Here is a 394,724-nt window from a genome sequence, read left to right on the forward strand (position 1 = left end):
CCGGGATCCGCATGGTGATGTGGTTGTAGGTGAGGTCCGTCATGCCAAACAGGTCGACGAGCCTGTAGCAGGCGGCCAGTTCAAGCCTCGCCTGCCATTCGGTTTCGCTGACATGGTCGCGGATCGAGGGCCAGTTGGTGTCGAAGCGCGGCGCGGCATTGTCCATGGCCCGTCTCCCCAAGCATTGCGCCGCCGTCATTGCGGCGCTCCATTGCCCGGAATGGTGTGCGCGGGGCGCCGGCGCGTCCAATAGGAAGCTTTGCGCCGCCCATTCACCGGATCAATGAGGTCCGGCGTCCCGTTCGACGAGCGTCCGGCGCAGATGGGTCACGAAGCGTTCGAGCATGGTGGAATCCGGCGCGCCGCGCGGGCGCACCAGCACCGTGTCGAAGGTGATCGCCGGGTCGAGCGGCCGGGCGGCCAGTTCCGGGAAGGATAGGCTGCGGAGCATCAGCGGTTCCACCAACGCGATGCCCGCACCGTGCTGCGCCAGCACGATGCCGGTGAGGGAGACGCTGACCTGGGCGATGATGCGTGGCGTCACGCCGGCATCCGCCAACGCCTTGTCGACATAGCCGCGGAAGATGTTCTGCGGCAGGTAGGTGATGATGGGCTGCCCGGCCAGCGCCGTCACCGGCACCGAGGCCCGCTGCGCCAGCGGGTGCGCATGGGGCAGCACGCAGGCGATGGAGGTGCGCGCCAGCAGCTCGGTTTCCACCTCGGCCCGGGACACCGGCTCATGGACAACCCCGAGCTCGACCTCCCGCGCCGCGACGCGGTCCACCACCTGCGGGGAATTCAGCGATTGCAGCGCGACCCGCATGCCGGGGCGGCCGACCAGGAAGGTCGCGACGGCCTGCGCGAGATAGCTGTTCGCGATCGGGAAGGCGGCGGCGACCGACAGCGTGCCGAGCCGCCCGCCGGCGAGGTCCTGGGTCAGCCGTTCCACCGCGGCCAGGCGGTCGAACACCGCCTCGATGTCGGGCAGCATGGCGAGCGCTTCGGGCGTCGGCTGAAGACGGCCGCCGACGCGGTTGAACAGGCGGAAGCGGAGCTGCGCCTCGCAATGCTTGAGCACCGTGCTGACCGAGGGCTGGGTCACGTTGAGCAACCGCGCCGCGCCGGTGACCGAGCCGGTCCGCATGATGGCGTGGAAGACCTCGAACTGGCGAAGGTTCATGGCAGCGAGGCTAGGCCATAAACGGCATTGATGGAATCTGTGCCGATTTCGATCTGGACGCTGCCGCGCGGCGCGGCGAGGGTCCCCCCAATGTCCGAGAAAGCCCTACCGGCAGGCGCCTGCGACTGCCACACCCATGTCTTCGGCGCGCCCGGCGGGCCCTGCCGCTACGCTGCCGACCGCAGTTACACGCCCGGCGAGGCGACGGTCGCGCAGCTCGTCGCGGCGCATGACCGGCTCGGCATCGCGCGGGTCGTGCTGGTGCAGCCGAGCCCCTATGGCACGGACAACAGTTGCATGGCGGCCGCACTGGCAGCGCTCGGCGCGCGGGCGCGGGGCGTCGCGGTGATTGATGACGCAACGCCCGATGCGGAACTGTCCGCGCTGCACGCGGTCGGGGTGTGCGGCGTGCGTCTCAACCTGCACACCGCCGGGCGCGCCGATCCGGGCGAGGCGCTGGCGGCGCTGGAGCAGGCGGCGAGGCGCGTGGCGCCGCTCGGCTGGCATGTGCAGACCTATACGGATCTTGGCGTCATCGCGGCGCTGCACGATGCGCTGATGGCGCTGCCGGTGCCGCTGGTGGTGGACCATTTCGGCCGGGCGCTGGGCGCGGGCGGCGTGACGCAGCCGGGCTTCGAGGCGCTGCTCTCGCTGGTCCGCGCGGGCCGGGCCTATGTGAAGCTGTCCGCCGCGCACCGCCTGTCGCGCGCACCGGATTTCGCCGACATGGCGCCGATCGCCCGCGCGCTGATCGTCGCCGGGCCGGAGCACGTGGTGTGGGCCTCCGACTGGCCGCACAGCGGCGTGACGCCGGGGCTGGCGCCGGAGGCAGTGCATCCGTTCAATCCGGTAGATGACGGAGCGGCCCCGGCGCGGTTGCGCGGCTGGGCGGGGGATGAGGCGACGCTCCATCGGATCCTGGTCGAGAACCCCGCGCGGCTCTACGCATTCGCAGGGTAGGACGAATGCGTACCGAGCCGCTCGTCGCCCAGCATCCGGATCAATGTTCGGTGCAACTGTCCCAACGCAGCAACCGTGGTGCCAGAGCCGCTCGCGATTGCCCTGGATCGCGGCAAAGTCTCTGGCCCATGGCTCTTACGAGCATCTTCACCCGATCTGGTGCTTCCATCTGATCGGGATCTGCTTCAGGCGGCTCGACCCGATCCGTTGCGTTCTGCCACCACGCGCCCATCCTCCATCTCGATCACCCGGTCGAAGAGACCCACCGAACGCGGATCATGCGTCACGACTGCCACGGCGGCACCGCGTTGCCGCGCGATTGCCAGCAGCAGTTCCATGACCTGTCGTCCGCGACGGCTGTCGAGCGCGGCCGTCGGTTCATCCGCCAGGATCAACATCGGGTCGTTCGCCAGTGCCCGCGCCACCGCCACCCTCTGCTGCTCGCCGCCGGACAGTCGTGCGGGTCGATTGCCCGCGCGATGCGCGATGTCGAGCATCGCGAGCAGCCCCATCGCGCGCCGCTCCGCTTCCGCCGGCGCCACACCGTCGATGACCATGGCAAGGGCGACATTCTCCACCGCCGTCAGGAATGGCACCAGGTTCGGCTTCTGGAAGACGAAGCCGATGTGACGACGGCGGAAGTCGCGCAGCGCGGCCTCGTCGCCCGGCGTCACGGCCGGTCCGCCCGCGAAGCGCACCGCGCCACTGGTCGGCGTCTCAAGCAGGCCTGCGGCCATCAGCAGCGTGGTCTTGCCGCAACCGGACGGACCGAAGATGCCCAGCATCTCGCCGGCCACCAGGTCCAGCGAGACATCCGCCAGCGCATCGACGAGCGCGCCGTCGCCGCCGCGATAGCGCACGGCGAGATCGCGTACCGACAGCACCGGCGTGCCGGCCCGCGGGGTCACGCCAGGACCTCCTTCGCCCGGACGCGCATGGCGCGGGCGATGCCGATCCAGCTTCCCAGGGCGCAAGCCAGCAGCAGGCCGCCGAAGATCAATGCGAGATCGCCGGGCAGCAGCACGACCCGGCGCGGGAATTGCGGAAAGATCGCCAGTGCGAGCATCAGCGCCGCACCATAGGCGAGCAGCCCGATCAGCACGGCCTGCTCCAGGATCATGGACAGGATGAAGCCGTCGCGCGCGCCGATCAGCTTCAGCATCGCGATCTCGTGCAGCTTCTCGACCGTGCTGTTGTAGATGGTCATGGCGATGACGACACCGGTCACCGCCAGCAGCAGGATGGTGAAGAACAGGATCTGCAGCCGCAGTCGCCACAGCCGGCCATCGACCAGCACCGAGCGCTGGTCGTCGCGCGACAGCACCGCCACGTCACCCCAGGCAGCGATGGTGCGGGCGATCTCATCCTGCATGCCCGCCTCGGTTGTCAGGATCACGGCGGCAATGCGGCTCGGCCGATCGGCGGTCGCGCCAAGGCCCTGTGCGCGGTCGAGCAGCACCTGCTCCGACCTGCGGCTGTCGGCGATGTCCATCGCGTCGGGGATGGTGACGAACAACTGCCCGTCACCCGACATGTCCACCTGCCCGCTGGTGATGCCGACGATGCGGTATGGATCGCGTCCCAGCTTGATCTCCCGACCCAGGGCCAGTCCCAGGCTGGCATCGGCGATGGCCTCGCCGCGTGCCTGCTGGATCAGCCGGCCCTCGGTCAGGGTCAGCCAGGCGCCCTGGTCCTTGGGGAAGTCGAGCCCCGTGACCGCGATGCGCCGGCGCTGCCCGTCGATGTCGAATTGCAGATTGTTCTGCACGAAGCGGCGCACATTCGCCGTGCCCGCCACGCCCTCCACGCGCCGGTCGAGCGTGGCGGACACCGTCGAACCCTCGGCGAAGGGCCCGGCACGCCCGCCCTGGACCACCCACAGATCGGCGCCGATATCCTCGATGGTCAGAAGCGCGTCATGCAGCACGCCACGATAGAGACCCATGATCCCCATGCATCCCGTCAGCAGAAAGCCGACGCCGGCCGCGGCGAGGACGACGCGCAGCATGTTCGCGGTGATGTCCCGCCAGGCCAGGTAGTTCATGGTAGCACCGGCGTGACCGGCATGAAGGCATAGAGCCCGCGCGGCCGGCGCAGCACCACCTCGCCGGCCTCCAGCCCTTCCAGCACCTCGATCCGGCCATCCGTGGCGAGGCCCAGCCGCACGGGGCGCCACCGCGCGCGGCGCCCGCGCTCGGCGATCCACAGCCCGGCCTGCCCGCTGCGTGGCGCCAAGGCATCCTGGGGCACGGCAATGGCGGCCGGCGCGACACCCGTCACCAGCATCAGGGTCGCGCGCTGGCCGATGGCCCAGTGCGGCGGCGGCTCCTCCGGCGTCACCTCCACGGTGAATTCCCGCGTCGTGGCGTCCACGCTGCGGCCGAGGCGCAGCACCCGCCCACGGAACACCTGCCCCGGATAGGAGACATAGCGCAGCGCCGCCGATTGTCCCGACGCAACCTGCGCCATGACGGATTCATCGAGCCGGGCTGTCAGCACCAGGCTGCCAGGATCGACCAACCGAAGGATGGGCGCGCCCGCGGCGACGACATCGCCGACGCTGCGCAGCCGCTCCGTGACGACACCCGCGACCGGGGCGGCGATGACCGTGTCGTCCACGCGCACGCCGGCGCCGCGTTGCCCGGCCTCCGCCGCGGCGAGCTGATCGCGCGCGCGCATCACGGTGCTCCGGCTGCGCTCGGCGGCCGCCTGGGCCTGGTCCATCATCGCCCGTGCCGTGTCGAATTCCGCGCGCGTCGCAAAGCCGCGCGGCAGCAATTCCTCCTTGCGGCGGAAATCGGCCTGAGCGCGCAGCAGCGCGGCCTCGGCACCGTCGCGATCCGCCTCCGCCTCGGTCACCGCACGGCGCGCCGCTGCGCTCTGCGCTTCGGCCTGGGCCACGAGATGCGCGGCATCACCGACATCGAGCCGCGCCAGCACCATGCCGGCGGGAACATGATCCCCTTCCTCTACCGGCAGCGCCGCGATACGGCCGGCGATGCGCGCGCCCACATCCACCTTCACCAGCGCATCGAGCAGCGCAGGACCGGTCACCGTACGCTCGAAGGGCACGGCGCGGGCCTCGATCGCCTCGACGCGCACTGGCAGGGCATAGCGCCAGCTGAGCAGCGCCAGGCCGACCATGGCGGCGAGCAGCGGCCAGCGCCGCGCGCCCCGGCGCCGGGGCGGCGGCGGCGCATCGGCCAACGACACGCTCGGCAGCATGCCCTGACGGATGGTGGGGCCGTCATCCATGGCAAGCCTCTCCTTCGGTCCAGAGGGCCCGGGGGGGCGTCACCAGCCGCGCGGGCCGATGGCGGTGCCCTGCGCGCTCCATTGGCCTGACGTCATGCGCGTCACGGTACGGTTGCGCGTGGCAGCCCGGACCCGCGACCCGGTGACCGTGCTCCATGCTGCCAAGGCGAAAGCGGCCAGCGCGACGGCGCCGAACGTCGCCGCGGCAAGGACGACTTTGCGCATCAATGGGCTCTCCGTGTGTGAAGCAGGACGATCGGCGGGTTCAGCGCTGCGCGCCGCTCAATGCCTGGCGGCAATTGTCGGAGAGCCGCTCATTGTTCTGCCGGAGGCAGGCGATGATGCGGCCGCCGCCGCGCTCGACGCCGGAGCAATAGGCCCGGATATCGGGCATGCAGGCCTGCGCCGCCTGGCGTTGCGCGGGCGACATGGCGCCCTGCGCTGATGCCGGGCTCGCGATGAACAGTGGCAGGGCGGCCAGGGCGGCCAGGGCGGGCAATACGGCACGGCCGATGGGGGTCATGGACATCAGGGCATCTCCTATCGTGATGGCGGGCGGGTCATCCGCGCCGCAGGGCCTCGGTTGCGGGGACGGCCACGGCCGTTCCGTCTTCCGGGTGGGACAGCGGCGCGGCCCGGGGGCTCCAGCCGGCCTGCCGGTAATAGGCGGCGGTGCGCTCGGCGACGGCGTCGGCAAGGTCGCTGAGGTCGCGGCCCGGGCCGCGGCCGCGCATCTCAGCGACGCCGATGCCGGCCGCGCCGACCAGGGCCATGGCGCCCCGTACCCCCAACCCGACGCCGAGCGGCATGACGAGGCCGGGCCGGTAGCCGCTATGCGCCACAGCCTGGAAGGCGAGCAGGTCCGGCGAGGGCGCGCCGGCTGGCTCGAGCCTGGCCGCGACCTCGAGGCGCGACTGGCCAAGGCCGAAGCCAAGGGCGATGCGCTGGAGGCGGCTGCCTTCCTCGATCTGCCTCAGGGAAAGAGAGAGCCGCGCCGCATCGGGCCTCCCGTGGTCGGCGCTGGCGATCTCCGCCGGGATGCCGCGTTCCGCCAGGCCGCGGATCACGGCCTCGCTCAGCATGCTCGCGGTGCGGCTGGCCAGGGCGATGTCCGCACCGTCGGCGATGGCGTCGCCGCCATCGGTCACGACCAGCAGCCGGGCCGGCGGCGATGCCGCGGGCGGGGCGGTCACCTCACCGCTGAGACGTGCGCCGCCGCACGCGGCCAGCAAGGGCAGGGCGACCAGCACAACCACAGCCGGCCGCGCCGCGGCGGTCTTGTCGATATGGGCCTCAGCCGCGCCTGTCATGCATCCGCATCCCGATCTCTGCAGCCTGATACGGGCGGCCCTGGCGCAGTCCTCGCGATCGGCAGTGTTTTTTTGTCCGGCACCGGCGACGACTCTGCCCGTCCGGCCCGTAGCATGGGACGTGATGCCACCCGCCGCCCCATGCGCCGTGCTGAACGCCGTTCCCGCGGAACCGGACGATGCCATGCTGATGGCGCGCATCGCCGGGGGCGATGAGACGGCGTTCCGCCGCTTTGCCGACCGCCATGTGGGGCGGATGCTGCGGCTTGCCCAATCGGTGCTCGGCTCGGCCGCGGAGGCGGACGAAGTGACGCAGGAGGCGCTGCTGCGCATCTGGCGCCACGCCGCGCGCTGGGATGCGACGCGCGGCCAGCCCGGCACCTGGGTGCACACCATCGTGGTGCGGCTCTGCGTGGATCGGCTGCGCCGGCGTCGCCACGAGCCGATCGACGCGGCTCTCGAGATCCCCGACCCGGCGCCCGGCGCCTTCGAGACGCTGGCCGCGCAGCGTGAGGCGCAGGCGTTGCGCGCGGCGATGACCAGCCTGCCGCAGCGCCAGCGCGCCGCGCTCGTCCTGTTCTACCAGGAGGAGATGGCGGGAAATGAGGCGGCGGAGACGCTTGGCCTCAGCCTGCGCGCCTTCTGGTCGCTGCTGGAGCGGGCCCGGCGGGCGCTGCGGCAGCAGATGCAGCGCAAGACCGGCCAGGATGGGAGGATGTAGGAATGAACGCCATGACCCCCGACGAGTTCACCCGCCTGCTCGACATCCATGGCGCCGACCAGGCGCGCTGGCCCGAGGCGCAGCGCGAGGCGGCGCAGCTACTGTGCGAGGCGTCCCCGGCGGCACGCGCGCAATGGGCCGCGGCACGGCGGCTCGACCGGCAGATCGCCGCCGCGCGCGCGCCGCGGCCCGACCCGGCACGGCAGGCGCGCATCGTCAGCGGCGCCCTGGCGCGCATCCGGGCACGAGGGGAGCCGTTGCTCGACTGGAGCTGGCTGTTCACCCGTCCGATCGGCGCCGCCTTCGCAGCGAGCCTGGTGGCCGGCTGGCTGGTCGGGAGCGGCCTCGGCGATGCGCCGGCGACCAGGCATGCCGCCGTGCTGTTGCAGTTGGAGGACTTGATCCAGTGATGCCGCCGCTCACGCCGCGCCGGCTTCGCGTGATGGTCGCGATGTCGATCGGGCTCAATCTCTTCCTGGTTGCCATCATCGGCGCGCAGCGCTGGCGGGCCGTGCAGCTCGAGCGCATGGCCGCGCCGAATGTCGGGGCGCTGGAGGCCCAGGTATTGCGCGACCCCGAACGCGGCCTGGGGCTGTTGAGCGCCGGACTCTCCGAGCGGGATTCGACCATCCTCCGCGATGCCATCCGCATCCGCCTTGCCGACCTGCTGGTGGCACGCCGCGACTTCGCCGCGGCGGTGGACCTTGCGCGCTCGGAGATCGCACGTGATCCGGTCGATCTCGCAGCGCTGCGGGAATCGATCGAACGCGCGCGCCGGCAGCGCCAACGCTTTGGGCCGCTCCTGGAGGAGATCATCCTCGATGCGGTGCCCCGCATGTCGCCCGAGGGACGACAGGCGCTGTCACGACTGCGCGGCGTGGCCGCCCCCCTGGGCGGATCGTGATGCGGTCCGCACCCAGGCCCGCGATCATCGCCTCGGTGACGTGAACTGTCCCAGGAGGGTTTCGCCGGAAGACCAACCCCAATCGAGTGGTCCGAGGGCGTTTTCGTGGAACATCGCCCCCACGCCCGCCGGCAGCGGGCGCAAAGCAGCGTCGGAACGACGCCATGCAGGCGAGAAACCCGCTGGCGCCGGGGACAGACCTGGATCGGCTCAGCCCGCGGCATGATCGGATGTGACGCCAAAGACCCCGGCGCCGCGGTCAGAACTCCATCAGGTTCTCGCGGAATGTCTTGTAGCTATATCCACGCTTCGTCAGCCCGCGCTTCTGCAGCACCGGCACCAGGCCGTCGCAGATCTCAGCGACATAGCGGCGGCTGAAATCGCCGAAGGTGAGCAGGAACCCGTCGCCGCCGACCTCCTGCATCACCTCCTCCATCATGCCCGCGACGTGTTCTGGCGTGCCCGTGTAGTCGAGGCCGGAGCGGTTGGCGCGCTGCTTGGTGATCTCGCGCGGGGTGCGGCCGACCCATTTCTTCGCGGCCGACTGGTGCCCGTTGGAGGTCAGCGGTGGCAGCGGCTCATCCAGCGGGAATTGCGAGAAGTCGATACCGGTCAGCGTGGACATCATCGCCAGCGCGAACTCGATGTTCTGCTCCGCGAAGGCGATCTCGTCCCGGCGCCGCTGGCGGGCCGTCTCCATGTCGCGATCGATGATCGGATCGGCGAGGAACAGCACCTTGATGTTGTCCGGGTTGCGCCCCTGCTCGACGGCGGTCGCGCGGATGGTCTCGCGCTGGCGCTTCATGTCGGCCACGGATTCCGCGGTGGCGATGATGGTGTCGGCCCAGCGCGAGGCGAAGCGAAGCCCGCGCGGCGACCCGCCCGCCTGGCACAGCACCGGGCGCCCCTGCGGCGAGCGCGGCGCCGTCAGCGGCCCGCGGCAGGAGAAGTACTGCCCCTTGTAATTGATCGGATGGACCTTGTTGCCATCCGCGAAGATGACGTTGTCCCGGTCCAACACGACGGCGTCCGGCTCCCAGCTTTCCCAGAGCTGGGTGACGATGTCCGCCACCTCGTCGGCTCGGTCGTAGCGTTCGTCGTGCGGGACGTGCTTGTCCTTGCCGTAGTTCTGCGCGCCGCCATCATTGCTGCCGGTCACCATGTTCCAGCCGACCCGGCCTTCGGTCAGATGGTCGAGCGAATTGACCAGCCGCGCCAGCAGGTAGGGCGGATACTCGCTGGCCGACAGCGTCGGCACGAGGCCGAGGTGTTTCGTCGCCATGGCAAGGTATGGCACCAGCGTCGCCGGATCGAGCTTCGGCGTCGCCGCGGCCTGGCGCAGATAGGCGTTGTGCGAGTTCTGGTAGGTATAGGGGACGTTGCAGCTGTCCTCGATGATCAGGTAGTCGAAGCAGGCCCGCTCCATCGACCGCGCCAGGTCCACGAAGAGGTCGGGCATCATCCAGCGCGCCTGGGCGGCATCCGTGCCGCCCCATTCGTGATGCCAGGCCTTCGGCCCGAAGCCGCGCGAGAGAAACCACGAGAGATGGAAGGGCTTGCTGCTCATGAGGGCGTCCTTGTGGGCGGAATGTCCGGCGGTGGCATCAGCGCGGCGCCAGGCGGGATTTCGGGTCCACATGCTCGCGCAACCCGTTGCCGAACATGTTGATTCCCCAGACGAGGATGATGATGGCGAGACCGGCGAGGTTCGCGATCCACGGCGCGACGAAGAGCCGGCTGCTGCCTTCCGAGAGGATGTTGCCCCAGGTCGCGGTCGGGGCCGGCAGGCCGAGGCCGAGATAGGACAGCGCGGTCTCCTGCAGGACCATCTGCGCGACCTGCAGCGTGGACACCACGGTCAGCACCGGCACCATCTGCGGCAGGAGATGCCGCCAGATCACGTAGCGGTCCGAGGCGCCATACAGCGTCGCCGCCTCGACGAAGGGGCGCTGCCGCAGGGAGCGCGTGAGATTGAAGACGACGCGGGCATAGATCATCCAGCGCGACACGCCGAGCACGAAGATCAGGTTCACGGCGCTGCCGCCGAGTGCCGCCACCATCAGGATCGCCAGCAGGATGTCCGGGAAGGCCATCTGCGCATCGGCGAAGCGCATGATCACCTGTTCCCAGCGGCCGCCCTTGTAGCCGGCGACGAGGCCCGCCGCGCTGCCGAGCAGGCAGGAGAACAGCATCGAGGCGACGCCGACCAGGATGGACAGGCGCGACCCGTAGATCAGCCGCGACAGCAGGTCGCGCCCATAGGCATCGGTGCCGAGCCAGTGCGCCGGGCTGCCGCCGGCCATCCAGGCGGGGGGCTTCATGCGCATCGACAGGCTCTGCTGATAGGGATCGTAGGGCGCGACCAGCGGCGCGAAGATGGCCAGCAGCACGGCCCCCAGCACGATGCCGCCCCCCAGCGTCATCTTGAAACCCTTGCCGAACAGGGGGCGGCGCGGCCGCAGTGTGGTCGCGCTCAATGTCGGCGAATCCTCGGGTCGATCAGCATCTGCAGCAGGTCCACGGCGAGGTTGGTCAGGGCGATGCCGATCGCGATGACCAGCACGCCAGCCTCGACCACCGGAACGTCGCGGTTGGAGATGCTGGTCAGCATCAGCCGGCCCACGCCGGGCCAGGCGAAGATCGTCTCGGTGATGATGGACCCGCCCATCAGCGTCCCGATCTGGATGCCGAGGAAGCTGAGCAGCGGGTTCAGGGAGACCGGCAGCACATGGGTCAGCAGCACCCGCAGGCGCGACAGGCCCTTGGCGCGGGCGGCGATGACGAATTGCTCGCCCGACATCTCCAGCACGCTGGCGCGCGTGATGAGGACGATGTTCGGCAACAGGATGGTGGCGAGGGTGATGGCCGGCAGGATGATGTGCCGCCAGCCGCCGGCGCCCGAGGTCGGCAGCCAGCCGAGGTTGAGCGCAAAGAGCTGGATCAGCAGGATGCCGAGCCAGAAACTCGGCATGGACTGGCCCGCCACGGCGAGGGAGGAGATGACGAGATCCGCGAGCCGGTCGCGCCACACCGCGCAGACCAGCCCGAGGGTAACGCCGAGCACGATGGCGAGAAGCAGCCCGGTCCCCGCCAGTTGCAGGGTGCCGCCCAGGCGCTGCAGCACGGTCTGGAGGGCCGGCTCGTTGAATTGCAGGGACTGTCCGAAATCACCCTGCACCAGGTCGCGCAGGAAGATCAGGAACTGGACCGGGATCGGCTCGTCGAGATGCAGCTTCTCGGTCAGGGCGGCCACCTGCTCGGGCGTCGAGGTGACGTCGAGGAAGATGTCCACCGGATTGCCCGTGAGGCGCAGCACCACGAAGGTGACCATCACCACGAGGAACAGGGAGAGCGGCAGGATCACCAGCCGCCGCGCAGCATAGGCAAGCACTGTCGCTCTCCACCCCTCAGGCGATGTCCGCTGCGGCGAGGCGCAGGATCTTGTCCGAGGCGGCGCCGAAGCCGGTCACCTTCTTGTTCACGGCATAGAGGCTCGGCAGCCCGAACAGGAACATGGCCGGGTTCTCAGCGTGCAGGATCTCCATCATGCGGTGATAGGCGCGCTCCCGCGCCTCCTGGTCATTGGTCGAGCGCGCCTCGACGAAGAGGCGCTCATACTCGTCGTTCTTCCAGACCGAGCGGCGGCTTCCCTCGGTGAACCAGACCGCCGCGAAATCGGCATCGCCCAGGCTGTACCAGCCGATCATGTACATCGGGCCCGCCCGCTGGGCGCGCTGCATCTGCGTCCAGACGCCGCCCTCCACGACGTTGACCGTGGCGTTGACGCCGATGTTGGACAGCATGCCGGCAGCCGCGTTGCAGATATCCACGTCGGACAGGTACTTGCCCGACTGCGTGGCGATCGGGATCGGCGTGCGGAAGTTGAAGCCGGCTTCCCGCAGCATCGCCTTGGCCTTGTCCGGATCGAAGGGCCGCGGCTTGAGCGCCGGGTTGAAGCCGAAGGTGGTCGAGGTGAGCAATTGCCCCTGCAGCAGTTCGCCGCGGCCCTTCAGCAATTCCCGGCGGATCGCCTCCTTGTCGATGGCGTAGTCGAAGGCTTCCCGCACCTTCGGGTTGTTGAAGGGCGGCACGCGCACGTCGTAGGTCAGGATGAGCCCGACGCTGGAGACGATCTCGTCGAGCTTGGCGACCGAGGAGCTCTCGACCTGCGGGATCAGGTCGATCGGCACTTCCTCGATGATGTGCGTCTCGCCGGCGACGAGGGAGGCGATGCGCGTGCCGGGGTCCGGGATCTCCCGGACGATGATGCGATCCACCTTCGGCGCGCCGCCCCAATAGTCCTTGTTCGCGGTCAGCTCGTAGCGGTCGCCCGGGACCCAGCGCTGGAAGACGAAGGGGCCTGTGCCCATCGGCCGGGCCGCGAGGCCGTCGAAGCCGACGCGCTCAAAATACGCCTTGCTCTGGATCTGGATGTTGGTCAGGCCCTGTAGGATCGTCGGGAAGACAGCGCGCGCCGTGAGATTCAGCGTGTACTTGTCCACCACGGTCGCCTGGGTGATCGGCGCGATGCGCGCCAGCGAACCGTAGCCATTGGCCGGGTTGATCACGTAGTTGATCGTGTAGGCGGCGTCCTCGGCGGTGAATTCGCTGCCGTCGTGGAACTTCACCCCCTGGCGCAGCTCGAACTGCGTCGTCACCTCATCGAGCTGGCGGTGGCTTTCCGCCAGGCCCGGCACGGCCTGGCCGGCATTGTTGCGGGAGTACAGCGCCTCATTGGTCTGGCTGATCAGGCTCGAGGAGGCGAAGGAGGAGATGCCGGGGCGCAGCGAGTCCGGGAAGACCGAGGCGCCGACCACCAGTGTCTTCCCGGCAGCCTGCGCCGGCCGCGGGAGGCCGAGGCCCGCCGCCGCGCCGCCGGCCAGGGCCGCCCGGCCCAGCGCCCGGCGCGTCAAGCCGAAGGGAGCGGTATTCGATCGGTCAGTCGGCATGGGGGCGTCCTTTGCGGCCAGAGTTGCGGGAAGGCGGCGCCATTTCCTGGGCGGGAGGGGTCATGACGGCAGGCTCTCCGCCAGGTGACACGCGGCGACGTGATCCGGGGCCAGTTCACGCAGCGCGGGATCCTCTGCGCGGCAGAGCGCGACGGCATGCGGGCAGCGCGTGTGGAAGCGGCAGCCGCTCGGCACCGCGTCGGCGCTGGCGATCTCGCCAATGGCATCCAGGCGCTGCCGCGCCATGCCGGGACGATGCGACGGGACCGCGGAGAGGAGGGCGCGCGTATAGGGATGGCGCGGGCTGCGATACAGATCCCGCTTGCTCGCCAGCTCGACGATGCGGCCCAGATACATCACCGCGACGCGCGTCGCGACATGACGCACCACGCGCAGGTCGTGGGAGATGAACAGATAGGTCAGGCCGAACTGGCGTTGCAGCTCGGTGAGCAGGTTGACCACCTGCGCCTGCACGGACACGTCCAGCGCCGAGACCGGCTCGTCGCACACCACGAAATCAGGACGCAGGGCCAGCGCCCGCGCGATGCCGATGCGCTGGCGCTGGCCGCCGGAGAATTCATGCGGGTAGCGCGCGGCATAGTCGGCCGACAGGCCCACCAGCGGCAGGAGCTCGGCGACCCGAGCGGTTTGCTCCCCCCGTGGCAGGCCGGCGAGATGCATCGGCTCCGCCACCAGCGCGCCAACGGTCATGCGTGGGTTGAAGGAGCTGCCGGGGTCCTGGAAGATCAGCTGCATGCGGCGGCGATAGGCGCGCAGGCCGTCGGCCTTGGCGGCCGTGATCTCGACGCCGTCGAACGCGATGCTGCCGCCGTCCGGTTCCGCCAGGCGCACGAGAAGACGGCCCGTGGTCGTCTTGCCGCAGCCGCTCTCGCCCACCAGGGCCAGGGTCTCGCCGCGCCGCACGTCGAAGCTGATGCCGTCCACGGCCTTCACCACACGGCCGCCGACGGCGAAGTGCCGTGTCAGGTCGCGGATGCGCAGAAGCGGGGGCTGTTCCATGTCAGGCCGCCATCACTGCTTCGACATGCCAGCAGGCGGCGCTGTGCCCGGGCGCGATCGCGTTCAGCGGCGGCACCGCGGCGCGGCAGGCATCGGACGCCAGGGCGCAGCGCGGATGGAAGGGGCAACCTTCCGGCATCGCGAAGGGGCTCGCCACCATGCCGGGAATCGCGGGCAGCAGCGGCGGGTCCTCCTCCTCCAGCGCCGGCATGCTGTGCAGCAGCCCCTGCGTGTAGGGATGCGCCGGATTGGCGAAGAGGCGTTCCACCGACGCGCGCTCGACGATGCGCCCGGCATACATGACCTGCACGGCATCGGCGAATTCGGCCACCACGCCGAGGTCGTGGGTGATCAGCATGATGGCCATGCCCATCTGCTGCTGCAGGTCGCGCAGGAGCTCCAGGATCTGGGCCTGGGTGGTTACGTCCAGCGCCGTGGTGGGCTCGTCAGCGATCAGGAGCTGAGGCTCGCAGGCCAGCGCCATGGCGATCATCACGCGCTGACGCATGCCCCCCGACAGTTCATGCGGATACTTGTCGAGCGCGGCCCGCGCGGAAGGCAGGCGGACGAGGCCCAGCAGTTCCTCCGCCCGACGGCTCGCCGCGGCGCGGCCGAGCCCAAGATGCAGCCGGAGCCCCTCGCGCAGCTGGTGACCGATGGTGAAGATCGGGTTCAGGGAGGTCGTCGGATCCTGGAAGATCATGCCGATCCGGCGGCCGCGGATGCGGCGCATCTCGGCCTCGCGCATCGGCACGATGTCGCTGCCGTCGAAGACGATGCGCCCGCCCGATATCCGAGCAGCCTGGTCAGGCAAGAGGCGCATCAATGCCAGCGCAGTCACGCTCTTGCCGCTGCCGGATTCACCGACGACGCCGAGCACCTGGCCTCGCGCAACGTCGAAACCGATGCGATGCACGGCATCGAAGCGCCCCTGTCCGGTCTGAAATTCGACCGTCAGGTCGCGCACTGACAGCAACGCGCGGACGTCTGTCGCTCCGTCGGCCAGGTGCACTTCCTGGGAGGGGTGATGCGCTACGCCATCCTCGGCCAAGCAGGCTCCTCGCCGCATTCCCGCTGCGCTGCTATCGGTGTCCACCGATTGTGACAGCAAGGATCATGCCAGGAAGCGGCGCAGCAGCCGCGCCCAGTGCTGCCGCTAGGTCATGAGCAGCAATGCCGATTGCCCTCCAGCCCAAAGGCGTCGAACCCCTCTGGGTTCAGGCGTGGTTCTGACCCACGCACCCGGCAGGCACACGCATCGCCACGGCCGAGGGGGATATCCGCTGGCCACAGGCGACAGCGGCGACGGTCATGCCTGCCTTCCGGACCGCGAGGGCGGCCGTCCAATCCGCTTCGGAGCCCAGGACGACGGGCTGCCGCGCGTGACGATCCACTGGCGCAGATGGACAGCCTCTACGCCAAGCCCGCTGGCACCAACCGCGATCCAACTCCACGCACCCCGCCACATGCGGCCTCACTCCCCAGAGACCGCAAGGATGGGAGCTGGCGCAGATCTCCGATCCGCGTGATGCCATCCTGGGACGAGATCCGGCTTGCCGGGTCCGCGCGGAGTCTGCGTCGATTTTCAGGATTGTGGATAACTCGATCAGGCGGTGGTGGGCGCACAAGGACTCGAACCTTGGACCCGCTGATTAAGAGTCAGCTGCTCTACCAACTGAGCTATGCGCCCGCCGGGCGCCGGCATGGGGTCCGGCGCCGAGGAGGCGCTTCATACCGTGCTCGGCGGCTTTGTCCAGCCCCTTTGCACGGTCATGCGATTTCATTCGCGCATGGGTCCCATCTCGGCATCGCGATGCACATAGGCCGAGAGCAGCAGCCCGAAGCCCAGCATCACCGTGATCATCGCCGATCCGCCATGGCTGATCAGCGGCAGTGGCACGCCGCCCACGGGGATCGACCCCGTCACCATGGCCACATTCACGAAGACGTAGAGGAAGTAGTTCGTCCCCAGCCCGATTGCGAGCAGCCGCCCGAACTGATGCTTGCTGCGGAAAGCGACCAGGTAGCAAAAGGCGACCACCAGCAGCAGCGCGGCGAGCGTGGTCAACGCGCCAACCAGGCCGAACTCCTCGGCGATCATGGTGAAGATGAAGTCGGTCTGCTTCTCGGGCAGGAAGTTCAGATGGCCCTGGGTGCCCTGCAGGAAGCCCTTGCCCCACAGCCCGCCCGACCCCAGCGCGATCTTCGACTGGATGATGTTGTAGCCGGCACCGAGCGGATCGCTCTCGGGATCAAGGAAGGTCGTGATGCGCGCGCGCTGGTAATCGTGCAGCCGTTCATAGGCGATGGGGGCGGCGACGCCGATGGCCGCGAAGCCGATGGCGAATTTCCACCAGCGCATGCCCGCAGCCCAGAACACCGCGGCGCCCACCATGCCGGTGATCAGCGCCGTGCCCAGATTCGGCTGCTTCAGGATCAGCCCCACCGGCACCAGCACCGCGATCGCGGGAGGGATCAGGAAGAGCGGATTGCCCACCCTCTCCCAGGACGCCCGGTGGAACCAGGATGCCAGCGCCAGCACCAGCATGATCTTCATCAGTTCGGAGGGCTGGAGCTGGATCGGCCCGATGTCGATCCAGCGTTGCGCCCCCTTGCCGATGTTCCCGTGCAGCAGCACCAACACCAGCAGCGCGATGCCGCCGAGATAGCCGAGCCAGGCGAAGCGTGCGATCACCCGGATGTCGACCATCGCGATGCCGAGCATCAGCACCAGGCCGAAGCCGAAGCGGATCGCGTGCTTCTGCGCATAGGTGTCAGGATTGCCGCCACCGGCCGACAGCAGCGCGACATAGCCGATCGCCGCAACGCCGCAGAGCAGCAGCACGAAGGACCACGGGATCTGCCAGAACTTCTCGAGGATCCCGGCCCCGCGGTCGCGGGTGAGCAGGCGACGCTCGAAGATCATCGCGTCGCCTCCGCCACGCGCTGTCCCGGCCGCTGGGGCCCGAGGCGCTGGAAGGCCTCGACCATGATGTCGCGCGCGATCGGCCCGGCGGTCGCGCCGCCGGCCATCCCGTGTTCCACCACCACCGACAGTGCAAAGAGCGGATTGTCATGCGGTGCATAGGCCACGAAGAGCGCATGCGGCCGCCATTCGCGCGGCACGGCATTGACGTTGAAGCCGCGCTCGCGCTGCTCGCGCGTCACGCGACGGACCTGGGTCGTGCCCGTCTTGCCGGCCATCTGGCCATACTGCGCCGGCAGGCGCGCAATGCCTGCCGTGCCACCGCCATTGATCACGCCCCACATCGCCTCACGGATCAGGCGCAGGTCATTGTCGGGGATGCCCAGGCTCGGCCAATCCTCCAACCGGCTGCCACGGACCGGCCGCCCGCCGATCGCGCGCGTCAGATGCGGCTGCACGGCCCGCCCGCTCGCCAGTCGCGCCGTCATCACGGCGAGCGACAGGGGCGTGAGCTGATAGAAGCCCTGCCCGATGCCATGGACGATGGTGTCGCCGATCGACCAGGGCTTGCCCTGCGCCTGCCGCCAGGCGCGCGTCGGCACCAGGCCCCGGCGCGTACCTGGCAATTCGACGTCGAGATCGACGCCGAGGCCGAACTTGTTCGCCATCGCCGCGATGCGGTCGATGCCGACGCGGCGCGCCATTTCGTAGAAATACACGTCGCAGGACGCCATGATCGCGCTGCGCATGTTCATCCCGCCATGGCCATTGCGATTATGGCAGTGGAAGCGATTGTTGCCGAAATCGAGATGCCCGGGGCAGTTCACGATGTCGCCCGGTCGGCAGACCTTCGCATCCAGCGCGGCCAGCGCGACGACCATCTTGAACGTCGATCCCGGCGCGTACAGGCCGTTCGTCGCCTTGTTGATCAGCGGCGTGGTGCGCGCCGCGGTCCATTGCCGCCACTGCGCGGCGCTGACCCCGGAATTGAAGATGTTCGGGTCGAAGGACGGCTTGGTCGCCATCGCCAGGACCTCGCCGTTGCGGGCGTCGAGCAGCACGGCCGTCGTGCCTTCCTCGATCTTGCCGCGAACCGCCTTCTGCAGTTCGGCATCGACGCTGATCTGCACGTCTTGGCCGGGAATCCCCTCGCGCCGGTCGAGTTCGCGGATCACGCGACCGACGGCATTCACCTCGACCTGCACGGCACCGGCGCGGCCACGCAGGACACGGTCGTGGAAACGCTCGATGCCCGCACGGCCGACCCGGATGCCCGGGAGTTGCAGCAGCGGATCATCCCCGACATCGTTCTCCGCCGCCGCGGCGACATAGCCGACGACATGCGCAAGATGCTCGGTTTCCGGGTAGATGCGGGTGGTGCCCATATCGACCGCGATGCCGGGCAGGTCGGGCGCGTTGACCTCGATCCGCGCCATTTCCTCCCAGCTCAGGAATTCGCGCAGGATGACCGGGACGAAGCGGCGGTTGCGGCGCACCTCGCGCTCGATGCGCGCCTTCTCATGATCGCCGAGCGGCACGATCTTCGAGAAGGTCTCGAGCGTCGCGGCGACGTCGGCGGTCTGCTCGGCGACCAGCAGCGCCCGCCAGTTCAGCCGGTTGCCGGCCACCACCTTGCCGTTGCGGTCGAGCACGCGGCCGCGCGGCGGGGCGAAGAGCCGGGCGCTGACCCGGTTCTCCTCGGCCAGGGTGGCGTAGCGGGCGCCTTCCTCGACCTGCAGCCTGTAGAGCCGCGATCCGAGGAAGCCGAAGGCCCCGAGCTGGATGACGCCGAGCACCGCGGCGCGCCGGGTGAAGATGCCGCGGCGGCGCTCTTCCTCCTTGCGGACCGTGCGCTCACGGCCAAGGCCGGACTTGCCCCAGGGACGCCAGTTCATGGCGCATTCTCCGCGTGACGCATCGCCTCATGGACCCGCGTGAGCACCAGGGCAATGGCGGGATAGAGACCGCAGGACAGCAGCGCGGCGTGCAGCGCCGGCGCGATGGGGGACAGGCGCAGCGCCAGCAGCGACTGCAACGCCCAATAGAAACATGCCGCACCCAGGGCCGCCGCGCAGAAGGCCAGCCAGACCGCCAGGAAGGATTGCCGCGCGAAGAAGCGCCGGAACCGCACCGCGGCCGCATGCAGGGCCAGCAGCACCAGAACCCCCGATCCCAGCGGCGCGAGCGTCAGCAGATCCATCAGCAGCCCCAGCAGGAACACGACCGGCGGCATCATCGCCCCGGGCCGGAAGAGGGACCAGAAGGCGACACAGGGCAGGGTCACGGCGAAGACCGGGGATGGCAGGCTGACCGGCGCCGCGGCCAGCACCATCAGGAACGCCGTCGAGAATCCCGGGAAGGCGAGCCGCGCGAAGGCGTCGATCCGGCGCACCAGGCCCGGCGCCGGTGCCGGGCGGCCATGATCGGGGCGGCGAAAGGGGGATAATGCCATGCCATCCTCCCCCTCAGCGGCGCCCGGACCGAGGCTCCGGACGCGCCACCGCCTCGGGCGGAATGATGCCGCGCAGGCCGTAGTCGAACAGCCGCACCACATCCAGCCGGTCGAGCCGGGCAAACAGCTCCACCTCCGGCACACCCTGCGAGGACAGGCGCACGATGCCAACCGGCAGACCGGCCGGGAAGGCACCGGCCTCCGCGCTCGTCACGATACGCTCGCCATCGACCGGGATCACGCCTTCCGGCCAATGCGCGAGGCGCGGCCGCGCGCCGTTCGTGCCGCTCATGATGGCGCGGGCGCGGCTCGATTCCAGCGTGACGGGAATGCGGCTGTTCATGTCGGTGGCGAGCAGCACGCGCGCGGAACGGTTGCCCACCTCCGTCACGCGGCCGACGAAGCCGCGCTCATCCAGCGCCACCTGGCCCTTGCGGATGGAGTGCTGCGGCCCGGTCGCGAGCAACACGGCGCGGGCATAGGTCCCGCCCCCATCGGCCACGACCTGTGCCGTCACGAAGGCCGGCGCGGCCTCGGGCAGGAAGTTGAGCTGCCGGCGCAGCATGTCGTTCTCGGTCTCGAGCGCGAGCGCCGTCGCATGCCAGCGCCGCAGCCGTTCATTCTCCTCACGCAATTGCGCGTTCTCTTCACGCAACGTGGCGAGCGAGCGGATTTCCTCGATGGCGGATCGGACGGCGCCCATCGGTTCGGCAAGCGCCGCATAGATCGGCGAGAGCGCATCGGAAAGATGCGTGCGCAGCCGCTCCGCCAGCAGCGTGTCCGCCTTGCCCAGCAGCATGATGCCGAAGGCGGCCGCGATCATCAGCGGCAGCGATAGCCGCGCCAAAGCCTGCCGGAGCGGAATGCTCAGCCGGATCACGCGCCCCTCATCCCCCTGCCAGGATCACGAAGCCCCGGCCCCGACCGGATGACCGGGGCCAGGGTCGGTATCAATACATCGAACTCAGGACGTGGCGAAGCCGCTTCATGTCTTCCAATGCGCGCCCGGTGCCGAGAGCGACGCAGGACAAGGCATCCTCTGCCACCACGACGGGCAGGCCCGTGGCATCGCGCAACACCTGATCGAGCCGGTTCAGCAAAGCCCCACCGCCGGTCAGCACGATGCCCTTGTCCACGATGTCGGCGGCGAGTTCCGGCGGCGTGTTCTCGAGCGCGACCTTCACCGCCTCGACGATCTGGGCAACCGGTTCATAGAGAGACTCGGCGACCTGGCGCTGGCCGACCACGACCTCACGCGGCACGCCGTTCATCAGGTCGCGACCCTTGACCTCGGCTAGCGGGCCGTCATCGCCATCCTCGGGCGGGGCCGCGGCGCCGATCTCGAGCTTGATGCGCTCGGCGGTCGATTCACCGATCAGAAGGTTAAACTGGCGCCGGATGTAGGAGATGATCGCCTCGTCCAGCTTGTCGCCGCCGACGCGCACCGACCGCGCATAGACGATGCCGCCGAGCGAGATCACCGCGACCTCGGTAGTGCCGCCGCCGATGTCGACGATCATGGAACCGGACGGTTCGGTCACCGGCAGGCCGGCGCCGATCGCCGCGGCCATCGGTTCCTCGATCAGCAGCACCTTGCGCGCTCCGGCCGATTCCGCGCTCTCCTGGATCGCGCGCCGTTCGACAGCCGTGGACCCTGAGGGCACGCAGACGATGATCATCGGCGAGGCGAAGGACCGCCGGTTGTGCACCTTGCGGATGAAGTGCTTGATCATCTCCTCCGCCACCTCGAAATCGGCGATGACGCCGTCGCGCAGCGGACGGATGGCGGCGATGTTGCCCGGCGTGCGGCCGAGCATCAGCTTGGCCTCCTCGCCGACGGCAAGCACCTGCTTGCGGCCACGCTGATCGGAGATGGCGACCACACTCGGCTCGTTCAGCACGATCCCCCGCCCCTTCACGTAGACGAGCGTGTTGGCGGTGCCGAGATCGATGGCCATGTCGGCGGACAGGAAGCCGAACAGGCGAGAGAACATGCTTACCGGACCTTCCGAGGGGGCCGCACAGCCCGCGCTGCGGATGGACCGCCGCCGCGACCGTTGGGGCTTGAGAGAGGACGGGGGCGTTTACCCCCCCCTGGCGGGACTCTCAAGCCGGATTCCCGTGACGGGTCGGACAGGGGTCAGGGGAAGGGCGGCACGGGCTTCGTTTCCCCGGGTCGGATTTCGCCGAGGTGACGCCGGATCATATCGTAGTCGGGATGGTTTGGCGAATAGGTCAGGCGGCCACGCCCCACGGTGCCGCCCTGCCGGGCGACCAGGTCAAGGATGATCGTCCCGTCCGCCTCCATCCGCGCCGTGCCGATCGGCTCCGGCGCAGATTGGGCGTGCACGGCGCCGGGCAGGGCCAGCATGACAGCCAACATTGCCCGGCGCGCGCGGCGCATCAGGCGCGGAGCACCACGGGCGGTTCGGTCCGCTCACGCTTCACCAGCAGCTTGTTGAGCGCATGCACATAGGCACGGGCCGAGGCGACGATGGTGTCGGTATCCGATCCCTGCCCGTCCACGAGCTTGCCATTCTCCTCCATGCGCACGGTCACGCGCGCCTGGGCGTCCGTGCCGCCGGTGATGGACTGCACGGCATAGAGCTTGAGGTTCACCTCATGCGGGAAAGCGTTGCGCAGCGCGTTGAAGGTCGCGTCCACCGCACCGTCGCCGGTCGCCATGCCATCGACCCGGTCGCCATCCACCTCAAGCGCGATGGTGGCCATCGGCTTGGTGCCCATGCCGGTCGAGACATTGAGGCCGGTCAGGCGGATGCGGTCGTTGCCGCGGACGACCTCGTCGTCGACCAGCGCCGCGATGTCCTCGTCATAGACGACCTTCTTGCGGTCGGCGAGTTCCTTGAAGCGCTTGAAGGCATCGTTGAGCTGGTTGTCACCCACCTCGTAGCCCAGCGTCTTCAGCCGGTCACGAAAGGCCGCGCGGCCGGAGTGCTTGCCCAAGATGATCGAGTTCGTGGACCAGCCGACGCTCTCGGGCGTCATGATCTCGTAGGTCGAGGCGTCCTTCAGCACGCCATCCTGGTGGATGCCCGATTCATGGGCGAAGGCGTTGCGCCCGACGATCGCCTTGTTGGGCTGCACGTCGAAGCCGGTGATGGTGGCCAGCAGCCTGGAGGTCTTGAGGATGCGCGGCGTGGTGATACCGGTCTTGGCGTGCAGCGCGTCGTGGCGCGTGCGCACGGCCATCGCGACTTCTTCGAGGCTCGCATTCCCCGCGCGTTCGCCGATGCCGTTGATGGTGCATTCCACCTGGCGCGCGCCGGCCTGGATCGCGGCCAGCGTATTCGCCACCGCAAGACCCAGGTCGTTGTGGTTGTGCGTGGAGAAGATCGCCTTCTCCGCGCCCGGCACCTTGTTGATCAGCGTCGAGAAGATCTCATGCATGTCCGCCGGCAGCGAATAGCCGACCGTGTCGGGGATGTTGATCGTCGTCGCACCGGCCTTGATCGCGGCCTCGACGCAGCGGCAGAGGAATTCCAGGTCCGAGCGCGACCCGTCCTCGGCCGACCATTCGACATCGGCCGCGTGATTGCGCGCGAGCGTCACGGATTGCGTGATGCGCTCCAGCACTTCCTCGCGCGTCATGCGCAGCTTCACGCGCATATGCAGGTCGGAGGTTGCGAGCACGATGTGGATGCGCGGCCGCGCGGCGGGCTTGGTCGCCTCGGCCGAGGCCATGATGTCGGCGGTGTTGGCGCGGGACAGGCTCGCGATGACCGGCCCGTCCTTGCTGAAGCGCTTCGCGATGGACTGCACGCTTTCGAAATCGCCGGGGCTCGCGATGGCAAAGCCGGCTTCCAGCACGTCGGCGCCGAGTTCGTGCAGGGCTTCGGCCATGCGCAGCTTCTCCTCGAGATTCATCGAGAAGCCCGGCGACTGCTCGCCGTCGCGCAGCGTGGTGTCGAAGATGATGATGCGGTCGTCGGCCAGGGTGCCGAAGGACGGATGGGTGATGGCCATGGCAGGCGTTTCCTGTTTGGCGATGATGAAAGGACGCGCGTTCGGGCTCGGCTTCCCCTGAGCGATGTCCGGCCGGGATCAGCCGGGCGTTACGCCCAGGGGCCAGTAAGTCGAAGGAGAAGGAGCCCGAGGGGCGCACGCGCGGCGGCCAGGGCAGGAAGCCCCAGGGTCAGGTCGGCCGGGATGGCGCGCAGGTTCATCGCAGGTGCAGGATACGGGGGGCGCGCCGGCGCGGCAAGCACCGAAGTCGCGCCTGCATGGCGCCGCCCCGGTCCCGCTATGGTGTCCGTCCCTCCCGTGCGAGTTCCTCGATCAGCGGACGCAGCGTGCGCTCCTCCTCCTCCCAATAGGCGGCGAAGCCATTCGGCCCCTGGAAGGTGATGGGAATGTTGAGCTGGCGCATCTTCTCCGCGTGTTCGGGCGACAGGATGGCCCGTTCGAGCGCGGTCGCAAGGCGATCCTTCACCTCGGGCGGGAGGCCGGCCGGGGCGACGAAGGCGCGCGTCGAACCCGCCACGATGTCATAGCCCTGCGCACGAGCCGTCGGGACACCGGGCAGGAAGGGGCTTTCCTGCGGCGCCAGGACGGCCAGCGCCCGCGTCGCCCCCTGCCGCATCTGGGCGGAGGCCGTGCCGACGGCAAAGATCGCCGCCTCGGTCTGCCCTCCGAGCAGCGCCGTCAGCGCCGGTCCGGCGCCGTTGAAATGCACCTGGTTGAAGGTAACGCCCGCCAGGCGCTGGAGCCGGACCGAGGCGAGGTGCTCGTGCCCCAGCAGCCCATTGTCGGACATGCGGAAATCGTCCGGGCGCGCCTTCGCCGCCGCGACCAGGTCCGCGAGGCTGCGCAGCGGGCTGTCGACGCGCACCACGATCGCGCCCGGGTCGGTCACGTGCAGGGCAAGCGGCGTGAAGCTGCCCCGCGTAAAGCCCGGCTGGCGAGCGGGATCGAGATAAAGCGTCGTCGCCTGCGGCCAGAGGCCATAGGCGATGGTCAGCCCATCTGGCCGGGCACGCGCGACCTGCGCCATGCCGATCTGGCTGCCCGCGCCGGGACGGTTCTGGACCACCACCGGCATGCCGAGTTCCCGTTCCAGCAGCGGGGCCAGGGCGCGGGCGCCGATGTCGTTGCCGCCGCCCGGCGGGTAGGGGACGATCAGTTCCACCGTGCGGCCTTGCGCCAGCACCGGCCGCGCCATGACGAGCCCCACCAGGCCTATCAGGGTCTGCCGCCGTCGGGCAGCCATGTTCAAGACCATCATTCCTGAGCCTTTCGCTGTCAGGGCGATTGGCCGTGGCCGGCGCGGCCGCCCGCCTTCTGCCGGGCAGCGCGACAGCATCATGCTACCGGCGGATGCGTCGTCCACCAATGGCGGGCGATGTCGGCGCGGCGGCAGACCCAGATGTCCGGCTCCCGCGCCACGCGGGCCAGCACCCGCTGCAGCGCAGCAGTTCGCCCCGGCCGGCCGATGATCCGGCAATGCAGGCCGACCGACATCATCTTTGGTGCGCCGGCCCGTCCCTCGGCCAGCAGCACCTCGATGGCATCGGTGACATAGCGTTCCCAGCCATCCGGGCTGCTGAAGCCTGGCGGCACGGCGTACTTCATGTCGTTAGCGTCGAGGGTGTACGGGATGACCAGATGCGGCCCCTTCGGACCCTGCACGTAATGCGGCAGGTCGTCGTCATAGGCGTCGCTGTCATAGAGGAAGCCGCCATGCTCCATCACCAGGCGGCGGGTGTTGGGGCTGATGCGGCCGGTGTACCAGCCGACGGGCTTCGTGCCGGTCAAGCGCTCGATGGTCTCGACGCATTTCGCGATCTCGGCGCGCTCCGTCGCCTCGTCCATGCCGTGATAGTCGATCCAGCGCCAGGCATGGGAGGCGATCTCGTGCCCCGCCTCCGCGAAGGCGCGTGCGACATCGGGGTTCAACTCCAGCGCCCGCCCGACGCCATAGACGGTGAGCGGGAAGCCCCGTGCGGCGAAGGCCCGCAGCACGCGCCAGACGCCCGCGCGGGCGCCGAACTCGAACTGGGATTCGACGGTGCGGTTGCGGTCGCCGAGGATGGGCGTGCCACCGGGGACCTCATGCAGATACAGCTCGCTGCCGGCATCGCCGTTCAGCACCGTGTTCTCGCCGCCTTCCTCGTAGTTCAGCACGAAGGACAGGGCGAGCTTCGCGCCGCCCGGCCATCGCGGATCCGGCGGGTCGGCGCCGTAGCCCTGGAAATCGCGGGGATAGAAGGTCTTCGGGTCGGGAATCATGGCGCGAAGATTGGCCAGTCCGGCCCCGGCGGGTCAACGCATCCCGAAGGGGCGGCCCGGTCGAACCGCCCCCCCCGCCGTCACGCGGCAATCGGCCGCGCCAGTGCCTTCGCACGCAGCGCCCAGCCCTGTGCGACCGGCGAACCCTCCTTCATCGCCAGGCGTTCGGCGACCATCGCCTCGGCCATCGCGGCATCGCCCGCCCGGACCGCCGCCTCGCAAAGCGTCCAGGAGAGGATATCCCGCTGCGCGTGGCTGCCGCCGAAACGGCTGGCGATGCCCCGCACCGGCAGGATGCAGGCGACCGCCCCGCGATAGTCGCCCTGGCCGAAGGCCGCGAAGCCGCGGGCCAGCGGCAGGCCGACATCACGCGACATCATCGCGTTGGTCCCCTGCCCTGTCGCCGCGCGCTCCAGCGTGGCGATGACCGCCTGCTGCGCCTCACGATCGCCCGTGGCTGCGAAGGCCATCATCGCGTGCACATCATTGAAGGCGTAGACGCCATGATCGATGCGCGCCGTGCAGCCGGGCAGGAGCCGCGACCAGCGATCCCCGACATCATGCCCCAGCACCCAGAGCCGCCACAGCAGCGCCGCACCGTCGATCGCCTCCAGCGCCTGGCCGAAGCCACCGGCGGAGATACGCTCATCGAACAGCGCCAGCGCGCCGGCGATGTCGCCCCGCTCGATGCAGAACAGGGCCAGGTGCCACCAGTTGTGGTAGGCGAAGAGGCTGTCCGGCGCCCAGCCCGGAGCCGTCGCGTGAAGGAAGGTGGCACCTTCCTCGGCCCGGCCCTGCATCTCCATCACATGGGCCACCGCATGGGCCGCCCAACCGTCGCGCGGATCGATCGCGATGGCCTCGCGGCCCGCGGCCTCGGCGCGGGCATAGTCGCCGGATTCCTCGAGGCCGAAGGCATGCATGCCGAGAAGATATCCATATCCCGGCATGCCCCGCCGCCAGGCCGGCAGCACCCGTGCCACGCGGTCACGCAGCATGTGGCTCTGCCCGAGGAAGAAATCGCCGAGCTGCCCGAACTGCACGGCCAGCAGGTCATGCGGATGATCGATGGCGATACCGCCCCAGCTTTCGGTCGCGCGGCTCAGATCTCCGTCGACCCAGTGCCGCACCGCGGCGATATGGGCCTGTTCGCGTGCATTGGCACGCGGGGCGAGCGCCTCCGCCGCGGCGAGGCTGGTCGCGGCTTCCGCCGCGAAGGTCCTGTCGGTCGTCGTCGCCAGGATCGCCGCGCGCATCGCATGCGCCATCACGCAATCCGGATGCTCGACAAGCAGCGCATCGAGATCGGCGACGGGATCGGCCAGATAGGCATGAAACCTGGCGATCGCGCCATCGAGGCGCCGCGCGGCATCGGCGGTGCAGGTCAGGGCGTTGCCCCGGATATCGGTGCTCATGGTGTTCGCTCCTCTGCGCGGTTCGTGACGGCGCAGGTGTCGCGCATCGGGCCATGCTGCTACCAGCCATCCCATGGTGCAGTCGGCAGCGATAGATATTTTTACGTTTTTTCCGTATGTTACGGACAGTTTGAGCAAACCCGAAACGTGCCCTCGTGATATCACGCACATCCCGGCTGCACCTACGGTACAGTTCCGCCATGAACGAGATCGCGTCACGCCGGGAAAGCACGCGCGAGAGACTTCTCGACCTCGCCGAGACCGCCGTCCTGCAGAAGGGCTTCGGCGCGACCTCGATCGAAGAACTCATCGTCGGCGTCGGCATCTCCAAGAGCGGCTTCTTCTACCACTTCCCCGACAAGGGCGAACTCGCGAAGGCGCTGCTGCTGCGCTACATCGAACGCGACAACGTCATCCTCGACGACCTCTTCGCGCAGGCCGACGCGCTGAACGAGGACCCGCTGCACGGCTTCCTCGTCGCGCTCAAGCTCTTTGCCGACATGATGGGTGCGATGACCGAGGTGCATCCCGGCTGCATGGTCGCCTCGGTCTGCTACCAGGAACACCTGTTCGACCGCGAGATCCACGCCCTGGCCTGCGATGCGGTCATCGGCTGGCGAGCGCGCTTCCGCGCGCGGCTGGATGCCATCGTCGCGCGGTATCCGCCGAGAGTGCCGGTGGATCTGGACGATCTCGCGGACATGATCTCGGTGATGGTGGATGGCGGGATCACCATATCCCGCGTGACGCGCGACCCGGCGCTGATGGCACGGCAGATCATGCTCTACCGCGCCTTCGTGAAGGCCGTGTTCCTCGGCGCCTGACGGTCGCGCGCGGTTCGGGGAGCAGGACCATGAGCACGACCACGCGCCACGACGCCTGGCAGGAAGGCGACAGCTACGACGCCTATATGGGGCGATGGAGCCGCGCCATCGCGCCGCTCTTCCTCGACTGGCTCGATGTGGAGGAAGGTGGCGATTGGCTCGAGGTCGGCTGCGGGACCGGCGCGCTGTCGGCGGCCATCCTCGACCGCTGCGCGCCGGGCAGCCTCATCGGCATCGACGCCTCGGCCGGCTTCGTCGCCACGGCGCGGCGCGCCGTGGCGGATGCGCGCGCCACCTTCGAGGCCGGCGACGCGCAGGCCCTGGCGCTGCCCACGGCGAGCCGCGACGTGGTGGTCTCCGGGCTCGTTCTGAACTTCCTGCCCGAACGGGCCTGGGCGCTCGCCGAGATGCGACGCGTTCTGCGGCCGCACGGCACGCTCGGCTTCTATGTCTGGGATTATCCCGGCGGCGGCCTCGGCTTCCTGCACGCCTTCTGGACGGCGGCCGTGGCACTGGACCCCGCGGCGGCGGATCTCACGGAGGAGCGCCGCTTTCCCTTCTGCACGCGGGATGCGCTCGTCGCGCTCGTGCAATCGGCCGGGCTGACGAACGTCACGACACAGGCGATCGAGGTGCCGACGCTGTTCCGCGACTTCGACGACTATTGGCACCCCTTCACGCTCGGTGCCGGCCCCGCACCCGGATATTGCGCGAGCCTCGCCCCGCCGCAGCGCGAGGCCCTGCGGGCGCGCCTCGATCGCGACCTGCCGCGCGCCGCGGACGGGTCGATCGCGTTCACCGCGCGCGCCTGGGCGGTGAAGGCGCGCGCGCCCTGAAACGCGAAGGCGCCGGAAGGTCTCCCCTCCGGCGCCCCGCGATGCTGTCTGCGCGGCAGGATCAGTTCTTCGCCTTGTCCACCAGCGCGTTCTTGCTGATCCAGGGCATCATGGCGCGCAGCTTCGCGCCGATCTCCTCGATCGGATGCGCGGCGTTGCGCCGGCGGATGGCCTTGAAGGAAGCCTGGTTCACCTTGTTCTCCAGCATCCAGTCGCGGGCGAAGCGGCCGGTCTGGATGTCCTCGAGAACCTTCTTCATCTCCGCCTTGGTCTCGGCAGTGATGATGCGCGGGCCGGTGACGTATTCGCCATACTCGGCGGTGTTGGACACCGAGTAGTTCATATTGGCGATGCCGCCCTCATAGATGAGGTCGACGATCAGCTTCACCTCGTGCAGGCACTCGAAATAGGCCATCTCGGGGGCGTAGCCGGCCTCGACCAGCGTCTCGTAGCCCGCCTTGATGAGCTCGACGAGGCCGCCGCAAAGCACCGCCTGCTCGCCGAACAGGTCGGTCTCGCACTCTTCCTTGAAGGTGGTCTCGATGACGCCAGAGCGGCCGCCGCCGATGGCGGAGGCGTAGGACAGCGCGATTTCCAGCGCATTGCCCGACGGGTTCTGGTGCACGGCCACGAGGCACGGCACGCCGCCGCCCTTCTGATACTCACCGCGCACCGTGTGGCCGGGGCCCTTCGGCGCGATCATGAACACGTCGATGTCCGGGCGCGGGTCGAGCAGGTTGAAGTGCACGTTGAGGCCATGGGCGAAGGCGATGGCCGCACCCGGCTTCATGTTGGCGTGCAGGTGGTCGCGATAGAGGTCACCCTGCAGCTCGTCAGGCGTCAGCACCATGACGACATCGGCCCACTTCGCGGCATCGGCGGGCGTCATGACCTTGAAGCCGGCGGCCTCGGCCTTCTGCCAGGACCCGCCCGGACGCAGGCCGATCACGACGTCCTTCACGCCGGAATCGCGCATGTTCATCGCATGGGCGTGGCCTTGCGAGCCAAAGCCGATGACCGCGACCTTGCGGGCCTTGATCAGGTTCACGTCCGCGTCGCGGTCGTAGTAAACGCGCATGGCTGCGCTCTCCCCTCTTCCTACGGGTCTGTCGATAAAATCAGGTCAGGCCGCGCGGGCCCCGGGCGATCGCCACGGCACCGGTGCGGGATACTTCAGCAAGGCCGATCGGCCGCATCAGCGCGCAGAAGGCGTCGATCTTCTCCGCCGCGCCGGTCATCTCGAAGACGAAGCTCTCCGTGGTCGCATCGACCACGCGGGCGCGGAAGGCGTCCGCCAGGCGCAGCGCCTCGACGCGCTCCTCACCGCGGCCAACCACCTTGATCAGCGCCAGCTCGCGGACCAGATGCGGGCCTTCCAGCGTCAGGTCCGACACCTTGTGCACCGGCACCAGCCGGTCGAGCTGCGCCTTGATCTGCTCGATCACCATCTCCGTACCCGAGGTGACGACGGTGATGCGGCTGATCCGCCCCGTCTCGTCCACCGGCGCGACGGTCAGGCTGTCGATGTTGTAGCCGCGGCCCGAAAAGAGGCCGATGACGCGGGCCAGCACGCCCGCCTCGTTTTCCACCAGCACGGCGATCGTCGCCGCGCGCTGCGCGTTCCCTGCTTCCGACATGATACGCGCCCCTCAGACCAGGACCTTGCCTTCGTCGGTAACGCCGGCAACGCCGCCTTCCTGGTCCGGGCCCAGGATCATCTCATTATGCGCGGCGCCGGAGGGGATCATCGGGAAGCAGTTCTCGTCCTTGGCCACCGCGATATCGGCGATGACGGGTCCGGGGTGGGCCAGCATCTCGCGGATGCCGGCATCGAGGTCGGCGGCATCCGTCACGCGGATGCCCTTGGCATGGAAGGATTCCGCCAGCTTCACGAAATCCGGCAGCGCGGCGGAATAGGATTCGGAATAGCGCCCGCCATGCAGCAGTTCCTGCCACTGGCGCACCATGCCCATGTACTCATTGTTCAGGATGAAGACCTTCACCGGCAGGCGGTACTGCGCGAGCGTGCCCATCTCCTGGATGTTCATCAGGATCGACGCCTCGCCGGCGATGTCGATCACCAGCGCGTCCGGATGCGCGATCTGCACGCCCATCGCGGAAGGCAGGCCATAGCCCATGGTGCCCAGGCCACCGCTCGTCATCCAGCGGTTCGGCTTCTGGAAGCCGAAATACTGCGCGGCCCACATCTGGTGCTGGCCGACCTCGGTGGTGATGAAGGTCTCGCGGCCGAGCTCCTTGGTGATCTCATAGAGCCGCTTCACCGCATGCTGCGGCTTGATGATCTTGCCTTCCTGGCGATAGCGCAGGCAGTCCTTGGCGCGCCATTCGTCGATCTGGCGCCACCATGCGGCCAGCGCCGGCTTGTCCTGCGCCTCGCCATCCGCCTTCCACGCGGCGATCAGCGCGGCGAGCACGCGCCCCGCATCGCCGACGATCGGCACATCGACCGGCACGTTCTTGTTGATCGAGGACGGGTCGATATCCGCATGGATCTTCTTCGAGTCCGGCGAGAAGGCGTTCAGCCGCCCCGTCACGCGGTCGTCGAAGCGCGCGCCGATGTTCAGCATGACGTCGCAGCCATGCATGGCGAGATTCGCCTCGTAGGTCCCGTGCATCCCCAGCATGCCGAGGAAGAGCGGATCCTCCGCCGGGAATGCGCCGAGGCCCATCAGCGTGTTGGTGACGGGGAATCCCGTCATGTGCACGAAGTCGTTGAGCAGGCGCGACGCCTCGGGCCCGGCATTGATCACGCCGCCGCCGGAGTAGATCACCGGCTTCTTCGCCGCCTTCAGCAGCGCCACCGCCTTGTGGATCTGCTCGGCATCCGGCTCGGTCTGCGGGCGGTAGGAACGGTGCTCGGTCTTGGGCGCGTCCGTATAGGGCGCCTTGTTGATCAGGATGTCCTTGGGCAGGTCGATCACGACCGGGCCCGGACGGCCGGACTTCGCCACGTAGAAGGCCTCATGCACCACGCGGGCGAGGTCTTCCGACTTCTTGACCAGGTAGTTGTGCTTGGTCGCCGGGCGGGTGATGCCCGTGGTGTCGGCTTCCTGGAAGGCGTCGTTGCCGATCAGATGCGTCGGCACCTGCCCGGTCAGGCAGACGATCGGGATGCTGTCCAGCAATGCGTCCACAAGCCCCGTCACGGCATTCGTCGCGCCGGGGCCGGAGGTCACCAGCACGCAGCCGACCTTGCCGGTGGACCGGGCATAGCCCTCGGCCGCATGCACCGCGGCCTGCTCGTGCCGGACCAGGATGTGGCGGATGGCGTTCTGCTGGAAGATCGCGTCGTAAATGGGCAATACCGCCCCGCCCGGATAGCCGAAGATAACCTCGACGCCGTTGTCCTTGAGCGCGCGCAGGACGACCTCGGCGCCCGACATCGTCAGGGCGGCTTCGGTGCTGGCGGGCTTCATGGCGGCGGACATCGGTCTCTCTTTCATTCCTGACTGGTTCGGACCCGCCCTGATGGCGGGAGGGGGCTCTTAGACCCCACGCTGCGATGCGTCAACGCAGCCGATCAACAAAAGCGAAGACTTCATCTCCAAAACTTTCCGAAAATTGCGCAACACCCGCGACGCGCGCATGGATCGTATGCGTTCGGGACGCATCAGCGAGCGCATGGTGGCGGAACCAGGTCGCCTGGCGCTTGGTGTACTGGCCGGTATTCAGAATGGCGCGGGCGGAGGCCTCCTCCAGCGTCATCCGGCCCGCCAGCATGGCCGCGAGTTCCGGCACGCCATGGGCGCGCATGGCCGGCAAGGCTGGGTCGAGACCCTGCGCGGCGAGGGCGCGCACTTCCTCGATCGCCCCACCCTGGATCATCGCGGCCCAGCGCGTGGCGATCGCGGAACGCAGCGCCTCGCGCGGCGGGTCGATCAGGATGGCCGCGAAGCGCCATGGTGCCGGGCCGGTGCCGCCGCCCTCCTGCCACGCTGCGAGGCCCTTTCCGGTCCCGCGCCAGACCTCCCAGGCGCGGGCGATGCGCTGGCTGTCGGACGGACGCAGCCGGACCGCCGTCGCCGGATCGACCACCGCGAGCCGGGCATGCAGGGCTGCCGGGCCTTCCCCGGCCAGCAGGCCCCGCGCCTCGGCGCGCGCGTCCTCGGGCACCGGCGGGATGTCCGACAGGCCCTGGGTCAGGGACGCGAAATACATCCCCGTCCCGCCGCACAGGATCGGCAGGCGGCCGGCCTGCCGCGCTGCATCCATCTCGGCCAGTGCCGCGCCGCGCCACCAGGCGACGCTCGCCGCCTCCGCCGCTGGCCGCACGCCATAGAGGCGATGCGGCACGAGCGCTTCCTCCTCGGTCGTCGGGCGCGCGGTGATGACGCGCAGCTCGCGATAGACCTGCATGCTATCGGCATTGATCACCACGCCGCCGAGGCGTTCAGCCAGCGCCAGGGCCAGAGCCGACTTGCCGCTGGCGGTCGCCCCGGCGACCAGCAGCGCGGCAGGTTGATCCCCGGTCATGGCAGGGGCATACCCCGGCGCCGATGGATCATGTTCTGACCCTGGTCGCCCCGCGGGGCGCCCTTTCCACCGCGACGCTGCATGCCGCGCGCGATGCCCTGGCCGCCATCGGCGCCTTCACCGGCACGCCGGACTGGCTGGCGGAGGCGGAGGCCGTCGACCTGCCCTTCGGCGGCCTCGCGCCGGATCAGGCGGATGCCGCGGCGCGCGGCGCGCTGGCCGGCCAGCCAGTGGACGTGATCGCGTTGGGCGCGGCCGGGCGCCGCAAGCGCCTGCTCATCGCCGACATGGACAGCACCATCGTCACCACCGAGACGCTGGACGAACTCGCCGGCCAGGCCGGCATCAAGGATCGCATCGCCGCCATCACGAAGCGCGCGATGAATGGCGAGCTGGACTTCGAGGGCGCGCTGCGCGAGCGCGTCGGCATGCTCAAGGGCCTGCCCGTCGAGGCCATGGAACGCACCTGGGAAGAAACCGCGCTGATGCCCGGCGCACGCGAGCTGGTCGCGACCATGCGGGCGCACGGCGCGCGCTGTGCGCTGGTCTCGGGCGGCTTCACCTTCTTCACCGGCCGCGTCGCCGCGCTGGTCGGGTTCCACGAGCACCACTCGAACACGCTCCTCGAGGACAATGGACGTCTCACCGGCCATGTCGCCGAGCCGATCCTCGGGCGCAATGCGAAACTCGCCACGCTGAAGCGGCTCGCCGCCGAGGAAGGGATCGGGCTCGATGCCACGCTCGCGGTCGGCGACGGCGCGAACGACCTCGACATGATTCAGGCGGCGGGGCTCGGCGTCGCCTATCACGCCAAGCCGATCGTCGCCGCCGCGGCCCGCGCGCGGGTGGAGCATGGCGATCTGCGCGTGCTGCTCTTCGCCCAGGGCTATCGCGCGGCGGAATTCGCCGCCACCTGATCGCGCCAGCCCGGCGCCAGCACCCAGATCCCATCGAAGCGGCCGAGCAGGTCGCTGGACGGGCTCATGCCGGCCACGGCGCGCATCAGGGCGGCCCGGTCGCCCAGCACGTAGAAGGTGCGCGGTTCGTGATCGCCCTGTTCCAGGCGCTGTGCGACCGTGGCGTTGACGCCGGCCACCGCATGGGGATCGAGCCGGGCGAGATAGACCGCATCAGTCCGCAGGCCGAGCGAGACGGCATAGACCGCCACTTCCTCCCAATGCCTCGCCTGCATGCCCGTCGGCACCACGCGCACGGCGTCGTAGCGGCTGGCGGCCTCGGCCCAGAACGGATCGGCGAGGCGCAGCGGCAGGCTCGGCGGCTGGGGAACGAAGAAGTCCTGGAGGCGCGCGGCGCCGGGCCGCAGATCCGCCACCTGGATCAGCAGGGCCGCGGCCAGGACATATCCTGTCCGCCGGCTGCCGAGGCCACGCACCAGGGCGACGCAGGCCCCGAACAACGCCGCATAGAGAACCGGCCAGAAGAAGCGTTCCGAGGCGCGCAGCGCATCTGCCCGCTCGATGACGGACGCCGGCAGCGAAAGCGCGGCGACCTCGTGCCCGCCAAGCAGAACGCTGTGGCTGACCGCGAATCCCAGCAGGGCCACCAACATCAGGAGAAGCACGACATCGCGACGGCGCGGCGCGCGCGGATGGACCAGCCAGGCCACCAGGCCACCCCCGATCACCAGCAGCGCGCCAAGGCCCGGATAGGAATTGCCGGCTTCCATATGCTCGGCCGTCCCGAGATCCGGCAGAATGCCGCCCCAGTAGCCGGGATCGAAGGGGGCAAGCAGGTCGAGCTGCATCTGGCCAAACCCGCCCCAGGTGCCTCCGAAGCCGCCATCGAGCAGGAAGAAGCCGCCGGCCCATAGCCCCGTCAGCGCCGCGGCGGGCACCGCGACCGCCTCGACGCCGCTGCCCGCCGCGCCGCTGCGCGGCGAACCAACGACCCGCCCCAGCCAGTCGGCGGCCCAGAGGGCGCCGACCATCACGAGCAGATAGGCCTGCACCAGCGAGGTCACGAGAACCAGCGCCGTCCAGGCGAGGCCGCGCCGCGGCCCCGCGCCCGGCACGACGCAGAGCCATAGCCCGGCCAGGATCAGGAACTGCCCACCCAGGGCGAAATGCCCGCCGAGGCGCCCGAGCAACAGCGGCTGCAGCACGAAGAGCCCCGCCCCGGCCAACCGCGCCAGCGGATCCCGCGTTGCCCGGCCGAGCAGCCCCCAGGCCATCGCCGCCTGCAAGGCTCCGCAGGCGTAGATCCATAGCCCCCAATATTGCGGGACCTCGACGATCGGTCGCAGCGCCTTGAACAGGAAGGCGAGCAGCGGAATGGAATCCGAGAAGAAGATCGAGGAGGCTAGCTCCATCCCCCAGCCAGGATTGGCCCCGGGCGGCCAATGCCAGCCATCCCGCGCGAAGGCCGTCCAGCCGAGCCAATATTGGACTGGGTCTGGCCCGATCCGCCCGGACAGCATCCAGCCTGCATGGTCCGGCGGCAGGATCGACGCCCCGAACATGGCGTGCACCACGCACAGCCCGAACAGCGCCGCAGCCAGCCCGCCGAAGCGATCGGCGGCACTACGCGGGCGATCATGCGGAGCTGGAACGCCGATGGGAACCATGCGCAAGCCTTGCATCCTCGCATGGTGCAACGAGGGCGATGGTAAGGCCGTTTCCTGTCGCTCCCCATCACACATCGCTGATCGGCACGGTCTTCCCGGTCCTTCGCGGCGTTGCGCGGCATCCCGGCCGTGGCGTCCTGCCCGAATGCGCATCGCCGGTCGGGCGCACTTGCGATCCCGATCACACCCCCAATGCGCCACGCGACTTTTGTATTGTGTCGATACTCTAGTCTCATTACGGTTCCGGCACCCCCTGCGGAGGAACCCCATGCGCCGCCCGGACCCATCCCCGCCACCGGCCTTCGTGCCGCCGCACATCGCGCATCCCCCTGCCCGCCGCCGGCGCATCCTGGCCGCCGCCGGCGTCCTCGCCACGGCCATGGCGGCAGCGGCCATCGCCTCGCGCAGCACGGCACCGGCCGAGGGACAGGCCTCGCCCACGCCGCGTGTGCTTGCTTCCGATCCGGTGGCCGCAGGCCGCTATCTGGTCGTGCTCGGCGACTGCAATGGCTGCCACACCCCCCGCTTCGCCGAGACCAACGGGGCCGAGCCACCCGAGTCCGAATGGCTCACCGGCTCCCCGATCGGCTTCCGCGGCCCCTGGGGCGTCAGCTACCCGAGCAACCTGCGCCTATCCGCGCAGGCCACCGAGGAGGCGGATTGGATTGCCGCCCTGCGCCGCCGCACCGGCCTGCCGCCGATGCCCTGGGCGACCCTTGCCGTCATGAACGAGGACGACCTGCGGGCCATTTATCGCTACCTCCGCGCCCTCGGCCCGCGCGGCGAGCCTGCGCCGGCCGCTCTCGGGCCGGGTGAAGCGCCGGAGACACCCGTCTTCGACTTCGTCCCGGTCCCTCCATCCCGGAGGGCCGGATGATGTCTTGCCATGAGACAATGATCCCGTCACAAGATCCCCAGCCCCATCCCGCACCCTGCGAGGAGACCGCCGCCATGCCGCTCAGCCGCGACGCCATGGACCAGAAGATGGACGAGCATTTCGCCTACGAGGCCCGCGACGACGTCGCCGGCGTGCTCGCCACCCTCGATGACGGCGTCGAGCACGACATCGTTGGCTGGCCCTCCGGCCCCACCCATGGCCGCGACGGTGCCCGCCCCTTCTACGAGGCCCTGTTCGGCGATCTGGCCGACGGCCGTGTGGACTGCATCCGCCGGCTCTATGGTGACGACTTCCTCGTCGATGAATCGGTCTGGCGCGGCCGTGCGCCGGGCCGGCCCTTCGGCCTGGAGGGGCGCGACCGGCCGCTCGAATTCCGCCTGCTGCATGTCGTGCAGTTCACCCGGGCGGGCGCCATCGCGCGCGAGAATGTCTGGGTCGACCTGGCCGCCATCCAGCGCCAATTGCCGCAGGACTGACATGCCGCGCGACGAGACGACCGGACGCCCCAACCAGCGTCGCCGCACCCGCAAGGATCTGCTGGAAGCGGCGGCGCGGCTCATGCGCGACGGACGACGACCGAACCTTGAGGACGTCGCGGAAGCGGCCCTCGTCTCCCGCGCCACCGCCTATCGCTATTTCCCGAATATCGACGCGCTGTTGCTGGAGGCCGCGGTGGACGTCGCCGTCCCCACGGCCGAGCAGATGTTCCACGACCATCCCGGAGGCAGCGCGGCGCAACGCATGGTGCGGGTCGATACCGCGCTGCATGACATGATCCGCGCCAATGACGCGCCGCTGCGCATGATGCTGGCGCAGTCGATCGAGCGCGTGGCGCGCGACGGCGCCAGCGCCGCCCCGGCGCGGCAGAACCGCCGCTCGCCCCTGATCGAAGCGGCGCTTGCGCCGGCACGCCGCGACTTCAGCCCTGCCACGCTCGATCGGCTGCAGAAGGCACTCGCCCTGCTGGTCGGGCCGGAGGCGATGATCGTCTGCCACGATGTGCTGCAGCTTCCCGACGAGGAAGCGCGTGCGGTGAAACGCTGGGCGATCGAAGCCCTGATCGCCGCGGCACGCTCCGGTGGCGGCGGGTCCCTGTCCTGAACTGTGGAACCGGGAGGGGCTTTGCCCTACCCGCACCCTGCCCACCAAAGGCCGCAGGGCCTTTGGAAACCCAAACTTGATGTCCTGTCGGCGGCTCGGCCAGGTTGAAGCGTGCGCTCAGCGCCAGCAGGCGTCACAGGACGCACGGCGTTGGGCGAAGAAAAATCCTATCGGCATCGGCTCCTGGCCCGCTTCCGTACCGAAGCGGCGACGGAGTCGTCAGCGCGCAGCCAACAGTTCCTCCATGCACCACACCGCCAGCCAGGCCAGGAACAGCGCGCAGAAGCCGTACCAGAGCGTATGGAACCAATAAGCGACGGGCTGTTCAGCCCGCACCGCGGCGCCGCCGCGCCGGGGAAACTCGCCCTCCCGCAGGGCCCGCCATACGACCCAACCGACGAAGGCCGTCATCGGCACGCTCAGCAGCAGCCCGATCACCCACTGCCCGTTGGGCAGGCCGGCCAGAAACGCGACTGCCCCATACAGCACCAAGCCCAACGCCCCGCACAGCAGTGCCGTCCGTGCCAGAAGCCAGAGCGCTCCACGCGAATCCATGGCGCGACGATCCGCGATCGGACCCGGATCGGCAAGGTCTTCACCATGCGCTAACCATTGCCACCCAGGATGAGACGATGCAGGTGAGCCCGACATCGCCCATCCAGGGCATGCAGCGCGCGACGGAACGACTCGACCGTGCCGCCGCGACGATCGCGGCGCCGCAGGTGCAGACGGCGCGCGGCAGCGATCCCTCGCCGGCGCCGCCTTCCGGGAACCAGGGGCTGACCGCGGCGCAGGCGAGCGGCGACCTGGAAAGCGCCATGGTCGACGTGATCCAGGCGCGCCGCGCCTATGAGGCGAATGCCAAGGCGCTGGAACAGCAGGACGCCCTGCGGCAGCGCGCCATCAGCCTCGGCGCCTGAGCACCAGCGTCGTCCAGGGTCCCACGTCAATCCGGCGTTCCAGCACCAGCCCCTGCCGCCGATGCGCGGCCAGCACCATGCGCGCCTGGGTGCCGAGCAGCCCGGCGAGGATCGCCGTGCCGCCGGGCGCGAGATGCAGCGCGAGGTCACGCGCCATCGCGCACAAGGGCCGGGCGAGGATGTTCGCGAAGATGAGGTCGTAGCGCACGCCCTTCATCAGCCGCGGCTTCCAGCCATCGGCGAGAATGCTGCGCATCCGCCGCGGCACCAGCCCGTTCAGGCGCGCATTCTGGTCGCAGACGCGCACCGACCAGGGTTCGATGTCCGTCGCCAGGACTCGGCAAGGCAGCGTCTTCGCAGCGGCCATGGCGAGGATGCCCGAGCCGCTGCCGAGGTCGCAGACGCTGCGCGGGCGGCGATGCGCGATGCCCTCGAAGGCGCACAGGCAGCCCTGGGTCGAAGCGTGCTCGCCCGAGCCGAAGGCCAGACCGGCATCCAGCTTCAGCACGGTCCGGCCGTAAGTGGCCGGGTCCGGCACATGGGTCGGGCGGATCAGGAAGCGCCGGCCGATCGGCATTTCTGGGAAGGCCTGGACGGTGCGGGCGAGCCAGCCCTCGGCTTCCACCGGCGCCGCGAGCACAGCCGGCGGATCTATGCCCGCCACCGCAGCGGCGAGGGCCAGCGCGGCGTCGAGTTCGTCATCCTTCGCGCCGGCCTCGCGCACGCCTTCGACGCGCCAGGTGTCGGTGGGCTCGTCGCGGAAATAGGAGACGGTCGTGCAGACCTGTTCCAGCGCGGCCTCGAAGACCGGGACGGCGTGTTCGGGCAGTCCGTCGATCACCAGGGCTTCGAGCGGTTCGGCACGGCGGCGGGACAGCGCACCGGGCGCATCGGGACCGGAGGGCCGCATCAGGTCTTCTCCACGAAACTGTCGAGCAGGCGCTTCGAGCCGGCCTTCTCGAATTCGATGTCGAGGCGGTTCTCCTCGATGCCGGTGATCCGGCCATAGCCGAATTTCTGATGGAAGACGCGCTCGCCGATCGCGAAGTTCCCGGTCACGGTGGGGCGCTCCTTCACCTCCCAGGCGCCGGCCTCGATCATGCGGCGCGGGCGCTGGGAATACAGGCCGCCACCGCTGAACACCGAGGCGTGGGAACGAGCCTCCCGCTGCGCGCCGCCTTCGCGGATGATCTCGCCCACGGGCAGTTCGTCGAGGAAGCGCGAGGGGATGGACGCCTGCCAGTTGCCGTAGATGCGGCGGTTCGCGGCGTGGCTGATGATGGCCTGGCGGCGCGCGCGGGTGATGCCGACATAGGCGAGGCGGCGCTCTTCCTCGAGCGCCTTCTCGCCGCCTTCGTCGAGCGAACGCTGCGAGGGGAAGACGCCTTCCTCCCAGCCGGGGAGGAAGACCATGTCGAATTCCAGGCCCTTCGCGGCGTGCAGCGTCATGAGCGAGACGCGCTCGCCTTCCGCCGCGTCGTCATTCTCCATCACCAGGGAGACGTGTTCGAGGAAGCCCGCGAGGTTCTCGAAATCGCCCATGGCGCGGACGAGTTCCTTGAGGTTGTCGAGCCGTCCCGGCGCGTCGGGCGACTTGTCCTGCTTCCACATCTCGGCATAGCCGGATTCATCGAGCAGGGTCGCGGCCATGACGACGTGGCCCTCCACGCCCGACTGGGCGCGCCAGCGTTCGAAGCCCTGCAGCAATTCGCGCAGCGCCTCGCGCGCCTTCGCCTGCTTGATGGCGCCGGTTTCCAGCGCGCGGGCGGCGGCCAGCGAGAGCGGGATGTTCTCGGCGCGGGCGATGGCGTGCATGGCCTGCATCGCCGTGTCGCCCAGGCCGCGCTTGGGCAGGTTCACGATGCGCTCGAAGGCGAGGTCGTCTGCGGGCTGGGCGACGACGCGCAGATAAGCCATCGCGTCGCGGATCTCCTGCCGCTCGTAGAAGCGTGCGCCGCCGACGATGCGATAGGGGATGTTGAGGGTGATCAGCCGCTCCTCGAAGGCGCGGGTCTGGAAGCCGGCGCGGACGAGGATGGCGATCTCGCCGAGAGGGTGGCCGGCGCGCCGGGCCGTTTCGATGCGCTCGCCGACGCTGCGGGCCTCTTCCTCGCTGTCCCAGAGGGAGACGACGCGGACCTTCTCGCCTTCCGCATCGGCGCGGCCGGAGCGCAGCGTCTTGCCCAGGCGACCGGTGTTCTTCGCGATGAGGCCCGAGGCGGCGGCGAGGATGTGGCGCGTCGAGCGGTAGTTGGATTCCAGGCGGACGATCTGCGCGCCGGGGAAGTCCTTCTCGAAGCGGAGGATGTTCTCGATCTCGGCACCGCGCCAGGAATAGATCGACTGGTCGTCGTCGCCGACGCAGCAGATGTTGTGGTGCTGCTGCGCCAGCAGCCGCAGCCAGTAATACTGGACCAGGTTGGTGTCCTGGTATTCGTCCACCAGGATGTAGCGGAAGCGGCGGTGATAGTCCGCGAGGATGTCCGGGTTGGCGCGCAGCAGCGTCACGACATGCATCAGCAGGTCGCCGAAATCCGCCGCGTTCAGCGCCTTCAGACGGTCCTGGTACGCCGCGTAGAGTTCCGTCGCGCGGCCGCCGGCGTAGTCGCTGTCCTCGGCCGGGGTGACGGCGGCGGGCTCGATGCCCTTGTCTTTCCAGCGCTGGATGACGGCCATCAGCCCGTTCGGCGGCCAGCGCTTGGTGTCGATGCGCTGCGCTTCCATCACCTGCTTGAGCAGCCGGTTCTGGTCGTCGGCGTCGAGGATGGTGAAGTTGGAGGTCAGCCCGACCTGTTCGGCGTGCCGGCGCAGCATGCGGGCGGCGAGGGCGTGGAAGGTGCCGAGCCACAGCCCCTCGGCCGGCTGGCCGAGGATGGCGGAGACGCGTTCGCGCATCTCGCGCGCCGCCTTGTTGGTGAAGGTGACGGCGAGCACCTGGGACGGCCACGCCTTCCCCTGCAACAGGATGTGGGCGAAGCGCGTGGTCAGCACCCGCGTCTTGCCCGTCCCGGCGCCGGCGAGCACCAGCAGCGGCCCATCGACGGCCTCGACGGCCGCGCGCTGTTCCGGATTCAGCCTCTGGAGATAGTCCGCCCCGCTCATGATGGGCCGAGCCCGGTGTGCCGGCGCGCCTTGGCGACAGACAGAAAAAGGAGGGGGTTCGGGGGAGTTCCCTCCCCCGTCTTCCTGCTCATTGGCAGTTCCCAACCGAGCTTGCCGCGCAGATCCGGCGCCCGTCCGTCCACCGGGCGCCCCCCAGCGTGGCGCCGGACAGGTTCGCCCCCGACAGGTTCGCCCCGGTGAGGTTCGCGTCCGTCAGGTCCGCGCGGAACAGCGTGGCGCGGCGCAGGTCGGCGCCGGAGAGGTTGGCGCCCTGGAGGTTGGTGCGAGTCATGTCCGCGTTGCGCAGGGTGGCGCGGGAGAGGTCGGCGCCGGAGAGGTTGGCGGAGACGAAACGGGCCTCGGCGGCGTCGGCCTCGACCAGCTTGGCGCCGACCAGGTTGGCGCGCTGGAAGGTGGCATCGCGCAGCGTGGCACGGGAAAGGTCCGCCCCGGCGAGTTCGCTTTCCTCCAGCAGGCAGCGTCGCCAGACCACCTCGGGGGCGGGGGGGTCGGTGCAGCCGGCAAAGGCCGGCCCGGCGAGAACGAGGACCAGCCCCGCGATGAGGGAGGGGAGCGAGGATGGTGTGTGCACGACCGAGGATATAGAACTTCCCGCGAACGCCTCCAACCATTGGACGGACTGCCCTGTCTCCGCTGCGCTTTCTGGAATGGTCGGCCCGGCAGGGCGGTGCGCTGCTCGCGGCGGGGATCTTCGCCGGGCTGTTTATCCCGCCGCTGGCGTCGCTGTTCCGCGACTTCGTCACGCCGACGGTGGCGGGCCTGATGACGCTGGTGCTGCTGCGCGTCGATCTGGCGCAGGTGCTGGGGTATCTGCGGCGTCCGCTGCTGGTGGGGGCGCTGACGGCCTGGTTGCTGCTGGCCATGCCGTTGATCGCCTATGGCGTCGCGGCCGCAGTGGGCCTCGACGGGCCGCTGGGGGCGGCGCTGGTGATCAGCGCGACGGGATGCGCGGCCACGTCGTCGCCAGCCTTCGCCCGGCTGGTGGGGCTGGATGGGGAGATCAGCTTGGTCGTCGCCATCGTGACGACCCTGCTGGTGCCTTTCACGGCACCGCCGCTGGCGCTGGGGTTGATGGGGATCGACCTCGCCATCTCGCTTCCCGGGCTGATGACGCGCCTGGCGCTGGTGGTGGGGCTGCCGCTGCTGATCTCGATCGGCATCCGCCAAATGGTCGCCGAACCCACGTTGCGGCGCTTCGGCCCATCGGTCGATGGCGCGGTGGTGTGGCTGGTGGTGCTCTACGGCTTCGGGGTGATGGACGGGATGCTCGCACGGCTGCTGGCCGACCCGGCCTGGGTGCTGGGCGGGCTGGGGCTCGCCTTCGCGGGCAATTTCGGCATGAACGTGCTGACCGTGCTGGCCTTCCTGGCCATGGGGCGCGGGCTGGCGCTGGCGGGCGGGCTGCTGGCGGGGAACCGGAACATGGCCCTGTATCTGGCCGTGCTGCCCGCCGCCACCGATGACCGGATCCTGCTGTTCTTCGCCCTGGCGCAGTTTCCGCTGTTCCTCAGCCCCTTCCTGCTGCGGCCGGTCTACGCGCGGCTGCGGGGCTGGCAAGGCGACATGCCGCGTCGCTGACCCCGCTTCAGGCGGGGCCGCCCCACGCCGTGTGAAACGCTGCATCCCATCTCGCCGGAAGGCGCGCATCGCCCCTGACAGGACTTCATCCGAAATCGTAACGTCCTGCCGCCGGGTCTTTCGCGGCAGGAGGCGATGATGGCGGATGAAGAACTCCCCCCGGGGCAACCCAAGGCGACCGATCCGCGGGAGATCGAGGTGGAGCAGCTCGCGATCCGACTGCTCAAGGGCGTCTTCACGAAATCCACCCGGCCAGGCGCCGAGCGCGAGTGGGGCGGGGTCATCTACCGGCAGGGCCCGTCAGCCCGGATCGGCCATACCGGGCCCATCGAGGGCGATTCCTCGCACCATGTCGATGTCGGCAATGCCGGGTCCAATTTCGGCTGCCCCAGCGATGCGTCGCCGGTCGCCTGGTACCATACGCATCCGGTGAAGTTCACCTATTCGGTCAGCAACGGCGTGGTGACGCGCATCCGCATGGGCTGGGACGTGTTCGAGGATGGCGACCTCGCCATCTCCGACGGCAACAACCTGATCGGCTACATCATCGACCCGGACAAGCGGATCTGGCGGTATCGCCCGCCGCCGGGGCAGATGATCGAGGGGAAATTCACGCCCGATGCGACCGCCCAGGGCGGTTGGGGGCCGCTGAACGACTGATGCCGCCGGAGGCGCCGGGGGATCCCGGCGCCCGCGGGTCACCCCTTCTTCGGCCGCGCCCCCAGGATATGGGCGATGGCATAGGTCAGGTCCGGCCGGTTCAGCGTATAGAAGTGGAACTCGTCCACGCCGTTGGCCTGCAGCAGCCTCACCTGTTCGGCCGCGATCACGGCGGCGACCATCCGGCGGGTCTCCGCATCCTCGTCCAGGCCTTCGAACAACTGCCCCATCCAGGCCGGGACCGAGGCTCCGCACATGGCCGAGAAACGCTGCACCGAGGCGAAATTCGTCACCGGCATAATGCCCGGCACGATCGGCACCGTGATGCCCTTGGCCAGGCAGCGGTCGAGGAAACGGAGATAGACCTCGGCATCGAAGAAATACTGCGTGATCGCCCGCGTCGCGCCCGCATCGATCTTGCGCTTCAGAAAGTCGAGATCGGCCTCGGCTGATACAGCGGCCGGATGCACCTCCGGATAGGCCCCGACGCTGATCTCGAAATCCCCGATGCGCTTCAGGCCGCGGACGAGGTCCTCCGCCTGGGCGTAACCGCCCGGATGCGGGGTGTAGGTGGCGGCCCCGGCCGGCGGGTCCCCGCGCAGGGCGACGATGTGGCGCACGCCGGCGTCCCAGTACTGGCGGGCGACGGCGTCGACCTCCTCCCGCGTCGCGCCGACGCAGGTCAGGTGCGCGGCCGGCGTCAGGGAGGTGTCGGAGACCAGCCGGGCGACCGTCGCATGCGTGCGTTCCTGGGTGGACCCGCCCGCGCCATAGGTGACCGAGACGAAGCGGGGCGCGAGCGGCTCCAGCCGCCGGATGCAGGCCCAGAGCTGTTCCTCGAGCCTGTCGGTCTTGGGCGGGAAGAACTCGAAAGACAGGCGCGGCGCGGGCATGGCGGCCGGTGCCGGCAGGCCGGCGATCCGGGGGCCAGTCAGCCAGCGGGCGAGGGTGCCGCTCATCGCCTGGTTCATCGTATTGGTTCCCCTGTGGCAGTCGCCGCGTCCCGGCGGGCGGTTCCTCTGGCCCGTCCGGAACCCTGTGGCAAGACTTCGTCACCCTGTGCCATGCACGGAATCACTGCATCGCGGCAGGATAGCGCTAGAATGATGCCGGCGGCGTACACAGCAACCCCGCCAGATGGGCGGCGTTGCGGCGAAGGCAAGGACGAGGATCAGCGTATGGGGCGTGCGGCAAGAGCGGTTCCAAGGCCCGGCCAGACATTGTATGCCCCATTCATGCTTCCGACCCGATCCGGCCTGGCGCGGACCGTGCTGCTGGCCACGGCCTTGCTCGCCGCCGCCTGTGCGACCCGCCCTGGGGACGACGACCCCGAGGCGCTGGCCGAGTTCCGCGAGACCAACGACCCCGCCGAACCGTCAAACCGCGCGATGTTCGAAGTCCACGAGGCCATTGACCGCAACGTGCTCCAGCCGGTGACGGAGGCGTATCGTGACCTCGTTCCTCAAGGCATCCGGATCGCCATCCGCAACATCCTGGGCAATCTCCGCACCCCGGTGATCCTGGCCAACGACCTGATGCAGGGGGAGGTCACCCGCGCCCGCATCACGCTCGGCCGCTTCATGGTGAATTCGACCATCGGGGTGCTGGGCATCGCCGATGTCGCCCGCGAGCTGGGCGTGCCCGGCCATACGGAGGATTTCGGCCAGACCCTCGCGGTCTGGGGGGTGGGCGAAGGGCCGTTCCTGTTCGTCCCGCTGCTCGGGCCGTCCAACCCGCGCGATCTGGTCGGACAGGGGGTGGACCTCGTGATCAACCCCCTCAGCTATTTCGGCCAGGGGTTGCTGGTGGACACGGCGGGTTGGAGCCGGCTCGGCCTGACCGTGGTCGATACGCGCGAAGCCCTGCTGGAACCGATCGACCAGGTTCGCGCGACCTCGCTCGATCCCTATTCCACACTGCGCTCAGCCTATCGCCAGCGACGTGGCTACGAGATCCGCAACGAACAGGAGGGCGGCCGCGTGGTCGGCCCATCGGGTTTCACGGGCTGGGGCCAGGGCGTAACCGAGCCGGCCGGTCCCGATGCCCGGGTTCCGCCGCAATGACTCGGCAAGCTCGCTTCCAGCCCCATATGAGCGCCATGAAGAGACGGCTCCTCCTTTCCGCCCCCGTCCTCGCCGCCGGCTTGGTCGCGCTGTCGCGCTCCGGCCACGCCGAGATTGACCTGGCCCGCGCCACCGCCTTCATCCAGCAGGCGGGCAACGAATTGGTCCTCGCGATCAACGATCCGCGCCTTGACCTTACGACGCGGCGGGACCGCGTGGCGGCGACGTTGCGCCGGACCATCGACATCGAGGGAACGGGCCGCTTCATCCTGGGCCGCTACGTCCGCCAGGCGAGCCCGGCGGAGCTCGCCGAGTACAATCGTCTGTTCGACGACATCATCGTGCGCAACCTGTCGGCCCGCTTCGGCGAGTATCGCGGCGTGCGCTTCTCGCTCGGCCGTAGCCAGCAGAGGACCGAGGAGGATGTGCTGGTCAACACCATCGTCGAGCGGCCCAACACGGCGGCCTTCTCGCTCGACTGGCGGGTCAGCGAGATCAACGGCCAGCCCAAGGTGGTGGACGTGATCGCCGAGGGGACCTCGCTGCGCCTGACCACGCGCAGCGAATATTCGGCGGTGATCCAGCGCAATGGCGGGCGCGTCGCGGCGCTGCTCGACGCGATGCGCAACCAGATCACCCAGCTCGCCGCGCGCGAAGGCCGGGGCTGAGCGCCCGATCGCCGGCACGCCGCGCATCGCCGCGGGCCTGGTAATGCGCCGTCCTGCGCAGGCGCCCCCTTCGGCATGCCCGGACCAGGCCATGCGCGACCGGCACCGATCCTGTCACATTCCGGCGGCGCCCCTGCGCCTGTCCATGGCGCTGGAGACACAGATGCGGTGGCGCCTTGCCGGTTCGCGACACGCGCCATCTGCGCTGCATCAAGGCCGGTGGCGCGGCGGCGGTTGATGTTGCGCCACCGTGCCTGGGACGCCATGCTCCCGCCGCTGTGAGGGTCGAAGCCATGACGACGCTGAACATCAAGGACCTGTTTTCCGAGAAGGCCGCGGCCGAGGCCAAGCGGCGCGCCGAGGCAGAGGCCGCAGAGGCCAATCACAAGGCGGAACTCGCTGCCTTCTCCGAGCGCGTCCAGACCTATGAGATCACTGCCGAGGACCGCGAACGCGCGATCAAGCGCATCCGTCGTGCCTTCGAAGCCGGGGAACGCGAGTTGATGCTCATCAAGTTCCCTTCCCTGCTGTGCGAGGACGGCGGGCGGCGCATCAACAACCACCTCGCCGGATGGCAGGACACGCTGCCGGGCGTCTTCCACAAGATCTACCAGTGGTGGGAAGAGGAACTGCAACCGGGCGGCTTCACCTTCTCGGCCCGCATCATCGACTTCCCGGGCGGGATGCCGGGGGATGTGGGGATCTTCATCGGCTGGCCGCAGTCGCTGGACTGAGGTCGCGCTTTTTTCCGGCCCGGTGGAACCGAGAGGGGCTTTTCCCCTCTCGGGCGCGAAGCAGTGCTTCGCGCCCCACCCAAGTCCACAGGGCCTTTGGAAACCGATACTTGGCACCAGCTGCCGCTGCCGGAATGGTAGTGAGACCCGCTCTTGCGCACGAAAGGCGCTTCGAGGGTGCAGTAGGGGCGTCATGCCCGGCACCAGAAGATTGCGTTCCAAGTGCTCCAAGCACTTGGCGGGGTGAGGTTTGGAGTGGGGCAGAGCCCCTCTCCATCAGTTTTTGCCGCCACCCCCCCCCATGCCGCGCGCGGCCGGCCGTCAGGCCCGTGCCGGGGCAATGCTTTCGAAGACCAACATGGCCATGCCCTTGTTCAGGAAGTCGCCGCAGGGTCGCATGCCGATATCGGTCATTACGCCGCGCGAGGCGTGGTTGGTGTAGCGCGCGACGGCGATGATGCGTTGCAGTCCCGCGGCGTGGCCGAAGGCGATGGCGGCCCTGGCGGCTTCGCGGGCGTAGCCCTTGCCGCGGCTGGCGGGCCAGAGGGCATAGCGCAGGGCCACGCCGCGCCCGTCCGGCCGTTCCATCAGCCCGCAGATGCCAAGGAAATCGCCGGTCTCGCGTTCGAAGACGCACCAGGTGCCGTAGCCGCGCACTTCCCAGAAGTCGATGTCGTCCTCGAGTTCCTCGGCCGTGCGTTCGGGCGTGCGCACGCCGTGCAGCATCAGGCCAAAGGCGCCTTCGTCGCCTTTCAGCTTGATGAGGTCCGGCAGGTTCTCCTTGCCGGGCGGGATCATCATCAACCGTTCGGTGCTGATGATCCGCCTCGACTTCAGCGCCTGCATGGCTGCGCTCATCGACGGCCTCCGCCGTGGGGGCGGTCGCGTGGTGTCGAGGCCGCCTTGGTGACAGACAGAAAACGGAGGGGGGTTGCGGGGGAGGTGCCCTCCCCCGCCCCTTTCACCGTGCGAGAGGCTTGTACTTGATCCGATGAGGGTCGGTCGCCGCGTCGCCGAGTCGACGTCGCTTATCCTCTTCGTAGCTTTCGAAATTCCCCTCGAACCACTCGACGTGGCTGTCGCCCTCAAAGGCCAGGATGTGCGTGGCCAGGCGGTCGAGGAAGAAGCGATCGTGCGAGATGATGACCGCGCAGCCGGCGAATTCCATCAGCGCGTTCTCCAGTGCCCGCAGCGTTTCCACGTCGAGGTCGTTGGTCGGTTCGTCGAGCAGGAGCACGTTGTGCTCCTTCTTCAGCATCTTCGCGAGGTGGACACGGTTGCGTTCACCGCCCGAGAGCGAGCCGACCTTCTTCTGCTGGTCCCCGCCCTTGAAGTTGAAGGCGGCGACGTAGGCGCGCGACGGCACGGACCGCTTGCCGATGGTGATGATGTCCTGCCCGTCGGAGATTTCCTGCCAGACGGTCTTGTTGTCATCGAGGCTGTCGCGCGACTGATCCACGTAGCCGAGCTGGACGCTGTCGCCGACGGTCAGCGTGCCGGCGTCGGGCTGCTCGCGCTGCATGATCATCTTGAACAGCGTGGTCTTGCCGGCGCCGTTGGGGCCGATGACGCCGACGATGCCGCCGGGCGGCAGCTTGAAGGACAGGTTGTCGATCAGCAGCCGGTCGCCGAAGCCCTTGGACAGATTCTCCGCCACGATGACGGTATTGCCCAGGCGCGGGGCGGGCGGGATGGCGATCTCGGTCGGGTCGGGGGCCTTTTCCTGGCTGGCGCGCAGCAGGTCCTCATAGGCCGCGACGCGGGCCTTCGACTTCGCCTGGCGGGCGGAGGGCGAGCGGCCGATCCATTCCCGTTCCTCGGCGAGCTGGCGCTGGCGGGCGGATTCCTCGCGCTCCTCCTGTGCCATGCGCTTGCGCTTCTGTTCGAGGTAGGTGGAGTAGTTGCCTTCGTAGGGAATGCCCCGGCCGCGATCGACCTCGAGAATCCAGTTGGTCACGTTGTCGAGGAAGTAGCGGTCGTGGGTCACGATCAGCACCGTGCCCGTGTAGTCCTTCAGCGTGCGTTCGAGCCACGCCACCGACTCAGCGTCGAGGTGGTTGGTCGGTTCGTCGAGCAGCAGCATGTCCGGCTTTTCGAGCAGCAACCGGCACAGGGCGACGCGGCGGCGCTCGCCGCCCGAGAGGTTGGTGACGGCGCTTTCGGGGGGCGGGCAGCGCAGCGCATCGAGGGCGATCTCGACCTTGCGGTCGATCTCCCAGCCATCGGCGGCGTCGATCTTCTCCTGCAGCTCGGCCTGTTCGGCGAGGAGCGTGTTCATCTCCTCCTCGCTCATCTCCTCGGCGAACTTCATCGAGATCTCGTTGAAGCGCTCGAGCCAGCCATTCAGTTCGGTGAAGGCGGCGCGGACGTTCTCCAACACCGTCTTGTCCGGATCGAGATGCGGCTCCTGCGGCAGGTAGCCGACGCGCGCACCCTCGGCGGCCCAGGCCTCGCCGCCGAATTCCTTGTCCTGGCCGGCCATGATGCGCATCAGGGTCGATTTGCCGGCGCCGTTGGGGCCAAGCACGCCGATCTTCACGCCGGGGAGGAAGGAGAGGGTGATGCCTTTGAAGACCTCGCGCCCACCCGGATAGGACTTGGTGAGGTCTTTCATCACGTAGACGTACTGGTAGGCGGCCATGGGGCTGGAACCTGCGCAAGGAGGGTTTGGCCCGGGGTTCTACGGCCCATGGGGCGAAGCGCCAAGCTTGTGCGGTGCACCCTTGCAATAGGTGTATATACGCCTATTTTGCCGACATGCTCGCGCCTGCCCCGCCACCCGACCGCTGCAGCTGCCACGGCCTGCGCAAGGCCACCCGGCACCTGACCCAGTTCTACGACCGCCACCTCCATCCGGTCGGGCTGAACATCGGCCAATACGCGCTGATCGGACGGCTCGCGGCGCGCGGGCCCATCGCCATGACCGCCTTCGCCGAGGTGATGGGCATGGACCGCACCACGCTGGGGCGGAACCTGCATCCGCTGGAACGCGACGGGCTGGTGACGATCGCCCCCGACCCCGAGGACCGCCGCAGCCGGCGCCTGGCGCTGACGGTCGAAGGGCAGGCGCGGTTGGCTGCCGCCCGCCCGCTTTGGTCCGCCGCCCAGGATGATCTGGAGTGCCGTTTCGGCGCGGATCGCGCCCAGGCCCTGCGCGTGCTCCTGGCCGAACTCCTCGCCACCGACCTCGCCTGATCCCGGAAGGACCAGACATGTTCGCAGCACCGCTTGCCGCCGCCCTCGCCCGCCGCGGCGTACATTATGGCTGGGTGATGGTCGCCCTGACCTTCCTGATCGCGCTGTCCTCGGCCGGGGCACTTGGCGTGCTCGGCGCTCTGCTGCTGCCGGTGCAGCGGGAGACGGGGTGGGAGATCTCCGCCATCTCCGGCGCGCTGGCGCTGCGGCTGCTGCTGTTCGGGCTGATGGCGCCCTTCGCCGCGGCGCTGCTGCAGCGTTACGGGCTGCGGCGGATGGTCGCATTGGCGCTGACCCTGGTAGCCGCCGGGCTGCTGCTGTCGATGAACATGACCCGGGTGTGGGAGCTGTGGCTCTACTGGGGCGCGATCACCGGCATCGGCACCGGCATGACCGCGCTGGTGCTGGGGGCGACGGTCGCCAATCGCTGGTTCGTCGCGCGGCGCGGCCTGGTGCTGGGCATGCTGACGGCGGCGAATGCCACCGGGCAGCTCGCCTTCCTGCCGCTAGGGGCCTGGCTGGCGCAGAATGAAGGGTGGCGCTTCGCCCTCGCCCCCGGGCTGATCGCCTGCGCGATCGCCGCCCTGCTGATGGTGCTATTCGGCCGCAACCATCCCTCGGAGCTCGGCCTGCCGGCCTATGGCGAGGACCGCGTCGCCCCGCCGCCCGCCCCCGGCGCCAACCCCGTGCGCACCGCTTTCGCCGTGCTCGCCGAGGCCGCGCAGACCCGGATCTTCTGGATCCTGTTCATCACCTTCATGATCTGCGGCCTGTCCACCAATGGGCTGATGCAGACGCATTTCATCCCGCTCTGCGCCGATTTCGGCATGGCGGAGGTGCAGGCGGCCTCGGTGCTCGCGATGATCGGCATCTTCGACTTCATCGGCACGATCGGATCCGGCTGGCTGTCCGACCGCTTCGACAACCGCAAGCTGCTGTTCTGGTATTACGGGCTGCGCGGACTGTCGCTGCTGTGGCTGCCATCCAGCAGCTTCAGCCTGATCGGCCTGTCGCTGTTCGCGGTGTTCTACGGGCTGGACTGGATCGCGACCGTGCCGCCCACCGTGAAGCTGGCCGGGTCCGCCTTCGGGCGGGAGAAGGCGCCGATCGTCTTCGGCTGGATCTTCACCGGGCACCAGCTCGGCGCCGCGCTGGCGGCGGGGCTGGGCGGGCTGAGCCGGGATGTCCTCGCCTCCTATCTGCCGGCCTTCTACCTCGCGGGTGGTGCCTGCCTGATCGCGGCGGTGCTCGCGCTCGGCGCGCGGCGCCCGTCGGACACGGTCATCAGCCCCACAGCCGCCGCGCCGTCTCGAGGATGACCTCCATCTTCCGCCATTGCGCGCTCTCGGGGAGCATGTTGCCCCCGATGCCTGAGGCGAAGCCGCATTGCGGGGACAGCGCGACCTGATCGAGGTCGATGAAGCGCCCCGCCTCTTCGAGCCGGCGGAGCAGGTCCTCGACCGTCTCGACCTCCCCCGTCTTGGTGGTGACCAGGCCAAGCACCACCATGCGGCCCTTGGGGACGAAGCGCAGCGGCTCGAAGCCGCCGGCGCGGCTGGTGTCATATTCCAGCAGCAGGCGGTCGTGCTGCAGACCGCCGAAGACGGCCTCGGCGATCGCGTCGTAGCTGCCCTCGCGGTGCCACATGCTGGCGCGGTTGCCGCGACAGATGTGCAGGCCCGTGGTCACACCTGATGGCAGGCCGGCGATCACCGCATTGTCCGCCGCGATGGCGCGGTTGAGGTTGGCGAGCGGGTCCTCCCCGCGTTCTTCCATCCGCGCGAGCGTCGCCGGATCAACGTAGCCGGTGAAGCTCGGCTCATCGATCTGGACGTAGGCGACGCCGGCCTCGGCCAGTTCGGTCACCATGGCGTGCTGGATGGCGACGACATCGGCGAGGAACGCATCCGCATCGGCGTAGAAGGGTGCCGAACCCGGCACGTCGCACATCTGGCAGACGCGATCCGGGCCCATCAGGGTGATCTTGGCGGGCAGCGTGGTGACGCTGCGCAGGAAGGCGGCCTCTTTGGCCGGGAAGCTCTCGACCAGGCGCAGCTTGCCCGTCGCCGGCGTGCGATAGGACAGCACCGCGTCGGTGCCCTTCTCGTTCGGCGTCTCCCCCTCGCCAAGGTTGCTCGGCGATTTCAGGAACTGCGCCCAGGACCCGGCCCACAGATCCCAGCCGGCGACGTCCGAGAAGCTGACCTGCCAGTTCAGCCGGCAGAACTCGCCATCGGTGACGAAGGGCAGGCCCAGCGCCTCCTGCTTCGCGACCAGGGCGCGGATCGCCTCGTCCTGCTTGGCGACCAGGGCCTCCATCGACAGGGTGCCGCGGGCATGGGCGAGGAAGGCGGATTTCAGCGTCTCGGGACGGAGGAAGGAGCCGACCTGGTCGACACGGATGCGGCGGAGGTCGGTCATGGGGTGGTTCCGGCAGTGAGGGTCGCAGACTGGCGGGCTGTGGCGATGGTGGGAAGGGCCCACCGAGAGGGGCCCTGCGCCCCTCTCGGGCTCAGCCCATCAAAGGCCCGAGGCCTTTGGTGGGGGGGGGAGGTCCGGAAGGGGGCACAGCCCCTCTCCGGTCCCGCCGGTCTCATCACAGCGCCGGCCGCGTCACCATCAGCCAGATGATCCCCAGCACCGCCGCGAAGGCCGGGAACCCGCAGGCGAACCAGGCGCGGTACAGGCTGTCATACCGGGCCGGCAGCGGCGCCCCGTCGCGCGCGGCGTCCCGGGCCAGGTCGCGCAGGCGGATCTGGATCACCACCACCGGCAGCCAAAACACCCCCGCCAGCACGTAGAGCCCGAGCGAGAGCAGTATCCATCCCTCGGTCAGCGACCAGCCGATCGCCTGGGCCAGCAGCGCGCCGGTGATCGGCTGCAGCACCACGGCCGTCCCGGTGAAGATCGTGTCCGCCACCACCACCGTCCCGGCGACATGGGCGATCAGGGCGGCGTTCCGCGTGCGATGCGCCATGACCATGAAGAAGGCGATGCCCGCGCCGGTCCCCAGCAGCACGGTCGCGCCGATCACATGCAACCAGCGCAGCAGCTCGACCCAGGGGCTCATCGGTCCTCCTGGGTTGCCAGCAGCAGCAGCGCGGGCAGCATGGCCGGGATCGCCTTGAGCAGCGGCCCCAGAGGATCGAGCCAGAGATCGGGCGCCATCACGCTGCCGCCGACCAGATACGCAAGCGTCACCGCCACCATCCCCCGCGTGGCGAGGCCGAGCGTCCGCCGGTGCAGCACCAGCGCGCCCAGGGCGAGGTCGACCAGCGCGCCGCCCAGGACATGGGCCAGGGCGAGGGTTTGCGGGGTGCCGCGCGTGGCAAGCACGGCGGCGGCCTCGGCCGGACGCAGCAGGGCGACCAGGCCACTGCCGGCCCAGAACAGCGCCAGCGCCGCGATCATCAGCGGCCGCAGCAGCCAGACGCGGCCGAACCACTTCTCCTGCACCGTGGCGGGCATGGCGAAGAGGCTGTCCGCCAGGGAGGGGATCGCCTGTCCGCCGACGCTGAGCCAAGGCTGCGGATCGCCGCGCACGCCGCGGGCGAGCTCCGCGAGGCTGGCGCTGCGCAATGGCGGCCGCCAGCCAAGATGGCTTAACAGGTCGCCGGCGCCGGCGATGAGGCGGCCGAGCAGGGCCGGCGCGCGGAACACCCGCCGCGGCGGCCGGCCAAGCCAGGCGCGCAGCGCGGCGTCGAGATCGGCCAGGCTATGCGCCTGCGGCTCGACCAGGTCATAGGCGCCGCGCAGCGCGATGCGGCCGGCCAGCGCATCGCAGACCGCGGCGGCGACGCTGCCGACCGGCACGGTCTGCACCCTGGCGTCGGCATGCGGCATCGCCACCGGGCCAGGCCAGGCGGCAAGCGCGCGCAGCAGCGCCGTGCCACCATAGGCCTGCGCCGCCAGCACCAGCCCGGGCCGCAGGATCACCCAGGGACAGGAGCAGCCGGCGAGCGCGGCATCGGCCTCGGCCTTGCTGCGCATAAAGGCAGTCGGCGCATCCGCGGCGGCACCGACGGCGGAGACCTGCACGATGGTGATGCGCTGCGCCTCGCAGGCGGCGAACAGGGCCTTCATCGCGGTCGCCTGCACCGCCTGGACATCGTCGCGCGCGCTGTCCTGCAGGGCGCCGGCGCAGTTCACTACGGCGTCGATGCCGGCAATGAAGGGGGACCAGTCCTCGGGGCGGGCCAGGCGCGCGATGTCCTGGGCGCGCCAGGTGATGGCGGGGCGTGCGCGCCGGGCGGCGGCGACGTCGCGGCCGATGCCGGTGACGGCGTGGCCCTCGGCCAGCAGGGCGTCGGCCACGGCCGCGCCGATCAGGCCATAGGCGCCGAGGAGGAGTACGCGCTGGGTCACGGGCGGGGCATGCGACAGGGTGCCGTGGGATGCAATGTCGCGCTTCATGGCATGGTGCGGGAGCTTCGCGGGCGGATATGCGCGGCGGGTTCGCGCCGCTCGCAGTGCCGCGCGAGGGTGTCTCCCAGGCGGCTGCGCCGCCTTGCCTCCGGCGGATAATTTCCCCCGCGAAGGCGGGGGAAATCATGGGCCCGGCAGGACTCGAACCTGCAACCAAACCGTTATGAGCGGTCCGCTCTGACCATTGAGCTACAGGCCCATGCAGCCCCCTGATTGCCCGCAGCCGCGGCGGAAATCAAACGGGCCATCGCGCCCGGCCGCTGTTCGGCTCGCCGGACATCATCCGGGGCAGGCGGTCCTGCCGGCCCCGGGCATCGTGCCGGCCACCAGGTGGCCGGCACGGCGCGGCGGCGTCATTCGCGCTCGGCGTCGAGCCGATAGGCAATGTCGCCCTTCTCGGAGACCAGCCGAGCCGTCGCACGCCCTTCCCCACTGCGTTCCAGCACCAGCAGGAAGGGATCGTCGGGATCGGCCGAGATGCGCAGCAGCACGGCCAGGGCGCCGCCACCGGCCGCCACGGCCCGGCCGGTGCCGTTCCCGCCGACCCATTCGCAGGGGCCGGCATTGGGGTCCTCGCAAATGCCGCGATCGGCGATCCATTGCAGTTCCACGGCGCCGCCGGCGTCATGGATCACATGCAGCCGCAGCGTCGCCGCCCCGCCACGGGTGCGGATGCGCGGGTCGTCGCGCAGCAGCACCCAATTGCCCTGCCAGGGGCCAGGCGCCGATTCGGCGGCGCGTTCCCGGGCCGACTGCATGGTCCGGGAATCCTCGGCCAGGGCCGGCAGCGCCGCCAGCGCACAGCCTGCCAGAACGAGTGCGCGCACCGTCATTGCGGCGCCGCCAGCGCGGCCAGGCCCTGCTGCCGCCAGGTCACCGATTCGCAGCGCCGCATGCAGGTGACGCTCATGACCTGCAAGCGCACCTGCTCGCAGCGCGCATCGGACACCGTCGTGTTGCTCCATTCCTTGGTCTGCCCGGGTTCGATGGATCGCAGCGGGATCGACACCATCGGCATGCGCAGGGGCTGGCCGGACCCGGCATCGCTGGCCGTGACATCGGCGACGAAGACCCTGAGCGGCGCATCCCCCACGTTGCGCACACTGACGACAAGCATGCAGGCCGGGTTCGCGCCGCCCGTGTCGGTGCGGCCCTCCACCATCACTTCGGCCCGGTTCTGGGCCTGCGCCACGGGGGCGAAGCCCGCCAGCAGCGCCGCACCCACTGCCCAAGCGGCAATTCTCGTCATCGTCCCGGTCTCCTTTCTGCTTGTCCGGCCGAAGCCGGAGGCCGCAGCCTCGACCGGGGATCGCCCCGCGTCACTGTTACATTTCAGGGCATGCGTCAGCCGGCGAGGAAATCGAAGGCCGCCAGGGCATGGACCCGCGCCACCGTCTGGAGTTCCTCGATCTCGGCCCATTCGTCGGCGCCGCCCATGTTGTGGGGCGTGGGGCCATAGACGATGGTCGGCAGGCCGGCCATGCGGAACCAGCGGGCATCCGACCCGCCGACGCGCATATTCACCGCGACCGGGCCGCCGAGCACTTCCTCCGCCGCCGCATGGGCCAGGCGGACGATGGGCGCGCCGGGGTCGGTGTGGTTGGGCTCGAAGCGGCGCAGCACGTGCCAGGTGATGCCGGGCAGGTCGTCGAGGCCCGCGGCCAGGGCAGCCTCGGCCTCCGCGCAGGTCACGCCGACCGGCAGGCGGATGTCGCATTCGGCCCGCGCCGAGGCCGGCACCAGGTTCGGCGCCGTGCCACCCGCGATGCGCCCGATATTCACCGTGACGCTGCCGAGGACATGCGCCTCCCCCACCCCGGCGAGGGGTTCGCTCAGCGCCTTGGCGGTGGCGATGGCCTCCGTCACCGCCGGCGCGGCGTTCACCGGCAGGTCGCGCAGCCGCACCACGGCATCGAGCGCGACCCGCAGCCGGTCCACCGCATTCACCCCCAGATGCACATGGGCACCATGGGCGGCGGTGCCGGTGGCCTCGACCGAGATCCACAGGAAGCCCTTCTCCCCGAAGCGCAGGACGCGGGGGCTGCCGGCATCACCGATGATCACCGCTTCGGCCCGGTTCAGGCCGGGAATGTTGTCCAGCAGCCATTTGGTGCCGAGCGAGCCCATGGATTCCTCGTCGCCCGCGAGGGTCAGCAGCGCCTCTCCCTGCCAGGCGGCACGGTGGCGGGCCAGCAGGGCGAAAGCCAGGATCGAGGCCGCCATGCCGCCCTTCATATCGGCCGAGCCACGCCCGTAGAGCCGACCGTCGCGGACATCCCCCACCAGCGGGTCGACGGTCCAGGGCAGTGCCTCATTCACCGGATAGGTGTCGAGATGGCCGTTGAAGGCGAGAATCTTCCCCGGGCCGGCGCCGGCGATGCGGGCGACGAGATTGGTCACCTCGGCCGAGGTTGCGTGCAGGCTGATCTCGGCGTCCGGTGCCAGCTCCTGGACCAGGGCGGCGGTTTCCTTGGCGCAGGCACGCACATCGCCCGGCGGGTTGGGGGACGGCACGGCCATCAGGCGGCGGGTCAGCGCCACCACCTCCGGCGCGCGGGACAGGGCTTCGGCGGCGAAGGCGGCTCGTGCGGCAGGGTCGGACATGGGGCGCAACCTCGCCGGAGCGGCACCGTCCGCGCAAGCCGTGCTGCACCGCAATTGGCCCGGCGGCGCGGGTCTGCTACCAGCGCCCCGCATCCCTATCGAAGAGAGTGCCACCCATGCGTATCGACGCCATCGCGATCGGCAAGAACCCCCCCGAGGACGTGAACGTCATCATCGAGGTCGCGGTCGGCGGCGAGCCCATCAAGTACGAGATGGACAAGGAATCCGGCACGCTGTTCGTGGACCGCTTCCTCTACACGCCGATGCGCTATCCGGGGAATTATGGCTTCGTGCCGCACACCCTGTCGGACGACGGCGACCCGATCGACGTATTGGTGTGCAACACCCGCCCTATCGTGCCGGGCGCGGTGATCAACGTCCGCCCCGTGGGCGTGCTGCGCATGGAAGACGATGGCGGCATGGATGAGAAGATCATCGCCGTGCCGACGCCGAAGCTGACCCAGCGCTATGCCCATGTGAAGACCTACACCGACCTGCCGAAGATCACCCTGGACCAGATCCAGCACTTCTTCGAGCACTACAAGGACCTCGAGCCCGGCAAGTGGGTGAAGGTGCAGGGCTGGGAAGGTGCGGACGTGGCGCAGAAGCTGATCGTCGAGGCGATCGAGCGGGCCAAGACGAAGTAACGGCGGGACGCGGGTCCTTTCATGCCGCGGGGTAGAACTGGAGAGAGGCTTTGCCCCTCTCCAGACCTTACCCCACCAGAGGCCACAAGACCTTTGGAAACCTTGCATTGGTACCGGGTGCGGCTGATCGGAACGATCGGGAACGGCGCTCCGGGCATGGCGCCGGGGACGATTCCCGGTTCCGGGTGATGGCGGGCGTTCCGGCGCCGCGACTCCCCGCCCTGCCCGGCGCCAGGTGACGATATCCGAAGGCCCTGTGGCCTTTGGTGGGGGCCGGGGAGGGGCAAAGTCCCTCCCCGACGCCTGCTGCGCCGCGCGCAGGGCAACGCCCTGCCGAAAGGCGAAATCCACCTTGCGCAATACCCCGGCGCATCCCCTGCCGTTGCGCCCCCGGCCCTTCCCCCTCTAGCCTTTCTTCTGCCCCGCGGAAGACAGGGCGGAACGGCCGCGAAAAGGCCAGGCATTCAGGGGGAACCAAGATTTGCTGACGCTATCGCTGTTGCTCGTGATCCTGCTGGGGGCGTGCTCCATCGCCTACGGCGTCGTCACGGCGAAGGACGTGCTCTCCCGCGACCCGGGCAATGAGCGCATGCAGGAGATCGCCAAGGCGATCCAGGAAGGCGCGAGCGCCTACCTCAAGCGGCAATACACCACCATCGCCGTCGTCGGCGTGGTGCTGTTCGTCCTGGTCGCCTGGCGGCTGGGCATCACGGTGGCCATCGGCTTCCTGCTCGGTGCGGTGCTGTCGGGGGCTGCCGGCTTCATCGGGATGAATGTCTCGGTGCGGGCCAATCTTCGCACGGCGCAGGCGGCGATCGGGTCGCTGGCGGGCGGGCTGGATGTCGCCTTCAAGTCGGGGGCCATCACCGGAATGCTGGTGGCCGGCCTCGCGCTGCTCGGGGTCGCTGTCTACTTCTTCCTGCTGGTGGTGATCGGCGGGCTGGCGCCCAACGACCGCGGCGTGATCGACGCGCTGGTCGCACTCGGGTTCGGGGCGTCGCTGATCTCGATCTTCGCCCGCCTCGGCGGCGGCATCTTCACCAAGGGCGCTGACGTGGGCGGCGACATGGTCGGCAAGGTCGAGGCCGGCATCCCCGAGGACGACCCCCGCAACCCCGCGACCATCGCGGACAATGTGGGCGACAATGTCGGCGACTGCGCCGGCATGGCGGCCGACCTGTTCGAGACCTATGCGGTGACCATGGTCGCGACCATGGTGCTGGCGGCGATCGCCTTCGCGGGGACGTCCTTCCTGACGGCGGCGATGATCTATCCGCTCGCGATCGGGGCGGTCTGCGTCGTGACCTCGATCGCAGGCACCTATTTCGTGAAGCTGCCGGCGAGCAACAACATCATGGGGGCGATGTATCGCGGCTTCGCGGTGACCGGCGTGCTGTCGCTGGTCGCGCTGCTCCCGCTGACCTACCTGGTGTTCGGCACCGGCACGGCGACGGCCGCGGGGGCGAGCTTCACGGCCTTCTCGCTGTTCCTGTGCGGCGTGATCGGACTCGCGGTGACCGGGCTGATCATCTTCATCACCGAATACTACACCGGCACCAACTTCCGGCCGGTGCAGTCGATCGCCGAAGCGTCGGTCACCGGGCACGGTACCAACGTCATCCGCGGCTTGGCGGTGTCGATGGAATCGACGGCCCTGCCGGCGCTGGTCATCATCTTCGGCATCCTGGCGGCCTATGGGCTGGCCGGCCTCTACGGCATCGCCATCGCGGTCACGACCATGCTGGCGCTGGCGGGCATGGTGGTGGCGCTCGATGCCTTCGGGCCCGTCACCGACAATGCCGGCGGCATCGCCGAGATGGCCGGGCTGCCCAAGGAAATCCGCCAGACCACCGATGCGCTCGACGCGGTGGGCAATACGACGAAGGCGGTGACGAAGGGCTATGCGATCGGCTCGGCCGCGCTGGGCGCGGTGGTGCTCTTCGCGGCCTATACGCAGGACCTGACCTATTTCATCGGCCATTCGGTCCAGTATCCGTACTTCGCTGGCATTACGGCGATCGACTTCTCGCTGGCCAATCCATACGTCGTGGTCGGGCTGCTGTTCGGCGGGCTGCTGCCCTACCTGTTCGGCGGCATGGCGATGACGGCGGTGGGCCGCGCGGCGATGTCGGTGGTCGAGGAAGTGCGCCGCCAGTTCCGCGAGAAGCCCGGCATCATGCAGGGCACCGAAAAGCCGGACTACGGCCGCGCGGTGGACATGCTGACCAAGGCCGCGATCAAGGAGATGATCATCCCATCCCTGCTGCCGGTGCTCAGCCCGCTGGTGATCTATTTCGGCATCCAGGCGATCGCGGGCAAGGCGCAGGCCTTCGCCGCGCTCGGTGCGATGCTGCTCGGCGTCATCGTCAACGGCTTCTTCGTCGCCGTGTCGATGACCACGGGCGGCGGCGCCTGGGACAACGCCAAGAAGTACATCGAGGACGGCCACCATGGCGGCAAGGGATCGGACGCCCACAAGGCGGCGGTCACCGGCGACACGGTGGGCGACCCGTACAAGGACACCGCTGGGCCGGCGGTGAACCCAATGATCAAGATCACCAACATCGTGGCGCTGCTACTGCTGGCGATGCTGGCACATAGCTGAGGACAGCATCGGAGAGAGGCGCCGCCCCAGGCGTGATGATCGCGGCCGCTGAGGAGCGGGGAAGGGCTCTGCCCTCCCCGAACCCCCATCCGCCAAAGGCCGGAAGGCCCTTGGAAACCTCGACCTGGCGCTTGGCAGGAAGGTTCCTCTCAGCACGCAGGCGCGCGTTCTGCCTCTCGCGCCATGCATCGTGGCGTCCGATCGTCCGTGCCCGGCACAAGGTGACAGTTTCCAAGGGCCCTGTTGCCCATGGGTCCCCATTGACGTTGGGCAGCAACGTCAATGGGATCGCGTGGCGGGATGAGGTCCGGAAAGGGCAGAGCCCCCCTCTCCATATCCGTCAGCGCCCCGCCCGCTCGCGCGGGACGAAAGCCCTCCCGGTCCCGCGGATCAGGGAGCGGACCTCGGGTATCGACCTCAGATGCGCGGTCCGGGAGGGACAAGGCCCCCCCGCCGCGGTGAATCACTGCTGGTTGGGCCGGCGGCGCGGCGGTGGCGGCGGCGGAGGGCGCCGCTGCGGCGTGGCGCTACGCTGCCGGTTCGCAGGCGCGGTACTGCGCTGGGTCGTGCTGCCGCGCCGCGTCGTACGGCTGGGGGCGGGGCGCGCCGGCGGCGGCGGCGGGCGGCGGATCAGGTAGCGCTGCTGCGCCGGCGACATGATCATCCAGCGTGCCTGCAGCGTCTCGTCATCATCCACGGGATCGCCGATCCGCGCGAGGCCGGCACGGGCACGGCGCTTGTGCTCCTCCGACAAATCGGCCCAGGAAATGGCGCCGGGGGAATAGACGCGCTCCGGCTCGGGATCCTCCGGCGGAGCGGTGGCCACCGGCTGCTCCGGCTCGGGCGGAGTCGCGCAAGCAGACAAAGCGGCGAGCAGGGCGAATAGCCCCGCGCGCCGGCCGAAACGGCGGCTCATGGCATCAACTCCACCATCACGGGAACATGGTCGGACGCCTTGGGCCAGTCCCGCGCATCCTTCAGCACCACCTGGCGGACGAGGCAGCCGAGGAGGTCCGGGCTGACCCAGACATGGTCGAGCCGCCGCCCGCGATCCGAGGCCCGCCAATCGGCGGCGCGGTAGGACCACCATGTGTAGAGCTTCTGGTCGGCGGGCACGAAGTGGCGCAGGGCGTCCTGCCAGCCGCCGGCGCGCTGCCAGGCGGTGAGCGCCTCGACCTCGACGGGCGTGTGGGAGACGACGTCGAGAAGCTGCCTGTGCGACCAGACATCGTTCTCGAGCGGCGCGATGTTCAGGTCGCCCACCAGGACGGCGCGCCGCGCCGGATTGGCGGCGGACCAGGCGGTGGCCTCGGCCACGAAATCCAGCTTGTGGCCGAATTTCGGGTTCTTCTCGCGGTCGGGGATGTCGCCGCCGGCCGGGATGTAGAAATTGTGCAACTCGATCGGCGCCGCGCCCGGCATGTCGAGCATGACGCCGAGATGGCGGCAGTCCCCTTTGCCGCACCAGTCGGGATCCTGCTCCCGCAGCAGGATGGGCTGCTTCGAGAGCACGGCGACGCCGTTGTAGCCCTTCATCCCGCGCACCAGCCGGTGCGTGAAGCCCAACGCCTCCACCCCCTCATGCGGAAAGAGGGGGTCGGGGCACTTGGTTTCCTGCAGGCAGAGAACGTCGGGGTCGAGCTGTCCCACCAGGTCGGACAACAGCGGCAGCCGGAGCCGCACGCTGTTGATGTTCCAGGTGGCGATGCGCAGCGGGGCTTTCGCCGGCATCAGACGATCTTCGTGCGGACCTCGCCCACGCCTTCCACGAAGCCTTCCAGCACGTCGCCCTTCACGACCGCGGCGACACCTTCCGGGGTGCCGGTCATGATGAGGTCGCCCGGGGCGAGCTCGACGAGTTCGGAGAGGTTCGCGATGACCTCGGCCACAGACCAGATCAGCTTGGACAGGTCGGAGGTCTGGGTGACCTTGCCGTTCACCTTCAGCTCGATCTTGCCCTTGGTGGGGTCGATGCCGGCGGCCGGCACCAGCAGGCCCATCGGGGCGGACTTGTCGAAGCCCTTGCCCATGTCCCAGGGACGGCCGGTCTTCTTGGCCTCGTTCTGGATGTCGCGGCGGGTCATGTCGAGGCCGCAGCAATAGCCCCAGACATGCTTCAGCGCATCCGCGACCGGGATGTTCTTCCCGCCCGTGCCGATGGCGACGACCAGTTCCATCTCGTGATGCAGCGACTTGGTCACCGAGGGGTACGGCATGTCGGCGTCATTGATGACGACGGCATCGGCCGGCTTGGTGAAGTAGAAGGGCGGCTCGCGGGTCGGGTCGGAGCCCATCTCGATCGCATGTTCGGCGTAGTTGCGGCCGACGCAGAAAATGCGGCGGACCGGGAACAGCGCGTCGCTTCCCTTGACGGGAATGGCGGCGACCGGGGGCGGGGCGACGACGTAGGACACCATGCGGGGAAAGCTCCGATCGAAGCGGGGATGCCGTCCTATACAGGCGCATGGTGCGGGCCGGAAGCCGGGGCGGCGGCATGGCCGTACTTAACCTGTCACGTGAAGTTGCGCGTGGAAGGTGTAGTGTCCGATCCGTAATCCGGCTACCGAGGGCCACAAAAGAAGCGCCCGGTCAGGGGGGTGACCGGGCGCCGTATTGTTATTCCGATCGGAATGGTCGGGCGAGCCGGCAGGGGACACCGGGGCTCGACCGCTGGTCTATTTGGGGACCAGCGAACAAACATTAAACCCGCATGGGCCGGGAATCAAAAGGCAATTGGACGACGGGCCTGACAAAGGTCACAGGCCGGTGCGTCCGGTCACTCCGCGGCTTGCGCCAGATCCGTCAGACCGAGGCGCGCGGCGCGATGCGCGGCGCAGGCCGCACCGAAGGCCAGGAAGATCGCGTTGCTGTCGGCGTCGCGTTCCCAATCATATTCAGGGTGCCACTGCACGCCGAGGGCAAATGCCGTCGCCCCATCGACGCGCACGGCCTCGACCGTGCCGTCCGGCGCCCAGGCCTCCGCCACCAGGCGCGGTGCGAGGCGCTGCACGCCTTGGTTGTGCAGGGAATTGACTGCGAGACGCCCGGCCGTGCGCGACGGCATCGTCAGCACCTGCGCCAGAGCCCCATCCTTCTCGATCCGCACGCCGTGCGCCTTGCCCGTGCGGACGCGCGGGATGGGCTGGTCGGATGGCGTGGAGTGGTCCATCCGCCCCGGCAGGTCCTGGATGCGCTGATCGAGGCTGCCGCCGAGCGCGACGTTGAGCTCCTGCATGCCGCGGCAGATCGCGAGGAGTGGGACCCCAGCCGCAATCGCCGCGCGGATCAGCGGCAGGGTCGTCGCGTCGCGCTGGTGATCCTCGGGCGTGCCTTCCGCGTGGGCAGGCCCGTCATAATGGCCAGGCCAGACATTCGACCGGCTGCCGGTGAGGATCAGCCCGTCGAGATGCGGGATGAGCTCGGCCGAAAGATCCTCACCGGCCGCCGGCAGCAGCACCGGCGTGCCCTGCACGGGGCCGCGCACCACGCGGACATAGCTGTCGGAGGCGGCGTGATTCGGCGTGCCGAAAATGCCGAAGGGTTTCTGGCAGCAGGAGATGCCGATGAGCGGTCTCATGGAACAACAGACTCCCGCGATGCGGTGTCAGGATCAAGGCATTCCGTGGAGTTTTCGTGAAGCCCTGCACCACTCTGCATGTCCGCCATGCAAGTGGCGCAGGCGGCTGCGCATCGCGTGGTCAGCCGCCGTTGCCCTGCGGCGCGCCCAGTCCGCCCGGCTCGAAGAACCGCGGGTCGTTGAACTGGAAAAGACCGGCGGGAAAGCGCAGCCCCGTCTCTATCCGGAACAGGCTCACCCGCGTCTCCCGCCGCTGCGAATCGACCACCGCCCATTGGCGGAGTTCCAGCGGATCGGGGTTGAAGACCAGGGTCAGGCGGCCCTCGGCGGGCTCATTGGTGCGGTACATCGTGACGCGGAAGAAACCGCCGGAGCGCTCGACGCCGGTGACGGTCACGTCGCCGGACAGCTTCACCTCTGGCCGCAGCAGGATGCCGAGCGGCGTCTGGCGCACGAGCAGCGTCGTGGGCGCGCGCAGTTCCCGATCATACATCAGGAACTGGCCGGAATCGGCGACGAGGAGCAGCGGCTCAGGCGGGTCGTACTCGAAGCGCATGCGGCCCGGGCGCCAGATCCAGGCCGTCCCCTCCGCCGCCGCGCCATTCTGCGCAATCTGCAGGAAACGCGCCCGCAGCGTGGTGAGGCTGTTGAGATAGGCCTCGACCCGCGCGAGGTCGGAACGGTCGCGATCCGTGAGCACGGCGGCACCGGCCGCCGGTGGGGCGGAGGCACGCTGGGCGAGTGCCGGGGCGGCAAGGAAAAGCGGGGCAGCGAGCAGCGATCGGCGGTTCATGGCGGGGATCATGTGGCGCGGCACAGGCGCGGTTGGAAGGGGCACGGCACCCGTGCGGGCGAGGACGGGATTGGTGAGGAGCTCTGCCTGTCTCAACGCTCTCCCGGAGATGGGATCCCGTTGGCGTTACTGCGCGACGTCAATGGGGACCCATCGCCGCAAGGTCTTTGGAAACCGTCACTTGGTGCTGGGCATGAAGGGCCGACGCAACGGACGCGACCCGTGCACCGCACCAGAAATCCAGCCGAGGCGCAGGGCAAGGCGTGCGTCCCGGCACCTCGCACTGCACGCCCAGCCAGGTGCCAGGTATCGGTTTGGAACGGTCTCGGGTCTTTGCTGGGGAAGGCCCGGAAAGGGGCAAAGCCCCTCTCCTATCCGGCGCGTCAGGAGGCGCTCAGCGCGGCGTCCCCATCCCCTGCGGCATGCCCTGGGGCAGTTGCATGGACTGGTACCCCTGCGGCCGGCGGAACTGAGTGGCGTCCTGCGCGCCATAGGTCACGCGGACGGCCTCGATAGACCCCTGCTGGCCCTGGGCATTGCCGCTGGCGCGCAGCATGACGCCATCCGAGGTGATGCAGGCTTCGCCGCCCTGCCCCTGGCCCTGATAGCGCCAGATGGTGCAATCCTGGCCGGCGATCTTCTGGGTGCCGCCACGGGTGAAGCGGGCGTTCTCTAGGTCGCGCTGGTAGCTCGCCGCCTGGGCCATCGGCACGTCCATGATCATGCGGGTCGGCTCCATGACCATGAAGCCTCGCTGATTCTGGTGGTCGGCGACCATATAGCCCATGCCGCCCGGCATGTTCATGCGCATCAGGCGCTGGGCGGCGGACCAGATCATGGTCATCTCGGCCGCCTGCGCCTGGCCGCCGGAGACGCGATAGGTCACGGCGACGTCGCGGGTCGGATAGATCTGCGGCCGGTCCTGTGCCTGGGCCGCGATGGGCAGGCTGGCGATCAGGGCAGCAGCGAGGGTCTTACGCATGGCGTTCTCCTTCTGCGGCGCAGTGTGACGGGGCAAATGTGGCGCGGGGATGAAGGCTTTCACCCTCTGCGCCGACCCTCGGATGTCGTGGTCGCGCAGCTTCCGGGACCGGCTCTCAATCCCTCGGCCCGGGCGCCAGCACTTCGCGCTTCCCAACATGGTTGGCCGGGCCGACGACGCCCTGCTTCTCCATCTGCTCGATCAGCTTGGCCGCGCGGTTGTAGCCGATGTTCAAATGGCGCTGGACGAAGCTGGTGCTCGCCTTGCCTTCGCGCGTCACCAGCGCGACCGCCTGGTCGTAGAGCGACCCCTCGGCATCGGTATTGCCGCCGAGCATGCCGGACAGCGCGCCCGAACCGTCCTCGTCGGCTTCCTCGGTGACTTCCTCGATATAGGCGGGCTCGCCCTGCTCGCGCAGGAACTCGACGACGCGCTCGACCTCGGTGTCGCTCACGAACGGCCCATGGACGCGCGCAAGCCGCCCGCCGCCGGGCATGTGCAGCATGTCGCCCTGGCCGAGAAGCTGTTCCGCCCCCTGCTCGCCAAGGATGGTCCGGCTGTCGATCTTCGAGGTGACCTGGAAGGAGATGCGGGTCGGGAAGTTCGCCTTGATGGTGCCGGTGATGACGTCCACCGACGGGCGCTGCGTCGCCATGATGACGTGGATGCCCGCGGCGCGGGCCATCTGCGCGAGGCGCTGGACCGCGGCCTCGATCTCCTTGCCCGCGACGATCATCAGGTCGGCCATCTCGTCGATGACGACGACGATCATCGGCAACGGTTCCAGCGCGAGGGGCTGTTCCTCGAAGACCGGCTTGCCGGTGTCGGGGTCGAAGCCGGTCTGCACCTTGCGGGTCAGCACCTCGCCGCGGCCGCGCGCGGCGACGACCTTTTCATTGTACCCGCCGATGTTGCGCACGCCGAGCTGGGACATGGCGCGGTAACGGCGCTCCATCTCGCGCACCGTCCATTTCAGCGCGCCGATCGCCTTGGGGGGTTCGGTCACGACCGGGGCCAGCAGATGCGGGATGCGGTCATAGACCGACAATTCCAGCATCTTCGGGTCGATCATGATGAAGCGGCATTCCTCCGGCCCGAAGCGATAGAGCAGCGAGAGGATCATGGTGTTGATCCCCACCGACTTGCCCGATCCGGTGGTGCCCGCGATCAGCAGGTGTGGCATGCGCGCGAGATCCGCGATGACCGGGCTGCCGCCGATATCCTTGCCGAGCGCGAGCGGCAGGCGTCCCTGGTTCTTCCCCCAGGACTCGTCCACGAACATCTCGGACAGGTAGACCGTCTCGCGCTTGGTGTTCGGCATCTCGATGCCGATGACGTTGCGCCCGGGGACGGTCGCGATGCGCACCGCGATGACGGACATCGACCGCGCGATGTCGTCGGCCAGGCCGATGACGCGCGACGACTTGGTGCCCGGCGCGGGCTCCAGCTCGTACAGCGTGACGACCGGGCCGGGGCGGATCTCGTTGATCCGGCCCCGCACGCCGTAATCCTCGAGCACGGATTCCAGCAGCCGCGCATTGGCCTGGAGCGATTCCTCGGACGGCCGGCCGGTGCGGCGTGCAGGCGCCTCGGTCAGCAGATCGAGCGGCGGCAGCTTCCAGCTATTGGCATCGAGGTCGAGGGTGCGCTGCTCGGGCGGCCTGCGGGTGCGGTCGGGGGCGCGTTCCAGCACCTTGGTGCGGGTAGTGAGCTTCGGTTTGGCCGCGACCTCGGTGCCGGGGCGGGCCTCGCCATCCTGGACCGGCAGCGGCGCCGGCGGGTCGGCGGGGTTGGGCGGAACGGCGGTCGCCGCCTCATCCGCCGCGCGCAGCAGGGACCCGAGTGGCACGGACGCGGTCGGCTCGCGCCGCAACAGAGACCCGGCGCCGCGGCCCATGCTGCGGAAGGGCGAGGCCATGCGCGCGAAAAGCCCCGGGCCGCGGGGGCGCCGTGGCGGTTCTTCGGGCTCGGGCTCGGGTTCGTAGGCGGGCTCCTCATCGAAGCGGTCGCGGCGGCGCAGGCTGGCCGCGCCGCGCTGCGCCGCCCCCACCGCGACCTGGCCCGCCCCCACGGCAACGCGACCCGCGCCGCGCCATTCGCCGATCGTCAGGCCGCAGGCGATGAAGGTGGTCCCCACCGCCGCGACCATCACCAGCCCCTGCCCCGCGAACATCCCGAGCGGCCCGAATAGCGACGCCAACCCATCCACGATGCCGCCCGAGACCAGCGGCCCGACCACGCCGCCCGGCCCGGCATCCACCGGCAGCAGCGCCGGCAGCGGCAGCAGCGACAGCCCCGCCGCGACCATCGGCATGCCGATCACCAGGCCGAGCAGCCGCGCGACGATGGACCCCAGCCCGCGATGCATCACCAGCCGGAAGGCCCAGGCGAGCAGCGCCAGGCAGGGTAGCCCTGCCGCGAAGCCGAACAGTTGCAGCATCAGGTCCGACACCACCGCACCCGCCGGCCCGGCGAGATTGGTCGTCGGCCCATAGGTCGCGGTGTTGAACGACGGGTCGGCGGGGTTGTGGCTGCCGAGCGCCACACCCAGGCCGATCGCGGTGATGGCGACGAACAGGCCGCACAATTCCATCATCCGCCGCCGCAACACGGCGCGCACGGCGTCGGAGGCAAAGCGGCCGGAGCGGGAGGCGGACCGCGAGGCGGCCGGGCTTTCGTCGGTCAGGGCGGCGCGGGACATCGTGGCTTCGTCTTGATCCTGTCTGGCAATGCTACAATGGAAGTCTCTGCCGGGGCAGCGTTTCGCGCGCCCCGACCGGGAATGACTTGAGCCGGCGTGGCCGCCACGCCACGCTGCCGCCCGGATGACCGGACCCGATCCCCTGCCCGCGGCGCTGGACGCCGCGACCCGCGCCCGCATCTCTGCCGGCGCGCTCGCCATGAAGGCGCCCGCCGGCGCGAAGCTGTTCCGCCCGGGCGACCCCTGCCGCGGCTTCGTCCTGCTGCGCAGCGGCCGCGCCCGCGTGGACCTGATCGCGGAGGATGGGCATGCGCTGCTGCTCTACCGGGTCGAGCCCGGCCAGCCCTGCGCCATCACCACCTCCTGCCTCTTCGCCGACGAGCCCTATTCGGCCGAGGCCACGGCGGAAACGGAGTGCGACGGCATGCTGATCCCCTCGCCGCTGTTCACGGCGCTGGTGCAGGACAGCGCGCCCTTCCGCACCTTCGTCCTCGCGGGCTTCGCGGCACGGCTCGGCGCCCTGATGGGACGGATCGAGGACTTGTCCTTCCGCAGCGTCGATGCGCGGCTCGCCGCCTATCTGCTGGACCGCGCCCCGGGCCGCGTGGCCGCGACGCAGCAGGAGATCGCCGCCGATATCGGCACGGCGCGGGAGGTGGTCAGCCGGCGCCTCGCCGCCTTCGGCAAGGCCGGGCTGGTGCGCACCGAACGCGGCGCGGTCACGCCGCTCGACGCCGACGCCCTGACGCGCATCCGGGATGGCGGCGCATCCCCGTGACTTGGTCACCGACGCGCACCCTCGCGCGGGAGGACAAGTCGCCACGCGGCCGGATTTCGCCGGCGCGATGAAGGAATGACGCGATGAGCTGCAATGTGGGTGGCGTGGACCGGATCCTGCGCATCGTGGCGGGACTCGCGATCCTGGCGGCCGGGCTGCTGGGGCCGCTCGGCTGGTGGGGGCTGATCGGGCTGGTGCCGCTGGCGACCGGGCTGTTCCGCTTCTGCCCGGCCTATACGCTGCTCGGGATCCGGACCTGCGCAGCGGATGCGCGGGGGTAATCGCCGCCGGGTGAGGGCCACAGTCGGAGAATTGGAGGGGCTTTCCCCCTCCAAACCGCCCCTGCAAAGGCCGAAGCGCCTTTGCAAACCTCAAACCGGCCTTGCGCGCCGCTGGCAGAATGGGAGCCGAAACCCGCCTCTGCGCCCACAAGGCACTTCGGGGGGAGCAGCATGCACCTCCTGCCCAACACCAATCGCCTGCGGTCCAGATGCTCCAAGCACCTGGCGGGATGGTCCGGGGGGGCAGCGCCCCTCCGGTTCTCACCGGCGAAAGCCGCCCAGTAACCAGGACCGCCTTTCGGCCTTTGGCGGGGACGGTCCAGAGCCCGTTCCGCTGCGCCCAGCCCCTCATGCCGCCGACAGGAACGCTGGTTCCGGCCCCGATCCGCCCGGTTCCAGCCGCGCGCTGAGCCGTGCCCCACCCGGCGCGGCGTCCAGTGCCACGCGGATACCGTCGGCGCATGCCGCGCCTTCGGCCGCGCTGCGGACGAGGCCCAAAACCAGCGACTGCAATTCCGCCGGTGTCGTGGCCAGGCGCGGCAGGTCGGGCGCAACCGCCACTTCGACCTTGCGCCCCGGCCCGAGGGCAAGCCCTATGAGCGGCCGCATCATCTCGATCACCGAGGCCGGGGCCGTATCGGCCGGCGGCGGTGCGCCGAGAGCCAGATAGGCGTGCAGCAATGCCTGCAGCCGGGCGGAGGCGTCGCGCAGCCGCTCCGCCCGGGCGATGTCGCGTTCCGTGCTGCTGGGTGAGCGCAGCATGAGTTCCGCGGTGCCAGACAGCGCGGCGAGAAGGTTGTTCGCCTCATGCCGCACGGGACGGGCGAAGGACACGAGCAGATCGCGCGACAAGAGCTCAGCGCCCCCGCGCGGCTTCAAGGATGTCGCGGAACAGGCGTGCGGGGAGACCGCCGCCAGCGACGCCGTCCATCGGCGTCGCATCGTCGTTGCCGAGCCAGATACCCATGACGAGCCCTCCGGCGATGCCAACGAACCAGGCATCGCGATTGTCTTGCGTCGTCCCGGTCTTGCCGGCCACGGCAAGGCCCGGAACGGCGGCGGCTCGTCCTGTGCCGCGCGCAACTGTGGCGAGTAGCATACGCCGCATCGCCTCCGCTGCCTCGGGCAACATCACGGGTGCGGGGGCGGGCGGCAGCCAGGCGATGGGGCGGCCCTCGGCGCGGGCCTCGGCGACGCCGAAGGGAGCGATGCGGCGGCCGCCATTGGCAAAGGGGGCGTAGGCGACGACGAGGTCGAGCAGCGTCACCTCCCCCGTGCCGAGCGCGATGGAGGCATCGCGGGGGAAGGGTCCGGGCAGGCCGAGCCGGGTCGCGACCGCGGCCGCCTGGCGGGCACCGCCGGCGCGTTGCAGCACACGGACCGCGGCGGTGTTCACGGAATGGGCGAGCGCATCCTCGATCGTGATCTCGCCGCGGGTCCGCCACGCACCGTTGCCCGGGGACCAGCCGCCGAGGCGGATCGGGGCGTCGCTGACCAGGTCGTCCGGCCGCGCCCCGGCTTCGATGGCGGCGAGGTAGACGAAGGGCTTGAAGGCCGACCCCGGCTGGCGGCGCGCCTGGGTGGCACGGTTGAAGGGGCTGGTCCGGTAGTCGCGGCCGCCGGCCATGGCGCGCACGGCGCCCGAGGCCGCGTCGATCGCCACCACCGCGCCCTGGGAGACGTCCGCCGCCCGCCCCGGCCCGGCAAGCAACGCATCGAGCCGTGACTCCACCGCCCACTGGAGACGCGAATCGAGCGTGGTACGCAGCACCAGGTCCGAGGTCGCCGGCGCGCGGTCGTCGATCGCGTCACGCACCCAATCGGCGAACCACCCGGCGGCGCGGGACGGCGCGGGCGGGAAGGCGATGCGCTCGGCTTCGACCATCGCGGCGGCGGGGGAGAGCGCGCCGGTCTCGACCATGGCCTCCAGCACCTCGGTCGCGCGATGCGCGGCGGCCGAGGGGTTCACGCGGGGATTGAGGCGCGACGGCGCCTTGGGCAGGCCGGCAAGCACCGCCGCCTGGCCTGGCGTCAGCCGCCGCGCCGGCACGCCGAAATAAAGCCGCGCCGCCGCATCCACCCCGAAGGTCCCGGCGCCGAGATAGACGCGGTTGAGATAGATCGTCAGCAGCTCGTCCTTGGTGAAGCGCGTTTCGAGCCACAGGGCGAGCAGCGCCTCCTGCACCTTGCGGCGCAGGCTGCGCTCCGGCGTGAGGAACAGGTTCTTCGCGAGCTGCTGGGTCAGCGTCGACCCGCCCTGCACGACGCGGCCGGAGGTGACGTTGACCACCAGGGCGCGGGCCATGCCGATCAGGTCGAGGCCCATATGGTCGCGGAAGCGGCGATCCTCGATGGCGACGAAGGCGGCTGGGACATGGGCGGGCAGGTCGCGCAGCCGCACGGTCTCACCATAGAGGTCGCCGCTGGTGGACAGCAGTGACCCATCGCCGGCCAGCAGCGTGACCGAGGGGCGGCGCGTCGCGGCCAGCGCATCCTCGGGCCGCGGCAGGTCCCAGGCGAAGAAGATCAGGCCGATGAATCCGGCGACCAAGCCCCAGACCGACACGATGATGGCCCAGCGGAACAAGCGCGGCGCCAAGCGGCGTCGCGCGCGAACGGGGGGTGCAGGTCGGGCGGGGGCGGCGGCGGGGGTCCGCCGCACCCGCGGCGCGACGGCACGGGACATATGCCGTTCGTATAGCACAGGCGCCGGGCGAGCGAGAGCATATGGTTCCCGCGCCCACGAATGCGGAACGATCCGCCCGCAAATTCAGTGGTTAGGCGTTCCGCAAGTGCCGGCACCCGAACATGACGGCTCTACTCCGGAGCCTACTGATCATGGATCGACACCCTCGCCCCGCCGAAGACGACGCCGGTGCCGGCGAACGAACGCGCTTCCTCGAAATCGACGCCGAGACGCGCGCCGCGCTGGATGAGTTCCGCCCCGCCCTGACCGCAGCGCTGCCGGACATCCTGCGCGGCTTCTACGCCCATCTGCGGGCCTGGCCGCACCTCGCCGCAATGTTCGACGGCGATGCCGCCATGGACCGCGCCGCGGCGGCCCAGGGGCGGCACTGGGAACACCTCTTCTCCGGACGCTTCGATGCCGACTACATGCGCTCGGTGCGGCGGATCGGGCTGATCCACAGCCGCATCGGGCTGGAACCGCATTTCTACATCGGCGGCTATGCCTTCGTGATGACGCGGCTCTTCGCCCTCGCCTGTCGCGCCTATTCCAACCGCCTCAATCCCGCCGCCGCCCAGGCGAAGACGGCCCGGCTGCTGCGCGCGCTGACCCAGACAGTGATGCTCGACATGGACCTCGCCATCTCAAGCTACAGCGAGGAGAACAAGGTGGAGTACGATCGCCGCCTCGCCGGCCTGGCGACGGATTTCGAGGCGCGCGTCGCAGGCGTCGTCACCGGCATGGTCGAGGAAGGCGACCGCGTCCACGCGACGGCCGACGCCATGGGCCGCGCCGCGCGCGTCGCGGCGGAGCGCGCCGGCATCGTCGCCGGTGCCGCCCAGGACGCGAGCGCGAATGTGGAAACCGTCGCCGCGGCGGCGGAGGAACTCGCCGCCTCGGTCTCCGAGATCTCACGCCAGCTTTCCGACAGCGCGGAGATGACGCGCGAGGCCGTCACCTCCTCCACGCACACCGACGCCATCGTGCGGTCGCTGACCGACGGCGCGCAGCGCATCGGCGAAGTCGTAGGGCTGATCGAGAGCATCGCCGGCCAGACCAACCTCCTCGCGCTGAACGCGACGATCGAGGCGGCACGCGCCGGCGAGGCCGGCAAGGGATTCGCGGTGGTGGCGAGCGAGGTGAAGTCGCTCGCCAACGAAACCCGCAAGGCCACCGAGACCATCGCCGGCCAGGTCGCCAGCATGCAGCGGGCGACGAGCGAGGTGGTCGGCGCCATCGCCGGCATCACCATGGCCATCACCCGCATCAACGAGGTGACGACGGCGATCGCCGCGGCGGTCGAGGAACAGGGCGCCGCCACGGCGGAGATCACCCGCAGCGTGGCCGGCGTCGCGGCGGGGACGCGACAGGTGTCGGAGCACGTGTCGAGCATGCGCGGGGATGCGCAACGCACACAGGACGACGTCCGGCGGACCACGGAGGCGATCGATGCGCAGGGCGAGAGGATGCGCGGACTGCAGACGGAGGTCGCGGGGTTCCTGGCGAAGGTGAAGGCGGCGTAGGAAGCCGCCAGAGAGGGGCTTTGCCCGTCTCCGGACCTCTCCCCAGCAAAGGCCACAAGGCCTTTGCAAACCGTCACCTGGTGTTGGGCGCGGCGTTCAGCGCGAGATACCGAAGCGCGCGCGGCGCCCTACGCGACAGAGGGAAGGCCGCCAAGCACGCGTCGTGCGCAAGAGCCGGTTCCGGCAGCATTCTGCCCGTGGCGCCCGGCGCCAGGTATCGGTTTCCAAAGGCCCTGTGGCCTTTGGTGGGGTGAGCCCGAGAGGGGCAAAGCCCCTCTCGGTTCCACAGGGGAGAACTAGCAAACCGTTCGGCCTGCGTTGCACGAGGTCCGGAAGGAGGCGAAGCCCCTTCTCAGCTAATACAGGCGCCGCACCTCACCGCGCATCCTCCGCGATCAGATCCGCGGCCTTCTCGGCGACGCTCAGCACGGTCGCGTTGATGTTGCAGACGGGGATGTCAGGGAAGACCGAGGCATCCGCGACGCGCAGCCCGGCGATGCCGCGGAAGCGCAGGCGCGCATCGAGCGGCGCTGCGGCGTCGCCGCCCATCCGCACGGTGCAGGAGGGGTGATAGACGGTCCCGCCGGTGGCCTTCGCGACGGCGAGCAGGGCCTCGTCGCTTTCCGCCTCGGGGCCAGGCCGGACCTCGTGCGCGACGATGCCGTGCAGCGGCTCCGCACCCATCCAGCGGCGGGCCAGGCGCAGGCCGCGCACCACGCAGTCCTCGTCGGCGCGCTCGGTCAGGAAGCGGGGAGCGATGGCGGGGGCATCCTCGGGGCGCGGGGATTTCAGCGTCACGGACCCGCGGCTGTGCGGGCGGCACTGCCAGACGCCCAGGGTGAAGCCGGGTTCGGTCTCCGGCACGCCGATGCGGCCATCCTGCCAGGACAGCGGGCCGCCATTGATCTGGATGTCGGGCGCATCGAGCCCCGGGACGGTGCGCGCGAAGAGCGACATCATGCCCGGCGACCAGGTCAGCACGCCCTTGCCGGAGGTCATCCAGCGCAGCACCTCGACGCCCAGGCGCGGCCAGACGATGCGGCGGTTCGCCGACCAGCGGTGATCGGTCAGGCGGAAGGTCAGGCGAACGATGTAGTGGTCCTGCAGGTTGCGGCCCACCGCGGGCACGTCCATCAGCGGCGTGATGCCGTGCTGTGCGATCTCCTCGGCCGGACCGATGCCGGACAGCAGCAGCAGATGCGGCGACCCGATCGCACCGGCGGCGAGGACGACGCCGAAGCGGGCGCGGATCAGGCGTTCCTCACCGGCGCGGCGGATCAGCACGCCGGTCGTGCGGCCGTCCTCGACGAGGATGCGCAGCGCGAGGGATTCGTCGATGACCGTGAGGTTCTTCCGCGACAGCGCCGGGACCAGATAGGCGCGCGCGGCGGAGATGCGACGCTGGCCGCGCCGGGTCTGCTGGAAGGTGGCGAAGCCCTCGCGGCGCGGGCCGTTCATGTCCTCGTTGACGGGCAGGCCGATGGCCTCGGCGGCCGCGGCGAAGCGATCGAGCAATTCCGGCCGCTCAGCAAGGTGCTCGACCGGCTGCGGGCCCGAGGTGCCACGCCCTTCCCCGCCGCCCTCGAAGGATTCATGGCGTTGGAAATAGGGCTGGAAGTCGTCCCAGCCCCAGCCCGCGCAGCCCTTCTGCGCCCATAGGTCGTAGTCGGTCGGATCGCCGCGCACATGGCCGAGGCCGTTGATGGACGAACACCCGCCCCAGACCTTGCCGCGCGGATAGTCGAGCGCGCGGTTGCCCGTCGCCGCATCGGGTTCCGTGCGAAATCCCCAGGTCAGCTTCGGATGATCGAGGATCTTCGCGTAGCCCGCGGGGATATGGATGTAGGGGTGGCGATCCTTGCCGCCGGCCTCGATCACCGCGACCGTGGCACGGCCATCGGCCGACAGGCGGTTGGCGAGCACGCAGCCGGCGCTGCCCGCGCCGACGATCACATGGTCGAAGGTGTCAGTCATCATCGCCTTTCGGCGCGCCACTGGCCTCGACGGCCGGCACCTCGCGCGCCACGGACAGGATCAGGCGGCGCAGCCAGGCATGGCCGGCATCGCTCTCGAAGCGGCGGTGGAAGATCATCGACAGGCGCGTATGGCGGATCTCGACGGGAGATTCGCGCAGCGCCAGGCCGTGATCCTCGGCGATGACCCGCGCAAGGCGCGAGGACAGCGTCATCACCATGTCGGTACGCTTCAGGATCTCCGGCACCGCGGACAGATGCGCGACCACCGCCCCCAGCCGCCGCTTCTTGCCCCGCGCGGCGAGCGCCATGTCCAGCGCGCCGTCCCGCGACCCATTCGGCGAGTGCAGCAGATGCGGGAAGGTGATCAGCCGGTCCTCGGTCAGGACGCCCTTGGCCAGCGGATGGCCCTGGCGCATCAGCGTCATGAAGGCTTCCGGCAGCAGGCGGATGCGCGTGTAGATCGCCGGCGGCTCGGGCAGCATGCCCAGCGCAAGCTCTGCCTCGCCACGTTCGACCAGTTCCTGCCAGTTGGTGCGGTCGGCATGACGGATGGCGAGCAGCGCGCCCGGCGCCTCGCGCGCCATGCGTTCCAGCAGCATCGGCGCCAGCACCGCCTCGGCATATTCCGACAGGGCGATCACGAAAACACGATCCGTGGTGCCCGGATCGAAGGGCGCATGCACGGCAAGGGTGTCGCGCAGCCGGTCGAGCACCTCCGCGACCGGGCCGGCCAGCGCCAGCGCCAGTTCCGTCGGTTCCACGCCACCAGGGCGGCGCAGGAACAACTCGTCATTCAGCGCCGCGCGCAGGCGGGCGAGCGCATTCGACACCGCCGGCTGCGACAGATGCAGCCGGTTCGCCGCGCGCGTGACGTGGCGCTCGCGCGCCACGGCATCGAAGACGCGCAGCAGGTTCAGGTCGAGGGTCGCGAGGTCCGCCATTCGTGGCGGTGATGATGACCGTTCCGAAGGCCCGTTGGAAGATGGCCCCTGTCCCGACGCATGTTCCCGGCCACCAAAGGGGCCCGCGGGGCCCTTCCGAAACAGGGACCACGACCATGCTCGACGTGAAGACCACCACCCCCTACGCCGCCTTCCTGCTCCGCGTGAGCATGGGCGTGCTCTTCCTGGCCCACGGCGCGGTGATGAAGCTGTTCGGCTTCGGCATCGCCGGCACCATGGGCTATTTCGGCTCCATCGGCTTCCCGCCCATCTTCGGCGCCATCGTCATCTTCGCCGAAATCGGCGCGGGCCTGGCGCTCATCACCGGCATCGGCGTGCGCGTCGTCAGCCTGCTGGCGGTGCCGATCCTGATCGGCGCGACGCTGCAGCATGCGCCGAATGGCTGGGTGTTCAGCACCCGCGGCGGCGGCTGGGAATTCCCCGCCTTCTGGACCGTGCTGCTGCTGGTGCAGGCGGGCCTCGGCGCGGGTGCCTTCGCCCTCGACCTGAACCGGCTGCTCGGCCGGCAGGTGGTCCCGGCTGGCGCCTGAGCGAAGCCACACCACATCGACGGGCAAGTGGGGCGGGGGAGCCATCCCCCGCCCCTTCCGCTGTCACAAGGACATGGCCTTCATGACCGACACGAGTCTTCTGTTCACCCCGGTGCGCCTGGGCGACGTCACGCTGAAGAACCGCATCGCCCTGGCGCCGATGACGCGCAACCGTAGCCCAGGCGGAATCCCGACCGACCTCAATGCCCTGTACTACGCGCAGCGCGCCTCGGCCGGCCTGCTGATTACCGAGGGCACCACGCCCGATGCCGGCGGGCGCGGCTACATCGACATCCCCGGCCTGTATGACGCCGCGCAGGTCGCCGGCTGGAAGAAGGTCGCCGACGCCGTGCATGCCAAGGGCGGCAGGATCTTCGCCCAGGTGATGCATACCGGGCGCATTTCCCATCCCGACTTCCTGGATGGCGGCACGCCAGTCGCGCCCTCCGCCATCGCCGCCGCCGGGACGATCATCACGCGCGAGGGCCCGAAGCCCCTGCCCGTCCCCCGCGCGCTGGACGCCGCGGAAATCCCCGCGATCATCGCGACCTACGGCCGCGCCGCGCGGCTGGCAGTCGAGGCCGGCCTGGACGGCGTCGAGATCCACGGCGCCAACGGCTATCTGCCGAGCCAGTTCCTCGCGACCAACGCCAATCAGCGCACGGATGAATGGGGCGGGTCGGTCGAGAACCGCGCGCGCTTCCTGCTCGGCGCCGTCGCCGCGGCGGCGGAAGCCATCGGGCCGGGTCGCGTCGGGCTGCGCGTCAATCCGGGCGGCACCTTCAATGACGTCGCCGACACCGACGGCGCGGCGACGCTGACCCACATCGCGACGGCGCTGAGCGGCAAGGGACTCGCCTATCTGCATCTGGTCGGCGGGGCCTATGACTACGATGCGGCCGGCATCGCCCGGCGGCATTTCGACGGGCCGCTGATGCTGAACGGCGGCTACGACGCGGCACGAGCCGAGGCCGATTTGGCCGCGAAGCGCGCCGACGTCATCTCCTTCGGCGTGCCATTCCTCGCCAATCCGGACCTGCCGGAGCGGCTGCGGCTCGGCGTCGCGCTGAACGCGCCCGATCCGTCGACCTTCTATGGCGGGGATTCGCGCGGCTACACGGACTATCCGGCGCTGCCCGCCGCGGCGGAGTAACGGACGGCTTCGGATGATTGGAGGGGCTCTGCCCCTCCAATCCACCCCACCAAAGGCCCAAGGCCTTTGGAAACCGTCACTTGGCGCCGGGCAGCACCGCCGCGCCAGTCCCCTCCGAGCGCGCACCGTGCGCAGGAGCGGGTTTCAGCATCATTCTGCCAGCGGCGCCCGGCACCACATCGAGGTTTGCAAAGGCCTTTCGGCCTCTGCTGGGGAGGGTCAAAGCCCCTCCCGGTTCCACGGCACTTGAAGAGGACCCGGGGTCCTACCCCTTGATCTTCGCGACCGTCGCCGTCGTGGAATTCCCCGGCAGGAGTTGCGCCAGCCGCACCTCGCCGCCGTAATCCTGCACGATGTCGCCGCCGACCACCTGCTCCACCGTGTAGTCGGCGCCCTTCACCAACACGTCGGGCTTCAGCAGGCGGATCAGTTCGACCGGGGTGTCCTCGTCGAACACCGTCACGCAATCGGCGGTGGCGAGCGATGCCAGAACCGCCGCACGGGCCGCTTCGCCCTGGATGGGCCGCGCCGGGCCCTTCAGGCGCTTAACCGAAGCATCGGAATTCAGCCCAACGACCAGCCGGTCGCACCAGGACCGCGCCTGTTCCAGCAGATGGACGTGCCCGGGATGCAGCAGATCGAAGCAGCCATTGGTGAAGCCGATGCGCCAGCCGCGGCGGCGCCAGCGTTCCACCTGCTCAGCCGCGGCCGCGCGGGACATCACCTTGCGCAGCGCGCCGCGCTCGGGCGTCAGCGCCTCGGTGAGTTCTTCCTCGCGCGCCACGGCGGTGCCGACCTTGCCCACCACGATGCCCGCCGCGATGTTGGCCAGCCGCGCCGCCACTGGCAGGGGTCGTCCGGATGCGATCGCCGCCGACAGCGTCGAAACCACCGTGTCGCCGGCGCCGGAGACGTCATGCACCTCCTCCGCCTCGGCAGGGAAGTGGTGAATGCGGTCGCCTTCGAGCAGCGTCATGCCATCCTCGCTGCGCGTCACCAGCACGGCGTGGAAGCCGTGGGCGTCGCGCAGCGCCCGCATGGCGGCGATGATCCCGTCCTCGGTGTCCACCTTCATGCCGGTGGCCTCGGCCAGTTCGCTGCGGTTGGGCGTGACCAGGTCGGCGCCGGCATAGCGCCCGTAGTCGCGCCCCTTGGGGTCCACCACGACCTTGCGGCCGGCGGCCTGCGCGGCCTCGATCAGGCGCTTCGCGGTATCGCCGCCGAGCACGCCTTTGCCGTAGTCGGACAACACCAGAACGGCCGTCGCGGCGACGGCATCGCCGGCGATCTTCACCATGCGGTCCGCGAGGCGCGGATGGATGGACTGCACGACCTCCTGATCCGCGCGCAGCAGATGCTGGCCATTGGCAATGAAGCGGGTCTTGGTCGTGGTGGTCCGGCCGCCCTGGACCAGCAACCAGGGCTCGACGCCGGGTTGGCCACCAATCAGGCCGGTCAGGTCGCTGCCCGCCTGGTCGTCACCGACCACGGAGACGAAGGCGACCGCGGCACCCAGCGCCGTGAGGTTGCGCACGACATTGCCGGCCCCGCCGGGCATCGCGACCTCGCGGTCCACGGCGAGCACCGGGACAGGCGCCTCGGGGCTGATGCGGCGGACCGAGCCATAGACATAGCGGTCGAGCATCGCGTCGCCGACCACAAGGACGGAGGCGCGCTTCAGGCCACGGATGGCCTCCGCCAGCTCGGCCACAGGGATTTCCGGCATCGGCCGGTCGGGGTCGGACACGTGGCCTGTCATGTTGCCAGCCCTACCCTATGGTTGTGTTGCAACGCAAGGTAACGGTCATGCGCCTGCCATGGTCAGGCCCTCGAGCCGGACCGTGGGGCTGTCCGTTCCGCGACGGAATTCCAGGTCATTGGCCGGAGTCATGCGCTGGAACATGTCCGTGAGGTTGCCGGCGATGGTCAGTTCGCTCACCGGTTCGGCAAGTTGGCCGTTGCGGATCATGAAGCCCGAGGCGCCGCGGCTGTAGTCGCCGGTCACCCCGTTCACACCCATGCCGATCAGATCGGTGATGTAGAGGCCCTCGGCGATGTCGGCCATCAACTCCGCTGGCGTCATGGTTCCGGGTTCGAGCCAGAGATTGGTCGGCGCCGGGCCGGGCGGGCCTCCCGTGCCCCGGCTGGCATGGCCGGTGGACCCCAGGCCAAGTTGCCGCGCGGAACGCCAGTCAAGCAGCCAGGTCTTGAGCACGCCATCCTCGACGATGGCGCGGGCTTCACCCGGCATGCCTTCGCCATCGAAGGGGCGGGAGCGCAGGCCGCGCCGGCGCAGCGGATCGTCACGCACGGTCAGGCCGGCGGCGAGGACCCGCTCGCCCATCCGGTCCTTGAGGAAGGAAGTGCCGCGCGCGACCGCCGCACCGTTGATTGCCCCGGTCAGATGGCCGAGCAGGCTGCCGGACACGCGTGGGTCAAACACCACTGGAATCCGCGCGGTCTTGGGGCGGGTCGGGTTCAGCCGGCGCACCGCAAGTTCCCCCGCCTTGCGCCCGATCGCCACCGGATCGCCGAGATCGGCGAGATGCACGGTCGAGGACCAGTCGTAGTCGCGTTCCATCCCCGTGCCCGAACCCGCGACCGCGGTGGTTGAGAGGGAATGGGACGTGCGGGCATAGCGGCCGGCAAAGCCGTTGGACCCGACGAGGGCGATCTCGTAGCGACCCCAGCCGGCATCGGCGCCGTCGGAATTCGTGACGCCGCGCACAGCCATGGCGGCTTCCTCGGCCGCCGCGGTACGGGCGAGCAGGTCATCCGCACTCGGTTCCGCCGTATCCGCGAGGTCGAGGTCGCGCGGCGGGATGGCGACCGCCTCGGGCAGGCCGGCGAAGGGGTCCTCCGGCACCACGCGGGCCATGGCGACGGCGCGTTCGGCGAGCGTCGCGAAGCCCTTGGGGTCCGGGTCGGTCGAGGAGACGATCGCCACGCGCCGGCCGAGGAAGACGCGCAGGCCAAGGTCGCAGCCCTCGGAACGCTCAAGCTGCTCGATGGCGCCGAGACGGCGGCGCACGGAGAGCGAGGTGGAGGCGACCAGCAGCGCATCGGCGGCATCGGCCCCGGCGCGCTTCGCGGCGGCGATCAGGTCGGAAAGCGTGGTGAGGCGGTCCATCATGTTACCCGTCTGGTATGGGGGAGCAGGGGCGGCGACCCTCAATGTCCTGCGATCGCCTGGCAGCACTCGTCGATGGCCTCGGCCTCCTTGGCCAGCCGCAGGACCGGCAGATGGCGCTGGAGATCGAACCACGTCATGCGCGAAATGGCCTCTAGATCATCGTAGATCGGCTTTCGCGCCGTGCCCTTGCCATACCAGACAAGGGTTTGCGGGTTCCCGTTCTCGTTGATGGTCCTGTAGTCCAGGAACGGGAAGAAGTCGTGGATCAGGAAGACGATCTTGAACACGTCTCCATGCCAAGCGTTGCTCTTGTCGCCGGCCTGATGCCGCAGGCGATGCGCTTCCGCCTGTTGCCGGTGAGCCGAATAGACATCGTCGGGCAGCGTGTCGTCGATCAGTATGGCCGAACGCCGCGTGGTATGCGCGAGGGTATTCGTCAGATCCCTCACGACCTGCTCGAAGACATGCAAGCCGTCGATGAATACAATCCCGAAATCCCCGTCCTTCGGAAACTCCGAGAAATAGCGATCGCTCGTGATCGCATGGAAGCGGGTCATGGCATTGGCATGCACGGCGGTATCGAAGACGAAGCCCGGATCGACCGCCACCCGCTCCGGCACCTCGACGTCCAGGAAGGTCGCGCCAGCCCTGACGCCGATCTCGAGATAACGCTCGACGCCCAGGCGACCGGCCAGGGCGTTGATGCGGCGGGCGGAAAAGTTCATCGCGTCACTCCGGTCCAGCCTTCAGTTTCGCCATGATGCCCGCCAGCACCGGGTGATGTCAGAGCCCGCTTCAGAACGCGCCATGCGGCGCATGCCCAATGCCGGCACCGGCCGGCACCCCCGGTCGGCCACCCAGCGACAGTATCCCGGATGGGTGACCGGGTGGGGCGCGGGCCGGTTCCGGTCTTCTCAATTGGGCTCTCAGGCTGCCAGCCGCTCCATGATCATGTCGACGGCGGGCACGTGCTCGGCCGGCCCCATCGTCGCCAGCGTCGGCGCCGCGCGGAACATGTGCGCCGCAGCCTGCTGCACCTGCTCCACCGTGACGGCGGCGATCTTCGCCTTGGTCTCCTCGACCGGGATGACCCGGCCGAAGACCTGCAGCTGCCGGGCGAGCTGCTCGCAGCGGCTGCCGGTGCTTTCCAGCGACATCAGCAGCGAGGCACGGAGCTGCGCCTTGGCGCGGGCCAGCTCATCCTCGGTGACGTTGTGCTGGACGGCGCGCAGCGCCTCGATCGTCACGGGCATCAGCTCGGCGGCTTCCTTCTCGCCCGTGCCGGCGTAGATCTGGAACAGGCCGCCATCGCGGAAGGGCGAGGCAAAGGAATAGATCGAATAGACCAGCCCGCGCTTCTCCCGGATTTCCTGGAACAGGCGGGAGGACATGCCGCCGCCGAGCAGCGTCGAGAGAAGCTGCGTCGGGTAGTGCAGCGGATCGCCGTGCTGGACCGAGGGAAAGCCGAGCACGATGTGCACTTGGTCGAGGTCGCGGGTCTCGCGGAACTCGCCCCCGGCGTAGCGGGCGGCCTCGGCGGTCGCGACGCCGGTCTGCGGCAGGTCGGCGAAGTGGGTCTTCACCAGATCGAGCAACGCGTCGTGCTCCAGCGCGCCGGCTGCGGCGACGACCATCTGGCCCGGGCCGTAATGGCTGCGCATGTAGCCGGTCAGCGCATCGCGGCTCATCGCCTTGATGGTGTCCTCGGTGCCGAGGACGGGGCGGCCCATTGCCTGCTGGGGAAAGGCCGTCTCCTGGAAATGGTCGAAGACGATGTCGTCGGGCGTGTCGTTGGCCTGGCCGATCTCCTGCAGGATCACGCCGCGCTCGCGCTCGATCTCCTCGGGCGCGAAGGTGGAATGGGTCAGGATATCGCCGATGATGTCGACGGCGAGGCCCGTGTCCTCCTTCAGCACCTTGGCGTAGAAGGCGGTCTGTTCGCGCGCGGTGTAGGCGTTGAGATGGCCTCCGACATTCTCGATCTCGCGCGAGATGGCGGCCGCGTCGCGGCGTGCCGTCCCCTTGAAGGCCATGTGTTCGAGGAAGTGGGAGACGCCGTTGACCTCCGGCGCCTCGTGCCGCGTGCCGACGCCGACATAGGCGCCGACCGAGACGGTCTCTACGCGCGGCATGGTCTCGGAAACGACGGTCAGGCCATTGGGCAGGCGGGTGACGCGGACGGCATCGGTCATGTGGGGTGGGGGCTTCCCTCAGGCGGCGTTGCGGCGGGCATGGGCGCGGACGGCGGCCTCGATGGCGCCGAGATCGTTCGGCATCACGCCGAAGCGCTCCTCGCGGTCATATAGGTCGGCGAGACGCGCTGGCAGAGGGGGGCGGATGCCGGTCGCGCGTTCCACCGCATCCGGGAACTTGGCGGGATGGGCCGTGGCGGCGACGATGACCGGGATGGCGGCGTCGGCCGGCGCCAGGGCCCGGGCGGCGGCGGTGCCGACCGCGGTATGTGGATCGGCCAGGTATCCGGCCGTGGTCCAGAGGCGGCGGATCTCGGCGAGCGTGCCCTCATCGTCCAGGGTGAAGCCGGTGAACAACGCCGCGGCCTGCTTCCAGGCAGCGTCGGGCACCGGCATGCGGCCCTCGGCGCGGAAGCGGGTCATGGTCTCGGCGGTGGCCGCCGCGTCGCGGCCCAGCAGCTCGAACAGCAGGCGTTCGAAATTGCTGCTGACCTGGATGTCCATGGACGGCGACAGCGAGGGCTCGACCGGCAGGGCCGACATGTCGTTGGACGCCAGGAAGCGGGCCAGGATGTCGTTGCGGTTGGACCCGATGATGAAGTGGCTGATGGGCAGGCCCATGCGCCGCGCCACCCAGGCCGCCAGGACGTTGCCGAAATTGCCCGTGGGGACGCTGACCGCGACCTCCCGGTCCGGCGCACCCAGCGCGAGCGCGGCCGCGACGTAATAGGGCACCTGCGCGGCGATGCGCGCCCAGTTGATCGAGTTCACCGCCGAGAGGTGCATCTCAGCCCGGAAGGGCGCGTCGTTGAACATCGCCTTCACCAGGTCCTGGCAGGCGTCGAAATCGCCCTGGACGGCGATGTTCTTCACGTTCGGCGCCAGCACCGTGGTCATCTGGCGGCGCTGCACCTCGCTGGTGCGGTTCTCCGGGTGCAGGATGACGATGTCGACGGCCGCGCGATCGCGGCACGCCTCGATGGCCGCCGAACCGGTGTCGCCCGAGGTCGCGCCAACGATCGTCACCCTCTCCCCGCGCCTTTCCAGCACATGGTCGAACATCCGCCCCAGCACCTGCAGGGCCATGTCCTTGAAAGCCAGCGTCGGCCCATGGAACAGCTCCAGCGCGAAGGTCCGGTGGTCGAGCTGCACCAGCGGCACCACCGCCGGATGACCGAAGCCGGCATAGGCATCCTCGCAGATCGCCTGGAGCGGCAGGTCGCCGGCGCCGAACAGCGACAGGATGCGCGCGGCGAGCGCCGGATAGGGCAGTCCGCGCAATGCGCGCCATTCGGCCGTCGTCAGTGTCGGCCAGGTCTCCGGGACGAAGAGGCCGCCATCCTCGGCAAGGCCCGCCAGCAGGACGGCTTCGAAATTGCGCGGCGCCGCCTGGCCGCGAGTGGAGACATAGCGCATGGGGCGGTCTTTACCGGGTCAGGGGCAAGGCGGCGAGGGGCGTTGTTGGCATTGGCCAGCCCACCTCGTCCGGCATCGCCAGCCAGGCGGGGTTGCCCGCCGACACCTACATCACCGGTTTATTAACATGCCGGTCTATTCATTTCGACCCCGACACGCATCGCGGGATAGCCTTCACCTGCCCGCCACACGGCGCATCGCACCCGCCTCGGCGGCGCCGCACGGACGACTCACGGGCCAGGTCGGTAAGCGCCTGACCGCATCATCTGGGAGGATTCGAACATGCCGCGTTTCACCTTGACCAACCGGAGCGACAACTTCGATTCCCGGGATGAACCCGACTGGGGCGATTTCAGCCGCGTCTCCGGCGGCAATGGCAGCGACACCATCCGCATCGATGGCGACCACAACGTCCTGGACGGCGGGAATGGCGAGGACGTCCTGTATGCCTGCGGCGACTTCAACCTCCTGCTGGGCGGCAACGGCAAGGATTCGCTGCGCGTGGTGGGCGACGACAACCGGCTCTATGGCGGCAATGGCGTGGATGTCCTTGTCGCGGTCGGCGAAGGCAATCTGCTGGATGGCGGCAACGGCGCGGATCGGCTGACCAGTGTGAGCCATGGCGGCTTCTACGAGATCGGCGAAGGCAATGTCCTGACGGGCGGGCAAGCCTTCGACAGCTTCGTCCTGAACAACCGCAGCGACCTGCGCGTGGTCAATGACGAGTCCGGCAGCCCGCATCTGCCCTGGCTACCCCCACCCGCGGGCGCAGGCGTGGTGAGCGAAGGCGACATCATCGTCGGCGTGATGGACGAGATCACCGATTACACGGCCGGGGAACGCCTGCGCATCGGCGCGACGCGGGAAGCGGATGCGCCCGTCGGCCTGGATGATTTCGCGCCCCATCACCAGCACCTGGAACTGACGGACGGCGAATATGCCTTCATCCGCGGCGACCAGGTCGGCAATGGCCGCTTCGAGGTGACCGATGACGGCGGCGACCTGCTGCTGGTCTATGACGCCAACGGCGGGGGCGATGCCCTCTTCCTCCAGGGCGCAGTGGTGCTGCAGGGGGTCACCGACCCGGAGTCAGTCTTCATCGGCTGACGCGTCATGCGGGCGGGGGCGCTCCCCCGCCCGGCCGGCTCGTCAGCCTGGGTCGGGATCTCCTGGCCGGTATTCCAGCAGGTCGCCAGGCTGGCATTCGAGCGCGGCGCAGAGCCTGTCCAGCGTGTCGAAGCGCACGCCCTTCACCTTGCCGGATTTCAGCAGAGAGAGATTCTGCTCGGTGATGCCGATCCGCGCGGCGAGATCACGCCCGCGGATCTTCCGCCGCGCCATCATCACATCGAGATTCACGAGGATCGGCACGGGTCAGACGAAGCCCTGGTTTTCCTCCAGCGCCGCGGCCGCGCCACGCAGCACGGGTCCGAGCGCCATTAACGTGGCGCCGAGCGCGACCAGCAGCACGGCATTCGTGGACATGCCGATCTCGATCGCCAGGCGCCCCGGCGCCAGGGTCAGCGCGGCGAGCAGGACAGCCCGCCCGAGCGGCTCGTACAGCCCCACGATCAGCACGGACAGGCCGAGCCGATGCAACGCGATGCCGACGCGCGGCGCGACCTCCCCGCGCCCGATCGGGCGCAGGGCCGGCATCAGGGCGAACAGACCCCAGCCGAGGCAAAGCGAGGGCAGAAGCGTCGTGGCGATGCCGACGGCGCGCAGCGCCGGCGAGACGGGCCCCAGCACGACACCGTCCCCGAGCAGGGCAAGCGCGATCAGCCGGTCATCGAACCAGATCACTACCGGCGCGACCACCGCGAAGAGGATCGCGGCCAGGACGGCGATGCCGGCACGGCGGGCGGCGGAATGGGCGGGCGATGACATCTCGGCACTCCGTTGACAGGCAGAAATTTATCGTATCACGATAATAAATCAACATGAGAATTGAACATGCGCCTGATCACGCTGCTCCTTGCCCTGACGGTTCCAGCCTGTGCGCCGGTGCCCGCTGCCACCATGCGGGCGCTGCAGACGACGGACCCGGCAACGACCGACCTTGCGGCGTTGCGGGCTGCCGTGGAGATGCCGGACGCGCTGCGCCCACGACCGGGAACCGCCCGGCTGGTGTTCCAGCTCGGCGGCAGGGAGGGTCGTTTCGGGTTGGAGGAAGACGAAGCCGCTTCCCGGCTGGCCCGGCAGGATGCGCCGCCGGCCCCGGGCCGCCGCATCCTGGCATTCCGCCTGACATCCGAAGGGCGCGACGCGCTGGACGCGTTCCGCCGCGCGCCCGGGGCACGCCGCATGACCATCGGCATCGCTGCCGACGCCTGTCGCGCCGGTTCGATCGGCGACGGGCCGCTGATGATCGGCACCTGGGTCAGCACGGCGCAGACCGGGCGCTTCGTTGCGCTGACGCAGTTCGATCTGCGCCGGCTGGCTGGCGATGCCGCGATCGCCGCACTGCCACCCTGCGTCACGCCGGCGGAAGGGCCGGCGTGACGGCAGGCGTGCTTACGCCGCTTCGCTCTCCGCACGCCGGGCGTGCTTCTTGCGCTCATGCGGGTCGAGGTAGCGCTTGCGCAGGCGCACGGCCGAGGGCGTGACCTCCACCAGCTCGTCGTCCTCGATGTAGGCGATGGCCTGTTCCAGCGACATGCGCCGGGGCGGGATCAGCAGCAGCGCCTCATCCTTGCCGGCGGCGCGGATGTTGGTGAGCTTCTTCTCCTTGATCGGATTCACGTCGAGGTCGTTGTCGCGCGAATTCTCGCCGAGGATCAGGCCGACATAGACCTTGTCGCCCGGGTTCACGAACAGCGTCCCGCGCTCCTGCAGGTAGAACAGCGCGTACTGGATCGCCTCGCCATCGGCATTGGAGATCAGCGAGCCGTTGCGGCGGCCCTCGATCACGCCGGCCCAGGGCTGATAGCCCAGGAACAGGCGGTTCATCATGCCGGTGCCGCGCGTGTCGGTCAGGAATTCGCCGTGGTAGCCGATCAGCCCGCGTGAGGGGATGTGGAAGGTCAGGCGAACCTTGCCGCCGCCCGACGGCCGCATGTCCTGCATCTGGCCCTTGCGCAGCGACATCTTCTCGACGACGACGCCCGAATAGGTCTCGTCCACGTCGATCAGCACTTCCTCGAAGGGCTCTTCCTTCTCGCCGGTCTCGGCATTCTCGCGCGTCAGGACGCGGGGGCGGCCGATGGTGAGCTCGAAGCCCTCGCGGCGCATCGTCTCGATCAGCACGCCGAGCTGGAGTTCGCCACGGCCGGCGACCTCGAAGGCGTCGACTTCCTCGGACACCTTCACCTTGATGGCGACGTTGCCCTCGATCTCCTTCATCAGGCGATCGCGGATCTGGCGCGAGGTGACCTTCTTGCCCTCGCGCCCGCCGAGCGGACCGTCATTGATGCGGAAGGTCATGGCGAGGGTCGGCGGATCGACCGGGATGGCCGGCAGCGGCGCGGTCACCTCGGGGGAAGCGATGGTGTCGGGGATGGTCGCGTCCGACAGGCCGGCGATGGCGATGATGTCGCCCGCCTTCACCTCCTCGACCGGCACGCGGTCGAGGCCCGAGAAGGTCATCAGCTTGGTCAGGCGGCCGGTTTCGACCACCGTGCCGTCCTGGCGCAGCACGCGCACCGGCATGTTGAGCCGCGCCACGCCCTGCTCGACGCGCCCGGTGAGGATGCGGCCGAGGAAGTTGTCGCTCTCCAGGATCGAGGCGTTCATCGCGAAGGGCGCGTCGAAATCGACCACCGGCGCCGGCACATGCGACAGGATCAGGTCGAACATGGCCGAGAGGTCCTTGCGCGGACCGTCCATCGACTCATCGGCCCAGCCCTGGCGGCCGGAGGCGAACAGGGTGTGGAAGTCGAGCTGCTCGTCGGTCGCGCCGAGGGCGGCGAACAGGTCGAACACCTCGTCATGCACCTCGTGCGGACGGGCGTCCTGGCGGTCCACCTTGTTGATGACGACGATCGGCTTCAGGCCGCGGGCCAGCGCCTTGGTCAGCACGAACTTGGTCTGCGGCAGCGGGCCTTCGGCCGCGTCGCACAGCACGATGGCGCCGTCGACCATAGACAGGATGCGCTCGACCTCGCCGCCGAAATCGGCGTGGCCCGGCGTGTCCACGATGTTGATCTTCACGCCCTTCCATTCGACCGCGGTCGACTTGGCAAGGATGGTGATGCCGCGTTCGCGTTCCAGGTCGTTGCGGTCGAGCGCGCGCTCGGCGACCTGCTGGTTGGCGCGGAAGGCGCCGGCCTGCTTCAGCAGCTGGTCCACGAGCGTCGTCTTGCCGTGGTCGACGTGGGCAATGATGGCCACGTTGCGGATATGGGCGGCGCTCATCCGCGCTCTCCTGTGTCTCGGCGCCACACGGCAAACCGCGCCCCGGCCCCGGTACCGGGCTGGTGGCGTGTCCTTCGTCAGCGGATTGTGCGCCGCACACATAGGGGGGCGAGCGTCGGAATGCGAGGGAAAAAGGGCGGCACCTCCTCTGACGGAGGCGCATGGCGGCCCGCGGCCATGGGGATCCGGCCGCGGGCCACCGTGCAACGGGGGCGGCGCCGGGCGATTGGGGGACGTCGCCGGCGCCGCGATCCCGTCACATGCCCAAGCTGCGGGTCATGCTGGCCGCTTCGGCCATCAGGGTCGTGGCGCTGGTGACATCGCGGCGCCCCAGGGCCACGCGGGCCTGGGCCAGCTTGGCCACGGCGCCATCGCGGATCGGAATGCCCTCGGTGCCGGCGATGGTCGACCGCGTCAGCATCAGCGTCTCGGCGCGCTCCACCAGCTCGCTGGCGAGCGGTAGGCGGCCTTGCCGGGCGGCCTGTTCCGCCTGGCCCAGCAGCGCGGTCGGGGACCCGGTCGGCGCGACCGAATCCGCCACGGCCGCGGTGCGGTCGCCGCCGTTCAGGACGTCACCTTGCATCGGCAGCCGGGGATCGACCGAAGCCTGTGGCATGACCGGCCGGGCGGGGGCCGGCTGCGTCATGGGTGCGACATAACCGGGGCTGGCCGGGACGACTGTCGGGCGCAACGGGGCCGGCGCGGGGATGCCCGGCGCATTCGGGGCCATCTGCGGCGTATAGCCGGCGGGGGCGGGCAAGGCGGAGGGGTTCGGCGCGGGGTAGGCCGGCGTGGTTACCGGCCGGGCCGGGATACCCGGCGCGTTCGGCGCCATCTGCGCATCATAGCCGGGCGGCGCCGGCAGCGGCGTCGCGACCGGAGCCGAATAGACGGTCCCGCCCTGCATTTGCGCAAGGGCTGGAGTAGCGGCGAGGCCAAGGCCAAACATGGCGAGGCGAATTGCGTTCTGACGCATGTTAATCTCCTCTTCTGTCGGACGTTGCAGGTTTACGCGGCAGATATGCCGGAATATTGTCTGGAATCTGGCGTCATCATGACCTTAAGACCAGATGTAACGCCGAATGAAAATTGGAGAATCCTTTACGATTCTCACCCTTTTTCCGATTTCTCTGCCGCTCGATTATCCTGCGATGAGTTTATCCGTCGGCGGTTCAACGCTCGTTCCGCGCGATGGTTTCGTGGTCCTGGCACGCTGCGACTCGGGCCATGGTGCCGCACGGAGCAGGAACGGCCTTGTGTTCCCCCGGTTGATCGAGGCACAAAGTCTTGAATTCGTGGGGGTTCGCGACTCGCCTGCAGGCGTCAGCGATTCGTTCGCGCGACTCGGACCAAGTGACTGATTCGGAACGGGGTCGCTATGGCGATTCCGCCGGCCAGAATCACTTTCTGTTCCATACGGCCGGTTCGTGGCGTCAGGCCGGCCGGCTCGCCAGGGACCAGGACAGCGCCGCCAGCAGCACCCCGGCGACACACAGCGTCAGGCCCAGCCCCACCGTCGTATCGCCCAGTCCGAAGAGCACCGGCCCCAGCGACTGCCCGGTGAAGAAGGAAAAGGCGTGCAGCGACACCGCGCTGCCGCGGAACTGCTGGGACAGCTCGGTCGCCCGCGTCTGAATCGCGTTGTGGATCATGTAGAAGGCGGTGCCGAGCAACACTCCCGACAGCACCGCCACCCATAGCGCCGGCGCCAGCCCAAGGCCCACCAGCGCGAGCAGGCCGATGACGCCGCCCAGCCGCACCACCGGCGCCTGGCCGAAGCGCATCAGCAGCCAATGCGCCAGCGCCGCATAGGTCAGCCCCCCCAGGCCGAAGGCTCCGATCGCCAGGCCGGCCTCGGCCGTCCCCCCGATGTCGCGTGCGATCATCAGCGAGGCCATGAAGGGGAAAGACCCGAAGACCAGCGCGCCCTCCGCCGCCACAGTCGCATAGAGCGGGATCGCCTGCGGATTGGCGAGGATGGTTCCGTAGCGCCGCATGGCCAGCACGGGATTGTAGTGCGTGATCGGCTCCCGTGCTGCGCCGCGCGACGCCGCCAGCAGGGTGACCAATCCCAGCACCGCCGCCAGGGCACAGAGCGCCAGCATGCCGCGCCAACCCGCCAGGGCCGCCACCGGCCCGGCAATGGCACCGCCGGCGATCTGCCCCGAAATGCCGAAGACCAACATGCGTGATAGCGCCACCTGTCGGTCCCGGAGTGGCACCGCATCGCCCATGATGGCGAGCGTCAACGGCATCATCCCGCCCGCCGCCGCGCCCGACAGCGCCCGGAACGCCATCAGCCACCCCAGGGACGCCGCCACCGCCGACAGCAGCAGCAGTACCGCCAGCAGGCTGAGACAGGCCGTGACCACCCGCCGCTTGCCGATGGCATCCGCGACCGGCCCCAAAATCGGCTGCACCAGCGCGAAAGGCAACGTATAGGCCGTACCCAGCAGCGCTACCTGCGCCGCCGTGCTACCAAGATCGGCCGCGATATCCACCACCAGAGGGTCGGTCGCTCGCGTCGCCAGCGCCCCGGCAAAGACCGCAGGGCCATACATCGCCAGCACACGATTCATCCGGGCGCGGCTGGCGCCGTGGTCTTCAGGGGCGGTCATGGCGCTACGCTGCGCCGCAGCACCGCCCCCGGCAAGCTGCGCGAGGCGCAACCCTGCTGCCCGGGGCGGCTTTGAGGCGACGGCGTATGGGGAGGGGGTTCCGCTGCTCCCTACCCGAGGCCTCCCAACCAGGCGACCACGGGCCCGCTTCCGCTGGCGAGAACCGGAGGGGCCTGCCCCTCCGCCCCCCGCCATCGGGTTCCGGTTGACGTTGCTCCGCAACGCCAATGTGTGCTCCTGGTGCTCGGAGCTCCTGGACCGCAATCTCCTGTATCGGGCATGACAGTCGGAACAGCCCCGCCAAGCGCCTTTCGTGCGCAAAATCGGGTATCGGCATCCATTCTTTCGGTGTTGCCCGGCGCCAAGTGATGGTTTCCAAAGGCCTCGGGCCTTTGGCGGGGTGGCTTGGAGGGGCGGAGCCCCTCCAACTGCGTCAGCCGAAATCAGGAAGACCTTTCGGCCCTTGCCAGGGAGAGGCGCAAAGCCCCTCCCCCCCCCAAAGCGCGCCCCCTCAGAACGCCTGCGCCACCAGGGCGAAGGTGCAATCCTTCGGCAGTGCCGCGACGAAGTGGCGCAGAGCCTCCAGGGCTGGCGGGCTCTCCGCTTCCCCCTCGCCGTACATCTCGTCCAGCAGCGCGGCGATTTCGGGTGGAGAGACCAGGGCGCACCAGCAGGCGGACGCCATCTGCCGGCCCGTCAGCGCGCCGTCACGGATGCGTTCCACGACCTCGGCGAAGACGTCCCGGCCGGAGCGCGGGAAGAAGGGACTGATGCGATAGGGCGCGCCCTCGATGCAGGCCGCGCGCCCGCGCAGCACCGGCATGACCAGATCGGGCCCCCCGATATAGACATCCCGGTACCGCGCAGGTTGCAGCATGGCGCGCGCCTCAGCCCACCTTGTTGTCGATCAGTTCCTGCACCACGCCGGGATCGGCGAGGGTGGAGGTGTCGCCGAGGCCTTCCGTCTCGTTCGCGGCGATCTTGCGCAGGATGCGGCGCATGATCTTGCCCGAGCGGGTCTTGGGCAGACCCGGCGCCCACTGGATGGCATCCGGCGTCGCGATCGGACCGATCTCCTTGCGGACCCAGGCGACCAGTTCCTTGCGCAGCGGCTCGGTCGGTTCGACGCCGGCCTTGAGCGTGACATAGGCGTAGATGCCCTGGCCCTTGATGTCGTGCGGCATGCCGACGACGGCGGCCTCGGCGACGGCAGGGTGGGCGACCAGCGCGGATTCCACCTCGGCGGTGCCCATGCGGTGGCCGGCGACGTTGATCACGTCGTCCACGCGGCCGGTAATCCAGTAGTAGCCGTCGGCATCGCGCCGCGCGCCGTCGCCGGTGAAGTACATGCCCTTGAAGGTCGAGAAATAGGTCTGACCGAAGCGCGCATGGTCGCCATAGATGGTGCGCATCTGGCCGGGCCAGCTATCGAGGATGACGAGGTTCCCCTCGGTCGCGCCCTCGAGGATGTTGCCCTCATTGTCCACCAGCGCCGGCTTCACGCCAGGCAGCGGCAGCGTCGCGGAACCGGGCTTCTGCGCGACCGCGCCGGGCAGCGGGGAGATCAAGATGCCGCCGGTCTCGGTCTGCCACCAGGTGTCGACGATCGGGCAGCGTTCGTCGCCGACGACGCGGTAGTACCAGAGCCAAGCCTCCGGATTGATCGGCTCGCCCACGGACCCAAGGATGCGCAGCGTGCTGCGGTCCCACTTCTTCACCGGCGCCTCGCCGTCGCGCATCAGGGCGCGGATGGCGGTCGGCGCGGTATAGAAGATGTTGACCTTGTGCTTCTCGCAGACCTGCCAGAAGCGGCTGTTGTCGGGCCAGGAGGGCACGCCCTCGAACATCAGCGTGGTCGCGCCGTTCGCGAGCGGGCCATAGACGATGTAGGTGTGCCCCGTGACCCAACCGACATCGGCGGTGCACCAGTAGATCTCGCCGTCGCGGTAGTCGAAGACGTTCTCATGCGTGAAGGACGCCCAGACCATGTAGCCGCCGGTCGTGTGCAGCACGCCCTTGGGCTTACCGGTGGAGCCGGAGGTGTAGAGGATGAACAGCGGGTCTTCCGCGTTCATCTTCTCGGGCTCGCAGGTCGTGCCTTCGCCTTCGGTAATCGCATCCCACCAATGGTCACGGCCCTTCATCATCTCGACCGCACCGCCGGTGTTCTTCGCGACGATGACATTGCGGATGGACGGGCAGGTCAGCAGGGCCTCGTCCGCATTGGCCTTGAGCGGCACCTTGCGGCCGCCGCGCCGGCCTTCATCGGCGGTGATCAGCAGGGAGCATTCCGAATCCTGGATGCGGGAGGCCAGGCTGTCCGGGGAGAAGCCGCCGAAGACGATGGAATGGATCGCACCGACGCGCGCGCAGGCGAGCATCGCCACCGCCGCCTCAACGATCATCGGCAGGTAGATGCAGACCCGGTCGCCCTTCTTCACGCCGAGCCGGCGCATGGCGTTCGCCAGCTTGCAGACGCGGGCATGCAGTTCGCGATAGGTGACCTTGGCGTCGCTGTTGGGATCGTCGCCTTCCCAGATGATCGCGACCTGGTCGCCGCGCTTGGCGAGATGGCGGTCGAGGCAGGAGACGGAGGCGTTGAGCTCGCCATCCGCGAACCACTTGATCGAGACGTCGCCGGTGAAGTCGACGGCCTTGATCTTGGTCGGTTCCTTCATCCAGGCGATGCGGCCCATCTCGCCGCGCCAGAAGGCGTTGGCGTCCTGCGCCTCTGCCGCGACCATCGCCGCGCGCTTCGCGGCGTCGATCCGCGCCGTCGCGGCGATCTCGGGCTTCACTGCGATGATGTCGTCCGCCATGGGTGGCCTCCCTGACCTTGGGTTATTCTCTGCTTGCGGATTTGCTGCCCCGTTTTGATTCAGGTCAACCTTCGCAAGGGCTTCGGTTCAAGACGCCGAAAAGCAACCGCCCGCCCGGGAATTCCGGGCGGGCGGCGCGGGTTGGTCGGGAGGGGTGAGGGGCGTCAGTTGGTGCGCGAGGGCGCTGGCGTGGCAGGCGTCGCCTGGCTGCGCTGGTCGGTCCGCGGCGTGGTCGTGGCGCCCGTCTGCGGCGCGGACGGCGTCGCGGGACGCTGGGCCGAACCGGTCACCGAGCCAGCCGGGTTGTGCGGCGTCGCCGGGCGGGTCGCCTGGGTCGTGCCGGTCGCCGGACGCGCGGGCTGGGCCTGCGTCTGATGCTGGGTCTGCGCGGGCGCGGCAGCGGCGGGAGCGGCGGGCGCGGTGCCCGTGACGGCCGGGCTGCCGCCCTGGGCGAAGGCCGGGGCGACGGCGAGAACGAGGCCGGTGGCGAGGAAGGCGGTCCGGGAGATCTGGCGCATCTGGTCCTCCTGTGTTGGTCCGAGCGCAAGGAGGAGTTGACCCCGCGGCCGGGGCCCGTCCGCGGCGGCGGCAAGGTCCTTTCGGGGCGATCGCGGCGGGGTCAAGGCAGGCGTGGCGAAGCGATGGCGGCCGGGCCTACAGCCCGGCATCCTCCGGCACCAGCACGCGGCCGTGGTCGTCGATGCGGTGCGGCACGGCCTCCAGCGATTCGCCGTAGCAGGGACCCTGGGTGCAGAAGCCGTCCTCGACCCGGAAACGCGCGCCATGGGTCGAACAGAGGATGTGCAGCTTCTTCGTATCCAGGAACCGATCCGGCACGGGGTCGAGCGGCACGCCGATATGCGGGCAGGAATTCACATAGACCCAGACCTGGTCCCCGCGCCGCACGGCGAACAGCCCGACGAAGCCGCCGGGGGCGGCCGGAAACCCCTTGGAATTGCCGTCGGGGATGTCCTCCAGGGCGCAGAGCACCCTTTCGCCGGTCACTTGCCCTTCCATCCGCCCATCTTCGCGATGACCTTCCAGTGCTCGGGCGAGATCGGCATGACCGACAGGCGCGACATGCGCACCAGGGCGATGCCCTCCAACTTCGGCTCGGCCTTGATGTCCGCCAGCGTCACCGGCTTCGGCACCGGCCCGACCGCCTTCATGTCCACGCAGACCCAGGGGCTGCCTTCCTCCGCCGAAGGGTCGGGATAGGCCTCGCGGACCACCTCGACCACGCCGACGATCTCCTTCCCCACATTGGAATGATAGAAGAAGGCGAGGTCGCCCTTCTTCATCGCCGCCAGATTCGCCTTGGCCATGTGGTTGCGCACGCCGGTCCAGGGCTCGACGCCGTTGGCGACCTGCTGGTCCCAGGAAAAGGCGTCCGGTTCGGATTTGACGAGCCAGTGATTCATTCCGACAGGGCTCCATCCTTGAACACGATGCGATAGGGGTTGATCGACACCCGCGCGAAACAGCCGGCCTTGGCGAAGGGATCGCCCTCGGTCAGAGCCTCCACCGCCGCCCGGTCCGGGGCCTCGATCACGCGGACCGAGCCGATGGAATTGCCCTCGGCATCCATGATCGGGCCGGCGATGACCAACATCGCCCGGTGCCGGTCCAGCCAGTCGAGATGCGCGGCCCGCACGGCGCGGCGGGTCGCGCCCATGCCGGGCTTGTCCTCGATCGTCACGGCGAAGAGCATCCGCATCCCCCTCGGTCCCCATCGCACCTACGGCGCTTCAATAACCGGCGGCAATCCCCTAATCAGGGCGCGTGGACGGACCCCTCACCCTCGGCCCCGGAGCCGCGGCGCCTCGCCCGGCCGGCGGGCGCAACCTGCACCGCTTCGCCAATCCCGGCCGTTTCCTGCGCGCCACGGGGCGGCTGATGCCTGTCCTGTGGGCGGCGGCACTGGCCGTGCTGGCCCTCGGCGTGGCCTGGGCGCTGGTCTTCTCGCCGCCCGACTGGCAGCAGGGCGAAACGGTCCGCATCATGTACGTCCATGTCCCGATGGCCTGGCTGGCCATGGGGGGCTACACGGGCCTCGCCATCCTGTCGGTCATGTCGCTGATCTGGCGGCATCCGCTGGCCGACCTCACCGCCCGGGAGCTGTCGCCCGTCGGCGCCGCCGCGACCGCCTTGTGCCTCGCCACCGGCAGCCTGTGGGGCAAGCCGATGTGGGGCACCTGGTGGGTGTGGGATGCGCGGCTGACCTCGGTCCTCGTGCTGTTCTTCCTCTGGCTCGGCCACGCCGCGCTGGTGCGCGCCTTCGACGATCCGGAACGTGGGGCCCGCGCCGGGGCGATCCTGGCCCTGGTCGGCTTCGTGAACGTGCCGATCGTGAAGTTCAGCGTCGACTGGTGGAACACGCTGCACCAGCCGGCCTCGGTCACCCGCATGGGCGCGCCGGCGATGCATGTGGACATCCTCTATCCGCTGCTGGTCTGCACCCTGGGCTACACGCTGCTCTTCGCCGCCGTGGTCCTGGCCCGCACCCGCGCCGCCGTCATGGAACGCCGCGTCCGCGCCCTGCAACTCGCCCGCGCCCGGCGCGAGGACGCCACCCCGGCATGACCCTGCACTGGTGGCATGTCCTGATCTCCTACGCCCTGACGGCCGTGGTGTTCGGCGCACTCGCCGGCGGCGCCGCGCTGCGGCACCGGACGGCGAAGCGGATGCTGGCGAAGCTCGACCCGCGCGGTGACCGTTCGTGACTTGCGCTGCGTCAAGAAGGCGGCGCACAAGCCGGCCTATCTGCACGGTGCCGGGGATCGCACCGGTCGCCGAGGCATAGAGTCATGACCCGCAAGAAGCGCCGCCTGATGGTCCTGCTGCTCGCAGGCCTCGGGCTCGGCACCGCCACCGCCCTGACGCTGACGGCCTTCCAGGACAACCTGGTCTTCTTCCTCTCGCCCTCGGACGTCGCCGCGCGCCACCCCGGCGGCGACCGCGCCTTCCGCCTGGGCGGCCTGGTCGAGGCCGGGTCCGTCGAGCGCCACACCGGCGCCGATGGCCGCCCCACCGCCACCTTCCGCGTCACGGACGGGCCGAACACCGTGAGCGTGACCTATGCCGGCGTGCTGCCGGACCTGTTCCGCGAAGGCCAGGGCGTCGTCACCCTGGGCAAGCTGCAACCCGATGGCAGCTTCCGCGCGACCGAAGTCCTCGCCCGCCACGACGAAACCTACATGCCGCCCGAGGTCGCGGACGCGCTGCGCCGCACCGGGCACTGGAACCCGTCGGAGGGCGCGGCCCCGCCGGCGGCGAGCTGGAATACCGCACCGCGGCAAGGGCGGGTCGGAGGGTGATGGCGGCGCTGAGCGGCGCCGGGTGGACCAGAGAGGGGCTTTGCCCCTCTCCGGACCTCACCCCACCAAAGGCCACAGGGCCTTTGGAAACCGATACCTGGCGCCGGGCGCAGCAGGAAATTCGCGAATACGCCGGATGCGCCACGCCCGAAGACCAGCCGTCGCGCCTGCGGCGTACTTCGGCCCGTCAACGTGACAGTCGTGCCCGGCGCCAAGTTCCGGCGGTCCAGGGTGCACGGCACCCTGGCGGGGTGAGGTTTGGAGAGGGGCGGCGTCCCTCTCCAATCCACCCGCGCGCCACCAACCAAGCCCGGCGCCATCGGAGACGCCCCGCATGATCCCGGAACTCGGCCATTTCGCCCTCGCCTTGGCCTGCGTGCTTGCCATCGCGCAGTCGGTGCTGCCGGTCGTCGGCGCGGCGCGGCGGGATGCGCGGCTGATGGGGACGGCAGTGCCGTTCGCGCTCGGGCAGCTCGTCGCCGTGGGTGCGGCGTTCCTGTGCCTCGTTTGGGCCTATGTGGTGAACGACACCACGGTGGTGAACGTCGTCGCCAACAGCCATTCGGCGAAGCCCCTGATCTACAAGATCTCCGGCACCTGGGGGAACCATGAGGGTTCCATGCTGCTTTGGGTGCTGATCCTGTCGTTCTGCGGGGCGGCGGTGGCACTGTTCGGGCGCGCCCTGCCGACCGCGCTGAAGGCGCGGGTCATCGGCGTGCTGGGGTGGATCGCGGTCGGGTTTCTACTGTTCATCCTGTTCACCTCGAACCCATTCACGCGCGTGTGGCCGCCGGTGCCGGATGGGCGGGGACTCAATCCCGTGCTGCAGGACCCGGGCCTGGCGATGCATCCGCCGACGCTCTACTTCGGCTATGTCGGCTATGCGGTGACCTTCGCCTTCGCCATCGCGGCGCTGCTCGAAGGGCGCGTGGACGCGGCGTGGGGGCGCTGGGTACGCCCCTGGGCGCTCGGCGCCTGGTGCTTCCTGTCGGTCGGCATCACCATGGGGTCCTGGTGGGCCTATTACGAGCTCGGCTGGGGCGGCTACTGGTTCTGGGACCCGGTCGAGAACGCCTCGCTGCTGCCGTGGCTCGCCGGCACCGCGCTGCTGCATTCCGCGATCGTGGTCGAGAAGCGCGACACGCTGAAGGTGTGGTCGGTGCTTCTCGCGATCCTCGCCTTCGCGATGTCGCTGCTGGGCACCTTCCTCGTGCGATCGGGCGTGCTGAATTCCGTGCATGCCTTCGCCAATGATCCGGCGCGCGGCGTGTTCATCCTGGCGCTGCTGATGGTCTATGTCGCCGGGGCCTTCGCGCTGTTCGCCTGGCGCGCGCCGAGGCTCGCGCCCACGGGGATCTTCGCGCCGATCTCGCGCGAAGGCGCGCTGGTGCTGAACAACCTGCTGATCTGCTCGATCGCCGCGGTGGTGCTGGCCGGCACGCTGTGGCCGATGTTCGCGGATATCCTGACCGGGGCGCGCATCTCCGTCGGCCCGCCCTTCTTCAATTCGGCGACGGCGCCGCTCGCCATTCCGCTGGTGATCGCCATGCCGATCGGCGCGATGATGCCGTGGAAGCGGGCGGATCTCTGGGCCGTACTGCAACGTCTGTGGTGGGCGGCGGTGGCGGCGCTGGCGATCGGTTTCGTCACGCTGGCCGTGGCGGGGTATCCGGTGTGGCCGGTGCTCGGCATGACGCTCGCCGCCTGGCTGATCTTCGGCGCGGCGGCGGATATCGCGGACCGCATCGCGCTGTTCCGCCGGCCGGGTCAGGCGTTCCGGCGCGCCCTGGCCCTGCCGCGCGCGGCCTGGGGCGCGGCCATCGCACATGGCGCGATCGGTATCAGCCTGGCCGGCATCTCGGGCATGGGCGTCGCGACCGACACGCTCGTGCAGTTGCAGGCGGGCCAGAGCACGCGCCTCGCCGGCTATGAATGGCGCATGGATGGCGTGTCGGATGTGACGGGCCCGAACTACCGCGCCCGCCGCGCGACCGTGACGGTGCTGAAGGATGGGTCTGTCGTCACGGTGCTGACCCCCGAACGCCGCACCTTCATCGTCGACGGCCAGACCACCGCCGAGGCCGCCATCCACACCAACGCCCTGCGCGACCTCTACGCCGTGCTGGGCGAGGAGCGCGGCACCGCCGCCGTGCTGCGCCTGCATCACAACCCCTTCGCGCCCTGGATCTGGTTCGGCGGGCTCGCCATGGCCTTCGGGGGCATGCTGTCGCTGTCCGACCGCCGCATGCGCGTCGCCGCCCCCGCCCCCAAGGGCGCCACGGTGCCGGCATGAGCGAGACAGGAAAGTCCCGGCGCTGGATGCTCTATGCGCCGCTCGGCCTCGCCGCCGCGGCCGGCGCCGGTTTCTGGGTGATGCTGCGCGGCTTGCAAACCGGCAGCTACAATCCGACCGGCGTGCCTTCGGCACTGATCGGCCGCACCGCGCCGGATTTCAGCCTGCCGCCACTGGACGGCGCCGATCGTCCCGGCCTGTCCGCCGCCGATCTGCGCGGCCCCCTGCCCGGCCCGGTGCTGGTGAATTTCTGGGCGTCCTGGTGCGTGCCCTGCGTCGCCGAACACCCGCAGCTCATGCGCCTGTCGCGCGACGGCGTGCCGGTGCTCGGCATCAACTACAAGGACAAGACGGCTGATGCCCTGGCCTTCATACGGCGGCGCGGCGATCCCTTCACGCGGCTCGGTGTGGATGAGCCCGGGCGTGTCGCGATCGACTGGGGCGTCTATGGCGTGCCGGAGAGCTACCTGATCGACCGGCAGGGCATCATCCGCTGGCGCTATGCCGGGCCCATCCTGGCGGAGACGCTGGAGAACGAGCTGCGCCCTCTGCTGCGGCGGTACGCGTGATGCCGCGGCACGCGCATCACGGAGAGGGGCTTTGCCCCCCTCCGCACCTCCCCCTACCACGGGTACCCATTGGCGTTGCTGCGCAACGTCCATGGGGGCCAGCATCGGCCGAAAGGCCCTTGGAACCCAATTTTTGCGCTGCCGGATGGGCCCGACAGTCGCGCCCGGTGCGCCAGACTGACTGGAGGTTTCCAAAGGCCTTTCGGCCTTTGGTGGGTGGGGTCTCGGGGAGGGCAAATCCCTCCCCGGTCCTTCTTCTGCTGCTGGTCCTGACCTTCCCCGCCCTCGCCGCCGTTGGCCGTCCCGAGGACCGCCTCGCCGATCCTGTGCTGGAATCCCGTGCCGAGACGATTGGCCGCGAGCTCCGCTGCATGGTCTGCCAGAACCAGTCCATCGAGGATTCCGATGCCGACCTGGCCCGCGACCTGCGGCGCCTGGTGCGGGAGCGCGTCGCGGCTGGTGACAGCGATGCGGCGGTGGTGGATTTCATCCACGACCGCTACGGCGACTACGTGCTGCTGAAGCCACCCTTCAACGCGGTCACGGCGCTGCTGTGGGCCATGCCGATCATCGCACTGGGGGGCGGGCTGATCGCCATCTTTGCGCGGCGGCGGCGCAGTGCGGCGGAGCCGGCGCCGCTGACCGAGGCGGAGCGCAGGCGCCTCGCTGAACTGGAGCGCGACGGCGCGGCATGATGCTCTGGATTCTGCTGGCGCTTCTGGCGCTGACCGCCCTGCTGCCGCTCGGCTACGCGCTGCTGAAGCCGGGCGCGGCGCGGGGGCGGCGCGAGGCCGACATGGCGCTGTATCGCGCGCAGCTTGCGGAGCTGGATCGCGATCGGGAGGTCGGGCGGCTGAACGAGGCGGAGCACCGCGCGGCGACGCTGGAAGTGCAGCGCCGGTTGATCGCCGCGGCGGACCGGACGGAAGCGGCGCCGACGACGGGGCGCGGGGCGGTGATGTTGCTGGCGCTGCCGGGCCTGCTCGCGGTGGCGGGACTGGGGCTGTACCTGCTGCGTGGGACGCCTGGGATGCCGTCGGCGCCCTATACGCTGCGGGCCGAGGCGCAGGCGCGGGACGATCAGATCATGGCGCTGATGCGGGCGCGGGTCGCGGCGCTGGACCAGGGCACGGAACAGGCGCGGCGGGGGTGGATCCTGCTCGGCAATGCGGAGCGTGGGCGCGGCCGGGCCGATGCCGCCATCGAGGCCTGGGAGCGGGCGGCGACGATCCGCCTTGATGCGAACATCGCTGGTGACATCGCGGAGCTGGAGCTGGAACGCGGCAATGCCGCAGCGGCGGAACCCTGGATCACGCGCGGGCTGGCGGCGGAAGCGGCCGATCCGCGGCTGCGCTTCCTCGCCGGGCTGATCGACGCGGAGGGCGGACGGGCGGCCGAGGCTCGGGCGAAGTGGCAGGCGTTGCTGACGGATACGCCGGCGGATGCGCCGTGGCGGGCGATGCTGGAACGGCGACTCAGCGACCTGCCCTGACCGGCGGGATGGGCGGGCGCGGCAAGGGCGGCGCCGGGGGCCGGTAGCTGACCGGGCTCATCGGCGCGACGACAGGCGATGGCGCCAGGCGCGCAGCGGCGAGCGATTCCAGCTGTGCGATGATCACGGCGTGGAGCTGCCGGTCCTTGTCGATGGAGATGTGGGACTCGCCATCGACAAGCCGGTTCTCCAGCGCGCCGGTGAAGCCGGGACCGCCGGCGAGGACGCGCACGAAGGCGGTGTCCCGGTCCTGATAGAAATTCAGCACGCGTAGGACGCCAGGGCCGATCGGGGCCGCCGCCGTCGGGTCGAAGGTGACGAGCAGATCCACCGCCACGCCCATGCCGCCGAGGTGGTTCGCCATCGCCACGGCGTCGTCGGCGCCGAAGGAATGGCCGATGATCGCGAAGGGCCGCGCAAGCGTCCCGTCGCGCGAGGCGGCGGCGACATTGGCGGCGAGGCTCCGCCAGTCGATGTAGTTGTGCACGACGGCGTCGAAGTCGTGGGCGCGGAGCTGCGCCGTCAGCACATTCATGCCGGTCGAGAAGACGTTGAACAGCCCGCGCAGGACGATGACGCGCCCGCGGGCCGGCCCGGCCAAGGGCGCGAGGCGCGTCGGGCCGCAGGCGGCGAGGGTCGTGAGGAGTCCGGCAATGGCGGCGCGGCGCGGCAATGCAGCCCGATCGGGCGAAGGCGGAATGGTCATGATCAACGGAGGAAGGGGATCACTCTCGGGGTTCGTTCGGCATAGGAATCCCAGACAGCGCCAAAGGTTTCACGCATCAGCGTTTCCTCCCGCCCGACGCGGAAGAAATACAGCGTGCCGAAGCCGATCAGCCCGGCCGGGCCGGCCAGCCAGTTCTGCAAGGTGAAGGCCTGGGCGATCGCCCAAAGCCAGAAGGCCGAATACATCGGATGGCGCACGAAGCGATAGACGCCGGCGGTGATCAGGGCATGTTCCTCCCGCACCTGCAGCGTGACCGACCAGTTCCGGCCGAGCGCCTTGTGCGTGGCGCGGAACAAGGCCAGCGAGGCGACGAACACCACCAGCCCGAAGACCGCGCGCGGCGCCGAAAACGCCTGGTCCAGCGCCGCCGGGAATCCGGTCGCGATGTAGATCCCAGGGATGATGCCGAGGCCGGTCAGCGAGATGAGCAGCAGCAGCTTCTCCCGCCCGTCCATGGCGTCGCGGCGCAGCACGTTGCGGCGTGTCTTGCGCTCGAAAGGAAGACGGATGATCCACCAAGCGACCATGCAGGCCGCATGCAGCAATTTCGCAATGAGTGGCGTCACGCAGCGCGCTCCAGCGGCGGGGCGGCGAGGCCGCCATCGGGCCCGATCATCCGGTCCGGGAAGGGGTCACGCCCCACCGCACCCGGTCCGCAGGCGATCAGGCCCCAATCGTAGAAATACCGCCGGCCGCAGCCGGTGACATAGACACGGTGCGCCCGCAGCATCGACCGCCGCACCCGGCACCAGGCAGCATGGTCCAGCATGGCACGCGGATGGATGCGCTCGAGCCGCGGCCCCTGCCCCGGCAGACCCAGCACGGCGACCGGGTCGGCGCCATGGAAGCAGACCAGGTCGCGTCGGGAGGTGAATTCCAGCCAGGCCAGCCCCGGCAGCGCCGCGATCCGGCCCACCGAGGCCCGCAGGCGGCCCGCCTCCGGCATCAGGGCGATCTTCAGCAGGGAGGAGCCGAGCCCGACCAGGGCCAGGGGGGGCGCCGTGCGGGGGGGATCGGGGTCGCGATCCAGGGCCTCGGCCAGCGCCTCGACCGCCAGCACCATGCCAAGGCTGTGGCCGGTCAGCACCACCTCATCCACATCCCTGCGGCGGGCGGCAATGATCTCGTCGGCGAAGCAGGTGATGCGGTCCGTGATGTCCGGCCGGGCACCACGGGCGAGGTCGCGGGCGAAGACCCAGTCGGCCATCAGATGACGCAGATGCAGCCAGCGATCCGCTGCGACGGCCAAGGCGGTGAAGGTCACGACACCCAGGGCGAGGCCCCGCCAGCCGCCCAGCAGCAGCCCCGCCAGGACGCCGCCCAATATCGCGCCGGCCAGCGCCAGCAACGGCAGGGCCACGAAGATGAGGTATCGCCAATGTGCGGCGCGGTAGCGCGCCAGGGTGCCATCCATCAGCAGTCCTGCCAGGGCGCCGAGACCCTTCGGGATCAGCACGGGCATGGGTTTGGCCAGATCGCCGGCGATCAGATCGTCCCAGGCGAGGATGCGGACTTCCGCCTGGGTAGCCCAATCCGGGCCGGACAGCCGCGCCTGGAAGGCATGCACGGTACCGCCGGCCGAGACCTCCCCCGGCCCCGTGCTGGCGACGAGACCCCAGGCGGCAGCACTGCGGTCCAGGGTGCGGGCCAGCCGGCGCCGCTGCGCCTCACCACTCAAGGGTTCATAGCCCGGCACATGCAGCACCAGGCGCCTGCGCACGGTCAGCGATGGTTTCGCGGTCGTGTGACTCATGGCACCGGCATCCCCGGGGGCCCGAACGCAGCCTGAGCCCGCCGGTTGCCCGGAATCAAGCGCGACGCGTGGGGTCGGTCTGGGCCGGGCCGGCCAGGCGCCGGATGGCGGCGAGGAACTCCGGCGCATCCCAGGCCGCATCGCCCTCCAGCCGCGCGCGCTCGCGCCCCTGGCGGTCGACGATGATGGTGGTCGGCAGGCCCCGCGCGCCCAGAGCCCGGGCCGCGGTGCCGCGGGGATCAAGCCAGATCCGCAGGGTGCGGACCTGCGTCCGCTCGTAGAAGGCCTGGACCACCGGCGCGCCGCCGCGGTCCGAGGAGAGCGGCAGCACCAGGATGTCCTCCGCGGACAGCGCCGCCGCGGCGCGGTCGAGGGACGGCATCTCCGCCACGCAGGGCGGGCACCAGGTCGCCCAGAGATTGATCACCAGCGCCTTTTGCGGGAAGTCGGAGGGTGCGATGGCCTTGCCCTCGGCATCGGTGAAGGTGATGGGGGGCAGCGTCGCCTCTTCCTCCCGCAGCCGGTTCAGCCCGCGGGGCGTGGCGGCCAAGCCTTGCCGCGCCGGAAGGGTGCCGAGTAGGGTCCCGCCCGCCGTCAGCGCCGGGGCGGCCTTGAGAATGGAACGGCGCGTCGGAACCAGCACGAAAGACAATCCCCCAGTGAGCAGCAACGCCAATCGGCAATGGGGTGGGCGCTTCGCGGAAGGCCCCTCCGCCATCATGGAAGCGATCAATGCCTCCATCGGCTTCGATCGCAAGATGTGGCGTCAGGACATCCGCGGCTCCCTGGCCCATGCCGCGATGCTGAAGCATGTAGGGATCATCTCGGCGGAAGACGAGGCGGAAATACGGCGCGGCCTCAATGACATCGCCGCGCGCATCGAGAAGGGGGACTTCCCCTTCGATGAGGCGCTGGAAGACATCCACATGAATGTGGAGGCCCGCCTGTCAGCCGTGATCGGCGATGCCGGCAAGCGGCTGCACACGGCACGATCCCGCAACGACCAGGTGGCGCTGGACGTGCGCCTGTGGGTGCGCGACGCGATCGACGGGCTGTCCGGCCAGATCGAGGATGTGATGCGTGCCCTGGTCGCCCGCGCCGAGGAGCATGCCGGCACGGTGATGCCCGGCTTCACGCATCTGCAGCCCGCGCAGCCGGTCACGCTGGGGCATCACTTCCTCGCCTATGTCGAGATGCTGTCGCGCGACCTGTCGCGGCTGCGCGACTGCCGCGCGCGGATGAACGAGTGCCCGCTCGGCGCTGCCGCGCTGGCCGGCACGGGCTTCCCCATCGACCGGCACATGACGGCCAAGGCGCTCGATTTCGACGGGCCGACGCGCAATTCGCTCGATTCCGTGGCGTCGCGCGATTTCGCGGCTGAGTTCCTGTTTGCCTGCTCGATGTGCGCGACGCATCTGTCGCGCCTCGCCGAGGAGATCGTGATCTGGACGAACCCCTATTTCGGGTTCGTGAAGCTGTCGGATGCCTTCACGACCGGCAGTTCCATCATGCCGCAGAAGCGCAACCCGGATGCCGCCGAGCTGGTGCGCGGCAAGACCGGGCGCGTGGTCGGCGCGCTGGTCGGCCTGCTGACGGTGATGAAGGGCTTGGCGCTGACCTATTTCAAGGACATGCAGGAAGACAAGGAAGGCGTCTTCGACGCGGCCGAGACCATGACGCTGGTCCTCGCCGCCGTCGCCGGCATGGTGCGCGACCTGAAGCCGGATGTGGGGCGCCTGGCCTCGGCGGCGGGGGCGGGCTTCTCGACCGCGACCGACCTCGCCGACTGGCTGGTGCGGGAGCTGAAAATGCCCTTCCGCGATGCGCACCATGTGACCGGCGCGCTGGTGGCGAAGGCCGAGGGGCTCGGCGTCGATCTCGCAGGTTTGACCATCGAGGAGATGCGCGAGGCCGAGCCGCGCATCCATGAAGGCGTGTACGACGTGCTGTCGGTGGCGGCCTCGGTGCGGTCGCGCACCTCCTATGGCGGGACGGCGCCGGCGAATGTCGCGGCCATGGCCGCGGAGTGGAAGGCGAAGCTCGGATGACACGGACGGTCCTGGGGGCCCTGGCCCTGGCCCTGCTGCTGGCGGCCTGCGGCAAGGTAGGACCGGTGCGCCCACCGGGGCCGCCGGACCAGATCACCTATCCGCGGCTATATCCGAGCCATTGAGGCTGAGGGAGACCCGCGCGGTGGCATTGGAGAGGGGCTCTGCCCCTCTCCAAACCCTCTCCCCGCCACGGGATCCCATTGACGTTGCTGCGCAACGTCAATGGACCCATCGGCTGGAGGGCCTCTGGACACCTTGAGTTGATGCCAGGCAAGCAGGCAAGCCAACCTGCCTGAAGGAGCAATGGGCACGACGCCGAGCCTGCGGTGGGGCGCGACGGCGACGCCACCCCGACCCAAAGGGTTTCGTGCGCGAGTGCGGCTCGACGCCATCCTGCCAGCGGCGCACAGCGCCCAGCGACGGTTTCCAAAGGCCCTGCGGCCTTTGGTGGGGAGGGGTCCGGGGAGGGGCAAAGCCCTTCCCCGGTTCCGCCATCGCCAAGTCAGGCCACCGGTTCGCAGCTTAGTTCGAAGCGGCATTCGGGGTGCCCCGCGGCGGCGCAGGCGACCTCCCGGCAGATCGGCGTTCCCGCCCGCCCTGCCGTTTCGAGGACATAGCGCATGCCGCCGGCGAAGCTGCCTTCGAAGGTATAGCAAACGGTCCGGCCCGCCTCCGGCCCATAGCCGAGTGCGAAGGCGGAATGCCGCACGGTGACGGCGGCGGTGCCGGCATCCGCGTCGAGCGCGGTGATGTCCATCTGCCCGTAGCCGCGCTGGGACAACCGCTTGAGGTAGTGCCGGAAGGTCTCGACCGCTGAGAGGCCGTGGGTCTTCGCCTCGGCCCGGCACCATTGCAGCGCGGAGAGATCGCTCGAGGTGTAGAGAATCTCACGATAGGCGTCGGCGCCGATGGCGGTTTCGATGGCCTTCTGCATGTTCACGAGGAAATGCCGGGGCAGGTAGATCATCGGCAGGCCGTCGGTCCGCCAGATCCCGGTCTCCGGATCCACGTCGATAGGAACTTGCGGCTGCGCCATGGTGTCTCCCGAAGCGACTGGCCCGAACATCCATGGGCCGGGCCGCAGTCTCTTCGGGAATGCTTCGGTGCCGCAACCCGGCCGCTACGGCACGACCGGCCCGGACACGAAGGCGCCGCCGAAGATCAGGTAAAGCACCAGGACGATCAGCAGGAGTCCCAGGATTCCCCCGAAGCCACCGCCCCCATAGTAGCCGGACCGGTAGCCGTAATAGCCGCCCCCGCCGAAGACCAGCAGCAGCAGTATGATGACGAGCAGAAGCATCATGGCCGTCTCTCCTTCGGAAGGAGAGCGTCCGAAGCGGCCCAGGGTTGCAAGGGGCCGTCAGATCCCCAGCAGCGCGTCCAGCTCGTCCATCGCCAGGAACGGGGTCGCGCCATGCGCCGCGAGCACGCCGCGCGGCGTTTCATGCGCGAAGCCCAGCACGCGGCAGCCGGCTGCCATGCCGGCGCGCACGCCGGGCACGCTGTCCTCGACGACCACGCAATCCTGGGGCGCCGCGTCGCAGGAGGCTGCCGCCGCCAGGTAGATGTCGGGCCAGGGCTTGGGACGGTCGACATCCTCGAAGGAGAAGATGCGGTCGCCGAACACCGTCGCCAGGCCGAGGCCGCGCATCTTGGCCATCAGCTCCGCGCGGCCGGAATTGGACGCCACGGCGACGGGAACGCCGGCCGCGACGATGCGGTGCACCGCCTCGACGGCGCCAGGGATGGCGGGTGTGCGCCGGGTCATCTCGATCGCCAGCAGCATCGCGATCTCCTGTGCCCAGCCGGGCGGGAGCGACCCGACCCGCGCCTCGATGCGCGGCACCATGTCGGGCAAGGCGAGGCCGAGGAAGGTTTCGCGCGCCTCCGCCGCCTGCATCGGCCAGCCGAGGGCGGTGAGCTGTTCCGCGACGATGGCGTTCACCAGCATCTCGCTGTCGGCGAGGACGCCGTCGCAGTCGAAGAGAACGGCCTGGGGCCTCATGCGGCGATCCGGGCCGCGCCGTGGGGACAGTCGCCGTGCTGCTTCGGGCATTGCCGCGGGCCGGCGAAGGAGCACAGGGCGCGGCCGGAGCCCAGCGCATCGCGCGCGATGTCGGCCAGCGCCACGATGAAGGCCGGATCGCTGTTCTGCGCCGGGACGCGGAAATAGCCGGGCACGCCCAGCTTGTGGGCAAGCTCCCCATATTCGACGTCGAGTTCCACCAGCGTCTCCGAGTGCTCGGAGACGAAGGCGATCGGACAGACCAGCAGCGCGACCTTGTCATGGGCGGCGCGCTCGATTTCCGCCTCGGTGGACGGGCCGATCCAGACCTCCGGCGTCACCCGCGACTGGTAGCAGATGGCATGGTCCAGCCCGTCGATCGCCAGCGCCTCGACGACGGCGGCGGTGCTCCGCTCGACCTGCCATTGATAGGGATCGCCGGCCTTCACGATGCTCTCGGGCAGGCCATGGGCGGAGAACAGGATGCGCAGCGGCACATCGGCCGGCAGCGTTGCGCGCGCCGCGTCATAGGACCGGCGGACCAGCGCCGCGGTCGCCGCCGCGAAGCCGGGATGCGAATGCCAGCAGCACAGCGTCGTCGTCGGCACACTGAAGCCGATGGCACGGCAGGCCTCATCCCAGGCGGTGACGGAGCTGCCCGTCGTCGTGGTCGAATACTGCGGGTAGAGCGGCAGCAGCAGCACCTCGTCGGGCAGCCAGGCCTTCACCTCCCGCGCCGCTTCGTCCGAGAAGGGATGCCAGTAGCGCATCGCGACGAAGCAGCGGAACGCCGTGCCGGGATCGCCCGCCAGCGCCGCTTCCAGCGCCCGGGCCTGCCCCTCCGTCAGTTCCAGCAGCGGCGACTTGCCGCCGAGGATCGCATAGTTCTCCAGCGCCGGCTTCGTCCGCTTCCAGGCGATGTAGCGCCCGAGGAAGGGTCGGATGAAACCCGGCACCCGCAGGATCGCCGGATCGGTGAAGAGGTTCGTGAGGAAGGGCCGAACAGCTTCCGGGCTGTCCGGACCACCCAGGTTGAACAACACGATGGCAATGCGGCGCTGGCTCATGGTGCTGCCCCGGTTGATGCGGGCGGGGCCCGCATCGCCTCCCGGGTCGCCGCTCAGGCGTTCGCGATCGGCATGTTTGCCGAGGACTGGCCCCGGCGCGACTGCCAGAGCTGGACGAAGTCGATCGGCGCCAGCAGCACCGGCGGGAAGCCGCCGTCACGCGTCACATCGGCCAGAATGTTGCGCGCGAAGGGGAAGAGCAGGCGCGGGCATTCCACCAGCAGCACCGGCTCCAGCATCTCGTTCGGCACGCCGTTCAGGGTGAAGATGCCGCAATAGACCAGCTCGGCGATGAAGGCGGTCTTGCCGTCAGCGGTCTTCGCATCGGCGCGGATCTGTAGGGAGATCTCGTAGGTCTCCTGGCCTTCCTGCAGCCGGCGGGCCTGGACGTCGAGGGCGATGTCCATGCGCGGCGCCTCGCGCAGGGTCAGGTAGATCTCGGGCGCGCCGGGCACCTCGAAGGAGAGGTCCTTGGTGAACTGGATGTTCAGCACCACAGGCCCCGTGGCGGGGTCGATGCCGCCATTCGGGATCGGGGACGGAATCGGCTGGTCGGACATGACAGGACCCTTCGCATCGGGCGCAGCAGCAGCGCCGAAAAGATGCGGGCGGTTAGCACGGGCGGCGCGGCCGCGGCAAACGGCCGGCGAGGTCGGACGCTCAGGGGGAGGTGGAACCGGAGAGGGCTCCGCCCCCTCCGGACCTCCTCCACCAACCGCCGAAAGGCCTTTGAAAACGCTGACTTGGAGCCGGCGTCACGCGCAGGGTTGGCGAGGCGGCGCCTGACCGGGACCGATAGACGGCCTCAATGAACGGAAGCGGCCGCCTGCATGGGCTTCAATGCGCGCCGCCACCGCCGCTCGCCCCGGGCCGCCGCACCAGCAGGATCAGCGGCAGGGACATCACGAAAAAGAACGCCATGACCAGCAGCGTGTCGTTGTACGCGAGCACCAGCGCCTGCTGCTGCACCAGGTTCGACAGGCGGCGCAGCGCGGCCAACCCGGCCTGGGCTTCGCCGAGCCGCGCGGTCATCCCCGCCGTCACGGAATCGAGCCATGCCGTCGCGCCAGCCCGCCCCCAGCCCGCCGATTCCGCCAGGTGCAGGCGATGCGCCGCGCTGCGATCCGTCACCAGCGTGTTGATCAGCGCGAGACCGACGGCACCACCGAGGTTGCGCATCAGGTTGTAGAGACCCGAGGCATTCTTGATGCGCGCCGGCGGCAGCGTGCCGAGAGCGAGCTGGTTCACCGGCACCATCGACATCATCGTGCCCACGCCGCGCAGCGCGAGCGGCAGCATCAGCTCGAGCGAGCCGGACTCCGCCGTCAGCCGCGCCGTCAACCACAGCGCAATCGCCAGGATGCCGAGCCCGATGCCGAGCAGCACACGCGTGTCGAGCTTCTGTGACAGGCGGCCGACCAGGGGCGCGGTCAGGAACATCGCCGCGCCAGTGACGAACATGGTCTCGCCGATCTGCAGCGAGTTGTAGCCGCGGATACGCCCGAGGAAGAGCGGGATGATGTAGACCGAGCCATAGAGCGAGATGCCAACGAGAAAGGAGAACAGCGAGCCGATCGCGAAATTGCGGTTGGCGAAGGCGTAGAGATCGACGATCGGCTCGTCGCGCGTGAAGGCGCGGTGGAAGAACAGCGCGCCCGAGACGGTGGCGACGACCGCGAACATCGCGATGGTCTCATCCTCCAGCCAGTTCCAGCGCGGCCCCTCCTCCATCACGTATTCCAGGCTGCCGAGGAAGGCCGCCATCAGCGCGAGGCCGAGCCAGTCGAAGCGGGCGAGCAGCGACCGGTCGCCCTGGTCGATCGTCATGGTGCGCGAGACGACGATGACGATCAGCACGCCGACCGGCACGTTGATCAGGAACAGCCAGTGCCAGGAGAAGGTCTCGGTCAGTAGCCCGCCCAGCGTCGGGCCGATGGTCGGCGCGAGCGTCGCGGTCAGGCCGATCAGCACCGACATGGTCGCCCGGCGCGGCCCCTGGAACAGGATGAAGGCGGTGGCGAAGACGGTCGGGATCATCGCCCCGCCGAGGAAACCCTGCGCCGCGCGGAAGGTGATCATCAGCGGCAGCGAGGTCGCCATCGCGCAGGCCAGCGAGAAGATCGTGAAGCCCGCGGCGGACAGGCAGAACAGTATGCGCGTGGACAACAGCCGCGACAGGAAGCCCGACAACGGGATCATGACGATCTCCGCGATCAGGTAGGAGGTCTGGATCCAGGAGGCCTCGTCGGGGCTGGCGGCCAGGCCGGCCTGGATGTCGGCGATGGAGGCCGAGACGATCTGGATGTCCAGGATCGCCATGAACATCCCGAGCACCATCACCATGAAGCCGGCGAATTGCCGGCCCGTCACCGGCGGCGGGGCGGCGGTGGCGCTCATGGCGTGGTCAGTTCAGGCCGAGGGTCGCGGCCGCGGCACCAAACAGCCCACCCGGGGCGTTGGGGTCCGCGCGGGTATCGACCTCGACGCGCGCCGAAAGACCCGGACGCAGCCGCACCGAGTCCTGGCCCGGCGCAATGGCGATGCGCACCGGCACGCGCTGCACGACGCGGGTAAAGTTGCCGGTCGCGTTCTCCGGCGGCAACAGGCTGAACTGCGCGCCGGTGGCTGGGGCGAGGCTCTCCACCCGGCCACGCAGGACGGGGCCGCCGATGTCGAAGGACAGCTCCACCGGTTGGCCGCGGCGCATGCCGGCGAGCTGGGTCTCCTTGAAGTTCGCGACCACCCATTGCCGTTCCGGCGGCGGCGCCACGGCGATCAGGTTCTGCCCGGGCCGTACATGCGCGCCGAGCTGCGCCGAACGGTTGCCTACCACGCCGTCGAAGGGCGCGCTGATGACGGTCTGCTGCAGGTTGCGTTCCGCCAGGGCCAGGGTTGCGGCGGCCTCCGCGCGCTTGCCTTCGGCGGCGGCGCATTCGGATTCGAGCACCGGCAGGGCCGCGCGGGCGGCCTCGGCGACGGCCTGCGCGGACCGTAGGGCGGCCTCGGCCTTCAGGCGATCGGCCAGCGTCCGGTCGGCATTCTCGCGGCTGCCATAGCCGGAATTGGCGAGGGTGCCGTAGCGGGCGGCGTTCTGCACGGCGCGGTCGCGCTCGGCGACGGCCTGGGCGACCTGGGCGTCCGCCTCGGCGATCTGGGCATGCTGCTGGTCGATGCGGGCACGGTTGGTGACGGTGCCCGCCACGGCCTGGGCGAGCGCTCCGGCGGCAGCGTCGCGACGGGCGCGCCATTCCGTATCGACCAGGCGGATCAGCGGCTGGCCGGCGGTGACCGTGTCATTGTCGTTCACCAGGATGGCGGCGACGTCGCCCTCAATGCCAGGCCCGAGCACGGCAATGTCGCCCTGCACATAGGCATTGTCGGTGCTTTCCTGGAAGCGGCCGACATGCATCCACCAATTACCGCCGAGGCCGCCGCCGACGAGGGCGCCGAGCATCAGGACCGGGGCAAGGCGACGCAGCCTGCGGCGCGAGGCGGGAGGGTTGTCTTCGGGCATCGGACTGCACCGTTCAGTTCAGTTGCGCCTATCTGATGCGATGAGCCCCTCCGGTCAAGAAGAAATTGAACTGAACCGTTCAGTCTTGTTCCGGCCGACAATGTGCGCCATATCTCCGGCCATGTCCGCCACCGCCTGCCCCGCCGAGACCTATCGCAGCCCGAAGCGCGCCGCCGTGCTCGACGCCGCAGGGAAGCTCTTCCTCGACAATGGCTACGCCGCTGTGTCGATGGATGCGGTCGCGCGCCAGGCCGGCGTCTCCAAGGCCACCCTGTACGCGTATTTCACGAGCAAGGAGGCGCTGTTCGCCGCCGTGGTGGCCAATCGCTGCACGGCGATGGCCGAGACGCTGGAACTCGCGGCCGTACATGATGCGCCGCTCGATCTGGCGCTGCGGCGGCTCGGCCGGCATCTGCTCGACTTCTTCCTGGCCCCCCAGGTGGTGACGATGTTCCGCATCGCCCTGGGCGAGGGCACACGCTTCCCCGATTTGGCCCGCGCCTACTACGCGGCGGGACCCCTCGCCGGCCGCGACCGCGTCACGGCCTGGATGGAGGAGGAGAAGCGCCGCTTCCGGCTGCGCGCCGACGCCGATCCGCGCCTGGCGGCGGAGCACTTCATCTCGATGCTGCGCGGGACCGTGCTGCTGCGTGGCGCCCTCGGCATTCCCCCGACGCCGAGCGAGGCGGAACTCGATGCCGCCGCCGCCGCCGCGGCCGAGGTGATCCGGCGGGCCTATGGCGCGGAGAGCGGCGCGGAACCGGCGACCCGCTAGCCGCGCGCGCTGCGCCGGCGGCCGCGGGAGGTCGTGGCATGGCGTCCGGGACGCCTGAAGGGGAGCGGAACCCCGGCATGACGGTCGCCATTTGAGAAGGCCGCGCTCCTCTTCAAGCCTCTCCCCGCCAAGGTGCCGTGCACCCTGGAACACCGGCAATTTACGCCGGGCACCACGGCCGGTCCGCTACGTCCCATCGCGCTTGGTGCGCAGGAGCGAATTCCGACGATCATCGCAACCGCGCCGCCGAGCACCGGGTCGAGGTTTCCAAGCGCCTTTCGGCCTGTGCGGGCGCCCAGCCGCGTTGCGCTGCAACGGGAATGGGTCCCCCTGGCGGGCAGAGGTCCGGAGAGACAAGGCCCCTCTCCGGCCCGCCCGGATCAGGCTGTGTCGAAACCGCCCCCCCTCGCGCGTCATCATGGTGGCGGCGACGATGCCGTCTGCGCATGGAGGATGATGCGATGCAGGCGATGCTGACGATCTGGGTGGAGGAGACGGCCTGGGACGGCATGCCACAGGCCGAGCAGGCACGAATGCTGGGCGCTTATGGTGCCTATGTGGAAGCCTTGAAGGCCGCCGGCGTCATGCGGGGCGGCGAACGCCTGGCGCCCGTCGCCCAGGCCGCGACGGTGCGGATGCAGGGCGGCGTACCGCAGGTGCTCGACGGTCCCTATGCCGAGACGCGCGAGCAGCTCGGCGGCTATTTCCTGCTGGAGGTCGCGGATATGGAGGAGGCGATCCGCTGGGCCGCCCGCTGCCCCGGCGCGGAACACGGCGCGGTCGAGGTCCGTCCCCTCTGGCCGGATCCGGCGACGCGATGAGCGCAGCCGCGGCGGCCGAACGGGCGGCGCGCGACTCCTATGGCCGGCTGCTCGCCTTCCTGCTCGCGCAGGGCGGCGGGTTCGCGGCAGCCGAGGATGCCCTCGCCGACGCTTTCGCCGCCGCCTTGGCCACCTGGCCGGCGACGGGCGTGCCGGAACGGCCTGAGGCCTGGCTGCTGACGGCGGCGCGCCGGCGCCTGACCGACGCGCATCGCCGCCGCGCCACCGCCACCGAGGCCGCGCCGGAAGTGCTGCGGCGGGCGCTGGCCGAGGCCGAGACCACGCCGGATGCGATCCCGGATCACCGGCTGGCGCTGCTGGTCGCCTGCGCCGCTCCCGAGGTCGAACTTGGCGCCCGGGCGCCGCTGATGCTGCAGACGGTGCTGGGGCTGGACGCGGCGCGCATAGCCTCGGCCTTCCTGGTCGCGCCGGCGGCGATGGGCCAACGGCTGGTCCGCGCGAAGCGGCGCTTGAAGGAAGCGGGCGCACGTTTCCGGCTGCCTGACCAGACAGATGTCGCGGCACGGCTGCCGGAGGTGCTCGCCGCCATCTACGCCGCCTATGCTGCCGGTGCGGCAGACCCCGCCGATGGCGGGACGCTGGCCGGGGAGGCCGCCTGGCTCGCGCGTCTGCTCGCCGCCATGGTGCCGGAGGATGCGGAGGCGCAGGGCCTTGCCGCACTGCTGCTGCATCTCGAAGCGCGCCGGCCGGCAGGGCGCGACGGCGGAGGGCGTTATGTGCCCCTGTCCGCGCAGGACCCGGCGCATTGGGACGCCGCACGCCAGGCGGAGGCCGAAACGCTGCTGCGCCGCGCCGCCACACTCGCGCAGCCGGGACGCTATCAATGGGAGGCGGCGATCGCCTCGGCTCATGCGATGCGGCGGGTGCTGGGGCGCACGCCCTGGGGCGATATCCTGCTGCTCTACGACGCGCTGGTGACGGCGACGGGATCGCCCGTGGCCGCGGTGAACCGCGCCGTGGTGCTGGCGGAAGTGGAAAGCCCCTCGGCCGGCCTCGCCGCGCTGCGGGTAGCCGGAACGGATGCGCGGCTGGCGGACTATCAGCCCTATTGGGCCGCACTTGCGGCTATCGCAGCGCGGGCCGGTGCAGCCGAGGAGGCCCTGGACGCGAAACGGCGGGCGGTGGGCCTCGCCACCGATCCCGCCGTTCGGAACTTCCTTCTGGAAGAAGGCTAGAGCAGATCCTGTCCAGATGAACTCATCTGGACAGGTGAAGATACTCGCAAAGGCAAACACTCAGAGCATTGCAGGTGAACGGAAGTTCGCCGGAAATACTCTAGCGCGCCGCCCCCGCGGCGCATGCTGGTCAGTGCGCGTTCGCCCAGATCTTGCGCTTCACTGCGTAGGCAAGGCCGGCGAGGACCAGCAGGAAGACGATGATCTTGATGCCCATGGAATGCCGAAGTTCCAGCTCGGGCTCCGCAGCCCATTGCAGGAAGGTCGCGACGTCACGCGCCATGTTCTCGACCGTCGCCGGGGTGTGGTCGGCGAATTCGACCTGGTCCGGGTTCAGCGGCCGCGCCATGGCGATCTGATGGCCGGGGAAGTAGGCGTTGTAGTGCATACCCTCGGCGATATGAACGTCGGGGGGCGGGTCGCCGTAGCCGGTCAGCAGCGCGTAGATGTAGTTCGCACCGCCCTCACGCGCCTTGGCGATGACGGACAGATCCGGCGGCAGCGCGCCGTTGTTTGCCGCACGTGCCGCCTGCGGGTTCGGGAACGGGCTGCGGAAGCGATCGGACGGGCGGCCCGGCCGCTCGAACATCTGGCCCTCATCGTTCGGGCCGTCCTGCACCTGCACCTGGGACGCGATGGCCGCGACCTGCTGCTCGGTCAGGCCGAGGTCGCGCAGGTTGCGGTAGGACATCAGGTGCATCGCATGGCAGGCCGAGCAGACCTGCGAATAGACCTGGAAGCCGCGCTGCGCGCTGGCGCGGTCATAGACGCCGAATGGCCCCTGGAAGGAGAAGCCCTGGTTCGGGATGTGCGCGGCCCCTTCCGCCGCCTGGGCGGCGGGTGCGGCGGCGAGCAGGCCGCCAAGGATGGCGAGGGCCTTGAGCGAAGTGCGCAGCATGGTCAGGCCTTCTCCATCGGCTTCGCCGCGGCGCCGGCGGGCAGCGGCCCGCCGCCGAGGACGGCGCGGGAGATGCTCTCGGGCAGGGGCAGCGGCTTCTCGATGCGCGAGAGCAGCGGCAGGATCACCAGGAAATACGCGAAGTAGTAGGCCGCGGCGAAGCGGCTGATGGTGACGTAGGGCTCCTCGGCCGGCTTGCCGCCGCACCACAGCAGCACCAGGAAGGACACGGTCCACAGCAGGAAGCAGATCCGCGCGATCGGACGGAAGCGCATGGAGCGCACCGGCGAACGGTCGAGCCAGGGCAGCACGAACCACACCAGAATGGAGCCGAACATCATCAGCACGCCGCCGAGCTTGTCCGGCACCGCACGCAGGATCGCGTAGAAGGGCAGGAAGTACCATTCCGGCACGATGTGCGCCGGCGTGACCAGCGGATCGGCGGGGATATAGTTGTCCGGGTGGCCGAGGTAGTTCGGCGCGAAGAACACCAGCCCCGCGAAGACGATGAAGTAGATCACCAGGCCAAAGCTGTCCTTCGCCGTGTAGTACGGATGGAAGGGCAGCGTGTCCTGCGGGCCCTTCGGCTCGATGCCGAGCGGGTTGTTCGAACCCGTGATGTGCAGCGCGACGATGTGGAGGAACACCACGCCGACGATCACGAAGGGCAGCAGGTAGTGCAGGGAGAAGAAGCGGTTCAGCGTCGCGTTGTCGACCGAGAAGCCGCCCCACAGCAGGGTGACGATCCATTCGCCGACCAACGGGAAGGCGCTGAACAGGTTGGTGATGACGGTCGCACCCCAGAAGGACATCTGGCCCCAGGGCAGCACGTAGCCCATGAAGGCCGTGGCCATCATCAGCAGGAAGATGACGACGCCCAGCATCCACAGCAATTCGCGCGGCGCCTTGTAGGACCCGTAGTACATGCCGCGCCAGATGTGGATGTAGACGACGATGAAGAACATCGACGCGCCGTTGGCGTGCACATAGCGCAGCAGCCAGCCGAAATTCACGTCGCGCATGATGCGCTCGACGCTGTCGAAGGCCATCGAGGAATGCGGCGTGTAGTGCATCGCGAGGAAGATGCCCGTCGCGATCATGATCATCAGGTTGACCATGGCGAGCGCGCCGAAATTCCAGAAGTAGTTGAAATTCCGCGGCGTCGGGAAGGAGCCATACTCCTTCTGCATCATGGTGAAGATCGGCATGCGCTGGTCGATCCAGCGCAGCACGGGATTGGGGATGTCGCTGTTATGCAGGCCGCTTGCCATCTGCAGGGTCCTCAGCCGATCCGGATCTTGGTGTCGGAAGTGAAGGCATAGGGCGGCACCGCCAGGTTCAGCGGCGCGGGTCCCTGCCGGATCCGGCCCGAGGTGTCATAGGCGCTGCCATGGCAAGGGCAGAACCAGCCGCCATAGGGGCCGCGCGGATCGGTAGGCTTCTGGCCGAGCGGCACGCAGCCGAGATGGGTGCAGATGCCGATGACGACGAGCCAGGGATCGCGCTGGATGCGCGCCTGGTCGGTCTGCGGATCCTTCAGGTCGTTCAGCGGCACGGCGCGCGCCGCCTCGATCTCCTGCGCGGTACGGCTGCGCACGAAGATCGGCTTGCCGCGCCACATCACCGTGACGGCCTGGCCCACCGCGATGGGGGCAAGGTCCACATCGGTGCTGGCCAGGGCGAGCACGTCGCGCGCCGGCTGCATGGAGTTGATGAAGGGCCAGGCAATGGCGCCGACGCCCACGGCGGCGAAGGACGCCGTCACAAGATTGAGGAAGTCCCGCCGCGGCGTACCGCCGGATGCGGTGGCCTCTCCACTATCCGCCATGCCTCACCATCCCTTCCGCCGGCATGCCGTAGTGGCGAGGCCGGCCGCATCATCCCGAGTCCGGGCGCCATTCGGGCACCCGGGAGCGGTAGAAGGCAGGCACGCGGCCACGTGCGCTGCCTTCTCCGCGCGGCGGACCTTATAGGTTGCTCCCGCGCGGGGTGTCCATGCCACCACGGCGCCTTCGCGCCCTTCGGCGATGCAATGCGCCCACAGTATGGTGTTTTTGCCTCAGGGCCTGTCTTGAAAGACCGGCACCGGCCCGCACCCCCACCCGGCCACCCATGTCAGTATCCTGGAATGGGTGGCCGTGCGGGCCGGTGCCGCTCCTCGGAAGTCGCCATCAGGCGACTTCCGGAACAGGCTCTCAGCCGGAGGGATGGCCGCGGCGCCTCCGGCGGTGCAGAAGACCGCCATGACCGAAGCCCCTGCCGCGGCCACCGCGCATCCCTTCGCCGAGCCGGCCCGCGTCTGGTTCGAATCATTGCGTGACCGCATCTGCGCCACGTTCGAGTCCATCGAGGATGAGCTCTCCGCCGGCCCGCACGCCGCCCTGCCGCCAGGCCGCTTCGAGCGCACCGCCTGGACGCGGCCCGAGGGCGGCGGCGGCGTCATGTCGATCATGCGCGGGCGGGTCTTCGAGAAGGTCGGCGTCAACGTCTCGACCGTGTTCGGCGAGTTCTCGCCGGAGTTCCGCAAGCAGATCCCGGGTGCCGAGGCCGATCCGCGCTTCATGGCGACCGGCATCTCCCTGGTGTCCCACATGCGCAGCCCGCGCGTGCCGGCGGCGCATATGAACACCCGCTTCATCGTCACCACCCGCGCCTGGTTCGGCGGCGGCGGCGACCTGACGCCGATGTTCCCCGACAGCCCCGAGGCGGCCGAGGACGCGGCCGGCTTCCACGCCGCCTACAAGGCCGCTTGCGACAAGGTCGATCCGGACTGGTATCCGCGCTTCAAGCAGTGGTGCGACGAGTACTTCTTCCTGCCCCACCGCAACGAACCGCGCGGGCTCGGCGGCATCTTCTACGACTGGCTGGGCGACCGCACGCCAGGCAAGGGCATCGAGGCCGATTTCGCCTTCACCAAGGATGTCGGCCTCGCCTTCCTGGACGCCTATCCCGCCATCATCCGCCGCCGCATGCACGAGCCCTGGACCGAGGCGGAACGCCGCGCCCAGCTCGTCCGCCGCGGCCGCTACGTCGAGTTCAACCTGCTGCATGACCGCGGCACGCTGTTCGGCCTACGCACCGGGGGCAATGTCGAGGCGATCCTGATGTCCCTGCCGCCGGAAGTCGCCTGGCCCTGACGCCGCCCCCCCGAGTGTGAGGCCGGCGTGCTTCCCGATTGCCCCGATGGGCGTCCGGTCACGGTCTTTCGCCACCGCGCCCCCACCCCATCTATCCGCCGAATGCAGGCAAGGGGCGCGAGACGATGGTCGAGCTCACGGTGAACGGCGTCAGCCGGACGATCGAGGCAGAGGACGGCACCCCTCTTCTCTGGGTGCTGCGGGAACAGCTCGGCATGACCGGGACGAAATTCGGCTGTGGTATCGCGCAGTGCGGCGCCTGCACCGTGCTGGTGGACGGGCAGGCGACCCGCTCCTGCTCCTTCCCGGTCGAAGCCGCGGTGGGCACCCAGATCACCACCATCGAGGCGATCGAGACCCATCCCATCGGCCGTCACGTCGTCGATGCCTGGGTCGAGGCCCAGGCGCCGCAATGCGGCTACTGCCAGTCCGGCCAGGTCATGGCGGCAACGGCCCTGCTCGCCACCACGCCCAAGCCGACCCGCGACGACATCGAGGCGGCGATGACCAACATCTGCCGCTGCGGCACCTACAACGCCATCGCGCGGGCCATCTCGCTGGCCGGAGAGAAGCTGTGAGCGCCGGCCTCGCCGCGGCCTTCGCCGCCACCATGCCGGCCCGCCGGCCGGTGAACCTGTCCCGCCGCGGCATGTTCGCCGCCGCCGGGGCGGGGTTGTTCCTCGGCCTCGCCATCCCGGTCCGCGCGCCGCGCGCCCAGGGCGCGCCGGGGGCCGCGCTGCGCCATGCCGGGAAGGTCAACGCCTACCTCCGCATCGCCCCGGACGGCACGATCCATCTGCAGAATCCCTTCGTCGAGGGCGGCCAGGGCATCGATTCGGCCGTCGCACAGATCGTCGCCGAGGAGCTGGACGCCGACCCGGCCGCCTTCGTCGTCACCTGCGCCCCGCCGGGCGAGGATTTCCGCGTCATGCAGGGCGGCAATGCCCGCTTCACCGGCGGGTCCTTCTCGGTGCGGTCCTCCTTCGCGCATTTCCGCACTCTCGGCGCGACGGCCCGTGCCATGCTGATCGAGGCCGCGGCGCAACGTCTGGCCGTGCCGGCGGCGGCGCTCACCACCGCGCCCGGCCGCGTGGTCCAGGGGACCGGCGCCAGCGAGCGCAGCATTACCTATGCCGAGCTCGCCCAGGCCGCCGCGGCGCTGGCCCCGCCCGAGAATCCGCCGCTGCGCGATTCCTCGGCCTTCCGCACCATCGGCCAGCCCCTCGCCCGGCTGGGCGTGCGGGAACGGTCCACCGGCAAGATCGCCTATGCCATCGACACCAAGGTGGACGGCATGCTGCTCGCCGCCGTGGTGCACGCCCCGCGCGCTGGCGCCCAGCCCGCCGCCGTAACCAACGAGGACGCGCTGAAGGCCCTGCCCGGCGTGCATTCCGTCCATCGCCTGCCCGGCGCGGTCGCCGTCGTCGCCGATACCTGGTGGCATGCGAAGAAAGCCGCGGACCAGGCGCAGATCGCCTGGCAGGCCCTCCAGGGCCCGGTGATGGAGGCCGACTTTGGCGCCGACACCATGCTCGGCCGGCTGAAGGCGGCGGCCGGCACGCATGGCAACACCGCCGAGGAAGCCGGCGACATCGCCGTCGCCTTCTCCAACGCAACGCGGGTGATCGAAGCGCAGTACGACGCCCCCTACCTCGCCCATGCGCAGATGGAGCCTACCTCAGCCACCGCGCGCTTCAACGCGGACGGCACGCTGGACGTCTGGGTCCCCAACCAGGCCCCCGACATCTTCCAGGCCAGCGCCGCGCGGACCGCCGGCATCGAGCCCTCGGCCGTGCGCATCCATTCCCCGCCGCTCGGCGGTTTCTTCGGCCGGCACTTCGCCTATGGCGCGGCGAATGCGCATCCACAGGCGATCCTGCTCGCCAAGGCGGTGGAACGCCCCGTGAAGGTAATCTGGACGCGCGAGGAGGAATTCGCCCGCGACGCCTATCGCCCCATGGCGCTCGCCACCTTCCGCGCCGGGCTGAACGTCGCCGGCGAGATCGTCGCCTTCCACGCCGCCGGCCACGGCGAAGGCCCCATCACCCGCCATTTCGGCACGGGCGCCCTCGGCACGCCGGCGGTCGATGGGTCGATCATGGAAGGGCTGACCGGTAAGCCCTATCGCTTCGCGACCAAGCGCGTGGAATTCGTGCCGGTGCCGCATCCGCCGGGGATCAATCTCGGCTTCTGGCGGTCGGTCGGGCACTCGATGAACGACTTCTTCTTCGAGAGCTTCCTCGACGAGATCGCCGCCGCGGCGAACAAGGACCCCTTCGCGCTGCGCCTGTCGCTGCTGGACCACAGCGACCGTCACCGCACCTTGCTGAACGCCGCCGCCGACCTGTCCGGCGGCTGGCGCCGGGGGCCTTTCACCGCGCCGGACGGCACGCGCCGCGCCCGCGGCGTCGCGATGGCCTCCCCCTTCGGGTCGGAGGTTGCGACCATCGCCGAGGTCTCGATCAGCGAGGGCGAGGTCGTCGTCCACGACATCTGGGTCGCGATCGACCCCGGCCGCGTGGTCAACCCGCGCACCATCGCCGAACAGGTCCAGTCCGCCGCGGCGATCGGCCTGTCCTCGGCGATGTACGAGGCCATTGAGTTCGACCGCGGCGAAGTCGCGACCCGCAACTTCGACACCTACCGCGTGCTGCGGCGTGACCGCATGCCGCAGGTGCATGTGCGCGTGGTGGAAAGCGGCGCGCCGATGGGCGGGGTCGGTGAACCCGGCACACCGGGGGTGCCGCCTGCCGTGGCGAACGCAGTGTTCGCGCTGACGGGGCAAAGGCTGCGGAGCCTGCCCTTCGCGAAGACGCGGCTGTCAGGGGCGTGATCCTTGGAGGGGCGCTGCCCCTCCAAACCACCCCGCCAAAGGCCCAGGGCCTTTGGAAACCGGCTGTCAGACTGTCGCGCCGAGGCCGAGGCCACCGCCCATCCGTCCGCACGAGGAACCATGTGTATTCCTCTCGCAGGATGGCGAGATCAGGCGCCCGCATGGCGCTGGGGACTCGTGTGCAGATCCCCACGGCGCAGGATGCGCGCTGCGGCGAGGCAGCTACCCGTCGTGCCCGGCGCCAACTCAAGGTGTCCAGAGGCCTTTTCGGCCTTTGGCTGGGTGGGTTCGGGAGGGGCGGGGCCCCTCCCGCTGCGCCATTGCCATATCGTCGCGAGCACGGGGCAGGGCCTTTCCGGTTCTGCCCCGGCGGCCCCGACGCGCTTGGATCGACGCTGCTCCACGCCCCCAACGTTTGCCCAGCCGCGACGCTATCGCCGATAACGGCGCATCATGCCTGTTGCCCATACCCCGTCGTGACCCCCTTCGGCGCCCGCCTACGTGACCTGCGGGCGCAGCGCGGCGTCACGCTCAAGGACCTCGCGGCGGCGTTGCAGGTCTCCGCGGCCTATCTCTCCGCGCTGGAGCATGGCCGTCGGGGCCGGCCTTCGGCCGGGCTGGTGCATCAGGTGAACGAGTATTTTGGATTGATCTGGGATGATGCCGAGGAACTGGTGCGGCTCGCGCGCCAATCGCACCCGCGGGTGGTGCTCGATACGTCGGGGCTCGATCCGGCCGTGACGGATTTCGCGAATCGGCTGGCGCGTGAGGTGCGCCAGGTGACGCCCGAGGCCGCAGCGCGGATGAGCGCGGTGCTCGATTCCCTGCACAAGGGGCGGCGGTGATGCAGGCTGTCTCGGCGGGGTTGCTGGCCGGGTTCGTGGGGTTTGCCTCCTCCTTCGCCGTGGTGTTGCAGGGGCTGGTGGCGGTGGGGGCATCGCCGTCGCAGGCGGCCTCGGGGCTGATGGCGCTGTCGATCGCGATGGGGCTGGCGGGAATCGTGCTGTCGCTGCGGCTGCGGCTGCCGATCAGCGTGGCCTGGTCCACGCCGGGGGCGGCACTGCTGGCGGCGACGGTCGCTCCGACGGGTGGCTTCGCCGAGGCGGTGGGGGCCTTCCTGATCTGCGGCGTGCTGCTGACGGCGGCGGGGCTGTGGAAGCCGCTGGGGCGGGCGGTCGCGGCCATTCCGGCGCCGCTGGCGAATGCCATGCTGGCGGGGATCCTGTTCACGCTCTGCCTTGCCCCGGTGCGGGCGGTGGCGGAACAGCCGGTGGCGGGGCTGGCCATCGTGCTGGCCTGGGCGGTGATGGCGCGGATCAACCGGCTGCTGGCGGTGCCGGCGGCGGTGGTGGTGGCAGTCGCGGTGATCGCGGCGTCGGCGCCCCTGCCAACAGGGGGCTGGATGCCGCGGCCGGAGATCGTGGTGCCGGGCTTCTCGGTCGCGGCGCTGACGGGAATCGCGCTGCCGCTGTTCATCGTGACCATGGCCTCGCAGAACATCCCGGGGCTGGCGGTGCTCTCGGCCAACGGATACCGGCCTGAGGCCGGACCGCTGTTCACGACCACCGGGCTGTTCAGCCTGGCGGGCGCGCCCTTTGGCGGGCATGCGGTGAACCTCGCGGCGATCACCGCAGCACTCTGCGCAGGGGACGGCGCAGGGCCCGACCCGGCCCGGCGCTGGGTGGCGGCGGTGGTGGCCGGGGCGGTCTATGTCGTCTTCGGCCTCGCCGCCGGGGCGGTGACCGCCTTCGTGGCGTCGGCGCCGCCGGTGCTGATCCAGGCGGTGGCGGGGCTCGCGCTGCTGGGGCCGTTCGGCGGCGCGATGCTCGGCGCCGTGCATGCGCCGCAGGGGCGCGAGGCGGCCCTGGTCTGCTTCGTCGTCACGGCCTCGGGGGTTGCCTTCCTCGGCATCGGAGGCGCCTTCTGGGGGCTGCTCGCGGGCGGGGTGATGATGGCTTTGGCGCGGTGGCGCGCGTGAGGGCACGATGGTGGCCCTGGGCGGGGATCGTCGGCATCCTCGCCGCGGTGGCCGCCATCCAGTTCGCCATGGGGCGCGTGCCCATCTGCTCCTGCGGATACGTCAAGCTGTGGGAGAACCAGGTCTGGTCCTCGGGCAATTCCCAGCACCTGACCGACTGGTACACGCTGTCCCACATCGTCCACGGCTTCCTGTTCTATGCGCTGCTCGCCTGGCTGCGGCCGAGCTGGAGCCTCGCCTGGCGTGCCGTCGCCGCGCTCGTCATCGAGGGCGCGTGGGAGGTGCTGGAGAACACGCCGCTCATCATCGACCGCTATCGGGAGGTGACGGCCTCGCTGGACTATTACGGCGACAGCATCGTCAATTCCGTCGGCGACAATGTCGCGATGCTGGTCGGCTTCGCCATCGCGGCGCGACTGCCGGTCTGGGGGGCGGTGGCGGCGGTGCTGGCGCTGGAAGGCGTCGCGGCCTGGGTGATTCGCGACAACCTGACGCTGAATGTGCTCATGCTGCTATGGCCCGTCGAAGCCGTCCGCGACTGGCAGGTGCAGGGCGCCCCGACCGCCCGCTGACACTGGGAGGAACCCCCATGCGCGTCTTCCTGGCCCATACGCCCGAGATGTTCGCCGGCTACTACGGCGACCGCGCCCTCGCTGCGCTGCGCAGGCATGCCGAGGTCGTCCGCAATCCCGGCGACACGGTGCTGTCCGGCGCGGCCCTCGCCGAGGCCGCGCGCGGCTGCCAGGCCATCGTCGCCGACCGCGCCACGCCCGGCACCGCCGAGACCTTCGCCGCCGCCCCTGACCTTGTCGCCTTCCTGCGTGTCGCGGTCGACATCAGCACCATCGACGTCGCGGCGGCGAGCGCGGCGGGCGTGCTCGTCACCCGCGCCACGCCGGGTTTCGTGGACAGCGTGGCGGAGCTGGCGCTGGGCTTCCTCGTCGATCTCGCGCGCGGGGTGTCGGGACATGTGCAGGCCTATCGGCGCGGCCAGGAACCCGCCGGGCAGATGGGCACGCAGCTTTCCGCGGCCACGCTCGGCATCGTCGGCTATGGCCGCATCGGACAGCGCCTGGCGGAGGTCGCGCTCGCCCTCGGCATGCGGGTCCTGGCCGCCGACCCACATGCCTGCGTGTCCAACACGCGGGTCTTGAAGCGCGACTTCGCGGAGGTGCTGGCGGAATCCGATTTCGTCGTGTGCCTCGCCATCTCCCTCCCCGAGACACGCGACTTGTTCGACGCCGCAGCCTTCGCGCGCATGAAGCCGGGGGCGCGCTTTATCAACCTCTCGCGCGGGGAGTTGGTGGATGAGCAGGCGCTCGCGGCCGCACTCGACAGCGGGCGACTGGCCGGGGCGGCGATGGATGTAGGACGCGCGGCAGATCAGCGGCCATCGCTGTTCCTCGCGCAGCGGCCCGACGTGATCGCCGCACCGCATATCGGCGGCATGACACCGGAGGCCATGGAACATCAGGCGATGGATACGGTGCGGCAGGTCGCCGCGCTCGCGATTGGCAAGATGCCGGACAACGCGGTGAACGCGGCCGCGGCGCTGCGCCTATCGCGGCTGAAGAGTCCCGCGAAGTAGGCGATGGTGATTGGGGGGGGCGCCGCCCCTCTCCAAACCTCACCCCGCCGGGGTGCCGTGCACGCTGGACTACCGGAACTCGGCATCGGGCATGACGGTCTTGCCCGTGCGGTGAAACGCGCTGCGGGCAAGACGCCCAGGAACAATCCGCCCCCCGGGCACAGTGCGTCGTCTGTTCTTGGGAACGCCCTGCCCTGCCCACCACCAACTGACGGCTTCCATAGGTCTTGGGCCGATCAGTCCCCATTGACGTCGCGCAGCAACGTCAATGGGATCCCGTGGCGGGGAGAGGTCCGGAGAGCGGCTTTGCCCCTCTCCGGCGCCGCCTCACGCCGGCTGGGTCTGCTGGATCGCCGACAGCATCCAGCGCCCGCCCGGTCCCTTGCGCACGAAGGTCCAGAGCTCGGTCGCGGTCTGCCGCTGGGTCGTGCTGCCCTCGACGACCTGGTTGGTCGCATTGTCGAAGGTCGCGTCCAGCATCGAGAATCGCATGGCGACGGTGGCGTAGTCCTCGCCGTCCTCACTCCACGCCTCGGCCAGATCGCCCTGTTCCAGGCGGATGTCGCGCGTCTCGTTGCGCCAGTTGCGGGCCTCGAGGTCGCGCAGGTCCTGGGCGAAGAAGCCGACCATCTCCGGCGTCGCCAGGGTGCGCAGGCCCTGCAGGTCACGCCGCGACCAGGCGGCGTTGATGTCCTTCAGCGTCTGCTCGAAGTCCTGGAAGTCGGCCGGGCGGATCTGCAGCGGCCCGCCGGCCCGCACTGGCTCGGCGGCCTTCATGCCGCCCATGCCGCCGAACTGCTTCGCCTCGGGCTGCGCCTGATAGGCATAGGGCGCGGGCCCGCCCGCGGTCGCCGGGCGGCGACCACGGATCAGGCGCATCACGAACATGATGGCGAAGCCGATCAGGGCGATCTGCAGCAGCATGCCCAGCATGGCGCCGAAACCGCCGCCGCCGCCGAACAGGCCGAAGCCCAGAAGCGCGCCGATCAGCCCGCCGGTCAGCAGCGCGCCGCCGAAGGATCCGAAGAAGCCGCGATTCGGCGCTGCCCCCGGCACGGTGCCGGGACGCGCGGCGGGGCTGGTCGCCGGGGAGCCCGGCTGTGGCGTCGTGGTGCGGTTGAACTGGGTGCCGCCGCTGGGCGCGGTCGGCGTCGAGGGCGGCGCGGAATAGGTCCGGCTGCCGCGGCTGCCCGAGGAGAAGCCGCCCCCGGCCCGGGCCTCGGCCAGCGCGGGCGCGAGGACCAGGGCCAGGGCGGCCATGGCGGTCAGGAAAGTGGCGGTGCGGCGCATCGGTCTTGGCGTCTCCGACATGAACTTTGCGCAATATAGGCGATCCGCTGCGAAGTTTCGATGGGGGTCCGGGCGCAACGCTTCGTTCATCCGCCCGGCCGATGCTGGCCCCTGCGCGCTGGTCGTCCGGCCGCGCCTGCGCAGGATGCCAGAATGCCCGTGTCGGAGAGTCCCGCCGCCCAGGAGGCCGCGCCCGCGCCATCGGGGCCTGGGGCGGACGCCATCCGCCGCACCCTGCGGGGACCGCCGGGCCGGTTGGCCCTGCGCCTCGCCGCGCCGGCAATGCCCGCACGCCGGCGGGTCGCGCTCGCCCTGCTCGAGGAAGCCGGCCGGCCACGCGGCGGCACGGTGCTGGAAACCGCCGAGGGCGACCTGCTGCTGACCGAGGCCGCCTCGGTCGACGGCACACGCGTCGCCGACCTGCTCGAAGGGCTGCTGGGAGCCGCTGTCGAACGGCTCGATCTGCCCGAAGGCGCGGCGCGGCTGCTCGCCCTGCCCGGCCTCGCCCCCGCTGCCCCGGCACAGGCGGTCGCCCCTTCTGCCACGGGCATCGAGGCCCTGGCCGATGCCGCGCCCTTGCCCGCGCTGCTGCGGCGGGACGGGGTGCTGTACATCGCTCGCGGTGCCCCGCAACGCTTGGCCCTGCTGCGCCTGCGCCTGCCGGTCGCCGCCGTGGCGCCACATCTGGGGCCGGCGGCGCAGGATGGCGACGTCGCACGGCATGCCCGCGACCGGCTGCGCGGGCGGCTGCTCGCCGCCCTCGCCGAGCCGGCGCGGCGCGACGGACTGCTCGGCGCCATGCCGCCCGTACCGCTGCTGATCGACCTGCCGCTCGCCCTGCTGCCCGAGCTGCCCGCCCCGGCCGCGGAGGAGGAACCTGCCCCCGCCCCGGCCCTCGTCGCCACATTGTCGGTCGGCGAAGCCATGACCGACGGCCTCGCGGAACGCCGCGCGGCCCTGCGCCAGGCGGGCTGGGGCCTGGCGGTGCGGGGGCTGAACGCGACACGGCTCGCCCTGCTGGCGCCGGAAGCGTTACCGGCTGACCTGCTGCTGCTGCGCTGGTCACCGGCGCTTGCCGACCGCGCCGCCGCCAGCGCCCTGCGGCGCGTCGATCCCGCCCGGCTGGTGCTGACCGGCTGCGACGGGTCGCCGGCGCTGGAATGGGGGTTCGGCCTCGGCATCGCCCGCTTCGCCGGCCCTTGGATCGACACGCTAATGGCCGCGAAACGCATGGCCGCCTGCGCCCATGCCACAGCCTGCACCCGCACCGCCTGTGCCGCCCGCGCCCGGGCCGCGACGACGGAGGGCCGCCAGGGCTGCGCCGACCGCGCCCTGCTCGCGGGGCTGCTGCCGGCCGAGGCGGCATCATGACGTTGGAGGAAGTGCCCGTCCTCGGGGCCATGGGGCCCTCGCCGGGCGCAGCCGCGGCAGTCGCCCTGGCCGGGCTGGTGCGCGAAGCCGTCGCCGCCGGCGTCGAGCGCCGCGTGCTGGTGTTCCGACCCGGCCGCCTCGCCCCCGCTCGCCGGCGGGAGCCGCAGATCTCCCTGCTGCGCAGCGCCTGGGACGGGCTGCGCCGGACCTCCCGCACCCGGGTCTTCGCCCTGCCGCGCGGCGGGCTGGTGGCGATCGAACCTTGCCCGGCCCATCACCTGCTGGAGGCCGAGCGCAGCCTGGCCGACATGCTGGAACCGGCCGAGGCGGCGGCCTCGATATCCCTGCTGCGGCTGCCCGACCAGGCGGCGGCGGTGCTGGCGGCGGTCGAGGAATCGCTCGGCCTGCTGGCGGCCGTCCGCGCCGCCACCCAGACGGCAACGGGGCGCGCGCCGAACGGGGAAGCGATCACCGGGGCGGAACGGGCGCTCGCCTCGGCCGATGTCTCGGCCTTCCTGCGGCGGCGCAAGGTCTGTCGCCTGACGCCCGGCGGCGGTGCGCCCGAGGCGTTGTGGGAGGATCTGCGCCTGTCCCTGCACGATGTGCGCGACGCGCTGCTGCCGGGGACCGAGCTGAGGCTCGCCCCCGGGCTGACGCGGCGGCTGCGGCGCGTGCTGGACCGGCGTCTGCTCGCAGGACTGGCGCGCACCGAGGAGCTGCGCCGCATCGGGCCGATCAGCCTCGCGCTCGGCATCGATGCGGTGACCTCTCCGGATTTCCTCCGGCTCGATGCGCTGTGGCCGCTGGCGCTGCGCGGGGACCTGACCGTGGCGCTCGCGATCGAGGACGCGGCGATGGATCCGGCGGGCTTCGCCTTCGCGCGCGACCTCCTGCGCGCGCGCGGGCACCGCACCATGCTGGACGCGACGGGCCCCTCGGCCCTGGTCACCCTGCCGCCCGCACGGGCGGGTATCGCGCTGGTGCGGCTGCGCTGGTCGGATGCCCTGCCCGCCCTCGGCTCCCCCCAGGCCGAGGCGCTGCGCGCGGCCATGCCCAGCGCGCCGGACGCCGTGGTGCTGTCCGGCGTCGACCGTCCCGCCGCCATCGCCTGGGGGTGGGAGATGGGCATCACTCTGTTCCAGGGCAGGCTGATGGAAGGCCGGCGGCCGCAGGGCTGACGCCCCATTGGCGACCGGCGCGGAAGCGCCGATATGGGCGCTGATGGAAACGCCAGCGCTGCTCGTCGAGGGCCTCACCAAGACCTACCGCCCCGGCGACCGGCCGGCCGTGGACGGGCTGAGCTTCACCATGCCCCTGGGCCAGACCTGGGGGCTGCTCGGCGGCAACGGGGCGGGGAAATCCACCACCATCGCCATGCTGCTCGGCCTGCTGGTGCCGAGCGCGGGCCGCGTCGTCGCGCTCGGGCACGACATGGCGACGGACCGTTTCGCGGCACTGGCGCGGATGAACTTCTCCTCCCCCTACATCGCGCTGCCGCATCGCCTGACCGTGGAGGAGAACCTGCGCGTCTATGCGCATCTCTACAGCGTGCCGGACATGAAGCACCGCATCGCGGAATTGCTGGAACATTTCGCGCTGACCGAATTCGCCAGGCGCCCCGCGGGTCAGCTCAGCGCCGGGCAGAAGACGCGCGTCGCGCTGGCCAAGGCACTCATCAACAAGCCGGCGCTGCTGTTGCTCGACGAACCCACGGCGAGCCTCGACCCCGACACCGGCGACTGGGTGCGCAGCGCGCTGGAACGCTACCGCGCGGACAGCGGCGCGGCGATGCTGCTCGCCAGCCACAACATGGCGGAGGTGGAGCGGCTGTGCTCGCACGTGCTGATGCTGAAGGGCGGCAGCGTGGTGGATGCGGGCAGCCCGGACGACCTGCTGCAACGCTACGGGCGGGACGATCTGGAGGAGGTGTTCCTCGACATCGCACGCGGACGGGCGCGGGAGAGCGTGGCATGAGGCGCGGCGCGCGGGAGGGGTTTTGCCCCTCCCGGACCCTCCCCACCAAAGGCCCTGTGGCCTTTGGAAACCGTCACTTGGCACCGGGCGCCGCTGGCGGGACGGATACCAAAGCCCGCGCTTGCGCACGAAGCGCGCTTGGAGGGTTTCATGTGACGGGCCTGCCGGGCACCAAGTCCCGGCGGTCCAGGCTGCACGGCAGCCTGACGGGGGAGATCCCGAGGGGGCAGCGCCCCCTCCGCTTCGGAGCCAACCCATGACCGGTTCCGCCGCGCGCCGCATCTGGGGCCTGATGTATCGGCACCTGGCGCTCTACCGCCGGTCCTGGCCGCGGGTGCTGGAGCTGATGTACTGGCCGGTGCTGCAGATGGTGGTGTGGGGCTTCATCACCGCCTATCTCGCCGGCGTGCAGGGCAATACGGCATCGGTCGCGGCGGGCGTGCTGCTCGGTGGCGTGCTGTTGTGGGAGGTGACGCTGCGCAGCCAGATGGGCTTCGCCATCTCCTTCCTCGAGGAAGTCTGGTCGCGCAATCTGGGGCACCTCTTCGTCTCGCCGCTGCGGCCGTGGGAACTGGTGGCGGGCCTCGCCGCGATGAGCGTGCTGCGCACCGTCGCCGCGGTACTGCCGGCGATGGTGCTGGCCTTTTTCCTCTACGGCTTCGGGGTGTGGACGCTGGGGCCGGTGCTGGTGCTGTTCGTCGCCGCGCTGATGGCAATGGGCTGGGCGGTGGCGCTGGCCGTCACCGCGCTCATCCTACGCCACGGCGCGGGGGCCGAGGCCCTGGCCTGGGGCGTGATGTTCGGCATCGCGCCCTTCGCCGCGGTGTTCTACCCGGTCGCGATCCTGCCGGGCTGGCTGCAGCCTGTCGCGCTCACGATTCCGGCGGCGCATGTCTTCGAAGGGATGCGCGCCGCGCTGACCCACGGTGTCACGGCCTGGGACCATCTGGCCTGGGCGTTCGTGCTGGATATCGTCTGGCTGGCCGTGGCGGCGTGGATCTTCCTCGCCCAGTTCCACCAGGCGCGGGTGCGCGGCGCGCTGCTGAACATCGGGGAGTGATCCCCGCAGCCCTCATGAACGGCGGCCGAGGCTTGCATCATGGGAATGGCCTCGCCTCTCTAGAGCAGATCCTGTCCGGATGAACTCATCCGGACAGGTGAAGATGCTCGCAAAAACAAACACCTAGAGCATTGCAGGTGAACGGAAGTTCGCCGGAATTGCTTTAGGCCGCGGTGCCGGGCTGGAAGACGGCGCCGACCTTCTCGCGCGCCGGTGCGGACGTCGCCATCGGCCCAGCCTGTGGTGCCCGGCACCCGATCGAGCGTTCCAGAGGCCTTCCTGACTGCCTGGATGGTTTCGCTGGAAGACGCCGAAGGGGCTCCGCCCCGCCATCGGGGCGGCTGGGCCGCTGTCTTCTTGGTATTGGGCACGACAGATCTGCTGGGTCCGCCAAGCGCGCTTGCTGCGCAAACGCGGGTTTCGGCGTTGATTCTGCCGGTGGTGCACGGCGCCAAGTCGCGGTTTGCAAAGGCCTTTCGGCCTTTGCTGGGGTGGTTTGGAGGGGCAAAGCCCCTCCAATCCGTGGCGGAAGCAGGCCAGCGATCAGGAAGGCCCTTCGGCCTTCGGTGGGGTGCGCTTTCGGACAGGGCGCAAAGCCCCTCTCCGGTCAGCCGAAAGCCTGGCTGCGCACCAGACGGGCGTAGAGACCGTCCTCGACCATCAATTCCGCATGCGTCCCCTGTTCAACGGCGCGGCCCTTGTCCATGACCACGATCCGGTCGGCATCGCGCACCGTGGCGAGGCGATGGGCGATGACCAGAGTCGTGCGCCCGGCGCGCAGGCGGGCCAGCGCCTGTTGGATCAGGGCCTCGTTCTCGGTGTCCAGTGCGCTGGTCGCTTCGTCCAGCAGCAGGATGCGCGGGTTCCGCAGCAGGGCGCGCGCCAGAGAGACACGCTGCCGCTGCCCGCCAGACAGCCGCGACCCGCCCGTGCCGAGAACCGTCTCGTAACCCTGCGGCAGGGCGGAGAGGAAATCATGGGCGGCGGCGGCCTGGGCGGCGGCCTCCACTTCCTCCCGCGTCGCGCCGGGACGGCCGCAGGCGATGTTGGCGAAGGCGGTGTCGTCGAAGATCGTCGCCTCCTGCCCGACATAGGCAATGGCGTCGCGCAGCGAGGCGATCGTCACGCTGCGGATATCGGCGCCGTCGATCAGCACCCAGCCCTCTGTCGGGTCATAGAGGCGGGGGACCAGGGCGATGGCGGTGGACTTGCCTGCGCCGGACGGCCCGACCAGGGCCACGGTCTGGCCCGGTTCGGCCGCGAAGGTCAGGCCGGACAACGCAGCATCCGGCACGTCGTCATAGGTGAAGCCGACACCGGCGAAGGCGATGCGGCCATGGCCTGGCGGCAGCGGCTTCGCGTCGGGCGCGTCGACGATGCGGCGCCTGACATCGACCACGCCATAGACGCGGGCGAGGCCGGCGAGCCCCTCCTGCAGCGCCGAATTCAGCGAGCCCAGCGCCCGGGCGGGACGCGAGGCGATCAGCAGCGCGGCGACGAAGCCGGTGAACTCGCCGACCGTCCCCGAGCCAGAGGAAACGCGCCAGCCGACGAAGACCAGCACGGCGGCGACGGCGAAACCGCCCAGCGCCTCCAGCATCGGGTCGAGCGAGGCGCGGGTGCGGGCGATATGATACAGGCTCTCGCGCAGCCGGGCGAAAAGGCCGGCGGCGCGGGCTTCCTCGGCTTCCTCCAGGCGATAGGCGCGGACGACGCGGGCGGCGCCGAAGGATTCCGTGAGCGCCGCGGCGGCCTCGCCCACCCGTTCCTGCATGCCGCCCGAAGCGCGGCGGATGCGCTTGCCAAGCCGCAGGATGGGCACCACCGCGATCGGGTAAAGCGCGGCGCCGATCAGCGACATCTGCCAGTCGAGCCAGACCATCGAGGCGACCAGGCCGACCACCGTCAGCGCATCGGCGACGGCGCTGATGGATTTGGTCAGGGCCTCGCGGATCAGGGCGGCATCGGTGGTGAAGCGAGCCGCGTGGCGGGCCGGCGCCTCACGCGCCACGGTGGCGAGGTCGGCGCGAGTCAGCGCCCGGAACAGGTCGTTCTGCAAGCCTTCGATGACGTGCAGGACGACGGACTGGATCGCGGTCGCCTGGCCGAACTGGGCGATGGCCTTCAGCGAGGTGACGAGGATGATGACGATCGGCACCAGCCACAGCCAGTCGTGCCGACCTTCCGTATAGCGGTCGAAGGATTGCTGGATGACCACCGGATAGAGCGCCGTGGTCGCGGCGACGCCGAGCGTGCAGGCCAGCGCGAGCACGATGCCGCGACGATGTCCGACGATATGCCCGTGCCAGAGGCGGAGCAGCAGGGCACGGGAGGATGGGTCGAGAGGCTGGGCCATGGCGCGGGGGATAGCCCGGAACGGCCGGTGGGGGGAGGGCCGCGTGGATCGGGCTAAAAGGGATAGGCACAGTCATGGGGAAGAGCGCCGGCCCCGTAAGCGCGACGATATGGCGAAGGCGGGCCGGGTAGGGGCTTCGCCCCTCCCCGGACCCCACTCCACCAAAGGCCCGAGGCCTTTGGAAACCGTCACCTGGCGCCGTGCGGTAGCGGCTTTCCGCCCCCCACCACGCGTGCCGTGCACAGAGGCAGGCCTGGGCACTCATTCCGAAATCAGCGCAAAGTGCCAATGAAAATCGTCACTTGGCGCCTCGTGCCACGGTCAGGATGAGTGCCGAAACCCACCTTTGCGCATGAAGGGCGTTCGGCGGGGACATTCTTCCTGTCGTGCCCAGTGCCGAAAGACTGCGTTCCAAGTGCTCCAAGCACTTGGCGGGGTGGTTTGGAGGGGCGGCGCCCCTCCAACTTCGAAAGCACCAGCACCGGGACGCCTCTTCCCGTCGTCGCCGTCGCCCTCACCGGGGTCCGGCCCGCGGGCGGCGCCCCGCGCATCAGGCCGGCACCACCACCCGCCCCACCGCCAGCGACCCGGCTGGCCGGACCGCCAGCAATTCCTTCCGCGCCTCGACAATGGCGAGGCCCGCGTGGCGCGCCGGCCATACCGCGCGCCCCAGCGCCTCCCAGGCCCCGGCCGTACGCAGGAAGGGGCGGAAAGGCGGGACATACAGCGCCGAATCGCGTCGCAGCGCCCGGAACAGGTGCCGTTCCAGCAGCCGCGTCACCTGGCCCGGCGAATAGGGCTGGCCGTGGCCGAAGGGGGTGTGCTCGGCATGGGCCCAGAGCCCCCGGCGATTCGGGGCCACCACCAGCACGCGGCCGTCATCCTTCAGCACCCGCCAGACCTCGCGCAGGAGGCGGCGCGTGTTCTCGCTGGTCTCAAGACCATGGACCAGCAGCACGCGGTCGAAGCTGAGGTCCGGGAAGGGCAGCCGCTCCTCCTCCGCGATCAGCGCAGCACCGGTGGCCTCCGGAGCGAGCTGGGCGGGGGAAAGGGCGACGGCGCGCGCCGCCTCGTCCTGCCAAAGCGGCAGATACGGCCCGGCATGGCCGATGCCGAGCACGGCCAGGCCGCGCAGGGAAGGCCACAGCAGGTGCAGTCTCTGGCCAAGCAGCCTTCGGGCCATCGCCCCGGGGGGCGAGGCATAGAATGCGGCGAGCCCGTGGACCTCTCCAGTCATGCGCGGGATATAGGGGAGAGTGGCGCGGGGTGGGATGCCCCCCGCGCATCTTCCAGGAGCAGCCCATGCCCGTCACCGTCACCGCCCTGCCCTGCCTGTCCGACAATTACGCCTGGGTGCTCCGCGCGCCGGATGGCCGCGTCGCGGTGTGCGACCCGGGCGAGGCAGCGCCCGTCATCGCGGCGGTCGAGGCGATGGGCAAGGGTCTCGACCTGATCCTGCTGACGCATCATCACGGCGACCACGTCGACGGCGTGAAGGAGCTGGTGGACCGCTACGGCGCCAAGGTGCTGGGGGCGAAGGCGGATGCGCATCGCCTGCCGCCGCTCGACATCGTCGTGGAGCCCGGCCAGACGGTCGATGTGCTCGGCGTGCCGATGAAGGTGCTGGCGAGCGACGGACATACCCGCGGCCATGTCGCGCTGTACTTCCCCGAATGCGGCTTCGTGCTGTGCGGGGACACGCTGTTCTCGCTGGGCTGCGGCCGGCTGATCGAGGGCACGGCGGCGGAGATGTTCGACAGTCTCCAGCGCCTGGCCGCCCTGCCGGCGGAGACGCTGGTCTGCTGCGGCCATGAATACACCCAGAGCAATGCCCGCTTCGCCCTGACGGTTGAGCCGGAGAACGTCGCATTGCAGGCCCGTGCGAAGGAGGTCGATGCGCTGCGCGCCGCGGGCAAGCCGACAGTGCCGACGACGATGGGACTGGAACTCGCGACCAATCCCTTCCTGCGCGCGCGGGACGTGGCGACGCTCGCCCGCATCCGCACGGCGAAGGACAATTTCCGTTGAGGCCGCGGCCGTGATCGATCTGCGCGATGCCTCGGTCACCGCGACGCAGGTGATCGAGGCGCTGGACCTCGCCCCGCATCCCGAGGGCGGGCATTACCGCGAGATCTGGCGCGATGCCCCGCCGGACGGGTCGCGCGGGGCCGGGACGGCGATCTACTTCCTGCTCGCGGCGGGGGAGATCAGCCACTGGCACCGCGTCGATGCGGCCGAGGCCTGGCATTGGTACGCGGGCGCGCCGCTGGCGCTGTCCCTGTCATCCGATGGGCACGAGACGCAGTCGGAGCATCTCGGCCCCAACCTGGCGCGGCATCAGCGGCCTTTCGCGATGGTGCCGAAGGGGTGGTGGCAGTCGGCAGTGTCGTTGGGGCGCTGGACGCTGGTGGGTTGCACCGTCTCGCCGGCCTTCGACTTCGCCGGCTTCGAACTCGCGCCGCCCGGCTGGCGGCCGGCGCCTGGTTGAGGGGTGCGGCCCGGTACCGCGCGCGGGAATGCGCCGTGTGGCGCATTCCCGACAACGCATCACCGCATCGGCAGGGCGTAGAGCAGCCCGCCATTGGTCCACAGCCGGTTCGGCCCGCGCGGCAGAGCGACCGGGGTGTCCTCACCCATGGTGCGCTCGTAGAGTTCGCCATAGTTCCCGATCGCGCGGATGGCGTTGTAGGCCCAGGCCGGGTCGAGCTTGATCGACTGGCCGAGTTCCGGCGTCACGCCCAACAGGCGGCGTGTGTTCGGGTTCACGCTGGTGCGGCGCTGTTCCTCGGCATTGGCCTGAGTGATGCCCTGCTCCTCCGCCTCGATGATGGCGGTGGTGTACCAGCGCACGATGTCGAACCAGTTGTCGTCGCCGCGGCGGACATAGGCGCCGTAGGGCTCCTTGGAGAAGCGCTCCGGCAGGATGGTCCAATCCGCCGGCGTGGGCATGCTGGACCGCACGGCAGCGAGCTGCGAGGCGTCGGTGCCGAAGCTGTCGCAGCGCCCGGCGGCGAGTGCCGCGGCCGCCTGGTCGGTGCGTTCGAACACGACCGGCTGGAAGCGCACATTCACCGAGCGGAAATAATCCGCGGTCACCTGCTCATTCGTCGTGCCCTGGATCAGGCAGATCGTCGCGCCATCCATGTCGCGCACGCGCTGCACGCCGGAATTGGCGCGCACCATGAAGCCGTGGCCGTCATAGAAATAGGTCGTGGCGAAGCGCAGGCCGAGCGTGGTGTCGCGCAGCATGGTCTCGGTCGAGGTGCGGAACAGCACGTCGATCTCGCCCGCCCCCAGCGCGGTGAAGCGCGTCGAGGACGAGAGCGGCACGAAGCGCACCTTGGACGGGTCGTTGAAGATCGCCGCCGCGAGGCCCCGGCAGAGATCGACGTCGAGCCCCTGCCACACGCCGCGGCTGTCCGGCGAGGCGAAGCCGGCGACGCCGGTATGGATGCCGCAGATGAGCTGTCCGCGCGCGCGGATGGCATCGAGCGTCGGGCTCGGATTGGTATTCTGCTGGGCCTGGGCGGTGCCCGCAAATGCCATGCAGGCAGCCGCGAAGGTGGCTGCGAGGCCTCGTCTGAAAAACATGAAACGCTCCCGTGTGCTTTCTGGTTCCGGGATCGTCGCCGTCGCATCCCGCCGCTGTCAACGGCGGCGGGATGGACGAGGCATCAGCGCATCGGCAGGGCGTAGAGCAGGCCGCCGGCGGTCCAGATGTTGTTCGGACCGCGCGGCAGGCCGACCGGCGTGTCGGGACCCATCGTGCGTTCATAGATCTCGCCGTAGTTCCCGACGGCGCGCACCACATTGAAGGCCCACGCCGGATCGAGCTTGATCGACTGGCCGAGTTCCGGCGTCACGCCGAGGAAGCGGCGCACATTCGGATTGACGCTGGTGCGACGCTGTTCCTCGACATTGGCGCGGGTCAGACCGAGTTCCTCGGCCTCGATCACCGCATTGGTGTACCAGCGCACGATGTCGAACCAGTTGTCATCGCCGCGGCGGATATAGGGGCCGTAGGGCTCCTTCGAGAACCGCTCCGTCAGCACCGTCCAGTCGGCCGGGTTGGGCATGGTGGACCGCATGGCGGCCAGCGAGGAGGCATCGGTACCATAGGCATCGCAGCGGCCGGACAGCAACGCGGCCTGGGCCTGGTCGCCACGCTCGAAGATCACCGGCTGGAAGGACACGTTGATCGACCGGAAATAATCCGCCGTGACCTGTTCATTCGTCGTGCCCTGCAGCAGGCAGATCGTCGCCCCGGCCATGTCGCGTGCACGGGTCACGCCGGAATTGGCGCGCACCATGAAGCCATGGCCATCGTAGAAATAGGTCGTCGCAAACCGCAGGCCGAGCGTGGTGTCGCGCAGCATGGTCTGGGTCGAGGTGCGGAACAGCACGTCCACCTCCCCCGACCCCAGCGCGGTGAAGCGCGTGGACGAGGAAAGCGGCACGAAGCGCACCTTCGTGGCGTCGTTGAAGATCGCGGCCGCCAGGCCACGGCACATCTCGACATCAAGGCCCTGCCACACGCCCCGGCTGTCCGGCAGCGAGAAGCCGGCAACGCCGGTATTGATGCCGCAGACCAGCGATCCGCGCGCGCGGATCGCGTCGAGGGTGGGGCTGGGGACAGTACTCTGCGCCTGGGCGGCACCGCCTGTGACGGCAGCCGACAGCAGCGCGAACGCGGCCGCAAGGCCTCGCTTGACCATAGTGAATGCCTCTCTGTTGTATGGGTCTCCCGCGGTGATGCTCGCCGGCTACTCGGCAAGCTGTCAACAATGTTGCGTCGTTTTAGGAAGAGCCCCATGTCCGATGGATTCGCCCGCTACCCCAGCCTGGACGGGCGTCATGTCCTGGTGACCGGCGGAGCAACCGGCATCGGCGCGCAGATCGTGACCCGCTTCGCGCAGCAAGGGGCGCGCGTCAGCTTCCTGGATGTCGACGCCGCGCACGGGGCGCAACTCGCCGCGGCAACCGGTGCGCTGTTCCTGCCTTGCGACCTGCGCGACATCGCCGCCCTGCGTGAAGCGGTCGCCACGGCCGCGGAGCGTTTGGGCGACATCACCGTGCTGGTGAACAACGCCGCACGCGACGACCGCCACGCGCTGGAAGACGTGGAGCCCGACTATTGGGACGAACGCATGGCGACCAACCTGCGCCACCATTTCTTCAGCATCCAGGCGGTGGTGCCGATGATGCGACGGGCGGGCGTCGGGTCGATCGTCAACCTAGGATCGATTTCCTGGATGAACCGCGCCGGCGGCATGCCCGCCTACACCGCGGCCAAGGCGGCGATCCGCGGGCTGACGCGCGGCCTCGCGCGCGACCTCGGCCCCGACCGCATCCGGGTGAACGAGGTCGTGCCGGGCTGGGTGCACACGGAACGGCAGAAGACGCTGTGGCTCACGCCGGAAGCGGAGGCGCGGAGCCAGGCGAACCAATGCCTGAAAGGGCCGGTGATGCCGGACGACATCGCCCGGATGGTGCTGTGGCTCGCCGCGGATGACAGCGCGATGGTAACGGCGCAGCATTTCGTGGTGGATGGCGGGAGCAACTGATGCGCGGAGGCCGTGGCGCGATGCGTCACAGCGTCACGGCAAGGCTTCCACGGTACCGCTGACGGCCCTGTTGCAGTTGGAGGTGCTTTGCCCCCTCCAAGCCACCCCGGCAAAGGCCGAAAGGCCTTTGCAGACCTCAACTTGGCATCGGGCGCCACTGTCGGGAATGGCACCGAAACCCGCTCTTGCGCACAAAGCGCGCTGGGAGGGCGGCAGCATGTCTGTTGCGCCCAGCGCCAATAGATTGCGTTCCAAGTGCTCCAAGCACTTGGCGGGGTGAGGTTTGGAGAGGGGCAGCACCCCTCTCCAATCTCCCGCTGCGCCTTATCTTCGCTCGAATGCGCGGCGCCCCTCCGACAGCACCCTTACGGCTTCGCCATCCCCGCCTGCCGCAGGATCGGCCCCATCTGCTCGAAACCCCGCGCCAGCAACGCGGCGTATTCGCGCCCCGGCAGTGCCTGCGCATCAACACCGGTCGCGGTGATCTGCTCGGCCACGGCGGGGTCGCGCAGCGCAGCGAGCGCCGCGGCTTCCAGGCGTTCGACGATCACGCCCGGCGCACCGCGCGGGATGGCGACGCCGAGCCAGGAATCGATCTCCACCGCGTATCCCGCCTCGCGCATCGTCGGGATATCGGGGAATTCGGGCCAGCGCATCGGGCTGGCGGAGGCCAGGAACCGCAGCGCGCCGTCGCGGATCTGCGCCACCACGTCCGACGGGTTCTGCACGATCACGTCCACATGGCCACCCAGCAATGCAGTGACCGTCTCCGCACCCGAGCGAAACTGGACCTGCTCGAACTTCCCGCCGGTGAGGCGCCCGAGCTCGAACATCGCGAGGTTGTTCGGCGCGGAGGGCGCACCGACGAACAACCCGTTGCCGGTCTTCGACGCACGCACCAGGTCGTCCAGCGTGCGGTGCGGGGAATTGGCGCGCACCACGACGCCGTAGCGGAAGCGGCCATAGCCGGCGATGAAGTCGAAGCTCTCCAACGTGTAGGGCACGTCGCGGATATGCGGCTGGATGGCGACGGTGGAGTAGGTGACGACGCCCATCGTGTAGCCGTCCGGCCGCTGGGTGGCGACGAAGGCGGGGCCGATGGTGCCCTCGGCGCCAGGGCGGTTCAGCACCACCACGGGCTTGCCGAGCTGGCGTTCCAGCCCGCGCGAGAAGGCGCGCGCGGAGACATCGGTATTGCCACCGGCGCCGTAGTTGACGACGAGCTGGATCTCGCGTTCCGGCCAGGCCGTCTGCGCCTGCGCGGTGCCCGCCAGGCCAAGCCCGGCCATCAGCGCCGGCATCTGCCGGCGCCCGAGGACATTGCTCATGGATCGTTCTCCCTTGGTGGAATGCGCAGGCCGGTCAGGGCATGTAGCTGCCGCCGCCGACGTCAATGGTGGTGCCGTTCAGGTAGGAGGCGGCATCGGAGGCGAGGAAATGCACGACCTCCGCCACATCCTCCGGCTCGCCCAGCCGGCCGAGCGGGATGCGGGCGAGGAAGGCCTCGTTCATCCCCGGTGCCGCGCCCGAGACCATGTCGGAGCGGATGCGCCCCGGCGCGACGCTGTTCACCGTGATGCCGAAGGGGCCGAGTTCCGCGGCGAGGTTGCGCGCGAAGCCCATCAGCCCGGCCTTCGATGCGCCGTAGTAGGAGCCGGTGATGGTACTCGGCACATGCGCGGCCTGGCTCGTCATCATGATCACGCGGCCCCAGCGGCGCGCCTTCAGGACGGGGATCGCCTGGCGCGACAGCAGGAAGGGGCCGGTGAGATTCACCGCCATGACGCGCTGCCATTCCTCGGTCGGGATCTCCTCGACCAGGCGCTTGCGGCCATTCACCTTGGGCGAGATGCCGGCGTTGTTCACCAGCACGCCGAGGCGCGGCCACCAATCGCCGAGCGTGTCGGGCAGCGCGGCGATGGCGGCTTCGTCACCGACATCCAGGCGGATGGCGCGCGCCTGATGGCCGTCCGCGACGATGGAGGCGGCAGTGTCATCGACACGGTCCAGCACATCGGCCAGCACCACGGGATGACCCGCCGCGGCGAGGCGCCGCGCGATGGCCGCGCCCAGTCCGCGCGCGGCACCGGTAACGAGGGCGACACGGTCGGCGTTGCTCATGGCGTCAGGATCACCTTGCTGGCCGCGCGCTGCCGCGCGAGTTCGAAGCCTTCGAGCCCCCGCGACAGCGGCAGGCGATGCGTGATCATCGGGCGATAGGCTTCAGGGTCGCGCGCCAGCAGGGCGATGACGCGTTCCCAGGTGCCGGGCTCGGACCCGTGGGAGGCACGGAGCTGATGCCGGTTGCGCACGAAGACCGTCAGCGGCAGCGACAGCGGCGCGGCATGGATGCCGGCAACGACGAGCACGCCCTCGCGCTTCAGCACCGGCAGCGCATCGGTGATGGAAGGTGGATGGCCGGTTGCCTCCAGCACCACGTCGACGGGCCTGCCGCCGGTCAGCGCCAGCACCTGGTCGCCGAGCGGCCCGTCCGCGACGTCGACGATGTCCGCGAAGCCGAGCTGCCGCAGCACGGCATAGCGCGGCTCGTCGCCGCGGCCGGCGACGATGACGCGTGCCGCACCGGCCGCGCGCGCCATCAGCGCCAGGCCCTGCCCGATCGTGCCCGGCCCCAGCACCAGCGCCGTATCGCCGAGACCGACCCCACCGACCAGCACCGCCTCGCCCGCGACGGCAAGCGGTTCGACCAGCGCGCCGAGTTCCGCATCCACGGCCCCGGGCAGCGGCAGCACATTGCCGGCCGGCACGTTGAGCAGCGACGCGAAGCCGCCATCCGTGGTCAGGCCGATGGTCAGGCGATCGCCGCGCGCCCGCGGATCGCCGGGCCAGGCGATGGACCCGTCGCCGCGCGTGACGCGCGGATAGACCGACACGCGTGTGCCGGTCGGCACCGCGGCCCCCTCCCCCGCCGCGATGACGCGACCGGCGAATTCATGGCCCATCGTCACCGGCAGGTAGGGGATCATGTGCTGGTAGCCATCGGTCCATTCATAGGCGTGGACGTCGCTTCCGCAGATGCCCACCGCCTCGACCTGCACGGTCACCTGGCCGGGACCGGGCGCGGCGGGGGATGGCACTTCCAGCGCCTCGAGCCCGAAGCCCGGCTGCGTCTTGCGCAGCGCCAGCATGGTCGGAGCCCCGAGCATGGTCAGAACGGCTCCGGGTAGTTCGCATACATGGTCAGCGGCGGCTTGCCGTCCGGGTCGGTCATGACCTCGATCAGCGTGGGTGCGCCGGAGGCGAAGGCCGCATCCAGCGCGGGACCGACATCCTCCCCGCGTTCGACCCGCACGCCGGCGATGCCGCAGGCGCGCGCGATGGCGGCGTGGTCGACCTCGGCGAAGTCCACCGCATCCGTGTGCTCGCCGAACTTGGTGTCCTCCGCGTGCTTCTGGAAGCCGAGGATGCCGTTGTTCAGCACCACCACCGTGACCGGGACCTTCAGCCGGCGCAGGGTCTCCAGCTCCGCCCAGGAATGCCCGAAGCCGCCATCGCCGACGAGGCAGACGACGCGCTGGTCCGGCGCGGCGACCTGCGCGCCGATCGCCATCGGCACACCCCAGCCGAGGCCGGCCAGGCCGCGCGGCGACAGGAAGCGCTGCCCGGCGCGCTTCGCGGTCATGTAGATGTTGATCCAGTTCGACGAGTAGGAGGCGTCGGCCACCATGATGCCGTCCGCCGGCATGCGCTTGTCGATCTCGGTGGCGACGCGCTCGGGGCGGACCGGGCCGCCGTCGCGCGTGATGACGCCGGCGACCAGCTTGCGCCAGGCGGCGATGCCCTCGGCGATCTGTGCCTCGACCGCCGGGCGCGCCGCGGCGCGGGCGGAGAGATCCGTCATCGCCTCGCGCAGTGCGGCGAGCGTCAGCTTCGCATCGCCGACCAGGCGCAGGGCTTCGTAGTTGCGGCCGACCTCCGTCGGGTCGGCGTCGATGTGGATGTAGCGCGCGCCGGGCGGGTAGAGCGTCCAGCTATCCGTGCCATTCTGGTTGGTGCGGTTGCCGACCAACAGGACAACATCGGCCTCGGCGATCATCGGCCGCAGCGTGTGGGCGCGCGCGCCGCGGCCGAGCGTATTGCCCACCACGCCGATGGACAGCGGATGCGTCTCGTCCACGCTGCCCTTGCCCATGAAGGTGGTCGCGACGGGCAGATGCGCGTGCTGCTGCAGGGCGGCGAGTTCCTCCGCCGCGCCGGAGATGTGCACACCGCCGCCGGCGATGACCACCGGGCGCTTCGCCGTGGCGAGTAGAGCGGCAGCCTCGGCAATGCGGGCGGGGTCGGCCAGGGTGCGGTCAAGCGGAAAGGTGCCGAGCGAGGCACGGCGCCGGGACACCGCCGCGGCCTTCTCGATCAGCAAATCGGCCGGCAGCAGCAGCACCGCAGGGCCGGGGCGGCCCGACAGCGCCGCGGTCACCGCCATGTCCACGTAGTCCTCGACGCGGTCGGCGCGGTCGATGCGGCGGACGAACTTCGCCACACCGTCGAACAGCTTGAAATGATCGAATTCCTGGAAGGCGTTCCTGTCCGTGCTGTCGCGCGTCACCTCCTGCACCAGCGCCAGCACGGGGATGGAGGCCTTCAGCGCCTCGGCAAGCGGCGGCACCAGCAGCGTCGCCGCCGGTCCGTTTTGCGCCGTGACGACGCCGAGCCGCCGGCCGATGCGCGCATAGCCGTCGGCCATGGCCCCGCCCATGTTCTCCTGCCGATAGACGGTCTGGCTGATGCCGGCATGCGGCGCGGCGAGGTGGAAGGCCGATGGCAGCGACTGCCCGAAGGTGGTGACAACGCCATGGCGGGCGAGCGCCTCGGCCAGGCGCAGGGCGACATTCGCGTTCGCGGGCAGGCCGGTATCCGGCATCTCGGGTCTCCTCACCAGGGCTTTGCTGTTTGCTATAGCAAATGCCAAATACCTTGACAGGTCAACCCACCGGCCGGGACAAGCGAGGCATGGCGCTTGCGACCCCTTTCACGCCGCTCGACCGCGACGAGACGCTGTCCGAGAAGGTCTATGCCCGGCTGCGCAGCGCGCTCGTCGGCGGGCGGCTCGTGCCCGGGCAGAAGCTGGTGCACCGGCAATTGGCGCTGGAACTCGGCGTCAGCCCCACCCCGGTGCGGGAGGCGCTGCTGCGCCTCGTCTCGGACGGCGCGCTCGATCTCGATGCGCGCGGCATAGCCTGGGTGCCGCGCCTGCCGCCCGACCGCTACGCCGAGATCATGGAACTGCGCGTGATGCTGGAAGGGCGTGCCGCGGCGCAGGCCGCGCTGCTCGCGACGGCGGCCGACATCGCCGGGCTGCGCGCCATCCATGCGCGGGTGATGGAGGCGCGGCGCATCGGCGATGGCGCGGTGCTGCTCGCGGAAAACGAACGCTTCCACTTCGGCGTCATCGCCCTGGCGCGCATGCCGGTGCTGCAGCGCCTGGTGGAATCGCTGTGGACCCAGGCCGGGCCGACCATCAGCCTGCTGTCGGGGCTGCCGCGCCCGGTCTCTCCGTCCGGACATCCGCATGACGACCTGCTGCATGCGCTGGCAGAACGCGATCCGGACGCTGCCCGCGCCGCGGTAGAGCGGGACCTCCGGGAGCACGCCGTGATTGTGGCGCCGCTGCTTCAGTAACGCAGCCGCGCACGAATTTGTCCATTTTCGGCAATAAGCGGCAAGGAGCGAATCGAGAAATCGTGCATTGTCGCATCAAGCGATTACCGGTGAGATTTCATGCCTGAGGATGAGGATACGGGGACGGCTGAATTCCGGGTGTTGACGCAGCGTATGATTGGCCACCCGTCCCTTCTGCCGGAAGCGCGGAACGATGGTCCGTGCGCGACCCGTCGCCGCACGCTGGCAGCGGCGCTTTCAGCGTTGGCGGCGCCGCACGTGGCCAGGGCTCAGAGCCCCAATGACTGGATCACCTTCCGCAATCGCTTCGTCACCGACAGCGGCCGTGTAATCGATTCCGGCAACCAGGCCGTCTCGCACAGCGAAGGCCAGGGCTGGGGGCTGATGTTCGCTGCCGCGCATGACGACCGGGACAGTTTCGACCTCATCCGGAAATGGACCCGGGAGACGCTGAAGCGGCCGCAGGACAATTTGCACGCCTGGCGCTACCGGCCCACTGCCACGCCGCATGTCGATGACCCGAACAACGCGACGGATGGTGACCTCTACATTCTCTGGGGCCTGTTGATGGCGGCCGAACGCTGGCAGCATGCACCCTACCGGATCGAGGCCCTGACGATCGCGCACGACCTGATGCGGGTGGCGCGCCGGACGGTGGCCGGTCTCGCGGTGCTGCTGCCCGGCGTGCAGGGTTTCGACTCCCCCGCCGGCACAGTGCTGAACCCATCCTACATCGTGCTGCCCGCCTTCGCCGTGCTGCATCGCCTGCTGCCGCAGGCGGGATGGAGCCGAATCGCGACCGACGGACTGACGCTGCTGCGCCGCGCCCGCTTCGGCGCCTGGGGGCTGAGCCCCGACTGGGTACGGCAGCCGCATCGCGCCAACCTGCCACTCGACCTGCCGGAACGCTGGCCGCCGCGCTTCTCTTATGACGCGGTGCGCGTGCCGCTGATGCTGGCCTGGGCGAACCATACCACCCATCCCGCCCTGATCGGCGCGCACCACTTCTGGAGCGACAGCCGGTGGACGGTGCCTCCCGCCTGGGTGGACCTTGTCACAGGCAGTACCGCCGAATACCCGGCGCCGCCGGGCATGCGCGCCATCGCAGCCTTCGCCGCGGCGCGGATCGCTGGCGCGACCGAGGTCCAGGGCTTACCAAGCGTCAACGACTCCCAGGATTACTATTCCGCCTCACTCACACTGCTGGTCCGCCTGGCTTGCGGCATGTCCGGGCTGCGCATCGGATGAGCAGACGGAAAGGCGCGGCGGATCGAGCAGGAAGCGAATCCCGATGACCAGTACGACGGCAAGATGCCGTACCGGCCCGACCGGAAGGCGTAGCTCATGACGGCGCGCGACCCCGACATCGCTGCCCTGGCCAAGCGCCTTGGGCTCCGCGGCCTGCGCTATCGCAGCTTCGTGCCGGCGCCGATGCCCGACCCCGTCCCTGCGGCCGAACCGCCAGCCGTGGTGGAAGCCGTAGAGGCAGCCACGCCCGTGACGGCGGCAGTCGCCGAAGCCCCGGCCGCCATGCCGCCACCGGCTGTCTGGACGCCACAGACTGTCTCGCCGGCACAGGCTGTATCGCCGGCACCGGCTGTCCCGCCGGCACCGGCCGCGATCTCCATGCCACCGCCATCGTGGCAGCCCCCGCCGATCGCCGCGACGTCCCCGCCCGCGGCCTTCCCGCTGCTCGGCTCGGCGCTGGCCCTCGCCGCGCAGCGCCCGACGCCGGTCCCGGACACGGTGCCGGAGGCTGCCCGACCTTTCGCCGCGCTGCGCTTCGCGGTGTCCGAGACCGACAGCGCGCAGGGATTCTGAGACCATGCCGCTGATCTGTATCGCCTCGCCCAAGGGCGGGGTTGGCAAGACGTCCGTGGCAGCCGGCCTCGCCGATGCGCTGCGCCGCGCGGGCCGCACCGTCGTCGCCCTCGATTGCGACCCGCAGAACGCGTTGCGCCTGCATCTCGGCCTGCCGATCACCGATGGGGCGGGCTACCTCGCCCGGCTGCCGGAGCGGCCGGACTGGCGCAGCTTCCTGCGCCAGACGCCGGCGGGCATCGACCTGCTGCCGCATGGCGAGGCCGATCTGCGCAGCGCGCTCGCCTCGGCCATGATGATCGAGCGCGAGCCGGAGCTGCTCGCCGGTCCCGTGCGCGCCATGCTCGCCGATCCGGCGACCATCGTCGTCGCCGATACGCCACCCGGGGCTTCGGCGGCACTCGCGGCACTGATGCCGCAGACCGCGCTCGTGCTCGCCGTGCTGCTCGCCGACGCCGCCAGCACCGCCCTGCTGCCGGACATCGAGAGCGGGCGCTTCCTGGGCCAGGGCACGCTCGGCACGCTGACCGGGCCGAAGCTGATGGTCGCGCTGAACCAGGTGGATCGGCATTCGCGCCTCTCGGTCGCAGCGGCCGAGGGCGTGGCGACGCATCTCGGCCCGCGCCTCGCCGGTGCGGTCTGCCGCGATGAGGCGATGGCCGAGGCACTGGCCTGCCAGCGGCCGATCGGCGCGCATGCGCCCGCCAGCCGCGCGGCGCGCGACACCGCCGACCTCGCCGCCGCCCTGCTGCGCGCCCTGCCGCCGCCCGCCCCGGCGCCGGTCGCCTCGCCCCTCTTTCCCTGGATGCGGCCATGACCCGACTGGTGCGCCGGATGTTCACGGCAGGACTGGTCCTGACCGGCTTCGTCATCGCCTGGGCGGTGATCGCAACGCCGCTCGAACCGCAGGGCCAGGCGATGCTCGCCATCGGCGGCATCGTCGCCTTCCTGGTGCTGAACCGCTTCACCAGCCGGCGCGTGACGATCATCCTCGCCGTGCTCTCCTGCCTCATCTCGTTGCGCTACCTGCACTGGCGCATCGCCGACACGCTGGAACCCGATACCTTCGGCCAGGGCTTCTTCATGATCGGGCTGGCGCTGGCCGAGGCCTATGCCGTGCTCTCCCTGCTGCTCGGCTATTTCCAGACGCTGTGGCCGCTCGAACGCCGGCCCGTGCCGCTGCCCGAGAACCCGGACGACTGGCCGACCGTCGATGTCTACATCCCGACCTACAACGAGGATCTGGAGATCGTCCGCCCGACCGTGCTCGCCGCCCTCGCCATGGACTGGCCGGCCGACAAGTTCCGCGTCTGGATCCTCGATGACGGGCGCCGCCCGGCCTTCCGCGAATTCGCCGAATCCTGTGGCGCGGGCTACATGATCCGCCCCGACAACAAGGGGGCCAAGGCCGGCAACCTCAACCACGCGCTGGAACACACGGACGGCGAATACATCGCCATCTTCGACTGCGACCACGTGCCCACCCGCGCCTTCCTGCAGATGACCATGGGCTGGATGCTGCGCGACAAGAAGCTCGGCATGCTGCAGACGCCGCACCACTTCTATTCGCTCGATCCCTTCGAGCGGAACCTGTCCGAAGGGCGCGACGTGCCCAATGAGGGCCTGATGTTCTACGGCCTGGTGCAGCCGGGCAACGATCTGTGGAACGCGACCTTCTTCTGCGGGTCCTGCGCCGTGCTGCGGCGTTCCGCCATCCTCGAGATCGGCGGCATCCCGCATGAGACGGTGACCGAGGACTGCCATGCCTCGCTGAAGATGCAGCGGCGCGGATGGAACACCGCCTATATCCGCGTGCCGCTCGCCGCCGGCCTCGCCACCGAGCGCCTGATGATCCACATCGGCCAGCGCATGCGCTGGGCCCGCGGCATGGTGCAGATCATGCGCATGGACAATCCGATGTTCGGCCGCGGCCTGACCCTGCCGCAGCGCATCTGTTACTTCAGCGCGATGTATCACTTCTTCTTCGCGCTGCCGCGCGTGGTGTTCCTCACCGCGCCGCTCGCCTTCCTGCTGCTGGGATACAGCGTCATCGCGGCCTCGCCGCTCGCCATCATCGCCTATGCCGGATCGCACATCTTCCATGCGATCGCCACCGGCAGCCGCGTGACCGGCAGCGTACGGCATTCCTTCTGGTCGGAAATCTACGAAACCGTGCTCGCGCTGTGGCTGCTGCCGATGACGGTCGCCACTCTGCTCGACCCCAAGAAGGGGAAGTTCAACGTGACTGAGAAGGGCGGGCTGCTGCCCGAGGGATATTTCGACTGGCGCGCGGTCTGGCCGAGCGTGGTGCTGACGGCGCTGCTCGCGCTCGGTGTCGCCTCGGGCATCCATGGCGTCATCACCAGCCCCTGGGGCAGCCTCGACAGCCAGGCCTTCCTGCTGAACGGCATCTGGGCGACGCTGTGCCTGGTCCCGGCGCTGGCCTCGGTGGCGGCGGGACGCGAGCGGCGGCAGGTGCGCAGCAGTGCGCGCGTCAAGGCGGCCCTGCCCGCCATGCTGGTGCTGCCCGACGGCCACCGTGTCGATGCGCGCACCCGCGACCTGTCGCTCGGCGGCGCCGGACTGGTGCTGGCCGAGACGCCGAAGCTCGATGCCGATACCTCGGTGCGCCTCGAACTGCCGATGGGTGAGGAACTGCTGGCCATCCCGGCACACCTCGTGCGGCTCGAACGCGCGGAGGCGCAGCTCTCCTTCCGTCCACGGAGTGTCGCCGAGGAAGCGACCATCGTGCGCGCCGTGTTCGGCCGTGCCGATGCCTGGCTGTCCTGGGACCAGCATCGCCCCGACCGCCCCCTGCGTTCCCTGGTCGAGGTGGTGGCGACGGTCAGCGCGGTGTTCAGCGGACGGTCGCAGCTCTCCTTCGCCTGGTGGCGCGCGCGGCGCGAACGGCGGGAGGCGCTGCGCCGGCCCGTCGCGCCGGTGGCCGCCGAGCGGCGGACGGAGATCCTCGCCCCCCGCACGCGTCACGGCGCGCTCATACTCGCGCTGATGCTGCTGGCCACGCCGGCGCTGGCCCAGCGTGCCCCGCAGGCCACGCCGCCGCGTCCGCCCGCGGCGGCCCCCGCACCGGCAGTGCCGCCGACGCCGCAAGCCGCCCCCATGGTGGAACCGCCGGCGCTGCCCGGCGCCGTCCCGTTTTCCCTCGATCCCTTCGTGCCGTCGGCCAATGCGTCCGCGCCGCTGTCGGTCGCACCGCCCCCGGCCGCCGCGCCGACGCGGCGCGTCACCCGCACCCTCCGCCAGCTCGGCCTCAACGGCCCGATGCAGCTCCGCGGCGTCTCTCCCCTGCAGGGCGTGCAGTTCGGCGTTCGCGCCGATGAAGTGGTGACGGATGCGCGGCTCGTCGTGTCCGGCGCATCGTCACCGGCGCTGGTGCCGGATCTCAGCCAGCTCACCATTACGCTGAACGACCAGTTGCTCGGTGTGATCCAGCCCAATCCGGCGCGGCCGTCCTTCGGCCCGCAGGAATTCCCGATCAGCCCGGCCTTCTTCACCGAGATGAACCGGCTGAACTTCGCCTTCACCGGGCGCTACGCGGCGGAATGCGTTGATCCGTTGTCCAACCTGCTGTGGATGACGATCGCCGAGACGACGAGCGTGCAGATGACGCTCGAGCGTCTGCCCCTGCCGCCCGACCTCGCGCGCCTGCCGGAACCCTTCTTCGATCCGCGCCAACTTCGCCAGGCCCTGGTGCTGCCCTTCGTGCTGCCGGACAGCGCGGGCAACGAGATCCTGCGCGGTGCGGCCGTCGCCGCCTCCTGGTTCGCGGTGCAGGCGGAATACCGCGGGGCGCGCTTCCCGGTCTCGGCGTCGATCCCGGACAGCGGCAATGCGGTGGTGCTCACGACGCCGCAGGACGCGCCGGCGGGGCTCGAACTGCCCGCGCTGAACGGCCCGACGGTTGCGGTGGTGCCCAACCCACACGACCCAGGTGCGGTGCTGCTGGTCCTCGCCGGGCGCAATCCGGCCGAGGCCGCGACCGCCGCGGTCGCGCTGGCCGCCGCGCCGCAGCTTCTCTCGGGCACCACGGCGACCGTCGCGACGCCGCGGCTGCCGCAGCGCCGGCCCTATGAGGCGCCGCGCTGGATGCCCCCGGACCGCCCGGTGCAGTTCGGCGAGCTGGTGGAGCGCAATGAATTGCAGGTCACGGGCTATGCCCCCGGCGCGGTCACGGTGCCGCTGCGCACTGCGCCGGACCTGACCACCTGGCGTGGCCATGGCTTCCCGATCGATATCGGCTTCCGCGGTCCGCCGGGCCCGATCCTGGACACCGAGGTCTCGCGCCTCGACGTCTCGGTGAGCGGCAGCTTCCTGCGCGCCGTGCCGCTGCGGGAACGCGAGAGCTGGCCCTGGTCGTGGATGCTGCGCCAGGTTGGCATCGACCAGTTCCCGCGCTGGACCTCGGCGAATGTGCCGACCTGGCTCGTCGCCGGCCGCAACGAGTTGCAGCTCCGCTTCGACATGCGGCCGCTGCACCGCGGCGACTGCGTCTCCATCCCGGCCGATGTGCAGGCCTCGATCGACCCGACCAGCACCATCGACATCTCCCGCGCCCATCGCTTCGCGACGCTGCCGAACCTCGCCTTCTTCGCCAGCGCGGGCTTCCCCTTCACGCGCCTGGCCGACCTGTCGGAAACGGCGGTGGTGCTGCCGGACCGGCCGAACCCGGTCGAGGTCAGCACCTTCCTCGGCATGGTGGGCGGGCTGTCTACCATCGTCGGCGTGCCCGCGACGGGGCTGACGGTGGTGCGGCCGGGCCAGTTGCAGCAGGTGGCGGATCGCGACCTGATCGTGATCGGCACGCTCGGCCGCCAGCCGGCGCTGGCCCAGTTGCTGCGGCAGACGCCGCTGTCGATCGACGACTCCGGGCGGATCGCCATGACGTTGCCCGACCAGCTCGAAGGCTTCTCCCGCTTCCTCTGGGACGGCGCACCGCCTGAGGATCGCGTGCGCGCCGCCGCGGCGCTCTCGGCCCCGGCTGAGGGACTCGGCTTCGTCGCCGGGGCGCAGTCGCCGCTGCATGACGGACGGTCGATCATCGCCCTCGCCGCGCCCACCCCCGCCGCGCTGGAAGCCATGGCCGAGGCGCTGCGCGACCCGGCACGCGTGCCACGCTTCCAGGGCGATCTGGTGGTGCTGTCCGGAGAAGGCTTGCAGGCCTTCCGCACGGCGCCGTCCTATACCGTCGGATCGCTGCCGTTCTGGCTGTGGCCGAACCACTATCTGGGGAACCAGCCATGGGCTCTGCTGCTGCTGATGCTCGGCGCGAGCCTGCTGATCGGCCTGCCGCTGCTCGGCCATCTGCGTCGCCGCGCGGTGCATCGCCTGCGAGGGCGCGCGTCGTGAGGGGCCTGCGTTCCGCGCTGCTCGGCGCCGTCGCCGTGGCCTCGCTGTCCGGGCCGGCGCTCGCCCAGTCCAATGCGGCCGTCACGGTCCTGCTGCAGCAGGCGCGGCACTGGCAGGAACAGAACCGCCCGGACCTCGCCCTGAACGCCTTCGATCGCGTGCTTGCCGTCGATCCACGCAACGCCGATGCGCTCGCCGGCGCGGCGGCATCGCAGGCGGCGATGGGCAACCGGCAAGCGGCCGAGGCGCTGCTCGCCCGGCTGCGGGAGGTCGCGCCAAGTGCGGTCGCCGTGGCCGGCGCGCGGGATGCGTTGCGCGCCGCGACGGTGGACCGGTCGGCCATCGAGGAAGCGCGGCGCCTGTCGCGCGAAGGCCGCATCCCCGAAGCCCTGACGCGCTACCGCGACGCCTTCGCCGGCGGGGCACCGCCCGATGCCTATGCCGTCGAATATTGGCTGACCCTCGGCGGCACCCAGGGCGGCTGGGAGGAGGCGCGGCAGCAGCTCGCCGCCCTCGTCGCCAGGCGGCCGAGCGACGGGCGCGCGCGCGTCGCGCTTGCACAGTTGCTCACCTGGCGGGAGCCGACCCGCGCCCAGGGCATCACCATGCTCGCCGAGCTGGCGCGCGATCCCGGCACGGCGCCGGCGGCAATCCAGGCCTGGCGTCAGGCGCTGCTGTGGCTCGGCGATGGGCCGCAGGCGGAAGGGCCGTTGCAGGCCTTCCTCGCGGTGCGTCCGGGCGATGCCGCGATCGAACGGCGCCTCGCCGAGGTGCGCGATCCCGCGCGCCGCGCCGCGACCATTGGCGCCACGGAACGCCAGCAGGGCTTCCAGGGGCTGGAGGGCAATCGCCTCACCGACGCCGCCACCGCCTTCGAGGCCGCCCTGGTGCGCAACCCGAACGATGCGGATGCGCTGGGCGGCCTGGGCATCGTGCGGCTGCGCCAGGGCCGCACCGAGGAAGCCCGCCGCCTGCTGGAACGGGCTATCGCCGCCAATCCGGCGCGTTCGGCCAACTGGCAGCAGGCGCTGGATGGTGCGAGCTACAGTGCGGAACTCGCCGAGGGGCGCGCGCAGTTGCGCCGCGGCGACCTCGACGCCGCCGAGGCGACGCTGCGCCGCGCCGTGGCGCGCGACGCCGCCGACCGCACCGATGCCGAGGCCGCGCTGGGCGAGATCGCGCTGCGCCGGCGCGACTATGCCAGCGCCGAGGAACGCTTCCGCGCTGCCCTTGCCCGCCGGCCTGGCTTCCAGCCGGCCGTGCAGGGGCTGGAGCGCGCCCTGCGCGAGCAGGGCCGCGTGGCCGAGGCAAATGAACTGGCGCGCCAGCTCCGCGTCGCCTCGCCGGGCGGCGGCGGGGGCGGTGGCGCCGGGGCCCGGCTGCGCGCCGAGGCCGCCCGGGCCTCCGACACCGCGACCGCCATCGGCCTGCTGCGTGCGGCGCAGGCCCAGGCGCCGAACGATCCCTGGATCCGGCTCGACCTGGCCCGCGCCCTGGCACGGCAAGGCGACGGCACCGAGGCGCGCGCGATCATCGAGGCGCCGCTGACCGAAGCCAATCCCGGCAGCGACGCGATCTTCGCCGCGGCGCTCTTCGCCGAGGAACAGGGGCGGGTCGGCGATGCCGCGGCGCTGATCGGGCGCATCCCCCCCGGGCGGCGCTCGCCGGACATGGCGCGGCTCGCCCAGCGCACCCGCATCGCGGCCGAGGTGGACGAGGCAGCGGCGATCGGCGGCTTCGAGGGGCGGCAGCGGCTGATGGCCTTCGCCGCGCGGCAGGATCCGACGGGATCGACCGCGGCGGCGGTGATCCGCGCCTTCGCCCGCATGAATGACCCGCGTGGCGCGGAGGAAGCGGCGCGCGTCGCGCTCGCCGTAAACCGGGCGCCGTCCGCCCAGGCGCGGCTCGCCATCGCCGGCGCGCTGCTGGAAGCCGGGAACGAGGCGCAGGCGACCGCCCTCGCCCGCGGCCTGCAGAATGACGGGACGCTGACCGCCGATGCACGCCGGCAGGCGGAGGCGCTGGCTTCCGGCGCTGCCATCCGCGCTGCCGACCGCGCGAACGAGGCCGGCGACCAGGCGGCCGGCTTCGACCGGCTGCGCCCGGTGTTGGCGCAGAATCCGCAGGACCCGGCGGCGAACCTCGCTTTGGCGCGGCTCTACCAGGGCGCGCGGCGGCCGGACGAGGCCCAGCGCATCGCTGAATCGGTGCTGGCGCGCGACCCGCGCAACCTCGACGCCCGGGCAGGCGCCGTCGATGCCGCCATCGCGGCGCGCGACTACCGCCAGGCCCAGACCCTCATCGACGAAGGCCGCGTGCTGGCGCCGAACGAGGCACGCATCTCCCTGATGCAGGCGCGGCTGCTGCGCGCACGCGGGGATTCGCGCGGGGCGCTGGTCGCGGCGCGGCAGGCGGAACAGCAGCGCCAGGCGCAGGTCGGCGAGGTGGTGCCGCTGTCCTTCGCGCCGATGTCGGGCGCCGGGCCAAACCCCTTCCGCACGGCCGGGGTACAGGTGGGCGCGCCGCTGGCGCGCGATCCGCTGTCGGCCGAGATCGGGCAGGAGATCGAACTGGCGCGCGAAGCCTCCGCGACGCGCTTCGGCGTGGCACCGACCATTCGCGGACGCTCCGGCACGGCGGGGCTGGACCGGTTGAACGAGTTGTCGATGCCGATGGAGGCCTCGGTCGCCCCGCCGGGCATCGGCGGGCGACTGACGGCGACCGTCACGCCCGTCGCGATCAGTTCCGGGCAATTGCCGCAGGACCTCAATTCGCTGGTCTCCTTCGGCGCCAATCCCATCGCCTATCCGGGCGGTATGTTGCCGCCGCGCGACGACACGGCGAGCGGCGTGGCCTTCAACCTCGGCTATCGGCGCGACTGGTTCGCCGCCGATGTCGGCTCGACGCCGGTCGGCTTCCGCTACAACAACATCGTCGGCGGGCTCGAAGTCGCACCCGGTCTCGGCGGCGGCTGGCGCCTGCGCCTGAGCGGCGAGCGCCGCGCCGTGACGGACAGCCTGCTGTCCTGGGCCGGTCAGCGCGATGCGCTGACGGGCCAGACCTGGGGCGGCGTGATCCGCACCGGCGGCCGCGGACAGATCGAGTACGCGACCGGCCCTGCCAGCTTCTACGCCGGCGGCGGCTATGCCGTCTTCGAAGGCAGCGACGTGAAGGACAATGCACGGGTCGAGCTCGGCGCGGGCATGTCCTATGCCGTGGTGCGGGAGCGGGACCAGACGGTCAATCTGGGCATGGACCTCGTCTATTTCGCCTACAACGACAACCTGCGCTTCTTCACCCTGGGCCAGGGCGGCTATTTCAGCCCGCAGAGCTATGTCGCGGTGAACCTGCCGGTGGATTGGCGGGCACGGTCGGCCGACTGGACCTGGCGGCTCGGGGGGTCGATCGGCTACGCGGTGTGGCAGGAAGACAGTTCACCGGTCTTCCCGAACGATCCGGGGCTGCAGGCGCAGCTTGTCGCCCAGGCGGTGACTATCCCCGGGCTGCAGACGCAATACGCCTCGCAGAGCGAAAGCGGGCTTATCGGCAGCCTGCGCGGCGACGTGGAATATGCGCTGACCCGCGACCTCGCGCTGGGGGCAATGCTGCGATACGATCGCTCGGCCAACTGGAACGAGGCGCGTGGCGGCGTCTATGTGCGCTACCGGCTGCCCGAGTGACGCCCGGGGGATCGGCCCCCTACGGGCCGTCCCCTGCGCATTACCGCCGCCGGCCGCCCAGAATTGAATCCAGCCCCCGCAGGATATCCTGCGTCGTCCCCTGCAATTCGCGCGGCACGCCCGGGACGATCGGCGTGGGCGCCGGCACTGGCCCGTCGCCGCCCATCCGCGCCAGGCGGAGCTGATCCGGGCATTCCCCGGCCGGGTGATGGCCGGTGATCCGGCCGCGCAGCCATTCCAGCGTCGCGTCATCCCACAGTCGGTTGGCGGCAGTGTCGCGCAGCACCTGAACCAGCGCAGCAGCCGGGTCCACGCCGATCCGAGGATCGGCGAAGGTGCCGCCGATGGCGACAGGCGCGCGCACCTGTACGCCGAAGAGCTGCACATCCGGCAGCAACCGCGCGAACACCGTCTCCTCGCGCAGGTTGAAGGCGGCGGAGCCTTCGACCCGACCGGCGGAGGTTTCCAGCAGCAGGGCACGGGTATGGGCGATACCGTCCTCAGCGCTCACGCGCAGGGCGAGGCAGCGCAGGGCGACGCCCTCGCGCGGCATGGCTGGGAACAGCAGGCGCACCAGATCCGAGCCGAGCCGCAGCGCCCCGGCGTGATCCAGGCGGCCCTCGATCATGGCGAGGCCCGCCTCGCCGGACAGCGTGGCCGCGGCGGCGCGGGTCGTGCGGCCACGCGCCGTCATGTCGATGATGACCTCAGCCCGGCCTTCGAGGCTGGGCGGCTCGCCCCGGGCGCGGCGCAGCGCGGCAAGGTCGAGGCCCCGCCCGACGCTGTGCAGGGACAGCGCCAGGGCGGGCGGGTCGTTGCGCGTGTCGATCCGCAGCCGCCCCTGCACCGGGCCGCCGGGAGTGGTGACCGCCAGGGGTTCGACGAGCAGCACGCCATCCTGGTTCAGGACGGTGGTACGCAGGTCGCGCCACTCCTCGCGGGCGACGCGAACTGTGGCGGCCTGGACCGCGACCTGGCCCTGCCAGGCGGCGAGCCCGGCGAGCGGAAGCGGGATGTCGGGAATGACGCGCCGCCCGCCTTCGGTTTGCGGCAGCGCGGTGGATGGTGGCGGGGCCGCCGCGGAAGGCGGTACCGCCGCGGACGGGGGTGCAGCCGGCGGTGGGGGTGCGGCTTGTGCCGCCTCGGCCCGTCGCCGCGTGAGAGCGTCGAGGTCGATGTGGTCGGCCTGCAACTGCCCTGACACGCCGAGCGGACGACCCGGCGTGATGCGAAAACGCCCCTGGGCCGCGAGGTCGGGACCGGTGATCCGCAGCCCCTCGACCACATAGGGGCCGGTCAGCGGCGTATCCGCGCTGACATGGGCCGCAACGGTCGCCTCGCGCAGCGGCGGCGGATCGGGCAGGACCGAGGCCAGGGCGGCGAGGTCCGGTATGGTCAACCGGATGTCGAAGGCCGCGCCCTGGACGCTGCGTGGCCGTTCGATCCGGCCACTGGCCTCGGCGCGGACACCGGCAGCTTCGGCCTGGAGGGAGACCGTGAGCGGCGCCTCGGCCGCGCCGGGCAGCAGCAGTGTCGCCGGGCCCACCGTCAGTTGCGCGGTGAAGGGCAGATCGGCCTGGCTGCCGGCCATCGCGATGGCGGCCGGCTGATCCAGGGCGGGGATGGATGCCTCCAGCCGCGTCAGCCGCAGCCCCGGGCGGAACGGCGCCAGGTCGACCGCGCCGGCGCGCAGGGTCGCGGCCAGGGGCCGCCCATCGGGGCCGAGCCGAAGCTGGCCGGCGACCTCGGGCAAGGCGGGGGGCAGGGTGACGCCCGGCGCGAACGCGACGATCAGGGGTCGCAGCGCCGCCGCTTCGGGCAGGGTCGCATCCAGCGTGAAGCCGGTGTCGGGCCGCCCCGCGACGGTCAGGCTGTTCCGCCCCGTGGAGAGCGTCGCGCGCAAGGGCGCCGGGGCCGCCGGCACCGTCCCCGTTAGGTCGAACGCCACGCCCTGCACGCCGAGACGCGCGGTGATCCTCTCCACCGTCTCGCCAGCCAGGCCTTCGATGCGAGCGGCCGGCACGGTGACGACGCCCAGCCGTGGGTCCGGCAGGGTGATGCGGCTGTTGGTCAGGGTGATGACGCCGACCGTGATCGGCCGTTGCCCGGTCTCGGCGCGCGGCGCCGCGGGTCGGGGCGCCGCGGGTGCGGCAGGATCGCGCGGGGCGGGATGCATCACCCAGTTCGGCGTGCCGTCGGGCAGGCGCTCGAGCAGGATGTCGGCATCGTCGATGGCGATGCGGCGAAAGGCGATCTCCCCCCGCAGCAGGGGCAGCAGAGCGAGGCTCGCCTCCATGTGGCCGATCTTCGCCATGGGCTGCGGCGATCCGCCGGGCAGGTTGGCGAGGCTCGCGCGTTCCACCACGAGGCGCGGTGTCAGGCCGAGATGCAGCGACACGCTCCCCAGGCTGGCCAGGCGCCCCGTCGCGGCGGAGATGGCGGCGATCAGGCGCGGCGTCATCGCCCCGGCATCGAGCGCATAGGTCAGCGCGACCAGGCCGCTGCCCGCCAGCAGCACCGCGCCGGCCAGCAGGCCGACGGCCCATTTGGTCGCGCGCTTCATCCGCGGACGCGCCGGCAGGACGGCGTGCGCGGCTTGTCGAAGCCGAGGAAGGTGAAGGTTTCCTTCATATGCGGCGGCAGAGGGGCGGCGAGTTCCAGCATCCCGCCCTCCGGGTGCGGCAGGTGCAGGGCGCGGGCGTGCAGGTGCAGGGTCCGGTCGCCGAATCCTTCCGGATGCGCGGCCGCGCCGCCATACTTGCCGTCGCCGAGGATCGGGCATTTCAGCGCCGAGGCGCAGTGGACACGGAGCTGGTGCGTGCGACCGGTGAGCGGCGTCAGTTCCAGCAGCGCCGCCTGTTTCTGCGCCGAATCGATGGTGCGGAACAGCGTCACGGCGCGCGCGGCATCCTTCGAATCGGATGGCACGACGCGTTCGCCATGGCCGCCGGCGTGCTTGGCCAGTGGCATGTCGATGCGACCTTCCAACGGGTGCGGCCGGCCGACCACGATCGCCCAGTAGGTCTTCTGCGCATCGCGCCCGCGGAACGCTGCGGCGAGCTTCGACGCCGCGGCCGGCGTGCGGGCCAGCAGCAGCACGCCGGTCGTGTCGCGGTCGAGGCGATGAACCAGGCGCGGCCGCTCCTCGAAGCCGAAGCGCAGCGCATCCAGCATGCCGTCCAGGTGCTTGATGATCCCGGGCCCGCCCTGCACTGCCATGCCCTGCGGCTTGTCGAGCGCGATGACGCTGTCGTCGCGGTAGATCACCAGGCGCTCAAGCGCCGCTGCCTCCCGGGGATCGACCGGCTTGGCCTCGGCCAGGGGGGCCTGGCCCTCGGGCATGGGCGGGACGCGGATGGCCTGGCCGGGAAGCAGGCGCGTATTGGCCTCGGCCCGCTTGCCGTCCACGCGGATCTGGCCGGTGCGCAGCATCTTCTGCAGCGCACCCTGGGTGAGCATCGGGTAGTGGCGGTGGAACCAACGGTCGAGCCGAAGTTCGCCATCCGCTGGACGGACAGTGCGGGTGATCACAGGCATGGGGGGAGAATACCACGAGCAGGGGTGAGGCGATTTGAGACCTTTGTCTTTAGCCTTTCGCGGGGCTCAGCGGGAGGGGCCCTGCCCCTCCCGAACCCTCCCCGCCAAAGGCCACAGGGCCTTTGGAAACCTTGATCTGGTGCCGGGCACTTCATGCATGAAGGCCCAGGAAGCCCGTTCCTGTGCACAACGGGCGCGAAACGACGGGCATTCCTTCGGGCAAGGCGCCAAGTGATGGTTTCCAAAGGCCTCGGGCCTCTGGCGGGGTGGTTTGGAGGGGCAGAGCCCCTCCAATAGCGCCTTTCGCTCTGATAGGACCTCATTCCCACAACCACCGCACTGCACAGACGCCCGCTTTCGCGCTTGAATGCGGGCCATGACCCAGACCGCGATCCCCTGCACCCTGATGCGCGGCGGCACCAGCCGCGGCCCCTACTTCCTGGCTTCCGACCTGCCTGATACGCGGGACGGCATCGCGCAGGTGCTGCTTGCCGCGATGGGGTCGCCCGATGCGCGGCAGATCGACGGGCTGGGGGGTGCGACGACGCTGACGAGTAAGGTCTGCATCGTGTCCCCGGCCGCCAAGGGCGAGAAGCAGCAGGTCGATTACCTTTTCGCGCAGGTCTCGGTGGACAAGGCCTTCGTCGATTTCGGGCCCACCTGCGGCAACATGCTGGCGGGGATCGGACCCTTCGCGATCGAGAAAGGCCTGGTGCCGGCGCATGCGGGCGAGACCTCCGTGCTGATCCGCGCGGTGAACACCGGCGCGCTGATCGAGGCGGTGGTGCAGACCCCGGGCGGGCGCGTGACCTATGACGGCGACACGGCGATCGCCGGCGTGCCGGGCACGGCCGCGCCCATCGTGCTGAACTTCGCCGATGCGGTCGGTGGAGCGACGGGCAGCCTGATGCCGACCGGGAATGCCAAGGATGCGATCGAGGGGGTGGAGGTCACCTGCCTCGATGTCTGCATGCCGGTGGTGATCGCGCGCGCGGCGGATCTCGGCAAGACGGCGCGGGAGAGTGCGAAGGAACTCGACGCCGATCGCGACTTCATGGCGCGGATCGAGCGCATCCGCCGCGCGGCGTCGCTCGCGATGGGCATGGGCGATGCCGAGGGCAAGGTGATGCCGAAATTCGCCATGGTCGCCGAGCCGGCGGGCGGGTCGGGGATCGCGGCGCGCTACTTCACGCCCCTGGCGTGCCATGAGGCGATGGCCGTGACGGGCGGCATCTGCATCGCCACTGCCTGCATGCTGCCGGGGACAGTGGCGGACGGCCTGGCACGCATCGGGCCGAACGAGCGCGAGACCATCGTGCTGGAACATCCGACCGGCCAGATGGAGGCGGTGATCAGCACGAAGCGCCTGGGCAATGACGGCGTCGAGGTGCTGGGCGGCGGCACGCTGCGCACCGCGCGCAAGCTGATGGCCGGCGAGGTCTATATCCCCGCCCGAATCTGGGGCGGCCGGCCTACCGCCTGAACAGCCAGAAGCCGGCGAGGCAGAGCGCGCCCCCGAGCATGATGGAGACCGCGACATAGGCGATGGAGAGCGCCGGCGCGCGGTCCCACAGTATCGTCGCTTCGAGCGAGAAGGCCGAGAAGGTGGTGAAGCCGCCGAGCAGGCCGGTCACCAGCAGCAGCCGCGCGCCGCCCTCGACATCGGCACCCGCCAGCGCGCCGATCGCGAAGCTGCCGATCGCGTTCACCGTCAGCGTGCCCCAGGGGAAGGCTGCGCCAAGCCATTCGAGCGCCAGCACTGACGTCAGATAGCGCAGGACCGATCCCGCCGCACCGCCGAGGGCGACGAGCGTGACTGAGATCAGGCTGACAGCGGCCATGAATGGCGGACTCCACGCGACGCCATGAAATATTGCACAGCGAGAGACATCATGACACGGCACCCGATTGTGCCGGTCGTTTCGCCGGATTAGCGTCGCGATCACGTGATCAGGGATGGCGCTTCGGCTGAAGGCCGTCGGGAAAGCCCGGACAGACCGTCGCAACGACGCATGCGGCCCGACCCGGCATGCGCTGCGGCCGCCTGCCGTTTCCTTCCTGCGGACTATCGGCGCGTGGCCAGCCATTCCCGCTCAGCGCGAGGCAACGTCATCTGGAGGATGAACCATGAAGGTCGACGGCTACGAGAAGACCTGGTCGCTGGACCAGGGACAGTTTCTCGGGAATGACCAGTTGTTCCAGGCGCTCTACAACGCGCCCTTGTCGGACGGTAAGCGCAACGGCATCTGCACCGGCCTCTCGATGATCTGGGTTGCGCGGCGGATGATGTTCCACAACGAGACCGCCGACCAGCGCATGAGGGCGATCTACACCAACGCCGCCTTCATCTGGGGCGGCAAGTCGCAGGACATCCACGTCGCCTCGGGCACGAATGACGGCGACAGCTACACCGCGATGACCCAGATGTATGGGGAGGCCCTGAAGGCCTATTCCCTGCGGGTGGGATCGAACTGCAAGGGCGTGTTCAGCAGCGACTTCAGGAAGCTCGCCGACACGGCGACCGACGTCGCGGACCCGCCCGGCACCTATGCGCTCTGGAGCATCGGCCTGTCGACCAGCACCGGCGATGCCGGGCACATGGTCGCAAGCTACTCCTCCCACGGCTCGGTTCTGGGCGGCAAGCACTTCTACTTCTTCGACCCCAACATGGGCGAATACCGGATCAGCGCGAAGGATTCCTTCGACTTCACCTGGAACATGTTCGAGGCCTACGCTGGCGAGTTCCTTGGCGTGAACTACGTCGACGTGTTCGAAGTAGTTCGCTGACCCGTTCGTCGGGCGATGCGCTGGGTGGCGCGTCGCCCGTATTGACGCTTGTCTCAGCCGCGCCTGCGCTTGCGTCGCACCGTCTCCCAATGCGCCATGCGTTCGGCGATCGCGGCCTCGGCGCCGCGATCGGTCGGGCGGTAGAAGGATTGGCGCTGCATCTCCTCGGGAAAGTAGTCCTGGCCTGAGAAGGCTTCCTCCGCCTGGTGGTCGTATTCGTAGCCGGCGCTGTAGCCGAGTTCCTTCATCAGCTTGGTCGGCGCGTTGAGGATGTGCTTGGGCGGCATCAGGCTGCCGGTCTCCCGCGCCGCGCGCATCGCCGCACCGAAGGCGCTGTAGACCGCGTTCGACTTCGGCGCGGTGGCGAGGTGCACGACAAGCTGCGCCAGTGCGAGTTCGCCCTCGGGCGAGCCCATGCGTTCGTAGGTCTCCCAGGCCGCGATGGCGAACGGCAGCAGGCGGGGATCGGCCATGCCGATATCCTCGGCGGCGAAGCGCGTCAGACGCCGGGCGATGTAGCGCGGATCCTCGCCGCCCACGAGCATGCGCGCGAACCAGTAGAGCGCCGCATCGGGGTCCGACCCGCGCATCGACTTATGCAGGGCGGAGATGAGGTTGTAGTGCTCCTCACGATCCTTGTCGTAGAGCGCGGCACGCTTCGCCAGCAGCGTGGACAGCGCGGCGGTGTCGAGTGGCTTCGTGCGCGCCGGCAGGGCGAAGAGCTGTTCCGCCATGTTGAGCAGGTAGCGACCATCGCCATCGGCCATGGCGCGCAGCGTCGCGCGCGCGGCGTCGTCCAGCGGCAGGCTGCGTTCGGTCAGCGCCTCGGCGCGTTCGAGCAGCAGTTCCAGCGCGGCATCGTCCAGGCGCTTCAGCACCATCACCTGGCAGCGCGACAGCAGCGCGCCGTTCAGCGCGAAGGACGGGTTCTCAGTGGTCGCACCCACCAGGGTGACAGTGCCGTCCTCGACCACCGGCAGGAAGCCGTCCTGCTGGGCGCGGTTGAAGCGATGGATCTCATCCACGAAGAGCAGCGTGCCCTGGCCGTTGGATTTGCGCGCGCGAGCCTCGTCGAAGGCGCGCTTCAGATCCGCGACGCCGGAGAAGACGGCCGACAGCGCGGTGAAGCGCAGCCCCGCCGCCTCAGCCAGCAGGCGGGCGATGGTCGTCTTGCCCACCCCCGGCGGGCCCCAGAGGATCAGCGAGGCGAGCGACCCGCGCGCCAGCATGCGCGCGATCGCGCCCTCCTCGCCGAGCAGGTGGTCCTGGCCGACGACCTCGGCCAGGGTCCGCGGGCGCAGGCGGTCGGCGAGCGGGCGCGCTGCGGCTTCGCCCCGCGCGGCATCGCCTGGCGTGGCAACAGGTTCGGCCCCGAACAGGTCGGGCAGTGGAGGGCGGGGTGCCATGGGCCCATCATAGGCCGACGCCGTCCCGAGCCCCAGCCCGGCCACGGAAACGCGCGGAAGGGCGCGTTTCCGGACGGGCTGTCACAGTGCGAAGTCGCTGGCCGCCAGTGTGCCGGTGAAGCCTTCCAGGGTGAATTGCGCATCGAAGGCGAGCGCGGCATTCACATTGACCTGCACCACCGTGTTGCCGCCGACCAGCTGGGCGCGGACCTGCCCCGCCCCCGTGAAGGCGGCACTGCCGATGAAGGTGAAATCCTCGTAGGCCGGGGTGGCCGTGTTGGCGTCGATGGTCGCGAGATCGAGGATGTCCTGGCCCTTCACGAAGCCCACGACGCGGTCGCCGGTCATGTCGGTGATTGCATCCCATTCATAGCGGTCATTGCCGTTGCCGCCGACGAGACTGTCGGCGCCGGCGCCGCCCAGCAGGCGGTCATTGCCCTCGCCGCCAAGCAACGTGTCGTTGCCGGCGAAGCCGAACATCAGGTCATTGCCGTTGAGGCCGCTCAGCGTGTTGCCGAGGGCATTGCCGTCCAGGCGATTGCTCAGGAAGTTGCCTTGAGCATTGACCGCGACGCCGCCGGACAGGCTCAGGCGTTCGACATAGACGGAGTCGCTCAGCGCATAGGATACGGTCGAGACGATGCGATCGTAGCCGCTGACATTGTGGTAGCCGGACTCCCAGACCGCGTCGCCGGCATTGTCGACATAGTAGATGTCGTTGTCCTGACCACCATCCATCGTGTCCGCGCCGGCGCGGCCGTTGAGGATGTCGCGCCCATCGCGCCCGACCAGCATATCGCCCGACGCGCTGCCCAGCAGCGTGTCGTTCCAACGGCTGCCATAGACCTGTTCGACGTTGAGGATGATGTCACCGCCGTCATAGTCGCTGACATATTGGAGGGTGGTCCTGGCCAGGTCGACCTTCACCGCATCGGTGCTGTCGCGGAATTCGATCGCATCCGTGGTGCCGCCACCGCCATCGAAGGTGTCCGATCCCCGGTTGCCGCGAAAGGAATCCCGCCCATCGCCGCCGAGATGGAGGTCATTGCCGTCGCCCCCATGCATGAAGGCATAGGTCGTCCCCGGGCTTGCCAGCAGCGTGTCGTCGCCATCCTGGCCGAACATCTCATGGAAGAAGCCGCCACCCGAGGTGATCAGGTCATCCTGCGCGGTGCCGATCAGGATTTCCGCGTGGTTCCCCTGGTCGATGCCCGTGCCGCCGGGGGTGAAATAGAGGCGCGAAAGGGTGACATCCGTGCCGTAGCTGGCGTTGCTCGTGGTGAAATCGCCCTCGATGTAGGAGATCGCGCTACCGCGGAAATGGTTCACCAACCGGACGCCGGAGGAGGGGTCGCCGCGATAGTCCGCATCCTCGACGAACCAGACAACCAGGTCGGTGTCGTTGGATACGGACCAGTTGTAGCCATGGGCGTAGCCTTCGACCCGCAGCACGTCGCCGGCGCCGCCATCGACGATGGCGTCGAAGCCACTGCCCGGCGAATAGACGAAGGTATCTGCACCGAGGCCGCCGATCAGGATGTCGTCGCCGGCCAGCCCGTTGATCCGGTCGTTGCCGGCGTTGCCGTAGATGACATCGGCCGCGGCGGTACCATTCAGGATGTTCGCAGCCGCCGTACCCAGGATGTAGGCCATGGACGCTTTCCTTCGACAGGGCTGCGACGGCGGTGTCGTCCGGGCGCGACGCTAGCCTTCATTGTTGACATGCCGCCCCCGCGGATCGCGCACCGGTCCGGAGGTCTGTGCGGGCGCGGGCGCATCACGATCCAGGGAGGCCCGGATTCCGTACCCGCCCGGACCGCCCCGCCGCATCCACAACCCTGATGATGGGCGAGGAAATTCCTCGCCCACGGGTCGCGATTCGGGGCGGCGAGGGTGTCATCTCACTGTCGCTTGACGCGAACCCGGTCCGGCGCGACGGGGGCGCCATGCTCCGCCGCGCCCTGCTTGCCCTGCCCTTCGCCACGCCGGCCCTGGCCCAGACACATGACCGGCCGGTCCGGTTGGTCATAGCCTTCCCGCCGGGCGGATCGACCGACATCCTCGGGCGGCTGATCGCGCCGCGCATGTCGGAGGTGCTGAGCAGCACCGTGACACCGGAGAATCGCTCCGGGGCGTCGGGTGCCGTCGGCGCCGGGTTTGTCGCGCAATCGGCCCCGGACGGGACGACGCTGCTGCTCGATTCCGGCGGGCAGACGGTGAACCCGTTCCTGATGCGCGGGCTGTCCTTCGACTATGTCCGCGACCTCGCGCCCGTGACCTTGCTCGCGACCCTGCCGCTGATCCTCGTGGTGCGCGCCGAATTCGGCCCGGCAACCCTGCCCGACCTGCTCGCCGGGCTGCGCGCGGATCCGGCGCAGGCGCGCTACGGCAGCGTCGGGGTCGGGGCGCGCACGCATCTCGCCATGGCGCAATTGCTGCGGCGAGCCGGCATCCCCGGCGAGCACGTCCCCTATCGCGGCGGGTCTGACCAGATTGCCGGGCTGCTGCGCGGCGACGTGCCGATGGGCTTCACCTCGGTCGCGCTGGCCGCGCCGCTGATCCGCGACGGGCGGGTGCGACCGGTCGCCGTCTCCCTGGCGCAACGCGCCAGCCAGTTCCCCGAGGTACCGACCATCGCCGAGCAAGGCTTCGCCGGCTTCGCCATGGGCGATTGGCTCGGCCTGCTGGTCGCCGCCGCGACGCCGGCGCCGGTCATCGCGCGGCTCGCCGCCGCGGCCGCGAATGCGGTGAACCAGCCGGAACTGGCACCGCGCCTGGCCGCGCTCGGCCTGACGCCGGCGGCCGGCGGCCCGGCCGCCTTCGCCCGGTTCCTTGCCGAGGAGCGCGGCGTCATGGAAGCGCTGATCCGTGACGAAGGCATTCGGCTCGACAGCTAGCCCCCGGCGGGGCATGGAACTCCCGTCAATCGGGAGGATAACCGGAATGTACCGCCGCGCGCTGCTCGCCGCCGCCATCGCCACGCCCGCCATGGCGCAGGCCCCCTGGGCCCCCACCCGCCCCATCCGCCTGATCGCGCCCTATCCGCCGGGCGGCGGGGTGGACACGACGTCCCGCCTGCTCGCCGGGCCGATGGGCACCTTCCTGGGGCAATCCGTCGTGGTGGAGAACCGCGGCGGCGCCGGCGGGTCGATCGGCGCCCAGGAAGTCGCCCGCAGCGCGCCGGACGGGCAGACCATTATGGTCGATGCACTGGCTCATACGGTGAACCCGCATGTCATCCGCGGCCTCGGCTTCGATTACGCCACGGCGTTCGCGCCGATCAGCCAGGTCGTGGTGCTGCCGCAGATCCTGGCGGTGAACCCGCAGCACTGCCCGGCCAAGACGGTGCAGGAGTTCATCACCTGGGCGCGGCCGCGGGCCGGGCAGCTTTCCTATGGTTCCTCGGGCAACGCCACGGCGGCGCATCTGGCGGCGGCGCTGTTCCTGAACCGCGCGGGCCTCGAGATCACCCATGTCCCCTATCGCGGCGGCACCCCGGCCCTGCAGGATCTGCTCGGCGGAGCGATCGTCTTCGTCTTCGGCACGGTCTCGTCGACGCTGCAGCTCGTCCGCGACGGGCGCCTGGTGGCACTCGGCGTCACGACGGCGCAGCGCATCCCGCCACTGCCCGACGTGCCGACCATCGCCGAACAAGGCTTCGAAGGCTATGAACTGAACGAGTGGAACGGGCTCTATGCCCCGGCCGGCACGCCGGCGCCGGCGGTGCAGCGGCTCTACGAAGCGGCCAAGCACGCGCTGGCGGATGCGACGGTGCGCCAGCGGCTGGACGCCCTCGGCGCCATCCCGGTTGGGACGGATCCCGACGTCTTCGCGCGCTACGTCGCGGAACAGCGCGCTCTGATGGGCCGCATCGTGCGGGAAGCAAAGATCGAAGTGGGGTGAGGGCACCGATCGTGGGGCGCCGCCCTACGGGCCCGAAGATCGGGGACTGGCGACGAAGCAGAGGGGCAAGGCCCGTCCCCATCGCGTCACGAACCTCAGCTTCGATGATGGCCCGCGCGTGCGGCAGCCCCGCCCGGAACGCCGATGCCGGCGATCCGGCGTGCACGACGAATGCCCGAACGCCATGGCGCACCGGCGATGGTCAGTCGGTGCGGATCCCCGCCTCGGTGATCACCTTGCGCCAATTGACGGTGTCCTCCGCGAGCAGCGTCCGGACATCCGCCGCGCTGCCGGTCTCGGCGGCCAGGCCGATCTGCGCCATGCGCGCCTGGTAATCCGGGTCCGCGGTCACCGTCGCGAGCGCCGAGCCCACCTTGTCGATCACCGGATCCGGCGTGCCGGAGGGCGCGAACAGTGCCATCCACAGCACGGCTTCGAAGCCCGGCAGGGTCTCGGCCACCGTGGGGATGTCCGGCAGATTGGGCAGCCGCTGGCGTGACGAGATGGCCAGCGCCCGGGTCTTGCCGTCCTGCAGGGACGGCATGGCCTCCACAGGCGACTGGAAGTTGCAGTGGATGCGTCCGGCCTGGAGGTCGAGCAGCCCTTCCACCCCGCCACGGTTCGGCACGGCGGTCATCTCGATGCCGGCTCTCTGGCACAGCATCTCCGTCGCCAGATGCACCACGGTGCCGACGACGCCGCCATAGTTCAGCTTGCCGGGGTTCGCCTTCGCATAGGCGATGAACTCGGCCAGCGTCCGCACGGGCAGGCCGGGATAGACGTGGAAGACGAAGGCGCCGCGATAGACCATGCCGACCGGCGCCAGCTCCGCCCGCGGATCACGCGGCGTGAGGCGCGGCTGCAAGGTCGGGTTGATCGCGAGCGAACTGGTGCCGGCCAGCAGCGTGTATCCGTCCGGCCGCGCCTGCGCGACATAGGTCGAGGCGATGGAGGTCGCACCCCCGACACGGTTCTCCACCACGACGCGCTGGCCGATCGCCGCGCCGAGCCGTTCGGCCGTGAGCCGGGTGGCAATGTCGGTCTGCCCGCCGGCGCCATAGGCGTTGACGATGGTAATCGGACGGGAGGGGAAAACGTCCTGCGCAAGGGCCGGCGCGGCGGCGACCGGGGCGGCGAGCAGGGCGCGGCGGCCAATGATGCGATGCATGTCCGTTTCCTCCGTGTCGTTCTTGACCCTCGAGGGACAGGCGGGGGGGCAGGTCGCTGCGGGCGGCGACCTGGCGGCGCGAGGGCCGCGAAGCTGACCATGCCGGAGGCGTCCCGGGCAAGTCGCGGGCATGGGTCGACCCGCCTGCTGCGCGAAGCCCGCGCGGCGAATGGACAGTGACAACGGCAGAGGGCGACCGGGTGCTCACGCTGCTCAACACCGGGCTCCCCGCCGATGCAGGGTTCGCCATCGCCGGTGAGGGTGCCGGCGGCACGCCGCTGACGGTGCAGGCCGCCGCCGATATCTGGCCCGGACCGGGAAGGGCGGGACCGTTGCCGGCCCCGCCCTCCTGCCCCGGGGTCATGAGGAGGCGGCTTCTGCCTCCTTCCGGGTCTTCCACAGCGACCACAGGATGCCGCCCGTGATGGTGGCGAGCGTCACCCCCAACGAGATCGCCGGATCGACCTTCCCCACGATCTGGTTCCAGAAGATCTTCGCCCCGATGAAGACCAGCACCAGGGCCAGTGCATACTTCAGATAGTGGAAGCGGTGCACCATGGCCGCCAGCGCGAAGTACAGCGCGCGCAGGCCCAGGATCGCCATGATGTTGGCCGTGTAGACGATGAAGGTGTCGGTGGTGATGGCGAAGATCGCCGGCACGGAATCCACCGCGAAGACCAGGTCGGCGATGTTGATCACCACCAGGGCCAGGAACAGCGGCGTGGCCGTGCGGACCAGCGCGCCGGTCTTCGGGTCTTCCTCCTTCACGAAGAACTTCTGCCCATGCAGCCGGTCGGATACCCGCATGTGGCGGCGCATGAAGCGAACCACCGGGTTCTGCGCGATGTCCTGCTCGCCGTCATCGGCCACCACCAGCATCTTGATGCCGGTGCCGATCAGGAAGGCGCCAAACAGGAACAGGATCCAGGAATATTCCTGCACCAGCGCCGCGCCGACCGCGATCATGATGCCGCGCAACACGATCACGCCCAGGATGCCCCAGACCAGCGCCCGGTACTGGTAGGCGCGGGGGATCGCGAAATAAGTGAAAATCAGGCTGATGACGAAGACGTTGTCGATGGACAGCGCCTTCTCGATGAAAAAGCCGGTGAAGAAGGCGACCCCGGCATGGGTACCGTCCGCGGTCGTCAGGATCCCGGTCTCATGGGCCCACCAGATGCCCCCGCCGAAGATCATCGCGAAACCGATATAGAAAGCCGAGAGCCACAGGCTCTGGGCGATCCCCATCTCCCTGTCCTTGCGGTTCAATACGCCGAGGTCGAAGGCCAGCAGCGCCAGCACGACGCCCAGGAAGCCGGCCCACATCCAGACCGGCTTGTCCAACCATTCCGCCGAAAGGATATCCATCCCTCAAACTTTCCTCTCTGGCGCGGCCCGTTACCTTCGCAGGCCTTGCAGAGAGGGCCCGGACCGCGCGGTTTTCGCCACGCGATCCGACATCACGGACGCTGCCAAGAAGGGCGCGCGACCGCCAGAGGGGCCCGGATCGACCGGGGACATGGTTTCGGCGGGTGCTGGCGTCAAGACCGGTTGCGGCCGGGCGCCGGATGGCCCATGTGCATTTGCGTGGGCGCCGCCGGGACACTAGGTTGCGCCCCGTTCTGACGGAAAGGGCCGCCCCCCGAGGGGGCGGCGGCAACGGGATCGAGGCGCCACCATGGGTTCGTTCAGCATCTGGCACTGGCTTGTCGTGCTGCTCGTCATTCTTCTGCTGTTCGGCAGCGGCAAGATCAGCGGGCTGATGGGCGACCTGGCCAAGGGCATCAAGTCGTTCAAGCAGAACATCAAGGAAGACGAGAAGGACGCCTCCATGGAGGCGCAGGCCCCGGCGACCCCGCCGGCCGGCAACATCTCGGGCCCCCAGGCGGGCCAGGCTTCCGCCACCCAGGCGCAGCCGCAGTCGGGCAACCGCCCCGCGGCGTGACGCGCCTGACCGGACCGGGGCACCGGCCCGCGTCCTGACCTGCCGGCCCGCCAGGGTCGCCGCGGGGCAGGGCCGGGCCGGTGCCATGTCCGGCCTGTCTTCGGGAATACCGCCCCATGAGCTTCGAAGATGCCGCCGGCGCCATCGTCGCCGCCGGCCGGCGGATGGATGCGCTGGGCTGGGTGCCGGCCACGGCGGGCAACATCTCCGTCCGGCTCGGTCAGGATGACATCGCGATCACCCGGTCGGGCCGGCACAAGGGCGCCCTGACCGCCGCCGATGTGATGGTGGTGGACGCCGCCGGCCAGGCGCGGGATCCAGGTGCCAGGCCCTCCTACGAGACCCTGCTCCATTGCGGCATCTATCGCCGATTCCCGGATACGGGAGCGGTGCTGCACGGCCATTCCCTGGCGAATACGGTGCTGTCGCGACGCGACCGGGGGCCGATCCGCCTCGCCGGATATGAATTGTTGAAGGCATTTCCGGGCGGGCCGACGCATGACACGGCGGTCGCCGTCCCGGTGCTGGACAACGACCAGGACATCCCGCGCCTGCAATCGGCGCTCGACCGGCTGTGGGATGCCACGCCGGACGCCCCGCCGGGCTACATCATCCGCGGCCACGGGGTATATGTCTGGGGCGCTTCCATGGACCACGCGATGACGCGGCTGGAGGCGCTGGAATTCATGCTCCGCTGCCATCTCGAAGAAGAACGGAGGCCAACGCCATGAGCCTGCTGACCATCCGCGACGCCGCCACCGGCGCCGAGACCTTCCGCACCGACGACGCCGCGAAGATCGCCGAGGCGCTCGCCCCCATCGGCGTGCGCTTCGAACGCTGGCCCGTCGCCGCCCTGCCCGAAGGCGCCGAGCCCGACGTGGTGCTCGAAGCCTACCGCCCGCATCTCGACGCCTTCCTCAAGGAAACCAAGGCCGGCACGGCCGACGTCATCCGCCTGACCGCCGACCATCCGCAAAAGGATGCGATCCGGGCGAAGTTCCTGTCCGAGCACATCCACACCGAGGACGAGGTCCGCTTCTTCCACGAAGGCGCGGGCAACTTCGTCATGCATGTGGATGGCAGGATCTACGACGCGCATTGCACCACCGGCGACCTGATCTCCGTGCCCGCGAACACGAAGCACTGGTTCGATGCCGGGGAGGTCCCGCACGTCACCGCGCTGCGCGTCTTCACCGACACCACGGGCTGGACGCCGCACTACACGGGCAGCGACATCGCCGCGCGCATCCCCGTCTCGGTGGGCTGAACGCGACATGGCGCTGTCCTGCATCCTGACCGACATCGAGGGCACGACCAGCGCCATCGCCTTCGTCAAGGAAACGCTGTTCCCCTTCGCCGAGGCCGAGCTCGACGCATTCCTCGACGCGCATGAGGAAGACCCTGCGGTCGCGGCCATCATGGACGAGGTCCGGCACATCGCCCTGCACCTCGAACCACGATCCGTCCTGCGCACCTGGATGGGCGAGGACGCCAAGGTCACGCCGCTCAAAACCCTGCAGGGGCTGATCTGGCAGGCGGGCTATCTCGACGGCCGGCTGAAGGGCCATCTCTGGCCCGATGTCGCACCCTGCCTGCGCGCCTGGTCGCGCGCCGGCCTGCAACTCGCGGTCTATTCCTCGGGATCGGTCGCGGCGCAGAAGCTGCTCTTCGGCCATTCCGTCGCGGGCGACCTCTCGCCGCTCTTCACCGGCTTCTTCGACACGAAGGTGGGCGGCAAGCGGGAGGCATCCTCCTACGCCACCATCGCCGCCGGGCTGCATCTGGCGCCGGCTGACATCCTGTTCCTGTCGGATGTCGCGGAGGAGCTGGACGCGGCGAAGGCAGCGGGCCTTGCCACCTGTCAGCTCGTACGTGAGGCGGACGGCACGCAGCCCTGCGACCGCCACCCCCAGGCCGCCGACTTCCCCGCGGTCGCGCGCAGGTTCGGCCTGCCCGCCCCGGGCTGACCACGGATGCCCTACGCGGTCACGCTGCGCCTCGACGCCGAAGCGGCCGCGCCCATCGAGGCCATGTGGCGTGCCCTCGCCGATGCGGGGCTGCATGAGGACAGCCTCGCCCTCGGCTATCCGCCGCATGTCACGCTGACCATCCATCCCGATGGCGTGGACGCGGAGCGGATCGGCGCAGCGATGGCGCGCTGCGCGGCCTCCTGGGACGCGATCGACCTGCGCATCGCCGGCTTCGGCATCTTCGCCGCGCCGGTGCCGGTGCTGTACCTCGCGCCTGTCGTGACATCGACATTGCTTATGCGTCATCAGGCCCTGGCCGAGGCCTTGTCCGACCTGCCCGGCGACCCACATTACCGACCCGGCGCCTGGGTGCCGCACATCACCCTTGCGAAGGGCGGCCCCGCAACCGAAGCCGGCTGGATGGGCCAAGCCTTCGGTTATCTGGCGCCCCTGTGGTCCGGCCTGCGGCCCGGCCGCGCGGATCGCCTCGAACTCGTACATTTCCGGCCCGTGGCGGTGCTGCGCAGCCTTGTCATCCGGCCCGGCTTGGCGGCTCCCTCGACAAGCGTCTAGAAGCCCCTCAGGCCCACAGCGGAGGTTACCTGTCATGCTCACGACCTGGACGGTCGAGGATGGCCGCTGTCGTGTCCGCGAGGGCGCAGTGTCCGATGTCACCGCGTCGCTGCCGGCGCCCGAGCTGCGCGCCGCGGCGAGCGCCGTCGCCGAACCCGAAAGCCTGCGGCACGCGATCTGGATCGACCTGCTGAACCCCACCCCGCAGGAGGAGCAGGCGGTCCAGTCCGCCCTCGGCATCGAGATCCCGACGCGGGAGGAAATGCAAGAGATCGAGAGCTCCTCCCGCCTCTACCGCGAGGAGGAGGCGCTGTTCCTGACGGCGAGCTTCCTCTACGGCGTCGAGGTCGGCGAATACGGATCGACGCCGATCACCTTCGTGCTGACCAACAGCACGCTCATCACCGTGCGCTACGCCACGCCCAAGGCCTTCACCACCTTCGGCGTGCGGGCCCAGCGCCAGCCCGGTGCGGTACTCATTTCGCCGGACGGGGTGATGCTGCATCTGTTCGAGCAGATCGTGGACCGGCTCGCCGACGTGCTCGAACGCCTCGGCGCCGACATGGACCGCTCCAGCCAGCGCTCCTTCCACGCCGCGCGCGCCAACATCAAGGCGAACCGGCGCGACGAGCAGCTCAAGGCGACCATCATCGTGCTCGGTCAGGTCGGTGAGGTGACGAGCCGCATCATGGAGACCCTGCTCGGACTCACGCGCATCCTCACCTTCGTCGGCGCCGAGAAGGGGGCGTCCGTGCGCAAGGAGAACCAGAACATCCTGAAGACCCTGGTGCGCGATGTGCGCTCCCTGGTCGACCACGCCAATGCGCTGAACGGCAAGGCGCAGTTCCTGCTCGATGCCGTGCTCGGCCTGATCAACATCGAGCAGACCGGCATCATCAAGACCTTCACCGTCGCCTCGGTCGCGCTGATGCCGCCGACCCTGATCGCGTCGATCTACGGCATGAACTTCGAGGACATGCCCGAGCTGAAATGGATCGCGGGCTATCCCATCGCATTGATCGCGATGGTGGTCAGCGCCATCCTGCCAGTCCTGTATTTCCGCCGCAAAGGCTGGCTGTAGGAGATCCCATGGCCGAACCGACCCGCGTCGCCGCCTCGCTGACCAATTGCCGCTGGGGCGCCTTCGATGCGTCCTTCCCGCCTGTGGCCTCGATCGACCCCGGGGAGGTGGTGATCCTCGAATGCCTCTCCGGCGGGCCGGAGGTGATGCCGCGGGATGAGCAGATGCTCGCCGTGCCCCCGATGCTGCGGGAGGTGCATGCGAAGCTGCCGCGCCTCGGCGCCCATATCATTACAGGCCCGGTCGAGGTCCGCGGCGCCGAGCCCGGCGATGCGCTGCGCATCGACATCGAGAAGATCGAACTCGGCAACGACTGGGGCTTCTGCGGCTTCCGCCCGCTATTTGGCACGCTGCCGGAGGATTTTCCCTATCGCCGCACGCTGCACATCCCGGTCGACAAGCAAGCGATGACCGGCCGCCTGCCCTTCGGCCCGAAGGAAGGCGGGATGGACCTGCCGCTCGCCCCCTTCTTCGGCGTGATGGGCGTCGCCCCGCCGCGCGAATGGGGGATGATCAACACCAAGGAGCCGCGCGCGATGGGCGGCAACCTGGACAACAAGGAACTGACCGAGGGCACCACCCTGTTCCTGCCGGTGTTCAATGAGGGCGCGCTGTTCTCCGCCGGCGACGGCCATGGCGTGCAGGGCGACGGCGAGGTCTGCATCAACGCGCTGGAAATCTGCCTCACCGGGCATTTCCGCCTGTCCCTGGTGAAGGGCGGAGGCGCCAAGGACCCGGTGTTGAAGTTCCCCCGCGCCGAGACCAAGACCCACTACATCACCATGGGCCTGAACGAGGATCTCGACCTCGCCATGAAGCAGGCGCTGCGGGAGATGATCGCCTTCATCTGCTCGCGCACCAACCTTTCGGATGCGGATGCTTACCAGTTCTGCTCCCTGGCCGTGGATTTCCATGTCACCCAGACGGTGAACGGCGAGAAGGGCGTGCATGGCATGCTGAAGAAGGGCCTGCTGTTTTGAAGCATGATCTGCTACGGCGATCCTTCGCCTATTACCGCTCCTGGAAGGGACAGTTCTTCTTGGATATCGAGTTCCTATTTGGTGGTGAGCAGTTTGGTGTGAATTCTATTCGTGGTATTGAGCGGTATGACAATTGCCGGCTAAGCGCCTTTGTGCCTGAGGGCGCTTGAACCTACCATATCAGCGAGAATGTGTTTGCATCGACGCGGGCGGGATTATGTTTTATGATTGAGATCATATTGTGAAGCAATGTCTTTTGCGAAGACACGGGGACGAGCATTGGTGCATGTGACATGCTCATCGGAAATGGTATATTCTCGAGTTATCCTTATTAATTTTGGAGATAATTTGGATAATTGTAGGCACTCGATATGATAAAATCTTTACAGATTGTAGCTTCTTTATTGATTTTTCTGGTTTTAATATTATCGATACTCATCGTATTAGATCAATTAATAAACTGTGAAAGTAAAAAAATATTGAATGAGGTAGCGCATGCGAGTTTTTTGTATAAAATTACATTTTTATGGCTTCATTAATAATTTTATTTCTAATAAGTAATGATATTGTAGTTTTTTTAACCAATGCATTATTTGGTAACGTTGATGGCGGGCTTAGAGAAATAGTTTTTCGATCAGATGAATCAGAGCTTATTAAGCTTCAAGTAGGGGAGAAAAATAATCTCTATTTAAAATATTTTATAGCTTATCCATTTATGATTATTGTTTATGGATTAGCTATTCGCAGAATTTTGCATGCCGTATGCTTTTAGGGAGACCGTAAATGGGAGTGTGGGAATATTTTCTAAGTAACCCGTACCTCCAAACCGGGCTTAGTTTTCGCCTGGGAATTATTTCTGTGCGCCCGCAAGTTCGTCAAGACGGTACGATATCATTGCAGATTGGGTATGGGGGTGGCCTCCAGATTCAGGCGCGAGGTTCATTTTCTCTTTCTACTGCTGCGTGGAGCGGAGCGGCAGGGCTTGGTGTAGACTTGGCTTCAGTGCTGCCGCCCGGAGTGCCATTATCTGAGCTGGAGGCGCCGTTAGGTAGAGGAAGCGCCTTCGTTGGCTTTTCCGCGATCGGTGTTGGTAGCACATACGACGATAATGTATACGTTCAGTTGACCGTAGGAAATACTCTTGGAGTTCCCCAATTCACGTCGGGTGGCGCGATCAATATACGGGCTCCAACAGGTTATACATGGTCTCAGCTGCGCTCACTGATTGATGATCTCCCGACAGAGGCGCCCGGAGCCATCCCGTCGCCTGCGGATGGTGGGCCAGTGTACGATCTGAGTGTTCCGCTTGAGGCCGCCGCCTACGAGACTGAACTCTTCCGTCGCATGGATGAGGCTGCGGCCCAAGGCTGGACGCCGAATATTACCTTTCCCAGCCACTGCTTCGTTGCCGGCACGCCCATCCTGATGGCCGATGGCACTGAACGCCCGATCGAGCAAATCCGTCCTGGTGACCTCGTTATGGCCTTCGATCCCGATACCGACCAAGGCCGCGGGGCACTGACGCCTAGACGCGTCACGCGCACATTCGAGAACGTCGCGCGGACCATCATCGATCTGCGCGGCCTGCGCGTGACGCCAGGCCATGTCTGCCTCACCGACAACGGCCACTTTGACACAATCACCGCCATTCTGATGCGCGATGCATGCCTTGTGGACCGAAATGGTGCATCAATCCGGGCCCGCACAGGTGCGCCCCTGGGCACTACCGAGGACGTCATCGTGCGCGTGGCCTATACGGACCCGGCAAGTGGCGAGTCGTACACCTTCGCGGTCCGCGCCGGCATTCCTTGCGCCCGCCTCCACGGCCCCGATGATACCTTCACCTCCGCGAACCTCGCCGAGATGCTCAAGGCCAACGGTATTGCGATCCGTCCGGACGGCAAGTTCGTGCTATCCGGCGGTATCCTCGCCAGCGTCTGCGATTGGCCCGGTGCTGCCGGTCCGTGCGCCACAGCTGATCAGCAGAACTGGATCGTCGTCGGTCCCGACGGGCGGCCGTTCATTCCAGAATGGATCGATGGCCTAGGGCGGAGCGCCGCCGCCGAATGCGCTGTCGACGAAAGTACCAGTTTGGTCGATGCTCAACATTCCTCCCTTCGTCTGGGAATGATTGGCAACGCCGTCGCCGTACTGCCTCGAATCGGGAGCGCCCTGGCCGCAGCATGACGACCTATTCTGCACCGCGTATACGGAATGACCGCCCATGCTATTCATTAGCGATTCGTCGCCTGCATGATGGGGAGCGTTTGTGCGTCGAGGGCACCAACGCTGTTCTCAAGATACCAGATACCAGGCCGCGAGGCTTTGGTGCCCCGGTGTGGTCCCAGTGAGCCGCCGCTGTTCGCCAGTTCCTGGCTGAAGAAGGGGCCTCTACTCTGAAGCACGACCTGCTGCGGCAGTTCTTCGCCTATTACCGCCCCTGGAAGGGCCTGTTCCTCCTCGACTTCGGCTGCGCCGTGCTGTCGGGGCTGCTGGAGCTCGGCTTCCCCATGGCCGTGCGCGTCTTCGTGGACCACCTCCTGCCCGGCCAGAACTGGGGCCTGATCCTGGCCGCCGCCGCGGCGCTGATGATGGTCTATCTGCTGAACGGCGCGTTGACGGCCATCGTGAACTACTGGGGCCACATGCTCGGCATCAACATCGAGACCGAGATGCGGCGCCGCGCCTTCGACCACCTCCAGAAGCTGTCCTTCCGCTTCTACGACGAACAGAAGACCGGCCATCTGGTCGGCCGCATCACCAAGGATCTCGAGGAGGTGGGCGAAGTCGCCCATCATGGCCCCGAGGACCTCTTCATCGCGATCATGACCTTCATCGGCGCCTTCGTGCTGATGTTCATGGTCAATCCGACGCTCGCGCTGATCACCGCGCTGATCGTCCCGCCGGTCGCGATCGTCTCGACGCGCTTCGGTGCGCGGCTGACCAGCACTTGGCGGTCCATCTTCGGCAGCGTCGGCGCCTTCAACACCCGTATCGAGGAGAATGTCGGCGGTATCCGCGTGGTCCAGGCCTTCGCCAATGAGGAACACGAGCGCGCCCTGTTCGACCGGGACAATGCCGGGTATCGCGACACCAAGCTGCAGGGCTACCGGCTGATGGCGGCGTCCCTGTCGCTGTCCTACCTCGGCATGCGGCTGACCCAGATGGTGGTGATGGTCGCCGGCGCCTGGTTCGTGCTGCATGGCCAGCTCACCCCGGGCGACTTCGTCGGCTTCCTGCTGCTGGTCGGCGTCTTCTTCCGCCCGGTCGAGAAGATCAACGCGGTGCTGGAGACCTACCCGAAGGGCATCGCGGGCTTCCGCCGCTACCTGGAACTGCTCGCCACCCGCCCGGATATCGCCGACAAGCCGGGCGCGATCGCGGTCGGCTGCCTGCGCGGCGACATCCGCTATGAGGGCGTGCGCTTCGGCTACGATCCCGACCGCCCCGTGCTGCGCGGGATCGACCTCGCCATCGCGGCCGGCGAGACGATCGCCTTCGTCGGCCCCTCCGGCGCCGGCAAGTCCACGCTGTGCTCGCTTCTGCCGCGCTTCTACGACGCCCAGGGCGGGCGCATCACCATCGACGGCATCGACGTCCGTGACATGACGCTCGCCTCCCTGCGCGGGCAGATCGGCATCGTGCAGCAGGATGTCTTCCTCTTCGGCGGCACGCTGCGCGAGAACATCGCCTATGGCCGGCTCGACGCCACCGAGGCCGAGATCCGCGATGCCGCCCGCCGCGCCCGGCTCGACGCCATGATCGCCGAGCTGCCTGAAGGCCTCGACACCATCGTCGGTGAGCGCGGGGTGAAGCTGTCGGGCGGGCAGAAGCAGCGCCTCGCCATCGCGCGCATCTTCCTCAAGAACCCACCCATCCTGATCCTGGACGAGGCGACCTCCGCCCTCGACACCGAGACCGAGCGCGCCATTCAGCAATCCCTGGCGGAGCTGTCGGAAGGCCGCACCACGCTGGTCATCGCCCATCGCCTCGCCACGATCCGCAATGCCGATCGCATCGTGGTGGTGGACCATGGCGGCATCGCGCAGCAGGGACGGCATGGGGAGCTGATCGCCGCAGGCGGCCCCTATCGCCGGCTGCAGGAGGCGCAGGACCTCGCCTCCTGAATCCTTTCACGCGGCAACGCGTGTTCGATTGCCCGCGCGCCCGCCCGGTGCCACCTTGCCGCCGCCATGCCCAGTCAGGACGCTATCCGCGCCGCCGCGGACCGTATCGCCCCCCATATCCGCCGCACCCCCGTCATCCGCCTCTCCCCGGCGGAAACCGGGCTCGAGAACCCGCTGACGCTGAAGCTCGAACTGCTTCAGGTCACCGGGTCCTTCAAGCCGCGCGGGGCCTTCAACCGGCTGCTCTCGGCCGACGTCCCGAAGGCCGGCGTCATCGCCGCCTCGGGCGGCAATCATGGGCTCGCCGTCGCGCATGCGGCCTCCGTCCTCGGCATCAAGGCCGAGATCTTCGTCCCCGAGATCACCCCCGAGGCCAAGCGCGCCCGCATCACCGATGCCGGCGCCCAGCTCGTCGTCGGCGGGGCGAACTACAACGAGGCCCGCCTCGCCTCCGAGGCCCGTGCCGCCGAGACCGGCGCCCTCATGGTCCACGCCTATGACCAGGACGAAGTCCTCGCCGGCCAGGGCACCGTCGGCATGGAACTGGAGGCCGATGCCCCCGACCTGACCCATATCGTGGTCGCGGCGGGCGGCGGTGGGCTCTATGGCGGCATCGCCTCCTGGTATCGCGGCCGCGCCCAGATGGTGATCGCCGAACCCGAGGAATGCCCGACCCTGTTCATGGCCGGCCTGGTGGGCCAGCCGGTCGACGTGCCCTCGGGTGGCGTCGCGGCGGACAGCCTGGGCGCGAAGCGCGTAGGTGATCTGGCCTTCAACGTGATGCAGGAGGTCGGCGGCCGGTCGGTCGTGCTGCAGGACCAGGTGATCCGCAACGCGCAGCGCTGGCTGTGGGATCGCGTGCGCCTGATCGCCGAACCCGGCGGCGCCACGGCGCTCGCCGCCGTGCTGGGCGAGGCCTGGACCCCGCCCAAAGGTGCCCGGATCGGCGTGGTGGTGTGCGGGGCGAATTGCGACCCCGCAACCGTGGTGGGGTGAGACGAAGCCGGTCCAGACGGACCGGCTCCGGCCCGCCTATTGCCGCTGCGCGGAACCGCCTTCGCCGGTCATGCGCTCGCCCTGCCGCGCCGTCCAATCTCCGGCGCCCTGCATCTGTTGCCCCGTCCAGCGCATGGCGCGACCAAGGGCGGACCCCGTCTCATCCGCGGCGCGTTCCAGCGCCCGGCCGGTCTGTTCCGCCCCGCGGTCGATGGCCGCGCCGGCACGCTCCCCGAAACCGGGCTGCCGCGCGGCATCAGCGGGCGCGGGTGCTGGCGCCGGGGCTGGCTCCACCACGCGCGGCGTGGGCGGAGGCAGGCTCCCGGCCTGCTGCGCGAGGACAGGCGCGACGGCCAGGGCGGCGAGGGCGGTGGCAAGAAGGAAGCGCATCGAAGCCTCCAGAGGGTCGATGGTGGGGTTGGTCCGGATACTCTCGTGTGCCCTCTTGGCAGGAAGCGGGCGACGGCGTCAGTTGCCGAACGCCCAGGTCCCGGCGCGGCGCAAACGCTCGCCGGTCCAGTTCGCCGCACGTTCCAGCGCCGACCCGGTGCGCTGGGCGCCACGTTCGACGGCCGCGCCGGTGCGCTTGGCGCCGCGCTCGACCGCGCGTCCGGCCCGCTGCACGGCACCGTCCTGCGCCGCCGCTGCGGGCAGCGCCACAGCCGAGGCCATCAGACCGAGCATCCAGGCGCGACGTGTCATGCCCGGAATCTTGGCCCGCCGCAGCGGCCGGTCAAGAGTCGAGACGGATGCCGAGCTCACGGATCAGCGGCCGCCACAAGGCGTTCTCCGCGGCCACGAAGGCGTCGAATTCCGCGGGCGACCAGCCATTGGTCTGGATGCCGAGGCCCTTGGTGCGCTGCTGGACCTCGTCCGAGGCGACGGCGCGGACGAGTTCGGCATTCAGCCGGGCGATGATCGGCGCCGGGACCGCCTTGGGCACGCTGATCCCCTGCCAGCCGAAGGCGACGGCATCGTAGCCGAATTCGCGCATGGTGGGCACGTCTGGGGCCTCGGCGGTGCGGGATTCGGTCAGGACGGCCAGGGCGCGGACGTGCCCGTCACGGATGAAGGGCAGGCCGGTCGCGGTGTCGATCATCACCAGGTCCACATTGCCGGCGAGAAGGTCCTGCATTGCCGCCTGGCCGCCGCGATAGGGCACGTGCTCGGCGGCCAGGCCGGAGCGCCGCTTCACCAGTTCCATCGCCAGATGGTGCGGCGAGGCGACGGCCGGGCTGCCATAGGTCGGCGCCTGCGCCTGGCTCGCGGCGAGCAGCGTCGGAATATCGGCCCAGGGGGAATCCGCCCGACAAACGATGTAGAGCGGGAAACTGCCGATGAAGCCGACCCCGGTGAAGTCGCGGTCCGGATCATAGGGCAGCCGGGCATACAGCGCGGGGTTGTAGACCAGGATGCCGTTGTCGACATGCATCCAGGTCAGCCCGTCGGCCGGGGCGCGCGCAGCGATCTCGCTGGCCAGCACGGCACCGCCGCCCGGGCGGTTCTCCACGACCACGTTCTGACCCAGGCGCGGGCCCATCTGGCTCGCCATCAGCCGGGCGAAGACGTCCGAGGGGCCGCCGGCCGGATAGCCCACCACCAGGCGCAGCGGACGATCGGGCCAGTTCGCCTCGGCCCGGGCCCCGCCCGCCATCATGGCGAACCCGGTTGCGACCGCGCCACGCCGTCCGATCATCGTCTCTGCCTTCCTGTCCGAGAGAGGCCGCCAATCTGGCGCCCACCGCAGGCCGCGCCAAGGCCCCCGCTGCCCGAAGCGCACCGAAGGCGCTATATGCGCGCGCATGCCTGCCGCCTTCCTCCTCGCCCTCGGCCAGATCGGCGATCCGGCCTTCCGTCGGCCGCTGTTCCTCGGGATCCTCGGTGCCGCCGTGGCGCTGGCCCTGCTGATCTGGGGCGCGGTGGAAGCCGCTTCCTGGGCGGCGGGCGGGACGGGCTGGCTGTCCTGGCTGGCGCAGGCCGGGGGCGGCGCTGCCGGACTGCTGCTCGCCTGGTGGCTGTTCCTGCCGGTCGCCGCGGCCATCGCCGCGCAACTCGTGGAACCGGTCGCCGCGGCGGTCGAGCGCCGGTTTTACCCGTGGCTGCCGCCGGCCAGGGGCGCTTCTATCGCGGCACAGATCGCCTTCGGGCTGCGATTCGGCCTGAAGCTGCTGCTCCTGCAGATCCTGCTCGTGCCGATGCTGTTCGTTCCGCTGGTCGGCTTCATTCTCGCGCTGGTGATTTCCGCCTATGCGCTCGGCGCGGGGATGGTGTTGCAAACGGCGCTGCTGCGCATGGACATGCCGGCAGCGCGCATGGCCTGGGCACGAAACCGGCTGTCGGGCTGGGTTCTGGGGCTGGTCCTGGCGCTCATGGCTCTCGTGCCGCTGCTGAATCTACTGATCCCGGTGCTCGGAACTGCGGCATCCGTACACATACTTCATAGATCCACGCGTCTGTGATCGCAGGATTCCTGGGGATAAGCCCGGTCGCGGCGTTGTGGCGGCCGAAGACGGCGTGCTAGCCCGGCGTGCCATTCGTCACGCTTAGGGAATCGAGGGAGTCTGCGATGTCGCTGTTCCGCCGCAAGGACGAGCCCGCCACTGGCGCCACCGGGGGCGAGGGCGCGCCGACGACCATCCCGGCGGCGCGCGATCCGGATCTGGCCATGCCGCCCTTTCGCCCGGCCGGGATCACCACCCCGGTGAGCACCGCCGCACCGGCCGCCACCGGCCCCGTCGCGCCGAAGCCCAATTCGCCGCCCGCCGGCGCCGGCATGGCCCGCAGCGGCGCGCCGGCCCAGTCCGCCGCGCTGCGCACACCCACCCCTCGGCCGGAGACGGTCGAGCGTCGCACCCTGGTGGTCGGCAAGGGCATCAGCCTGCAGGGCACGGTGACCGAGGCCGAGCGCCTGGTCATCGAGGGCACGATGGAAAGCCAGCTCCTCCAGGCGCAGGAGCTGATCATCAGCCATTCCGGCGTGTTCAAGGGCGAGGTCCAGGTTGAGGACGCCGAGATCGCCGGCGTCTTCGACGGCACGCTGACCGCCAATGGCAGCCTGACCATCCGCTCGACCGGCCGCGTGCTGGGTGTGGCGCGGTCGCGCCGCCTGTCGGTCGAGGATGGCGGGCAGCTCTCCGGCAAGATGGAGATGATCACCGAATCCTCTACGGCGCCGATCGCGCGCATGGCGCCTGCGCCCGCCCCCCGCAGCGCAGAGCCGGCCGAGGCCTGACAAATCCACGGAGAGGGGCGGTGCCCCTCTCCGGCCAGCGAAGCCGCGTGGCGCCCCGGTCACGGGAGCGAGGGCCGTCGTGATCCCGTTCCTGACCTCGCCCGGAAGGGACCAGAGGTGGTCTGGCCTCTTGAGCGCGCTAGTTGCCGTGGCATTTGGCGGAGCACAGCTCGGTGAGCGGTCGCACACCTCGCCTACGGTCCGGACACATGCGCCGCATCGGACATCGATGTGGCTTCGCCCCTCCGAACCACCGCGCCGCCGGAGTCCCATTGTCGTAGCTTGGCAATGCCAATGGGTGCCTCTGCTGCTTGGAGCACTTGGAAGGCAGTTTTCTGGTGCCGGGCACGACGCCCGTCCCGCCCCCTCCAAGCGCCTGCCCTGCGCAAGAGCGGGCCTCGGCGCCATTCCGCCGGCGGCGCGCGGCGCCCGGCCGAGGTTTCCAAAGGCACTTCGGCCTTTGGTGGGGCGTGAAGCACTGCTTCGCGCCCGAGAGGGGCAACGCCCCTCTCGGGCCCACAGCGGAAGCATCGGGGCCGTCCGGACGGCCCTTCAGCCTTTGGCGAGGTGGCCTGGAGGAGTCGAGCCGCGCCAATTCCGCAGCGGAACCGGCACAAGCCGCCTTCCCGCCCTGTTCCTCTGCGCGCTCCTCGCCGCCTGCGCCGCCGATGACGGTGAGGAAGCCGCGGCGCTGATGCGTCACGCCCTAGCCTCCACCCAGGCCAGCCTGGCGATCACCGGCGCCCGCCCGGCGCCTGCGCCACCGCCCGCCTCCACGGCCGCCATGCCACCGCCGTCGATCCCCCGCCCCGGCGCACCCCGCCAGCGCGGTTCCGCGCCGCCCTCCGTCGCCGCTGCCCTGCTCGGGGTGACGGCGGACCAGTTGCAGCGCATGTTGGGCGAGCCCTCCATCCGGCGACCGGAAGGGGCCGCCGAGATCTGGTTGTATGAGGCCCCTGCGTGTCGTCTCGATGTCATCCTGCATGCCGAGGGCTCGTCGCTCTTCGTGGGTCATGCCGCCGCCCGCGCGCTGGGCAGCGGGGAGAGCGTGACCGAATCCGCCTGCCTTTCCGCCATCGCCGCGGCGCCCGCCCCGCCACCCTGGACGACGTCCGACCGACGCCCGTGATCACCGCATGAATGCCTGGCTCGATGCGTTCGTTCCCGCCTTCGCCCTGCTCGCGCTGGGTGCCCTGCTGAAGCGGCGGCTGCTGCGCGACGACACCGTCTGGGCGGGGATGGAGCGACTGATCTACTGGGTGCTGCTGCCCTCGCTGATCGTCGGCGCGCTGGCGCCACTCGACCTCGCAACGCTGCCGCTCGGGCGGATCGCCGTGGCGATCTGGGTGTCGCTCGGCGTCGGGACGGTGATCTCGATCCTGCTGGCGCGCGCGATGGGGCATGAGCATGCGGCCATGACCTCGGTGGTGCAGGGCGGCATCCGCTTCAACAACCTGATGGGCTTCGCCATCGCGGGATCGCTGTTCGGCGCCGAGGGCAATGGCTTCGGCGCGGTAGCGACGGGCATGATCGTGCCCTTCGTGCAGGTGGTGGTGACGCTGATCTTCGCCTTCGGCACGGATCGCGGGCCGCCCAGGCCGGCGACGGTGATCCGCAACCTGGCGCTGAACCCGCTGCTGCTGGCGGTGGCGATCGGCTTCGCCATCGCGGCGCTGGGTGGGTTGCCGCCGGGGCTGGCGCCGACGGTGCAGGCGCTGGGGCGGGCCTCGGTCGCGATCGGGTTGCTGTGCGTGGGGGCAGCGCTGTCGCTCGAGAGCTTCACCGACCGCGTCGGCACCCAGGCGGTGACCGGCTTCATCAAGCTGATCATCATGCCGGCGCTGACCTGGGGGCTGTGCCTGATCCTTGGCGTACCGCCGCTGCTGACGGCGGTGGCGGTGATCTTCATGGCGCTGCCGACGGCCGCGACATCCTATGTGATGGCCCGCGCGCTGGGCGGCGACGCGCCGCTGATGGCGGCGATCACCACGACCGAGCACATCGCCGCGGTGGTCACCCTGCCGACATGGGTCCTGCTGGTCGCGCCATGAGGGCGCGCACGGCGTCCTCGCAGCGTCGCGCCGTTGCCTCCCAGCCGGCGCGCGAGGCGGGCTGATCGGCGAAGGTCAGCGGAGCACCGATGGACAGGCGCAGACGGCCGGGTCTCGGCCAGCGCCGATGCGCCGGCCAGGCGGCGTGGCAGCCTTCGAGATGGCAGGGCACCACCGGCACGCTGGTGCCCGCCACCAGCACGCCGATGCCGGGCTGGAACGCCGTCATGACGCCATCCCGCGCGCGGGTGCCTTCCGGAAACAGGATGTAGACGAGCCGGTCCTCGACCAGGCGTTCACGCAGCGTCGCCAGTTCGCCCGACCGCGTGCGCTTCCGCCAGACCGGCAGGGCATTCACCGCATAGGCCGCGAAGACCGAGGACAGCGTCGAGCTGAAGAAGGTGTCCCCCGCCGCGAGCGCATGCGCGCGCCGCGCCGCTTCCCCGCGCAGCACCCCGGACAGCGTCAGCGCGTCGAGATGGCTGCAATGGTTGGCGATCAGCACGAAGGGCGGTTCGGGCAGGTTCTCCCGCCCCGTCACCTCCAGCCGATGGAATGCCGCGAGGTAGCCGCGCAGCCCCGCCCGCCAGAGACGGCCCAGGACGAGGCTGCCGAGGCCGCGCTCGCGCGACAGGCTGCGCAGCCGGTCTTCCGGCTTCAGCCCATGGTCGCGCGCGGGGCGGAGGTGGAATTCCATCAGCCCCCCGTGATCAGCCGCGTCGGCTGGTTCAGCCCGAAGCCGACGAAATAGCCGATGAAGTGGAAGGCGGCCGGCGCGACCAGCAGGAGGGAATTGAACCGGTCCAGCACGCCCCCATGGCCGGGCAGGATCGTGCCCATGTCCTTGATGCCGATGTCGCGCTTGATCGAGGACAGCATCAGGTCGCCCGCCTGCGCGCCGATCGCGACGATGGCCCCGAAGACCAGCAGCCAATGCGCCTGCGCCATCGGCGTGCCGCCGAAGATCAGCGAGGACAGCCCCGCCACCAGCAGCGTGGTGACGCAGAAGGCGCCGACCGCACCCGAGATCGACTTGTTCGGGCTCGTCGCCGGCACGAGCTTCGGCCCGCCGATCAGCTTGCCGAAGGCGAAGGCCGCGACGTCGGACAGCGCGACCGTGGTCAGCAGCATCAGCAGGATGGGCCGGTAGTTCGGGTCATTCGCCATGTAGGACAGATGCGCGAGCCCCGCCCCGAACAGCATATAGGCGAAGATGCCGAGCGCGGTGCGCTGCACATACCCCGCCGGCCGGTCCTGCGGGATGGTGCCGATGACGATGACGCCGACGGTCAGCGGCCAGAGCGCCACGAAGAACCCGTACCAGTGATCCAGCGCCGCGAAATTCGCGAAGAGGATGCCGAGCACGACGATGCCCGTGATCAGCGGCTCCCGGAACAGGCCGGTGGCACGGTCGAATTCGCGCAGGCAGGCCAGGCCGAGCAGCGTCACCGCGCCGATCACCCATTCGCGCCCCAGCAGCACCGGCCCCATCATCATCGGCAACAGCAGGCACCAGGATCCGGTGCGCAGCCAGAGCTCCCGGCGCAGTTCCGGCGTGCCGCGGCCGGTGACGGTCATGACGCCGATCACCGCGACGGCGATGGCAATCACCCCCGCCGCCGCCGCGACGATGGCGACGGTGACCGGATGGTCGAAGGTCCCGAGCCGGGTCATGCGCGGGCCCTCAGCGCCGCCGCGGCCCGCGACAGACGCAGCCAGGCGGTCAGCAGCGACCCCAGCGTGATGACGGCCAGCACCGCGCGCACGGCCCAGACCCCGCCGGCCTCGCCGGGGATCACGGCGCACCAGACGGCAAGCCCGGTCGCCAGCGCCATGCGATGCTGCTTGGCCATGGGCCCGCCGAAATCGGAGGGCGCGCCCGCCGCCCGCGCCGTGGTGCGGATATAGGCGGTGAGCATGGCCATCAGCGCCGCCGCCAGCCCCAGCCACATCCAGCCTGCCGCGACGCCCAGGCCGACCAGCACGAAGGTATCGGAGACGCGGTCCGGCACCTCGTTGAACAATTCCCCGACCGGCGAGGCGACGCCCCGCCCGATCGCGACCATCCCATCCAGCAGGTTGGCCATCAGCCGCGCCTGCACCAGCAGCGCGCCAAGCAGCCACAACAGCCAGGCTCCGCCGGGCCAGCACGGCACGGCGGCGAAGGCCACCCCCGCCGCCATGCCGGCCACCATGCCCGCGATGGATATGCCGTTGGGCGAGGCCCCCCGCGCCACCAGCGCCGCCGCGATGCGCTGCGTCGCCCCCAGATTGCGGGCCGCGATGGGCCGCCGGTCCGATTCGTCCACCCTGATCCCCGGTACTTCCTCGACCGCGCAGCATGACGCGCCGACGCAACCGGCGGAAGGAAGGCCTTCGCAGGGCGTGTTATGGTCCTCACATGTCCGCCGCCGCGGCCGAGTCGCCCCCCCGCCCCCTGATCCGTCGCCTGCCCGAGACCACGGCCAACCGAATCGCGGCCGGCGAGGTGGTCGAGCGCCCGGCCGCCGCGGTGAAGGAAATCGTGGAGAATGCGCTGGACGCCGGCGCGTCGCGCATCGCCGTCGTGCTGGAAGGCGGCGGCATGGACCGCATCCTGGTCGAGGATGACGGCTGCGGCATGTCCGGCGATGACCTCGCCCTGGCCGTCGAGCGCCACGCCACCTCCAAGCTGCCCGAGGAAGCGACGCTGTTCCGCATCGCGACGCTGGGCTTCCGGGGGGAGGCGCTGCCCTCCATCGGCGCGGTGGCGCGGCTGTCCATCACCTCCCGCCCGCCCGGCGGGCCGGCGCATCGCATCGCGGTGGAAGGCGGGCATGTGGCCGCCGTCGCCCCGGCCTCCGGCGCGCCGGGCACGCGGGTCGAGGTGCGCGACCTGTTCTTCGCCACCCCTGCCCGCCGCAAGTTCCTCCGTCACCCCCGCACCGAGGCCGACCACGCCATCGACGCCGTGCGCCGCCTCGCCCTCGCCTGGCCCGCCGTCGCTTTCCGTGTCGAGAGCGACGGGCGGGAGGTGCTGAATCTCCCCGCCACCGATTGGGAAGGCCGCATCCGCCAGGTGCTCGGGCCGGGCTTCGCCGCAGCCGCCGTGCCGGTCGAAGCGGTCGGCGCAACGCTCGACCTGCGCGGCCTCGCCGCCCTGCCCTCCTACACGCGCCCGACCACCCTGGCGCAGCATCTGGTGGTCAATCGGCGCCCGGTGCGCGACCCGCTGCTGCGCGTCGCGCTGCGCGTCGCCTATCGCGACGTGATCGAGGTCGGCCGCCACCCGGCCGCGGCGCTCTTCCTCGACATCCCGCCCGAGACCGTGGACGTCAACGTCCACCCGATGAAGACGGAACTCCGCTTCCGGGACGGGGATGCGATCCGCGGCACGGTGATCAACGCCCTGCGCCGGGCGATCGCCGTGGGCGCGGGCACGGCGGTGGCCATGCCCGCCTTCACCCCAGCAGCACCGCCACCACCGGAACCCGCCATGCCCGGTTTCGCGGAGGCGGCGGTCGCCTTCGCGCCGCCGCCGCTGTCGATCCCGGCCCCGGTGCAACGCAGCCTCGGCCTCGCGCCGCGCAGCGCGCCGCGGCCCTTCCCGGTGGTGGAACGCGCGCCGGAGGACCACCCGCTCGGCCGCGCCGTGGCGCAGATCCTCGACACCTACATCGTCGCCGAGGCCGCCGATGGCGCGCTTGTGCTGGTCGATCAGCACGCCGCCCATGAACGGCTGACGCATGAGGCGCTGAGCGCGCAGCTCGTCGAGGGCGGCGTGCGGTCGCAACCGCTGCTGATGCCCGCGGTGGTGGACCTCCCGCCCGCCGATGCGGAGCGGCTGGTCGCCCACGCCGATGACCTCGCGCGGCTGGGGCTGGAACTCGAAGGCTTCGGCGGCGGCGCGGTGCTGGTGCGGGCGCTGCCGGCGCTGCTCGGCAATCCGGACCCGGCACCTCTGCTGCGCGACCTGACCGAGGAACTCGCCGAACTCGGCGAGGCCGCATCCCTGCAGAAACGGCTGGACGCCGCGGTCGCGCGGCTCGCCTGCCATGGCAGTGTGCGCGCGGGCCGGCGGCTCAATCCGGCCGAGATGGATGCGCTGTTGCGCCAGATGGAGGCGACGCCGCGCGCGGCGACCTGCAGCCATGGGCGGCCGACGGTGCTGCGGCTTGACGGCGCTGCGCTCGAACGGATGTTCGGCCGGCGCTGATGTGTGCCTCAGGCGCCGGCGCCCGCATCCGCGGGCTTGGCTTGCGCGCCCCGCACTGATGCAGCGGGCGCGGCTGATGGTCTGGGCGCGGTCGCGCCGTGCGCTCCCGGCCCGATGCGAGGCAACGGGCCGCCTGGTCTGGAGATGAAGGACGCCGGGTAGCGGTGCCGACCGGCGCCGCTCATTGGGGATGCGCGCTACTCCGCCGCGCCGCCCGGCGCGCGCAGCATATGCAGCGCCGCCACGCCATGGCTGCGCAGGGCGAGTTCGCGATAGCCCGGCAGCGCGAGCGTCTCGCCCTCCCCCATCTCGGCGACGATCAGCGCGCCGGGCGCGATCCAGCCCGCCGCCTCCAGTGCCGCGACGGCCTGCGGCACCAGTTCCTGGCCGTAGGGCGGATCGAGGAAGACCAGCCCGCACGGCACCCGCGCCCGCGGCGGCTTCGTCACATCGGCGGCGAGGACGGCGCTGCGCGCCTCCTCCTTGCAGGCGGCGATGTTGGTGCGCAGCGCGGCCAACGCGGCGCGGTCCTTTTCGATGAAGGTCGCGTGGTCGGCGCCGCGCGACAGCGCCTCCAGCCCCAGCGCCCCCGTGCCGGCGAAGGCATCGAGCACGAGTTGGTCCTGCACCATGGTCCGCCCGCCCCAGGGCGCGTGCCACAGCATGTCGAACAGCGCCTGGCGGACGCGGTCGGCGGTGGGGCGTGTGGTCTCGCCGTCCGGGGCCTTCAGCACCCGGCCGCGATGGCGCCCGGCAATGACCCTCACGGCGTGGCGCCGAGGCCGCGCAACAGCAGCGCGGTGATGCGGGCCAGTTCGGCCTCGGCGGTTGCCGCATCGCCGGTGCTGGCGACAAGGTCGGGGTGGTGGAAACGCAGCGTCGCGGTCAGCACGCTGCGCGCATCGGCTTCGGGGTCGGTCACCAGCGGCAGCGTGCCATCGGCCTTGCCGGCCGCGAGGATGCCCGCCACCTGCTCGATCATGTGGCCGAGATGCGCGGCGACGACCTCGGGGCTTTCGACCGCGACGCGGTGGAAGCCGGCGAACATCTCCGGGTCATCGAGCACCTTGCGGCGCTTGATGCCGGCCAGGGCGGACAGCCAGGCAGCCAGGCGCGCCGGCGGCGGCCCGCGATCCGCCGCGATGGCCATGAGCGGCGCGGTGACGGCGGCGAGCCAGTCCTCCGCCACCGCCGCGCGCAGCGCCTGCTTGCTGGGGAAGTGGCGGTAGACATTGCCATGGCTCATGCCGAGCCGCTTGGCGACGTCGAGCACCGTCAGCTTGTCAGGCCCGTGCCGCCGCAGCAGCGCCGCGGCGGCGTCCAGAATCCTGCTGCGCGTATCCGGAGTGGAACCGTCCATTCCCCTCCTATGCCGCCGGGGCGCGCTCGCTGTCGAGCCACTGCATCTGCGCCTCGGGATAGCGTGTCCCGGCCACGGCCCCATCCGGCACCGCCGCCTCGAAGGCGGCGAAGGCCTCGGGGCCGAGGTCGAGGGCGAGCGTGCCGAGCGCCTCGGCCAGGCGTTGCGGCGTGCGGGCGCCGATCAGCGGCAGGATGGTCTCGCCGCGGGACAGCGCCCAGGCGATCGCCGCCTGCGCTGGCGTCGCCCCGAAACGCTGCGCCGCCTGCGCCAGCGCGTCGGTGAGCGCGGTGTTGCGCGCCAGGTTCTCGCCCTGGAAGCGCGGGGAATGGGCACGGAAGTCGCGCGCATGCATCGCTCGCCTGCCGCCGATCAGACCGCGGCTCAACACGCCATAGGCGGTAATGGGAATGCCGAGCTCCCAGCACGCGTCGAGGATGCCGTTATGCTCGATATTGCGCGTCATCAGCCCGAATTCGATCTGCAGCGCGGCGACCGGATGCACGGCATGCGCCCGGCGCAGCGTCGCCGCACCGACCTCGGACATGCCGAAATTCCGCACCCAGCCTTCCTGGATCAGGTCAGCGATGGTGCCGGCGACCTCCTCGACCGCCACGCCCTCGGGAATGCGCGCGGGCATGTAGAGATCGACGTGATCGGTGCCGAGCCGCTTCAGCGTCATGGTCAGGAAGTTGCGGATGGCGACGGGCCGCAGGTCATAGCCCGTGAAGCCGCCTGCCGGATCGCGCAACGCGCCGAACTTCACGGCGACGAAGGCGCGGTCGCGCTTCCCGGCCAGCGCGCGGCCGAGCAGCATCTCATTGTGGCCGGAGCCGTAGAAATCGCCGGTGTCGAAATAGGTCACGCCGGCTTCGAGCGCGGCGTGGATAGTCGCGATGGACGTGGCCTCATCGGCCGGTCCGTAGAAATCGCTCATGCCCATGCAGCCGAGGCCGATGGGGAAGTGATCAAGACCGCCGAGGTGGCGAGGGGTCGCGATGGACATGGGACGAGGCTCTCCGGTCGGGTGACCGGAAGATGCTCTCGCTCATCTAAAATGACAATATCTGTTTTATGTCATTCGATGATTGTCAGTCATCCCGGCCGCGGCGGTCCCGCCCGCGCACCGGCCGTCGCGGCCCCATCCCGGCATTGCGCGCCTTGGGCGGCCGGCGTGGGCCTTCGGGCAGCGGCTCGGCGACGGGCTCCTGCGCGACCTCGCGCAGCCGCTTCGGCGCTTCGAGGCCGAGTTGGTCGCGCAGCACCTTGGCGTTCACTTCTTCCACCGCCCCTCGCGGCAGCACGCCGAGCTGAAAGGGCCCATAGGCGGTGCGGATCAGCCGCGTCACCTCGAGCCCCAGATGCGCCATGACCCGGCGGATCTCGCGGTTCTTGCCTTCGTGGATCGACACGGTGAGCCAGGAATTGGTGCCCTGGCGCGCATCGAGCCCGGCCTCGATCGGCCCGTATTGCACGCCCTCGACCGTCACCCCGCGCGACAGGGCGGCGAGCGCCTTCTCGTCCACCTTGCCATGCACCCGCACGCGGTAGCGGCGCAGCCATCCGTTGGACGGCAGCTCCAGCTTGCGGGCCAGCGCGCCGTCATTGGTCAGCAGGAGCAGGCCCTCGCTGGTCAGGTCCAGCCGGCCGACGCTGATCAGCCGCGGCAGGCCGGGGGGCAGCTTCTCGAAGACCGTTGGCCGGCCTTCCGGGTCACGATGTGTCGTCACCAGGCCGTCGGGCTTGTGGTAGCGGAACAGGCGCGTGCGCTCCGCCGCCGCGACCGGCTTGCCATCCACCGTCACATGGTCGCCGGGAGTGATGAAGGTGGCGGGCGTCTCGACCACCTTGCCGCCCAGCTTCACGCGGCCTTCGGCGATCATCTTCTCCGCATCGCGCCGCGAGGCGACGCCAGCGCGCGCCAGCCATTTCGCGATGCGCTCGCCGCGCTTGGGGTCGTCGGCGTCGTCCTCGCTCATCGCGCGGCCTCGACGAAGGCGGCGAAGATCGCGGGGTCGCGCGGATCGATCGCGTATTCCGGGTGCCATTGCACGCCGAGGGCGAAGCGATGTCCGGGATGCTCCACGCCTTCCACCACGCCATCCGGCGCCAGGGCGTTGACGATGCCGGACCCCGCGGTCGCGACCGCCTGGTGATGCGCCGAATTCACCGCCATGCGCGGCGCGCCCACGATGCGCGACAGCAGGGTCCCTTCCGCGATCGCCACCTCATGCCCCGGTTCGGTGCGGGGATTGGGCTGTTCATGCGCCAGCGCGCCCGCCACCTCGTCGGGAATGTGCTGAATCAGCGTGCCGCCGAAGGCGACCGCCAGAAGCTGCTGCCCGCCGCAGATGCCCAGCACGGCCTTGTCCCGCGCCAGCGCCGCGCGCGTCGCCGCCAGTTCGAAATCCGTCCGCCCCGGCTTCAACGTCACCTTGGGATGCGGCGCACCGCCCCCCCACAGGGCCGGATCGACATCGAAGGCACCGCCGGTCACCAGAAGCCCGTCGATCTCGTCCATATAGGCTTCGGCCAGGTCCGGCCGGTGCGGCAGGGCGACGGGCAGGCCGCCGCCGGCCACCACCGCATCGAAATAGTTCTGCCGCAGGGCGTACCAGGGCAGCTTCGACCAGCCGCCGGCTGGTTCCGAATCGAGGGTGACGCCGATCAGGGGACGGGTGCGCATGGCGCTTGGTAGCGAGCGCGACCGTCCCGCGTCCAGCAGGGGCTTGGCGCGACGCCACCGGCAATGCAAATGCTATTCACATGTCCCGGTTCAGTGAGCGACGCGGCTACCATCACGGCAATCTGCGCGAGGCGCTGATCGGTGCCGCGGTGGAACTGATCGCCCAGCACGGGCCCGCGGGCTTCACCGTCGCCGAGGCCGCACGCCTTGCCGGCGTCTCCCCCGGCGCCCCCTACCGCCATTTCCGCGATGCCGAGGCGCTGCTCGCCGAGGTCGCGCTGCGCGGCTACGACCGCTTCGCCGAGGCGCTCGCCGCCGCCTGGGCCAGCGGCCGCCCGGACCCGCTCACTGCCTTCGAGGCGCTGGGCCGCGCCTATCTGGCCTTCGCCCGCCGCGAACCCGCCTTTTACGCCGCGATGTTCGAGACGCGCCTCGACACCGCCGCGCATCCCGGCCTGGCGGCAGCCGGCGACCGCGCCTTCGGCGTGCTGCGCGAAGCGACCGAACGCCTGCTCGCCGACCTGCCTGAAGGCAGGCGCCCGCCCGCGCTGATGGTCGCGCTGCATGTCTGGACCATGGCCCATGGCACCGCCTCGCTGTTCTGCCGGCCCGATGGCGCGCGGCGGAAGCTGCCCATGGCGCCCGAGGACCTGCTCGAAGCCGGCATGCTGATCTATCTGCAGAGCCTTGGCCTCGCCGGCGGCGGGTAACGAAACGTCGCTTGTCCCGATTCCGCTTGACCCGCCTGGGCCCGATGCCCAATGTAAATGTTGCTTGCATTTACATCCTGCAGGCCGAACCCGATGAGGAGCACCATGTCCGGTACCGCCTATCCCGACGCCGCCGACTATCCCGGCCGCCGCGAGCGCCGCTGGCGGGATTCCCGTTACACCTCCGGCCCCTGCGGGGGTTGGGCGCCGTGGAACATGCCGAAGCCGCTGATGATCGTGGCCATGGTCTTCGGCTTCATCCTGTTCTGGCCGATCGGCCTCGCGATCCTGTTCTTCATGATCGGGTCGGGCCGCATCGGCCGCCGCTGGGGCCAGCGCTTCGGCATGGAGCCCGGCGGCAACGGCCCGGCCGGCGCGGAGGCCTGGCCCGCCTGGTGCGGCGGTAGCCGCCGCTCCTCCTCGGGCAACGCCGCCTTCGACGAGTACCGGGAGGAGACGATCCGCCGGCTCGAGGAGGAGCAGAAGGACTTCGCCGACTATCTGGAGCGGCTGCGCTTCGCCAAGGACCGCGCGGAATTCGAGCAATTCATGGCCGAACGCCGCCCGCGCCCGCCGGCCCCGCCGGCCGAGCCGCAGCAGAACTGACGCCGCACGGGGCGGGCCTCGGCCCGCCCCGCTTGTTTCCGGCGGGCATCTCTGTCAGCGATGCCCGTCATGAACGTCGATGCGGCGCGCCGGAGAGGGGCCCTGCCCCTCTCCGGACCTCTCCCCGCCAGGGGCTTTGAGCCCCTGGACCGCAATCTGTTGGTGCCGGGCGCCGCTGTTCAGGACAATTGCCGAAACCCGCTCCTGCGCACCGCACGCGCCATGCGGGTCTTGGCACGCCACGACCGCCCAGCGCCAAGTGACGGTTTCCAAGGGCCCTGCGGCCTTTGGTGGGGAGAGGTCTGGAGAGGGGCAAAGCCCCTCTCCAGGACCCCCGCGCCGTGACGCCCTCCCCCATCGAGATCGCGCTCGAGGAAGCCGCCGCCGCCGCCGCGCGCGGCGAGGTCCCGGTCGGCGCTGTCGTCACCGATGCCGACGGCACGGTCCTCGCCCGTGCCGGCAACGAGGTCGAGGCGCGGAACGACCCCACCGCCCACGCTGAGATTCTCGCGATGCGTGCCGCCGCCCAGCGAACGGGCTCCCCGCGCCTGCCCGGCTGCACGCTGACGGTGACGCTCGAACCCTGCCCGATGTGCGCCCAGGCCGCGTCCTTCTTCCGGGTGAAGCGCGTCGTCTTCGGGGCCTATGACCCCAAGGGCGGCGGGGTGGAGCATGGCGCGCGCATCTTCGCCGCCTCCTCATGCCATCACACGCCCGAGATCATTGGCGGCCTGCGCGAATCCGACTGTGCCGCGCTGCTGCGGGAGTTCTTCGTCGCGCGGCGTTGACCCTCGCCGCCGGGCCGTCCATTCATCGCGTGACGGATCAGGACGAGGCGAAAGTCTATGCGCGAAGTGAACGGGACCGACCTGCTCAACGGCAGCGATCACGAATTCGTCGTGAACCTCTACACGGTCCTGCTGAACCGCTGGCCTGACGAGGATGGCTATCGCCACCACCTCCAGCGCGTCGAGAACCGGCCGGAGGCGCGTCGCCAACTCGTCGATGAGGTCGCGGGCAGCCCGGAAGGCCGCAATCTCGGCGTCGCGGTGATGTGGCCGGAGGATGTGACGCCAGCCGAGGCCGCGCCGACGCCACCGCCACCGATGGCCATGCCCGGCGCCGCGGCGCCCGGCGACCTCGCCGTCACGCTCGCGCAGCTCCGCGAGGGCCTCGCCACCATGGAAGCCGCTGCACTGGTCGAGGCGCAGCGACTGCTGGCCGAGACGCTCTCGATCGTCGCCGCTCACCAGGCCCGGCAGCTCGAAGCGCGCATCGCCCGGCTGGAAGGCCGGCTCGACTGAGCGGCGCTCAGCGCGACGCGAGGGGGGGCGCGATCGTCGCCTGTGCCTTCTGCGCGTCGAGCCGCGCCAGGTCCTCCTGCAGGTAGCGGTTCAGCGTCTCGGGCGTGTCGATCGTCGCACCGGGGACCCGCTGCGCCCGGGCGATTGCCGGCGCCGCGGCCTGGCGGGTCTGTTCGGCGCGTTCGGCAAACCAGGCATCGCGCACGGCGGCCGAGGCGAAGGGCTGCGGCGGCAGATGCACCACCGTGTCGCTGTAGCGACGCGTCGCGCCCGAAGCGACGACCGCGGCATTCTGCGCGATGCCCGTGCCGACCGGCTGCGGATGGAAGACGTTGGACGCAAAATCGCGCACGGGCCGGATCGACGCCGTGGTCGGCATGCTGCCGCTGGCAGTGCAGGTCGCCTCGATGATCGCGGTCCCTCGCGGCAGGGTGATGGTGGCCGGGGTGGTGACGGCGGCGACCTGGTTTCCGCTGGCCGTGTTGGTCAGCACGCAGCGCGCCCCCGGCGGTTCCGAGGTGAGGGCAATGGTGCCGGTATAGGGTGCCGGCCGGGGATCGCTGCCGAGGGCCGTCGCGTCGGAAAGGGCACTGCCGCAGCCGGCCAGGGCCAGGGGCGCCAACAGCAGGGCTGCGCGGGCGGTGGAACGATGACGGCTGGGCATGGATTTTCCTCGCGGTCGTGATCGCTTTTGGTTCGCGACGTTCCGGCTTCTCGCACGTCGCGACTGTAACGTATGTCTTGTCACGAATGCGAGAGTGTCCACGGCCGCATCGCGCCTTGAAGAGGCCGCGTTGCGCCGCGACACTGCCTCCATGCCACCGCCGATCCTGGGGGAGGCCCGTGCCGCGCTCGATGCTGCCGGTCGCCTGCCCGACACCGAACTCGACATCGCCTCGGTCGCGCTGCAGCTTGCCCGGGTCGATGCCCCCGACGCCGATTGGCGCGCCGCCGCTGCGCGGCTGACCGACATCGCGCGCGCCGCGGTGCTGGCGGCGACAGCGGATCCGGACGCGGATGCCGGCGACCTCGAACGGCGCCGCATCGCGCTGGCCGGGGTAGTGCATGGCAGCTTCGGGCTCACCGGCGACAGCGAGACCTATGACGACCTTGCCAATGCCAATCTGATCCGGGTGCTGGAACGCGGGCGCGGGCTGCCGGTCGCGCTCGGCATCCTCTGGCTGCATGCGGCCGAGGCCGCGGGCTGGGCCGCCCATGGCGTGGATTTCCCTGGGCATTTCCTGATCGCGCTGGAAGGCCAGCGCGGCCAGCTGGTGGTTGATGTCTTTGCCGGCGGACCGGCATTGGAGGCCCCCGCCCTGCGCGCGTTGCTCAAGCGCATCGAAGGAGAGGCCGCGGAGCTGCGCCCTGGCCTGCTGCGCCCCATGTCCCGCCGCGACGTGCTGCTGCGGCTGCAGAACAACATCAAGCTGCGCCGCTTGCGCGCCGGCGCCCTGGACGGCGCGCTGGCCTGCACGGAGGACATGCTGCGCCTCGCCCCCGATGCCGCGCCGCAGTGGCGGGAAGCCGGGCTGATGAACCAGCGGCTGGACCGGATCGGCGCGGCACTCGAGTGCTTCGAGCGCTTCCTGGAACTGGTGCCGGAAGGCGAGGCGGCGTCGCGCATCCGCGCGCTGACCGTGGAATTGCGGCAACGCCTCAACTGATACTGGCCAACCTTTCGGCTGACTCGGCTTCAGAGTCTTGGGTTCGCGCGCGGCCGCCCCGCCAACCCCGCGCGCCGTGCCGTTCGCCTCACCGAGGACCTGTCATCGGCGAGGCGAGCGGTAGGATTTCCCCCGGCGCCGGGATCGCCCAACCGGTCGGTCAGTGTTAGAGACGCCGCAATTCATGCCGGAGGATGTACCATGAATCGCCGTACCCTGCTCGCGGCGGGCCTCGCCGTGCCGATCGCGCGCGCCCATGCCCAGGGCACCTGGACCCCGAACCGCCCGATCCGCTTCATCGTGCCCTTCGTCGCCGGGGGCAGCACCGATGTCGGCGCGCGCTTCATCGCCGACCATATGAGTTCCACGCTGGGCCAACCCGTGATCGTGGAGAACCGCGGCGGGTCGGGCGGCAACATCGGCGGGGATATCGTCGCGAAGGCGCCGCCCGACGGCTACACGCTCCTGATGGGCGTGACCGGGCTGCTGTCCACCAACAGGCACATCTACCGGCAGATGCCCTTCGATCCGGACCGCGACCTGGCGCCGGTGTCCATGGCCTATACCGCCGACATGGCCATCGTCGTCACCAACAAGCTGAACGTGACGACGCTCGCCGAGTTCGTGACGCTGGCCAAGGCCAATCCGGGCAAGTTCTCCTTCGGCTCCTCGGGCCACGGCGCCTCGACCCACACGGCGGCCGAGCTGTTCCGCCAGCAGGCCGGGATCGACATGGTCCACGTGCCCTATCGCGGGTCGGGTGCGGCGATGAACGACCTGATCGCCGGCAATATCGAGATGATGCTGGTGCAGATCGCCGGCGCGGCGGGCAGCATCCGGGCGAACCAGGTGCGCGCCCTGGCCGCGACCGGGCCACGGCGGCACCCGCTGATCCCGGACGTGCCCACCATCGCCGAGGCCGGCTACCCGCAGGCCGAGGCGACATCCTGGGGTTGCGTCATGGTGCCGGCCGGCACGCCTACCGCCGTGGTGCAGCGCCTGTCGCAGGCTGTGGCCGCCGCGGTGGCCGATCCGACGGTCGCGAGCCGCATGTCCGGCGCCGGCGTGGATGGCGTGGCGAGCACGCCCGAGGAACTCGCCTCCTTCCTGCGGTCGGAAAGCGCGAAATGGGGCGCGGTGGCGCGCCAGGCCGGCATCCGCGTCGAATAGCCGGCCTGCACAGGAAGCGGGCAAACGGGGCTGTCGCGATGGCGGGGAGAATCCTATTCTTCCCGCCATGTCCGACCCGAAGCCGCGCGTTGCCCTGTTTGTCACCTGCCTGGTCGATCTCTATCGCCCGACGGTCGGCTTCGCGGCGATCCGCCTGATCGAGGAAGCCGGCTGCCTGGTCGAGGTGCCCCCCACCCAGACCTGCTGCGGCCAGCCCGCCTTCAACGCCGGCGACCGCGCCACTGCCCGCGACATGGCCCGCGCCGTGATCGACGCCTTTGGCGGCTTCGACTACGTGGTCGCACCGTCCGGGTCCTGCGCGGGGATGATCGCGCACCATTACCCGTCCCTGTTCGACGACGATCCCCAGTACCGCGCCAAGGCCGAGGCGCTGGCCGGGCGCACCCACGAACTCGTCTCCTTCCTGCGCGACGTGCGCGGGATGGAGCGCGTCGCCGCGCGTTATGAGGACAGCGTCACCTACCACGATTCCTGCGCGGGCCTGCGGGAGATGGGCGTGAAGGCCCAGCCGCGCGCGCTGCTGTCCAGCGTCGAGGGCCTGCGCCTCGCCGAGATGGCCGAGCCCGAGATCTGCTGCGGCTTCGGCGGCACCTTCTGCGTGAAATACCCGGAGATCTCGACACGCATGGTCTCCGACAAGGTCCGCGACATCGCGGCGAGCGGTGCCGGCACGCTGCTGGCCGGCGACCTGGGATGCCTGCTCAACATGGCCGGGCGGCTGAAGCGCGAGGGCAGCCCGGTGAAGGTGCGTCATGTGGCCGAGGTCCTGGCCGGCATGACGAACGACGTTCCGCCGATTGGCGAAGGGAGTGTGTCATGACTGTTCCTGCAGGTCCGCTGGCCGAAGTCGCCGCGCGGGGCTTCGCACGCGTGCCAGGCTCAACCATGGCCGCGCTGATGGGCAGGGCGGGTGACGCCGCTGCCCTGGCGCCGTTCTTCGACTCCTGGAACCGGCTCGAAACGGACGCCTTCATGCGCGACGGCGGGCGGTACCGCCGCCGGCGCATCGCGAACTTCTCGGCCGAGCCCGGCATCCCCGGACATGTCCGCGGCGAACACCGCCCGCACTTCCAGGCAGTGGTCCACAACACCCTGAACGGCGGCGTCGACCGCTGGTTTGCGGCGATGGAGGACGAGATCGCTTCCAGCACGCCGATGACCGCCCTGCTCGGCCTCGGCCGCGCCATGGCCGAGGCCCTGCACGGCCCGCAATCCTGGTTCGTCGAAGCCCACCAGTTCCGCATCGAGGCGGCGGCGGGTGCGCCGGGCTACCCAACGCCGGAAGGCGTGCACCATGACGGCGTGGACTGCGTGCTGATCGTGATGATCGCGCGCACCAACCTCGAAGGCGGCGAGACGATCATCGAGGACGATGACGGGAACCGGCTGGCGCAGTTCGTGCTGCGGGACCCGCTGGATACGGCGATGGTGGACGATCCCCGCGTGATGCACGGGGTGACACCGGTCGCGCCTGCCGATGCGAGCCTGCCATCGTGCCGGGACGTGCTGGTGCTGACCTGGAAGCGGCATGCGTAATGCGCCCGGAGGGGACGTGATCCCCTCCTGACGGGCCCGCCAAGGACCGAACGGCCCTTGGAACTGCCAGCGGCCTGCCGCACGGATGGACATAGCGCCCGCGATTAGGTATTTTTACCCATAACAGGGCGGGGTTTTGTCCAAACCGGCACACGGTTCCGTGAAAGAAGTCGAGCGCGCCGGCAAGCGATTAGCCCGATGGCGCTTGAAAACATCCATTCAGCATCCATCTACCATCCACCTGGATGGTGAGGGATATCGCATGACCAGCACGGTGCACGAACTCCGGCCCCGGCCCGGCGGCGAGACCGAGAAAATCACGATCAACCTCGGTCATGTCGATCTCGGGCATATCGACCTGCTCGTGCAGGACGGCTTCTACGCGAACCGGACCGACTTCATCCGCACCGCAATCCGCAACCAGGTCGAGCGCCATGCCGAAGCGACCCGGCAATCGGTTGCGCGGAAAGGGCTCGATCTCGGCATGCGGCACTTCTCCCGCGCCGACCTCGAAGCGGCCCAGGCGGCCGGCCAGCGCCTCGATATCCGCGTGCTGGGCCTGGCCACCATTGCCCGGGACGTGTCGCCCGAGCTCGCCAGGGCGACGATCGCGTCCATCGCCATCCTGGGCGCGCTGCAGGCGAGCCCGGAGGTCAAGGCAGCACTCGCCGATCGCATGGCCTGACCGGCCGGCGCACCACACCGCGATAAGTCGCGCTGCGCCGCAACAAACAGCCGCGGCCGCCCGTTCGTTCCACGCCATCCCCACGAGACGCAGGACCGACCTCTGCGAAGGCTGGTCCGCGCTCGCCCGTTACGAAGGAATTCCTCTTCCGTGAATGCGATTCCGCTCAACCCCATGCTCGAAGCCACCCGCCTGACGCGTGAGGGCCGGCTGCACGAAGCCACCGCATTGCTGCATCGGGCCCTTGGCGGGGCGACCGCGCCCGACCCGCCTGCCACCGCATGGTCCGACACCAAAGGACCCGCCGCGACACCACCGCGGCGCACCATCGACGTCGATCCCGAGACGGGCGATCCGGTCCAGACTCCCGCAAGCTGGATGCCAAGGCCGCTGCGCGCCCTCGGCGCCCTCGCGCAGGGGCCCCTGGCTCGCGCGCCCGCGCCCGTTCCGGAAGGCGCCCGCTTCCTGCGCCAGACCATCGGCAACATGGGCGCGACGCGCGACTACAAGCTCTATATCCCTGGCGGGCAGCGCAGCGCGCCGATGCCCATGCTGGTGATGCTGCATGGATGCACGCAGTCGGCCGACGACTTCGCGGCCGGGACGCGGATGAACGCCCTGGCCGAGGAATACGGCCTGCTCGTCGTCTATCCCGAGCAGAGCAAGGCCGCCAACGCGCAGAAGTGCTGGAACTGGTTCAGCCCGGCCGACCAGCGGCGCGATCGCGGCGAACCCGCCCTGATCGCCGGCATGACCAGGCAGGTCATGCAGGAACACGCAGTGGATGGACGGCGGATCTACGTCGCCGGCCTGTCGGCGGGCGGCGCGGCGGCGGCCATCATGGCGCAGGCCTATCCCGACCTCTACGCCGCGGTTGGCGTGCATTCGGGTCTGCCCTGCGGTGCCGCACGCGACATCCCCACGGCCTTCGCCGCCATGCAGCGGGGTGCAGCTACCCAGCAGCAGCCATCAGGCCTGGGCGCGGCCGACGCCAAGCCGCTCGCGGTGCCGACCATCGTCTTCCACGCGGACCAGGACAGGACCGTGCATCCCAGCAACGGCGACCTCATTGCCGCGCAGGTCGCTGCGATGGGCGCGGTCACGGTGGAAACGCATGCCGGCCAGGTACCGGGCGGCCATGCCTATAGCCGCACGAACCACCTCACCCCTACGGGGACGAGCGTTCTCGAGCAGTGGCTGGTACACGGCGGCGGGCATGCATGGTCGGGGGGCAGCAACCTGGGATCGTATACCGACCCGCGAGGACCCGATGCATCCCGCGAGATGCTGCGCTTCTTCCGGCAGCACGCGCTGCCGGGCTGACATCCGGAGGCCTCCTGGTTGCCCCGATGCTGTCGCTGTGGCGTTGGAGGGGCGCTGCCCCTCCGGTTTCCTCCAGCAGAACGATCCCGGCAATCGGGGAAGCCTTGCGGCCCTCCGTGGGATGCGTCGGGAAAGCCTCGTCGGTCCCACAGATCAGGAAAGGCGGCCGCCGGGTTCAGGCCTTCTCGATCGGCCCGCCCGCATCGACCCAGCCCTTGAAGCCGCCGAGGTTGCGGACATTGGTGTAGCCCATGTCATGCAGCGTCTTCAGCACCAGCGCCGAACGCCCGCCCGAGGCGCAATAGGCGACCACGGTCTTCGCCGTGTCGAACTGCGCGTCGTGCATCGGGGAGGCCGGATCGGCTCGGAACTCCACCAGCCCGCGCGGGATGGCGAGCGCGCCGGGCACCTTGCCGGAGGCCGCGACCTCGGGCGGTTCCCGCACATCGAGGAAGACGACGTCCGGCCGGCCGACCAGCCCCTTCGCCTCATCGGGGGAGATGCGCGGCACCACGGCCTCGGCATCGGCGAGCATCTTCTGGACGGTGAGCGTCATCGGCGGTTCTCCCTGTTCCGGTGATGCCAGCCTAGCGCCATCCGCCGGCGGAGGCGACCAGCGCCGCCACGGCCGCGAGCGCGATGACCGCGAAGGTTGCGATCATCCCAGCGGCGCGGAGGCGGATATCCTCGGCGAGCCGCGTGATGCCCCAGGCATGAACGCCGCGTCCGGCCAGCAGAACTGCGCCCAGCGGATGCAGCACCCAGCCCGGCGCGCCGCCGGCCTCGGACAGGGCCAGAAGCAACAGGGCGAAAGGGGCGTATTCGGCGAAGTTCGCCTGGGCGCGCACGGCGCGTTCCAGCGCCGCATCGCCGCCCGTGCCCAGCGTGACGCGCGCGGCGTGGCGCAGCGGCACGATGCGCATGGACAGCCACAGGAAAAGCGGGGCGTGCAGCGCGGCCCACAGGGCGGTTGCAGACATCATGGTTCAGCCGTCATCGCCGGCGGCGCAGCAGCACATGCACCGCGCCGGTATTGGCACGATGCGGATGGGCGGCGCCCAGGATGATGCGCCGTAGATCCGGGGCGTTCAGCCAATGCGGCAATTCGCGCCGCAGCACCCCGCCCTCGACCGAGGAACCCCGGCCGGTGATCACCGCCACGCAGCGCAGGCCCTCGGCATAGGCGTCGGCAAGGAAGGCGTGGACGGCCGCATGGGCGTCCTGCGCACGGCGGCCATGGAGGTCGATGGTGCGTTCCGGCTTCATCTTGCCGCGCCGCAGGTCGCGCCAGCGGCGGTCATCCAGCCCCGCGGGCGGCGTATTCACGGCGAGATCCGGCGGCGTCCAGCGCGTGGGCGCGGCAACCGGCTGCGGCTGGGGCGGGGCGGCCGGCCGGGCAACGGCCGGCGCGGCCGGCGGCGGTTCGGGCGGCAATTCCCGGCCCGGCAGGGGCATGATCTCGGCGGCATAGGCGCGCCACAGCGCGCGGTCGGCCTCCGACAGGCCACGCAGCCGGCGGCGCGTCATGCCACGGGCAAGGCGGCGGGATCGTCGTCGATCAGGATGATGTGCAGACGCCGGGGCCCATGCGCGCCGAGTTCGAGGGTCTGCTCGATATCCGCGCTGCGCGAGGGGCCGGTCACCAGCATGACGTTGCGCGGCATGAATCCGCCGGTGACCGGATCGGTCCTTTCCCGCCGCAGCCTGTCCCAGGCTTCCTCATAGGCGCCGATAACGGCCGAGGCGCGCAGCACGACGATCTCGGTCTCGGCGAGGATGTTGAGCGTGGTCGGCCGCGCGGCATCCGAGGGCAGCATGAGCGTCCCGGTCTCCGCAATGCCGGCATAGCCATGCTGCACCGAGACGGCGTCGGTTGCCTGGGCCCGCCGTGCCTCGAATTCCAGCATCGGCTTTTCGGCCCAGGGCAGGGCCTGCAATTCGGGGTTCGGCGCCAGGACGAAGCGCGGCGCGAGGTTCTGCGCGGCGAGGTAGTCCGCCACCGCCTCCGGCACCTCCTCTCCCGCGGCGATGCGCGCGACGGAGCCGAACTCCTTCTCCACATTGCGGATGAACAGCGCGATCTGCTCGGGCCGCGGCACGCGCGACCGGGCCGGGATCAGGTGGCGCGGATGGGTGGCGAGCCGCCCCTCCAGCATCGCCCGCTGGTCGGCCGGCAGCGGCCCGCGCTTCAGGCCGCGCCGGATGGAGGCGAGGATGGCGTCCTTGGTCATGGCCTCACCGCCCTTCACGCTGCATCTTCGCGTAGCGCGCCATGAAGGTGCCGCCCGGTTCCGGTGCCGGCAGGTCGCGTCCTTCCGTCCAGCCGCCGGCGAGCGGCAGCGACCGGAAGACCCCCTTCCCGCGCGCCAGCAGCGACAGGGTGCCCATCGCCGCCCGCGTCGCCAGGCGATACATGCCGGGCCGCTTCGCGAACCAGGCCCAGAGCCCGAGATTCCGCCGCACCGCGCGCGGCGTCAGGTGGCGCTCGAACTCGCGTTCGCGCCAATGGCGCATCAGATTCGGCAGCGGGATCTTCACGGGGCAGACGCTCTCGCACTTGCCGCAGAAGGTGGAGGCATTGGGCAGCAGCGCCGCCTTGTCGATGCCGACCAGCGAGGGCGTCAGCACCGACCCCATCGGTCCCGGATAGACCCAGCCATAGGCATGCCCGCCGGTCACGCCATAGACCGGGCAGTGGTTCATGCAGGCGGCGCAGCGGATGCAGCGCAACATCTCCTGGAACTCGGACCCGATCATGTTGGACCGGCCATTGTCGATGAGGACGACGTGGTATTCCTCCGGCCCGTCCAGGTCGCCCGGCCGCCGCACGCCGGTGCTGAACGTCGTGTAGACGGAAAAGTCCTGCCCGGTCGCGGACCGCGCCAGCAGCCGCAGCAGCGAGGTCGCATCCTCGAGGGTCGGCACCACCTTCTCGATCGACGCCAGCGCGATGTGCACGCGCGGCAGGGTCTGCGTCAGGTCGCCATTGCCCTCATTGGTCACGATGACGGACGACCCCGTCTCGGCGATCAGGAAATTCGCGCCCGTGATGCCGACATCGGCGGCGAGGAAGCGGGACCGCAGCTTGGTGCGCGCCTCCGCCAGGATGTCGCGCCGCTCGTTGAACACGCGGTTCGGGTCGAGATCCGTGTGCATCCGGCGGAAATCCGCCTCCCAATCCTCGCGGTTCAGGTGGAAGGCCGGGGCGATGATGTGGGACGGGTGCTCATGGCGGAGCTGGATGATGTATTCGCCGAGATCGGTCTCGACCGGGGTGATGCCGTGGGCTTCCAGATGGTCGTTGATCGCGATCTCCTCCGAGATCATCGACTTCCCCTTGGTCACCGTCTTCGCATCGGCCTTGCGGCAGATGTCGAGGACCGTCGCCCGCGCCTCCTCGGCGGTCGAGCACCAATGCACCGTGCCGCCGGCGCGCTCGACATTGGCCGCGAATGTTTCGAGGTAGAAATCCAGATTTGCGAGGGTGTGATTCTTGATGTCCCGCCCGATGTCGCGGAGCTGTTCAAATTCCGGCAGGCGGGAAACGGCGTCGGCGCGGCGCTGGAGGAAGGCGCCCTTGGCCTTGCCGAGTGCCTTCTGCAGTCCCGCATCGCCCAGCGCCCGCGCGGCGTTCTGCTTGAAGGCGGGGGAAGTGATCTGGACCACGGGACGTCCTCGGACAGGCTGCGCAGATGCCCGTGTAGCGCGATTTCCGCCGGCCGTGTGAAGACCCTGCCCGCGATTTTGTTTGGATATCAAATCCATGCTGCGCTGCTCGGGACTTGCCCTGCGCCCCGGGGGGCGCGAAAAGGCCGCGCCCCGCTCGCGGGCCCCGATTCGCGCCGTTACAAAGGAGAAGCGCCGGTGATCACGCGTCGTTCCCTCTTCGCCGCCGGCGGCGGAGCCTTGGTCCTCGCCGGTTGCGCGGGCGAACAGGTTACCGCCGATGGCCGCTTCCCGATCATGGATGTGCTCGGCACCCAGTCGGACCTGTCGGAGTTCCGCTCGGCGCTGCGCCGCGCCAACCTGTCCGAGCTGCTTTCCGGCCCGACAGCCTACACCGTCTTCGCGCCGACCAACGACGCCTGGAGCGCCGCGCCGGCGGCGATTCGGGACGGCGGGGCCGACATGCTGCGCAACCTGATCGCGGGCGGGCGGCTGAACCTGCGCGACATCGCCGCCCGCAACGGCCGCATCCGCATGCTGAGCGGAATCGAGATCCGTGTCGTCGGCGGCAGCCCCACCGAGCCGCGCATCCAGGCGGTGCGGGCCGGTGCGACCCAGCCTTCCGGCGCCTCGGGCAGCATCATCCGGCCGAACCTGCTCTGCTCCAACGGCATCATCCACGTCGTCTCGGGCGTGCTGTTCCCGACGGCCTGAACGCCGCAGCGGGCGGGGGCTACCCCTCCGCCCGCGTCCGGCGGCCGCGCGCCGTCGGCACCAGAATCCCGCCCAGCACCATGTCACAGAAGTCGAGCGCGATTTCGGGCGCCGTCAGGGTGCCCTTGGGGTCGTACCAGCGCGCCATCCAGTTCACGGCGCCGAGGATCATCCGCCCCGCCACCGCCACATCCATGGTGCGGAGCTCGCCGGCCGCGACGCCGGCTTCCAGGATCTCCCGCAGCAGCCTCTCGTAACGATCGCGCCAGCCGATGCGCTCCCGCCGGAACCGCAGTTCTGGATCGTTCCAGAAGGTTGAGGCCGAGGCGATCCAGGCCCAGCGGTGGCGGTCGAAGAAGCGCGCCGTCTCCCCGATCAGGCTGCGCAGCCGGTCGGCGGCCGGCAGGGCCGGGTCGTCATGGCGGGCGACGTGCAGGTACAGCGCCTTGGTCACGCCCATGGCGAGCGGCCGCAGCAGCGAATCCTTGTCCGGGAAGTAGTGATACAGCGTCGCCTTCGAAATCCCGCATTCCAGCGCGATGTCGCGCATGGACACGCCATCGAAGCCGTTCTGCGCGAACATGCGGCAAGCGACCTCGAAGATCTGCACGATACGGCCTTGGGCCGGCTGGTCGTAGCCGCCGACCTCGAGGATGGAGACCAGGTCCTCGGTGCGCGCGACGGCGCGGCGGCGTGGGCGGGTGGGCGGGGCTTCCGGCGCTTCGGCAGTCTTGGATTTGGCAGCGGCGCGGGCCACGCGCGTCTCCTCTGATGGTGTGTTCACTGGCGCGGTGCATCCTTGCACGCTGCCGGCCGCACGCAAGCCGATGGACCTGACGCGCAGGGCGCCCTTACCATCATCGCCCATGCGATCCCATGCCCGCGGGGCCGGATGAAGCCGGCCGCCTTCGACTACCATGCGCCCCGGACGGTGGAGGAGGCGGTCGCGCTGCTCGCCACCCATGGTGAGGAAGCGCGCATCCTGGCCGGCGGCCAGAGCCTGGTGCCGACCATGGCCTTCCGCATGGCGCGGCCGGGCGTGCTGGTGGACATCAACCGCATTCCGGACCTGGCGTTCCTCCGCGCCGAGGACGGCATCCTGCGCATCGGCGCGCTGACGCGGCATGCGGCATTCGAGAAGCCCGTGGCGCCGGGGCCGGTGGGCGCGCTGCTCGCCCGCGTGGCGCGCCACATCGCCCATGCGCCGATCCGCCAGCGCGGCACCTTCTGCGGCAGCCTGGCGCATGCGGACCCGGCGTCGGAATGGTGCGCGACAACGCTGGCGCTGAGCGGGACGCTGATGGTCGCCGGCCCGGACGGACAGCGCGCCGTCGCCGCCGAAGACTGGTTCCAGGGCGTCTTCACCACGGCCATCGCGCCGGGCGAGATGCTGGCGGAAGTGCGCCTGCCGCTGCTCGGCCCCGACTGGCGCTGCGGCTTCGCGGAATTCGCGCGCCGCGCCGGCGACTTCGCGCTGGCCATGGCGGTGGTGGCGCTGCGGCTGGACGCCGGGCGCGTCGCCGAGGCGCGCATCGCGCTGGGTGGCATCGGCGGGCGGCCGGAGCTGGCGCCGGATGCGGCCGCCGCGCTGATCGGGCAGCTCCCGCGCGATGCCGCGCAATCCTCGGCCGAGCGCGCGGCCGCCGGCTGCGACCCGCAGGACGATATCCACGCCCCGGCGGACTACCGACGCGACCTGGTGCGCGTCATGGTCCGTCGCGCCATCGAGGACGCCATCGCCGCATGAATTGGGTCGGGCGCCGCCTGCGCCGCTTCGAGGATCCCGCGCTGCTGCGGGGCGAGGGCCGCTTCACCGCCGATGTCGCCGTCGGTGCGCGCGCCGTGCGCTTCCTGCGCAGTCCCGTTGCGAATGGACGCATCACCGCTCTGCGGCCGCCCGAGGACATGCCGCCCGGCTCACTGTTCGTCAGCGCGGCCGAACTCGGCGCGATCGGGACGATACGGCCGATGCTGTACCGCTTCGCCTATCGCGCCGTGGAGCAGCCGATCCTGCCGGCCGATCGCGTGCATTTCGTCGGCCAGGCCGTGGCGGCGATCGTCGCGCCGAGCGCCGCGATGGCCGAAGACCTGCTTGAGGCGGTGACGTTCGATATCGGGTCCGAGACTGCGCTGGTCGCCATGGACGACGCGCTGCACCCCGGTGCGCCGGCCGTGCATGCTGTGGCGCCGGGCAATGTCGCGGTCGAAGGCGTGATGGAATCGCCGGAAGCCGCGGCCGCCTTCGCCTCCGCGCCGCATGTGGTCGAGATCGCGCTGCGGTCGCGCCGGCAGAATGCCTCGCCGATGGAAGGGCGCGGCGGCTGCGCCCAATACGACCGCGCGACGGGGCGCGTACGGCTGACGGCCTCGGTGCAGATGCCGCACATGCTGCGCACCGGCATCGCCGAATTGCTGTCCATGCCGGAAGCCGACCTTCAGGTCATCGCGCCGGATGTCGGTGGCGGCTTCGGGCAGAAGATGGCGCTGTTCCCGGAATACGCGGTGCTGGTCTGGCTGGCGCGGCGATATCGCGGCGACTTTGCCTGGATCGAGGACCGCAACGAGAACCTCATCGCCTCAGCCCATTCGCGCGATCAGGAGCACAGGCTGCGCGGCGCCTTCGCGGCGGATGGCACGCTGCTCGCGCTGGAAGCCGACATCCTGGCGAATGTCGGGGCCTTCTCCGCCTATCCGACGACCTGCGGGGTCGAGCCGCTGATGGCCTTCGCGGAGTATCCCGGGCCCTACAAGGTGCCGGCCTATGCCGCACGGGCGCGCGGCGTGCTGACGCATACCTGCCCGATGGCGCCCTATCGCGGCGTGTCGCGGCCGGTCATCACCTTCGGGCTGGAACGGCTGATGGATGTCGCGGCGAAGCGGATCGGGATCGACCCCGTCGCGATCCGCCGGATGAACCTGGTGGACAGCTTTCCGCATCGCAGCGCGACCGGCCTGACGCTGGACGAGGCGAGCTACATCGAGACGCTGGACGATGCTGCGCAGCACCTCGACATCCCCGCCTTCCGCGAGCGGCAGAAGGCGGCGCGGGCGCAGGGCCGCTATCTCGGCCTCGGCCTGTCGGTGTTCAACGAACGCACTGGCTACGGCACGCCCGCCTTCGCCGCGCGCGGCATGGGCGTGGTGCCGGGATATGAGGTGGTGGACATCGCCATGACGCCGAATGGCGAGGTGGAGCTGCGCATCGGCGCCTCGCCGCATGGGCAGGGGCTGCGCACGGCGCTGGCGCAGCTCGTCGCCGACCGGCTCGGCATCGCGCCCGAGAGCGTGCGCGTCATCCATGGCGACACTGATCGCACGCCCTATGGCTGGGGCAGCTTCGCCAGCCGCGCGATGGTCATCAGCGGCGGCGCCTCCCAGGAAGCGGCCGACAAGCTGGCCGCCAGGCTGCGTGCCGCCGCGGCGAAAATCCTGCAATCGAGCGCAGACGACATCACCCTGCGCGATGGCGAGGCCGTGGCGGGCAATGGTTCCTCCATCGCCCTTGCCGCGCTGGCGAAGCAGGTACATCAGCGCAGCGACCTGTTCGACGGCTTCAACCTGGCCGAAAGCGCGCATTACGACCCGCCCGGCACCTTCTCGAACGCCTGCCATGCGGCCATCGTCGAAGTCGATCCGGAAACCGGCCATGTCCGCATCGAGCGCTACCTGGTGGTCGAGGATGCAGGGCGCATCATCAATCCGCTGATCGCCGACGGCCAGGTGCGTGGCGGCGTCGCGCAAGGCATCGCCAATGCGCTGTTCGAGGAAATCGTCATTGCCGAGGACGGCAACATCCTGACCGGCACCCTCGCCGACTACACCCTGCCGAGCGCGATGGAGATCCCCGAGATCGAGATCCACCACCGCGAGACGATCAGCCCCTTCACCCTGACCGGCGCCAAGGGCCTTGGCGAGGGCGGGTCCATCGGCGCGCCTGCCGCGATCGCGAATGCAATCAGCGATGCGTTGTCGCCCTTCGGCGTCGAGCTGTTCGAGATTCCGGCGACGCCGCCACGCATCCGCGCCGCGATCCGCGCGGCGGAGGCCCGCGCATGAGCCGCCACGTCGTCACCTTCACCGTGAACGGCGTCGCGCAGCGCGTCGAGGTCGAGGCCCGCAGCACCCTGGCCGACACGCTGCGCGAGTCCTGCGGCCTGACCGGCACGCATCTCGGCTGCGAGCACGGCGTCTGCGGCGCCTGCACCGTGCTGGTGAACGACATCCCCACCCGCGCCTGCCTGATGTTCGCCGTGCAGGCGGACGGCGCGGCGATACGCACCGTGGAAGGCCTCGCCGCGCCCGACGGGACACTGAACGCGCTGCAACAGGCCTTCCAGGACCATCACGGGCTGCAATGCGGCTTCTGCACGCCCGGCTTCCTGATGCTGAGCACCTGGCTGCTGGAACGCGACGAAGTCCTCAGCGAGGCGACGCTGCGCGAGGCGCTGGCGTCGAACATCTGTCGCTGCACGGGATATCAGGGGATCGTGGAGGCGGTGCGCAGCGCGGCAAGGAAAGCCGGGCGCTGGGCGGAATAAGGTCGGGGGGAGATGAACTCCCCCCGAACCCCCCTCCTTTTTTTGACCGTTGCACTGATGTGCCGGTGAGGGGGGTGCGCACAATTGCGCCGGCCGAAGCCAATGGGTGCGGCCGGCGCGCAAGCGCGCCAGCGCTCCAGTCAGAAAAAGGAGGGGGTCCGGGGGAGTTCGCTCCCCCGGCCTTTCTTCACCGTCCGCGGCGCAGGAACGCCGGCACCGGCGTCCCGTCCCGGAAATCGCCTTCCCGCCAGGACCGGTCCCGCCGGGACTCATCCCCGCCCGACCGCCGCCGGGCCTGCTCGCCCGCATTCGCGGCAGGCTTCGCGGCAGGGCTGCCGCTCTTCCCACCATGCCCAGCCGGGCGGTGCTGCGACTGCCGCGCCGGCTTGTGCGCACCACGCGGCGGCTGGGCCGCACGCGGCGGGCGCGGCGCCTCACGCGGCGCGGCCATGTCCTCGGCCGTCGTCTCGCGCTTCTCGCTCGGGATCTGCATGCGGATCAGCTTCTCGATCGCGCGTAGCTTGTCGCGGTCCTCATGCGAGCACAGCGCGATCGCCTCGCCCGAAGCGCCGGCGCGCGCGGTGCGGCCGATGCGGTGGACATAGGTCTCGGGTACCTCAGGCAGGTCGAATTGGATGACGTGGGTCACGCCGTCCACGTCGATGCCGCGAGCGGCGATGTCGGTCGCCACCAGCACGGGCGCGGAGCCGTCACGGAAGGCGGCGAGCGCGCGTTCGCGCGCCCCCTGGGCCTTGTTGCCGTGGATGGCGTTCGCCTTGATGCCGTCCTGGTCGAGCTGCTTCACGATGCGGTCGGCACCGTGCTTGGTGCGGCTGAAGACCAGGGTGCGGCCGATGCCCTCGGCCTTGAGGATCTCGGCCAGGGCGCGGCGCTTGCCGGCGGCCGCCAGGTGGATGACGCGCTGGGCGACCTTTTCCGCCGTGGTCGCCACGGGGGCGACGGCGACGCGGGCCGGGTCGGTCAGCATCTCGGCGGCGAGCCTGTTGATCTCGCCCGGCATGGTGGCGCTGAAGAACAGCGTCTGGCGCTTGGCCGGAATGGCCTTCAGCAGGCGGCGGATGGCCGGCAGGAAGCCCTTGTCGAGCATCTGGTCGGCTTCATCCAGCACCAGCGTCGAGACATGGTCGAGCCGCCCGGCGCCCTGGTCGAGCAGGTCCTGCAACCGGCCCGGCGTCGCGACAAGGATGTCCACGCCGCGCGCCAGGGCGCTGCGCTGCGGACCGAAGCCGACGCCACCGAAGATGACGGCGACGGACAGGCCGAGATGACGGCCATAGGCCTTCACGCTGTCGGCGATCTGCGAGGCGAGCTCACGCGTCGGGGAGAGAACCAGCACGCGGCAGCCGCCGCGCGGCGGCCGGCCGGGCGTCGCGGCCAGGCGGTGCAGGATGGGCAGGCTGAAGGCAGCGGTCTTGCCGGTGCCGGTCTGGGCGATGCCGAGAAGGTCGCGCCCTTCCAACACGATCGGAATGGACTGGGCCTGGATGGGGGTGGGGGCGGTATAGCCTTCCTCGGCAAGGGCCTGGAGGATGCGAGTGTCGAGGCTGAGGGCCTCGAAGGTATCGGTCACTGATCAATCCTGTCACGCGCGCACGGCTTTCGCGCCGCGCACGTCGCTGCGGTGAGAAAGCCCCGCGGGATTGGGACTGTCCGGTGGGTGGCGCGCCTGTTTCCCGACCCGGGCCCACACCGCAACGCGGGGACCGATCACGCGGCCGGGCGGCGCGTGGCGCACGGCATCACCGCGCGGTGAGCGGAGTATGGCCCTTCGCGGGTGCAAAAACAAGCCGCAGGGCCAGGGCGCCGTTCAGCCGGTCCTGCCGAAGGCGCCCGCCGCGCGCAGGGCCCCCATTGCCGCTTCATCGTAGCCGAGCATCGTCGCCACATCCGTCGTATCGGCGCCCAAGGGCGGCGCCGGCCGGTCCGGCTGCTCCTCATAGCCCGGGTACAGCACCGGCTGGCGCGCCGCGCGCGCGAGGCCGGTTCCGTTCGGTTCGAAGAAGTTCACATCCTGCAGATGCGGGTCGCGCAACAGGTCCTCGAGCCGGTTCACCGGCGCGTGCGGGATGTCGAGCGATTGGAGGGCGCGCAGCCACTCGGCCGTGGTGAAGCGCGTCATCTCCTCGGCGAGCACGGTGTAGAGCTCGGCGATATGGGCGCTGCGCTCGCCCGGATCACCGAACCAGGGCGCGTCCAGCACGTCACGGCGGCCGGTGAATTCGAGAAGGCGGCGCCATTGCTGCTCGGTATAGGGCAGCGCCGCGATCCAGCCGTCGCGCGTGCGGTAGGGCCGGCGATCGGCGGCGAACATGCGATGATAGCCAGCGGATTCAGGCGGCCCGCCGAAGGCGGCGGCGGCCAGGTGCTCGTTCAACACGAAGGCGGCGACGGATTCGAACATGGCGGCCTCGACCTCAATCGGGCCGGTGCGACCGCGCGCGCGGGAAGCGATGGCCGCCAGCAGCCCGTAGGTCGCCGTCAGCGCCGCCACCTTGTCGGCCATCACGCCCGGGACATAGGCGGGATCGGCCCCGCGATAGGACGGCAGCGCGGCGATGCCGCCGGCGGCCTGGATCACGTCGTCGAAGGCCGGGCGGCCGGCATAGCGCCCGCCGCTGCCGAAGCCGAGCGCGGCACAATAGATGATGTCCGGATTGATCGCCGCGACCTTGGCGAAGCCGTAGCCGAGCCGGTCGATCGCCTGGGGACGCATGTTGTGCAGGAAGACTTCCGACCAGCCGATCAGGCGGTCGAAGACCTCCCTGCCCGCTTCGGTCTTCAGGTCCAGGACGATGCTGCGCTTGTTGCGGTTGTTGCAGACGAACATGGCACTGTCGCCCTGGGGGCCGCGCGGCTGGATGGCGCGGGCCAGGTCGCCTTCCGGCCCTTCGACCTTGATGACCTCGGCGCCGAGGTCGCCCAGCACCTGCCCGATCAGCGGGCCGTAGATGACGGTGGTCAGGTCAAGGACACGCAGCCCCGACAGCACAGGCAGCATGATGTGGTTACTCCGGCTTGATTCCCGCATCGGCGACCATCTGGCGCCGGCGCGGCAGTTCGTGGTGCAGGCAGCCGGTGAAAGTCCCGGGCCCGCGGAGGAGGAGAGGCCCGCCGGCATCGGCCACGCGGTCGGGGAGCGCGACGGCACGCGGGGAATGACGGACGATACGCATGGTGATGCCTCCCTGACCCGAGGCTAGGCCGGGCTGGCACCGCCCGTGAAGATAGCTTCCGCGGCCAGGATGGGCGTCGCAGGTCGCGAGGATGCGGAGGCAAGGGCGAGATGTGCGTCTCGGCGTCCTGTCTGGCGCGAGCGGCGCCCCCCTCCGACTGCTCCTACAGCGCGCGCGTCAGAAACCGGTTCTCGCCGCTCGCCGCATAATCCCCGAACGGCCCGCACGGCGCGAACCCGTTCGCGAGGTACAGCGCGACCGCCGGCTGGAAATAGGCGCTCGTGCCGGTCTCCAGGCTGACCCGTGTCATGCCGGCGGCGCGGGCCTCGTCCATGATGTGGCGCAGCATCATGCCGCCGATGCCGCGGCGGCGCGCGGCCTCGGCCGTGTGCATCGACTTCACCTCGCCATGGTCATCCGCCATGCGCTTCAGCGCGCCGACGCCGAGCAGCGTCTCCCCGTCCCAGGCGCTGAAGAACCGGATCTCCGGCACGCGCAGCCCCGACAGGTCGAGCGCGAAGGCGAAGCCTTCCGCCGTCGCTGCGCGCGCCTTCGTCAGATGCGTCGTCAGCAGCGCCTGCACGCGGGCATCGTCGAGGCCGCCCTCGGTGATCGTCACGCTCACAGGTAGCGGCCCCGTTCCATGATCTCGAGCGTGTACTCGCGATAGGTCATGCCGAGTTCCTCAGCCCGTGCCAGGCGGCGCAGCGCCACTTCCCGCGGCGGCGTCTTCCAGGCGCGCTTGCGCGCCCGACGCCAATTCCAGGCATTCCAGCCGAGTGCGGAGACATCGTCATCGAGCGGCGGCCCACCGTTGTGGCCGAGCGAAGGCGGCGTGGTCATGCACACGATTATCCACTATCGTGCCACCATGTCCACTATCCTGGATGCGCCCGAGGCCCCCGGAATCGATGCGCTGATCGCCGCCCGGCTGCGCCGCGAGCGCGAGGCCCGCGGTTGGTCCATCGCCGATCTCGCCGCTGCCTCCGGCGTGTCGCGCGCCATGATCAGCAAGGTGGAGCGGGCCGAGGCCAGCCCGACCGCATCACTACTCGGGCGGCTGTCGGGGGCGCTTCATCTCACCGTCTCGACACTGCTCGCGCGGGCCGAGGCCGATGCCGGCCCCGCGCGCATCGCCCGGGCCGCGGCGCAGCCACTCTGGACTGACCCTGCCACGGGGTATCGCCGCCGCGCCGTCTCGCCGCCCGGTGCCGAACCTGAACTCGTCGAGGTCGAACTGCCGCCCGGCGCGCGCGTCGCCTACACGGCCGGATCCTTCGCCTTCCTGCGCGGCCAGGTGGTGTGGGTGCTGGCCGGGCGCCTCACGGTCGAGGAAGGGACCGAGGAGGCGCTGCTCGGTCCCGGCGACAGCCTCGCCTTCGACCTGGCCGCGCCGAAGGGGCATGCCTTCCGCAATCCCTCCGCCGTGCGGCCCTGCCGATACCTGGTGGCGCTGCACCGGCGCTGATCAGCCGGCTTCCTGCTCCAGCGCCGTGACCCAATGTTCCAGGGCCCGGCGCAGCTTCGCCGCCCTCTTCTCGCCGATGCGCTCGGCCACGCGTGTCTCGGCCTCCGCGCTCAGGGCCAGCAGCGTGTCGAGCGCCGCTTCGCCGCGCGCAGTCAGGCGCACGATCCGCGCCCGGCCGTCCGAGGGATCGGGCAGGCTACGCAGCAGCCCGGCCTCCTGCAGGCCTTCCACCAGATAGGCCATGGACTGCTTCGTCATGCCCGCCCGTTCGGCGAGCACTGTCAGCCGCGATCCACCCGGCGCGATGTGGCGGAATACCGCGGAATGGGCGGGGCGGATCTCCGGGAAGCCGCGCACGGCGAGCGCGCCATAGACCTCCCTCTGCATCGCCTCATAAGGCAGGCGCAACAAGGCGCCGAGGGTGCGCCGGTGTTCGGTGACGGGCTTGGTGTCCATGCACCATCTTGACGCATAGTCAGAGAGACTGTCTATATATCGTCAGTTTCTCTGACGAAAAGGCTCCGTCGATGGACCCCATCGCCCGCAACCTCGCCGTGGTCGAGGCCCATATTCGCGATGAAGCGCGCGATCCCGCCGCGGTCATGGATCTCTATACCGACGACATCGTACTCGAGATGCCGACGCGCGGGCTGACCCTGGTCGGCCGCACCGCCATCGAGGCCAACTACCGGGCCATGTTCGGCTCCATGGCCGAGGTCGAGATCATCCCAGGCACCCGCTTCGCCACCGAGGACCACGTCATCGACGACTGCACCGCGCGCTTCCGCCTGACCGGCGACGGTGTCGCGAACGCGCCGCTGCCGGTCGGCAGCCTGGTCGAGTTGCGGCTGATGCACCTGTTCGCGATGCGCGACGGACGCATCGCGCGGGAGACGGTCTATGAGGGCTGGCGGCGGATCGGTTAGCGGCAAGATGGGGAGGGGCTTTGCCCCATCGGCGCGACGATCCGGGCGACCGCGGAACGGGGAACGGCTCTCCCGAACCCCCACCCGCCAAAGGCCACAGGGCCTTTGGAAACCGACACCTGGTGCCGGGCGGGAAGCCCTGTTCAGACTATCGAGGCGCGCACGGTGCACGGCGCCTGGGAATGATTCTGGCGCTCAGCGGGAACCGCACGATCCAGGTTGGCTGGACTGCCGTGCAGGGCGCCAAGTCAAGGTTTCCAAAGGCCTTTCGGCCTTTGGCGGGGAGAGCCCGAGAGGGGCAAAGCCCCTCTCGTTTCCACAGTCCAGGATGAAGCACCTAAGCCGCCAAGGACTTCAGCGGCAGCCCCAGCGCCGCCGCCACCGCCGGATGCGTGACGCTGCCGCCCTGCACGTTCACTCCTGCGGCGAGATGCGGATTCTCCGCCGCCGCGCGTCGCCAGCCCTTGTCGGCGATCTGCAGGGTGAAGGGCAGCGTCGCGTTGTTCAGCGCCACGGCGCTGGTCCGCGCCACGGCGCCGGGCATGTTCGTCACGCAGTAATGCACGACACCGTCCACCACATAGGTCGGGTCGGCATGGGTGGTGGGGCGGGAGGTCTCGAAGCAGCCGCCCTGGTCGATCGCCACATCGACCATCACGCTGCCTGGCCGCATGCGCGACACGGTCTGCCGCGTCACCAGCCGCGGCGCGGCGGCACCCGGCACCAGCACGGCGCCGATCACCAGATCGGCCTCCAGCACCGTGCGTTCGACCGCGTCGCTGGTCGCGAAGAGCGTATCGACCATGCCGTTGAACTCGACGTCCAGCGCGTTCAGGACGCGCGGATTGCGGTCGAGCACCGTGACGTGGGCGCGCATCCCGCTCGCGATCCGCGCGGCATTCGATCCGACCACGCCGCCGCCGATGATCGCGACGCGGCCTGACGGCACGCCGGGCACGCCGGACAGCAGGATGCCGGCGCCGCCGGCTTCCTTTTCCAGGCAGCGCGCGCCGACCTGAACGGCCATGCGGCCGGCGACCTCGCTCATCGGCGCCAGCAGGGGCAGCCCGCCCTGTGCATCCGTCACCGTCTCATAGGCGATGGCCGTGCAGCCGGAGGCGATCAGCCCCTGCGTCTGCTCGGGATCGGGGGCGAGGTGCAGGTAGGTGAACAGCACCTGGTCCGGCCGCAGTCGTATCCATTCGGCGGGCTGCGGCTCCTTCACCTTTACCACCAGCTCGGCCTCGGCGAAGACCGTCGCGGCATCGGGGGCGATGCGGGCGCCCGCAGCGAGGTAGGCCTCGTCCGGGAAGCCGATGCCGGCGCCGGCGTTGGTCTCGACCAGGACCTCATGACCGTGCAGGACCAGTTCGCGGACCGAGCCGGGCACCAGCCCGACCCGGTATTCGTGGATCTTCACTTCCTTCGGGACGCCGACGCGCATGGTGTTCTTCCTTGGGTTTCACTCCACCGGCAGGAAGATGAACACGACGGCGGCGATCAGGCACCCCCCGGCGGCGAGGAAGTTCCAGCGGATCGTCTCGCCCAGGAAGGCCACGCTGAACACGGCGAATACCGCCAGCGTGATGACCTCCTGCATTACCTTGAGCTGCTGGCCGGTGAAGGTGCCGTAGCCGATCCGGTTCGCCGGCACGGCGAGACAGTATTCGAAGAAGGCGATGCCCCATGAGATCACGATCGCCAGCCACATCGGCCAGGATGGCTGCTTGAGGTGACCGTACCAGGCGAAGGTCATCAGCACGTTGGAGGCGACGAGCAGCAGCGGCGTCAGCAGCCAGGCGGACATGGAAACTCCTTGAGGACCGGTGCCGCGCAGTCTGGCCCTGCTGCCGGGGCCGCCCAAGATCATATCACGCGACCCGAGCGCTCCAGCCGGCCCAGACCCTCCACAGCCAAAGCGAACTGCCGGCCGATCTCGGCGAGGATCGGCGCGGCGGCTTCCGTGGGCTGCTGTGGCAGCGTCGTGGCACCGGCGGCCAGCGCCGTGGCCGCGTCCTCGAACCAGGCGCGCCAGACGGTGGGATCGCCTGCGCCGGACAATCGCAGTGCGGCGACACGCCCGGCCGCCCGCCGCATCGCGGCGTCCGCCGACAACGCGGCCGCCAGGCCTTCGGTCCGCGTCAGGGCGTTTTCGAACAGAGCCTTCTGCAGCAGCTCCTCGGCCTGGGCGCTGGTCTGGCCGACCGTGCGGCGGATCGCGAGCACCGCGCCCTCCCCCGCCTCGACGGAGACCGCGAGGGCAGCGTAGCGCAGATTGGCGACCAGCGCGGCGCGGAGCGCCGGCGCCAGCCGCGCCCCGGCCCAGTCCGGCCACAGCAGCGCCGCGCCGGCCAGTGCCGCCGCGCCGCCGGCCAGGGTGTACAAGGCGCGTTCCAGCGCCACGCGCAGCGCATCGGTATGGCCCGGCCGTTCGAGTTCGAGCAGCACGACCACCACGGCCGAAAGCCCGGTGACGAAAAGACCGAAGCTGACGCGGCGCACCGCGGCGGTGGGCGCGGCGAGGAGGAAGACCGCGAAGGCCGCCACCAATGGCGAGGGCAGCAGCACCGCGGCACCCGCGCCGAGCGACGCCCCCAGCAGCGTGACCAGCAGCGCGACGGCCAGCCACCACCCGTGATCGAGCCGCCAGCCGAGGGTCAGCGCCAGCCCGCCCGCCGCCAGGACCGCGAGCCGCAGCGCATGGCGCAGCAGCGGCGTTCCGGGCCGGAGCTGCGCCCGGATCGCTGTCCAGCCGGTCCCCCCGGGCGGTTCGCCCCAGGTCGGCGCGTTGCCACGCGACGCCGGCGCCGCGGCGGCATCCAGGCCGTCCAGCAGCCGCTCGATCACCGGCCGCAGGGATGCGCTCTCCGGCAGGGCCGCGACATGGGCGAGCAACTCCGCGCGCGGCGCCACGCTGCACGGTCGCTGGGCCACGGTCGCGACAGCGAGTTCCTCCAGCAGCGGCCCGAGCGCCTTCAACAGCCGCGACGCCGCGGCGCGGGTGGGCGGCGCGTCGGTGTGCTCCAGCAGGTCGGCCAGGGCGACCAGCGCGTCGAAGACCTGCTCGGCCGCCTCCAGCCGCTGCCAGACCGGATCGAGCCGCCAAGCCCCGCCCGGCGCCGCGCCGGCATGGGCGATGATGCGGGCGCGCGCTTCCTCGAAGATCAGCCGCACATCGCGGCGATAGGCCCGCGCATGGCGGTCCCATGTCGCACGGTTCTCGCCGGCCGGACCCAGCATGCCTTCCAGATCCGCGACGAGCCCCGCCAATGCCCGCCAGCCTCGGGCCACGGCATGGCGCGCGGTCTGGAAAGGCCGGAGCCACCACAGCACCGCCGTCACCAGGACAGCCCAGCCGGTACCCAGGAGGAAGAGCACCGCCGCCTCCTCCGCCAGGCGCGGGGTGGCGGGGCCTTGTGACAGCGCCAGCACCAGCACGACGGACAGCAGCACGCTGATCAGCACGCCCGGCATGCCCAAGGCCCGCAGCAGCGCGAGGAGGAAGATCCCGATCGTGCCGCCGGCGACCGCCACTGGCAGCGGCGCGAAGGCCCCGAGCAGGCCGAAGCCCGCGGTCAGCAACGCGCCGCCGATCCCGAACAGGATCTGCGACCGCACCCGGTCGCGCAGCGGCCCGCCGGGATCCGCCAGACAACTCAGCCAAGCCGCCAGCGCCGGCCAGACGAGGATCGGCAGATCCGCCCAGACGGCGATCAGCACAAGCGAGGTCAGGGCCAGGCCGCTGCGCAGCCCCTCCCCCGGATTGAGCAGCCGGAGATCGAAGGCGAAGGTTGCCGGCAGGCCGTCGCGGGACATGCCGGCTGCGCCTCAGCGGGCCGCGGCGGCCTCGGCGCCGACCGGCGCAGGCGGCAGGCGGCGCAGCAGGAACAGCATGATGCCCATCGCCGGCAGTGCCGCGACGGTCGTCATCAGGAAGAAGGAGGGCCAGCCCAGCATCTCGGCCAGCCAGCCCGAACTGGCCCCCAGCGTGCGCAGCGGCACCGCAGCCAGGGACGACAGCAGCGCATATTGCGTCGCGGTGAAGGACCGGCTGGTCAGTGACGACAGGTAGGTGACGAAGGCCGCATCGGCGAGGCCGTCGGTGAAGTTCTCCACCCCCACCTGGGCGAAGAGCATGGGGATGTCGTGCCCCGCCTGGGCCAGGGCGACATACATCAGGTTCGACAGCATCTGCGCCATGCCGGTGATGATCAGCGCGCGGCCGGTGCCGATGCGGGCCACGAACCAGCCACCGGCCAGCGCGCCGAGCAGGGTCGCGAACAGGCCGAAGACGCTGGAGACGGATGCCACCTCCAGCCGCGAGAAGCCCATCTCGCGGTAGAAGGGCGCGGTCATGATGCCGGCCAGCGCCTCACCCAGCTTGAACAGGGCGACGAAGGCGAGGATGGCGAACCAATAGGGACGGCGAACGAAATCCGCGAAGGGATCGACCACGGCGAGGCGCAACCGCGCCGCCCAGCCATGCGGGTGCTCGACCGGTGCGGGGCCGGCATCGGGGGCGGCCAGCACGGCCAGGAACCCCACCCCGATCATCACGGCGCACATCGCAAACGCAAAGGACCAGCCGCCGAGCTCCGCCATGGCCAGCGCGCCTGCGCCCGAGGCCAGCAGCGCCCCGCGATAGCCCCAGACGTAGCAGGCGAGGCCATAGCCCTGGTCGCGCTCGGGCAGCACCTCGATGCGATAGGCGTCGATGACGATGTCCTGGCTGGCCGACAGGAAGGCGACCCCCACCGCGATCGCGACCGTCATCGTCGGATCCGCCGTCGGGTCGGTCAGGCCAAGTGCGAGGATCGCCAGCGCCAGAGCCGGCTGGATGACCGCCAGCCAGCCGCGTCGGCGCCCCAACCCCCGGAAGGCCGGCGGCAATGCATGGTCGAGCACGGGCGACCACAGGAATTTCAGCGAATAGGCGAGGCCGATCAGCGCGGTCATCCCGATCGCCGCCAGCGAGATGCCGGATTCCGACATCCATTGCCGCAGGGTGAAGGCCGTCAGCGGCAGCGGCACTCCGGCCGAAAAGCCGAGCGCGAGGAGGACGAGGAAGCGCCGGTCGCGCCAGCGGGGCAAGGCCGAATCGGACATGGAGGCAAGCTGGCAGAAGCCAGGTCACATCGCCAGCGCAGCAGGCTTGCTCCGGCGCCCCGGCGCTGCGCAGTATCGCGCCGGCAACGATCCCTGCAGAGGACTGCATGAACGAGCTGATCGCCCGCGTGAAGGGCATGATCCTGGCGCCGGCCCAGGAATGGCGGACCATTGCGCGCGAGCCGGTGGAGTTGGTCCCGCTCTTCACCCGCTACGTCATGATCCTGGCGGCGATCCCGGCCGTGGCCGGCTTCCTGCTGGTGGCGATCTGGGCGCCCTTCCATGCCCTGACCGGGGCGATCGTGGGCTACATCCTCTCCCTGATCGCGGTCTTCGTGACGGCGAAGATCATCGAGGTGCTGGCGCCCAATTTCGGCGGCCCCCAGGATGCCGACGCGGCGCTGAAGCTCGCCGCCTTCGCGCCCACGGCGGCCTGGGTGTCGGGGGCCGCGATGATCGTGCCGATCCTGGGCTGGCTGGTGGCGCTGATCGGCGGTTTCTACTCGCTCTACACGCTCTATCTGGGCGTGCCGCTGGTGATGCGCGTGCCGCAGGAAAAGGCCGTGACCTTCACCCTGGCGGTGATCGGCGTGGCGATCCTCGTGAACATCGCGGTACGGCTGCTGACCGGCATCCTCATCTGATACCAGCCAGCCTTTCGGCTGGCTCGGTATCAGAGTCTTGGTTTCGCGCGCGGCCGCCCCACCAACCCCGCGCGCCATACCGTTCACCTTGCCGGTGAGAAGTTCATCAGCAAGGCTCGGCGGCATGAGGCGCCGTCCGGACATGCGGCGTCTGGCGCATGTCCAGGTCCGGCACCGGCCCGCACAGGCCGGTGCCGCAGGGGGCAGGGCGGTGCCGCGAGGCGAGGCCCCTCCCCGATCCTACCCTTCCGCCTTCGGCACCATCCGCCCGATCCGCCGTCCACCGAACAGGTGGACATGGAAATGCGGGACTTCCTGTCCCCCATCGCTGCCCATGTTGGTCAGCGCGCGATAGCCCGCGGCTTCCAGCCCGAGTTCCTTCGCCACCTTCGACACGGCGCGCCAGAACCCCGCGATCTCGGCCTCCGACGCCGTCGCGCCGAAGTCCGCGATCGACACGTAGCGCCCCTTCGGAATCACCAGGACATGCACCGGCGTCTGCGGATTGATGTCGTGGAAGGCGAGGGCGTGCTCGTCCTCATGCACCTTCTTGCACGGGATCTCCCCGCGCAGGATGCGGGCGAAGATGTTGGCGTCGTCATAGGGCGGCAGGCCGGTCACGGACATGGCGGGACTCCAAGGGTTTGCGCGCTGCGTTGTGCGCATCCTCACCGCGCGGCCGCGATGCGCAAGACGGGTCGCATTTTCTGGTTGCGAAGGCGGGCCATTTTCGAATAACGGTGAGTTATTCGAATAACAGACCGTAACGCGAATGTCCGCCGAAACCCAATCCCGCCCCTACCGCCAAGTCGCCCGCGCCGCCGCGACCGAGGAAACGCGCCGCCGCATCGTCACCGCCTTCGCCGAGGCGCTGGCCCAGCGCTGGCTGGACGAGATCACCCTGGATGAGCTCGCCACCGCCGCCGGCACCACCCGCCAGACCGTCATCCGCCTGTTCGGCGGCAAGGAGGGCCTGCTGGACGCCGTCGTCGACTGGATGCGCGAAGGGGTGGTCATCCGCCGCACCCTGATGCCCGGGCCCACCGCCATCGCCGTCGCCCGGGCGGTTGGCGCGGACTACGAGACGAGCGGCGACATGCTCATCCGCCTGCTGGCGCAGGAAGGCCGGCATCCGGGCCTGTTCACCCTGCTGGACCTTGGCCGCCGCCACCATCGGACCTGGATCGGGGAAGTCTTGGCCGGCCCGATCGCATCCCATCCGCCCGCGGAACGCGAGGCGCTCACCGACCGGCTCATCGTCGCCACCGATGTCTACAGCTGGAAGCTGCTCCGCCGGGATGCCGGGCGCAGCCGCATCGAAACCGAGGCGGCCATCGCCGCCCTCATCGCCGCTATCCTGGCGGCCCGGAGCAACGACCATGGCTGATTTCCTCATCACCACCTTCGAAGGCGGCGGCAATGTCCCGCCCGTGCTCGGCATGATCCGGCGCCTGCGGGCACGCGGGCACAGCGTGCGGGTATTGGGCGACGCGGTGCTGGGCCGCGAGATGGAGGCCGCCGGCGCGACCTTCCGCCCCTGGACCACGGCGCCGAACCGCGCCGACCGCCGGGGGGACTCCGACCCCATCAAGGATTGGGTGGCGACCGAGCCCGGTGGCGGCCTGCTGCGTGGCCTGGACACCATCATGATCGGCGAGGCCGCCAACTATGCCGCCGACACCATGGCCGAGCTGCGCCGCCAGCCCGCCGATGCGCTACTGTGCTCCGACCTGCTGTTCGGCCCGGCGATCGCCGGCGAGGCTGCCGGCATCCCGGTCGTGATCTTCGCCTGCAACATCAACCTCATGCCGATGGACGGCCTGCCACCGGTTGGCCCCGGCCTAGCGCCACCCACCACCGCCGAGGAGCATGAGGTCGCCGCCGGCGTCGCCGCCTGGTTCCGCGCGGCGCTGGACGAAAGGCTGCCGGTGCTGAATGCGGCACGCGCGGCGCATGGCCTGGTACCGGTCTCGCGGCCCGAGGACCAGCACGCCCGTGCGGCGATGACCCTGCTCGCCACCAGCCCCGCCTTCGACTTCCCGGCGACGCGGCTGCCGCCCGGGCTGCGCTATGTCGGCCCGCTGCTCGATGCGCCGGGCTGGGCGCCGGACTGGGATTCGCCCTGGGCAGCGGACGATACCCGCCCGATGATCCTGGTCGCGCTCAGCTCGACCTTCATGGACCAGGCCGGCGTGATCCAGCGGCTGCTGGATGCGGTGGAGACGCTGCCCGCGCGCATCGTCGCCACGCTGGGGCCGGGGCTCGCCGGCACCGCGCTGCGCGTGCCCGCGAATGCGCAGGTGATCGATGGCGCGTCGCATGACGCGATGATGCGGTCGGCCGCACTGGTGGTGACGCATTGCGGGCACGGCACGGTGATGCGCGCGCTGTCGCATGGGCGGCCGATGCTCTGCCTGCCCATGGGGCGCGACCAGAACGACAATGCGGCGCGCGTCGCCTTCCGGGGGGCGGGCATCCGGCTGACCCCCGATGCCGATGTCCCCGCGCTGCGCCAGGCCATCACGACGCTGCTGCGCGAACCGCGCTACGCGGCCGCGGCGAAGACCCTCGGTGCGGCGATCGCGGCGGCCACGCGGCCGGATGCTCTGGTGGAGGCGCTGGAGGAACTTCTCGCCGGGCCGTCCTGCCGCCACGCGGCGTGAATGGACGGCGCCGACGGAATTGGAGGGGCGTCGCCCCTCCAAACCTCCCAGCCAAAGGCCACAGGGCCTTTGGAAACCGTCACTTGATGCCGCGCGGTGCGGTCGTTCCATGCCCCGCCCAGCGCGTTCCGTGCGCAAAAGCAGGTCTAGGCATCGGGTTTGCCCGAGGTATCCAGCACCCGAAGGAGGTCTCCCAAGACTTTCTGACGACCCGGTCACTTCCGCTGGCGCAGTGGCAGGGCTCTGCCGCTCCAACCGCCTTTCGTGCGCCGAAGCGCGTGCCGGCAGCATTCTGACAACGGAGCACGGCGCCAAAGGGAGGTATGCAAAGGCCCTTCGGCCTTTGCTGGGGAGAGCCCGAGAGGGACGAAGCCCCTCTCGGTTCCACAGATCAGGAAGAAGAGCGGCGCCGCCGCCCGGCCGTCACGGCAGCTTGCTGGTTCCCGCCGCGCGCAGGATACCCCGCGGACGCGCGGCCTTCTCGGCGATGCCGGAGATGCCTTGGCGCCTCGCGAGCTCGGCCCAGACCGCCTGGGGCGGGATGCCGGCATCCACCCAGACCACCATCAGGTGATAGAGCAGGTCCGCGCTCTCGAGCACCGTGGCGTCGCGGTTGCCGGTCGCGGCTTCGATGACGCATTCCACCGCTTCCTCGCCGAGCTTCTGCGCCACCTTGGCGGTGCCGCGGGCGAGCAGCCGGGCGGAGTGGGACGTCATGGTGTCGCCGGCCTGGCGGCGATCCTCGACCACCTTCCACAGCCGGTCGAGGATGGTCGCGTCGGCCCCCGCGATGGCCGGGGCCAGCGGGGCGAGCATGCGCTTCTCGGCCTTGCGCAGCACCTTGGGCAGCTTGGCCTTGGCAGCCGCCCGCGCGGTCGCCGGCACGCCGGCGGGCAGCGGGACCTTCGGTGCCTTGGCCGGCGGCTTCTTGGTCGTGGCCTTCTTGGCGACGGCCTTCTTCTTCGTCTCCTTGGCCATTACGCGGCCCTCCTGCTGCGCGGGGCCCGGCGCACCGGCAGGCCGGCCGCGGCAAGCGCGGCCTTGGCATCGGCGATGCTGAATTCCCCGTAGTGAAACACACTGGCGGCGAGCAGCCCGGTCGCGCCGGCCTTCGCACCCTCGACGAAGTGTTCCGGCGCGCCGACGCCGCCGGACGCGACGATGGGCAGGCGGATCGCCGCGCGCACCGCGCGCGTCAGCGGCAGGTCGAAGCCCTGCTTGGTGCCGTCGCGATCCATCGAGGTGAGCAGGATTTCGCCCGCGCCGAGGGATTCGACGCGCCGCGCCCATTCCACCGCATCGATGCCGGTGCCCCGGCGGCCGCCATGGGTGAAGACCTCCCAGCCCTCGCCGGTTTCCTTCTTCCGCGCGTCGATGGCGACGACGATGGCCTGGCTGCCGAAGGCCTCGGCGCAGCGGCGCACGACATCGGGATCGGCAATCGCCGCGGAATTGATCGAGACCTTGTCCGCCCCGGCGAGCAGCAGGCGCCGGGCATCGTCCACGCTGCGCACGCCGCCGCCGACGGTCAGCGGGATGAAGACCTCGGCCGCGGTGCGGGAGACGACGTCGAGGATGGTGTCGCGGTTCTCGTGGGAGGCGGTGATGTCGAGGAAGGTAACCTCGTCCGCGCCCTCGGCGTCATAGGCGCGGGCCTGCTCCACCGGGTCGCCCGCGTCACGCAGTTCGACGAAATTCACGCCCTTCACGACGCGTCCGTCCTTCACATCCAGGCAGGGAATGACGCGCAGGGCGAGCACCGGGCGGATGACCTTTCATCTTGTCGGGAAAACGACGCCTGTGACGGCTTGGACTTCCGTGACAGTCGAGTGCGGCGGAATGATGCGTCCGGTCAAGTGAAGCGATCGGGACGAGGGAGCAGATCTGATGCGCGGAATCGGCGTGTTGGAGGATGGCTTTGTCTTCACCGAGGATGAGCTCGAGCGGGGAACGCCCCGCTTCTGGTGGGGCCCACGCAAGCGCGCGGCGTTCGATCGTGCATTAGCGCGCCGCGGCCTGACGCGGAAGAAACAGGATGAGGAGACGGAGTCCTCTTCCTCGGACGATACTGGCGACGACGCCTCCTCATCCGTCCTGGTCGCGGGCGCCTCGGCGGAGATGGTCTTGGAGACCGCGGAAAAGAAGACCGAGACCGGCGGATCGTGGTTCGGGTCGTGGGGGGGGCGCGGTCCGACGGGGGCGGCTCGTCCGACTCCGGGGGTTCCTCCGGCTCGGACAGCGGCGGCAGCTCCGACGGCGGAAGCAGTTCGAGCGAATAGTCCCCTCTATCAAACGTCCGGCGGAGGGCTGCCTTCGCTCAGGCTGCCGCGGCCAGCGCGGCCTTGGGCTCGATGCGCCCATCATACAGCGCGCGGCCGATGATGGCCCCTTCGATGCCGGCCTTCGCATCCTGAAGCGCGATCAGGTCCTCGACCCCCGCCACGCCGCCGGAGGCGATGACGGGCAGGGTCACGGCGCGGGCGATCGCCGCGGTGGCGGCGACGTTCACGCCGCCCAGCATGCCGTCGCGGCCGATATCGGTGCAGATGACCGCGGCCGCGCCGGAATCCTCGAAGCGCTTTGCGAGGTCGGTGGCCGTGACATCGGAGGTCTCCGCCCAGCCTTCCGTCGCGACCATGCCGTCGCGCGCATCGATGCCGAGGGCCACGCGCCCGGGGAAGGCACGGCAGGCTTCGCGGGTGAAGGACGGATCCTTCAGCGCCGCGCTGCCCAGGATGATTCGGCTGATGCCGGCCGCGAGCCAGGCTTCGGCCACCGCCATGCTGCGAATGCCGCCGCCGAGCTGCACCCGTGCGCCCGGCACGGCGCCGAGGATGCCGCGCACGGCCTCCGCATTCTCCGGCCTGCCCGCAAAGGCGCCGTCGAGGTCGACCACATGCACCCAGGTGAAGCCGGCCTCGACGAAGGCCCGCGCCTGGGCAGCTGGATCCTCGGCATAGATCGTCGCCTGGTCCATCTCGCCGCGCTTGAGGCGGACCACCTGCCCGCCCTTGAGGTCGATGGCGGGATAAAGGGTGAGGGTCATCGGCCTGCCGTCAGGATCTGGGGAAGCGGCGGCTCATTCCGCGCGGCGGCGATATACGTCAACCGAGGCGCTTCCAAAAGGGACCGTCGCGATCCTGTCGAAGGCGTCGAGATCGATCCTGCGCGGTCCCACCCAGGCGATCGGCTCGCGGATGAGGTAGACCTGCCGAACCTCCGCCGGGATCGCGACGTCATTGCCAATCTGACATGGCATGCGCTCCCGGACCGTCGGGGACAGGTAGGCCACGGACTGGCCGGCGCGAAAGCAACGGAAGCCGGTGCGGAACGCCGGCGGCAGGTCGAAGATCTCGAAAGAGTCGTGGGTCACGATGCTGCTGTCATCGGCCACGGCATTCGCATAGAGCGCGGCCTCGCGCAGCGCATTGCCCCAGGGCGGTCCGAAGGGCTCGGCCCGCGCCACGGCGACGGCTGCAACCGACGCAAGGAGTGTCATCGGAAGAGCTGCGATGCCGAAGGATTTCGGCGCGGCATGCCGCGCCAGCATGATCGCACCCATCGCCGCCATGACGAACAGAACGGGATTCGCCCACCTGACATATCTTGCATAGGGCGGGGTGCTCGGCTTCAGAAGGATGAGCAATCCGAGGAAGGCCAGGGCCGACAGCAGCAGGGCCAGGAATATCAGGGCTGTCCGGTAGTCCAGGCCGCCGCCTTTGCGGAATGCGACGACGCAGGCTGCCGAGAGCAGGAACGCCCCGCCGACGGCATAGACGTTCAGGGCGGACAGAACCCGGAATATGTCGTCCGAACCTCCGCCGGCCGTGAAGCCACTCGACGATTTCAGGATGAACTTGAGGAGCATCCAGAGGCTGACGAGCACGGCAGCGACGGTGAGCCCCGCCAGGATTCCGAGGCCCACTCCACGCGACAGGCCCTGCCGGAAGGCAAGGAGCGTCACGATGGCGGGCGCGAAGCCGAACATCGCCCCGAAGGGATGTAGCAGGGCGAGCGCCAGGCCCAGCCAGGACGCCAGGACCAGACGGCCATGGGAAATGGCGCAGAGCATGGCGATTCCGGTCACCGACATCAGACCGTACATGCGCGCTTCCGCGCTGTGCTCGCGCCATGCGGCATCGAGGACGAGACAGAGCAGGATGATCGACACGAGAAGGGGCGCTTCGGCATCCTGCCGTCCCGCCAGACAGATCCAGATGAGTAGGCCGGCAACGCCGATCAGCGTCAGAACCAGGGGGGCCCTGACGAAATACTCCAGCGACAGGCCATTGAAGTGGATCGCGTCGGAGATCAGGCGCGTGATCGCATAGATGGTCGGAAAATGCGGATCGACATCCGTGCTGAGCAACACCGACCAGCGCAGCACGCCGATGGGGAGCACATACGGCCCGCGCGTCGGCGCATGGACCGGCATATACGCCAGTCCCATGCTGTAGAACTCGTCGATCCAAAGACTGTTGGCCCCGATGGCCAGCCAGATCTTCAGACCGACGAAAACGGCGGCAAGAGCAGCAATCCAGCGTGCTGTTAGCTGCAGGATTGCCATCGCACCTACCGGCCCGTGAGGATCCGCTCCACCAACTGCTTCACCGTCGGCACGAACCCGTTCGAGTAGAAGGGGTCCGACCCGAAGCGATAGGCATTGTGCCCGGCGAACATCAGGTTGTGTTCCATCGCCCCGTCATGGGCGACGTCCTGCAGCGTCTTCTGGATGCAGAAGCTGCGCGGGTCGGCCTTCTTGCCGTTGGAGAAATCGGGTTCGTGCTGCGACCAGTTGCTGAACCGGCACTGGGACAGACAGCCCATACAGTCCACCTGGTCCTTCACGATCTCCCGCGCCTTTTCGGGCACCACGAAGATCAGCGTGTTGTCCGGCGTGCGCATCGCCTCGGTGAAGCCTTCGGCCTCCCAGTGGTTGATGCGGGCCAGGTCGTGCGGCGTGACATAGACGATGCGCTTGCGCGGACCGACGCCGTATTCGGCCAGGTGTTCGCCGATCGGTTCGGCGGTGAAGGCGACCTGGCGCTCGTTGCGCTCCTCCAGCTCCTGGAGGAATTCGTTGCGCACGGCGCTGCTGTAGAAGCCGGTGGGTGAGAAAGGCTGCAGCAGCACGTCGCCCTTCTTCAGCGTCATCAGCCGCTGCTTCCAGGCGTCGGAGATCGGGCTTTCGCGGGTCACCAGCGGACGGGTGCCGAACTGGAAGGCGACGGGCCCAAGCTCGGGGTTGTCGATCCAGTCCTCCCATTCCTCCAGCCACCAGACGCCGCCGGCCATGATGATGGGGGTGTCGTCCAGGCCGAATTCGCGCATCTGCTGGCGCAGCTTCAGCACGCGGGCATAGGGGGCCTCGGGCTTGCGCGGGTCCTCGCTGTTCGACAGGCCATTATGGCCGCCGGCGAGCCAGGGATCCTCATACACCACGCCGCCGAGCCATTCCCGTGTCTTGGAATAGGCGCGCTTCCACAGCGCGTTGAAGGCGCGGGCGGAGGAGACGATGGGGTAGTAGTGCACGCCGTAGTCGCGCGCGATGTCGGCCAGGCGATAGGGCATCCCCGCGCCGCAGGTGATGCCGTGGATCAGGCCCTTGGCCCCGTCCAGCATGCCGCGCGCGACGCGCTCCGCGCCGCCCATCTCCCACAGGATGTTGGCGTGGATGCGGCCCTTGCCACCGGCCATCTCCCACGCCTTCTTCGCCTGAGTGATGGCGCCGTCGATGGCGTAGCGGACCAGCTCCTCATGCCGCTCGCGGCGGGTCTTGCCATGATAGACCTGGGGGATCGGCCTGCCCGACGCGTCATAGGTATCGGCATTGACCGCGGAGAAGGTGCCGACCCCGCCCGAGGCCGCCCAGGCGCCGCAGGAGGCCCCGTTGGAGACGGAAACTCCCTTGCCGCCCTCGACCAGGGGCAGGACGTCGACGCCGCCCATGCGGATCGCGTTGATGGCCTTCAAGAGACGGACGCTCCCGGAAAGAACATGACGATCATATGGCACCGGCCGGGGCTCCTGTCAGGCTCCCCGGCCGCGCCGTTACAGTGTCAGTTGGCGGCTTCGCCGCGGTCGCGACGCGGGCCGCGATCGCCACGGTCCCGTCGCGGGCCACGGTCGTCCTCGCCTTCCGCGCGCGGGCGCTTCGCACCCACCTGCTCGGTGATGTCCGCACCCGTGGCCTGGTCGACCACGCGCATGGACAGCTTCACCTTGCCGCGCTCGTCGAAGCCGATGACCTTGACCTTCACCTGGTCGCCTTCCTTGACGACGTCGGTGGTCTTGTTCACGCGGTCCTGGGCCAGTTCGGAGATGTGGACGAGGCCGTCCTTGGCGCCGAGGAAGTTCACGAAGGCGCCGAAATCGGCGGTCTTCACGACCTTGCCGTTGTAGATCACGCCGATCTCGGGCTCGGCCACGATGCCGCGGATCCAGTCGATCGCCTTCTGCGCCGCCTCGGTCGAGGTCGCGGCGACCTTGATCGTGCCGTCATCCTCGATGTCGATCTTGGTGCCGGTCTGCTCGGTGATCTCGCGGATCACCTTGCCGCCCGACCCGATCACGTCGCGGATCTTGTCCTTCGGCACGTTGATCACGGTGATGCGCGGCGCGGTGGCCGCCACATCGGTGCGGTGGCCGGTCAGGCCCTTCGACATCTCGCCCAGGATGTGCAGGCGGCCGTCCTTGGCCTGGCCCAGGGCGATCTTCATGATCTCGAAGGTGATGGACGTGATCTTGATGTCCATCTGGAGCGAGGTCACGCCCGCCTCGGTGCCCGCCACCTTGAAGTCCATGTCGCCGAGGTGGTCCTCGTCGCCCAGGATGTCGGACAGCACGGCGAAGCCGCGATCTTCCTTGATCAGGCCCATGGCGATGCCGGCGCAGGGGCGCTTCAGCGGCACGCCGGCGTCCATCAGCGACAGGGAGGTGCCGCAGACGGTCGCCATCGAGGAGGAGCCGTTGGACTCCGTGATCTCGGAGACGACGCGCACCGTGTAGGGGAACTTCTCCTTCTCCGGCAGCAGCGGGTGGATGGCGCGCCAGGCGAGCTTGCCATGGCCCACTTCGCGGCGGCCCGGGGATCCCATGCGGCCCGTCTCGTTCACCGAGTACGGAGGGAAGTTGTAGTGCAGCATGAAGTCCTCACGGTACTCGCCCGTGAGGGCATCGATGATCTGCTCATCCTGGCCGGTGCCCAGCGTCGCGACGCAGAGCGCCTGGGTCTCGCCACGGGTGAACAGCGCCGAGCCATGCGCGCGCGGCAGCACGCCGACCTCGGCCATGATCGGGCGCACGGTCTTGGTGTCGCGGCCGTCGATGCGCAGGCCGGTGTCGAGAATGTTGTTGCGGACGACGTCCGCCTCCAGCTCCTTCAGCAGGCCCTTCGCCGCGGCGACGTCGGCGCCCTCGGCTTCCAGGGCGGCGACCACCGCCTTCTTCACCGCGCCCACCTTCTCCTGGCGGACCAGCTTCTGCGTCTCGGTGTAGGCGACCGCCATGTCGGCGCGGCCGAGCTCGGAGATGCGGGCCTTGAGGGCCTTGGTGGCCTCGGATTCCTCGGGAACCGCCCAGGGTTCCTTGGCGGCGACCTCAGCGAGGGCGATGATCGCCTCGATCACCGGCTGGAACGCCTTGTGGCCGAATTCGACGGCGCCGAGCATGATCTCCTCGGTCAGCTCATGCGCCTCGGATTCCACCATCAGCACACCTTCGGAGGTGCCGGCGAGGACGAGGTCGAGCGCGCTGGTCTTGCGCTCCTCGAGCGTCGGGTTCAGCACGTACTGGCCGTTGATGTAGCCGACGCGGGCGCCGGCGATCGGGCCGAAGAAGGGAATGCCCGACAGCGTCAGCGCGGCCGAGCAGCCGACCATCGCGACGATGTCCGCCTCATTCTCCATGTCGTGCGACAGCACCGTCGCGACGACCTGCACCTCGTTGCGGAACCCATCGGGGAACAGCGGGCGAATCGGGCGGTCGATCAGGCGGGAGACCAGGGTCTCGAATTCCGAAGGCCGGCCTTCGCGCTTGAAGAAGCCGCCGGGGATCTTGCCCGCGGCGAACGCCTTCTCCTGGTAGTTCACGGTCAGCGGGAAGAAGTCCTGGCCCGGCTTCACCGAGCGCGCGCCGACGGCGGTGCACAGCACGATGGTGTCGCCCAGGCGGGCCACGACGGCGCCATCGGCCTGGCGGGCGATCTTGCCCGTTTCGAGCACCAGGGTCTTGCCGCCCCAGGGAATTTCCTTGCGGAAGTAGTTTTCGAACATCTGTCGTCCTCTTGGGCGCCGGACCCCCAGGATCCGGCGCGAACCGTGAGCGCCCGGTTCCTGGGGCGCCGTCACGGTGGAATGGGGCGGATCACGCCCCGGAATGCGACGCGGAGGGCAGAACAGGTCGGAGCCGGGGAGTTCGGGACACGGGGCCGGTTGGTCGGCGTCTCGGGCGGCATGGGGAGGGCCCATCGCGGGTCACGCGACGGGAAGGCCGCCCATGTGGCCGGAAACGCCGCGGCAAGTCAGGTCCTTGAGGCCCGCGGCGATCGCTGTCAGCCCGCCGCGATCGCGGCGGTCGGGGGGCCTGGCACATCCCGGCCGGGTCCCTCCGGGCGCCCATATGGCGCGAAACCCGGGGAAATGCCATGGGAAAGTCCGGGGCCGCCGGTCGCGCCGGGTGGCGCGCCGCCCCGATGGTGTTCCGGCCGCTTGGCGTGCCCTTCGCGGCCGTCTATTGGAACCGGACCCATGCCCGATACGCCTTCTACGCCCGTGTCGCCCGACGAGATCACTGCCCTGCGCGGCGAGATCGATGCGCTCGACGACGCGCTGCACGACCTGCTGATGCGGCGTTCCGCCGTGGTCGGCCGGCTTGCCGGCAGCCGGGCCAAGGGCGTCGGATCACCGCTGCGGCCGGGGCGGGAGGCGGCGGTGCTGCGCCGCCTGCTCGCCCGCCATGACGGCCGCCTGGGGCGCGAGCGCATCGTGCGCATCTGGCGTGAAATCTTCATGGCAAGCTCGGCCATCCAGGGCGCGGTTTCGGTCGCGGTGCATGCCCCAGCGGGCGAAACCCGTCTGGCGCAGGAACATTTCGGCCCGATCGCGCCGATGCGTGTCCATCCGACTCCCGCCCGCGCCCTGGCCGCGGTCAGCGCAGGGGAGGCCTCGGTCGCCGTACTGCCGCTGCCGGCGGAAGGCGAGGAAGCGGCGACCGCCTGGTGGGCCTGGCTCGACGTGCCACGGCTGCAGGTGGTCGCGCGGCTGCCCTTCATGGCCGCGACGGACGGGGTCGGTGCGCTGGTCGTCGCCCCGGTGCCGCCCGATCCCTCGGGCGAGGATCGCAGCCTGGTGCTGGTCGAGGCCGAGGCCCGTGCCTCTCGCGGTCGCATCGCACAGGGTTTCGAGGAGGCCGGCTTCACCATGACCTCCCTGCTGCTGGCCCGGGCGGCGGACGAGACCCTCGCCCTGGCCGAGGTCGAAGGATTCCTGGGCGCGGAAGATCCGCGCCTCGCCGCGCTGCCCTGGCCGCGGCGCACCATTCTCGGCGCCTATTCCGCGCCGGTTCCTGGAGACCAGCCATGACCGTGATGCCCCGCCCCTCGATCCTGTCGGTCGAGCCCTATGTCGGCGGTGAGTCCAAGATCCCGGGCGTGAACCGGATCGTGAAGCTGTCCTCGAACGAGGGCGCCTTCGGTCCCCCGCCCGGCGCCATTGAGGCGATCCGCGCCATGGCGGCCGAGGCGCATCGATATCCGGACGGGTCGGGCAAGGCGATCCGCGAGGCGATCGGGGCCCGCTTCGGGCTCGACCCCGCACGCATCGTAGTCGGCAATGGGTCGGACGAATTGCTGGCGCTGATCATCCTCGCCTATGGCGGCGAGGGCACGGACATCGTGATGAGCGCCCATGGCTTCCTGATGTACGAGATCACCGGCCGCTGGGCCGGCTGCCAGATCATCAAGGTGCCGGAGAAGAACCTGACCACCGATGTGGACGGCATGCTGGCCGCCGTCGGCCCGCGCACCCGCCTGGTCTTCCTGGCGAACCCGAACAACCCGACCGGGTCGATCCTGCCGCAGTCGGAAGTGGACCGCCTGCGTGCCGGGCTGCGGGAGGACATCCTCCTGGTGCTCGACAGCGCCTATGCCGAATACGTCACGCGGCCGGACTACGACGCGGGCGCCAAGCTGGTGGATGCCTCCGGCAACACTGTCATGACGCGCACCTTCTCCAAGATCTTCGGCATGGGCGGGATGCGGCTCGGCTGGGCCTACGCGCCGGCGCCGATCGTCGATGTGCTGTCGCGCGTGCGCGGGCCGTTCAACGTGAATGCCGCGGCGATGGCCGCCGGCGTCGCCGCACTCGCCGAGAAGGGCTGGATCGAGAAGTCCGTCGCCCACAACACGGAATGGCGCGCCAAGGTGACGGCGGGGCTGGAAGCCGCCGGCATCAAGGTCTGGCCGAGCGAGGGCAACTTCCTGCTCGCCGATTTCGGCACGGCGGCGAAGGCGAAGGCGGCGGATGACGCGATGAAATCCCGCGGGCTGATCGTGCGCGCCATGGGCGGCTACGGCCTTGGGTCCTGCCTGCGCATCAGCATCGGCACCGCCGAGGAATGCACAATGGTGATCGAGGCGCTGACCGCGTTCATGCATGGCTGAGCCTCTGTTCAACCGGCTCTGCCTGATCGGCATCGGGCTGATCGGGTCGTCCATCGCGCGCGTGGCGCGCAAGCGCGGCGACATCGCCCGCACCGTCGTCGCCACCACGCGCCGGGCGGAGACGCTGGCGCGGGTGCGCGAACTCGGCATCGTCGATGTGGTCGAGGACGACATCGGCAAGGCCGTGGAGGGTTGCGACTGCGTGATCCTCTGCGTGCCGGTCGGCGTCTATGCGACCGTGATGGCGCAGATCGCACCGCATTTGGCGAAGGGCTGCATCCTGACGGATGTCGGCTCCACCAAGGGCAGCGTGATCCGCGACCTGACGCCGCTGCTGCCCGAAGGCGTCCACCTGGTCCCGGCGCATCCCATGGCCGGCACCGAATATTCCGGCCCGGATGCCGGCTTCCCCGAGCTGTTCGACGGCCGCTACGCCATCATCACCCCGCTGCCGGGGTCCGACCCCGGCGCCGTGGAGAAGGTGCGCGAGCTGTGGCGCCGCTGCGGGTCGATGATCGAGACGCTGGACCCCACGACGCATGACAAGATCGTCGCGATGGTGTCGCATCTGCCGCACCTGATCGCCTTCACCATCTGCGGCACGGCGGACGACCTGGCCGAGGAGACCAAGGAGGCGGTGATGAAGTTCGCGGCGTCCGGCTTCCGCGACTTCACGCGCATCGCGGCGAGCGATGTCGACATGTGGCGCGACGTCTTCCTCAACAACCGCGAGGCGCTGCTCGAAATGCTCGCACGGTTCAGCGAGGATGCGCACGCGCTTGGCCGCGCGGTGCGCTACGGGCAGGCGGAATTCATCGAGGACCGCATCCGGCGCGGACGGAAGATCCGGCGCGAGCTGATCGAGCGGAAGCAGGCCTGACGCGGTCGGGGAGGGGCTTTGCCCCTCCGAGCTCCGCCCGCCGCGCGGCAGGCCTGTCGAGCGGGCCGGCCGGCGTCAGAACCTGAACGACACGTTCAGCGACCCGAATTGCTGCATGCCGCCGCGCTGGCCGTAGAATTCCTCGGTCCGCCACACCTGCGTCAGCGCGATGCGCACGCCGCGCCACATCACAGCCACGCCCGCCTGCAGGTCGGCCACCAGCGGCCGCTTGTCCACGCTGCGGCTGTCCGACCAGGTATTGCCGTCCAGCAGCACATCGACCGCGACGGCACGGGCCTCCGCGCCGGCGAAGAGATACCAGCCGAAACTGTCGCCCTGCGGCTGGAAGAAGGCGCTGCCGGCCAGTGCGGGACGGATGCGCGGCGGGCCGAAATCAGCTTCGAGATTGCGGCCTATGCGGAACAGGGCGCCGCCACCGGCATAGGTGGCGAGATTGCCGACGCTGATCGTCGCGGAGGGCAGCAACTCGGCGGCGAAGTTCTCGTCCCCTGCCAGGTGCACGCGCCATTTGCGGTCGAGGATCAGCGCCACGACGGGTTCGTCATTGAGCTGGTAGTCCCAGCCATTTGAACTGGTGGTGCCGATGAAGGAGTGGAATCCGTTCTGCACGAACTTCCCTCCGGCCGAGGGTCCGATCATCCCGGCCTGGAGCTCGAGCACCGATAGGGAGGTGTCCGTGACGCGCGACAGCGACAGGGCGCCGTAGAGCAGCCCGGCATAGGGTCGGTCATTGGGATCGGGGATGGTGGCTTCGGTATCGGCGGGGGTGAAGATGGACTGGCCGAAGGCGAGGCCCCAGCGGGTCCGGCCCGGCCCCTGGATGAGGTCGAGCTGCCGGTCGATCCAGGCCAGGGGCCCAGGCAGATCCGCCGACGGGGATCGCCAGGTCAGCAGCAGGCCATTGGTGTAGTTGCGATCGGTGCCGTTGAGCACGTCGTTCTCGACCGACAGGCCGAGCGTGCCCTCCGGATCGGGGGGCGGCAGGGTGGTCTGGGCGGCGGCCGGCGAGGCCAGCGCGCCGGCCAGCATGCAGACCCCCAAGACATACCATTTCGGCATCGCAAGCACCCCCATGACAACGGGCGCCATCCCGCGGCGCTCCCGGAGGATAACTCGCCGGGACAGTCAGGGTTGTCGGACGGGCCCGGTTTCGGCCAGCTCCGGTGCGGCCTCGGCCTTCAGAACTTCCCCGGCCAGGTAGAGGCTGCCGCAGATAAGCACCCGCCCCGGGGGCTGGTCGCGCGCGATGCGGCCAAGCGCGGCGGCGATGGTCGGGCCGGGAACAGCAACGCCGCCGCTGGCCGTGACGATATCCGCCACGGGCATCGCCAGATGCTGGCCCGGTTCCGCCACCGCATGCAGGGATGTCGCGAACGGGATCAGCGGGCGCAGGAACGCCGCGCTGGCCTTGCCCGTCTTCATGCCGACGACGAGATGCAGCGGCCGGTCGCGCCAGGTCGCGAGGTGTTCCGCCAGCGCGACGCCGGCGCCGGCGTTGTGGCCGCCGTCGAGCCACAATTCGAAGCCGGCGGGCAGCGACTGCGCCAGCGCACCGGTCAGCCGCTGCAGCCGTGCCGGCCATTCGGCGGCGGCAACGCCGCGCGCGATTGCGTCGTCGGTCAGCCAGTGCGGCCCCCAGGCGCGCAGGGCGGTAATGGCGATGCCTGCATTGTCCGCCTGATGCGGGCCGGGGAGACCGGGGCGCGGCAGGTCCAGCGCGCCGCGCGCGTCGGCGTAGCGCATGCCGGCTTCGGTGACCTCGCAGCGCCAGTCGCGGCCGCGGGCGAGCAGCGTTGCGCCGCGTTCCGCCGCGACGCGCTCCAGCACCGCCATCGCAACCGGGTCCTGCAGGCCGGTCGCGCAGGGCACGCCGGCCTTCATGATGCCGGCCTTCTCGCCGGCGATGCCGGCCAGGCTGTCGCCGAGGAAATCCATGTGATCCATGGAGATGGACGCGATCGCGGTGGCCGTGGGCCGGTCCACGACATTCGTCGCGTCGTAGATGCCGCCCAGGCCAACCTCCAGCACCAGCAGGTCCGCGGGCACGCGGCTGAACAGCAGCAGGGCGACAGCGGTGGTGATCTCGAAGACGGTGATGGGCTCGCCGGCGTTGATTGTCTCCACCTCCTCCAGCGCGGCGATCAGCGCGTCTTCGCTCACCAACTCGCCGGCCAGACGGATGCGCTCGTGAAAGCGCACCAGGTGGGGGGAGGTATAGACATGCACGCGCTGGCCCGCCGCTTCCGCGATGGCGCGCAGGAAGGCGCAGGTCGAACCCTTGCCGTTCGTGCCCGCGACATGGATCACGGGCGGCAGCTTGCGTTCGGGATGACCCAGCTTCGCCAGCGCGCGATGCATGCGATCGAGGCTGAGGTCGATCAGCTTCGGATGCAGCGCGTGCAGGCGGTCGATAATGGCCTCGGCGCGGGACATGGGATCAGCCCTGGGCCGGGGCGGTAGTCTCCTCGGCCGGTGGTGGCGACGGCGGTGGTTCTTCCTCGATCGCGGGCGGCACCTCGGCCGAGGGCAGCAGGGGCACGCGCAGCAGGCCGATGACGCGCGCGAGCGTCGCGCGCATCTCGCCGCGCTTCACCACCATGTCGAGGATGCCATGCTCCAGCAGGTATTCGGCGCGCTGGAAGCCCTCGGGCAGCTTCTCGCGCACCGTCTGCTCGATCACGCGGGCACCGGCGAAGCCGATCATCGCGCCGGGCTCGGCGATCTGGATGTCGCCCAGCATGGCGAAGGAGGCGGTGACGCCGCCCGTGGTCGGGTCGCACAGCACGACGATGAAGGGCAGCCCCGCTTCCTTGACCATGCGGGAGGCGATGACCGTGCGCGGCATCTGCATCAGCGACACCGCGCCTTCCTGCATGCGCGCCCCGCCCGAGGCGGTGAAGACGATCAGCGGCGCGTCCTGCAGCACGGCGAGCTTGGCGGCGGTGACAATGGCCTCGCCCACGCCGGCACCCATCGACCCGCCCATGAAGGCGAATTCCATGGCGGCGACGACGGCACGCTGACCGTCGATGGCGCCATGCGCCACCGCGACGGCATCGTCCATCGCCGACTTCACCTGCGCTTCCTTCAACCGGTCGGCATAGCGGCGCTGGTCGCGGAAGCGCAGCGGATCGGCCGGGGCGCGCGGCAGCTCGATGCGGGAAAAGCCGGGATCGAGCGTGATCTCCAGCCGGCGCACGGCCGCGATGCGCATGTGGTGGCCGCAATGCGGGCAGACATGCAGCGCGGCTTCAAGGTCGCGGCGGAAGATCATCTGCTCGCAGGCGGGGCATTTGTGCCAGAGGTTCTCGGGCACGTCCCGCTTGAACAGGCCCGAGATCTTCGGCAGGGCCCAGTCGGAAATCCAGTTCATCGCAGTCCCTCGGGCGGCGCCGGCGCCGCGCGGGGAGGGAGTAGGGGTTGCGGGGGGGCGGGCGCAAGGGGTGGGGATGCGGATGGGTGCCTCACACACATCAACCATTGGTTGATACGCAGTCGAGCGCGAGGGCAACTGCTCCCGCCTCAGGCTCCGCGCCGTGGCCTGCCGCGCTTCGTCGGACCGTCGCGCGCCTTCTCCGGCGCGCGGATGCGCAGCAGGACCTCGACGCGGCCCGGCTGTTCGGCGATCGCCCGCGTGACGATCGCCGACAGCGTCTCCGGTGTCACATCGAGGTCCACCATCGTCGCCGTCGCCTCATCCAGCATGTGGGAATGCGGATGCGCGATGGTGTCGTAGAGCAGCACGCCTCCGGCCGTCGGCACACGGCCGAGCAATCCATGCGCGACCATCGCCTCCATCAGGTCGCCGATCTCGGCACGCCCAATCGCCAGGCCGCCCTCGGCGGCGATGCGCTGCGCCTCGGCAATGTCGAGATGCGTCTCCTCGGCGGTGCGCAACAGCGTCAGCAGGCGCGGCACGGGGCCGTCAGCGGACAGGCCCGCCTGGCGTACCTCCTCGCGCGCCGCGTTGTCCGCGGTGCTGGCCATTTCCTTCCTCCCTTCGGGGTCTTGCGCCCCGTGAGACCGGAGGGGGCTTTGCCCCTCCGGACCTCCCCCAACCAAAGGCCACAGGGCCTTTGGAAACCGATACCTGGAGCTGGGCGGGGAGGCCCCCTCCCAGAATTCGAAGCGCGCACGGCGCACAGCGCCCGGTCCTGCTTCCTGACGCTGGGCGCGAACCGCGCGTCTCACGATGGCCGGACCGCGGCGCAGGGCGCCAAGTGACGGTTTCCAAAGGCCCTGTGACCTTTGGCGGGGTGAGGTTTGGAGAGGGGCAGAGCCCCTCTCCAACACGCCCTCACCGCAGATCGAACCGATCCGCGTTCATCACCTTCACCCAGGCCGCGACGAAGTCCTTCACGAACTTCGGCCCGTTATCGGCCTGCGCGTAGACCTCCGCCAGCGCGCGGAGCTGCGAGTTCGACCCGAACACCAGGTCCACCCGCGTGCCGGTCCACTTCTTCGCGCCGGTCTTGCTGTCGCGGCCTTCGAAGACTTCCGCCGTCTCGTCCGTCGGCGCCCAGGCCGTGCCCATGTCGAGCAGGTTGACGAAGAAGTCGTTCGTCAGCGTGCCCGTGCGTGACGTGAAGACGCCGTGCGACGACCCGCCATGGTTGGCGCCGAGCACGCGCAGGCCGCCGACCAGGACCGTCATTTCCGGCGCCGTCAGCGTGAGGAGCTGCGCCTTATCGACAAGCTGCTCCTCGGCCGAGACCGTGTAGCGGGCCTTGCGGTAGTTGCGGAACCCGTCCGCCTCGGGCTCCAGCGGCTCGAAGGAATGGGCGTCGGTCTGGTCCTGCGTCGCATCGGTCCGGCCCGGCGCGAAGGGCACCGTCACGTCATGGCCGGCTGCCTTGGCCGCGAGCTCGATCCCGGCGGACCCGCCGAGCACGATCAGGTCGGCCAGCGAGACCTGCTTGCCGCCGGTCGCGGAGGCGTTGAACGCCTTCTGCACCGCTTCGAGCTTGCCGAGTACCTCGGCGAGCTTCGCCGGCTCATTCGCCTCCCAGTCCTTCTGCGGCGCGAGGCGGATGCGCGCGCCATTCGCCCCGCCGCGGCGATCGGACCCGCGGAAGGTCGAGGCCGAGGCCCAGGCGGTGGAGACGAGCTGCTGGACAGACAGGCCCGCGGCGAGGATCTGCGCCTTCAGCGTCGCGATGTCTGCATCGTCGATCAGCGCGTGCGTCACCGGCGGGACGGGGTCCTGCCAGATCAGGTCCTCGGCCGGGACGAGCGGGCCCAGGTAGCGGACCTTCGGCCCCATGTCGCGATGGGTCAGCTTGAACCAGGCGCGGGCGAAGGCGTCGGCGAACTGGTCCGGATTGGCGTGGAAGCGCTTGGAGATCTCGGCGTAGATCGGGTCCATCTTCATCGCCATGTCCGCCGTCGTCATCATCGGCGGGTGGCGCTTCGACGGGTCATGCGCGTCGGGGACCAGGGTCTGCGCGGCCGGATCCTTCGGCTTCCACTGATGCGCGCCGGCGGGGCTCTTGGTCAGCTCCCAGTCGAAGCCGAGCAGCATGTCGAAATAGCTGACATCCCACTTGGTCGGCGTGGGCGTCCAGGCGCCCTCGATGCCGGAGGTGATGGCATCGACGCCCTTGCCGGACCCGAAGGTGCTCTTCCAGCCGAGGCCCATCTGCTCCATCGGGGCGGCTTCCGGCTCGCGACCGACCAGCGTGGCGTCACCGGCGCCGTGGCACTTGCCGAAGGTGTGGCCGCCGGCGGTCAGCGCGACCGTCTCCTCATCGTTCATCGCCATGCGCGAGAAGGTCTCGCGGATGTCGCGGCCCGAGGCGACCGGGTCGGGATTGCCGTTCGGCCCTTCCGGATTGACGTAGATGAGGCCCATCTGCACGGCCGCGAGCGGGTTCTCGAGCTGGCGGTCGCCCGTGTAGCGCATGTCGCCGAGCCAGGTGTCCTCGGACCCCCAGTAGATGTCCTCTTCCGGCTCCCAGATGTCGGCGCGGCCGAAGCCGAAGCCGAAGGTCTTCAGCCCCATCGATTCCATCGCGCAGGTGCCGGCGAGGACGAGCAGGTCTGCCCAGGAAATGCTGTTGCCGTATTTCTGCTTGATCGGCCACAGCAGGCGCCGCGCCTTGTCGAGGTTGGCGTTGTCGGGCCAGGAATTCTCCGGCGCGAAGCGCTGCGCACCGGTCGATCCGCCGCCGCGCCCATCCGCCGTCCGGTAAGTGCCCGCGGCATGCCAGGACATGCGGATGAAGAACGGCCCGTAATGGCCGTAATCGGCCGGCCACCAATCCTGGCTGACCGTCATCAGCGCGATGACGTCCTTCTTCAGCGCCGCGACGTCGAGCTTCTTGAATTCTTCGGCATAGTCGAAATCCGCGCCCAGCGGGTTCGACTTGGCCGATTGCTGGCTGAGGATGCGCAGGTTGAGCGAATTCGGCCACCAGTCACGGTTCGACCGGGTCGTGAAGCGTGCCGCCGTCGGCCTGCCATGCATCACCGGGCACTTGCCGGCGCCCGCTGTGTTTCCGTCCATCTTTCTCTCCGTTCCTGGCTGGCGTTGAGCGATCCGGCCCTGGGACAGGATCGTGCAGTCACTGGCGATACGGCCGATTCCGCCGGGCAGCCGCCTATGCGTCGCCCGACAGTCCTGGCCGCCGGAGGGGAGCCTGTCAGCCCAAGAACGATTGCGGAAGTGACAACTTCCGAAAGGCCCGATAGACGTTGCCAATCGTCGCGGATAGCCGTGGGGTTGCGCAACATGGGCTTGTCCAGCCGCAAGAATCCTGCTGCGCCGCAGCACTGACGGAACTGGTCGATCCATGAATCTGCGCGACCTGCGCTACATACTCGCCCTCGCCGAGCACCGCCATTTCGGCAAGGCCGCCGAGGCCTGCCGCGTCAGCCAGCCCACGCTTTCGGTACAGCTTCGCAAGCTGGAGGAGGTGCTCGGCGTCGTGCTGTTCGAACGCAACAGCAAGCAGGTGGTGCCCACGCCGCTCTGCGAGCTTCTGCTGGCCCACGCCCGCGTCGCGGTGGCCGAGGTCGATGCCATGTCAGCCCTCGCCCGCGCCGCGATGGACCCGTTGCGGGGCAGCCTGCGGCTCGGGGTCATCCCGACCCTCGGCCCCTACCTGCTGCCGCTCATCTTCGGGCCGCTGCGCGAAAGCCTCCCAGGCCTCGAGATCGAGCCCTGGGAGGACGTGACGGCCAGCCTGCTCGAACGCCTGCGGGCGCATGAGCTCGACGCCGTGCTGCTGGCGACCGAGCCGGACGGCAACGATCTTCTGAGCGAGCCGCTCTTTACCGAGCCCTTCCTCGCCGCCGTACCGCCCGACCACGCGCTGTGCGGCCGCAACCGGGTCAGCGAGGAAGACCTCGCCCCGGACGTGCTGGTCCTCGCCGATGGGCATTGCCTGCGCGACCAGGCGCTCGCCGCCTGCGGCCTGGCCGGGCCGCGCGGCGGATCGCTGCGGGCCTCCTCGCTTGCCACGCTGATCAACATGGTCGCGGCGGGCTATGGCACCACGCTCATTCCGGGCCTCGCCGCCGGCGCGGCGCAGGATGCCGGGATCACCCTGCTGCCGCTGCGGCACGGGGTCTCGCGCACCGTGCGCATCGTGTGGCGCGCCGCCTTCCCCCGCCGCGCCGCGGTCGAAGCCGTCGGCCGGATCATCGCCGAACGCCTGCGACCCTATTCCGCCGCCGCCGAGGCCGCGGCATAGAGCCTCACCCGAAAGGACAGGACACCATGATCGACACCAAGATCGGCACCGGCGCCGAGGCCACGCCCGGCCAGTACATCCAGGTCCACTACACCGGCTGGCTGTTCGACGAAGGCGCGCCCGAGAACAAGGGCCGCAAGTTCGACAGCTCCCGCGACCGCGGCCAGCCCTTCGAATTCCAGCTCGGTGTCGGCCAGGTGATCGGCGGTTGGGACCAGGGCTTCGCCGGCATGAAGGTGGGCGGCGAACGCACCCTGATCATTCCGCCCGAGCTCGGCTACGGGGCCCGCGGCGCCGGCGGGGTGATCCCGCCGAACGCGACGCTGATCTTCGAGGTTGAGTTGCTCGGAGTGGGGTGAAAGCAGACCGGAGAAGGGCTTTGCCCCTCTCCGGACCTCTCCCCACCAAAGGCCACAGGGCCTTTGGAAACCGATACTTGGCGCCGGGCAGAACGGTCCGGCGCCGACGGGAAAGGCCCGGCCTACGCAACGCCGAAATGGTCTGATCGGCACTGCGCAGGGCACGACCCCCCAGACTCTCAAACCGCCCACCCTGCCCGATGCCTATTGATGGTTTCCAAAGGCCCTGTGGCCTTTGGTGGGGAGGGTTCGGGAGGGGCAAAGCCCCTCCTGACCTTCGGCCTGCGTCACAAAGAGACTCGCCCCTTGCGGAGCGCCGGTCGGCTCCCGACAATGGCGGGATGGCCGCCCCACTCCCCCTGCCTGAAACCGCCGATCCGACCTTCGCCGAGCTCCTGGCGCTGCGCCCGCATCTCAGCCTCCACGCCATGGACGGGCTGATGATGGAGGAGGTGCCGCTGGCGCGGATCGCGAAAGAGATCGGAACCCCCGCCTGGGTCTATTCCGCCGGTGCCCTGCGGCATCGCGCGCGCAGCCTCAAGGCCGCGCTTGCCCATGCCGGTCTGACCGCGACCGTCCACTTCGCCATGAAGTGCAACGACAACCTCGCCGTGCTGAAGGTGCTGGGGGCCGAGGGCCTGGGCGCCGACGTGGTCAGCGGCGGGGAGCTGCACATCGCCCGCGCCGCCGGCATCCCGGCCTCGGCCATCGTCTTCTCGGGCGTGGGCAAGACACTCGGCGAGCTGCGCCAGGCGCTGGCCGAGGACATCTTCCAGATCAACGCCGAAAGCGCGGAGGAGATCGACATGATCTCCGCCGTCGCGGCGGAGATGGGCCGCACCGCCCGCGTCGCGCTGCGCGTGAACCCGGACGTGGACGCCAAGACCCACGCCAAGATCACCACGGGCAAGAGCGAGAACAAGTTCGGCGTCGCCCTGTCCGATGCCGCGGACATCTATGCCCGCATGGCCGCGCTGCCGGGCATCGCCCCGGTCGGCATCGCCACGCATATCGGCAGCCAGATCACCGCCGGCATGTCCGCCTATCGCGCCGCCTATGCCCGCCTTGCCGAACTCGCCAAGGCGCTGCGCGCGGACGGTCTGCCGGTGGAGCGCATCGATTGCGGCGGTGGCCTCGGCATTTCCTATCGCGACGAACCGGCGCCCTCGCCCGAGGCCCTGGCCGGCGCCATCCGCGCCTCGCTGGGCGAGCTCGACCTCCCGGTGATGCTGGAACCGGGCCGCTGGATCGCAGGGCCGGCGGGCGTGCTGCTCGCCTCGGTGGTGTTGCAGAAGCAGGGGGCGGCGCATCGCTTCGTGGTGGTTGACGCCGCCATGAACGACCTGGTGCGGCCGTCCATGTACGAGGCCTGGCACGGCATCGTGCCGCTCTCCTCGGTGCGCGCCACGGCGCCGCTTGCGGAATCCGAGGTGGTGGGGCCGGTCTGCGAGACCGGCGACACCTTCGCCCGCGGGCGGCTGCTGCCGTCGCTCCAGCCCGGGGATGCCATCGCCTTCCTCGATGCCGGGGCCTATGGCGCGGTGATGTCGTCCACCTACAACGCACGGCCGCTGGCGCCGGAAGTGCTGGTGGACGGGACGAACTTCGCGGTGGTGCGGGGACGGCAGCCGCTCGACGCGCTGCTGCACGGGCAGAACGTGCCGGAGTGGCTGACCACGTGACGGCGGCGGGGGCATTGGAGAGGGCTTCGCCCCCTCCAAACCTCCCCCACCAAAGGCCGAGAGGCCTTTGGAAACCTCGACTTGGCGCTTCGCACGAGAGTCGTTGCGCCCCCCCATCGCCCGTGCCCTGCACAAGAGCGGATTTCGGCGCTGATCCTGACCGTGGCGCCCGGTACCGGGTATCGGTTTCCAAAGGCCCTGTGGCCTTTGGTGGGGTGGCTTGGAGGGGCAAAGCCCCTCCAACCTTCCGGGACAGTGCAGCATGAGTCTCCTCACCCGTCGCACCCGCCTGGCGCGCCTGGTCCTGTGGTGGGAATCCGCTTGGCCGGCCCTCTGGCCGCCGCTTGGCGTGATCGGCGTCTTCCTCGTCGTCGCCGTCTCCGGCCTGCCGCTGCTGCTGCCGACGGTGCTGCACGTCCTGCTGCTGGTTGCCTTCGCCGGCGTGCTCGGCTGGGCTGGTTGGCGCGCGGCGCGGATGCTGGCGCTGCCGGGCATCGCCGCGGCCGAGCGCCGGCTTGAGCGCGATTCCGGCCTCAGCCATCGTCCCATTGCCACGCTGGGCGATCGGCCGACCGATGACGACCCGGTCGCGCTCGCGTTGTGGGAGGCGCATCGCCGCCGCGCGGCCGAGCGCTTGGCGAAGCTGCGGCTGTCGCGGCCGCGTCCGGGGCTGGCGAAGCAGGATCCGCGCGCGCTGCGGGGCGGGCTGGTCGTGGCGCTCGTTGCGGCCCTCGTCATGGCCGGGCCGGAAGCGCCCGAGCGCATCCGCCGCGCGCTGCTGCCGCATCTCGGCGGAGCGGCGCTGCCCACCACCCCCGCCGTGCGGTTGGAAGCCTGGGTAACGCCGCCGGCCTACACCGGGGCGGCGCCGATCTTCCTCGATGCCGCGGGCGGTGCCGTCAGCGTGCCAGCGGGCAGCCGGCTGCAGGTCGCGGTGTCCGGCGGGACGGGTGGCGTGCCGGATCTCGTGCTGGACGGGGCGGCGACGCCGTTCCGGGCGCTCGACCGGACCTCCTTCACTGCGGAAACGTTGCTCAACACCGGCGCGCGGCTGGCGGTGCGGCGGGATGGGACGGAATTGGTGCAATGGTCGCTGACGGTGCGCGCCGACGCGCCGCCCTCCGTGGCTTGGGACCAGCCGCCGGCGCGGGCGCAGCGCGGCCTCGCCATCCGCCTGCCCTGGCGGGCGGAGGATGATTGGGGCCTCTCCGGGCTGCGCGTGGAGTTGCGGCTGAAGCTGCGGCCGGACGCGGAGCCGGTCGTGCTGGACCTGCCGCTGCCGGGCGGCAGCCCGCGCACGGCGCGGGGCGCCAGCCAGCCCGATCTGTCCGCCCATCCCTGGGCCGGGCTGGAGGTCGAGGCGCGGCTCGTCGCCCGCGACCACGCCGGGCAGGAAGGCAGCAGCGAGGGCGCCTTCCTGGAGTTGCCGGAACGCAGCTTCACCCATCCCGTCTCCCAGCAGCTTGTTGCCCTGCGCAAGGCGCTGTCCGTCGATCCTTCGGGACGCGAGCCGGCTCGGCGCGAACTCGACCGCATCGCCGCCGCACCCGAGGCCTTCGAGGATGACACGGGCACCTTCCTCGCGCTGCGCAGCGCGCGGCATCGCCTGTTGCGCGACCGCCGGCCCGCCGCGATCACCGAAGTGCAGGAGACGCTGTGGGACGTCGCCGTGGCGCTTGAGGAGGGCCGGACCGACCGCACCGCCCGCGCGCTGGCCCAGGCACGGGAAGCGCTGCGGGAGGCGCTCGAGGAAGCCCGCCGCAACCCGGAGAACCGCACGGACGAACAGCGCGCCGAGGTCGAACGCCGCATCCAGGACCTGCGCGAGGCGATCCGCCGCCATCTCGAAGCCCTGGCCGAGCGCCTGCAGCGCGAAAATGCCGAGGCCATCCCCTATGACCCTCAGCAGCGGCTGATGGATCAGCGGGAACTCGACCGCCGCACCCAGCGGATGCGCGACGCCGCCCGGCAGGACCGCCCCGAGGACGCCCAGCGCGAGCTGGCCGAGCTGGAGGAGATGCTCCGTGCGCTGGAGGAAGGCCGCAACATGCGCGCCGAGGACCGCCAGCGGCAGCAGCAGCGACAGCGCGGCCAGCAGCAAATGGGCGCGATCCAGGACATGGTGCAGCGCCAGGCCCAGATGCTGGACCGCGGCCAGCTCCGCGCCGATGAGACCGAACGCGAACGCGCCCAGCAACGGCGCCAGCAGCAATCCTTCACCTGGCCGCCGCGCCCGCAGCCCCCCCAGCCCAATGCACAGGACCAGCAGCGCCAGCAGCAGGCGGAGGGGCAGCAGGATGCCCGCACCCAGCGCGCCCTGCGGCGGGCGCTCGGTGAGCTGATGCAGCAGTTCGGCGACCTGACCGGCGATGTGCCGCCGCAACTTGGCGAGGCCGACCGCGCCATGCGCGATTCCGCTGAGGCGCTCACCGAGGGCCGTGACAGCCGCGACGCCCAACAGCGCGCCATCCGCGCCCTGACCGAGGGTGGCCGTCAGATGGCACGGCAGATGCAACGCCAGTTCGGCCAGTCCCAGCCCGGCGAGGGCGAGGAGGAGGACGGCGAAGGCGACGGAATGGCCAATGGCCAACAGGGCGGCGAGGGCCAGGACCAGGCGCAGCAGCAGGGGCCGGGCCGGGACCCGCTTGGGCGGCGGTCGCGGGAACAGGTCGGGGGGCAGGACAATGCGTCCGACACGCATGTGCCGGACGAGGCAGAACTGCTAAAGACGCGCCGGATCCAGGAGGAGCTGCGGAGGCGTGGCGCCGAGCGCGAAAGGCCCCCGGCGGAGCTGGACTACATCGACCGGCTGTTGCGACAGTTCTGATGCGCTGACGGCCGTCCATCAGAGGCCCGGGAAGCGGCTCCTCCGGGTGCGGCGCTGGTGACCTCGGAAGGGGCACTGCCCCTCTCCGATGCCCACAGCATGCACCCAGGGCCGGCCTGCCCAGACCCTCGCCAACGTCGTCACTTGCGCTTCCGCGCCGCCTCGCCCGTCGCGTGCCCCGCCTTTTCCATCGCCTCCAACCGCGCCGGAAGGTTCTCGAGGATCGCCTCGCGATACTCCCGTGCGCGCTTCCATGCCTTGCGTTCGGGCTTTGTCATGCCGCAGCCGCGGCACCAGCCGGTGTCGTCGTCGTAGTCGCAGACCTTGATGCAGGGGCGTTCCATGGCCCCGCAGATGGGCGTTGCCCTGACGCGGGGGAAGCGCCATTCACAGCGCCATGGAGATTTCCGAGACCATTCCGCGTGCGGCGCTGGTCACCGGCGGCGCGAAGCGGCTTGGCCAGGCGATGGCGCTGGCCCTCGCGCGGGCCGGCTTCGACCTCGCCATCCACTACGCCGACAGCCCGGCGGAGGCGGAGGACACCGTCGCGACCATCCGCGCGCTCGGCCGCCGCGCGGTCGCGCTGCGCGCGGAACTCGGGCGCGAGGAGGACGTCGCCGCGCTGCTGCCGGCGGCGACCGAGGCGCTCGGTCCGATCGGCGCGCTGGTGAACAACGCCTCGCGCTTCGAGCGCGACGAATGGCACGACGCGACGCGCGAGTCCTGGGATCGCCACATCGAACCGAATCTCCGTGCGCCCTTCGTGCTCGCGCAGGCCTTCGCACGCGCCCTGCCGAAAGGCCGCGAGGGCGTCATCGTCAACATGCTCGACCAGCGCGTCTGGTCGCTGACGCCGCATTTCGTGTCCTACACGGTCTCCAAGACGGGGCTGTGGACGCTGACACAGACGCTGGCGCTGGCCCTCGCGCCGCGCATCCGCGTGAACGCGATCGGGCCCGGGCCGGCCCTGCCGAGTCCACGCCAGTCGCAGGATCAGTTCGACCGCCAGGCGCGCTCCGTGCCGCTGCGCCATGGCACTTCGCCCGAGGAGGTGGCGCACGCCCTCATCGCAATTCTCTCCTTGCCGTCCATGACGGGGCAGATGATCGCCCTCGATGGCGGACAGCACATGCAATGGTCACCAGCCCAGGGCGGGGAGCCCGAGGAATGAGCATCGGTCCCGACGCAGCCGCCGGCGTGCGTCACGTTTTCGTACGCGGCCTGACGGTGCAGGCGCATCTTGGCGTTCATCCCCACGAGAAGACGCAATCACAACGTGTAGTCATTGGCATAGATCTGGCGGTGCGGGATCCGCATGCGCCATCAGGCGTCGGGCCGGACGAGTTGTCCCGCGTCGTTGATTACGGCGCGGTCGCGGAGACCGCGCGGCGCATCGCCTGCGCCGGGCACGTACGACTCGCCGAGACCCTCGCGGAACGCATTGCGACAGCCTTGCTCGATGATGTTCGCGTTCTGCGTGTGCGCGTGCAGATCGAGAAGCCCGACGTGTTGACGGATGTCATGAGTGTTGGCGTTGTCGTTGAAAGGACGCGATTTTGAAATGTGGCCACGGCAAATTTTGTCCACTGCCTGCCGGCGCCGCGCCGCATGGGGGGCACGTCAAGCAAAGAATCCGACTTGACGCTGGGTCTTTCCGCAGCCGTGAAATTTTTTCTTTAAAAATCAATCTCTTGAATTTCATCGACGCGGCCGCCCATTTCCGCGGCAGGCCGATGAAACCCTTTTGTAACCACGCTCGGCACGCGTTCCCCAGCCTTTCGCCCACAGAGTTGTCCACAGCTTTGGTGGACAATTCCCAGGGGGGTGGCGCTTCCATGGGCGTCACATGACCGACGCCCCGGATTCAACCGCACCGCGTGAGGACGGCCTCACCATCATCGAGGCCGCGCTGCCCACCCTGCCACTCGCGCCTGGCGTGTATCGGATGCTCGATGCCAAGGGCGATGCGCTCTATGTCGGCAAGGCTCGCTCGTTGCGCCGGCGCGTCACATCCTACACCCAGGTGTCGCGCCTGTCGGAACGACTTCGGCGCATGGTGTTCGAGACCCGCAGCCTCGAAATCGTGACGACGGCGAGCGAAGCGGAAGCGCTGCTGCTCGAAGCGAATCTCATCAAGCGGCTGCGACCACGCTTCAACATCGTTCTGCGCGACGACAAATCCTACCCTTGGTTGCTCATCACCGACGATCATCCCTACCCGCAGATCGCCAAGCATCGCGGCGAACGGCGCAAGGGTGCGTCCTATTACGGCCCCTTCGCCTCGGCCTGGGCGGTGAACCAGACCATCACGGCGCTGCAGCGCGTCTTCCTGCTGCGATCCTGCCGCGACACGGTGTTCGACAGCCGCACGCGCCCCTGCCTGTTGTTCCAGATCAAGCGCTGTTCGGCGCCCTGCGTCGCGCGGATCTCGCACGACGACTATGCCGCGCTGGTGCGCGAGGCGAAGGAGTTCCTCTCGGGCGGCACGCCCTCCATCCAGAAGCGCCTCGCCGCCGAGATGGAGGAGGCCGCCGCGCATCTCGAATTCGAACGCGCCGCCGCGCTGCGCGACCGCATCCGCGGCCTGACACATGTGCAGGGCACCGACCGCGTGAACCTCGACGGCATGGGCGATGCCGATGTGGTGGCGCTGCACCAGGCGGCCGGCCAGACCTGTGTGCAAGTCTTCTTCTTCCGCGGCGGTCGTAACAACGGCAATCGTCCCTATTTCCTGACTCACGGAAAACAGGACCAGTCGCCGGAGGAGGTGATGGGCACCTTCCTCACCCAGCTCTACGACGACCTGCCGCCGCCGCCCCTCGTGCTGGTCAGCCACGAGCCGCCCGAGGCTTCGCTGATCGGCGAGGCGCTGTCCCTGAAGGCTGGCCGCAAGGTCGAACTGCACCGCCCCCAGCGCGGCGACAAGAAGGCCGCGGTCGACCACGCCGCGACCAATGCGCGCGAGGCGTTGGAACGCCGTCTCGCCGAAGGCACCGCCCAGGCGCAGTTGCTCGACGGCGTAGCGAACCTGTTTGCCCTGCCCGCCCCGCCCGAGCGCATCGAGATCTACGACAACAGCCACATCCAGGGGGCGAACCCCTATGGCGTCATGGTGGTGGCCGGGCCGACCGGCTTCATGAAGCAGGCCTATCGCAAATTCTCGATCAAGACCGCGCCGGGCAATGATGACTTCGCCATGATGCGGGAGGTCTTCGAGCGCCGCTTCGGCCGCGCCCTGCGCGAGGACCCGTCGCGCGACTCGGGCAACTGGCCCGACTTGGTGCTGATCGACGGTGGCGCCGGCCAGCTTTCCGCCGCGCGCGAGGTGCTGGCCGAACTCGGTGTCGAGGACCTGCCTCTCGTCGCCGTCGCCAAGGGTCCGGACCGTGACGCGGGTCGCGAATGGTTCCACATGGCAGGGCGGGAGCCGATCCAGCTCCCGCCGCGCGACCCGGTCCTCTACTATTTGCAGCGCCTGCGCGACGAGGCGCATCGCTTCGCCATCACCACCCACCGCGCCGGCCGCTCCAAGGCGCTGACCACCTCGGAACTCGACGAGATTCCGGGCGTCGGCACCGCCATCAAGCGCCGGTTGCTCAACCATTTCGGGTCCGCCAGGGGGGTGCGCAATGCGGCACTCGACGACCTCACAGCCGCGCCCGGCATCGGCCCCGCCGTCGCCCGGCGCATCCACGAGCATTTCCATCCCGGTGCCACGGTGGCCCCGCGCGACGGGACCGGCTAAGCAGTCCATCACGCCATGCCGACCGACCTGCCCAACCTGCTGACGATCTCCCGCATCGCGGCCATCCCTGTGCTGGTCGTCTTCGCGGCGCTCGGGACGCGCTGGGGGGACCTCGCTTCCTGCCTGGTCTTCTCGGCGGCCGGCATCACCGACTATTTCGACGGCAAGATCGCGCGCGACCGCGGCGTCACCTCCTCCTTCGGCCGCATGCTCGACCCGATCGCCGACAAGCTGCTGGTCGGCGCGGCGCTGATGCTGCTGGTCGGCATGGACCGGCTTTCGCACCCCGCGCTGTATCCCGCCATCGTCATCATGCTGCGGGAGATCATGGTCTCCGGCCTGCGTGAGTACCTCGCGGAACTGCGCGTCGGCCTGCCGGTGACGCGGCTGGCGAAGTGGAAGACCGGCTTCCAGATGGGCGCGCTCGGCACGCTGCTCGCCGGCGATACAGGCGCCTCGGTGATCGGCCTCGGCGCGCTGCCGATTTCCATGATCGGCGAGCTCGGCCTCTGGGTCGCCGCCGTGCTCACCCTCGCAACGGGGTGGGACTATCTGCAGGCCGGCCTGCGCCATGCCGGCGAGGCGGATGCGCGCCCCGAATCTTCCGCCGTCGACGAGACAGTGGCCCGCCCTTGAGCACGACCTCTCCCAGGCGCATCTTCACCCCATGATCGCGGAGCGAAGCACGATGCGGCGTACATATACCGGCACCGTCCTCCTGGCCGCCGCCCTGCTGGCCGGCTGCGGACCGGACTGGCAGCCCTCGTGGAACATGTCCAGCAATCCGGCGGTGGAAGGCGACAGCCTGACCGTGATGCGCGTAACGGGCCAGGATGCCCAGTTCACCCCGCTGCAATCCGAACACCTGCCCGAACTGCGACAGGCGGTGACGGCGGCTTTGAACCGGGCACCGGAAAGCCCGACGGCAGCCATGGAAGGCATTCCCGAATACCGCCCCGTGCCGCGGCCCGACCTGGATGCCGTGACGCGCCGGCGCCCCGGCTCCTCCACCCCGCCGGATGCCATCGCGGTGCCGGACCGGGCGCCGACGCCCGCACCCGCGCGTGCCGTCCCGCCGGTCCTGCCGCCGGCCACGCAGCGCGTGGAAGGCACCCAGGTGCAGATCCCCGGGCAGCCCCCCGGCACCGTCACTGGCGGCACCGACCGGGTGCAGACCTTCAGCCAGCCCGGCAGTGCGGCCGGCGGCGTCGCGGTGCGCGATGGCGGCACCACCACCGTCATCCAGCCGGGCGGCCGCGTGACCACCATCCCGACGCCTCGCTGATCGCCATGCGCGTTCTCTACTTTGCCTGGTTGCGTCAAAAGGTCGGCACCGCCGAGGAGGAGGTCTCGCCGCCCGCGGAGGTGCGCGACGTGGCCGGGCTGATCGCTTGGCTCGCTGTCCGCTCGCCGTCGCATGCCGCCGCCTTCGCCGATCCGCGCCAGGTGCGCGCCGCCGTGAACCAGGATTTCGCCACGCCCGACCATCCCGTCGCCGCGAATGACGAAATCGCCTTCTTCCCCCCGGTTACCGGCGGCTGACATGGCCCGAATCCTCGTGCAGGAAGCGGCCTTCGACATGGCGGCCGAAACCGCGGCCGCGACCGCGGGCCGCGTCGACGTCGGCGGCGTCGCCAGTTTTGTCGGCATCTGCCGCGCGGATGACGGTCTGTCCGCCCTGGTGCTCGAGCACTATCCCGGCATGACCGAACGGGCGATCGCGCGGATCGCGGCCGAGGCGGAATCCCGCTGGCCGCTCACCGCCTGCACCGTGATCCACCGCCATGGCCGCATCCTGCCGGGCGAACCCATCGTGCTGGTGCTGACCGCGTCATCCCACCGAGCGGCCGCCCTCGAAGCCTGCGCCTTCCTGATCGACTGGCTGAAGACCAAGGCGCCGTTCTGGAAGCGCGAGGAATTCGCCTCCGGCACGCATCGCTGGGTGGAAGCCAAGGCCGAGGACGACACCGCGGCCGCCCGCTGGACCGGAGCCGCGTGAAACCAAATCTTCCCCATCTCGATGCCGTGGTGATCCCCTGCCGCGACCTTGCCCGGCAGCGCGCCTTCTATGAACGCATCCTGGAAGGCGCGCAGACCGAAGCGCGCGCGGGATGGACACGCTTCGACCTCGGCCAGGTCAGCATCGCGCTGCGGGCGCGCGGCGACGCGCTGTTCCCACGCGAGGGACTGCCGGGGGTGATGCTCGCCTTCCGACTCGACAGCCGGGACGAGGTGGAACGCTGGCATCGGCGGCTGCTGATGGCACAGGTCGCGGTGCTCGACCCGCCGTCGCGCCTGCCCTCAGGCGAGTTCGCACTGCATGCGGCGGACCCGGAAGGCAACGTGCTGTGCCTGTTCGCGGCCTGAGGTGATGCTGGAAGCGCCTGCCAAGCGCGAGATGCGCCGACGAGGGGCTCGTCGGCGCATCATCGCAGCGGGAGCCTAGGGCATTTCCGGCGAACTTCTGTTCACCTGCAATGCTCTAGGTATTTGTTTTTGCGCGCATCTTCACCTGTCCAGATGAGTTCATCCGGACAGTATCTGCTCTAAATCGCAGGGATCGATCCACTGCGCCGGAAATCAGAGGGGCACCACCCCATGCGCGCGCGTATTGGGGCGATGACAGAACGGGGAAGGGCGCCGCCCTCCCCCGAACCCCCACCCGCCAAAGGCCACAGGGCCTTTGGAAACCAATCCCTGGTATTGGGCGCGGCGTTCATCTCGGGATATCGAAGCGCGCGAGGTGCATGAGCCCGATCATGCTGCCCGGCGTTGCGCTCGACGCGCGCTTTTCATGATGGCCGGACCGTCCGTGCGAGGTCGCAGGTGACGGCTTCCAAAGGCCCCGGGGCCGATGGGTCCCCATTGGCGTGGCACAGCAACGTCTTTGGGATCCCGCGGTAGGGTGAGGTTTGAAGGGGGAACCCTACTCCAGAGTTGGCTCGTGGGTTTCGGCGTCCCCTGCGTCGCCGCACCCGCCACCCTACCGGGCAACGAACACCGTTCGAGAGGGGCCAAGGCCCCTCGCCGCTCCTCCTACGCCGCCCAATCAGGCGCGAACTCCGGATTCACCAGCCGTCGCCCCTTCGGCAGCGCGTCAATCGCGGCGATGTCTTCCGCGTCCAGCGCGATCGACGCCGCCGCGAAATTCTCCTTTTGCCCCTGCTCGCGCGCCGATTTCGGAATGGCGACGACGTCGCGCGCCAGCAGCCAGGCGATGGCGATCTGCACCGGCGTCGCGCCATGCTTCGCGGCGATACGCTGCATCACCGGATCGTCGTTCACCGCCGCCTTGGCCACGGGCGAATAGGCCGTCAGCGCGAGGTCGTTGGCGCGGCACAGCTCGACCAGCTTGGGCTGCCACAGATAGACATGGCACTCGACCTGGAGACAGGCGATCGGCGCGATGCCGAGGTCGAGCGCCCGCTTCAGCAGGGCGGGCGGGAAGTTGCAGACGCCCACATTGCGGGCCAGGCCGTCTTCCTTCGCCTTGGCCAGCGCCACCAGCGCGGCGGGAAGGTCCATGCCCTTCGCCGGCCAGTGGATATGCAGAAGATCCACATAGGGCGTGCCAAGCCGCTTCAGCGAGGCCTCGGCGGAAGCGCGCAGGGCATCGGGCGCAAGTTCGGTCCACCAGACCTTGGTGGTGAGGAAGATGTCGTCCCGCTTCACGCCCGATCCGGCGATGCCAGCGCCGACCGCTTCCTCATTGCCATACATGGCCGCGGTGTCGACGTGGCGGTAGCCGAGGGCGAGGGCGGTCTCCACCGCGCGGGTCGCCTCCGCGCCCTTCATCGGCCAGGTGCCGAGGCCGATGCGCGGGATGCGCAGCTTCGCGGTCTCCAGGATCGGGGTCATGCGATGTCCTAGCGCTTGGAAAGGTCAATCACACCAGCGAAGCCGGCTTCCGTGCCGAAGGCAACCTGCGTGCCGGCACTATCCCAGGCGATGGCGGACACAGCCGAACCGCGCGGCGCGGCGAGCGGCACGATGCGACCCGACGCGACCTCCGCCATCAGCACTAGGCCATCGCCGAAGCCGGCCGCGACGACCTCTTGCGACGGGTGGCAGGCGACGGCGGTGCACAGAACGCCGTCGCCGCCGGCGAGTTCGGTCGGTGCCTTGCCCATCGGACCGCCGCCGAAGAAGGGCCAGAGCACGACGCAATCCGCGCCCGCGGTCGCGAGCCAGCGGCCCTTGGCGGTGAAGCCCATGGACTTGGTCTTGGACGGATAGCCCGCCATGCGCATGTGCTGGCCATCCGCCAGGCGCCAGCCATGCAGCGTGTTCTCCTGCATGCTGGTCACCACATGCGTGCCGTCCGGGCTGATCAGCACGCCGGTATGGCTGCCCTTCCATTCCAGCAGCCGCGGCGTGCCTTCTTTCGATGTTGTGAACCACAGCGAGGCGCCGTTGTAATGGCTCGCGGCGATGCGCTTGCCCTTGGCGTCGAAGGCGATGCCGGTGACGGTGGACGGGTGGGCGAGCGAGCGGAGCGCCGCACCCTTCCCGTCGATCAGATGCACCGCCTTGCCAACCGCCGCGGCGCGCAGGCCGGACTCATGGGCGGCGACATGATCCACCCATTTGCTGCCGTACTTCGCCAGTTCCTGTGTCGTGCCATCGGGCGCGATGCGCATCAGCCGGCCATCGTCGCCGCCGGTGATCGCGCCGTCCTTCGCATCCGCCGCGATGGACAGGCAGGCGCCTTCATGGGCGGCGACGGACTGCCACCCATCGGCCAGCCGCACGGTGCCGTCGCCCAGGGCGAAGATGCAGGACCGGCCCTCGCGGCCAAAGACGACGCCGACGACCCAGGCGCCGAGGTCCTGCGACCGTCCGCGGGATTCGAGAAGGAAATCGGCGTCGGTCGCGCTCATGGCAGGTTCCTCGTCATGCCCTCTGTATGGCCCGTCGCTGCCGCGCTTGCCATGCCCCCTCGTGCCGCCATGCCGACCTGAACCGTGACGCAGCGGGCATCCGGCGTGCGGCCTCGGCCCCGCGCATGAGAGGCCCTCAGGAGAAGCACGCTTCGGGCATCATGCGTCGTCCGCCGTGATCGTCACCGCCTGGCGATAGGCCTCCCGCGCGTCGGTCAACCCGGCATGCACGTCATCTGCGGCAAGCGTCAGGCTTTCCGGCGACAACACGGCGCGAAGCTGGGCCTCGTTCCATTCGCGCGGCCGTCCCCGCTTCGCGAGGGCATGCACCAGGGCGCGGCCTACACGCATCACCGTGAAACGCTCCGCGACGTCCACGGCGGCGGGGGCGATGGGCTCCCCGTCCTCCTCCACGCCGGCCAGCATCCGCGCGAAGGATCCGACCGCCGGATAGGCGAGGTTGACATGGAGCTGATGGCTTTCGGGATAGTAGCAGGCGGCGCGATGCGTGAGACCGACATCCGCGATCTCCGCCGGCTCGCGCAGCAGGAATATCTCCGGGGCCGTCTCGAAGACCGGTTGCGGCGGAGCCTTCGGGTCATCCACCCGCTGCGCCGGAGGCGGTTGGGCGGCGGCCTTCCCGGCGGGGGCAGGTGTCGATTCCGCCGGCGGTGCAGCGGCTTCGGCAAGCGCTGCGGGCACCGCACGCGCGCGCCGCAACCGGGTCACGCCCAGTTCGCGCAGCAACGCCTCCATGGCGAAACGGGCATCGATCACCAGGCTGGCGGAAGGCGAGTTGCTCGCCAGGATGTCCTTGAGCCAATCTGGCTGGTTCTCCGCCGCCATGGCGGCGAAATCGAGCAGCCGCAACGGCCGCTGCAGGTCGCCGCGATAGCGGAGGAATTCGCGATACCCTTCGATCTGGACCGGAAAGCTCGCCGGCAGTTCGATCACCACGGAGACATGGCGCGCCCCGGTGGCGATGCCGAAGCTCGGGGCCTCCCGGCGCCAATGCGCGCCGCGCAGCATGCTGTACATCTCGCCGCGATAGGCCACGGCGGCGAGCCCCTCGGCATTCTCGGGCCCAGAGGCCTGGCTGAGGTTCCGTGCCGGCCGATCGGGGTCGGGCGGATCATAGGCGTAGTGGATCGCGATGCCATTGCGCAGCGTGACGCGCTCATGGTGCCGCAGCGCAACGATGCGCCGCTCAGCGCCGCGCAGCGTGTGGGATCGGGGCGTGCCCGGTCGAACGCCAGGCAACAGGGTCACGTCGATACCGGAAGGAAAGCGGAGAAAGCGACCGGCGATGGACTCGGTCAGCCAGTTGCCTGGGCTGGAGGGATGCCCGTCATAGGGGTCGGCCACCGTGTCCTGGTCGGGGCGATTGCCCAGCAGGACCACCTCGGTCCAGTCCTGACGCGTATCGCGGCCCTCGGCCTGTGCCGCGGCGGTCGCCTCGATGACCTCGGTCGGTCGGCCATCGGGGCCGGGTTGGCGGATGCGCCCGTAGATCCCGTCCCGCTTGCCGAGGATCACCTCATGCACCGTTCCGTCGCGGCAGGAGCGGTAGCGTAGCCCATGCTGGTTCGACGGCAGCGAGGCCACCTTGGCGCCCATGCCGAAATTGGCGTCGAGCCCCGTCTCCTTGTTGATCGAGGCGGCGATGTCGCACATCCGGTAGAGTTCATCCGCCGTCAGTCCGCGGCCTGCGTTCCAGATCGCGAGCTTGCGGCTGCCGGCCAGGGTGAGGGCAGAGAACTCGACGCGCCGCTGCCCCTCGGGCGCGTTTCCGGCGGCCTCCAGGGCGTTCTGCAGCAGTTCCCGGATCATCATGGATTTCGGGCAGCGCTCGATCATGGCGGCGACGAGGAATGCCTCGTCGCCGACCCGCAGCCGCGTGACGGCGCTCATCCCGGTGGCGCCCTGCCCTGCCCCCCCGCCGTCACGCCGGCGGCGGGCTCCAGCGGGCGATCTCGGCCTGGATCTTCGATTCGTCCTCGCCGGCCTGGCACGCCTCGAAGCCGCGGCGCAGCCAGGGGCGGTTCAGGTCGCGGCCGATGAAGACGATCTTCGACTTTCGCGGATCGCCGTCCTTCACCTCGCCGATGAAGTCGCCATCGGCGATCATGTGGACGGCCTGGAAGGCGAAGCGGCGGCTGTCGCCATCGTAGTAGAGGATGCCCTTGGTGCGCAGCAGGTCCTGGCCCTTCGACGCCAGCACCTGGGTGATCCAGGCGTTGAAGCGTTCCGCGTCGATCGGCTTCTCGACCTCGAAGGAGACGCTGTTCACCTCGGAATCATGCTCGTGGTGGTCGTCACCCGACAGGAACTCGGGCTCGCGCTCCAGGATGCGGCTCAGGTTGAAGGCGTCGCGGCCGACCACGCTGTCGATCGGCACGTCGGACTTGGTCGCGCGGCGGATCTCGGCATAGGGGTTGATGGCGCGGATGCGCTTCTCGACCACGTCGGCCTCATCCGGCGTCACCAGGTCCATCTTGTTCAGCACGATGATGTCGGCGAAGGCGATCTGCTCCTGCGCCTCGGTGCTGTCGGACAGCCGCGCCAGCAGGTGCTTCGCATCCACCACGGTGACGATGGCGTCGAGCTTCGTCGCGCGCTTCACGTCGTCATCGACGAAGAAGGTCTGTGCCACCGGCGCGGGGTCGGCGAGGCCCGTGGTCTCGAGGATGATGCCGTCGAACTTGTCGCGCCGCTTCATCAGCCCGCCGAGGATGCGGATCAGGTCCCCGCGCACGGTGCAGCAGATGCAGCCATTGTTCATCTCGAAGACTTCCTCGTCGGCATCGACGACGAGGTCATTGTCCACCCCGAGCTCCCCGAACTCGTTGATCACCACGGCGAACTTCTTGCCGTGATTCTCGGTGAGGATGCGGTTCAGCAGGGTGGTCTTGCCGGCGCCGAGATAGCCGGTCAGCACGGTGACGGGCACCGGCTCCTTGGTGTCGCTCACGGGGATTCTCCCGAAGAAGGTGTATCGCTTGCCGCCCATATGGGGTCGGCGGCCGCCGCGGAGAACCGGTCCTTGCGCAATGCGACCCGGGCGGCGACCACGGCGGAGAGCAGGGGGAAGAGGAAGCGGCGGCCTTCCTCGGCGTTCTCGGCCATGCGGCGGGCCGCGGCGGCGGCGGCGATGGCGCCGATGCGGTCCATCGCCTCGGCCACTGCGGCACCAGCCGCCGCGTAGTCCTCCGCCTTGCCGCCGTCGCGGAACAGCGGGACGAGACGGCCGGAGGGCACCTCCATCGCAGCATCCTCCAGGGCTTCCAGCGCGGCGGGGCCATGGTCCTTGCGCAGGGAGGCGCGGACCTCGGCATCCAGCACGGGCGGCGGGGTGCGCATCTTCCGCGCCTGGGCGAGCGCGGCGGCGAGTTCCTCGGGCGTGAAGGGCCGGACCAGCAGGATGTCGAATCCTGCCTCCATCGCCTCGTCCTCCTCGCCGCGGCGCAGGCCATCGGTGGTGCCGACCAGGGGCAGGTCGGCCTGGGGCGGCAGGCGGTCGCGCAGCCGGCCCGCCGCGTCCGGGCCGTCGAAGCCATCGCCGGTGAAGGCGAGCATCACCGCCTCGACATCCTCGCGCAGCAGGATGTCCTCGGCGGTGTCCCAGTCGGAGACCGGGAACACCATGTGCCCCAGCTCCTCGAGCATGGTCAGCGTCACGACGCGCGAGCTGGCCATGGGATCGACCAGCAGCACCTGCAGCCTGACGGGCGCTTCCGGCTCCGACTCGGACATCGCCGGGCTCAGGCGGCTTCGGCGCGGATCGCGTCGGTGAGGGTATTCACGATGCGGTCCACATGCGGCTTCTCGATGATCAGCGGCGGGGACAGCGCGACGATGTCCCCCGTCACGCGAACCAGCACGCCGGCATCGAAGCAGCGGCGGAACACGTCCATGGCCCGGGCGCCCGGCTTGCCGGGGCGCGAGGACAGCTCGATGCCGCCGATCAGGCCGAAATCCCGGATGTCGATGACGTTCGGCGCGTCCTTCATGCTGTGCATCGCGTCCTGCCAATACGGCTCGATGGCCATGGCGCGGCCGGGCAGGTCCTCGGACTGATGAAGCTGCAGCGTCGCGATGGCCGCCGCCGCCGCCAGCGGATGGCCGGAATAGGTGTAGCCGTGGAAGAACTCGATCCCGCCGGCCACGCCATTGACCACCGTGTCATAGACGCCGTTCTTCACCGCCACCGCGCCCATCGGGACGGCGGCGTTGGTCAGGCCCTTGGCCATGGTCATGATGTCGGGGACGACGCCCAGGCGTTCGGCGCCGAAATTCGTGCCGAGGCGGCCGAAGCCGGTGATGACCTCGTCGAAGATCAGCAGGATGCCGTATTTGTCGCAGATCTCGCGCAGGCGCTGGAGATAGCCGACGGGCGGCACCAGCACGCCGGTCGACCCCGCCACGGGTTCCACCATCACGGCGGCGATGGTCTCCGCGCCATGCAGGGCGACCAGGTTCTCCAGCGTGTCGGCCAGTTCCACGCCATGATGCGGCAGGCCGCGGGAGAAGGCGTTCTTGGCCGGCAGGTGGGTGGACGGCAGATGGTCCACGTAGGGCAGCAGCGCCCCGAACTGCTTGCGGTTGCCGCCGATGCCGCCCACCGACATGCCGCCGAAGCCGACGCCATGATACCCGCGCTCCCGCCCGATCATGCGCACCCGGCCGCTGTCCCCGCGCGCCTTGTGGTAGGCCAGCGCGATCTTCAGCGCGGTATCGGCGCTCTCGGACCCGGAATTGGTGAAGAAGACGCGATCCATGCCTTCCGGCGTCATCTCGGCGATGCGCGCCGCGGCCTCGAAGGCGATGGGGTGGCCGAGCTGGAAGGTCGGCGCGTAGTCCAGGATGGCGGCCTGCTTCTGGATCGCCTCCTTGATCTCGACGCGGCCATGGCCGGCGTTGCAGCACCAGAGGCCCGCCGTGCCGTCCAGGACCTCCTTCCCGTCGGGCGTGTAGTAGGACATGCCCTCGGCCCGCGCGAGCATGCGCGAGGTGTCGCCCTTGAAGTACTTGTTGTCGGAAAACGGCATCCAATAGGCGTCGAGCGAATTGGGGCGGCTGATCTCGTTCATCGGGGTCTCCGGGCGGGCAGGCCGGCAAACAACACCTTGCCGCGTCCGGGGGCAAGCGGCGCGTCCCGGGATCGGTGCGCGGGACTGCGGTAACCTCTTGTATGGTGACGGAAAACACGGCCGGATGCGGCGCGGATCACCTGCGGGGCAATCGGGCAGCCATGACCCATATCGATCTGTTGAGCGTCGTGGTCGTCTTCGCCGCCATGACGGTGGCCGCCGGCGTGCCCGCCCTGTTTCCCCGCCTCGGCATCCCGGGGGTCGTGCTGGAGATCGCCGCCGGCGTGCTGATCGGGCCGCAGATCCTGGGCCTCGTCCACCCCGGGCCTGTCGTGACGGTGCTGTCCACCCTCGGCCTTTGCGTGCTGTTCCTGCTGGCGGGGTTCGAGGTCGATCCGGATGTGCTGAAGGGCCGACCGCTGCGGCTCGCCTGGCGCGGCTGGGCGCTGTCGGCCGTGCTGGCCGGCGCGGCGGGATTCGCCCTGGCCGCGGTCGGGGTCATCGAGGCCCCGCTGCTGACGGGCCTGGCCATGACCACCACGGCTGTCGGCGCGCTGTTGCCCATCCTGCGGGATGCCGGGCGGCTCGGCCCGCCCTACGGCCCGATCGTGCTGGCGACCGGGGCGATCGGGGAGGCCGCGCCGCTGATCGCCCTGTCCCTGATCCTCGCGGGAAGCGCCGGAGCGGCGGGCCAGGCGCTGATCCTGGTCGGCTTCGCGGTGGGCGCCGCCGCCGCCGTGATGGTCGCCGCGCGGACGACCCACGGGCATCTGGCCGCACTCGTGGCGCGGACCATGGACAGTTCCGGGCAGCTCCCACTGCGGCTCGTCATGCTGCTGATGGTGACGCTGATCACGCTGTCCGAGGAATTGCGCATCGACCTCGTCCTCGGTGCCTTCGTCGCGGGCGCCGTGGTGCGCGCCGCCCTGCCCCACCATCAGCATGAGGCGCTGCTCGCGCGACTCGACGGCCTGGGCTACGGCTTCCTGATCCCGCTTTTCTTCATCACCTCGGGCATGCGCCTCGATGTCGTCGCGCTGGTTACCGACCTGCGCGCGCTGGCCATGGTGCCAGTCTTCGCGGGACTGATGCTGCTGGTGCGCGGGCTGCCCATGCTGCTGCTGGCGCGCGAGGACCTGGACCGGCCGGAACGCCAGGCGCTGGCACTGCATGCCGGCACGCAATTGCCGCTGGTCGTCGCCATCGCCGCCATCGCCGTGCAGGGCGGTGCCATGCCGGGCTGGCAGGCGGCGAGCCTGGTCGGCGGCGGGGTGCTGACCATGCTGGTCTATCCCACGCTCGGCCTGCACCGGCTGAAGCGATAGGCGCCGGGGCGCCCCCGTGGCAGTCTCCGCCCGCGCCGGGAGGAGGGCGCGTGCATGGCTCAAGGTCGCCTCGTCATCGGCACCAAGCGGTATTCGTCCTGGTCGCTGCGCGGCTGGCTCGCCGTGCGGCTCGCCGGGCTGGATGTCGAGGAGGTGGTGCTGCCCCTCGCCGGCGGATCTTCGCCCGAGGTCAAGCGGCTGACGCCGTCCGGCACCGTGCCGTATCTGGAACATGACGGGGCGCGGATCTGGGAAAGCCTCGCCATCCTGGAATACTGCGCCGAGATCGCGCCCCGGCTGTGGCCGGCCGACCGCGTGGTGCGGGCGCATGCGCGCTCCGTCGGGTCCGAGATGCATGCCGGCTTCCGCGGGCTGCGCATGGCCATGCCGATGAACATCCTGCGGGAATTCCCCGGCCAGCGCCGGACGCCCGAGGCGCTGGAGGACATCGCGCGGATCGAAGCCCTCTGGGCTGAGGCGCTGGCGGCCCATGGCGGGCCCTTCCTGTTCGGCGCCGGGTTCGGCGCGGCGGATGTCATGTTCGCCCCGGTGGTCTGCCGCTTCCTCACCTGGCAGCCGGACCTGACCGCGACCTCGAAGGCCTATGTCGCTGCGGTACGGGCACATCCGCTGATGGAACGCTGGTATGCGGATGCGGCGGCCGAACCTGCCTCCTGGCTCCTCGACAAATATGAGAACCCTGCATGAACATCGCCGTAGCCCTGGACCATGTCGGGGTCGCCGCGCGCGACCTGGGGCCGCTGACCGCGGCCTATGAACGGCTCGGCTTCTCGCTGTCGCCCATCGCCCAGCAATCCGGGCGGCGGCGGCCGGACCTGCCGGTGGAGCAGTTCGGGTCGGGCAATCGCTGCGCCTTCCTCAAGCACGGCTATATCGAGCTGATCGCGATCCTCGACCCGGCGCTCTACGACAACACGCTCAACAAGTTCCTCGATCGCTATGCCGGGATGCACATCCTCGCCCTGGCCGTGACGGATGCCGAGGCGAACCTGGCGCGGCTCCGCGCCGCGGGGCTGGACATCCCCGGCATCGCCTGGCTGGAACGCCCGGTCGAGGCCGGAGGCCCCATCGCGAAATTCGCCCGCCTGCCCTTCCCCGACCCGCCCGAGGGTCGCGTCCAGCTCATCCAGCACCTGACGCCCGAGCTGGTGTGGAACCCGAAATGGATGGACCACGCCAACAAGGCCGAGGCGCTGGAGGAAGTGATCCTGTCCGCCGCCGAACCGGCCGAGACGGCCGCCCGGCTGTCCCGCCTGACCGGGCTGCCGGTGGAACCCGACCCGGCCGGCGGCTTCCTGCTGCGCTTCCCCGGTGCAGCCGGCGCAGCCGGCCCCTTCGCCCCGGCGATCGAAACCCGCGTGCGCATGCTGCCCGAGGCGGCGCTGCCCGGCGTGCTGCCGGGGGTGACGCCGCCGGCCTCCCCCTTCATGGCGGGGATGGTGATCCGGACCTCGGATGGCGGCGCGGCCGCGCGGAAGGTGCTGGAGGGCATTCCGACGGTCGAGACACCGAGCGGGGTGATGGTACCGCCTGCCTTTGCCGCAGGCGCAGCGGTTGTGTTCGCGTGAAGAAGAAAGAACGGGGGAGGAACACCTCCCCCGAATCCCCCACCGTTATTTCGCTCTTGGAGACTGACAGCGGCGGCCGGTACCAGGTGACCAGAAAAAGGAGGGGGTTCGGGGGAGTTCTCTCCCCCGACCTTCCTGCGCCCTGACCACCTTCGCGAAGGCCGTCGGCGCATCCCTGCGCACCTACTACGCCCCGGGCCGCGCCGCGCTGCTGGACGCGTTCTACCGGCACTTCCTGTCAGCCGGTGACCTCGCCTTCGATGTCGGGACGCATGTCGGCGACCGGACGGCTTGCTTCCGCCGACTGGGGGCACGGGTCGTGGCGGTCGAACCGCAGCCGCGGCTGCTCCGGGCCCTGCGGCTGATCTTCCATCGCGATCCGGGGGTCGCCCTGGTGCCGGCGCTGCTCGGCGCCGCGCCGGGCGAGGCGGTGCTTCGGCTGAACACGGCCAATCCGACCGTCGCCACGGCGTCCGACGCTTTCATCGCAGCGGCGGATGGCGCGGCGGGCTGGGAGGGGCAGCGCTGGGATGCGGAGATCGTCCGGCCGGTCACCACGCTCGACGCGCTGGCTGATCGGTATGGCGTACCGGACTTCGTGAAGATCGACGTGGAGGGCTTCGAGGCCGAGGTGCTGCGCGGCCTGTCACGACCGCCACGCGCGCTGTCCTTCGAGTTCACCACCATCCAGCGGAACATTGCCCTGGCCTGCCTGGAGCGGCTGGCGGCGCTCGGCTACCGGCACTTCAACGCCTGCCTGGGGGAGAGCATGGCCTTCGCCCATCCCGTGCCACAGGGCTTGGACGCCATGGCTCGCTGGATCGCCGAATTGCCGCACGCGGCGAATAGCGGCGATGTCTATGCGGGACGGAATCCCGCAACCCTCGTCTGAGGAAGGGGCCTGACGCCACGATGCAGCGTCAGGCCGATCCCGGAGAGGGACGGTGTCCCTCCCCGGCTCTGCGTCAGCCGCGCGCGGCGTAGCTCACCACCGGACGGGCCTGCAGGCTTTCCTTGGTCGCGCCGGCGAGGGTCCAGCGCGAATCCGTCTCCGCGAAGCGCAATTCGTTCAGCGGCACGGCGACCAGACGCGCGCCGATGCCCAGGAAGCCCCCGACGGAGACGACAGCGACCGGCGCACCGCCGTCGCGCTGCACGATCAGGTCCTCGACCTCGCCGATGGACTGGCCGTCCTCGTTGTAGATGTTGGCCCCGATGATCTTGCTGGCGCGGTTGCTCGGCCGGACCTCCCGCGTCGCGGTCGTCGCGGGCGCGCTGTTCGGCGTCACGGAGCGGGCGGCGTCGCTGACCGCGGTCCCGGCGCGTTCAAGCGCGCGACCCACGGCGGTGCCGGGCGGATTGTTGCCGGTGCCGTCCGGATTGGTCGGCTGGCCCGTCACGCGGTCCACGGTACGACCGACCGCCGTGGACGGCGGGTTACCCGGCGTCCCGTCGGGCCGGGTGGGCTGGCCGGTGGCGCGGTCCACAGTGCGGCCGACGGCGTCGGAAGGCGGGTTGGACGGCGTGCCGTCGCGGGCGGTCTGGGCGAAGGCGAAGCCCGGGGCGACGACCAGGGCGGCGGCCAGCGCGGCGGGCAGCATCCGATTCGTGTTCGGCATGTTGGTCTCTCCTGCTGTGTGATGCCGGCGTCAGGGCCGGTCGCAGGGTGAACGCCACCGCAACGCCGTGGGTTGGCGCACAATGGCGTGACCGGAGGGAACCACAGGCCCGGGCGCGCCGTTACCGTGGCAGTCGTTGAAGCGGAGAGAGACCATGTTCCACGTCTTCACCCTGCCGATCGCCGTCCGCACGCCGCATGGCAAGTGCCTGGCACGCTATGGCATCGCCCCGGAGCAGGCGGGCGATCCCTGGTGGGTGATCTATCGCGACAAGGCCGGCCGCTGGCTGACCGCGATGGTCGATGAGGTCCCGGCCGGCTGATCAGCCGCCCCGCCGAGGCGGGTCGCGGGACAGGCCCCGCGCGCCGAGCGCGGCGAGGTAGGCGGCCCAGCGGGTCTCCTGTTCCTCGCCCAGGCTGCGCAGGTAGTCCCAGGCGTAGATGCCGGTGTCGTGCAGATCGTCGAAGACGATACGCACCGCGTAATGGCCGACCGGCTCGACGCGCATGATGCCAACATGGCGGCGGCCGGCGACGATCACCTTCTGGTCCGGGGCATGGCCCTGGACCTCGGCGGAAGGGCTTTCCACACGCAGATACTCGGCCGGCAGGCGGAAACGGGCACCGTCCGGCCAGGCGATTTCCAGCACCTGTTCCGCACGCTTCAACCGGATCTCGGAGGGCGCGGACATCAGCCGGCGAGCTTGCGTGCCTCGTCGGGCAGCATGATCGGGATGCCGTCGCGGATCGGGTAGGCGAGGCCGGCGCGCTCGCTGACCAGCTCGTTCTTCTCCCGGTCGTAGCGCAGCGGCCCCTTGGTCACGGGGCAGACGAGGATTTCAAGCAGCCGCGGATCGACGGTGCCGGCGGGCGGGGCGGTTTCGGTGGACATGGAACGAAGCGTCCTCTGGCTGGGGCTTCCCGGTGCCTCAATGGCGCGTCACGTCGGGTCGCGCAACACCCGGTACACCGCCGGGATGGCAAGCACCGTCAGCAACGTCGAGGACAGCAGCCCGAACAGCAGCGCCACGGCCAGCCCCTGAAAGATCGGATCGGCCAGGATGAAGCCGGCGCCGATCATGGCCGCGGCGGCGGTCAGGGCGATGGGCTTGAAGCGCACCGCGCCGGCCTCCAGCGCCACGGCGCGGATGCTGCGCCCGTCGCGCGGGGCATGGCGGATGAAATCCACCAGCAGGATGGAATTGCGCACGATGATGCCGGCGAGGGCGATGAAGCCGATCATCGACGGCGCGGTGAAGGCCGCGCCCATCAGCGCATGGCCGAGCACCACGCCGGGCAGCGCGAGCGGCACCGGCAGCAGCACGACCAGCGGAAGGGTGAAGCTGCGGAACTGCGCCACCACCAGCACATAGATGCCGAGCAGCGCCACCGCGAAGGCCATGCCCATGTCGCGGAAGGTGATGCGCGTGACCTCCCATTCGCCATCCCACAGCAGCACGGGCGTCGTGGGATCGTCGGGCTGGCCCCAGAGGCGGATCTCCGGCGCGCCGGGCATGCCGCGCAACGCGTCGGCGACAGCGATCATGCCGTAGATCGGCGCCTCGTAGCGGCCGGCGAGCTCGGCCATCACCATTTCCGCGTTGCGGCCGTTGCGGCGGTAGATCAGCGGGGAGGCGGGCTCCTCGGTGACGCGGATCAGATCGCCGAGTTCCACGGGGCCCCGGCGGCCCGGCACCGGGGTGACGAGGAGTTCCTCGGTGAGATGCAGCCGGTCCTTGGGCAGGCGGATCATCAGCGCGAGCGGGTTGCGCCCCGCCCCGCGATGCGACCAGCCCACCGCCACGCCGCCAAGCAGCGCCCGGATCGTATCCGCCACGGCGGCTTCCTCGACGCCATGGAATTCGAGCTGGTCGGGCAGCATGCGGATGCGCAGCCGCGTACCCGGATCGGCGATGGTGTCGTCCTGATCGACCAGGAAGTCGAGGCCGCGGAAGACCCCTCGCACCTTCTCGGCCGCGGCGCGGCGGGTGGCGGCGTCGGGGCCGTAGATCTCGGCGAGCAGCGTCGCCATGACCGGCGGGCCAGGCGGCACCTCGGTTACGCGCAGGCGGGCATCGGCCGGCAACGGCAGGGCGGCGAGCCGGTTGCGGATGTCGATGGCGATGGCGTGGCTCTCGCGCGTGCGGCGATGGCGGTCAGTGAGCTGGATGTCGAGGTCACCCTGGCGCGGGCTCTGCCGGCCGAAGCTGTGGCGTACCAGGCCGTTGAAGTTGAAGGGCGCGGCGGTGCCGGCGTTGAGCGTGACGCCTTCGACCTCCGGCACCGCGCGTAGCAGGTCGGCGGCGCCGATCAGGGCGCGTTCGGTATCTTCCACGCTGCTGCCGGCAGGCATGTCGAGCACCACGGCGAGCTCCGACTTGTTGTCGAAGGGCAGCAGCTTCACCGTGACGTCGCGCGTATAGAACAGCGCCATGGACGCGACCATCGCGATGCCGGTGAAGGCCAGGAAGGACCAGGCGACCGCACGCCGTTCGATGATGCGCGACGCGACGGCACGATAGATGCGTGCCAGGAAGCCTTCCCCATGGCTGGCATGGGAGGCGCCGAGCTTCACCATCAGCCAGGGCGTCAGCACCATGGCGACGAAGAAGGAAAAGGCCATGGCCGCCGAGGCTACCGCCGGGATCGGCGCCATGTAGGGCCCCATCATCCCGGAGACGAACATCATCGGCAGCAGCGCGACGATGACGGTCAGCGTGGCGACGATGGTGGGGTTGCCGACCTCGGCCACCGCTTCCACCGCGACGGTGGCGCGGTCGCGCGTCGGGTCCAGCGCCCAGTGGCGGTCGATGTTCTCCACCACCACGATGGCGTCGTCGACCAGGATGCCGATGGAGAAGATCAGCGCGAAGAGCGAGACGCGGTTCAGCGTGTAGCCCAGCATCAGCGCGCCGAAGAGCGTCAGCAGGATGGTCACCGGAATGACCACGGCGGTCACCAGCGCCGCGCGCCAGCCCACCACCAGCCACACCAGCACGACGATGGACAGGGTCGCGAGGCCGAGATGGAAAAGCAACTCGTCCGACTTGTCCTGCGCGGTCTGGCCATAGTCGCGCGTCACATCGGCGACGATGCCGGCGGGGATCAGCCGGCCCTGCTGGGCGGCGAGGCGTTCCTCGACCGCGCGCGTCACCGTCACCGCATTGGCGCCGGGGCGCTTGGCGATGGCGATGGAGACCGCAGGGACCTGCTGGAAGGCGCCGTCCTGCTGGCGGGTCAGCCGCCAGACCCGTGATTCGAGCGGCGACGGCGCGACACCGATATGCGCCACGTCGCCGAGATAGACCGGCCGACCGTCGGAGGCGGTGAGCAGCAGCAGCCCGGCATCCGGCACGCCCTGCAGGGTCTCGCCGACCTGCACCGAAAGGGTGCGGCCGTCCGCGCGCAGCCGCCCCGCCTGGAAGGAGGCATTCGCCCCCCGCAGCTTGTCCACGATCTGGTTGAGCGTGATGCCGTGCCGCGCCAGCGCCGCCGGGTCGGGTTCGATGCGCAGTTCCATCGGCCGCCCACCCACGATGTAGGTCAGGCCGACTTCCGGAATGGTGGCGAGATCCGACAATAGCCGGTCGGCGACCTCGTGCAGAGCGGCGTCGTTCCAGCGGGCATCGGGCGTGCGCGGATGCAGGGTGACGACGGCGACGGCGACATCGTTGATGCCGCGACCGACCACCAGCGGCTCGGGGATGCCGAGCGGCAGGCGGTCCCAATTGGCCCGCAGCTTCTCGTGCACGCGCAGGATCGCGTCGTCGGCGGAGGTGCCGACCAGGAAGCGCGCGGTGACCAGCACCGAATCATCCACAGTCTGGCTGTAGACATGCTCGACCCCGGGGATGGCGGTGACGATCGCCTCCAGCGGGCGGGTCACCAGTTCCATCGCATCGGGTGCGGCGAGGCCATCGGCGCGCACGCTGATGTCCACCATCGGGACGCTGATCTGGGGTTCTTCCTCGCGCGGCAGGGCGATCAGCGCGATCAGACCGACCGCGACCGAGACGATGAGCAGCAGCGGCGTCAGCGGCGAGCGGATGAAGCTCTGGGCGAGACGCCCGGACAGGCCGAGGCTCATGGCTGCACCAGCACGTCGCCGGCGGCGAGGCCGGACAGGATCTCGATATTGTCCTGCCCATGCATGGGACCGCGTTGCACCGGCACCAGGGCACCGGAGGCGAGTTTCACCATGTCCACGCCCGGCCCGGTGATGAGGTAGCGGCGGGGGATGACGATGGCCTGGCGGCGATCGGCAGGGATGGTGACGTGGACGCGCTCGCCCACGAAGAAGTCGCCGAGGCCGGCGACCTCGGCATCCGCGACGACCTGGCCCTGCTGCAATTCGGGATAGACCAGCACGATGCGGCCCTGGCCGAGCGGCGCACCACCCGACAGACCACGACCGCCGACGCTGACCGCATCGCCAGCGTGCAGGAAGCGCGCATGGCGCTCGGGCAAGCGCAGGCGCAGCACGTAATTGTCGGTGGCAATGGTGGCGATGGTCTCGCCGGGCATGGTCACCGCGCCCACGCTGCCGCGGACAGTGAGCACGCGCCCGCCCTGCGGGGCGAGCACCTCGCCCTCGCGCTGCTGCTGGACCAAGACCTCGCGCTCGGCACGGCTCGCGGCGATCTGGCCGTCCAGCACCTGGACCGCGGTGGTCGCCTCGTCGAGCCGCGCCTGGGTGGCGGCCCCGGTGGTGCGCAGGGCGCGGGTGCGGTCGAGTTCGAGGCTCGCCTGGTGGCGTTGGGCATCGAGCGCGCCGAGCCGGGCATCGAGGGCGGCGAGTTGCAGCGGGTGCTTGGGATCGACGACCAGGGCAATCACCTGGCCGGTGGTGACGGCGTCGCCCTCCCGCACCGTGAGGCGCGTCAGGGTGCCGGCGATGCGCGCGCGGGCCTCGACCTCACGGACGCTTTCGACCGTGGCGACGACCGGACGAGGGTCCTCAACCGTGGTGGGTTCGACCGTCAGCGGGGCCTGCGCCGCCGCGACGCCGGGAAGCAGGAGGGCGGCGAGCAGGCAGGCCAGGCGCACCAGGCGGCGAAAGGCGGAAGCGGCGTGCGGGGAGGACATGGGGATTCCAGGCTGCGGCGTTTCTCGCCGCTATATATTAGCGATTTCGCATATAAACAACCGAAAGAATTCGGAAACCCGGCCCCCGCCACCGCCGATGGTGCGGGAAGATAGCGATCGAGGACACCCCATGCGCCAGGATGGGTCCGCACGCCCTCGCCGCCTCAGCTCGGTCGGCCCTCGCACGGCGCGTTGGCCGCGCCCCCCATGCGCAGCAGTGTCACCAAGGTCCGGGCACGCTCGGTGGTGTCGGCGGCTTCCAGCAGGGCCTGCTTCTCCGACGCCTCGAAGGGGCAGACCATGGACAGGGTGGTGACCAGCATGGCGTCGGCGGTCTGTTCCACCGCCTCCCAGTTCGCCTCGATGCCGCGAGCGCGGAAATAGGGGCGCAGCGCGGCGAGCAGCGCCGCGCGGTCACAGGCGGTGGGACCGGGGTCCGTGGCGAGGTCGCCGGCATAGCTGCCATAGTCCGCGCGCACCCGGCGGTAGCCGCCGGGTGCGAGAGGCAGTTCCTCCGCGATGCGGAAACGGATCAGCCCGGTGAGGGTGATCAGCAGGCGGCCATCCTCGGTCTCGCTGAAGGAGGTGAGGCGGCCGAGGCAGCCAATGGCGTAGAGGCCCGGCCCGGTCGCCCCGGCCGGAAGGCGGGCATCGGGCTGGACCATGCCGAACATCCGTCCCCGCGCCAGGCTGTCGAGCGTCATCGCCAGGTAGCGCGGCTCAAAGACGTTCAGCGGCAGCCTTCCCTGCGGCAGCAGCAGGGCGCCGGAGAGCGGGAAGACCGCAATCTCCTCCGGCAACTCTGCGAAGCGCGGGTGGAAGGCCGGCATGGCACCTGTCCGATGCTCAGCGGAAAATGACGGCCGAGAGCTTGCGGCGGCCGGCCTTGCTCGCCGGATCCTCGAAGCCCCAGGCCTCGAACAGCTTCAGGAGCTGCTTGCGGGCGGCCTCGTCATTCCAGGCGCGGTCGCGGCGGATCGCCTCGATCAGCGTGTCCACCGCGGCGTTGCGGTCGCCGCTGGCGCTCTGGGCGATGGCGAGGTCGATGCGCGCGGCATGGTCGTCCGGGTTGGCGGCGATGCGGGCCTCGAATTCCGCAAGCTGGGCCTGGGCGCGGCGGCCTTCGATCTCGACCTCGATGGCGCTGCGGGCGGCGGTGAGCTCCGGGGTTTCCTTGATCTTGGCAGGGGCGCTGTCGAGGACGGAGAGGGCCTGCTCCTCATGCCCCAGGGCGAGCAGGGCGCGGGCGACGCCGGCGAGCGCCTTGGCATTCTCGGGTTCCTGCTGGGACAGGGCACCGAAGAGTTCGAGAGCGGTCTGGTGGTCGCCCTCGGCCACAGCGGCCTCGGCCTCGGCGAGGAGGTCGGCGCCGGGCATCTGGCCGCCGGCGGCCTTGAGCAGCCCCTCGACGAAGCGCTTCACCTCGGATTCCGGCAGGGCGCCCTGGAAGAGGTCAAGGATCTGGCCCTGCCAGAAGGCCACGACCGTCGGGACGGATTGCAGCGGCAGGCCCATCTGGGTGAGCTGGGCGACGAGCTGGCGGTTCTTGTCGATGTCAATCTTCACCAGCCGCACGCGGCCGCCGGCGGAGCCGACGACCTTTTCCAGCGCGGGGGTGAGCGTCTTGCAGGGGCCGCACCAGGTGGCCCAGAAATCGACCAGGATGGGAACCTGGCGGGACGCCTCGATGACGTCCTGCATGAAGGTCTTCTGGTCGCCATCCTTGATGGCGCCTTCGGCGGCGGGCGCGCCCTGGCGGGCGGGGTCGAAGATCACGTCCATGGCAGGCATTCCTCAGGTCTTGGTGCATAAATGCGCCGTCGCGGTCCGGAAGCAAGCCGCGAAGGCCGGAGCCAGGGGACCGAATACCACGATGGGCACGCGTTTCGAGGCGGACCCGCTCTATGGCTGCCCGTGTGAATCCTACCAGTTGCAGATCGGGCTGGCGGCGGCGGGGGGGGGGCTGGTCGCGGTGCAGCGGGCGCTGGCGGATGCCGGCGGCGACGGGCTGCATCTGATCCCGCCGGAAGCCCTGCATGTCACTGTGCTGCCGCTGATCGATGCCGCGAAGCAGCTCCCGAAGCCCAAGGCGGAGATCTGGGCGCGGCATGAGGCGGGCTGGCGGGCGGCGAGCGCCCAGGCCTGCCGGCGGATGGCGCCGTTCCGTCTGCGCTTTACCCGGCTGCGCGCCGAGGCGCGGGCGGTCATTGCCCTGGACGACGAGAATCCGCTGGCGGAGTTGCGCGCGGCGCTCGCCGGGGGCTGCGGGTTGCCGGAACGGCCGGTGCGTCGGCCGCAGATCACCCACGCAACCCTGCTGCGTGTCCGCGACCCCGAGCAGCTACGGTTGCCGGGGCGGCTGCCGGCCCTGTCGGTGGAGGTTCCGGTCCGTGGACTGCGGCTGGTGCGGGAGACGGTCTTCCCGACCCTGGCCTTCGACCTGCTGGCCGAATACGCGTTCTGATCAGTCAGCGTCGAGGTCCAACACCGCGCAGGGGTGGCCGAGATCGGCCAGGAAATCGAGCAGTTCCGCCGGAGCAAGGGCCGTGCTGGCGGCATTGGTCAGCGGATGGACCCAGATGCGGGCGCAGTCCTCGACGAGGTGGCGGTCCATGACGAAGCGGACCGATCCGGGCGCCGCATTGACCAAGGCGAGCGGCGTGACCGAACCGGGGGTAACGCCGAGGGTCGCCTCAAGTTCCGCGGCACTGGCCATCGAAACCTTCCCGGCCCCGGCCAGCCGGGCCAGGGCGTTCACCGAGACCTGGCGGTCGGCCTCCAGCGTCGCGAGGAGGAAGGGCCCCTCCCCCTTCGCCGGACGAAGAAAGAGGTTCTTGGTATGGCCGCCGGGCAAGGTCGCTGCGATGTCCCGCCCCTCCGCCACGGTGAAGACCGGGCGGTGGTGGCGGGTCTCCGCGGCAACACCGGCAGCGGCGAGGCGGGCAAGGAGGCCTTCGGGCGTCTCGGGCATTCAATCCAGTCGGAGGTTGTTCGCGCGCACCACCCTGGACCAGACCTCGATCTCATTGTCGAGCCATGTGCGGAAGTTTTCCGGTCCCTCGACCCGATTCACCGCGCCCAGAGCCGTGATGCGCTGGGCGGTGGCCGGCATGGCCATGGCGGAGGCGATCTCCGAGGCGAGGCGCACCACGGTGGGCGCCGGGGTGCCGCCCTGGGCCAGGACGCCCTGCCACGTGCCGGAATCGGCGGCCGGCCAGCCCAGTTCGTGAAAGGTTGGGATGTCGGGGAAGTCAGCCAGGCGCGCCGGGCCGGTGACGGCAATGGGGCGCAGCGTGCCCTGCTTGCAGAAGGGGGCGGTCGCCGTGGCACCGTTGATGATCATCTGCGATTCGCCGGCCGCAACGGCGGTGAGTGCTGCCGCGCCACCACGATAAGGCACCTGGGTGAGATCCGCCCCCCAATGCTGGGTGACCAGAAGGCCCGTAAGATGGTTGCCGACGCCGATGCCGGCATGGCCGACATTCAGGCGCTGCGGATTGGCCTTGGCGAAGGCGACGAGTTCAGCAGCATTTTGCGCCGGAACGGACGGGTGCACGGCAAGGATGTAGGGCGCGTAGATCAGCATGGTGATCGGGGCGAGATCCCGCTTCAGGTCGAAGGGCAGGCGCGTGTAGAGCGACGGTGCGGTCGCGAGCGTCGAGACGTCGATCAGCAGCAGGGTGTGACCGTCGGGCGGGGATTTGGCGACGAGGTCGGCGCCGATATTGCCGCCCGCACCGGTGCGATTTTCCACCACGACATTCTGGCCGAGGGCGCGGGTGAGATCGGGCGCGAGGAGCCGGGCCAGGATGTCCGAGGTGCCGCCCGGGGCGAAGGGCACGATGAGGCGGATCGCGTGGTCAAAGGTCTGTGCGCGCAGGGTGCGCGGCGCCGACAAGGCAAGCGCGGCCGCAAGGCCGAGCGTGGAACGACGGTCCATGGCGATAGTCCTCCCGGAGAGATTCGTTGCGGAAAGGATGATTCGGGCCGGGCATCGCTGTCGAGGAGAATTCGAAATTTGCCGTACAGGGTGGCTTGCAATCCCGGTGGGCCATGGTAGAAGCCCGGCCTCCGCACGGAGCGCGGGCGTAGCTCAGGGGTAGAGCACGACCTTGCCAAGGTCGGGGTCGAGGGTTCGAATCCCTTCGCCCGCTCCATTCTTCTCTCTCACAACCTGTCTCTCCTGGTCACGGCACCGCGCTGAGGCGCAGGTTTGGCCGGGGTTCGCGCGCGGACCTTGATACTTCGACCGCGCAACAGAGGCCCGGTGGGCGTCTCTGTTCTTCCCGTTCTCTCCGAACCTCGGGACTTGGGCGATTCAGTCTACAAGCTTTAGTGCGTTGTTTTTCCACAGCCTTCTACGGTGGTGAGCTTCGAGCATTCAGCGACGCTGTTGCATGGGCAATGCCCCCAGAAGCACGAATTCCCGCGCTTCGCCCCCAAGCCATGGCAATTTCCGATACTGTGTTACTGTTCCGGCATGGACGGTCAGGGGCGGGGACACCGCGAAGCAGCACCAGAGGCGCGCGCGCGGCAAATCATCGACGCCGCCCTCATCATCGCCGGCTGGATCGTCCAGGACCGCGACGAGGTGAACCTCCACGCGGGCCCAGGCATCGCCGTCCGTGAAACCCCCACAGCCACCGGCCCGGCCGATTATCTCCTATTCCTCGACGGCCGCGCCTGCGGCGTCCTCGAAGCCAAGCCGGAGGGCACCACCCTGCTCGGCGTCGTGAACCAGGGCACCGACTACACCCGCGCCGCACCGGCCCGGTATCCCGCCTGGGCCGACCCGCTCCCCTTCGTCTATGTCTCCACCGGCGCGGAAACCCTGTTCCAGGACGCCCGAGACCCACACGCCCGCCCGCGCCGCATCTTTGCCCCGCACCGGCCCGAGACCCTGCGCGCTATGCTCCAGGCCGGCAACAGCCTGCGCGCCCGTCTCGCCACCCTGCCGCCGCTTGACGCCTCCCGCCTCCGCCCCTGCCAGGCCGAGGCCATCGCGGGCGTCGAAACATCCCTCGCTGCGGGCAAGCCCCGTGCCCTCGTCTCGATGGCGACCGGTGCCGGCAAGACCTACACCGCCTGCGCCCTGACCCACCGGCTGCTCTCGCCCCCGGTCCGCATGGGCCGCGTCCTGTTCCTGGTGGACCGCGCCAATCTCGGCACCCAGGCCAAGCGCGAGTTCGACGCCTTCACTCCCGGCGGCGCCGGCCTGCTGTTCCGCGAGGAATTCACCGTCCAGCACCTGCAGGGCAGCGCCATCGACCCCTCGGCCAGCGTGGTGATCTCCACCGTCCAGCGCCTCTATTCCGTTTTGCGCGGCCAACCCTTGGACGATGAGGACGACGAACGCGGTGGCTTCGAGCGCCCCGATGACCACGCCCAGCGCCCCGTCACCTACAATCCCGACATCCCGCCCGAGACCTTCGACCTCATCATCGTCGATGAGTGCCACCGCTCCATCTACGGCTCCTGGCGCCAGGTGCTGGAATACTTCGACGCCTTCCTTGTCGGCCTGACCGCCACCCCCGGCCGCCACACCCTGGGCTTCTTCCAGCAGAACATCGTCAGCCAATACCCCTTCGAGCGCTCCGTCGCTGACGGCGTGAACGTGGATTTCGAGGTCTGGCGCGTCCGCACCGAGGTCGGCGAGCGCGGCGGCACCATCCCCGCCGGCTTCGCCGTCCCGCACCGCGACAAGGAAACCCGCCGTCGCCGCCTCGCCGCGTTGGAGGAGGACCGCCCCTACGCCCCCAGCGAACTCAACCGCGCGATCGAGAACCCGAACCAGATCCGCACCGTGCTGCAGGCCTATCGTGACGCCCTGCCCACGCAGTTGTTCCCCGGCCGGGCCGAGGTGCCGAAGACGCTGATCTTCTGCCAGTCCGACAGCCACGCCGAGACGGTGACGGAGATCGCCCGCGAAGTCTTCGAGGGCGACGCCCGCTTCGCCCAGAAGATCACCTACAAGGCCACCGGGCGAACGGGGCAGGAACTGATCCAGGACTTCCGCACCGACCACCTGTTCCGCATCGCCACCACCGTGGACATGGTCGCCACCGGCACGGACATCCGGCCGCTGGAGGTGTTGATCTTCCTGCGCGACGTGCGCAGCGCCCAGTATTTCGAGCAGATGCGCGGCCGCGGATCCCGCACCATCCTGCCCACCGACCTGCAACGCGCGACCCCCTCGGCCGAGCGCAAGGACCGCTTCATCATCGTGGACGCGGTCGGCGTGACGGAGAGCGTGAAGACGCCCACCGAGCCGCTGGAACGCGACCGCACCCTCAGCCTCGAAGCCCTGCTGGAACGCGTCGCCTTCGGCCACACGGACGAGGACACCTGCGCCACCCTCGCCGGCCGCTTGGCGCGGCTGGAAGGCCGCCTGCCCGACCCGGCGAAGGCCGACCTGCGGCAGACCGCCCACGGCGCCACCCTGACCGACCTGGCGCGCGCCCTGGTGGACGCCGCCGACCCTATCCGCATCGAGGCGAAGGCCCGCGAGACCGGCGCCGCCTCCCCCGAGGATGACGCCGCCTGGGACGCCGCGGCCGAGGCCCTGCGCGCCGAGGCCTGCAAGCCCATCGCCGCCAACCCCGCGCTGCGCCGCGCCATCCTCGAGGCGCAGCGGCAGACCGAGATCATTGTGGACGAGTTGACGCCCGACGCCGTCCTCTCCGCCGATTTCGACCTGAAGCGCGCCACCGAGATCACCGAACGCTTCACCCGCTTCCTGGACGAGGAACAGGACCGGCTGGCGGCGCTGGCCATCCTCTATGCCCGCCCGCACGCGCAGCGGCGCCTGACCTACGCCATGCTGCAGGAATTGCGGCAGGCCATGGCGCGGCCGCCCTGGCTGTTGGACGACAGGAACGTCTGGGCATGCTACCGCCGCCTGCATGCGGGTCAGACGCGCGCGCCGGCCGGGCTGCTGACCGATCTGGTCGGGTTGGTGCGCTACGCCATCGGCGCGCGGGCGGTGCTGGCGCCCTTCGCGCCGGACGTGAACCGCAACTTCGAACTCTGGCTCGGCCGCGAGAAGAAGGCCGGGCGCGACTACACCGAGGCGCAGATGGAGTGGCTGCGACTGATGAAGGAATGGGTGGCGAGCAACGTGGACCTGACGATGAACGATCTCCGCGAGGTTCCGGATTTCTCCTCACGCGGCGGCACGGCGCGGGCGCGTGTGCTGTTCGGTGCTGACCGGCTGCCGACACTGGTCGATGACCTGGCCGACGCGCTGGTGGCGTAAGGATGGATGCGCTGCCCGGTGAGACGCCGCCGCCCGGCTGGGCCGTCGCGCCGCTCGGCGATCTGATCAAGGGCATCGAAGCCGGCAAGAACGTCGCCGCCATTGGTCGTCCGCCCGAGGATAGCGAAACCGGGATCGTGAAGGTGAGCGCCGTCACCTGGGGCGAGTTCGACGAGGACGAAAGCAAGGCGCTGCCGCCGGGCGCCGCAATCGATCCGGCGCATCTGATCCGTCCCGGCGACTTCCTCATCTCGCGCGCCAACACGATTGAGTTGGTCGGCGCCCCGGTCATCGTGAAGCAGTTCCGGCGCCGTCTGGTGCTGAGCGACAAGGTTCTGCGGCTGCGCGTCGTCGAGGGCTTCGATCGCTGGCTTGAGTTGTTCCTCAAGTCGCATTTCGGCCGTGTGCAGATCGAGCAGTATGCGACCGGCGCGCAGCTTTCGATGCGCAACATCTCGCAAGAGAACCTACGGCGCATCACCCTGCCGGTCCCGCCAGAGGCCGAACAGACCCGCATCGTCGCCGCGGTGAACGCGCTGTTCGAGGATGTGGAGGCCGGCGAAGCCGCGCTGGCGCGGGCGCGCGAGGGCCTGACGCAGTTCCGCGCAAGCCTCCTCCACGCCGCCTGCACCGGAGCCCTCACCGCCGACTGGCGCGCGGCGAACCCGACGAACGAGACGGGCGAGGATTTGCTCCATCAGTTGCTCGCGGCACGCAGCGAGGACAGCAGCCGGCGCGCGCGCGCCATTCTCGCGCCGGATGTTACCGATGAGGCACCGCTGCCATCAGGGTGGTGCTGGGCGTCGGTGGATCAGGTCACGAACTTCCTCGGAAATGGCCTCGCCCGAGCGCCGGACGGCGATACAACGGATCGACGCATTCTCCGCATTTCGGCGGTCCGTCCGCTCAAGGTGGATCACGCCGAGCATCGTTTCTACCGCCCCTTGCCAGCGGAGAACTTGGCCGGCGCCACGACGCAGCGGCACGATCTCCTGGTCACGCGCTACTCAGGCTCGGAGCAGTATGTCGGCGTCTGTGGTCTCGTGCGCTTTGATGAGCCGCTGCTGTTCCCCGACAAGGTGATGTGCGCACGTCCTCTGCCCGGTTTCAGCGATCTCGCCGAGTATCTGGAAGTGGCGCTGAATGCCGGGCCGAGCCGCGCATACATCGCCAGGAACATCAGGACGACTGCTGGTCAGAAGGGTATTGCGGGATCGTCCATTCGCGCATGCCCTGTCCCGCTTCCGCCTCGTCGCGAACTCGTCGCCATCGTCGCCGCAGTTCGCGAGGCACAGACCGATGCGACGGAATTGCCGGCGGATGAGTTCGCTGCGCGCCTCCGCCAATCCATCCTCCACGCCGCCTTCACCGGCCGCCTCGTCCCGCAGGACCCGGCCGACGAACCCGCCGCCGCCCTGCTCGCGCGCCTGCGCGCCGCCCCCGCCACCACGCGCCGCCCGCGCCAGCGCCGCGCCGCCGCGCCGCCCGACCTGATCGAGACGCCCGCATGAGCGAGACGGAGAACATCCTCACCGCGAAGGTCTGGAACCTCGCCCATGTGATGAACAATGCCGGCGTCGGCTCCGGCGACTATGTGGAGCAGGTCACCTACCTGCTCTTCCTCAAGCTCGATGCCGAGCGCGAGGAGGACGGCTTGCCCTCCCTCCTGCCCGAGGACTGCCGCTGGGCGCGCCTCGCCGCGCTCACGGGCCGCGAACTCGCGCAACACTACGCCCGCACGCTGGAAACGCTGGCCGCGCAGCCCGGCCTCGTCGGCACCATCTACACCCGCGCCCGCAACACCATCGAGGAACCGGCCCACCTGCACCGCCTGGTGCGCATGATCGGCGCCGAAACCTGGTCCGGCTTCGGCGTCGACGTAAAGGGCGCGATCTACGAAAGCCTGCTGGAGCGCACCGCCTCCGACACCAAGTCCGGCGCCGGCCAGTATTTCACCCCGCGCCCCGTCATCCAGGCCTGCGTCGAGGTGGTGGACCCGAAGCCCGGCCAGACCGTCTGCGACCCCGCCTGCGGCACCGCCGGCTTCCTCCTCGCCGCCTACGAGCACATGCGCCACAAGCCCGAGGCGCGCGACCGCGAGACGGGGCGGCGGATGCGGGAGGAAGGCTTCACCGGCTACGACATCGTCGCCGGCGTGGCGCGGCTCGCGGCGATGAACCTCTATTTGCACGGCCTCGGCCGCGCCGACACCACGCCGATCCACCGCGCCGATGCGCTGCTGGCCGACCCCGGCAAGCGGTGGGACGTGATCCTGACCAACCCGCCCTTCGGCCGCCGCCAGTCCATCCAGGTCTTCACCGGTGACGGCGAGGCCGAGACCGAGCGCGAGGACTACCAACGCCCCGACTTCGGCGTGACCACCGGCAACAAGCAGCTCAACTTCGTCCAGCACATCATGACCGTGCTGGCGCCGGGGGGCGTCGCCGCGGTGGTGCTGCCCGACAACGTGCTGTTCGAAGGCGGCACCGGCGAGCGCATCCGCCGTCGCCTGCTCGACGAGTTCGAGTGCCACACCCTGCTGCGCCTGCCGACCGGCATCTTCTACCGCCAGGGCGTGAAGGCGAACGTGCTGTTCTTCGAGGCCCGCCCGCGCCGCAAGGAACCCTGGAGCGAGGCGCTGTGGGTCTACGATCTGCGCACCAACAAGCGTTTCACCCTGAAGGAACGCCCGCTTCGCTATGCGGATATGGAGGAGTTCGTCGGCCTGGCGAAACTCTCCGACCGCACGAAGCGGCAGGAGACGGAGCGGTTCAAGCGCTTCACCTACGCCGAGCTCGCCGCGCGCGAGAAGCTGGACCTGAACCTGACTTGGCTGCGCGAGGACGGCACGACCGACCCGGCCTCGCTGCCGCCGCCGGCCGAAATCGCCGCCAGCATCGCCGACGACCTGGAAGCCGCCCTGGCACGCTTCCGGGCAGTCGCGGCCCGGCTTGGCTGATGGCGCCCGAGCCCGACACCGAGGATGCCGACAACGCCGCGCTGCTGCGGGATCTCTCGGCATTCCTGGCCGTCCAGAAATCCCTGACCACACCGATCCGGTGGGTCGAGGATGGCAGCTATCTCCGCTTCACCTCCACGCTCGATGTCGGGGAAGTGACGGACGACCGGGTTCGCTTGCTGGGCCGTGCGCATGCCGTGATGCCCGATCGCAGCGTGTCCCTCGTCCTCACCTGGCAGGCGGCCTCGGGTCGGCCGCAGCCTTTCGAGCGCTGCGAGTGGCGACCACACGACCGCCACACGAACAGGGCAATCGTGCCGAAACCGCATCGGCACCGGATCATCGAGACCAGTCATCGCCACCCGCTCGCGCTCAACGCACGCGTCTCGACCGGGCTGGCGGCGGCCATGGCCGAGAATCTGCCTGCGGCGGAGGCGCTCGACCCTGAACCTGCCGACTGGCCCGCCTTCGCGGCTGCCGCTGCTGCGGCCTGGCTCATTCCCGACCTTGTTCACGTGCCGCCCCCGCCATGGCAATATGACCTGCTGCCTTTCGCGGACAACATGCGACGGGGAGGGCGTGGCAGATGACGATCACAAGCTTCATTGCGAATGCCCCGGCGTCGTCCGGGCTGGACCAGATCGCGGCGGAGATCCTTCGCGGCCTCGCGAATGCCGAGGTCTTCGGCGGCCGGGCCTATCTTCGCACGCCGATGCTTCTGCCCTCGGGATCGTCCGTGGTGGTGGTCATCGAGCAGGAGGACACCGACCGCTACCGCATCACCGACCTCGGCCAGGGACACGATGAGGCTGAAACGCTCGGCTTCGCCCGGGTGTATCGGCGCCAGGCCGAGGAGATCGCGCGGCTGCAAGGCCTGATCGCCACGCACGGTACGCTGTGGCTCGGGGACCTCGCGCGTGACGAGTTGCCAGGCGCCGCGATGACGTTGGCGACCGCGGTTCTGCGCGCCTTCGAGCGAGCCATGGTCCGTTCCGCCGATCGCCGACCGCAGACCGCGGCGGATCGGCTGGTCGCGCGCCTGCATCGGCTGTTTCCTGACCGGCAGGTTCGCGGTGAGGTGGAGGTTCGCGGCGTCTCGACCCATGCGTGGCAGGTCGATGCCGCGGTGGAGATGGAGCGGGGGCTGGCGCTGTTCGACGTCGTGTCACCCGCGCCTGTGTCCGTGGCCTTCGCGGCAGCCAAGTTCCATGACATCGCATTGCTGGAGAACGCGCCTGCACGGATCGCGGTGGTGCGGCGGAAGGATGCGTTCGGGGATCTGCTTCCTGTTGTCGCCCAGGCGGCCAAGGTCGTGCAGGAGGATGCCTCCGACGCAACCTTCGAGCGCCTGGCAAAGGCGGCCTGAGGATCGGTGGCCCGCGCAGCCACGCCGGCATCACCTGGCGCAGGTGGCAGATTGTCGGATCACGCGGGCTGTGTAGCCCGCGAGATGCCAATCATCCTGTGCTGCTGCTGCCACTCAGCAGGCACTGCTTCGACAAGGCGGGAGGCCGCAGATTGGGAGATGGCGCCTCCGCCGAGGAGATGCTCGACCAAGTCGGGCGCGACGAGCGCCAGGCGGAGGATACGGCCTAGATATCCTCGGTCGATGTTCTCTGCCGCCGCCATTTCGGTGATCGAGCCGTAGCGCCCTTCGTCGAGCAGCCGCTGGTACCGGAACGCCCGCGCCAATGCCTTGATCAGTGCCGGGTCGGCGCGCGTCAAGATGGCGGCCTCGCCGTCGTCGCGGACCGGCATCACCACCGTCTTCCTTCCCGACCGCCGCCGGATCTTCAGCGGCACCCGGACCGTGATGCTGGTGGCGGCGGTCATGCGGCGGCCCTCAGCGCGTCGGGCGCGATGGCGCCGAGATCCCTGACCAACCCCGCCAGCCCCTCGACGCGTAGGCGAATGTCGGCGCCGGCAGGCCCGACCACCACCCGCTCGACCAGCGCGCGCACGATCCGCGCCTGCTCGGCGGGGAACAGTTCCTCCCAGAGCGGGTCGAGCCGGTGCAGCGCGTCCCGGACCTCGCGCTCGGTCAGGTTTGGAGCCTCGCGTCGAGCGGCTAGCCAGGTGCCGACCACGATCTCCGGCTGTCGAAGCAGGGCGCGGACCTGGCTAATCACCGCGCCCTCGATCTGCGCCGCCGAGACGCGCCGTACGATGCTGTCGTCGACGGCTGTGTCCGCCTTCAGCACGCGCTGAGCGACGTAGTATCGATAGCGCCGGCCATTCTTCACCGCGTGCGTCGGGGATAGCGCCCTTCCGTCCATCCCAAAGATCAACCCCTTTAGCAGCGCCGGTGCGTGCTGCCGGTTCTGCGCGGCCCTGGTGCGCGGGCTGACCTGCAGGATGGCGTGCGCTCGATCCCACAGATCCCGCGGCACGATGGCCTCGTGCTCGCCACGATAGACGTTCCCTTTGTGCGTGACCTCGCCGACGTAGGTCCGCAGGTTCAGCGCCTTGTAGACGTCGCCCTTATCAAGGAGCTTGCCGGATCTGCTGGCGATGCCTTCGGCCTGCAGGCGGTGCACCGTCTCCACGCCCGAGCCGGTTTCGACGAACAACTCGAACACGCGGCGGACGCGCACAGCCTCTGGCTCGCTCACGATCAGCTTCCGGTCGACGACGTCGTAGCCAAGCGGCACCTTGCCGCCCATCCACATGCCGCGCGCCTTCGACGCAGCCACTTTGTCGCGGATGCGCTCGCCGATGATCTCCCTTTCATACTGCGCGAAACTCAGCAGGATGTTCAGCGTCAGCCGACCCATCGACGTCGTCGTGTTGAACGACTGCGTGACGGAAACGAAGGTTACGCCATGCGCGTCCATCACCTCCACCAGCTTGGCGAAATCCATCAGCGAGCGGGACAGGCGGTCGATCTTGTAGACCACGATGACGTCGACCAAGTCGGCCTGGATGTCGCGCAGCAGACGTTGCAGCGCCGGCCGCTCCAGCGTGCCGCCAGAGAACCCGCCATCGTCATAGCGGTCTCTAACCAGGGTCCACCCTTCCGCCCGCTGGCTGGCGACATAGGCTTCACAGGACTCGCGCTGCGCATCGAGCGTGTTGAACTCCTTGTCGAGCCCCTCGTCGGTGGACTTGCGGGTGTAGACCGCGCAGCGCAGCTTCTTCGTGGTCGCCGGCATCACCTCGTCGGCAGGAGGCTTCCTCCGGCTCATGCGCCACCGCCCGGCTGGCGCAGCCCAAAGAACGCCCAACCATTCCACCGCGTGCCGGTGATGTGCCGCGCGATGGCGGAGAGGGAGCGATACGGCCGCCCCTCGTACTCGAAGTCATCGGCCCGGACGGTGACGACATGCTGCACGCCGTCATGCTCACGGATCAGCCGCGTGCCCGGCAGCGGCCGGCTGTCGGCGCGGATCCGCCGGAGCACCACGTTCCCGCCGTCCAGCTGCTCGCCCAGCGCCTCGAGCCGCGCCCGGGTCTCCGGCTTCAGCCCGCCGTAGGCGAGTTCCTGGATGCGATAGGCCAGCCGACTGGTGATGTAGCTGCGGCTGAACGGTGGCGGCTCCTTCCCGAACAACTCCCGCCACTGCTGCTTCAGCTGGGCGATCGGTGCCGTCTTGAGGGCAGCCAGTCGCGGTAGCACCTGCGCCGGTGGGACCTTCGGGATGGTGGGCGCCGGCGGCGCAGCATCGTGCTGCCTCGCCTTCGCGGTCGATCGTCTGGTCATGCGACTCCCTTTCTCCTGGGGTTCGCATGACGGCGCTGCCTGGCGGTGGAGGGTAGGCGAATGTCTCCGCGAGCCTCAACCTGCGCGGCATCACGAGCGAGATCCTCGGCAGCGCGGCTGCACAGCCGCAGCAGGCCACGCGCGAGCAGATCACAGACCTCGCGGAGGTGGGGGTTTGGTGGGGCGGGGCGGCATGGAGCCGCGAGTAGGGCTGGCATGCCGCACATCCAGCCTCGGGCCGCCCCCTCTTGCTACCTGCGATGCGGTCCGGGCTGGCCGCGGGGCGGTGGGTTGAACCCTTCACCCCTCTTAATGTTCCCATTATGTTCGCCGCCGACCTCCACCATCATTGACCTCACAGGACCCCACCGATGCTGATCGAGACCCTGGATCGGACCCTTTGGACCTTGGACGACGCGCAAGGTCACGTGGCCGCGCAGCTCATCGCGTACATCTCAGCCGATCCGGAACGACTGGCGAAGGCGATTCGACCGCAAGTGCATTGGCAGCCACCGAAGGATCTCGGCCCGGTCGCGCGGGACGCTGCGTGGGACGAGATCCAAGTGGCACTGCGCGATGGTGACCTCCACGCCACCGGGCGCCTGTCGACTGAGCGTGCCGCATCCTGGCATTCTGAGAATGACGGCTGGCGCTACCATTCGGGTCGCCACAGCAGCATCGCGCCGGAGCAATGGCGTGCCGGGCAGCGTAGTGGGCGCAACGACGCGCTGAACCTGCTGGACGGGCACTTCATCGACATCCGCGTGCCGCGCTTCATGGTGCTGGCGATCTGGCCGGTCGTCGAACCGCCGCAGCCAGCCCCCGCGATGGATCCGGCAACCGGTGCGCCATATCGCACGCCGTACATGGACCTGCTCGACCGCGCCGTCGCCGAGAACGGCATCAATGCGCGCGTGCAGGGCAAGAAGGAATTGCTGGCCGACTGGTTCCGTGAGCAGACGGTCGAGGGCGAGGCGGTGTCGCAGAACCTGGCGGATGCGATGGCGACGCTGATCCGTCTGCCGTCCTCGCAGCGCGGGGGTGCCAAGCGCGGCTGGTGACGCCGCGCCGCGTCCTGACCTGAACGGTTGAGCCCTTCGAGCGGCGCGGAGCCGGACCCGCTCCGACGCAGCGCGAGCGGATCACGCATGTCTTTTTACCGGCCTCCCCACGCCATGGAGGCCGGATGTCGATTCGCCCAGCACGCCGACCAGACGCACGCGGTGCCCGATGAGCGGCGCCGGCGCGAAGGACGTCGTCGCGGCGCTGACCGCGCGCATCGGCGATCTCGCCCGCGAGCTGCTCGGCGAGCCGAACCGCGAGCTGTCGACGCCACGGCAGCTGCGCTTCGGCACGCATGGCAGCATCGCGGTCGAGCTCGAGGGCGACGACGCCGGGCGCTGGTTCGACCATGAGCACGGCATCGGCGGCGCCGCCATCGAACTGCTCCGGCACCGGCGCGGGCTCAGCAACGGCGCCGCGCTCGACTGGTCCCGCCAGTGGCTCGGGATGCGGGCGGCTCCGCGCCGGAAGAAGGCTGATCACGCACCAGCACCAACCCCGTCGCCATCCGATCCCGACGAAACGGCACTGCCAGCGGCCGATACGGACGCGGCCTCGTCCGATCCATCCTCGTCAGATCCAGCCCCGACGGCGGACAACGCGCTGGGACCGCCACCATGGCAGGATCGGCCCTTGTCGTCCGCTACGAAGAAGGCGGCCGAGGATGCGAAGCGGGCCGCGAAAGTCGCTGAGATCGTCGCCGGCTGCGAGGACGCGGCTGGCACGCGGGTCGAGACCTACCTGCGCCGGCGCGCGATCATCGCCTCGCCGCTCCCACCATGCATCCGGTTCCTGCCGAACGCCTACAACCACTACGGCGCGCTCGTTGCGCTGGCGACGGATCCCGAGGGGCAGGTTCACGGCCTGCAGCTGATCTACCTCACCGAGGACGGCCGCAAGGCGCCGCTGAAGATCCAGAAGCGCACCAACAAGGCGCATGACGGTTGGGCTGATGTCGCCGCCGTGCGCATCCCCGGCACCGCGCCAGTGGTGCTCTGCGAAGGCGTCGAGACGGCGCTTTCCGTCTGGCAGGCCACCGGCCAGGAGAGCTGGGCCTGCCTCGGCATCAGCAACATCGCCCGCGCGCCCCTGTCAGACGGCGCACCCGTCCTCGTCGCGCGCGACGGCGACGAGCCGAACAGCAAGGCCGACCAGCAGCTCCGCCAGGCCGTCACCGTGCTCCGGGCCCGCGGGCACGAGGTGACCGTCGCCGAGCCGCCACCCGGGCAGGACTTCAACGACGTCCTGCAATCGGACGGCGCGGACGCCGTGCGGATGCTGATCGCCGCGTCCAGGCCCGCCGCAGCCTTCTCCAACGAATGGCGCAAGGAACTGCTGCTCAACGAGGACGGTGAGCCCCGGCCCGTCCTGGCGAACGCCATCACCGCCCTGCGCGGTGCGCCGCAATGGCAGGGCGTGCTGTGGCACGACGCCTTCGCCACGACCACCGTCGCGCGCAAGCCGCCGCCCTGGGTTCGGGATCCGGCGGGCTGGTCCGACACGCCCTGGGCCGACCGCGACGACGCCCTCGTCGCCGACTGGCTGCAGCACCAGGACATCATGGTGCCGATGTCCATCGCGGGGCAGGCGGTCGAGGTCGTGGCGCGCGACCGGATCTTCCATCCCGTCCGCGAGCACCTCGATGGGCTGTCCTGGGACGGCACGCCCCGCCTCGAGGCCTGGCTGCTCCGCTATCTCGGCGCCGAGGACAACGCCTATCACCGCGCCGTGGGCCCGCGCTGGCTCATCTCCGCCGTCGCACGCATCTACGTGCCCGGCTGCAAGGCCGACTGCGCGCTGATCCTCGAAGGGCCGCAGGGGATCCGCAAGTCCTCGGCGCTGATGGCCCTCGCCGCGCCCTGGTTCACCGACCGCCTCTCCGACCTCTCCAGCAAGGATGCAGCGATGGAGACGCGCGGCGTCTGGATCATCGAGATCGCCGAGCTCGACACCATGGGCCGCGCCGAGGTGAGCACGGTCAAGGCCTTCATGTCGCGCACCCAGGACCGCTTTCGGCCGCCCTACGGCAAGCGGCTGGTCGACCTGCCGCGGCAATGCGTCTTTGCCGGCAGCGTCAATCCGGAGGGCGGCTATCTGAAGGACCCGACCGGCGGCCGACGCTTCTGGCCGGTGGTCTGCACCAGCATCGACCTCGATGCGCTGCGCCGTGACCGGGATCAGCTCTGGGCCGAGGCGCGCGATCGCTTTCGTCGCGGCGAGCCTTGGTGGCTCGAGACGCAGGAGCTCGATGCACTGGCGGCCGAGGAGCAGGCGGAACGCTACCAGGGCGATGCCTGGGACGAGCCGATCCAGGCCTATCTCGAGAACGAGATCGAGTGGCTGGAGAACGGCTTCGGCGAGCGCAACCCGTTCCGCCGGCCGCGCCCGGCACCGCTGCAGGACGTCTCCGTCGCCGAGGTGATGGAGCGGGCGCTCGGCATCGAGAAGGCGCGCTGGACGCAGGTGGATCAGAACCGCGTCGTCCGCAGCCTGGTCAGCATGGGTTTCAAGCTGTGCCGCGCCCGCAAGGGCGGGCACGGCCCGAAGGGCAAGCGCGAACGCCGGTATCGGCGCACGCCTTCGTCGGCGGTGCCGAAATGAGCGCCGCGGCCTCGGTTGGGTCCGGGTCTGCCGCCCCGGGTCCGGGTATGGGTCCGGGTCCGTGGCTGTCCGGAAAGCCGCGGAATACCTGGATGGGTCCGGGTGGGTCCGGGTGGTCCGGGTCTGTCGTGTTCTCTTTCGTACCAGGCCCCCTACGCATCACGTGCATCGCGCGCGTCACGCGTGATGCGCGCATAGTGGGGTATAGGAAGAGTAAGGGAACGACCCGGACCTACCCGGACCACCCGGACCCATGGCGGATTTCTGCGGTTTTTTCGCCACGCAGACCCGGACCCAACCCGGACCCAGACCTGGACCCACCCGGACCCATCGTTCCGACGCGGCCGCGTGCGGCTGGCCATGCGCCCTCCGTGACACCGCGTGCCCGCGGGCCACCATGCCACTGCGACCGCCGGCTGCTCTCCATCAGGATCCAAAGGACACCGATCGTGAAGAACGACACCATCACCACTTATCTGCACGGCGAGATCATCGAGGCGCAGAAGCCCGAATGGATCGGGCGTGCGAAGACGGTCTGCAACGGCGGGGGGATCCCGTGGCACGCCGCGCTGACCAAGGTTCTGAACTTCCTGCCTTTCATCGACCACATCGGTCCGGATCATCTGGACGGCATGCAGGTCCTCGCCTGGGTCATCCCCGAAGGTGGTGGGCACTACGTCGAGTTCTGCACGCCGCATCACATCCTCGAAGCCGTGTGGGTGCCGGAGAAGGCCGAATGGCTGCCGTTCCGAACGAAGCACGTCCTTCCGTTCCTGCGGGCGCATGCAGCGATCGCGACCGCCAACAGCATCGAGCGCCTCGTGCAACATTTTTGCCCGGCTCCCGTAGACCGGTCGTCGGATCGGGTCACGCCTCGACCGGATCACCCGTCGCTGCCCGCTGCGCTCCGGCGGGCTGCTCGTGCGGCAAGCGGAGCGTGAGGCCCATGCGCACCGATGGCACGCAGCCGTGGCCGACCTCAGCAGTGGCGGGTGGCTCCCGGCCTCCGCGCTCCTCACTCGAGTGCGCACGGAGCCCGACCTCCGCTGCGGAGATCGACGCCATGCAACGCCGGGCGTGGCACGAGCAGGGCCTGGCCATGCTGCCGGTGGATGAGATCGCGGATCCGACGGTGCGCCAGGCGATCGCCAACGAGGCAGCCAGGCGCTGGGGGCGACGCAACGGAGGCAGGGTGCATGGCCGCTAAGGGAAAGGCGCGCGCGAAGCAGAAGCCGGAGGATCTGTCCCGGCCGTCGAAATGGCGCCTGCAGCATGGTGGCTTCGGCGAGGCCGTCCGCGAGGCCGACCCGGAGACGGGGACGCCCGTGCAGCATCGCCGCGCGGTCGACACGCTCGGCGCCATGCTGGCCAACGGCACGATCTCTCCGGAGATGCACGAGGCCGGCTGCGTGTTCCGGACGCAGTTCCGATCCGCGGCGCTCGACGGCGTGCGGACGACGCAGCTCATCCGCATGCCGAAGGGCGCGGGCGCCACGCTGACGGAGCGACAGGTCGCGGCGCGCGACAAGGTAGCAACCGCTCTCGATGCGCTGGGCGGACCAGGGAGCCCGGGCGGCTCGGCGGCGTGGCACGTGCTCGGGCTTGAGTGCTCGATCCGTGAATGGGCCATGTCGCAGGGCTGGCAGGGGAAGCCGATCGCGCCCGCCCAGGCGCAGGGGATGTTCACCGCCGCGCTCTCGGTCCTGGCGGTACACTACGGTCTCGTGCGGAGGATGCGCGAGGCGGCGTAGCGTCGGACGCTGGCGGTGTCGCGCGCACCGCCAGCACCGCGCTTCGAGGTGCTGCACAGCAGTAGCGGAGCGGAAACCAGTCGGGGTAAGTTGTCGCTACGTTGAGAAGCTGTGCCGGCCTCGGCTTCGAGGCCCTGGTTCCTTCCTGGGACCGGCGTATGCGGGGAGCAGCAGCGCGCGACTTCGCTAGCGACAGGTGAAAATTCAGGTTGCCAGGTTGCCAGGTTGCCACGCGAGCATCGGGGCGGAACGGCAGCGACCGAGCCGGGGTCCCACCGTCACACCGAGGTGAAGATACATGCCGCAGCGCGTGACCTCGGCTCGGGAAGTCGCCCGACGCCTCGGCGTGTCGCACACGGCCATCCAGAAGGCAGCGCAGATTGGACGCATCACGCAGGAGCCGGATGGCACCTGGGACCTCGCGCGCGTCGCGCGCGATCTCGCTGCATCCGCTCGCCCGATTCGCTCGCCCCTGTCGCCGCCGCTAGAGAGCTCAGCCCTCGGCCGGCTGACGCTCGCCCGTCTTGCCCTGCTGGTCGAGGCGCAGCGTCTTGCTCTGGATCGCGACAAGGGGAGGCTGATGGAGGTGAACGCTGCCAATGCACGCATCGACGATATCGCCGGCGCGATGCGCGACGCGTTGTTGAACTGGCCCGCCCGCGTGTCTGGACAGATCGCCGCGCAGATCGGCCGCGATCCGCATCTCGTCCAGACCCTGCTGCAGGAGCAGATCGGCGTGCTGCTCGCCAGCATGGCGGAGCGCCTTGATCCTCCGCCCGATGACGGGCTGCGCGACGGTCATGATGTGATCCGGCACCCGTCATAATCGCCATAGAATGACGCTGCATCTCGCTTGGCTCGCGCGCGGCACAGCGCGAATGGTCCGTTGCGCGCAGGGGATGCCCTGCATCACGACGGAGACAATGATGACCGACCGCGGAGCCCACGCCGCCCGAAGCCAGCAGAAGAGCCTCGAAGCCTTTCTGCAACAGAAGGCCCGCTTCGACGCGATGGTCGCCGAACTGCAGCAGATGAGCGCGGACCACTTCGGGGCGGATCCGGAGGATGTTCTCTGGGGCAAGGCCGCGACGCTGGGACACTGGAACAGCCGGCTGGCGAGCGTGACGGACTGCTACTTCGAGCGCGACGAATTCGCCGAGTAGCACGCGCCGCATCCCGCCGCGGCCCCGACCGGCAGCGCCGGCGGGGCTCCCGGCAGTAGGGGCCGATGTTCGGCACCCGACCCCGGAGACCATCACGATGACGAAGCTTTCCGACACCCAGCGCGTGATCCTGAGCGCTGCCGCGCAGCACGAGATGGGCCTCGCTCGCGCGCCGAAGACCCTGCCGGCCGCCGCCCGCAACGCGGTGTTCCGCAGCCTGATCAAGGCCCACCTGCTCACCGAGATCAACGCCCCGCGGGAGCATGTCGGGCTCGGCTGGCGCCAGGATGAGGACGGGATCTGGATCGTCGCGCGCATCACCGACGACGGGCTGCGCGCCATCGGCATCGACCCGAGCGAGGGCGACGCGGGGGCCGGCGAGCCCGACTGCTCGGGCATTGAGAGCAGCATGCCCGACACGGCGCCCACGGGCGCGGACGCCGCTGCCGAGGGGGTTGCCCCCGCGGAGGAAGCCGAACCCGCCCACGTCGCGCCCACGCCCGCCGCGCGCGCGAGCCTGCGCAACGCCGCCGCGGCGGTGCTGGCCGCCTGGCAGGACGAGGCCAATCGCGAGACGGACATGATCTCCGCCCTCGACGGCCCGATGGGCGTCCTACGCGCCGCCCTGGCAGGCAAGCCGCCGCGCGCCGCCCGCGAGCCCGGTGCGGCGCGCAGGCCGCGCGAGGGCACGAAGCAAGAGGCAGTGCTCGCCCTGCTCCGTCGCGAGGAGGGTACGACCATCGCGCAGATCTGCGAGGCGACCGGCTGGCAGCAGCACACGGTCCGCGGCTTCTTCGCGGGCCTGAAGAAGCGCCACGGGATCGAGGTGCAGGTTCTTGAGCGCATCCGCCAGGTCGGCCCCAACACGGAAGGCGCGCGCGGAAGCTACACGATCTATAGAGTAGTGGGCTGACCCGCGCGCGATTGGATCAGGACGCGCCGCTGAGGCGACGCGAGCCCTGATGATTCGCGACCACGATTCCAACCTCCTCATTTGCCCGCGCGCAGATCGACGCTCCCTGCGGCTGACGCCAGCAATGGGGAGGGGGGATCGAATCTTTGGCACTTTGGGGGAGCCATCCGCGGGAGGGGGCACGCAGGGATTATTCCCGCCTAAAAAAGAGCCTTCGGATTCATCGAGCCCGGCCGGCCGATGCGGCCGAACGGCGCTTGCGAGACGCGCGGCTGGTCCGGGACAGGTGCCTTCAACTGAACGCGGCGGCTCGGGCCGATGATCCGCCGCCGTTCAATTTATCTCGCCTGCACCCAACATCAGCCGAGCTGATATTGGCGCCTCACGCTATGGATAGCGGCCGTACCCCAACGGCGTTCACGCGACTTCGCCGCAGCCAACGCACAAGCCCACAGACCGGATGAAGCCCACGGAGCGATCCGATCGTGCCGCGGCTCACGGCCTCATGGCTGGCGTGTTGTCGAGAACGGCCTCAAGCGTCGAAGCCCGGCCTATGTCACCGACCAGGTCCGCAAAGCCCTCCCGTCGCAGAAGGTCGCGCACGGCGCCGTGCGCCCCTATCACGGCCAGGCGTGCGCCTCGGCGCTCCACCTCGGCATGCAGCTTCCGCAGCATCGCCGTGGCCGCGAGGTCGAGATAGGGCGCGGCGGAGAGGTCGCAGACCACAAGGCGCTGCGTGGCGGGGCCCGCGGCGCCGAACCGCGCGATGACGGCATCGAGCACAGCCTCCGCATTGACGTAGAGCAGCGATCCTTCCGGGCGGAAGGCGATGACCCCCGGGATCGGCTCGTTCTCCGGGTGGCGCGCCATGTCGCTGTACCGCGTCGTGCCCGGCACGCGGCCGAGGAACGCCACATGCGGCCGGCTCGTCCGCACCAGCATGATCAGCACGGACACCAGTGCCGCGAGCAGGATGCCCTGCAGGATCCCGAACAGCAGTACGCCCGCCAGCGCGACCGCAGCGGCCGCGAAATCGGGCCGGCTGACGCGCCACAGGCGGATCAGCGCCGGAATGTCGATCAGGCCGGCCACGGCCGTCAGCACGACCGCCGCCAGCACCGCCTTCGGCAGGTTCGCGAACAGCCCGGTCAGGAACAGCAGGCAAAGGCCGAGCGCCACGGAAGCAAGGATCAGCGTGAGCGGCGTGCGCGATCCCGCCTTCTCCGCCACGGCGGATTGCGACAGCGCCGGCAACTGGGTCATGGCGATGGTAATGCCCGCGCCGGCCTTGAAGCCGACCAGGATGCTGTCGCTGATCAACTTGGTCAGCACGCTCAACCGCAGCGTCCAACCGCAGCAACGGGAGAAGCGCTAAGCGGAGACAGCCTCGCCCGACCTGTGCTTGCGTGGCATCTGGCTGAGGTGGACCCAGATGGTTCTCAACCTTGGGACGCGTTCGCGCCGGTCATCCGTCGTGCGGAAGACGACCGCGAGGACTGGGTCCAGCACGGGGGCCGTCGTCACGGGGCGAAGTTGTCGGAACCCGCACACATCCCCACGTCCCGGCGCTAGCGCCGCTGGAAAGCAAGAACGGCGTCCGCATGCCTTCGTACTGCGGTGCGTCCTTTACCTGCCGGTGCGAAGCCTGCAATCAGGCGGCATGCTCGCGCTGCCCGCCATTCCGCTCCTTGCCCTGGCCTGCGTCCCGCTGGTTGGCTGGGGGCTGCGCCGTGCCCCCGTCATGGCGCCCTGGCTCGCCGCGCTCCCGGCGGCGCTGTTCCTGCTGGTCCTCACGACCCCCGACGGGGCCATGTTCAGCCTGCCTTGGATCCCGACGCTCGGCGTAGAGCTTTCCGCCTCGACGGCCTGTCGCGCCTTTTCGCGCTGCTGATCGCCGGCATCGGTGCCGGCGTGTTCCTCTACGCTGCCGCCTATCTTGAAGGGCACCCGCTGCTGCACCGCTTACTCGCGGTGCTCACGCTGTTCATGGCGGCGATGCTGGGCGCGGTTCTGGCCGACGACCTGCTGCTGCTGTTCGCCTTCTGGGAACTCACCAGCCTCGCCTCCTTCCTGCTGATCGGCTTCGACGCCCATCGCGCCGAGGCGCGCCGTGCCGCGCAGCAGGGGCTGATGGTGACGGTGGCCGGCGGCCTCGCCATGCTCGCAGGGATCCTGGTGCTGGGGGATGCCGCCGGCACCTTCCGCATTTCCGCCATCCTGGCGCAGGGCAGCACCCTCGCCGCGCATCCGGCGGCGCCCTGGATCGTGGTGCTGATCGCAATCGGTTGCTTCGCCAAGAGCGCGCAGTGGCCGCTGCATTTCTGGCTGCCCAACGCCATGGCGGCGCCGACGCCGGTCTCGGCCTATCTTCATTCGGCCACCATGGTGAAGCTCGGGGTCTATCTGCTGGCGCGGCTGAATCCCGCCTTCCAGGAGATGGCGCTGTGGCAGGGCCTGCTCACCGGATTCGGCACCGCAACCATGCTGGCCGGCGCGGTGCTGGCGCTGCGCGAGCGCGACCTCAAGCGCAAGCTCGCCTGGTCCACGGTGGTGGCGCTCGGCACGCTGGTCGCGTTGATCGGCATCGAGGACCCGCTCGCCGCGACCGCCGCGGTCGTCTTCCTGCTGGTCCATGCGCTTTACAAGGCGAGCCTTTTTCTGATTGCCGGCATCGTGGACAAGAAGGCCGGCACGCGCGATGCCATGCAACTGCGCGGTCTGGCTCGGCGCATGCCCATCACCGCAGCCGCGGCGCTGCTGGCGGGGCTCTCCATGGCGGGCGCGCCGGGCTTCATCGGCGCCTTCGCGAAGGATCTGCTGTTCACCGTTCAACTCGGCGTGCCGGGACTGCTGCCTGCGGTCGCGCTGGTGGTGAACGCGGCGATGGTGGTGGTTGCGGGCGTCGTCGCGGCGCGGCCCTTCATGGGCAAGCCAATGGAAACCCGCGACGTGGCGAAGGATCCGCCGCCTGCGCTGCTCGTCGCGCCGATCGTTCTGGCGACGCTTGGGCTCGTGTTCGGCATGGCGCCGCACCTCATCTCCGCCGCCATCATCGAGCCTGCGGCCGGCGCCATCCTCGGCCGGCCGACGGGGATCGCGCTCGGCGAGAAGCAGGGCGGCACGGTGGTGATGACCATGTCCTTCGCCGCGCTCGGCCTCGGCCTGCTGATGTTCCTGGGCTGGCGGCGCCTGCAGCCCACGCTGGCCGGCCAGACCTGGCTCGACACCTACGGTCCGGACGCCGGCTATGGTCGCGCGATGCGCGCCGTCTCGGCCGTCGCGGTGGCGCTTACGCGCCGGGTGCAAGGCGGCAGCCTGCGCGGCTACCTGGCGGCGAGCCTCGCATTGGTCTTCGCCGGCGCGGCGCTGGTTCTGATGGCTCGCGGGGGGCTCGCGCTGCCGCTGCCCGGTCCGTGGGCCGGGCCGGCACAACTCGCGCTCGCGGCTGTCATCCTCGCCGGCGCGCTGGCCGCCTGCCGGCTGCGTGCGCTGTTCGGCCAGGTGATGGCGGCAGCACTCGTCGGTTTCGGCGTCGGCATCCTGTTCCTGACGCTGGGCGCGGCCGACCTCGCCTTCACCCAGTTCACCGTCGAGATCCTGGCCATCGTGCTGCTGGTCGCGATTCTGGCGCGGCTGCCCTTCCACGCGCCGGACGCGCGGCGCGCGCCGGAGCGCCGGCGTGACGCGCTGCTCGCCGCCGGCGTGGGCGCGGCCGGCACCGCCATCCTGCTCGCCGTGCTTTCGGTGCCCTTCGACCCCTTCATCACTGAATGGATGGGTCAGGCCGCGGTGCCGGAGGCGAGGGGGCGCAACGTCGTCAATGTCATCATCGTGGATTTCCGGGCGCTCGACACGCTGGGCGAGATCGCGGTGCTGCTGCGCCGGGCCGGGAAGCCGGGCTGATGCTGGACAGCCTGATCCTGCGCGCCTCGGCGCGCTACGTGCTGTGGGCCTGCGTCGCGCTGTCGGTCTTCGTGCTGCTGCGCGGCCACAACGAGCCGGGCGGCGGGTTCATCGGCGGGCTGATCGGCGCGCTCGGCTTCGTCTTCCACGCGCTGGCGCGCGGCCCGGCGGCGACGCGGCGCGTGCTGCGGCTCGACCCGCTGGCCTGGGGCGGCATCGGGCTGCTGCTGGCCGCCGGCTCCGGCCTGCCGGCGCTGCTGCTGCACGCCGAGCCGCTGCTGACGCACCAGTGGATGGAGGGCCTGCCGATCGGCACCGCGATCCCCTTCGACATCGGCGTCTATCTCGTGGTGCTGGGCTTCGCGCTGGCCTTTGTGCTGCCCTTCCTGGGCGAGGACGCGGCATGAAGGCGGCACGGTTCGCACGGGCGGGGCGGCTCTGAGATGGAAACGCTGCTCGCCCTGCTGTTCGGCCTGCTGCTGGCCGCCGCCTGCTACATGCTGCTGGCGGTCGCGGTCGCGCTCACCGGCTGGCGGATGCTGCGCGGCCCGGGCATCGCCGACCGCGCGGTGGCGATGGACCTGCTCGGCCTGCTCGCGGTCAGCGCCACCGCGCTCGCGGCGCTGGCCAGCGGGCACCTCGCGCTGCTCGATGTCGCGCTCGGCCTCGGCCTCGTGGGCTTCGTCGGCGCGGTGGGCGTCGCCGCCTTCATCGCGCGCGCCTCCCGCCCGCCGGAGGCGCGCGATGACTGACGCGCTCGCCGCCCTGCTGCTGGTGCTGGGCGCCGCCATCGCGCTGATCGCGGCGATCGGCGTGGCGCGGCTGCCCGACGCCTTCCTCCGGATGCACGCCGCCACCAAGGCGGGGGTGGTCGGCGCGGGACTGATCCTGATCGGCGCCGGCCTCGCCTTCGGCAGCGGTGATGCCTGGCTGCGCGTCGGGCTGATCGTGCTGTTCCTGCTAGTGACGGTGCCGCTTTCCTCGCATGCGCTCGGCCGCGCCGCCTATATCGGCGGTGCGCCGCTGTGGGCGGGCAGCGCCGAGGACGCGCTGGCCGGCGTGCTGCCGCGCCATGCCATTGATGACGAAACCGCCTCTCCCGCCCCGGTGCAGCAGGCCGCTGCCATCCCGGCGCCGGCCATCGCGTCCATGCCGGGTGCGCCGGACGGCCCGGCGCGGCCCGCCGGTCCGGGCGACGCGCGCGGCGCTGCGCCCTGACCGTCCGTGCTGTAGTACGATCGCAGCCGCGCGCCCGCGCAGTTCCGGGCCGACACGGGGCATCTCGCTGGCGGCGGGGCCTTTGGCCTTCCGGACGCTTCCGAGGGAGACGATACGGCAGGCATGACAGGGCCCGTCGGATCTGCCCAGACTCCACGGGCCGGATTCGTGCGCCGCCCGCCGATCGGGACCTGCCAACATGAGGACGACCAATGAACGACGCTCTTCTGATCGCGGGTGGCCTGATCCTGCTGGTGGCGGGCGGGGAGCTGTTCGTGCGCGGCGCCGTGCAGATCGCCGAGCGAATGGGCGTGTCGCCGCTGCTGATCGGCCTCACCCTGGTCGGCTTCGGCACCTCGACGCCCGAGCTGGTGACCAGCGTGAAGGCCTCGCTGGCCGGCTCGCCCGGAATCGCGGTGGGCAACATCGTCGGCTCCAACATCGCCAACGTCCTGGTGATCCTGGGCATCGCCGCGCTGATCACGCCGATCGCCGTCGGGCGCGGGGCGCTGCGCCGCGACGGCACGATCGGCGCGGCGGTGGCGCTGGCCTTCGCCGGCGTCGGCGTCTTCGGCATGCTCGACCGCGCCGTGGGCACGCTGTTCCTGGCCGGGCTGGTCGCCTACATCGCCTACGCTTGGCGCGAGGAGAGCCGCGGCGAACCGGACCACACCGCCGCCTTCGAGAAGGCGCTGGCCTTCGAGGAAGTCCACCCGAGCGGCCTGCACGTGACCCATGCCTCGGCGCCGGGGGCGGGCTGGAAGGGGGTCGCGATCTCGTCCGGCTTCGCCTTCGGCGGCCTCGTGCTGGTGGTGTTCGGCGGCGGCCTGCTGGTGGATGGCGCGGCCGGCCTGGCGCGCGGCCTCGGCGTGTCGGAGACGGTGATCGGGCTGACCATCGTCGCGATCGGCACCTCGATGCCGGAGCTCGTCACCTCGGTGATCGCCGCGCTGCGCCGCCACGCCGATGTGGCGCTGGGCAATGTGCTCGGGTCCAACATCTACAACATCCTCGGTATCGGCGGCGCAACGGCGCTGCTCGCGCCCACGCCCATCCCCGCGGCGATCGTCGCCTACGACGTCTGGGTCATGCTGGGCGTGTCGCTGCTGCTGCTGGTCGTCGCCCGCACCGGCTGGCGGATCGGCCGCCGCGAGGGCGCGGCGCTGATGGCGCTCTATGTCGTCTATGTATGGTCGATCTGGCCGGTGGCGTGAGGCGCAAGCGTCAGAAGGCGCCGAACCGGCCGGCCAGGAGCAGCACGACCACCAGCGCCAGGATCGGCCCCGCGCAGGCGACGGCGAAGATGTCGCCATAGGATTCGCGGTGCGTCAGCCGGCAGATCGCCAGCAGCGTGACCACCGCGCCGCTGTGCGGCAGCGCATCGAGCCCGCCGGTGGCGATGGCGGTCACCCGGTGCAGCACTTCCGGCGCGATGCCGGCGGCGAGCCCGCGCGCGAGGTAGGTCTCGCCCATGGTGCCGAGCGCGATGCTCATCCCGCCCGAGGCGGAGCCGGTGATGCCGGCCAGGATGTTCACCGCGATGGAGAGCGAGACCAGCGGATTGCCCGGCGCGATGCCGAGCACCGCGTCGCGGACCAGGGCAAAGGCCGGCAGCGAGGCGACCACCGCACCGAAGCCGACCAGCACCGCCGTGTTGAGCGCCGGGATCGCCGCGGCATTGGCGCCGGCGCCCAGCGTCTCGCCCAGCCGCGGCAGGCGGCGCAGATTGGCCAGCAGCGTCAAGATGATGGTGACGGCGAGCGCGAGCAGGATCGCCCAATACCCGATCAGGTTCGCCGGATCCGCCCCGCCCAGGCGCGGATCGGCCGGCTGCCCGGCCAGCAGGGAGGGCAGGACCACCCCGGCGAACAGCCCGTTCAGCACCACCACCAGCAGGATCGGCGCAGCGGCCAGCGCCAGCGGCGGTGCCGGTGCGGCAGGCGCGCCGTCGCGCAGCGCCTCGGCGATGTCGAAGCCCTCGCCCTGCGCCATCTCGCGCAGCCGCGCCGCGGCCGGCGCCGGCGGCTCGGGCGCATCGGCGGCGAAGCGCCCGCGCCGCGCCCGGCACAGCAGCCAGGCGAGGCCGAAGCCCAGCATCACCGCGCCGCCGATCAGCCCGAGCCCGGGGGCGGCGAAGGCGGTGGTGCCGAAGAAGGGCATCGGGATGGCGTTCTGGATCGCCGGCGTGCCGGGCAGCGCGGTCATGGTGAAGGTGAATGCGCCGAGCGCGATGGTCGCCGGGATCAGCGCCCGCGGCAGGCGGGCGCGGGCGAACAGCTCCGCGGCCAGCGGCTGCACCGCGAAGGCGACGACGAACAGCGACACCCCGCCATAGGTCAGCGCCGCGCAGGCCAGCACCACCGCCGGGATGGCGTTGGCCGGGCCGAGCCGCGCCGCCAGCGCCGCGGCCAGGGCGCGCGCCGCGCCGGTCTCCTCCATCAGCTTGCCGAAGATGGCGCCGAGCACGAACAGCGCGAGGAACTGCGCGAGGAAGCCGCCGAGCGCGGGCATCATGACATGGGTGAGCGAGGCCAGCGCCGGCGCGCCCGCCGCCAGCACCGCGGCCAGGGCGGCGAGCGGGGCGGCGACCAGCACGCTGACCCCGCGATAGGCGAGCAGGATCAGCAGCGCCAGCGCGGCGAGGATGCCGAGGATGCCGCTCACGGCAGCATTCCGGCGTCGGGCGGGACGGCCAGCGTGGCGCGCCGGCCGAGATCGGCGCGGTGGCGCGCGAGCCAGGCGCCGGTGGCATCGAAGCCCTGCTGGTGCAGGCACTGCAGATAGGACCACTCGGGCAGGCGCGCCCTGTCGCCGGGCGCGAAGACGCTTTCGTCGGCGCTGATCCGGTGCAGCCGCAGCGAGCCGAGCCGGTTGAACAGCGGCTCGGCGCCGGCACCCGCCCCGCCGCCCTCTGCCAGCGCGCGCTGGAGCGCGGCGATCGCCCGCAGTTCGTTCACCAGGCTCGCGTTGAAGACGATCTCGTTCAGCCGCTCCGCGGTCGCGGCGGCGCCGCGCGGCGCCTCGCGCCGTTCCTGCGGGGTGAGCTGGACGATCAGCAGGTCGCTCGCGTCGGCTTCGGCGATCAGCGGCGCCAGCGGCGGATTGGCCAGGTAGCCGCCATCCCAGTAGGCGCGGCCGTCGATCTCGACGGCGCGGAACAGATGCGGCAGGCAGGCCGAGGCCAGCACAGCCTCGGGCGTCAGGTCGGCGTTGCGGAAGACACGCAAGGCGCCGGTCGCGACGTCGGTCGCCGAGAGGAACAGCCGCGGCGCGTCGGCGGCGCGCAGGCGCTCGAAATCCACCGCCTCGGCCAGCAGGCGGCGCAGCGGGTTGAGATTCTGGCCCAGTGCCGTGCCGCCGCCGAGCCCGCCGATCGCCGTCTCGGCGAAGGCGCGCCAGGCGGCCTGGGTGGCCGACCACAGCGCGAAGGGCGCCCATTCGGGCAGCGCCGCGCCGAAGGGACCGGCCGCGAGCCGCGCCGCCTGCGCCGCGCGGCTGACACTCTTCCAGAACTGCCACAGGGTGCGCTGCGCCGCCGGGCGGCCGCCCTCCATCAGCCCGTGCGCCAGCAGCACGGCATTGACCGCCCCGGCGCTCGCGCCGCTGATGGCCACGATTTCGATGCCGTCCTCGTTGAGCAGCCGCTCCAGCGCGCCCCAGGTGAAGGCGCCATGCGCACCGCCGCCCTGCAGCGCGAGTTCGAGCCGGACCGGCGGCATTGCGGTGCCGGATGGCGGGCGGGCGGTCAAGTGCCGGCGTCCCCGTCGCGGCGGGCTGGCGGTGTTTCGGCGTTGTCCTTCCGCGCCAACCGCACGCTGACCGGGGGCGTGTTCTGGACCAGCCAGTAGCCGACACTCGTTGCGACGACCAGAAGAGCGAGTCCGAACATCTCCATCGGCTGGGTCGTCTCCTGGTCCAGGATGATCACCTTCCGCGCCACCGCCATCAGGGCGGTGGCGATGACGATCTTGATGTGGATGACTTCCTCGCGCAGGTAGATCGTGATGTTGACGAAGACCTCGATGGCAATCAGCACGGCCATGAAGGCGCCGAAGGTCGCCAGCATGTCGGCAATTGTCAGGATGAAGCGCGGCGGCGAGACCATACGTTGCCAGATCACCCAGCCGATATCCACGACGCCCATGATGATCACGAAGATCATCATGATCGCCATGGCGCGGACACACATGCGGATGACGTATTGCAGCCGGTCGATGAGGGGTTCCTGGTCCGGCGCCATGTCGGGTCCTTCTTGTTGGGGCGATGGGGGGGGTGGCGATCAGGCAGCAGACACGATCAAGGGGCGCAAGCGACGTATCGCCCATTTCTCCATCTCGAGCAGCGCGAAGATCAACACCGCGACCGCCAGCACGGGCAACCCTTCCGCGAGCGGATCCAGCGGCCGGGACGCGAATAGCAACTGCATGGGCGCCGCGTAGGTGAAAAGCAACTGCAGGACGATGACCGCCGCGACCCCGATCAGCACGGCCCGGGTGCCGAGCATGCCGCGCCAGCTCAACGAAGCACCGTGCCGGTAGCGCACGCTGAACAGATAGGCGACTTCGGCCGCCACGAGTGTGTTGACGGCCATCGTCCGCGCCGTCTCGACAGACAGCCCCTGCGCGGTGGCGAATTTGAACATGCCAAAGACGCAGCCGAAGAACAGCAGCGAGACGAAGACGATGCGCCAGACCACGAAGCCAGTAAGGAGGGGCTGGTCGGCCGGGCGCGGCGGCAGGCGCATGGTACCGGGCTCGGTCGGCTCGAAGGCGAGGGTGAGCGCGAGTGCGACCGAGCTCACCATGTTCACCCACAGGATCTGCGTCGGCGTGATCGGCAATTGCGTGCCGAGCAGGATCGCCAGCACGATGCTCATCGCCTCGCCGCCATTGATCGGCAGCAGGAAGGTCACGGTCTTGGTGAGGTTGTCGTAGACCGTGCGCCCGGCCCGCACGGCGGCGGCGATGGTGGCGAAGTTGTCGTCGGCCAGCACCATCTCGGCCGCTTCCTTGGCCGCCTCGGTGCCCTTGCGGCCCATCGCCACGCCGACATCGGCGCGCTTGAGCGCGGGGGCATCGTTCACCCCGTCGCCGGTCATGGCGACGACGGCGCCCCCGGCCTGCAGCGCCTCGACCAGGCGCAGCTTGTGCTCGGGGCTGGTGCGGGCGAAGACATCGCTCTCCAACACGCGCACGCGCAGCGTCGCGTCGTCGAGCGTGTCAAGCTCGGCGCCGGTGACCACCGACCCCGCGCCGCGCAACCCGACCTGGCGCGCGATCGCGCTCGCGGTCGCGGCGTGATCGCCGGTGATCATCTTCACGCGGATGCCGGCGGCCTGGCATTCCGCCACCGCGGCGATCGCCTCCTCGCGCGGCGGGTCGATCAGCCCGAGCAGCCCCAGCAGCACGAGCCCGCCCTCGATGTCGGCGGGCGCCAGGGTGTCGGTGCCGTGCGGCACGTCGGCCCTGGTGGCGACGGCGATGACACGCAGCCCGTCGGCGGCCAGCGCCTCGGCCCGGGCACGCCAAGCGGAGGCGTCCAGCGGTGCGGTGCCGTCTTCCCGCCGGACCGCGGCGCACATGGCCAAGACCCGTTCCGGCGCGCCCTTGACGCAGACGAAGGCAGCGTCGTGGCCGGCGTGCAGCGTCGCCATGTAGCGGTGGCGGCTGTCGAAGGGGATCTCGTCGCGCCGCGGATGGCGCAGCCGCGCCGTCTCGGGCGCCAGACCGGCCCGGGCGGCGAAGGCGAGCATCGCCCCCTCCATCGGGTCGCCCGCCACCGTCCAGCCGCCGTCCGGCTGCTCGCGCAGCGCGGCGTCGTTGCACAGCGCGACGCCCTGCGCGAGTTCCTGCAGTAGCGCCAGCGCGGCGGGGCCTGGCGTCTCGCCGGCCAGGGCGACGCTGCCGCCGGGCGCATAGCCCGAGCCCGAGACCTCGAAACGGCCGAAATCGGAGTCGATGACCGCGACCGCCATCTCGTTGCGGGTCAGCGTGCCGGTCTTGTCGGAGCAGATGACGGAAACGGCGCCGAGAGTCTCGACCGCCGGCAATTGCCGTACGATGGCGTTGCGCGCCGCCATGCGCCGCACGCCGATCGCGAGCGTGATGGTCATCACCGCCGGCAGCCCCTCGGGGATCGAGGCCACCGCGATGCCGACCACGGCCATGAAGGCTTCCTCGGCGCCGAAACCGCGGAAGAGCCAAGCGAAGGCGAAGATCAGGACCGCCAGTCCGAGAATGATCCCGGTCAGCCGCCTGGCGAACAGGTTCATCTGGCGTAGCAGCGGCGTCGTCAGCGTCTGCACGGCACCGATCATGCCGCTGATGCGGCCGATCTCGGTCGCCGGGCCGGTGGCGACGACGACGCCCATGCCCTGCCCCGCGGCGACCAGCGTTCCTGAGAAGGCCATGGAGGTCCGGTCGGCGAGCGGCGCGTCCGCCGCCACGGGATCGGACGTCTTGTCCACCGGCACCGATTCGCCCGTCAGCGCCGCCTCCTCGACACGCAGGCCGCGCGCGCGCAGCAGCCTGAGGTCGGCGGGAACGCGCTCGCCCGGCTCGAGCAGCACCACGTCGCCGGGTACGAGATCGGCCGCGTCCACGGTGATCCGTGCGCCGTCGCGCAGCACGGAAGCGTGCGGGCTGAGCATGTCGCGGATGGCATTGAGCGCCTGCTCTGCGCGGCCTTCCTGGACGAAGGCGACGGTGGCGTTCACCAGCACCACGCTCAGGATGACGATGGCGTCCTTGAAGTAGCCGAGCACCCCGGTGATGGCCGCCGCGGCGATCAGGACCTGGATCAGCAGGTGGTTGAACTGAGCGAGGAAGCGCCGGAACGCGCTGCGCGGCGCGGCCGCCGGCAGCGTGTTCGGGCCGTGCTCGGAGAGGCGCCGGGCGGCCTCACCGCGCGTGAGGCCCGCGGGCGCCGCACCAAGACGGCCCAAAGCTTGCTCCGTCGCCAGGCTATGCCAGCCGGCGCCGCCTCCGTTTTGTGCGCGCGGCGGTGCCGGGCCTGGTGGAAGCGACATGCCGCCTCTCCTCGATGGTCATGGTCCCAAGTGTCGTCCAGTGGTGCGCGGCTGGACCCGACCTGCCCACCGCTCGGATGACCGGTCCGCCTATGCGGCCAGCAGCGTAGGCAGCGTCGGCCCCTGGTCGAGCAGGTCCATCGTCGCGCTGCCGAACACCAGATTGTGCAGCGGTGCATGCCGGACGGCGCCCATCACCAGCAGGTCCGCCTGGGCCTCCCGCGCGGCGTCCAGGATCGCGCGCGTCACGCCGCCGCTGCCGCGCTGCACGGGCCGGAAGTTGGCCTTCGCGCCGTGCCGCGCCAGCAGGTGGGTCAGTTCGACCGCCGACTGCCCCGGGCGGAATTCCTTGTCGTCGGTGACGCTCACGACAGTTACCGAATCCGCCCGCTTCATGAGCGGCAGCGCGCCATGCACCGCGCGCACCGCAGCGGTCGAGGCATCCCAGGCCACGATGACGCGTGAAGGCGGCGACGCGGCGGCGTGGCTGGGCGGCACGAGTAGCATGGGGCGTCCGGACGAGAAGATGCCGCCGTTGGCGACGAAGCGCTTGCCGATGTCGGCGCCCGACCCGAAGGACATGACACCGAGGTCGCTGACCCGCATCTGATCGGCGAGGACCTCCCCGACGCCGTAGGCGAAGCTGCTGCGGCCGCGCACCTCGAAGCGCAGGCCCCGCGTCTCGAGCGCCGCCCGGACGTGCAGCAGCACGCCATCCTCGTGCGCTGCCAGCTCGGTCTCCGGCATCTCGGCGTCTCCGCCCGGCGGCTCGGGGCGATAGACGCTCGCCGCGAACACCAGTGCCGCAACATGCGCCGAATGCGCCTCCGCCAGGGCCAGAGGCAGGGCGATGGACGCATCCACCGCGCCCAGCGTGTCCGGCTCCACATGCAGCGCGATTGTAGTGACAGCCACGATCCCAGCCTCCTTCACGTTCAATTCGGACCCCGCGAGCATGAGGCGCGCACGAGGTCGGTTTTCAAGAGCATGGCGCGCTGCCGAACCGCGGAGCGCTGTTCCGTTCGCTCTCCGTTTGTCCTTCCGCGCCTGGTCACGCCATCGGCCCGGGCCCGCTGCGCCGGCTCGGCCCGCGGCGCTCAGATGCACTCAACGGCGCTGATTGAGCAATGATGTACATCAATGCCGGCCAGTCGCGCCTGCGGATACACGTCGCAGTCTGACGAGCGTTCAGACGTGAGGAGCGCGGTGCTCACGCGGCGTCTCCTGATCTTGAGGGAGGCTGCGGAGCCGATGCCCTTGTCGGCGACCGCGTGCGTTTTCGCACGCGGCAATGTGCGGTGGCGCTGCGCGGCGACACCGCGAGGAGTATTGGGACGGCATGACAACCGACGACAAACCGCGCGCGTTGCCCCCGACACTCCAGACCGCGGTGCATGACCTCGCGCAGGCCGGGTCACGCGACGCGATCGTCTCCTTCGAGGTGAATCGGACGCGGGTGATCAGCTACAGCGATCTCGCCGCCGAGGTGGCGCGCCAGGCGCGCCGTCTCGCGCATGCGGGTGTCGGCCCGGGAGATCCCGTCATCCTCTGCGGGCCGGGCGGCGCTGACTGGATCCTGACCTGCCTCGCCATCCTGCATTGCGGTGCATGCGTAGTCCCGGTGGACGCGACGCTCGGCGCCGACAGTTTCCGCCACGTGCTGCGCGACAGCGGAGCGCGCGTCGCGCTGATCGCGCCATCCTCGGCACTGAGGCTGCGCCGGCCGCTCGACCAGCAGGGCGTGCGCGCGCTGCCGCTGGCCCAGGACGAAACGGCAGAGGAAAGCCGGGACGCCACCTTCGCGCGCGTCGGTCCCGAGGATCGCGCGGTGCTGTTCTACACGTCGGGAACAACCGGGCCGCCCAAGGGCGTGCCGCTGACGCACGGGAACCTGATCTACCAGCTCCGCGTGCTCGCCGGCACGGGCATCGTGTCGGCCGAGGATCGTGTCCTGCTGCCGCTGCCGATGCACCATGTCTATCCGCTGGTGCTCGGCGTGCTCACGCCGCTCGCCGCCGGCATCGCGGTGGTGCTTCCGGCGGGCTTCACCGGCCCGCAGGTGGTCGCCGCGCTGCAATCGGGCCGGCCGACGGTGATGATCGGCGTGCCGCGGCTGTTCGATGCCCTGACCAGCGCCGTGGCCGAGCGGATGCGACATGGCGGGCCTGTCGCGCAGGCGCTGTTTCGTGGCGCGCTCGGGCTGTCGCGCCTCGTCCGCCGCCGTTTCGGCTGGCGGATCGGCCGCATGCTGTTCGCGCCGCTGCACCGCCGGCTCGGCCCATCGCTGCGCGTCGTCGTCTCCGGCGGCGCCGCGCTCAGGTCCGAGACCGCCTGGACCATGGAGGCGCTCGGCTGGGAGGTCGCGAGCGGCTACGGGCTCACCGAGACCTCGCCCATGCTCACCATCCACCCGCCGGGCGCGATGCGCTTCGAGACCGTCGGCGGCGTGATCCCGGAGACCGAGTTGCGGATCGAGGGCGCGGCGGAGGGCAACGCCGAGGGCGAGGTCCTGGTCCGCGGCCCGGGCGTGTTCGCCGGTTATCATGCGCTGCCGGAGAAGACGGCGGAGGCCTTCACCGCGGATGGCTGGTTCCGCACCGGCGATCTCGGCCGGCTCGACGACGCGGGCTGGCTGCATCTCACCGGGCGGCGCTCGACGGTGATCGTCACCGAAGGCGGCAAGAACCTGCAGCCCGAGGAGATCGAGGAGGCGTATCAGGCGCATCCGGCGATCGAGGAGATCGCGGTTCTCCAGCACGACGGCCGCCTCGCCGGCCTGATCGTGCCAGCGCGCGCCGCGCGGGCGGAGGACGAGGGCGAGGCGGCGATCCGCGAGGCCGTGCGCGAGGTCTCGCACAGCCTGCCATCCTATCAGCGCCTCGCCGAATACCGCCTGACCGTCGAGCCCATCGCCCGCACCCGGCTGGGCAAGCCGCGCCGCCAGCTCATCGCGCAGGCCTATGCGCGGGCCGGGCAGGACGGGCGCGAGGCGGCCCGCCGCGAGACCGGCCCCGTGCCGGTCGAGACGCTGTCGGCCGACGACCGCGCGCTGCTCGAGCACGACACGGCGCTGGCGGTGTTCCGGATGCTCGGCGCGCGCTTCGCGGATCGCCGCATCGGACCCGACAGCGACCTGCAGCTCGATCTCGGGATCGATTCGATCGGCTGGCTCGACCTGTCCCTCGAGATCGCCGACCGGGCCGGGGTCACGCTGTCGGATGCGACGATCGGCGAGATCCGCACCGTACGCGACCTGCTGGTTCGGGTGGCCGAGGGCGGCGATGCCGGGGCCGATGCGCGGCTGCCGCTCGAGGAGCCGGAGCGCGTGCTGGGCGAGGGCGGGCTTCGCTGGCTGGAACCGCGCGGCAGCGGCCGGCGGATCGCCGGCCGCGTGCTCGCGGCGGCGAACCGCCTGGTGGTCCGCCGGCTGTTCGGGCTGAGCGTGCGCGGCGCCGAGGCGCTTCCCGCCACGGGCCCCTTCGTGCTCGCGCCCAACCACGCGAGCTACCTCGACCCCTTCGCGATCGCCGCCGCGCTGGACGCGGCGCGGCTCGAGCGGATCTACTGGGCCGGCTGGAGCGAACTGATCGCCACCGGACCGCTGCGCCGCGCCTTCGCCCGCATCGCCGGCATCCTGCCCGTGGACGGCGGGCGCGCCACCGCGGCCAGCGTCGCCTTCGGCAGTGCGGCGCTGCGGCGCGGCCATGGGCTCGCCTGGTTCCCCGAGGGCATCCGGTCCGCCGACGGGCAATTGCAGCCGTTCAAGGCCGGCATCGGCGTGCTCCTCGCGCACCGCAACGACATCCCGGTGGTGCCGGTGGTGCTGCGCGGGACCTTCGAGGCGTGGCCGCGATCACGCCGGCTGCCGCGGTTCCGCCGCCTCTCGGTGGAGTTCCTGTCTCCCTGCATGCCGGCGGACCTGGCCGCGGAAGGCACGGGCGAGGCCGAGGCGCAGCGGATCGTGAATGCGATCCGGGCGCGGATCGCGGCGGCGATCCGCGCGCAGGCTGCCCAGTGACGCGGGCGCGGGGATGCGCCCGGTTGCGCCCAGCAGGGGTTGACGCAGGTCAATGACGGCCGGCGACGCTCGTGGGAACCCTGCCGGGCCTGACGAGCGTCGGGACGGGAGGGGCGTGATGTTGACGCGGCGGTTCCTGACGGTGAAGGAGGTCGCCGAGTTGGTCCAGGTTTCGGAGGCCACCGTCCGCCACTGGATCAAGCAGAGGGACCTCAGGGCCATCGCTCTGGGACGCGAGTGGCGCGTCATCCCCCACGACCTCGAGGCGTTTCTCGGGACGCATGAGACCCGAAGCGCCGCCGGATTCCCGGGCGCTGCCGCCGATGGAACGACCGCGATGCCTGGGTCCCAGGGCGAGGCGGCGCCGGATCTGCCGGCCGACGCGTCCGAGCCCCAGGACGCCCGGCGCAACCACTGACGCATGCCGACCTCCAAAAGGCGGGGGTCGCAGAATGGAGAATCGAGATGCTCGCGCGTGACCTGATGTCGACCGGTCTGCTGACCTTCCTGCCGGAGATGGGCCTGGAGGCCGCCGCGCGCGCGATGGCCGAGCGCGGCGTCTCGGGCGCGCCGGTGGTGCGGGAGGACGGGTTGCTGGTCGGCATCATCACCGAGGGCGACCTGATACGCCGCCTCTCCGATGCGGCCGCGCCGAAATCCGGCTGGTTCGCCAGCCTGTTCAGCGCAGCGGAGAAGGAGGCCGCGCGCTTCGCCCGGGTCCGCGGCCGCACCGTGCAGGACGCCATGACCACGGACATCGCGAGCGTGGACGAGGACGAGACGGCCGAACGGATCGCACACATCATGGCATCGCGCGGGGTCCGTCGCGTGCCGGTGCTGCGCGACGGCGTCCTGGTGGGCGTCGTCTCGCGCGCCGACCTGCTGCGCGCCCTCATCATCGGAGAGGCCGGAACGGCCGTCGCCCGGTCGGACGCCGAGATCCGGCGCGCCCTGTCCGCCGCGCTGCGCGAGCAGCCCTGGTTCGACCGGCAGCTCATGTTCTTCGACGTCGCGGACGGCGCCGTGCGGCTGCACGGCTTCTGCAGGTCGGAGGACATCCGCCGCGCTCTGCGGGTGCTGGCCGAGGGCGTGCCCGGCGTCAAGCGCGTGGAGACCGATTTCGCCGCGCCGCCGCCCTTCCTGCTCGGGGCGCGCTGAGCGCCCGCGAACTGCATCTCGCGGAGGACATTGCGATGCCCAGGACCATGAAGGCCACGGTCTTCGTCGAGCCCGGCCGGATCGAGCTGCGCGAGAAGCCGGTCCCCGAGGTCGGGCCGCTCGACGCGCTGCTGCGCGTCACCACCACGACGATCTGCGGCACCGACGTCCACATCATGAAGGGCGAGTATCCCGTCGCCGAGGGACTGACGATCGGCCATGAGGCGGTCGGCGTCATCGAGCGCCTGGGGTCCGCCGTGCGGGGCTACCGCGAGGGCCAGCGCGCCATCGCCGGCGCCATCACCCCCTCCGGCTGGTCCAATGCCTGCCTGTGCGGCAGGTGCAGCCAGGACGGCGCCGGCACGAAGCACGGCTGGCGGCCGATGGGCGGCTGGCGCTTCGGCAACACCATTGACGGCTGCCAGGCCGAATACGTGCTGGTGCCGGACGCCATGGCGAACCTCGCCCCGGTGCCCGACGAGCTGACCGACGAGCAGGTGCTGATGTGCCCCGACATCATGTCCACCGGCTTCTCGGGGGCCGAGAGCGGCAAGGTGCAGATCGGCGACGCGGTCGCGGTCTTCGCCCAGGCGCCGATCGGGCTGTGCGCCACCGCCGGCGCGAAGCTGATGGGGGCCACCACCATCATCGCCGTGGACCGCGTGCCGGAGCGGCTCGCCATCGCGCGCCGCCTCGGCGCCGACCATGTGGTGGACTTCTCCAAGGCCGATCCGGTGCGCGAGATCATGCGCCTGACGGACGGCCGCGGCGTCGATGTGGCGATCGAGGCGCTCGGCGCGCAATCCACCTTCGAGGGCGCGTTGCGCGTGCTGCGGCCGGGCGGCACGCTGTCCTCGCTCGGCGTCTATTCGACCGACCTGACGATCCCGCGCGATGCCTTCGCCGCCGGGCTCGGCGACCACACCATCGTCACCACGCTTTGCCCCGGCGGCAAGGAACGGATGCGGCGGCTGATGGATGTGATCGCGAACGGGCGGCTCGACCTCAAGCCGCTGGTCACGCACCGCTTCCCGCTCGATCGGATCGTCGAGGCCTATGACCTGTTCAGCCACCAGCGGGACGGCGTGATGAAGGTGGCGATCACGCCTGAATGCGGCACGGGGCCCGTCGGGCCTTGTCAGGGCTGCCGCTCCGGCGCGCCCGGCTCCGCCCGTCCCGGCGCGCCGGCCTGGCGCACGGCCTCCGCCCGTACCGCGGCCATGGCTTGGCCGCGCAGGACGATCCCTGCGAACGGGACCGGCAGCCCGGCTTCCGCCAGGGCGCGCGTCACCCATGTATTGCACGTGAAGTGCAGTGAGTAGGCGATGACCGAGGGCACCAGCCGCAACCCGGCGCCGGGCGGCAGGGAAGGCGGCACCGGCACGCGCATCTGGCCGGCGACGAAGGCGGCAATGGCGCCGATGCCGCCCGCCGGGAGCCGGAGCGCGATCGCCTCCTCCGCCCCGGGCGGCACGGCGTCATGAAGCGCCCGGATCGAGACCACCGCGACGCCGCCGGTCAGCGCCTCGAACGCCTCGGTCAGGCCGGGCCGGTCGGCGCGCATCCAGCTCTCCAGCGCGAAGCCGAAGCTGAAGGCCGCCGCCGACGGGGCGCCGGCCCGGACCGGCGCGAGCGCCGTGGAGGCCAGCGCGTGAGCCGGCAGGCAGATCTCCGTGTGCCAGGATTCGGCGATGACGATCAGCGCAGGGCCTGGCTGCAGCGGCGGCCCCGCCGACGGCGTGAGCCGCGCGGCACAGGCGCCGACGAGCAGGGCGGGAAGGGCGCGTCGCAGCGGCATGCCCTCCCCAGATCGGGAGCCGCACGGCGTTCGCCAACGTCCCGCCGCCACGCACCGCGCGGGCCCGGCGCGGCTCGCCGCTCGTTGTGCCGATGAGCGCGACACCCGATCGCCCCGCGTCAACGGCGCTGCGGCGTGTCGCGGACCGGATCGGGACCGGGCAGGCGACGACCATCGGCATGGTGCTCCACGGCCTGGGCCCGGCGGGCGTGCCGCTGGCGGTGGTGCTGCTGGCGCTGCCCTCGGTGCTGCCGGTGCCGTTCCTGCCCACCGGCCCGGTGACGGGAACGCTCCTGATGATGATCGGCGTGGAGTTCGGCCTGGGTGCGAGGCGGCTCAGGCTGCCGGGCGCGCTGCTGCGCATCGGCCTGCCCCGCGCCGTCCTCGCCGCCGTGTTCCGGCGCGCGCTGCCGCGGGTGGAGCAGATCGAACGATGGCTGCGGCCGGGACGGCTGCGCTGGCTCACCGGCGCGGCCGCGCGGCCGCTGCTTGGGCTGAGTATCGTCCTGCTCGGCTTCTCTCTCATCCTGCCGGTGCCGTTCGGCAATCCGCCCCCGGGCATCGCGCTGATCCTGCTCGGTCTCGGCCTGCTGGCGCGCGACGGCGCGGCGGTGCTCGTCGGCCTCTGCCTTGGCCTGCTGGCGCTGGCATGGGTGGTCGCCATCAGTGCGGGAGCGCTCTATGCGCTGCATCTCGCGGTCGTGGCGCTCGGCTGGTGGTGACCGGGGACGCCGATGGCGGAGCAGGCGGCATTGCGCGAAGGTGTCGCCGGCATGCCCGGCGGACGGCACGCCGCCGCCGCCGCGCGGGCGCAGCAGCCGGCAATGCGGCGGCCGCACCGGCGCCTGGCAGAACAGCGTCGCGGCAATTGAAGGCATAGGCAGATGTCGGATTCTGTTGGCAATGTCGATCCAGGGACCGCTCTCCGGCGGATCGTCGCCGGCACCGATCTCTCATCGCGCGCGGACCGCGCGCTGCGCCGCGCCGCGCTCGTCGCCGCTGCGGCGGGCGCCGAGTTGCTCGTGCTGCACGCGGTGGACGATGACCAGCCGCGCCACGTCGTCGAGGCCGAGCGTCGCGAGGCATCGCCGATCCTCCGCGAGCAGGTGGCTGCGCTCGGACAGGCGTCGGCGCATCCCGTTCTCCCGCTGATCGAGGAAGGCGATCCCTTTGAGGCGATCCTGCGCGCCGCCGAAACGTGGGAGGCCGAGCTCATCGTGCTCGGCGAGCACCGGCGCCGGCCGCTGCGCGACATCTTCGCCGGCACCACGGTCGAGCGGGTCATGCGCCACGGCTGCCGCCCGGTACTGATGGTGAACCGGGCGCCGGCGGGCCCCTACCGCCACGTGCTCGCCGCCACCGACCTTTCCGAGCATGCGGCGCGCGCGCTGCGTGCCGCAGTACGACTCGGATTGCTCGACCAGGCACGGCTGACGCTGCTGCACGTCTTCGAGCCGCCCGGCCTTGGGGCGTTGGCACTGGCCGACGTACCGGCGGCCGCGGTGGCGGCGCACGAGGCCGATTCGGCACGCGAGGCCGCCGCCGCACTGGCGGGTTTCGTCGCGGCGCTCGGCCTGCCCTACCGGCCCGAGCAGCGCGTCGTGGCGGGGCGGGCGGCAACGGTCGTCAAACAGGCGGTGGAGCATTCGCGCCCCGACCTTCTGGTCATCGGCACCGCCGGCGCCAGCCTCCTGCGCCGCGCGGTCCTGGGCAGCGTCGCCGCCGAGGTGCTGGCCGCCGTGCGCTGCGACGCGCTCGCCGTGCCGCCCGAGACGCCGCGATGAGAACGCGATCCGGCGCGGGGGCCTGAGTCTTGGTGGAACTGATCGCGGCCTCGGTGTTCTACGAGGTCGCCGCCCTGCTGGCGCTCGGCGCCGCGGCCGGACTGGCCGCGCTGTTCCTGCGCCAGCCGCTGATCGTCGGGCTGATCGGCGCTGGCATCATCGCGGGACCCGCGGTGCTCGGCGTGGCGCGCTCGGACGAGCACATCGACCTGCTGGCCGAGCTCGGCATCGCCGTGCTGCTGTTCCTGGTCGGGCTCAAGCTCGATATCGGCCTGATCCGCAGCCTCGGCGCCGTGGCGCTCGCCACCGGGCTCGGCCAGGTGACCTTCACCGCGGTGGTCGGCTTCGGCCTGTGCCTGCTGCTCGGGCTCGACACCGTGACCAGCATCTATGTCGCGGTGGCGCTGACCTTCTCGAGCACCATCATCATCGTCAAGCTGCTGTCGGACAAGCGCGAGATCGACAGCCTGCACGGGCGCATCGCGCTCGGCTTCCTGATCGTGCAGGACATCGTCGTGGTGATCGCCATGGTGGTGGTCTCGGCCCTGGCCGCCGGCGTGGGGGAGGCGGCGCTGGGCGGCCTGCTGCGGGTCGCGGCGGGCGGCGTGGCGATGCTGGTCTTCGTCGGGCTGGTGATCCGCTTCGCCGCCGAGCCGCTGACCGCCCGGCTGGCCCACGCGCCCGAGCTGCTGGCCGGCTTCGCCATCGGCTGGGCGGCGCTGCTGGCGGCGGTCGGCGACGCCCTCGGGATCGGCAAGGAGATCGGCGGCCTGCTCGCCGGCGTCGCGCTGGCCTCCACCCAGTTCCGCGAGGCGATCGCCGCGCGGCTGTCGGCGTTGCGCGACTTCCTGCTGCTGTTCTTCTTCATCGCGCTCGGCGCGCGGCTCGACCTTGGCGCGATGGGCGAGCAGCTGGGCGCTGCGGCGGTGCTCTCGGTGTTCGTGCTGGTGGGCAATCCGCTGATCGTGGTCGCCATCATGGGGGCGATGGGCTACCGGCGGAGAACCGGCTTCCTTGCCGGGCTGACGGTGGCGCAGATCAGCGAATTCTCGCTGATCCTGATGGCGATGGGCGTCGCGCTGGGGCATGTGGCGGAACCGGCACTCGGCCTGGTGACGCTGATCGGCCTGATCACCATCGCGCTGTCGACCTACATGATCACGCATTCGCATCGGCTCGCCGCCTGGTTCGACCGGCCGCTGCGGAACTTCGAGCGCGATCACCCCTGGCGCGAGGCGGCCGAGACGGGCGGCATGGCGGCCGAGGCGGCGGCCGCGCCCGATGTGGTGATCTTCGGGCTCGGCCGTTTCGGCCGGGCGATCGCCGAGCGCCTGCGCGCGCGCGGCCTGGCGGTTCTGGGGGTTGATTTCGACCCCGAGGCGGTGCGCGCCTGGCGCCGCCGCGGCTTCGAGGCGGTCTATGGCGACGCGACGGATCCCAAACTCGTCGCCACGCTGCCGCTCGGGCGTGCGCGCTGGGCGATCTCCGCCATCCCGAGCCATGCTGGCGGGCTGACCCACGAGGACCATCGCCTGGCGCTGATCGCTGCGCTGCGCGGAGAGCGGTTCGGCGGCAGGATCGCGGTCACCGCCCATGGGCGGTCCGAACGCAACGAGCTGCTGGGGCGCGGCGCGGACCTGGTGCTGCTGCCCTTCCACGACGCCGCCGAGCGCGCCGCCGAGCTCGTCGCGGTGAAGCCCGAGGGCTGAGCGGGTTCCGTTCAGCCGGCGAGCAGCCGGAACAGCATCAGGCCGATGATGAACACCGGTGCGAGCCAGCGGATCGCCCACAGCAGGAGCGCCCAGGCCAGGCCGCGCATTCCCGCTAGGTCGCGGGCGGTGCCGGCCGGCAGCACCCAGCCGAAGAACAGGGCGAGACCGAGGCCGGCCAGCGGCAGGACCAGGTTGGAGACCACGTGGTCCACCTCCTCGAGCAGCGGCGCGCCGGTCACGTTGAGCCAGGCGAGCGGTCCGTATCCGAGGGCCGGCGCCACGCCGCCCAGCAGGGCCGCGCCGCCGACAGCGAGGACGGCCGTGCGGCGCCGCAGGCCGGCACGCTGCATGAGGGCAGCGACCGGAACCTCGAGCAGCGAGATCATCGAGGTCAGCGCCGCCGCACTGAGCAGGAGGAAGAAGGCGTTGGCCAACATCTTGCCGCCCGGCATGGCGAGGAAGATGTCGGGCAGGGTGATGAAGGCGAGCTCCGCCCCGGCAGCCGGGTTGCCACCCATCGCGAAGACCGCCGGGAAGATCGCCAGGCCGGCGACAATGGCGAAGCAGGTGTCGCCGGCGACGATCACCGCGGCCGAGCCGACGATGCGCTGCTCGGGCTTCATGTAGCCGCCGTAGGTGATGTAGACCGCCATGCCGAGGCCGATCGAGAAGAAAGCCTGCCCCATTGCCGCCAGGACCACGCGCGGGTCGAACACCGCCGACCACTGGGGCATGAAGAGGAAGGCGACGCCGCCGGAGGAGCCCGGCAGGGTCAGCGCGAAGCCGGCCAGCAGCAGGACGATGAAGGCCAGCATCGGCATCAGCCACAGGCAACTGCGTTCGATGCCGCGGGCGACGCCGGCGACGACGATGGCCATGCTGATCGCCATCATGCCCAAATGCCAGCCGAGCGGTTCGAGCGGATGGGCGATGAAGGCGCGGAAGGAGGCCGCGAAGCCGCCCGGCGGGCGGTCCCACAGCGTCCCGGACGCGGCGGCGGAGAAGTAGCGCAGCGCCCAGCCGGCGATTACGGAGTAATACGCCAGGATCAGCGCCGAGCCCGCCACGCCGAGCCACCCGACCCGGCGCCAAGGCGAGGCAGGCGCGAGGCGCTCGAAGGCAGTGACGCCGTCAACCCTGCTGCGCTTCCCGATGGCGATCTCCGCGACGACCAGAGGCAGGCCGAGCGTCAGGACGATGACCAGATAGACCAGCAGGAACGCGCCACCGCCGTTCTCGCCGGCGACATAGGCGAAGCGCCAGATGTTTCCGAGCCCAACCGCCGAGCCGATGGCGGCGAGGATGAAGCCCGTCTGGCTGCCCCATTGCTCACGCATCGGGCGCGCACCGCCTCCGGGTATCCCATCCGTCCGGGAAACGGACCGGCCGGCGGCATGGTGTCCGGCCGACGGCCTTCGGCTTGAGGATGGCGAAGTCCATCACGGCGGTCACATTCCCGTGGCATCAGGACCCGCGTGCCGGAGCGGGGAGCCATACCACGAAGGTCGGCGATGACGAAGCCGCCTGCACGACCAGCGGCACCGCAGGCTGGCACCATGACCGAGGCGGAGCCCGGCGGCAACGGGGTGCCACACCGCGGGATCCTCCTGCGCCTCAATCCTGTCGCCGCGTCCCGCTTGGGAGCGACACGCCCCTGCGGGGCGGGCCACACTACTAGGTCGGCGCCGCGGACAGGCTCGCGGCGCCGATGGCTTCCCGCCTCCATCGGTGGAAGTGCCAGCTGGTGATTCAACCCGCGCTGATGCCCTGATCGCCCGCTCAGGAGCGGAGGCCAGCCAGGAACGGTCCAGCCGCCTGCACCGCCGCGGCGCACCCCGGAGTCGCCTCCGCGACGATCACGACGCCATCGCGGAAGCCGATCAGCACGCCCGCGGCGGTGGTGATCCCCCACCATGGGTCATCGGCCGCGCGCGCGGCGAGTGCCGGACCCGCCTCCGAGGTGCAGCGCGTCACGTCGGCGACGACCGATGGCGATGCGCCTGCCGCCTGCAGCCGCGTGCTCCATTCCGCCTGCATCGGCTCGACTACCAGGCTCATCAGCAGCCAAAGAAAGAAGTCCCGAATCATCGCATCTTCTCCAGATTGTTGGTTTGGCCGGTGTGGTCGGCACGCCCGACGCGCGGAACCTGCCGACGTCGTGTTCGTTGCCCGCGAAGACCCGCATCGGCGCGCCCGTCCTGAGCAGAAGCACCGCGAAAATGGAGCGCACGCGGTCGCCCAAGGTCAGTCCGAGAACGATGCAGCCGGCCGACAGGCTGAGGCTCTCGCGCATTCCGCTCCGGGCGTGCAGCGCCCCGAGGTCGACGACCGGCAGGCCAATGACGCTTGCCATGAAGGCGCGCCGCGTCCAGGCAGGCTTGCCGGGTCCAGTTGCCGACCAGGATCGAGTCGCAGCAGTCCATGTTGAAACCGGGCTCCATGTGCGGGCGCGACGGTCCGACATGACGCTGCATATCGCGCCAGAGGAACCCGGGTACCGTCTTGCGGCATACATCGCCGTGCCTGAACCGCCAGGCAAGCGCGGGCACGCCCGCCGCGTGCGGTTCCGCACGGTCTCGGCCGGAGCCGGATTGAACCACGCACCAGCAGTCCGGATGTACACCGTGTTAGGTCCGGGTGCCTCTGACGCCGATCCGAACGCTGGGGCGGCGTGATGTCGGACCTTCACCTTGCGCGTCCGACCAACGGGCGCCAGAGACGGAGACGCCGACCATGACCGCCGACGCCCGCCCCCCGATCGCTTCCACGCCGACCGCCGTCACGTGTCGCCACCAGGCCTTGCGGGAGGGATACCGGCTGTTCCCCACGCGGCTCTCGTTTGAGCGAAGCGCGCTGCAATCCAGCGATAAGCTGCCTGAAGACTTGGCCTCTCTCACTTGGCTCCTGTCGCGGCTCTGGCTTCACCATTCGGCGCTGGAGCGCCGGATCGCGGAGGCGGCGGCGAGACCGCGGCCCGACGCCGCCGCACTCGGCGCTCTTAAGCGCGAGCGCCTGGCCGTGCGCGACCGCATCGCCGCCCTGGAGCGCGGCATCTGAGGGACCGCCTCCCGTCCTCGCCGCCATCGAAACCAACACTTCCCGGTTGCGCGAAAGGCCATCGCACGGAACACTACCCGCCGCAGCCGGTTAAGGAACGCGGTGGACAAGGAACGCCTCGCGCCGGGCCTCGGGCGACTTGCCTTCTTCAGGGATGCGGACGCCGCGACGCTCGCCCGTGCGGAGGCTGCGTCGCGGGTCGTGCGAGTCGCTGCCGGCGAGCTAGTGCTCGACTTCGACTGCCCCTCCACCGAGGTGCGCGTGGTCCTGCGTGGCGGGCCGCTGCGGGTCCTCATGCGATCGAGCGGGGGGCGGGAGAAGATCGTGGCCGAGGTGGGCCCGGGCGCCTTCGTGGGCGAGCTGGCAGCCTTCGCGGGCCCCGCCGTTTCCCCCTCGGCTGGCATTCACGCCCTCCATCGCGCGGTGATTGCGGTGATGCCGGGCGACGCCTTCGTGGAACTGATCCTGGCTTCGCCACCGCTCGGGCGGCGGCTGATCGCGCTGCTGGCGGAGCGGGTGCGGAGCCAGAACCGACGCCTACTCGAATACGCCGTGCTGCCGACGCGGCAGCGACTCTGCGCCGAGTTGCTTCGTCTTGCGCGGCCTCGCCCGCCGGAGGCAGGAGGAGGTCTTGCAATCTCGCCGCCGCCGGCCCGGCCCGAACTCGCGTCGCGGATCGGGGCGCGACGCGAGGCGGTGTCGCGTGAATTGGCGGACCTCGTCCGTCTCGGCCGCCTCCGGGTCGGGCCGCGCGCCATTGTCCTGCTGGATGAGGCGGCGATTCGGGCCGACGTCGAGGCAGCGATGGAAGCCGCGAAGCGCTTGGCGTGAGAGTTTGTGAATGAATGTCCGACCGGTGGGAAATCGTCCGGAAGATGGTGAGCGATATCAACGGACATTCAGGTGACCTGCCCCTCTAGAAGCGGTACGCCGGCGATGTAGTCCGGTGGCAGCGTGAGAGCCATCGGGCGAGGCGGCCAGGCACGAGGCGGTTCATGGCCATGCGCAGAAAGCCTATGTGCGATGCTGCACGGCTACTCGGAGCCGCGGACGGCGCGCCGTGCCCGTCGTCCCTCGGCGGATCAGGCGGGGCGGTCTATCGTCGCGTGGGCGGACAGTTTCGGCCGGAGGGACGGACATGGCGACGAGAGAGACGGCGCGGCCGGGGGTGCCGCGCCTTGTGCGCGCGCACGATCTGCCCGCCCCGTCGCAGCGCGGCGGGCCACGCGGGCCGCGGAGCCACGACCGCCCGACCATGCCGGCGACGGTCGACTCCCTCCGGGGCACCGGCCCGACCACCGCGATCACCAGCGGCCGGCAGGTCGCGGTGTTCATCGCCGTCGGTCACCGCCCGGCCGAGCGCGTCGGCGTCCACGCCGCGCCACGCGCCACCCGCTTCGAGACTCTCGAACCGATCCGCCATGACGTGCGCCGCCGCGTCGGCGGCTTCGCCGAGGGTGTCGCTCGCGGGCTCGCGCTTCCCCGCGACCACGCCGGCCAGGACATGGCCGACGACTTCCATGAGGATTTCCGCCTCGCCGGAATCGGGCGCTCGCCCGCCTTCGGCCGCAAACCCGAGGGCAACGCCTGCCGGGCCAGCCGATGAACCAGGAGGCGCTGATCCTGTTCAATCTCGCCGAAGCGCTGGGGATCGGCCTCCTGATCGGGGCCGAGCGCGAGCAGCGCATGTCGCCCGACGTCAAGTCTTTGGCCGGGATCCGGACATTCGCCATCACGGCGCTTCTGGGCGCCGTTGCGCAGCAGGCCGGCGGTGTCATCCTGCTGGCCACCGTCATCATCAGCGTCATGATGCTGGCTGGGCTGGCCTACTGGCGCGACAAGTCAGAACACATCGGCCTGACCACCGAGGTCGCCCTGGTGATGACCGTGTTGCTGGGCGGGTTGTCGGTGACGCATCCCGTGGTGGCCGCCGGGACCGGGGTCGTGGTGGCGGTGCTTCTGGCATCGCGGGCCTATCTGCGCGGCTTCGTGCGGTCGGTGATGACCGAGCAGGAATTGCGCGATGGGCTCTTGCTGGCGGCCGCCACGCTCGTGGTGCTGCCGATCCTCCCGAACCGGACCTTCGGCCCCTACGGCGTGCTGAACCCCTATCTGATGTGGTCGGTCGTGATCATGGTCATGGTCATCGCCGCAGCCGGCCATGTGGCGGTGCGGCTCTACGGGGTGCAATACGGACTGGCGCTGACCGGTTTCGCCTCGGGTTTCGTCTCCAGCACGGCGACGATCCGTGACATGGCCCGGCGGACGCGCACGGCACCGGCACCGATCCGGGGGGCGACCGCGGGGGCATGTCTGTCCTCGCTCTCGACGGTCGTCACGATGTCGATGGCGCTGGCGGCGACCAGCCTGGCCACGCTGAACGCGATGGCGCTGCCACTGCTGGCTGGAGGTCTTGCGGCAGCCCTTTACGCCGCGCCCTGGGCGGTTGCGGCCTTGCGCGCGCCGTCGCCCTTCGCTGAGAACCCACCGCCAGGCCAGGGCGCCACCCCGGTCGTGCAGCCGCGCGCGATCAGCCTGACCGGGGCGCTGGCCTTTTCGGCGGCCCTGGCCGTGATCATGCTGGCGTCCACCGCCGTGCAGCAGGAGTTTGGGCTGAATGCCATGGTCGCGGCCGCCGCGCTGGCCGGCATGGTCAACACGCAGTCGGCGGCAATCTCGGTCGCGCTGATGGTCGGGGCGGGCCAGATCGCGCCGCAGGACGCGGTGCTGCCGATCCTTGCGGCGATCAGCACCAACACCGGCGTCCGGGTCGTCCTGGCCGTGACGCTCGGGCGCGGCGGCTTTGCCGGCCGGGTGGTGCCTGGGCTCATTCTTGGCCTGGCGGCGGCCTGGGCGGCGTTCCTGCTGCCGGTTCCGGCGGCGCTGCCCTGATGACCCGCCAGCCGCCGGAGGCCGTACGCGGCTGCGTCGCGGAACCGTCCGCTCTCCCGCTGATGCCGCCGCGAGGCCCCGGCCGTGACGACGGTCGCTGCGCGACGACGATCCGCGTCGCCGCAAGCGCAAGCCGACCCTGGCTGGCCCGTTCGACCTCCGATTGTCGCGACCGGCGGCCGACCCGCTGCGTCGCGATGGCGCGCGAGGTCCCGGTGGTCGCCGGCCAGCATCGGCGGCTCAGGGCGGCATGGCAGAAACCCGCCGGGCGCGGTATGCTGTGCCGCTATGCGGTCCGATGAGCCTTCTGCGGGGAGGCAAGCGCTGCCCACGGGCGCTTGCCTGTTTTCCGGTTGTCGGAATCCTGGAAAGTACTGTTATCCGACCCGCCACCCACAAAGGCACTCGAGAGACGATGCGGCTTGCCTCAGCTCTGAACCGGTCGGTTTTTTTTGCGCTGCTTTGGGTCACCCTGACGGGTGGATCGGCGGATGCGCTGATCTATGGCGGGCTTGCGGTTGCTGCTGCGACGCTGCTCAGTCTGCGACTGTATCCCGCGGACCAGCCTGGCATCGTGCTCTGGCGGGTGGCGGGGTTCCTGCCGCGTTTCCTGGCGGACGCCTTCATGGGTGGACTCGATGTCGCGCGGCGTGCCCTCGACCCCCGCCTGCCGATCGCGCCTGGGTGGGTGCGCGCTCAACTCACCAACCGGAATGAAGCGGCCGGTGTCCTGCTGGGCGGGGTGGTCAGCATCCTGCCCGGAAGCCTCGCGGCGGGGCCCGGTGACGCGGAGATGGACGTCCACCTTCTCAACGTGACGCGATACTCCGCCGACGGGATGCAGGCCGATGAACGCCGGGTTCTTGGCCTGTTCGACCGGCGCATCGACAGCCACAATGTCGCGAATGGCTGACTGGTTCACCCTTGCGGCCGTCTTCCTGCTTCTGAGCGTCGCGGTCGCGCTGGTGCGCTGCTGGCGCGGGCCCGGTCCGGTGGAGCGGATCATGGCCGCCCAACTGGCCGGCACCGGAGTTATCGGCGTGGCGGTCGTCCTCGGCGCGGCACGGCGCGATGCGGCGATGCTGGACGCGGCGCTGATCGGCACGCTGCTGGCCGCCGTCGCGGTGACCGCCTTCGCGCGCAGCGCCGCCAGGCCCGGCGACCGGCCGGACGGCAGCGGATGAGCTTGACCGATCTGGCGGTTCTGGCGCTGCTGGGCGCGGGGCTGGCCTTCTATGGGGCAGGCTCGCTGGGTCTCCTGCGCTTTCCTGACACCGCCTCGCGTTTGCATGCGCTGACCAAGGCCGACAACCTCGGCCTGGGGCTGGTGGCGCTGGCGGCGGCGCTCCACTGGGGTTCGCTGGCGGTGGCCGCCAAGATCGCGCTGGTCTGGCTGTTCGCGGTGATCGCGGCCGGCATCACCTCGCAACTGCTGGCCCGGCAGGCCCGCCTGGACGGGACCCGCAGCCATCGGGACGGCGTCCAGCCATGACCGGCGCCTTCGACATCATCCTGTGCCTGATGATCCTCGGCGCGGCGGGCATCGCGCTTTTCGTGCGCGACGCGCTGGCGGCCATCGCCTTCTTCATCGCCTTCGGCAACCTCCTGGGTCTGGCCTGGCTGGGGCTCGATGCGGTCAACGTGGCGCTGGCCGAGATCGCGCTCGGCGCCGGGGTCACCGGGGTCCTTCTGATCCTGGCCCGGGCGCGGCTTCTGGCGCTGGGCGATGACGCGACCTGCGCCGATACGTCCGCGTGGCTGCGGGCGGGCGCCCTTGCGGCCTGCGCGGGCTTCGTGCTGCTGCTGGCTGCGGCGGTGCTGTCGATCCCGCCGGAAAGCGGGCTTGACCGCGCGGTCGCACCGCTGATGCCGGGGCTTGGCATCGAGAACCGGGTGACCGGTGTCCTGCTGGCCTTTCGCGCCTATGACACGCTCCTGGAAAGCTTCGTGCTGCTGGGTGCGCTGGTCGCGGTCTGGTCGTTGGCGCCCGCCGGGGTCTGGCCGGGCCGTCCGGCTGATCTCGGCATGGCCGATGGGCCGATGCGCCGGGTGGCCGGCAGTTTCGGGCGGTTTCTGCTGCCGGTGGCGCTGGTGATGGCGACATATCTGGTCTGGGCCGGATCGGACGTGCCGGGCGGAGCTTTTCAGGCCGGCACCGTTCTTGCGGGCGGGCTGATGGTGTCGGCGATAGGCGGCGCGATCGGCCTGCCGCGCAGCGACCTTCCGGGGCTGCGGGTGGCGCTGGTCCTGGGACCGCTGGTGTTTCTGCTGATCGGCCTGGCCGGAACGGGGTTCGGCGGCTTTCTGGTCTATCCTCAAGGGCTGGCCAAGGCGGCGATCCTTGCGATCGAATACTCGCTGGCCCTTTCGATCGGGGCGACGCTGGCGCTGCTGGTGGCAGGGCCCAATGTCATCGGGCCGGCGGGCCCCGCTGGTGGCGCCGGCAGGAACAGCGGTTGCTGAGGCCGGCTTCATGGTGACGGGGCATGTCTACGCCCTGACCGGCGCGATCCTGGCCGGTCTGGGTCTTTTTGCCTTCATCATCCTGCGCCATCCGTTGCGCCAGCTGCTTGCGATCAACGTGGTCGGGGCAGGCATCTTCCTGATCCTGGGCGGTCTGGGCCGAGGACCCGACGCGACCGATCCATTGCCGCAGGCGCTGGTCATCACCGGGATCGTCGTGGCCGTTGCGCTGACCGCCTTCGGCGCGGCGATGATCGTGCGGCTGGCCGAGGCGCGCGCGGCGACGAACGCCGCCACACGGCCCGACGGCGGAAAGCCCGTGCCATGAGCCCGCTTGACCTTCTGGTGGCGGTGCCGCTCGGATTCATGCTGGCCGCCCTGCTGTCAGGGCGGGCCGCGCGCTGGCTGATCCTGCCGGCGGTGCCCGCGATGGCGGGGCTGGCGCTCTGGCTGGCACTGGTGCCGCCCGATGCGGCCTATCTGGTCGGTCACTGGGACTTGCCCTTGGGCATCCTTTTGCGCCCCGATGGGGTGGCGCGGCTTATGGTGGCGGCCACGGCGCTGGTGATCGGCGCGGTCGGGCTGCACGCGCTGGTCGATCCGCCGGAAAAGGCCGGCAACGCAGCCCAGGCCGAGACCTTCTGGCCGCTGATCTATCTGCTCTGGGCGGGGGCGAATGCGGGCTTTCTGACCACCGACCTGTTCAACCTCTACGTCACACTGGAGATGGTCAGCCTGGCCGCCGTGGCGCTGGCGGCGATGGGCTCGCTGGAGGCGGCGCTGCGCTATTTCATGATCGCGCTGGTCGGTTCGCTGGCCTACCTCCTGGGAGTGGCGCTTCTGGTGGGGCGCTACAACACCGTGGACGTCACCCTGCTTTCGCAGGTCGCACAGCCCGATCTGGCGACGATGCTGGCGCTGGGGCTGATGACGGCGGGACTTCTGATCAAGGCCGCGCTTTTCCCGCTGCATGGCTGGCTGCCGCCCGCCCACGCCGCCGCCCCCGCCCCAGCCAGCGCGCTGCTGTCGGCGATCGCGGTCAAGCTGGGATTTGTCATCCTGCTGCGGCTCTGGTTCGAGGCCTTTCCGGCCGTCACCGGCCCGACCGCGCTGCATGTGCTGGGCGGGCCGGGGGCGCTGGCGGTGATCTACGGCTCGGTCCAGGCGATGCGGCAGCAGCGGCTGAAGGCGCTGGTGGCCTATTCGACGGTGGCCCAGGTCGGCTACCTGTTCCTCGCCTTTCCGCTGGTCGCAGGCGCGCCGGACCCGTCCGGTGCCTGGGCCGGGATGATGCTTCATGCGGTGGCGCACATGCTGGCCAAGGCGGCGATGTTCCTTGCCGCCGGGCTGATGCTGAAGGCCGCCGCCGGCGACCGGATCGGCGATCTCGGCGGGCTGGCGCAGGCGATGCCGCTGACGGTGACCGCCTTCGGCCTGGCAGCGGTGTCGCTGATGGGGTTGCCGCCCTCGGGCGGGTTCACCGGCAAGTTCCTGCTTCTGAACGCGGCGATCGCGCAGGGCGCCTTCCTTTATGCCGGCGTGATGATTCTGGGCGGTCTGCTGGCGGCGGTCTATTTTTTCCGGACGCTCTCGGCCTGCTTTGCCGCCGGGCCGGCGCCGCGTGAGCCTGCGACGCGCGGGGTTTGCACGGCGGCGCCGCTGGTGCTGGCGGGGCTGGCCATCGCCATGGGTTTCGGCGGCAGCGCGCTGCACAATCTGTCGGCGATTGCCGCGCCCTGGGCCGCCCCGGGCGCGGCCGCGCCATGATGACCTTCGCGCCGCTTCTGCTGGTCCTGCTGCCGGTGGTCGCCGCTTTGGTCAGCTTTGCCCTGCCCGAGCGTCTCTCGGCTTGGCGCAACGGGGCGAACATCGGCGTGGCCTTCGTCAAGCTCCTGGTGGTGGCCTACCTGCTGGTGCAGGCGCAGGCGGGCGTGGTGTTCGAATGGCGCTACGAATTCCTGCCGGGCTACGATTTCGTGCTGCGGCTGGACCCGCTGGCGCTGCTGTTCGTGACACTTTCGGTGTTTCTGTGGCTGCTGACCACGATCTACGCCATCGCCTATTTCGACCGGGGTCCGAACCTGCCGCGCTTCTTCGGCTTCTTCAACCTGTGCGTGCTGGCGGCCACCGGCGTGGCGATGTCGGGCACCGCGATCACCTTCTTCCTGTTCTACGAACTGCTGACGCTGGCGACCTGGCCGCTGGTGGCGCACCGGGGCGACGACAAGTCGCTGCGGGCGGGGCAGATCTATCTGACCTACACGCTGGCGGGCAGCGTCGCCTTCCTGGCCGGGATCCTGTGGCTGCAATCGCTGGTCGGCGCGATCGAGTTTTCCGCCCCGGCCGATCTGGGCGCCATCCCGCCCCTGACCCTGACGCTGATCTTCATCCTGTGTATCGGCGGGCTGGGGGTCAAGGCGGCGATCATCCCCTTCCATGGCTGGCTGCCCGAGGCGATGGCCGCCCCTGCCCCCGTCAGCGCGCTCCTGCACGCCGTCGCGGTGGTCAAGGCCGGGGCCTTCGGCATCGTGCGCGTGATCTACGATGTCTACGGCATCGGCACCGTGGCCGAACTGGGCCTGGGTGTGCCACTGGCCGCCCTTGCCTCGGCGACGATCCTCTACGGCTCGGTGCGGGCCCTGATGCAGAGCGACCTCAAGAAGCGGCTGGCCTATTCCACCGTCAGCCAGGTCAGCTACATCGTGCTGGGTGCCAGCCTGGTCGGGCCCTTCGCGGTGATCGGCGGGCTGGTGCATCTGGTGCATCAGGGCATCATGAAGATCACGCTGTTCATGTGCGCTGGCGCGCTTGCCAACCGGATGGGGATCAAGGCGATCGCCGAGCTGGACGGCGCGGGCCGGCTGATGCCGGTGACGATGGCGGCGTTCTCGGTCGGGGCGCTGGGAATGATCGGGATGCCGCCGGTGGCCGGCTTCATCTCGAAATGGTATCTCGGGGTCGGGGCGTTGCAGTCGGATGCGGCCTGGGCAGTCGCGGTGCTGGCGGGCTCGTCGCTTCTGAACGCCGCCTATTTCCTGCCGCTGCTGTACCGCGCATGGCTGCTGCCGCCGCCGCCCGGCCGGCCCGCCATCGCCGAGTTGGCCACCACCCGCGACCGAATGCTGATCCTGCCCGCGGTGGTGACGGCGGTGGTGTCGCTGGGGGCGGGCATCTTCGCCTCGCTGCCCTTCAGCCCGCTTGGCTGGGCCACGCTGGTCGGACTGGGCTATTTGCGATGATCGCCGATCCGACGCTGCTTTTGCCGCTGGCCGTACTCTGGCCGATGCTCCTGGCGGGGCTGGCCCTGCTGCCCGGCTGGGGGTCGCGCATGGTGCTGCTGCTGCCGCTTGGCCCACTGCCGGCCCTGGCGGCGGCCCTCGTCGCGTCGCGCGACGTTCCCGTCGCGCTGCCGGGGGTGCTGCTGGACAGCGGCCTGGAGCTGGGCGCGACCGGCGCGCTGTTTCTCGGCGGTGCGGCGACGCTGTGGTTCTGGGCCGGGGTGTACGCCGCCTTCTACATGCGGCGCGACGAGCGGCCCGCCGGCTTCGCCCTGTTCTGGAACCTGGTCCTGGCCGGCAATCTCGGCGTCTTTATCGCCGCCGACATCGTCAGCTTCTACGTGTTCTTCGCGCTGGTCTCGCTTTTGGCCTATCCACTGGTGATCCACGATCGCCAGCCCGCCTCGATGCGGGCGGGGACGGTCTATCTGGTGCTGGCTGTCTGCGGCGAGGTGGCGATCCTGGTAGGGCTGATGCTGGCCTCGTTCGGGGCGGGCGGCGCCATAGGCATCGAGGCGGTTCGCGCGGGCCTTGCCCTGCCTTCGGCGCATCCCGCGGCGGTGCCGCTGCTGATCGCGGGCTTCGGGATCAAGGCCGGACTCATGCCCCTGCATGTCTGGCTGCCGGTGGCGCATCCGGCCGCGCCGGTGCCCGCCTCGGCCGTGCTGTCGGGCGCCATCGTCAAGGCCGGGATCTTCGGGCTGGTGGCCTTCCTGCCGCTGGGCATGCCGGCGGCGGTCGCGGGCAATGTCCTGATGATCCTGGGCTTTTCCGGCCTCTTCCTCGCGGCGCTGATGGGGCTGGCGCAGGCCGGCGCCAAGGCGGTGCTGGCCTATTCGACGGTCAGCCAGATGGGCCTGGTCATGGGGGTTCTGGGCTTTGCCCTGGCCGGGGGCAGCGCGCCGGCGGCCGTGCTGCCGGCGGTGGCGTTGTTCGCGCTGCATCACGGGCTCGCCAAGGGGGCGCTGTTCCTGGGCGTCGGGCTGGCACCGGTCTGCGGGCGGGCCTGGCGCTGGGGGCTTCTGGGGGCGCTGGCGGTGCTGGGCTCGTCGCTGGCCGGGATGCAGCTACTGGCCGGGGCGCTGGTCAAATCGGCGCTCAAGGACCAGGCCGGGGCCTTTGGGGCCACGCTGATCGGCCTCTCGGCGCTAACGACGGCGCTGGCGATGGCGCGCTGTCTGGCAGTGCTGCCAAGGGCGAAATCGCGCTGCCGCCCGCCGCTGCTGATGGCCCTGCCGTTCCTCGCCCTGTCCGGGGCGGCGCTGTGGCTGCCCTGGCTTCTGTACGCCAGGATCACCGGCGAGACCCCGCTGGCCGCAGACCTGCGGTCGCTGATCTTCGAGGCCTGGCCGCTGGGGCTTGCGGCGCTGATGATTGCGGGCGCGGTCGCGGTCGGGCTGAAGGCGCCTAGCCTGCCAGAAGGCGATGCGCTTGGCCCGGTGCAACGCCGGGTGGCGGCCCTGAGCGCCGCCGCAAGGGCCGCCGAGCGTGCCGGGTCGCGGTCGCTGCGCCGATCGCGCCCGAAGCCGCAAACCGTCATCGGCGAGGATCTGGACCGGATCGAGGACGTTTTCCGCGAAGGCGCCGCCGCCGCCATCCTGGTATTGGCCATCGCGGGGGCGGTCGTCGCCGCTAGCCTGATCTAGCAGGCTGCGGAAATTCGCGGCCAAGGGCTTGGTTTTCCTGGCCGGCGTAGTTTTTGTGAGGTGCTTGGCGGGCTGATGGGCGTGGTTTTCGGTGGCCAACCGCCGCGGACTACCGCGTTGAGGCCTGTTGGCGGCGCCAGTCAGGCAGGCGCCGCCAACAGCTTCGGCAGCCGGACGGGGGTTTAGGCGGCGACGCGGAGCGTGAAGCTCCATCCGACCCGCTCCAGCCCGCGCAGCAGGGTGCGGCGCATGCGCGGATCTCCTTGCGCCGGCCGAACACCTCCTCGACCCGCTTGCGGATGCGCTGGCTCACCGCGTAGCCCAGGTGCCGCGTAGTCCGTCCATCGATCGCCGAGCGCCGGCCATTGGCGTGCTGCGTCACGTGCGGCGTCACGCCCATGTCGCCCATTGCCCGGACGAAGGCCCGCGTGTCGTAGGTCTTGTAGCCTCCCAGCGTGCTGCGCGCGGCACGATCGAGCCCTGCCATCATCGCCTCGCCGGCGTCGCGCTCCGCGATACCCGTCTCTTGCGTCGTTGTCGCAGCGACCGCCAGGCCGTGCCGGTTCTCGATCACCACGTGCCCGGCGTAGCAGAGCTTCGATGCTTGGCCGTTCGACTTGCGCGCCAGCCGCGCATCCGGGTCCGTGGTCGAAGCATGCGTCTCGTCGCTGCGCTTCTCGGCATGGAAGTCGCGCTCGCCGTTGCGGCCGGGGCCGAGCGCCTCGCCGGAGCCGTCCTTCGGCCGGAAGCTCTTCATCGAAGCCCAGGCCTCTATCAACGTGCCAGCCACCGAGAAGTACGCCGAGGGCAGCAGCGGCTTGACCTCTGGGTCGGCCAGCACGGCGGCGAAGAACTTGCTCGCCACCTCGGTCCCCAGCAGCCGGTCCCGGTTCTTGGTGAACACCGTCACGTCCCATACGGGCGCCACGCCCGACGCAGCTGCGCAGGAACTGCCCAACTTGCACGTGCGGAACCGCACGGGGCGGCCGTACCCCGCCTTGCCCAGGGCGGCCGGCGCGGCGATGTCTTCCGCGGGACGGTGCCCGGCTGCCCTGCCGTCCGATGCGACGCCACGCTGGGCCGCCGTACCTCGATCTGGAGCCCGCTGCCCGCATGGACGTCCTCGACTCGATCCTGTCCGCCGACTGGCCCGGCAATCCCGGCCCGGATGTGGCTCGCCTTCATGGGCGGTCGTGTCCGGGTTCGCTCGGACGCGCCGTATCCTCGGGGCTGTTCCTGATCGCGACGGGCGGGACATGACGGGACCATGGCGCCGGAGCAACAACCACGTAGAGGAGATCACTTGATGACCCAGATTCAGACCGCCCTCGCCGCCGACATCACACTGCATAGCCTGGAGCAGGCAACGGCCGAGAGCCCCAGGGCGAGGCGGAACCTGCTCATCGGGCTCTGGGCGGGGCGTCGGCTCGGCCTTCCCGAGGCGGAACTGCCCCGCTATGCGCTAGACGTCATGTGGGTGGATCATGCCGAACCGGGCGATGCCGACGTGATCCACAAGCTTGCCGCCGATTTCGACGCGGCAGGTTGCTGCGTCGGCGATGAGGCACTGCGCTCCGAGCTGACCGTCGCGCAGCGCCGCGCTTACGCCGAAACCGTGTTGCACCTGCTATGATCCATTCGGTGGCAGCACCGCCGCCAGCGCAGGCGGCCACAGACGGCGCGATGGGCGCCCGAGATGGAAACGGAGGTTGTGCGATGCAGAAAGACTCAGAACGGCGGGATGCCGGGCTAGGTAGTCCGCCGCGAAGCCTGCTCCTCGCGACGGATCTCAGCTGCCGCTGCGACCGCGCCCTGGACCGCGCAGTGATGCTGGCATCGGCCTGGGGTGCCAAACTGCATGTGCTGTATGTGCTGGAAGGCAATGAGCCGGAGCAAGGCCCCGAACCGGTTCCCGGCGGTTCGGTGCGGGCGCTTGCCGAGCGTCACCTCCGCGCCGCCACGCGCAATCATGACGTCGAAGCGGAGATCGTGATCGAGCGGGGGGATCCCGCGGAGATCATCCTGCGCACGGCGAACGAACTCGACTGCGAGCTGATCGTCACCGGCATAGCCCGCAGCGGAAACCTTGCCCGAGCGGTGCTCGGCACGACGGTCGAGAGGCTGGTCCATCGTGCGCCGATGCCTGTACTGATCGTGAAGATGCGCCCTTGGCGCGCCTACCCGACGGTGGTCGTCGCCTCCGACTTTTCGGAGACTTCCGCCCACGCCTTGCGGCAGGCACTGAGCGTATTCCCGGATGCCCGGATGATACTGGCGCATGCGTACCGCGTGCCGTTCGAAGGCTTCATCAGCCGCGCGGCGCATGAGGCGGAGTTGCTGGCGGATGCCGAGCGTCAGCGTGCGGCGTTCCTGCCGAGCGTGGGCGCACCGCCAGACAGGCTGGAGCAGATGGAGTACCTGATCCGCTACGGAACAGCCGAGAGCGTGATCGGAACGCATGTCTGGGACAACGACATCGACCTCGTCGTGATGGGGACGCATGGCCGAAGCGGTCGCTTCGGCATCCTGATGGGCAGCACCGCCGAACGTCTCCTCATCTGCCTGCATTGCGACGTGATGATTGTCCGCGAGCCGCGCGCGCTGTCCGCCACGATTGGCGCGGGCGGCGCCTCTGCGGGTCCTCGCCTGAGCGGGAATGGGTGAGCAATGGGGTAGCAGAAGCGGGCTAATTTTTGCCGCCATCGGCGCGGCCGCAGGCCTCGGAAACATCTGGCGATTCGCCTACTTGGCCGGGGAGAACGGCGGCGCCTTTCTGCTGGTGAACCTTTTGATCGCGCTGGCGTTGGGCGTGCCGCTGGTGGTCGTGGAACTCACCATCGGCAAGCGGGGTGCAGGCTACGCTTCCGTGTAAACGCAGCGCGCTCTAGATGTTTGGTCCCAGGCTTTGATGGTGCAGTCTTCTCGCCGGCATGGAGAGATGCGCTATGGGCCAGGTTCTTCACGGCTGCGCCCGCACGACTGAGGCGGTCCGTCGCGCGATCCAGCATAGTCAAGAGAGCCTGAGGGCTTTGGCCCGCCGGCATGGCGTGAACCCGAAAACCATCGCCAAGTGGCGGGCGCGAGGCGACGTCGCTGATCGGCGCACGGGCCCGGCCCAGCCGCGCTCAACCACCCTCTCGGCCGACGAGGAGGCGATCATAGTCGCCTTCCGCCGCCACACCCTGCTGCCGCTGGACGACTGCCTCTATGCCCTGCAGCCCAGCATCCCGCACCTGACGCGCTCGGCTCTGCATCGCTGCCTCCAGCGCCACGGCATCTCGCGCCTGCCCGAGACCGAGGGCGACAAGCCGGTCCGCAAGCGCTTCAAGGCCTATCCGATCGGCTACTTTCACATCGACATAGCCGAGGTCAGGACCGAACAGGGCAAGCTCCACCTTTTCGTGGCCATCGACCGCACCTCGAAGTTCGCCTTTGCCCAACTGCACGAGCGCGCCACCACGCGCATCGCCGCCGACTTCCTGCGCGCCCTGCTGCAGGCCGTGCCTTACCGCGTGCACGCCGTGCTCACCGACAACGGCCAGCACTTCACCTCGCCGGGCAACATTGCCTCGGCCGCACCGCTCATCCGCGAGGCGATCGACCGCGGCGAGATCTTCCGCGCCCATTCCTTCGAACTCGCCTGCGCTCAGAACCAAGTCGAGCACCGCCTGACCAAGCCCTACCACCCGTGGACAAACGGCCAGGTCGAGAGGATGAACAGGACGCTCAAGGAGGCCACCGTCCGGCGCTACCACTACAGCAGCCACGACGAGCTCCGCGGTCACCTCGCCCTGTTCCTCGACGCCTACAACTACGCCCGGCGGCTCAAGACCCTGAAGGGCCTCACCCCCTACGAGTTCATTTGCCGTTCATGGGCCGCAGAACCTCACCGGTTCACGGCAAATCCGCACCACGAAATGCCGGGACCAAACATCTAAGAATCGCTGGATTGGTCGGTTCGCAATCGCCGAATGCCTTGGTCGTGGAGAGGCGCGCAAAGATGAGCGGCCTTCGGTGATCTTGCTGTTCAGGGCGCCGGCTGTGTCGCTCGGGTCACCGCGGAGCGGTCAGCTCGGTTCGGCAGCGAAGAGCCATCCCGCTACCGCGTCCTGGCCGGCCACTCTGGATGCAGCTCGTCGATCACGAAGGCATGCCGGTGCCGGAAGCCGTCCGGCCCGGTCACGAGCGGCTGGTGCTCAGCTGCGCGATGCGGGTGCTCCGGTGGGAGGCCAGCATGGTCGTGCTCGATCTCCTCCGGGTCATCCCGCGGCCACAGCGCCGCCGCCGCACCGAGCCCTGCCACCGCCAGCACGGCCAGCACCAGGAAAGTGGGCCCGAGCCCGATCGCTGCGCCGAGGCCGCCGGCCAGCGGATAGGTCAGCAGCCAGCAGGCGTGGCTCAGTGCGAACTGTGCGGCGAACAGCGCCGGCCGGTCGCCGGGATGCGCGGAGCGCCGCAGCAGCCGCCCGCTCGGCGTCAGCACAAGCCCGTTGCCGAGGCCGAGCAGCGCCCAGACCGGCAGCAGCACCGGCCATGACGGCACCAGGGGCGCCAGCAGCAGCCCAGTGACCAGGAGCGCGGCGCCGGCCAGCATCGCGCTCCGGTCGGTCATCCGATCGCCGAGCAGGTGCGGCAGGGCGAGCGCCGCGACCATGGAGCCCAGGCCGTAAGCGGCCAAAGTCCAGGCCACTTCTCGCTCGCCGAGGCCGAAGCCGGCCCGCACCAGCACCACGGTGTTCACGATCACCATCGCGCCCGCCGCGGCCGCGGCGAGGTTCAACGCCAGCAAACCGCGCAGCCGCGGCGTCGCGAGATAGATGCGCGCCCCGCGCGTCGTGCGCCCCCAGGCACCCTCGGAAGTCGTCGGTGGCTTCGGCGAGGGCAGCACCACCGACAGCACCAGCACTGCAGACGCGAGGAAGCCCAGCGCGTTCAGCCCGAACAGCCAGTGGAAACCGATCACGCCAAGCAGGGCCGCGGCGATGGCGGGGCTCGCCAGCGCCTCGAGGTCGTAGGCGAGGCGCGAAAGCGACAGCGCCTTCGTGTACTCCGCCTCCTCCGGCAGGATGTCGGGGATGGTCGCCTGGAAGGTCGGCGTGAAGGCGGCCGAGCCCGCCTGCAGCAGGAAGATCAGCAGGTAGACCTGCCAGATCTCGGTGACGAAGGGCAGGCAGACCGCGACACCGGCGCGCAGGAGATCGAGTGTCACCAGCAGGCTGCGCCGCGGCACCAGGTGGACGAAGGCGCCGGCGACGGGCGCGATGCCGACATAGGCGATCATCTTGATCGCGAGCGCCGTGCCGAGCACTGCACCGGCATCGGCGCCTGCCAGTTCGTAGGCCAGCAGGCCGAGCGCGACCGTCGCTAGCCCGGTGCCGAGCAGCGACAACACCTGGGCCAGGAACAGGTGGCGGTAGGTCAGGTTCGACAGCGGCGACAGCACGGCGTCCTCCGAGCGAATTAGCCTAGCGTAGTCCGGCCGGCGCCGCTCGGCACCGGCCGTGCGTGTGCATCAGGGCATCACATAGCGCGCCTGGACGGTGTGGCCGTCCGGCATGCGGCCGGTGACCACCACGCGGGCGCCTGGCGTGATCGGCGTCTCCAGCGTGGCGGAGAAGCCGTCGCCGCTGGCCGTGAGCGCCGCCGTGCGGTTCGCCTGGCCTTCCTGGATCACCATCCGCGCCGTCGCCCCGCTGCGCGGCGGCGCCACACGGCCGTGATTCACCAGGTAGACGCGGATCGCCGTGCCATTGGCGACCAGTTCCACCTCATGTCCGTCGCTCCCGGCGAGCAGCCCACCATTCGGGCCGCGTCGCTCGCGCTGCTGGGCGAGCGCCGGGGTAGCAAGGGTAACGGCGAAGCCGGCCAGGATCATGCGTCGGTTCATCGGGGTCTCTCCTTTCGGGTTCAGAAGGTGGTGGCCGGGCGCAGCGCCGGCCTCAGCCGCCGCATCGCGCGCGGCGATCAGGCGTTCGAGCGGACGCCGCCCGAACAGCAGGAACAGCACCGGCGTCAGCACCGCGTCGAATAGGGTCGCGGTGACCAGCCCACCGAAGATCGTCACCGCCACGGGGTGCAGGATCTCGCGCCCCGCTTCGCCGGCGCCGATCATCAGCGGCACCAGCGCAAGCCCGGCCGACAGCGCGGTCATCAGTACCGGCCCTAGCCGTTCCAGCGTCCCGCGGAGGACGAGGCCGGGCCCGAAGGTCTCGCCCTCATGCAACGCCAGGTTGATCCAGTGCGAGACCTTCAGGATGCCGTTGCGCGCCGCGATGCCGACGAGCGTCACGAAGCCGATCATCGAAGCGACCGAGAGCGGCTGCCCCGCGATCCACAACGCCGCGACGGCGCCGACAAGGCCCATCGGGACCACCGCCAGCACGATCAGCGCAAGCACGACGGAGCGGTAGCGCTGCCACAGCACCAGCAGGACCAGCAGCGCCGAGACCGCGCCGAGGATGGCGATGGCCCGGCTTGCCGCCTCCTGCGCGCGGAAGGTGCCGTCCAGCACGATGCGGATGCCGGGTGGTGGCGCGGGCTCGGCCACCAGCCGCGCTAGATCGGCGGCGAGCGCCGCCATGTCGCGCGAGCCGTCGCTGTTCGCATAGACGACGATGCGCCGCGCGCCGTCCTCGCGCAGGATCTGGTTCGTCACCGTGGTCTCGACCACCTCGGCGAGGCGCTCCAGCGGCACCGCGCCATGCGGCGTCGGCACGAGCAGGTCGCGCAGCGCGTCGGCATTGCGCCCCGCCTCAGGCAGGCGGAGGACGATCTCGGTCCGCCGCGTACCCTCCCCGAGCGCGCCGAGCACGCGGCCGCCGGCCAGCGCCTCGACCGCCGCGGTGACGGCCTGCGGCGTCAGCCCGTGCAGCGCGGCGGCGGCCGGGTCAACGCGGATCTCGACCTGCGGCACCAGCGTCTGCGCCTCGACATTGATGTCCACCAGGCCTGGGATGGCCTGCATGCGCGCGCGCAGCCCTTGGGCCACGATGCGTGCCGCCTCCTGATCCTCGCCGAACACCTTGAACGACAGCGCCGCCCGCACGCCGGAGAGCATGTGGTCGATGCGGTGGCTGATCGGTTGGCCCATCACCACCGAGGCTGGCAGCACCGCGAGCCGTTCTCGGATCTCGGCGAACACAGTCTCGCGCGGGCGGTCGGAGCGGCGGAGCGTCACGTCGATCTCGGCCGCGTGCACGCCCTCGGCATGCGGGTCGAGCTCAGCGCGGCCGGTGCGACGGCCCACGCTCACCACCTCCGGCACCTGCATCACCAGGCGCTCGGCGATCAGGCCGAGACGCTGGCTCTGCTCGAGGCCGATGCCCGACTCAAAACGCATGCCGACCAGGGCCGTGCCCTCGTTGAAGGGCGGCAGGAAGGCGCGCGGCAGCAGCACGGCACCGACTGCCGCCAGCGCCACCGCCCCCGCCACGCCGCAGATCACCAGGCGCGGCCGGCGGAAGGCGCCCTGAAGCACGCGCGCCTGCGCACGCTTCAGCGCACGCAGCACAGGCGTGTCGCCATGCGCGCGCTTGGGCACCTTTACCAACAGGAAGCTCGCCAGCGCCGGCGTGACTGTGATGGAGACCAGCAGCGAGGCCAGGATGGAGACGATGTAGGCGACCCCGAGCGGGACAAACAGCCGCCCCTCCAGGCCGGCGAGCGCAAAGAGCGGCAGCAGTACCAGTACGATGATGAAGGTCGCATAGAGGATGCCCGAGCGCACCTCCTGGCTTGCCTGCGCGATCACCACCATCGATGGCAGCGGGTTGGGTCGCTCGGCATTCTGGCGCAGGCGGCGCAGGATGTTCTCCACATCCACCACCGCGTCGTCCACCAGCTCGCCGATGGCGATCGCCAGCCCGCCCAGCGTCATGGTGTTCAACGTCAGCCCAAAGGCGTCGAAGACCAGTACCGTGACGAGGATCGAGATCGGGATCGCCGTCAGCGAGATCGCCGTCGCCCGCCCGTTCAGCAGGAACAGGGCGAGCACCAGCGTCACCGCGATCGCCGCTTCGATCAGCACGATGCGCAGGTTGCGGATCGAGGTCTCGATGAAATCGGCCTGGCGGAACTGGATCTGGTTCGCGGTGACGCCGGCGGGGAGCGACGCCTGCACCTCCGCCAGCCGCGCCTCGACCGCACGTGTGGTCGGCAGCGTGTCGGCGGTCGGCGCCTTCTGGACGCTGAGGATGACGGCGGGCTGGCCGTTGAAGCCGGCATCGCCGCGACGGGTGCGGGTGGCGAAGTCCACCTCGGCGACCGTCCCGAGCGGTACCGCGCCGCGCGGGGTTGCCACCGGCAGGGCGCGCAGCGCGTCGAGGTCCGGCGTCGGTGTGCTGGCGCGCAGCACGAACTCGACGCCACGGCTCTCGATGAAACCGCCACCGGCCGAGGCACCAACGCGGGCCATCGCCTGCGCGATGGCGTCGATGCCGATACCGGCCTCGGCCAGCGCGGCCATGTCGGGGCTGACGCGGATCTGCCGCACGGCACCGCCGATCGGGTTCACCTGCACCACGCCGGGAACTTCGAGCAGGCGCGGGCGCACCTGAGCCTCCACCACGTCGCGCAGCCCGGCCGGATCGAGCCCGGACGCGGTCACGGCGATGAGCAGGATCTCGCCCATCACCGTGCCGATGCCGCCCATCTGCGGAGCGAGGCCTGGCGGGAGTCGTCCCTGCAGGCGCGTCAGGCGTTCTGCCGCATCGGCACGCGCTGCGGTCAGGTCGGCGGCCCACTCGAATTCGGCGAGCACGATGGACAGGCCGGGCGCGGAGGTGGAGCGGATGCGCGCCAGCCCCGGCGCGCCGCGCAGCGCTGCCTCGACGGGCGCGGTGACCAGCCGCTCGACCTCGGGCGGCGCGAGGCCCTCGGCCTCGGTCATGATGGTGACGGAGGGCCGCGTCAGGTCGGGGAAGACATCCACCGGCACGCGCGGCAGGACATAGAGGCCATAGGCGACGAGCAGCGCCGCCGCCGCCAGCACCGCGACGCGGTGCCGAAGGCTGGCCGAGACCAGGAAGTTGAACATGCGCGCCCCCTCAGCGGATCTGGTTCACGAGGAGGGCGCCCTGGACGAGGATCTGCTCGCCCGGCTCGATGCCGGCCAGGATCGCGACGCGGGTCGCGTCCAGCGGCTCGAAGCGCACGATGCGTGGCTCGAACAGCTCCGGCTCGGCGTGGCGGAACACCACGGGCAGGCCGTTCGGCGCCTGCACCACCGCGTCGCGCGGCAGGATGATGGCGGTGCGGCGCTCCGGCAGTTCCACCACGACCTGCACGCGGCGGCCGATCTCGAGGCCATGGTCCGCGGCGCGGGGCGCGAAGTCGAGCAGCGCGGTCTGGCCGCGGAGCGCGGGCGCGCGGCCGAGCAGGGCGGCCGGCACCGGCGCCATGCCGCGCGCCTCGATGCTGGCGGCGGCAGTGGGCGCGAGCGCCAGCGGCGCGAAGGCCTCGGCCTCGATCCGCACGCGAGCGGGGTCGAGGATCTCCACCAGGGTCTGGCCGGGCGAAACCGTCTGGCCCTGGGCCAACGCAACGGTCGCGATCACGCCATCGGCCGGCGCGCGCAGCGTTTCCGCACCGGCGATCTCGCCGGTAGCGGCGGCGAACGGCACTACGAGGGCGAGCGCATCGCCCGCGCGCACCGCCTGGCCACGCCGCGGCAGGGCGCCGTCGATGGCGACGATCCGGCCGGCGGTCGCGGGCTGGACGACGGCCTGCGCGTCCGGGCTCGGCAGCACACGGCCGGCAAGGGTGACGCGGCGCGCGGTCTCCTCCGGCACGACGCGGCGCGTGCGGAGTTCGAGCAGGCGCTGCGTCGGCTTTGGCACGAAGACCATGCCATCGGCGCGGCGGCGCGGCGCGTCGCCGTCCTCGGCGGTTGCCGTCTCGGGGCCATGGCTGTGGTCCGGGCCGCCCGGCCCCGCCGTCGAGGGCGAGACAGCCAGCAGCGTCAGCGCCAGCACCGCGATGCCGGCGCGGCGACGGCCGAACAGGAAGCCGATCGCAAGGGCGCCGGCGCCGGTGGCGGCCAGGGCGATGAGCACCGTCTCGACCGAGATGCGGCGGTGCAAGAAATCACTGAGGGCGTGGGAGTGACCGTGCGCCGCGGCGGGTGCGGCCGCAGCGCCAGGGACCCGGATGGTGCCGACCAGCAGGTCGGGCGCCGCGCCGCCGATGGTGGCGAGCACCTCGATCTCCCCGGTGCCGAGCGCCTCGGCCGGGATGCGGAAGCTGCCGTCCGGCTGCGCCTCGGCGCGAACCGTCCGGCCCGCGATGTCGAGGTCGAGCGTCACGCCCGCGGCCGGCGCGTTGTCCTCCTGGCGGTCCAGGTAGAGCGTCAGCGCGCCGCCCTTGAGGATGCCGACGAGCTGCCAGGCCTCGGAGACGGCTACGAGCCTTGGGCTCTGCGGCAGGGCCGTGGCGGTGGGTTCCGGACCATGCTGGTGGTCAGGGCCGCCAGGGCCGGCAAAGGCGGGCGTGGCAAGCAGGAGTGAACACAGGGCAAGGCGGCGCAGCCCGGCACGGGCGCGCGACAGCAGATGAGGCATGGGAACTCCACGAGAAACGACGCGGGCCGGCGCGGTGGCGCCGGTGGCTCAGGCGAGCGCTGCGTCGCCTCGTGGCGGACGGTCGAGATTGCCGGACGGCGCCCCGGACAGTCGGGCGAACAAGGCCCGGGTCATGGATGCGCCGAGGTCACGTTGAGCCAGACCCGATGCGGCGGGCAGCAGGAAGGCGACCCCATGGGCGTGGTCGGCCAGGAGACCGTCCGGCCCGTCATGCTGATGCGCGGGCCCGTCGCCATGGCTGTGGCGGCCCTCGGTACCGAAGACCTGCACCGACGCATCGTTGCTATCCGCGGCGCCACCGGCGAGCCAGTCGCGTTCGGCCTGAAGGGCTGCGAGCCAAGCCGCCGCAGGGTCGGGACCACCGTGATGCGCCCAGGCATGTCCCACTTGGCCCAGCACTCCGGTCAGGAGCATGAGCGCAGCGAGCAGCATCCGGACGCGGCGGACAACGGATTTCGGCACGCGACGGCGGGTAGCATTCGCGCGCCGCGTCTGTCCAGTACGCAGCGTTCTAGGCTTGGCGTTCCTCCGGCGGGCGGATTTGACGGAACGCCCACAGCAAGGCGAAGTCCTAGGCGATCTTGAGGACACCGCAGAGGATGAAGGGCGTCGCCTGCCACCCTGCCGCAAAGATCGCCCCGGCAATCGCCGGTCCTGCCGCCGCCGCCAGGCTGCGCGGCACAGCCGTGAAGCTGGCCGCGGCGGTGCGCTCGGGGGGCGTCACCACGGCCATGACGTAGGAGGAGCGCGTCGGCACATCCATCTGCGACAGCGCCGCGCGCAGCAGCAGCAGTCCGAGCGCGACCTCCACCTGCGGCGCGAAGGCGGCCCCGATCAGGCAGAGGCTGGACGGGATGTGGGTGAACACCATGGTGTTCACGAGGCCGATGCGGGTGGCGAGCCAGGCCGCCACTGGGAAGGAGAAGGCCGAGAGCACGCCGGACCAGAAAAAGAACAGCCCGGCCTCGGCGAGCGAGAGGTCGAAGCGCTCGAATAGCCACAGCGCGAGCAGCGACTGTACCGCGAAGCCGCCCGCGAAGGAATCGACGCAGAACAGAGCCGCGAGCCGCACCACAATGCCGCGCGACGGGCCGAGAACGCTGTGGCCTGAGCCCACCTCAGCCGGCGCCTCCCGCGGCAGGCTGCGATAGACGAGCCCGCCGGCGATGCCGAGCGCGGCGTAGAGTACGAACATTGCGCGCAACGCGACGATCTCCGACAGCCCGGTCCGCGCCAGCAGATCCGGCGAGGCCGCGGCGAGCGCGCCCAACGCCGCCGCCATGGCGCCGACCAGGCTGTAGCGAGCGAAGCTGCGCGTGCGCTCCGCGTCCGGCACGGCGCGGGTCAGCACGGCATGCTCCAGCGGCACGAAGATGCTGACGCTGCCGGCCGAGGGATTGATCGTGCCCACCAGGGCGACGAGGAGGATGATGGCGAGTGCATCCGTCGCCGCGAAGACAAATCCGCTCGCCGCCATCACGACCGAGGCTGCCATCAGCAGGCGTCTTTGCCCGAACCGGCCACTGACCACACCGATGCCGAGCGTCGTCAGCGCCGACCCCAGCAGCGCGAGCGTCGCGACCAGGCCGATGGCGGCCGGGCCGAGGCCGAGCGCGGTCAGATAGACCGGCAGGAGCACCGCTACGAAACCGTCACCGAAGTCGCGCAGTGCGCGCGCCCAGAGCAGGCGCGTCGTCACCACAGTCACGTCAGGATCTCCCGCAGCCGGCGCGTGTCCTCCGCCGCTTCGCGCAGCAGCCAGTCGCGGAAGGCGATCACTTTCGGCAGGCCGGATGTCGCCCTGGGTCCAACGATCCAGTAGCCATAAGGCACCGCGAGGCGCGGGCCGAAGGGCTGCACCAGCCGGCCCGAAAGCAAATCCCAGGCGGCAAGCGCTGTGCGCGCCAGCGCCACGCCCTGGCCGTCCACCGCCGCGTCGATCGTCATGCTCGCCTGGTTGAAGACCGGGCCGCGCCCGGCATCCACGCCCTTGGCGCTGGCCTCCTCCACCCAGCGCGACCAGTCGCGGCGGTCGTTGGTGTGCAGCAGCGTGTGGTGATGCAGTCCCGCTGGCGCGCGCAGCGGACGGCGCCCACGAAGCAAGGCCGGGCTGCAGACGGGGAACAGCGCTTCCTCGCACAGCCGGGTCGCGTGTAGCGTCGGCCAGGATCCGTCGCCGTGGCGGATGGCGAGGTCCACATCCTCCCGCGCGAAGTCGATGTGCTGGAGCGAGGCGCTGACGCGCAATTCGATTTCGGGATGCGCTTCCGCGAAACGGCCGAGGCGATGGACCAGCCACTTCGACGCGAAATTCGGGGAGGTGCTGACGGTAAGCGTGCCCGCCCCCTGGCGTTCCAGCAGGCGCTCGGTGCCGGAGGCGATGCGGTCGAAGGCGTCGCGCACGACTTCGAGATAGGCGCGCCCGGCCTCGGTGATGACCAGGCCCTGCGTGCCGCGGTCGAACAGGCGCAGGCCGAGGCCCGCCTCCAGTGCCTTGACCTGGTGGCTGACGGCGCCCTGGGTGACGCAGAGCTCCTCGGCGGCGCGCGTGAAGCTCTCGTGCCGCGCGGCGGCCTCGAAGGCCTTCAGCGCATTCAGCGGCGGCAGGCGACGCGGCATGGCACCCGGGAGGGCATGAGGAAAACTAGGGCAGGCTAGAGAAACGATGCTTCGACGTCCATCGCACCGTGCCCTTATTCATCCGGCTCCTCAACAGCGAGCGGCCGCAGGTCGCCAGGACAGGAGCAACGGAAATGCGTTCAAGCATGCGCCTCGCCATCGAACCCGCCGGGCCGACCATCGGCATGAGCGGAACGATGGTCGATCACGACCGGGCGGAGAACCGGATCGCCCACCTCGTCGCGCTCGTGAGACTGTGGATGCAGCGGTATCGCGAGCGACGCGCGCTGGTCGGCTACACCGACCTCGATGTGGTCAGTGACCATATTCTGCGAGACCTCGGGCTGACACGCGCCGAGGCGCGAGCCGAATGCCGCAAGCCCTTCTGGCGGCAGTGATCGGCCCGGTTGCCGGATGGGCGGGGATACTTCTCCCGCCGTCCGGTGGCAGCCGCGGAGACCCTGACTTGCCGACTGGTGCGGATCGTCGGGCCTCTACGGCATCAGACGACCGTGAATTCAGGCCAGAGAAGGTTAGATTCGGGTTCCCACCGCTGCTCCAGCCGGTTTCCCAACCTCATTCTCTGTTCAGCAGTAGCCGGCGGTCACGGCCAGATTTGGCGGGGCTTTGCGCCCGAAGCTCGGGATAGCGACTGCCCCGAGGTTGGCACTTTCTCTCTCCGACCGACCAATTCTCTCTGCACCTCGGGACTTGGGCGATTATTTCCCAAGCCGACAACACGTTGATTTTGTTCGCTATCCAACCCGCCCGCACTGCTTTGAGTTGCGGTCGGCTTCGCCTGCCAATGACAACCCGGCGCCAACTCAGGGCGGCGACGCACCCGAGCCGGACCCCTTATCGGGCCGATAGGTGGCGGCAAAAATGTTGTCCGTGAGGAATTTCCGGAACGACGGGTCGTCCTGGAACATCTTGAAAAGCTCGACGTGGTCCGCGACGAGGTCGTTCATCGCCCGTTGGAGAGCTGCGTCATGCTCTATTCGGGCATTCTGCCGATCGGAGTTCCGGACCGCATTCTGGAAGGCCTTGTCCGCAGACACCTTGGCCGGCAACTCCTCGGTGATCACCTTCCGGATCTTGTCCCCGTCTTTCCAGTCGACGTTCCCAAACTGGTCGTTGAACGCCTGGATGATGTTGCTCAGTCGGTCCAGTTCGGGCTCTGGCTTTCGGCCGCCGCCACTGGTCGGCACTGGATCGACCTCGGCATCGGTGTCCGGCAAGGCCACAGCCATCGATGCCTGGACCTCAACCCGGTAGCTGTCCATGTCGACCGCCTCGAGGATGCCCTTCGATAGGTCTTCCTCCCGCGGCGCTGGCAGTTTCGGGATCAGGAAATTGAGGAAGGTGGCGAGCTTTTCCCACTCCGCATTGGTGTACGGCAGGATGGACGCCAGAAAGCCGTAGGTCCGAACGAACGCCTTCGCCTTCCCCTTGAAGTCGACCTGTCCATCCTCATCCAGGTCGCTCAGGTATGTGGCGACGCAGGCATCCAGGATGGGGTCCAGAGCATCCCGTGGCGCGCCGGACAGGTAGCGGGCGACGAGGTCGTCCACCTGAGCCGCGTCGTACACCTGGTGGCCGTCGAGCGCGGCCTTCAGGTCGTGCAGCTTATTCGGGTCGGTCTGCTCGCTGAGGATCGTCGTGCGGTAGTAGGGCGCGAAGGACGCCTCGATCACGTCAGCATCGTTCTGGAAATCGAGCACGAACGTGTCGTGCTTCTTCGGGTGCGCACGGTTGAGCCGCGACAGGGTCTGCACCGCCTTTACCCCGGAGAGCGCCTTGTCCACGTACATCGTGTGAAGCAGGGGCTCATCGTAGCCCGTCTGGAACTTGTCGGCGCAGATCAGGAACCGATACGGGTCCTTCTGGATGCGCTCCTCGATGGCACTGCTCGGGAAGCCGTTCAGCGATGCCTCGGTGACCTTCTGCCCGCCATACTCATGCTCGCCCGAGAAGGCGACGATGGCCTGGTACGGGCTCTTCCGCTCCCGCAGGTAATCTCGGAACGCGTGAAAGTACTGGATCGCGCGCTGAATGCCCCCCGTCACCACCATCGCTCGCGCGTCACCACCAATTTTCCTTCGGGCGATGACCTGGTCGTGGAAGTGATCGACCATGATCTCCGCCTTCTGGCGGATCGCGTGCTCGTGCCCCTCGACGTAGCTGCGGAGCTTCTTCTTCGCCCGGTTGGAGTCGAATTCGGGGTCGTCCTCCACCGCCTTGGCCAGGCGGTAGTAGCTCCGGATGGGCGTGTACTGGGCCAGCACGTCCAGGATGAAACCTTCCTGGATGGCCTGCTTCATCGTATAGGTGTGGAAGGGGCGGTGCTTGGTGACGCCGCCTTCAGTGAACGGCGTGCCGAACACCTCCAGCGTCTTGTTCTTCGGCGTGGCCGTGAAGGCGAAGTAGCTGGCGTTGGGGAGGACCTTCCGCGATTCCATGATCCGGTTGATCGTGTCCTCGACCGTCTCGTCCTCTTCCTGCCCCTCGCCGCCAGCGCCCGAGAGGGCGATGTTCATCTTGGCAGAGGTGCGGCCGCCCTGGCTGGAATGTGCCTCGTCGATGATGATGGCGAAGCGCTTGCCACGATGCTCATCGCCGATCTCGTCGAGGATCACCGGGAACTTCTGCACCGTCGTGATGACGATCTTCTTGCCCGTCTTCAGGAATTCGCGCAGCGCGCCGGACCGATCGGCATGCCCGACAACCGATGCCACCTGAGCGAACTGCTTGATCGTGTCCCGGATCTGCTTGTCGAGCAGCCGCCGATCGGTCACGACGATTGCGGTGTCGAATGCCAGGCGCCCCGCATGCTCCAACCCGACCAACTGATGCGCGAGCCAGGCGATAGAGTTGCTCTTGCCGCTGCCGGCCGAGTGCTGGATCAGGTAACGCCGCCCGACACCGTGATCCCCGGCGTGGCGCAGCAGTTCCCGCACCACGTCGAGCTGATGGTAGCGGGGGAACACCTGGCGCGGAGGCTTCTTCTTGCCGTGCTCGTCCCGCTCCTCGACGATCTGAGCGTAGTTCTCCAGGATCTCGGTCAGGCGCGGCTTGGTCAGCATGTCGCGCCACAGGTAGTCGGTCTTCAACCCGGCTCGGTTGGGCGGATTCCCGGCTCCATCGTTCCAGCCCTTGTTGAAGGGCAGGAACCAAGACTCCTTCCCCTTCAGATGGGTGCACATCCGAACCTCGGCATCGTCCACGGCGAAGTGGACGACGCAGCGCCCGAACTTGAACAGCGCCTCCCGCGGATCGCGGTCGCGCTTGAACTGTTCGACCGCGTCCGCGACGGTCTGCTTCGTCAGGCTGTTCTTGAGCTCGAAGGTGGAGATCGGCAGTCCGTTGATGAAGGTCGCCATGTCGAGCGACTGCGCACCGCCATCCTTGGCGTAGCGCAGCTGCCGCGTGACGCTGAAGATGTTCGCGACGTGCAGCTCGACGGCCTTGGCATTCGCGGCCGAGGGCGTGCCGAAGAACAGCTCGACGGAGACAGGGCCGTCCTTCACCCCGCTGCGAAGCACGTCGATCACACCGCGCTTCGCAACTTCGCCCTGCAGGCGATGGAGAAACTTGAGGCGCTTGGCCTCATCCTCCAGCCCAAGCTGCGTGACCGCCTCGGGCTGTGTGGCTCGGAGGAACGCCAGGAGCTTCGGCACATCCACCGCGTGGTCGCGGTCGTAGTCCTTGGGGTCGCCGAGCACATAGCCGGCGTCATCGACCAGCGATCGCGCGATGAGCGCTTCGAGGCCCTTCTCGCTGGTGTCGGTACTCACGCCGCGGGCGTGGTCACGCGGCCCGGCAGCCAGCCCTGACCGGCCAGCGTGTCGAGCGCCAGGCCGATCTGCCGCGGCGAGAAGCGGCGCTTCCGCTCACCCCAGCCATGCACACGAACGACGATGTCCGCCGGCGTCGCGTCCGGGGCATCCTTGGCGACCCAGTGCACGGTAGAGAGTAGCTCCAGCCCGAACGGCGTCTCGAAGCCCTGGACGAGCGCAGCCACGCGATCGAAATGCGCCCGCGTCGCCTCCTCTCCTTCGAGGAAGGTCATGGCGTCATCCACGGCACCCGGCACGAGGGTGAGCTGCTTGTCCGGGGCGTCGCCGCCGTCACGGTAGCCCGCAACCAGATGCCCCTCGACCTGGGCGAGGACATTGCCGAGGTTCTCGGCGAAGGGGCCGTAGGGCGCCTTGGCATAGCGCAGGCGCAGGGGCTGCCCGGCCTCCTGCATGAAGTACATGAGCTTGTGCACTTCCAGCAGCGTCACGAACGGGTCCATCAGGCCGCCCAGATAGCGGTGCATCAGCCCGACCAGCGCAGCCCGGCCGGCGGTCATCGGCGGGACCTTGCTCGAGGCCATGCCGCGGCCATCCACGGGGGCGCCGGCGGGCTCGAACAGAATGACCTCGAGATCGTTGATGCCGCGCAGCGCCTCGACGATGCGCGGCTTGACGTCGCGCCACTCCAAGCCGCCAAGGCCACTGCCCAGCGGCGGGATGGCGATGGAGCGGATGCCCCGCGCCCGGATCTCGGTGGCCAGGGCGACGAGCCCGCTCTCGATGTCCTCGATCCGGCTATTGCCGCGCCAGTGGCGTTTAGTGGGGAAGTTGATGATCCAGCGCGGCCGGGTCAGCTGTCCGACCTCGACGACAAACATCTGGCCAGGCTGCACGTCGCCCCGGTCGCACGCGGCCTTGTAGGCTTTGAAATTCTCCGGGAAGGCATTCTTGAACTGAAGTGCCACGCCGCGGCCCATTATGCCCACGCAGTTCACGGTGTTCACCAGCGCCTCGGCCGGCTCGGCGAGGAGGTCTCCGATTTTGCTGGTGATCATCCGATTCTCCTCCGCATCAGTAGTACCAGTCCGTCCGGACCTGAACAGGCGGCATGTGGTCCGCGCCGTCCAGTATTTCCCTCACGCGCTTCTGCATATCGATGGTCCGAACGCCGATCCTCTCGACAAGAGACCACGGGAAGCGTTCGTGGACGAGAAATTCAGCCTGCTTGCCTTCCTTCACATCGGATGAGCGGAAATCCGTGGCCTGGACCGCCGTCCAGTTGATATCGCTGAGCTGGCTCAAGTCTTTCCTGAACGACTGATAGTTCGCGCCGGCATTCCCAAGCGAGAAGGCCCACCGTCGCCCCACCTTGTCCGCGCGCTCCACCACGGTGTGGAGGTCCGCTTCAAGCGTGACGATAGGGACTTGGCCGCCCCGGTAATCGAGCCCCGGCGCGTTCCCCATATATAGCAAGTAGAGCATGATCGAGCGAGGACAAAAGTAGAACGGAACGTAGTCCCCGACATAGGTCTTCGGGTGGCAGGTAACCGGCAGCGTGAGCCGGCGGTCCTTGATCCCCTGCATGCCGATGACCGTTCCGGCACCGGCGCGCGCCCTGATGGCGGCATCGCTGTAGAGCCGCTTGTTCGCCACCACTGAGGCAAGCCGGTCCACATGCAGGATGTGGTAGATCTTCGGCTTCGCTGGCGGTGCAGCCGTCATTCATCGACCTCGGCAAGCGCCACGTCGGCATTGTCCTCGTCGTCGGCATCCTCGGCTGTCGTTGCCTCCTCATCCTCCAAAGGCGGAGCCTCGCCGTCGCTCTCGTCGGCGAGCATCGCCAAGGCTGCGGCGCGGACGTCGAGCTTCCCGGTAACTGCGTCGGCAATCAGGCGCTCCCGGTACTCCTCGACCAACTTGATCTCTCTAACGAGCTTTTCAGCTGCGGCATTGATCTCGCCCAGCACACGGTCGAGGTGGTTGGCGATCGCCTCTTGCTCGTCGGGCGGCGGTACGGGGACCTCAATCGCGCCGAGTTCGGGCTTCGTCACGTGCACCAGGCCGATGATGCCGTGCGCGTTATCCTCGACCCGCTTGGTGACTGCGCGCAGGGCGTAGAAGAAAAACCGGCGATGAAGCGAGAAGCTCTCCAGCTTGAAGATGTGCTGGTTGAGGTATGCGGGGAAGGCCCGATCCCATTCAAAGGAACCGAATGACGTCCCGCGGTTGCCTGACCAAGCGAACAGTAGGTCTCCCGGCTGAATCAGCAGTCGCTCTGGAAGGTCCGCCCGATCTGTGTAGTTGAACTGGTCGCTCCCGTTGAGGTTCTCGATGCGGATGATCGGTGTACCCGCGTCCTTCCAATCCGAGGGCTTGAACGCAATGCCATTGGAGAAGCGGGTCAGGTATTTCAGCCGCTTCAACTGCCAATGCGACGGGATCAGCGGGACCGAGTCGAGCGGCGTTGCCTTCATGGCCGCGGCCGGATTGACGCCCCGCGTTACGGCGTCGTTGATAATGCCCTGACGGCGCTCCTTCAGCACAGCAAGCATGCGGCGTCGGTTCCGGATCAGACGTGTCGTCAGCCGCCCGTGCGCGTCAAGGTGATCAGCAAGGCGTCGCTGCTCTTCGGGTGGCGGGAAGGGAATAGCCGTTGCCCCGAACCGATCCGTGTAAAGTCGTAGGAAGCCTGCGGTCCCGGTTCCAAGGCCCTTCGACTGCCGTCGGAATTCGGCGCCAAGCTCGCGGGTCTGCATGAGGTAGACGAGGAAACGAGGGTCGGCCGGGCATAAGGGTTGAAAGACCGCGTAGTCCGGGCTGACCAAGCCATCGCGCGTGGAGAATGCCATCATACCGCTCGAAGCGCGCATGCGGTTCAGTACGAACTGACCAGCCTGGACACGCTTGAAGCCGATCACGTCCGAGGCATCGATCGGCTTCTTCGAGACGTCTTTATGTGGGACCAAGCCCCGGAATTGCCGGAGAGACAGCAGAACTTCTTCGCCGGTCTCGGTCCGGTCGACCACCTCACGAAAGACATACTTCAAGCGCCGAACATCCCACTGGCTCGGCACTCGTGGCAGCCAAGCAAGGCTGCTCTCACGATATTCTGGATAAGGCGATAGCTTCGACCCCATGGTTCAGGCCGCGCTAACGACCTGGCGTAGCAGGTCCGCGGCTTCCCGCTCCAGCGCCAGAATGTCTTGCTCGATCGCAGCCAGGTCGCGCAACGGCTTCGGCTGATGGAAGTGGCGCGTGAAGGAGATTTCGTAGCCGATCTCCGTCCGGTCCTCGTCCACCCAGGCATCCTCCGCGTGCGGCAGCACCTCGCGTCGGATGAAGGCCTCAATGCCGCCCTCCTCCAGGAAGGGCACCTGCTCCGTGTCGCGCAGCTCGGGGTCGGGCTCGTACTCCACCACGACCGTGCGGCCACCCAGCTTCTGCTGGTAGCGGCCGTGCAGCGCTTCCTGCTCTGGCTCGGTGCCGGGCTTGGGCTTCGACTGCTTGCGAATGACCGGCGCCGCCTTCGGGTCGCGCCGCCCGAGCACGGCCAGCAGCAGCTTTTCCCGCTTGGCGGTCAGGGATTCGTCCTTCGCCGCGGCCGCGGTGCGGATCGTCGCGAGCACGGCGTTGATGTCCAGGTGGGGACCGGCGCCGAGCGTCGGCGCCACTGCGTCAACGAGGTCAGCGAGCGCCTCGTCCTTCGCCGCCACCGCGGCGCGACGCAGGCTGCGCAGCGAGGCATCATCAAGCCGTGCGGCCAGCCGGAGCGGACGCTCCACAACCACCTTCCAATAGCCGAAGGAAGCGTTCGGCAGCACCTTGGTGCGCACACGCCGCACCTCACCCGCTGCTGCCGGCTCCGGCAGATTGGCTTGGCTGAGAAAGACGTCGGAGACCTCTCGGATGTCGTCCGGCCCCATCTCGCAATTCTTCTTCCCGAGGTTGCGGCGTAGCGGGCGGGAGCATGCCGTCGCGTCGATCAGCTGCACCAAGCCTCGTCGCTCATCGGCCTTGCGGTTGCTCAGCACCCAGACGTAGGTCGCGATGCCCGTGTTGTAGAAGATGCCCTCCGGCAGGGCGACGATGGCTTCTAGCCAGTCGTTCTCGATCACCCAGCGGCGGATGTTGCTCTCGCCAGATCCCGCATCACCCGTGAACAACGATGAGCCGTTGTGCACCTCGGCGATTCGGCTGCCGAGCGGCGTGCTGCGCTTCATCTTCGCCAGCTTGTTGGCCAGGAACATCAGCTGCCCGTCCGAGGAGCGCGTGACGAGGCTGAATTCAGCGTCACCGCCATGCTGGATGACGAAGCGCGGGTCCTTCAGATCCTTCTTGCCGCCCATCCGCTCGAGGTCGGTCTTCCAGCTTTTGCCGTAGGGTGGGTTGGACAGCATGAAGTCAAATTCGAGCGAGGGGAACGCATCTGACGAGAGCGTGGAGCCGTGCTGGATGCGCTCCGCTTCGGCCCCCTCGCCCTTCAGCAGCAGGTCGGCTTTGCTGATGGCGTAGGTCTCGGCGTTCACCTCCTGGCCGAAGAGATGCGTGCTGATCTCCTTGCCATGATCTGCAGCGAGCTTGGTCAGCGCCTCTTCCGCGACCGTCAACATGCCGCCCGTTCCGCAGGCGGCGTCATAGATGAGATAGGTGCCGGACTCGATGCGCTCTGCGACAGGGAGGAAGATGAGGTTCGCCATCAGCTCGATGACGTCGCGCGGCGTGAAGTGCTCGCCAGCCTCCTCATTATTGTCCTCGTTGAAGCGACGAATTAGCTCCTCGAAGATCGTCCCCATGCTGTGGTTGTCGAGACCAGGCACACGCACCCGGCCGTCCTCATCCTTCACCGGATAGGGGGAGAGGTTGACGGATGGATGGAGGAACTTGTCGATGAGGGGGCCGAGCGCATCGGCTTCGACCAGCGTGTCGATCTGGTTCCGGAACTTGAACTTGGTCAGGATGTCCTGGACGTTCGGCGAGAAGCCATCGAGGTAGGCGGTGAAGTCGGCCTTCAGCTGCTGCTGGCGCGTTTTCGCGGTGAGGTCGCGCAGCGTGAAGGGCGAGATGTTGTAGAAGGCCTCGCCGGCCACCTGCTTCAGGGGCTGGTCCTGGTCCCGGACTCCGTTCTCGTCAAGAAACGCCTTGCGGGCGAGAACCGCTTCCTTCTTCGGTTCAAGTATCGCGTCAAGCCGGCGAATGACCGTCATCGGCAGGATGACGTCACGGTACTTTCCGCGGACATAAACGTCCCGGAGAACGTCGTCGGCGATTCCCCAAATGAAGTTCGAGATATTCAACCCGCTCAAGAATTCCCCCTCTTGCCGCAAGTCCCAGAGGGTGCCGCAGCCGATGCGGCACCTTAGCCTCTTGCCCTGGTCTCCCGCAACGAAGGCGGCCTGCTCCCCGCGGCCAAGGCGCTGGCCTGCTCGTGCCAGGATGCCGGGAAGGGCCGAAGCAGAGTTGGCAGGCCGACGTCGCACCGGCCCTCCAGGATCGCCTCGACCAGCTCCGGCGCCAGCAGCGTCAGGCTGAGGAGCTTCCCCAGGAAGGACCGATCCATCTTCTCGGCCGCCGCCAACTCGGTCAGCGACCCGTGGAGGCCCTGGTCAAGCATGCGCTGGTAGCGATGCGCCCTGGCTATTGCCTTCACCAGGGCAGGGTCGGCGCGGGTGGTGGTCGAAGACGAAACCTGCGAATCGGGCATCACGACCGTCTTCCTGCCCGGCCGGTGCCGGATGGCCAGCGGCACCCGGACCGTGATGCTGGTCGCCGTGGTCATGCTGCCGACCTCAGCGCATCGGGCGCAATGGCGCCGAGGTCGCGGACGAGTCCGCCGAGCCCGTCAAGCCGCAGCCGAATGTCGGCACCAGCCGGCCCTACCACCACCCGCTCCACCAGCGACCGCACAATCCGCGCCTGCTCCGCGGGAAACAGATGCTCCCAGAGCGGGTCGAGCCGATGCAGGGCGTCCTGCGTCTCGCCCTCAGTCAGGTCGGGCGCCTCCCTGCGCGCCGCCCGCCAGGTGCCGACCACGATCTCCGGCTGCCGCAACAGCGCCCGCACCTGATCCACCACCGCCGCCTCGATCTCCGCCGCCGAAACCCGGCGCACGATGCTGGCGTCGCCGGCCGCATCACCCTTCAGGACCCGCTGGGCCACGTAGTAGCGGTAGAGCCGGCCATTCTTCCGGGCGTGGGTCGGCGACAGCGCCCGGCCATCCACGCCGAAGATCAGCCCCTTCAGCAGCGCCGGCGTCTGCGCCCGATTCTGGTTGGCGCGGACCCGCGGGCTGACCTGCAGCACGGCGTGCGCCCGGTCCCACAGCTCCCGCGGCACGATGCCCTGGTGCTCACCGGGATAGATCTGCCCCTTGTGCGCGGCCTCGCCGACATAGGTCCGGTTGTTCAGCAGCTTATAGACGTCGCCCTTGTCGAGCGTTCGCCCTGCCTTGCTGGTGGCGCCCTCCGCCCGGAGGCGAGTCACCGTCTCAATGCCCGATCCTGTCTCGGCGAAGATTTCGAACACGCGGCGCACCCGCGGTGCCTCCTCCTCATTCACCACCAGCTTCCGTGCCACGACATCGTAGCCGAGCGGCACCTTGCCCCCCATCCACATGCCGCGAGCGCGCGAGGCGGCGAATTTGTCGCGGATCCGCTCGCCAATGACCTCTCGCTCGAACTGCGCGAAGCTGAGCAGGATGTTCAGCGTCAGCCGTCCCATGCTGGTGGTCGTGTTGAAGCTCTGGGTGACGGACACGAAAGTGACGCCGTGCGCATCCATCACCTCCACCAACTTAGCGAAATCCATCAGCGAGCGAGACAGGCGGTCGATCTTGTAGACCACGATCACGTCGACCAGGTCGGCCTGAATGTCGCGCAGAAGGCGCTGTAGCGCCGGCCGCTCCAGCGTGCCGCCGGAGAACCCGCCATCGTCGTAGCGGTCGCGGACCAGTACCCAGCCTTCGGCTCGCTGGCTGGTGATGTAGGCCTCACAAGCGTCGCGCTGCGCGTCGAGTGTGTTGAACTCCTTTTCCAACCCTTCGTCGGTAGACTTACGCGTATAGACAGCGCAGCGGAGCTTCTTGGTCGTCGCCGGCATGGCCGGCTCGATGCGGGCGCGACGGGTCATGCATCACCCCGCGCGCGCAGCCCGAAGAACGTCCAGCCATTCCACCGCGTCCCGGTGATGTGCCGCGCGATGGCCGACAGCGACTGATACGGCCGCCCCTCGAATTCGAAGTCGTTGATGCGCACGGTGACCACGTGCTGCACGCCCTGCCATTCCCGGATGAGGCGTGTGCCGGCCAGCGGGCGGCTGTCGGCGCGGATTCGGCGCAGGACGACGTTGCCGCCATCCAGTTGCTCGCCCAGCGCCACCAGCCGGTCAACGGTCTCGGGCTTCAGCCCGCCATAGGCCAATTCCTGGATGCGATAGGCCAGTCGGCTCTGGATGTAGGCCCGGTTCCAGGGCGGCGGCTCCTTGCCGAACAACTCCCGCCATTGCTCCTTCAGCGCGGCGGTGGGCGCCGCCTGCAGCGCGGCGAGCCGCGGCAGCACCTGCGTCGGTGGAATCTTCGGGATTGTGGGCGCTAGCGCGGGCGCAGTGGATCGTCTGGTCATGCGAGTCCCTTCCTGTTGGGGTTCGCATGCAGGCGCTGGTGGGCGGTGGAGTGTAGGCGAACGTCTCCCACCCCCCGAGCTATCTGTGCATCCCGCGCATGGTCTTCGGCAGCGCGGCTGCGCAGCCGCACCAGGCCGGCGGCCAGGATCGAGCAAACCTCCCGAAGGTGCGACGGGAGCTGCTGGTTCATCGGGCCGGATGCGGGAAGGCTCATCCCAAGCCATTACTCGGCAAGGCCAGAATCCGTATCACGTGACCGTTGCGCCGTGCTCACAACCTCCGATAGAAAGATTACGAATCATCAATTGGAGCTTCGCTTGGCCAAGAACGTCCGAAACTTCGTGAACCGCCTGTTCATGCAGACGGTCGACCTTGGCCTTCTTCAAGAACTCCTTGCGCCGCATGAGCCAGACATGGCCTTTAAGTGGCTTGAGCTTCCTGAAGACGAATCTGCCCAGCGGGATGCCCTCTTCCACCTCTTCCGGGAGCGCGGTGACGAGTTCCCCGATATATTGTTGGATGCGCTTCACTCAATACTGACACTTTCGACACCGAATGGAGCGCGGGCGCTTCAGGAGATTGCCGATGAGCGCGGCGTGCGACTGGCCGAGGAGGCCGAACCGGCACCCGCCGATGATCGGAAGCGCCTGACCGCGCGCCATCTCGCGCTGATCGCCTACCTGCACCACCGCGATATCTTTCAGCGAGCGGTCCATCGGCACGCGTTTTTCGCATCATCCCCCCTCAGGCTGATCGGAGCCAGGAAAGGAGTGGTGCCGCGGCACGAGGACGAGACGGCACGGGAAGCCTTCAAAGCCGCCTGCCGGGAATACTTCGCGCGACGTTACCAGGGGCGCATTTGCGACGTTTACTGGTACCCGGAAGCCACCCACATCAACCTGCTGGTCGAGCACGGGATGAACGCCGTGATCCTTCCCGTAGAAGAGGGCGGCCGGCAGACGACACGTCCTGTCCGCGAGATCACAGCAGACGCCATTTGCTTCGAGCCGGAGACGGGGCTCATCAAGGTGGCGGCCCGCGCCAAGGTCGAGCGCCTGAAGCTGGTGCACCTATTCGCCGAACATCTCCTCGACGATCCCGACTTTTTCTTTGGTCCGAAGAGCGATCAACTTTACCATCTGGCGCCCATCGAAAAGAAGGGCACCACCTGGAAGTTCGAGAACGACTGGGACGACGATCTGAAAAGCGTCAAGGTCGTCGAGATCGAGATCGATGAGGGGCAAGCAGGCAAAGGCGGCCGCGGAGGTTCCCCGTGGAGCCTCCGCATGACCGACACCCTGAATTCCGTGTCCCGGGTCGAGCGCGTGTGTCCAGACATCGATCTCTCGACCTTGAGGGTATCGGGGCTGAAGATGCGGATGCGCTTCGAAATCGACGGGGAGCGACGCGACGTCACGGTCGCGATCAAGGTGCCCAACACAGTCTCCTTTCGCGACCATCTGCTCGAGGCCCGGATATTCGAGCACCTTCGGCTCAACGGATTTCTGATGGATGACGACCCTGCTCGCCTCGCTGCTGCAGCAGATTGATCTGCATCCCATCCGCGCGCTGCCCGCCGCAGCCTGCGTAGGGTGGGAGCCGCTTCGAGATCACCTCCGCCAAGTGGGCATCCTGGCCTGGCGTCCACCGCTGGACGAGGCGGACGCAGCGGATGTCGAGTTTGTTGATGGCGAGCCCTACCTCACCGTCGTCCAAGATGATCTGCATGCGCGTTCGCTCGACATCGACTTTCGCGCGACGGCGGTCGCAATCCGCCGCGACAGCGGGATCACGGGTCCGCCTTTGGAACTGCTGGACGCACGGGTTGTGCGCATCGGTGCCGTCCCGGCCAAACCGTACCCGTGCGGCGTCTACCTGGTACGACTCCTGTCCGACCGGAATGCGCTGGACACCTTGTCGGCCATCAAGGCACGCCATGGTGCGGGTCGCGTGATCATCATGACACCGACATTGCGCTTCCTCAGTCCCGAGACGCTTCGTTTGATTCAGCCACTCGGCGTCACCATCAGCCCCGTCGCCGAGCGCATAGCTGGCGCCCTGCCCGCGCCTTTCCGAATCCTGCTCGACGATCTTGTCAGCGGACAGGATGCGTCTCCGCGCGAGGATGCTCTGCAGATCGACGAGATTCGCTCGGTTGCGGCCTTTCGGGGCAGCGAGCTTTCGCTGACCCCCCGTGAATTCCACGCCCTGCGAGAACTCGCCGGTGCGGCTGCCGACCGCGATCCCATCGTTTCGAGGGGTGCGATCCTGGATGTTCTCGCCAGATACTCGACCCATGGCGAGGAGCCGAGAGACGAGCAGGTGACACTGGTCATCTCGGCCATCAAGAAGGTCATTGCGGCAGCAGCGTCACCGGAAGAGAAAGCCTCGGACGCGCTCATCCGGACCGTTCGCGGTGTAGGGTACGAGCTTCGGCTGCCGGCTGACCGCATCTGGTTTCGACGCTCGGACGCACGAGCAGAATAGCTTCCACATAGGTTCGGATAGCTTCCACACAGGTTGAATCCCCCCGCGAACGGCACGGTCCGCCCATCAACTCGATGGAAAGGACCACCGATGGCTTCCCGCCCCAATCTCCCCGACCTCGCTCCGGCCCACCATCTCGCCGGCGTTGCAGCCTCGGCCCTGTGCCGCAGCCTCGGCCTGCCGCCTGAGGATCGCGAAGACTTCCGCCAGGATCTTCTTGTCGATCTTCTGACCCGTCTTCCTGCCTACGACCCTGCGAAGGGCGAGTTCGGCGCCTTCGCTCGGGTCTGCATCCGGAATGCTGCCGCACTGATCGCCGGCAAAGCCCGTCGCCAGCGCGCTGCCCGCCATCCGCGCTCCCTCGACGATGCCGTTCCCAACACCGAAGGCCTGACGCTGGGCGACACCATCGCGGAGGCGGATGGATACGGCGCGTGGTGCGGCCAGTCCACCGACGCCATCGGCGCGCTGGAACGCCGCCTCGACCTGGAGCGCGCGGCCGGCGCAGTCGCCCCCGAGGACTACCCGCTCTGCGCAGCGCTCAGCGAGCACACGCCGCACGAGTTCGGCGAGCAGAAGACGATGCCGCGCATGCGCATCTATCGCCGCATCCGGGAAATCCGCCTGCGGCTGCTCGCCGCCGGCATCCCCTCCGCCGCCTGATACGGATTTGGAGGTGGATGAGTAATGGCTGTCATGGACACCAGCATCACCGACATCCGCGCAGTGGTGGCGCCTCTCACCGAGGCTTCCCTCTGCGCCTGGCTGGGCGCCGCGGCTCCCGGCGACAGCATCACCTACCACCGCGGCGCGCTCGCCCGGCAGGTCTGCCCGCAGTTGCAGTGCCTGCCCGAGCCGGAGCGCACCGCGCTGCAGCGCCTGGCGGCCCGCGCCTGGAAGCTGGCCGAGCTCGGCCTTGCCGACATCGTGCAGCGCCGCCACGGCTACGAGGACTACGACTACATCCTCGTCGCCCGCCGTCGCCCGCGCCGCGCCTCCTCCGCCATCCTGCCGATGCTGCTCGCGGAGGCCGCGTGATGGACGCGCTCCGCACCAACCGCCCGACCCTCGACGCGCTGCGCCACATGCAGGTGAGCGACGTCATCGCGCTGCCCGCCGAGCATCTGGCGCTGCTGCAGACCGATGCGCGCGAGGCGCTGGATGCCGCCAAGCGCATGCAGGACTGGATCGAGGCCGCGATCGCGCTCCGCTACGAGCAGCGCGCCATCGGCGCCCGTGCCGCTGCCGGCAAGGACACCGGCACGGTCCGCTTCCAGGACGGCGCCGTGGAGATCGCGGTCGATCTGCCGAAGAAGGTGGATTGGGATCAAGCGCGGCTCGCCGCGCTGTCGGAGCAAATCCGCGCCGGCGGTGAGGATCCCGGCCAGTACGTCGAGGTCAGCTTCAAGGTCTCTGAGCGAGCCTATACCGCCTGGCCCGATCGCATCCGCCAGGCCTTCGAGCCGGCACGCACGGTCCGCATCGGCCGCGCCACCTATCGCCTCGCCATCATGTCCGAGACGGCGCTGCGCGACAGCCCGCATGCCGCCGGCGTCATCCCGCTGCGGGGAGGCCGCTGATGGCGCTGCGCATCATCACCGCCGACGAGCGGCAGGCTGAGGCGCGCGGCATCAAGGCCGTGATCTTCGGCAAGAGCGGCATCGGCAAGACCTACCTCCTCCTTACGCTCGATGAGGGCAGCACGCTCTTCATCGACCTCGAGGCGGGCGATCTCGCCGTGCAGCACTGGCGTGGCGCATCCATCCGCCCGCGCACCTGGGAGGAATGCCGCGACCTCGCGCTGTTCCTGGCCGGCCCCAACCCCGCGTTGCGCGACGACCAGCCCTATTCCGCCGCGCAGTATGCGCGCGTCCTGCAGGCCTATGGCGATCCGGCGCGCATGGACGGCTTCGCCACCATCTTCGTGGACAGCATCACGGTCGCCGGCCGGCTCTGCTTCCAGTGGTGCCGCGGTCAGCCCGAGGCGCATTCGGAGAAGACCGGCAAGCCCGACATTCGCGGCGCCTACGGCCTGCATGGCCGCGAGATGATCGCCTGGCTCACGCATCTGCAGCATGCGCGCGGGCGCAACGTGATCTTCGTCGGAATCCTCGACGAGAAGCTCGACGATTTCAATCGCCGCGTCTTCGTGCCGCAGATCGACGGCAGCAAGACCGGCCTCGAGCTGCCCGGCATCGTCGATCAGGTCATGACGCTGGCCGAGATCAAGCCGGACGCCGCTCCCGGCCAGCCTGCGGTCGCATCCTTCCGAGGTCTGGTCTGCCAGACGCTCAACCCCTGGGGCTATCCCGCGAAGGATCGCAGCGGCCGGCTCGACATGCTGGAGCCGCCGCATCTCGGGCAGCTCTTCCAGAAAATCCGCAGCCCATCGCCGCCGATCGACGTGCACGGCGCGCCGTCGATCGCGCTGCCCGCCCCCACCCCCAACACCTGATCGGAGCAGAAGCACCATGGCTGCCTGGAACGACTACAACGACGCTCAGTCCAACCCGAACCTGATCCCCAAGGGGACGCTGGCGAAGGTCCGCCTCACCATCCGCCCCGGCGGCTTCGACGATCCGAGCCAGGGCTGGACTGGTGGCTACGCCACGCGCGGCAGCACTGGCGCCGTCTATCTCAATGGCGAGTTCACCGTGCTGGAGGGACCCTACGCCAAGCGCAAGGTCTTCACGCTGATCGGCCTCCACAGCCCGAAGGGGCCGGAATGGGCGGGGATGGGCCGCAGCTTTCTGCGCGGGATGCTGAACTCCGCCCGCGGCATCTCCGACAAGGATGTCTCGCCCCAGGCGCAGGCGGCGCGCCGCATCGGTGGCTTCGCGGATCTCGATGGCCTCGAGTTCGTGGCCAAGATCGAGCACGGCACCGATGCGGGCGGCGAGACCAAGAACGAAATCCGCATGGCGGTGACGCCGGACCATCGCGATTACGCGCAGGCGATGGGACGCACCGCTGCGCCGGCCGGATACGCACCACCGGCCTATGCCCCGCCGGCACAGGGCTACGCCCCGCCCGCGCACACGGCGCCGCCCGCCGCGCCGGCCATGCACCAGGGCGCCTTCCCGGCCTCGGCACAGCAGCCCGCTCCTGGCACCGATCCGCGTCCCGCCTGGGCGCGCTGAGGGAGGGCCGCACCAGCATGATGCTCCGCCCCCGCCAGAAGCTCTTCGTCGAGCGCAGCCTTCGTGCGCTCGGCGAGCACGGCAACACCCTCGGCGTCGCCCCGACCGGCGCCGGCAAGACGATCATGCTGTCGGCGGCGGTGGGCGAGCATATCGGCAGCAGTGCCGCCAAGGCCGCGGTCCTCGCGCATCGGGATGAGCTGACGACGCAGAACATGGCGAAGTTCCGTCGCGTGAACCCGGGCGTCTCGACCTCGGTGGTGGATGCCGGCCAGAAATCCTGGGGCGGCCAGGTCACTTTCGCCATGGTGCCGACCTTGACGCGCCAGGCGAACCTCGAGGCAATGCCGGCGCTGGACCTGCTGGTGATCGACGAGGCGCATCACGCCGTCGCCGACAGCTATCGCCGCATCATCGACCGCGCCCTGGATCGCAACCCGGCCTGCCGCATCTATGGCGTCACGGCCACACCGAACCGCGGCGATAAGATCGGGCTGCGCCAGGTCTTCTCCAACGTTGCCGACCAGATCCGCCTCGGCGAACTTATTGCCTCCGGCCACTTGGTGGCACCCCGCACCTTCATTATCGATGTCGGCGTCCAGGATGAGCTCCGCGCGGTGCGCCGCAGCGGCGACGATTTCGACATGGGCGAGGTCGCCCGTGTCATGGACACGGTGCCGGTCACGGACGCCGTGGTGAAGCACTGGCAGGAGAAGGCCGGCGGCCGCCAGACGGTAGCCTTCTGCTCCACCATCGCCCATGCCGAGCACGTCGCCGCTGCCTTCAACGCGGCTGGCGTCCCCACCGTCGTGGTCACCGGCGACATGCCGGAGGGCGAGCGCCGCTCCGTCCTGGCCGCCTATGCGAAGGGCGAGGCGCGCATTGTCGTCAACGTGGCGGTGCTGACCGAGGGCTGGGACCACCCGCCCACCTCCTGCGTCGTGCTGCTGCGGCCCAGCTCGTTCAAGTGCACGATGATCCAGATGGTGGGCCGCGGGCTGCGCACCGTCGATCCGGTCGAGCATCCCGGCATCGTCAAGCGCGACTGCATCGTCCTCGACTTCGGCATCTCCTCACAGATCCACGGCTGCCTGGAGCAAGACGTGGATCTCGACAGCCAGCCCGGCGAAGGTGAGCCGCCGACGAAGACCTGCCCCTCCTGCGAGGCTGAGGTGCCGATCGCAGTGATGGAGTGCCCGATCTGCGGGCACGCCTTCGAACCCCGTGGGCGCGAGACGGCGCCGCTCACCGACTTCATCATGACGGAGATTGATCTCCTCCGGCGCTCTGCCTTCCAGTGGTGCGATCTGTTCGGCGATGACGCCGCGCTGCTGGCCAATGGCTTCAACGGCTGGGCGGGCATCTTCTTCCTGAACGGAGCCTGGCACGCGGTCGGCGGGGCGAAGGAGGAGCGGCCGCGCCTGCTGTCCATCGGCGAGCGGCTGGTGGCGCTCGCCGCGGCGGACGACTGGCTGAACGCCTACGAGACCGACGAGAGCGCCCACAAGAGCCGGCGCTGGCTGCGGGAGCCGCCGACCGAACGCCAGCTGATCCATCTGCCCCCGGCGGCACGGGCCGATCTCGGCATGACCCGGTACCAGGCCTCGGCGCTGCTCACCTTCAAGTTCAACCGCCAGGCCATCCAGCATCTCGTGCGTAGCGCCCAGCCCGCGGCGCTGGGGCAGGCCGCATGATCGATGGCCCGCTCCCCGGAACCGCCCTGCGCCGTCTGCTCCCGCCCGGCGCGTGGCTTTGGCTGGTTCGACCCGGCGCCGCGGAAGAAGCCGCGGCCCTCGGTCTGCTTCTGCTGCATCGCCTGCCAGGGCTTCTGGTCGCGCTTGGCGGGGAGGTCGTCCGCCATGGTTGACCTCACCGAGCAGGAGAAGGCGGCGATGCGCGCCGCCATGCGCCGCGTCGCGGAGACCATGGCCGAGATCGGCTGGGGCACCCGCTTCCAGGAGCTGAGCGAGGCGCAGGTGCTGACGCTGATCGAGGTCGCCGTCGGCGGCTTCCAGGAGGCGATGCAGGCGATCGCCCGGCAGGACGCTGCGACGGAGGTGCCGTTCTGATGCTCGACTTCAACAGCCGCAGCCAGACCTCAGCGCATGTGAATGCCGCCATCGACGCGGCGCTGGTCGCCGCCAATCAGGCGACGCCGCCGCGCAGCTACCTGGGCGGCTCCCGCCTCGGCCATGCCTGCGAGCGCGCGCTGCAGTTCGAGTTCGTGAAGGCGCCGAAGGATGAGGGCGCAGATTTCGACGGCCGGCTGCTCCGCATCTTCGGGATCGGGCACGCATTGGAGGACGTCGCCGTCGCCTGGCTCCGGGGTGCCGGCTTCGATCTCTACACCCGCCGCGGCGGTGGCGAGCATGGCGAGCAGTTCGGCTTCTCCGTCGCCGGCGGTCGCATCCGTGGCCATGTGGACGGCGTCTTCGCCGGCGGCCCCGCGATCCCCGGCATGGCGTTCCCGGCGCTGTGGGAATGCAAGACCATGAACGCCAAGTCGTGGCGCGAGACGTCGAGCAAAGGCGTCGCCGCGGCCAAGCCGATCTACGCGGCGCAGATCGCGGTCTACCAGGCCTATATGGATGCCAGTGTCCCAGGCGTGGCGGACAATCCGGCGCTCTTCACCGCCATTAACAAGGACACGGCGGAGATGCACCACGAGCTGGTGCCGTTCAACGCCGAGCTGGCGCAACGCATGTCCGATCGGGCAGTCCGGATCCTGGCCGCGACGGATGCTGGCGAACTGCTGCCCCGGCTCGCCAGCCAGGCCGACCACTTCGAGTGTCGCTTCTGTCCCTGGGCCAAGCGCTGCTGGGCGCAGCCTGCATGACGGAATGGCGCGACTTCAACGATGCCGCGCCGCTGCTGGAGCAGGGCGTCGGCGACATTCCCGCCGCTGGGCAGATCGCCCTCGATCGACTTCCCGGTGCTGGGCAGCCGATGCCGGCGGCCGCGCAGCCCATCGCGCCGGACATCGAGCAGATCGCCGTCTTCCTCGACGTAGCGTTTGGCTATTGCGATGGCCTGATCCCGGTCCGCGGCTTCGTCGACCAGGGCCAAGGCCTCGACACCAAGCCGCACAACATCTGGGTGCCGGCCGATCGGCACGCCGCCGCATCTCTCAGCGCGTATGCCACCTGGGCCGCACGTGAGGGCAGCGCGGTCTATGTCATTCCCGGCACCGTCGCCGAACAGGGCCAGGCCCGCGCCGAGCATGTGCTGCAGATGCAGACGGTGGTGGTCGATCTCGATGCCGGCGACATCGCCGCCAGGCTGGCGCATCTGGTCCACCACCTCGGCGCGCCCACCCTGGTGGTCGAGAGCGGCGGCCGCACCCCTGAGGGCGCCGCTAAGCTGCATGTCTGGTGGCGGCTCACCGAGCCGGCCGAGGGGGAGGACCTGGCGCGGGTCTGCGCGCTGCGCGGCGAGATCGCGGAGAAGGTTGGTGGCGATCTTCACTTCCGCTCCGCTCACCAGCCGATCCGGGTACCCGGCACCGTTCACCAGAAGCATGGCACACAGCGGCGCGTCACCATCCTGGAGCACCGCCCCAGGGTCGAGGTGGAACTCGCCGACTTTGCCGCGGCCGTCGCGGCCATGCCCACCATGCCGGGCCTCGTGGCGCCCACTGCCGCCGCTGGCGCCAATCGGCCAGGGCTCGATGCCGTCCTGACCACGCCGGTGCGAGAAGGCGCCCAGGACGCCTGGACGCGCTTCCAAGGGGCGAGCGCCGCGATCGGCCACTTCGTCCGCCAGGTGCATGAAGGCCGCCTCACGCCCGACCAGGGCTGGGAGGCCATCTGCAGCTACAACGCCGCCTGCCTCCGCCCGGCCTGGCCGCTGGACCGCCTGAAAGCAGAGGCCGACGCGATCTGGGCGCTGCATCTTGATCGCAACGGGCCGCCGCTACTGCGTGCCAACGCCGCACCACCGGCAGCCGTCCCCGCCCACACGCTCGGCGCGCTGCTCGACGACACCTCCCCCATGCCGGAGGACCTCATCGGCCCTCGCCTGCTGACCCCGGGTGGGATGCTGGTGCTCGGCGGAGCGCCGAAGGTCGGCAAATCCGACTTCCTCATCAGCCTGCTCGTGCACGCCGCCGCCGGCGCGCCCTTCCTGCGCTTCACCGCGCCGCGGCCGCTCCGCGTGTTCTACCTGCAGGCCGAGATCCAGTACCACTACCTCCGCGAGCGCCTGCAGCAGCTGCGCCTCGACCGCGCCGTCGTTGCCCGCGCGCGCGACACCCTCGTCGTTACCCCGAAGCTCCGGATGCTGCTCGACGAGCGCGGCGTGCCGCTGGTGGCTGCCGCCATCCGCCAGGCCTTCCCCGACGCACCGCCGGACGTGATCTGCATCGACCCGATCCGCAACCTCTTCGATGGCGGCCCGGGCGGCGAGGGCGAGAACGACAACGCGGCGATGCTGTTCTTTCTGCAGAGCCGCGTCGAGGCGCTGCGCGACGAGGTCGCCCCCGAGGCGGGCATCATCCTCGCGCACCACACGAAAAAGCTCAGCAAGCAGCAGGTGAAGGACGATCCCTTCCTGTCGCTCTCCGGCGCCTCCGCGCTGCGCGGCTTCTACACCTCCGGCATGATCCTCTTCCGGCCCGACGAGGAGCAGACCGAGCGCGAGCTGCATGTCGAGCTGCGCAACGGGCCCGGCCTCAATCCGCTCCTCATCGACAAGCGCGGCGGGGCCTGGGTCGAGCTCGACCGCAAGGGCGAGCGCATCGTGCGGCGTGACGTCGGCGCCCGCCTGGACGCCGAGCGGAGCCGTCGCCACGACGTCATCCTGCAGATCATCGCGCAGGAGGCCCGCGAAGGGCGCGTGTTCACGGGCGGCGCCTTCGCGGCGCAGTTCGAGAACACCCACGGTCTCGGTGGCAACGACACCATCGCGCGCCGCATCAACGTCCTCGCCAACAAAGGCTACATCAAGTTCCTGCGCGCGGCCCCGGAGCACGGCATTCCTGCCAGCAAATCCTCCAAGGGCTATCTGCTGGTGCAGGACATGCTCTTCGCGACGGGCGAGGAGGCGGTGGATCCGGAGACCGGCGAGATCACGCCCAGGCTGGTTCGCCTGCTGCCCAGCCACTTCCAGTCGGACACCAACAGCGCCGTCCTGCCGGTCGAGAACCCCGAGGTCTGGGTGCTGAACGACCCGGAGGTCGAAGCATGATCGACCCGATCGGAACGCTTCCGCACCGTGCGGAACTTGGTGCGGAACTTGGCAGTTCCGCAAGTTCCGCAGCGCTGCGGAACTTCCCTGCGGAACTTGATTTGCCCAAGCATTCCAATGGGTTCGCCAAGTTCCGCAAGTTCCGCAAACGGGCTTTGCGGAACTGGCTTGCGGAACTTCAAAATGTCCAGCCCGAACAAGCGGTTAGGCAAGTTCCGCAAGTTCCGCAAAATGCCACCCCCCTACGGGGGGTGTGCGTGCGCGCCTCAGCGGCGCGCGCACACCATCCCCGGGGCGGTGCGGTTCGGGCTCGGGCTCCGCCCCGATGGTCACCATGCCCGCCAGCCGGGCAGCGACGGCGAGCTCCGCCAAGAACCGCGCCGTCGCCGCCCTCACCACAGCCGTCCCCTCCCGGAGACCACCATGGATCTCGCGACTCTCCCCATGCCCTCGGCCGATGCAAGCGGCGCCCTGCCCGAGCCGGCGCTCTTTCTGCCGCGCAAGCCGGGCATCCTCGCCCTGGATCTGGGCACCACCACCGGCTGGGCCCTGCGCTTCGACACCGGCCGGATCACCTCCGGCGTCGAGACCTTCAAGCCCCGCCGCTTCGAGGGCGGCGGCATGCGCTATGTCCGCTTCGTCGACTGGCTCGTCGAGATCGCCACGCACGCCCACGGCATCGGCCGCTTGGTGTTCGAGGAAGTCCGCCGACACGCCGGCACCGATGCAGCGCACGTCTACGGCGGCTTCCTGGCGACGCTGACCTCGTGGTGCGAGGAGCACGAGATCCCCTACGAGGGCGTGCCCGTCGGCACCATCAAGCGCTTCGCCACCGGCCGTGGCAACGCGGACAAGGCGGCGATCATCGCCGCGATGCGCGCCCGCGGCTTCGCGCCGGCCGACGACAATGAGGCCGACGCTCTGGCGCTGCTGCTCTGGGCGACCGATCCGCAGGGTGGTCGGGCATGAGGCTGCCCGATGCGCCGCGTCCGCCCCGGTCGTGTCTGGACCTGGCACGCAGCCCGTCAACCGCGATGGACCTCGACGCCATGCGCGCCGCTGCCTGGCACCGGCACGGCGTCGCCGCCCTGGCCGTGGAGGACATCGCCGATCCCTGGCTACGCCAGGCCGTCATCAACGAAGCAAGCCGGCGCTGGGGGCGTCGGCACGGAGGGGACCAGCATGGCCGGTAAGCGCAAGACGAAGGCGGCGAAGGCGAAGCCCGACGATCTCGCGAAGCCTTCGAAGTGGCGGCTGCAGCATGGTGGCTTCTCTGAGCCGGTCCGCGAGGCGGATCCCGAGACCGGCAGCCCGGTCCAGCATCGCCGCGCCGTAGACACACTCGGCCTGATGCTGGCGCATGGCAGCATCACGCCGGAGATGCACGAAGCAGGCTGCATCTTCCGGACACTGTTCCGCAGCGCCGCCATCGACAGCATCTCCACGTCGCAGTTGATCCGCCTGCCCGGCTCGACGGCCGACCGGCTCTCGAACCGCCAGCTCGACGCCCGTCGCCGCGTGCTTGCGGCGATTGATGCCCTGGGTGGGCACGACAGCCCAGCCGGCTCCTGCGTCTGGTTCGTCGTGGGGCTCGAGATGTCGGTTAGGGAATGGGCGGCACGCAGAGGCTGGAGTGGCAGGCCCGTGCCGCAGCCGATCGCCTGCGGCATCCTCGTTGCCGTATTGGGTGTGCTTGCAGCCCATTTCGGATTAGTATTGTCGGCGAATAAGGGCTGCGGTCGCACAGATGCTGCGGCAGTCGCTAGTTGATGCGGAAGCCGCTCCGATGACCGAATTTTCCGCCTATCGCCGCATTGTTGAGCAGGGCACGCTGTCCGAGCCGAATGGCGCTCCCGATCCACAATTCGCACTGCCGTCGACGGCAAACTGGATGCGGGCGCTGGCACTCCTCGTGGCGGATTCGGGGCTCTCCTTCAAGGAAGCCGCGAAGACCTATAGCGGCGTGCAGAGACGCCAGATGACAACGCACGAAGAGAACTCCATTTTTGAGCAGATGATCTTCGCGGCTCACCAGCTTTCGGCGCTGGAAGCCATGATGAGTGTGCCGCGAAGCGCTGACGTTGCGCGAGTGGGCATCATCACCTGGTACTACGGCATCTACTCGGCTGCTTCGGCGATGGTGGTCGCTCAGGATGGCTCTTTCCAGGATGACCATGCTGGAACAGCGAATTGCTGGGACCAGCAGATTGCTGCACGGGGTTTAGCTCCCAGCCCATTCGCACTCCGCGTATCGAGCTTGGTGAAGAGCGAAGCCGCATCTGAGATCGCGCAGTTCCCCGGTCAGGATTTCAGTGCCGCACTGACGACGACCCCCCGTACTGTCGACGACGCGCACGCTGCATGCCGGTCGTACCTACGAGGCAGCGTCAGTTGGTGGGCTTGGCGAACAGAGGAGGCACTTCGAACATCGAAGGACTTCAGGGCGCTTGGCGTGCAAAACTTCAGGACCAAAGCTGCCCGCGAGCTTCGAGATGCGCGGCTCCGTTCCCGCAGCTTATGCTTCATGCACCAGGCAATCAGGTATCGGGGGAAGGCAAACTATCGGGAGGCGTTGTTCCTTGGTTACGGCAACGCCGTGGAGACCATCTTGTCCGGCTATATCGAGAACCTCTCCATCGTTCTCCGAGGCTTTGTCGCAGCTGCCGGCGCGTTTGCTGCGAGGCGAATGGGACCTGCCTTGTGGCAGGACTTCGTCTCCGATCTCGAAGCAAAGCGGGCTTTCACGCTGAGGCCAACTGGTCTGTGGGCGTAAGCGGCAACCCACTCGCCGTTACAATTCACCCCGTGGCGGCGCGCAAATCGAGTTAGGTATGATGGTGACACGTCGAGAAGGTGCGTCGAGCACCGCGGCTCCCGAGCCACTCGCTCGCTGATCAGCCACAGTGGCTCTCGAGCCGCAGGGTCCTTCCTGGCCCCGCTGTATGCGGGGGGCGGAAGCGCGCAACATCGCTAGCGCCAGGCCGAAAATATGGTTTGCAGTTTGCAGCCTTTCCGCACCGCTTCAAACCGTTAGCTGCAAACCGACGCCGCGCCGCGGCCCTGCAAACCTCCTGCAAACCGGATGGCCAGATGACGCTCCCCTGGATGGCGGCGAAGATCCTGCTGCGTCCGGTGGCGGAGCTGCGCCCGCATGCCGGCAACGCCCGCGTGCACAGCGCCGAGCAGCTGGAGCAGATCAAGGCCAGCATGCTGGCGTTCGGCTTCACCAACCCGCTGCTGGTGGACGAGGACGGCGTGCTGATCGCGGGGCACGGTCGGCTCGAAGCCGCGACGGCGCTCGGCATGGCGAAGGTGCCGGTGATTGTGCTGCGGCACCTGTCCGCGGCGCAGAAGGAGGCACTGCGGCTCGCCGACAATCGGATCGCGGAGAATGCCACCTGGGACCAGGCGCTGCTGCGCGATGCGCTGGCCGGGTTGCAGGTCGATCATACTGTCGAGCTGGAACTCACTGGGTTCGGGGCAGCTGAGATCGCCGACATCCTCGCCATGGCGCAGGAGGCCGTAGCAGAGTTCTCCGATCAATCTGCTGTCGCGACGGGCGGAACCGCAGTGAGCGAAGATGCTGGCGCTCCGAGTGATCGGGCTGGGGCGGACGATCCCGCCGACGCCGATCCGGAACCGCCGCGCCAGGCCGTGACCCGCCCGGGCGACCTCTGGCTGCTGGGCGAGCATCGCCTTCTCTGCGGCGACAGCACCGATGCTGCCTCGGTCGCTCGCGTGATGGGCGAGGACCGCGCCGCGCTGCTGTTCACCAGCCCGCCCTATGGGAACCAGCGGGACTACACAACCGGCGGCGGCACGGATTGGGACGTCCTGATGCAGGGCGTGTTCCAGCATCTCGACGCGGCCATGCGGCCCGACGGCCAGGTGCTGGTGAACCTCGGCCTGATCCATCGCGAGAACGAATGGCAGCACTATTGGGCCGGCTGGCTCGATTGGATGCGCGCCCACGGCTGGCGCCGGTTCGGGCTCTACACCTGGGACCAGGGGCCCGGCCTGCCCGGCGACTGGAATGGACGCCTGGCGCCCGCCTTCGAGTTCGTCTTCCACTTCAATCGCCAAGCCCGCCAGGCGAACAAGATCGTGCCCTGCAAATGGGCCGGCACGCCGAACAAGGGCAGCGGCCTGCGCGCTGCCGACGGGACCATCTCGGAATACCAGCATGCCGGCATGCCGGTGCAGGACTTCCGGATCCCGGACAACGTGCTGCGCCTGACCCGCCATAAGGGCCGCGGCATCGAGACCGAACACCCCGCAGTGTTCCCGGTGGTGCTGCCGGAGTTCCTGATGCGGACCTACACGGATGAGGGCGAGGTGGTGTTCGAGCCGTTCGGTGGCAGCGGCACCACCATCCTCGCCGGCCAGCGCACCGGCCGCCGCGTGCGCGCGATCGAGCTGGCGCCCGCCTATGTCGACCTGGCGATCGCCCGCTGGCGGATGCTGCATCCCGATCTGCCCGTGACGCTGGCCGACGATGGCCGCGACTACGATGCCGTCGCCGCGGCGCGAACGGAGGTCACCGCCAATGCAGCCTGATCTCGTCGTCTCGACTCTGTCGGTCGCAGCGCTGGTCCCCTACGCCGAGAACGCCCGCACGCATTCGCCGTCGCAGGTGGCGCAGATCGCCGCCTCCATCACCGAGTTTGGCTTCGTGAACCCGGTGCTGATCGACGCGGAGGGCATGCTGATCGCCGGCCACGGCCGCGTCATGGCTGCGAAGCAGCTCGGGCTCGCCTCCGTGCCGGTGCTGCGCCTCGGCCATCTGTCGCCCGCGCAGGCGCGGGCGCTCCGCCTGGCCGACAACCAGATCGCGTTGAACTCCGGCTGGGACGAAGGCCTGCTCGCCGCCGAGATCGCCCGCATCCGCGACGAGGCGGTGGTCGACCTGGATGTGCTCGGCTTCTCGGGCATGGAGCTGGACCGGCTGCTGGCGGCCGCCGATGCCGGCCTTAGCGATGATGCTGACGAGGCCCCGCCGCCCCCCGTGGTGCCCGTCACCCGCACCGGCGACCTCTGGCGCTGCGGCGAGCACCGCCTGCTCTGCGGCGACGCGACGAAGCTGGTCGACGTGCAGCGCGCCCTCGGCGCCGGCCATCTCGCCGACATGGGCTTCGTCGATCCGCCCTACAATGTCGCCTACGAGGGCGGCACCGCCGCCAAGATGACCATCGCCAATGACGCACTCGGCGGCGGGTTTCCCGAGTTCCTGCGGCCGGCACTGGCCAACATGCTCTCGGTCACCAAGGGCGCCTGCTACGTCTGCATGTCCTCGTCTGAATGGCCGACGCTGCATCGCGTCTGGCAGGAGGCGGGCGGCAAGTGGTCCAGCACCATCATTTGGGCGAAGAACACCTTCGCGCTCGGTCGGGCCGACTACCACCAGCAGTTCGAGGCCATGCTCTACGGCTGGAAGGCCGGCGCGCAGCACTACTGGTGCGGCGCGCGCGACCAGGGGAACGTCTGGCACTTCGACAAGCCGGCGCGCAACGACCTGCATCCGACGATGAAGCCGGTAGCGCTGGTCGAGCGCGCAATCCGCAACAGCAGCAAGCCGCGCGACACGGTGCTGGACTGCTTCGGCGGCTCGGGCACCACCATGATCGCGGCGGAGCGCACCGGGCGGCGCGCCGTCCTGCTGGAGATCGACCCCGCCTATACCGATGTCATCGTGCGGCGCTGGCAGGAGACGACCGGCGAGGCGGCCGTGCTGGAAGGCGATGATCGCGTCTTCGCCGACATCGCCGCGGCCCGCGGCATCATCGATCATGATGTGATCCAGACCGCCGAATCATAGCAATCTCACGACGCTGCATCTTGCTTGGCTCGTGCGCGCCACGGCGCGAATGGTCCGTCACACGCAGGGGAGGCCCTGCACCACGACGGAGACGACCATGACCGACCGCGCCGCCCGCAACCAGGAAAACAGCCTGGCCGCCTTCCTCGCGAAGAAGGCGGAATTCGACGCCCTCCTCGCGGAACTCCAGCAGGCCAGCGAGGACCATTTCGGCGCGGACCCCGAGACGGTGCGTTGGGGCGAAGCAGCCTGGCTTTCGGATGCCACCGCGAAGCTGAAGGACGTCGCGGACCAGCATTTCCGCCGGGGCGAATACGCCCTCTGACGGGACCCCATCGCAGCTTGCTGCGATGGGAACTCGGCGCGGGCCACTCCCGCACCGCCCCGACCGGGATCTGCCCGGCGGGGCTCCCGGCAGTAGGGGCCGATGACCGGCGCCCGGAACCGGAGACCACCACGATGACCAAGCTTTCCGACACCCAGCGCGTGATCCTCAGCGCCGCCGCGCAGCACGAGATGGGCCTCGCCCGCGCGCCGAAGACCCTGCCGGCTGCCGCCCGCAACGCGGTGTTCCGCAGCCTGATCAAGAACAACCTGCTGACCGAGATCAACGCGCCGCGGGAGCATGTCGGCCTCGGCTGGCGGCAGGATGACGACGGCACCTGGATCGTGGCGCACATCACCGACGAGGGGCTGCGCGCCATCGGCGTCGACCCGAACGAGGGCAACGCGGTGGCCGACACGGCGCCCGCGGGCGCCGAGGCCCCGGCGCCGCAGGGTGAGGACACCCCGCCGCCCGAAGCCGCCCAGCCCGCGCCCCTGACGGAGGAAACCGCCCTGCTCGACCGGGCCCTCGCGGCACGCGCCGTCACGCCGCGCGCCAGCCTGCGCGACGCTGCCGCGGCGATCCTCTCCGCCTGGGATGACGAGGCCAACCGCGAGGGCGACATGATCGGCGCTCTGGACGCGCCGATGGAAGCGCTGCGCACGCTGCTCGCCGGCAAGCCTCCCCGCGTCGCCCGCGAGCCCGGCGCGCCGCGCAAGCCGCGCGAGGGCACGAAGCAGGAGCAGGTGCTGGCCATGCTGCGCCGGCCTGAGGGCGCCACCGTCGCGCAGATCGCCGAGGCCACCGGCTGGGCGCAGCACACGGTCCGCGGCTTCTTCGCCGGGCTCAAGAAGAAGGGCCACGCGGTCGAGGTGAAGTCGCGCGAGCGGATGGTCGGCCCCAACAAGACGGGCGCGAAGGGCTCCTTCACCATCTACGCACTATGCGAAGCTCCGCATAATGCATAATCTTTGACTCCGCATATTACGCACTGGCGGAGTGAAGCCGAGCGGGATTGATCAGGGCTCGCCGCGCAGCGGCGGGCCTTCGTGCTTGTCCCAATACCTTGCCGGGCGCTTCGGAGGCTTGAGCGCACGCACCAGCTCATCGGGCGTCCAGTTCAGGCGCTTCGCCGCCATGGCGACGTCCAGCAGCACCCTCCGCGCATCATCCATATACAGCTTCACCATGCGTGGCGTGCCGCAACGGTGCTCGGCGAGCGCCATCGCCTTCGCGGTCGCTTCCACCATCTTCTCGATGTCCTTCGGCGCACTCGGCTGTGGCATCTCCGCCGTCCTCCGCTCGTCGCGCAATGATGCATATCGCGCATCGCGGCGCCCATCGAAACCCTACAGAGCACATCGATCATTCGAGTTGGCTGCGTTCCGATACAGCGCGAATCGTCCGTCACGCGCAGGGCATCCCGCCGCGCCACGACGGAGACGATGATGAGCCAGAAGCCGCGGTTCGTGGAGCGACGCTGGATCATCCTCGCGCAGGACGGCCGGCACGTGACCATGGGGCGCGCCGCGCCACCCAGCGAGGCCGAGGTAGAAGCCGCCGCCGTGGCGCTCGCTGCGCAGGGCCTGGCCGGCTGGCTCGCCACGCTGGACGGCAACTACTGGTCGCGCCGCCGCGTGGCCCTCGCGCCGGTGCAGATGCTTGGCGGAGGCGCCACGCTCGATTGGCCCACCGCCATCACCGCCTTTGAAGCCGCCCGTCAGCACGCACTGCGCCCTCGGTAAGCACGCGCGTAGCCCATCCTCGTGCGGCGGGAGGTCGCCGCCATGCCGGAACTGACCGCCTCCACGCGCGAGGCCGCCCGTCGCCTCGGCGTCAGCGACACCGCTATCCACAAGGCCGAACGCGCCGGTCGCATCGCCCGCGAGCCGGACGGCCAGTGGGACATCGACGGGACCCGCCGCCGCCTGGTGGAGACCGCCGACCCCGCCCGCTCTCCCCTGGCCAGCGGCGCCGGCGCCGAGGGCACGCCCTTCGCCCGACTGAAGGTCGCGCAACTCGCGCTGAAGGTGGAGGCGCAGCGCCTCTCGCTGGACGAGACCAAGCGCCGCCTGGTGGATGTCACCGAGGCCAATGCCGCGCTCGACGAGATCGGCAGCACGATGCGCGACGCGCTGTTGAACTGGCCCGCCCGCGTCTCCGGCCTGATCGCCGCCGAGATCAACGTCGACCCGCATCTGCTGCAGACCATTCTGCAGAGCCACATCAACGACCTGCTGACGGAGGCGGCCGATCGCTTCGACCCAGCAGGCCTCGGAGGGGATCGGTCCCCGGACGCGTAGCCATGTGCGCCGCCGCGTCGGCGCCATGCTCCGCCCGCCGCCGCAGCTCACCGTCTCGGAATGGGCCGAGCGCCACCGCATGCTCGGCAGCCGGGCGTCGGCGGAACCCGGTCCCTGGCGCACCAGCCGCACGCCCTACCTCAAGGACGTGATGGACGCGCTGTCGGCGGTGTATCCGGCACGCCGGGTGGTGTTCATGAAGGGCGCGCAGGTCGGCGCGACGGAAAGCGGCAATAATTGGCTCGGCTACATCATGCACCACGTGCCGGCGCCCGCGCTGGCGGTGCAGCCGACCGTGGAACTGGCCAAGCGCTTCTCGCGGCAGCGCATCGACCCGCTGCTGGAGGAAACGCCGGCGCTGCGGGAGCGGGTGGCGCCGGCGCGGGCGCGGGACAGCGGCAACACCATGCTGTCGAAAGAATTCCCCGGCGGCATCCTGGTGCTGACCGGCGCCAACAGCGCGGTTGGGCTGCGCTCGATGACGGCGCGGTTTCTGTTCCTCGACGAGGTGGACGCCTATCCCGGCGATGTCGCCGGCGAGGGCGACCCCATCGCGCTGGCGGAGGCGCGCGCCCGCACCTTCGGCTGGCGCCGCAAGGCCTTCCTGGTCAGCACGCCGACCATTGCTGGCCGCAGCCGCATTGAGCGCGAGTACCTCGCCAGCGATCAGCGGCGGTTCTTCGTGCCGTGCACGGCGTGCGGCGAGATGCAGTGGCTGCGCTTTGAGCGCCTGCTCTGGGAGAAGGGCGCGCCGGAGACGGCGCGGTATCACTGCGCTGCCTGCGACCACCCGATGCAGGAGCACGACAAGACCGCCATGCTCGGCGGCGGGGAATGGCGCGCGACGGCCGAGGGCCAGGATCCGCACACCATCGGCTTCCATATCTCAGCGCTCTACTCGCCGGTGGGCTGGCTGTCCTGGGCGCAAATCGCCCGGGATTGGGAGGCCGCCCAAGGCAAGCCCGAGGACATCAAGACCTTCAAGAACACGGTGCTGGGCGAGACCTGGCAGGAGCAGGGCGAGGCGCCGGATTGGGAGCGCCTGGTCGAGCGCCGCGAAGATTTCCCGATCGGTGTGGTGCCGCCCGGCGCACTGGTGCTCACCGCCGGCGTCGACGTCCAGGATGACCGCCTCGAGTGCGATGTCTGGGGCTGGGCCGAGGGCTTTTCCTCCTGGCTGGTCGATCACGCGGTGATCCCCGGCAGCCCGCGGGATCGCGAGCCTTGGGACGAACTCGCCCGGGTGCTGGCGCGCGACTGGCCGCGCCAGGGTGGTGGCGCGATGCGCATCGCCCGCCTCTGCGTCGACACCGGCGGCCGCGACACCGCCGCCGTCTATGGCCACCTGCGCCGCCTGCGGGATCCGCGCATCGCGCCGACCAAGGGCATCGACGGCTGGAACCGGGCGCAGCCGGTGCAGGGCCCGACCCCGGTGGACGCGCTGGTCAACGGCCAGAAGCTCCGGCGAGGGCTCAAGCTCTGGACCGTCTCGGTCTCCACCTGGAAGGCCGATCTCTATCGCCGGCTCTGGCTTGGCCGCGGCGACGCAGACGAATTGCCGCCCGGCTGGGTGCATCTGCCGCGCGCGATCGAGGTGGAGTGGATCAAGCAGCTGGTCGCCGAGCAGCTGCGCACCACGAAGGACCGCCGCGGCTTCGCCCGGCAGGAATGGGCCAAGCTGCGGGAACGGAACGAGGCGCTGGACTGCGCCGTGCTCGCCCGCGCCGCGCTCTGGCTGCTGGGCGCGGATCGCTATGGCGAGCAGTTCTGGACGCGGTTGCGGGATGAGGCGGCGGATGCGCCGCTCGCGGCAGCACCCGTGCCGACGCCTGTTGAACCGCAGCCGCCGGCCGCGCCCGACACCCAGCGCCCGCGCGGCTGGTTGGCGCCGCGCGGCAACTGGCTTCGCTGAGGGAGGATGCGCATGGACCCGACCGTCCTCGCTTGGGCGCTCGCGCAGCCTGCCGGCAGCCGCGCCGCCGTCCTGGCCGCGGCTTTCACCGGCGGCACCACGCGTGTGACCTTCGACGGCCGCACGGTGGAATACCGGTCGCTGGATGAGCTCGGCCGGGCGCTGTCGGTGCTGCACGCGGCCGAGAACACCGCCGCACGCCGCCCCAACGTGACCTTCGCCAGCTTCTCCCGCGCGGGAACCAAGTGATGGGCCGTCTCCGCGATGCCTGGCACGCGCTGCGTGGTTATGCCGCAGCGCAGGACAGCCGCGCCTCGAGCTGGGCGGCGTCCGGCAGCAGCGCGACCGCGGAGGTCGGTGCGGCGGCCTCCACCGTCGCGCGCCGTGCCCGTGACGCCGTCCGCAACGATCCGTATGCCGCGCGCATCGTCGATCTCTGGACCGGCAATGCCGTCGGCGCGGGAATCACCACCCGCTGGCCGGACAAGCCGCATGCCGAGGCCTGGCGGCGCTGGTCCGACAGCACCGCCTGCGACGCCGAGGGGCGGCTTGACCTCTATGGGATCCAGGCCCTGGTCATGCGCGCCGTGGTGGAGAGCGGCGAATGCTTCGTCCGCCTGCTGCCCGCCGACATCACGCGCGCGAACCCGATCGGCCTTCGGCTGCAGGTACTGGAAAGCGACCACCTCGACACCGCCCGCAACGGCGTGGTGGAGGGACTGCCGACGTTGCAGGGTATCGCGCTGGGAGAGGCCGGCGCCCCGGCCGCCTATTGGCTGCATCGCATCCATCCCGGCGCCTCGTGGCTCATCCCCTCTGGCGGCCGCCTGACCAGCGAGGCGGTGCCGGCGCGGGACGTGCTGCACGTCTACCGCAAGCGCCGCCCCGGCCAGCTGCGCGACGTCTCCTGGCTCGCCCCGGTTCTGACCCGCCTGCGCGATCTCGGCGACTACGAGGCCGCCCTGCTCATGAAGGCCAAGATCGAGGCCTGCCTGGCGGCCGTGGTCTCCGAGGATGGCGACGACGCCATGACTGGTCCGGCCTCGGGCCTGCTGCGCGATGCCCAGGGCCGCACGGTCGAGAGCTTCGAGCCCGGCATGATCCTCTATCGCCGTGGCATGGGATCCGTGGAGGTGGTGAATCCCTCCGGCGGTGGCAGCCATGCCGCCTTTGCGAGGCGCGCGCTGGAGGCATCGGCCGTCGGCACCGGCCTGACCTATGACCAGGTCGCCGGCGACCTCACCCAGGCGAACTACTCCAGCCTGCGCGCCGGCAAGATCGAGTTCCGCCGGCTCTGCGAGCAGGTGCAGTACGGCATGCTCATCCCGATGCTGGTGCGGCCGATCGCCAACCGCTTCCATGCCCAGGGCGCGCTGCTGGGGTTGTGGGGTGCCGAGGTGCCGGAGGGCCTGTCGCACGTCCCGCCGGCGCACGAGATGATCGATCCCCTCAAGGACACCACGGCGCTCATCGCCCAGGTCCGCGCCGGCTTCGTGCCGCAGCCCGAGGCGGTGGGTGCCTTCGGCTACGACTTCCGCCAGGTGGTCGAGATGATCCGCGAGGCCAATGCCCTACTCGATGAGGCGGGTCTCTCGCTCGACAGCGATCCGCGCCGCGTCGCCAAGTCGGGCGCCGCGCAGGACGCCGCCCAGCTTGCCGCCATCGAGATCGCCGCCACCGGTGCTGCATCCCCCCGGTCTGATGATGCTGCCGCCACCCCAGGAGCATCCCCATGATCGCAGGCGCCTACGACTGGACCGACGACATGCTCAAGATCAAGAGCATGCAGAAGAAGTTCCGCGACAGCTTCAACGGCACCGAGATCAACCCGGCACGCTGGGAGGTGGCGGCCATCGGCGGCGGCATCACCCACGCCGTCGCCGATGGCGCGGTCACCATCTCCACTGGCACGACGCTCGATGACGAGCTCACGCTCACCAGCCGGACCACCTTCACCATCCCACTCCGGGTCATGGTGGCGGTGAACATGAGCCAGCGCATCGTCGGCCAGTCCGTCTGGCTGGAGCTGGTCAGCATCGACCCCACCACCGGCCAGCCGGACGGGCGCAACGCGGCGGCCTGGCGGCTGGATGGCGCCAGCGCGACACTCGCGAACTACGAGGTGCAGAGCGAGGGCGCCCCGCGTCTCGGCAGCACCTCGGGCAGCACCATCCCGACCACGGCGCCGGCGGGCTGGTCGGTGCTGGAGCTCGAGCCGACCAACGACGAATGCTACTTCCACGGAAGGCTGCTCGACACCACGGCAGCGCGCTCGAACTCCTATGTCCGCCACCAGCAGATCCCGGAGCCGAATGCGCTGTATCGCTTTCGGATCCGCGTGCGGAACCGGCAGTACATCAGCGGCATCTCGGCGGTCGCCAACAACGGCTCCGGCGCCGTGCGCATTACGCGCGCGGCACATGGATTTGCCACGAACGACGTGGTGACGGTCGCCGATGTATCGGGCGTGCCCGGGGCGAATGGCAGCTTCACCATCACGGTGATCGACGCGAACAGCTTCGATCTGGTCGGCTCGACCTTCTCGGGCGCCTATCTGAACACTGGCTGGGCCTCGGTCTCGCGGAATCTCGCGCCGGCGTCGAACACCGACATCAAGGTCCAGTTCGTCACCATCGCCGACTACGCCGAGCTGACGACCGAAATCACCGCCGGGCGAGGCCAGTCGGTCGCCGGCCAGGGGCTGGGCGTGAATGTGCTGAACGCGGTCACACCCATTGGTGGGCAGGCGCGCAACACCAGCGGCGCGGTGCCGGTGCTGGCGGCGACCGGATACTCGGCCAATCCGACCGCTGTCACCACCGCCCGCGGCGTGGACCTGCTGGCGACGCTGATCGGCGCGCTGGTGACCAAGCCCTACGCCATCCCCGAGGCGGACTGGCAGTACGCCGCGGTGGCGGGCGGGATCATCAACACCACCGACGTGGTGCTCAGGGCGGCCGCCGCGGCCGGCATCCGGAACTACGTGACCTCGATCGACATCCGCAACGCGCACGCGACGGTCGCCACGGAGGTGGTGATCAAGGACGGCGCCACCGTGATCTGGCGCCAGCTGCTGCCGGCGGCGATGGCGGCCCCGGTCGAGATCACCTTTCCCACGCCGCTGCGCGGCACCGCGGCCACGGCGATGAACGTCGCCTGCCTCACCACCGGCGCACAGGTCTACGTCAACGCGCAGGGCTTCGCCGCGCCCTGATCGGCGCTGCCCAGGAGAACTCCTCATGACTGAGCCGATCGAGCCAGGCGGGACCTCCCCCGCGCCGGAGCAAGAACCTGCGCCCGATCGACTGCCCGCCGTTGGGCAGTCGATCACCGCCTGCCGCGCGCTCGCCGCACCCGTCACCGTCGATCGCGCCGCGCGCACCGTCGAGGTGGTGTGGAGCACCGGCGCCCGGGCTCGCAACTTCGTCCCCCCGCTGGGACCCATCATCGAGGAGCTCGACATGCGGCCCGAGGCGGTGCGCATGGACGCGCTGCGCTCCGGCCGGGCGCCGGTGCTGGACACCCACCGGCGCGCCGGCACGCGGGATGTGCTGGGCCGCGTTACCGCGGCCCGCCTCGAGGCCGGCCGCGGCTACGCCACGCTGCAATTCAGCGGCGCCGATGACGTCGAGCCGGTCTGGCAGCGCGTCGCCGACGGTACGCTGCAGAGCGTGAGCGTCGGCTACCGGGTGCATCACTACGAGCCCCGGCCAGACCCGAGGACGGGCCAGACCATCCACCGCGCGGTGGATTGGGAGCCCTACGAGATCTCGATCGTGCCGGTCCCGGTCGACGCGGCCGCTGTCGTGCGGGGCGAGGGGGACCAGGGCACCCCCGCCACCGCCATCGAACCCGCCCTGACCATCACCGAGGAACCCACCTTGCCCGAGACGACGCCGGCTTCGCCGGATCCCGCGCCGGCGCCGCCCGCGCCGCCCACCGCCCCGCCCCAGGAGACCACCGTGACCACCGCACCCGCCACCCCGCCCACCGCTCCGCCCGAGCCCACGCGCGCGGTGCCGCCGGCGCCCGACCTGGACGCCATCCGCGCCGAGGCCGAACGCGCCACCGTCGAACGCATCGCTGGCTATGAGCCGGTCCTCGCCGCCGCCCGCGGCCTGGTGACCCCCGACATGCTCGACACGATGCGCGAGGCCGCCATTCGCGACCGCGTCTCCCCCGAGGTGCTGCGTGGCCGCCTGTGGGAGGCCTTCACCAGCGGCGCTGCCCGCCCCTCCCTGCCGGCGCGGCCGGAGACCGGCCTCTCCAACGCCGATCCGGTGCAGATCCTGGACGCCATGGCCGAGGCGTTGGCCGTCCGCACCATGCCCGGCTACCAGGCGCCCACCACCGGCCGCCACACCGAGTTCCTCGGCTGGCGCCCCTCCGACATGATCGGCGAACTGCTGCGCGCCCGCGGTGAGCGCAACGTGCCGCGCAACCCGACCATCCTCGCCGAGCGCGCCTTCCACACCACCAGCGACTTCCCCGCACTGCTCTCGGCCGCCGCCAACAAGATGCTGCTGGCGGCCTATGCGCCGGCGGCGCCGACCTACCGCACGCTGTTCCTCCGCCGCGACTTCCGTGACTTCAAGCCGCACCGGCACCTGCGCGTCGGCGACTTCCCGACCCTGCTGCCGCTGTCGGAGAATGGCGAGGTCCAGGCCGGCACCATGTCCGAGAGCCAGGAGCTGGTCTTCCTGCAGACCTTCGCGCGGCGCATCCGCGTCACGCGGCAGATGCTGGTCAATGACGATCTCGGCGCCTTCACCGACTTCGCCTCCATGATCGGCCGGCGCGTGGCCGACTTCGAGAACGCCACGGCCTATGCCCTGGTGAACAGTGCCAGCGGCGACGGCCCGACGCTGACCACCGGCGCCGCGCCGGTCTTCGGCACGGCGGCGGCGCGGGCCAACAAGGCGAGTGCGGGCACCGCGCTCGACCTCCCGAACCTGGCGCTCGGCCGTGCCGCGGTGATGCGCCAGAAGACCCTCGACGGGCTGCCCATTGCGGTCGGTGCGCAGATGCGGCTGCTGGTCGGGCCGAACCAGGAACTCGCCGCGCGGCAACTCACCGTGTCGGTGCAGGCGACGCAGACCAGCAACGCCAACGTCTATGCCGGCTTCGTGCAGCCGCTGGTCGAGCCGCTGATCCCGGCCAACCGCTGGTACCTGTTCTCTGATCCGCTGGCGGCCCCGGTCTACGTCTACGGCTACCTCAACGGTGCCGAGGGGCCGCAGGTCACCACCGGCAATGTCCAGGGTGTGGATGGCGTCGAGGTTTCGGTGATCTTCGACTTCGGCGTCGGTGCCATCGACTGGCGTGGCGCCTGGTTCAATCCGGGCACCTGATCGTCCCTGCCACCCCAACAGCCATGACGACACGCGGGGCGCCTCGTTGGGCGCCCTTCGTGTTTCTGAGGAGACCTCACCCCCATGCGCAACTATGTGCAGCCCGGTGACAGCCTGGCGCTCGCCATCCCCTATGCCAGCGGCGTCACTTCGGGCGACGGCCTGCTGGTCGGTGCCCTGTTCGGCGTGGCCGCCGTCGATGGCGTGCAGAACGCCGTCATCGAATGCCAGACCAAGGGCGTCTTCGACATCACCAAGGAGCCGGCGCTGGCCATCACCGCCGGTGCGCGCCTCTTCTGGGACAACACCAACCGGCGCCTGACCACCACCGCGACCGGCAACTTCCAGGTGGGGATCGCGACGCAGGCCTCGCTCGCGGCAGACGCGACGGTGCGCGTGGTGCTGCAGCGCGTGCCGGCGAGCGGGGCCTGACCGCCGTGGACCCGAAGGTCACGCGCGGCTACCGAAACCGCAATCCGGGCAACATCGAGCACGTCCCGGCCAACAAATGGCAGGGCCTGGCCGATCCGCCCACGGACGGGCGCTTCTGCCGCTTCACCAGCCATGAGTTCGGCATCCGCGCCCTGGCGGCCCTGCTGGTCACCTACCAGGACCGGCACAAGCTGCGCACGCCGCGCGCGATCATCGAGCGCTGGGCGCCGAAGGTGGAGAACGACACCGCCGCCTATGTCGCGGTGGTGGCGCCGCGGATTGGCGTCGGGCCGGATGATGCGATCGACCTGCACCGGCACACGCACCTTCGCCCGCTGGTCGAGGCGATCATCGCCCATGAATGCGCCGGGCTGACCTATCCGGCCGCGGTGATCGGCCGGGCCCTGACCATGGCCGGGGTACCGCCGGCTGCGCCGGAGACGCTGCGGCAGGTCGCCACCACCACCGGCACCGGCCGCGGAGCGGTGGCGGTTGGTGCGGCCGGCGTGGCCACGGTCGCGGCCCAGGCCGCGCCGGCGATCCAGGCGCTGGGCGGCCTGGCGCCGATGATCGCCATCGCCGTGATCCTCGCCGCCATCCTCGGCGTCCTGCTCTGGCGCCTGCGGAGGCCGGCATGACGGCGCTGCTTGCTGCCCTGTGGTCCCGCATCGGCGGCTGGGCGGCGGCGGTCCTCGCGGGCAGCGGCGCGGTGCTCGCCCTGCTGGCCGTGGGCCGGCGGCAGGGCCGCGCGGAGATCGAACGGCAGGTGGCCCAGGACAGCCTTGAGGCCAGGGAGAGAGCCGATGCGGCATCTGCCGAGTATCGCGCTGACGGCGCTGCTGGGCGCCTGCGCTCCGGCCGGTTCTGAACCGGCCTGCTTCGCGCTGGTGCCGTATGACGGCCAGACCCAGCGACAGGCCGCTGAAGAACTGGCCGCGCTGCCGAATGGATCGGTGCTGGCGCGCATGATCGACGACTATGGCGATCTGCGCGCGCGCGTCCGCGGAGCCTGCGGGCGATGAACGCCTTCGCCGCGGCAATGGACGTGCTGGCCGCCGACCCGAACCTCGGGGCCGACGCCGTCTACCGGCAGGGCGGCACCGGCGTGCCGATCGCCCTGCGCGTGCTGCGATCGTCGCCCGACCGCGTGGCCGACGCCTTCGGCACCGAGATCCTTTCCGCCACCGACATTCTCTCCGTCGCCATCGCCGTCCTGCCCGACCTCGCCGCCGGCGACAGCTTCGTCCTCGGTCCCGACCTGCTCACCGTCACCCACGCCGAGCGCGACGCCTCCGGCACCGCCTGGCGCGTGCTCTGCCAGCGATAGGAGCTCCACCCATGCCGCAGAACGCCCTCACCCTGCTGGAGATCCTGCGCGACCTGCTGCTCGGCGCCGCGGCCGGCCTCGCCGGAGGCTTCGTGCGCTGGAACAACCCCGAGCGCCGGCGCTTCGGCTGGTGCCTCGCCTGGGAGGTGCCCTCCGCCGCGCTGGTCGGCAGCGCCGGCTACGCCCTCGGCGGCTTCCTCGAGTTCAACGAGTACGGCCGGTTCCTCTTCGCCTTCGTGTTCGGCTACCTCGGCCAGGCGGCGCTGCATGACCTCGCCGTCGCCATCATCCGCCACCGCACCGGCCTGCCGCCCGGCGGCGCGCCGTGAGGCTCGCGGCCCGCATCGTCGGCGACCTCCGCCAGGTGCTCGCGGCCGAGATCCGTGCCGGCGAGCGCGCGGCGATGACGGCGATCCGCGCTGAGACGGAGCAGGTGAAGCAGGAGCTGCGGCGGCAGGTCACCAGCAGCTTCGCCGGCAACGCGCGGGGCATCGCCAATGCCTGGCGGTCGATGATCTTCCCGCGGACTGGGCAATCACTGCGGCCGGCAGGGCTGGTGTTCAGCAAGGTGCCGAACGTGATCGACGCCTTCGAGCGCGGCGCGCTGATCCGCGCCAAGGGTGGCCGGAAGTTCCTGGCCATCCCGACCGGCTTCAACGCGGCCAGGGGGCGCCGGGGACGGGGCGAGAAGGGGCTGCGCGTCACGCCGGCGCAGATGGTCGCCTCCGGCCAGGGTTTCCTGCGACCGTTCCAATCCGGGCGGGGCTTCGTGTGGTGCCTGCCGCTCCGGCAGGGCGAGCAGACCGGCCGGCGCCGCCGCACCCGGCTGGTCGCCGGAGGGCTCGCGGAGATCGGCACCGGCAATCGCAAGGGGCGCGAGGCCTGGGCGCGCGGCATGCTCCAGCGCGGCATGGTGCCGATGTTCCTGCTGCTGCCGCAGGTGAAGCTCGCCAAGCGGCTGGACGTGAAGGGTGCCGCCGAGCGCGGCTTGCGTCGGTTGCCGGGACGTTTTGTCGCGGCCTGGGAGCGCGAGAGCGGGAGGACGGCACCGTGAGCATGCGCGAGACTGCAATCGCGGCGCTGCACAGCCGGCTCGCCTCATTCCTGGCCAGCAGGAATCCGGCGCCTCTGGTCCTGCGCGGCGAGACTGTGCCGCAGCGGCTGCCGCCGGGCGGGCTGGTGGTCATCCGCGACGGCGAGACCGTCGAGGAGACGGCGATCCTGTCGCCGCTCGCCTGGGCGATCGAGCATCGTGCCGAGGTCGAGGTCACCGCTGGTGGCGCGACGCCCGCGGCGCGCACCGCGCTGCTCGACGCGCTGCTGGTGGACATCGCCGCCGCCATCACCGCCGACCGCACCCTCGGCGGCGGCGCGGAATGGGCGCAGCCCGGTGCGCCCGACTTCGAGGATGTCGAGTTCGAGGGCGCCGCCGCGGCCCGCGCGGCCTCGGTCCCCGTCGCGCTGTTCTTCACCGTCGCCGGCTCGCCGCTGGCCTGACGCTTCTCCTCCCCGCTGATCCCGGAGACCCCCGATGCCCCGTGCCATCGGCGCCAATTGCCGTCTGCTCATGATCCCCGAGGCGACCTACGGCACCGCGCCCGCGGGCGACTGGCTGCGTATGCCCTTCCTCTCCTGCGATCTCGGCGCGGAGCAGCCGCTGCTCGATGCCGACGTCATCGGCGTCGGCAGCAGCCGCGATCCTGCCGCTCCCTTCCTCGACACCGTCACCGTGCAGGGCCAGGCGGTGGTGCCGGTCGACCTGGTCAACATCGGCCACTGGCTGCGCCTGCTGCTCGGCCCGCCGACCACGACCGGCACCAGCCCGAACTTCATCCACAGCTTCGGCTCGGGCGCGGCGGCGCTGCCCTCGAACAGCATCGAGATCGGCTATCCGGACGTACCGAACTACGATCTCTGCACCGGGGTGCGCGCCGACACGCTGGAGATCGACTTCTCGCCGACCGGCCCCGCCACCGCCACCTTCGGGCTGATGGGGCAGGGCTCGACGCGCGGCACCGCGAGTTCCGGCGGCACGTCGACCAGCGCCGCCTACACCGCCTTCAACAAGGCGCAGGGGGCAATCAGCCGGAACGGCTCTGCGCTGGCCCAGGTGACCGGGGCGCGGCTCACCTACGCCAACGGCATGGAGATGGTGCGTACCATCCGCGCCGACCGGAAGGTGGAGGGCGTCGATCCCGGCATCGCGCGCACCACCGGCCAGATCACCGCGCGCTTCGCGGACACCACGCTGCTGACCCAGGCGCAGAACAACGCGCCGGCGGAGTTCGCCTTCAGCTACACGATCGACGCCAACCGCAGCCTGACCTTCACGCTGCACGAGGTGTATCTGGCGCTCGCAAAGACCCCGGTCGAGGGGCCGGCCGGGGTGGAGGCGAGCTTCGAGTTCCGCGCGGCCTACAACGCTACGGCCACCCGCATGATGTCCGCCGTGCTGAAGAACCAGCAGGCCGCAGCCGGTTACGCGTGACGGCTATTCGGTGCGCCGGATCGTTCGCGCACCTTTCCGGGCGCGCCACGCCGCAAAGGCCTGCCGGATTGTCGCCATCAGCGCATGCGGCAGGCTGCCGTAGACGAAACCATTCTCGCCGGTCTCGGGGCGACGAAGATCCGGCCCAGGCCAGGCAAAGACGTTCGCCTCCGTCACCACCACCCAGCACGGCTCCGATTGCAAGCCAAGCCGCGCCCGGGTGGCAGCCGGGATCTCGATACCGGCTCCGTCCTCGACAGGAGCCGTCGAGGTGATGGGGAATACCACCACTTCGTCACGACCGTTCTCGCCGCGCAGCAGGGCGACCACGGCCGCTGGCCGATCCTTGCTGCCCTCTTCGCGTCCTGCCGCGTGCTCGTGGCTCCACAGATACGCGTAGCGGATCACATCGCCGATAACCGGCAGCGCCGGCTTATCGGACCTCATGATCGAACCGCTTGCTCTCCTCTGGCGGTTCGGCCTTCAGGATAGCCTCGGCCAGATCCCGCGGCATGTCCTCGCTGCGCATCACTTCGCGGTCGCGGCGCTTGAGGCGCTCATATTCCTCGATGGAGAGCAGCACGGTGCGTGGCCGCCCGTTCCGGGTGATGGCGACCGGCTGGGTGAGAGCCTTGTCCTGATAGAGGCCGAAGTTCCGCTGCGCCTCGGCCGCCGGGACCTTGAGCATGGGCTCGGTCATCGGAGAGTTCCTTGGTTTCTGCAAAATACATAACCCATGGAGGAGTAGATTTCCATGCTCACCCTCGACCTTCCGGCCGAGCCGTATTGGCTCGACCTGCCGCGCGGCGTCCGCGTCGAGATCCGGCCCGTGACGACCGCTGTTATGGCGGCGGCGCAGGCCGCCGCCGCACGCCGGCTCGCTGCGATCCGCATCGCGGATCCGGATCTCGATCCCGACATGTCGCGCGGCCTGTCCTTCGCCTTCCTGGTCAAGGCGCTCGCCCGCCACGCCGTCACGGCCTGGGAGGGCGTCGGCGACGCCGCCGGCCAGAAGCTGCCGGTCTCCCCCGAGGCGGTCGAGCGCCTGATGGACCTTGACGACATCGCCGCCGCCTTCTGGGACCGCGCCACGGCGCCGGTGGCCGCGGTGGCCGCCGAGGGAAACGGCTGAGGGCCCGCGCCGCCTGGCACTTCGGCCACGGGCCCGACTACTGCCGCGGCTGCGCCGCCCTGGAGCGCAACTGCGCCGACGCTTGCCCTTACGCCGCGCAGGCCCCCACCAGTCTCGAAGGCCACGCCTGCTGGGCCGCTGGCACGGGCTGCGCGGAGGCAACGATGGCGGGCCTGACGCTCGACACCGCCGGCGCGCTCGCCGCGGCGCGCGAGATGGGCGCGTCGGGATGGGTCGCCGCCGAACTGCTGCTCGCCATCCGCATCGGCATGGCCGAGGGCGCCACCGCCCGCCGCGAGGGGGAGACGACCTGACATGGCCGACGCCACCCGCCGCGTCTCGGTCCGCCTCTCGCTGGACGATGCCGCCCGGGTCAAGGCCGAGCTGCGCGAGGTCGGCGAGACCGGCCAGCGCTCGCTCGACCAGATCAAGGGCGGCGCCGAGCGGGCCTCGCGCTCCCTCGAAGTGCTGGACGTCGCCGTCCGCGGCATCCAACTCGCCGGCGTGGCGGTCGCGGCGCGCGCGTTGGTGCAGGCCGGCGATGCACTGACGCAGAGCCTCTCCCGCCTGCAGAACGCCACCGGCTCAGTCGAGCGGGCCGGCCAGGTCTACGAGGCGCTCTATCGCAACGCGCTCTCCACCGGCGTCGCGGTCTCCGAGAGCGTCGATGCCTTCCAGCGCTTCTCGATCGCCGCCCGCGAAATCGGCGCCACCTCCGACCAGGTGGTCCGCCTCGTCGGCGGTCTGCAGCGCGTCGCCATCGTCTCCGGCGCCTCCACCCAGGAGATCAGCAGCGCCACACTCCAGCTCGCCCAGGCGCTGGCCTCCGGCGTGCTGCAGGGCGACGAGCTGCGCTCCATCCTCGAGGCCATGCCGCTGCTCGCCGAGGGGCTGGCCAAGGAACTCGGCGTCTCGATCGGCGAGCTGCGCAAGCTCGGCTCGGAGGGCAAGCTCACCGCCGAGCGGGTCTTCCCCGCCCTGCTGCGCGCCACCGAACGCCTCGGCGTCGAACTTGACCGCGCGCCGCTCTCGCTCGGCCGTGCCTTTGGGCAGCTGACCGCGGCGACCGAGAACTTCCTCGGCCAGCTCGACCGCGCCATCGGCCTGTCGAACGCGCTCGCCCGCGCCCTCTCCGCCGCCGCACGAGCGGTGGACGGCGTCCGCCAGGGCGCCGGCCTGCTCAGCGAGGAGGAGCGCTTCGCCGGCATGCGCCGCCAGGCCGAGGCGCTGGCCGCGCAGATCGCCCGGCTGGAAAGCCAGCAGGACGGCCGCGCCAGCCTCACCGCCCCGGTCCGCCGCGGCAGCATCCGTCCTGGCCTGGTCGGCACCGCCGAGCAGCAGGCCGGGATCGATCGCGCGACCCGGCTGGAAGAGTTGCGCCAGCAATACACGGAACTCCAGGCCGAGATCACCCGCGGCGAGCAGGCCGCCGGCGAGCGCCAGCGGACGGAGCAGGAGACCGCGGCCGCCGCCGCGGCTGAGGCCCGCCGGCGCCGCGCCACGCAGGACGTGCAGGACCTCACCCGCGACCTCGACGACCGCTTCCGGATCAACCGGGAATACGAGGAGCGCGTCCGCCGGCTGCGCGAGGCCGAGGCCGCCGGTGGCGTCACGGCGGCCGAGCGCACCCGCCTCGAGACCCTGGCGCTGCAGGAGCGCGACGAGGCGCTGCGGCGGCTGGAACCCCGCGTCGCCGCGGTCCGTCGTGCCAGCACCGAGGGCGCGCGGGAGGCGCGGGAGGCGGAGCGGGAACTCAACGAGCTGCTGCGCGAGCGCGAGCGACTGATTCGGCAGAACGAGACCGCCTATGAGCGCTACCAGCGGCGCCTCGCCAATCTCTCCAGCCTGGTGGAGCGGGCGGAACGGGCTGGCCGGACGGTGCCCGACGAGACCATCCAGCGCGAGGCCGTCGCGGCGATGGAGGAGCTGGAACGTGCCGAGCGCCGTGTCGAGGAGGGAGCATCCCGCACCTCCGACACTGTCCGTGAGTTGGGCCTGACTTTCTCCAGCGCCTTCGAGGACGCCATCGTCAAGGGCGAGAAGTTCTCCTCCGTGCTGGAGGGCCTGCTGCAGGACATCACCCGCATCCTCGCCCGCAAGGTCATCACCGAGCCGCTCGGCAACGCCGTCTCGGCCGGCCTGTCCGGGATCTCCTTCGACAGCCTGTTCACGGATGTCGGCTCCTGGCTCGGTGGGCTGTTCCGTGCCGAGGGCGGGCCGGTCGCCGCCGGCCAGCCCTACATCGTCGGCGAGCGCGGGCCGGAGTGGTTCGTCCCCCGCCAGGCAGGCACGGTCCTGCCGAACGGCACTGCGCCGGGCGCGGGCGGCCCGACCATCCACACCAGCATCACGATCGACGCGCGCGGTGCCGATGCGGGCGTCGAGGCGCGGCTGCGGCTGCTGGCCGGGCAGATCGCCCGCCAGGCCTCGGCGATGACGCTGGATGCCATCCGTCGCGGCGGCGCGGCCTACGACACGGTGCGCGGGTAGCGGGGAGAGGCCGGCATGACCGAATACGCCTGGCCGGCCGCGCTGCGGCCGTCGCGGCTGAGCTTCTACCTGCAGCACAACACGCTGCGCTTCGTCTCGCCGGTCAGCCGCGCCACCCAGGTGCTGCGCCGCGACGGCGCCCGCTGGATCGCCGAGGCCAGCTTCGATCCCCTCAATCGCACCCAGGCCGGGGTGCTGGAGGGGCTGCTGGCGGCGCTCGCCGGCTCGGCCAACACGGTCCGGATCTGGGACTGGCGGCGCGAGTACCGCACCGGCGATCCGCGGAGCCAAGGGGAAGTCCCGAGTGGACCCTACTCCTTCTCGGACGCGACCATCTTCACCGATGGGACGGGGCTGGTGGTGGGCAGCGGCACGCCGTCGCTGGCGGCCGGTGCGGCGCGTGGGGCGCTGTCCCTGCAAACGCAGGGCTGGTGGCCGAACGCGGTGGCGGTCGGGGCGGGGGATCATATTGGCCTCGCCGGCCGGCTCTACATGGCCACGGAAGGTGTCGTGGCCTCCGGCACCGGCACGGCCACCATCCCGATCGCCCCGCCGCTGCGCGCCGCGGCCCCGCTCGCCGAGCCGTTGGTGCTGACGACGCCCACCGTCGCCATGCGCCTCGCCTCCGACGATGAGGGGGCCAACCCCACCCGGCCGGGGCGCTTCACCGCCATTACCATCCGCCTCGAGGAGGCACTCCCATGACGGAGGGCATCACCGCCACGCCGCGCCTGTCGCCCCAGGCTGCCGCGGCGGCGACCGCGCCGGTCGCCACCCCCGTCGTCCTGGTCGAGCTCGACTTCGCCTCCGGCCCGATCCGTGCCTGGACCGGGCTCGGGCCGCTGCACTGGGCCGGGGTGACCTATGAGGGCATGGGGACGATCGGCGCCGTCTCCGATATCGAGGAGACCGCCGAGCTGCGCGCCGTGCGCATCACCCTGACGCTGTCGCCGGTGCCGCAGGAGGTGGTCGACATTGCGCTCGCCGAGCAGTCCTTCCGGCTGCGCCCAGCCCGGCTGTGGGGCGCGCTGCTCGATGCCGAGGGCGCTTTCGTCGCCGACCCGTTCCCGCTCTGGGTCGGGCTGATGGACACCATGCAGGTGGTGGACGGCGCCGAGCCGCGCATCTCGCTCACCTGCGAGAGCCGCCTCGTCGACCTCGAGCGCGCCGAGGTGCGGCGCTACACCGATGCCGACCAGCAGGCCGAGTATCCAGGGGACCGCTTTTTCGAGTACGTCCCCGCCCTGCAGGAGGCGGAGATCCGGCTGCCGGCCAGCTGATGGCCCGGTTGCCGGATTGGCCTGCGCGGCTGGCAGCCCTGCTGGTCGCGGCGGAGACGCGTCCCTTCGACGCGCATCGCTGGAACTGCGGGCGCTTTGCCCTCGCCTCCGTAGAGGCCTGCACCGGCGCACCGGCGCGCATCCGAATGCGCCCCTCGCTCGAGGCGACGGCCGACAGCGCGGGCTTCCCGCGCGTCCCGCCGGCCTTCGCCCGCCCCGGGGACGTCGTCCTCGCCGGCGACCCGCCCCGCCTCGGCGTCGCGGTCGCTGGCGGCCGCGCCGCCTTCGTCGGTCCCCACGGCCTGGTCCGCGTCCCGCTCACCACCTGCACCACTGCCTGGCGCATCGACTGATGCCTCGGAGGACCGCGCCCGATGCCTGCCGCTGTCCCCCTCATCGCCGTCGCCGCTGCTGGCATCGCCTCGGCAGCGGTCGGCGGCGGGATCATCGGTGCCGTGGTCGGCGCCGGCGCGGCCTTCATCGTCTCCGCCATCGGCCAGTCGGTCTTTCCGCAAAAGCAGAAAAGGCAGGCCAGCCTCAGCCCGCAGGCGGCCGCGATCGCCGGCTTCGACGCCGGCCAGCCCGGCGCCGGCCGCACCCAGGCCTTCCGCCAGCCGGTCACCGAGCACCAGCTCGTCCTCGGCCGCTGCAAGGTGTCAGGCCCGATCGTCTTCCTGCACTCCGCCACCGACGATGAGGGCCGCGCGGACGGGTACTTCTATTCCGTGGTGGTGCTGGCCGCGCACCGCGTCCGCGCCATCGGCGAGGTGTTCCTCGGCGACAAGGTCGAGAGCGATCCGTCGCTCACCGGGCTGGTGCGCATCGACCGCCATCTCGGTGATCCCGACCAGGCCGCCGACGCCAACCTCATCGCCGAAACCGGCGGCCAGTGGACCGCTGAGCATCGCGGCCGCGGACGCGCCTATGTCGCGGTGCGGCTGAAACTCACTGCCGAGGCCTTCCCCGCCGGCCCGCCCAATATCGCCGCCATCGTCGAGGGCGCCGACACCATCCTCGACCCGCGCACCGGCGCGGTCGGGTGGTCCGACAACCCAGCTCTGCTGCTCGCCTGGTACCTCACCGTGCCCTTCGGCTGGCGCGCCGCCTGGGCCGACATCGATATCCCGGCGCTGATGGCCGCCGCCAACATCTGCGACGAGCTGGTCGGCACAAGGGCGGGGGTCTACGAGCGCCGCTACACCGCCAACGGCGTGCTGTCCCTCGCCGAGGGCAAGATCGCCATCACCCGCAAGCTGGCCGCCGCCATGGCCGGGGCGCTGGTGGTCTCCGGCGGACGGTTCTTCATCCATGCCGGGGCGCCGGCGCTGCCGGCCGCCACACTCACCTCGGACGATCTCCGCGGCGACGTCACCATCCAGGGCGCTCGGCCGCGGCGGGATCTCTTCAACGGGGTGCGCGCTGTCTATGTCGAGCCGGCCGCCAACTGGCAGCCGACCGACGCGCCGCCGCTGCTGGCCAGCAACTACGTCGCCCAGGATGGCGGCGAAATGATCTATCGCGACCTCGAATTCCCGCTCACCACCTCGGTCAGCACGGTCCAGCGGCTGATGAAGGTCGAGCTGGAGCGCAACCGCCGCCAGCGCACCGTGGCCTTTCCCGCCAACCTCTCCGCCCTGCGGCTGCGGCCGTGGGAGGCGGCAACGGTGGCGCTCGACCGGCTCGCGCCCTTCCCGGCGCGGGTCACCGCCTGGTCGCTCGCCGCCGAGGGGGGTGTCGACCTCACCCTGGAGGAGGAGGACGCCGCGGTGTGGGACTGGAACCCGGCGGTC

General features: G+C 69.9%; 386 protein-coding genes, 3 tRNA genes and 3 pseudogenes (1 of these 392 cut by a window edge). 205 read left to right on the forward strand and 187 right to left on the reverse strand.

The genetic code is table 11. The features are described 5' to 3' along the window. Positions 1-166 carry the start of a class II aldolase/adducin family protein gene (locus KPL78_RS19390; protein ID WP_219764656.1) on the reverse strand. Its footprint begins 638 nt before the window's first position, so the window shows 166 of its 804 coding nt (coding positions 1-166); the start codon lies at positions 164-166; its stop codon lies beyond the left edge, outside the window. A 114-nt stretch (positions 167-280) separates the two neighbouring features. Then, positions 281-1,180 carry a LysR family transcriptional regulator gene (locus tag KPL78_RS19395; protein WP_219764657.1) on the reverse strand — a complete coding sequence of 300 codons (900 nt, stop codon included), beginning with the start codon at positions 1,178-1,180 and terminating at the stop codon, positions 281-283. Positions 1,181-1,270: 90 nt separating this feature from the next. Between KPL78_RS19395 and KPL78_RS19400 the strand changes: the two genes are divergently transcribed. Beyond that, complete coding sequence (locus tag KPL78_RS19400) at positions 1,271-2,140, forward strand: amidohydrolase family protein (protein ID WP_219764658.1); 870 nt, start codon at positions 1,271-1,273, stop codon at positions 2,138-2,140. Positions 2,141-2,325: 185 nt separating this feature from the next. Here the strand turns inward: KPL78_RS19400 and KPL78_RS19405 are convergent, their stop codons facing one another. Genes KPL78_RS19405 through KPL78_RS19430 form a run of 6 tightly spaced genes read right to left on the reverse strand, consistent with a single transcriptional unit; the run spans position 2,326 to position 6,705 of the window. Further along, entirely contained in the window at positions 2,326-3,048 is a 723-nt protein-coding gene (locus KPL78_RS19405) for an ABC transporter ATP-binding protein (RefSeq protein ID WP_219764659.1), read from the reverse strand. Next, positions 3,045-4,184, reverse strand: coding sequence for an ABC transporter permease (locus KPL78_RS19410; RefSeq protein WP_219764660.1), 1,140 nt, complete (start codon positions 4,182-4,184; stop codon positions 3,045-3,047). The genes KPL78_RS19405 and KPL78_RS19410 overlap by 4 nt, the downstream gene beginning before the upstream one ends. Next, positions 4,181-5,395, reverse strand: a complete 1,215-nt coding sequence (locus KPL78_RS19415) for an efflux RND transporter periplasmic adaptor subunit (RefSeq protein WP_219764661.1) — start codon at positions 5,393-5,395, stop codon at positions 4,181-4,183. Before KPL78_RS19415 ends, KPL78_RS19410 begins: the two co-directional genes overlap by 4 nt. A 39-nt stretch (positions 5,396-5,434) precedes the next feature. Then, entirely contained in the window at positions 5,435-5,620 is a 186-nt protein-coding gene (locus tag KPL78_RS19420; protein WP_219764662.1) for a hypothetical protein, read from the reverse strand. Between the two features lie 40 nt (positions 5,621-5,660). Further along, positions 5,661-5,924, reverse strand: coding sequence for a cysteine rich repeat-containing protein (locus KPL78_RS19425; RefSeq protein ID WP_219764663.1), 264 nt, complete (start codon positions 5,922-5,924; stop codon positions 5,661-5,663). 31 nt (positions 5,925-5,955) lie between these two features. Beyond that, the gene (locus KPL78_RS19430; protein ID WP_219764664.1) at positions 5,956-6,705 is read right to left on the reverse strand and encodes a DUF4410 domain-containing protein; all 750 of its coding nucleotides are present in this window, start codon (positions 6,703-6,705) and stop codon (positions 5,956-5,958) included. Positions 6,706-6,829: 124 nt separating this feature from the next. Between KPL78_RS19430 and KPL78_RS19435 the strand changes: the two genes are divergently transcribed. The 3 genes from KPL78_RS19435 to KPL78_RS19445 are packed head-to-tail and all read left to right on the forward strand — an operon-like array spanning position 6,830 to position 8,330. Beyond that, positions 6,830-7,426: a sigma-70 family RNA polymerase sigma factor gene (locus KPL78_RS19435; protein WP_219764665.1), complete on the forward strand. Its 597-nt coding sequence runs from the start codon at positions 6,830-6,832 to the stop codon at positions 7,424-7,426. Between the two features lie 2 nt (positions 7,427-7,428). After that, on the forward strand, positions 7,429-7,836 hold the full coding sequence (locus KPL78_RS19440) for a hypothetical protein (protein WP_219764666.1): 408 nt from the start codon (positions 7,429-7,431) through the stop codon (positions 7,834-7,836). Beyond that, entirely contained in the window at positions 7,836-8,330 is a 495-nt protein-coding gene (locus KPL78_RS19445; RefSeq protein ID WP_219764667.1) for a periplasmic heavy metal sensor, read from the forward strand. Before KPL78_RS19440 ends, KPL78_RS19445 begins: the two co-directional genes overlap by 1 nt. Before the next feature lie 259 nt (positions 8,331-8,589). Here the strand turns inward: KPL78_RS19445 and KPL78_RS19450 are convergent, their stop codons facing one another. From KPL78_RS19450 to KPL78_RS19530, 17 genes are all read right to left on the reverse strand, one after another. After that, positions 8,590-9,897 carry an NtaA/DmoA family FMN-dependent monooxygenase gene (locus KPL78_RS19450; protein WP_219764668.1) on the reverse strand — a complete coding sequence of 436 codons (1,308 nt, stop codon included), beginning with the start codon at positions 9,895-9,897 and terminating at the stop codon, positions 8,590-8,592. Positions 9,898-9,934: 37 nt separating this feature from the next. Continuing rightward, positions 9,935-10,807, reverse strand: coding sequence for an ABC transporter permease (locus KPL78_RS19455; RefSeq protein WP_219764669.1), 873 nt, complete (start codon positions 10,805-10,807; stop codon positions 9,935-9,937). Continuing rightward, entirely contained in the window at positions 10,804-11,721 is a 918-nt protein-coding gene (locus tag KPL78_RS19460) for an ABC transporter permease (RefSeq protein WP_219764670.1), read from the reverse strand. Before KPL78_RS19460 ends, KPL78_RS19455 begins: the two co-directional genes overlap by 4 nt. Positions 11,722-11,737: 16 nt before the next feature. Then, entirely contained in the window at positions 11,738-13,279 is a 1,542-nt protein-coding gene (locus KPL78_RS19465; protein ID WP_219764671.1) for an ABC transporter substrate-binding protein, read from the reverse strand. 60 nt (positions 13,280-13,339) lie between these two features. After that, on the reverse strand, positions 13,340-14,299 hold the full coding sequence (locus KPL78_RS19470; protein ID WP_219764672.1) for an ABC transporter ATP-binding protein: 960 nt from the start codon (positions 14,297-14,299) through the stop codon (positions 13,340-13,342). 1 nt (position 14,300) lies between these two features. Continuing rightward, positions 14,301-15,350 carry an ABC transporter ATP-binding protein gene (locus KPL78_RS19475; protein ID WP_255569231.1) on the reverse strand — a complete coding sequence of 350 codons (1,050 nt, stop codon included), beginning with the start codon at positions 15,348-15,350 and terminating at the stop codon, positions 14,301-14,303. Between the two features lie 563 nt (positions 15,351-15,913). After that, positions 15,914-15,989: transfer RNA gene (locus KPL78_RS19480), tRNA-Lys, on the reverse strand. Between the two features lie 90 nt (positions 15,990-16,079). Next, positions 16,080-17,225: a rod shape-determining protein RodA gene (gene rodA, locus KPL78_RS19485; RefSeq protein ID WP_219764674.1), complete on the reverse strand. Its 1,146-nt coding sequence runs from the start codon at positions 17,223-17,225 to the stop codon at positions 16,080-16,082. After that, a complete protein-coding gene (mrdA, locus tag KPL78_RS19490; protein ID WP_219764675.1) occupies positions 17,222-19,120 on the reverse strand; it encodes a penicillin-binding protein 2 in 1,899 nt (632 codons plus the stop codon). Before mrdA ends, rodA begins: the two co-directional genes overlap by 4 nt. Next, positions 19,117-19,677 carry a rod shape-determining protein MreD gene (locus KPL78_RS19495; RefSeq protein ID WP_219764676.1) on the reverse strand — a complete coding sequence of 187 codons (561 nt, stop codon included), beginning with the start codon at positions 19,675-19,677 and terminating at the stop codon, positions 19,117-19,119. Before KPL78_RS19495 ends, mrdA begins: the two co-directional genes overlap by 4 nt. A 13-nt stretch (positions 19,678-19,690) precedes the next feature. Next, positions 19,691-20,557: a rod shape-determining protein MreC gene (mreC, locus tag KPL78_RS19500; protein ID WP_219764677.1), complete on the reverse strand. Its 867-nt coding sequence runs from the start codon at positions 20,555-20,557 to the stop codon at positions 19,691-19,693. Positions 20,558-20,627: 70 nt separating this feature from the next. Continuing rightward, positions 20,628-21,671, reverse strand: coding sequence for a rod shape-determining protein (locus tag KPL78_RS19505; RefSeq protein WP_219764678.1), 1,044 nt, complete (start codon positions 21,669-21,671; stop codon positions 20,628-20,630). Positions 21,672-21,817: 146 nt separating this feature from the next. Next, a complete protein-coding gene (locus tag KPL78_RS19510) occupies positions 21,818-22,048 on the reverse strand; it encodes a hypothetical protein (protein ID WP_219764679.1) in 231 nt (76 codons plus the stop codon). Between the two features lie 32 nt (positions 22,049-22,080). Continuing rightward, a complete protein-coding gene (locus tag KPL78_RS19515; RefSeq protein ID WP_219764680.1) occupies positions 22,081-23,661 on the reverse strand; it encodes a 2-isopropylmalate synthase in 1,581 nt (526 codons plus the stop codon). 277 nt (positions 23,662-23,938) lie between these two features. Beyond that, complete coding sequence (locus KPL78_RS19520; protein WP_219764681.1) at positions 23,939-24,904, reverse strand: tripartite tricarboxylate transporter substrate binding protein; 966 nt, start codon at positions 24,902-24,904, stop codon at positions 23,939-23,941. Between the two features lie 92 nt (positions 24,905-24,996). Further along, complete coding sequence (gene puuE / locus KPL78_RS19525; RefSeq protein WP_219764682.1) at positions 24,997-25,923, reverse strand: allantoinase PuuE; 927 nt, start codon at positions 25,921-25,923, stop codon at positions 24,997-24,999. 80 nt (positions 25,924-26,003) lie between these two features. Further along, on the reverse strand, positions 26,004-27,338 hold the full coding sequence (locus tag KPL78_RS19530; protein ID WP_219764683.1) for a tetratricopeptide repeat protein: 1,335 nt from the start codon (positions 27,336-27,338) through the stop codon (positions 26,004-26,006). Positions 27,339-27,538: 200 nt separating this feature from the next. Here KPL78_RS19530 and KPL78_RS19535 point away from each other — a divergent pair, with 200 nt between their 5' ends. Continuing rightward, complete coding sequence (locus KPL78_RS19535; protein ID WP_219764684.1) at positions 27,539-28,162, forward strand: TetR/AcrR family transcriptional regulator; 624 nt, start codon at positions 27,539-27,541, stop codon at positions 28,160-28,162. Positions 28,163-28,191: 29 nt separating this feature from the next. Beyond that, positions 28,192-28,998 (forward strand): class I SAM-dependent methyltransferase, encoded by an 807-nt coding sequence (locus KPL78_RS19540; RefSeq protein ID WP_219764685.1) that lies wholly within the window; start codon positions 28,192-28,194, stop codon positions 28,996-28,998. A gap of 61 nt (positions 28,999-29,059) precedes the next feature. On the opposite strand, the gene ilvC is transcribed toward KPL78_RS19540, so the two are convergent. The 4 genes from ilvC to miaA form a co-directional block, all read right to left on the reverse strand. After that, a complete protein-coding gene (ilvC, locus tag KPL78_RS19545; protein WP_219764686.1) occupies positions 29,060-30,076 on the reverse strand; it encodes a ketol-acid reductoisomerase in 1,017 nt (338 codons plus the stop codon). A 40-nt stretch (positions 30,077-30,116) separates the two neighbouring features. Continuing rightward, positions 30,117-30,635: an acetolactate synthase small subunit gene (gene ilvN, locus KPL78_RS19550; protein WP_219764687.1), complete on the reverse strand. Its 519-nt coding sequence runs from the start codon at positions 30,633-30,635 to the stop codon at positions 30,117-30,119. Between the two features lie 12 nt (positions 30,636-30,647). After that, the gene (locus KPL78_RS19555; RefSeq protein ID WP_219764688.1) at positions 30,648-32,447 is read right to left on the reverse strand and encodes an acetolactate synthase 3 large subunit; all 1,800 of its coding nucleotides are present in this window, start codon (positions 32,445-32,447) and stop codon (positions 30,648-30,650) included. Between the two features lie 79 nt (positions 32,448-32,526). After that, positions 32,527-33,492 (reverse strand): tRNA (adenosine(37)-N6)-dimethylallyltransferase MiaA, encoded by a 966-nt coding sequence (miaA, locus tag KPL78_RS19560; protein ID WP_219764689.1) that lies wholly within the window; start codon positions 33,490-33,492, stop codon positions 32,527-32,529. A 23-nt stretch (positions 33,493-33,515) separates the two neighbouring features. Here miaA and serB point away from each other — a divergent pair, with 23 nt between their 5' ends. Then, positions 33,516-34,409 (forward strand): phosphoserine phosphatase SerB, encoded by an 894-nt coding sequence (gene serB / locus KPL78_RS19565; protein WP_219764690.1) that lies wholly within the window; start codon positions 33,516-33,518, stop codon positions 34,407-34,409. Here the strand turns inward: serB and KPL78_RS19570 are convergent. Next, complete coding sequence (locus KPL78_RS19570; RefSeq protein WP_255569269.1) at positions 34,379-36,076, reverse strand: DUF6311 domain-containing protein; 1,698 nt, start codon at positions 36,074-36,076, stop codon at positions 34,379-34,381. The genes serB and KPL78_RS19570 overlap by 31 nt on opposite strands. Before the next feature lie 268 nt (positions 36,077-36,344). On the opposite strand from KPL78_RS19570, the gene KPL78_RS19575 reads away from it, so the two are divergent. From KPL78_RS19575 to KPL78_RS19585, 3 genes are all read left to right on the forward strand, one after another. Further along, the gene (locus tag KPL78_RS19575) at positions 36,345-36,953 is read left to right on the forward strand and encodes a hypothetical protein (protein WP_219764692.1); all 609 of its coding nucleotides are present in this window, start codon (positions 36,345-36,347) and stop codon (positions 36,951-36,953) included. Between the two features lie 74 nt (positions 36,954-37,027). Next, positions 37,028-37,450, forward strand: coding sequence for an ester cyclase (locus tag KPL78_RS19580; RefSeq protein ID WP_219764693.1), 423 nt, complete (start codon positions 37,028-37,030; stop codon positions 37,448-37,450). A 1-nt stretch (position 37,451) separates the two neighbouring features. Further along, the gene (locus KPL78_RS19585; RefSeq protein ID WP_219764694.1) at positions 37,452-38,075 is read left to right on the forward strand and encodes a TetR/AcrR family transcriptional regulator; all 624 of its coding nucleotides are present in this window, start codon (positions 37,452-37,454) and stop codon (positions 38,073-38,075) included. A gap of 219 nt (positions 38,076-38,294) precedes the next feature. Here KPL78_RS19585 and KPL78_RS19590 read toward each other — a convergent pair whose 3' ends face one another. After that, positions 38,295-38,630, reverse strand: coding sequence for a hypothetical protein (locus KPL78_RS19590; RefSeq protein ID WP_219764695.1), 336 nt, complete (start codon positions 38,628-38,630; stop codon positions 38,295-38,297). An 83-nt stretch (positions 38,631-38,713) separates the two neighbouring features. On the opposite strand from KPL78_RS19590, the gene KPL78_RS30865 reads away from it, so the two are divergent. Continuing rightward, a complete protein-coding gene (locus KPL78_RS30865; protein ID WP_219764696.1) occupies positions 38,714-38,995 on the forward strand; it encodes a flagellar basal body rod C-terminal domain-containing protein in 282 nt (93 codons plus the stop codon). On the opposite strand, the gene KPL78_RS19600 is transcribed toward KPL78_RS30865, so the two are convergent. From KPL78_RS19600 to KPL78_RS19610, 3 genes are all read right to left on the reverse strand, one after another. Next, entirely contained in the window at positions 38,979-39,905 is a 927-nt protein-coding gene (locus tag KPL78_RS19600; RefSeq protein WP_219764697.1) for a 50S ribosomal protein L11 methyltransferase, read from the reverse strand. The genes KPL78_RS30865 and KPL78_RS19600 overlap by 17 nt on opposite strands. Next, positions 39,905-42,097, reverse strand: a complete 2,193-nt coding sequence (locus KPL78_RS19605; RefSeq protein ID WP_219764698.1) for an ATP-dependent helicase — start codon at positions 42,095-42,097, stop codon at positions 39,905-39,907. The genes KPL78_RS19600 and KPL78_RS19605 overlap by 1 nt, the downstream gene beginning before the upstream one ends. Positions 42,098-42,185: 88 nt before the next feature. Next, positions 42,186-42,689: a pentapeptide repeat-containing protein gene (locus KPL78_RS19610; protein WP_369412786.1), complete on the reverse strand. Its 504-nt coding sequence runs from the start codon at positions 42,687-42,689 to the stop codon at positions 42,186-42,188. 191 nt (positions 42,690-42,880) lie between these two features. On the opposite strand from KPL78_RS19610, the gene KPL78_RS19615 reads away from it, so the two are divergent. Next, positions 42,881-43,696: a hypothetical protein gene (locus KPL78_RS19615; protein ID WP_255569233.1), complete on the forward strand. Its 816-nt coding sequence runs from the start codon at positions 42,881-42,883 to the stop codon at positions 43,694-43,696. Between the two features lie 135 nt (positions 43,697-43,831). Next, on the forward strand, positions 43,832-44,356 hold the full coding sequence (locus KPL78_RS19620) for a DUF4329 domain-containing protein (RefSeq protein WP_219764699.1): 525 nt from the start codon (positions 43,832-43,834) through the stop codon (positions 44,354-44,356). Between the two features lie 38 nt (positions 44,357-44,394). Here the strand turns inward: KPL78_RS19620 and metF are convergent, their stop codons facing one another. Then, positions 44,395-45,315 (reverse strand): methylenetetrahydrofolate reductase [NAD(P)H], encoded by a 921-nt coding sequence (gene metF / locus KPL78_RS19625; protein ID WP_219764700.1) that lies wholly within the window; start codon positions 45,313-45,315, stop codon positions 44,395-44,397. 276 nt (positions 45,316-45,591) lie between these two features. On the opposite strand from metF, the gene KPL78_RS19630 reads away from it, so the two are divergent. The 3 genes from KPL78_RS19630 (at position 45,592) to KPL78_RS19640 (ending at position 47,821) form a co-directional block, all read left to right on the forward strand. Further along, positions 45,592-46,419 (forward strand): MlaA family lipoprotein, encoded by an 828-nt coding sequence (locus KPL78_RS19630; protein ID WP_219764701.1) that lies wholly within the window; start codon positions 45,592-45,594, stop codon positions 46,417-46,419. A 35-nt stretch (positions 46,420-46,454) separates the two neighbouring features. Further along, on the forward strand, positions 46,455-47,087 hold the full coding sequence (locus KPL78_RS19635) for an MlaC/ttg2D family ABC transporter substrate-binding protein (protein ID WP_219764702.1): 633 nt from the start codon (positions 46,455-46,457) through the stop codon (positions 47,085-47,087). 293 nt (positions 47,088-47,380) lie between these two features. Further along, the gene (locus tag KPL78_RS19640; protein ID WP_219764703.1) at positions 47,381-47,821 is read left to right on the forward strand and encodes a hypothetical protein; all 441 of its coding nucleotides are present in this window, start codon (positions 47,381-47,383) and stop codon (positions 47,819-47,821) included. A gap of 321 nt (positions 47,822-48,142) precedes the next feature. Here KPL78_RS19640 and KPL78_RS19645 read toward each other — a convergent pair whose 3' ends face one another. Together KPL78_RS19645 and ettA are read right to left on the reverse strand one after the other, a co-directional pair. After that, the gene (locus tag KPL78_RS19645; RefSeq protein WP_219764704.1) at positions 48,143-48,679 is read right to left on the reverse strand and encodes a GNAT family N-acetyltransferase; all 537 of its coding nucleotides are present in this window, start codon (positions 48,677-48,679) and stop codon (positions 48,143-48,145) included. Positions 48,680-48,782: 103 nt separating this feature from the next. Further along, positions 48,783-50,462 (reverse strand): energy-dependent translational throttle protein EttA, encoded by a 1,680-nt coding sequence (ettA, locus tag KPL78_RS19650; protein WP_219764705.1) that lies wholly within the window; start codon positions 50,460-50,462, stop codon positions 48,783-48,785. A gap of 116 nt (positions 50,463-50,578) precedes the next feature. Here ettA and KPL78_RS19655 point away from each other — a divergent pair, with 116 nt between their 5' ends. Beyond that, complete coding sequence (locus tag KPL78_RS19655) at positions 50,579-51,016, forward strand: MarR family winged helix-turn-helix transcriptional regulator (protein ID WP_219764706.1); 438 nt, start codon at positions 50,579-50,581, stop codon at positions 51,014-51,016. Positions 51,017-51,033: 17 nt separating this feature from the next. Further along, a complete protein-coding gene (locus KPL78_RS19660) occupies positions 51,034-52,335 on the forward strand; it encodes an MFS transporter (protein ID WP_219764707.1) in 1,302 nt (433 codons plus the stop codon). On the opposite strand, the gene KPL78_RS19665 is transcribed toward KPL78_RS19660, so the two are convergent. From KPL78_RS19665 to KPL78_RS19695, 7 genes are all read right to left on the reverse strand, one after another. Continuing rightward, positions 52,301-53,437, reverse strand: a complete 1,137-nt coding sequence (locus KPL78_RS19665) for a uroporphyrinogen decarboxylase/cobalamine-independent methonine synthase family protein (protein WP_219764708.1) — start codon at positions 53,435-53,437, stop codon at positions 52,301-52,303. The two genes, KPL78_RS19660 and KPL78_RS19665, sit on opposite strands and share 35 nt — an antisense overlap. 175 nt (positions 53,438-53,612) lie before the next feature. Beyond that, complete coding sequence (locus KPL78_RS19670) at positions 53,613-54,086, reverse strand: DUF2269 family protein (protein WP_219764709.1); 474 nt, start codon at positions 54,084-54,086, stop codon at positions 53,613-53,615. After that, entirely contained in the window at positions 54,083-55,429 is a 1,347-nt protein-coding gene (locus tag KPL78_RS19675) for an SDR family oxidoreductase (protein ID WP_219764710.1), read from the reverse strand. Before KPL78_RS19675 ends, KPL78_RS19670 begins: the two co-directional genes overlap by 4 nt. 138 nt (positions 55,430-55,567) lie before the next feature. After that, positions 55,568-55,640: transfer RNA gene (locus KPL78_RS19680), tRNA-Ile, on the reverse strand. 154 nt (positions 55,641-55,794) lie between these two features. After that, on the reverse strand, positions 55,795-56,274 hold the full coding sequence (locus KPL78_RS19685) for a hypothetical protein (protein ID WP_219764711.1): 480 nt from the start codon (positions 56,272-56,274) through the stop codon (positions 55,795-55,797). Next, positions 56,271-56,690 (reverse strand): hypothetical protein, encoded by a 420-nt coding sequence (locus tag KPL78_RS19690; RefSeq protein ID WP_219764712.1) that lies wholly within the window; start codon positions 56,688-56,690, stop codon positions 56,271-56,273. Before KPL78_RS19690 ends, KPL78_RS19685 begins: the two co-directional genes overlap by 4 nt. Before the next feature lie 95 nt (positions 56,691-56,785). Next, a complete protein-coding gene (locus KPL78_RS19695) occupies positions 56,786-58,045 on the reverse strand; it encodes a M20/M25/M40 family metallo-hydrolase (protein WP_219764713.1) in 1,260 nt (419 codons plus the stop codon). A gap of 116 nt (positions 58,046-58,161) precedes the next feature. Between KPL78_RS19695 and ppa the strand changes: the two genes are divergently transcribed. Then, positions 58,162-58,692: an inorganic diphosphatase gene (ppa, locus tag KPL78_RS19700; protein ID WP_219764714.1), complete on the forward strand. Its 531-nt coding sequence runs from the start codon at positions 58,162-58,164 to the stop codon at positions 58,690-58,692. Positions 58,693-59,173: 481 nt separating this feature from the next. Next, positions 59,174-61,297, forward strand: coding sequence for a sodium-translocating pyrophosphatase (locus tag KPL78_RS19705; RefSeq protein ID WP_432761285.1), 2,124 nt, complete (start codon positions 59,174-59,176; stop codon positions 61,295-61,297). A 463-nt stretch (positions 61,298-61,760) separates the two neighbouring features. Here the strand turns inward: KPL78_RS19705 and KPL78_RS19710 are convergent, their stop codons facing one another. The 7 genes from KPL78_RS19710 to KPL78_RS19740 all read right to left on the reverse strand — a co-directional run bounded on the left by KPL78_RS19710 (position 61,761) and on the right by KPL78_RS19740 (position 69,350). Next, complete coding sequence (locus KPL78_RS19710; RefSeq protein WP_219764715.1) at positions 61,761-62,213, reverse strand: hypothetical protein; 453 nt, start codon at positions 62,211-62,213, stop codon at positions 61,761-61,763. Beyond that, the gene (locus tag KPL78_RS19715; RefSeq protein WP_219764716.1) at positions 62,210-63,028 is read right to left on the reverse strand and encodes an exodeoxyribonuclease III; all 819 of its coding nucleotides are present in this window, start codon (positions 63,026-63,028) and stop codon (positions 62,210-62,212) included. The genes KPL78_RS19710 and KPL78_RS19715 overlap by 4 nt, the downstream gene beginning before the upstream one ends. Beyond that, positions 63,028-63,714 carry a fumarylacetoacetate hydrolase family protein gene (locus KPL78_RS19720; RefSeq protein ID WP_219764717.1) on the reverse strand — a complete coding sequence of 229 codons (687 nt, stop codon included), beginning with the start codon at positions 63,712-63,714 and terminating at the stop codon, positions 63,028-63,030. Before KPL78_RS19720 ends, KPL78_RS19715 begins: the two co-directional genes overlap by 1 nt. Positions 63,715-64,073: 359 nt before the next feature. Then, positions 64,074-64,874 carry a gamma-glutamyl-gamma-aminobutyrate hydrolase family protein gene (locus KPL78_RS19725; RefSeq protein ID WP_219764718.1) on the reverse strand — a complete coding sequence of 267 codons (801 nt, stop codon included), beginning with the start codon at positions 64,872-64,874 and terminating at the stop codon, positions 64,074-64,076. A gap of 121 nt (positions 64,875-64,995) precedes the next feature. Next, on the reverse strand, positions 64,996-65,667 hold the full coding sequence (locus KPL78_RS19730; RefSeq protein ID WP_219764719.1) for a LolA family protein: 672 nt from the start codon (positions 65,665-65,667) through the stop codon (positions 64,996-64,998). 394 nt (positions 65,668-66,061) lie between these two features. Then, positions 66,062-66,649, reverse strand: coding sequence for a DUF4412 domain-containing protein (locus tag KPL78_RS19735; RefSeq protein WP_219764720.1), 588 nt, complete (start codon positions 66,647-66,649; stop codon positions 66,062-66,064). Positions 66,650-66,764: 115 nt separating this feature from the next. Continuing rightward, a complete protein-coding gene (locus KPL78_RS19740; RefSeq protein WP_219764721.1) occupies positions 66,765-69,350 on the reverse strand; it encodes a DNA translocase FtsK in 2,586 nt (861 codons plus the stop codon). A gap of 124 nt (positions 69,351-69,474) precedes the next feature. Between KPL78_RS19740 and KPL78_RS19745 the strand changes: the two genes are divergently transcribed. Together KPL78_RS19745 and KPL78_RS19750 are read left to right on the forward strand one after the other, a co-directional pair. Next, positions 69,475-70,128, forward strand: coding sequence for a Crp/Fnr family transcriptional regulator (locus tag KPL78_RS19745; RefSeq protein ID WP_219764722.1), 654 nt, complete (start codon positions 69,475-69,477; stop codon positions 70,126-70,128). Between the two features lie 83 nt (positions 70,129-70,211). After that, positions 70,212-70,409, forward strand: a complete 198-nt coding sequence (locus tag KPL78_RS19750; RefSeq protein WP_219764723.1) for a YgaP family membrane protein — start codon at positions 70,212-70,214, stop codon at positions 70,407-70,409. A 348-nt stretch (positions 70,410-70,757) separates the two neighbouring features. On the opposite strand, the gene KPL78_RS19755 is transcribed toward KPL78_RS19750, so the two are convergent. Both KPL78_RS19755 and KPL78_RS19760 read right to left on the reverse strand, forming a co-directional pair. Beyond that, positions 70,758-71,261 carry a nitrogen regulation protein NR(II) gene (locus KPL78_RS19755; RefSeq protein ID WP_219764724.1) on the reverse strand — a complete coding sequence of 168 codons (504 nt, stop codon included), beginning with the start codon at positions 71,259-71,261 and terminating at the stop codon, positions 70,758-70,760. 4 nt (positions 71,262-71,265) lie between these two features. After that, positions 71,266-72,996, reverse strand: coding sequence for a transglycosylase domain-containing protein (locus KPL78_RS19760; protein WP_255569237.1), 1,731 nt, complete (start codon positions 72,994-72,996; stop codon positions 71,266-71,268). Between the two features lie 251 nt (positions 72,997-73,247). Between KPL78_RS19760 and KPL78_RS19765 the strand changes: the two genes are divergently transcribed. Continuing rightward, the gene (locus tag KPL78_RS19765; RefSeq protein ID WP_219764726.1) at positions 73,248-74,618 is read left to right on the forward strand and encodes a globin-coupled sensor protein; all 1,371 of its coding nucleotides are present in this window, start codon (positions 73,248-73,250) and stop codon (positions 74,616-74,618) included. Between the two features lie 375 nt (positions 74,619-74,993). Here the strand turns inward: KPL78_RS19765 and KPL78_RS19770 are convergent, their stop codons facing one another. After that, positions 74,994-76,592 (reverse strand): GMC family oxidoreductase, encoded by a 1,599-nt coding sequence (locus KPL78_RS19770; RefSeq protein WP_219764727.1) that lies wholly within the window; start codon positions 76,590-76,592, stop codon positions 74,994-74,996. Beyond that, the gene (locus KPL78_RS19775; protein ID WP_219764728.1) at positions 76,585-77,535 is read right to left on the reverse strand and encodes a LysR family transcriptional regulator; all 951 of its coding nucleotides are present in this window, start codon (positions 77,533-77,535) and stop codon (positions 76,585-76,587) included. Before KPL78_RS19775 ends, KPL78_RS19770 begins: the two co-directional genes overlap by 8 nt. Before the next feature lie 116 nt (positions 77,536-77,651). On the opposite strand from KPL78_RS19775, the gene KPL78_RS19780 reads away from it, so the two are divergent. After that, positions 77,652-78,086, forward strand: coding sequence for a DoxX family protein (locus KPL78_RS19780; protein WP_219764729.1), 435 nt, complete (start codon positions 77,652-77,654; stop codon positions 78,084-78,086). An 82-nt stretch (positions 78,087-78,168) separates the two neighbouring features. Further along, positions 78,169-79,239 (forward strand): alkene reductase, encoded by a 1,071-nt coding sequence (locus KPL78_RS19785; RefSeq protein WP_219764730.1) that lies wholly within the window; start codon positions 78,169-78,171, stop codon positions 79,237-79,239. 265 nt (positions 79,240-79,504) lie between these two features. Here the strand turns inward: KPL78_RS19785 and rfaE1 are convergent, their stop codons facing one another. From rfaE1 to thrC, 5 genes are all read right to left on the reverse strand, one after another. Further along, entirely contained in the window at positions 79,505-80,965 is a 1,461-nt protein-coding gene (gene rfaE1, locus KPL78_RS19790) for a D-glycero-beta-D-manno-heptose-7-phosphate kinase (RefSeq protein ID WP_219764976.1), read from the reverse strand. A gap of 78 nt (positions 80,966-81,043) precedes the next feature. Further along, on the reverse strand, positions 81,044-82,369 hold the full coding sequence (locus KPL78_RS19795; protein ID WP_219764977.1) for a TldD/PmbA family protein: 1,326 nt from the start codon (positions 82,367-82,369) through the stop codon (positions 81,044-81,046). A gap of 41 nt (positions 82,370-82,410) precedes the next feature. Then, on the reverse strand, positions 82,411-83,097 hold the full coding sequence (locus tag KPL78_RS19800; protein WP_219764731.1) for a class I SAM-dependent methyltransferase: 687 nt from the start codon (positions 83,095-83,097) through the stop codon (positions 82,411-82,413). Positions 83,098-83,298: 201 nt separating this feature from the next. Next, on the reverse strand, positions 83,299-84,564 hold the full coding sequence (locus KPL78_RS19805; protein ID WP_219764732.1) for a M16 family metallopeptidase: 1,266 nt from the start codon (positions 84,562-84,564) through the stop codon (positions 83,299-83,301). An 18-nt stretch (positions 84,565-84,582) separates the two neighbouring features. Further along, complete coding sequence (thrC, locus tag KPL78_RS19810; protein WP_219764733.1) at positions 84,583-85,980, reverse strand: threonine synthase; 1,398 nt, start codon at positions 85,978-85,980, stop codon at positions 84,583-84,585. 282 nt (positions 85,981-86,262) lie between these two features. Between thrC and KPL78_RS19815 the strand changes: the two genes are divergently transcribed. Next, positions 86,263-87,087: a calcium-binding protein gene (locus tag KPL78_RS19815; protein ID WP_219764734.1), complete on the forward strand. Its 825-nt coding sequence runs from the start codon at positions 86,263-86,265 to the stop codon at positions 87,085-87,087. 42 nt (positions 87,088-87,129) lie between these two features. Here the strand turns inward: KPL78_RS19815 and KPL78_RS19820 are convergent, their stop codons facing one another. Both KPL78_RS19820 and KPL78_RS19825 read right to left on the reverse strand, forming a co-directional pair. Next, positions 87,130-87,351: a helix-turn-helix domain-containing protein gene (locus KPL78_RS19820; RefSeq protein WP_369412787.1), complete on the reverse strand. Its 222-nt coding sequence runs from the start codon at positions 87,349-87,351 to the stop codon at positions 87,130-87,132. Between the two features lie 3 nt (positions 87,352-87,354). Beyond that, positions 87,355-87,867, reverse strand: a complete 513-nt coding sequence (locus KPL78_RS19825) for a hypothetical protein (protein WP_219764735.1) — start codon at positions 87,865-87,867, stop codon at positions 87,355-87,357. Positions 87,868-87,933: 66 nt separating this feature from the next. On the opposite strand from KPL78_RS19825, the gene KPL78_RS19830 reads away from it, so the two are divergent. Beyond that, positions 87,934-88,482 (forward strand): hypothetical protein, encoded by a 549-nt coding sequence (locus KPL78_RS19830; protein WP_219764736.1) that lies wholly within the window; start codon positions 87,934-87,936, stop codon positions 88,480-88,482. 12 nt (positions 88,483-88,494) lie between these two features. Here the strand turns inward: KPL78_RS19830 and typA are convergent, their stop codons facing one another. From typA to KPL78_RS19875, 9 genes are all read right to left on the reverse strand, one after another. Then, positions 88,495-90,333: a translational GTPase TypA gene (typA, locus tag KPL78_RS19835; RefSeq protein WP_219764737.1), complete on the reverse strand. Its 1,839-nt coding sequence runs from the start codon at positions 90,331-90,333 to the stop codon at positions 88,495-88,497. A 256-nt stretch (positions 90,334-90,589) separates the two neighbouring features. Further along, positions 90,590-91,309 (reverse strand): hypothetical protein, encoded by a 720-nt coding sequence (locus tag KPL78_RS19840; protein WP_219764738.1) that lies wholly within the window; start codon positions 91,307-91,309, stop codon positions 90,590-90,592. Between the two features lie 457 nt (positions 91,310-91,766). Continuing rightward, complete coding sequence (locus KPL78_RS19845) at positions 91,767-92,951, reverse strand: MFS transporter (protein ID WP_219764739.1); 1,185 nt, start codon at positions 92,949-92,951, stop codon at positions 91,767-91,769. 511 nt (positions 92,952-93,462) lie between these two features. After that, positions 93,463-93,828 carry a hypothetical protein gene (locus KPL78_RS19850; protein ID WP_219764740.1) on the reverse strand — a complete coding sequence of 122 codons (366 nt, stop codon included), beginning with the start codon at positions 93,826-93,828 and terminating at the stop codon, positions 93,463-93,465. Positions 93,829-93,838: 10 nt separating this feature from the next. Then, entirely contained in the window at positions 93,839-95,770 is a 1,932-nt protein-coding gene (gene acs, locus KPL78_RS19855) for an acetate--CoA ligase (protein ID WP_219764741.1), read from the reverse strand. Positions 95,771-95,934: 164 nt separating this feature from the next. Further along, positions 95,935-96,288: a hypothetical protein gene (locus tag KPL78_RS19860; protein ID WP_219764742.1), complete on the reverse strand. Its 354-nt coding sequence runs from the start codon at positions 96,286-96,288 to the stop codon at positions 95,935-95,937. Positions 96,289-96,424: 136 nt separating this feature from the next. After that, positions 96,425-96,775 carry a Rieske (2Fe-2S) protein gene (locus KPL78_RS19865; RefSeq protein WP_369412788.1) on the reverse strand — a complete coding sequence of 117 codons (351 nt, stop codon included), beginning with the start codon at positions 96,773-96,775 and terminating at the stop codon, positions 96,425-96,427. Continuing rightward, entirely contained in the window at positions 96,772-97,191 is a 420-nt protein-coding gene (locus tag KPL78_RS19870) for an EVE domain-containing protein (RefSeq protein WP_219764744.1), read from the reverse strand. The genes KPL78_RS19865 and KPL78_RS19870 overlap by 4 nt, the downstream gene beginning before the upstream one ends. Continuing rightward, a complete protein-coding gene (locus KPL78_RS19875; protein ID WP_255569238.1) occupies positions 97,188-97,487 on the reverse strand; it encodes a YciI family protein in 300 nt (99 codons plus the stop codon). Before KPL78_RS19875 ends, KPL78_RS19870 begins: the two co-directional genes overlap by 4 nt. A 65-nt stretch (positions 97,488-97,552) precedes the next feature. Between KPL78_RS19875 and KPL78_RS19880 the strand changes: the two genes are divergently transcribed. The 7 genes from KPL78_RS19880 to ccmI all read left to right on the forward strand — a co-directional run bounded on the left by KPL78_RS19880 (position 97,553) and on the right by ccmI (position 103,441). Next, entirely contained in the window at positions 97,553-98,353 is an 801-nt protein-coding gene (locus KPL78_RS19880; RefSeq protein ID WP_408904490.1) for a heme ABC transporter permease, read from the forward strand. Next, a complete protein-coding gene (gene ccmD, locus KPL78_RS19885; RefSeq protein ID WP_219764745.1) occupies positions 98,350-98,493 on the forward strand; it encodes a heme exporter protein CcmD in 144 nt (47 codons plus the stop codon). The genes KPL78_RS19880 and ccmD overlap by 4 nt, the downstream gene beginning before the upstream one ends. Before the next feature lie 84 nt (positions 98,494-98,577). After that, positions 98,578-99,087, forward strand: a complete 510-nt coding sequence (gene ccmE, locus KPL78_RS19890) for a cytochrome c maturation protein CcmE (RefSeq protein WP_219764746.1) — start codon at positions 98,578-98,580, stop codon at positions 99,085-99,087. A 334-nt stretch (positions 99,088-99,421) separates the two neighbouring features. Then, complete coding sequence (locus tag KPL78_RS19895; RefSeq protein WP_219764747.1) at positions 99,422-101,380, forward strand: heme lyase CcmF/NrfE family subunit; 1,959 nt, start codon at positions 99,422-99,424, stop codon at positions 101,378-101,380. Next, positions 101,377-101,949 carry a DsbE family thiol:disulfide interchange protein gene (locus KPL78_RS19900; protein ID WP_219764748.1) on the forward strand — a complete coding sequence of 191 codons (573 nt, stop codon included), beginning with the start codon at positions 101,377-101,379 and terminating at the stop codon, positions 101,947-101,949. The genes KPL78_RS19895 and KPL78_RS19900 overlap by 4 nt, the downstream gene beginning before the upstream one ends. A gap of 212 nt (positions 101,950-102,161) precedes the next feature. After that, complete coding sequence (locus KPL78_RS19905) at positions 102,162-102,644, forward strand: cytochrome c-type biogenesis protein (protein ID WP_408904492.1); 483 nt, start codon at positions 102,162-102,164, stop codon at positions 102,642-102,644. Further along, positions 102,641-103,441 carry a c-type cytochrome biogenesis protein CcmI gene (gene ccmI, locus KPL78_RS19910; RefSeq protein WP_219764750.1) on the forward strand — a complete coding sequence of 267 codons (801 nt, stop codon included), beginning with the start codon at positions 102,641-102,643 and terminating at the stop codon, positions 103,439-103,441. The genes KPL78_RS19905 and ccmI overlap by 4 nt, the downstream gene beginning before the upstream one ends. Here ccmI and KPL78_RS19915 read toward each other — a convergent pair. From KPL78_RS19915 to KPL78_RS19930, 4 genes are read right to left on the reverse strand one after another with little or no spacing between them, the layout of a single operon-like run. Next, the gene (locus tag KPL78_RS19915) at positions 103,425-104,147 is read right to left on the reverse strand and encodes a thioesterase domain-containing protein (RefSeq protein ID WP_219764751.1); all 723 of its coding nucleotides are present in this window, start codon (positions 104,145-104,147) and stop codon (positions 103,425-103,427) included. The genes ccmI and KPL78_RS19915 overlap by 17 nt on opposite strands. Positions 104,148-104,149: 2 nt before the next feature. After that, a complete protein-coding gene (locus KPL78_RS19920; RefSeq protein WP_219764752.1) occupies positions 104,150-104,734 on the reverse strand; it encodes a protein-S-isoprenylcysteine O-methyltransferase in 585 nt (194 codons plus the stop codon). After that, complete coding sequence (locus KPL78_RS19925) at positions 104,731-105,921, reverse strand: hypothetical protein (RefSeq protein ID WP_219764753.1); 1,191 nt, start codon at positions 105,919-105,921, stop codon at positions 104,731-104,733. The genes KPL78_RS19920 and KPL78_RS19925 overlap by 4 nt, the downstream gene beginning before the upstream one ends. 55 nt (positions 105,922-105,976) lie before the next feature. Then, a complete protein-coding gene (locus KPL78_RS19930; RefSeq protein WP_369412789.1) occupies positions 105,977-106,564 on the reverse strand; it encodes a TlpA family protein disulfide reductase in 588 nt (195 codons plus the stop codon). Between KPL78_RS19930 and argH the strand changes: the two genes are divergently transcribed. Together argH and KPL78_RS30340 are read left to right on the forward strand one after the other, a co-directional pair. Next, positions 106,539-107,969 carry an argininosuccinate lyase gene (gene argH, locus KPL78_RS19935; protein ID WP_219764754.1) on the forward strand — a complete coding sequence of 477 codons (1,431 nt, stop codon included), beginning with the start codon at positions 106,539-106,541 and terminating at the stop codon, positions 107,967-107,969. The two genes, KPL78_RS19930 and argH, sit on opposite strands and share 26 nt — an antisense overlap. Beyond that, positions 107,966-108,094 carry a hypothetical protein gene (locus KPL78_RS30340; RefSeq protein ID WP_255569240.1) on the forward strand — a complete coding sequence of 43 codons (129 nt, stop codon included), beginning with the start codon at positions 107,966-107,968 and terminating at the stop codon, positions 108,092-108,094. The genes argH and KPL78_RS30340 overlap by 4 nt, the downstream gene beginning before the upstream one ends. Before the next feature lie 380 nt (positions 108,095-108,474). On the opposite strand, the gene KPL78_RS19940 is transcribed toward KPL78_RS30340, so the two are convergent. The 7 genes from KPL78_RS19940 to KPL78_RS19970 all read right to left on the reverse strand — a co-directional run bounded on the left by KPL78_RS19940 (position 108,475) and on the right by KPL78_RS19970 (position 114,558). Beyond that, the gene (locus KPL78_RS19940; protein WP_219764755.1) at positions 108,475-109,008 is read right to left on the reverse strand and encodes a 4-vinyl reductase; all 534 of its coding nucleotides are present in this window, start codon (positions 109,006-109,008) and stop codon (positions 108,475-108,477) included. An 84-nt stretch (positions 109,009-109,092) separates the two neighbouring features. Further along, positions 109,093-109,275, reverse strand: coding sequence for a DUF3309 domain-containing protein (locus tag KPL78_RS19945; protein ID WP_219764756.1), 183 nt, complete (start codon positions 109,273-109,275; stop codon positions 109,093-109,095). Between the two features lie 57 nt (positions 109,276-109,332). Beyond that, positions 109,333-109,977 (reverse strand): HAD family hydrolase, encoded by a 645-nt coding sequence (locus tag KPL78_RS19950; protein WP_219764757.1) that lies wholly within the window; start codon positions 109,975-109,977, stop codon positions 109,333-109,335. Beyond that, entirely contained in the window at positions 109,974-111,044 is a 1,071-nt protein-coding gene (hemH, locus tag KPL78_RS19955) for a ferrochelatase (RefSeq protein ID WP_219764758.1), read from the reverse strand. Before hemH ends, KPL78_RS19950 begins: the two co-directional genes overlap by 4 nt. A gap of 53 nt (positions 111,045-111,097) precedes the next feature. Next, a complete protein-coding gene (gene secB, locus KPL78_RS19960) occupies positions 111,098-111,604 on the reverse strand; it encodes a protein-export chaperone SecB (protein WP_219764759.1) in 507 nt (168 codons plus the stop codon). A gap of 277 nt (positions 111,605-111,881) precedes the next feature. Beyond that, positions 111,882-113,441, reverse strand: a complete 1,560-nt coding sequence (locus KPL78_RS19965; protein ID WP_219764760.1) for a DHA2 family efflux MFS transporter permease subunit — start codon at positions 113,439-113,441, stop codon at positions 111,882-111,884. 7 nt (positions 113,442-113,448) lie between these two features. After that, a complete protein-coding gene (locus KPL78_RS19970; protein WP_219764761.1) occupies positions 113,449-114,558 on the reverse strand; it encodes an HlyD family secretion protein in 1,110 nt (369 codons plus the stop codon). Between the two features lie 121 nt (positions 114,559-114,679). On the opposite strand from KPL78_RS19970, the gene KPL78_RS19975 reads away from it, so the two are divergent. The 3 genes from KPL78_RS19975 to KPL78_RS19985 all read left to right on the forward strand — a co-directional run bounded on the left by KPL78_RS19975 (position 114,680) and on the right by KPL78_RS19985 (position 117,350). Then, positions 114,680-115,333 (forward strand): TetR/AcrR family transcriptional regulator, encoded by a 654-nt coding sequence (locus KPL78_RS19975; protein WP_219764762.1) that lies wholly within the window; start codon positions 114,680-114,682, stop codon positions 115,331-115,333. Between the two features lie 446 nt (positions 115,334-115,779). Next, a complete protein-coding gene (locus KPL78_RS19980) occupies positions 115,780-116,154 on the forward strand; it encodes a YciI family protein (RefSeq protein ID WP_219764763.1) in 375 nt (124 codons plus the stop codon). Further along, on the forward strand, positions 116,151-117,350 hold the full coding sequence (locus KPL78_RS19985; protein ID WP_219764764.1) for an RNA polymerase sigma factor: 1,200 nt from the start codon (positions 116,151-116,153) through the stop codon (positions 117,348-117,350). Before KPL78_RS19980 ends, KPL78_RS19985 begins: the two co-directional genes overlap by 4 nt. A 130-nt stretch (positions 117,351-117,480) precedes the next feature. Here the strand turns inward: KPL78_RS19985 and KPL78_RS19990 are convergent, their stop codons facing one another. From KPL78_RS19990 to petA, 3 genes are read right to left on the reverse strand one after another with little or no spacing between them, the layout of a single operon-like run. Continuing rightward, positions 117,481-118,248 carry a cytochrome c1 gene (locus tag KPL78_RS19990; RefSeq protein ID WP_219764765.1) on the reverse strand — a complete coding sequence of 256 codons (768 nt, stop codon included), beginning with the start codon at positions 118,246-118,248 and terminating at the stop codon, positions 117,481-117,483. Positions 118,249-118,250: 2 nt separating this feature from the next. Further along, complete coding sequence (locus tag KPL78_RS19995) at positions 118,251-119,519, reverse strand: cytochrome b (protein ID WP_219764766.1); 1,269 nt, start codon at positions 119,517-119,519, stop codon at positions 118,251-118,253. 11 nt (positions 119,520-119,530) lie between these two features. Beyond that, a complete protein-coding gene (petA, locus tag KPL78_RS20000; protein ID WP_219764767.1) occupies positions 119,531-120,076 on the reverse strand; it encodes a ubiquinol-cytochrome c reductase iron-sulfur subunit in 546 nt (181 codons plus the stop codon). A 415-nt stretch (positions 120,077-120,491) separates the two neighbouring features. Between petA and hemF the strand changes: the two genes are divergently transcribed. The 7 genes from hemF to KPL78_RS20035 all read left to right on the forward strand — a co-directional run bounded on the left by hemF (position 120,492) and on the right by KPL78_RS20035 (position 127,784). Beyond that, positions 120,492-121,385: an oxygen-dependent coproporphyrinogen oxidase gene (gene hemF / locus KPL78_RS20005; RefSeq protein ID WP_219764768.1), complete on the forward strand. Its 894-nt coding sequence runs from the start codon at positions 120,492-120,494 to the stop codon at positions 121,383-121,385. A 125-nt stretch (positions 121,386-121,510) separates the two neighbouring features. Continuing rightward, on the forward strand, positions 121,511-121,963 hold the full coding sequence (locus KPL78_RS20010) for a (2Fe-2S)-binding protein (RefSeq protein WP_219764769.1): 453 nt from the start codon (positions 121,511-121,513) through the stop codon (positions 121,961-121,963). Continuing rightward, positions 121,960-124,218 (forward strand): xanthine dehydrogenase family protein molybdopterin-binding subunit, encoded by a 2,259-nt coding sequence (locus tag KPL78_RS20015; RefSeq protein ID WP_369412793.1) that lies wholly within the window; start codon positions 121,960-121,962, stop codon positions 124,216-124,218. Before KPL78_RS20010 ends, KPL78_RS20015 begins: the two co-directional genes overlap by 4 nt. A gap of 476 nt (positions 124,219-124,694) precedes the next feature. Further along, entirely contained in the window at positions 124,695-125,063 is a 369-nt protein-coding gene (locus tag KPL78_RS20020; RefSeq protein ID WP_219764770.1) for a helix-turn-helix domain-containing protein, read from the forward strand. Continuing rightward, positions 125,063-126,196: a benzoate/H(+) symporter BenE family transporter gene (locus KPL78_RS20025; protein WP_219764983.1), complete on the forward strand. Its 1,134-nt coding sequence runs from the start codon at positions 125,063-125,065 to the stop codon at positions 126,194-126,196. The genes KPL78_RS20020 and KPL78_RS20025 overlap by 1 nt, the downstream gene beginning before the upstream one ends. Next, on the forward strand, positions 126,193-126,768 hold the full coding sequence (locus KPL78_RS20030) for a DUF2585 domain-containing protein (protein WP_369412794.1): 576 nt from the start codon (positions 126,193-126,195) through the stop codon (positions 126,766-126,768). Before KPL78_RS20025 ends, KPL78_RS20030 begins: the two co-directional genes overlap by 4 nt. Before the next feature lie 17 nt (positions 126,769-126,785). Further along, positions 126,786-127,784 carry an NAD(P)-dependent oxidoreductase gene (locus KPL78_RS20035; RefSeq protein ID WP_219764772.1) on the forward strand — a complete coding sequence of 333 codons (999 nt, stop codon included), beginning with the start codon at positions 126,786-126,788 and terminating at the stop codon, positions 127,782-127,784. 327 nt (positions 127,785-128,111) lie between these two features. On the opposite strand, the gene KPL78_RS20040 is transcribed toward KPL78_RS20035, so the two are convergent. Next, positions 128,112-129,074 (reverse strand): Tim44 domain-containing protein, encoded by a 963-nt coding sequence (locus KPL78_RS20040; RefSeq protein WP_219764773.1) that lies wholly within the window; start codon positions 129,072-129,074, stop codon positions 128,112-128,114. A 153-nt stretch (positions 129,075-129,227) separates the two neighbouring features. Between KPL78_RS20040 and KPL78_RS20045 the strand changes: the two genes are divergently transcribed. The 4 genes from KPL78_RS20045 (at position 129,228) to KPL78_RS20060 (ending at position 133,479) form a co-directional block, all read left to right on the forward strand. Then, positions 129,228-130,445, forward strand: coding sequence for a hypothetical protein (locus KPL78_RS20045; RefSeq protein WP_219764774.1), 1,218 nt, complete (start codon positions 129,228-129,230; stop codon positions 130,443-130,445). Further along, entirely contained in the window at positions 130,442-131,623 is a 1,182-nt protein-coding gene (locus KPL78_RS20050) for a hypothetical protein (protein ID WP_219764775.1), read from the forward strand. Before KPL78_RS20045 ends, KPL78_RS20050 begins: the two co-directional genes overlap by 4 nt. Before the next feature lie 43 nt (positions 131,624-131,666). After that, positions 131,667-132,419, forward strand: coding sequence for an ABC transporter ATP-binding protein (locus KPL78_RS20055; RefSeq protein ID WP_219764776.1), 753 nt, complete (start codon positions 131,667-131,669; stop codon positions 132,417-132,419). A 256-nt stretch (positions 132,420-132,675) separates the two neighbouring features. Further along, the gene (locus tag KPL78_RS20060; protein ID WP_219764777.1) at positions 132,676-133,479 is read left to right on the forward strand and encodes an ABC transporter permease; all 804 of its coding nucleotides are present in this window, start codon (positions 132,676-132,678) and stop codon (positions 133,477-133,479) included. Positions 133,480-134,086: 607 nt separating this feature from the next. On the opposite strand, the gene KPL78_RS20065 is transcribed toward KPL78_RS20060, so the two are convergent. Together KPL78_RS20065 and KPL78_RS20070 are read right to left on the reverse strand one after the other, a co-directional pair. After that, entirely contained in the window at positions 134,087-135,835 is a 1,749-nt protein-coding gene (locus KPL78_RS20065) for an ABC transporter ATP-binding protein (RefSeq protein ID WP_219764778.1), read from the reverse strand. A gap of 550 nt (positions 135,836-136,385) precedes the next feature. Beyond that, complete coding sequence (locus tag KPL78_RS20070; RefSeq protein WP_219764779.1) at positions 136,386-137,072, reverse strand: class I SAM-dependent methyltransferase; 687 nt, start codon at positions 137,070-137,072, stop codon at positions 136,386-136,388. 65 nt (positions 137,073-137,137) lie between these two features. Here KPL78_RS20070 and gloB point away from each other — a divergent pair, with 65 nt between their 5' ends. Together gloB and KPL78_RS20080 are read left to right on the forward strand one after the other, a co-directional pair. Then, positions 137,138-137,863, forward strand: a complete 726-nt coding sequence (gene gloB, locus KPL78_RS20075) for a hydroxyacylglutathione hydrolase (RefSeq protein WP_219764780.1) — start codon at positions 137,138-137,140, stop codon at positions 137,861-137,863. Between the two features lie 10 nt (positions 137,864-137,873). After that, positions 137,874-138,323 (forward strand): cupin domain-containing protein, encoded by a 450-nt coding sequence (locus KPL78_RS20080; RefSeq protein ID WP_432761286.1) that lies wholly within the window; start codon positions 137,874-137,876, stop codon positions 138,321-138,323. Positions 138,324-138,382: 59 nt separating this feature from the next. On the opposite strand, the gene KPL78_RS20085 is transcribed toward KPL78_RS20080, so the two are convergent. Together KPL78_RS20085 and KPL78_RS20090 are read right to left on the reverse strand one after the other, a co-directional pair. Further along, complete coding sequence (locus KPL78_RS20085; RefSeq protein WP_255569241.1) at positions 138,383-139,426, reverse strand: amino acid ABC transporter substrate-binding protein; 1,044 nt, start codon at positions 139,424-139,426, stop codon at positions 138,383-138,385. Between the two features lie 83 nt (positions 139,427-139,509). Beyond that, positions 139,510-140,550, reverse strand: coding sequence for an amino acid ABC transporter substrate-binding protein (locus KPL78_RS20090; protein WP_219764781.1), 1,041 nt, complete (start codon positions 140,548-140,550; stop codon positions 139,510-139,512). A 96-nt stretch (positions 140,551-140,646) separates the two neighbouring features. Between KPL78_RS20090 and KPL78_RS20095 the strand changes: the two genes are divergently transcribed. Next, positions 140,647-141,399: an SDR family NAD(P)-dependent oxidoreductase gene (locus KPL78_RS20095; RefSeq protein WP_219764782.1), complete on the forward strand. Its 753-nt coding sequence runs from the start codon at positions 140,647-140,649 to the stop codon at positions 141,397-141,399. 365 nt (positions 141,400-141,764) lie between these two features. Here the strand turns inward: KPL78_RS20095 and KPL78_RS20100 are convergent, their stop codons facing one another. The 4 genes from KPL78_RS20100 to KPL78_RS20115 are packed head-to-tail and all read right to left on the reverse strand — an operon-like array spanning position 141,765 to position 146,281. Continuing rightward, positions 141,765-142,727, reverse strand: coding sequence for a Bug family tripartite tricarboxylate transporter substrate binding protein (locus tag KPL78_RS20100; RefSeq protein ID WP_219764783.1), 963 nt, complete (start codon positions 142,725-142,727; stop codon positions 141,765-141,767). 34 nt (positions 142,728-142,761) lie between these two features. Next, positions 142,762-143,520 carry an SDR family NAD(P)-dependent oxidoreductase gene (locus KPL78_RS20105; RefSeq protein WP_219764784.1) on the reverse strand — a complete coding sequence of 253 codons (759 nt, stop codon included), beginning with the start codon at positions 143,518-143,520 and terminating at the stop codon, positions 142,762-142,764. Next, on the reverse strand, positions 143,517-144,566 hold the full coding sequence (locus tag KPL78_RS20110) for a zinc-dependent alcohol dehydrogenase (RefSeq protein WP_255569242.1): 1,050 nt from the start codon (positions 144,564-144,566) through the stop codon (positions 143,517-143,519). Before KPL78_RS20110 ends, KPL78_RS20105 begins: the two co-directional genes overlap by 4 nt. Before the next feature lie 2 nt (positions 144,567-144,568). Continuing rightward, entirely contained in the window at positions 144,569-146,281 is a 1,713-nt protein-coding gene (locus tag KPL78_RS20115) for an acetolactate synthase catalytic subunit (protein ID WP_219764785.1), read from the reverse strand. A gap of 89 nt (positions 146,282-146,370) precedes the next feature. Here KPL78_RS20115 and KPL78_RS20120 point away from each other — a divergent pair, with 89 nt between their 5' ends. The 6 genes from KPL78_RS20120 to KPL78_RS20145 all read left to right on the forward strand — a co-directional run bounded on the left by KPL78_RS20120 (position 146,371) and on the right by KPL78_RS20145 (position 157,907). Beyond that, positions 146,371-147,039, forward strand: a complete 669-nt coding sequence (locus tag KPL78_RS20120) for a GntR family transcriptional regulator (RefSeq protein WP_219764786.1) — start codon at positions 146,371-146,373, stop codon at positions 147,037-147,039. 153 nt (positions 147,040-147,192) lie between these two features. Then, entirely contained in the window at positions 147,193-148,287 is a 1,095-nt protein-coding gene (locus KPL78_RS20125) for a family 8 glycosyl hydrolase (protein ID WP_255569284.1), read from the forward strand. 96 nt (positions 148,288-148,383) lie between these two features. Then, positions 148,384-148,860 (forward strand): hypothetical protein, encoded by a 477-nt coding sequence (locus KPL78_RS20130; protein ID WP_219764788.1) that lies wholly within the window; start codon positions 148,384-148,386, stop codon positions 148,858-148,860. Between the two features lie 4 nt (positions 148,861-148,864). Beyond that, the gene (locus KPL78_RS20135; RefSeq protein WP_219764789.1) at positions 148,865-149,677 is read left to right on the forward strand and encodes a cellulose synthase operon protein YhjQ/BcsQ; all 813 of its coding nucleotides are present in this window, start codon (positions 148,865-148,867) and stop codon (positions 149,675-149,677) included. Further along, positions 149,674-154,227 carry a UDP-forming cellulose synthase catalytic subunit gene (gene bcsA / locus KPL78_RS20140; protein WP_219764790.1) on the forward strand — a complete coding sequence of 1,518 codons (4,554 nt, stop codon included), beginning with the start codon at positions 149,674-149,676 and terminating at the stop codon, positions 154,225-154,227. Before KPL78_RS20135 ends, bcsA begins: the two co-directional genes overlap by 4 nt. Then, on the forward strand, positions 154,224-157,907 hold the full coding sequence (locus KPL78_RS20145; protein ID WP_219764791.1) for a cellulose biosynthesis protein BcsC: 3,684 nt from the start codon (positions 154,224-154,226) through the stop codon (positions 157,905-157,907). The genes bcsA and KPL78_RS20145 overlap by 4 nt, the downstream gene beginning before the upstream one ends. Positions 157,908-157,947: 40 nt before the next feature. Here the strand turns inward: KPL78_RS20145 and KPL78_RS20150 are convergent, their stop codons facing one another. Both KPL78_RS20150 and KPL78_RS20155 read right to left on the reverse strand, forming a co-directional pair. Continuing rightward, on the reverse strand, positions 157,948-160,470 hold the full coding sequence (locus tag KPL78_RS20150) for an AsmA family protein (protein WP_219764792.1): 2,523 nt from the start codon (positions 160,468-160,470) through the stop codon (positions 157,948-157,950). Continuing rightward, on the reverse strand, positions 160,467-161,444 hold the full coding sequence (locus KPL78_RS20155) for an RluA family pseudouridine synthase (RefSeq protein WP_219764793.1): 978 nt from the start codon (positions 161,442-161,444) through the stop codon (positions 160,467-160,469). The genes KPL78_RS20150 and KPL78_RS20155 overlap by 4 nt, the downstream gene beginning before the upstream one ends. A gap of 376 nt (positions 161,445-161,820) precedes the next feature. On the opposite strand from KPL78_RS20155, the gene KPL78_RS20160 reads away from it, so the two are divergent. Next, on the forward strand, positions 161,821-162,927 hold the full coding sequence (locus KPL78_RS20160; RefSeq protein ID WP_255569243.1) for a 4-oxalomesaconate tautomerase: 1,107 nt from the start codon (positions 161,821-161,823) through the stop codon (positions 162,925-162,927). Here the strand turns inward: KPL78_RS20160 and KPL78_RS20165 are convergent. Next, positions 162,917-163,285, reverse strand: coding sequence for a fluoride efflux transporter FluC (locus KPL78_RS20165; protein ID WP_219764795.1), 369 nt, complete (start codon positions 163,283-163,285; stop codon positions 162,917-162,919). The genes KPL78_RS20160 and KPL78_RS20165 overlap by 11 nt on opposite strands. A gap of 286 nt (positions 163,286-163,571) precedes the next feature. Between KPL78_RS20165 and KPL78_RS20170 the strand changes: the two genes are divergently transcribed. Beyond that, positions 163,572-164,231, forward strand: coding sequence for a YopT-type cysteine protease domain-containing protein (locus KPL78_RS20170; RefSeq protein ID WP_219764796.1), 660 nt, complete (start codon positions 163,572-163,574; stop codon positions 164,229-164,231). 53 nt (positions 164,232-164,284) lie between these two features. Here the strand turns inward: KPL78_RS20170 and KPL78_RS20175 are convergent, their stop codons facing one another. Next, on the reverse strand, positions 164,285-165,637 hold the full coding sequence (locus KPL78_RS20175; RefSeq protein WP_219764797.1) for a replication-associated recombination protein A: 1,353 nt from the start codon (positions 165,635-165,637) through the stop codon (positions 164,285-164,287). An 81-nt stretch (positions 165,638-165,718) separates the two neighbouring features. After that, the gene (locus tag KPL78_RS20180) at positions 165,719-167,290 is read right to left on the reverse strand and encodes a calcium-binding protein (protein WP_219764798.1); all 1,572 of its coding nucleotides are present in this window, start codon (positions 167,288-167,290) and stop codon (positions 165,719-165,721) included. Positions 167,291-167,583: 293 nt separating this feature from the next. Between KPL78_RS20180 and KPL78_RS20185 the strand changes: the two genes are divergently transcribed. Together KPL78_RS20185 and KPL78_RS20190 are read left to right on the forward strand one after the other, a co-directional pair. Next, complete coding sequence (locus tag KPL78_RS20185; protein ID WP_219764799.1) at positions 167,584-168,534, forward strand: Bug family tripartite tricarboxylate transporter substrate binding protein; 951 nt, start codon at positions 167,584-167,586, stop codon at positions 168,532-168,534. 46 nt (positions 168,535-168,580) lie between these two features. Then, positions 168,581-169,540: a Bug family tripartite tricarboxylate transporter substrate binding protein gene (locus tag KPL78_RS20190; protein WP_255569244.1), complete on the forward strand. Its 960-nt coding sequence runs from the start codon at positions 168,581-168,583 to the stop codon at positions 169,538-169,540. Positions 169,541-169,742: 202 nt separating this feature from the next. Here the strand turns inward: KPL78_RS20190 and KPL78_RS20195 are convergent, their stop codons facing one another. Next, a complete protein-coding gene (locus KPL78_RS20195; protein ID WP_219764801.1) occupies positions 169,743-170,708 on the reverse strand; it encodes a Bug family tripartite tricarboxylate transporter substrate binding protein in 966 nt (321 codons plus the stop codon). Positions 170,709-171,068: 360 nt separating this feature from the next. Further along, a complete protein-coding gene (locus KPL78_RS20200) occupies positions 171,069-172,076 on the reverse strand; it encodes a TerC family protein (protein ID WP_219764802.1) in 1,008 nt (335 codons plus the stop codon). A 310-nt stretch (positions 172,077-172,386) separates the two neighbouring features. On the opposite strand from KPL78_RS20200, the gene KPL78_RS20205 reads away from it, so the two are divergent. The 10 genes from KPL78_RS20205 to KPL78_RS20250 all read left to right on the forward strand — a co-directional run bounded on the left by KPL78_RS20205 (position 172,387) and on the right by KPL78_RS20250 (position 182,380). Next, positions 172,387-172,653 (forward strand): twin-arginine translocase TatA/TatE family subunit, encoded by a 267-nt coding sequence (locus KPL78_RS20205; RefSeq protein WP_219764803.1) that lies wholly within the window; start codon positions 172,387-172,389, stop codon positions 172,651-172,653. Positions 172,654-172,769: 116 nt separating this feature from the next. Then, a complete protein-coding gene (locus KPL78_RS20210; RefSeq protein ID WP_219764804.1) occupies positions 172,770-173,384 on the forward strand; it encodes a methylthioribulose 1-phosphate dehydratase in 615 nt (204 codons plus the stop codon). Further along, complete coding sequence (locus tag KPL78_RS20215) at positions 173,381-173,920, forward strand: 1,2-dihydroxy-3-keto-5-methylthiopentene dioxygenase (protein ID WP_219764805.1); 540 nt, start codon at positions 173,381-173,383, stop codon at positions 173,918-173,920. The genes KPL78_RS20210 and KPL78_RS20215 overlap by 4 nt, the downstream gene beginning before the upstream one ends. 7 nt (positions 173,921-173,927) lie before the next feature. Beyond that, positions 173,928-174,620: an acireductone synthase gene (gene mtnC, locus KPL78_RS20220; protein WP_219764806.1), complete on the forward strand. Its 693-nt coding sequence runs from the start codon at positions 173,928-173,930 to the stop codon at positions 174,618-174,620. 6 nt (positions 174,621-174,626) lie between these two features. Next, positions 174,627-175,196 (forward strand): 2'-5' RNA ligase family protein, encoded by a 570-nt coding sequence (locus KPL78_RS20225; protein ID WP_219764807.1) that lies wholly within the window; start codon positions 174,627-174,629, stop codon positions 175,194-175,196. A 34-nt stretch (positions 175,197-175,230) separates the two neighbouring features. Then, a complete protein-coding gene (locus KPL78_RS20230) occupies positions 175,231-176,277 on the forward strand; it encodes a magnesium transporter CorA family protein (protein WP_219764808.1) in 1,047 nt (348 codons plus the stop codon). 8 nt (positions 176,278-176,285) lie between these two features. Further along, a complete protein-coding gene (locus tag KPL78_RS20235; protein WP_219764809.1) occupies positions 176,286-177,257 on the forward strand; it encodes an acetamidase/formamidase family protein in 972 nt (323 codons plus the stop codon). Between the two features lie 1,284 nt (positions 177,258-178,541). Next, entirely contained in the window at positions 178,542-179,444 is a 903-nt protein-coding gene (locus KPL78_RS20240) for a Hint domain-containing protein (protein ID WP_219764810.1), read from the forward strand. Positions 179,445-179,707: 263 nt separating this feature from the next. Continuing rightward, positions 179,708-181,384 (forward strand): ABC transporter ATP-binding protein, encoded by a 1,677-nt coding sequence (locus KPL78_RS20245; protein ID WP_432761288.1) that lies wholly within the window; start codon positions 179,708-179,710, stop codon positions 181,382-181,384. Positions 181,385-181,450: 66 nt separating this feature from the next. Beyond that, positions 181,451-182,380, forward strand: a complete 930-nt coding sequence (locus KPL78_RS20250) for a threonine/serine dehydratase (RefSeq protein ID WP_219764811.1) — start codon at positions 181,451-181,453, stop codon at positions 182,378-182,380. A 36-nt stretch (positions 182,381-182,416) separates the two neighbouring features. Here KPL78_RS20250 and KPL78_RS20255 read toward each other — a convergent pair whose 3' ends face one another. The 3 genes from KPL78_RS20255 to KPL78_RS20265 form a co-directional block, all read right to left on the reverse strand. Continuing rightward, a complete protein-coding gene (locus tag KPL78_RS20255) occupies positions 182,417-182,770 on the reverse strand; it encodes a hypothetical protein (RefSeq protein ID WP_219764812.1) in 354 nt (117 codons plus the stop codon). 78 nt (positions 182,771-182,848) lie between these two features. After that, the gene (locus tag KPL78_RS20260) at positions 182,849-183,082 is read right to left on the reverse strand and encodes a hypothetical protein (protein WP_219764813.1); all 234 of its coding nucleotides are present in this window, start codon (positions 183,080-183,082) and stop codon (positions 182,849-182,851) included. 31 nt (positions 183,083-183,113) lie between these two features. Then, positions 183,114-184,076, reverse strand: coding sequence for a Bug family tripartite tricarboxylate transporter substrate binding protein (locus tag KPL78_RS20265; RefSeq protein ID WP_219764814.1), 963 nt, complete (start codon positions 184,074-184,076; stop codon positions 183,114-183,116). A gap of 106 nt (positions 184,077-184,182) precedes the next feature. Between KPL78_RS20265 and KPL78_RS20270 the strand changes: the two genes are divergently transcribed. From KPL78_RS20270 to KPL78_RS20285, 4 genes are all read left to right on the forward strand, one after another. Beyond that, the gene (locus KPL78_RS20270; protein ID WP_219764815.1) at positions 184,183-184,839 is read left to right on the forward strand and encodes an EI24 domain-containing protein; all 657 of its coding nucleotides are present in this window, start codon (positions 184,183-184,185) and stop codon (positions 184,837-184,839) included. 107 nt (positions 184,840-184,946) lie between these two features. Then, positions 184,947-185,612: a bactofilin family protein gene (locus tag KPL78_RS20275; protein ID WP_408904491.1), complete on the forward strand. Its 666-nt coding sequence runs from the start codon at positions 184,947-184,949 to the stop codon at positions 185,610-185,612. A 694-nt stretch (positions 185,613-186,306) separates the two neighbouring features. Continuing rightward, positions 186,307-186,741, forward strand: a complete 435-nt coding sequence (locus KPL78_RS20280; RefSeq protein WP_255569247.1) for a hypothetical protein — start codon at positions 186,307-186,309, stop codon at positions 186,739-186,741. Positions 186,742-186,748: 7 nt separating this feature from the next. Further along, positions 186,749-187,663 (forward strand): AEC family transporter, encoded by a 915-nt coding sequence (locus tag KPL78_RS20285; RefSeq protein ID WP_219764816.1) that lies wholly within the window; start codon positions 186,749-186,751, stop codon positions 187,661-187,663. Here the strand turns inward: KPL78_RS20285 and KPL78_RS20290 are convergent. From KPL78_RS20290 to KPL78_RS20300, 3 genes are read right to left on the reverse strand one after another with little or no spacing between them, the layout of a single operon-like run. Beyond that, the gene (locus KPL78_RS20290) at positions 187,626-188,360 is read right to left on the reverse strand and encodes a lysophospholipid acyltransferase family protein (protein ID WP_219764817.1); all 735 of its coding nucleotides are present in this window, start codon (positions 188,358-188,360) and stop codon (positions 187,626-187,628) included. The two genes, KPL78_RS20285 and KPL78_RS20290, sit on opposite strands and share 38 nt — an antisense overlap. Further along, positions 188,360-189,337 carry a phosphatidate cytidylyltransferase gene (locus KPL78_RS20295; RefSeq protein WP_219764818.1) on the reverse strand — a complete coding sequence of 326 codons (978 nt, stop codon included), beginning with the start codon at positions 189,335-189,337 and terminating at the stop codon, positions 188,360-188,362. Before KPL78_RS20295 ends, KPL78_RS20290 begins: the two co-directional genes overlap by 1 nt. Beyond that, on the reverse strand, positions 189,334-189,972 hold the full coding sequence (locus KPL78_RS20300) for a CDP-alcohol phosphatidyltransferase family protein (RefSeq protein ID WP_219764819.1): 639 nt from the start codon (positions 189,970-189,972) through the stop codon (positions 189,334-189,336). The genes KPL78_RS20295 and KPL78_RS20300 overlap by 4 nt, the downstream gene beginning before the upstream one ends. A gap of 92 nt (positions 189,973-190,064) precedes the next feature. On the opposite strand from KPL78_RS20300, the gene mutL reads away from it, so the two are divergent. Continuing rightward, entirely contained in the window at positions 190,065-191,858 is a 1,794-nt protein-coding gene (gene mutL, locus KPL78_RS20305) for a DNA mismatch repair endonuclease MutL (protein ID WP_219764820.1), read from the forward strand. A 197-nt stretch (positions 191,859-192,055) separates the two neighbouring features. On the opposite strand, the gene rsmD is transcribed toward mutL, so the two are convergent. From rsmD to KPL78_RS20330, 5 genes and pseudogenes are all read right to left on the reverse strand, one after another. Continuing rightward, positions 192,056-192,625: a 16S rRNA (guanine(966)-N(2))-methyltransferase RsmD gene (gene rsmD, locus KPL78_RS20310; protein WP_219764821.1), complete on the reverse strand. Its 570-nt coding sequence runs from the start codon at positions 192,623-192,625 to the stop codon at positions 192,056-192,058. Next, complete coding sequence (locus KPL78_RS20315) at positions 192,622-193,218, reverse strand: TetR/AcrR family transcriptional regulator (RefSeq protein WP_219764822.1); 597 nt, start codon at positions 193,216-193,218, stop codon at positions 192,622-192,624. Before KPL78_RS20315 ends, rsmD begins: the two co-directional genes overlap by 4 nt. A gap of 7 nt (positions 193,219-193,225) precedes the next feature. Continuing rightward, positions 193,226-194,224 (reverse strand): aldo/keto reductase, encoded by a 999-nt coding sequence (locus tag KPL78_RS20320; protein ID WP_219764823.1) that lies wholly within the window; start codon positions 194,222-194,224, stop codon positions 193,226-193,228. Positions 194,225-194,409: 185 nt separating this feature from the next. Then, positions 194,410-195,197: pseudogene (locus tag KPL78_RS20325) on the reverse strand (pseudouridine synthase); the annotation flags it as partial. Next, complete coding sequence (locus tag KPL78_RS20330) at positions 195,194-195,904, reverse strand: gamma-glutamyl-gamma-aminobutyrate hydrolase family protein (RefSeq protein WP_219764825.1); 711 nt, start codon at positions 195,902-195,904, stop codon at positions 195,194-195,196. The gene KPL78_RS20330 and the pseudogene KPL78_RS20325, both read right to left, overlap by 4 nt. 80 nt (positions 195,905-195,984) lie before the next feature. Here KPL78_RS20330 and KPL78_RS20335 point away from each other — a divergent pair, with 80 nt between their 5' ends. The 4 genes from KPL78_RS20335 to KPL78_RS20350 all read left to right on the forward strand — a co-directional run bounded on the left by KPL78_RS20335 (position 195,985) and on the right by KPL78_RS20350 (position 198,524). Then, a complete protein-coding gene (locus KPL78_RS20335; protein WP_219764826.1) occupies positions 195,985-196,614 on the forward strand; it encodes a TetR/AcrR family transcriptional regulator in 630 nt (209 codons plus the stop codon). Between the two features lie 105 nt (positions 196,615-196,719). Beyond that, positions 196,720-197,220 (forward strand): DUF2852 domain-containing protein, encoded by a 501-nt coding sequence (locus KPL78_RS20340; RefSeq protein ID WP_219764827.1) that lies wholly within the window; start codon positions 196,720-196,722, stop codon positions 197,218-197,220. A 341-nt stretch (positions 197,221-197,561) separates the two neighbouring features. Beyond that, a complete protein-coding gene (locus KPL78_RS20345; RefSeq protein WP_369412796.1) occupies positions 197,562-198,008 on the forward strand; it encodes a nucleoside deaminase in 447 nt (148 codons plus the stop codon). A 57-nt stretch (positions 198,009-198,065) separates the two neighbouring features. Next, positions 198,066-198,524 (forward strand): DUF4214 domain-containing protein, encoded by a 459-nt coding sequence (locus KPL78_RS20350; RefSeq protein ID WP_219764828.1) that lies wholly within the window; start codon positions 198,066-198,068, stop codon positions 198,522-198,524. Positions 198,525-198,531: 7 nt separating this feature from the next. Here KPL78_RS20350 and KPL78_RS20355 read toward each other — a convergent pair whose 3' ends face one another. Beyond that, positions 198,532-199,188, reverse strand: coding sequence for a hypothetical protein (locus KPL78_RS20355; RefSeq protein WP_219764829.1), 657 nt, complete (start codon positions 199,186-199,188; stop codon positions 198,532-198,534). A 94-nt stretch (positions 199,189-199,282) separates the two neighbouring features. Here KPL78_RS20355 and KPL78_RS20360 point away from each other — a divergent pair, with 94 nt between their 5' ends. The 6 genes from KPL78_RS20360 to KPL78_RS20385 all read left to right on the forward strand — a co-directional run bounded on the left by KPL78_RS20360 (position 199,283) and on the right by KPL78_RS20385 (position 204,926). Further along, positions 199,283-200,191 (forward strand): SirB1 family protein, encoded by a 909-nt coding sequence (locus KPL78_RS20360; protein WP_369412798.1) that lies wholly within the window; start codon positions 199,283-199,285, stop codon positions 200,189-200,191. A gap of 201 nt (positions 200,192-200,392) precedes the next feature. Continuing rightward, positions 200,393-201,361: a Bug family tripartite tricarboxylate transporter substrate binding protein gene (locus KPL78_RS20365; RefSeq protein ID WP_219764830.1), complete on the forward strand. Its 969-nt coding sequence runs from the start codon at positions 200,393-200,395 to the stop codon at positions 201,359-201,361. Positions 201,362-201,428: 67 nt separating this feature from the next. After that, positions 201,429-202,202 (forward strand): (Fe-S)-binding protein, encoded by a 774-nt coding sequence (locus tag KPL78_RS20370; protein WP_219764831.1) that lies wholly within the window; start codon positions 201,429-201,431, stop codon positions 202,200-202,202. Further along, positions 202,199-202,918: a 2OG-Fe dioxygenase family protein gene (locus KPL78_RS20375; RefSeq protein WP_219764832.1), complete on the forward strand. Its 720-nt coding sequence runs from the start codon at positions 202,199-202,201 to the stop codon at positions 202,916-202,918. Before KPL78_RS20370 ends, KPL78_RS20375 begins: the two co-directional genes overlap by 4 nt. A gap of 160 nt (positions 202,919-203,078) precedes the next feature. Then, positions 203,079-203,603, forward strand: a complete 525-nt coding sequence (locus KPL78_RS20380; protein WP_432761287.1) for a CopG family transcriptional regulator — start codon at positions 203,079-203,081, stop codon at positions 203,601-203,603. A gap of 150 nt (positions 203,604-203,753) precedes the next feature. Next, positions 203,754-204,926 carry an extracellular catalytic domain type 1 short-chain-length polyhydroxyalkanoate depolymerase gene (locus KPL78_RS20385; protein WP_369412799.1) on the forward strand — a complete coding sequence of 391 codons (1,173 nt, stop codon included), beginning with the start codon at positions 203,754-203,756 and terminating at the stop codon, positions 204,924-204,926. A gap of 175 nt (positions 204,927-205,101) precedes the next feature. On the opposite strand, the gene KPL78_RS20390 is transcribed toward KPL78_RS20385, so the two are convergent. Genes KPL78_RS20390 through KPL78_RS20410 form a run of 5 tightly spaced genes read right to left on the reverse strand, consistent with a single transcriptional unit; the run spans position 205,102 to position 208,592 of the window. Beyond that, on the reverse strand, positions 205,102-205,482 hold the full coding sequence (locus KPL78_RS20390) for a rhodanese-like domain-containing protein (RefSeq protein ID WP_219764833.1): 381 nt from the start codon (positions 205,480-205,482) through the stop codon (positions 205,102-205,104). Positions 205,483-205,513: 31 nt separating this feature from the next. Beyond that, a complete protein-coding gene (locus tag KPL78_RS20395) occupies positions 205,514-205,909 on the reverse strand; it encodes an MAPEG family protein (RefSeq protein WP_219764834.1) in 396 nt (131 codons plus the stop codon). A gap of 10 nt (positions 205,910-205,919) precedes the next feature. Beyond that, positions 205,920-206,453, reverse strand: coding sequence for a Smr/MutS family protein (locus tag KPL78_RS20400; protein ID WP_219764835.1), 534 nt, complete (start codon positions 206,451-206,453; stop codon positions 205,920-205,922). Next, the gene (locus KPL78_RS20405) at positions 206,450-207,157 is read right to left on the reverse strand and encodes a LutC/YkgG family protein (RefSeq protein WP_219764836.1); all 708 of its coding nucleotides are present in this window, start codon (positions 207,155-207,157) and stop codon (positions 206,450-206,452) included. The genes KPL78_RS20400 and KPL78_RS20405 overlap by 4 nt, the downstream gene beginning before the upstream one ends. 4 nt (positions 207,158-207,161) lie before the next feature. Beyond that, positions 207,162-208,592, reverse strand: coding sequence for a LutB/LldF family L-lactate oxidation iron-sulfur protein (locus KPL78_RS20410; RefSeq protein WP_369412800.1), 1,431 nt, complete (start codon positions 208,590-208,592; stop codon positions 207,162-207,164). A 198-nt stretch (positions 208,593-208,790) separates the two neighbouring features. Between KPL78_RS20410 and KPL78_RS20415 the strand changes: the two genes are divergently transcribed. Further along, positions 208,791-209,306 (forward strand): fasciclin domain-containing protein, encoded by a 516-nt coding sequence (locus KPL78_RS20415; protein WP_219764838.1) that lies wholly within the window; start codon positions 208,791-208,793, stop codon positions 209,304-209,306. Positions 209,307-209,325: 19 nt separating this feature from the next. On the opposite strand, the gene KPL78_RS20420 is transcribed toward KPL78_RS20415, so the two are convergent. Beyond that, complete coding sequence (locus tag KPL78_RS20420; RefSeq protein WP_219764839.1) at positions 209,326-210,090, reverse strand: TetR/AcrR family transcriptional regulator; 765 nt, start codon at positions 210,088-210,090, stop codon at positions 209,326-209,328. 108 nt (positions 210,091-210,198) lie between these two features. Between KPL78_RS20420 and KPL78_RS20425 the strand changes: the two genes are divergently transcribed. Genes KPL78_RS20425 through KPL78_RS20435 form a run of 3 tightly spaced genes read left to right on the forward strand, consistent with a single transcriptional unit; the run spans position 210,199 to position 213,844 of the window. Then, the gene (locus KPL78_RS20425; protein WP_219764840.1) at positions 210,199-211,053 is read left to right on the forward strand and encodes an FAD binding domain-containing protein; all 855 of its coding nucleotides are present in this window, start codon (positions 210,199-210,201) and stop codon (positions 211,051-211,053) included. Further along, entirely contained in the window at positions 211,050-213,362 is a 2,313-nt protein-coding gene (locus KPL78_RS20430) for a xanthine dehydrogenase family protein molybdopterin-binding subunit (RefSeq protein ID WP_219764841.1), read from the forward strand. The genes KPL78_RS20425 and KPL78_RS20430 overlap by 4 nt, the downstream gene beginning before the upstream one ends. Next, positions 213,359-213,844 (forward strand): (2Fe-2S)-binding protein, encoded by a 486-nt coding sequence (locus KPL78_RS20435; RefSeq protein ID WP_219764842.1) that lies wholly within the window; start codon positions 213,359-213,361, stop codon positions 213,842-213,844. Before KPL78_RS20430 ends, KPL78_RS20435 begins: the two co-directional genes overlap by 4 nt. A gap of 187 nt (positions 213,845-214,031) precedes the next feature. On the opposite strand, the gene KPL78_RS20440 is transcribed toward KPL78_RS20435, so the two are convergent. From KPL78_RS20440 to KPL78_RS20460, 5 genes are all read right to left on the reverse strand, one after another. Next, positions 214,032-215,435 carry a DEAD/DEAH box helicase gene (locus KPL78_RS20440; RefSeq protein ID WP_219764843.1) on the reverse strand — a complete coding sequence of 468 codons (1,404 nt, stop codon included), beginning with the start codon at positions 215,433-215,435 and terminating at the stop codon, positions 214,032-214,034. 237 nt (positions 215,436-215,672) lie between these two features. Then, the gene (locus tag KPL78_RS20445) at positions 215,673-216,863 is read right to left on the reverse strand and encodes a CaiB/BaiF CoA transferase family protein (RefSeq protein ID WP_219764844.1); all 1,191 of its coding nucleotides are present in this window, start codon (positions 216,861-216,863) and stop codon (positions 215,673-215,675) included. 7 nt (positions 216,864-216,870) lie between these two features. Beyond that, positions 216,871-217,038: a hypothetical protein gene (locus KPL78_RS20450; protein ID WP_219764845.1), complete on the reverse strand. Its 168-nt coding sequence runs from the start codon at positions 217,036-217,038 to the stop codon at positions 216,871-216,873. 163 nt (positions 217,039-217,201) lie between these two features. Next, positions 217,202-217,663, reverse strand: coding sequence for a GNAT family N-acetyltransferase (locus KPL78_RS20455; RefSeq protein WP_219764846.1), 462 nt, complete (start codon positions 217,661-217,663; stop codon positions 217,202-217,204). Further along, on the reverse strand, positions 217,660-217,881 hold the full coding sequence (locus KPL78_RS20460; protein ID WP_219764847.1) for a hypothetical protein: 222 nt from the start codon (positions 217,879-217,881) through the stop codon (positions 217,660-217,662). The genes KPL78_RS20455 and KPL78_RS20460 overlap by 4 nt, the downstream gene beginning before the upstream one ends. Here KPL78_RS20460 and KPL78_RS20465 point away from each other — a divergent pair. Then, positions 217,880-218,506: a helix-turn-helix domain-containing protein gene (locus KPL78_RS20465; RefSeq protein WP_255569249.1), complete on the forward strand. Its 627-nt coding sequence runs from the start codon at positions 217,880-217,882 to the stop codon at positions 218,504-218,506. The two genes, KPL78_RS20460 and KPL78_RS20465, sit on opposite strands and share 2 nt — an antisense overlap. On the opposite strand, the gene KPL78_RS20470 is transcribed toward KPL78_RS20465, so the two are convergent. Then, complete coding sequence (locus KPL78_RS20470; protein ID WP_219764848.1) at positions 218,507-218,962, reverse strand: MarR family winged helix-turn-helix transcriptional regulator; 456 nt, start codon at positions 218,960-218,962, stop codon at positions 218,507-218,509. It abuts the gene before it with no gap. A 71-nt stretch (positions 218,963-219,033) separates the two neighbouring features. Between KPL78_RS20470 and KPL78_RS20475 the strand changes: the two genes are divergently transcribed. Beyond that, positions 219,034-219,432, forward strand: coding sequence for a nuclear transport factor 2 family protein (locus tag KPL78_RS20475; RefSeq protein ID WP_219764849.1), 399 nt, complete (start codon positions 219,034-219,036; stop codon positions 219,430-219,432). Between the two features lie 337 nt (positions 219,433-219,769). Here the strand turns inward: KPL78_RS20475 and ald are convergent, their stop codons facing one another. Genes ald through KPL78_RS20495 form a run of 4 tightly spaced genes read right to left on the reverse strand, consistent with a single transcriptional unit; the run spans position 219,770 to position 224,538 of the window. Further along, entirely contained in the window at positions 219,770-220,876 is a 1,107-nt protein-coding gene (gene ald, locus KPL78_RS20480; protein ID WP_219764850.1) for an alanine dehydrogenase, read from the reverse strand. A gap of 18 nt (positions 220,877-220,894) precedes the next feature. Further along, on the reverse strand, positions 220,895-221,239 hold the full coding sequence (locus tag KPL78_RS20485; RefSeq protein ID WP_219764851.1) for a DMT family protein: 345 nt from the start codon (positions 221,237-221,239) through the stop codon (positions 220,895-220,897). 59 nt (positions 221,240-221,298) lie between these two features. Next, positions 221,299-223,248, reverse strand: a complete 1,950-nt coding sequence (locus KPL78_RS20490; RefSeq protein WP_219764852.1) for an FUSC family protein — start codon at positions 223,246-223,248, stop codon at positions 221,299-221,301. A gap of 12 nt (positions 223,249-223,260) precedes the next feature. After that, entirely contained in the window at positions 223,261-224,538 is a 1,278-nt protein-coding gene (locus tag KPL78_RS20495; protein ID WP_219764853.1) for an AmpG family muropeptide MFS transporter, read from the reverse strand. 107 nt (positions 224,539-224,645) lie between these two features. Here KPL78_RS20495 and KPL78_RS20500 point away from each other — a divergent pair, with 107 nt between their 5' ends. Continuing rightward, positions 224,646-225,182 (forward strand): Yip1 family protein, encoded by a 537-nt coding sequence (locus KPL78_RS20500; protein ID WP_219764854.1) that lies wholly within the window; start codon positions 224,646-224,648, stop codon positions 225,180-225,182. 240 nt (positions 225,183-225,422) lie between these two features. Here KPL78_RS20500 and KPL78_RS20505 read toward each other — a convergent pair whose 3' ends face one another. After that, the gene (locus tag KPL78_RS20505) at positions 225,423-225,809 is read right to left on the reverse strand and encodes a histidine triad nucleotide-binding protein (protein WP_219764855.1); all 387 of its coding nucleotides are present in this window, start codon (positions 225,807-225,809) and stop codon (positions 225,423-225,425) included. 145 nt (positions 225,810-225,954) lie between these two features. Between KPL78_RS20505 and KPL78_RS20510 the strand changes: the two genes are divergently transcribed. Together KPL78_RS20510 and KPL78_RS20515 are read left to right on the forward strand one after the other, a co-directional pair. After that, on the forward strand, positions 225,955-226,569 hold the full coding sequence (locus tag KPL78_RS20510) for a TetR/AcrR family transcriptional regulator (protein ID WP_219764856.1): 615 nt from the start codon (positions 225,955-225,957) through the stop codon (positions 226,567-226,569). Next, positions 226,562-227,845, forward strand: a complete 1,284-nt coding sequence (locus KPL78_RS20515) for a glycosyltransferase (RefSeq protein WP_219764857.1) — start codon at positions 226,562-226,564, stop codon at positions 227,843-227,845. The genes KPL78_RS20510 and KPL78_RS20515 overlap by 8 nt, the downstream gene beginning before the upstream one ends. A 423-nt stretch (positions 227,846-228,268) precedes the next feature. Here KPL78_RS20515 and KPL78_RS20520 read toward each other — a convergent pair whose 3' ends face one another. From KPL78_RS20520 to pnp, 6 genes are all read right to left on the reverse strand, one after another. Continuing rightward, positions 228,269-228,823 (reverse strand): phosphoribosyl-ATP diphosphatase, encoded by a 555-nt coding sequence (locus tag KPL78_RS20520; RefSeq protein WP_219764858.1) that lies wholly within the window; start codon positions 228,821-228,823, stop codon positions 228,269-228,271. After that, positions 228,823-229,605 carry an imidazole glycerol phosphate synthase subunit HisF gene (gene hisF / locus KPL78_RS20525; RefSeq protein ID WP_219764859.1) on the reverse strand — a complete coding sequence of 261 codons (783 nt, stop codon included), beginning with the start codon at positions 229,603-229,605 and terminating at the stop codon, positions 228,823-228,825. Before hisF ends, KPL78_RS20520 begins: the two co-directional genes overlap by 1 nt. A gap of 557 nt (positions 229,606-230,162) precedes the next feature. Next, positions 230,163-230,891 carry a 1-(5-phosphoribosyl)-5-[(5-phosphoribosylamino)methylideneamino]imidazole-4-carboxamide isomerase gene (gene hisA, locus KPL78_RS20530; protein ID WP_219764860.1) on the reverse strand — a complete coding sequence of 243 codons (729 nt, stop codon included), beginning with the start codon at positions 230,889-230,891 and terminating at the stop codon, positions 230,163-230,165. A gap of 33 nt (positions 230,892-230,924) precedes the next feature. Continuing rightward, entirely contained in the window at positions 230,925-232,412 is a 1,488-nt protein-coding gene (locus KPL78_RS20535) for a hypothetical protein (RefSeq protein WP_219764861.1), read from the reverse strand. Between the two features lie 5 nt (positions 232,413-232,417). Next, positions 232,418-233,818 (reverse strand): NAD(P)H-dependent flavin oxidoreductase, encoded by a 1,401-nt coding sequence (locus KPL78_RS20540; protein WP_219764862.1) that lies wholly within the window; start codon positions 233,816-233,818, stop codon positions 232,418-232,420. Positions 233,819-233,904: 86 nt separating this feature from the next. Then, complete coding sequence (gene pnp / locus KPL78_RS20545; RefSeq protein ID WP_219764863.1) at positions 233,905-236,118, reverse strand: polyribonucleotide nucleotidyltransferase; 2,214 nt, start codon at positions 236,116-236,118, stop codon at positions 233,905-233,907. Positions 236,119-236,592: 474 nt separating this feature from the next. Here pnp and KPL78_RS20550 point away from each other — a divergent pair, with 474 nt between their 5' ends. The 3 genes from KPL78_RS20550 to KPL78_RS20560 are packed head-to-tail and all read left to right on the forward strand — an operon-like array spanning position 236,593 to position 239,385. Then, the gene (locus KPL78_RS20550; protein WP_219764864.1) at positions 236,593-237,426 is read left to right on the forward strand and encodes a chorismate mutase; all 834 of its coding nucleotides are present in this window, start codon (positions 236,593-236,595) and stop codon (positions 237,424-237,426) included. Beyond that, positions 237,423-238,505 carry a histidinol-phosphate transaminase gene (gene hisC, locus KPL78_RS20555; RefSeq protein ID WP_219764865.1) on the forward strand — a complete coding sequence of 361 codons (1,083 nt, stop codon included), beginning with the start codon at positions 237,423-237,425 and terminating at the stop codon, positions 238,503-238,505. Before KPL78_RS20550 ends, hisC begins: the two co-directional genes overlap by 4 nt. Next, positions 238,498-239,385 carry a prephenate/arogenate dehydrogenase family protein gene (locus tag KPL78_RS20560; protein ID WP_219764866.1) on the forward strand — a complete coding sequence of 296 codons (888 nt, stop codon included), beginning with the start codon at positions 238,498-238,500 and terminating at the stop codon, positions 239,383-239,385. The genes hisC and KPL78_RS20560 overlap by 8 nt, the downstream gene beginning before the upstream one ends. Before the next feature lie 75 nt (positions 239,386-239,460). Here KPL78_RS20560 and KPL78_RS20565 read toward each other — a convergent pair whose 3' ends face one another. From KPL78_RS20565 to katG, 5 genes are all read right to left on the reverse strand, one after another. After that, positions 239,461-240,495 carry a lipid A deacylase LpxR family protein gene (locus tag KPL78_RS20565; RefSeq protein WP_219764867.1) on the reverse strand — a complete coding sequence of 345 codons (1,035 nt, stop codon included), beginning with the start codon at positions 240,493-240,495 and terminating at the stop codon, positions 239,461-239,463. 36 nt (positions 240,496-240,531) lie between these two features. Further along, positions 240,532-241,839, reverse strand: a complete 1,308-nt coding sequence (locus KPL78_RS20570; RefSeq protein WP_219764868.1) for a bifunctional folylpolyglutamate synthase/dihydrofolate synthase — start codon at positions 241,837-241,839, stop codon at positions 240,532-240,534. 4 nt (positions 241,840-241,843) lie between these two features. Next, positions 241,844-242,779 (reverse strand): acetyl-CoA carboxylase, carboxyltransferase subunit beta, encoded by a 936-nt coding sequence (accD, locus tag KPL78_RS20575; protein ID WP_219764869.1) that lies wholly within the window; start codon positions 242,777-242,779, stop codon positions 241,844-241,846. Positions 242,780-242,928: 149 nt separating this feature from the next. Continuing rightward, a complete protein-coding gene (locus KPL78_RS20580) occupies positions 242,929-243,393 on the reverse strand; it encodes a hypothetical protein (protein WP_219764870.1) in 465 nt (154 codons plus the stop codon). A 310-nt stretch (positions 243,394-243,703) separates the two neighbouring features. Continuing rightward, positions 243,704-245,911, reverse strand: coding sequence for a catalase/peroxidase HPI (gene katG / locus KPL78_RS20585; protein ID WP_219764871.1), 2,208 nt, complete (start codon positions 245,909-245,911; stop codon positions 243,704-243,706). 286 nt (positions 245,912-246,197) lie between these two features. On the opposite strand from katG, the gene KPL78_RS20590 reads away from it, so the two are divergent. The 4 genes from KPL78_RS20590 (at position 246,198) to KPL78_RS20605 (ending at position 251,968) form a co-directional block, all read left to right on the forward strand. Next, a complete protein-coding gene (locus tag KPL78_RS20590) occupies positions 246,198-247,100 on the forward strand; it encodes a LysR substrate-binding domain-containing protein (RefSeq protein ID WP_219764872.1) in 903 nt (300 codons plus the stop codon). Between the two features lie 26 nt (positions 247,101-247,126). Continuing rightward, on the forward strand, positions 247,127-247,459 hold the full coding sequence (locus KPL78_RS20595; protein WP_219764873.1) for an FKBP-type peptidyl-prolyl cis-trans isomerase: 333 nt from the start codon (positions 247,127-247,129) through the stop codon (positions 247,457-247,459). A 341-nt stretch (positions 247,460-247,800) separates the two neighbouring features. Further along, complete coding sequence (gene lysA / locus KPL78_RS20600; protein ID WP_219764874.1) at positions 247,801-249,141, forward strand: diaminopimelate decarboxylase; 1,341 nt, start codon at positions 247,801-247,803, stop codon at positions 249,139-249,141. 262 nt (positions 249,142-249,403) lie between these two features. Next, the gene (locus tag KPL78_RS20605) at positions 249,404-251,968 is read left to right on the forward strand and encodes a TIGR02302 family protein (RefSeq protein ID WP_219764875.1); all 2,565 of its coding nucleotides are present in this window, start codon (positions 249,404-249,406) and stop codon (positions 251,966-251,968) included. A gap of 140 nt (positions 251,969-252,108) precedes the next feature. Here KPL78_RS20605 and KPL78_RS20610 read toward each other — a convergent pair whose 3' ends face one another. Then, entirely contained in the window at positions 252,109-252,312 is a 204-nt protein-coding gene (locus KPL78_RS20610) for a DUF1289 domain-containing protein (protein ID WP_219764876.1), read from the reverse strand. A 53-nt stretch (positions 252,313-252,365) separates the two neighbouring features. Here KPL78_RS20610 and KPL78_RS20615 point away from each other — a divergent pair, with 53 nt between their 5' ends. From KPL78_RS20615 to KPL78_RS20650, 8 genes are all read left to right on the forward strand, one after another. Then, a complete protein-coding gene (locus tag KPL78_RS20615) occupies positions 252,366-253,139 on the forward strand; it encodes an SDR family oxidoreductase (RefSeq protein WP_219764877.1) in 774 nt (257 codons plus the stop codon). Next, positions 253,136-253,528, forward strand: coding sequence for a dihydroneopterin aldolase (locus KPL78_RS20620; protein WP_219764878.1), 393 nt, complete (start codon positions 253,136-253,138; stop codon positions 253,526-253,528). Before KPL78_RS20615 ends, KPL78_RS20620 begins: the two co-directional genes overlap by 4 nt. 286 nt (positions 253,529-253,814) lie before the next feature. Continuing rightward, entirely contained in the window at positions 253,815-255,713 is a 1,899-nt protein-coding gene (uvrC, locus tag KPL78_RS20625) for an excinuclease ABC subunit UvrC (RefSeq protein ID WP_219764879.1), read from the forward strand. Between the two features lie 15 nt (positions 255,714-255,728). After that, positions 255,729-256,349: a CDP-diacylglycerol--glycerol-3-phosphate 3-phosphatidyltransferase gene (pgsA, locus tag KPL78_RS20630; RefSeq protein ID WP_219764880.1), complete on the forward strand. Its 621-nt coding sequence runs from the start codon at positions 255,729-255,731 to the stop codon at positions 256,347-256,349. Positions 256,350-256,401: 52 nt separating this feature from the next. Then, positions 256,402-256,998, forward strand: coding sequence for a hypothetical protein (locus tag KPL78_RS20635; protein ID WP_219764881.1), 597 nt, complete (start codon positions 256,402-256,404; stop codon positions 256,996-256,998). 5 nt (positions 256,999-257,003) lie between these two features. Further along, positions 257,004-257,255: a molybdopterin converting factor subunit 1 gene (moaD, locus tag KPL78_RS20640; protein WP_219764882.1), complete on the forward strand. Its 252-nt coding sequence runs from the start codon at positions 257,004-257,006 to the stop codon at positions 257,253-257,255. A gap of 1 nt (position 257,256) precedes the next feature. Next, a complete protein-coding gene (locus KPL78_RS20645) occupies positions 257,257-257,712 on the forward strand; it encodes a molybdenum cofactor biosynthesis protein MoaE (RefSeq protein ID WP_219764883.1) in 456 nt (151 codons plus the stop codon). Further along, a complete protein-coding gene (locus KPL78_RS20650; protein ID WP_219764884.1) occupies positions 257,709-258,080 on the forward strand; it encodes a VOC family protein in 372 nt (123 codons plus the stop codon). The genes KPL78_RS20645 and KPL78_RS20650 overlap by 4 nt, the downstream gene beginning before the upstream one ends. A gap of 669 nt (positions 258,081-258,749) precedes the next feature. Here KPL78_RS20650 and KPL78_RS20655 read toward each other — a convergent pair. The 6 genes from KPL78_RS20655 to aptA all read right to left on the reverse strand — a co-directional run bounded on the left by KPL78_RS20655 (position 258,750) and on the right by aptA (position 265,683). After that, a complete protein-coding gene (locus KPL78_RS20655) occupies positions 258,750-259,571 on the reverse strand; it encodes an aldo/keto reductase (protein ID WP_219764885.1) in 822 nt (273 codons plus the stop codon). Between the two features lie 8 nt (positions 259,572-259,579). Continuing rightward, a complete protein-coding gene (locus KPL78_RS20660) occupies positions 259,580-260,593 on the reverse strand; it encodes a WD40 repeat domain-containing protein (protein ID WP_219764886.1) in 1,014 nt (337 codons plus the stop codon). Positions 260,594-260,752: 159 nt separating this feature from the next. Next, positions 260,753-262,504 (reverse strand): ATP-binding protein, encoded by a 1,752-nt coding sequence (locus KPL78_RS20665; RefSeq protein ID WP_219764887.1) that lies wholly within the window; start codon positions 262,502-262,504, stop codon positions 260,753-260,755. Positions 262,505-262,535: 31 nt separating this feature from the next. Then, positions 262,536-263,564 carry a CobW family GTP-binding protein gene (locus KPL78_RS20670; protein WP_369412801.1) on the reverse strand — a complete coding sequence of 343 codons (1,029 nt, stop codon included), beginning with the start codon at positions 263,562-263,564 and terminating at the stop codon, positions 262,536-262,538. After that, positions 263,561-264,346 (reverse strand): PleD family two-component system response regulator, encoded by a 786-nt coding sequence (locus tag KPL78_RS20675; RefSeq protein WP_219764889.1) that lies wholly within the window; start codon positions 264,344-264,346, stop codon positions 263,561-263,563. The genes KPL78_RS20670 and KPL78_RS20675 overlap by 4 nt, the downstream gene beginning before the upstream one ends. Before the next feature lie 8 nt (positions 264,347-264,354). Continuing rightward, the gene (aptA, locus tag KPL78_RS20680; RefSeq protein WP_219764890.1) at positions 264,355-265,683 is read right to left on the reverse strand and encodes an omega-aminotransferase AptA; all 1,329 of its coding nucleotides are present in this window, start codon (positions 265,681-265,683) and stop codon (positions 264,355-264,357) included. A gap of 161 nt (positions 265,684-265,844) precedes the next feature. Between aptA and KPL78_RS20685 the strand changes: the two genes are divergently transcribed. The 4 genes from KPL78_RS20685 (at position 265,845) to KPL78_RS20700 (ending at position 269,489) form a co-directional block, all read left to right on the forward strand. Beyond that, positions 265,845-267,008: a cation:proton antiporter gene (locus KPL78_RS20685; protein WP_219764891.1), complete on the forward strand. Its 1,164-nt coding sequence runs from the start codon at positions 265,845-265,847 to the stop codon at positions 267,006-267,008. A 54-nt stretch (positions 267,009-267,062) separates the two neighbouring features. Continuing rightward, on the forward strand, positions 267,063-267,716 hold the full coding sequence (locus KPL78_RS20690) for a glutathione S-transferase family protein (RefSeq protein WP_219764892.1): 654 nt from the start codon (positions 267,063-267,065) through the stop codon (positions 267,714-267,716). Then, positions 267,713-268,597 (forward strand): VOC family protein, encoded by an 885-nt coding sequence (locus KPL78_RS20695; RefSeq protein WP_219764893.1) that lies wholly within the window; start codon positions 267,713-267,715, stop codon positions 268,595-268,597. The genes KPL78_RS20690 and KPL78_RS20695 overlap by 4 nt, the downstream gene beginning before the upstream one ends. A gap of 235 nt (positions 268,598-268,832) precedes the next feature. After that, entirely contained in the window at positions 268,833-269,489 is a 657-nt protein-coding gene (locus tag KPL78_RS20700; RefSeq protein WP_255569297.1) for an FkbM family methyltransferase, read from the forward strand. Positions 269,490-269,562: 73 nt separating this feature from the next. On the opposite strand, the gene KPL78_RS20705 is transcribed toward KPL78_RS20700, so the two are convergent. Then, the gene (locus KPL78_RS20705) at positions 269,563-270,216 is read right to left on the reverse strand and encodes a PRC-barrel domain-containing protein (RefSeq protein WP_219764894.1); all 654 of its coding nucleotides are present in this window, start codon (positions 270,214-270,216) and stop codon (positions 269,563-269,565) included. Positions 270,217-270,370: 154 nt separating this feature from the next. On the opposite strand from KPL78_RS20705, the gene KPL78_RS20710 reads away from it, so the two are divergent. Beyond that, on the forward strand, positions 270,371-270,538 hold the full coding sequence (locus tag KPL78_RS20710) for a hypothetical protein (protein ID WP_219764895.1): 168 nt from the start codon (positions 270,371-270,373) through the stop codon (positions 270,536-270,538). Here KPL78_RS20710 and KPL78_RS20715 read toward each other — a convergent pair whose 3' ends face one another. The 6 genes from KPL78_RS20715 to KPL78_RS20740 form a co-directional block, all read right to left on the reverse strand. Further along, positions 270,539-270,907 carry a gamma-butyrobetaine hydroxylase family protein gene (locus KPL78_RS20715; protein WP_219764896.1) on the reverse strand — a complete coding sequence of 123 codons (369 nt, stop codon included), beginning with the start codon at positions 270,905-270,907 and terminating at the stop codon, positions 270,539-270,541. After that, positions 270,907-271,107 (reverse strand): Trm112 family protein, encoded by a 201-nt coding sequence (locus KPL78_RS20720; RefSeq protein ID WP_219764897.1) that lies wholly within the window; start codon positions 271,105-271,107, stop codon positions 270,907-270,909. The genes KPL78_RS20715 and KPL78_RS20720 overlap by 1 nt, the downstream gene beginning before the upstream one ends. 48 nt (positions 271,108-271,155) lie before the next feature. Then, the gene (locus tag KPL78_RS20725; protein ID WP_219764898.1) at positions 271,156-274,302 is read right to left on the reverse strand and encodes an efflux RND transporter permease subunit; all 3,147 of its coding nucleotides are present in this window, start codon (positions 274,300-274,302) and stop codon (positions 271,156-271,158) included. Further along, positions 274,299-275,300 carry an efflux RND transporter periplasmic adaptor subunit gene (locus KPL78_RS20730; RefSeq protein WP_219764899.1) on the reverse strand — a complete coding sequence of 334 codons (1,002 nt, stop codon included), beginning with the start codon at positions 275,298-275,300 and terminating at the stop codon, positions 274,299-274,301. The genes KPL78_RS20725 and KPL78_RS20730 overlap by 4 nt, the downstream gene beginning before the upstream one ends. Positions 275,301-275,464: 164 nt before the next feature. After that, positions 275,465-276,130, reverse strand: a complete 666-nt coding sequence (locus KPL78_RS20735) for an LON peptidase substrate-binding domain-containing protein (RefSeq protein WP_219764900.1) — start codon at positions 276,128-276,130, stop codon at positions 275,465-275,467. 16 nt (positions 276,131-276,146) lie between these two features. Further along, a complete protein-coding gene (locus KPL78_RS20740) occupies positions 276,147-277,082 on the reverse strand; it encodes a tetratricopeptide repeat protein (protein WP_219764901.1) in 936 nt (311 codons plus the stop codon). A gap of 91 nt (positions 277,083-277,173) precedes the next feature. Between KPL78_RS20740 and KPL78_RS20745 the strand changes: the two genes are divergently transcribed. Beyond that, the gene (locus KPL78_RS20745; protein WP_219764902.1) at positions 277,174-277,764 is read left to right on the forward strand and encodes a 2'-5' RNA ligase family protein; all 591 of its coding nucleotides are present in this window, start codon (positions 277,174-277,176) and stop codon (positions 277,762-277,764) included. On the opposite strand, the gene KPL78_RS20750 is transcribed toward KPL78_RS20745, so the two are convergent. Together KPL78_RS20750 and KPL78_RS20755 are read right to left on the reverse strand one after the other, a co-directional pair. Then, positions 277,765-278,271, reverse strand: a complete 507-nt coding sequence (locus KPL78_RS20750; RefSeq protein WP_219764903.1) for a YbaK/EbsC family protein — start codon at positions 278,269-278,271, stop codon at positions 277,765-277,767. It abuts the gene before it with no gap. Next, entirely contained in the window at positions 278,272-279,240 is a 969-nt protein-coding gene (locus tag KPL78_RS20755; protein WP_219764904.1) for a Bug family tripartite tricarboxylate transporter substrate binding protein, read from the reverse strand. A gap of 142 nt (positions 279,241-279,382) precedes the next feature. On the opposite strand from KPL78_RS20755, the gene KPL78_RS20760 reads away from it, so the two are divergent. The 6 genes from KPL78_RS20760 to KPL78_RS20785 all read left to right on the forward strand — a co-directional run bounded on the left by KPL78_RS20760 (position 279,383) and on the right by KPL78_RS20785 (position 286,880). Next, positions 279,383-279,457: transfer RNA gene (locus tag KPL78_RS20760), tRNA-Gly, on the forward strand. A 434-nt stretch (positions 279,458-279,891) separates the two neighbouring features. Beyond that, entirely contained in the window at positions 279,892-282,555 is a 2,664-nt protein-coding gene (locus KPL78_RS20765; protein WP_369412802.1) for a type I restriction endonuclease subunit R, read from the forward strand. 2 nt (positions 282,556-282,557) lie between these two features. Then, entirely contained in the window at positions 282,558-284,066 is a 1,509-nt protein-coding gene (locus KPL78_RS20770) for a restriction endonuclease subunit S (protein WP_219764906.1), read from the forward strand. Then, the gene (locus KPL78_RS20775) at positions 284,063-285,514 is read left to right on the forward strand and encodes a type I restriction-modification system subunit M (protein WP_219764907.1); all 1,452 of its coding nucleotides are present in this window, start codon (positions 284,063-284,065) and stop codon (positions 285,512-285,514) included. Before KPL78_RS20770 ends, KPL78_RS20775 begins: the two co-directional genes overlap by 4 nt. Continuing rightward, positions 285,514-286,104, forward strand: coding sequence for a hypothetical protein (locus tag KPL78_RS20780; RefSeq protein ID WP_219764908.1), 591 nt, complete (start codon positions 285,514-285,516; stop codon positions 286,102-286,104). Before KPL78_RS20775 ends, KPL78_RS20780 begins: the two co-directional genes overlap by 1 nt. Continuing rightward, complete coding sequence (locus KPL78_RS20785; RefSeq protein WP_219764909.1) at positions 286,101-286,880, forward strand: DUF1828 domain-containing protein; 780 nt, start codon at positions 286,101-286,103, stop codon at positions 286,878-286,880. Before KPL78_RS20780 ends, KPL78_RS20785 begins: the two co-directional genes overlap by 4 nt. 59 nt (positions 286,881-286,939) lie before the next feature. On the opposite strand, the gene KPL78_RS20790 is transcribed toward KPL78_RS20785, so the two are convergent. The 3 genes from KPL78_RS20790 to KPL78_RS20800 are packed head-to-tail and all read right to left on the reverse strand — an operon-like array spanning position 286,940 to position 289,214. Continuing rightward, the gene (locus KPL78_RS20790; RefSeq protein ID WP_219764910.1) at positions 286,940-287,347 is read right to left on the reverse strand and encodes a hypothetical protein; all 408 of its coding nucleotides are present in this window, start codon (positions 287,345-287,347) and stop codon (positions 286,940-286,942) included. Beyond that, the gene (locus KPL78_RS20795) at positions 287,344-288,699 is read right to left on the reverse strand and encodes a recombinase family protein (RefSeq protein ID WP_219764911.1); all 1,356 of its coding nucleotides are present in this window, start codon (positions 288,697-288,699) and stop codon (positions 287,344-287,346) included. The genes KPL78_RS20790 and KPL78_RS20795 overlap by 4 nt, the downstream gene beginning before the upstream one ends. Further along, positions 288,696-289,214: a DUF2924 domain-containing protein gene (locus KPL78_RS20800; protein ID WP_219764912.1), complete on the reverse strand. Its 519-nt coding sequence runs from the start codon at positions 289,212-289,214 to the stop codon at positions 288,696-288,698. Before KPL78_RS20800 ends, KPL78_RS20795 begins: the two co-directional genes overlap by 4 nt. 371 nt (positions 289,215-289,585) lie before the next feature. Between KPL78_RS20800 and KPL78_RS20805 the strand changes: the two genes are divergently transcribed. The 8 genes from KPL78_RS20805 to KPL78_RS30350 all read left to right on the forward strand — a co-directional run bounded on the left by KPL78_RS20805 (position 289,586) and on the right by KPL78_RS30350 (position 296,704). After that, the gene (locus tag KPL78_RS20805; protein WP_160119839.1) at positions 289,586-290,275 is read left to right on the forward strand and encodes a hypothetical protein; all 690 of its coding nucleotides are present in this window, start codon (positions 289,586-289,588) and stop codon (positions 290,273-290,275) included. A gap of 169 nt (positions 290,276-290,444) precedes the next feature. Next, positions 290,445-292,877 carry a virulence-associated E family protein gene (locus tag KPL78_RS20810; protein WP_219764913.1) on the forward strand — a complete coding sequence of 811 codons (2,433 nt, stop codon included), beginning with the start codon at positions 290,445-290,447 and terminating at the stop codon, positions 292,875-292,877. 449 nt (positions 292,878-293,326) lie between these two features. Beyond that, positions 293,327-293,818, forward strand: a complete 492-nt coding sequence (locus tag KPL78_RS20815) for a hypothetical protein (RefSeq protein WP_219764914.1) — start codon at positions 293,327-293,329, stop codon at positions 293,816-293,818. Positions 293,819-293,940: 122 nt separating this feature from the next. Then, complete coding sequence (locus tag KPL78_RS30345) at positions 293,941-294,084, forward strand: hypothetical protein (protein WP_255569253.1); 144 nt, start codon at positions 293,941-293,943, stop codon at positions 294,082-294,084. Beyond that, positions 294,074-294,628 carry a hypothetical protein gene (locus tag KPL78_RS20825; protein ID WP_219764915.1) on the forward strand — a complete coding sequence of 185 codons (555 nt, stop codon included), beginning with the start codon at positions 294,074-294,076 and terminating at the stop codon, positions 294,626-294,628. Before KPL78_RS30345 ends, KPL78_RS20825 begins: the two co-directional genes overlap by 11 nt. A gap of 298 nt (positions 294,629-294,926) precedes the next feature. Beyond that, entirely contained in the window at positions 294,927-295,454 is a 528-nt protein-coding gene (locus KPL78_RS20830) for a hypothetical protein (protein ID WP_219764916.1), read from the forward strand. A 100-nt stretch (positions 295,455-295,554) separates the two neighbouring features. Then, positions 295,555-295,791, forward strand: a complete 237-nt coding sequence (locus KPL78_RS20835; RefSeq protein ID WP_219764917.1) for a hypothetical protein — start codon at positions 295,555-295,557, stop codon at positions 295,789-295,791. Positions 295,792-295,888: 97 nt separating this feature from the next. Beyond that, positions 295,889-296,704: a DUF3489 domain-containing protein gene (locus KPL78_RS30350; protein ID WP_255569254.1), complete on the forward strand. Its 816-nt coding sequence runs from the start codon at positions 295,889-295,891 to the stop codon at positions 296,702-296,704. Positions 296,705-297,199: 495 nt separating this feature from the next. Here the strand turns inward: KPL78_RS30350 and KPL78_RS20845 are convergent, their stop codons facing one another. Continuing rightward, entirely contained in the window at positions 297,200-298,048 is an 849-nt protein-coding gene (locus KPL78_RS20845; protein ID WP_338148311.1) for a SulP family inorganic anion transporter, read from the reverse strand. Positions 298,049-298,364: 316 nt separating this feature from the next. Between KPL78_RS20845 and KPL78_RS20850 the strand changes: the two genes are divergently transcribed. From KPL78_RS20850 to KPL78_RS20875, 6 genes are all read left to right on the forward strand, one after another. Continuing rightward, complete coding sequence (locus KPL78_RS20850; RefSeq protein ID WP_211848970.1) at positions 298,365-298,595, forward strand: hypothetical protein; 231 nt, start codon at positions 298,365-298,367, stop codon at positions 298,593-298,595. Further along, complete coding sequence (gene mbhE / locus KPL78_RS20855; protein ID WP_211848969.1) at positions 298,529-300,607, forward strand: hydrogen gas-evolving membrane-bound hydrogenase subunit E; 2,079 nt, start codon at positions 298,529-298,531, stop codon at positions 300,605-300,607. Before KPL78_RS20850 ends, mbhE begins: the two co-directional genes overlap by 67 nt. Then, positions 300,607-301,014, forward strand: a complete 408-nt coding sequence (locus tag KPL78_RS20860) for an MnhB domain-containing protein (protein ID WP_246523935.1) — start codon at positions 300,607-300,609, stop codon at positions 301,012-301,014. The genes mbhE and KPL78_RS20860 overlap by 1 nt, the downstream gene beginning before the upstream one ends. 36 nt (positions 301,015-301,050) lie before the next feature. After that, positions 301,051-301,359, forward strand: a complete 309-nt coding sequence (locus KPL78_RS20865) for an MrpF/PhaF family protein (protein ID WP_211848968.1) — start codon at positions 301,051-301,053, stop codon at positions 301,357-301,359. Continuing rightward, the gene (gene mnhG / locus KPL78_RS20870; RefSeq protein WP_211848967.1) at positions 301,352-301,825 is read left to right on the forward strand and encodes a monovalent cation/H(+) antiporter subunit G; all 474 of its coding nucleotides are present in this window, start codon (positions 301,352-301,354) and stop codon (positions 301,823-301,825) included. The genes KPL78_RS20865 and mnhG overlap by 8 nt, the downstream gene beginning before the upstream one ends. Positions 301,826-302,037: 212 nt before the next feature. Then, positions 302,038-303,039 (forward strand): calcium/sodium antiporter, encoded by a 1,002-nt coding sequence (locus tag KPL78_RS20875; protein ID WP_219764918.1) that lies wholly within the window; start codon positions 302,038-302,040, stop codon positions 303,037-303,039. A gap of 10 nt (positions 303,040-303,049) precedes the next feature. On the opposite strand, the gene KPL78_RS20880 is transcribed toward KPL78_RS20875, so the two are convergent. The 5 genes from KPL78_RS20880 to KPL78_RS30870 all read right to left on the reverse strand — a co-directional run bounded on the left by KPL78_RS20880 (position 303,050) and on the right by KPL78_RS30870 (position 309,767). After that, positions 303,050-304,489 carry a GntP family permease gene (locus KPL78_RS20880; RefSeq protein WP_219764919.1) on the reverse strand — a complete coding sequence of 480 codons (1,440 nt, stop codon included), beginning with the start codon at positions 304,487-304,489 and terminating at the stop codon, positions 303,050-303,052. Next, positions 304,486-305,574 carry a patatin-like phospholipase family protein gene (locus tag KPL78_RS20885; protein WP_219764920.1) on the reverse strand — a complete coding sequence of 363 codons (1,089 nt, stop codon included), beginning with the start codon at positions 305,572-305,574 and terminating at the stop codon, positions 304,486-304,488. Before KPL78_RS20885 ends, KPL78_RS20880 begins: the two co-directional genes overlap by 4 nt. Further along, complete coding sequence (locus KPL78_RS20890; protein ID WP_219764921.1) at positions 305,571-306,065, reverse strand: phosphate-starvation-inducible PsiE family protein; 495 nt, start codon at positions 306,063-306,065, stop codon at positions 305,571-305,573. The genes KPL78_RS20885 and KPL78_RS20890 overlap by 4 nt, the downstream gene beginning before the upstream one ends. A gap of 39 nt (positions 306,066-306,104) precedes the next feature. Beyond that, the gene (locus KPL78_RS20895; RefSeq protein WP_219764922.1) at positions 306,105-308,852 is read right to left on the reverse strand and encodes an HAD-IC family P-type ATPase; all 2,748 of its coding nucleotides are present in this window, start codon (positions 308,850-308,852) and stop codon (positions 306,105-306,107) included. Positions 308,853-308,942: 90 nt separating this feature from the next. Continuing rightward, the gene (locus KPL78_RS30870) at positions 308,943-309,767 is read right to left on the reverse strand and encodes a universal stress protein (RefSeq protein WP_211848961.1); all 825 of its coding nucleotides are present in this window, start codon (positions 309,765-309,767) and stop codon (positions 308,943-308,945) included. A 424-nt stretch (positions 309,768-310,191) separates the two neighbouring features. Between KPL78_RS30870 and KPL78_RS20905 the strand changes: the two genes are divergently transcribed. From KPL78_RS20905 to KPL78_RS20920, 4 genes and pseudogenes are all read left to right on the forward strand, one after another. Further along, positions 310,192-312,870, forward strand: a complete 2,679-nt coding sequence (locus KPL78_RS20905) for an AMP-binding protein (RefSeq protein WP_219764923.1) — start codon at positions 310,192-310,194, stop codon at positions 312,868-312,870. Positions 312,871-312,922: 52 nt separating this feature from the next. Beyond that, the gene (locus tag KPL78_RS20910; protein WP_255569258.1) at positions 312,923-313,288 is read left to right on the forward strand and encodes a helix-turn-helix domain-containing protein; all 366 of its coding nucleotides are present in this window, start codon (positions 312,923-312,925) and stop codon (positions 313,286-313,288) included. 47 nt (positions 313,289-313,335) lie between these two features. Further along, positions 313,336-314,028, forward strand: a complete 693-nt coding sequence (locus KPL78_RS20915) for a CBS domain-containing protein (RefSeq protein WP_219764924.1) — start codon at positions 313,336-313,338, stop codon at positions 314,026-314,028. Positions 314,029-314,075: 47 nt separating this feature from the next. Further along, positions 314,076-315,089 (forward strand): annotated as a pseudogene (locus KPL78_RS20920) (NAD(P)-dependent alcohol dehydrogenase); the annotation flags it as partial. Between the two features lie 77 nt (positions 315,090-315,166). Here KPL78_RS20920 and KPL78_RS20925 read toward each other — a convergent pair. Further along, entirely contained in the window at positions 315,167-315,826 is a 660-nt protein-coding gene (locus tag KPL78_RS20925) for a DUF2459 domain-containing protein (RefSeq protein ID WP_211848957.1), read from the reverse strand. A gap of 92 nt (positions 315,827-315,918) precedes the next feature. Between KPL78_RS20925 and KPL78_RS20930 the strand changes: the two genes are divergently transcribed. The 3 genes from KPL78_RS20930 (at position 315,919) to KPL78_RS20940 (ending at position 319,319) form a co-directional block, all read left to right on the forward strand. Further along, positions 315,919-316,548: an exopolysaccharide biosynthesis protein gene (locus KPL78_RS20930; RefSeq protein ID WP_219764925.1), complete on the forward strand. Its 630-nt coding sequence runs from the start codon at positions 315,919-315,921 to the stop codon at positions 316,546-316,548. Positions 316,549-316,710: 162 nt separating this feature from the next. Continuing rightward, positions 316,711-317,610 (forward strand): universal stress protein, encoded by a 900-nt coding sequence (locus tag KPL78_RS20935; protein WP_219764926.1) that lies wholly within the window; start codon positions 316,711-316,713, stop codon positions 317,608-317,610. Between the two features lie 32 nt (positions 317,611-317,642). Next, positions 317,643-319,319, forward strand: coding sequence for a cation:proton antiporter (locus tag KPL78_RS20940; protein ID WP_369412805.1), 1,677 nt, complete (start codon positions 317,643-317,645; stop codon positions 319,317-319,319). 11 nt (positions 319,320-319,330) lie between these two features. Here the strand turns inward: KPL78_RS20940 and KPL78_RS20945 are convergent, their stop codons facing one another. Together KPL78_RS20945 and KPL78_RS20950 are read right to left on the reverse strand one after the other, a co-directional pair. Next, positions 319,331-320,659, reverse strand: a complete 1,329-nt coding sequence (locus KPL78_RS20945; RefSeq protein WP_211848952.1) for a sodium-dependent transporter — start codon at positions 320,657-320,659, stop codon at positions 319,331-319,333. 442 nt (positions 320,660-321,101) lie between these two features. Continuing rightward, positions 321,102-321,410: a hypothetical protein gene (locus KPL78_RS20950; protein WP_211848951.1), complete on the reverse strand. Its 309-nt coding sequence runs from the start codon at positions 321,408-321,410 to the stop codon at positions 321,102-321,104. Positions 321,411-322,055: 645 nt separating this feature from the next. Here KPL78_RS20950 and KPL78_RS20955 point away from each other — a divergent pair. The 12 genes from KPL78_RS20955 to KPL78_RS21010 all read left to right on the forward strand — a co-directional run bounded on the left by KPL78_RS20955 (position 322,056) and on the right by KPL78_RS21010 (position 332,658). Continuing rightward, positions 322,056-322,379, forward strand: coding sequence for a DUF465 domain-containing protein (locus KPL78_RS20955; protein ID WP_211848950.1), 324 nt, complete (start codon positions 322,056-322,058; stop codon positions 322,377-322,379). Between the two features lie 102 nt (positions 322,380-322,481). Next, the gene (locus tag KPL78_RS30875) at positions 322,482-323,210 is read left to right on the forward strand and encodes a Crp/Fnr family transcriptional regulator (RefSeq protein WP_219764928.1); all 729 of its coding nucleotides are present in this window, start codon (positions 322,482-322,484) and stop codon (positions 323,208-323,210) included. 307 nt (positions 323,211-323,517) lie between these two features. Continuing rightward, complete coding sequence (locus KPL78_RS20965) at positions 323,518-323,985, forward strand: hypothetical protein (RefSeq protein WP_219764929.1); 468 nt, start codon at positions 323,518-323,520, stop codon at positions 323,983-323,985. Beyond that, positions 323,982-325,271 (forward strand): MgtC/SapB family protein, encoded by a 1,290-nt coding sequence (locus KPL78_RS20970; protein WP_219764930.1) that lies wholly within the window; start codon positions 323,982-323,984, stop codon positions 325,269-325,271. The genes KPL78_RS20965 and KPL78_RS20970 overlap by 4 nt, the downstream gene beginning before the upstream one ends. A gap of 298 nt (positions 325,272-325,569) precedes the next feature. Beyond that, positions 325,570-326,184 (forward strand): Na+/H+ antiporter subunit E, encoded by a 615-nt coding sequence (locus KPL78_RS20975; RefSeq protein WP_219764931.1) that lies wholly within the window; start codon positions 325,570-325,572, stop codon positions 326,182-326,184. After that, on the forward strand, positions 326,177-326,455 hold the full coding sequence (locus KPL78_RS20980) for an MrpF/PhaF family protein (protein WP_219764932.1): 279 nt from the start codon (positions 326,177-326,179) through the stop codon (positions 326,453-326,455). Before KPL78_RS20975 ends, KPL78_RS20980 begins: the two co-directional genes overlap by 8 nt. Next, positions 326,452-326,763, forward strand: coding sequence for a cation:proton antiporter (locus KPL78_RS20985; RefSeq protein ID WP_219764933.1), 312 nt, complete (start codon positions 326,452-326,454; stop codon positions 326,761-326,763). Before KPL78_RS20980 ends, KPL78_RS20985 begins: the two co-directional genes overlap by 4 nt. Then, a complete protein-coding gene (locus KPL78_RS20990; protein ID WP_219764934.1) occupies positions 326,760-327,734 on the forward strand; it encodes a hydrogenase subunit MbhD domain-containing protein in 975 nt (324 codons plus the stop codon). Before KPL78_RS20985 ends, KPL78_RS20990 begins: the two co-directional genes overlap by 4 nt. 10 nt (positions 327,735-327,744) lie before the next feature. Continuing rightward, entirely contained in the window at positions 327,745-328,062 is a 318-nt protein-coding gene (locus KPL78_RS20995; RefSeq protein ID WP_211848944.1) for an NADH-quinone oxidoreductase subunit K, read from the forward strand. Then, the gene (locus KPL78_RS21000; protein WP_211848943.1) at positions 328,059-329,501 is read left to right on the forward strand and encodes a complex I subunit 5 family protein; all 1,443 of its coding nucleotides are present in this window, start codon (positions 328,059-328,061) and stop codon (positions 329,499-329,501) included. The genes KPL78_RS20995 and KPL78_RS21000 overlap by 4 nt, the downstream gene beginning before the upstream one ends. Beyond that, positions 329,498-330,973, forward strand: a complete 1,476-nt coding sequence (locus KPL78_RS21005; protein ID WP_211848942.1) for a complex I subunit 5 family protein — start codon at positions 329,498-329,500, stop codon at positions 330,971-330,973. The genes KPL78_RS21000 and KPL78_RS21005 overlap by 4 nt, the downstream gene beginning before the upstream one ends. After that, positions 330,970-332,658, forward strand: coding sequence for a complex I subunit 5 family protein (locus KPL78_RS21010; protein ID WP_211848941.1), 1,689 nt, complete (start codon positions 330,970-330,972; stop codon positions 332,656-332,658). The genes KPL78_RS21005 and KPL78_RS21010 overlap by 4 nt, the downstream gene beginning before the upstream one ends. Before the next feature lie 182 nt (positions 332,659-332,840). On the opposite strand, the pseudogene KPL78_RS21015 reads toward KPL78_RS21010, so the two are convergent. Continuing rightward, a pseudogene (locus KPL78_RS21015) lies at positions 332,841-333,583 on the reverse strand (IS5 family transposase); the annotation flags it as partial. A gap of 188 nt (positions 333,584-333,771) precedes the next feature. On the opposite strand from KPL78_RS21015, the gene KPL78_RS21020 reads away from it, so the two are divergent. From KPL78_RS21020 to KPL78_RS21040, 5 genes are all read left to right on the forward strand, one after another. Further along, entirely contained in the window at positions 333,772-333,918 is a 147-nt protein-coding gene (locus KPL78_RS21020) for a hypothetical protein (RefSeq protein ID WP_219764936.1), read from the forward strand. 46 nt (positions 333,919-333,964) lie between these two features. Next, positions 333,965-334,291, forward strand: a complete 327-nt coding sequence (locus KPL78_RS21025) for an ATPase inhibitor subunit zeta (RefSeq protein ID WP_211848939.1) — start codon at positions 333,965-333,967, stop codon at positions 334,289-334,291. A gap of 83 nt (positions 334,292-334,374) precedes the next feature. Next, positions 334,375-335,322: a universal stress protein gene (locus KPL78_RS21030; protein WP_211848938.1), complete on the forward strand. Its 948-nt coding sequence runs from the start codon at positions 334,375-334,377 to the stop codon at positions 335,320-335,322. After that, positions 335,315-335,530, forward strand: a complete 216-nt coding sequence (locus tag KPL78_RS21035) for a hypothetical protein (protein ID WP_211848937.1) — start codon at positions 335,315-335,317, stop codon at positions 335,528-335,530. Before KPL78_RS21030 ends, KPL78_RS21035 begins: the two co-directional genes overlap by 8 nt. A gap of 73 nt (positions 335,531-335,603) precedes the next feature. Beyond that, positions 335,604-336,596, forward strand: coding sequence for an IS481 family transposase (locus KPL78_RS21040; protein WP_219764937.1), 993 nt, complete (start codon positions 335,604-335,606; stop codon positions 336,594-336,596). Positions 336,597-336,757: 161 nt separating this feature from the next. Here the strand turns inward: KPL78_RS21040 and KPL78_RS21045 are convergent, their stop codons facing one another. The 6 genes from KPL78_RS21045 to KPL78_RS21070 form a co-directional block, all read right to left on the reverse strand. Next, the gene (locus KPL78_RS21045) at positions 336,758-338,101 is read right to left on the reverse strand and encodes an MFS transporter (RefSeq protein WP_211848935.1); all 1,344 of its coding nucleotides are present in this window, start codon (positions 338,099-338,101) and stop codon (positions 336,758-336,760) included. Between the two features lie 69 nt (positions 338,102-338,170). Then, a complete protein-coding gene (locus KPL78_RS21050) occupies positions 338,171-341,692 on the reverse strand; it encodes an efflux RND transporter permease subunit (protein ID WP_211848934.1) in 3,522 nt (1,173 codons plus the stop codon). 10 nt (positions 341,693-341,702) lie between these two features. After that, complete coding sequence (locus KPL78_RS21055) at positions 341,703-343,214, reverse strand: efflux RND transporter periplasmic adaptor subunit (protein WP_211848933.1); 1,512 nt, start codon at positions 343,212-343,214, stop codon at positions 341,703-341,705. A 48-nt stretch (positions 343,215-343,262) separates the two neighbouring features. Next, on the reverse strand, positions 343,263-343,697 hold the full coding sequence (locus KPL78_RS21060) for a hypothetical protein (protein ID WP_219764938.1): 435 nt from the start codon (positions 343,695-343,697) through the stop codon (positions 343,263-343,265). A gap of 109 nt (positions 343,698-343,806) precedes the next feature. Continuing rightward, on the reverse strand, positions 343,807-344,943 hold the full coding sequence (locus KPL78_RS21065) for an MFS transporter (RefSeq protein WP_211848931.1): 1,137 nt from the start codon (positions 344,941-344,943) through the stop codon (positions 343,807-343,809). After that, the gene (locus KPL78_RS21070; protein WP_211848930.1) at positions 344,940-345,854 is read right to left on the reverse strand and encodes a transcriptional regulator GcvA; all 915 of its coding nucleotides are present in this window, start codon (positions 345,852-345,854) and stop codon (positions 344,940-344,942) included. Before KPL78_RS21070 ends, KPL78_RS21065 begins: the two co-directional genes overlap by 4 nt. Positions 345,855-346,000: 146 nt before the next feature. On the opposite strand from KPL78_RS21070, the gene KPL78_RS21075 reads away from it, so the two are divergent. Then, positions 346,001-346,252: a DUF1127 domain-containing protein gene (locus tag KPL78_RS21075; RefSeq protein ID WP_211848929.1), complete on the forward strand. Its 252-nt coding sequence runs from the start codon at positions 346,001-346,003 to the stop codon at positions 346,250-346,252. Between the two features lie 426 nt (positions 346,253-346,678). Here KPL78_RS21075 and KPL78_RS21080 read toward each other — a convergent pair whose 3' ends face one another. The 8 genes from KPL78_RS21080 to KPL78_RS21115 all read right to left on the reverse strand — a co-directional run bounded on the left by KPL78_RS21080 (position 346,679) and on the right by KPL78_RS21115 (position 357,267). Continuing rightward, positions 346,679-349,648: a type I restriction endonuclease subunit R gene (locus KPL78_RS21080; protein WP_216840193.1), complete on the reverse strand. Its 2,970-nt coding sequence runs from the start codon at positions 349,646-349,648 to the stop codon at positions 346,679-346,681. Beyond that, positions 349,645-350,706 carry a type II toxin-antitoxin system antitoxin DNA ADP-ribosyl glycohydrolase DarG gene (gene darG, locus KPL78_RS21085; RefSeq protein ID WP_216840194.1) on the reverse strand — a complete coding sequence of 354 codons (1,062 nt, stop codon included), beginning with the start codon at positions 350,704-350,706 and terminating at the stop codon, positions 349,645-349,647. The genes KPL78_RS21080 and darG overlap by 4 nt, the downstream gene beginning before the upstream one ends. A gap of 16 nt (positions 350,707-350,722) precedes the next feature. Further along, positions 350,723-351,373 (reverse strand): type II toxin-antitoxin system toxin DNA ADP-ribosyl transferase DarT, encoded by a 651-nt coding sequence (darT, locus tag KPL78_RS21090; protein WP_216840195.1) that lies wholly within the window; start codon positions 351,371-351,373, stop codon positions 350,723-350,725. Further along, a complete protein-coding gene (locus tag KPL78_RS21095) occupies positions 351,370-352,698 on the reverse strand; it encodes a restriction endonuclease subunit S (RefSeq protein WP_216840196.1) in 1,329 nt (442 codons plus the stop codon). The genes darT and KPL78_RS21095 overlap by 4 nt, the downstream gene beginning before the upstream one ends. Positions 352,699-352,791: 93 nt before the next feature. Further along, positions 352,792-354,954, reverse strand: coding sequence for a type I restriction-modification system subunit M (locus tag KPL78_RS21100; protein ID WP_216840197.1), 2,163 nt, complete (start codon positions 354,952-354,954; stop codon positions 352,792-352,794). Positions 354,955-355,007: 53 nt separating this feature from the next. Next, positions 355,008-355,427: a hypothetical protein gene (locus tag KPL78_RS21105; RefSeq protein ID WP_037302132.1), complete on the reverse strand. Its 420-nt coding sequence runs from the start codon at positions 355,425-355,427 to the stop codon at positions 355,008-355,010. Beyond that, positions 355,424-356,776 (reverse strand): recombinase family protein, encoded by a 1,353-nt coding sequence (locus KPL78_RS21110; RefSeq protein WP_027286256.1) that lies wholly within the window; start codon positions 356,774-356,776, stop codon positions 355,424-355,426. The genes KPL78_RS21105 and KPL78_RS21110 overlap by 4 nt, the downstream gene beginning before the upstream one ends. Then, positions 356,773-357,267 carry a DUF2924 domain-containing protein gene (locus tag KPL78_RS21115; RefSeq protein ID WP_027286255.1) on the reverse strand — a complete coding sequence of 165 codons (495 nt, stop codon included), beginning with the start codon at positions 357,265-357,267 and terminating at the stop codon, positions 356,773-356,775. The genes KPL78_RS21110 and KPL78_RS21115 overlap by 4 nt, the downstream gene beginning before the upstream one ends. A gap of 318 nt (positions 357,268-357,585) precedes the next feature. On the opposite strand from KPL78_RS21115, the gene KPL78_RS21120 reads away from it, so the two are divergent. From KPL78_RS21120 to KPL78_RS30375, 19 genes are all read left to right on the forward strand, one after another. Further along, positions 357,586-358,818: a hypothetical protein gene (locus tag KPL78_RS21120; protein ID WP_156910205.1), complete on the forward strand. Its 1,233-nt coding sequence runs from the start codon at positions 357,586-357,588 to the stop codon at positions 358,816-358,818. Continuing rightward, positions 358,781-359,755: a winged helix-turn-helix domain-containing protein gene (locus KPL78_RS21125; RefSeq protein ID WP_027286253.1), complete on the forward strand. Its 975-nt coding sequence runs from the start codon at positions 358,781-358,783 to the stop codon at positions 359,753-359,755. The genes KPL78_RS21120 and KPL78_RS21125 overlap by 38 nt, the downstream gene beginning before the upstream one ends. A 90-nt stretch (positions 359,756-359,845) precedes the next feature. Next, a complete protein-coding gene (locus KPL78_RS21130) occupies positions 359,846-360,418 on the forward strand; it encodes a sigma factor (RefSeq protein ID WP_027286252.1) in 573 nt (190 codons plus the stop codon). A 33-nt stretch (positions 360,419-360,451) separates the two neighbouring features. Next, positions 360,452-360,793 carry a hypothetical protein gene (locus KPL78_RS21135; protein WP_216840198.1) on the forward strand — a complete coding sequence of 114 codons (342 nt, stop codon included), beginning with the start codon at positions 360,452-360,454 and terminating at the stop codon, positions 360,791-360,793. Beyond that, the gene (locus KPL78_RS21140; protein ID WP_219764939.1) at positions 360,793-361,335 is read left to right on the forward strand and encodes a hypothetical protein; all 543 of its coding nucleotides are present in this window, start codon (positions 360,793-360,795) and stop codon (positions 361,333-361,335) included. Before KPL78_RS21135 ends, KPL78_RS21140 begins: the two co-directional genes overlap by 1 nt. Then, positions 361,335-362,210 carry an ATP-binding protein gene (locus KPL78_RS21145; protein WP_219764940.1) on the forward strand — a complete coding sequence of 292 codons (876 nt, stop codon included), beginning with the start codon at positions 361,335-361,337 and terminating at the stop codon, positions 362,208-362,210. The genes KPL78_RS21140 and KPL78_RS21145 overlap by 1 nt, the downstream gene beginning before the upstream one ends. A 16-nt stretch (positions 362,211-362,226) precedes the next feature. Beyond that, positions 362,227-362,895, forward strand: coding sequence for a hypothetical protein (locus tag KPL78_RS21150; RefSeq protein ID WP_216840436.1), 669 nt, complete (start codon positions 362,227-362,229; stop codon positions 362,893-362,895). Between the two features lie 17 nt (positions 362,896-362,912). Then, on the forward strand, positions 362,913-364,589 hold the full coding sequence (locus tag KPL78_RS21155) for a DEAD/DEAH box helicase (protein WP_216840435.1): 1,677 nt from the start codon (positions 362,913-362,915) through the stop codon (positions 364,587-364,589). 165 nt (positions 364,590-364,754) lie between these two features. Then, positions 364,755-364,964 carry a DUF6511 domain-containing protein gene (locus KPL78_RS30370; RefSeq protein ID WP_246603391.1) on the forward strand — a complete coding sequence of 70 codons (210 nt, stop codon included), beginning with the start codon at positions 364,755-364,757 and terminating at the stop codon, positions 364,962-364,964. Continuing rightward, positions 364,964-365,731 carry a hypothetical protein gene (locus tag KPL78_RS21165; protein WP_219764941.1) on the forward strand — a complete coding sequence of 256 codons (768 nt, stop codon included), beginning with the start codon at positions 364,964-364,966 and terminating at the stop codon, positions 365,729-365,731. The genes KPL78_RS30370 and KPL78_RS21165 overlap by 1 nt, the downstream gene beginning before the upstream one ends. Beyond that, complete coding sequence (locus KPL78_RS21170; protein WP_369412808.1) at positions 365,683-368,079, forward strand: AAA family ATPase; 2,397 nt, start codon at positions 365,683-365,685, stop codon at positions 368,077-368,079. Before KPL78_RS21165 ends, KPL78_RS21170 begins: the two co-directional genes overlap by 49 nt. A gap of 423 nt (positions 368,080-368,502) precedes the next feature. Then, positions 368,503-369,048: a hypothetical protein gene (locus tag KPL78_RS21175; RefSeq protein ID WP_219764942.1), complete on the forward strand. Its 546-nt coding sequence runs from the start codon at positions 368,503-368,505 to the stop codon at positions 369,046-369,048. Next, positions 369,045-369,272, forward strand: coding sequence for a hypothetical protein (locus tag KPL78_RS21180; RefSeq protein ID WP_040613984.1), 228 nt, complete (start codon positions 369,045-369,047; stop codon positions 369,270-369,272). The genes KPL78_RS21175 and KPL78_RS21180 overlap by 4 nt, the downstream gene beginning before the upstream one ends. Further along, positions 369,262-369,849, forward strand: a complete 588-nt coding sequence (locus tag KPL78_RS21185; RefSeq protein WP_219764943.1) for a hypothetical protein — start codon at positions 369,262-369,264, stop codon at positions 369,847-369,849. Before KPL78_RS21180 ends, KPL78_RS21185 begins: the two co-directional genes overlap by 11 nt. Before the next feature lie 16 nt (positions 369,850-369,865). Further along, positions 369,866-370,852, forward strand: a complete 987-nt coding sequence (locus KPL78_RS21190; protein WP_219764944.1) for a hypothetical protein — start codon at positions 369,866-369,868, stop codon at positions 370,850-370,852. Positions 370,853-371,169: 317 nt separating this feature from the next. Next, positions 371,170-372,636 (forward strand): site-specific DNA-methyltransferase, encoded by a 1,467-nt coding sequence (locus KPL78_RS21195; RefSeq protein WP_219764945.1) that lies wholly within the window; start codon positions 371,170-371,172, stop codon positions 372,634-372,636. Next, on the forward strand, positions 372,626-373,894 hold the full coding sequence (locus tag KPL78_RS21200) for a site-specific DNA-methyltransferase (RefSeq protein WP_219764946.1): 1,269 nt from the start codon (positions 372,626-372,628) through the stop codon (positions 373,892-373,894). The genes KPL78_RS21195 and KPL78_RS21200 overlap by 11 nt, the downstream gene beginning before the upstream one ends. Positions 373,895-373,991: 97 nt before the next feature. Beyond that, positions 373,992-374,219, forward strand: a complete 228-nt coding sequence (locus tag KPL78_RS21205) for a hypothetical protein (protein WP_219764947.1) — start codon at positions 373,992-373,994, stop codon at positions 374,217-374,219. A gap of 134 nt (positions 374,220-374,353) precedes the next feature. Beyond that, positions 374,354-375,187, forward strand: a complete 834-nt coding sequence (locus KPL78_RS30375; RefSeq protein ID WP_255569262.1) for a DUF3489 domain-containing protein — start codon at positions 374,354-374,356, stop codon at positions 375,185-375,187. A gap of 51 nt (positions 375,188-375,238) precedes the next feature. Here the strand turns inward: KPL78_RS30375 and KPL78_RS21215 are convergent, their stop codons facing one another. Continuing rightward, positions 375,239-375,505, reverse strand: a complete 267-nt coding sequence (locus tag KPL78_RS21215; RefSeq protein ID WP_219764948.1) for a hypothetical protein — start codon at positions 375,503-375,505, stop codon at positions 375,239-375,241. 162 nt (positions 375,506-375,667) lie between these two features. On the opposite strand from KPL78_RS21215, the gene KPL78_RS21220 reads away from it, so the two are divergent. The 16 genes from KPL78_RS21220 to KPL78_RS21290 all read left to right on the forward strand — a co-directional run bounded on the left by KPL78_RS21220 (position 375,668) and on the right by KPL78_RS21290 (position 388,032). Next, a complete protein-coding gene (locus KPL78_RS21220; protein ID WP_219764949.1) occupies positions 375,668-375,964 on the forward strand; it encodes a hypothetical protein in 297 nt (98 codons plus the stop codon). 42 nt (positions 375,965-376,006) lie between these two features. After that, entirely contained in the window at positions 376,007-376,522 is a 516-nt protein-coding gene (locus KPL78_RS21225) for a MerR family transcriptional regulator (RefSeq protein ID WP_219764950.1), read from the forward strand. Between the two features lie 4 nt (positions 376,523-376,526). Continuing rightward, complete coding sequence (locus tag KPL78_RS21230; RefSeq protein ID WP_369412810.1) at positions 376,527-378,434, forward strand: phage terminase large subunit family protein; 1,908 nt, start codon at positions 376,527-376,529, stop codon at positions 378,432-378,434. 12 nt (positions 378,435-378,446) lie between these two features. Next, entirely contained in the window at positions 378,447-378,683 is a 237-nt protein-coding gene (locus tag KPL78_RS21235; protein ID WP_219764951.1) for a phage head-tail joining protein, read from the forward strand. Next, complete coding sequence (locus KPL78_RS21240) at positions 378,683-380,170, forward strand: phage portal protein (protein ID WP_219764952.1); 1,488 nt, start codon at positions 378,683-378,685, stop codon at positions 380,168-380,170. The genes KPL78_RS21235 and KPL78_RS21240 overlap by 1 nt, the downstream gene beginning before the upstream one ends. Continuing rightward, positions 380,167-381,648 (forward strand): ubiquitin-activating E1 FCCH domain-containing protein, encoded by a 1,482-nt coding sequence (locus KPL78_RS21245; protein ID WP_219764953.1) that lies wholly within the window; start codon positions 380,167-380,169, stop codon positions 381,646-381,648. Before KPL78_RS21240 ends, KPL78_RS21245 begins: the two co-directional genes overlap by 4 nt. A gap of 25 nt (positions 381,649-381,673) precedes the next feature. After that, positions 381,674-383,785, forward strand: a complete 2,112-nt coding sequence (locus tag KPL78_RS21250; RefSeq protein WP_219764954.1) for a prohead protease/major capsid protein fusion protein — start codon at positions 381,674-381,676, stop codon at positions 383,783-383,785. 84 nt (positions 383,786-383,869) lie between these two features. Beyond that, positions 383,870-384,217: a DUF2190 family protein gene (locus KPL78_RS21255; RefSeq protein ID WP_219764955.1), complete on the forward strand. Its 348-nt coding sequence runs from the start codon at positions 383,870-383,872 to the stop codon at positions 384,215-384,217. Between the two features lie 5 nt (positions 384,218-384,222). Beyond that, positions 384,223-384,855, forward strand: a complete 633-nt coding sequence (locus KPL78_RS21260) for a structural protein (RefSeq protein ID WP_219764956.1) — start codon at positions 384,223-384,225, stop codon at positions 384,853-384,855. Further along, positions 384,852-385,085 carry a hypothetical protein gene (locus KPL78_RS21265; RefSeq protein ID WP_219765002.1) on the forward strand — a complete coding sequence of 78 codons (234 nt, stop codon included), beginning with the start codon at positions 384,852-384,854 and terminating at the stop codon, positions 385,083-385,085. The genes KPL78_RS21260 and KPL78_RS21265 overlap by 4 nt, the downstream gene beginning before the upstream one ends. Positions 385,086-385,104: 19 nt before the next feature. Next, positions 385,105-385,239 carry a hypothetical protein gene (locus KPL78_RS30380; RefSeq protein WP_255569303.1) on the forward strand — a complete coding sequence of 45 codons (135 nt, stop codon included), beginning with the start codon at positions 385,105-385,107 and terminating at the stop codon, positions 385,237-385,239. Continuing rightward, positions 385,236-385,544 (forward strand): head-tail joining protein, encoded by a 309-nt coding sequence (locus KPL78_RS21270; RefSeq protein ID WP_219764957.1) that lies wholly within the window; start codon positions 385,236-385,238, stop codon positions 385,542-385,544. The genes KPL78_RS30380 and KPL78_RS21270 overlap by 4 nt, the downstream gene beginning before the upstream one ends. An 11-nt stretch (positions 385,545-385,555) precedes the next feature. Further along, complete coding sequence (locus KPL78_RS21275) at positions 385,556-385,873, forward strand: phage holin family protein (RefSeq protein ID WP_219764958.1); 318 nt, start codon at positions 385,556-385,558, stop codon at positions 385,871-385,873. Next, complete coding sequence (locus tag KPL78_RS21280; protein WP_219764959.1) at positions 385,870-386,598, forward strand: DUF6441 family protein; 729 nt, start codon at positions 385,870-385,872, stop codon at positions 386,596-386,598. Before KPL78_RS21275 ends, KPL78_RS21280 begins: the two co-directional genes overlap by 4 nt. 2 nt (positions 386,599-386,600) lie before the next feature. After that, complete coding sequence (locus KPL78_RS21285) at positions 386,601-387,041, forward strand: hypothetical protein (protein ID WP_255569263.1); 441 nt, start codon at positions 386,601-386,603, stop codon at positions 387,039-387,041. A 34-nt stretch (positions 387,042-387,075) separates the two neighbouring features. After that, the gene (locus tag KPL78_RS21290; protein WP_219764961.1) at positions 387,076-388,032 is read left to right on the forward strand and encodes a phage tail tube protein; all 957 of its coding nucleotides are present in this window, start codon (positions 387,076-387,078) and stop codon (positions 388,030-388,032) included. A gap of 3 nt (positions 388,033-388,035) precedes the next feature. Here the strand turns inward: KPL78_RS21290 and KPL78_RS21295 are convergent, their stop codons facing one another. Together KPL78_RS21295 and KPL78_RS21300 are read right to left on the reverse strand one after the other, a co-directional pair. Further along, on the reverse strand, positions 388,036-388,479 hold the full coding sequence (locus tag KPL78_RS21295) for a hypothetical protein (RefSeq protein ID WP_219764962.1): 444 nt from the start codon (positions 388,477-388,479) through the stop codon (positions 388,036-388,038). Continuing rightward, a complete protein-coding gene (locus tag KPL78_RS21300) occupies positions 388,466-388,732 on the reverse strand; it encodes a type II toxin-antitoxin system Phd/YefM family antitoxin (RefSeq protein WP_219764963.1) in 267 nt (88 codons plus the stop codon). Before KPL78_RS21300 ends, KPL78_RS21295 begins: the two co-directional genes overlap by 14 nt. Before the next feature lie 54 nt (positions 388,733-388,786). Here KPL78_RS21300 and KPL78_RS21305 point away from each other — a divergent pair, with 54 nt between their 5' ends. The 7 genes from KPL78_RS21305 to KPL78_RS21335 form a co-directional block, all read left to right on the forward strand. Then, positions 388,787-389,164: a phage-derived protein YdaY family protein gene (locus KPL78_RS21305; RefSeq protein ID WP_219764964.1), complete on the forward strand. Its 378-nt coding sequence runs from the start codon at positions 388,787-388,789 to the stop codon at positions 389,162-389,164. A 164-nt stretch (positions 389,165-389,328) separates the two neighbouring features. Continuing rightward, positions 389,329-389,478, forward strand: a complete 150-nt coding sequence (locus tag KPL78_RS21310) for a hypothetical protein (protein ID WP_219764965.1) — start codon at positions 389,329-389,331, stop codon at positions 389,476-389,478. 1 nt (position 389,479) lies between these two features. After that, entirely contained in the window at positions 389,480-391,654 is a 2,175-nt protein-coding gene (locus tag KPL78_RS21315) for a tape measure protein (protein WP_219764966.1), read from the forward strand. A gap of 15 nt (positions 391,655-391,669) precedes the next feature. Beyond that, entirely contained in the window at positions 391,670-392,359 is a 690-nt protein-coding gene (locus tag KPL78_RS21320) for a hypothetical protein (RefSeq protein ID WP_219764967.1), read from the forward strand. Further along, positions 392,356-392,934: a hypothetical protein gene (locus tag KPL78_RS21325; RefSeq protein WP_219764968.1), complete on the forward strand. Its 579-nt coding sequence runs from the start codon at positions 392,356-392,358 to the stop codon at positions 392,932-392,934. Before KPL78_RS21320 ends, KPL78_RS21325 begins: the two co-directional genes overlap by 4 nt. After that, positions 392,934-393,287, forward strand: a complete 354-nt coding sequence (locus KPL78_RS21330; RefSeq protein WP_219764969.1) for a DUF6950 family protein — start codon at positions 392,934-392,936, stop codon at positions 393,285-393,287. The genes KPL78_RS21325 and KPL78_RS21330 overlap by 1 nt, the downstream gene beginning before the upstream one ends. A gap of 21 nt (positions 393,288-393,308) precedes the next feature. Further along, positions 393,309-394,724, forward strand: a 1,416-nt coding sequence (locus KPL78_RS21335) for a phage tail protein (RefSeq protein WP_219764970.1), incomplete at its 3' end; no start/stop codon positions are given.

It is taken from the genome of Roseomonas alba (assembly GCF_019430885.1).
Classification (GTDB): Bacteria; Pseudomonadota; Alphaproteobacteria; order Acetobacterales; family Acetobacteraceae; genus Neoroseomonas; species Neoroseomonas alba.

What these genes read in the sequence shown, in the direction of transcription:
- KPL78_RS19395 (WP_219764657.1), bottom strand. Translation starts at nt 1,180, where the DNA reads ATGAACCTTCGCCAGTTCGAGGTCTTCCACGCCATCATGCGGACCGGC.
- KPL78_RS19400 (WP_219764658.1), top strand. Translation starts at nt 1,271, where the DNA reads ATGTCCGAGAAAGCCCTACCGGCAGGCGCCTGCGACTGCCACACCCAT.
- KPL78_RS19410 (WP_219764660.1), bottom strand. Translation starts at nt 4,184, where the DNA reads ATGAACTACCTGGCCTGGCGGGACATCACCGCGAACATGCTGCGCGTC.
- KPL78_RS19415 (WP_219764661.1), bottom strand. Translation starts at nt 5,395, where the DNA reads ATGGATGACGGCCCCACCATCCGTCAGGGCATGCTGCCGAGCGTGTCG.
- KPL78_RS19420 (WP_219764662.1), bottom strand. Translation starts at nt 5,620, where the DNA reads ATGCGCAAAGTCGTCCTTGCCGCGGCGACGTTCGGCGCCGTCGCGCTG.
- KPL78_RS19425 (WP_219764663.1), bottom strand. Translation starts at nt 5,924, where the DNA reads ATGTCCATGACCCCCATCGGCCGTGCCGTATTGCCCGCCCTGGCCGCC.
- KPL78_RS19430 (WP_219764664.1), bottom strand. Translation starts at nt 6,705, where the DNA reads ATGACAGGCGCGGCTGAGGCCCATATCGACAAGACCGCCGCGGCGCGG.
- KPL78_RS19435 (WP_219764665.1), top strand. Translation starts at nt 6,830, where the DNA reads ATGCCACCCGCCGCCCCATGCGCCGTGCTGAACGCCGTTCCCGCGGAA.
- KPL78_RS19440 (WP_219764666.1), top strand. Translation starts at nt 7,429, where the DNA reads ATGAACGCCATGACCCCCGACGAGTTCACCCGCCTGCTCGACATCCAT.
- KPL78_RS19445 (WP_219764667.1), top strand. Translation starts at nt 7,836, where the DNA reads ATGCCGCCGCTCACGCCGCGCCGGCTTCGCGTGATGGTCGCGATGTCG.
- KPL78_RS19450 (WP_219764668.1), bottom strand. Translation starts at nt 9,897, where the DNA reads ATGAGCAGCAAGCCCTTCCATCTCTCGTGGTTTCTCTCGCGCGGCTTC.
- KPL78_RS19465 (WP_219764671.1), bottom strand. Translation starts at nt 13,279, where the DNA reads ATGCCGACTGACCGATCGAATACCGCTCCCTTCGGCTTGACGCGCCGG.
- KPL78_RS19470 (WP_219764672.1), bottom strand. Translation starts at nt 14,299, where the DNA reads ATGGAACAGCCCCCGCTTCTGCGCATCCGCGACCTGACACGGCACTTC.
- rodA (WP_219764674.1), bottom strand. Translation starts at nt 17,225, where the DNA reads ATGATCTTCGAGCGTCGCCTGCTCACCCGCGACCGCGGGGCCGGGATC.
- mrdA (WP_219764675.1), bottom strand. Translation starts at nt 19,120, where the DNA reads ATGAACTGGCGTCCCTGGGGCAAGTCCGGCCTTGGCCGTGAGCGCACG.
- KPL78_RS19495 (WP_219764676.1), bottom strand. Translation starts at nt 19,677, where the DNA reads ATGGCATTATCCCCCTTTCGCCGCCCCGATCATGGCCGCCCGGCACCG.
- KPL78_RS19505 (WP_219764678.1), bottom strand. Translation starts at nt 21,671, where the DNA reads ATGTTCTCTCGCCTGTTCGGCTTCCTGTCCGCCGACATGGCCATCGAT.
- KPL78_RS19510 (WP_219764679.1), bottom strand. Translation starts at nt 22,048, where the DNA reads ATGCTGGCCCTGCCCGGCGCCGTGCACGCCCAATCTGCGCCGGAGCCG.
- KPL78_RS19515 (WP_219764680.1), bottom strand. Translation starts at nt 23,661, where the DNA reads ATGGCCATCACCCATCCGTCCTTCGGCACCCTGGCCGACGACCGCATC.
- KPL78_RS19520 (WP_219764681.1), bottom strand. Translation starts at nt 24,904, where the DNA reads ATGGCTGCCCGACGGCGGCAGACCCTGATAGGCCTGGTGGGGCTCGTC.
- puuE (WP_219764682.1), bottom strand. Translation starts at nt 25,923, where the DNA reads ATGATTCCCGACCCGAAGACCTTCTATCCCCGCGATTTCCAGGGCTAC.
- KPL78_RS19530 (WP_219764683.1), bottom strand. Translation starts at nt 27,338, where the DNA reads ATGAGCACCGATATCCGGGGCAACGCCCTGACCTGCACCGCCGATGCC.
- KPL78_RS19535 (WP_219764684.1), top strand. Translation starts at nt 27,539, where the DNA reads ATGAACGAGATCGCGTCACGCCGGGAAAGCACGCGCGAGAGACTTCTC.
- KPL78_RS19540 (WP_219764685.1), top strand. Translation starts at nt 28,192, where the DNA reads ATGAGCACGACCACGCGCCACGACGCCTGGCAGGAAGGCGACAGCTAC.
- ilvC (WP_219764686.1), bottom strand. Translation starts at nt 30,076, where the DNA reads ATGCGCGTTTACTACGACCGCGACGCGGACGTGAACCTGATCAAGGCC.
- ilvN (WP_219764687.1), bottom strand. Translation starts at nt 30,635, where the DNA reads ATGTCGGAAGCAGGGAACGCGCAGCGCGCGGCGACGATCGCCGTGCTG.
- KPL78_RS19555 (WP_219764688.1), bottom strand. Translation starts at nt 32,447, where the DNA reads ATGTCCGCCGCCATGAAGCCCGCCAGCACCGAAGCCGCCCTGACGATG.
- miaA (WP_219764689.1), bottom strand. Translation starts at nt 33,492, where the DNA reads ATGACCGGGGATCAACCTGCCGCGCTGCTGGTCGCCGGGGCGACCGCC.
- serB (WP_219764690.1), top strand. Translation starts at nt 33,516, where the DNA reads ATGGATCATGTTCTGACCCTGGTCGCCCCGCGGGGCGCCCTTTCCACC.
- KPL78_RS19570 (WP_255569269.1), bottom strand. Translation starts at nt 36,076, where the DNA reads ATGGTTCCCATCGGCGTTCCAGCTCCGCATGATCGCCCGCGTAGTGCC.
- KPL78_RS19575 (WP_219764692.1), top strand. Translation starts at nt 36,345, where the DNA reads ATGCGCCGCCCGGACCCATCCCCGCCACCGGCCTTCGTGCCGCCGCAC.
- KPL78_RS19580 (WP_219764693.1), top strand. Translation starts at nt 37,028, where the DNA reads ATGCCGCTCAGCCGCGACGCCATGGACCAGAAGATGGACGAGCATTTC.
- KPL78_RS19585 (WP_219764694.1), top strand. Translation starts at nt 37,452, where the DNA reads ATGCCGCGCGACGAGACGACCGGACGCCCCAACCAGCGTCGCCGCACC.
- KPL78_RS19590 (WP_219764695.1), bottom strand. Translation starts at nt 38,630, where the DNA reads ATGGATTCGCGTGGAGCGCTCTGGCTTCTGGCACGGACGGCACTGCTG.
- KPL78_RS19600 (WP_219764697.1), bottom strand. Translation starts at nt 39,905, where the DNA reads ATGCGGCCCTCCGGTCCCGATGCGCCCGGTGCGCTGTCCCGCCGCCGT.
- KPL78_RS19605 (WP_219764698.1), bottom strand. Translation starts at nt 42,097, where the DNA reads ATGAGCGGGGCGGACTATCTCCAGAGGCTGAATCCGGAACAGCGCGCG.
- KPL78_RS19615 (WP_255569233.1), top strand. Translation starts at nt 42,881, where the DNA reads ATGACGCTGGTGCTGCTGCGCGTCGATCTGGCGCAGGTGCTGGGGTAT.
- KPL78_RS19620 (WP_219764699.1), top strand. Translation starts at nt 43,832, where the DNA reads ATGATGGCGGATGAAGAACTCCCCCCGGGGCAACCCAAGGCGACCGAT.
- metF (WP_219764700.1), bottom strand. Translation starts at nt 45,315, where the DNA reads ATGAGCGGCACCCTCGCCCGCTGGCTGACTGGCCCCCGGATCGCCGGC.
- KPL78_RS19630 (WP_219764701.1), top strand. Translation starts at nt 45,592, where the DNA reads ATGCTTCCGACCCGATCCGGCCTGGCGCGGACCGTGCTGCTGGCCACG.
- KPL78_RS19635 (WP_219764702.1), top strand. Translation starts at nt 46,455, where the DNA reads ATGAAGAGACGGCTCCTCCTTTCCGCCCCCGTCCTCGCCGCCGGCTTG.
- KPL78_RS19640 (WP_219764703.1), top strand. Translation starts at nt 47,381, where the DNA reads ATGACGACGCTGAACATCAAGGACCTGTTTTCCGAGAAGGCCGCGGCC.
- KPL78_RS19645 (WP_219764704.1), bottom strand. Translation starts at nt 48,679, where the DNA reads ATGAGCGCAGCCATGCAGGCGCTGAAGTCGAGGCGGATCATCAGCACC.
- ettA (WP_219764705.1), bottom strand. Translation starts at nt 50,462, where the DNA reads ATGGCCGCCTACCAGTACGTCTACGTGATGAAAGACCTCACCAAGTCC.
- KPL78_RS19655 (WP_219764706.1), top strand. Translation starts at nt 50,579, where the DNA reads ATGCTCGCGCCTGCCCCGCCACCCGACCGCTGCAGCTGCCACGGCCTG.
- KPL78_RS19660 (WP_219764707.1), top strand. Translation starts at nt 51,034, where the DNA reads ATGTTCGCAGCACCGCTTGCCGCCGCCCTCGCCCGCCGCGGCGTACAT.
- KPL78_RS19665 (WP_219764708.1), bottom strand. Translation starts at nt 53,437, where the DNA reads ATGACCGACCTCCGCCGCATCCGTGTCGACCAGGTCGGCTCCTTCCTC.
- KPL78_RS19670 (WP_219764709.1), bottom strand. Translation starts at nt 54,086, where the DNA reads ATGAGCCCCTGGGTCGAGCTGCTGCGCTGGTTGCATGTGATCGGCGCG.
- KPL78_RS19675 (WP_219764710.1), bottom strand. Translation starts at nt 55,429, where the DNA reads ATGAAGCGCGACATTGCATCCCACGGCACCCTGTCGCATGCCCCGCCC.
- KPL78_RS19685 (WP_219764711.1), bottom strand. Translation starts at nt 56,274, where the DNA reads ATGACGGTGCGCGCACTCGTTCTGGCAGGCTGTGCGCTGGCGGCGCTG.
- KPL78_RS19690 (WP_219764712.1), bottom strand. Translation starts at nt 56,690, where the DNA reads ATGACGAGAATTGCCGCTTGGGCAGTGGGTGCGGCGCTGCTGGCGGGC.
- KPL78_RS19695 (WP_219764713.1), bottom strand. Translation starts at nt 58,045, where the DNA reads ATGTCCGACCCTGCCGCACGAGCCGCCTTCGCCGCCGAAGCCCTGTCC.
- ppa (WP_219764714.1), top strand. Translation starts at nt 58,162, where the DNA reads ATGCGTATCGACGCCATCGCGATCGGCAAGAACCCCCCCGAGGACGTG.
- KPL78_RS19710 (WP_219764715.1), bottom strand. Translation starts at nt 62,213, where the DNA reads ATGAGCCGCCGTTTCGGCCGGCGCGCGGGGCTATTCGCCCTGCTCGCC.
- KPL78_RS19715 (WP_219764716.1), bottom strand. Translation starts at nt 63,028, where the DNA reads ATGCCGGCGAAAGCCCCGCTGCGCATCGCCACCTGGAACATCAACAGC.
- KPL78_RS19720 (WP_219764717.1), bottom strand. Translation starts at nt 63,714, where the DNA reads ATGGTGTCCTACGTCGTCGCCCCGCCCCCGGTCGCCGCCATTCCCGTC.
- KPL78_RS19725 (WP_219764718.1), bottom strand. Translation starts at nt 64,874, where the DNA reads ATGAGACCGCTCATCGGCATCTCCTGCTGCCAGAAACCCTTCGGCATT.
- KPL78_RS19730 (WP_219764719.1), bottom strand. Translation starts at nt 65,667, where the DNA reads ATGAACCGCCGATCGCTGCTCGCTGCCCCGCTTTTCCTTGCCGCCCCG.
- KPL78_RS19735 (WP_219764720.1), bottom strand. Translation starts at nt 66,649, where the DNA reads ATGCGTAAGACCCTCGCTGCTGCCCTGATCGCCAGCCTGCCCATCGCG.
- KPL78_RS19740 (WP_219764721.1), bottom strand. Translation starts at nt 69,350, where the DNA reads ATGTCCCGCGCCGCCCTGACCGACGAAAGCCCGGCCGCCTCGCGGTCC.
- KPL78_RS19745 (WP_219764722.1), top strand. Translation starts at nt 69,475, where the DNA reads ATGACCGGACCCGATCCCCTGCCCGCGGCGCTGGACGCCGCGACCCGC.
- KPL78_RS19750 (WP_219764723.1), top strand. Translation starts at nt 70,212, where the DNA reads ATGAGCTGCAATGTGGGTGGCGTGGACCGGATCCTGCGCATCGTGGCG.
- KPL78_RS19765 (WP_219764726.1), top strand. Translation starts at nt 73,248, where the DNA reads ATGGATCGACACCCTCGCCCCGCCGAAGACGACGCCGGTGCCGGCGAA.
- KPL78_RS19770 (WP_219764727.1), bottom strand. Translation starts at nt 76,592, where the DNA reads ATGACTGACACCTTCGACCATGTGATCGTCGGCGCGGGCAGCGCCGGC.
- KPL78_RS19775 (WP_219764728.1), bottom strand. Translation starts at nt 77,535, where the DNA reads ATGGCGGACCTCGCGACCCTCGACCTGAACCTGCTGCGCGTCTTCGAT.
- KPL78_RS19780 (WP_219764729.1), top strand. Translation starts at nt 77,652, where the DNA reads ATGCTCGACGTGAAGACCACCACCCCCTACGCCGCCTTCCTGCTCCGC.
- KPL78_RS19785 (WP_219764730.1), top strand. Translation starts at nt 78,169, where the DNA reads ATGACCGACACGAGTCTTCTGTTCACCCCGGTGCGCCTGGGCGACGTC.
- rfaE1 (WP_219764976.1), bottom strand. Translation starts at nt 80,965, where the DNA reads ATGCCGGAAATCCCTGTGGCCGAGCTGGCGGAGGCCATCCGTGGCCTG.
- KPL78_RS19795 (WP_219764977.1), bottom strand. Translation starts at nt 82,369, where the DNA reads ATGGACCGCCTCACCACGCTTTCCGACCTGATCGCCGCCGCGAAGCGC.
- KPL78_RS19800 (WP_219764731.1), bottom strand. Translation starts at nt 83,097, where the DNA reads ATGAACTTTTCCGCCCGCCGCATCAACGCCCTGGCCGGTCGCCTGGGC.
- KPL78_RS19805 (WP_219764732.1), bottom strand. Translation starts at nt 84,564, where the DNA reads ATGACCGATGCCGTCCGCGTCACCCGCCTGCCCAATGGCCTGACCGTC.
- thrC (WP_219764733.1), bottom strand. Translation starts at nt 85,980, where the DNA reads ATGCGCTATGTCTCCACTCGCGGCCAGGCGGCGCCGCGCAATTTCGAA.
- KPL78_RS19815 (WP_219764734.1), top strand. Translation starts at nt 86,263, where the DNA reads ATGCCGCGTTTCACCTTGACCAACCGGAGCGACAACTTCGATTCCCGG.
- KPL78_RS19825 (WP_219764735.1), bottom strand. Translation starts at nt 87,867, where the DNA reads ATGTCATCGCCCGCCCATTCCGCCGCCCGCCGTGCCGGCATCGCCGTC.
- KPL78_RS19830 (WP_219764736.1), top strand. Translation starts at nt 87,934, where the DNA reads ATGCGCCTGATCACGCTGCTCCTTGCCCTGACGGTTCCAGCCTGTGCG.
- typA (WP_219764737.1), bottom strand. Translation starts at nt 90,333, where the DNA reads ATGAGCGCCGCCCATATCCGCAACGTGGCCATCATTGCCCACGTCGAC.
- KPL78_RS19840 (WP_219764738.1), bottom strand. Translation starts at nt 91,309, where the DNA reads ATGCGTCAGAACGCAATTCGCCTCGCCATGTTTGGCCTTGGCCTCGCC.
- KPL78_RS19845 (WP_219764739.1), bottom strand. Translation starts at nt 92,951, where the DNA reads ATGACCGCCCCTGAAGACCACGGCGCCAGCCGCGCCCGGATGAATCGT.
- KPL78_RS19850 (WP_219764740.1), bottom strand. Translation starts at nt 93,828, where the DNA reads ATGCTGCAACCTGCGCGGTACCGGGATGTCTATATCGGGGGGCCCGAT.
- acs (WP_219764741.1), bottom strand. Translation starts at nt 95,770, where the DNA reads ATGGCGGACGACATCATCGCAGTGAAGCCCGAGATCGCCGCGACGGCG.
- KPL78_RS19860 (WP_219764742.1), bottom strand. Translation starts at nt 96,288, where the DNA reads ATGCGCCAGATCTCCCGGACCGCCTTCCTCGCCACCGGCCTCGTTCTC.
- KPL78_RS19870 (WP_219764744.1), bottom strand. Translation starts at nt 97,191, where the DNA reads ATGAATCACTGGCTCGTCAAATCCGAACCGGACGCCTTTTCCTGGGAC.
- KPL78_RS19875 (WP_255569238.1), bottom strand. Translation starts at nt 97,487, where the DNA reads ATGCGGATGCTCTTCGCCGTGACGATCGAGGACAAGCCCGGCATGGGC.
- ccmD (WP_219764745.1), top strand. Translation starts at nt 98,350, where the DNA reads ATGACCCTGCACTGGTGGCATGTCCTGATCTCCTACGCCCTGACGGCC.
- ccmE (WP_219764746.1), top strand. Translation starts at nt 98,578, where the DNA reads ATGACCCGCAAGAAGCGCCGCCTGATGGTCCTGCTGCTCGCAGGCCTC.
- KPL78_RS19895 (WP_219764747.1), top strand. Translation starts at nt 99,422, where the DNA reads ATGATCCCGGAACTCGGCCATTTCGCCCTCGCCTTGGCCTGCGTGCTT.
- KPL78_RS19900 (WP_219764748.1), top strand. Translation starts at nt 101,377, where the DNA reads ATGAGCGAGACAGGAAAGTCCCGGCGCTGGATGCTCTATGCGCCGCTC.
- ccmI (WP_219764750.1), top strand. Translation starts at nt 102,641, where the DNA reads ATGATGCTCTGGATTCTGCTGGCGCTTCTGGCGCTGACCGCCCTGCTG.
- KPL78_RS19915 (WP_219764751.1), bottom strand. Translation starts at nt 104,147, where the DNA reads ATGACCATTCCGCCTTCGCCCGATCGGGCTGCATTGCCGCGCCGCGCC.
- KPL78_RS19925 (WP_219764753.1), bottom strand. Translation starts at nt 105,921, where the DNA reads ATGAGTCACACGACCGCGAAACCATCGCTGACCGTGCGCAGGCGCCTG.
- argH (WP_219764754.1), top strand. Translation starts at nt 106,539, where the DNA reads ATGGAACGGCGCGTCGGAACCAGCACGAAAGACAATCCCCCAGTGAGC.
- KPL78_RS30340 (WP_255569240.1), top strand. Translation starts at nt 107,966, where the DNA reads ATGACACGGACGGTCCTGGGGGCCCTGGCCCTGGCCCTGCTGCTGGCG.
- KPL78_RS19940 (WP_219764755.1), bottom strand. Translation starts at nt 109,008, where the DNA reads ATGGCGCAGCCGCAAGTTCCTATCGACGTGGATCCGGAGACCGGGATC.
- KPL78_RS19945 (WP_219764756.1), bottom strand. Translation starts at nt 109,275, where the DNA reads ATGATGCTTCTGCTCGTCATCATACTGCTGCTGCTGGTCTTCGGCGGG.
- KPL78_RS19950 (WP_219764757.1), bottom strand. Translation starts at nt 109,977, where the DNA reads ATGAGGCCCCAGGCCGTTCTCTTCGACTGCGACGGCGTCCTCGCCGAC.
- hemH (WP_219764758.1), bottom strand. Translation starts at nt 111,044, where the DNA reads ATGAGCCAGCGCCGCATTGCCATCGTGTTGTTCAACCTGGGTGGTCCG.
- secB (WP_219764759.1), bottom strand. Translation starts at nt 111,604, where the DNA reads ATGTCCGACCAGCCGATTCCGTCCCCGATCCCGAATGGCGGCATCGAC.
- KPL78_RS19965 (WP_219764760.1), bottom strand. Translation starts at nt 113,441, where the DNA reads ATGAGCGCCACCGCCGCCCCGCCGCCGGTGACGGGCCGGCAATTCGCC.
- KPL78_RS19970 (WP_219764761.1), bottom strand. Translation starts at nt 114,558, where the DNA reads ATGCCCGAAGACAACCCTCCCGCCTCGCGCCGCAGGCTGCGTCGCCTT.
- KPL78_RS19975 (WP_219764762.1), top strand. Translation starts at nt 114,680, where the DNA reads ATGTCCGCCACCGCCTGCCCCGCCGAGACCTATCGCAGCCCGAAGCGC.
- KPL78_RS19980 (WP_219764763.1), top strand. Translation starts at nt 115,780, where the DNA reads ATGGAGGATGATGCGATGCAGGCGATGCTGACGATCTGGGTGGAGGAG.
- KPL78_RS19985 (WP_219764764.1), top strand. Translation starts at nt 116,151, where the DNA reads ATGAGCGCAGCCGCGGCGGCCGAACGGGCGGCGCGCGACTCCTATGGC.
- KPL78_RS19990 (WP_219764765.1), bottom strand. Translation starts at nt 118,248, where the DNA reads ATGCTGCGCACTTCGCTCAAGGCCCTCGCCATCCTTGGCGGCCTGCTC.
- KPL78_RS19995 (WP_219764766.1), bottom strand. Translation starts at nt 119,519, where the DNA reads ATGGCAAGCGGCCTGCATAACAGCGACATCCCCAATCCCGTGCTGCGC.
- petA (WP_219764767.1), bottom strand. Translation starts at nt 120,076, where the DNA reads ATGGCGGATAGTGGAGAGGCCACCGCATCCGGCGGTACGCCGCGGCGG.
- hemF (WP_219764768.1), top strand. Translation starts at nt 120,492, where the DNA reads ATGACCGAAGCCCCTGCCGCGGCCACCGCGCATCCCTTCGCCGAGCCG.
- KPL78_RS20010 (WP_219764769.1), top strand. Translation starts at nt 121,511, where the DNA reads ATGGTCGAGCTCACGGTGAACGGCGTCAGCCGGACGATCGAGGCAGAG.
- KPL78_RS20025 (WP_219764983.1), top strand. Translation starts at nt 125,063, where the DNA reads ATGCAGGCTGTCTCGGCGGGGTTGCTGGCCGGGTTCGTGGGGTTTGCC.
- KPL78_RS20035 (WP_219764772.1), top strand. Translation starts at nt 126,786, where the DNA reads ATGCGCGTCTTCCTGGCCCATACGCCCGAGATGTTCGCCGGCTACTAC.
- KPL78_RS20040 (WP_219764773.1), bottom strand. Translation starts at nt 129,074, where the DNA reads ATGCGCCGCACCGCCACTTTCCTGACCGCCATGGCCGCCCTGGCCCTG.
- KPL78_RS20045 (WP_219764774.1), top strand. Translation starts at nt 129,228, where the DNA reads ATGCCCGTGTCGGAGAGTCCCGCCGCCCAGGAGGCCGCGCCCGCGCCA.
- KPL78_RS20050 (WP_219764775.1), top strand. Translation starts at nt 130,442, where the DNA reads ATGACGTTGGAGGAAGTGCCCGTCCTCGGGGCCATGGGGCCCTCGCCG.
- KPL78_RS20055 (WP_219764776.1), top strand. Translation starts at nt 131,667, where the DNA reads ATGGAAACGCCAGCGCTGCTCGTCGAGGGCCTCACCAAGACCTACCGC.
- KPL78_RS20060 (WP_219764777.1), top strand. Translation starts at nt 132,676, where the DNA reads ATGACCGGTTCCGCCGCGCGCCGCATCTGGGGCCTGATGTATCGGCAC.
- KPL78_RS20065 (WP_219764778.1), bottom strand. Translation starts at nt 135,835, where the DNA reads ATGGCCCAGCCTCTCGACCCATCCTCCCGTGCCCTGCTGCTCCGCCTC.
- KPL78_RS20070 (WP_219764779.1), bottom strand. Translation starts at nt 137,072, where the DNA reads ATGACTGGAGAGGTCCACGGGCTCGCCGCATTCTATGCCTCGCCCCCC.
- gloB (WP_219764780.1), top strand. Translation starts at nt 137,138, where the DNA reads ATGCCCGTCACCGTCACCGCCCTGCCCTGCCTGTCCGACAATTACGCC.
- KPL78_RS20085 (WP_255569241.1), bottom strand. Translation starts at nt 139,426, where the DNA reads ATGTTTTTCAGACGAGGCCTCGCAGCCACCTTCGCGGCTGCCTGCATG.
- KPL78_RS20090 (WP_219764781.1), bottom strand. Translation starts at nt 140,550, where the DNA reads ATGGTCAAGCGAGGCCTTGCGGCCGCGTTCGCGCTGCTGTCGGCTGCC.
- KPL78_RS20095 (WP_219764782.1), top strand. Translation starts at nt 140,647, where the DNA reads ATGTCCGATGGATTCGCCCGCTACCCCAGCCTGGACGGGCGTCATGTC.
- KPL78_RS20100 (WP_219764783.1), bottom strand. Translation starts at nt 142,727, where the DNA reads ATGAGCAATGTCCTCGGGCGCCGGCAGATGCCGGCGCTGATGGCCGGG.
- KPL78_RS20105 (WP_219764784.1), bottom strand. Translation starts at nt 143,520, where the DNA reads ATGAGCAACGCCGACCGTGTCGCCCTCGTTACCGGTGCCGCGCGCGGA.
- KPL78_RS20110 (WP_255569242.1), bottom strand. Translation starts at nt 144,566, where the DNA reads ATGCTCGGGGCTCCGACCATGCTGGCGCTGCGCAAGACGCAGCCGGGC.
- KPL78_RS20115 (WP_219764785.1), bottom strand. Translation starts at nt 146,281, where the DNA reads ATGCCGGATACCGGCCTGCCCGCGAACGCGAATGTCGCCCTGCGCCTG.
- KPL78_RS20120 (WP_219764786.1), top strand. Translation starts at nt 146,371, where the DNA reads ATGGCGCTTGCGACCCCTTTCACGCCGCTCGACCGCGACGAGACGCTG.
- KPL78_RS20125 (WP_255569284.1), top strand. Translation starts at nt 147,193, where the DNA reads ATGATTGGCCACCCGTCCCTTCTGCCGGAAGCGCGGAACGATGGTCCG.
- KPL78_RS20130 (WP_219764788.1), top strand. Translation starts at nt 148,384, where the DNA reads ATGACGGCGCGCGACCCCGACATCGCTGCCCTGGCCAAGCGCCTTGGG.
- KPL78_RS20135 (WP_219764789.1), top strand. Translation starts at nt 148,865, where the DNA reads ATGCCGCTGATCTGTATCGCCTCGCCCAAGGGCGGGGTTGGCAAGACG.
- bcsA (WP_219764790.1), top strand. Translation starts at nt 149,674, where the DNA reads ATGACCCGACTGGTGCGCCGGATGTTCACGGCAGGACTGGTCCTGACC.
- KPL78_RS20150 (WP_219764792.1), bottom strand. Translation starts at nt 160,470, where the DNA reads ATGAAGCGCGCGACCAAATGGGCCGTCGGCCTGCTGGCCGGCGCGGTG.
- KPL78_RS20155 (WP_219764793.1), bottom strand. Translation starts at nt 161,444, where the DNA reads ATGCCTGTGATCACCCGCACTGTCCGTCCAGCGGATGGCGAACTTCGG.
- KPL78_RS20160 (WP_255569243.1), top strand. Translation starts at nt 161,821, where the DNA reads ATGACCCAGACCGCGATCCCCTGCACCCTGATGCGCGGCGGCACCAGC.
- KPL78_RS20165 (WP_219764795.1), bottom strand. Translation starts at nt 163,285, where the DNA reads ATGGCCGCTGTCAGCCTGATCTCAGTCACGCTCGTCGCCCTCGGCGGT.
- KPL78_RS20170 (WP_219764796.1), top strand. Translation starts at nt 163,572, where the DNA reads ATGAAGGTCGACGGCTACGAGAAGACCTGGTCGCTGGACCAGGGACAG.
- KPL78_RS20175 (WP_219764797.1), bottom strand. Translation starts at nt 165,637, where the DNA reads ATGGCACCCCGCCCTCCACTGCCCGACCTGTTCGGGGCCGAACCTGTT.
- KPL78_RS20180 (WP_219764798.1), bottom strand. Translation starts at nt 167,290, where the DNA reads ATGGCCTACATCCTGGGTACGGCGGCTGCGAACATCCTGAATGGTACC.
- KPL78_RS20185 (WP_219764799.1), top strand. Translation starts at nt 167,584, where the DNA reads ATGCTCCGCCGCGCCCTGCTTGCCCTGCCCTTCGCCACGCCGGCCCTG.
- KPL78_RS20190 (WP_255569244.1), top strand. Translation starts at nt 168,581, where the DNA reads ATGTACCGCCGCGCGCTGCTCGCCGCCGCCATCGCCACGCCCGCCATG.
- KPL78_RS20195 (WP_219764801.1), bottom strand. Translation starts at nt 170,708, where the DNA reads ATGCATCGCATCATTGGCCGCCGCGCCCTGCTCGCCGCCCCGGTCGCC.
- KPL78_RS20200 (WP_219764802.1), bottom strand. Translation starts at nt 172,076, where the DNA reads ATGGATATCCTTTCGGCGGAATGGTTGGACAAGCCGGTCTGGATGTGG.
- KPL78_RS20205 (WP_219764803.1), top strand. Translation starts at nt 172,387, where the DNA reads ATGGGTTCGTTCAGCATCTGGCACTGGCTTGTCGTGCTGCTCGTCATT.
- KPL78_RS20210 (WP_219764804.1), top strand. Translation starts at nt 172,770, where the DNA reads ATGAGCTTCGAAGATGCCGCCGGCGCCATCGTCGCCGCCGGCCGGCGG.
- KPL78_RS20215 (WP_219764805.1), top strand. Translation starts at nt 173,381, where the DNA reads ATGAGCCTGCTGACCATCCGCGACGCCGCCACCGGCGCCGAGACCTTC.
- mtnC (WP_219764806.1), top strand. Translation starts at nt 173,928, where the DNA reads ATGGCGCTGTCCTGCATCCTGACCGACATCGAGGGCACGACCAGCGCC.
- KPL78_RS20225 (WP_219764807.1), top strand. Translation starts at nt 174,627, where the DNA reads ATGCCCTACGCGGTCACGCTGCGCCTCGACGCCGAAGCGGCCGCGCCC.
- KPL78_RS20230 (WP_219764808.1), top strand. Translation starts at nt 175,231, where the DNA reads ATGCTCACGACCTGGACGGTCGAGGATGGCCGCTGTCGTGTCCGCGAG.
- KPL78_RS20235 (WP_219764809.1), top strand. Translation starts at nt 176,286, where the DNA reads ATGGCCGAACCGACCCGCGTCGCCGCCTCGCTGACCAATTGCCGCTGG.
- KPL78_RS20250 (WP_219764811.1), top strand. Translation starts at nt 181,451, where the DNA reads ATGCCCAGTCAGGACGCTATCCGCGCCGCCGCGGACCGTATCGCCCCC.
- KPL78_RS20255 (WP_219764812.1), bottom strand. Translation starts at nt 182,770, where the DNA reads ATGCGCTTCCTTCTTGCCACCGCCCTCGCCGCCCTGGCCGTCGCGCCT.
- KPL78_RS20260 (WP_219764813.1), bottom strand. Translation starts at nt 183,082, where the DNA reads ATGACACGTCGCGCCTGGATGCTCGGTCTGATGGCCTCGGCTGTGGCG.
- KPL78_RS20265 (WP_219764814.1), bottom strand. Translation starts at nt 184,076, where the DNA reads ATGATCGGACGGCGTGGCGCGGTCGCAACCGGGTTCGCCATGATGGCG.
- KPL78_RS20270 (WP_219764815.1), top strand. Translation starts at nt 184,183, where the DNA reads ATGCCTGCCGCCTTCCTCCTCGCCCTCGGCCAGATCGGCGATCCGGCC.
- KPL78_RS20275 (WP_408904491.1), top strand. Translation starts at nt 184,947, where the DNA reads ATGTCGCTGTTCCGCCGCAAGGACGAGCCCGCCACTGGCGCCACCGGG.
- KPL78_RS20280 (WP_255569247.1), top strand. Translation starts at nt 186,307, where the DNA reads ATGCGTCACGCCCTAGCCTCCACCCAGGCCAGCCTGGCGATCACCGGC.
- KPL78_RS20285 (WP_219764816.1), top strand. Translation starts at nt 186,749, where the DNA reads ATGAATGCCTGGCTCGATGCGTTCGTTCCCGCCTTCGCCCTGCTCGCG.
- KPL78_RS20290 (WP_219764817.1), bottom strand. Translation starts at nt 188,360, where the DNA reads ATGGAATTCCACCTCCGCCCCGCGCGCGACCATGGGCTGAAGCCGGAA.
- KPL78_RS20295 (WP_219764818.1), bottom strand. Translation starts at nt 189,337, where the DNA reads ATGACCCGGCTCGGGACCTTCGACCATCCGGTCACCGTCGCCATCGTC.
- mutL (WP_219764820.1), top strand. Translation starts at nt 190,065, where the DNA reads ATGTCCGCCGCCGCGGCCGAGTCGCCCCCCCGCCCCCTGATCCGTCGC.
- KPL78_RS20315 (WP_219764822.1), bottom strand. Translation starts at nt 193,218, where the DNA reads ATGGACGGTTCCACTCCGGATACGCGCAGCAGGATTCTGGACGCCGCC.
- KPL78_RS20320 (WP_219764823.1), bottom strand. Translation starts at nt 194,224, where the DNA reads ATGTCCATCGCGACCCCTCGCCACCTCGGCGGTCTTGATCACTTCCCC.
- KPL78_RS20330 (WP_219764825.1), bottom strand. Translation starts at nt 195,904, where the DNA reads ATGCGCACCCGTCCCCTGATCGGCGTCACCCTCGATTCGGAACCAGCC.
- KPL78_RS20335 (WP_219764826.1), top strand. Translation starts at nt 195,985, where the DNA reads ATGTCCCGGTTCAGTGAGCGACGCGGCTACCATCACGGCAATCTGCGC.
- KPL78_RS20340 (WP_219764827.1), top strand. Translation starts at nt 196,720, where the DNA reads ATGTCCGGTACCGCCTATCCCGACGCCGCCGACTATCCCGGCCGCCGC.
- KPL78_RS20350 (WP_219764828.1), top strand. Translation starts at nt 198,066, where the DNA reads ATGCGCGAAGTGAACGGGACCGACCTGCTCAACGGCAGCGATCACGAA.
- KPL78_RS20355 (WP_219764829.1), bottom strand. Translation starts at nt 199,188, where the DNA reads ATGCCCAGCCGTCATCGTTCCACCGCCCGCGCAGCCCTGCTGTTGGCG.
- KPL78_RS20365 (WP_219764830.1), top strand. Translation starts at nt 200,393, where the DNA reads ATGAATCGCCGTACCCTGCTCGCGGCGGGCCTCGCCGTGCCGATCGCG.
- KPL78_RS20370 (WP_219764831.1), top strand. Translation starts at nt 201,429, where the DNA reads ATGTCCGACCCGAAGCCGCGCGTTGCCCTGTTTGTCACCTGCCTGGTC.
- KPL78_RS20375 (WP_219764832.1), top strand. Translation starts at nt 202,199, where the DNA reads ATGACTGTTCCTGCAGGTCCGCTGGCCGAAGTCGCCGCGCGGGGCTTC.
- KPL78_RS20390 (WP_219764833.1), bottom strand. Translation starts at nt 205,482, where the DNA reads ATGACGCTCACCGTCCAGAAGATGCTCGCCGATGCCGAGGCCGTGGTG.
- KPL78_RS20395 (WP_219764834.1), bottom strand. Translation starts at nt 205,909, where the DNA reads ATGATGTCTGCAACCGCCCTGTGGGCCGCGCTGCACGCCCCGCTTTTC.
- KPL78_RS20400 (WP_219764835.1), bottom strand. Translation starts at nt 206,453, where the DNA reads ATGACGCGCCGCCGGCTGCGTGGCCTGTCGGAGGCCGACCGCGCGCTG.
- KPL78_RS20405 (WP_219764836.1), bottom strand. Translation starts at nt 207,157, where the DNA reads ATGACCAAGGACGCCATCCTCGCCTCCATCCGGCGCGGCCTGAAGCGC.
- KPL78_RS20425 (WP_219764840.1), top strand. Translation starts at nt 210,199, where the DNA reads ATGAAGCCGGCCGCCTTCGACTACCATGCGCCCCGGACGGTGGAGGAG.
- KPL78_RS20430 (WP_219764841.1), top strand. Translation starts at nt 211,050, where the DNA reads ATGAATTGGGTCGGGCGCCGCCTGCGCCGCTTCGAGGATCCCGCGCTG.
- KPL78_RS20435 (WP_219764842.1), top strand. Translation starts at nt 213,359, where the DNA reads ATGAGCCGCCACGTCGTCACCTTCACCGTGAACGGCGTCGCGCAGCGC.
- KPL78_RS20445 (WP_219764844.1), bottom strand. Translation starts at nt 216,863, where the DNA reads ATGCTGCCTGTGCTGTCGGGGCTGCGTGTCCTTGACCTGACCACCGTC.
- KPL78_RS20450 (WP_219764845.1), bottom strand. Translation starts at nt 217,038, where the DNA reads ATGCGTATCGTCCGTCATTCCCCGCGTGCCGTCGCGCTCCCCGACCGC.
- KPL78_RS20465 (WP_255569249.1), top strand. Translation starts at nt 217,880, where the DNA reads ATGCACACGATTATCCACTATCGTGCCACCATGTCCACTATCCTGGAT.
- KPL78_RS20460 (WP_219764847.1), bottom strand. Translation starts at nt 217,881, where the DNA reads ATGACCACGCCGCCTTCGCTCGGCCACAACGGTGGGCCGCCGCTCGAT.
- KPL78_RS20470 (WP_219764848.1), bottom strand. Translation starts at nt 218,962, where the DNA reads ATGGACACCAAGCCCGTCACCGAACACCGGCGCACCCTCGGCGCCTTG.
- KPL78_RS20475 (WP_219764849.1), top strand. Translation starts at nt 219,034, where the DNA reads ATGGACCCCATCGCCCGCAACCTCGCCGTGGTCGAGGCCCATATTCGC.
- ald (WP_219764850.1), bottom strand. Translation starts at nt 220,876, where the DNA reads ATGCGCGTCGGCGTCCCGAAGGAAGTGAAGATCCACGAATACCGGGTC.
- KPL78_RS20485 (WP_219764851.1), bottom strand. Translation starts at nt 221,239, where the DNA reads ATGTCCGCCTGGCTGCTGACGCCGCTGCTGCTCGTCGCCTCCAACGTG.
- KPL78_RS20490 (WP_219764852.1), bottom strand. Translation starts at nt 223,248, where the DNA reads ATGTCCCGCGACGGCCTGCCGGCAACCTTCGCCTTCGATCTCCGGCTG.
- KPL78_RS20495 (WP_219764853.1), bottom strand. Translation starts at nt 224,538, where the DNA reads ATGTCCGATTCGGCCTTGCCCCGCTGGCGCGACCGGCGCTTCCTCGTC.
- KPL78_RS20500 (WP_219764854.1), top strand. Translation starts at nt 224,646, where the DNA reads ATGAACGAGCTGATCGCCCGCGTGAAGGGCATGATCCTGGCGCCGGCC.
- KPL78_RS20505 (WP_219764855.1), bottom strand. Translation starts at nt 225,809, where the DNA reads ATGTCCGTGACCGGCCTGCCGCCCTATGACGACGCCAACATCTTCGCC.
- KPL78_RS20510 (WP_219764856.1), top strand. Translation starts at nt 225,955, where the DNA reads ATGTCCGCCGAAACCCAATCCCGCCCCTACCGCCAAGTCGCCCGCGCC.
- KPL78_RS20515 (WP_219764857.1), top strand. Translation starts at nt 226,562, where the DNA reads ATGGCTGATTTCCTCATCACCACCTTCGAAGGCGGCGGCAATGTCCCG.
- KPL78_RS20520 (WP_219764858.1), bottom strand. Translation starts at nt 228,823, where the DNA reads ATGGCCAAGGAGACGAAGAAGAAGGCCGTCGCCAAGAAGGCCACGACC.
- hisA (WP_219764860.1), bottom strand. Translation starts at nt 230,891, where the DNA reads ATGACCCTCACCCTTTATCCCGCCATCGACCTCAAGGGCGGGCAGGTG.
- KPL78_RS20535 (WP_219764861.1), bottom strand. Translation starts at nt 232,412, where the DNA reads ATGGCAATCCTGCAGCTAACAGCACGCTGGATTGCTGCTCTTGCCGCC.
- pnp (WP_219764863.1), bottom strand. Translation starts at nt 236,118, where the DNA reads ATGTTCGAAAACTACTTCCGCAAGGAAATTCCCTGGGGCGGCAAGACC.
- KPL78_RS20550 (WP_219764864.1), top strand. Translation starts at nt 236,593, where the DNA reads ATGCCCGATACGCCTTCTACGCCCGTGTCGCCCGACGAGATCACTGCC.
- hisC (WP_219764865.1), top strand. Translation starts at nt 237,423, where the DNA reads ATGACCGTGATGCCCCGCCCCTCGATCCTGTCGGTCGAGCCCTATGTC.
- KPL78_RS20560 (WP_219764866.1), top strand. Translation starts at nt 238,498, where the DNA reads ATGGCTGAGCCTCTGTTCAACCGGCTCTGCCTGATCGGCATCGGGCTG.
- KPL78_RS20565 (WP_219764867.1), bottom strand. Translation starts at nt 240,495, where the DNA reads ATGGCGCCCGTTGTCATGGGGGTGCTTGCGATGCCGAAATGGTATGTC.
- KPL78_RS20570 (WP_219764868.1), bottom strand. Translation starts at nt 241,839, where the DNA reads ATGTCCCGCGCCGAGGCCATTATCGACCGCCTGCACGCGCTGCATCCG.
- accD (WP_219764869.1), bottom strand. Translation starts at nt 242,779, where the DNA reads ATGAACTGGATTTCCGACTGGGCCCTGCCGAAGATCTCGGGCCTGTTC.
- KPL78_RS20580 (WP_219764870.1), bottom strand. Translation starts at nt 243,393, where the DNA reads ATGGCCAGCACCGCGGACAACGCGGCGCGCGAGGAGGTACGCCAGGCG.
- katG (WP_219764871.1), bottom strand. Translation starts at nt 245,911, where the DNA reads ATGGACGGAAACACAGCGGGCGCCGGCAAGTGCCCGGTGATGCATGGC.
- KPL78_RS20590 (WP_219764872.1), top strand. Translation starts at nt 246,198, where the DNA reads ATGAATCTGCGCGACCTGCGCTACATACTCGCCCTCGCCGAGCACCGC.
- KPL78_RS20595 (WP_219764873.1), top strand. Translation starts at nt 247,127, where the DNA reads ATGATCGACACCAAGATCGGCACCGGCGCCGAGGCCACGCCCGGCCAG.
- lysA (WP_219764874.1), top strand. Translation starts at nt 247,801, where the DNA reads ATGGCCGCCCCACTCCCCCTGCCTGAAACCGCCGATCCGACCTTCGCC.
- KPL78_RS20605 (WP_219764875.1), top strand. Translation starts at nt 249,404, where the DNA reads ATGAGTCTCCTCACCCGTCGCACCCGCCTGGCGCGCCTGGTCCTGTGG.
- KPL78_RS20610 (WP_219764876.1), bottom strand. Translation starts at nt 252,312, where the DNA reads ATGGAACGCCCCTGCATCAAGGTCTGCGACTACGACGACGACACCGGC.
- KPL78_RS20615 (WP_219764877.1), top strand. Translation starts at nt 252,366, where the DNA reads ATGGAGATTTCCGAGACCATTCCGCGTGCGGCGCTGGTCACCGGCGGC.
- KPL78_RS20620 (WP_219764878.1), top strand. Translation starts at nt 253,136, where the DNA reads ATGAGCATCGGTCCCGACGCAGCCGCCGGCGTGCGTCACGTTTTCGTA.
- uvrC (WP_219764879.1), top strand. Translation starts at nt 253,815, where the DNA reads ATGACCGACGCCCCGGATTCAACCGCACCGCGTGAGGACGGCCTCACC.
- pgsA (WP_219764880.1), top strand. Translation starts at nt 255,729, where the DNA reads ATGCCGACCGACCTGCCCAACCTGCTGACGATCTCCCGCATCGCGGCC.
- KPL78_RS20635 (WP_219764881.1), top strand. Translation starts at nt 256,402, where the DNA reads ATGCGGCGTACATATACCGGCACCGTCCTCCTGGCCGCCGCCCTGCTG.
- moaD (WP_219764882.1), top strand. Translation starts at nt 257,004, where the DNA reads ATGCGCGTTCTCTACTTTGCCTGGTTGCGTCAAAAGGTCGGCACCGCC.
- KPL78_RS20645 (WP_219764883.1), top strand. Translation starts at nt 257,257, where the DNA reads ATGGCCCGAATCCTCGTGCAGGAAGCGGCCTTCGACATGGCGGCCGAA.
- KPL78_RS20655 (WP_219764885.1), bottom strand. Translation starts at nt 259,571, where the DNA reads ATGACCCCGATCCTGGAGACCGCGAAGCTGCGCATCCCGCGCATCGGC.
- KPL78_RS20660 (WP_219764886.1), bottom strand. Translation starts at nt 260,593, where the DNA reads ATGAGCGCGACCGACGCCGATTTCCTTCTCGAATCCCGCGGACGGTCG.
- KPL78_RS20665 (WP_219764887.1), bottom strand. Translation starts at nt 262,504, where the DNA reads ATGAGCGCCGTCACGCGGCTGCGGGTCGGCGACGAGGCATTCCTCGTC.
- KPL78_RS20675 (WP_219764889.1), bottom strand. Translation starts at nt 264,346, where the DNA reads ATGTCCGAGTCGGAGCCGGAAGCGCCCGTCAGGCTGCAGGTGCTGCTG.
- aptA (WP_219764890.1), bottom strand. Translation starts at nt 265,683, where the DNA reads ATGAACGAGATCAGCCGCCCCAATTCGCTCGACGCCTATTGGATGCCG.
- KPL78_RS20685 (WP_219764891.1), top strand. Translation starts at nt 265,845, where the DNA reads ATGACCCATATCGATCTGTTGAGCGTCGTGGTCGTCTTCGCCGCCATG.
- KPL78_RS20690 (WP_219764892.1), top strand. Translation starts at nt 267,063, where the DNA reads ATGGCTCAAGGTCGCCTCGTCATCGGCACCAAGCGGTATTCGTCCTGG.
- KPL78_RS20695 (WP_219764893.1), top strand. Translation starts at nt 267,713, where the DNA reads ATGAACATCGCCGTAGCCCTGGACCATGTCGGGGTCGCCGCGCGCGAC.
- KPL78_RS20705 (WP_219764894.1), bottom strand. Translation starts at nt 270,216, where the DNA reads ATGCCGAACACGAATCGGATGCTGCCCGCCGCGCTGGCCGCCGCCCTG.
- KPL78_RS20710 (WP_219764895.1), top strand. Translation starts at nt 270,371, where the DNA reads ATGTTCCACGTCTTCACCCTGCCGATCGCCGTCCGCACGCCGCATGGC.
- KPL78_RS20715 (WP_219764896.1), bottom strand. Translation starts at nt 270,907, where the DNA reads ATGTCCGCGCCCTCCGAGATCCGGTTGAAGCGTGCGGAACAGGTGCTG.
- KPL78_RS20720 (WP_219764897.1), bottom strand. Translation starts at nt 271,107, where the DNA reads ATGTCCACCGAAACCGCCCCGCCCGCCGGCACCGTCGATCCGCGGCTG.
- KPL78_RS20725 (WP_219764898.1), bottom strand. Translation starts at nt 274,302, where the DNA reads ATGAGCCTCGGCCTGTCCGGGCGTCTCGCCCAGAGCTTCATCCGCTCG.
- KPL78_RS20730 (WP_219764899.1), bottom strand. Translation starts at nt 275,300, where the DNA reads ATGTCCTCCCCGCACGCCGCTTCCGCCTTTCGCCGCCTGGTGCGCCTG.
- KPL78_RS20735 (WP_219764900.1), bottom strand. Translation starts at nt 276,130, where the DNA reads ATGCCGGCCTTCCACCCGCGCTTCGCAGAGTTGCCGGAGGAGATTGCG.
- KPL78_RS20740 (WP_219764901.1), bottom strand. Translation starts at nt 277,082, where the DNA reads ATGGACGTGATCTTCGACCCCGCCCGCCAGGGCGCGCCCGCCGCCGAA.
- KPL78_RS20745 (WP_219764902.1), top strand. Translation starts at nt 277,174, where the DNA reads ATGGGCACGCGTTTCGAGGCGGACCCGCTCTATGGCTGCCCGTGTGAA.
- KPL78_RS20750 (WP_219764903.1), bottom strand. Translation starts at nt 278,271, where the DNA reads ATGCCCGAGACGCCCGAAGGCCTCCTTGCCCGCCTCGCCGCTGCCGGT.
- KPL78_RS20755 (WP_219764904.1), bottom strand. Translation starts at nt 279,240, where the DNA reads ATGGACCGTCGTTCCACGCTCGGCCTTGCGGCCGCGCTTGCCTTGTCG.
- KPL78_RS20770 (WP_219764906.1), top strand. Translation starts at nt 282,558, where the DNA reads ATGGATGCGCTGCCCGGTGAGACGCCGCCGCCCGGCTGGGCCGTCGCG.
- KPL78_RS20775 (WP_219764907.1), top strand. Translation starts at nt 284,063, where the DNA reads ATGAGCGAGACGGAGAACATCCTCACCGCGAAGGTCTGGAACCTCGCC.
- KPL78_RS20780 (WP_219764908.1), top strand. Translation starts at nt 285,514, where the DNA reads ATGGCGCCCGAGCCCGACACCGAGGATGCCGACAACGCCGCGCTGCTG.
- KPL78_RS20785 (WP_219764909.1), top strand. Translation starts at nt 286,101, where the DNA reads ATGACGATCACAAGCTTCATTGCGAATGCCCCGGCGTCGTCCGGGCTG.
- KPL78_RS20790 (WP_219764910.1), bottom strand. Translation starts at nt 287,347, where the DNA reads ATGACCGCCGCCACCAGCATCACGGTCCGGGTGCCGCTGAAGATCCGG.
- KPL78_RS20795 (WP_219764911.1), bottom strand. Translation starts at nt 288,699, where the DNA reads ATGAGCCGGAGGAAGCCTCCTGCCGACGAGGTGATGCCGGCGACCACG.
- KPL78_RS20800 (WP_219764912.1), bottom strand. Translation starts at nt 289,214, where the DNA reads ATGACCAGACGATCGACCGCGAAGGCGAGGCAGCACGATGCTGCGCCG.
- KPL78_RS20805 (WP_160119839.1), top strand. Translation starts at nt 289,586, where the DNA reads ATGCTGATCGAGACCCTGGATCGGACCCTTTGGACCTTGGACGACGCG.
- KPL78_RS20810 (WP_219764913.1), top strand. Translation starts at nt 290,445, where the DNA reads ATGAGCGGCGCCGGCGCGAAGGACGTCGTCGCGGCGCTGACCGCGCGC.
- KPL78_RS30345 (WP_255569253.1), top strand. Translation starts at nt 293,941, where the DNA reads ATGCAACGCCGGGCGTGGCACGAGCAGGGCCTGGCCATGCTGCCGGTG.
- KPL78_RS20825 (WP_219764915.1), top strand. Translation starts at nt 294,074, where the DNA reads ATGGCCGCTAAGGGAAAGGCGCGCGCGAAGCAGAAGCCGGAGGATCTG.
- KPL78_RS20830 (WP_219764916.1), top strand. Translation starts at nt 294,927, where the DNA reads ATGCCGCAGCGCGTGACCTCGGCTCGGGAAGTCGCCCGACGCCTCGGC.
- KPL78_RS20835 (WP_219764917.1), top strand. Translation starts at nt 295,555, where the DNA reads ATGACCGACCGCGGAGCCCACGCCGCCCGAAGCCAGCAGAAGAGCCTC.
- KPL78_RS30350 (WP_255569254.1), top strand. Translation starts at nt 295,889, where the DNA reads ATGACGAAGCTTTCCGACACCCAGCGCGTGATCCTGAGCGCTGCCGCG.
- KPL78_RS20850 (WP_211848970.1), top strand. Translation starts at nt 298,365, where the DNA reads ATGCTCGCGCTGCCCGCCATTCCGCTCCTTGCCCTGGCCTGCGTCCCG.
- KPL78_RS20860 (WP_246523935.1), top strand. Translation starts at nt 300,607, where the DNA reads ATGCTGGACAGCCTGATCCTGCGCGCCTCGGCGCGCTACGTGCTGTGG.
- KPL78_RS20865 (WP_211848968.1), top strand. Translation starts at nt 301,051, where the DNA reads ATGGAAACGCTGCTCGCCCTGCTGTTCGGCCTGCTGCTGGCCGCCGCC.
- mnhG (WP_211848967.1), top strand. Translation starts at nt 301,352, where the DNA reads ATGACTGACGCGCTCGCCGCCCTGCTGCTGGTGCTGGGCGCCGCCATC.
- KPL78_RS20875 (WP_219764918.1), top strand. Translation starts at nt 302,038, where the DNA reads ATGAACGACGCTCTTCTGATCGCGGGTGGCCTGATCCTGCTGGTGGCG.
- KPL78_RS20890 (WP_219764921.1), bottom strand. Translation starts at nt 306,065, where the DNA reads ATGGCGCCGGACCAGGAACCCCTCATCGACCGGCTGCAATACGTCATC.
- KPL78_RS20895 (WP_219764922.1), bottom strand. Translation starts at nt 308,852, where the DNA reads ATGTCGCTTCCACCAGGCCCGGCACCGCCGCGCGCACAAAACGGAGGC.
- KPL78_RS20905 (WP_219764923.1), top strand. Translation starts at nt 310,192, where the DNA reads ATGACAACCGACGACAAACCGCGCGCGTTGCCCCCGACACTCCAGACC.
- KPL78_RS20910 (WP_255569258.1), top strand. Translation starts at nt 312,923, where the DNA reads ATGACGGCCGGCGACGCTCGTGGGAACCCTGCCGGGCCTGACGAGCGT.
- KPL78_RS20915 (WP_219764924.1), top strand. Translation starts at nt 313,336, where the DNA reads ATGCTCGCGCGTGACCTGATGTCGACCGGTCTGCTGACCTTCCTGCCG.
- KPL78_RS20925 (WP_211848957.1), bottom strand. Translation starts at nt 315,826, where the DNA reads ATGCCGCTGCGACGCGCCCTTCCCGCCCTGCTCGTCGGCGCCTGTGCC.
- KPL78_RS20930 (WP_219764925.1), top strand. Translation starts at nt 315,919, where the DNA reads ATGAGCGCGACACCCGATCGCCCCGCGTCAACGGCGCTGCGGCGTGTC.
- KPL78_RS20935 (WP_219764926.1), top strand. Translation starts at nt 316,711, where the DNA reads ATGTCGGATTCTGTTGGCAATGTCGATCCAGGGACCGCTCTCCGGCGG.
- KPL78_RS20945 (WP_211848952.1), bottom strand. Translation starts at nt 320,659, where the DNA reads ATGCGTGAGCAATGGGGCAGCCAGACGGGCTTCATCCTCGCCGCCATC.
- KPL78_RS20950 (WP_211848951.1), bottom strand. Translation starts at nt 321,410, where the DNA reads ATGATTCGGGACTTCTTTCTTTGGCTGCTGATGAGCCTGGTAGTCGAG.
- KPL78_RS20955 (WP_211848950.1), top strand. Translation starts at nt 322,056, where the DNA reads ATGACCGCCGACGCCCGCCCCCCGATCGCTTCCACGCCGACCGCCGTC.
- KPL78_RS20965 (WP_219764929.1), top strand. Translation starts at nt 323,518, where the DNA reads ATGGCGACGAGAGAGACGGCGCGGCCGGGGGTGCCGCGCCTTGTGCGC.
- KPL78_RS20970 (WP_219764930.1), top strand. Translation starts at nt 323,982, where the DNA reads ATGAACCAGGAGGCGCTGATCCTGTTCAATCTCGCCGAAGCGCTGGGG.
- KPL78_RS20975 (WP_219764931.1), top strand. Translation starts at nt 325,570, where the DNA reads ATGAGCCTTCTGCGGGGAGGCAAGCGCTGCCCACGGGCGCTTGCCTGT.
- KPL78_RS20980 (WP_219764932.1), top strand. Translation starts at nt 326,177, where the DNA reads ATGGCTGACTGGTTCACCCTTGCGGCCGTCTTCCTGCTTCTGAGCGTC.
- KPL78_RS20985 (WP_219764933.1), top strand. Translation starts at nt 326,452, where the DNA reads ATGAGCTTGACCGATCTGGCGGTTCTGGCGCTGCTGGGCGCGGGGCTG.
- KPL78_RS20990 (WP_219764934.1), top strand. Translation starts at nt 326,760, where the DNA reads ATGACCGGCGCCTTCGACATCATCCTGTGCCTGATGATCCTCGGCGCG.
- KPL78_RS20995 (WP_211848944.1), top strand. Translation starts at nt 327,745, where the DNA reads ATGGTGACGGGGCATGTCTACGCCCTGACCGGCGCGATCCTGGCCGGT.
- KPL78_RS21000 (WP_211848943.1), top strand. Translation starts at nt 328,059, where the DNA reads ATGAGCCCGCTTGACCTTCTGGTGGCGGTGCCGCTCGGATTCATGCTG.
- KPL78_RS21005 (WP_211848942.1), top strand. Translation starts at nt 329,498, where the DNA reads ATGATGACCTTCGCGCCGCTTCTGCTGGTCCTGCTGCCGGTGGTCGCC.
- KPL78_RS21010 (WP_211848941.1), top strand. Translation starts at nt 330,970, where the DNA reads ATGATCGCCGATCCGACGCTGCTTTTGCCGCTGGCCGTACTCTGGCCG.
- KPL78_RS21020 (WP_219764936.1), top strand. Translation starts at nt 333,772, where the DNA reads ATGGACGTCCTCGACTCGATCCTGTCCGCCGACTGGCCCGGCAATCCC.
- KPL78_RS21025 (WP_211848939.1), top strand. Translation starts at nt 333,965, where the DNA reads ATGACCCAGATTCAGACCGCCCTCGCCGCCGACATCACACTGCATAGC.
- KPL78_RS21030 (WP_211848938.1), top strand. Translation starts at nt 334,375, where the DNA reads ATGCAGAAAGACTCAGAACGGCGGGATGCCGGGCTAGGTAGTCCGCCG.
- KPL78_RS21035 (WP_211848937.1), top strand. Translation starts at nt 335,315, where the DNA reads ATGGGTGAGCAATGGGGTAGCAGAAGCGGGCTAATTTTTGCCGCCATC.
- KPL78_RS21040 (WP_219764937.1), top strand. Translation starts at nt 335,604, where the DNA reads ATGGGCCAGGTTCTTCACGGCTGCGCCCGCACGACTGAGGCGGTCCGT.
- KPL78_RS21050 (WP_211848934.1), bottom strand. Translation starts at nt 341,692, where the DNA reads ATGTTCAACTTCCTGGTCTCGGCCAGCCTTCGGCACCGCGTCGCGGTG.
- KPL78_RS21055 (WP_211848933.1), bottom strand. Translation starts at nt 343,214, where the DNA reads ATGCCTCATCTGCTGTCGCGCGCCCGTGCCGGGCTGCGCCGCCTTGCC.
- KPL78_RS21070 (WP_211848930.1), bottom strand. Translation starts at nt 345,854, where the DNA reads ATGCCGCGTCGCCTGCCGCCGCTGAATGCGCTGAAGGCCTTCGAGGCC.
- KPL78_RS21075 (WP_211848929.1), top strand. Translation starts at nt 346,001, where the DNA reads ATGCGCCTCGCCATCGAACCCGCCGGGCCGACCATCGGCATGAGCGGA.
- darG (WP_216840194.1), bottom strand. Translation starts at nt 350,706, where the DNA reads ATGATCACCAGCAAAATCGGAGACCTCCTCGCCGAGCCGGCCGAGGCG.
- darT (WP_216840195.1), bottom strand. Translation starts at nt 351,373, where the DNA reads ATGACGGCTGCACCGCCAGCGAAGCCGAAGATCTACCACATCCTGCAT.
- KPL78_RS21105 (WP_037302132.1), bottom strand. Translation starts at nt 355,427, where the DNA reads ATGACCACGGCGACCAGCATCACGGTCCGGGTGCCGCTGGCCATCCGG.
- KPL78_RS21110 (WP_027286256.1), bottom strand. Translation starts at nt 356,776, where the DNA reads ATGACCCGTCGCGCCCGCATCGAGCCGGCCATGCCGGCGACGACCAAG.
- KPL78_RS21115 (WP_027286255.1), bottom strand. Translation starts at nt 357,267, where the DNA reads ATGACCAGACGATCCACTGCGCCCGCGCTAGCGCCCACAATCCCGAAG.
- KPL78_RS21125 (WP_027286253.1), top strand. Translation starts at nt 358,781, where the DNA reads ATGACGACCCTGCTCGCCTCGCTGCTGCAGCAGATTGATCTGCATCCC.
- KPL78_RS21130 (WP_027286252.1), top strand. Translation starts at nt 359,846, where the DNA reads ATGGCTTCCCGCCCCAATCTCCCCGACCTCGCTCCGGCCCACCATCTC.
- KPL78_RS21135 (WP_216840198.1), top strand. Translation starts at nt 360,452, where the DNA reads ATGGACACCAGCATCACCGACATCCGCGCAGTGGTGGCGCCTCTCACC.
- KPL78_RS21140 (WP_219764939.1), top strand. Translation starts at nt 360,793, where the DNA reads ATGGACGCGCTCCGCACCAACCGCCCGACCCTCGACGCGCTGCGCCAC.
- KPL78_RS21145 (WP_219764940.1), top strand. Translation starts at nt 361,335, where the DNA reads ATGGCGCTGCGCATCATCACCGCCGACGAGCGGCAGGCTGAGGCGCGC.
- KPL78_RS21150 (WP_216840436.1), top strand. Translation starts at nt 362,227, where the DNA reads ATGGCTGCCTGGAACGACTACAACGACGCTCAGTCCAACCCGAACCTG.
- KPL78_RS21155 (WP_216840435.1), top strand. Translation starts at nt 362,913, where the DNA reads ATGATGCTCCGCCCCCGCCAGAAGCTCTTCGTCGAGCGCAGCCTTCGT.
- KPL78_RS30370 (WP_246603391.1), top strand. Translation starts at nt 364,755, where the DNA reads ATGGTTGACCTCACCGAGCAGGAGAAGGCGGCGATGCGCGCCGCCATG.
- KPL78_RS21165 (WP_219764941.1), top strand. Translation starts at nt 364,964, where the DNA reads ATGCTCGACTTCAACAGCCGCAGCCAGACCTCAGCGCATGTGAATGCC.
- KPL78_RS21175 (WP_219764942.1), top strand. Translation starts at nt 368,503, where the DNA reads ATGGATCTCGCGACTCTCCCCATGCCCTCGGCCGATGCAAGCGGCGCC.
- KPL78_RS21180 (WP_040613984.1), top strand. Translation starts at nt 369,045, where the DNA reads ATGAGGCTGCCCGATGCGCCGCGTCCGCCCCGGTCGTGTCTGGACCTG.
- KPL78_RS21185 (WP_219764943.1), top strand. Translation starts at nt 369,262, where the DNA reads ATGGCCGGTAAGCGCAAGACGAAGGCGGCGAAGGCGAAGCCCGACGAT.
- KPL78_RS21190 (WP_219764944.1), top strand. Translation starts at nt 369,866, where the DNA reads ATGACCGAATTTTCCGCCTATCGCCGCATTGTTGAGCAGGGCACGCTG.
- KPL78_RS21195 (WP_219764945.1), top strand. Translation starts at nt 371,170, where the DNA reads ATGACGCTCCCCTGGATGGCGGCGAAGATCCTGCTGCGTCCGGTGGCG.
- KPL78_RS21200 (WP_219764946.1), top strand. Translation starts at nt 372,626, where the DNA reads ATGCAGCCTGATCTCGTCGTCTCGACTCTGTCGGTCGCAGCGCTGGTC.
- KPL78_RS21205 (WP_219764947.1), top strand. Translation starts at nt 373,992, where the DNA reads ATGACCGACCGCGCCGCCCGCAACCAGGAAAACAGCCTGGCCGCCTTC.
- KPL78_RS30375 (WP_255569262.1), top strand. Translation starts at nt 374,354, where the DNA reads ATGACCAAGCTTTCCGACACCCAGCGCGTGATCCTCAGCGCCGCCGCG.
- KPL78_RS21215 (WP_219764948.1), bottom strand. Translation starts at nt 375,505, where the DNA reads ATGCCACAGCCGAGTGCGCCGAAGGACATCGAGAAGATGGTGGAAGCG.
- KPL78_RS21220 (WP_219764949.1), top strand. Translation starts at nt 375,668, where the DNA reads ATGAGCCAGAAGCCGCGGTTCGTGGAGCGACGCTGGATCATCCTCGCG.
- KPL78_RS21225 (WP_219764950.1), top strand. Translation starts at nt 376,007, where the DNA reads ATGCCGGAACTGACCGCCTCCACGCGCGAGGCCGCCCGTCGCCTCGGC.
- KPL78_RS21235 (WP_219764951.1), top strand. Translation starts at nt 378,447, where the DNA reads ATGGACCCGACCGTCCTCGCTTGGGCGCTCGCGCAGCCTGCCGGCAGC.
- KPL78_RS21240 (WP_219764952.1), top strand. Translation starts at nt 378,683, where the DNA reads ATGGGCCGTCTCCGCGATGCCTGGCACGCGCTGCGTGGTTATGCCGCA.
- KPL78_RS21245 (WP_219764953.1), top strand. Translation starts at nt 380,167, where the DNA reads ATGATCGCAGGCGCCTACGACTGGACCGACGACATGCTCAAGATCAAG.
- KPL78_RS21250 (WP_219764954.1), top strand. Translation starts at nt 381,674, where the DNA reads ATGACTGAGCCGATCGAGCCAGGCGGGACCTCCCCCGCGCCGGAGCAA.
- KPL78_RS21255 (WP_219764955.1), top strand. Translation starts at nt 383,870, where the DNA reads ATGCGCAACTATGTGCAGCCCGGTGACAGCCTGGCGCTCGCCATCCCC.
- KPL78_RS21265 (WP_219765002.1), top strand. Translation starts at nt 384,852, where the DNA reads ATGACGGCGCTGCTTGCTGCCCTGTGGTCCCGCATCGGCGGCTGGGCG.
- KPL78_RS21270 (WP_219764957.1), top strand. Translation starts at nt 385,236, where the DNA reads ATGAACGCCTTCGCCGCGGCAATGGACGTGCTGGCCGCCGACCCGAAC.
- KPL78_RS21275 (WP_219764958.1), top strand. Translation starts at nt 385,556, where the DNA reads ATGCCGCAGAACGCCCTCACCCTGCTGGAGATCCTGCGCGACCTGCTG.
- KPL78_RS21285 (WP_255569263.1), top strand. Translation starts at nt 386,601, where the DNA reads ATGCGCGAGACTGCAATCGCGGCGCTGCACAGCCGGCTCGCCTCATTC.
- KPL78_RS21290 (WP_219764961.1), top strand. Translation starts at nt 387,076, where the DNA reads ATGCCCCGTGCCATCGGCGCCAATTGCCGTCTGCTCATGATCCCCGAG.
- KPL78_RS21295 (WP_219764962.1), bottom strand. Translation starts at nt 388,479, where the DNA reads ATGAGGTCCGATAAGCCGGCGCTGCCGGTTATCGGCGATGTGATCCGC.
- KPL78_RS21300 (WP_219764963.1), bottom strand. Translation starts at nt 388,732, where the DNA reads ATGACCGAGCCCATGCTCAAGGTCCCGGCGGCCGAGGCGCAGCGGAAC.
- KPL78_RS21305 (WP_219764964.1), top strand. Translation starts at nt 388,787, where the DNA reads ATGCTCACCCTCGACCTTCCGGCCGAGCCGTATTGGCTCGACCTGCCG.
- KPL78_RS21310 (WP_219764965.1), top strand. Translation starts at nt 389,329, where the DNA reads ATGGCGGGCCTGACGCTCGACACCGCCGGCGCGCTCGCCGCGGCGCGC.
- KPL78_RS21315 (WP_219764966.1), top strand. Translation starts at nt 389,480, where the DNA reads ATGGCCGACGCCACCCGCCGCGTCTCGGTCCGCCTCTCGCTGGACGAT.
- KPL78_RS21320 (WP_219764967.1), top strand. Translation starts at nt 391,670, where the DNA reads ATGACCGAATACGCCTGGCCGGCCGCGCTGCGGCCGTCGCGGCTGAGC.
- KPL78_RS21325 (WP_219764968.1), top strand. Translation starts at nt 392,356, where the DNA reads ATGACGGAGGGCATCACCGCCACGCCGCGCCTGTCGCCCCAGGCTGCC.
- KPL78_RS21330 (WP_219764969.1), top strand. Translation starts at nt 392,934, where the DNA reads ATGGCCCGGTTGCCGGATTGGCCTGCGCGGCTGGCAGCCCTGCTGGTC.